Source organism: Pseudomonas sp. p106, assembly GCF_003936645.1.
In the GTDB taxonomy this organism is placed as follows: domain Bacteria; phylum Pseudomonadota; class Gammaproteobacteria; order Pseudomonadales; family Pseudomonadaceae; genus Aquipseudomonas; species Aquipseudomonas putida_E.
Genome location: NZ_RHQR01000002.1, coordinates 1 through 375028, shown reverse-complemented (window position 1 = coordinate 375028; position 375028 = coordinate 1). Strand labels below are relative to the sequence as shown.

The 375028-nt window shown below is 62.5% G+C and carries 354 protein-coding genes, 8 tRNA genes, 3 pseudogenes and 1 riboswitch; of the genes and pseudogenes, 171 read left to right on the top strand and 194 right to left on the bottom strand.

The annotated features are described in order from the left end of the window. Window positions 1-6: 6 nt before the first annotated feature. Window positions 7-83 (bottom strand) — tRNA-Val (locus tag EGJ09_RS04405). A gap of 604 nt (window positions 84-687) precedes the next feature. Between EGJ09_RS04405 and EGJ09_RS04395 the strand changes: the two genes are divergently transcribed. The 3 genes from EGJ09_RS04395 to EGJ09_RS26995 all read left to right on the top strand — a co-directional run bounded on the left by EGJ09_RS04395 (window position 688) and on the right by EGJ09_RS26995 (window position 1645). Continuing rightward, the gene (locus EGJ09_RS04395; protein WP_125923341.1) at window positions 688-984 is read left to right on the top strand and encodes a DUF3892 domain-containing protein; all 297 of its coding nucleotides are present in this window, start codon (window positions 688-690) and stop codon (window positions 982-984) included. Window positions 985-1231: 247 nt separating this feature from the next. Continuing rightward, complete coding sequence (locus EGJ09_RS27000) at window positions 1232-1477, top strand: hypothetical protein (RefSeq protein ID WP_125923340.1); 246 nt, start codon at window positions 1232-1234, stop codon at window positions 1475-1477. Between the two features lie 24 nt (window positions 1478-1501). Continuing rightward, the gene (locus EGJ09_RS26995) at window positions 1502-1645 is read left to right on the top strand and encodes an AlpA family phage regulatory protein (RefSeq protein WP_371928062.1); all 144 of its coding nucleotides are present in this window, start codon (window positions 1502-1504) and stop codon (window positions 1643-1645) included. A 170-nt stretch (window positions 1646-1815) separates the two neighbouring features. Here the strand turns inward: EGJ09_RS26995 and EGJ09_RS04380 are convergent, their stop codons facing one another. From EGJ09_RS04380 to EGJ09_RS04205, 37 genes are all read right to left on the bottom strand, one after another. Then, complete coding sequence (locus tag EGJ09_RS04380) at window positions 1816-2061, bottom strand: pyocin activator PrtN family protein (protein WP_125923339.1); 246 nt, start codon at window positions 2059-2061, stop codon at window positions 1816-1818. Next, window positions 2058-2381: a hypothetical protein gene (locus EGJ09_RS04375; protein WP_256658408.1), complete on the bottom strand. Its 324-nt coding sequence runs from the start codon at window positions 2379-2381 to the stop codon at window positions 2058-2060. The genes EGJ09_RS04380 and EGJ09_RS04375 overlap by 4 nt, the downstream gene beginning before the upstream one ends. 143 nt (window positions 2382-2524) lie before the next feature. Further along, window positions 2525-2818 carry a hypothetical protein gene (locus EGJ09_RS04370; RefSeq protein ID WP_125923337.1) on the bottom strand — a complete coding sequence of 98 codons (294 nt, stop codon included), beginning with the start codon at window positions 2816-2818 and terminating at the stop codon, window positions 2525-2527. A gap of 74 nt (window positions 2819-2892) precedes the next feature. After that, window positions 2893-3111 carry a hypothetical protein gene (locus tag EGJ09_RS04365; RefSeq protein WP_125923336.1) on the bottom strand — a complete coding sequence of 73 codons (219 nt, stop codon included), beginning with the start codon at window positions 3109-3111 and terminating at the stop codon, window positions 2893-2895. A 24-nt stretch (window positions 3112-3135) separates the two neighbouring features. Then, window positions 3136-3348 carry a hypothetical protein gene (locus EGJ09_RS04360; RefSeq protein ID WP_125923335.1) on the bottom strand — a complete coding sequence of 71 codons (213 nt, stop codon included), beginning with the start codon at window positions 3346-3348 and terminating at the stop codon, window positions 3136-3138. 13 nt (window positions 3349-3361) lie between these two features. After that, entirely contained in the window at window positions 3362-3877 is a 516-nt protein-coding gene (locus EGJ09_RS04355; protein ID WP_125923334.1) for a DUF2514 domain-containing protein, read from the bottom strand. After that, entirely contained in the window at window positions 3862-4179 is a 318-nt protein-coding gene (locus EGJ09_RS04350) for a DUF6527 family protein (RefSeq protein WP_075044713.1), read from the bottom strand. The genes EGJ09_RS04355 and EGJ09_RS04350 overlap by 16 nt, the downstream gene beginning before the upstream one ends. Next, the gene (locus EGJ09_RS04345) at window positions 4176-4619 is read right to left on the bottom strand and encodes a structural protein P5 (protein WP_125923333.1); all 444 of its coding nucleotides are present in this window, start codon (window positions 4617-4619) and stop codon (window positions 4176-4178) included. Before EGJ09_RS04345 ends, EGJ09_RS04350 begins: the two co-directional genes overlap by 4 nt. Window positions 4620-4686: 67 nt before the next feature. Beyond that, window positions 4687-6378 carry a tail fiber domain-containing protein gene (locus tag EGJ09_RS04340; RefSeq protein WP_125923332.1) on the bottom strand — a complete coding sequence of 564 codons (1692 nt, stop codon included), beginning with the start codon at window positions 6376-6378 and terminating at the stop codon, window positions 4687-4689. 1026 nt (window positions 6379-7404) lie between these two features. After that, window positions 7405-11226, bottom strand: a complete 3822-nt coding sequence (locus tag EGJ09_RS04335; protein WP_125923331.1) for a phage tail protein — start codon at window positions 11224-11226, stop codon at window positions 7405-7407. 56 nt (window positions 11227-11282) lie between these two features. Beyond that, the gene (locus EGJ09_RS04330; RefSeq protein WP_125923330.1) at window positions 11283-11870 is read right to left on the bottom strand and encodes a tail assembly protein; all 588 of its coding nucleotides are present in this window, start codon (window positions 11868-11870) and stop codon (window positions 11283-11285) included. A gap of 51 nt (window positions 11871-11921) precedes the next feature. Further along, window positions 11922-12266, bottom strand: coding sequence for a hypothetical protein (locus EGJ09_RS04325; RefSeq protein WP_125923329.1), 345 nt, complete (start codon window positions 12264-12266; stop codon window positions 11922-11924). Between the two features lie 32 nt (window positions 12267-12298). Beyond that, on the bottom strand, window positions 12299-13054 hold the full coding sequence (locus tag EGJ09_RS04320; RefSeq protein WP_125923328.1) for a C40 family peptidase: 756 nt from the start codon (window positions 13052-13054) through the stop codon (window positions 12299-12301). 2 nt (window positions 13055-13056) lie between these two features. Beyond that, complete coding sequence (locus EGJ09_RS04315; protein ID WP_125923327.1) at window positions 13057-13806, bottom strand: phage minor tail protein L; 750 nt, start codon at window positions 13804-13806, stop codon at window positions 13057-13059. Next, window positions 13803-14141, bottom strand: coding sequence for a phage tail protein (locus EGJ09_RS04310; protein ID WP_125923326.1), 339 nt, complete (start codon window positions 14139-14141; stop codon window positions 13803-13805). The genes EGJ09_RS04315 and EGJ09_RS04310 overlap by 4 nt, the downstream gene beginning before the upstream one ends. Continuing rightward, window positions 14141-17407, bottom strand: coding sequence for a phage tail tape measure protein (locus EGJ09_RS04305; protein WP_125923325.1), 3267 nt, complete (start codon window positions 17405-17407; stop codon window positions 14141-14143). The genes EGJ09_RS04310 and EGJ09_RS04305 overlap by 1 nt, the downstream gene beginning before the upstream one ends. Window positions 17408-17450: 43 nt before the next feature. Further along, complete coding sequence (locus EGJ09_RS04300) at window positions 17451-17684, bottom strand: hypothetical protein (protein ID WP_125923324.1); 234 nt, start codon at window positions 17682-17684, stop codon at window positions 17451-17453. Beyond that, window positions 17681-18025 (bottom strand): hypothetical protein, encoded by a 345-nt coding sequence (locus tag EGJ09_RS04295; protein WP_125923323.1) that lies wholly within the window; start codon window positions 18023-18025, stop codon window positions 17681-17683. Before EGJ09_RS04295 ends, EGJ09_RS04300 begins: the two co-directional genes overlap by 4 nt. A 40-nt stretch (window positions 18026-18065) precedes the next feature. Beyond that, the gene (locus EGJ09_RS04290) at window positions 18066-18566 is read right to left on the bottom strand and encodes a hypothetical protein (protein ID WP_125923322.1); all 501 of its coding nucleotides are present in this window, start codon (window positions 18564-18566) and stop codon (window positions 18066-18068) included. Window positions 18567-18621: 55 nt separating this feature from the next. Next, window positions 18622-19008 (bottom strand): DUF3168 domain-containing protein, encoded by a 387-nt coding sequence (locus EGJ09_RS04285; protein ID WP_125923321.1) that lies wholly within the window; start codon window positions 19006-19008, stop codon window positions 18622-18624. Further along, window positions 19001-19501 (bottom strand): HK97-gp10 family putative phage morphogenesis protein, encoded by a 501-nt coding sequence (locus EGJ09_RS04280; RefSeq protein WP_125923320.1) that lies wholly within the window; start codon window positions 19499-19501, stop codon window positions 19001-19003. The genes EGJ09_RS04285 and EGJ09_RS04280 overlap by 8 nt, the downstream gene beginning before the upstream one ends. 3 nt (window positions 19502-19504) lie before the next feature. Then, a complete protein-coding gene (locus EGJ09_RS04275) occupies window positions 19505-19684 on the bottom strand; it encodes a hypothetical protein (protein WP_125923319.1) in 180 nt (59 codons plus the stop codon). Between the two features lie 8 nt (window positions 19685-19692). Further along, entirely contained in the window at window positions 19693-20019 is a 327-nt protein-coding gene (locus EGJ09_RS04270; RefSeq protein ID WP_125923318.1) for a head-tail adaptor protein, read from the bottom strand. After that, on the bottom strand, window positions 20016-20333 hold the full coding sequence (locus EGJ09_RS04265; protein WP_125923317.1) for a head-tail connector protein: 318 nt from the start codon (window positions 20331-20333) through the stop codon (window positions 20016-20018). The genes EGJ09_RS04270 and EGJ09_RS04265 overlap by 4 nt, the downstream gene beginning before the upstream one ends. Further along, complete coding sequence (locus EGJ09_RS26535) at window positions 20326-20607, bottom strand: HeH/LEM domain-containing protein (protein ID WP_177433147.1); 282 nt, start codon at window positions 20605-20607, stop codon at window positions 20326-20328. Before EGJ09_RS26535 ends, EGJ09_RS04265 begins: the two co-directional genes overlap by 8 nt. A 39-nt stretch (window positions 20608-20646) precedes the next feature. Next, complete coding sequence (locus EGJ09_RS04255; protein ID WP_125923316.1) at window positions 20647-21849, bottom strand: phage major capsid protein; 1203 nt, start codon at window positions 21847-21849, stop codon at window positions 20647-20649. A gap of 10 nt (window positions 21850-21859) precedes the next feature. Beyond that, a complete protein-coding gene (locus tag EGJ09_RS04250; RefSeq protein ID WP_125923315.1) occupies window positions 21860-22513 on the bottom strand; it encodes an HK97 family phage prohead protease in 654 nt (217 codons plus the stop codon). Beyond that, window positions 22491-23702: a phage portal protein gene (locus EGJ09_RS04245; RefSeq protein WP_125923314.1), complete on the bottom strand. Its 1212-nt coding sequence runs from the start codon at window positions 23700-23702 to the stop codon at window positions 22491-22493. The genes EGJ09_RS04250 and EGJ09_RS04245 overlap by 23 nt, the downstream gene beginning before the upstream one ends. After that, the gene (locus tag EGJ09_RS04240) at window positions 23702-23911 is read right to left on the bottom strand and encodes a hypothetical protein (protein ID WP_125923313.1); all 210 of its coding nucleotides are present in this window, start codon (window positions 23909-23911) and stop codon (window positions 23702-23704) included. The genes EGJ09_RS04245 and EGJ09_RS04240 overlap by 1 nt, the downstream gene beginning before the upstream one ends. Further along, window positions 23908-25707 (bottom strand): terminase large subunit, encoded by a 1800-nt coding sequence (locus EGJ09_RS04235; RefSeq protein WP_125923312.1) that lies wholly within the window; start codon window positions 25705-25707, stop codon window positions 23908-23910. The genes EGJ09_RS04240 and EGJ09_RS04235 overlap by 4 nt, the downstream gene beginning before the upstream one ends. After that, on the bottom strand, window positions 25661-26119 hold the full coding sequence (locus tag EGJ09_RS04230; RefSeq protein WP_177433146.1) for a phage terminase small subunit P27 family: 459 nt from the start codon (window positions 26117-26119) through the stop codon (window positions 25661-25663). The genes EGJ09_RS04235 and EGJ09_RS04230 overlap by 47 nt, the downstream gene beginning before the upstream one ends. A 130-nt stretch (window positions 26120-26249) precedes the next feature. Further along, window positions 26250-26576: an HNH endonuclease gene (locus tag EGJ09_RS04225; RefSeq protein ID WP_125923311.1), complete on the bottom strand. Its 327-nt coding sequence runs from the start codon at window positions 26574-26576 to the stop codon at window positions 26250-26252. Then, the gene (locus tag EGJ09_RS26530; protein WP_177433145.1) at window positions 26576-26734 is read right to left on the bottom strand and encodes a hypothetical protein; all 159 of its coding nucleotides are present in this window, start codon (window positions 26732-26734) and stop codon (window positions 26576-26578) included. The genes EGJ09_RS04225 and EGJ09_RS26530 overlap by 1 nt, the downstream gene beginning before the upstream one ends. Continuing rightward, window positions 26734-26940, bottom strand: a complete 207-nt coding sequence (locus tag EGJ09_RS04220; RefSeq protein ID WP_125923310.1) for a hypothetical protein — start codon at window positions 26938-26940, stop codon at window positions 26734-26736. The genes EGJ09_RS26530 and EGJ09_RS04220 overlap by 1 nt, the downstream gene beginning before the upstream one ends. A 38-nt stretch (window positions 26941-26978) precedes the next feature. Then, a complete protein-coding gene (locus EGJ09_RS04215; protein WP_125923309.1) occupies window positions 26979-27209 on the bottom strand; it encodes a hypothetical protein in 231 nt (76 codons plus the stop codon). 3 nt (window positions 27210-27212) lie between these two features. Then, a complete protein-coding gene (locus EGJ09_RS04210) occupies window positions 27213-27410 on the bottom strand; it encodes a hypothetical protein (RefSeq protein ID WP_125923308.1) in 198 nt (65 codons plus the stop codon). A 49-nt stretch (window positions 27411-27459) separates the two neighbouring features. After that, window positions 27460-27792: a phage holin, lambda family gene (locus EGJ09_RS04205; protein WP_046786657.1), complete on the bottom strand. Its 333-nt coding sequence runs from the start codon at window positions 27790-27792 to the stop codon at window positions 27460-27462. 161 nt (window positions 27793-27953) lie between these two features. Here EGJ09_RS04205 and EGJ09_RS04200 point away from each other — a divergent pair, with 161 nt between their 5' ends. Beyond that, entirely contained in the window at window positions 27954-28280 is a 327-nt protein-coding gene (locus EGJ09_RS04200) for a hypothetical protein (RefSeq protein WP_125923307.1), read from the top strand. 104 nt (window positions 28281-28384) lie between these two features. Here EGJ09_RS04200 and EGJ09_RS04195 read toward each other — a convergent pair whose 3' ends face one another. From EGJ09_RS04195 to EGJ09_RS04135, 13 genes are all read right to left on the bottom strand, one after another. Then, window positions 28385-28774 (bottom strand): antiterminator Q family protein, encoded by a 390-nt coding sequence (locus EGJ09_RS04195; RefSeq protein WP_125923306.1) that lies wholly within the window; start codon window positions 28772-28774, stop codon window positions 28385-28387. Further along, window positions 28771-29058: a hypothetical protein gene (locus EGJ09_RS04190; RefSeq protein WP_125923305.1), complete on the bottom strand. Its 288-nt coding sequence runs from the start codon at window positions 29056-29058 to the stop codon at window positions 28771-28773. The genes EGJ09_RS04195 and EGJ09_RS04190 overlap by 4 nt, the downstream gene beginning before the upstream one ends. Beyond that, the gene (locus EGJ09_RS04185; protein WP_125923304.1) at window positions 29055-29561 is read right to left on the bottom strand and encodes a hypothetical protein; all 507 of its coding nucleotides are present in this window, start codon (window positions 29559-29561) and stop codon (window positions 29055-29057) included. The genes EGJ09_RS04190 and EGJ09_RS04185 overlap by 4 nt, the downstream gene beginning before the upstream one ends. Continuing rightward, entirely contained in the window at window positions 29548-30930 is a 1383-nt protein-coding gene (locus tag EGJ09_RS04180) for a DnaB-like helicase C-terminal domain-containing protein (RefSeq protein ID WP_125923303.1), read from the bottom strand. Before EGJ09_RS04180 ends, EGJ09_RS04185 begins: the two co-directional genes overlap by 14 nt. Next, window positions 30927-31709, bottom strand: a complete 783-nt coding sequence (locus EGJ09_RS04175) for an ATP-binding protein (protein WP_125923302.1) — start codon at window positions 31707-31709, stop codon at window positions 30927-30929. The genes EGJ09_RS04180 and EGJ09_RS04175 overlap by 4 nt, the downstream gene beginning before the upstream one ends. Continuing rightward, a complete protein-coding gene (locus EGJ09_RS04170) occupies window positions 31706-32500 on the bottom strand; it encodes a hypothetical protein (RefSeq protein WP_125923301.1) in 795 nt (264 codons plus the stop codon). Before EGJ09_RS04170 ends, EGJ09_RS04175 begins: the two co-directional genes overlap by 4 nt. Continuing rightward, window positions 32497-32727: a hypothetical protein gene (locus EGJ09_RS04165; RefSeq protein ID WP_125923300.1), complete on the bottom strand. Its 231-nt coding sequence runs from the start codon at window positions 32725-32727 to the stop codon at window positions 32497-32499. The genes EGJ09_RS04170 and EGJ09_RS04165 overlap by 4 nt, the downstream gene beginning before the upstream one ends. After that, window positions 32724-33287, bottom strand: a complete 564-nt coding sequence (locus EGJ09_RS04160) for a hypothetical protein (protein WP_125923299.1) — start codon at window positions 33285-33287, stop codon at window positions 32724-32726. The genes EGJ09_RS04165 and EGJ09_RS04160 overlap by 4 nt, the downstream gene beginning before the upstream one ends. After that, the gene (locus EGJ09_RS04155; protein WP_125923298.1) at window positions 33284-34027 is read right to left on the bottom strand and encodes a phage antirepressor; all 744 of its coding nucleotides are present in this window, start codon (window positions 34025-34027) and stop codon (window positions 33284-33286) included. The genes EGJ09_RS04160 and EGJ09_RS04155 overlap by 4 nt, the downstream gene beginning before the upstream one ends. Beyond that, entirely contained in the window at window positions 34024-34314 is a 291-nt protein-coding gene (locus EGJ09_RS04150; protein WP_125923297.1) for a hypothetical protein, read from the bottom strand. Before EGJ09_RS04150 ends, EGJ09_RS04155 begins: the two co-directional genes overlap by 4 nt. Beyond that, window positions 34311-34631 (bottom strand): hypothetical protein, encoded by a 321-nt coding sequence (locus EGJ09_RS04145; protein ID WP_125923296.1) that lies wholly within the window; start codon window positions 34629-34631, stop codon window positions 34311-34313. The genes EGJ09_RS04150 and EGJ09_RS04145 overlap by 4 nt, the downstream gene beginning before the upstream one ends. 471 nt (window positions 34632-35102) lie before the next feature. Beyond that, the gene (locus EGJ09_RS04140) at window positions 35103-35708 is read right to left on the bottom strand and encodes a KilA-N domain-containing protein (protein WP_218567545.1); all 606 of its coding nucleotides are present in this window, start codon (window positions 35706-35708) and stop codon (window positions 35103-35105) included. Next, on the bottom strand, window positions 35705-36007 hold the full coding sequence (locus EGJ09_RS04135) for a Cro/CI family transcriptional regulator (protein ID WP_125923294.1): 303 nt from the start codon (window positions 36005-36007) through the stop codon (window positions 35705-35707). The genes EGJ09_RS04140 and EGJ09_RS04135 overlap by 4 nt, the downstream gene beginning before the upstream one ends. Before the next feature lie 87 nt (window positions 36008-36094). Here EGJ09_RS04135 and EGJ09_RS04130 point away from each other — a divergent pair, with 87 nt between their 5' ends. The 8 genes from EGJ09_RS04130 (at window position 36095) to EGJ09_RS04100 (ending at window position 41157) form a co-directional block, all read left to right on the top strand. Beyond that, the gene (locus EGJ09_RS04130) at window positions 36095-36874 is read left to right on the top strand and encodes a helix-turn-helix transcriptional regulator (RefSeq protein ID WP_125923293.1); all 780 of its coding nucleotides are present in this window, start codon (window positions 36095-36097) and stop codon (window positions 36872-36874) included. Between the two features lie 160 nt (window positions 36875-37034). After that, window positions 37035-37424, top strand: a complete 390-nt coding sequence (locus EGJ09_RS04125; RefSeq protein ID WP_256658406.1) for a LuxR C-terminal-related transcriptional regulator — start codon at window positions 37035-37037, stop codon at window positions 37422-37424. Between the two features lie 122 nt (window positions 37425-37546). Then, window positions 37547-38335: a Bro-N domain-containing protein gene (locus tag EGJ09_RS04120; protein WP_125923292.1), complete on the top strand. Its 789-nt coding sequence runs from the start codon at window positions 37547-37549 to the stop codon at window positions 38333-38335. A gap of 120 nt (window positions 38336-38455) precedes the next feature. After that, window positions 38456-38851, top strand: coding sequence for a carbon storage regulator (locus tag EGJ09_RS04115; protein WP_125923291.1), 396 nt, complete (start codon window positions 38456-38458; stop codon window positions 38849-38851). Beyond that, window positions 38848-38991 carry a hypothetical protein gene (locus tag EGJ09_RS26525; RefSeq protein WP_177433144.1) on the top strand — a complete coding sequence of 48 codons (144 nt, stop codon included), beginning with the start codon at window positions 38848-38850 and terminating at the stop codon, window positions 38989-38991. The genes EGJ09_RS04115 and EGJ09_RS26525 overlap by 4 nt, the downstream gene beginning before the upstream one ends. Next, window positions 38988-39779 (top strand): hypothetical protein, encoded by a 792-nt coding sequence (locus tag EGJ09_RS04110; protein ID WP_125923290.1) that lies wholly within the window; start codon window positions 38988-38990, stop codon window positions 39777-39779. The genes EGJ09_RS26525 and EGJ09_RS04110 overlap by 4 nt, the downstream gene beginning before the upstream one ends. Window positions 39780-39788: 9 nt before the next feature. Next, window positions 39789-40019 carry a hypothetical protein gene (locus EGJ09_RS04105; protein ID WP_125923289.1) on the top strand — a complete coding sequence of 77 codons (231 nt, stop codon included), beginning with the start codon at window positions 39789-39791 and terminating at the stop codon, window positions 40017-40019. A 1-nt stretch (window position 40020) separates the two neighbouring features. Further along, window positions 40021-41157: a tyrosine-type recombinase/integrase gene (locus EGJ09_RS04100; protein ID WP_125923288.1), complete on the top strand. Its 1137-nt coding sequence runs from the start codon at window positions 40021-40023 to the stop codon at window positions 41155-41157. A 131-nt stretch (window positions 41158-41288) separates the two neighbouring features. On the opposite strand, the gene EGJ09_RS04095 is transcribed toward EGJ09_RS04100, so the two are convergent. After that, window positions 41289-41365 (bottom strand) — tRNA-Val (locus tag EGJ09_RS04095). A gap of 201 nt (window positions 41366-41566) precedes the next feature. On the opposite strand from EGJ09_RS04095, the gene EGJ09_RS04090 reads away from it, so the two are divergent. Beyond that, window positions 41567-42850, top strand: coding sequence for an FAD-binding oxidoreductase (locus EGJ09_RS04090; protein ID WP_012313845.1), 1284 nt, complete (start codon window positions 41567-41569; stop codon window positions 42848-42850). Window positions 42851-42910: 60 nt separating this feature from the next. On the opposite strand, the gene EGJ09_RS04085 is transcribed toward EGJ09_RS04090, so the two are convergent. Further along, window positions 42911-43654, bottom strand: a complete 744-nt coding sequence (locus tag EGJ09_RS04085) for a peptidase C39 family protein (protein WP_125923287.1) — start codon at window positions 43652-43654, stop codon at window positions 42911-42913. 155 nt (window positions 43655-43809) lie between these two features. Between EGJ09_RS04085 and EGJ09_RS04080 the strand changes: the two genes are divergently transcribed. Then, complete coding sequence (locus tag EGJ09_RS04080; RefSeq protein WP_039604431.1) at window positions 43810-43992, top strand: hypothetical protein; 183 nt, start codon at window positions 43810-43812, stop codon at window positions 43990-43992. 135 nt (window positions 43993-44127) lie between these two features. Here the strand turns inward: EGJ09_RS04080 and pobA are convergent, their stop codons facing one another. Beyond that, window positions 44128-45315 carry a 4-hydroxybenzoate 3-monooxygenase gene (gene pobA, locus EGJ09_RS04075; protein ID WP_125923286.1) on the bottom strand — a complete coding sequence of 396 codons (1188 nt, stop codon included), beginning with the start codon at window positions 45313-45315 and terminating at the stop codon, window positions 44128-44130. Between the two features lie 130 nt (window positions 45316-45445). On the opposite strand from pobA, the gene EGJ09_RS04070 reads away from it, so the two are divergent. The 3 genes from EGJ09_RS04070 (at window position 45446) to EGJ09_RS04060 (ending at window position 47753) form a co-directional block, all read left to right on the top strand. Next, window positions 45446-46324 carry a helix-turn-helix domain-containing protein gene (locus EGJ09_RS04070; RefSeq protein WP_125923285.1) on the top strand — a complete coding sequence of 293 codons (879 nt, stop codon included), beginning with the start codon at window positions 45446-45448 and terminating at the stop codon, window positions 46322-46324. A gap of 110 nt (window positions 46325-46434) precedes the next feature. Beyond that, window positions 46435-46833, top strand: coding sequence for a MerR family DNA-binding transcriptional regulator (locus EGJ09_RS04065; protein WP_046787188.1), 399 nt, complete (start codon window positions 46435-46437; stop codon window positions 46831-46833). A gap of 20 nt (window positions 46834-46853) precedes the next feature. Then, window positions 46854-47753, top strand: coding sequence for a hydroxymethylglutaryl-CoA lyase (locus EGJ09_RS04060; protein WP_039602089.1), 900 nt, complete (start codon window positions 46854-46856; stop codon window positions 47751-47753). 531 nt (window positions 47754-48284) lie between these two features. Here EGJ09_RS04060 and EGJ09_RS04055 read toward each other — a convergent pair. After that, window positions 48285-48803, bottom strand: a complete 519-nt coding sequence (locus tag EGJ09_RS04055; protein WP_125923284.1) for an MgtC/SapB family protein — start codon at window positions 48801-48803, stop codon at window positions 48285-48287. A gap of 192 nt (window positions 48804-48995) precedes the next feature. On the opposite strand from EGJ09_RS04055, the gene EGJ09_RS04050 reads away from it, so the two are divergent. The 3 genes from EGJ09_RS04050 (at window position 48996) to EGJ09_RS04040 (ending at window position 52945) form a co-directional block, all read left to right on the top strand. Then, a complete protein-coding gene (locus EGJ09_RS04050; protein ID WP_046787191.1) occupies window positions 48996-49235 on the top strand; it encodes a DUF3203 family protein in 240 nt (79 codons plus the stop codon). A 123-nt stretch (window positions 49236-49358) separates the two neighbouring features. Then, window positions 49359-50768 (top strand): GntR family transcriptional regulator MpaR, encoded by a 1410-nt coding sequence (mapR, locus tag EGJ09_RS04045; protein ID WP_125923283.1) that lies wholly within the window; start codon window positions 49359-49361, stop codon window positions 50766-50768. Window positions 50769-50869: 101 nt separating this feature from the next. Continuing rightward, complete coding sequence (locus EGJ09_RS04040) at window positions 50870-52945, top strand: PAS domain-containing sensor histidine kinase (RefSeq protein ID WP_125923282.1); 2076 nt, start codon at window positions 50870-50872, stop codon at window positions 52943-52945. 10 nt (window positions 52946-52955) lie between these two features. Here EGJ09_RS04040 and EGJ09_RS04035 read toward each other — a convergent pair whose 3' ends face one another. After that, entirely contained in the window at window positions 52956-53702 is a 747-nt protein-coding gene (locus tag EGJ09_RS04035; RefSeq protein WP_119688675.1) for an SDR family oxidoreductase, read from the bottom strand. A gap of 100 nt (window positions 53703-53802) precedes the next feature. After that, window positions 53803-54096 carry a DUF1330 domain-containing protein gene (locus EGJ09_RS04030; RefSeq protein ID WP_125923281.1) on the bottom strand — a complete coding sequence of 98 codons (294 nt, stop codon included), beginning with the start codon at window positions 54094-54096 and terminating at the stop codon, window positions 53803-53805. 78 nt (window positions 54097-54174) lie between these two features. On the opposite strand from EGJ09_RS04030, the gene ribBA reads away from it, so the two are divergent. The 11 genes from ribBA to EGJ09_RS03975 all read left to right on the top strand — a co-directional run bounded on the left by ribBA (window position 54175) and on the right by EGJ09_RS03975 (window position 66030). After that, on the top strand, window positions 54175-55290 hold the full coding sequence (gene ribBA / locus EGJ09_RS04025) for a bifunctional 3,4-dihydroxy-2-butanone-4-phosphate synthase/GTP cyclohydrolase II (protein WP_125923280.1): 1116 nt from the start codon (window positions 54175-54177) through the stop codon (window positions 55288-55290). Window positions 55291-55579: 289 nt separating this feature from the next. Beyond that, window positions 55580-56605, top strand: coding sequence for a polyamine ABC transporter substrate-binding protein (locus EGJ09_RS04020; protein WP_046787197.1), 1026 nt, complete (start codon window positions 55580-55582; stop codon window positions 56603-56605). Beyond that, window positions 56602-57519, top strand: a complete 918-nt coding sequence (locus EGJ09_RS04015) for an ABC transporter permease (protein ID WP_046787198.1) — start codon at window positions 56602-56604, stop codon at window positions 57517-57519. The genes EGJ09_RS04020 and EGJ09_RS04015 overlap by 4 nt, the downstream gene beginning before the upstream one ends. A gap of 6 nt (window positions 57520-57525) precedes the next feature. Then, complete coding sequence (locus tag EGJ09_RS04010) at window positions 57526-58335, top strand: ABC transporter permease (RefSeq protein ID WP_046787199.1); 810 nt, start codon at window positions 57526-57528, stop codon at window positions 58333-58335. A 19-nt stretch (window positions 58336-58354) separates the two neighbouring features. Then, the gene (locus EGJ09_RS04005; protein WP_125923279.1) at window positions 58355-59503 is read left to right on the top strand and encodes an ABC transporter ATP-binding protein; all 1149 of its coding nucleotides are present in this window, start codon (window positions 58355-58357) and stop codon (window positions 59501-59503) included. Window positions 59504-59929: 426 nt separating this feature from the next. Further along, entirely contained in the window at window positions 59930-61096 is a 1167-nt protein-coding gene (locus tag EGJ09_RS04000) for a DUF1624 domain-containing protein (RefSeq protein WP_125923278.1), read from the top strand. A gap of 28 nt (window positions 61097-61124) precedes the next feature. After that, window positions 61125-61323: riboswitch (cobalamin riboswitch) on the top strand. A 110-nt stretch (window positions 61324-61433) separates the two neighbouring features. Next, complete coding sequence (locus tag EGJ09_RS03995) at window positions 61434-62444, top strand: ABC transporter substrate-binding protein (protein WP_125923277.1); 1011 nt, start codon at window positions 61434-61436, stop codon at window positions 62442-62444. Continuing rightward, window positions 62444-63460 (top strand): iron ABC transporter permease, encoded by a 1017-nt coding sequence (locus EGJ09_RS03990; protein WP_125923276.1) that lies wholly within the window; start codon window positions 62444-62446, stop codon window positions 63458-63460. The genes EGJ09_RS03995 and EGJ09_RS03990 overlap by 1 nt, the downstream gene beginning before the upstream one ends. Next, window positions 63457-64245 (top strand): ABC transporter ATP-binding protein, encoded by a 789-nt coding sequence (locus EGJ09_RS03985; RefSeq protein WP_119688668.1) that lies wholly within the window; start codon window positions 63457-63459, stop codon window positions 64243-64245. Before EGJ09_RS03990 ends, EGJ09_RS03985 begins: the two co-directional genes overlap by 4 nt. A gap of 16 nt (window positions 64246-64261) precedes the next feature. Continuing rightward, on the top strand, window positions 64262-64696 hold the full coding sequence (locus tag EGJ09_RS03980) for a pseudoazurin (RefSeq protein WP_125923275.1): 435 nt from the start codon (window positions 64262-64264) through the stop codon (window positions 64694-64696). Beyond that, on the top strand, window positions 64693-66030 hold the full coding sequence (locus tag EGJ09_RS03975; RefSeq protein ID WP_125923274.1) for an OprD family porin: 1338 nt from the start codon (window positions 64693-64695) through the stop codon (window positions 66028-66030). The genes EGJ09_RS03980 and EGJ09_RS03975 overlap by 4 nt, the downstream gene beginning before the upstream one ends. Before the next feature lie 86 nt (window positions 66031-66116). Here the strand turns inward: EGJ09_RS03975 and EGJ09_RS03970 are convergent, their stop codons facing one another. After that, entirely contained in the window at window positions 66117-66617 is a 501-nt protein-coding gene (locus tag EGJ09_RS03970) for a GNAT family N-acetyltransferase (protein WP_115275273.1), read from the bottom strand. A 117-nt stretch (window positions 66618-66734) separates the two neighbouring features. On the opposite strand from EGJ09_RS03970, the gene EGJ09_RS03965 reads away from it, so the two are divergent. The 3 genes from EGJ09_RS03965 (at window position 66735) to EGJ09_RS03955 (ending at window position 69757) form a co-directional block, all read left to right on the top strand. Beyond that, on the top strand, window positions 66735-67214 hold the full coding sequence (locus EGJ09_RS03965; RefSeq protein WP_115275274.1) for a hypothetical protein: 480 nt from the start codon (window positions 66735-66737) through the stop codon (window positions 67212-67214). Between the two features lie 86 nt (window positions 67215-67300). Continuing rightward, window positions 67301-68884, top strand: coding sequence for a sensor domain-containing diguanylate cyclase (locus tag EGJ09_RS03960; protein WP_125923273.1), 1584 nt, complete (start codon window positions 67301-67303; stop codon window positions 68882-68884). Between the two features lie 96 nt (window positions 68885-68980). Then, window positions 68981-69757, top strand: a complete 777-nt coding sequence (locus EGJ09_RS03955; protein ID WP_115275276.1) for a ParA family protein — start codon at window positions 68981-68983, stop codon at window positions 69755-69757. A gap of 21 nt (window positions 69758-69778) precedes the next feature. Here EGJ09_RS03955 and EGJ09_RS03950 read toward each other — a convergent pair whose 3' ends face one another. Genes EGJ09_RS03950 through EGJ09_RS03935 form a run of 4 tightly spaced genes read right to left on the bottom strand, consistent with a single transcriptional unit; the run spans window position 69779 to window position 72621 of the window. After that, complete coding sequence (locus tag EGJ09_RS03950) at window positions 69779-70513, bottom strand: amino acid ABC transporter ATP-binding protein (protein WP_125923272.1); 735 nt, start codon at window positions 70511-70513, stop codon at window positions 69779-69781. Next, window positions 70500-71147 carry an amino acid ABC transporter permease gene (locus tag EGJ09_RS03945; protein ID WP_046787213.1) on the bottom strand — a complete coding sequence of 216 codons (648 nt, stop codon included), beginning with the start codon at window positions 71145-71147 and terminating at the stop codon, window positions 70500-70502. The genes EGJ09_RS03950 and EGJ09_RS03945 overlap by 14 nt, the downstream gene beginning before the upstream one ends. Next, window positions 71148-71813: an amino acid ABC transporter permease gene (locus EGJ09_RS03940; RefSeq protein ID WP_125923271.1), complete on the bottom strand. Its 666-nt coding sequence runs from the start codon at window positions 71811-71813 to the stop codon at window positions 71148-71150. It lies immediately after the preceding gene. A 22-nt stretch (window positions 71814-71835) separates the two neighbouring features. After that, a complete protein-coding gene (locus tag EGJ09_RS03935; RefSeq protein WP_046787215.1) occupies window positions 71836-72621 on the bottom strand; it encodes a transporter substrate-binding domain-containing protein in 786 nt (261 codons plus the stop codon). Between the two features lie 278 nt (window positions 72622-72899). Between EGJ09_RS03935 and EGJ09_RS03930 the strand changes: the two genes are divergently transcribed. The 4 genes from EGJ09_RS03930 (at window position 72900) to EGJ09_RS03915 (ending at window position 76600) form a co-directional block, all read left to right on the top strand. Next, window positions 72900-73583 (top strand): FadR/GntR family transcriptional regulator, encoded by a 684-nt coding sequence (locus tag EGJ09_RS03930; RefSeq protein ID WP_046787355.1) that lies wholly within the window; start codon window positions 72900-72902, stop codon window positions 73581-73583. Window positions 73584-73778: 195 nt separating this feature from the next. Continuing rightward, window positions 73779-75116, top strand: coding sequence for an MFS transporter (locus EGJ09_RS03925; RefSeq protein WP_125923270.1), 1338 nt, complete (start codon window positions 73779-73781; stop codon window positions 75114-75116). 189 nt (window positions 75117-75305) lie between these two features. Continuing rightward, complete coding sequence (gene aroQ, locus EGJ09_RS03920) at window positions 75306-75755, top strand: type II 3-dehydroquinate dehydratase (protein ID WP_115275279.1); 450 nt, start codon at window positions 75306-75308, stop codon at window positions 75753-75755. Next, window positions 75752-76600, top strand: a complete 849-nt coding sequence (locus EGJ09_RS03915; protein WP_115275280.1) for a shikimate dehydrogenase — start codon at window positions 75752-75754, stop codon at window positions 76598-76600. Before aroQ ends, EGJ09_RS03915 begins: the two co-directional genes overlap by 4 nt. A 51-nt stretch (window positions 76601-76651) precedes the next feature. Here the strand turns inward: EGJ09_RS03915 and EGJ09_RS03910 are convergent, their stop codons facing one another. Beyond that, on the bottom strand, window positions 76652-77188 hold the full coding sequence (locus tag EGJ09_RS03910; RefSeq protein WP_125923269.1) for a thioredoxin family protein: 537 nt from the start codon (window positions 77186-77188) through the stop codon (window positions 76652-76654). Further along, entirely contained in the window at window positions 77178-77453 is a 276-nt protein-coding gene (locus EGJ09_RS03905; protein WP_046787220.1) for a DUF2790 domain-containing protein, read from the bottom strand. The genes EGJ09_RS03910 and EGJ09_RS03905 overlap by 11 nt, the downstream gene beginning before the upstream one ends. A gap of 217 nt (window positions 77454-77670) precedes the next feature. Here EGJ09_RS03905 and EGJ09_RS03900 point away from each other — a divergent pair, with 217 nt between their 5' ends. From EGJ09_RS03900 to EGJ09_RS03885, 4 genes are all read left to right on the top strand, one after another. Beyond that, window positions 77671-78411 carry a response regulator gene (locus EGJ09_RS03900; RefSeq protein ID WP_039603377.1) on the top strand — a complete coding sequence of 247 codons (741 nt, stop codon included), beginning with the start codon at window positions 77671-77673 and terminating at the stop codon, window positions 78409-78411. Next, complete coding sequence (locus EGJ09_RS03895) at window positions 78408-79694, top strand: HAMP domain-containing sensor histidine kinase (RefSeq protein ID WP_125923268.1); 1287 nt, start codon at window positions 78408-78410, stop codon at window positions 79692-79694. The genes EGJ09_RS03900 and EGJ09_RS03895 overlap by 4 nt, the downstream gene beginning before the upstream one ends. Window positions 79695-79863: 169 nt before the next feature. Then, window positions 79864-80484, top strand: coding sequence for a ferric reductase-like transmembrane domain-containing protein (locus EGJ09_RS03890; RefSeq protein WP_125923267.1), 621 nt, complete (start codon window positions 79864-79866; stop codon window positions 80482-80484). 15 nt (window positions 80485-80499) lie between these two features. After that, complete coding sequence (locus tag EGJ09_RS03885; protein ID WP_125923266.1) at window positions 80500-81003, top strand: DoxX family protein; 504 nt, start codon at window positions 80500-80502, stop codon at window positions 81001-81003. A 73-nt stretch (window positions 81004-81076) separates the two neighbouring features. Here the strand turns inward: EGJ09_RS03885 and EGJ09_RS03880 are convergent, their stop codons facing one another. The 3 genes from EGJ09_RS03880 to EGJ09_RS03870 all read right to left on the bottom strand — a co-directional run bounded on the left by EGJ09_RS03880 (window position 81077) and on the right by EGJ09_RS03870 (window position 85228). Next, entirely contained in the window at window positions 81077-81628 is a 552-nt protein-coding gene (locus EGJ09_RS03880; protein WP_115275285.1) for a DUF4174 domain-containing protein, read from the bottom strand. A gap of 245 nt (window positions 81629-81873) precedes the next feature. Beyond that, a complete protein-coding gene (locus tag EGJ09_RS03875) occupies window positions 81874-84234 on the bottom strand; it encodes a DNA polymerase II (protein WP_125923265.1) in 2361 nt (786 codons plus the stop codon). A 73-nt stretch (window positions 84235-84307) separates the two neighbouring features. Next, a complete protein-coding gene (locus EGJ09_RS03870) occupies window positions 84308-85228 on the bottom strand; it encodes a LysR substrate-binding domain-containing protein (protein ID WP_046787225.1) in 921 nt (306 codons plus the stop codon). 159 nt (window positions 85229-85387) lie between these two features. Here EGJ09_RS03870 and EGJ09_RS03865 point away from each other — a divergent pair, with 159 nt between their 5' ends. From EGJ09_RS03865 to EGJ09_RS03835, 7 genes are all read left to right on the top strand, one after another. Continuing rightward, window positions 85388-86170, top strand: coding sequence for a YqcI/YcgG family protein (locus EGJ09_RS03865; protein WP_046787226.1), 783 nt, complete (start codon window positions 85388-85390; stop codon window positions 86168-86170). Window positions 86171-86172: 2 nt separating this feature from the next. Then, the gene (locus EGJ09_RS03860; protein ID WP_125923264.1) at window positions 86173-86799 is read left to right on the top strand and encodes a LysE family translocator; all 627 of its coding nucleotides are present in this window, start codon (window positions 86173-86175) and stop codon (window positions 86797-86799) included. Between the two features lie 42 nt (window positions 86800-86841). Next, complete coding sequence (locus EGJ09_RS03855) at window positions 86842-87936, top strand: hypothetical protein (RefSeq protein WP_115275288.1); 1095 nt, start codon at window positions 86842-86844, stop codon at window positions 87934-87936. A gap of 198 nt (window positions 87937-88134) precedes the next feature. Continuing rightward, window positions 88135-88788: a sel1 repeat family protein gene (locus EGJ09_RS03850; protein ID WP_239539375.1), complete on the top strand. Its 654-nt coding sequence runs from the start codon at window positions 88135-88137 to the stop codon at window positions 88786-88788. Between the two features lie 96 nt (window positions 88789-88884). Next, window positions 88885-89586, top strand: coding sequence for an AzlC family ABC transporter permease (locus EGJ09_RS03845; RefSeq protein ID WP_046787357.1), 702 nt, complete (start codon window positions 88885-88887; stop codon window positions 89584-89586). After that, window positions 89583-89897, top strand: coding sequence for an AzlD domain-containing protein (locus EGJ09_RS03840; RefSeq protein WP_039605278.1), 315 nt, complete (start codon window positions 89583-89585; stop codon window positions 89895-89897). Before EGJ09_RS03845 ends, EGJ09_RS03840 begins: the two co-directional genes overlap by 4 nt. After that, window positions 89894-90796 carry an AraC family transcriptional regulator gene (locus EGJ09_RS03835; RefSeq protein ID WP_125923263.1) on the top strand — a complete coding sequence of 301 codons (903 nt, stop codon included), beginning with the start codon at window positions 89894-89896 and terminating at the stop codon, window positions 90794-90796. The genes EGJ09_RS03840 and EGJ09_RS03835 overlap by 4 nt, the downstream gene beginning before the upstream one ends. A gap of 133 nt (window positions 90797-90929) precedes the next feature. Here EGJ09_RS03835 and EGJ09_RS03830 read toward each other — a convergent pair whose 3' ends face one another. Continuing rightward, window positions 90930-92144, bottom strand: coding sequence for an MFS transporter (locus EGJ09_RS03830; protein ID WP_115275291.1), 1215 nt, complete (start codon window positions 92142-92144; stop codon window positions 90930-90932). A gap of 449 nt (window positions 92145-92593) precedes the next feature. On the opposite strand from EGJ09_RS03830, the gene EGJ09_RS03825 reads away from it, so the two are divergent. Next, a complete protein-coding gene (locus EGJ09_RS03825) occupies window positions 92594-92821 on the top strand; it encodes a hypothetical protein (protein ID WP_012313790.1) in 228 nt (75 codons plus the stop codon). 33 nt (window positions 92822-92854) lie between these two features. On the opposite strand, the gene EGJ09_RS03820 is transcribed toward EGJ09_RS03825, so the two are convergent. From EGJ09_RS03820 to EGJ09_RS03800, 5 genes are all read right to left on the bottom strand, one after another. Beyond that, on the bottom strand, window positions 92855-93343 hold the full coding sequence (locus EGJ09_RS03820; protein WP_046787231.1) for a copper chaperone PCu(A)C: 489 nt from the start codon (window positions 93341-93343) through the stop codon (window positions 92855-92857). Continuing rightward, window positions 93343-93951: an SCO family protein gene (locus tag EGJ09_RS03815; RefSeq protein WP_012313788.1), complete on the bottom strand. Its 609-nt coding sequence runs from the start codon at window positions 93949-93951 to the stop codon at window positions 93343-93345. Before EGJ09_RS03815 ends, EGJ09_RS03820 begins: the two co-directional genes overlap by 1 nt. A 213-nt stretch (window positions 93952-94164) precedes the next feature. Next, window positions 94165-94749, bottom strand: a complete 585-nt coding sequence (gene nfuA / locus EGJ09_RS03810; RefSeq protein WP_012313787.1) for a Fe-S biogenesis protein NfuA — start codon at window positions 94747-94749, stop codon at window positions 94165-94167. Between the two features lie 58 nt (window positions 94750-94807). Continuing rightward, window positions 94808-95842 carry an acyltransferase gene (locus EGJ09_RS03805; RefSeq protein WP_125923262.1) on the bottom strand — a complete coding sequence of 345 codons (1035 nt, stop codon included), beginning with the start codon at window positions 95840-95842 and terminating at the stop codon, window positions 94808-94810. Window positions 95843-95954: 112 nt separating this feature from the next. Continuing rightward, window positions 95955-98255, bottom strand: a complete 2301-nt coding sequence (locus tag EGJ09_RS03800; RefSeq protein WP_125923261.1) for a fatty acid cis/trans isomerase — start codon at window positions 98253-98255, stop codon at window positions 95955-95957. A 169-nt stretch (window positions 98256-98424) separates the two neighbouring features. Here EGJ09_RS03800 and metH point away from each other — a divergent pair, with 169 nt between their 5' ends. Both metH and EGJ09_RS03790 read left to right on the top strand, forming a co-directional pair. After that, window positions 98425-102132 carry a methionine synthase gene (gene metH, locus EGJ09_RS03795; RefSeq protein ID WP_119688654.1) on the top strand — a complete coding sequence of 1236 codons (3708 nt, stop codon included), beginning with the start codon at window positions 98425-98427 and terminating at the stop codon, window positions 102130-102132. A 77-nt stretch (window positions 102133-102209) separates the two neighbouring features. After that, the gene (locus EGJ09_RS03790) at window positions 102210-102428 is read left to right on the top strand and encodes a DUF2970 domain-containing protein (protein ID WP_125923260.1); all 219 of its coding nucleotides are present in this window, start codon (window positions 102210-102212) and stop codon (window positions 102426-102428) included. A 266-nt stretch (window positions 102429-102694) separates the two neighbouring features. On the opposite strand, the gene EGJ09_RS03785 is transcribed toward EGJ09_RS03790, so the two are convergent. Further along, the gene (locus EGJ09_RS03785) at window positions 102695-103771 is read right to left on the bottom strand and encodes an ABC transporter substrate-binding protein (protein ID WP_115275296.1); all 1077 of its coding nucleotides are present in this window, start codon (window positions 103769-103771) and stop codon (window positions 102695-102697) included. A 215-nt stretch (window positions 103772-103986) separates the two neighbouring features. Here EGJ09_RS03785 and EGJ09_RS03780 point away from each other — a divergent pair, with 215 nt between their 5' ends. Beyond that, a complete protein-coding gene (locus EGJ09_RS03780; protein ID WP_125923259.1) occupies window positions 103987-105639 on the top strand; it encodes a nitrite/sulfite reductase in 1653 nt (550 codons plus the stop codon). After that, window positions 105623-106117: a DUF934 domain-containing protein gene (locus tag EGJ09_RS03775; RefSeq protein WP_115275297.1), complete on the top strand. Its 495-nt coding sequence runs from the start codon at window positions 105623-105625 to the stop codon at window positions 106115-106117. Before EGJ09_RS03780 ends, EGJ09_RS03775 begins: the two co-directional genes overlap by 17 nt. A gap of 72 nt (window positions 106118-106189) precedes the next feature. Here the strand turns inward: EGJ09_RS03775 and EGJ09_RS03770 are convergent, their stop codons facing one another. Continuing rightward, window positions 106190-111424, bottom strand: coding sequence for an NEL-type E3 ubiquitin ligase domain-containing protein (locus EGJ09_RS03770; RefSeq protein WP_125923258.1), 5235 nt, complete (start codon window positions 111422-111424; stop codon window positions 106190-106192). A gap of 151 nt (window positions 111425-111575) precedes the next feature. Here EGJ09_RS03770 and EGJ09_RS03765 point away from each other — a divergent pair, with 151 nt between their 5' ends. The 18 genes from EGJ09_RS03765 (at window position 111576) to nuoN (ending at window position 132958) form a co-directional block, all read left to right on the top strand. Continuing rightward, complete coding sequence (locus EGJ09_RS03765) at window positions 111576-113153, top strand: hypothetical protein (RefSeq protein ID WP_125923257.1); 1578 nt, start codon at window positions 111576-111578, stop codon at window positions 113151-113153. 199 nt (window positions 113154-113352) lie between these two features. Further along, window positions 113353-114156, top strand: coding sequence for a 2,5-didehydrogluconate reductase DkgB (dkgB, locus tag EGJ09_RS03760; RefSeq protein WP_125923256.1), 804 nt, complete (start codon window positions 113353-113355; stop codon window positions 114154-114156). 75 nt (window positions 114157-114231) lie between these two features. After that, window positions 114232-115413, top strand: coding sequence for an MFS transporter (locus tag EGJ09_RS03755; RefSeq protein WP_115275301.1), 1182 nt, complete (start codon window positions 114232-114234; stop codon window positions 115411-115413). Between the two features lie 124 nt (window positions 115414-115537). Beyond that, window positions 115538-116002, top strand: a complete 465-nt coding sequence (locus tag EGJ09_RS03750) for a DUF1348 family protein (protein ID WP_046787243.1) — start codon at window positions 115538-115540, stop codon at window positions 116000-116002. Between the two features lie 163 nt (window positions 116003-116165). Further along, entirely contained in the window at window positions 116166-117275 is a 1110-nt protein-coding gene (locus EGJ09_RS03745) for a hypothetical protein (protein ID WP_196997822.1), read from the top strand. Window positions 117276-118003: 728 nt separating this feature from the next. Continuing rightward, window positions 118004-118417 (top strand): NADH-quinone oxidoreductase subunit A, encoded by a 414-nt coding sequence (locus EGJ09_RS03740; protein ID WP_003251427.1) that lies wholly within the window; start codon window positions 118004-118006, stop codon window positions 118415-118417. 10 nt (window positions 118418-118427) lie between these two features. Continuing rightward, entirely contained in the window at window positions 118428-119105 is a 678-nt protein-coding gene (locus tag EGJ09_RS03735; protein ID WP_125923255.1) for an NADH-quinone oxidoreductase subunit B family protein, read from the top strand. Window positions 119106-119184: 79 nt separating this feature from the next. Beyond that, complete coding sequence (gene nuoC, locus EGJ09_RS03730; RefSeq protein WP_125923254.1) at window positions 119185-120966, top strand: NADH-quinone oxidoreductase subunit C/D; 1782 nt, start codon at window positions 119185-119187, stop codon at window positions 120964-120966. 2 nt (window positions 120967-120968) lie between these two features. Beyond that, window positions 120969-121466, top strand: coding sequence for an NADH-quinone oxidoreductase subunit NuoE (gene nuoE, locus EGJ09_RS03725; protein ID WP_012313767.1), 498 nt, complete (start codon window positions 120969-120971; stop codon window positions 121464-121466). After that, window positions 121463-122824 (top strand): NADH-quinone oxidoreductase subunit NuoF, encoded by a 1362-nt coding sequence (gene nuoF / locus EGJ09_RS03720; protein WP_039602696.1) that lies wholly within the window; start codon window positions 121463-121465, stop codon window positions 122822-122824. Before nuoE ends, nuoF begins: the two co-directional genes overlap by 4 nt. Before the next feature lie 132 nt (window positions 122825-122956). Then, entirely contained in the window at window positions 122957-125671 is a 2715-nt protein-coding gene (nuoG, locus tag EGJ09_RS03715) for an NADH-quinone oxidoreductase subunit NuoG (RefSeq protein ID WP_125923253.1), read from the top strand. Then, window positions 125668-126675, top strand: coding sequence for an NADH-quinone oxidoreductase subunit NuoH (gene nuoH, locus EGJ09_RS03710; protein WP_012273297.1), 1008 nt, complete (start codon window positions 125668-125670; stop codon window positions 126673-126675). Before nuoG ends, nuoH begins: the two co-directional genes overlap by 4 nt. An 11-nt stretch (window positions 126676-126686) precedes the next feature. Beyond that, on the top strand, window positions 126687-127235 hold the full coding sequence (gene nuoI / locus EGJ09_RS03705) for an NADH-quinone oxidoreductase subunit NuoI (protein ID WP_003251442.1): 549 nt from the start codon (window positions 126687-126689) through the stop codon (window positions 127233-127235). A 10-nt stretch (window positions 127236-127245) separates the two neighbouring features. After that, window positions 127246-127746 (top strand): NADH-quinone oxidoreductase subunit J, encoded by a 501-nt coding sequence (nuoJ, locus tag EGJ09_RS03700; protein WP_012313764.1) that lies wholly within the window; start codon window positions 127246-127248, stop codon window positions 127744-127746. 3 nt (window positions 127747-127749) lie between these two features. After that, entirely contained in the window at window positions 127750-128058 is a 309-nt protein-coding gene (nuoK, locus tag EGJ09_RS03695; RefSeq protein WP_003251446.1) for an NADH-quinone oxidoreductase subunit NuoK, read from the top strand. Then, complete coding sequence (gene nuoL / locus EGJ09_RS03690; RefSeq protein WP_125923252.1) at window positions 128055-129908, top strand: NADH-quinone oxidoreductase subunit L; 1854 nt, start codon at window positions 128055-128057, stop codon at window positions 129906-129908. Before nuoK ends, nuoL begins: the two co-directional genes overlap by 4 nt. Before the next feature lie 40 nt (window positions 129909-129948). After that, window positions 129949-131481, top strand: a complete 1533-nt coding sequence (gene nuoM, locus EGJ09_RS03685) for an NADH-quinone oxidoreductase subunit M (protein WP_046787247.1) — start codon at window positions 129949-129951, stop codon at window positions 131479-131481. A gap of 7 nt (window positions 131482-131488) precedes the next feature. Then, window positions 131489-132958: an NADH-quinone oxidoreductase subunit NuoN gene (nuoN, locus tag EGJ09_RS03680; protein ID WP_115275303.1), complete on the top strand. Its 1470-nt coding sequence runs from the start codon at window positions 131489-131491 to the stop codon at window positions 132956-132958. Between the two features lie 74 nt (window positions 132959-133032). Here nuoN and EGJ09_RS03675 read toward each other — a convergent pair whose 3' ends face one another. Further along, window positions 133033-133308, bottom strand: a complete 276-nt coding sequence (locus EGJ09_RS03675) for an ogr/Delta-like zinc finger family protein (RefSeq protein ID WP_080952154.1) — start codon at window positions 133306-133308, stop codon at window positions 133033-133035. Window positions 133309-133509: 201 nt separating this feature from the next. Here EGJ09_RS03675 and EGJ09_RS03670 point away from each other — a divergent pair, with 201 nt between their 5' ends. Continuing rightward, the gene (locus tag EGJ09_RS03670; protein WP_125923251.1) at window positions 133510-133896 is read left to right on the top strand and encodes a helix-turn-helix domain-containing protein; all 387 of its coding nucleotides are present in this window, start codon (window positions 133510-133512) and stop codon (window positions 133894-133896) included. On the opposite strand, the gene EGJ09_RS03665 is transcribed toward EGJ09_RS03670, so the two are convergent. Beyond that, on the bottom strand, window positions 133893-134255 hold the full coding sequence (locus EGJ09_RS03665; RefSeq protein ID WP_125923250.1) for a hypothetical protein: 363 nt from the start codon (window positions 134253-134255) through the stop codon (window positions 133893-133895). The genes EGJ09_RS03670 and EGJ09_RS03665 overlap by 4 nt on opposite strands. Window positions 134256-134262: 7 nt before the next feature. Next, complete coding sequence (locus EGJ09_RS03660) at window positions 134263-134511, bottom strand: response regulator transcription factor (RefSeq protein ID WP_046787251.1); 249 nt, start codon at window positions 134509-134511, stop codon at window positions 134263-134265. Window positions 134512-134741: 230 nt separating this feature from the next. Here EGJ09_RS03660 and EGJ09_RS03655 point away from each other — a divergent pair, with 230 nt between their 5' ends. Further along, window positions 134742-136808, top strand: a complete 2067-nt coding sequence (locus tag EGJ09_RS03655; protein ID WP_115275306.1) for a TonB-dependent receptor domain-containing protein — start codon at window positions 134742-134744, stop codon at window positions 136806-136808. A gap of 27 nt (window positions 136809-136835) precedes the next feature. Here the strand turns inward: EGJ09_RS03655 and EGJ09_RS03650 are convergent, their stop codons facing one another. After that, window positions 136836-137900: an AI-2E family transporter gene (locus tag EGJ09_RS03650; protein ID WP_046787253.1), complete on the bottom strand. Its 1065-nt coding sequence runs from the start codon at window positions 137898-137900 to the stop codon at window positions 136836-136838. A gap of 129 nt (window positions 137901-138029) precedes the next feature. Here EGJ09_RS03650 and yegQ point away from each other — a divergent pair, with 129 nt between their 5' ends. From yegQ to EGJ09_RS03605, 9 genes are all read left to right on the top strand, one after another. Then, window positions 138030-139391 carry a tRNA 5-hydroxyuridine modification protein YegQ gene (yegQ, locus tag EGJ09_RS03645; RefSeq protein WP_125923249.1) on the top strand — a complete coding sequence of 454 codons (1362 nt, stop codon included), beginning with the start codon at window positions 138030-138032 and terminating at the stop codon, window positions 139389-139391. Between the two features lie 116 nt (window positions 139392-139507). After that, window positions 139508-139936, top strand: a complete 429-nt coding sequence (locus EGJ09_RS03640; protein WP_115275308.1) for a DUF411 domain-containing protein — start codon at window positions 139508-139510, stop codon at window positions 139934-139936. Continuing rightward, a complete protein-coding gene (locus tag EGJ09_RS03635; protein WP_039604685.1) occupies window positions 139936-140373 on the top strand; it encodes a YqaA family protein in 438 nt (145 codons plus the stop codon). The genes EGJ09_RS03640 and EGJ09_RS03635 overlap by 1 nt, the downstream gene beginning before the upstream one ends. A 75-nt stretch (window positions 140374-140448) precedes the next feature. Then, the gene (locus tag EGJ09_RS03630; protein ID WP_125923248.1) at window positions 140449-141447 is read left to right on the top strand and encodes an alpha/beta fold hydrolase; all 999 of its coding nucleotides are present in this window, start codon (window positions 140449-140451) and stop codon (window positions 141445-141447) included. Window positions 141448-141697: 250 nt separating this feature from the next. Next, window positions 141698-142987 carry an FAD-binding oxidoreductase gene (locus EGJ09_RS03625; RefSeq protein WP_125923247.1) on the top strand — a complete coding sequence of 430 codons (1290 nt, stop codon included), beginning with the start codon at window positions 141698-141700 and terminating at the stop codon, window positions 142985-142987. Then, a complete protein-coding gene (locus EGJ09_RS03620; RefSeq protein ID WP_012313746.1) occupies window positions 142980-143531 on the top strand; it encodes a helix-turn-helix domain-containing protein in 552 nt (183 codons plus the stop codon). Before EGJ09_RS03625 ends, EGJ09_RS03620 begins: the two co-directional genes overlap by 8 nt. A 9-nt stretch (window positions 143532-143540) precedes the next feature. Continuing rightward, entirely contained in the window at window positions 143541-144893 is a 1353-nt protein-coding gene (locus tag EGJ09_RS03615; protein ID WP_125923246.1) for a glutamine synthetase family protein, read from the top strand. Window positions 144894-145011: 118 nt separating this feature from the next. Further along, entirely contained in the window at window positions 145012-145842 is an 831-nt protein-coding gene (locus EGJ09_RS03610; RefSeq protein ID WP_125923245.1) for an alpha/beta fold hydrolase, read from the top strand. Window positions 145843-146050: 208 nt separating this feature from the next. Further along, the gene (locus EGJ09_RS03605; RefSeq protein ID WP_125923244.1) at window positions 146051-146830 is read left to right on the top strand and encodes a TSUP family transporter; all 780 of its coding nucleotides are present in this window, start codon (window positions 146051-146053) and stop codon (window positions 146828-146830) included. Here EGJ09_RS03605 and nudC read toward each other — a convergent pair. Together nudC and EGJ09_RS03595 are read right to left on the bottom strand one after the other, a co-directional pair. After that, entirely contained in the window at window positions 146798-147628 is an 831-nt protein-coding gene (nudC, locus tag EGJ09_RS03600; RefSeq protein ID WP_046787267.1) for an NAD(+) diphosphatase, read from the bottom strand. The genes EGJ09_RS03605 and nudC overlap by 33 nt on opposite strands. A gap of 33 nt (window positions 147629-147661) precedes the next feature. Then, the gene (locus EGJ09_RS03595) at window positions 147662-148474 is read right to left on the bottom strand and encodes a crotonase/enoyl-CoA hydratase family protein (RefSeq protein WP_125923243.1); all 813 of its coding nucleotides are present in this window, start codon (window positions 148472-148474) and stop codon (window positions 147662-147664) included. A 207-nt stretch (window positions 148475-148681) separates the two neighbouring features. Here EGJ09_RS03595 and EGJ09_RS03590 point away from each other — a divergent pair, with 207 nt between their 5' ends. Then, window positions 148682-149248 carry a lipocalin family protein gene (locus EGJ09_RS03590; protein WP_080952155.1) on the top strand — a complete coding sequence of 189 codons (567 nt, stop codon included), beginning with the start codon at window positions 148682-148684 and terminating at the stop codon, window positions 149246-149248. A gap of 62 nt (window positions 149249-149310) precedes the next feature. Next, window positions 149311-150276, top strand: a complete 966-nt coding sequence (locus EGJ09_RS03585; protein ID WP_046787269.1) for a ribonuclease Z — start codon at window positions 149311-149313, stop codon at window positions 150274-150276. A 76-nt stretch (window positions 150277-150352) separates the two neighbouring features. Here the strand turns inward: EGJ09_RS03585 and EGJ09_RS03580 are convergent, their stop codons facing one another. Both EGJ09_RS03580 and EGJ09_RS03575 read right to left on the bottom strand, forming a co-directional pair. Beyond that, complete coding sequence (locus EGJ09_RS03580; protein ID WP_125923242.1) at window positions 150353-151636, bottom strand: Zn-dependent hydrolase; 1284 nt, start codon at window positions 151634-151636, stop codon at window positions 150353-150355. A 13-nt stretch (window positions 151637-151649) separates the two neighbouring features. Continuing rightward, the gene (locus EGJ09_RS03575) at window positions 151650-153152 is read right to left on the bottom strand and encodes an NCS1 family nucleobase:cation symporter-1 (protein ID WP_125923241.1); all 1503 of its coding nucleotides are present in this window, start codon (window positions 153150-153152) and stop codon (window positions 151650-151652) included. A gap of 616 nt (window positions 153153-153768) precedes the next feature. On the opposite strand from EGJ09_RS03575, the gene hydA reads away from it, so the two are divergent. The 3 genes from hydA to preA all read left to right on the top strand — a co-directional run bounded on the left by hydA (window position 153769) and on the right by preA (window position 158011). Then, window positions 153769-155208 (top strand): dihydropyrimidinase, encoded by a 1440-nt coding sequence (gene hydA, locus EGJ09_RS03570; protein WP_046787272.1) that lies wholly within the window; start codon window positions 153769-153771, stop codon window positions 155206-155208. A gap of 160 nt (window positions 155209-155368) precedes the next feature. Then, window positions 155369-156736: an NAD(P)-dependent oxidoreductase gene (locus EGJ09_RS03565; protein WP_046787273.1), complete on the top strand. Its 1368-nt coding sequence runs from the start codon at window positions 155369-155371 to the stop codon at window positions 156734-156736. Further along, complete coding sequence (gene preA / locus EGJ09_RS03560) at window positions 156737-158011, top strand: NAD-dependent dihydropyrimidine dehydrogenase subunit PreA (protein WP_125923240.1); 1275 nt, start codon at window positions 156737-156739, stop codon at window positions 158009-158011. A 77-nt stretch (window positions 158012-158088) separates the two neighbouring features. Here the strand turns inward: preA and EGJ09_RS03555 are convergent, their stop codons facing one another. The 4 genes from EGJ09_RS03555 to gnd form a co-directional block, all read right to left on the bottom strand. Next, entirely contained in the window at window positions 158089-158709 is a 621-nt protein-coding gene (locus tag EGJ09_RS03555; protein ID WP_012313733.1) for a TetR/AcrR family transcriptional regulator, read from the bottom strand. A gap of 120 nt (window positions 158710-158829) precedes the next feature. After that, window positions 158830-160626 (bottom strand): glycoside hydrolase family 15 protein, encoded by a 1797-nt coding sequence (locus EGJ09_RS03550; RefSeq protein ID WP_119688637.1) that lies wholly within the window; start codon window positions 160624-160626, stop codon window positions 158830-158832. Between the two features lie 47 nt (window positions 160627-160673). Further along, window positions 160674-162179, bottom strand: a complete 1506-nt coding sequence (gene zwf / locus EGJ09_RS03545; RefSeq protein ID WP_115275321.1) for a glucose-6-phosphate dehydrogenase — start codon at window positions 162177-162179, stop codon at window positions 160674-160676. Further along, window positions 162176-163195: a phosphogluconate dehydrogenase (NAD(+)-dependent, decarboxylating) gene (gene gnd, locus EGJ09_RS03540; protein ID WP_323613676.1), complete on the bottom strand. Its 1020-nt coding sequence runs from the start codon at window positions 163193-163195 to the stop codon at window positions 162176-162178. The genes zwf and gnd overlap by 4 nt, the downstream gene beginning before the upstream one ends. Window positions 163196-163362: 167 nt before the next feature. On the opposite strand from gnd, the gene EGJ09_RS26520 reads away from it, so the two are divergent. From EGJ09_RS26520 to EGJ09_RS03485, 12 genes are all read left to right on the top strand, one after another. Beyond that, window positions 163363-163530 carry a DUF6026 family protein gene (locus tag EGJ09_RS26520; protein ID WP_168216561.1) on the top strand — a complete coding sequence of 56 codons (168 nt, stop codon included), beginning with the start codon at window positions 163363-163365 and terminating at the stop codon, window positions 163528-163530. A 126-nt stretch (window positions 163531-163656) separates the two neighbouring features. After that, on the top strand, window positions 163657-164166 hold the full coding sequence (locus tag EGJ09_RS03535; RefSeq protein ID WP_046787278.1) for a sigma-70 family RNA polymerase sigma factor: 510 nt from the start codon (window positions 163657-163659) through the stop codon (window positions 164164-164166). After that, the gene (locus tag EGJ09_RS03530) at window positions 164163-165092 is read left to right on the top strand and encodes a DUF4880 domain-containing protein (RefSeq protein ID WP_115275322.1); all 930 of its coding nucleotides are present in this window, start codon (window positions 164163-164165) and stop codon (window positions 165090-165092) included. Before EGJ09_RS03535 ends, EGJ09_RS03530 begins: the two co-directional genes overlap by 4 nt. 65 nt (window positions 165093-165157) lie before the next feature. After that, window positions 165158-167485 (top strand): TonB-dependent siderophore receptor, encoded by a 2328-nt coding sequence (locus tag EGJ09_RS03525; protein ID WP_256658404.1) that lies wholly within the window; start codon window positions 165158-165160, stop codon window positions 167483-167485. Window positions 167486-167499: 14 nt separating this feature from the next. Next, window positions 167500-168330 (top strand): alpha/beta hydrolase, encoded by an 831-nt coding sequence (locus tag EGJ09_RS03520; protein WP_125923238.1) that lies wholly within the window; start codon window positions 167500-167502, stop codon window positions 168328-168330. Window positions 168331-168865: 535 nt separating this feature from the next. Continuing rightward, window positions 168866-170425, top strand: a complete 1560-nt coding sequence (glgA, locus tag EGJ09_RS03515; RefSeq protein ID WP_125923237.1) for a glycogen synthase GlgA — start codon at window positions 168866-168868, stop codon at window positions 170423-170425. A gap of 14 nt (window positions 170426-170439) precedes the next feature. Then, window positions 170440-172182, top strand: coding sequence for a malto-oligosyltrehalose trehalohydrolase (gene treZ / locus EGJ09_RS03510; protein WP_115275325.1), 1743 nt, complete (start codon window positions 170440-170442; stop codon window positions 172180-172182). Further along, a complete protein-coding gene (gene malQ / locus EGJ09_RS03505) occupies window positions 172179-174248 on the top strand; it encodes a 4-alpha-glucanotransferase (protein ID WP_125923236.1) in 2070 nt (689 codons plus the stop codon). Before treZ ends, malQ begins: the two co-directional genes overlap by 4 nt. Continuing rightward, complete coding sequence (locus EGJ09_RS03500; RefSeq protein WP_125923235.1) at window positions 174245-177019, top strand: malto-oligosyltrehalose synthase; 2775 nt, start codon at window positions 174245-174247, stop codon at window positions 177017-177019. Before malQ ends, EGJ09_RS03500 begins: the two co-directional genes overlap by 4 nt. Before the next feature lie 14 nt (window positions 177020-177033). Beyond that, window positions 177034-177318 carry a DUF2934 domain-containing protein gene (locus EGJ09_RS03495; protein WP_046787285.1) on the top strand — a complete coding sequence of 95 codons (285 nt, stop codon included), beginning with the start codon at window positions 177034-177036 and terminating at the stop codon, window positions 177316-177318. Between the two features lie 144 nt (window positions 177319-177462). Beyond that, window positions 177463-179616 (top strand): glycogen debranching protein GlgX, encoded by a 2154-nt coding sequence (glgX, locus tag EGJ09_RS03490; protein WP_046787286.1) that lies wholly within the window; start codon window positions 177463-177465, stop codon window positions 179614-179616. A gap of 418 nt (window positions 179617-180034) precedes the next feature. Further along, window positions 180035-181111, top strand: coding sequence for an autotransporter outer membrane beta-barrel domain-containing protein (locus EGJ09_RS03485; RefSeq protein ID WP_125923234.1), 1077 nt, complete (start codon window positions 180035-180037; stop codon window positions 181109-181111). 56 nt (window positions 181112-181167) lie between these two features. Here the strand turns inward: EGJ09_RS03485 and glgB are convergent, their stop codons facing one another. Genes glgB through EGJ09_RS03470 form a run of 3 tightly spaced genes read right to left on the bottom strand, consistent with a single transcriptional unit; the run spans window position 181168 to window position 188757 of the window. Next, window positions 181168-183378 (bottom strand): 1,4-alpha-glucan branching protein GlgB, encoded by a 2211-nt coding sequence (gene glgB / locus EGJ09_RS03480; RefSeq protein WP_125923233.1) that lies wholly within the window; start codon window positions 183376-183378, stop codon window positions 181168-181170. Beyond that, a complete protein-coding gene (gene treS / locus EGJ09_RS03475; protein ID WP_125923232.1) occupies window positions 183379-186696 on the bottom strand; it encodes a maltose alpha-D-glucosyltransferase in 3318 nt (1105 codons plus the stop codon). 42 nt (window positions 186697-186738) lie between these two features. Continuing rightward, window positions 186739-188757, bottom strand: a complete 2019-nt coding sequence (locus EGJ09_RS03470) for an alpha-1,4-glucan--maltose-1-phosphate maltosyltransferase (protein WP_125923231.1) — start codon at window positions 188755-188757, stop codon at window positions 186739-186741. Window positions 188758-188896: 139 nt separating this feature from the next. Here EGJ09_RS03470 and EGJ09_RS26515 point away from each other — a divergent pair, with 139 nt between their 5' ends. Continuing rightward, window positions 188897-189058: a hypothetical protein gene (locus EGJ09_RS26515; protein WP_012313715.1), complete on the top strand. Its 162-nt coding sequence runs from the start codon at window positions 188897-188899 to the stop codon at window positions 189056-189058. 85 nt (window positions 189059-189143) lie between these two features. On the opposite strand, the gene EGJ09_RS03465 is transcribed toward EGJ09_RS26515, so the two are convergent. After that, window positions 189144-190826, bottom strand: a complete 1683-nt coding sequence (locus EGJ09_RS03465) for an AMP-binding protein (RefSeq protein WP_125923230.1) — start codon at window positions 190824-190826, stop codon at window positions 189144-189146. A gap of 216 nt (window positions 190827-191042) precedes the next feature. Between EGJ09_RS03465 and EGJ09_RS03460 the strand changes: the two genes are divergently transcribed. Genes EGJ09_RS03460 through EGJ09_RS03445 form a run of 4 tightly spaced genes read left to right on the top strand, consistent with a single transcriptional unit; the run spans window position 191043 to window position 196601 of the window. Further along, on the top strand, window positions 191043-192206 hold the full coding sequence (locus EGJ09_RS03460; protein ID WP_012313713.1) for an isovaleryl-CoA dehydrogenase: 1164 nt from the start codon (window positions 191043-191045) through the stop codon (window positions 192204-192206). 19 nt (window positions 192207-192225) lie between these two features. Continuing rightward, entirely contained in the window at window positions 192226-193833 is a 1608-nt protein-coding gene (locus EGJ09_RS03455; RefSeq protein WP_125923229.1) for a carboxyl transferase domain-containing protein, read from the top strand. A gap of 3 nt (window positions 193834-193836) precedes the next feature. Beyond that, the gene (locus EGJ09_RS03450; protein WP_125923228.1) at window positions 193837-194652 is read left to right on the top strand and encodes a gamma-carboxygeranoyl-CoA hydratase; all 816 of its coding nucleotides are present in this window, start codon (window positions 193837-193839) and stop codon (window positions 194650-194652) included. After that, window positions 194649-196601 carry an acetyl/propionyl/methylcrotonyl-CoA carboxylase subunit alpha gene (locus EGJ09_RS03445; RefSeq protein ID WP_125923227.1) on the top strand — a complete coding sequence of 651 codons (1953 nt, stop codon included), beginning with the start codon at window positions 194649-194651 and terminating at the stop codon, window positions 196599-196601. Before EGJ09_RS03450 ends, EGJ09_RS03445 begins: the two co-directional genes overlap by 4 nt. Window positions 196602-196705: 104 nt before the next feature. On the opposite strand, the gene EGJ09_RS03440 is transcribed toward EGJ09_RS03445, so the two are convergent. Further along, on the bottom strand, window positions 196706-197368 hold the full coding sequence (locus EGJ09_RS03440; RefSeq protein ID WP_115275336.1) for a LexA family transcriptional regulator: 663 nt from the start codon (window positions 197366-197368) through the stop codon (window positions 196706-196708). Window positions 197369-197498: 130 nt separating this feature from the next. On the opposite strand from EGJ09_RS03440, the gene EGJ09_RS03435 reads away from it, so the two are divergent. Next, entirely contained in the window at window positions 197499-197810 is a 312-nt protein-coding gene (locus tag EGJ09_RS03435; RefSeq protein WP_046787295.1) for a DUF6124 family protein, read from the top strand. A 437-nt stretch (window positions 197811-198247) separates the two neighbouring features. After that, window positions 198248-198763 carry a DUF4880 domain-containing protein gene (locus EGJ09_RS03430; protein WP_125923226.1) on the top strand — a complete coding sequence of 172 codons (516 nt, stop codon included), beginning with the start codon at window positions 198248-198250 and terminating at the stop codon, window positions 198761-198763. A 43-nt stretch (window positions 198764-198806) separates the two neighbouring features. On the opposite strand, the pseudogene EGJ09_RS03425 reads toward EGJ09_RS03430, so the two are convergent. Continuing rightward, window positions 198807-199983 (bottom strand): annotated as a pseudogene (locus EGJ09_RS03425) (MFS transporter). A 328-nt stretch (window positions 199984-200311) separates the two neighbouring features. Here EGJ09_RS03425 and EGJ09_RS03420 point away from each other — a divergent pair. Then, complete coding sequence (locus tag EGJ09_RS03420) at window positions 200312-201460, top strand: M14-type cytosolic carboxypeptidase (RefSeq protein WP_119688621.1); 1149 nt, start codon at window positions 200312-200314, stop codon at window positions 201458-201460. 58 nt (window positions 201461-201518) lie between these two features. On the opposite strand, the gene EGJ09_RS03415 is transcribed toward EGJ09_RS03420, so the two are convergent. The 7 genes from EGJ09_RS03415 to EGJ09_RS03385 all read right to left on the bottom strand — a co-directional run bounded on the left by EGJ09_RS03415 (window position 201519) and on the right by EGJ09_RS03385 (window position 207818). After that, a complete protein-coding gene (locus EGJ09_RS03415; protein WP_125923225.1) occupies window positions 201519-202496 on the bottom strand; it encodes a spore coat U domain-containing protein in 978 nt (325 codons plus the stop codon). Further along, window positions 202487-204811 carry a fimbria/pilus outer membrane usher protein gene (locus tag EGJ09_RS03410; protein WP_239539371.1) on the bottom strand — a complete coding sequence of 775 codons (2325 nt, stop codon included), beginning with the start codon at window positions 204809-204811 and terminating at the stop codon, window positions 202487-202489. Before EGJ09_RS03410 ends, EGJ09_RS03415 begins: the two co-directional genes overlap by 10 nt. 81 nt (window positions 204812-204892) lie before the next feature. After that, window positions 204893-205669 carry a molecular chaperone gene (locus tag EGJ09_RS03405; protein WP_115275340.1) on the bottom strand — a complete coding sequence of 259 codons (777 nt, stop codon included), beginning with the start codon at window positions 205667-205669 and terminating at the stop codon, window positions 204893-204895. Window positions 205670-205712: 43 nt separating this feature from the next. Then, complete coding sequence (locus EGJ09_RS03400; RefSeq protein ID WP_115275341.1) at window positions 205713-206216, bottom strand: spore coat U domain-containing protein; 504 nt, start codon at window positions 206214-206216, stop codon at window positions 205713-205715. A 9-nt stretch (window positions 206217-206225) separates the two neighbouring features. Then, window positions 206226-206759 carry a spore coat protein U domain-containing protein gene (locus tag EGJ09_RS03395; RefSeq protein ID WP_115275342.1) on the bottom strand — a complete coding sequence of 178 codons (534 nt, stop codon included), beginning with the start codon at window positions 206757-206759 and terminating at the stop codon, window positions 206226-206228. A gap of 19 nt (window positions 206760-206778) precedes the next feature. Further along, window positions 206779-207315, bottom strand: coding sequence for a spore coat U domain-containing protein (locus tag EGJ09_RS03390; RefSeq protein WP_039602589.1), 537 nt, complete (start codon window positions 207313-207315; stop codon window positions 206779-206781). A 29-nt stretch (window positions 207316-207344) separates the two neighbouring features. Continuing rightward, entirely contained in the window at window positions 207345-207818 is a 474-nt protein-coding gene (locus EGJ09_RS03385; RefSeq protein WP_371928064.1) for a spore coat U domain-containing protein, read from the bottom strand. Window positions 207819-208136: 318 nt separating this feature from the next. Between EGJ09_RS03385 and EGJ09_RS03380 the strand changes: the two genes are divergently transcribed. Genes EGJ09_RS03380 through EGJ09_RS03370 form a run of 3 tightly spaced genes read left to right on the top strand, consistent with a single transcriptional unit; the run spans window position 208137 to window position 213286 of the window. Next, entirely contained in the window at window positions 208137-210407 is a 2271-nt protein-coding gene (locus tag EGJ09_RS03380) for an ATP-binding protein (RefSeq protein ID WP_046787298.1), read from the top strand. A 15-nt stretch (window positions 210408-210422) separates the two neighbouring features. Continuing rightward, the gene (locus EGJ09_RS03375) at window positions 210423-210884 is read left to right on the top strand and encodes a response regulator (RefSeq protein WP_046787299.1); all 462 of its coding nucleotides are present in this window, start codon (window positions 210423-210425) and stop codon (window positions 210882-210884) included. 14 nt (window positions 210885-210898) lie between these two features. After that, a complete protein-coding gene (locus EGJ09_RS03370; protein WP_125923222.1) occupies window positions 210899-213286 on the top strand; it encodes a hybrid sensor histidine kinase/response regulator in 2388 nt (795 codons plus the stop codon). 125 nt (window positions 213287-213411) lie between these two features. Here EGJ09_RS03370 and EGJ09_RS03365 read toward each other — a convergent pair. After that, window positions 213412-213486: transfer RNA gene (locus tag EGJ09_RS03365), tRNA-Gln, on the bottom strand. Window positions 213487-213755: 269 nt separating this feature from the next. On the opposite strand from EGJ09_RS03365, the gene EGJ09_RS03360 reads away from it, so the two are divergent. Beyond that, window positions 213756-213998 (top strand): hypothetical protein, encoded by a 243-nt coding sequence (locus EGJ09_RS03360; RefSeq protein WP_039602799.1) that lies wholly within the window; start codon window positions 213756-213758, stop codon window positions 213996-213998. Between the two features lie 105 nt (window positions 213999-214103). Further along, window positions 214104-215186, top strand: coding sequence for a cell division protein ZapE (gene zapE, locus EGJ09_RS03355; RefSeq protein WP_125923221.1), 1083 nt, complete (start codon window positions 214104-214106; stop codon window positions 215184-215186). Window positions 215187-215220: 34 nt separating this feature from the next. Here the strand turns inward: zapE and EGJ09_RS03350 are convergent, their stop codons facing one another. Then, window positions 215221-217110: a propionyl-CoA synthetase gene (locus tag EGJ09_RS03350; protein ID WP_125923353.1), complete on the bottom strand. Its 1890-nt coding sequence runs from the start codon at window positions 217108-217110 to the stop codon at window positions 215221-215223. Window positions 217111-217290: 180 nt separating this feature from the next. Between EGJ09_RS03350 and EGJ09_RS03345 the strand changes: the two genes are divergently transcribed. Beyond that, window positions 217291-218157, top strand: coding sequence for a LysR family transcriptional regulator (locus EGJ09_RS03345; RefSeq protein ID WP_039602801.1), 867 nt, complete (start codon window positions 217291-217293; stop codon window positions 218155-218157). Here EGJ09_RS03345 and EGJ09_RS03340 read toward each other — a convergent pair. From EGJ09_RS03340 to EGJ09_RS03320, 5 genes are all read right to left on the bottom strand, one after another. Then, a complete protein-coding gene (locus tag EGJ09_RS03340; RefSeq protein WP_125923220.1) occupies window positions 218131-219288 on the bottom strand; it encodes an HPP family protein in 1158 nt (385 codons plus the stop codon). The genes EGJ09_RS03345 and EGJ09_RS03340 overlap by 27 nt on opposite strands. 207 nt (window positions 219289-219495) lie before the next feature. Further along, window positions 219496-220815, bottom strand: a complete 1320-nt coding sequence (locus EGJ09_RS03335) for a sensor histidine kinase (RefSeq protein ID WP_115275349.1) — start codon at window positions 220813-220815, stop codon at window positions 219496-219498. Then, entirely contained in the window at window positions 220812-221480 is a 669-nt protein-coding gene (locus EGJ09_RS03330; RefSeq protein WP_115275350.1) for a response regulator transcription factor, read from the bottom strand. Before EGJ09_RS03330 ends, EGJ09_RS03335 begins: the two co-directional genes overlap by 4 nt. Further along, entirely contained in the window at window positions 221481-221795 is a 315-nt protein-coding gene (locus tag EGJ09_RS03325) for a PepSY domain-containing protein (RefSeq protein WP_115275351.1), read from the bottom strand. Continuing rightward, window positions 221795-222103, bottom strand: coding sequence for a PepSY domain-containing protein (locus EGJ09_RS03320; protein WP_046787304.1), 309 nt, complete (start codon window positions 222101-222103; stop codon window positions 221795-221797). The genes EGJ09_RS03325 and EGJ09_RS03320 overlap by 1 nt, the downstream gene beginning before the upstream one ends. Before the next feature lie 153 nt (window positions 222104-222256). Here EGJ09_RS03320 and EGJ09_RS03315 point away from each other — a divergent pair, with 153 nt between their 5' ends. Beyond that, complete coding sequence (locus EGJ09_RS03315; protein ID WP_125923219.1) at window positions 222257-223336, top strand: patatin-like phospholipase family protein; 1080 nt, start codon at window positions 222257-222259, stop codon at window positions 223334-223336. A gap of 51 nt (window positions 223337-223387) precedes the next feature. Further along, window positions 223388-223744 carry a 6-carboxytetrahydropterin synthase QueD gene (gene queD / locus EGJ09_RS03310; protein WP_012313684.1) on the top strand — a complete coding sequence of 119 codons (357 nt, stop codon included), beginning with the start codon at window positions 223388-223390 and terminating at the stop codon, window positions 223742-223744. Window positions 223745-223771: 27 nt separating this feature from the next. On the opposite strand, the gene EGJ09_RS03305 is transcribed toward queD, so the two are convergent. Then, window positions 223772-224533, bottom strand: coding sequence for a hypothetical protein (locus EGJ09_RS03305; protein WP_125923218.1), 762 nt, complete (start codon window positions 224531-224533; stop codon window positions 223772-223774). A 67-nt stretch (window positions 224534-224600) separates the two neighbouring features. Beyond that, on the bottom strand, window positions 224601-225068 hold the full coding sequence (locus tag EGJ09_RS03300; protein WP_046787307.1) for a DUF1289 domain-containing protein: 468 nt from the start codon (window positions 225066-225068) through the stop codon (window positions 224601-224603). 405 nt (window positions 225069-225473) lie between these two features. Between EGJ09_RS03300 and acnB the strand changes: the two genes are divergently transcribed. Next, window positions 225474-228083 carry a bifunctional aconitate hydratase 2/2-methylisocitrate dehydratase gene (gene acnB / locus EGJ09_RS03295; protein ID WP_125923352.1) on the top strand — a complete coding sequence of 870 codons (2610 nt, stop codon included), beginning with the start codon at window positions 225474-225476 and terminating at the stop codon, window positions 228081-228083. Between the two features lie 63 nt (window positions 228084-228146). Here acnB and prpD read toward each other — a convergent pair whose 3' ends face one another. From prpD to EGJ09_RS03265, 6 genes are all read right to left on the bottom strand, one after another. Further along, window positions 228147-229631, bottom strand: coding sequence for a 2-methylcitrate dehydratase (gene prpD, locus EGJ09_RS03290; protein WP_125923217.1), 1485 nt, complete (start codon window positions 229629-229631; stop codon window positions 228147-228149). A gap of 138 nt (window positions 229632-229769) precedes the next feature. Further along, complete coding sequence (prpF, locus tag EGJ09_RS03285; protein WP_125923216.1) at window positions 229770-230960, bottom strand: 2-methylaconitate cis-trans isomerase PrpF; 1191 nt, start codon at window positions 230958-230960, stop codon at window positions 229770-229772. Between the two features lie 139 nt (window positions 230961-231099). Then, window positions 231100-233688 carry a Fe/S-dependent 2-methylisocitrate dehydratase AcnD gene (gene acnD, locus EGJ09_RS03280; RefSeq protein ID WP_119688614.1) on the bottom strand — a complete coding sequence of 863 codons (2589 nt, stop codon included), beginning with the start codon at window positions 233686-233688 and terminating at the stop codon, window positions 231100-231102. Window positions 233689-233789: 101 nt separating this feature from the next. Then, complete coding sequence (prpC, locus tag EGJ09_RS03275; RefSeq protein ID WP_125923215.1) at window positions 233790-234917, bottom strand: 2-methylcitrate synthase; 1128 nt, start codon at window positions 234915-234917, stop codon at window positions 233790-233792. A gap of 84 nt (window positions 234918-235001) precedes the next feature. Beyond that, complete coding sequence (gene prpB, locus EGJ09_RS03270) at window positions 235002-235892, bottom strand: methylisocitrate lyase (protein ID WP_012313676.1); 891 nt, start codon at window positions 235890-235892, stop codon at window positions 235002-235004. A gap of 8 nt (window positions 235893-235900) precedes the next feature. Then, complete coding sequence (locus EGJ09_RS03265) at window positions 235901-236605, bottom strand: GntR family transcriptional regulator (protein ID WP_046787312.1); 705 nt, start codon at window positions 236603-236605, stop codon at window positions 235901-235903. Between the two features lie 294 nt (window positions 236606-236899). Here EGJ09_RS03265 and EGJ09_RS03260 point away from each other — a divergent pair, with 294 nt between their 5' ends. The 5 genes from EGJ09_RS03260 to EGJ09_RS03240 all read left to right on the top strand — a co-directional run bounded on the left by EGJ09_RS03260 (window position 236900) and on the right by EGJ09_RS03240 (window position 242286). Continuing rightward, window positions 236900-237436 carry an ATP-dependent zinc protease gene (locus EGJ09_RS03260; protein WP_046787313.1) on the top strand — a complete coding sequence of 179 codons (537 nt, stop codon included), beginning with the start codon at window positions 236900-236902 and terminating at the stop codon, window positions 237434-237436. Window positions 237437-237441: 5 nt separating this feature from the next. Next, the gene (locus EGJ09_RS03255; RefSeq protein ID WP_012313673.1) at window positions 237442-238977 is read left to right on the top strand and encodes an inactive transglutaminase family protein; all 1536 of its coding nucleotides are present in this window, start codon (window positions 237442-237444) and stop codon (window positions 238975-238977) included. Beyond that, a complete protein-coding gene (locus tag EGJ09_RS03250) occupies window positions 238977-239957 on the top strand; it encodes an alpha-L-glutamate ligase-like protein (protein ID WP_115275358.1) in 981 nt (326 codons plus the stop codon). The genes EGJ09_RS03255 and EGJ09_RS03250 overlap by 1 nt, the downstream gene beginning before the upstream one ends. Window positions 239958-240088: 131 nt before the next feature. After that, the gene (pabB, locus tag EGJ09_RS03245) at window positions 240089-241432 is read left to right on the top strand and encodes an aminodeoxychorismate synthase component I (protein WP_125923214.1); all 1344 of its coding nucleotides are present in this window, start codon (window positions 240089-240091) and stop codon (window positions 241430-241432) included. Between the two features lie 119 nt (window positions 241433-241551). After that, window positions 241552-242286, top strand: a complete 735-nt coding sequence (locus EGJ09_RS03240; RefSeq protein WP_046787316.1) for a phosphoadenylyl-sulfate reductase — start codon at window positions 241552-241554, stop codon at window positions 242284-242286. Window positions 242287-242389: 103 nt separating this feature from the next. On the opposite strand, the gene cysB is transcribed toward EGJ09_RS03240, so the two are convergent. From cysB to EGJ09_RS03225, 3 genes are all read right to left on the bottom strand, one after another. Continuing rightward, window positions 242390-243364, bottom strand: coding sequence for an HTH-type transcriptional regulator CysB (gene cysB / locus EGJ09_RS03235; protein ID WP_119688611.1), 975 nt, complete (start codon window positions 243362-243364; stop codon window positions 242390-242392). A gap of 129 nt (window positions 243365-243493) precedes the next feature. After that, window positions 243494-243991, bottom strand: coding sequence for a universal stress protein (locus EGJ09_RS03230; protein ID WP_012313668.1), 498 nt, complete (start codon window positions 243989-243991; stop codon window positions 243494-243496). Between the two features lie 104 nt (window positions 243992-244095). Then, window positions 244096-245043, bottom strand: coding sequence for a putative 2-dehydropantoate 2-reductase (locus tag EGJ09_RS03225; RefSeq protein ID WP_125923213.1), 948 nt, complete (start codon window positions 245041-245043; stop codon window positions 244096-244098). Between the two features lie 233 nt (window positions 245044-245276). Between EGJ09_RS03225 and EGJ09_RS03220 the strand changes: the two genes are divergently transcribed. Further along, the gene (locus EGJ09_RS03220) at window positions 245277-246353 is read left to right on the top strand and encodes a 3-deoxy-7-phosphoheptulonate synthase (protein ID WP_046787319.1); all 1077 of its coding nucleotides are present in this window, start codon (window positions 245277-245279) and stop codon (window positions 246351-246353) included. A 62-nt stretch (window positions 246354-246415) separates the two neighbouring features. Here the strand turns inward: EGJ09_RS03220 and EGJ09_RS03215 are convergent, their stop codons facing one another. Further along, on the bottom strand, window positions 246416-246697 hold the full coding sequence (locus EGJ09_RS03215; RefSeq protein ID WP_046787320.1) for a GNAT family N-acetyltransferase: 282 nt from the start codon (window positions 246695-246697) through the stop codon (window positions 246416-246418). Between the two features lie 517 nt (window positions 246698-247214). Here EGJ09_RS03215 and EGJ09_RS03210 point away from each other — a divergent pair. Then, window positions 247215-247466 carry an Lpp/OprI family alanine-zipper lipoprotein gene (locus EGJ09_RS03210; protein ID WP_003250288.1) on the top strand — a complete coding sequence of 84 codons (252 nt, stop codon included), beginning with the start codon at window positions 247215-247217 and terminating at the stop codon, window positions 247464-247466. 139 nt (window positions 247467-247605) lie between these two features. On the opposite strand, the gene EGJ09_RS03205 is transcribed toward EGJ09_RS03210, so the two are convergent. The 3 genes from EGJ09_RS03205 to EGJ09_RS03195 all read right to left on the bottom strand — a co-directional run bounded on the left by EGJ09_RS03205 (window position 247606) and on the right by EGJ09_RS03195 (window position 249660). Next, window positions 247606-248583: a L,D-transpeptidase family protein gene (locus tag EGJ09_RS03205; protein WP_046787321.1), complete on the bottom strand. Its 978-nt coding sequence runs from the start codon at window positions 248581-248583 to the stop codon at window positions 247606-247608. A gap of 131 nt (window positions 248584-248714) precedes the next feature. Next, window positions 248715-248996, bottom strand: coding sequence for a hypothetical protein (locus EGJ09_RS03200; protein ID WP_039601335.1), 282 nt, complete (start codon window positions 248994-248996; stop codon window positions 248715-248717). Window positions 248997-249054: 58 nt separating this feature from the next. Further along, the gene (locus EGJ09_RS03195; protein WP_046787322.1) at window positions 249055-249660 is read right to left on the bottom strand and encodes an arylesterase; all 606 of its coding nucleotides are present in this window, start codon (window positions 249658-249660) and stop codon (window positions 249055-249057) included. Window positions 249661-249670: 10 nt separating this feature from the next. On the opposite strand from EGJ09_RS03195, the gene EGJ09_RS03190 reads away from it, so the two are divergent. After that, window positions 249671-250354, top strand: a complete 684-nt coding sequence (locus tag EGJ09_RS03190; protein ID WP_012313661.1) for an ABC transporter ATP-binding protein — start codon at window positions 249671-249673, stop codon at window positions 250352-250354. Continuing rightward, window positions 250354-252861, top strand: a complete 2508-nt coding sequence (locus EGJ09_RS03185) for an ABC transporter permease (protein WP_125923212.1) — start codon at window positions 250354-250356, stop codon at window positions 252859-252861. The genes EGJ09_RS03190 and EGJ09_RS03185 overlap by 1 nt, the downstream gene beginning before the upstream one ends. A 56-nt stretch (window positions 252862-252917) precedes the next feature. Here EGJ09_RS03185 and greB read toward each other — a convergent pair whose 3' ends face one another. The 4 genes from greB to EGJ09_RS03165 all read right to left on the bottom strand — a co-directional run bounded on the left by greB (window position 252918) and on the right by EGJ09_RS03165 (window position 255881). Beyond that, window positions 252918-253391 (bottom strand): transcription elongation factor GreB, encoded by a 474-nt coding sequence (gene greB / locus EGJ09_RS03180; RefSeq protein ID WP_115275363.1) that lies wholly within the window; start codon window positions 253389-253391, stop codon window positions 252918-252920. Window positions 253392-253402: 11 nt separating this feature from the next. After that, window positions 253403-253711: a hypothetical protein gene (locus EGJ09_RS03175; protein WP_046787940.1), complete on the bottom strand. Its 309-nt coding sequence runs from the start codon at window positions 253709-253711 to the stop codon at window positions 253403-253405. 214 nt (window positions 253712-253925) lie between these two features. Further along, a complete protein-coding gene (locus EGJ09_RS03170) occupies window positions 253926-254360 on the bottom strand; it encodes a DoxX family protein (RefSeq protein ID WP_046787939.1) in 435 nt (144 codons plus the stop codon). Window positions 254361-254474: 114 nt separating this feature from the next. Continuing rightward, window positions 254475-255881, bottom strand: a complete 1407-nt coding sequence (locus EGJ09_RS03165) for a transglycosylase SLT domain-containing protein (protein ID WP_125923211.1) — start codon at window positions 255879-255881, stop codon at window positions 254475-254477. A 158-nt stretch (window positions 255882-256039) separates the two neighbouring features. Between EGJ09_RS03165 and EGJ09_RS03160 the strand changes: the two genes are divergently transcribed. The 3 genes from EGJ09_RS03160 (at window position 256040) to EGJ09_RS03150 (ending at window position 258875) form a co-directional block, all read left to right on the top strand. After that, window positions 256040-256837, top strand: coding sequence for a TatD family hydrolase (locus EGJ09_RS03160; protein ID WP_115275365.1), 798 nt, complete (start codon window positions 256040-256042; stop codon window positions 256835-256837). A 115-nt stretch (window positions 256838-256952) separates the two neighbouring features. Next, a complete protein-coding gene (locus tag EGJ09_RS03155; RefSeq protein WP_046787936.1) occupies window positions 256953-258431 on the top strand; it encodes a methyl-accepting chemotaxis protein in 1479 nt (492 codons plus the stop codon). Between the two features lie 75 nt (window positions 258432-258506). Beyond that, entirely contained in the window at window positions 258507-258875 is a 369-nt protein-coding gene (locus tag EGJ09_RS03150; RefSeq protein WP_125923210.1) for an Mpo1-like protein, read from the top strand. A gap of 3 nt (window positions 258876-258878) precedes the next feature. Here EGJ09_RS03150 and EGJ09_RS03145 read toward each other — a convergent pair whose 3' ends face one another. From EGJ09_RS03145 to EGJ09_RS03135, 3 genes are all read right to left on the bottom strand, one after another. Then, window positions 258879-259676, bottom strand: a complete 798-nt coding sequence (locus EGJ09_RS03145; RefSeq protein ID WP_046787934.1) for an acyl-CoA thioesterase II — start codon at window positions 259674-259676, stop codon at window positions 258879-258881. A 76-nt stretch (window positions 259677-259752) separates the two neighbouring features. Further along, on the bottom strand, window positions 259753-260532 hold the full coding sequence (locus tag EGJ09_RS03140) for a CHAD domain-containing protein (protein ID WP_125923209.1): 780 nt from the start codon (window positions 260530-260532) through the stop codon (window positions 259753-259755). A 14-nt stretch (window positions 260533-260546) separates the two neighbouring features. Further along, on the bottom strand, window positions 260547-260825 hold the full coding sequence (locus EGJ09_RS03135) for a hypothetical protein (protein ID WP_012313650.1): 279 nt from the start codon (window positions 260823-260825) through the stop codon (window positions 260547-260549). A gap of 153 nt (window positions 260826-260978) precedes the next feature. Between EGJ09_RS03135 and EGJ09_RS03130 the strand changes: the two genes are divergently transcribed. Then, the gene (locus EGJ09_RS03130; protein ID WP_046787954.1) at window positions 260979-262019 is read left to right on the top strand and encodes a patatin-like phospholipase family protein; all 1041 of its coding nucleotides are present in this window, start codon (window positions 260979-260981) and stop codon (window positions 262017-262019) included. 80 nt (window positions 262020-262099) lie between these two features. On the opposite strand, the gene EGJ09_RS03125 is transcribed toward EGJ09_RS03130, so the two are convergent. The 11 genes from EGJ09_RS03125 to EGJ09_RS03075 form a co-directional block, all read right to left on the bottom strand. Continuing rightward, window positions 262100-263971: a SurA N-terminal domain-containing protein gene (locus tag EGJ09_RS03125; RefSeq protein WP_125923208.1), complete on the bottom strand. Its 1872-nt coding sequence runs from the start codon at window positions 263969-263971 to the stop codon at window positions 262100-262102. Window positions 263972-264154: 183 nt separating this feature from the next. Then, window positions 264155-264427: an HU family DNA-binding protein gene (locus tag EGJ09_RS03120; protein WP_012313647.1), complete on the bottom strand. Its 273-nt coding sequence runs from the start codon at window positions 264425-264427 to the stop codon at window positions 264155-264157. Between the two features lie 152 nt (window positions 264428-264579). After that, entirely contained in the window at window positions 264580-266976 is a 2397-nt protein-coding gene (gene lon / locus EGJ09_RS03115) for an endopeptidase La (protein ID WP_046787930.1), read from the bottom strand. 156 nt (window positions 266977-267132) lie between these two features. Further along, a complete protein-coding gene (gene clpX / locus EGJ09_RS03110) occupies window positions 267133-268416 on the bottom strand; it encodes an ATP-dependent Clp protease ATP-binding subunit ClpX (protein ID WP_012313645.1) in 1284 nt (427 codons plus the stop codon). 108 nt (window positions 268417-268524) lie between these two features. Next, a complete protein-coding gene (gene clpP / locus EGJ09_RS03105; protein WP_009683825.1) occupies window positions 268525-269166 on the bottom strand; it encodes an ATP-dependent Clp endopeptidase proteolytic subunit ClpP in 642 nt (213 codons plus the stop codon). A 91-nt stretch (window positions 269167-269257) separates the two neighbouring features. Further along, the gene (gene tig / locus EGJ09_RS03100) at window positions 269258-270571 is read right to left on the bottom strand and encodes a trigger factor (RefSeq protein WP_046787929.1); all 1314 of its coding nucleotides are present in this window, start codon (window positions 270569-270571) and stop codon (window positions 269258-269260) included. 246 nt (window positions 270572-270817) lie between these two features. Further along, window positions 270818-271117 carry a DUF6388 family protein gene (locus EGJ09_RS03095; protein ID WP_046787928.1) on the bottom strand — a complete coding sequence of 100 codons (300 nt, stop codon included), beginning with the start codon at window positions 271115-271117 and terminating at the stop codon, window positions 270818-270820. Window positions 271118-271356: 239 nt separating this feature from the next. Then, window positions 271357-271432: transfer RNA gene (locus tag EGJ09_RS03090), tRNA-His, on the bottom strand. A gap of 36 nt (window positions 271433-271468) precedes the next feature. Beyond that, a tRNA-Leu gene (locus EGJ09_RS03085) sits at window positions 271469-271553 on the bottom strand. A gap of 54 nt (window positions 271554-271607) precedes the next feature. After that, a tRNA-His gene (locus EGJ09_RS03080) sits at window positions 271608-271683 on the bottom strand. Between the two features lie 42 nt (window positions 271684-271725). After that, window positions 271726-271802, bottom strand: a tRNA-Arg gene (locus EGJ09_RS03075). 259 nt (window positions 271803-272061) lie between these two features. On the opposite strand from EGJ09_RS03075, the gene folD reads away from it, so the two are divergent. Next, a complete protein-coding gene (gene folD / locus EGJ09_RS03070) occupies window positions 272062-272916 on the top strand; it encodes a bifunctional methylenetetrahydrofolate dehydrogenase/methenyltetrahydrofolate cyclohydrolase FolD (protein ID WP_039603436.1) in 855 nt (284 codons plus the stop codon). 98 nt (window positions 272917-273014) lie between these two features. Here folD and EGJ09_RS03065 read toward each other — a convergent pair whose 3' ends face one another. Genes EGJ09_RS03065 through EGJ09_RS03040 form a run of 6 tightly spaced genes read right to left on the bottom strand, consistent with a single transcriptional unit; the run spans window position 273015 to window position 278933 of the window. Next, complete coding sequence (locus tag EGJ09_RS03065; RefSeq protein WP_125923207.1) at window positions 273015-274754, bottom strand: ABC transporter substrate-binding protein; 1740 nt, start codon at window positions 274752-274754, stop codon at window positions 273015-273017. Window positions 274755-274792: 38 nt separating this feature from the next. Next, a complete protein-coding gene (locus EGJ09_RS03060) occupies window positions 274793-275065 on the bottom strand; it encodes a DUF2160 domain-containing protein (RefSeq protein ID WP_125923206.1) in 273 nt (90 codons plus the stop codon). Between the two features lie 12 nt (window positions 275066-275077). Beyond that, window positions 275078-275878, bottom strand: a complete 801-nt coding sequence (locus EGJ09_RS03055; protein ID WP_039603433.1) for a carbohydrate ABC transporter permease — start codon at window positions 275876-275878, stop codon at window positions 275078-275080. 3 nt (window positions 275879-275881) lie between these two features. After that, a complete protein-coding gene (locus EGJ09_RS03050; protein ID WP_039603432.1) occupies window positions 275882-276745 on the bottom strand; it encodes a carbohydrate ABC transporter permease in 864 nt (287 codons plus the stop codon). Then, window positions 276742-277839, bottom strand: a complete 1098-nt coding sequence (locus tag EGJ09_RS03045; protein WP_125923205.1) for an ABC transporter ATP-binding protein — start codon at window positions 277837-277839, stop codon at window positions 276742-276744. The genes EGJ09_RS03050 and EGJ09_RS03045 overlap by 4 nt, the downstream gene beginning before the upstream one ends. Beyond that, window positions 277839-278933, bottom strand: a complete 1095-nt coding sequence (locus tag EGJ09_RS03040; protein ID WP_125923204.1) for an ABC transporter ATP-binding protein — start codon at window positions 278931-278933, stop codon at window positions 277839-277841. The genes EGJ09_RS03045 and EGJ09_RS03040 overlap by 1 nt, the downstream gene beginning before the upstream one ends. A gap of 223 nt (window positions 278934-279156) precedes the next feature. On the opposite strand from EGJ09_RS03040, the gene EGJ09_RS03035 reads away from it, so the two are divergent. The 7 genes from EGJ09_RS03035 to EGJ09_RS03005 all read left to right on the top strand — a co-directional run bounded on the left by EGJ09_RS03035 (window position 279157) and on the right by EGJ09_RS03005 (window position 286893). Then, window positions 279157-280914, top strand: coding sequence for a sigma-54-dependent Fis family transcriptional regulator (locus EGJ09_RS03035; protein ID WP_125923203.1), 1758 nt, complete (start codon window positions 279157-279159; stop codon window positions 280912-280914). Between the two features lie 143 nt (window positions 280915-281057). Continuing rightward, entirely contained in the window at window positions 281058-282122 is a 1065-nt protein-coding gene (locus EGJ09_RS03030; RefSeq protein WP_125923202.1) for an ornithine cyclodeaminase, read from the top strand. Window positions 282123-282226: 104 nt separating this feature from the next. Continuing rightward, the gene (locus tag EGJ09_RS03025) at window positions 282227-282712 is read left to right on the top strand and encodes an Lrp/AsnC family transcriptional regulator (protein WP_046787921.1); all 486 of its coding nucleotides are present in this window, start codon (window positions 282227-282229) and stop codon (window positions 282710-282712) included. Between the two features lie 287 nt (window positions 282713-282999). Next, entirely contained in the window at window positions 283000-284310 is a 1311-nt protein-coding gene (locus EGJ09_RS03020) for a C4-dicarboxylate transporter DctA (protein ID WP_046787920.1), read from the top strand. 44 nt (window positions 284311-284354) lie between these two features. Next, window positions 284355-285059 carry a FadR/GntR family transcriptional regulator gene (locus EGJ09_RS03015; RefSeq protein WP_046787919.1) on the top strand — a complete coding sequence of 235 codons (705 nt, stop codon included), beginning with the start codon at window positions 284355-284357 and terminating at the stop codon, window positions 285057-285059. A gap of 16 nt (window positions 285060-285075) precedes the next feature. Next, window positions 285076-285756, top strand: coding sequence for a GntR family transcriptional regulator (locus EGJ09_RS03010; protein ID WP_046787918.1), 681 nt, complete (start codon window positions 285076-285078; stop codon window positions 285754-285756). Window positions 285757-285831: 75 nt separating this feature from the next. Beyond that, complete coding sequence (locus EGJ09_RS03005; protein WP_119688597.1) at window positions 285832-286893, top strand: hypothetical protein; 1062 nt, start codon at window positions 285832-285834, stop codon at window positions 286891-286893. A 14-nt stretch (window positions 286894-286907) separates the two neighbouring features. Here EGJ09_RS03005 and EGJ09_RS03000 read toward each other — a convergent pair whose 3' ends face one another. After that, window positions 286908-287336, bottom strand: a complete 429-nt coding sequence (locus tag EGJ09_RS03000; RefSeq protein ID WP_012313628.1) for a PACE efflux transporter — start codon at window positions 287334-287336, stop codon at window positions 286908-286910. A 101-nt stretch (window positions 287337-287437) separates the two neighbouring features. On the opposite strand from EGJ09_RS03000, the gene EGJ09_RS02995 reads away from it, so the two are divergent. The 4 genes and pseudogenes from EGJ09_RS02995 to EGJ09_RS02985 all read left to right on the top strand — a co-directional run bounded on the left by EGJ09_RS02995 (window position 287438) and on the right by EGJ09_RS02985 (window position 291284). After that, a complete protein-coding gene (locus EGJ09_RS02995) occupies window positions 287438-288316 on the top strand; it encodes a LysR family transcriptional regulator (RefSeq protein WP_125923201.1) in 879 nt (292 codons plus the stop codon). A gap of 140 nt (window positions 288317-288456) precedes the next feature. After that, a pseudogene (gene mcpA / locus EGJ09_RS26990) lies at window positions 288457-289479 on the top strand (methyl-accepting chemotaxis protein McpA); the annotation flags it as partial. Window positions 289480-289596: 117 nt separating this feature from the next. After that, window positions 289597-290337 carry a methyl-accepting chemotaxis protein gene (locus tag EGJ09_RS26985; protein WP_371316843.1) on the top strand — a complete coding sequence of 247 codons (741 nt, stop codon included), beginning with the start codon at window positions 289597-289599 and terminating at the stop codon, window positions 290335-290337. A gap of 161 nt (window positions 290338-290498) precedes the next feature. Then, complete coding sequence (locus tag EGJ09_RS02985) at window positions 290499-291284, top strand: sulfite exporter TauE/SafE family protein (protein WP_125923199.1); 786 nt, start codon at window positions 290499-290501, stop codon at window positions 291282-291284. 57 nt (window positions 291285-291341) lie between these two features. Here the strand turns inward: EGJ09_RS02985 and EGJ09_RS02980 are convergent, their stop codons facing one another. Continuing rightward, window positions 291342-291881: a histidine phosphatase family protein gene (locus EGJ09_RS02980; RefSeq protein ID WP_125923198.1), complete on the bottom strand. Its 540-nt coding sequence runs from the start codon at window positions 291879-291881 to the stop codon at window positions 291342-291344. Window positions 291882-292022: 141 nt separating this feature from the next. Here EGJ09_RS02980 and EGJ09_RS02975 point away from each other — a divergent pair, with 141 nt between their 5' ends. Continuing rightward, on the top strand, window positions 292023-292622 hold the full coding sequence (locus EGJ09_RS02975; RefSeq protein ID WP_125923197.1) for a biliverdin-producing heme oxygenase: 600 nt from the start codon (window positions 292023-292025) through the stop codon (window positions 292620-292622). Between the two features lie 52 nt (window positions 292623-292674). On the opposite strand, the gene EGJ09_RS02970 is transcribed toward EGJ09_RS02975, so the two are convergent. From EGJ09_RS02970 to EGJ09_RS02955, 4 genes are all read right to left on the bottom strand, one after another. Further along, window positions 292675-293007, bottom strand: coding sequence for a DUF3325 domain-containing protein (locus EGJ09_RS02970; RefSeq protein WP_046787912.1), 333 nt, complete (start codon window positions 293005-293007; stop codon window positions 292675-292677). Next, on the bottom strand, window positions 293004-294518 hold the full coding sequence (locus tag EGJ09_RS02965) for a PepSY domain-containing protein (RefSeq protein ID WP_125923196.1): 1515 nt from the start codon (window positions 294516-294518) through the stop codon (window positions 293004-293006). The genes EGJ09_RS02970 and EGJ09_RS02965 overlap by 4 nt, the downstream gene beginning before the upstream one ends. Next, window positions 294515-294802 carry a hypothetical protein gene (locus tag EGJ09_RS02960; protein WP_046787910.1) on the bottom strand — a complete coding sequence of 96 codons (288 nt, stop codon included), beginning with the start codon at window positions 294800-294802 and terminating at the stop codon, window positions 294515-294517. The genes EGJ09_RS02965 and EGJ09_RS02960 overlap by 4 nt, the downstream gene beginning before the upstream one ends. A gap of 125 nt (window positions 294803-294927) precedes the next feature. After that, window positions 294928-297168: a TonB-dependent siderophore receptor gene (locus EGJ09_RS02955; RefSeq protein ID WP_125923195.1), complete on the bottom strand. Its 2241-nt coding sequence runs from the start codon at window positions 297166-297168 to the stop codon at window positions 294928-294930. A 242-nt stretch (window positions 297169-297410) separates the two neighbouring features. On the opposite strand from EGJ09_RS02955, the gene EGJ09_RS02950 reads away from it, so the two are divergent. Next, window positions 297411-298694 (top strand): arsenic transporter, encoded by a 1284-nt coding sequence (locus EGJ09_RS02950; RefSeq protein ID WP_125923194.1) that lies wholly within the window; start codon window positions 297411-297413, stop codon window positions 298692-298694. Here the strand turns inward: EGJ09_RS02950 and dmeF are convergent. Continuing rightward, entirely contained in the window at window positions 298618-299613 is a 996-nt protein-coding gene (dmeF, locus tag EGJ09_RS02945; protein ID WP_125923193.1) for a CDF family Co(II)/Ni(II) efflux transporter DmeF, read from the bottom strand. The genes EGJ09_RS02950 and dmeF overlap by 77 nt on opposite strands. Before the next feature lie 297 nt (window positions 299614-299910). On the opposite strand from dmeF, the gene EGJ09_RS02940 reads away from it, so the two are divergent. The 3 genes from EGJ09_RS02940 to EGJ09_RS02925 all read left to right on the top strand — a co-directional run bounded on the left by EGJ09_RS02940 (window position 299911) and on the right by EGJ09_RS02925 (window position 303645). Then, entirely contained in the window at window positions 299911-301653 is a 1743-nt protein-coding gene (locus tag EGJ09_RS02940; protein WP_125923192.1) for a copper resistance system multicopper oxidase, read from the top strand. Window positions 301654-301773: 120 nt separating this feature from the next. Next, window positions 301774-302640 (top strand): copper resistance protein B, encoded by an 867-nt coding sequence (locus EGJ09_RS02935; protein ID WP_125923191.1) that lies wholly within the window; start codon window positions 301774-301776, stop codon window positions 302638-302640. Between the two features lie 315 nt (window positions 302641-302955). Continuing rightward, complete coding sequence (locus EGJ09_RS02925; RefSeq protein ID WP_125923190.1) at window positions 302956-303645, top strand: SOS response-associated peptidase family protein; 690 nt, start codon at window positions 302956-302958, stop codon at window positions 303643-303645. A gap of 16 nt (window positions 303646-303661) precedes the next feature. Here the strand turns inward: EGJ09_RS02925 and EGJ09_RS02920 are convergent, their stop codons facing one another. The 9 genes from EGJ09_RS02920 to EGJ09_RS02880 all read right to left on the bottom strand — a co-directional run bounded on the left by EGJ09_RS02920 (window position 303662) and on the right by EGJ09_RS02880 (window position 313945). Continuing rightward, entirely contained in the window at window positions 303662-305479 is a 1818-nt protein-coding gene (locus EGJ09_RS02920; RefSeq protein ID WP_125923189.1) for an ABC transporter ATP-binding protein/permease, read from the bottom strand. A gap of 193 nt (window positions 305480-305672) precedes the next feature. After that, entirely contained in the window at window positions 305673-305876 is a 204-nt protein-coding gene (locus EGJ09_RS02915) for a formate dehydrogenase subunit delta (RefSeq protein WP_046787904.1), read from the bottom strand. After that, window positions 305873-308752: a formate dehydrogenase subunit alpha gene (gene fdhF / locus EGJ09_RS02910; protein WP_125923188.1), complete on the bottom strand. Its 2880-nt coding sequence runs from the start codon at window positions 308750-308752 to the stop codon at window positions 305873-305875. Before fdhF ends, EGJ09_RS02915 begins: the two co-directional genes overlap by 4 nt. Then, window positions 308749-310308 carry an NADH-quinone oxidoreductase subunit NuoF gene (locus tag EGJ09_RS02905; protein WP_125923187.1) on the bottom strand — a complete coding sequence of 520 codons (1560 nt, stop codon included), beginning with the start codon at window positions 310306-310308 and terminating at the stop codon, window positions 308749-308751. Before EGJ09_RS02905 ends, fdhF begins: the two co-directional genes overlap by 4 nt. After that, window positions 310302-310784, bottom strand: a complete 483-nt coding sequence (locus EGJ09_RS02900; protein ID WP_125923186.1) for a formate dehydrogenase subunit gamma — start codon at window positions 310782-310784, stop codon at window positions 310302-310304. Before EGJ09_RS02900 ends, EGJ09_RS02905 begins: the two co-directional genes overlap by 7 nt. Before the next feature lie 235 nt (window positions 310785-311019). Continuing rightward, the gene (locus EGJ09_RS02895; protein WP_125923185.1) at window positions 311020-312177 is read right to left on the bottom strand and encodes a glutathionylspermidine synthase family protein; all 1158 of its coding nucleotides are present in this window, start codon (window positions 312175-312177) and stop codon (window positions 311020-311022) included. Between the two features lie 2 nt (window positions 312178-312179). Further along, window positions 312180-312881: a DUF1190 domain-containing protein gene (locus tag EGJ09_RS02890; RefSeq protein ID WP_177433142.1), complete on the bottom strand. Its 702-nt coding sequence runs from the start codon at window positions 312879-312881 to the stop codon at window positions 312180-312182. Window positions 312882-312907: 26 nt separating this feature from the next. After that, window positions 312908-313333: a DUF350 domain-containing protein gene (locus EGJ09_RS02885; protein ID WP_115275394.1), complete on the bottom strand. Its 426-nt coding sequence runs from the start codon at window positions 313331-313333 to the stop codon at window positions 312908-312910. A gap of 12 nt (window positions 313334-313345) precedes the next feature. After that, on the bottom strand, window positions 313346-313945 hold the full coding sequence (locus EGJ09_RS02880) for a DUF2491 family protein (protein ID WP_119688583.1): 600 nt from the start codon (window positions 313943-313945) through the stop codon (window positions 313346-313348). Between the two features lie 558 nt (window positions 313946-314503). Between EGJ09_RS02880 and dusA the strand changes: the two genes are divergently transcribed. The 3 genes from dusA to EGJ09_RS02865 all read left to right on the top strand — a co-directional run bounded on the left by dusA (window position 314504) and on the right by EGJ09_RS02865 (window position 318689). After that, entirely contained in the window at window positions 314504-315511 is a 1008-nt protein-coding gene (gene dusA / locus EGJ09_RS02875; protein WP_046787894.1) for a tRNA dihydrouridine(20/20a) synthase DusA, read from the top strand. A gap of 248 nt (window positions 315512-315759) precedes the next feature. Further along, the gene (gene tal, locus EGJ09_RS02870) at window positions 315760-316686 is read left to right on the top strand and encodes a transaldolase (protein ID WP_046787893.1); all 927 of its coding nucleotides are present in this window, start codon (window positions 315760-315762) and stop codon (window positions 316684-316686) included. 143 nt (window positions 316687-316829) lie between these two features. Further along, complete coding sequence (locus EGJ09_RS02865; protein ID WP_125923183.1) at window positions 316830-318689, top strand: alkaline phosphatase D family protein; 1860 nt, start codon at window positions 316830-316832, stop codon at window positions 318687-318689. Between the two features lie 67 nt (window positions 318690-318756). Here EGJ09_RS02865 and rssC read toward each other — a convergent pair whose 3' ends face one another. Further along, on the bottom strand, window positions 318757-319239 hold the full coding sequence (rssC, locus tag EGJ09_RS02860) for an anti-sigma factor antagonist RssC (RefSeq protein WP_039602918.1): 483 nt from the start codon (window positions 319237-319239) through the stop codon (window positions 318757-318759). After that, on the bottom strand, window positions 319236-320420 hold the full coding sequence (gene rssB, locus EGJ09_RS02855) for a two-component system response regulator RssB (RefSeq protein ID WP_039602919.1): 1185 nt from the start codon (window positions 320418-320420) through the stop codon (window positions 319236-319238). The genes rssC and rssB overlap by 4 nt, the downstream gene beginning before the upstream one ends. 269 nt (window positions 320421-320689) lie before the next feature. Here rssB and EGJ09_RS02850 point away from each other — a divergent pair, with 269 nt between their 5' ends. Beyond that, window positions 320690-320989 (top strand): PilZ domain-containing protein, encoded by a 300-nt coding sequence (locus EGJ09_RS02850; RefSeq protein ID WP_125923182.1) that lies wholly within the window; start codon window positions 320690-320692, stop codon window positions 320987-320989. Window positions 320990-321041: 52 nt separating this feature from the next. On the opposite strand, the gene EGJ09_RS02845 is transcribed toward EGJ09_RS02850, so the two are convergent. Continuing rightward, entirely contained in the window at window positions 321042-321749 is a 708-nt protein-coding gene (locus EGJ09_RS02845) for a VacJ family lipoprotein (RefSeq protein ID WP_012313585.1), read from the bottom strand. 188 nt (window positions 321750-321937) lie between these two features. Between EGJ09_RS02845 and EGJ09_RS02840 the strand changes: the two genes are divergently transcribed. After that, the gene (locus EGJ09_RS02840) at window positions 321938-322501 is read left to right on the top strand and encodes a phosphonoacetaldehyde phosphonohydrolase-related protein (protein WP_125923181.1); all 564 of its coding nucleotides are present in this window, start codon (window positions 321938-321940) and stop codon (window positions 322499-322501) included. A 123-nt stretch (window positions 322502-322624) separates the two neighbouring features. After that, complete coding sequence (locus tag EGJ09_RS02835; protein ID WP_012313583.1) at window positions 322625-322888, top strand: DUF4404 family protein; 264 nt, start codon at window positions 322625-322627, stop codon at window positions 322886-322888. 98 nt (window positions 322889-322986) lie between these two features. Here the strand turns inward: EGJ09_RS02835 and queF are convergent, their stop codons facing one another. Together queF and EGJ09_RS02825 are read right to left on the bottom strand one after the other, a co-directional pair. Continuing rightward, complete coding sequence (gene queF, locus EGJ09_RS02830) at window positions 322987-323817, bottom strand: NADPH-dependent 7-cyano-7-deazaguanine reductase QueF (protein WP_125923180.1); 831 nt, start codon at window positions 323815-323817, stop codon at window positions 322987-322989. A 68-nt stretch (window positions 323818-323885) separates the two neighbouring features. Further along, window positions 323886-324389: a plastocyanin/azurin family copper-binding protein gene (locus EGJ09_RS02825; protein WP_125923179.1), complete on the bottom strand. Its 504-nt coding sequence runs from the start codon at window positions 324387-324389 to the stop codon at window positions 323886-323888. Between the two features lie 153 nt (window positions 324390-324542). Between EGJ09_RS02825 and cinR the strand changes: the two genes are divergently transcribed. Both cinR and EGJ09_RS02815 read left to right on the top strand, forming a co-directional pair. Next, window positions 324543-325223 (top strand): two-component system response regulator CinR, encoded by a 681-nt coding sequence (cinR, locus tag EGJ09_RS02820; protein WP_125923178.1) that lies wholly within the window; start codon window positions 324543-324545, stop codon window positions 325221-325223. Continuing rightward, the gene (locus EGJ09_RS02815) at window positions 325223-326560 is read left to right on the top strand and encodes a heavy metal sensor histidine kinase (RefSeq protein ID WP_177433141.1); all 1338 of its coding nucleotides are present in this window, start codon (window positions 325223-325225) and stop codon (window positions 326558-326560) included. Before cinR ends, EGJ09_RS02815 begins: the two co-directional genes overlap by 1 nt. A 117-nt stretch (window positions 326561-326677) precedes the next feature. On the opposite strand, the gene EGJ09_RS02810 is transcribed toward EGJ09_RS02815, so the two are convergent. Genes EGJ09_RS02810 through EGJ09_RS02800 form a run of 3 tightly spaced genes read right to left on the bottom strand, consistent with a single transcriptional unit; the run spans window position 326678 to window position 329917 of the window. Then, window positions 326678-327919, bottom strand: a complete 1242-nt coding sequence (locus tag EGJ09_RS02810; RefSeq protein WP_125923177.1) for a lipoprotein-releasing ABC transporter permease subunit — start codon at window positions 327917-327919, stop codon at window positions 326678-326680. Between the two features lie 56 nt (window positions 327920-327975). Next, a complete protein-coding gene (gene lolD / locus EGJ09_RS02805; protein WP_172655298.1) occupies window positions 327976-328659 on the bottom strand; it encodes a lipoprotein-releasing ABC transporter ATP-binding protein LolD in 684 nt (227 codons plus the stop codon). A 7-nt stretch (window positions 328660-328666) separates the two neighbouring features. Then, window positions 328667-329917 (bottom strand): lipoprotein-releasing ABC transporter permease subunit, encoded by a 1251-nt coding sequence (locus EGJ09_RS02800; RefSeq protein ID WP_115275402.1) that lies wholly within the window; start codon window positions 329915-329917, stop codon window positions 328667-328669. Between the two features lie 93 nt (window positions 329918-330010). Between EGJ09_RS02800 and EGJ09_RS02795 the strand changes: the two genes are divergently transcribed. Together EGJ09_RS02795 and EGJ09_RS02790 are read left to right on the top strand one after the other, a co-directional pair. Further along, on the top strand, window positions 330011-330595 hold the full coding sequence (locus tag EGJ09_RS02795; RefSeq protein ID WP_115275403.1) for a PilZ domain-containing protein: 585 nt from the start codon (window positions 330011-330013) through the stop codon (window positions 330593-330595). A 31-nt stretch (window positions 330596-330626) separates the two neighbouring features. Next, window positions 330627-331343: a glycerophosphodiester phosphodiesterase gene (locus tag EGJ09_RS02790; protein WP_046786451.1), complete on the top strand. Its 717-nt coding sequence runs from the start codon at window positions 330627-330629 to the stop codon at window positions 331341-331343. A gap of 48 nt (window positions 331344-331391) precedes the next feature. Here EGJ09_RS02790 and sthA read toward each other — a convergent pair whose 3' ends face one another. The 3 genes from sthA to EGJ09_RS02775 all read right to left on the bottom strand — a co-directional run bounded on the left by sthA (window position 331392) and on the right by EGJ09_RS02775 (window position 335677). Next, window positions 331392-332786: a Si-specific NAD(P)(+) transhydrogenase gene (sthA, locus tag EGJ09_RS02785; RefSeq protein WP_012313573.1), complete on the bottom strand. Its 1395-nt coding sequence runs from the start codon at window positions 332784-332786 to the stop codon at window positions 331392-331394. 204 nt (window positions 332787-332990) lie between these two features. After that, the gene (locus EGJ09_RS02780) at window positions 332991-333989 is read right to left on the bottom strand and encodes an FAD:protein FMN transferase (protein ID WP_125923176.1); all 999 of its coding nucleotides are present in this window, start codon (window positions 333987-333989) and stop codon (window positions 332991-332993) included. 224 nt (window positions 333990-334213) lie between these two features. Further along, a complete protein-coding gene (locus EGJ09_RS02775; RefSeq protein WP_012313571.1) occupies window positions 334214-335677 on the bottom strand; it encodes a glyceraldehyde-3-phosphate dehydrogenase in 1464 nt (487 codons plus the stop codon). 168 nt (window positions 335678-335845) lie between these two features. Here EGJ09_RS02775 and mfd point away from each other — a divergent pair, with 168 nt between their 5' ends. The 3 genes from mfd to EGJ09_RS02760 are packed head-to-tail and all read left to right on the top strand — an operon-like array spanning window position 335846 to window position 343205. Next, window positions 335846-339295 carry a transcription-repair coupling factor gene (gene mfd, locus EGJ09_RS02770; RefSeq protein WP_125923175.1) on the top strand — a complete coding sequence of 1150 codons (3450 nt, stop codon included), beginning with the start codon at window positions 335846-335848 and terminating at the stop codon, window positions 339293-339295. 9 nt (window positions 339296-339304) lie between these two features. Continuing rightward, on the top strand, window positions 339305-339877 hold the full coding sequence (locus EGJ09_RS02765; RefSeq protein WP_125923174.1) for a CsiV family protein: 573 nt from the start codon (window positions 339305-339307) through the stop codon (window positions 339875-339877). A gap of 1 nt (window position 339878) precedes the next feature. Beyond that, on the top strand, window positions 339879-343205 hold the full coding sequence (locus EGJ09_RS02760; RefSeq protein WP_125923173.1) for a DEAD/DEAH box helicase: 3327 nt from the start codon (window positions 339879-339881) through the stop codon (window positions 343203-343205). An 88-nt stretch (window positions 343206-343293) separates the two neighbouring features. On the opposite strand, the gene nagZ is transcribed toward EGJ09_RS02760, so the two are convergent. From nagZ to EGJ09_RS02745, 3 genes are read right to left on the bottom strand one after another with little or no spacing between them, the layout of a single operon-like run. Beyond that, window positions 343294-344292, bottom strand: a complete 999-nt coding sequence (gene nagZ, locus EGJ09_RS02755; RefSeq protein ID WP_172655271.1) for a beta-N-acetylhexosaminidase — start codon at window positions 344290-344292, stop codon at window positions 343294-343296. A 25-nt stretch (window positions 344293-344317) separates the two neighbouring features. Beyond that, window positions 344318-344839, bottom strand: a complete 522-nt coding sequence (locus EGJ09_RS02750) for a L,D-transpeptidase (RefSeq protein WP_125923172.1) — start codon at window positions 344837-344839, stop codon at window positions 344318-344320. A 40-nt stretch (window positions 344840-344879) separates the two neighbouring features. After that, window positions 344880-345587, bottom strand: a complete 708-nt coding sequence (locus EGJ09_RS02745) for a TetR/AcrR family transcriptional regulator (protein WP_046786458.1) — start codon at window positions 345585-345587, stop codon at window positions 344880-344882. A gap of 221 nt (window positions 345588-345808) precedes the next feature. Here EGJ09_RS02745 and lexA point away from each other — a divergent pair, with 221 nt between their 5' ends. After that, window positions 345809-346417 (top strand): transcriptional repressor LexA, encoded by a 609-nt coding sequence (gene lexA, locus EGJ09_RS02740; RefSeq protein ID WP_012313564.1) that lies wholly within the window; start codon window positions 345809-345811, stop codon window positions 346415-346417. Between the two features lie 13 nt (window positions 346418-346430). Further along, entirely contained in the window at window positions 346431-346907 is a 477-nt protein-coding gene (gene sulA / locus EGJ09_RS02735; RefSeq protein WP_012313563.1) for an SOS-induced cell division inhibitor SulA, read from the top strand. A gap of 38 nt (window positions 346908-346945) precedes the next feature. Here sulA and EGJ09_RS02730 read toward each other — a convergent pair whose 3' ends face one another. The 7 genes from EGJ09_RS02730 to EGJ09_RS02700 form a co-directional block, all read right to left on the bottom strand. Continuing rightward, a complete protein-coding gene (locus tag EGJ09_RS02730) occupies window positions 346946-347179 on the bottom strand; it encodes a hypothetical protein (protein WP_003248777.1) in 234 nt (77 codons plus the stop codon). 50 nt (window positions 347180-347229) lie between these two features. After that, entirely contained in the window at window positions 347230-347745 is a 516-nt protein-coding gene (locus tag EGJ09_RS02725) for a DUF6586 family protein (RefSeq protein WP_115275411.1), read from the bottom strand. Window positions 347746-347860: 115 nt separating this feature from the next. Then, window positions 347861-350470, bottom strand: a complete 2610-nt coding sequence (topA, locus tag EGJ09_RS02720; RefSeq protein ID WP_046786461.1) for a type I DNA topoisomerase — start codon at window positions 350468-350470, stop codon at window positions 347861-347863. A 100-nt stretch (window positions 350471-350570) separates the two neighbouring features. After that, window positions 350571-350822 carry a DUF1653 domain-containing protein gene (locus EGJ09_RS02715; protein WP_115275412.1) on the bottom strand — a complete coding sequence of 84 codons (252 nt, stop codon included), beginning with the start codon at window positions 350820-350822 and terminating at the stop codon, window positions 350571-350573. Window positions 350823-350902: 80 nt separating this feature from the next. Further along, window positions 350903-352078, bottom strand: coding sequence for an acetyl-CoA C-acyltransferase FadA (gene fadA, locus EGJ09_RS02710; RefSeq protein WP_003248768.1), 1176 nt, complete (start codon window positions 352076-352078; stop codon window positions 350903-350905). Window positions 352079-352118: 40 nt separating this feature from the next. Then, a complete protein-coding gene (gene fadB / locus EGJ09_RS02705) occupies window positions 352119-354266 on the bottom strand; it encodes a fatty acid oxidation complex subunit alpha FadB (RefSeq protein ID WP_125923171.1) in 2148 nt (715 codons plus the stop codon). 486 nt (window positions 354267-354752) lie between these two features. Further along, window positions 354753-355190, bottom strand: a complete 438-nt coding sequence (locus EGJ09_RS02700; protein ID WP_039601787.1) for a hypothetical protein — start codon at window positions 355188-355190, stop codon at window positions 354753-354755. A 108-nt stretch (window positions 355191-355298) separates the two neighbouring features. Between EGJ09_RS02700 and EGJ09_RS02695 the strand changes: the two genes are divergently transcribed. Beyond that, window positions 355299-355739, top strand: coding sequence for a universal stress protein (locus tag EGJ09_RS02695; RefSeq protein WP_012313557.1), 441 nt, complete (start codon window positions 355299-355301; stop codon window positions 355737-355739). An 88-nt stretch (window positions 355740-355827) separates the two neighbouring features. Here EGJ09_RS02695 and EGJ09_RS02690 read toward each other — a convergent pair whose 3' ends face one another. After that, window positions 355828-357756 (bottom strand): ATP-binding cassette domain-containing protein, encoded by a 1929-nt coding sequence (locus tag EGJ09_RS02690; RefSeq protein WP_046786465.1) that lies wholly within the window; start codon window positions 357754-357756, stop codon window positions 355828-355830. Between the two features lie 221 nt (window positions 357757-357977). On the opposite strand from EGJ09_RS02690, the gene EGJ09_RS02685 reads away from it, so the two are divergent. Next, window positions 357978-359906 carry a transglycosylase SLT domain-containing protein gene (locus EGJ09_RS02685; protein ID WP_046786466.1) on the top strand — a complete coding sequence of 643 codons (1929 nt, stop codon included), beginning with the start codon at window positions 357978-357980 and terminating at the stop codon, window positions 359904-359906. A 54-nt stretch (window positions 359907-359960) separates the two neighbouring features. Here the strand turns inward: EGJ09_RS02685 and EGJ09_RS02680 are convergent, their stop codons facing one another. Then, on the bottom strand, window positions 359961-360764 hold the full coding sequence (locus tag EGJ09_RS02680) for an MOSC domain-containing protein (RefSeq protein WP_115275413.1): 804 nt from the start codon (window positions 360762-360764) through the stop codon (window positions 359961-359963). A 55-nt stretch (window positions 360765-360819) separates the two neighbouring features. Beyond that, window positions 360820-361755, bottom strand: a complete 936-nt coding sequence (locus EGJ09_RS02675) for a chemotaxis protein CheV (protein ID WP_046786468.1) — start codon at window positions 361753-361755, stop codon at window positions 360820-360822. Between the two features lie 353 nt (window positions 361756-362108). On the opposite strand from EGJ09_RS02675, the gene EGJ09_RS02670 reads away from it, so the two are divergent. The 3 genes from EGJ09_RS02670 to EGJ09_RS02660 all read left to right on the top strand — a co-directional run bounded on the left by EGJ09_RS02670 (window position 362109) and on the right by EGJ09_RS02660 (window position 364542). Further along, the gene (locus EGJ09_RS02670; protein ID WP_125923170.1) at window positions 362109-362534 is read left to right on the top strand and encodes a histidine kinase; all 426 of its coding nucleotides are present in this window, start codon (window positions 362109-362111) and stop codon (window positions 362532-362534) included. Window positions 362535-362995: 461 nt separating this feature from the next. Then, on the top strand, window positions 362996-363886 hold the full coding sequence (locus EGJ09_RS02665; protein WP_125923169.1) for a sensor histidine kinase: 891 nt from the start codon (window positions 362996-362998) through the stop codon (window positions 363884-363886). After that, window positions 363883-364542 (top strand): response regulator transcription factor, encoded by a 660-nt coding sequence (locus EGJ09_RS02660; protein ID WP_046786470.1) that lies wholly within the window; start codon window positions 363883-363885, stop codon window positions 364540-364542. The genes EGJ09_RS02665 and EGJ09_RS02660 overlap by 4 nt, the downstream gene beginning before the upstream one ends. Here EGJ09_RS02660 and yegS read toward each other — a convergent pair. Next, window positions 364526-365407 carry a lipid kinase YegS gene (yegS, locus tag EGJ09_RS02655; RefSeq protein ID WP_217433355.1) on the bottom strand — a complete coding sequence of 294 codons (882 nt, stop codon included), beginning with the start codon at window positions 365405-365407 and terminating at the stop codon, window positions 364526-364528. The genes EGJ09_RS02660 and yegS overlap by 17 nt on opposite strands. 457 nt (window positions 365408-365864) lie before the next feature. Here yegS and EGJ09_RS02650 point away from each other — a divergent pair, with 457 nt between their 5' ends. Continuing rightward, complete coding sequence (locus EGJ09_RS02650) at window positions 365865-367112, top strand: glycosyltransferase family 4 protein (RefSeq protein WP_125923168.1); 1248 nt, start codon at window positions 365865-365867, stop codon at window positions 367110-367112. Here the strand turns inward: EGJ09_RS02650 and glp are convergent. Next, window positions 367101-368327: a gephyrin-like molybdotransferase Glp gene (gene glp, locus EGJ09_RS02645; RefSeq protein ID WP_080952126.1), complete on the bottom strand. Its 1227-nt coding sequence runs from the start codon at window positions 368325-368327 to the stop codon at window positions 367101-367103. The two genes, EGJ09_RS02650 and glp, sit on opposite strands and share 12 nt — an antisense overlap. Further along, window positions 368311-368850 (bottom strand): molybdenum cofactor biosynthesis protein B, encoded by a 540-nt coding sequence (gene moaB, locus EGJ09_RS02640; protein ID WP_039604205.1) that lies wholly within the window; start codon window positions 368848-368850, stop codon window positions 368311-368313. The genes glp and moaB overlap by 17 nt, the downstream gene beginning before the upstream one ends. Before the next feature lie 176 nt (window positions 368851-369026). Between moaB and EGJ09_RS02635 the strand changes: the two genes are divergently transcribed. Together EGJ09_RS02635 and EGJ09_RS02630 are read left to right on the top strand one after the other, a co-directional pair. Beyond that, on the top strand, window positions 369027-369248 hold the full coding sequence (locus tag EGJ09_RS02635; protein ID WP_046786473.1) for a YgdI/YgdR family lipoprotein: 222 nt from the start codon (window positions 369027-369029) through the stop codon (window positions 369246-369248). An 81-nt stretch (window positions 369249-369329) separates the two neighbouring features. Continuing rightward, window positions 369330-369406 (top strand) — tRNA-Pro (locus EGJ09_RS02630). Window positions 369407-369459: 53 nt separating this feature from the next. Here the strand turns inward: EGJ09_RS02630 and EGJ09_RS26980 are convergent. The 3 genes and pseudogenes from EGJ09_RS26980 to EGJ09_RS02620 all read right to left on the bottom strand — a co-directional run bounded on the left by EGJ09_RS26980 (window position 369460) and on the right by EGJ09_RS02620 (window position 373030). Further along, window positions 369460-370173 carry a methyl-accepting chemotaxis protein gene (locus EGJ09_RS26980; RefSeq protein WP_371928063.1) on the bottom strand — a complete coding sequence of 238 codons (714 nt, stop codon included), beginning with the start codon at window positions 370171-370173 and terminating at the stop codon, window positions 369460-369462. A 171-nt stretch (window positions 370174-370344) separates the two neighbouring features. After that, window positions 370345-370503, bottom strand: a pseudogene (locus EGJ09_RS26975) (HAMP domain-containing protein); the annotation flags it as partial. A 763-nt stretch (window positions 370504-371266) separates the two neighbouring features. Further along, entirely contained in the window at window positions 371267-373030 is a 1764-nt protein-coding gene (locus EGJ09_RS02620) for an ABC transporter transmembrane domain-containing protein (protein WP_125923167.1), read from the bottom strand. Between the two features lie 203 nt (window positions 373031-373233). Here EGJ09_RS02620 and EGJ09_RS26510 point away from each other — a divergent pair, with 203 nt between their 5' ends. Next, window positions 373234-373407: a PA1571 family protein gene (locus EGJ09_RS26510; RefSeq protein ID WP_177433140.1), complete on the top strand. Its 174-nt coding sequence runs from the start codon at window positions 373234-373236 to the stop codon at window positions 373405-373407. 68 nt (window positions 373408-373475) lie between these two features. On the opposite strand, the gene pdxB is transcribed toward EGJ09_RS26510, so the two are convergent. Beyond that, on the bottom strand, window positions 373476-374618 hold the full coding sequence (gene pdxB, locus EGJ09_RS02615) for a 4-phosphoerythronate dehydrogenase PdxB (RefSeq protein WP_046786476.1): 1143 nt from the start codon (window positions 374616-374618) through the stop codon (window positions 373476-373478). Window positions 374619-374678: 60 nt separating this feature from the next. After that, window positions 374679-374921 carry a sulfurtransferase TusA gene (gene tusA / locus EGJ09_RS02610; protein WP_012313540.1) on the bottom strand — a complete coding sequence of 81 codons (243 nt, stop codon included), beginning with the start codon at window positions 374919-374921 and terminating at the stop codon, window positions 374679-374681. Between the last annotated feature and the right edge of the window lie 107 nt (window positions 374922-375028).

The following is a 375028-nucleotide window of genomic DNA, read 5'->3' as shown; positions in this document are numbered from 1 at the left end:
GATGTTTGGTAGGCACAATTGGACTCGAACCAACGACCCCCACCATGTCAAGGTGGTGCTCTAACCAACTGAGCTATGTGCCTGTCGTGTGGTGCGCATATTAGTCACCGCATGCGTACCTGTAAAGCGTTTTTTTCAAAAAAATCAAAAACTTTCAGAAGCCTGCCCCACCTGTGGCTCGCGGCCTTCTTTAGAAGCCACAAACAAAAAAGGCGACCCTTTCGGATCGCCCTTTCTGAGATTTGGTAGGCACAATTGGACTCGAACCAACGACCCCCACCATGTCAAGGTGGGGGCTGCATTGAATCTAAGCTATTGATTTAAAAGTATTTTTTCTTCCGTCCGGTGACCTGAAAAACTTCAAAAGCCACCTATAAGAATCAATAACTTAGCGATGGGTTTTGCAAATTGACCTGCGTAAAGGATATCCCACACGTCGTCTGCGCCACGAAACCGGAGTTCGCAATTTTGTGGTGGAAGGTGTCGCGAATACCTCTGCATGAGCGGCCATTGGGCACCTGCCCTGGCTATAGAGGTTCATGCTGCAAGCTCTCCAGGCAGCTAGAGTCGCGAACCAATATCAATAGCATGCCATCAAATTGATAGCCTCCCCTTGAAACCGCCCCATACCGGCATCACCTACTCACTGCCTCAACGTCGGGGCGACAATTCAGGTAGGAAGCCGCCATGGCAGATTTTTGTATTACGGCAGTGAAGTACGACAAGGAGCACGATCGGATCGCGTGGGTGCAGGCGCGCGAGGAGTTGGGTCGCGACAAGGTGGGGCCATGGCGGTGGGTCTCTCGGGTCTTCGCTGTTGACCTCATCCGGATGGGCAAGGCGTCCTTCCAAACCAGAACGCAGGACCGGAACGGTAACTGGGTAAAAGGGGCGCCAGTTGTAGTCTATGCGGACAAGTTCCTGACGACTGAGGGCAATAGAACCGAAAGAGACAATCTTGGCGAGCTCCCTGAGGTCTCCTGAGGCCTTATCAGCGGAACACAGCCAGAGCGGCAGCCATTTGCCGCTCGTATCCTATCCTCTGCCGGCGCTCAGCCAGCAGCGGCCGCACCTTCACCTCCAGGCTGTCGGTCTTGCGCAGGCCGGCTGCCCACCTCCGGGTAAAGCATATAGCTTGAGCCCTCATACGAACCTTGCAGGCTTTCGGCTCTCGCACCAAACTGGATGCAGCGAATCGCTCTGTTCAGCGCCCTCAGTGAGGTTGCCGGCTATGGAACCCGAAATTATCCACATACCGGAACTGGCCAGATTACTTGGCCGCTCCGAGTCCGCAATACGAAGTGCTATGCAGGTGCAAGCAGCGTGGCTGCCCCCATGCTTCAAACAAGGCCGGCGGATCTGCTGGCGACTTGAGTCGGTGCGGGAGTTTCTTAAGGAGTGGGAGCAAAGCGGCGATCAGCGATCAAAGCCCGGACGCAAGCGGAAATCACCACCAACCCTTACCAGTGTGAGATAGCCATCTCGGAGCCTGGAGGTCAGTATGATTTCAGCTGCGACTGATCGCTTTATGCGGATTGATGAGGTGATATCCGTGACCGGGCTGGGTAGGAACACCATCTACCGGCGAATGCGTGAGGGCACGTTTTCACGTCAGGTTTGCCCTGGACCTAACTCAGTCGCCTAGTGCAGTCCACTATCTCGGAATGGATGTCATCTGTCGTGGAGGGCACTCCGTCGGTAGACAAGAACCTCCTATGAAACTAGGGATATGATGATTTCGGTCGCTGCGAGAATTATCATGAAAATGGCCCGCGCTTCGCTGCACGAATGTAAAAGGCCTCGCAGCGGCCTACTTCACATCCCCTTCTGAGCCTCCGCCCGACGGGCGTCAATGTAATTCGCAAGGTCGGCAAGGTGAACACCGCGCGATGACTTCTGACTGCGCTCCATGGCGATAAGTGGTAAGCGGATCTCGCCACGGGCAATTTTGAGTTTCATTTTCTCTGGGCTGAGGTGCGGAAAATAATCCGCGCAGATACGGCTGAGAGGTATCACTGCCAGTCCATCGTACTGGGCCATCAGCAGGAATGCGGTTTTCAAGCCTTCTTCCTTTTCTTAGGCGCTACAAGCTCAAGAGTTTCTTTGAAAGTCAGGCCATTGTACGTGGTGGAAGTATTGGGTTTCTCCGCCGGGGGCTGCACAACAACTCTAGGCCTTTTGTCCGTTGAATGCATTGCAATGTATGCATCCGCCCAATCGTCAAGCTCATATCGATCGAACCCGACACCTTGAATGCCGATAGGAAACTCTCTCACATAAGGCCTAACCGTCTTATGGAATTCATCTCTGCACATACCTAGGTAAGCAGGTGCAGAACCGGCTCTGATGATACGTGGGAGAATTCGTTGCTTCTCTTTCATGGCCATCCGTCCTCTTCAAGTCGAGATACAGGAAGGCCATTTTGTATCGAAACGGTGGTACTCCTCATAGTGCCCCTCGTCGGAACTGCGGGCACCCTCAGACGATTCCATCACCAACTGCTAACAGACCGCTGCGACAGCTCCTAGCCCACTCTGCACCACCACGACTGCGCATACAGCACGCCGTCGACCTCCTCCACCCCATTGATGTTCATACCGAGCTGGGCCATGCCATTGACCTTGGCGTCGAGCAAGCGCGGGATGATGTCCGGCCCTGGTGTCGGATTGAACACCCACGCCTGGGTCGCGACTCGGCCCAGCACTTCGCTGTGATGGTCACCAATGTGGATGTCAGCCCGCAGGGGCTTGATCTTCCTGAGGCGATCAGAGGGGATGGCCACGCCATTCTCGCGGCGGCGAACGAGGAGGAAGTACATGGGGCACCGATACTGTATATATAAACAGTATCGTATAGAGCAGGCGTCTTGCGGGCAATTGCCGATCAGCGGACCTAATGAACGGGCGGCGGCTCTTCACCGCGAGCTGCGGCCATAGCACGAAGTTGGTAGTCGGTGACCGCCTGGTACTGCGCCTCGGCGATTAGGCGCAGGCGTTCCAGCTCTTCCACTGGCTCACCCGAGGCCTGTGCCTCATGGTAACGCTTCCATGCCTGTACGGCGTTGGTGTACATGGGATGATCAGGGTAGAGGATCGGCGGCTTACGGTTCATCGGAGCTCCATTCTGAGGCGGCCATTACTGAATGGTAGACGGTGCCCGGCCTGCTTGGATTAACTGGTAATCGATAACCGCTTGGTACAGCGAATCCGCCAGTAGGCGCAACCGCTGAACCTCATTCGAAGGCAAGGCGGCGTCCTCCGCTTCGTGATACTCCCGCATAGCATCGATAGCCTGCTTGATCAGCGGCTCGCCCGCTTCCACCAGCCCAATAAAAGTGCGCTTCCCCACCGCCCTGCTCCGATCAGTTGATCAGCGCATTATAGGATGCTTCGCAGGCGAGGCCGGCTATTCGGGCACGGTCATAAGCTTTCGCCAGGTCTCCCGCTCGAGCATCAGCCCGTGCGAGCAGGTCGGAGAGCACCATGGCGGCGCGGGTGGCTGCTTGGCCTCGGGCGACAGCGGCGGTATCCGTGCCGGTGCAACTGACGGTGGCGGCGAGCTTGGCGCCTTCGTGCTGCAGCCGCTGGCCAGCGACATCGGCGCCAGCAGCGCCAGCATCAGCAATCGTTCGTTCTTCCTGAGCATGCGCTCTCACCTCCTCCTGCGCCTGGGCGCGTCGTTGTTCTGCCTGCCGGGCACCGCGCTCGCCGAGCAACTCGGCCAGACGGTCGCCGCTATCACGTTCAGCTGAAGCCTGAGCGGCCTCGGCCCGCTCCACCGATCTGCCATGCTGGTAGACGCCCCAATAGGATGCCAACAACAGCAACAGGACAATGCAGCGCAGGGGCGCGCTATATCTGGCTACCAGTTGTTCCATGCTGCCTCCCAGTCGGGAAGGTCGACCGTCTGGCCGGCCAGTTGATGGGTGCTGTCCGCCAGGTACTGGATGCGCCCTTCGGTTACGAAGGAGTGGCAGATAGTCTCCTTGCTGCCCATCCGATACCGAGACAGAACGGACGGCGTAAAGGTCGGGGCCTCGGCATTGCCGTTATAGCCCCAGCGCGGCCCATTGCCTGCACCCACGTTCAGGCTATGGGGGAGATTGCAGCCATTGCAGAAAAACCAGAGCGAGCCATCGTCGGCCTGACCCAGGCACCGGCCAATCGTCTTGATCGTCATGCCAGCGCCCTCCGTACCCCTTCGTCAATGATCGCCGGCGGATATGGGTTGCAGCCGTTCTCGTGGATGATGATGCTGACCACCATCCCGCGCAGCGTGGCCGGGTCTTTGATGTTGACCGGGTCGGTGGTGCGCATGCCCAGGCGCTTGGCCACGGCGCCGGCGTAGGCCTGGGTGTCGTTCTCGTTGCTCGGCGCCCAGCGGTTGATGGTTTCGAGCACGGTGTCGATGCCTTTCCCGCCCACGCCCGGCATACCGTCCTTACCCCGGTAATTGATGAGCAGCTTGCCCAGGGCGCGGATGCCGTTCTCGGGGGTGTCGAAGATGGCGAAGCGGCCACCAGGCTCCTTGCCGATCTGGCCCTGCCAGTCATTGCGTGGGTTGAAGTCGATATTGCCGGGGTTGCGATTGCGCACGCCTCGGGGCTGGGTTTGGGTCATAGGTTTTCTCCGGGCAAAAAAATACCGCCAGGCGGCGGCGGGGGCTCAGTAGAGAGCAATGCGGCAATCAGCCCATGGCTGCCTCAAGTGCTGCGAGGCGGGCTTCGAACCCAGCAGCAATAAACATGTTGAGCTCGTCGTAACGGAAGGAAAACCGGTCGCCAGCAGGGGTGGCTAGGCGCCGAGAGGCAGGCTCTGTCACCACAATCACTACCTCACCAGCATTCGTTTGCACTTCGGACTCTACCAACTCTCCAGTCACTGGATCTTCGGCCGTCTCGGGTCCATATACCGGGTCTGCCGGAACTGTACTTTCGACAGCGGGGATGTCTTCCCACTTATCTTCCCACTTGTCATAGCAAACGAACCCGTACTCGAAGGGATCCAAACCGTGCGACTCCATGATTTCCATGGCTCGCTGAACGGTCATACCGATGTGGTCACGTGCACCGTCCCCCTTTTCCTGAATAGCAGCCAGCCATTTATAAGCCCCGATTTCCTTACCGAGTTCTTTAGCTGCTGCTATCTCAGCTGTCGTAAGTGTGCGTACTGGTGTCTTCTCACGGGCGTCAGAAGTGTTGATCGCGCCAGTTGCTGAGTACACAACAGACCACCGGGCACTTGCGCCGCCCAAACCTCTTGCTGCGTCACTATTGGGGGCAAGTGGTGTGGTTAGAGGTAGGGCACTCGCATTATAAGTACTGAGTACCTGTGTCCAGTTCTGTTGCCCATCCGGCGTGTTGGCATATCGATAGAAAAAGGCGTTCCCTGTGCTTACAGCAATCTGCATCCGCCTGTTATCGGCATAGCCCATATCAAGACCAACGGAGTTAGTACCAAAAGGAGAATCCGGTGCGGAAGACGCCCACCCCGTAAACTTGTTACCTTGCCATACCGTCGCCGCAGTCTCCAAGTTTGTGTTTATCCCTACCCCTAGGTCACCACGCCCCAGAAGCGTTTTCCAATCAGACCAAGTTCCAGTGCCATAAGTGGTTCGGAATCGCATGTCGCCAATTGTGGTACTGGAATAGCTCATTGCCAATTGGGAGCGCACCGAAGGTGAGCGATAGAAATTCAGTCCCATTGGGTAAAGTACGGTTTTTGCAAGTAGCTCCTGTGGTGCAGCCCCCCAGTCAGGGGGTAATGAGTCTTGTGTAGAAAATAGCGAGTGCGACACCAAAGATTCCAAAGGCGTCGAGCTCGACATAGTGCTGCTCGAAGTTCCTATTCCGTGATCACCCACCCGAAGTGCACGGCCTGCTGCGTTATCTATCGTGGACGTGGCGGCAGTCAGCAGCGCCCCAGTACCCAATCCCGCCGAACTACGCAGCGCTGCCGCGTCGACAAGGTTCCACAAGCCACGGCCGAAGGCAGACGACGCTTGCACGGCCATTGCTGTGGTAGACGTCATATACGGCACGCCGTTGGCAGTCATCGCAAGCGCCTGCAGTGCCTGCAAAATGGTGCCGCCCAGCCCCAGAGTGGTGCGCTGAGCAGCGGCGTCGGCGTCGTCAAGCAGCGCACGACCTGCCGCCGTCAGCGGGGTCATGGCCATTGTATTGGCGCCTGTGCTGTACATCAGCTGGTTGGCCGCCCATACCGAGGCCGAAATCGCACTTAGTTTGGCATTGGTCGGCTGGCTGACAGTGCCGCTATACAACTCGTCAAAGTTGGCGTTGGCTTTCTGAAACGCCGTACGGGCGTCGTCGCCATCCTGGCCACTAGGGGCCGTGCCGAGGTTGATGGTTTGCTTAGCCATTACGGCCTCCTGTTAGAACCCCGTGACATCTATGATCAGTGCCACAGGGGTGGCGTTGTTGGAATACGTCTCACTGTAGGGCTGGCCAGCGCCGGAACTAGGGGGCGTGGCAGCAACATCGACGTTAGATAGTTGACACACAACTGAGTTGCCTGAAATCTTTACGGCGGAGAACATCGTCCGCCGAACGTGGCTAGTCAACGAATTAGGGGGTATGCCGTTAACTACTTGGGTGTATGTAATGCTCGTACCAATTTGAGAGTGGACGAAGGCATACTTCCTGCCGGCGCTAAGCGAGACGGTGACGTATCCACTCAGTATGTACCTAACATCGAATAGATCCCAACCAGAATCAAAAGTAAGCTCGCCATCTTCATTGAATACTTGCAGGCCAAACGTCGAAGACGTATTACCCCCAGGTTTGAAGATGTAATACTCAACCATTTGACCGGCCGCAGAGTCCACATAGACGTAGGCTGTACTTCCAATCTTTGATCCCAAGGCGCATAGCTCAGTGCATGCTAAGGCTAAAATCTCCCCCTCGTTAAGGGTAATAGCTACTCTTGTCGGTCTCGTGTTTGTTGTAGACCCATTCGTATACTGCTGACTTAGCAACTGACCAGACCTGATCAGCGCCAGGTTCTTGAAGTTGCTGTCTACTTGATAACGACCAGTGTCGCCGATTGATTCAAAGCCCACCGGCATCACATCACCCCATAATAGAGAGTACCCGCAGGCAAGTTTGTCTCTCGGGTATTGGTCGCCCGCGACCAGACGATGCTATTGCCGCTCACCGTATACGTCACCTGACTGAACGACGGGCCAGTAATAACCGACCCGCTGAACTGCCCCAAGCCGAACATGCCAACCAGGAATGGCTGTCCTTGGGTAAACTGGCCATTAGCGATCGTGCCTGAAGCCTGGCCGGCTGCGACGGCGACGCTTCCAAACACCCTTCCGAGAAGGGTGCTCGTATCCAGTTTGACCGACCCATCGGCATTGAATACCTGTAACCCTTGCGCCATATCACCCCCAAATGCCCAAGCGCACCCGCATACGTGCGGTGTCGTAGACGGTCAGTGCTTGATTGGTGATGTTCATCCGGCCCATTCCAGGCCGAACCCCGTTTATTTCGAACTCATTCGTCACGAAGTTGATGCGGATGCCCTGAGACCCTGCAACGTAGTTGGAGCTGCGCAGCTCCCCGGTGATGATCAGGTTGATGATGTCGGCCTGGTTGATGATCGCGCTGTTCATGAACACCTGGCCGTTTTGGATGGCGAACACCGACTTCGGCGTGCCACCAGGCTGGTGCATGACGGAGAACAGGTTGGCCAGGAAGATGACCATGGACTGCATGCCGTCCGGAGTGTTCTCGACTCCAATGCCCATGCCGGCGCCGTAATAGCGACCGTTCACGTCGACACCAACCTTGATGTTACGGGTGGCCGACACGTTGCCCTCCAGATCGACCAGCGCTTCCGAGGTGTCCTGCACCAACGCCTCGGTATTCCCTACCCGGCTGCTCAGCTGCGTCACCGAACTGCTGATCGCCTGATCGGCGCTCGCCCGGGTCTGGGCCTCGGTGATGATCGCCGCCTCGTTGTCGTCGATCTTCGAATTGGCATTCGTTATCTGGACGGTCAAGGCTTCGTCCGCTGTGGCCCGCGCGGTCACCTCCTGCTGCAGACGAGCTTCGGTGCCGTCAATCTCAGCCGATACCGTAGTGATCTGCGTGGCCAGCGCCTCGTCAGCTGTCACACGGGCATAGGCCTCCTGCTCGAACCGAGCGTTGAGGTCGTCGCCGATCTGCGCCTCGACCGTATCGATACGCCGGCTTAGCGCCATATCGGCGTTGCTGAACGCGCTGTAGATCGAGGTGGAAGTAGCACGCACCCCCGAATCGCCAGCCTTCCAGCCCGTCGCACCAGCCATCCGGGGGAAGACTTGGGTCTCAACGCCAATCACCCGGGTGGCCATGGCAGCCAGCTGACCGTCGATTTCTTCAACACTGGTCTCCACCCCATCCAGGCGCAGGGCCAATGCCGTGACCATCTCCCCAAGCGAGGCGTAGTCACCGATGTACTCCCAGTAGGTGGCATTCGTTACAGGCGTGCCGGCGGGAACATCCTGCTTTGCCCGGTACAGCTTGCCGTCGAGCTTGACCAAAGACCCGGCCAGATAGGACTCGCCCGGCTTCCAGTCAGGGGCGCCCGTAACGTCTGCGAGCTGAGATTGAAGGGAGTCAATCTGGCTTTGGAGGGCGGTGTCTCCAGCGGTGATCCGCTCGTTGATCGAACCAGGTCCCTCCCCGCTAATCTTCTCGATTTCCTTCAGCAGGTCTTGGCCGAGCTGAGTTTCAGTGATCTTGCCGGTGATGTAGTCGAGAATCGCATCGGCATCAGCGCTGGACTGCCCGTAGACCCAGTCCGACCACGGTCCGATGTTGCCCGACCGGTCGACCAGGCGGCCGCGGAAGTACCGCACCACAGCAGCCGCCATCCCGCTATGCAGGTAGGTCGGTGTCGGGTATGCGAACTGGCCGAGTGGGAGAGGATTCTGTCCGGTTGACTCGGACGCCATTTGGACTTCGGTATAGGCAGTATCTTCTGCACCTGGCGGAAACCCCCAGTTGAGCCGGATGGCCATGATTTCCGGAGTAGCATTCAGATAGGCCAACGCCGGAGGTGCACCCTCCTTGCCCTTTAACTCGGTCAGTACCGAATCCCGCCACATCGACGTGATGTCGAACGAGCTGACGGCGCGCACGCGAGCCAGATAAGCGCCGGCGTAGATACCGACCACGTCCACGGAGGTGGTACCGGTGCGCTGCAGGCGTATCCAGTTGCCGTTGTCCTTGCGCCACTCCACGTCATAGGCAACCGCGCCCTGCACAGCTGGCCAAGCGATCGTCATGGTGCTGACCGCGATTCCCTGGGAAATGGCGTAGGCAGAAGTCAGCGTTACGCTCGCGGGTGGCGGTACGACAGTGATCGGAATGACGCTGATCGGGCGCTCGTCCAGCTTAGCGCCGGTGTCGATTGCTGCGAACTTGCTTGGGTTGAACTCGAGCGCAGTGATCTCGTACTCGCCTTCCTGAGTTCGAGTGGTCTTCAGCACTCGGAACAGCTGCACCGCCAGGTCGTCGTAGTCGATCGCCCACTGCAGCTCAGGCTCCGGCTGCACACCGTAATCGGTGGTCACCGTCACCGCACGCCCAGCGACCGATTGCACGGTGCGTGCCTGGGCGGTGCCGTTCGGCAGGTTGAGAATCAGACGGTCGCCGGCCTTGATCGGCGTGTCGCGATCGAGGGTGACCACCCGGCCGGCAGCGGCAGCAATCCGACCACCGTTCGGGCGGCCCGCCACCAGCTCGTCAGCCACGGGAATGACGTAACCAGGCAGCGGGATGCGGCCTTCCATCCCGGTCTTGAAGGTAACGGTACGATCCTGGCTGTTACTCAGCAGTGCCCATTTACCGCGGCGTTGAGCCTCGGACGCACGAGTGCAGCCGATGGCCGAAATTTCCACCGGACGGTCTCGGTACCGGCGCTGGAGCGCGTTGTCGGTCACCGGGATCACATCGGTGTCGTAGTTGTTCGCCGGGTTGTCATAGCTGACCAACGCCCGGCTGTAATGGGTGTTGCGCTCAGCGCCGCCATAGACGAAGTCGCCGTCGATGACGTTGGCCCGGGTGAACACGTAATCGATGTCCTGGGCGCGCGGCATGTCCGCCTGCATGAACAGCGAGCCATGGGCCCAGTACACCATGCCCCGGTAGATGGCCGACAGGTCGCGCAGTAGGGTCCAGGCCTCAGCGCGGCCCTGCAGGTTCATGTCGCACAGGAAACGCGGCTCCTGGCCTCCGCTGCCATTTGGCACCAACTGGTCGCAGTACTGGGCGATGCGATACATCTCCCACTTGTCGACCATCCACGACTTGATGCGCTTGCCCAGGCCGAAACGGTCTTCGACGCACAGGCCGTAGGTCACGAACGCCGGGTTGTTGGTCCAGGCCTGCTTGAAGGTGCCGTCCCACACGCCGGTGTAGGTGCGGTTCACGGGGTCGTAGTTGGTCGGCACCGGCCAGCGCTTGGCCTTGCATTTGACCGTCACGGCCGGGATGTTCTGGAACTGTTGGGCGTCGAACTCGATGTAGAGCAGCGCGGTGTTCGGATATCGCAGCTTCTCGTCGATGATCTCGGTGTAGCCGGCGATGGTCATCGTATCGGCCACGGTACCGCTATTGGCATTCGGGGTGATGCGGCGCACGCGCAGCATCCAACCCGACGTGGCCTTCGGCAAGTTGACGCGCACCGAGCGCTGGTACCCGTTAGTGGTCTTGCCATCCACGGCGCCCAGGTGGGCTTCTACATACGCGCCGCCGTCAGTGGCGATGTCGATGGCGTACTCGATTCGGTAGCCGTTTGTGTTGCCGCTGCTGTCCTGCTTGGCCAGGCGCGGCCACGACATGCGCACGCGTACCGCCGACAGCTGCGTATTGCTCAGCGACCGGGTGAACGGGTTATCACTGCGCAGTTCCACGTTGACGGTGGTCTCGTTTTCCACCGCAGGGATTCCCTGAATGTAGTCCTGCTCAACGGTGCCAGGGCGCCACTCCCACTTCACGCCCGGGAAGTTAACGTTGCCGCTGGCATCCATGATCGGCGTGTTGTCGAGGTAGATGTCACGGTCGGTGGGCATGCCGTCGAATTCGCCCTCGCCCACAGCCAGCAGGATCTTGGCGATGTTCGTCGACTGCAGGCTGTCCGGTGCCTCGACCGGAGTTTTCGGCTTGCTGTCGCCGCCCTTGGCGCCGGTGATTTCCAGGTGATCTGCTGGGCCCATGCTTTCCTCCGGGCAATAAAAAACCGCCCGGAGGCGGCACGTTCGCTGGATTGGCCCTAGGCCTTGTCTTGCGCCTCAATGGAGGCGGAGATAATCGCCCCGCCCCAGCGGCGCTCACCGATACAGATGGGGACAGGGTTGCCGCTGGCAGTGGTGTTTTTGGCGCTGCCGAAGGCGTATGACGGTAGGTTCTCGGGAGCCGCACTTTGAGACAAGCCTTGGGCCTGCGGGCTGAGCATCTGCACCACCCCGCCAAGCGTCATGGAAAGGCCAGCATAAAATGCGGATGGGCCCAGCCATATGGCGGATACCATCAAAGCGATGCCAATGATGGTTTGTAGTATTCCACCACGTTTGCTGCCATGGACAACGGGAACAACACGAACCTCCCGAGTACCGCGCAGGTTCATTTCGTCCAGGCCAATGTTCTTTCGGTTACGGAAGATGGCGAAGCGTAACCCCAACCCATCAAGTCGCCTGATCTCCTCCTCGAACCCCTGTAACGTAGCTCTCAGAGCCTTGAAGACCTCCCAGACCTCACCGCTGTCAAGCTGTCTATGATGGGTGCGTCCGAACTTCTGCGCTAAGGATCCGGATAGCTTGATGATGGTCATTGGTTGATAACTGGCCGCTGTGGCTGCCATGCTTCCTCCAGGCATAAAAAAACCGCCCGAAGGCGGTTTTGTGGTGATCTATCAAAGACATGACCGGACGGCGCGTTCCACAGCGGAACGACCCGGCATGGCCGACCAAGGCATGCGCTGCCTAAGAGCTACTGAACTGCCAGTCGAGGTTCTGGTGATATCAAGAAGCTCGTCTGCCATGCTGCTATTTGAAACCCATAGGCGGTAGCCGTTTTCGGTCTCCACCATTGAGGACTCAGTCCTGGCAGCCTGCCACTTAGGGAAAACGCACAACGCATACTGTTTGGGGTCTTTCTTCGTTACCGCGCTAATCGAAGGATCGTTACCTTCCAAATCTGCGGTCGTCACGCACCCCGCCAGCAACACCAGCCCCACCGCCCCGATCAAAATTCGCATGTGATCCCTCCCTGAAAACCGGGAATGTACCATCACTTGGCGTCGCGGTGACGCAACACCAGGCGCGTCCTGTCGAGCCAGGGCCCGCCAAATACGACAATTTCTGATGGCCGCCCCAGCAGGTGGTGCAGCATGAATGGGCCTAGGCCGAAGACTTGGCCATCCTCACCCGGCAACTGCGCGTCGGCGCCTAGGTATATGCCCGCGTGGTTGGGGTGGGCGGTACGCCCCACGGCCATGACGATCATGTCGCCACGCTCCGGCTGGCTCACCTGGTAGAAGCCCGCAGCCTCATAGGCCTGCTCGTAAAGGCTGGGGCCGTCTGCCTGCTCCCACCATCCCTCCTCCCTGGCGTAAGCCGGGAACTCCAAGCCCCACTCGCGCTTGTACCAGTCGGCGCAGACCTGCCAGCAGTCCCAGGCGCCGTGCACGAAGGGCCGACCCAGCAGCGGGGTGTGACCGGTCGGGGTGACGGTGCGCAGGTCCCCCTCGGGCCACGACAGGATGTACCAGGGCAATCCCGTTGCCTCGCACATCGCGAGGTCGCGCGGCGAAGGCCTGCTGGTCGCGTCCGGATGCGAGTGCACAATGCCGATCACCTCGCCCTGATCTTCGGCCGCAGCGTACTGCTTCGGCGAGATGCGGAACTCCTCGGCCGGATCGGTCGCAGTGTTGTCGCACGGTAGGTACCGCTGGGAGCGGCCCACGGCGATGATCAACCCGCAGCACTCGCGCGGATACTCTGCCGCGGCGTGCGCTTGCACGGCGGCGAGGATGTGTTTGCGCATGGTCAGCTCCGTGCGATCAGGGAAACGGCCGGGAAGCCCCCGAAGGGCAACTGGTTGCCCTGGCCAAAGCGAACTGTGCAGCCCGAGTCCAGGCAGCCATTACACTGGTCCTTGGCCGGGTCGTCCGTGGGGTTTCCGTCGAGGTCGAAATACGGGCCGGTATAACCGCAGTTCGGGCCCCGGTAGCCCGCGGTCATCGCCCAGTGGCATAGCTGGGTCATCTGCCGGCCAATGGTCTCGCCGCCGACATCGCCAGGGCTGGCAAGCTCCCAAGCGACCGTGGTGCCGTTCTCGGACACCTTCTGATCGATGTACCAGACCTCGATCGCCTCCTCACTCGGGTCAGCTTCCGGGTTACCGGCGGGGAAATTTGCCGAGTCCAAATAGCGCGCCATGGTGTGGCGCATGGTCAGCTTGAACTCGAGCAGGTTTTCGAAGGCCAGGCACAACGCCGTAATCCTGCCGTTGACGTTGCCTACGGTCAGCGTGGGTCGCACTGCCGTACCGTCCGAGTTCGCTTCAATGCCATCTATCTGCATAGGCCAGGCACCGTACTCGTTGCCCTGCCACCAGATCGACTTGGCCGGAAGCTGGTCGGCGTTCGCGCCAGCGGCGGCCAACTCCTCGGGCGAATGCGGGATTGCATGTCCGTGAAACCGGAGCGTGTCCGCCCCGAAGTCCGAACCGTCCAGTTCAAACAGAAGGATCTCCGCGCCCGGCTCCAGTTTCTGCAGCTGTGTGATCAAACTCATGGGTGGAACGCTCTCTCAAAGGTTGCCGTCAGCATCACCACACCTCCCGGCTTGCGCTGCTGCCGAAAGGTCTCGCAGCGGTACATGCCAAGCACGCCTTCAGGATTGGTCCAGAGGAAGGACTTGGCGCCTCGATGGCGACGTATGAACGCGATAGCCGGCTCAATCTCATCGGCCAGCCCGCCGAATGAAAGCGCCCAGCTGTCCGATTCGCCGTTCAATCCATCGCTGGATACCTGGACGTAGCCGTCGCCGAATTGCGATTTTCTGGTGCGTAGGGTGCTGTCGCCGCTGGCCTCATCGTCCGGTGTCCAGGTGAAAGTTTCGATCGCCATCAGCGTCTCCCGTTGCTGTTTCGATAGCTCATGCCGCCGGCGCGCCAAGACGCGGCAATAGCCCGCTCAGCCACACCTTGCATCTGTTGCTGGATGTTCTGCTGCAGGGCTGTGCTATCCAGCTCCATTCCATCAGAGCTCCGATCTTCCAACGTCACGGCCACCGGCACGCTGACCTGAACAACGGTCGAGCCACCTCCCGCTCCGCCGACCATCTGCACGCCGAGCGAGCCATCCGCCCCGCGCGCCAGCGGCATGATTGCCTCCGGGCCGGCCTCACCCATGATTCCGGTACCGCCGCCGGCAAGTCCGAACGCGGTTGGTTTGCTGAGAATGCTGTTGGTGAAAGCGCCACCCTTAGCGAACATCTGCACACCACCACTCCATGCGCCACCTTTGGCTTGGGCTGGGCCTGACCAGTTGTCCATGTATTGCGAGCTGTAACCCGCCTGGGTCGAACCCAGCGAAGATGAGCCGCCGCCAAAGTATTTCGATGCTGCAGACACCCCTAGCCCCACCAAACCACTCAACAGCGAACTCGCGGCCTGCTGGCTTGCAATCCTGGCCATGTCCGAGATCACACTGGTGGCGAAGTCCTTGAAGTTGGCTTTCCCTGTCATGGCGAACTCGGCCACAGCATCGCGAGCAGAGTTGAAACCGGTGGTGAGCATGTCGTCGGTTGCGCCGGCCACGTTCGCCGCATCAGCCTGGATGTTGGCCCATGCGCGTTTGGCACCGTTGCGGTAGTCGCGCTGCGCCTGCAGCCTGGCCTCGAAGCCGTCGACCTCCATCTGCAGCTCACGCGCCTGGTAGTCGGCCAAGTCGGCCAGCCGCTGCTGGTAGGCGTCCTGGCTGAGGCGACGTGACACGTCTTCCTGCTGTTCCTCCAGCTGACGGCGTGCCTCGGCGTACTTCTGCCGCACCGCATTCAGTCGGTCAGCCTCTTCGCGCTGGTCGTCGCCCATGCCGACACCGGCCACGTCCGCGCTGATCGCCTCCTGCCGTGTCTGCAATACCACTTCCATCGCCTTGCGATAGGCCTCGGCGCTGTTGCGGCGCACTTCTGCAAGCTTCCTCTCTTCCTCAGCGCGTTTCTGCAGGACAGGGTCGGCGTAGGCCGTGTTGAGGTTCTTGATGCCGAGCTCCATCTCGGCCGCGGTGATCTTGCCGGCAGCCTGGGCCTTGCGCAGCCCCTGCACGCCCTCCGCCAGATCCTCGAGTCGTTTCTTCTCCGGTAGCGCGCGGTCGATGATCGCATCGAGAGCCTTGATCTCGTCATTCAGCGCCTTCGTGCGATCCTTGCTGCCATCGGTCGCATCCTTGTTGGCCTTCTTCTGCGCCTCAATTGCACTGGCTGCCGACAGGATTGCCTGGCGGTCCGTCTCGGTAAGGTCAGCGTTCTCGGCCAGGTAGCGGTTGGCGATCTTGGTCGCATCGCCATTGTCCTGCAGGCCTGCCAGTTGCTTTTGCAGCGTCTCCAGGTAGGTCTGGCCCGCCGAGCTCATGCCGGCCTTCGCAGCGTTGTTCGCCTGGGTGGCCGACGTGTTTTGTTCGGTCACCCCGGTGAGCACCCGCAGCGTCTCGGCAATCAGACCAGATCGCTGATCGGCATCGCTCACGGCGCCGGCCTGCGTAATCCACTGCTGTACGGTGGAGGCTGGCAATTGCAGACGGTTACCGACTTCCTGCAGCACAGGCGACAGTCCCTGCCCTGCCGAACGCGCTTCGTTGAGACGGTCGATCAGACCCTGGTATTCGGCCAGCTGCCGGTTGTATTGGCCGCCCGAGTCACGCGCCGGCGCCGTGACCACGCTCGAACGAATGGACTGAGCGAGGTCACCGTAAGCGTCCTTGACCTTGTCGGCTGCAGTGACCTGCTCCTGCTGCCACTTGACCAACGATGCTTCCCGCTGGTCCTTGTTGAGCTTTGCGAACTCCTCCCGCAGCTGGGCCACGGGCTTGCGCAGATCCTCCAGGCTGACCCCTGCCTGATCGGCGTTGTTGCTCAGCAGGAGGAAGCTGGCCGCCGCCGTGCCGGCCAGTAACGCCAGACCCATCGGCCCGCCCAAGATGCCGAGCAGGCCGGCACTCACGGTGCGAAGACCAGCCTGGGCGGTTACTACTGCGGCGGTGGCCGCCGCTTCGCGCTGGCGGGCTTGGGCCAGTTGAATCGACATCTGCGTCTGTACCGCCGTGCCGCGCGCAGCAGCTGCCTCGCGGGCCGCCAGGATAGTCGCGGTTTCGGCCTTACGCTGGTCGGCGAGTGCAGCCTGCAGCACGGCCTCGGCCTGGGCGATACGCGCCGCTCGGTCCGCCAGCGCGGCTTTCGCAGCCAATCCCGACTTCGCGACATAGTTGGTCAGCGCCGCAACACCAGCGCCAGCCATGGCCACGGCCACCAGATCGACGTTGTCGGCCAAGGTGATCAGCACACTCGACAGGCCAGCAACGGCGCCGGTCTGCTCTTCCATGCCACCCAGGAAGGTTTGGACGGCGTTGCTGATTTTCACCATCGCATCCTGCACGCTGGTGGACATATCGGCCGCTGCCTTGCGGTTCACCTCGACGGTCCGCAGCAGGCCGGTATTAATGTCGTCGAGCGAAAGCTTGCCCTCTACGCCCAGTTTGCGGATTTCCTCGGCGCTCTTGCCGGTGGCGGTCGCGATCGCTGTGACGATGGTGGGCATGGCGTCCTGAATGGACACCCAGCCATCGGCCTCGACTTTGCCGGTCTGCAGAGCCTTGGAATAGGCATCAAGAGCGGAGCCGGCCTTGTCGGCAGCAGCCGCGTTGGTCACCAGCAGGAAGCTGAAGCTGTCGGTGATGTCGAGAGTCTGCTGGGTATTGAAGCCCAGGCTGCGCATCACGTCTGCGGTGCGGATGTACAGCTCTTGCGCCTCAGCCAGTGGCCGGTAGGTTTCCTGAGCGGTCCGGAGCAGATGCTCCTGCACCGTCTGGTACTCACCAGCGCTGCCGGCGGCGGCCTTCATGCGGTCGGACATCTGACCATAGGCGTCTACCTGCTGGATGATGCCGCCAATCAAGCCAGCACCTGCGACGGCGGCAAAGGCGCCGCGCATTAGCACACCAGCTTTCTCGGCAGCCCCTCCTGCGCTGTCGAACGCCGAGTCGACCTGAGCGAGGTTTTGGTCGATCGACTGGGTAGTACGTGCGACTACCTGGTCTGCGCTGGCCAGTTCCCGACGCAACTGCGCCGTTGTGGCCTCGATCTGGACCAGCATCCCCTGGACTTGTTGGTCGGCCATGCAAATCTCCAAGCACATAAACCGCCCGTAGGCGGCACGCTATCTACTGTTTGGGCCGCCCTCGCAGGAAGCTCTTCAACTTGTCCGCGACGCTTTCACGCTTCTGCGGCGAGGCCTGAGCCTGCCCATGCGCCTGCCCGCGCCCCGTCCAGTCGAGCCGAGCATCGAGCGCGAGCATGATCTGCGGGATGGGGGTGTGCCACGCAGTGTCGGGCGGCCAGCCGAGCCAGCCGGTGGCCACGCCGAACAAATAGTCGACGTAGCTGCCGTTTTTCACTGCGCTGTGCTGGCCGCCTCGTCCTTTCCCCTGGCGGCCACGCTCGGCGGTACCGGGTTGAGCAGGACGGTGATGTACTCGGTCAGCAGGCCCGACACCTTGGCCACGCCGGTGTGGAAGACTTCGCCAGCGATCACTGGATGTTGTTCAGGCTTCAGATCGGCGCCGGCGATCACAATGTCAGCACAGGCAGCGATGCTCATGATCCGCATGGACTCCAACGCGGCGCGCAGACCGCCGAAGCGGGCCTCGATTCGTAGCGCCGCATCGAGCGTGGGTTTCAGGGTGTAGCTGCGGGCGCCGAGCACCAGCGTGACGGTGCCGTGTAAGGCTTCGCTCATTGGATTTCTCGCAGAAAAGAACGGGGCTCAGCCCCGTTGATCACGGGACAGCCGGGCCGGCTGGGATCTCGATGATGTCGGTGTTGATCGCAAACGTCATGTTGCGGCGCACGACGTTGTCGGTCGCACCAGGGGCAACCGTGTTGTTCATCACCTTCACACCGAAATAGAAAGTGGTTGGCAGAATCGGAGTGGCCGCGTCCGGGTCGCCGTCGTTGAGCGTAACCTTGACGTTGTAGTTGCCCTTGGAGCGGTCCTTGTGCGCTACCGACACGGCCTTCTGGCCGGTATCGCCGCTGTCCAGGCCCACGGTCAGGGTCATGTTGCCGGCGTCGGCTGTGCCCTTGTACTTGCGCACACGGCCATCGCTCAGCGCAGTGAAGTTAACGGCGCTGAAGGTATCGCCAAACTCGCCCAAGTCTTCGATCTCACCCACCTGAACATAGGTGTCGGCTTCGTACTCGGTGAGGGTGCCTGCACCGGTCTTGCCGCCAATGGCAAGGCGGCAGCCGGCGGCTGTGTTGAGGTTGTCTTCGGCCATGGGGGATCCTCCAAAGGCACATTGGATAAAAGCCGCGGCGCGGCTGGTAAGTGTTTCAGTGGGTGGTGATCACGCGGACAGTGATCGAACCCTGATAGGTGATGCCGTCGGCATCGCGCTGGGCGTCGGCTTGCTCGACCCGGACGGAGACAGCCCGACCGACTTCCAGCGGCAGGCGACGCTCGTCCAGGGCCGCGATGACCTCGCCATTGATGCGTTTGACCTCTGCCTGGCCCACAGCATCGGACCAGACCGACAGATACAGCAGGCGCGTTTGGCGCTTCCTGCCCGAGATCGGGCTGCTGTTGACAGAGACTTCTCGGTCTATGGAGACGTATGGCATATCCGCATTCATCGGCGCACCGTCGTAGATCGGGCAGCTGACCTCAGCCTGGAGCCTGGCGAAGATCGCCTTCTGCAGGGCAAGCGATGGATCAGCCATTGCCTACCCCCTGGCTTGCCTTTCGCAGCGTGCGGCGCACCGCTGCCTCGATGTCAGCCATGACGTACTCCCGGTTGACGTGCATCGACGGCCGCAGCCAGGGGTGGGCGGGCCTGGCTGGAATGTCTGGGTACTTGCCGAAGAAGTGCGTGCCGTCGCTCTTGTTGGTGGCCTTGCGATTGCGGTTCCCGGCGCGCTTACCGCCGAGATAACCCTTGGTCCCGTACTCGATGAAGCGCAGGTAGTAGAACTTCCGGTTGTCCCGCTTGCCGCGGATGCCGATCTGGGCATCCAGTCCACTGGGTGAGACGTAAACCCTCAGCGCGGCGGCGGCCGCCCCGGTGTCTTTGGGGATCAACTGCCGCTGGGTCTCCAAGATCCGGTTCGCCGCCTTCAGCATCGCCGGCTGCAGCTCGTTATCCATCGTCTTGTGGATGTTGCGCAGCGTTCGGCGCAGCCGGATATCGCCGCGAATGCTGGAGCGCCGGGCCATGTATCACTCCTTGGCCTGGCCGGCCTTTGCTGGTTTTTCGGTCGAGGCAGACGACTCGGTGTACTCCACCGCGTAGCCGCGGGCGATCAGCCCCTCGGCGTATTCCTTCTTCACCTCGAAGACCTCACCCTTCTCGCGCTCGCCACAGGCGCCGGTGAGCGGGCCCAGTGCTTTAATTTTCATGGTTCACCTCATGGGTTTGGGACGCTGGAGCACAGCAGGCGCAGCATGTCCCGTTCGTTGTTGGGCAGCATCGCCTCGACCTTGTAGGTCATGCCGGTGCTTTTCTCGGTAAGGCGCCAGCCGACAGCAATGCCAGATCGTGGCCTGATGCGAATCTCGGCACTGACGGTCGCCTCCAGGCGCTCAGCAACTGGCTGTGTGCGGCCGGTGGGAATGGTGATCTCAGTCCAGAGCTCACCGGCTGGTACCCATACCTGGTCGTAGCCGCCGGTGTCGTTCTGCACGCGCTCGTACTTACTCAGGCGGCAGCGGTGCCGCAACGGTCCGGCCCTCATATGTTCACCCAGCGATGTGGCTTCCACAGGGCCTGGGTAGCCATGGGCATCTCCGTCGCAATGGTGCCCACTGCGACCGCTTCCCGGGTGGCGTACCAATGACCGATCAGCAAAAGCGCCCCCTGCTGGATCGACTTGCGGAAGGACAAGGCGTTGCCGATGGGGTCAGGCAGCGGCTCGCCCTCTGCGATCAGCTTGCGGTTCGTCCACAGCTCGAAGGTGCTTAGGGCAGCGTCGGTGTAGCCCTGGATCAGGCTGTCTTCGTCATCACCATCGACTCGCAAGTGAGCCTTGACGGTGCCGAGATCAATCATTGGTCGGCACCAGCTTCTGCAGGTCTTCCTTCTTTGCGCCCTTATCGAACTCGATCCCCTTCGCCGTGAGCCATTCTTTGAGCTCAGGAACATTCATCTGCAGCGGATTGCTTTCAGGCCGTCCGGAGCCGTCGAGATACTCGGCCACGCCCAGATGCTCGACTGCCACCAGCGCGCATCGGTCAGAAACATCCTGCTCGCCCACCTGGATCTCCACCACCTGGTTACCATCCACAGCGAACGGAAACGCCTTCTTCACGGAAATGATCGGCATAAATCCTCCAGGAGCGGGCGCCCGAAGGCGCCCGCTCGATCAGGCAGCGCTCAGGGTCAGAACCTTGATCGCCTGGGAGTCGACGAGCATGCCGCCGACGCGCTTGGTGGTGTAGAAGCCAACGTATGGCTTGTTGGTGTAGGGGTCGCGCAGGACACGGGTGCCGATGCGATCCACGATGGTGTAGCCGCGCTGGAAGTCGCCGAACGAGATCGCGTTGGCGTCGGCCGCCACGTCCGGCACATCCTCGTTTTCAACGATGCCATAGCCCAGCAGGGTGGAAGGCTTGTCCGCCTCCAGGCCAGGGCGCCAGAGGTAGTTGCCCTGGCTGTCCTTCAGCTTGCGGACATAGGCCACGGTCAGGTTGGTCATCATGAAGCGGGCATTGGCGCGGTACCCGGCTTTCAGCGAGTGGATCAAGTCGATGATCTTGTCGCCATTGAAAGCGCCGGCGGTACCGGAAATCAGCTTCTGTAGCTTGCCGAACGCGCGGGTTTTGTCGTCGTCCAGCACCAGGTCGTAGGCCAGGAAGCCTTTGGGCTTGTTCACGCCGTCGCCACTGGTGAAGGCAGCGCCCTCCTTCTCCGTGAATTCGCGGGCGACCTCGGCATTCAGCCAGGCCTCAGCATTGAAGAAGATATCGTCGAGGCTGGTCTGGGTGGCCTGGGGGTTGGCGTAGATCTCGCCCATGAATGCCGAGATCTGGCCCATGGTCGGGGTGCCCGTTGCTGGACGGGCCGCAGTTTCACCGACCCATCCGGAACCAGCGCCGCCCAAGCTGACCAAACGTTTGTAGTCGGGCGTGCCGACAGTGATCTGGTTGCACACCTGGCGCATTGGCGAGGTGTCTTTCAGCAGCTCGATGATGCTCCGGTCCAGTTCTTCAGGTACGGCGTAGCCGCCGTCAGCGTCATTGCCGATCTGCAGCGCCTTGGCCTGCAGGTCACCCAGGCCGGTATCGATGCCCTTGCGAACGAACTGCATGAAGGCAGTCTTGTGCTCGCTGGCGGCCTTGGTGCCGGTGCCGTCCGGACGTTTCAGCGCGGCCAGCTCCTGCTCGAGCGAGGTCTTGAGCTCGTCGAGCTCGCCCAGCTTTTCGTTCAGGGTGTCGACCTGTCCGGAGAGCTTGCCCTTCTCGGCTTCCAGGCCGTCGATGCGCTTGTCGTTGCTCTTTTTGAATTCTTCGAACTTTGCGCCGAGAGCCTCGGCAACGTCTTCGATGTCTTTCTTTTCAACAGCCATGAGAGGCTCCTTACATTTTGTCCAAAAGGGATTTCAGGGATTGAAGTGCTTCTTCGGCACCCGCCTCTCGCGGTGAAACTGCGCCGTAGCCTTTGGCCATGAAGGCCTTGGCTTGGGAGCCGGAAAACCCTACCTCTCGCAGGGCCCGCTCCACTTTGCTGGGCGGCGGGGTCTCGCCGCGAGCCAGCAGAGATTTCACATCGGTGATCCGGGCCTCATCGTTGGCCGGGAAGGTGACCAGGGAGACTTCCCACAGGTCGATTGCCTTCAGCAGCCAAATGCCCTTCTCCTTGTCGTACTCGTAGTCATCGAGCATGTAGCCGATCGACATGCCGGTCAGGCTGCCGGCCTTCATGTGGCCGTGCGCCCGCTTGGCCAGTGGATCGGCCTCAGTAAGCAGCTGGCCTTTCACATACAGGCCGACGTCGTCCTCGCGCATCTCGGTGTAGACGCCGATCGGCTCGCTCATGTTGTGCTGCCAGAGCATCGCCGGTAGCCGGCCCTTCTCCTTCCATTTGGCCAGGCTCGCAGCGAAGGCCCCGCGGACAACCACGTCGCCGTAGCTGTCCTCGACACCGAACACCGAGCCGTAGCCCTCGAACTCGCCGCTGTCGCTGACCGACTTGATGGTCAATGGCAGGTCAAGGCGCTGCTTTGTCTGCATCGTCGTCAGCCTCTGGTTTGGTCGTCATGTTCATTGGGGTCAGGTAAATGTCGCCGCCTTCGCGAGGGTTCTCGTCTTCCAACTCTCGGCAGTCGTTCGGGCTCAGGATCCCCCACTGAATGCCCTTGCCGTAGGAGTCGTAGCGCCCCTTGAGGTCGCCGCGCATCAAGGCGCCAGCGTTGAACTTGGCGTAGTGGGTGAGGCGATCTTTCTCACTGAGCAGGCCGACCCGTATCCGGTGCTCCACGCGCGTGATGATCGGCACCAGTGAGTAGTTCACGAAGTTCATGCCCATCTGCTCAACGTTGTTGAGCGTCATCTTCTCCATGTTCGCCACCAGGTGCGGCGGCACGCGGAAGAGGCCGCAAAGCTGCGCCTCGGTCATGCGCTTGGACTCGATGAACTGGGCGTCCTGGGCGTTCAAGCTGATCGGCTTCCAGTCCAGCCCCATCTCCAGAATCATGGGCTTATAGGCGTTCGCCGCCCCCATATGCTCGCCTTGGAACTCTTCCTTCAGCCTGGCGAACGCCTCGTCGGTCAGGGTTTGCTCGGTGCGCAGCACGCCGCTGGTTACCGCGCCGTTGGTGAACAGCTTGCCGGCGTGAGCGTCCATCGCCTGGCCCAGGCCAAGAGTCTGACGGGCGTAGGCGATCGGGTTCAGACCATTCAGACCATCCAGCGTGAACAGACGGACGTGCCAGATCTCTTTTTGCGTTAGGGTCTTCTGCCCGCTCTTGAAGTCGACCTTGTACTCAACCGTCCAGTCGTCGTTCAGCTTCGGCTGGACAATGTCGGGATTGAGTGGGAGCAGCTCGACGACATTGCCGAGGGCCTCGACCTTGTAGGCGTAGAAGTTGCCGCGCAGACATAGGCAGGCGACCAGCATTTCCCAGAATTCCTGGGAGGTCATGTAGCCGTTCGGCGCCATGGTCAGCAGCGGGAAAAGCCGGTGGCTGGTGGCCGGCAAGCGTACCTTGTCCGTCTGTTTCATCAGACGGCACGGCAGCATGCCAATCGACTCGGCCAGCACGCGCACGCAGTTGAAGACCACCAACTGCTGCAGAGCGCTGGAGGTCGTCACGCGCTGCCCTGACGATGTTTCGTAGCCGGAGCCCATCGCCTGGGCCAGCTTCTCCGGCGTGTCGATGGCCAGCGGATTGTTCTTTCTCCCAAGCAGGGCCTTAAACATCAGCTCCCTCCCCGGATTACGGCATAGGCCGAAAGTGACATGAGGATCACCCCGCACACCGAAAGCGCTACGGCCTCACCAAAGCCAACCCATAGACCGCGCGCGAGTAGGCCAAAGCCGACCATGCCGACCACATCCGGCAGGCTTTCGCGCAGGCGATCGAGGCCCGACACCTCATCTTCACGAGGCGTCTGTTGTTCAGGAGTCATAGGGTTCTGATTCCGTGTTTGGTTATGTGATCCGAGAGGCTCTTTTCCGGCTTCGTCTCGGCCTGGTTGGCAGCGCCTACGGCCATTGCCATTGCGACAGCGCCGTCGATGCGGCCTGTCTTCTTGCGCTTGGAGAAGATCCTGTTTTCCTGGGCGTCCGCCTCCATCACAGCCGACGCCACGTTCCATGTCAGGCATGGGTTATCCAGCACCTGGATCTTGCCGGTGAGGATCAGATCCTCCAGTAGGTCGATTGAGTGGGTCATCCACAGATTCGAATCCCGGGCCGGCCTGAACCCCTGCCCATGGGGAACCAGGTTCAACTCGATACCCTGTGCCTCCAACTCGGCTTCCAGGTAGGTCATGTGGTACGGGTCGAAAGCTACCGACTTGATGTCGTACTTGGCCGCCAGTTCTCCCAGGCGCTTGGCCACGAAGGCGTAATTGATCGCCTTGCCGGGAGGCGCATGGATGTGACCATCCTGCAGCCAGACCTCATACGGCACACCATCAATCGCCGCCCGATCCAGCAACGTGTCCTTCGGCGTCCAGAACTCGGTGATGGCTTTCCCCGCCTCGGGGAAATAGAGGTTCAGTGCTGTCAGGTCACGCTTGCCGGATAGGTCCAGGCCGCCAAAGCAGGTCTGGCCAGCCAGCTTGTCCGGATCAAACTTCGCGCAGCACGACAACCAGGTGTCGATCTCGACCCACGGGTTAGCTGCGTCGACCCACTGGCAGAAGTTCAGGCGCCTGACGGTGCTGGCCTTTGCAGGCATCCCTTTCGCATCGGTGACCTGCTCGCGCAGGTACTTCGGCTGGAACGTGTGCCCCAGTGACGGGTTCGCCTTACCCCAGCATTTCTCGTCCTTGAACGGGTCGTCGCCCTTGTCCAGCGAGCAGATAAAGGCGAAGAAGCTGTCGTTGAAGTGTCGATGCCGCTTCGTGACGCCCTTGGCGCCGGCCGCGCAGACGTCCACCCCGAGCTGGTGGTAGCTGTAGCAGACCGACGTGCGATCATGGCCGCTGTTGGTGATCATCAGGATCAGCGCTTGCCGGCGCCCTTTCGTGCCGGCCCGCATGAATTCGACGGTCTTGTTGTTCTTGTGCTCGTGCACTTCATCAATCAGTGCGCAATGCGGTCGTGGCCCAGACTGACCATCGTCAGAACTGATCGGCCGGAAGAACGAGCCAGTTGCGAGATACGCAAGGTTCCAGACCTTCTCATCGCGACCCGACTTCTTGATCTTCTTGCTCAGGGCAGGCGACTGATCAACCATGGCCACGGCATCGCGGAACAGGATCATGGCCTGGTCACGCTTCGTTGCCGCTGCATACACCTCCGCCCGCGGCTCGTCATCTGAGGTCAGGCAATACAGCCCGATCCCGCCCGCGAGCGGCGACTTGCCGGAGCCTTTGCCTGATTCGATGTACACCGTCCGGAATCGCCGATAGCCGTCGGCGCCCAGCCAGCCGAAGATGGAGCCAACAATGAACGCTTGCCATGGCAGGAGAATGAAAGGCTTGCCTTCGTGCTCACCACCGTTGAGCTTGAGCACCGTGCTGAAGTACCGGATGGCTCGGCTGGCCTTCGCGATATCCCACACCAGTCCACGCTTTGGTCCGTCCTCCAGGTCGCGAAGGTGGCGAGCACACGCATTTCGGATATCCGGACCGGCCAGCACTTTGCCGGATTGAACGTCCTGGGCCCAGGCGGTTACAGGGTCGATCTCATAGGAAACCTTCTTGACCTCAGTTGAAGAACTCGTCTTCCGGGTCTTTGCTCGGGGGTTCGCCAATGGCCTGGACCTTGGAACGTGCGGCTGGTGTCATGCCGAAGTGGGTTAGGTAGGACAGAAGGCGGCGGTCAGCGTCAGCCGCCATGGCCACCGCCGGGTGAGCCTTGATCAGTCCGTTCTCGGTTGTGTAGGTGTGCCCCTCCTCTGCGATAACGTTCGTCAGTCGCCGCACCTCGGCGGCGACCTCGCATAGACGCTCCAGGGTCTGGAGATCGGCCTCGGCCAAAACACCCATCGAGGACGCAAGCGGGCAGAAGACTTTCCACACCGCCTGCCCCTCCGCCGTCATATGCGGCGGCGGAGGCTGGTACGATGCGACGGCGAGCTGGGGTTCGCGCTTGTTTTCCCGAGCCGGGCGCGACGTTCCGGTGACCTTTTTCTGGGCCGTGGGAGCTGGCGTTCTGCCCTTCAAAAAAAAGGCTCCAATTCTGGCTTTTTGCGTAAAGAGGGTCGAGGGCGGTCTTGCTAGACGAGAATGACTACTTTTTGACCCTCCCCTAGGGGCTGTGGCGTGCTACACAGCCTCCTTTCGAGATCAGTTCTCATCTGTCGCGCCGCTGGCGGTTCCAGTGGTGGTTGGGGTCGATCGGCAGCCCATTGACGTCACAGCCGACCACCACACCAGTCTTCTCCTCGCGCTGCTTGGCGCTGTCGTGACACTGCTTGCAGAGGCTCTGCAGGTTGGTGGCAGCGAAGAACAACGTCTCATCGCCTCGGTGCGCTACCACGTGATCAGCGATCCGGGCCTCAACAGTTCGGCCCTGTGCAGCACAGCGACGACACAGGGGCTCGGCCTGCAGTTGGTGCCAGCGCAGTTGATACCAGCGCTTGGTGTTGTAGAGGTGGTGCCATGGGGAGTTGTTCGCCATCAGCGCACCTCTACCACGATGCCACGCTCAATCCATCGCATGACACGACCGAGGTGAGGATCGCGACCAGTCGCGTAAGACACGAGCAACACACCAGTCAGGTAGTACTTCAGCCACCAGCGATGGCGGCAAACGATCGTTGCAAACACACGAGCCATCACCAACCTCCTGCCATCTTCGTTCCCACCGCCACGCCCATCAGGAACACCAGCACCACCAGCGTCACGCCAACACCATGAGGATGCGGCATCGCACCCTCACGCATCGGCGGCGGTGCAGGTGGCGGCTCCTGCTCTCTCTTGACGCAGACTTGGCACAGGAAGCGGTTGTCGCTGACTTGGAGTGGATCTGGCTCAGTCTTCACCCATCGACACCTGCAACACTGGAACTCGCAGATCATGGCTATCTCTTGTACCAGGTCAGTTGGTAGCACCGCGCATCAGGCGGCACCTCGGCGATCGGCCAACGCAGGCATTCCATGTGCTTGCGCTCTGGCCGGGTGCAGCTCACACGCAGCGTCTGCACCAGGTAGGCAGATCCGGCAGCAGTGGTGATGAAGTCGCCTACCGCGATGCCGTCAGCGCCGTCCACGTACAGCTTGCAGGGTGTGTAAGGGGCTCGAGACCTGGCCACCGGTCACTCCTCTCGGTGCATCCCGACTTGGCGGGCGATATCGGCGGCGCGCTCGCGCACCTCCAGCATCTGGCCATCGAACGTGTGGACGATAGCGCAGACACCGTGCCACTGGGAGCTGGTGCCAGCCTCCTGCACGCGCGCGATGGCGTTCGGCGCCAGGAAGTGTTGGCGACGGTTGATGTCGGTCAGAGTGATCATTGCGATACCTCGCGCCACGAAACGGCGCACCTAGAATTTGTGGCGCGGCTCAGTCAGTCTTGCGGGCCGGCAGCTTGAAGTCGGTAACGCGATCAGCAATCGCACGAACCTTTTCCACTCCAAGGAGGCCAACCCACCCACCAACAAAGGCAGCCATGCTCTGTGGCAGGCCGAAGAACTCGAAGCCGCTGATGATTGTCAGAGTCAGGCCGCCGCAGATGGCTCCCTCCACCAGCATCTGCCGGCGAGTGCCACCACCGTAGGTGATTCGCAGTACGGCCATGGCGCAGGACAGGCCGGCCGCGTACAGCAGGGGCGAATGCTGGCTCAACCACGCAAGGGCAACTGCCCAGGTGTCTGGTTTGTCTGGCATGTTGGACATCCGGGTTCCTCCCTTGCGGGAAGCAGAAAAAGAAAAGGCCCGCCGCGTTGGCGAGCCCTTGGAATGGGGGCGGAGGCTGGTCCTTCCGGCCCTGAGTGATGGCAACGTGATATGTTTCGGCGGTCGCACTGGGCGGCTATTTCATCTTGCAAGGAGCAAGCATGACCAACATCGAAAAGTTCGACGAGATTGCCAGCAAGCTGCTGAGCTATCTGGGCGCTACGTTCCCTATTCCCTCTAATGTCGGCCTCGGTTCGCTAAGGCTCAAGGAGTCGGCGAAAGGGACACTTGACCCTGTTACCGAAACAACAACTGGTGGGGAACCAGAAACGGAAGACGAAAAATATTTCACTCCAACTGTCGCCTGGCTTGAACAGGCTGGTTACATCCAGAAAAGCAAAGCCGGCCATCACCATGGCCTAGTTCTGACAGAAAAAGGGTTAGACCTGCTTGGGATCGCGCCCTCCGCACTTACCCGTCAGGGATAAATGCAAAACCCCGGCTGCATGGCCGGGGTTCGTTGGTGTCGCGTTGCTTGCAAGCTGGACACGCTGCTATGAAAACAGGTGTTTATCCGCCCGCATAGAGGTTTTTACGCAGCCTCTCGAATTTCCTCGAGTGCGCAGTCGATCCATGCAACGCCTGCCTTGATGATCTCCCGCGCCTTGCGCTCGGACATACCCGCTTCCCTTCCGACGCGCATGGCCGGGTGCTTTGACCCGTAGTAGCCCCATACGAAATCACCCATCTGTTGGTTGCGCTTCGTCAGCCTGGCCACCGCGCCGTCGATGATCAGGGCCAGGTCGTCAGTGATCACATGCTGCCGGGCACCTCCTTCACTTGGCACGTTGTCACGCATGAGCGCGTAAAGCGGCGACACGTACCGGGGCACACCCATCTCACTCATTCGCCACCAGCCCCATTGCTCCAGCAGGTACTCGGTATCGCCCAGTGCTTTGTCCACGTAAGTGCGTTTCTTCATGCAGCCCTCCGGGGCGTTGGGTCGGTGTCCAGGCCAAACAGCTCGCACAGCAGCTTGTAGGCGTGTTTGTTCTTGGCTCCGCCCTGAATAATCCAGGCCTTGGCGAATTGCTCGAAGCTCTGGTTGGCGCGGGAGGCATGCCAGTCCGCCACGATATCCATCAGTGCTGCCGAGGCGATCCGGCCATTGTTCTGTTCCAGCAGCATCCGATTACCTACCTTGAGGAACTTGCACTCTACGGCAGTCAGGCTCTTGCGCGGCAGCGCCGCAGTGACGTTGCTCATCGGATTACCTCCAGGTCTTCGTCCACCACCCGTACACACTCGTCGAACACCTCCTTCGGCACCCGGGCATTGAGCTCCCGCAGGATGGCCTTGTCGCGGGCCTGCCAGGCCGGACAGCTGCGGCGAGCCTCGATGCGCAGGGCTTTCATGTGCACCATGAGGCGCTGGCGGTCGCGGTTGATGTGCTTGAGTGCGGCCTTGGCGCGGTGGAACCACACCGGGTCGGCATAGCGCTTCTCGGCTTTGGCCACACCTTCGGCGACACCGATCTGGCACTCCAGGCGGATGGCATCGCGGCACAGCACTTCCTCCAGCACCTCGCACTCGGCCAGGGTGGCGGGCAGCTCAGCAGGCCCGCGCGGGGCGCAGATGGACGCCGGGGTATTGCCAGTGGCAACAGGCTGCCCGGCACCAGCACGCTTGGTCACCGCCACAGAAACGACAGGGCGAGCCGGGGTGCGGACTGTGGGCTTGTGGCCTGGCCAGAGATTAGAAAGCTTCATGGTGCTTGCTCCCCTTACGGTGCTTGGAGAAATTCAGGACGCGGCCCATCTCGACCTCGTCGTCACTTGGCGGACGGCCGCCGAACGGCACAAAGCGCACGTATTGGCCCTGGGCCTGGACAAGGCAGGTGCCAGGCTTGCCGTGGCGGCACTTGCCCACGATCAGCTCGGTGACGCCGTTCTGGCCTTCCTCGCTGTCAGGGTCACGGTGCACAAGGATCACGGCGTCGGCGTCCTGCTCGATCTGGCCAGAGTCGCGAAGGTCGCTCGGGCGTGGTCGCTTGTCGGGGCGGTTTGCAGGCCCGCGGTTCAACTGCGCCAACACGATCACCGGCACACCGAGCTCCTTGGCCAGGTTCTTGAGGGCGGTGCTGATCTTGCCCACTTCAAGAGCGCGGTTCTGGCCACCCTCGGATGCGATTAAAGTCAGGTAATCCACCACCAGCACATCTAGCCCTTCACGCTTCTGGCACTGCCGAGCGATAGAGCGGATGCGAGGCATGGTCATGCCGGCCTGGTCGTTGGCGTACAGCCTAGCGCGATTCAGCAAGCTCACAGCGCTGGTGATCTTCGGCCAGTCGTCATCCTGCAGGGTGTTACCCGCGTCGATGCGCGACAGGTTCACGGCGCCAAGGGAAGCAATGCCCCGCGCGGCCAGTTCTTCCTTGGTCATTTCCAGACTGAACATGAGGCCAGCGTGGCCCAGCGAAACAGTGATGTGCTGGGCGATCTGCTGGCCGAGGATCGTCTTGCCAGACCCGGGCAGGCCGGCCACGACGATCATGTGACCAGGTCGAAGACCGCACAGGATGTTGTCCAGATCTGGTATGCCTGTGCTAAGGCCACGCGAGACAGTGCCGTTGAACCGTGCGTCGATGCCGTCGATCACTGCGGGCAGCACGTCGCCGATGCGGTGATACTCAGGCTCTGCGCTGTCGAGGTTACGCAGATCTGCGGTGGCCTGCTGCGCCAGCGCGATCACTTCCTCAACGGGCTTGTCGTCGTGAACGCTGCCCCGTATCACCTCGGCCACCTCTACCACGCGACGCAGCGTTGAGCGCTCCAACACGGTGCGCAGGTAGGCCTTCCAGTTGGCAGTGCTAGGGGTGTTTTTTGCGATGGTGCCGGCGTAGTAGATCGTGCTCTCGCCGCTGGGCAGCGTCGGGTACCGCGACCCAACCGTAACCGGGTCGACCGAGTAGCCGGCAGCGTGGGTGTTGCAAATCGACTGATACAGCGCAGCGTTCTCCAGGTCGCTGAAGTCCTGGGTGGTCAGATTGCTGGTGATATCGTCATACAGGCTGGCATCGAGCATCAGGGCGCCCAGTAGCGCATGCTCGGCCTCAATGCTAAACAGGTCGCGACTCATGCGGCACCCCGCACGGACTTCCAGCGTAGCACCAGCACTTCACCCCCGTTGTCGCACAGGCGGTCAACCACCCGGTCACCGATGAACTTGCGCACCTCGGGGAGACTCAGGTTCGAGATCATGATGGTGGGCAGCTTGCGACCATAGCGTCCGTTGATGACTTCGAAGATAACCTGGCGCTCGAAGTCGGTACCGTGCTGGGCGCCCACCTCATCCACCACCAGCAGGTCGTAGCTGCACAGATCGGCGTAAACCTCTGCTTCGCTCCGGCCGGACTTACCGAACGTCTCCTTGACGCTGCGGATGATGTCCGACGCGGTGGTGTACAGCGCATTGGCACCGCCAAGGGCATCAGACTGGATCACCGCCTGGATGATCGCGGAGGCGAGGTGCGTTTTCCCGGTCCCCATGGTGCCCAGCAGGATCAGCGAGCGACCGGCTTCCCAGTTATGATCGAACTTCTCCGCATAGTCACGGCATCGCGCCAGCACAACAGGCTGCTCGCCCGGGGCGAAGTCAGTGCGATAGCTGTCGAAGCCCAACCCTCGGAACCGCGGCTGTACGCTGCTGGCCATCAACAGCGCGTTGGTCGTCCGGCTATCCAGCAGATTCACTGCCTGTTGGCGCACCTGCGGGTCAGCAGAGTGACGGGCATCAAACTCGCAACGCGGGCACCCAGTCCAGATCGCCGGGCCGGTGAACTGCTCCACCAGCTTGGCGTCGTAGCCGCCGTGATCAGCGCAGATGGCGCGCTTAGTTTTCAGGATGAAGTCGTTCATGGGTACTGCCTCGCAATGCGGTAGGAGCCATCGGGCTGGCGCTCAAGGCCTTCCTCGTGGTCGATCTGATCCAGGTCTAGGTGTGGGGATTGGTGATGCGCGCCAGCAGCTGGAAGCTCGTCGTCCCAGCGCTTGCCGTTCAGCCATGTAGCTGCGTGCGGGATGAACTGACCGCCATCCTTGGTCCAGTCGGGAGACTTGCTCCAAGCAGCCAGGGCGGTGCACATGCGGGTGAACAGGGATTCGTCCACTTTGAGCTTCTTCCAAACCTTCTCGGCACTGGCCTTGCCGACCTTGCGCGGGTAAAGCTTCCAAAAACGATCAAATTCGACCTGCTCGGGAGCGCCAGCGACCGTTGGTTTTTTCTCTATTGATTGAGTAATAGAATCCTTTATTAAGTAGTTGTCGGTTTGCCCACAGTTCGGTAAACCCACACTTCGGTTAACCGAATATTCGGAAACCTGTAGGTTCGGTTCGTAGTGGACGATCACCCGGCGTCCGAGCACCTTGCCGGACCCCTCCTCGCGCACGACTTCATGGCTGACCAGCCCCAGCTCCTTGAGACAAGCCATGGCCTTCGAGTAGCGCTCACGACCGATTGCGAACCGGTCTTGCAGGTGTGAACCAATTACCTTCCAGTCGCTGGATCGGGTCTGGAGGTAGGTCCAGATAGCCAGCGCATCGGGATTGATGATCATGGCCACCACATCATTGCTCAGTGAGCTGTACGGTGCCTGCTTGGCGTAGAACGTCGTGGGCGTAGCTTTTTCCACGTTCACTGGCTTGCTCACAGCTGCAGCTCCTCACAAACGCGGCGCACGAAGGCGTCGTAGCTCTCGGCCATCTCGAAGCCGCTGTCTTCCATCGCCTGGCGCCCGGCCTTGGCCAGCTCGTACAGCGCCCACCGCTCTCGCTCTGGAAGGCCCTTGAATTGGGTGTAGGTTGGCCATGGGCCGTTGATGATCGTCGCGCCACCGCACTGCTGGAGCGCCTGGGCATGGTTCGGGGTCATAGTCATTGGAGAGTCTCCGATGAGGGACCAGTGATCTTCGCTGCATGCTTGGCCAGGTCGGTCATGCTCCCGCCCGCAAGTCGCAGAACGAGCGAGCGCAGCGCCGTCACAGCATCAAGGGAGGAAACCCTGGCTTCGGCCATTTCGAGCGCATGAGGCGAGTGGTTGCTGATCGTCTCGAACACCTTGTCGGCATAGTTGAACGAAGCGCTGGCGAGCTGCAGAGTGGTCAGATGGTCGAAAACCTCGGGCCGTAGTGGCTCGCGCGGCGTGTTGACGATCGGAATGCTGAAGGTTGGCGGCTCACCACCCTCGAGCAAATGTCGACGCTCCTGCGCGAGGTGCTCGCCCGACACCATCGAAGCATCACTGCCGGTCTGTCGTTCGAACAGCACACTCAACGCCAGGCTGGCGCCAACCAGGCCGACATAGGTTTCGTCAAATTCGCGGATCTCGGCGCCGTCGCTAACCACCTCAATTGCATCCATCACAGCCTCGAAGGACAGCAGCATCAGAGCCGCATTGGAGAAGCTCTCGAAATAGGCCTTGTTGATTACCTTGCTCATTGAGGCACCTTCTGGACCAGGCGGAACCGGCCCTCAAAATATGGGTGGATCGCCTGGGTGGCGGTGACCATCGTTGATTCGGAGACGAAGCGGTGGAAGGCCGCGGTGACGTGGCTTTTCGACCAGACCAAGTACTGCGAGCCGAGAGCTTCTTCGTGACCGTTACGGACCATGCCGGCCGGGTTAGGCTGGTTGGGCCAGACCTTGAGCACGTAATCCACAACCGCGCCTGACAGTCCGTGCCGCTTGAGCATCGTTTCCTTGATGCGAGTGAGGGACTGGCAGTTCTGCGGGCAGTGGTCCCAGACAATCGTCTGGCTCAGGTCATCGACGCGGCGCTCGATGCGCTCCAAGGCAATCTGCTGCTCACGCTGCTGCCGCTCGACGGCCACTAGGTGGTTAGCGTTGGCGGCAGTGATCTCGGCCTGGGTCATAGGGCGGCCGGCCTGGCCTTCGAGCTCGTTCAGGCGAGCCAAGACGCGACGACGGACGCCTTTCGACTCGCGCATAGCGACCAGCTTGCATTGGTCTGCAGTGAGACGAAGCCCTTCGGACTGGGTATTGTTCAAATTTTGCACTACGAAACTTTCGTAGTGCTCCCCATCGAGCTCGTCCTTGCAGCGCGCAACGAAATCGTTGTGACGGACCGAGCTTTCGCCGAATGCAGCCCGGGCCTCGTTGACCAGCGCCAGCAGTTCGGTAGTGTCCATGGTGGTGAAGGCGGTAGTAGGCAGGTTCATACCGCACCTCCCGCGCCACGTTTTGCAGGGGTAGGTTTTTGTGGCGCGGAGTGGTCTTTATGGATCTGCCGGAAGCGATCGATTTCACTGTCCACCCCGGAAAATCCGGTGTCGTCGAGAAACTGCGCCAGGCTGGCCAAGCTATCCGCGTGAAGGCCGCGGTCATGGGTGTGGCTAAGATGAACAGCGCGGACAAGGGAGCTAAGCCAGATCAGATTGTCCTTGGCGACCATAAGCTGGAACTCGGCCTCAGCGGCGACATCTGCAACAGTTGGCAAAGCAGTCATGGCTGCACCTCCCCGCGCTGGATAGCGTATTGGGCGCTACGGGTAATGGTCGTCACGGTATCCGCCAGCAAGCTCAGTGCGCGAAGCTCATTCAGGTATACCTCTTCGCCGTAGTTGACGCAGAACGCCAAGCGTTCGGTCAGTTGGTGTAGCCCTTCGCTGACATCTGCTGCGAACTGCAGGCCTACCTGCATCGGCACGTTCTCATTGATGCGGAACAGCTCAGGGTCGCCCATGTTGGGCTGGCCAAATTCCATCTGGTTGAGGTTCGGCAGTTGCGCCGCTGATGGAGCGGTGGTATTTTTCGGGTGCGACATAGCGCATCTCCCTAAAGCACGGTGATGTGAAATACCCACTCGCTGCGAACGAGTGGCTTGAGAAACCCGGCCTGCGAAGCCGGGTTTTTTGTGCCCTGGATTTGGGTAACCCCCATCATCCACGGAACACAAAAACTGCAACCCCCTCTCCTGAGAGGGTCGTGGCCTACCCTGGGCGGGTCGGCGGAATAATTGATTGCGTGCGCATATCACGATCCTCTTGAAGCGCAACGTGCGCTTTGATTACGACCATTGAATCCAGTGCCATGCGTGATTGGAAGGGGCTGACTAGGGCCTTCCAAGTAGCTTGAAACTATGCCTGTAAGACAACGGTACTAGTTAACTGAGGGCCTATGGAGGGCCATCGTCTCTTTCCCTAATAGTGAGTACGCACTGCCCCAAATCCCCGGTCTTGCCTTCCTCGTTGCGAATTATTTTTAGTTCCTGCCGTCCTTGAAAGTTAATCGGGTTTCAAGAATGGCCACTGGGCTTAAAAACATTTCGCATGCGGAATGTTTTGGGTGGACGTTCCCTACAGATTCCGTTGGCATCCGGGTCATCCAGGCCTAGGGGCATTTGCAGAAGCTTGCGCCCACGCACGATCTCGCCGATCAGTGCTGGCTTGTCTCGACGCCAGTTATTGAGTTTGCGACCGGCGGCGCTCGCGCTGGACTCGCGAACGTCAAACCGTTTGCACGCACGGTTGAATTGGTCCATCGCGACCGGCGCGCCGTGCAACAGCTCCTCGATACGTGCATCACACCAAACCGCATACTTGGCGCTCAGCCAGCGAGCGAAGAAGACGGCCAGCTTCGGGTTAAGCCACGTACCTCCACCGCGATCAATGCGAACCATGCTGGTTTTTACATGCCCGGAATTCCGGGTATCTAGAATCTCAGACTCGCGGCCAGTCAGGTGCTCATCCAGAGCTCGGAAATACTCAAGCGTCTCAGCGTTATCGAGCCAGTGATCAACACGCTTGCCGAGGCGCTCGGCAATCTTGGTGACGTGAAGCCAGCCATCCGTCGTGAAGCTCACCGGCTGCCCTTGATAGGTGAAGGGAATCACGTTGTTCACTGCGCACCTCCGGCACTGGATGGGCATACAGAGCCAACAGGACCAGGTGCCCCAGAGGAGGTTTTGGTGGATGATTGACCTACCTTATGGCGAGCTTCGACCTGAGCAATCAGCCGGCAGAGAGAAGCAGCTGAGACCGCTCCTTCCGTAGCAGTCTCAGCAAGAAGCGCTTTTTCAGCACTGATACTCAGCGCTCCGGACAGCCAGTACGACACGGTTGCCTGAGATACGCCCATAGCTTTCGCGGTTTGCGCTTGTGTGCCGAAATGCTTTATCAGTGCCTTGATTGAGTTCGCCATGATACCAGGCCATTAATAAGTCAATTTATATCATGGACAGAAGCAAGCTTCTTTGCAAGCACATAAGGAGCCTTCTAGGATTGACGCATGAACCTATCCCAGCGAATCAAAGCGGCCCGCAAGCACGCGCGCCTGACCCAATCAGAGCTGGCCGAGATCGTGGGCATTGCCCAGACCGCGGTAAGTCAACTCGAATCAGGAAAGACACTGAGGTCGACCTACATCATGCAGATAGCCCAGGCATGCGGGGTGAATAGCCTGTGGCTGGCCTTTGGCGACGGGGAGATGCTCAAGCCTGAAGACGGATCAAACTTGATCCGCTCTACTCTCGACGAGATCTTCCATGGAGAGACGCGCGAGGATAGCGAAGCCAACTTAGCGCTACGCGAGAGACTGGAGGCAGTGCAGGCGGCCAGTAGACTGAGCCCTTCTGAAAGCACTGCTTCAGAAGTGATCCCATACTTGATCGAGATGGACGATCCAGCGCGCCCTGGGCGGACTACGCTTGAGATCAGTGTTACTGCCTCCCTCCAAGTCAATGGCGAAGTGCTACGCCGAAATGCAGTGGACGCCAAGCATGTCGTGGCGATCGCGGTGACAGGAAACTCAATGTCGCCAGTGCTGCAGGATGGTAGTTCTGTGCTGGTTGATATGCGCGAAACCTTGATACGTGACGGTAAGATTTACGCCATTGACCACGACGGCCAAATCAGAGTCAAGACCGCCTACCGTCTTCCTGGGGGAGGCATCCGGATTCGAAGCTACAACACCGCTGAGTATCCTGATGAAACCTACTCACCGGAGGACCTCGAGGATAAAAAAATCAGAATCATCGGTCGAGTCTTCTGGGGTGTCACCCTCTTTTAGCCTCGCAGCGCCCTAAGCATAACGCCCGGTTTTCCGGGCTTTTTTATGACCTTGGTTCGCTGAAAAAGCAGCTTGCTGATAAAAAAACCAGGGAAACGCTTGCGCAGAATTATCAGTTTGCTTATATTTTAAGCATTCCCAACAGACATGGACGCACCCGATGAGCAACGTGATCAGCTTCAAAGGTCTTCAAGGTGACGTCGGGTTACTGGCTATACAAGAGCTCAAAGCAGCCCTGGGGATCTGCTGCGGGCTGGCAAACAAAGAGATCGCTCGGGAGCTTGCTTGCTCCCCTGCCACCGTGAAGAAGTCGATCGAGCGTATTTTCTTCAAGCTCGGAGTGAGTAGCCGTTCAGCGGTCCCAACTGAGCTCTTTTGCCGAGGTATAGCCAGGAAGCTCTCTCTCATCATGTGCGTCGTTTTCGTTGGTCAAGCTGCAATGTCGGAAGAGCAGATGCTTCGCGTCCGCCGTGGCGGTAACGGCGGCGAGCGCCGGGTCGAGCTTCGCGCTGCGGCGCGGCGGGTCGAGCAACAGGTTGCGCTGGCATAGCGACAAAATTTTCCACTGGCTTGCCTTCTGCGCTGTCACTTCGATTAAAGTGACCTCACAGGTGACCAAGCCGGGCCGAACCGAGGGTTTGTAAACACCCCCGCACTAAGCGAGGCATCCTAGTGAACGTTTCAATTTTCAACTTCCGCAAGGCCAACGTCCGTGTCGTAACCGAAGACAATGGCACCCCATGGTTTGTGGGCAAGGACGTGTGCGACCTGCTGGGTTATGCGAACCCCAGCGACGCCATGGGTCGTCATTGCCGTGGGGTCGCGAAACGCTACCCCATCCTCGACAACTTAGGCCGCACCCAGGAAGCTCGCGTGCTTTCCGAGGGGGACACCCTTCGACTTATCGTCAACAGCACCCTGCCGGCCGCCCAGGAGTTCGAGTCCTGGGTGTTTGATGAGGTGTTGCCGACGATCCGCCGGACTGGGACCTACACCATCGCTAATGCGCCAGCACTTCCCTCGGCCAATGACGGCGCGATTCTGATCGAGTCAATAACTCGGACTATGAACTTGGCGCCTTCTGCAACACTGGCAATGTATCAGCGACTGGCGGCAAAAATCGGGCAGGCTGATTTGCTCCCTGTCTATTCAACTGATGCTCCGGATGGCGATGTAAGCAGCCACACAACCGCTGCACTCTCTACGTTAATCAAGCAGTCCGAACTTACCACCAGCTCTCGCCAAGTCTACTTGCAGATGCAGACGGCGGGATTGGTTGAGCGTAAGCAGCGCCCCAGCAAAACCAAGGGCATCAAAGAGTTTTGGGCCCTTACTGACTTAGGATTGGCGTACGGCAAAAATGTTACCAACCCCTCTAATCAACTAGAAGTTCAGGTTCACATCTACGAAAGTAGGTTTGAACAACTGATTGAGCATCTCGAACTTCGTAACAAGAAATAAGTAGAACCGCGATTGACTCCTGAGAAATCAGGGGCCGGCTTAATTGCGCAAATAAGTCAACTTCACTCGAAAGCCAAGTTACTCGGCGGGTAATCGCTCGCCTTAAATAAGGAGATTCACATGCTTATGCTCAGCCGGAACATCGGCAAGGCCGTCATCATCGGCGGCAACATCCGGGTCAGCGTGGCCCAGGTTAACGGCTGCCAGGTCCGCCTGGGGATCGAGGCGCCGCGTGGCGTGATCGTTGACCGCGAGGAGATCCATCACCGCCGGGTTGCCGAAGGCACCGCCCAGGATGCGCCGGGGTTCAACATCGACGACCACGTCAAGCTGGTGGCCGATGCTCGCCGGTACCACTGGTTGCGTGACCGAGAGCGAATCGAAGATCCCGACGAAGACCTGCTGGTGGTGCGCGGCGATAACTGGCTATCCGGCAAAGAGCTGGATCAGGAGATCGATACCGCCCTGCGCCTGGAAGCCTTGGAGCAGCAGGTGGCGCAGGAGCTGCAGCCATGACTCAGGCCTGCATGCTCCTGCTGCTGTGGGATGCCCTGCAGCACCGTCAAACCACCTTTGGCCAAGTGCTCGACCTGTCCACCGCGTGCGGCCTGGACGGTCGCCGGGTGCTGGCCGACCATTTCCGGAGGCTGCCATGATCAAGCGCCGAGCGATCAACCCCGCCTCCATCCCCGCTATTGGGCAGCCCCTCGGCGGCGGCTTCTACGCCGGTCGTATGTTCTTCGCTGGCGCGGAGCATGCAGTCATCGACTCCGGCCGTGAGTTTGATGGCCTGGCACAGTGGCAGGACCAGTCAGGCCCAAGGATCACCGTTAGGGGCGCCCAGTGCCGCCACGACGGTTACGCCAACACCCTGGCCATGGCCGAAGCCGGCAGCGCGATCGCCCGCAAGGTCCTGGGCATGACCATCCGTGGCCAGCGGGGCTGGCACCTACCTAGCATCGAGCAACTGCAGGTCATGCGGGCCAACCTGCTGCAACTGGAAGACTGGGGCCGGTACTGGACCATGCAACGTGAAGGCGGGCCAACGCAGGCCTTTACCAAGGCAGAATACTGGTCCAGCACCCAGAACGCCTCGGGCAGTTCCTGGTGCCTGCACATGCTCCCTTGGTGCGTCCCGACCACCAACTGGGCCACCAAATGCAAAGGCATCCGACCGGTGCGCACGCTGCTGATCAGCCAGGATGCCTTCGTGCACGCTCCTTCGACCGATGCGGTCTTTCCCAAAACCGATTTGCGCGGCCTGGCCAACCAGCAAGCCGTGGCTACCGTGCTCGAACGGTTCGTGAACGAGGACGCCGGGAAGTTCTACGGACGCACTGCGGTGCTGGTAGCTGAACTGGCTGCGCTAGCCACCAGTGACGTGACGGATCGGCGTGACAACCGAAACCTGCCCCGCCAAGCGTCGAATCACAGTGTCGATTGAGGCTCCGTCATGGCTAAAGTTATAGCTCAGATCACCGCCAGCCTTCCCAGGCTCATGGAGGTGGGCGAGTATCGGAAACTGCGCTACGCCGGCGGAAAGCCGAGCTTGCAGCAGCTTAAGAAATGGATTGACGAGGGAGAGCTGGCAGGTGAAGTCCGTGGCGGCATGTACTTCGTCGACCTTCAGTGCGCCGTGATCGGCTCGAGCGACCCGCTATTGGCTCAGATGCTGGATATTTGAAATGGCACCACGACCGCGCAGCCCGAAGAACAAGACGCTTCCGCCCAACCTGTACGCCAACGGAAAGTATTGGCGGTACAAGAACCCGATCACGGGGAAGATGACCAGCATCAATAAGCCCTATGACGAGGCGGTGCGTCTGGCCAAAGCCGCCAACGCCAAGCTAGCGTTCCTGATGACCGACAACGGCGAGATGCTGGCGACCATCACCGGGGACCGTCTGCCCACTATCGGCGCGCTGATTGATCGCTTCGAAGCCGAATGGCTGCCCGAGCGCGGCTATGCGCGTTCGTCTCTGGACGAGATCGGCTACAAGCTCAAGCGGTATCGGACGGACATCGGTCACATGCTGGTGGGGCAGTTTGACGTGTTGGCGGCAGCGGAGTACCTAGACCAGTTCAGCAACAATGCCTATACGAAGCATCGCGCCTTGCTGGTCAGCCTGCTGACCTTCGCTATCGCCAAGGGCATGGTGGAGCGCAACGCCGCCGACATGACCCTGCTGAAGAAGGAAGCCAAGAAGAAGCGCCAGCGCCACACTCTGGAGGGCGTACAGAAGATCCTCGACGCCGATACAACTCCTGGGTGGCTAAAGCGCGCCATTCGATTGGGCCTGACAAGCCTGCAGCGCCGCGAAGACATCGTGACCTGGAAGAAGTCGGCAGTTGACCTGATCAAGAACACCATCAAGGTATCCCCCGGCAAGACCGACAACTACGACACACCGATCCATCTGCAGATCACTATGGGCAAAGCACTGCGCGAGACGGTGAACGAGTGCTTTCGGTCCCCAATCATTTCACCCTTCCTGATCCACTATCGCCCGAAGGCGCGCCGTCAGGACCAGATCGACGCGAAAGAGCACTGGACGGCGGTTACCCCGGATTACCTATCCAAGAGTTTCCGGAAGGCCAGGGACGCTGCGAAGGCCTACGACCACCTAGACCTCGAAGAGCGCCCAACTTTCCACGAGATCCGGGCTCTGGGCGCCTGGCTGTACGAGCAGCAGAAATTTTCAACCGAGTACGTCCAGTTGCTGATGGGGCACGCCACTGCAGAGATGACGGAGCGGTATCAAGACGGGCACGCACCGAAGGGGATTCAGTACGTCGAAGTGAAGGCTGACCTGGCCATCTGACGAGCGGTATAGCTCACCAAGCCCAGATAGAGGTGGGTGGTTTTGCAAAAATTTTGCAAAAGTTTTGAAAAAGCAAAAAGGGCGACCCTCTCGGATCGCCCTTTAAGTGCCCGGAAACCGGGACTTTTGTTTGGTAGGCACAATTGGACTCGAACCAACGACCCCCACCATGTCAAGGTGGTGCTCTAACCAACTGAGCTATGTGCCTGTCGTGTGGTGCGCATTCTACGCAATCCAAAACCGCTGTCAACACTTTTTTTCGAGCTAACCTACTGAATCTTAACCTCTTTATAGAGAAGCGCCGGCCAAGGAGCAGTAAAGGATTTTCAACGGACGACTAGCGGGTGTTTATTATTATTGATAGCATCGGTACATTCGTTAAAAATATAAAACACGAGGTTTCTCGAGCATGGCCAATACCCCCTACCCCCAGTCCTACTACGCCGCCTCGGCCAACCCGGTGCCGCCACGTCCGGCGCTGCAGGGTGAGGTGGAAACCGATGTGTGCATCATCGGTGCAGGCTACACCGGCCTGTCCAGCGCCCTGTTCCTGCTGGAAAACGGCTTCAAGGTGAGCATCGTCGAAGCGGCCAAGGTCGGCTTCGGCGCATCGGGCCGCAACGGCGGCCAGATCGTCAACAGCTACAGCCGTGACATCGACGTCATCGAACGCACAGTCGGCCCCAAGCAGGCACAGCTGCTGGGCCACATGGCCTTCGAAGGCGGCCGCATCATCCGTGAGCGTGTAGCCAAGTACAACATCCAGTGCGACCTGAAGGACGGCGGCGTGTTCGCTGCGCTGACCTCCAAGCAGATGGGCCACCTGGAATCGCAAAAGCGCCTGTGGGAACGTTTCGGCCACAATCAGCTGGAGCTGATGGACCAGAAGCGCATCCGTGAAGTGGTCGCCTGCGACAGCTATATCGGCGGCATGCTGGACATGAGCGGCGGCCACATCCACCCGCTGAACCTGGCCCTGGGCGAAGCTGCCGCGGTCGAGTCGCTGGGCGGCATCATTTATGAGCAGACCCCGGCCATCCGCATCGAGCGTGGCGCCAACCCGGTTGTGCACACCCCGCAGGGCAAGGTGCGCGCCAAGTTCATCATCGTCGCCGGCAACGCCTACCTGGGCAACCTGGTGCCGGAACTGGCGGCCAAATCGATGCCATGCGGGACTCAAGTGATCACCACCGAGCCATTGGGCGAGGAACTGGCCCGCACCCTGCTGCCGCAAGACTACTGCGTCGAGGACTGCAACTACCTGCTCGACTACTACCGCCTGACCAGCGACAAGCGCCTGATCTTCGGCGGTGGTGTGGTTTACGGTGCACGCGACCCGGCCAACATCGAAGCGATCATCCGCCCGAAGATGCTCAAGGCCTTCCCGCAGCTCAAGAACGTCAAGATCGACTACGCCTGGACCGGCAACTTCCTGCTGACCCTGTCGCGTCTGCCACAGGTTGGCCGTATCGGCGACAACATCTATTACTCGCAGGGTTGCTCGGGCCACGGCGTCACCTACACCCACCTGGCGGGCAAGGTGCTGGCCGAGGCATTGCGCGGCCAGGCCGAGCGCTTCGACGCGTTCGCCGGCCTGCCGCACTACCCGTTCCCGGGTGGCCAGATGCTGCGCGTACCGTTCAGCGCCCTGGGTGCGTGGTACTACAGCTTGCGCGACCGTCTGGGCTTCTGATGATGTTGCCAGCACTGGCCTGATCGCCTGCTTGCCGGGGATCAGGCCAGTGCGGGTGGCTTACCTTTCCAGGCTGTCCACGGCCTGCTTAGCCGCCAATTCCTGGCCCGCACGGGCCAACTCGTCGGCAGCCTGCAGCCAGCGCTGCCGGTCCACCTGGGCCGGCAGTTGCCGTGGCGGCTGTACCAGTATCGCCCAGCTCCCCTCTTGCGCCCACGCCGAGGTGAAATCATCGAAGGGCATCATCTGCCGCCGGTGCATCCCTGAACGCAGCAGCACCCGCTGCTTGTAACGGTCAAAACCGATCAGCACCGCATAGCGCGGCTCGCTCCACCACGCCGAACCTTCCTGAAAACGCACCAGCACCGGGTTGCCTGCAGCGACTTGGGTCAACAGGGCGTCCAGCTGTTTGTCCAGCGGGTATACGACCCTGCCGTAATCGCGCGCCACGCGCGGGATGCCGGTGCCCAGCGACTCGGCGCCCTGCGGCAGGTTCAGTGGCTTGTCCAGCAGCCCTGGGGGGATCGGCGCGCCCTGCTGCGAGAGCAACGCCGCCAGCGCCATGGCCCCACTGTGGTTGGCGTTGCCTCGGTAGAACGGCACGCTGCTGATCTCGACCCGCTGCGCAACGCCCTTGACGGCGGCCGGTGGCGCGCTGGCACAGCCTGAGAGGCTCGCGGCCAGCAGGCAGGCCACCATCAGGCGGCGTGGCTCGAAAACCCGGGACTTGAAGGAAATTTGCACCATGGACACTCGCTTGTTCTGGCGCCAGGCTGGCAACGCCCGGCCTTGACCCACGATCATAGGGCGCCAGGCGACGTGGGTATAGCCCGGTGCGGGCTTGGAACCAAACGAACCAAGCAATAGACCTTCGATAGATGGAACGTCACGCGGGGGGAGCTAGACTAAGCAATATCTGGAGGGTGAGCCGAAAGCTGGCCCAAGAGAAGGAGGTAGACATGAGCCTGACCATGGCAATCCTCATGCTGGTAGGTATGTGGCTTAGCGTCGCTGCCGCCATGCTCTGGGGTGTACTACGCATCGTGCGGCGTCATGCACAGCACCATCACCACCTGCCACCGCAGGTTCCAGCCAAGCAGCAGCCGGTCAATCGGGTGCGCCGTCACGCGCAGGCGCATTGATCTTCGCAATTTCCGAGGCCCAATCGCCGGCTTGCCGGCGATTGGGCTGCATAGCAGCCCTGCTAACGCTAACTGACCAGTATTAACCTGCAGGCCACTTTTTTGATCGCAAGCGCTCTACTAAATGCACTGCCCCTAAACCACCTCCTCGAACGGCAACCCCACATAGTTCTCGGCAATGTTCACCAGCCCCGCAGGTGAGGACAGGAAATACTCACGGTCCGCCTCCTGCATCTTCTGCTCCCAGGCATCCTTGTGCTCACCAAAGTCATGCAGCAACTGGGTCATGAACCAGCTGAAGCGCTCGCCTTTCCACACGCGGCGCAGCGCCAAGGGCGAGTACTGCTGCAGCAGGTCGGTGCGCCCTTCGCGGTAGACCTTGACCAGGATGCGGTACAGATAATTCACGTCCGAAGCCGCCAGGTTGAGGCCTTTGGCCCCGGTGGGCGGGACGATGTGTGCGGCGTCACCGACCAGGAACAGGTGCCCATATTGCATGGGTTCGACCACCAGGCTGCGCAAGGGAGCAATGCTCTTTTCCAGCGCCGGGCCGGTGACCAGGCGCGCTGCCACGTCTTCAGGCAAACGGGCCTTGAGTTCGGTCCAGAAACGCTCGTCGGACCAGTCCTCCAGGCGTTCATCCAGCGGTACTTGCAGGTAGTAGCGGCTGCGTGTCTGCGAACGCTGACTGCACAGCGAAAAGCCACGCTCGTGATGGGCATAGATCAGTTCGTGGTTCACTGGCGGCGTATCGGACAGCATTCCTAGCCAGCCGAACGGGTAAACACATTCGTAGTGTTTGAGTACACCTTCGGGGATGCTCTGGCGGGAAACACCATGGAAGCCGTCGCAGCCGGCGATGTAGTCGCAGTCCAGGCGATGGGTCTGGCCGTCCTTCTCGTAGGTTACGTACGGCCGTTCGCCCTTGAGCTCGTGGGGCCGGACATTGCTGGCCGAATAGATGATCGGTGCACCGCTGGCTTCGCGCGCCTGCATCAGGTCTCGAGTCACTTCGGTCTGGCCATAGACCATGACCGTCTTGCCTCCGGTCAGGCCCTTGAGGTCCAGACGTTGGCGGCGGCCACTTACAAGCAGCTCGACACCTTCGTGCACCAACCCTTCGCGGTCCATGCGCTCGGCAACACCTGCCTCACGCAGCAGGTCGACGGTACCCTGTTCGAGCACGCCGGCACGGATGCGGCCAAGTACATAGTCAGGCGTCTGACGCTCAAGAATGACCGTGTCGATCCCGGCCTTGTACAACAGTTGACCAAGCAGAAGCCCAGACGGACCTGCACCGATGATTGCAACCTGAGTTTTCATTGTTGTTCTCTCGTGTTATTAGATTTCTAGCTGCATTTTTACGGGCAGCACAGGCGCAATAGCTGTGCTATCCGATGCAAAACCTGCACTTTTATAAAAAGCGTTCGATTAACGGACAGGCCAGCCGCTCATGAAATCGTCACTCCCCGGCGTCCCGCTGTTTCAGCTGTATGGCGAAAACCAGGCATGGCCCGGTACGGACCTGCTGCATTGCGAGTCGATCCCGGCCCGCAGCCGCCTGCACCACTGGGAAATCAAACCGCACCAGCACGCCGAACTGTTTCAGTTGCTGTATGTGCAACGTGGCCAGGCTCAGGTAGAGATCGAGGGCGTGCGCAGTGCCATTGGCGAAGCGGCAATCCAGGTGGTGCCACCGCTGACCGTGCACGGTTTTCGCTTCAGTGCCGATATCCAGGGGCATGTGCTGACCTTCGGCACCGCGCTGGTAGCCAACCTCGAGCAACGCCTGGGTGCACCGCTGGGGGTGCTGGCCAAGCCTGCCTGTTACCCGTTGGGCAAGGACCGTGTGCATCTGCGCAGCCTGATCGACACGCTGCAGCAGGAATACCAGGGCCATGCTCCGGCACGCGCGCCCCTGCTCGAAGCCCTGGTGACCGCACTGATGGTGTGGATCAGCCGTCGCCAGCAACTGGGCCAGGCGCCGCGCAACCGCGACGAACGTGACCGTCAGTTGCTGGGGCAATACCTGCGCCTGGTCGAAGCGCACTACCGTGAGCACCTGTCGGTGGAGGACTTTGCCGCGCGGCTGAAGATCCCGAGCCTGCAGCTCAACCAGCTGTGCCGGGCATTGAGCGGGCAGAGCGCACTGCAACTGGTGCACCAGCGGCTGCTGCTGGAGGCACAGCGAAACCTGATCTATACACGCATGAGCATCGGGCAGTTGTCGGACAGCCTGGGCTTCAGTGATCCGACCTACTTTGCAAGGTTCTTCAAGCGCTTGAGTGGGCAGACACCCAATGGTTATCGTCGCTCGGTGCAGCCTGATTGATTGGCAATGCCTGTACTGGACAGCAAAGAGCGACACACCCGCAACACCCTGCTTGACGTATACGTCAACCTGCATTCAGGATACCGCCATACTCCACGCCGAGCCCACGCATGAGCAGCCAGACCTACAGCATTTCCGACCTCTCCCGCGAGCTGGACATCACCACCCGCGCCATCCGTTTCTATGAGGAACAGGGCCTGCTCAGCCCCGAGCGCCGTGGCCTGGAACGCATCTATTCGGCACGCGACAAGGTCAGCCTGAAGCTGATACTGCGTGGCAAGCGCATCGGTTTCTCGCTGGCCGAATGCCGTGAACTGATCGAGCTCTACGACCCCAGCAGCGGTAACCTCAAGCAACTCAACAGCATGCTGGCAAAGATCGCCGAGCGCCGCGCCCAGCTTGAGCAACAGATGCTCGATATTCACCAGATGCAACTGGAGCTGGACACCGCCCAGGAACGTTGCGAACAGGCCCTGGCTGCAACATTGAACAATAACGACAACCGCTGACCCGCCACAGGAACCCCACCATGCCTTTGCCCGAAAAAGTCCGCCTGGTCGAAGTCGGCCCTCGCGACGGCCTGCAGAACGAAGCCCAGCCCATCAGTGTCGCGGACAAGGTGCGCCTGGTCGACGACCTTACCGACGCCGGGCTGGCCTACATTGAAGTCGGCAGTTTCGTTTCGCCCAAATGGGTGCCGCAGATGGCCGGCTCTGCCGACGTGTTTGCCGCTATCGAGCAACGCGCGGGTGTTACCTATGCGGCCCTGGCGCCCAACCTGCGGGGTTTCGAAGACGCCCTGGCGGCCGGGGTGAAGGAAGTGGCAGTGTTCGCCGCCGCCTCCGAAGCGTTCTCCCAGCGCAACATCAATTGTTCGATCAGTGAGAGCCTCCAGCGTTTCGAGCCGATCATGCAGGCGGCGCGCAGCCACGGTGTGCGGGTGCGCGGTTACGTTTCCTGCGTGCTCGGCTGCCCGTATGAAGGCAGGGTCAGTGCCGAACAGGTCGCCCCTGTGGCCAAGGCCCTGCATGACATGGGCTGCTACGAAGTCTCTCTGGGCGACACCATCGGTACTGGCACCGCAGGCGATACCCGCAGGCTGTTCGAGGTAGTCTCGGCGCACGTGCCGCGCGAGCAACTGGCCGGCCACTTCCACGATACCTACGGCCAGGCGCTGGCCAACGTGTATGCCAGCCTGCTCGAAGGCATCAGTGTGTTCGACAGCTCGGTGGCCGGCCTTGGGGGTTGCCCCTATGCCAAGGGCGCAACGGGCAATATCGCCAGCGAGGATGTGGTGTACCTGCTGCAAGGGCTTGGGATTGAAACCGGCATCGACCTGGACCGCTTGATCGCCGCCGGGCAGCGGATCAGCAAGGTGCTGGGCCGGGCCAACGGCTCTCGTGTGGCGCGGGCACGCAGCGCACAGTGATTCACACGGTTGTCACGTATGTGTGGGTGAGTGTTACCGCCCCCACAGCCGTCAGCAAAAAATCGGGTAACAGGGAAACAATTCGACAGAATTTCACGGCACCCAAATCATGCGAATCAGGCCAAACCATTGATTTTCAAGGGTTTTAAAAAGTTGGCACGGCACCTGCTATATCTTTGGTACAACAACAACAAAAAATGCGATACCCAATAAAAACAACATGTAACGGCTCTGACATAACAAGAACAACACGGCAGAGGCGCAGCAAGCAGATTTTTTTGGAGTAGACACGCTTTTCAGGGGTTCGCCCCGCGGTCTGGCACAGAACAATAAAACTACCTCAAGGTAGCGGCAGTCAGCATCGGATCCCCAGGATGAAAGCAGGTCAGCGCTCAAAAAAATACGTTTGCTCTTGACCCCGGTTGGGGGTCACCCGCAACACCAAGGCAGGCCTACAAAAACAACAAAAGGCCGGCCTCAATAATAAGAAAAGAGCAGGCAACAACGCTTTGAGGGGAGCTTCGGCTCCCCTCAGTGCTTCCTGCCCTCCTCCTCCTGCTGTTTCTGCTCGTCCTGCCCCTCGACCTTCTCCACCACTATCGGCATCGTGGCCAGCACCAACAGCGCAAGCACTGTGCTGATCAGCGCCGTCGCCTCACGCCCCATGCCTGCAGCGGTACCGATTGCCGCCGTCATCCACAGGCCGGCGGCCGTGGTCAAGCCTTTGACGTGGCTGGTATCGCGACCATTACCTTTGAGGATGGTGCCGGCACCGAGGAAACCGATACCGGCGACGATGCCCTGGATTACCCGGCTCATGGCCTGCTCGTCGGCACCGGCCATGCTTGGCGCCAGCACGAATAATGCAGCGCCCATCGACACCAGCATATGTGTACGCACACCAGCGGACTTGCCTTTGTGCTCACGCTCGAAGCCCAGAATGGCACCCAGAATGGCTGCCATCAAAAGGCGCAGGATGATACGGGTGACGTCGCGCACTTCGGTGATGTCGGCGAATTCTGCTTGAATGGTTTGCCAGATGAGGTCCATGGGTCGTTACTCAGACGCAAGCTGTGTGCTGCCCCTACCTTCCATTCACGAGCAATGCAGGCGAAAAGGCCGGCAGGGGCGCCTTTGTGGGTTGACCCGTGTACACCCGATAAAGTGCCGTGCAGCAGCTTGATGCAGCAACCTGCTACCGGTCGCGGTCACACCTGTAACCGCAACCCGGAGGACCACCCCATGCCCGTCGAAATCGAAGAAAGCACCCGCCGCTGCACCCTCATAGGCGAAGACCTGCGCATCGAAGGCGATGGCCCGGACATCGAGATCGTTACAGATGAGCAGTTGCACATGTCTGTGGCACTGCTCGCAGGCCAGCGTGTCCCGATCACCGAAGCCGAAGCCGACGCGCTGACCGTCGCCGGTGCCGTGGACAGCCGAAAGCATTTGAAGGCGAGCGTTCCTGGCTCGGTAATCTAGCGCGGCAGAAGCACTGCCTGGCAACTGATCCGGTTTTTGGTGCATGGCCTGAGCCTGTACTGAAAACCGCTTCGGGGCCATAGTGTGGGTGAATTGCCTGTTCACCCTGCTTGCCGAGCCCTCATGAAACGCTACGAACGATTTGCCGATGACATTGCCGAACTGATCCGCTCCGGCGTGCTCGGCCCCGGCCAGCGCGTGCCTTCGGTGCGCTACGCCAGTCAGACGCACGGGGTCAGCCCGTCGACCGTGTTCCAGGCTTACTACCTGCTCGAACGCCGCGGGCTGATCCGCGCACGGCCGCGTTCAGGCTATTTCGTCACTGCCCATGCACCGCGTCAGTTCAGCGAGCCACAGCCACTGGAGCCGTTGAGCGAATCGACTGACGTGGATGTCAGCGCCTTGGTGTTCTCGATACTCGAGTCGATCAAGGACCCGAATACCGTGCCGTTCGGGTCGGCATTCCCCAGCCCGGAACTGTTCCCGCTGCAGCGCCTGTCGCGCTCGCTGGCCAGCGCCAGCCGGGCCATGGACCCGCGCATGGTGGTCACCGACCTGTCACCGGGCAACCCGCAACTGCGCCGGCAGATCGCCCTGCGCTACATGGTCGGCGGGCTGATGCTGCCCATGGAGGAATTGCTGATCACCTACGGCGCGCTGGAAGCACTGAACCTGTGCCTGCAGGCGGTCACCGAGCCGGGTGACCTGGTGGCGGTCGAAGCACCGGCCTTCTACGCCTGCCTCCAGGTGCTGGAACGGCTCAAGCTCAAGGCGGTGGAGATACCCGTGCAGCCACGCGAGGGCATGGACCTGGCCGCGCTCGCCCAGACCTTGGAGAAGCACCCGGTCAAAGCCGTGTGGTGCATGACCAACTTCCAGAACCCGGTGGGCGCGAGCATGCCCGAGGCGAAGAAACAGGCATTGGTGGCGTTGCTGCAACGCCATCAGGTGCCGCTGATCGAGGACGACGTCTACGCCGAGCTGTATTACTCGCAGCAGGCGCCCAAGCCCGCCAAGGCCTTCGACACTCAAGGCCTGGTGATGCACTGCGGCTCGTTCGCCAAGAGCCTGGCGCCCGGTTACCGCATTGGCTGGGTAGCCGCCGGGCGCTTTGCCCAGAAGATCGAACGGCTCAAGCTGATGACCTCGCTGTGCGCCTCGATGCCGGCCCAGGCCGCCATTGCCGACTACCTGGAACACGGCGGCTATGACCGCCACTTGCGCAAACTGCGCTATGCCCTGGAGGGCCAGCAAGCCAACATGCTCGCCGCCATCTCGCGGTATTTTCCGCCGCAGACGCGAGTCAGCCAGCCTTCTGGCGGCTACTTTCTGTGGCTGGAACTGCCCGAACGGATAGATGCACTGAAGCTGTTCCACATGGCCTTGGCCCAAGGCATCAGCATCGCTCCGGGGCCTATATTTTCGCCCACCCGCCGCTTTGGCAACTGCATCCGCCTGAACTACGGCACCCCTTGGGGCGACACCGCCGAACGGGCAATGGAAACCCTGGGCCGCATCATCCGCTCATTCTGACGGCAAACTGCCCACTCGTGCGCAATCTGGCGAGATGGCGGCTAGGCGTACCAGAGCCGTCGCGTTAAAGTCTGGCCACGCACCGCTGCCGGACGTCGCCAATGCCTCTGAACGAGATGCTCGCCCTGCGCGAGGAAATCGCAACCCTGCGCCGCCGTAACGCGCAGCTTGAAGCCGAACTGCAGCAACACCCGCATCTGGGCCTCGATGTCTACCGCTTTCTGTTCGAGAGCATGGATGAAGGCTTCTGCATCATCGAATTCATTGACGGCCCGCATGGCCCGCTGAGTGATTACGTGCATGTGCTCGTCAACCCGGCCTATGCCAGGCATGCCGGCATCGCTGACGTGACCGGCCAGAAAATGCGCGACATATTGCCTGATGAAGCCGACGCCTGGGTTGCCCGCTACGGTCCAGTGCTGCATACCGGCACCCCCCTGCAATTCGAGCAGGAATTGCGAGCCAGCGGCCGCGTTTTGTCAGTGAGCAGCTTTCGCGTCGAGCCGGCGCAGCGCCGGCAGGTTGCGGTTCTGTTCAAGGATTTCACCGAGCGACGCAAGACCGAGCAGGCCCTCGAGCAGCTCAATGCGCACCTGGAGCAAAGGGTCAGCGAAGCCCTGGCACAGCGCAGCCTGTTCGCAGAGCTTATCGACCAGAGCGCAGCCAACGTGCATGTGCTCGATAGCGGCATGCACTGGCTGGCCGTCAATCGCAAGGCCAGGGAGGACTTCCGGTTCCTGTATGGTCAGACACCGGTAGTCGGCGCCTGCATGCCCCCCCTGATGGGTGACAATGCCGCGGACCGGGATGCGATCCTGCCCTTGTGGCGACGGGCACTGCAGGGCGAGCAGTTCACCGCAACCGGTGCATTCGGCCAGCCGCCGGACCAGCGCCATTATGAACTGCGCTTCAATGCCCTGCGCGATGCTGCAGGTACCCCGGTGGGTGCTTACCTGTTCGCCTACGACATCAGCGAGCGGGTACAGCAGCAGCAACGCCTTGCCAACGCAGAGCAGGCACTGCGTCAGGCGCAAAAAATGGAGGCCGTCGGGCAGCTTAGCGGCGGCATCGCACATGACTTCAACAACTTGCTGGGCAGCATCCTCAATACCCAGGAACTGATCCAGCTGCGCCTGCGACAACAGCGCTATACCGGGCTGGAAAACTTACTCGAACTGTCCAACAGTACGGCCAAACGCGCCTCGTCGCTGGTGCACCGACTGCTGGCATTTTCGCGCCAGCAAACCCTGCAACCACGTTCCACCGAGGTGGCGGCGCTGCTGGGCGACATGCAAGAGCTGGTGCGCCGAACGATCGGCCCTTCCATTTCCCTGCACAGCCGGTTCGCGCCTGAACTCTGGCCAACCTTTATCGACCCGCCACAATTGGAAAGCGCATTGCTCAACCTGTGCATCAATGCCCGCGACGCGCTGCCTGACGGTGGTGTCATCAGCATTCATGGCGACAATGTGGCGCTCGACAGCGATCAGGCACGCCCTTTGGGGTTGCCCTGCGGCGACTACGTGCGCCTCAGCGTTGTCGACAACGGCTGCGGTATGAGCGAGGAAGTGGTTGCACGCGCCTTCGACCCGTTCTTCTCCACTAAACCCATCGGCCGGGGCACCGGCCTTGGGTTGTCGATGACCTACGGTTTCGTGCGCCAGTCTGGCGGGCAGTTACGCTTGCTTTCTCAACCCGGCAAGGGCACACGCGTTGAACTGTACCTGCCGCGCCATCACGCACAGCCCGTGCAGCAGGCCCTGCCCTCCAAGACCGGCTCACTGGATAGGCACCGTGCGGGCGGGCAGCGCATCGTGCTGGTGGAAGACCAGCTAGCCCTGCGCTTGGTGATCCGCGAGGTGCTGGAAGAACAGGGTTATCAGGTCGAAGCCTTCGAGACTGGCGCTGCCGCCCTGGCACACTTGCAACGCAGCGAGCGGCCGGACCTGCTGTTAAGCGACATCGGCCTGCCCGACGGCCCCAACGGTCGCCAGGTGGCTGAGCGCTACCGGCAACAGTATCCCGGCCTTGAACTGCTGTTCATCACCGGCTATGACAACAGTGTGGCGCTGGGAGACGATCAGTTGCTGCAAGGCAGCCATGTACTGGGAAAACCGTTCGAGCTGGATGCGCTGGCCGAGTGCGTCCATCAACTGCTGGCGGCCAGGCAGCCATGAGCGGTGGCGCTCAGCGCCCGCCGCCCAGGTCGAGAAAACTGCCAGTGGAATAAGACGCCTTGTCCGACAGCAGCCAGAGAATCGCCTCGGCCACTTCTTCCGGGCGGCCGCCGCGCCCCATGGGCAAGCCAGGCTCGAGCTTGGCGACACGGTCGGGGTCACCGGACAGGGCGTGGAAGGCGGTATGAATGTAGCCTGGGCGCACGCCATTGACCCGCACCCCCTCACCTGCCACCTCCTTGGCCAAGCCGATGGTGAAGGTATCGAGGGCACCTTTGGAGGCGGCGTAGTCGACGTATTCGTTGGGTGAGCCCAGGCGCGCAGCGACCGATGACACATTGACGATGGCCCCGCCTTGGCCGCCGTGGCGGCGGGCCATGCGCAGCAATGCGTGCTTGGCGCAAAGCATCGGCCCGACCACATTGGTTTTCATCACCTTGAGCAGGCGAAACTCCGACATGCCTTCGACACGGCTTTGCTGGCCGATGGTGCCGGCGTTGTTCACCAGTGCGGTGACGGGGCCTAGCTCTTCATCGACGCGATGGAACAGCTGGATCACCTCGTCCTCGACACTGGCGTCTGCACGCACACAGATGGCCTGGGCGCCGAGTGCGCGCACCTGGGCAAGAATGCCTTGCGCGGCCTGGTCATCGGCGTGGTAGTTGATGCAGATGCGGTAACCCTCGCGGGCGGCCTGCATGGCGGTGGCGGCGCCGATGCCACGGCTGGCGCCGGTGATGACAATGACTTTCTCCATGGCCCTGCCAAATCGCTTGGAAAGATAGCGTCGACAATAGGGGAAAAGCCAGCCGCTGGGAATGACCCAGCACAACAGGTCAGCCGATATCAGCCCGCGCTCAGGGCTCGAACCCTTCCACGATGATCACCTCTGCCTTGGCCACCCCTTGGCGATGGCTGCACGCTTGCTGATACAACTCGGATCGATAGCAGGCCAGCGCCTGCTCGTAGGTCTGGAACTCGATCACCACACTGCGCTGGGGGGTTGGCCGCCCTTCCAGCGCCTCGCTGCGCCCGCCCCGGGCGAGGAACCGCCCGCCGAATGCGGCAAAGGCGGCGGGCGCACGTTGGGTGTACTGCTGATACTGCTCGGGGTCGGTCACGTCCACGTGGGCAATCCAATACGCTTTCATCCGCTACTCTCCTGTTGCAAAACTATTTGTGTATGATGGTATACCATAATAATCACCCATTCACAGTGAGCGTGCAGCATGGCTTTCAACACGATCGAAGAACTCCTCGAGGACTACCGCCAAGGCAAGATGGTACTGCTGGTTGACGACGAGGATCGGGAGAACGAAGGCGACCTGCTGATCGCCGCCGAGCGCTGCGACGCTCAGGCCATCAACTTCATGGCCCGCGAAGCGCGGGGCCTGATCTGCCTGACACTGACCGACGAGCATTGTCAGCGCTTGGGGCTTGAGCAGATGGTACCGGCCAACGGCAGTGCGTTCAGCACCGCCTTCACCGTATCGATCGAGGCCGCTACGGGGGTTACCACGGGTATTTCTGCGGCCGACCGGGCACGCACCGTGGCTGCAGCCATGGCCGCCGATGCCCGCCCGGAGGATCTGGTGCAGCCCGGCCACATCTTCCCGCTACGCGCCCGCGAAGGCGGTGTGCTGAACCGCGCCGGCCATACCGAAGCGGGTTGCGACCTGGCACGCCTGGCCGGTTTTGCCCCGGCGTCGGTGATCGTGGAGGTGCTCAACGACGACGGCACCATGGCCCGTCGACCGGACCTGGAAGTGTTCGCCGCCCGGCACGGCATCAAGATCGGCACCATCGCCGACCTGATCCATTACCGCCTGAGCACCGAGCAGACCATCAAGCGCATCGGTGAACGCGAACTGCCGACCGTGCACGGCACCTTCCGCCTGGTGACCTATGAAGACCGTATCGAAGGCGGTGTGCACATGGCCATGGTGATGGGCGATATCCACCGCGAACAGCCGACCCTGGTGCGCGTGCACGTAATCGACCCGCTGCGCGACCTGGTCGGTGCCGAATATGCCGGGCCGGCCAACTGGACCTTGTGGGCTGCGCTGCAGAAGGTCGCTGAGGAAGGTGCCGGGGTGGTGGTGATCCTGGCCAACCATGAATCGTCGCAGGCGCTGCTTGAGCGCATACCGCAACTGACCCAGCCGTTGCGCCCCTACCAGCGTGGGCAATCGAAGGTGTACTCGGAAGTCGGCACCGGCGCGCAGATTCTCCAGGACCTGGGCGTTGGCAAGCTGTGCCACCTGGGCCCACCGCTCAAGTATGCGGGCTTGGCGGGGTATGAGCTGGAAGTGGTGCAGAGCATACCTTTCGAGCCCCAGGGCTGAAAGCTGCAAGTTGAAGCGGATCTGCGGCGCAACGCGATCTGCTTTGACTTGAAGCTCGCAGCTTGAGGCTTGCAGCTTCGAGGCGAGAAAGAGTGATGGCCGGTAGCCTCCCGCTCTTGCCAAAATTTTGGAATACCATAATATGATATCCCGTAGACCTTGAAATCACAGGCCGCCACCTACAATCACCAAACGGCAACCGACACATTGTTTTAGCTGCTCCCCGAATACTGTTGGCGGGCGCACTACCAGCCCGCCTCGAATAACAAAAAGCAACGAGGGCGTAACCATGCTGTTGAGCAAACGTGTAACCGCAGTGCTGTCCGCCAGCCTGCTGACCCTGGCATGTCAGGCCACCCAGGCCGCCGACAGCCTCAACTTCGTCAGCTGGGGCGGTACCACCCAGGACGCCCAGAAAGAAGCATGGGCCGTACCTTTCAGCAAATCGACCAACATCAAAGTGGTGCAGGACGGCCCGACCGACTACGGCAAGCTCAAGGCCATGGTCGAGAGCGGCAACGTGCAGTGGGACGTGGTCGACGTGGAAGCCGACTTTGCCCTGCGGGCCGCCAGCGAAGGCCTGCTCGAACCCCTCGATTTCAACACCATCGCGCGCGACAAGATCGACCCACGCTTCGTCTCCGACCATGGCGTCGGTTCGTTCTTCTTCTCGTTCGTGCTCGGCTACAACGAAGGCAAGCTCGGCGCCAACAAGCCGGTGGACTGGACCGCGCTGTTCGACACCAAGACCTACCCCGGCAAACGCGCCCTGTACAAGTGGCCGAGCCCCGGCGTACTGGAACTGGCCCTGCTGGCCGACGGCGTGCCAGCCGACAAGCTCTACCCGCTGGACCTGGACCGCGCCTTCAAGAAACTCGACACCATCAAGAAAGACATCGTCTGGTGGGGCGGTGGTGCCCAGTCGCAGCAGCTGCTGGCCTCCGGTGAAGCCTCGCTCGGCCAGTTCTGGAACGGCCGCGTCTACGCCCTGCAGCAAGATGGAGCGCCGGTGGGCGTGAGCTGGAAGCAGAACCTGGTCATGGCCGACTTCCTGGTCATCCCCAAGGGCGCCAAGAACAAGGACGCGGCCATGAAGTTCCTGGCCCAGGCCAGCAGCGCCGAAGGCCAGGCCGAGTTCGCCAACAAGACCGCCTACGCGCCGGTGAACCTGGACAGCGTGGCCAAACTCGACAAAGACCTCGCGCAGAACCTGCCGACCGCCTACGCCCAGGACCAGGTCACCCTGGACTTCGCCTACTGGGCCAAGAACGGCCAGGCCATCGCCGCGCGCTGGAATGAGTGGTTGGTGAAATGAAAGTCGCCATCAATGCCCTGCAAAACGCGCAAGGTGCCCCCACGGGCACCGGCGCTCCGGGGACGGCCCCGCGCCGCGTGAGCCTCGGCCAGCGCTGGAAAGGCAGCCGCAACCTGTTGCCCGCCCTGCTGTTCCTTGGCCTGTTCTTCTTCGCCCCGCTGATCGGCCTGTTGCTGCGCGGCGTGTTGGAGCCGGTGCCGGGGCTGGGCAACTACGAGCAGCTGTTCGCCAACTCGGCGTATGCGCGGGTACTGTTCAACACCTTTTCGGTGGCCGGCGTCGTCACCCTGATCAGCGTGTTGCTGGGCTTCCCGCTGGCCTGGGCAATCACCCTGGTGCCCAACGGCTGGGGCCGCTGGTTGCTGAACATCGTGCTGTTGTCGATGTGGACCAGCCTGCTGGCGCGTACCTATTCGTGGCTGGTGCTGCTGCAGGGTTCGGGGGTGATCAACAAGGCGTTGATGGCGCTGGGCATCATCGATGCCCCGCTGGAAATGGTGCACAACCTGACCGGCGTGGTGATCGGCATGAGCTACATCATGATCCCGTTCATCGTGCTGCCGCTGCAGGCGACCATGCACGCCATCGACCCGATGGTCCTGCAGGCCGGCTCCATCTGCGGCGCAAGCCCCTGGACCAACTTCTGGAAGGTGTTCCTGCCACTGTGCCGCTCGGGGCTGTTCTCCGGTGCGCTGATGGTGTTCGTCATGTCGCTGGGCTACTACGTCACCCCGGCCCTGCTTGGTGGCGCGCAAAACATGATGCTGCCCGAATTCATCATCCAGCAGGTGCAATCGTTCCTTAACTGGGGCCTGGCCAGCGCTGCCGCCGCACTGCTGGTGGTCATCACCCTGGTGCTCTTCTACCTGTACCTGAAGCTGCAACCGGAATCACCGGTCGGCAACGCGAGGTAAACCGCCATGCTTCTGTCTCCCAATGCCATGGGGCGCCCGCTGCGCACGGGCCTGTACCTGACCACCGGCGTGATTGCGGCCTTCCTGCTGCTGCCGGTAGTGTTCATCATCCTGCTGTCGTTCGGCTCATCGCAGTGGCTGGTCTTCCCGCCACCAGGCTGGACCTTCAAGTGGTATGCGCAGTTCTTCGCCAACCCGGAGTGGATGGACGCCGCCCTGGCCAGCTTCAAGGTCGCCGTGCTGACCACCATCGCCGCCGTGCTGCTGGGCCTGCCTACTGCATTCGCCCTGGTGCGTGGCCGCTTCCCCGGCCGCGAAATGCTCTACGGGCTGTTCACCATGCCGATGATCGTGCCGCTGGTGATCATTGCCGTGGCGGTGTATGCGCTGTTTCTGAAGCTCGGCTATACCGGCACGCTGTTCGCCTTCGTGGTCAGCCACGTGATCGTCGCCCTGCCCTTCACCATCATTTCGATCATCAACTCGCTCAAGCTGTTCGACCAGTCGATCGAGGATGCCGCGGTGATCTGCGGCGCCTCACGCCTGCAAGCGATCTTCAAGGTGACCTTCCCGGCCATTCGCCCGGGGATGATCGCCGGCGGCCTGTTTGCCTTCCTGGTTTCGTGGGACGAGGTGGTACTGAGCGTGATGATGGCCAGCCCCGACCTGCAAACCTTGCCCGTGAAGATGTGGACCACCCTGCGCCAGGACCTGAGCCCGGTGATCGCCGTCGCCTCGACGCTGCTGATCGGCCTGTCGCTGATGGTCATGGTCATTGCCGCCGCCTTGCGCCGGCGCACCGAAACGAACGCCTGAGCGCCCGGAGAAAACAACAATGAGTGCAGTGATCAAAGACAACGCGCACAACAAGACCCTGGTCAGCCTGCGCGGCCTGAACAAGCATTACGGTGACTTCACCGCCGTTGATAACCTCGACCTGGAAATCCAGGACGGCGAGTTTCTCACCTTCCTCGGCTCCAGCGGCTCGGGCAAGTCCACCACCCTGTCGATGCTGGCCGGGTTCGAGACGCCCAGCAGCGGCGAGATTCTGGTCGAGGGGCAGTCGCTGGTGAATGTGCCACCGCACAAGCGCGACATCGGCATGGTGTTCCAGCGTTACTCGCTGTTCCCGCACCTGAATGTGCGTGACAACATCGCCTTCCCCTTGGCCATCCGCAAGCTCGGCGCGGCGGAAACCAAGAAGCGGGTCGACGCCATGCTCAAGCTGGTACAACTGGAGGCGTTCGCCCATCGCAAACCCTCGCAGATGTCGGGCGGCCAGCAACAGCGTGTGGCGATTGCCCGCGCCCTGGTGTACGAACCACGCATCCTGCTGATGGACGAGCCACTCGGCGCGCTGGACAAGAAACTGCGCGAAGACCTGCAGGATGAACTGCGCCAGCTGCACCGCCGGCTGGGCATCACCATCGTCTACGTCACCCACGACCAGGAAGAAGCCATGCGCCTGTCCCAGCGCATCGCCATCTTCAGCCACGGCAAGATCGTCGGCCTGGGCACCGGCTATGACCTCTACCAGAACCCGCCCAACGCCTTTGTCGCCTCGTTCCTGGGCAACTCCAACTTCCTGCGCATCACGGCCAGCAGCAACGGTGCCGGCAGTTTCGAAGGCCAGCCAGTAGCGATCCGCCTGACGCCTGGCCTGGCGGCGGGCCAGGATGCGCTGATCATGGTACGCCCGGAAAAGGCCCTGGCACTGACCACCGACCAGGCTGCACGCGAGCCGTTGCCAGCGGGCTGGAACGAAGTGCTTGCCAAGGTTGGCGAAGTGCTGTTCCTCGGCGAAAGCCAGACCTGCCATGTAATGACCCCGGGCGGTACTGAACTGACCGTGAAAGCACTGTCGGCTGCGGGTATGTCCATGCAGCCCGGAGACACCGTGAAGGTCCGCTGGGCGGTTGCAGATGCCTGCATCTACACCGAATGGGCGCAAAGCGACCTGAGCAAGTCGGCCGGCGCGCACTGAGCATCAGCTGCAGGTAAATGGTTGACGCGCATCCCGCCCAATAGTCATACGCGCGCCAGTTTCAGGCGTCCTGCGCCGCCGCGCGCGGGGTGAAACGGGTGCCGGGGCGGGGGGGGGGGGTCACGACAAGTCCGGCGCTGCCCTCTCAAGCCCGTGGTGTTTGTACCTGGAGGCGACTGCGTGCCGCAGTCGCACTTGGCGACGGTGGCTTACAGCTTCAGATTTGAGCTGACTGTATCGGCCTCATCGCCGGCAACCCGGCCCCCACAGGCCCCCCGCTGCTCTCGAGCTCAGCGCAAACCCAGTGGGCGCTGGCATGCCGGCGATGACGGTTGAACCGCCACTGCAAAAACCACTACCCGGCACAAATGAAATAGTTATAAGATAACGTTTCATTTGACATCCATTCCTGCCTGCGACCCCTCCATGACAAGTGCCGCCGCCACCCCAACCCTGCTCACTCAGCGCCTGCAGAGCATCGATGCCCTGCGCGGCCTGGTGATCCTGTTCATGCTGCTCGACCACGTCCGCGAGACATTTTTCCTGCACCGCCAAGTCAGCGACCCGATGAGCATCGACGCCACCGACCCGTCCCTGTTCTTCAGCCGCACCCTGGCCCACCTGTGTGCACCAGTGTTCGTACTGCTCACTGGCCTGTCAGCGTGGCTCTACGGCGAGAAGTATCAGGGCCGCAGCGATGTCTCGGCGTTCCTGTTCAAGCGCGGCCTGTTCCTGGTAGTGCTGGAGTTCACCCTGGTGAACTTCGCCTGGACCTTCCAGCTGCCGCCCAGTGTCATCTACCTGCAGGTGATCTGGGCAATCGGCGTCAGCATGATCGCCCTGTCGCTGCTGGTATGGCTGCCGCGCCCGGCGCTGGTTGTGCTGGGCGCAGTGATCATCGCCGGGCACAACCTGCTCGACAGCTTGCACTTTGGCGCTGAGTCGGCGATGCATGTGCCGTGGGCGATCCTGCATGACCGTGGCTGGCTGGAGCTCTCTGAAAGCCTGCGCCTGCGCACCTCCTACCCGGTACTGCCGTGGATCGGCGTCATTGCCTTGGGCTATGGCCTGGGCCCTTGGTTCGCCCGTGGCAGCGATGCCGGCCAGCGTCAGTACCGCCTGCTGCTGGCAGGGGTCATCGCCCTGCTCGGCTTCATGGCGCTGCGCATGCTCAATGGCTACGGCGAAGCGCCGTGGAGCGGCTACCCGACGCTTACCCAGACCGTGATGAGTTTCTTCAACATCACCAAATACCCGCCTTCGTTGTTGTTCCTGGCCCTGACCCTGGGCTGCGGCCTGCTGTTGCTGCGCGCCTTTGAGCGCGCAGGGCAAGCCCGCTGGATCGGTGCCCTGGCGGTGTTTGGCGCGGCACCGATGTTCTTCTATCTGCTGCACCTGTACGTGTTGAAACTGATGTACCTGGCCAGCGTCGCCCTGTTCGGCCGCAATCACGGCGACTACTTCGGTTTTGACGGCATTGGCGCTGTGTGGCTGGGTGCAGTGCTGCTGGCCATGGCGCTGTACCTGCCGGTGCGCTGGTTCGCCAGGCTCAAGGCGCGCAGACGCGACATCACCTGGCTCAAGTACTTCTGATTTAGCGTTTTCACCGGCTGCCTGATGGTCTACCATGCGGGCCGCCGGTTTCCACCACGGAAATAATAGGGAATCCCAGGCCGCCCAGGCGCGCCAAACGGAACTGCCCCCGCAACTGTAGGTGCCGAGCCCGCTCCATCGATGCCACTGGATCAGCCGATCCGGGAAGGCCGGAGCCGGGTGATGACGCACCAGTCAGGAGACCTGCCGGCTTACATTCACCAACCGGCGGGGTGTCCGGGATTGGCCATCAGAGTTGCCCCTGTCGCCTGCAGGGGCGCGGCGATGCCTGTCCGTGCGTTCCTTCCGTGAACTGTCCGATAGGAGATCGCCCCGCATGCTGTCCCGTTTCGCCACCCTGCTCGCCGGCTTGAGCCTAACCGGCGCTGCCCAGGCCGCCGCCACGCACTACCCGCTGACCGTGGACAACTGCGGCATGCCGCAAACCTTCACCCACGCCCCCGCGCGAGCAGTCACCATCGGCCAGGCCGGCACCGAAATCCTCTACGCGCTGGGGTTGGGCGACAAACTGGCCGGCACATCGCTGTGGTTCAACAACGTCTTGCCCGAGTACAAGGCACAGAACGACAAGGTGCCGCGCCTGGCCGACAACGACCCGAGCTTCGAAGCAGTGGTGGGCAAGCGACCAGAGTTGGTGGCGGTGCAGTTCGAGTGGATGGTCGGCGCCCAGGGCGTGGTCGCGACCCGTGAGCAGTTCAACGAACTGAAGATCCCCACCTATCTGCTGCCCTCGGACTGCGAAGGCAAGGACAACCTGGTGGGGGCCGATGGCACGCGACTACAGGCGTTTCAGGTCCAGAGCATCTACAAGAGCGTCAGCCAGCTGGCGGAAATCTTCGACGTCCAGGACCGCGGCGTGGCACTGAACAGCGACCTCAAGGCGCGCCTGGATAGCGCCAGGCAACAACTGGCCGGCAAAGACCTGAGCCAGACTTCGGCACTGTTCTGGTTCTCCAGCGCCGACCTCGACATCGACCCCTACGTTGCGGGCCGCCAGGGCGTGGCGGACTTCATGCTGCGCACCCTGGGTGTACGCAACGTGGTCGAGTCCACCGAAGAGTGGCCCACGGTGGGCTGGGAAACCATCGCCAAGGCCAACCCTACGTGGCTGATCATCGCCCGCATGGATCGCCGCCGCTTTCCGGCCGACGACTACCAGAAGAAGCTCGAATTCCTGCGCAGCGACCCGGTAACCCAGCACATGGATGCCGTGAAAAACAACCGCATCATCATCCTCGACGCCGATGCCATGCAGGCCGGTATCCGCCTGTTCCGGGGCCTGCAGACCCTGTCGGCAGCCTTCGCCAGCGGTAAAGCGGCGCCGTGATGAACCGTATGCTGCCCTGCTGTGCCCTGGCCCTGGTTGCCCTGCTCGGCGCGCTGCTTGCCGGCACCGCCATTGGCGAGACCACCGTGTCACCCAGCGTGGTGTACCAGGTACTGGCCAACCACCTGTGGCAGGCCGGTTACCCGGTCGACCCGATCGACGCCGGTATCGTCTGGAACTACCGCCTGACCCGCACGCTGGTCGCCGCAGCCTGTGGCGCAGGGCTGGCGACCTGTGGGGTGATCCTGCAGGCGCTGCTGCGCAACCCGCTGGCCGAACCCTATTTGCTGGGCCTGTCGGCCGGGGCTTCGACCGGCGCCGTGCTGGTGGGCCTGCTGGGCCTGGGCAGCGTTGCCCTGAGCATGTCGGGCGGCGCCTTCATCGGCGCTGTCGCGGCCTTCGCCCTGGTCCTGGTGCTGGCCCGCGCAGCCGGCCCGAGCAGCAACAACGCCCAAGTGATCCTCGCTGGGATTGCCGGCTCGCAACTGTTCAACGCCCTGACGGCGTTTCTGATCACCAAATCGGCCACGGCCGAACAGGCTCGCGGCATCCTGTTCTGGCTGCTGGGCAACCTCAGTGGCGTGCGCTGGCCGTCAGTATGGCTGGCGCTGCCGGTGGCGCTGTTCGGGCTGGTGGTGTGCCTGTGGCACCGGCGCACACTGGACGCTTTCACCTTCGGTACCGATTCGGCGGCGTCGCTGGGCATTGCAGTGCGGCGCAGCCAGTTGCTGCTGATCAGTTGCGCGGCGCTGGTGACGGCGGTGATGGTGTCCATCGTCGGCGCCATCGGTTTTGTCGGGCTGGTCATCCCGCATGCCCTGCGCCTGTTGCTCGGCCCAGGCCACAGCCGCCTGCTGCCGGCCAGCGCCCTGGGCGGTGCGCTGTTCCTGATCGCTGCGGACATGCTTTCGCGCACGCTGATCCCCGGCCAGGTGATTCCAGTGGGCGTGGTCACAGCGCTGATCGGCGCACCTGTGTTTGCGTTGATCCTGGTCAGCCGCAGGGGGCGCGCATGACGGCCATGACACCCCCAAAGGTCGCCCCGCTCGCCTGCCAGGGCTTGGGTTTGCAACTGTCGGGCACCCCCGTGCTGCGCGATATCAACCTGACGATCGCCGCAGGTGAAACCCTTGGTATCGTTGGCCCGAATGGCTCCGGCAAATCCTCCCTGCTCAAACTGCTGGCCGGGCTGCGCACGCCGCATAGCGGCAGCGTGCAATTGCTCGGCGAGCCGCTTGCGCGCCTGCCGCGCAGGCGCATCGCCCAGGCCCTGGCGCTGGTCGAGCAACAGGCCGACACCCTCGACGCCATCAGCGTGTTCGACGCCGTGGCGCTAGGGCGTACCCCTTGGTTGTCCGCCCTGGCGCCGTTTTCCCAGGAGGATCGCGCGGTCGTCGAGCAGGCCCTGGCCGACCTCGATGCCTCGCACCTGCGCACGCGCATCTGGAGCTCGCTGTCCGGTGGCGAACGCCAGCGCGTACACATTGCCCGCGCTCTTGCCCAGCGCCCGCAGGTATTGCTGCTCGATGAGCCGACCAACCACCTCGACATCCAGCACCAGCTGAGCCTGTTGCAACAGGTACAGGCGCTGCCGGTAACCACCCTGGTGGCCCTGCACGACCTGAACCAGGCGCTGACCTGCGACCGCGTGGCGGTGCTCGAACACGGCCGTCTGGTGGCCCTCGGCAAGCCGCTGGAGGTACTGACCCCCGAGCGTTTGCTGAGCACCTTCGGCGTACATGCCCACTACCTCACCGACCCCTTCGACGGCGCGCGCATCCTGCGCTTTCGCGCCCCCTGAACCAGGAAGCTCCCGCATGCTGTTGCGCACTACCGTCCTGCTGCTCGCCAACGCTCTGCTACCTCACGCTGCGCTGGCCGACGTGCACGAAGTGAAGATGCTCACCCGCGGCGCGGCCGGTGCCATGGTCTACGAGCCCGACCACCTGCGTATCGCACCGGGTGATACGGTACGTTTCGTGCCGACCCAGAGCGGCCACAACGCGGCCAGCCTGCCCAGGTTGCTGCCGGTAGGCGCCGAGGCTTTCAAGAGCAAGCTGAACCAGCCCTTCGAGCAGACCTTTACGGTGCCTGGGGTGTACGGCATCCAGTGCATCCCACACCTGGCCATGGGCATGGTGATGCTGATCCAGGTGGGTGATACCGGCTTGGCCGAGTTGCCAGCGGCTTTGCCTGCGCGGGCACGTGCGCGCCTGGCAGCCCAACTGCAGCAGTTGGAGGCCGGCCAATGAACCGTTTGCTTCTGGCCCTGCCGCTGCTGGGCCTGGCGCCCTTGGCGCTGGCGGAATCCGCACAGTCGCAGAGTAACGGCTTGGTCGAAGACAGCAGCTGGAGCATCCTCAACCGCACGGTCTACGACCAGCGTGACTACAAGCATGGCGGGCGCAACAGTGCCGCCCGCAATGCCTACAAACCGCGCAGTGAACGCAATGGCCTGGCCGAGGAATGGGCCTACGGTTTGATGGGTACATTCCAGTCCGGTTTTACCCAGGGCCTGATCGGTGTTGGCGTCGATGCCCATGCCTACCTTGGCGTACAACTCGAGAGCGGTGGAGGTCGAACCGGCAAGGCTCGCCTACTCGGTGTGGACAACGATGGCCACCCTAAAAACGAATACAGCCGCGGCGGTGCCGCTCTGAAGCTTCGCCTGTCCGACACAGTGCTTTCCTATGGTGAGCAGCGAGTGAAAACGCCGGTATTCAGCTCTTCCGACAGCCGTTTGATACCCGAAACCGCCACCGGTTTTTTCCTCACCAGCAATGAAATCGACAAGGTCAAGCTGGTTGCCGGGCACTTCAACGAAAGCACCGACCGCAATGCTTCAAGCCATGACCAGGGCTTCGTGGTGAACTACTCCAACGCCCGCCAGGGCAACAGCTTCGACCTCGCCGGTGCGGTGTGGAACCCCAGCGCTGCCTTGAGCGCCAGCCTGTACACCTCCCGCTATGAAGACACCTGGAACCAGCACTACCTGGGCAGCACCCTCACCCATGCACTGGATGACCGGCGCAGCCTGAGCCTGGACCTCAACCTGTACCGCACCACCGACACCGGCAAAGCGCTGTCCGGGCGCATCGACAACACCACCTGGAGCCTGGTCTCGCGCTATAGCCAAGGCCCCCATGCTTTCAGCCTGGGCTGGCAGCAGGTGGATGGCAACACGCCGTTCGACTACGTGACCCGCGGTGCAATCTATATTGCCAACGCCGTGCAGATGTCTGACTTCAACGCACCCAACGAAAAGTCCTGGCAAGCGCGCTATGACCTGAACATGGGCGCTTATGGGGTGCCGGGGTTGAACCTGACGGCGCTGTATGTGCGCGGGTTCGATATCGATGGCACGCACGTGGACCCCAACGGCGGGTATGCGTACCTGGGCTATGGCAAGGGTGGCAAACACTGGGAGAGGGACCTTGAGGCGCGGTATGTGGTACAGAGTGGCAAGGCCAAGGGCACGGCGTTTTCACTGAGGCACAATGTGCACCGCGGGGATACGGCGCAGGCGGAACTGGACGGCAACCAGATCCGCCTGGCCGTGGAGTGGCCGTTGTCGGGCGGGCTCTGAGTGGTTTCATCCTCCTTGTGCGCCGGTTTGATGAGGCCCTTGGCGTTGCGGGTATCCACCCTCGTCACTGCAAAGCAGGAAAGTTCCTAAATGACCTGGTACTGCTCCATGTGCGTAGTCCGCCACACCGGGTCATCCTCTACGTTGATCACCGTGAAGCCCTGCCGCTCCCAGAACCGGATCGCCCCTGCCAGAAACGGATGGGTGTGCAGGTACAGACACTCAACGCCTGCCTCGACGGCGTGCTCACGCAAGGCCTGGAACAATGCCGCGGCCAGGCCGTTGCGCCGGTATTCGGGGAGCACGAACAGGCGCACGATTTCGACGACGCGTTTGCCGTGGTAGTCGAGCTGGTGGAAGCGATGGTCATAGGGCAGGTAGCCAATGACTGCGATCAACGTGCCACGATCACGGGCTTCCAGAAAGTGCCCGTCGCCATCCAGGTAAGTCGCCTCGAAATGGGCCAGGTCTTTGGGCAAAGGCGAATGGGCGAGCATGGGGAACAGCTCGCGTCGGGCACTGTCGACGAAGGCAACGACTTCATCGATGGCGTCACGGCCGGGTGATTGCAAGGTCCAGTCGGGCATGGGGTTGAAGCGATGGCCTGGGGAACGTGTTTCTACCCTACAGCATCGGACGGCGCAATGCATGGTCGGCCCGACCTCGCTATAATCCCCGGCCTGAAACGCGCCCAAGGCCAGCCCATGCCCCGCCTCTGCAAGTTGTTGCTGCCCCTGCTGTTCGCCGCTGCCCTCACCGCCTGCGACCAGAAACCGACTCGAGAAGAGCAGATCGTGGCCAGCCTGCCCTTGCAGGAGGCCTATGAGCACAACATCGACCGCATGGCGTTGCTGCTGACCCGCAGCCACCCGCAACTCGACGAAGAAACAATCCGCAGCGTGCTGCGCAAGCACCTCACGGTCGAGGATCAGCGCCAGGACCTGTTCAAGCTCTACAGCGAAAAGAACTTCAGCGACGCCGAGTTCGCCACTATCGTCGAGGTGACTCGGGACCCGGCAAAGGCCAAGGCCTTGGAGCAGACCGAGGACGGCCAGCAACTGAGCGCGAAACTTACCCGGCTGATGCGCGAGACAGCACGCGATGAAAAGGCCCAGGCACTCGCAGCGCAGCGCCTGCAACGGGTGCAGGACGAGCTGGACGCATTGGAAAACGCCGGTTCCTGAACGATTGCGACAGCCCCACATCCCTCCCGTAGCGGTGCAAGCCCATAACGAGTAAGGTTATTTCTTTTGCGTCAGTGAGGTCTGGATTGCCACACGCCAAGCATGGACTGCGCCTGGACTTGCGCACGCTGATCCTCAGCCTTTGCACACTCACAGCCCTGGTGATGCTCTGTGCCAGCTACTTCGCCAGCTACCGGGTGCAGCGCCAGTTGCTGATCGATAACGCCCTGGAGGCCAACCGGGTATATGCGGCGAAGCTGGCGGCAATCACCGAAACCTTCATCGCCACTGCCTTGCAACAGCTGTCATTCAGCGCCAGTGTGCAGGGGCGGCAACTGGCCGACGGCGCTGCGCTGGAAGCAGAAACCACACGGTTGCTGCGCCAGAGCATGGCCTTCAACTCCACCTTCGTGGTCGATGCCGAAGGTATCGTGAGGGCGATTTCACCCGCTGCGCTGCGCCATTACCTTGGCCGCAAGGTACAGACGCCCGGTACTGAAGAGGCATTGCGCGAGCGCCGGCCCCTGGTGTCGACGCCCTACCTGTCGGCGGCCAACAACCTGGTGGTGGCGCTGTCGCAGCCGATCTTCGATGCCAACGGCCGCTACCTGGGCTATGTCGGCGGCAGCCTGTACCTGCGCGAACGCAACATACTCAACAGCCTGCTGGGCGAGCATTTCTACAAGGACGGCTCCTACCTCTATGTGGTCGATCGCAACCGCCGCCTGCTCTATCACCCCAATGCCGAACGGGTAGGCAGCGTGGTCGAAGGCAATACCCTGATCGACCAGCTGACCGAACTGCAGCACGGCACGCGGCAGGTCATCAATAGCCAAGGGGTAGCCATGCTGGCGGGCTTCGCCACAGTGCCCAGTACCGGTTGGGGCGTGGTGGCGCAACAACCGCTGGCGCAAACGGTGGCGCCGTTGAGTCATCTGATTCTCACTGTCATGGGCATCTCGGCCCCCCTGGCACTGGTGGGCAGCCTGCTGCTGTGGTGGCTGGCGTTGACCATCGCCAGGCCACTTTGGCAACTGGCCGCCGGCGCCCGCACCATGGACCGCACCGGCAACGCCGAACGGCTGCACAGGGTACATGCCTGGTACTTCGAGGCTGCGGAACTAAAGCGGGCCATGCTGTTCGGCCTGAACCTCTTGCAAGAGCGCATCGGCCGGCTCAACCGCGATGCCCAGACCGATCCGCTGACCGGCCTGGGCAACCGCCGCAGCCTGGAGTTCAAGCTGTCGCTGCTGGAGGCCGAAGGCCGCGCGTTTTCGGTCATCGTGCTGGATATCGACCACTTCAAACGGATCAACGATGGGCATGGGCATGATGTCGGGGACCAGGTACTACAGCGCCTGGCCGCAATCATGCGCGGCTGTTGCCGTGAAGGTGACCTACTGTGCCGGACCGGTGGGGAGGAGTTCCTGATGCTGCTGCCGGGGGCCGGCCTGGTAGTCGCGACAACGGTGGCGCAGCGACTGCGCGTGATGGTGCAGGACACCGCGATAGAACCGGTAGGCGCTGTGACCATCTCACTGGGGGTGGCGCATTGGCACGCCGAGCAGGATCGCGAGCCGGGTGCAGCGCTCAGCCAGGCGGATAGCGCGTTGTACCGGGCCAAGCGCGGAGGGCGAAATCAGGTGTGCAGCGAAGCTGGCGGGCACTGAAGGAAAGATGTAACAAGTATTGTCATAAAACTGTCGTGTATTGGTCATAGGATTGACCCCAACCTGACATTTCCCTTCTTCATGGATGAGCGTCTAATGCGTCGTGTGGTTTTCAATCAGAAAGGTGGCGTGGGCAAGTCAAGCATCGCCTGCAACCTTGCCGCCGCCAGTGCCGCGGAGGGTTATCGCACGTTGCTGGTCGACCTCGACCCACAGGCCAACGCCACCTACTACCTCACTGGCCTCACCAACGACGCCATCCCCGCCGGCATCGCCGACTTTTTTCGCCAGACGCTGTCGCCCGTCACCGCTGCTGGCAAGAAGCACCGGGTGGCCATCACCGAAACCCGCTACCGCAACCTGCACATGGTGACCGCCAGCCCCGACCTCAGCGACTTGCAGAGCAAGCTTGAGAGCAAGTTCAAGATCAACAAGCTGCGCAAGCTGTTGCTGGAGCTGGGCGAGGACTACGAACGGATCTACATCGACACCCCGCCTGCGCTCAACTTCTATACCTTCAGCGCTTTGGTAGCAGCTGAGCGCCTGTTGATCCCGTTCGACTGCGATAGCTTCTCGCGCCAGGCGCTGCACAGTGTCATGGCCGAAGTCGAGGAGCTGCGCCTGGACCACAACCCGGCGCTGCAAGTGGAAGGCGTCGTGGTCAACCAGTTCGCCGGCCGCACCGCGTTGCACAAGACCTTGGTTGACCAACTGCGCAGCGAGGGCATGCCCGTGCTGCCGGTGTACTTGAGCAGCTCGATCAAGATGCGAGAGTCGCACCTGGCGTCGGTACCGCTGGTACACTTGGCGCCGCGGCACAAACTGGCGATGGAGTTCGTCGACCTGCTCGATGTGCTGGAGCGGGCCGCCTGAGCTGCACTCAATGATGCAGGCTCAGGCCGATACCACTGAGCCTATGAAATTGGCCAGCTCGGCCGTTTTCGGTGCAGCGAACACTTCACGCGGGTTACCCATTTCATGCACCTTGCCATGGTGCATGAACACCAGTTTATCGCCCACTTCGCGGGCAAAGCGCATCTCATGGGTGACCATGATCAGGGTCATGCCTTCGCTGGCCAGCTGGCGCACCACGCCCAACACCTCGTTGACCAGTTCGGGGTCGAGCGCCGAGGTGATCTCGTCGCACAGCAGCACCTTGGGCGACATGGCCAGCGCCCTCGCGATCGCCACCCGCTGTTGCTGGCCTCCGGAAAGCCGGTCGGGGTAGGCATCGAACTTTTCCGCCAGGCCCACCCGCGCCAGCATCTGCTCAGCCAGCTGGCGCGCCTGGGCCTTGCTGGCCTTCTTCACCACCTGCGGCGCGAGCATCACGTTCTCGCCCACGCTCAGGTGTGGGAACAGGTTGAACTGCTGGAACACCATGCCCACTTTCTGGCGCAGCGCGCGCAAGTCGGCGCGGCCGGCATCGAGGTATTCACCGTCCACTTCGATCACGCCATCGCTGATCGACTCAAGGCCGTTGAGCGTGCGCAACAAGGTACTTTTGCCCGAACCGCTGCGGCCGATGATCGCTACCACCTCGCCCTCTTCGATGCTCAGGTCAACGCCTTTGAGTACATGGTTGTCGCCGTAGTATTTGTGCAGCGCGGACACTCTAAGCAGGGGCATGCAGCCTCCTTTCCAGATAACGGGCGCTCAGCGAGAGCGGGTAACAGAGGATGAAATAGCCCAGCGCAACCAGGCCGTAGACCATGAACGGCTCGAAGGTGGCGTTGGCCAGCATGCCGCCGGTCTTGGTCAACTCGGTGAAACCGATGATCGAGGTGACCGCCGTGCCTTTGACCACCTGCACCGAAAAGCCCACGGTCGGTGCCACGGCAATGCGCAACGCCTGTGGCAGGATCACGTGGCGCAGCTGCTCCATGCGGCTCAGCGCCAGGCTGCCGGACGCTTCCCACTGGCCGTTTGGAATGGACTCAACGCAGCCGCGCCAGATCTCTGCGAGAAACGCACTGGTGAACAGGGTCAGGGCGATGGCAGCCGCCATCCAGGCAGACACATCCAGGCCGAACAAGGCAATGCCGAAAAACACCATGAACAGTTGCATCAGCAATGGCGTGCCCTGAAACAGCTCGATGTAGCCCCGCGCCAGGCCACGCAGCCACGGCCATTGAGAAATGCGTGCGACCAGCACCAGCAGCCCTGCCAGGCCACCGAAGAAGAAGGCCACCAGCGACAACAGCAAGGTCCACTGCAGGCCGATCAGCAGGTTGCGCAGGATGTCCCAGAAGGTGAAGTCCATTCAGCGTCTCCCCATCAGCAGACGTTGCCCAACCCATGCCAGCAACTGGCGCAAGGCGATGGCCATGATCAGGTACAGCACGGTGGTCAGCAGGTAGGTTTCAAATGCACGGAAATTGCGCGACTGGATGAAGTTGGCGGCGAACGACAGCTCCTCGGTGGCGATTTGCGAACACACCGCCGAGCCGAGCATGACGATCACGATCTGGCTCGTCAGTGCCGGCCATACCTTGGCCAGGGCAGGCTGCAATACCACATGGCGAAACGCCTCGAAGCGGCTCATGGCCAAGGCCGCGGCCGCTTCCAGCTGGCCTTTGGGAATGGCCTGGATGCCCGCCCTGATGATCTCGGTGGAGTAGGCACCCAGGTTGATCACCATGGCCAGCACCGCCGCCTGCCACTCGCTCAGGCGAATGCCCAGCGCCGGCAGGCCGAAGAAGATGAAGAACAGCTGGACGATGAAGGGCGTGTTGCGGATCAGTTCCACGTACGGGCCAAACAGCATGTCGAAGGGGCGCACACGCCAGGCGCGAACCCCCGCGCCGAGCACGCCGATGGCCACGCCCAGCAAGGTGCCGACCACCGTCAGCTGCAGGGTGAACCAGGCGCCCTTGAGCAACAGGGGGGCCTGGGCCAGCACGGGGGCGAAGTCGAATTCATAGGCCATGGTGGCAAACTCCGGGTACAGCTCAGAGGTCGGCCGGCAGCGGCTGCTTCAGCCATTTTTCGGCATTGCGGTTGAGGCTGCCGTCGGCCTTGGCGGCTTCGAGCGTGGCGTTCACTTTGTCCAGCAGCGCCGGCTCGTTCTTGGCCAGGCCCACATAAACGGGCGAGTCCTTGAGCTTGACCTTGACCACCGGCACCTTGGCCGGGTTCTTCTGGGCAATGGCGGCCATTACCACGCTACCGCTGGCGATCAGTTCGACCTGGCCAGAGAGGTAGGCGGCGATGGTCGAGTTGTTGTCTTCAAAGCGCTTGATCACCGCCCCCTTTGGCGCTACGGCGCTCAGTTCCATGTCCTCGATCGAGCCGCGGGTGACGCTGATGGTCTTGCCAGCGACGGCGTCGATGCCCGCGATGTCCACCTCGGCCGGGCCGAATACGGCCAGGTAGAACGGCGCATAGGGCCGGGAGAAATCGATCACTGCCGCACGCTCCGGGTTCTTGCCGAGGCTGGAAATCACCAGGTCGACCTTGCCTGTGGTGAGGAACGGTATGCGGTTGGTGCTGTTTACCGGGGTCAGGGCCAGCTTCACACCCAGCTTGTCTGCCAGCAGTTGTGCAGTGTCGATGTCCAGGCCACGGGGTTTGAGGTCTGGCCCGACCGAGCCGAAAGGCGGGAAGTCCTGGGGCACTGCCACCTTGAGCACGCCACGGGCGCTGATGTCGGCCAGGGCATCCGCCTGGGCGGTTGGCAGCACAAGGGCGCTGCTGCAGAACAGGCTGGCCAGGAACAAGGTGCGGAATGTCTTCATGGTGTGGCCTCGCAGGTAACCAGGGAAAAGAGTGCTGGCTGGCCAGTGCACGGGCCATGCCAACGTCCGTGCTGGCACCGGCTTGACGTGCGCAAGCCCTGAGCTGAACGGTCTTACTGGTCTGAACAGTTGCCTGCCTGCCCGCTTACCCCGACGCCGTCACGCCCCGCTTTTGTGCAAGGCCGCATTTGCCTGCATCAGCGCGGAGCAATGCTTGCAAGCGCCTGACAATGGCCGTAAAAAGCCAAGGTCATCGCCCTCCGACCGGTCTGAACAGCATGCTCGACACCCTACCCCGCGCCGTCCCCGAACAGGCCCTGCAAGGCATCCGCAAATTGATCGAAGACGGCGGCTATCAGCCCGGCGATGCCCTGCCCTCGCAGCGCGACCTTGCCGAGCAGTTGGGGGTCAGCAGGGCCTCTCTGCGAGAAGCACTGTCCTCCCTCAGCGCTCTGGGGTTGGTGAGCGTGCAGCCGGGCAAGGGTGTGTTCGTGCAGGCGCCAGCGCCTTCGGCATTTGCCTGGCCGTATGCCGAACAGGTCTCTGCAAGCGACACCTTCCAGCTGCGTTACGCCTTGGAAGGTTTCGCTGCCGGGCAGGCGGCACTGGCACTGACTGCGGACGACATCGATCGCCTGGAAGTCAATGTAGAGGCGATGCATCAGGAGTTGCGCGCGGGCCGCTTCGAAGCCGCCGCACGGCTGGATTTCGCCTTTCACCAGCAGTTGCTGCAAGCCTGCGGCAACCACGCCATGCTGCAGGTGATCACCGCCAGCCAGGAGATATTCCTGGAAAGCCAGAAGCTGCCCTTTATCCGCCCGGAACGGGCGATGGAAACCTGGCAGGAGCACCGCAAGATCCTGCGCGCCCTGGCTCGCCGTTCACAGGCGGCGGCGCAGAAGGCGATGCAGGAGCATATTCGCAACGCGGCTTCGCGTACCGGGGTGGTGTTTTCGGTGTAACGCCCACCCATTGCCGGGCTGACCACAGCTTGGCCACGAAGGGGCTCACGCGGTCAAAACAGATATCTGGGCGTCGCCCTCGAAGAAGCGCCCTCGCGCCCGCGCCGGTTTACTGCCTGCAACAACAACAACGACGAAGCGGCCAGACCGCTTCGCTAATCCGCCAGGCTGCCTTTGAAACCGGAGCGTTTCTCTATGTCCGCATCTCACGAGGTATCCCCCGCCACTCTGCGCCGGGTCATCGCCGCCTCGGCCATCGGCAACTTCGTCGAATGGTTCGACTTTGCCGTCTACGGCTTTCTCGCAACGATCATCGCCAGCCAGTTCTTCGCCAGCGGCGATGCCAGCGTGGCCTTGCTGAAGACCTTTGCCGTTTTCGCCGTGGCCTTCGCCTTGCGGCCACTGGGCGGGATCGTGTTCGGGGCGCTGGGTGACCGGCTGGGACGCAAACGCATCCTGTCACTGACCATCCTGCTGATGGCCGGCTCCACCACACTGATCGGCCTGCTGCCGACCTACGCCAGCATCGGCCTTGCCGCCCCCGCGCTACTGACCCTTGCGCGCTGCCTGCAGGGGTTCTCCGCAGGCGGTGAGTATGCAGGTGCCTGTGCGTACCTGATGGAGCACGCACCGCAAAACAAGCGGGCCTTCTATGGCAGCTTCGTGCCCGTGTCGACCTTCTCTGCCTTCGCCTGCGCGGCGGTGATCGCCTACGGCCTTGAGGCAAGCCTGTCGGCCGAAGCGATGGCGGCCTGGGGCTGGCGCATACCGTTTCTGGTGGCGGCGCCGCTGGGCCTGGTGGGCCTTTACCTGCGCTGGCGCATGGAGGAAACCCCGGCATTTCGCGAGGCCATCGCTCAAGGCAAGACCCATGAGCATTCGCCGCTCAAGGACACGTTGCGTAACCACGGCCGGGCCATCCGCAATCTGGGTGCCTTCATCTCGCTTACAGCGTTGTCGTTCTACATGTTCACTACCTACTTCGCCACCTACCTGCAAATGGTCGGCAACCTGACACGCGCCCAGTCGCTGTTGGTGACAACGGTAGCGCTGGTGTTCGCCGCCATCGGTTGTCCGCTGGCCGGCGCGTTCTCGGACCGGGTCGGGCGGCGCAAGACCATTGGTTTCACCTGCCTGTGGGTAATGGTCTGTGTATTCCCGGCTTATTGGCTGGCCAGTTCCGGGTCGGTGACGGCTGCGCTGGTGGGGGTCATCCTGTTGGCGGTAGGCGCACTTTGCAGTGGTGTGGTGACCGCCGCGTTGCTCTCGGAGAGTTTCCCGACCCGTACGCGCTACACCGCATCGGCGATTACCTACAACGTGGCCTATACGCTGTTTGGCGGCACCGCACCGCTGGTGGCGACCTGGCTGATCGGACAGACCGGCAGCAGCCTGGCGCCAGCGTTCTACCTGGTGGTCATCGCACTGGTGGCGCTGGTGGGTGGGCTGGCGCTGCCAGAAACCTCGCGAATATCGTTGCATGAAGAAACAGCCGGGGATGAAGTGGGTCGTGGGGCCGCCCGCACCATTTGAGAGGTGGGGCTGCCTTTGCAGCCCTTTCGTAACAAGAGGCGCCTTCAAAGGGCACACCCGCGCTAAGAACGCTGGGGTCTGCGTCCGATAATCGCCCACTTTCCACTATGCGACAGCCAACCCAATTGACGAAACTAACCAGGTGGTACAAACATACGGGCATTCAACAACAACAAAGTGATGCCCGCCATGAAGCCCCTTATCCTCGTGCTCAACGGCCCCAACTTGAACATGCTGGGTACCCGCGAGCCTGCCCAGTACGGCCGTGAAACCCTTGCTGATCTGGCTCAGAGCTGCGCAGACACCGCGCAGGCCCACGGCCTGGAAATCGAATTCCGCCAGACCAATCACGAAGGCGACCTGATCGACTGGATCCACGCTGCCCGTGGTCGCTGCGCCGGTATCGTGATCAACCCCGGTGCCTGGACCCACACCTCGGTGGCCATCCGCGACGCGCTGGTCGCCAGCGAGGTGCCAGTGATCGAAGTGCACCTCTCCAACGTGCACAAGCGCGAGCCGTTCCGCCACCTGTCGTTCGTCTCGTCGATCGCGGTGGGTGTGATCTGCGGCCTGGGCAGCCACGGCTACCGCATGGCTCTGGCGCACTTCGCCGAAATGCTCCAGGAGCAGGCAGCATGACTCAGCCGGCCATCCTTGCCGGCCTGATCGGCCGTGGTATTCAACTGTCGCGCACCCCTGCCCTGCATGAACATGAAGGCGATGCGCAGGACTTGCGCTACCTCTACCGCCTGATAGACGCCGACCAGTTGCAACTGGAAGACAGCGCCTTGGCGCAATTGCTCGAAGCGGCCCAGCACACAGGCTTCACCGGGCTCAATATCACCTACCCGTTCAAGCAGGCGATCCTGCCGCTGCTCGACGAGCTGTCCGATGAGGCCAGGGGTATCGGTGCGGTCAACACCGTGGTCCTCAAGGACGGCAAGCGTGTAGGCCATAACACCGACTGCCTGGGCTTCGCCGAGGGCTTGCGCCGCGGCCTGCCCGACGTCGCGCGCCGGCAGGTGGTGCAGATGGGTGCCGGCGGTGCTGGCTCGGCAGTGGCCCATGCATTACTGGGCGAAGGGGTCGAGCGGCTGGTGCTGTTCGAAGTCGATGCAGCGCGTGCCCAGGCGCTGGTCGACAACCTCAACGGCCATTTCGGCGCAGGCAGAGCCATTGTGGGCACGGACCTCGCGGCTGAGATTGCCGAAGCGGACGGGCTGGTCAACACCACGCCGGTCGGCATGGCCAAACTGCCGGGCACACCGCTGCCGGTCGAGCTGCTGCATGCCCGGCTGTGGGTGGCGGAGATCATCTATTTCCCGCTGGAAACCGAGCTGCTGCGCGCCGCACGGGCACTGGGCTGCCGGACCCTGGATGGCAGCAACATGGCTGTGTTCCAGGCGGTGAAAGCGTTCGAACTGTTCAGTGGCCGCCAGGCCAATGCCGAGCGCATGCAGGCACATTTCGCCAGCTTCGGTTGAGCCCGTGCCGTTCCTTTCGCGGGTTTACTCGCGAAAGGAACGGTAAACACCTCAGCCTTTTTCATCCAGCAACGCCTTTATCACCTTCTCCTGCCCGTCGTAGTCACCTTCACCAAAGTGCACATGCCGCACTTGGCCCTGGCGATCGACAAAGTAATGCGCAGGCCAGAACTGATTACCCCAGGCATTCCACACCCGATAATCGTTGTCCGCCGCCACCGGGTAAGCGATCCCCAGGCTGGCCACCTTGCGTTTCAACTGGCTGACATCATGCTCGTAGTCGTACTCCGGCGTGTGCACGCCCACCACCACCAGCCCCTGATCGGCGTACCGCCGGGCCCAGTCGTTGACGTGCGGCAGGCTGCGCCGGCAGTTGATGCAGTCCCACGTCCAGAAGTCCACCAGCACTACCTTGCCCTTTAGCCCCTTGGTATCCAGCGCTGGCGAGTTGATCCACTCACTGGCCCCGGACAGCGATGGCATCGCGCCGTAACTGTCGCGGGCTGCCAGGTGGCCGGCAAGGCCCAGGCCCAAGAGCGCCAAGGCGACGCCGCCCACTTTCAACAACGAGCGGCGCTCAGTTGTCATGGCAACCGCTCGTGGCATAGGTGCGGTACTGCACACTCTGGCGCTGGCCTTGGGAGTTGATGTAATCCATACGGGTGTTGACCAGGCCACAGGCATCGCTTTGATCATCCTTCACCGACAGCACTTTCTGTATATCCAGCCGGTCGCCGTAGCGGTATTGCATGACGCTGGCATCCTCCATCGGCTGCGCGGATGCCTGGGCAGCCAGGGTGCCGAGGCTGAGCACGGCGAACAGGCTGGCGCTGGCGAGGGTTTTCATGTTCATGGCATCTCTCCTGTGGATCTTCTGAGGGTGGGGAGTTGTGTTCCCCGGTGAGAGCCATTTCACGCTCGCCAGGTATCGGGCATGTGTCGCCTGACCCTGCGCCCTGCCTCCTGCTGTATCTGATGCGCCACCAGATACACTGCAATACAAACCTCTGCAGGCAAGCTCATACCTGCTCGGTACACTGCGCCCATTCCCCTTGCACAGGACCCCACCGATGGAACATGTCGATCACATCCTGATCGTCGACGACGACCGCGAAATCCGCGAACTGGTCGGCAATTACCTGAAGAAGAACGGCCTGCGCACCAGCATCGTCGCCGACGGCCGGCAGATGCGCGCCTTCCTCGAAGCCAACAGCGTCGACCTGATCGTCCTCGACATCATGATGCCGGGCGATGACGGCCTGCTGCTGTGCCGCGAACTGCGCGCCGGCAAGCACCGCAATACGCCTGTGCTGATGCTGACCGCGCGCAACGACGAGACCGACCGCATCATCGGCCTGGAGATGGGCGCCGATGACTACCTGACCAAGCCATTCTCAGCCCGTGAACTGCTGGCTCGCATCAATGCCGTGCTGCGCCGCACACGCATGCTGCCGCCCAACCTGACCATCAGCGAAAGCGGCCGCCTGATCCGTTTCGGCCAGTGGCGTCTGGATACCACCGCGCGCCACCTGCTCGACAGCGAAGGCACGCTGGTGGCCCTCAGTGGCGCCGAATACCGCCTGTTGCGCGTGTTCCTCGACCACCCACAACGGGTGCTCAGCCGCGAACAGTTGCTCAACCTGACGCAGGGCCGCGAGGCCGATATCTTCGATCGTTCCATTGACCTGCTGGTCAGCCGCCTGCGCCAGCGCTTGGGCGACGACGCGCGCGAGCCCAGCTGCATCAAGACGGTGCGCAGCGAAGGTTATGTGTTCTCGCTGCCAGTGCAACTGCTCGAGTCGCCATCATGAAGTGGCCGCGCACCCTCGCCTCGCGCCTGGCACTGATCTTCATCACCGGGCTGGTGCTGGCCTACGGGCTGTCGTTCAGCCTGCAGGCCTATGAGCGCTATATCAGCAGCCGCTCGATGATGCTCAGCAATCTGGAACAGGACGTCGCCACTTCGGTGGCCATCCTCGACCGCCTGCCCGCCGCTGAACGCCCGGCCTGGCTGCCCCGCCTGGAGCGGCGCACCTATCGCTATCGGCTGGACGCTGGCGTAACGGGTGCGGCGATGCCCAGCGACGACCCGCCCATGGCCGCCGACTCGATCGTCAAGGCCATCGGTAGCCAGTATCGCCTGACCTTCCAGGAGATACCTGGCCCTAACGCACACTTCCAGGCCCACCTGCGTCTGGCCGACGGCGCCCCGCTGACCATCGATGTCACCCCGGCCCCCGTGCCGATCGCCACTTGGCTGCCGCTGGTGCTGCTCATTCAGCTTGCCGTGCTGCTGTTCTGTACCTGGCTGGCCGTGCGCCTGGCCATCGGCCCGCTGACACGCCTGGTCAAGGCGCTTGACGACCTCGACCCGGACAAGCCCGGCATGTTGCTGGACGAAAGCGGCCCGCGCGAAGTGAAATTCGCCGCTGTCGCCTTCAATGCCTTGCAGGCGCGCATCGCTGCCTACCTCAAGGAGCGCATGCAGTTGCTGGCAGCGATTTCCCATGACCTGCAAACCCCGATCACGCGTATGAAACTCCGGGTCGAGGTAATGGACGAGGGGGTCGAGAAGGACAAGTTGTGGCATGACCTGGATGCCATGGAGCACTTGGTCCGCGAAGGCGTAGCCTATGCCCGCAGCATGGATATCAACACCGAGCCGCCCTGCCGCATCAACCTCGACGCGTTCCTCGACAGCGTGGTGTTCGATTACCAGGACAGCGGCGCGCAGGTCGAGCGCCACGGCAGTACCGGCAGTTTGCTGGAAACGCGCCCGCATGCGCTGCGCAGGGTGTTGGTCAACCTGCTGGACAATGCCCTGAAGTTCGCCGGCAAGGCGCAACTGGAGGTCAGCCGTGAGCAGGGAGGTATCGTGATCCGCGTGCTGGACGAAGGCCCTGGCATCCCCCAGCAAGAGCTCGGCGAAGTGCTCAAACCCTTCTATCGGGTGGAAAGCTCGCGCAACCGCAGTACCGGGGGCACCGGCCTGGGCCTGGCAATCGCCCACCAACTGATGCAGGCCATGGGCGGGCAATTGGTCCTCAGCAATCGCCAGGGCGGAGGCCTGTGCGCACAAATCGAGCTGAAGTGAAACGCTGCCGTCCTTGACGCGGTGCTGAGCGCCGCGCCTGCACGGGTGAAATTGGCCTACACCACCTGTCACTACATTCCGATACACAATACAGCCTGCACCGACACACTGCAGATACGCCGTGCCGCCACACTCCCGGTCACACTTTGACACACCGGGAGCCTCTTCGATGAGAGCCATCGCCCTTCCCTCCGGCTGGAAGCTGTTCACCGTCCTGGCCGGCCTTACTCTGCTCATGACCGCCGTGGTCCTGGCCAGCCACCCGCTCGGTTCCGATGGCCTGCGCAGCGCTATCCGCGCTACCGCACGCAGTTCCTTCGCCCTGTTCCTGATGACGTTCCTGGCCTCGACGCTGGTGGCCTTGCTGCCCGGCCCAAGCAGCCGTCGCGTTTTGCGCGAGCGGCGCTTCCTGGGGCTGGCTTTTGCCTTTTCGCACACCGTGCACGGCCTGCTGATCTACCGCTACGCCCAGCACTTTCCCGAGTTGTTCTGGGCCGGCCGCACCGCTACCTCCAGCCTGCCAGGCAGCATCGGCTACCTGTTCCTGCTGTTGCTGGCCCTTACCTCCTTCAAGCCGAGCATGCGCCTGCTCGGCGGCCGTGCCTGGAAAGCCTTGCACAGCACCGGCATGTGGGTGTTGGCCGGCGTGTTCTGCCTGTCGTTCTACAAACGCATTCCCATGGGTGGCTGGTATCCGCTGGCCTTTGCCCTGATGTTCACCGCCATCGCCCTCAAGCTCACCGCCAAGCTGGCGCTGCACAAGCGTCGTAACGCCACGGCCCTTTCCTGAAGAAGAGAACAGACCATGACCACGCTGACTCGCACCCTGACTCCCCTCGACCGTCTCGCAGATTGGGGCGCTGATTTGCCATTGCGGATGTTTCTGGCCTGGGAGTTCTTCGAATCCGGCCTGGAGAAATTCAACGGCAGCAACTGGTTCGGCGATATACAGGGGAGCTTCCCACTGCCCTTCAGCCTGCTGCCAGCGGAGTTGAACTGGCAACTGTCGATGTGGGCTGAACTGGTCCTGCCGCTGCTACTGCTACTGGGCCTTGGCACACGGCTGGCGGCGGCGGGGCTGGCGGTGGTAACCGTCGTAGCGATCGCAGCGGTGCACTGGCCTGCGCACTGGTCGGACCTGGCAGAATTGGCGAAGGGTTACGCCATCACCGATCTAGGGTTCGGCAACTACAAGCTACCCCTGATCTACCTGGTAGCACTGCTGCCATTGCTGCTCAAAGGTGCCGGGAAGCTAAGCATTGATCACTGGATCAAACGGCACATCACGGCCCAGGCCCGAACAGCATGAAATGCAAAGGGCCCGGAGCGTACAGCCCACGAGCCCTTTGCTGTCCTACCAGGGGTGATACGCGTAGCTGACGTCAGTCTTCCAGTGGCTTGGGCGGCGCTGCCGGCTTGGCCGGTTTGGCGGGCTTGCTGTCCTTGGCCTTGGGCTCTGCTGCCGCAGCGACAGGCTCCGGTGCAGTCACGGCCTTTTCGCTGGCCGGCAGCTCATCGACGGCTTTGATGATGGCCTGCGGGTCGATCTTTTCACCTGTTTCGTCATCCTTGAGCATGTGCCGCTCACCGTCTTTACCCACCAGGATGACCTTGGTGCCCTTGCTGGCGCCGAGCTTGAGCTCACGTATCAGCGCCATGGTGGTCTGCTGCTCGAGGTTCTTGTCCTCCCGCTTGCCCATCATGTTGGCGACGCTGTAGATCACCAGGCCACGCTCCTTGAACGCAGCCTGGGTGGCAGGGTCTTTCAAGGCATCGTTCAACCCCCGCAAGGTCGGGTCGGCGGAACTGGGGGCAATGATCACCAATGGTCGTGCCTTGCCCAGTTCCTTGGCCAGCGGAGCGTCGCTGTCGGCGGCGAACAGAGGGCCAGTGACGGCGAGCAGGGTGGCGAGGGTCAGTGACCGGACGAGCATACGCATCTCCTTATTGTCTCGATAAAACAGTGACTACAGATCACGGAGAAAAATCCGACCCGGAGCCTAAACCACTTCGAACATCAGAGGGCCAGGGAAAAGTAACTGGCAGTTTCCAATGGTGACCGATACCAGGATGGCAGCCTTTTCGGAAACGGCCGATACCCAAACTCAGCATAGCCCAAAGCCACTAACGGCAACCTGCGCTCCCTCCCGCTCGCCTGAAGGGGCGCTTGAGCCGGCACTCAGAACAGCAACAGCTGACGGTCGGTCAACGCCGCAAAGTCATCACCGACAAAGGGCAGGATGGCATCGGCCACAGGCTGTAACTGGCGGCTGAGGTAGTGGTCGTAGTCGATCGGCGACTGCAGGTTTTCCATGGGTTCAGGGCCGGCTGTGGTGATCACGTAACTGATCCAGCCGCCATTCTGATATTGCCGGGCACGCCCCAGGCGGCTGTTGTACTCATCGGCCAGGCGTGCTGCGCGTACATGTGGCGGGACATTGCGCAGGTAGTCGGCCAACGGGCGGCGCAGGCGTTTGCGGTAGATCAGCAGCTCATCCAGCTCACCGGCCAGGGTCTGTTGGACGAACCCGCGTACATAGTCACGGTACGGCTCGCCCCGGAAGATTCGCCCATATAACGCCTGCTGGAACTGCCTGGCCAAGGGCGACCAATCGGTGCGCACCGACTCCAGGCCTTTGTACACCATGTCCTCGCTGCCGTCGGCGCGCTGAACCAGGCCGGCGTACCGCTTCTTGCTGCCCTCGTCGGCGCCGCGGATGGTCGGCATCAGAAACCGCCGATAATGGGTCTCGAACTGCAACTCCAGCGCGCTTTCCAGGCCCAAGGTTTCACGCAGGTGCTGCTGCCACCACAGGTTGACCTCGGCCACCAGCGCGCGGCCGGTGCGCGCCGCCGCCTCTTCACCCTGTGCACCCTTGAGCCAGACGAAGGTGGAATCGGTGTCGCCGTAGATAACGTCGTAACCTCGTGCCTCGATCAGCGCGCGAGTCTGGCGCATGATCTGGTGCCCGCGCATCGTGATCGAAGACGCCAGGCGCGGGTCGAAGAAGCGGCAACCGCTTGAGCCGAGCACCCCGTAAAACGCATTCATGATGATCTTGAGTGCCTGCGATAGCGGCGCGTTGCCTTCACGCTTGGCCTCCTCCCTGCCCTGCCAGACCCGTTCGACGATCGCGGGCAGGCAATGCCGGCTGCGCGAGAAACGCCCGCCGCGAAAGCCTTCGACGGAGTGCGTGTCATCCGGCTGGCGCAGGCCTTCGACCAGGCCTACCGGGTCGATCAGGAAAGTACGGATGATCGAGGGGTACAGGCTTTTGTAGTCGAGCACCAGCACCGAGTCATAGAGCCCCGGGCGCGAGTCCATGACAAAACCACCCGGGCTGGCTTCATCCGGGCGACTGCCCAGATTGGGCGCGACGAAGCCCAGCCGATGCATCTGCGGGATATACAGGTGACAGAACGCTGCCACCGAGCCACCGCTGCGGTCTACCGCCAGCCCGGTCACCGATGAGCGCTCCAGCAGAAACTCCAGCAGCCGGGTATGCGCAAAAATACGCGTCACCAGCTCGCAGTCCTTGAGGTTGTAACGCGCCAACGACGGCTTGTCCTCGGCGAACATGCGGTTGATCTCGTCCATGCGCTGGTAAGGCGTGTCGATCGCCTTGCCTTCCCCCAGCAAGGTCTGAGCGACGTTTTCCAGGCTGAACGAAGGGAAGCTCCAAGTGGCAGAGCGCAGCGCTTCGATGCCGTCGATCAACAAGCGGCCGGGCGCATCGGCGAACACATGGCTACGGTTGGCGTGGGCGCGCACAGTCATGGGCGCACCGTTACGCCCCAGGTTCAACGGCACCTGAAGCAGCTTGGCGTGCTCATGCAACAGGCGCAGGTCAAATTGCACCAGGTTCCAGCCGATGATCGCATCCGGATCATGCCTGGCCATCCACTGGTTCAAGCAGTCGAGCAGTGCCGCCCGGTCGTTGCAGTAGCGCAGGTCGAAATCCACGGCGTCGGGCTGGCCATTGGCGGGCCCTAGCATGAACACCTGCCGCTGGCCGCAGCCTTCCAGCGCAATGCTGTACAACTCGCCGCGCTCGCTGGTCTCGATGTCCAGCGATACCAGGCGCAGCGGCGGGCGGTAGTGCGCCAAGGGTTTGAGCTGAGCCTCGCAGATGACACCCTGGGCATCAGGCTGGCCGGTAAACTGCACGGCGGCGGTGATGAAGCGCTCCATCAGGTAGCGTTCGGGGGGGCGGATATCAGCTTCGAACACCTCGACGCCGGCACCGCGCAAGCGCTGTTCCAGTTGCATGAGTTGCCGGTGCTGACGGCAATACACGCCCAGCACCGGACGATGTTGGAAATCCTGCAGGCGCAGGGGCCTGATTTCGACACCGGCCTCGCCCGCCAGCAACAGCCGCGCATGCTCGACCTGCGCCTGCAGGATGAACGCCACCGACTCCTGCGGGGCCAGGCGCAACAGCCGCGGCCCCTGGTCGGTGGCCAGCCAGAACTCCACGCAGGTGCCTTGGGGCGTGTCATGCCAATGCCGGGTCAGGACAAAGCCCTGCTGCAACTCCACTGCGTTGTCCTCGGTGCGACGGATAGGTCGGATGCGACGATTCTACCCTTGCGCGGGGGGCCTGTGCGGGCAATCAGCCATACAGGTAGTTGATGTCCTTGTAGGCCAATGGCGGCACCTGCCCCAGCAGAAAATCGCGCAGCTTGTGCATCTGCCGCGCCTTGGGGCTGGACTTGAGCCAGGTCATGTAATACCCGTCTCCGGTCGCCACTGCATGCTTGAACGGGGTGACCAGGCGCCCTGCGGTCAGGTCGGCACTGGCCAGCACCAGGTCGACCACGGAAATCCCCAAGCCCTGCTGGGCCGCAGAAATGCCCTGATCGAGAGTGTCGAACACCTGGCCCTGATCGATGCTGATGTCCAGGGCATCCATGCGCGCCAGCCAACGCCGCCAGTCGCGCCGATCCGACGAAGGATGCAGCAGTTCACACTGGCGCAGGTCACCCAGTGCCGGCTGCTCATGCGCCATGTAGTCCGGGTGGCACACCGGAATCAGCCATTCGTCGAACAGCTTGAAACTCTCGATGTCGGCGGCAAACCGGCCGTTGGACAAGAGGAAGGCGCAATCGTAGGGCTCGGAGTAAAAGTCCACCGTGTCGATGTCCATCCAGACGCTCGACAATTGCACGCTGCAGCTGTCATCGACTTTCTTGAAGGCATCCAGCGCCCGCAACAACCAGCGAACTGTCAGCGTCGAGGGCGCCTTCAAGCGCAGGCCGTAGCGGTCCTGACGCAGCAGTGCACAGGCGTTTTCGATGATCTTGAAGCCGACCTTGAGCTCCTGGGCCAGCAGGCGCCCATGTTCGGTGAGGCTCAACTTGGGCCCACGTCGCTCGAACAGGTCGCAGCCGAACAGGCCCTCGAGGGTCTTGATGTGGTGGCTGACGGCGCCTTGGGTCAGTGCCAGCTCTTCGGCCGCGCGGGTGAACGACCCGTAACGTGAGGCGACCTCGAAGGCACGCAGAGCGTGCAACGCCTGGATCCGTTCCGACATGATTCCCCCGAAGCATGAGTGAGACTAATAGTAGGTCATAGTACCACGCGTTTTACAACGTAAGGTACGCCTCAGAAAATGCAGGTAAACAACCAAGATAAGCCAATAACCTGCCTGCATGTGTCTTGAACTTTCTGCTAATTCACGCCTGGGGAAATCATGTTTACGGGTTATGGAAACTGCTATCGCCTGGATGCGCTAGAGCTGGCCGCTGAACATGTCCGGAACACGCATCACTGGACGCACAAAACCATACAGCACTTTCGCAACATCCTCGCAAACCCTGACTTTCCGTGCCTGTTCGGGCGCAAGGCGGTGGCCGGTGAATCCTGCCACATCCTTTTCGCCCGCGCCGAACAGCTCGCCGATGACATCGCACAAGGCTTGGCCGAATACGTGCGCACCATAGCACCGGTGCCGGTCAAGCAACGCATTGGCAGCCCACTGGTGGTGTTCCTCGAAACGGCCGCCGACAGCAGCCTGGCCGAACAGCAGGCGCTGGCCTGGAAGGTGCTGCGCGGCGTCCATGCCCGTGACCCGCACCCGTGGCCGCAAGCGATCCCGGCCGACCCACACGACAGTGGCTGGTCGTTCTGCTACGCCGGCATGGCGCTGTTCATCAACATGAACTTTCCCGGCCACCATCAAATGAAAAGTCGCAACCTGGGCAATCACATCACCTTCGTCATCAACCCGCGGGAAAACTTCGACGAAGTGGCCAATGCCGGCACCGAGAGCGGCAAGCGCATCCGTGCACGCATCCGCGAACGCGTGCAGCACTACAACGACGGCGTGATGCCCGACAGCCTGGGCTTCTTCGGCCAGGCCGACAACTTCGAATGGAAGCAATACCAACTGCAGGAAGCAGGCTCGCTCAACCCGTCGCGCTGCCCCTTTCATGCCCACGTCCACGCAACAACCGACACCCAGATCGAGAACTGACCGTGAATACCGCACTGACCGCTACCTACGCCCTGACCGTACTGCTGCTGATCGCCACACCAGGCCCGGTGGTGGCATTGATCGTCAACACCGCCGCAGCCTCTGGCTCGCGCAAGGCCATGTTCACCGCCGTGGGCACCAACTGGGCTTCCCTGGTGCTGATCGGCGCCGCGGCCTGGGTCATCCTCACCAGTGCAGCCATCGACAAGGCCTGGCTCAGCGGCATGAGCCTGCTCGGCTGCCTGTTCATCGGCTACATCGCCGTAGGCACCTTGCGCGAATGCCTGCAAGCGCCTGCCTGCGAGACGCTGGCGCAAACGCTCAAAGCCGGGCGTGGCGGATTGTGGCAAGGCTTCATGGTCGGTATTTCCAACCCCAAGGACATCATCTTCTTCATCGCCTTCTTCCCACAGTTCATCCAGATCACCGAATCATTCGGCAAAAGCATGATGGTGCTGTCCCTGTTGTGGGTAGCCATCGACTTCGCCGTGCTCAGCCTTTACATCTTTGCCATCGGCAAGATCGCCTCGCAGCGTAGCAATCGGATGATTTCGCTGGCCTCGGGGGTTGCCCTGTTGCTGATCGCCGTCGGCGGCCTGGCCTACAACATCAAAGAGCTGGCGGGGTGACGCCTCGGTGCGAGACGCCACGCCGGACAACAAGGAGCGCCCATGAGCCCGTCCAATACCGCAACATTCGGCCCGGGCCTCCCTGCGCCACTGTCGCTCGACTACCAGCGCTTCCTGCAACTGGGCAGCCGCCGTGCCCCGCACACCCTGCATGTGCACGAAAGCGGCTACCGTTCCGGCACCATCAACACCGATGCGCTCGGTTTGCGCTACAGCCATTGCGCCGGCAAGCGATTCTCGGCCGCCGAGTATGGCAGCACCGGCCGTGTCAACTTGCTCGTCGGCGGTTCGACCGCATTGGGCATCGGTGCCAGTTCCGATGAGAATACGGTGGCATCACAGCTGTCGATGCTCACCGGGGAAGTGTGGTTGAGCCTGGCTGGCTGTGGGCTCAATGCCAGCCAGGAACTGCTGCTGTTTCTCACCCATCAGCACCGTTTTGGCGAAGTCGGCCACGTGGTGGTGCTCAGCGGGATCAATACCTTGGCCCACGAGGGCCTGGGTGAGGTGCTGGGCGGCCCACACGCTGCACTGCACGCCAAGGCCTATCAGCAATACCTCAACAGTTTCAACGAAGGCATGCTGCCTACCGGCCCGGCACGCCGGGACTCGCTGTGGCAACGCCTCGGCCAGGCACTTGCCCCGCGCCGGCCCACGCCGGTGCCCGCCTGGCCCTTGTCCGCCCCGCAGAAGCGCCTGGCGCATGCTGCCGACAGCATTGGCCGCACCTTGCGCCAGTGGGAACGCATGCTTGCCGACAGCCACGCCACCCTTACCTTCATCCTTCAACCGCTGCTGCCATGGTGCCGTGAAACGCTGCCTGCCGGAGAGCGAGCCATGCTGTCGGCATTGGAACAGCAACCGACCAACTTCGACCGACTGCTTGAAGGCGCCTTCGACAGTCAACTGCACATGGCCTTCTTCAGGCGCATCAAGAGCCAGGCAGATCCGGTGCCGTGTTACGACATGAACAGCATGCTGAGCAGCTCCCCTGTATTCGGGGCCGAGCTGTTCATTGATCGCTTGCACCTGAACGATTTGGGCAACAATGCGCTGGCCAAGGTGATCACCGCCAAACTGGGCCTGGCCCAGGAAAAACATGCTCAACGCAAGGTCACACCGATCAAGCTCGTCTGACAAATGTGCGTTGCCCTTTCGGTCGGGGCTTCCGGTTGGCTAGAATAGGCCGTCGTTCCGATACGCCAGAGGCGAACGTGTACTTGTCATGAACACCCGAGCCGTCTACCAGTACCTTTCCACTTATCCGGGCTGTGGTGCCAGTGAGGCCTGCCTGTGAGTGGTTTCGCCCGCGTGCCCGCACTACTCATCTCGCTGATGCCGCTTGCCGCACAAGCGCTCGACGTGCGTATCGACCCGCATGCCGACCTGCTTTATCGCCAAGCCCTGCCATTGCTGGAGCAGGCCGATAACCAGGACGATAACGCCAACACGCTGCGCACTGCCATTGGCGGCGATCCGGAACTCAAACGCCAGGGCCAGGCCATGGCCCGTACGCTTCCAACTGCGGTAGCCCTGCTTGAAAAGTCAGTGGAACTCGGCCATCCCGTGGCCCAATACCGCCTGGCGCTGTACTACACGACCTACCTGCCAGCGGCGCAAATCCCTGATGCTGCATGCCCCTTGCTCGAGGCCAGCCTACAACAGGGCTTTGCCCCACCCGCGACGGCGATCGCCACCTGGTGCCCACCGTATAACGCCAGCCCCCGTTACCGCCAAGCGCTCGAAGCGATCCCGGGCATGGCCACGCTGTATGCGCCCTACTACCCGCAACCGGCCACTCGGCTGGCTTGCAGCCGCAGCCAGCCACAAGGGCTGGAAATGCAGTGGGGGCGTCAACGCGACTATCAGGCCGAGGTGTATCGGTTGCTGGGCGACCTCGATCCGCAGCACCGCCGGGACTTGCTGCAAAAGGCGGTGGAAATCAATGGTTGCGCAGCAGCACAACGGCGGTTGACCAGCCAGCGTTGAACGTTGTTCTGGCAGTGGCAAACCAGCAAGATCGTTCAAGCCACCTGCCCCGCCCTCTGGCATGCTGCGCTGCCGAACAACAGTGTTGCAGCCATCATGCAAAGCAGTCCGCCTATTGCCCGCCAAGCTTTTCTGCACGGCGCCATCGCCATTGTTCCGTTATCGCTGGCCGTTGCCCCTTGGGGCCTGCTTGCGGGCTCGATGGCCATCGAGGCCAACCTCAGTGCCTGGGAGGGTCAGGGCTTGTCGGCGATCGTGTTCGCTGGCGCCGCGCAACTGGTAGCCATCGGCATGCTCAAGGGCGGCGCCAACCTGCTGTCGATTTTGCTGACCACACTGCTGCTCACCTCGCAGCATCTGCTTTACGGCTTGTCGATGCGCCCGGTGCTGTCGAACCAGCCGCTGCGCTGGCGCCTGGGCCTGGGTTTCCTGTTGACCGATGAGTTCTTCGCGTTGACCAGCCACTATGACCAACAGCAATTCAACCGCTGGTACGCGCTAGGTGTCGGCCTGACCTTCTACGTGGCCTGGAACCTGTTCACCCTGGCCGGGATCGTGCTGGGCCAGAACATCCCGCATCTGGACCAGCTGGGTCTGGATTTTTCCATTGTCGCCACCTTTGTCGCCCTGATCGCCCCACTGGTGCGCAACCTCGCCACGGTAGTGTGCGTGGCGGTGTCGCTGTTCTGTTCAGTGCTTTTCAGCTACTGGCACTGGGAAACCGCGTTGGTAGCCGCTGGCCTGCTGGGCATGGCTGCCGGATTTGTCTGCCAGAAATTTTCCGGAGGCCGCGCATGACCTGGCTACTGATCTTTGCCATGGGCGCCGTAGTGTTCCTCAATCGCTACGCTTTCCTGGAACCGCGCCTACCGCTGCGCCTGAGCTCCAATGCCCGGCAGTTTCTGGGTTTTGCCGTGCCGGGCATGCTCACCGCCATTTGCGGGCCTATCGTCTTCCTGCCCGGCCACCAGTTGGACCTGAGCCCGCTCAACCCCTACCTGCTGGGGGCTGTAGTGGCCATCGTTCTGGTGTTGTTGACCCGCAGTGTATTGCTGAGCATGCTGGTGAGCATGTTGATCTTCTTCCTGCTGCGCAGCTGGCTGACATGAGCACGCCCCTGCGCGAACAGACCCATCTATGGCAGGCGCCCGCGCTGGGCGATGTCGAGATGCTGCATGCGCGCTACATTCAGCAACGCTTCGCCCCACATGTTCACGAAGGTTACGTGTTCACCGTGATCGAGTCGGGTGCCCAGCGCTTCTGGCACCGCGGCAGCGAGCACCTGGCGCCCGTGGGCAGCATGGTGCTGATCAACCCTGACGAACTGCATACCGGCGCCACAGCCCATGAGGCTGGCTGGCGCTACCGCGGGTTTTATCCGGAGCATGAACGGGTGACCGGCGTGCTCGACGAGCTGGAACTGGGCCGCCACGGCATGCCCTGCTTCAAGGACAGCGTGATCCAGGACCCGGCCCTGGCCATCGCCTTCAGCAAGCTGCATCAGCTGTCCGAAGCCAGCGCCAGTGCCCTGCAGCAACAGACCGCCTGGCGCCAGGCGGTTCTGGCCCTGGTACAACGACACGGGCAATGCGCTGAACCCGCTCCCCCTGGCCACGAACCACTGGCCGTAGCCCGCGCCCGCGAGCTGCTGGAGAGCCAACTGGCAGAACCGCCATCGCTCGAAGCACTGGCGGGCGCGGTTAATCTATCGCCGTTCCATTTCGCCCGGGTGTTCCGCCAGGCCACCGGCCTGCCGCCGCATGCCTGGCTGAAGCAACGGCGCCTGGCCCGTGCCCGGGAAATGCTCAAGAGCGGCGTGGCTGCGACCCACGTGGCTTTCAACCTGGGCTTCGCTGACCAGAGCCACTTAAGCCGGCAATTCAAACAGGCCTATGGCGTGACGCCAGGGGCCTATCGACAAGCATGCGTTCACGCGGTCGTGCCTTCCCACCGGCTCACAACGCCAGCTCCAGTTGCAAAGGATCCGGATCTTTTCGTCGAATCCTGACGGCAATACCGACCAAACGCACTGGCAGTCCTTGCCGCTGGCCTAACCGCCCTTCATCAGTTGTTCCTGCCGGGTGCCCCACAGGATCCAAGCGTTATGCGCCAACGCCCCACGCACACTGGCTTGCATTGCATCATCGATTGTCGCTGTCATGCGCACTTTCTTTCAGGTTCCAGCGTACTGGCGCGATACACAGCATGAGCGTCATCCATATGAAGGTCGCTGGCCCCGCAAGCACGAAGACCAGGCTGGCAATCAGCCCCGATACGGCATCACCAATGACGGCAGTGAAGTAATAGAGGGAAAAATTCCTGCCAACTTCATGCTCACTCGACAAGCACTGGATGTTGGTGACGATCGCGATATCGACAAATGCACCAATGAAACCGACCAGGAACAAAATCAGGAGGAACAGCCACTTGTTGAAGTGCAATGCCACTGCCGCAGCAAAAAACAGTGCCCCATACAGCGCCCAGTAACGCAGTACCAAGCGTGCAGTTGTCCATGGGTTGAAGCGTGTGTAGAGCACGCCACCCAATACGGTGCCTGCCGCAAGCAGTGAGAAAACATAGCCAACCGCTGCCTCTGAGGCAAAGTGCTCCAGCACCGAAGCCGGAAGGATGAAGCGAATCACCGACGTGGCAAACATCGCACAGAGGGTGGTACAGCCAATAACAGCAAACAAAGGCGCATTGCTGACCCTGAGCTGACTTACACTGCGCGCCGTATCCCGCACTATGGCGCGCCCATCGAATGCCTGCCGGACGCCCTGCCTGGCAGGCCCCAGGGTAGCGATGGAAATGACCGACAACACCAGGCACGCCGCAAAGAACAAGAAGGTTGCTTCGCGAGACAGCAGTAACACACATGCCGAGAAAACCAGCGGCCCGATAATCGAGGCTGCATCCTCGATCACCTGAATACCGCTGTTCACCGAGGCGAGTTGGTCCTTTCCGACAAGGTCTGGAAAATACGCTCGAAACGTAGGTACATACAGACATTCGAATGCCGTCATGACCATCGCAAGGCCGACCAAGACGGACAATACCGGTGTGAAAAAGCTGAATAAGGTAAAGAAGGCAAGTGCTAGGAGGCCTTTAGTCGCCTCGACAGCAAACAACGTTCGTTTCCTGTTGACATTGTCCGCCAGCCAGCCACCTAAAGGTGAAAACAGCATGCTGGGCAAGTAGCGAAAGAAATAAGCGATGCCAATCAAAAGCAGATCCGCCTCGGTCATTGATACGATGGCCACGGCAAATGCAGCTTCGAAGGCAAATTCACCACACTTGGAAAAACAATAACCGAACGCTAGAGAACGCGTCCCGCGATCAACACTCAGCGCCCGCATATTTCGTGATTCCCTCAGCCAGCAGCATAGGTCAATTCCTACTTGGTAATATTACGCCTAGGCACTTCAGATTATTGAAATTACCCTGCGCAATTTGGGCAAAACCAATCTAAAACTCGTCCAGCATCACGCTCAACCCGAAAGTTGTAACAACACCCCTCCTCCGCGCACACACAACTCAGCACATAGGACCATTCCTACTAGTGGCCATTTTTAACTTCGGCATTCCCACAACTGGCAGACTCCCCCAGCAGAACGCTTCAGCAGATTAATTTCAGATGCCGCACCTTGAATTTTAGGCAGACAAAGGCATCGACTTTAAACATTCTGTTTATAAGTAACGAGTTGTTACTACGCCTTGGGAGCAGCGTCTGCTGCGCCTTGAAAAGTCAGTAAGTGCCTGGCCAGCCCTCTGCTACACTGACATGGCTGAATTGGAGGATCCTGCCATGTCCGAAAGAGAGCTCACCACCCTCATATCGTTGATGAACCAGCGCCAGGCCTGCCTGAGCAGTGCCTGCAAAGAGATCGCCGACTGGATCGACCGGCAGGGTGACGTGCCCGCCGCTGGCAAGATCCGCGCAAGCCTCAAGGCCCTGGAGGCCGACGAAGCCCAGGTCCGCAAGACCTTGACCTCGCTGACCTTGGAAAGGCCGCTGCCGCGTTTTCGCAGCTGAATGAAGTGGGGCCGCTTAGCGGCCCCGGATCAATCAGTGCTTCATGTGCATGTGGTCGTGCCCACCGCCCATCTCGGCGTTGAGCGCCCGTACCTCTGCCTGCACTTCCAAGGTTTCCTTGCCACCCTTGGCATCTTCCACGGTCAGGGTCAGCGGGACTTTGTCACCCTCCTTCACCTGCTGGGTCAAGCCCATCAACATCACGTGATAGCCATTGGGGTCCAGGCTTACCGGCTTGCCGGCTGGCAGCTGCACGGCCTCGACCTGTTTCATGCCCATCACATCACCGTTCATGGTCATCTCATGCACTTGCACAGTCTTGGCCACAGGCGATGCTACCCCTATCAGCTTGCTGTCGCTGCTGGCAGTCAGGGTCATGAACGCACCGGTGGACTGCTGGTGCGGTACGCTGGCACGTACCCAGGCATCGCTGACAGTGGTCTGGGCCAAAGCCGGCAGCGCCAGGCCCAGCAGGGCAATAGCGGCCAGGCCGCGCTTGAACGGGTGCAGTGAAACAGCCATTAGCAGATCTCCATCAGGGTGACCAGGTCTTCGGCGCATTCCTTGGCGTTCAGGGAATGGCCCAGGCTCAGGCGCAGGGTGCCACGCGTGTCGTAGACGTAGCTGGTGGACGAATGTGAGATGGTGTAGGTATCACCGGCCGGGACCTTCTCGTAGAACACCTTGAACTCCTTGGCCACCTCGGCGATTTCCTCCGGGGTGCCAGTCAGGGCCATGAACGAGGGGTCGAAGGCCTTGACGTAGGCGTCGAGCACTTCGGGGGTGTCGCGCTCAGGGTCCAGGGTGATGAACACCACCTGGAACAGATCGCGGTCGCGGCCCCGGAGCTGCTTGCGGATTTGCGCCGCTCGCGCCAACGTGGTCGGGCAGACTGCCGGGCACTGGGTGAACCCGAAGAAGATCATCGGCATGCTGCCGTAGAAGCTCGACAGGGTGACGTCGTTGCCCTTGGTATCCTTGAGACGGAACTTGCGCCCCAGGATTTCGTTGCTCATGTTCTTGCCGTACTTGAACTCGAGCCCTCGGGCCGGGTTGCAGCCTGCCAGCAGGCCGAGCCCGAGAACGCCCATCCCGGCGACGACTGCGCGCCGGGTCAACAGATCATTCATGGAACCATCCTTTAAAGGGAAGGTGCCGACCCTCGGGACGGGCCGGCCGAAAAACCGGGGCATTCTGGCATGACGCCCCAAGCGCTTCTACCCGACCAAGGCGGTGATGGCTTGCAGCCCTTTAAACACGGGCTGCGGCCTGTTGTCGCAGGGGTTGAATCCGTAACAGTTTGTTGCTAAGAGCTGGTGGCCAGCCGTTCGCCAAACTACCGATCAGTAGTACGCGTTTTCTTTCTGGGTGTGGTCAGTCACATCCCGCACGCCCTTGAGCTCCGGAATACGTTCGAGCAGGGTCCGCTCGATGCCGTCCTTCAGGGTTACGTCGGCCTGACCGCAGCCTTGGCAACCACCACCGAACTGCAACACGGCAATGCCGTCGTCGACCACATCCACCAGGCTGACCTGGCCACCGTGGCTGGCCAGACCCGGGTTGATCTCGGTCTGCAGGTAGTAGTTGATACGCTCGTTGATCGGGCTGTCTTCGTTGACCATCGGTACTTTGGCGTTCGGCGCCTTGATGGTCAGCTGGCCGCCCATGCGGTCGGTGGCGTAGTCGACCAGCGCGTCTTCCAGAAACGGCACGCTGACGGCATCTAGGTAGGCAGTGAAGCTCTTCAGACCCACGGCGGTGTCGTCAGGCTTTTCTTCGCCCGGCTTGCAGTAGGCAATGCAGGTTTCGGCGTACTGGGTGCCCGGCTGGGTGATGAAAACGCGGATGCCGATGCCAGGCGTGTTCTGCTTGGAAAGCAGATCGGCCAGGTAATCATGGGCGGCGTCGGTAATGGTTATAGCGCTCATGGAAGTTCCTCACAGACTTGCGGCCAAGTGTACGCCAAGCTGGCCTTCGAACAAAGTCCTAGCATTTGACTCGGGAAAGAGCAAACGCCGGCGTTTGCTCCCGCGGTGCCGCCAGCCACGCCTGCATCCGCTGGTACAGGCCCCGTTCCAGCCACTGGTAACTGAACCACGACATTAGTCCAATGGACGGCACGCACAGCGCAAAGACCAGGTAGGGGTTCAAGTGCAGGCGCTGGCTGGCGAACCAGCCCGCGTACAGCACCAGTACGTGGATCAGGTACACCGAGTACGAGCAGTCCCCCAATGCCTTGAGCAGCCGGTTGCCCTGAAAGTACGGCTCAAGCGCTACAAATGCCAGCACTATCAGTGCACCGGGAAGGCCCCAATGCAAGAGCCGTTGGGACGCGTCCAGGTGGTAGATCGCGTAGCCCGCCACGCCCAGCACCGCCAGCGGCAACCACAACCCCTCGCGCACCAGGCCGCGGCGGTACAGCACACCGATGCCGATACCGAGCAGAAACTCGTAGATGATGCCGTTGTTGTAGAAGCGGCTGAGCACGCCAAGGCGGCCCAGCACTTCGCTGACCAGTAGCAGTGCAGCGGTCACCAGCAGCAACTGATGGCGCTGCCGGACAAGGAATGCCAGGCCAAACAAAAGGTAGAAGAACATCTCGAAGTTCAGCGTCCAGCCAACGTTCAAGGTCGGGTACAGGCCGTAGCCACCTGGGTTCTCTGCCGGAATGAACAGCATCGACAGCAACAGGTGATGCCAGGTGAATGCCTGGTGTGGCATCCATTGGCTGAAGGCCAGCAGCAGTAGCGCCATCAACAGGGTGTAGAACCAGTAGGCAGGGACGATTCGCAACGCGCGGTTGAGCAGGAACCGACGCGGCTCAACGGGCTTGTCTCGGGTCGAAAGGTAGATTACCAGCCCGCTGATGACGAAGAAGATGTCGACGCCCACCGCGCCGCGGTCAGTGAGCAGTTGGCCGATGGGGCCAGTGGCATGGAAGTCGAAAAAGATCTGCATGAAATGGTGGCAGACCACCACCCAGGCGGCGAACGCCCGCAGTGCCTGAAGCGAATACAGCATGGATCACCCTGCGATTGCCTTGGTGCATTGAGGCCACAGTGGGGCTGCCTGGCAGCCCCGGACCACCCAACCTTTCCGACCGCAGGTGTGCCGGAAAGGTCAGCTCAACCGATCAGAGGTTCTCGTAGCGGTTCATGTCCAGCACCCCGGCCTCCAACGGCTGGGTTTCCTTGATATAGGTGCTCAGGTCGTGGAAGTAACGCCAGAACTGCGGGTGGCTGCGGCGCACGCCCCAACGCATGACGATGCGCTCGAACTTGGCAGCATCGTCGCGCGCGTATTCCATGTCTTCGACGAACTCAGGCACATCCGCCGCCGGGATGTTGAAGATGAAATTCGGGTAACTGCTGAGCACCCCGGGGTACAAGGTCAGGGTATCGAGCCCCGGCTGGTAGCGCGCGGCCTCGCCCAGCAGGAACGCGACATTGCTGTGCGCACGGTTGCGCAGCAGGCTGTAGACCTGACGCTGGCCGCCTTGCCCTTCGATGCGCAGCAAGGTGGCTTCAGGCAACTGGTTGATCACCTTAAGGCCTGCGGCCGGGCGTGATACGAGACGGCTGAGCGACTGCTCGACGTTACGGAATTCTTCATTCATCTGCGGCCGCGAGCAGTAAGCACCCTGGCAGCGGTTGATCGGATCGGGCGCGGCGTTCAGGCTGCCGGTGCGCTGCAGCAGCTTGAGGCCGAAGTCGCGCTTGGGGTCGCGTGGGTCGAGCCTGATGCCGCTCGGCGTGTCAGTGTCGATGTCTTCATAGTCGAGCCACATCTTCACTTTGCCGCTGTTCTGGTACCAGTCGCTGAGAATTGCACCACGCTGGTCCGCTGGCATCAGGCGCAGGAAGTTGACCTCGGCACCATTGCGGATCAGGTCGAAGTACAGCCGCGTCTGCAACTGGTGCGAGACATTGCCGAATACATCGAAGTTGACCGCCAGCTGGTAATAGGTGCGTTCGAATAGCGGGTAGTCGAACAGCCACACCGTCAGCGGCACATCGCCGACCAGGCCCTTGGTCACCGAAGCGCTGTCGAAGTGGCGGAAGATGCTGAGCAGCGCATTGTCGTTGCCGGCCCACAGGGTCGACCAGCCCGGCGCCGGCATTTCGGCGTAGGCCTCGCGACGCAGTTTTTCATACTCGTTGCGCTTGTCACGGTAGGCATGCCAGAGGTTGAGCACACTGCCCACGTCATCGATCTGGCCCGGCATGGCGAGCAACGGTGTGGCCTGGCCACGGTACGCCGCATCGGTGACGTAGCGGTCGTGCGCCGGTTCCTGGAACAGCGCCCAGAAGTTATCGCGGATCACATCGGTAGCGATCTGCCCACGGCACACTGGGCCACGGATGAAGGTGCGGACGAAGTACTCGGCGTTGTCCAGCATGAACTGGTAGCGCGCCACCGCCGGGATCGCCTCGAAGGTCTCGAACGGGTTGGCCCGGTGGCGCGGCCCATAGCCCGGCAGCGCGCTGGCGTGCCAGTCACCGGCATAGAACAGCTGCTTCACGCGCTTGAGCTTTTGCGGCCCCATCGGGTAGGTGATGTGGGTTTTATGGACGATCACACCCTGCACCGGAATCAACCGGTAATAAAAGTCGGTACCCGGCGGGTCGTTGGGGCGGCGCGTGGCAATCAGGTCGACCGGCTGGCCGCTGGGCGTGCGCGAACGCACCCACTGGAAGAAGTGGCCCTGCTCGCCGCCGACGAAATGGATGTGCGCCAGAAACAGGTGCTCGTACAGCCAGCGCCCGACCAAGGCCTCGGTAGAGCCCGGTCGATTGAGCAGTTCTTCCCAGTCGGTAATCTGTTTGGCCTCGGCCGCGCTGGGTTGAATGGGCTCATACTCGACCGGCGCACCTGCAGCCAGCCAACCCTGCAGGGTCTGGTATTCCTTATCGGTCAGGCCAGTGACCGCCAGCGGCATACCCTCTTTGGGGTGGGCGCCGGCATAGGCATCGAACTCATGGGGCAACGGGCACATGTTGTTGCGCGCAAGCCCCAGGACGATATCGTCGGGCAGCTTGGCGTTGGGGGTAAGCGGCGCCTTGTGCCCCAGCTCCAGCATGCGTGCCATCAATGCGGCCTGGCTGCCCTGGCCGTCTAGCACGGAATAGAAGCCCTTCTTGCGCCACTGCTCTTCGCTGTGCGCATCGTAGAACAGCCGTGTGGTCGGGACTGCCTTGCTCCTTTCACCTTGGTACACCGGCACCTTGGTTGCACCACGCACTGCGCCTTCGGGGCTCTCCAGCTTCAGCTGGCAGGCGGCGTCGTTACAGGCATGGCAGGCCACGCACTTCTCGGTGAAAATCGGTTGAATGTCCCGGGTGTAGGAAATTACCGCGCTCGATATGGGGGCTTGTGCGAGCGCGACGCTGCTGAGCAGCAGCGCGAAAGCGCCGACAAGAAAACGATGCACCATGTGCCGAAAGTCCTGGGTTCTAGAAAAGCCATCACGTTTGCCTGGTCGACCATGGGTGCTTCACGGCGCAACATGAACGAAATTCATGCGAATGGCCAATGCGCCTAAAAACCGCGCAGCTTTGTTATGATTCCGCACCTTCTGATATTCGCCCGACCAGGTAGTTCCTATGTCCGACCGCAGCGCTCGTCTCCAAGCACTCCAGCACGCACTCAATGAGCGCATTCTGATCCTCGACGGCGGCATGGGTACTATGATCCAGAGTTACCGCCTCGAGGAACACGACTATCGTGGCACGCGCTTCGCCGATTGGCCAAGCGATGTAAAAGGTAACAACGACCTGCTGCTGCTCAGCCGCCCCGATGTCATCGCTGCCATCGAGAAGGCGTACCTGGACGCCGGCGCCGATATTCTCGAAACCAACACCTTCAACGCCACACAGATTTCCCAGGCCGACTACGGCATGGAGTCGCTGGTCTACGAGCTGAACGTCCAGGGCGCGCGCATCGCCCGCCAGGTGGCGGACGCCAAGACCCTGGAGACGCCGGACAAGCCACGCTTCGTTGCCGGCGTGCTCGGCCCGACCAGCCGCACCTGCTCGATTTCCCCGGACGTCAACGACCCCGGCTACCGTAACGTCACCTTCGACGAACTGGTGGAAAACTACATCGAGGCGACCCGCGGGCTGATCGAGGGTGGCGCCGACCTGATCCTCATCGAGACCATCTTCGACACGCTCAACGCCAAGGCGGCGATCTTCGCCGTGCAGCAGGTGTTCGAAGATGACGGCATCGAACTGCCGATCATGATCTCCGGCACCATCACCGATGCCTCGGGCCGTACCTTGTCCGGCCAGACTACCGAAGCGTTCTGGAACTCGGTACGCCATGCCAAGCCGATTTCCGTTGGCCTGAACTGCGCGCTGGGCGCGAAGGACCTGCGCCCTTACCTTGAAGAGCTGTCGACCAAGGCCGACACCCACGTTTCCGCCCACCCCAATGCCGGCCTGCCGAACGCCTTCGGCGAGTACGACGAAACCCCGGCCGAGATGGCTGCCGTGGTCGAAGAGTTCGCGGCCAGTGGTTTCCTCAACATCATCGGCGGTTGCTGCGGTACCACGCCAGGGCACATCCAGGCCATCGCCGAGGCCGTGGCCAAATACAAACCGCGCCAGATCCCGGAAATCGCCAAGGCCTGCCGGCTGTCGGGCCTGGAACCGTTCACCATCGACCGCCAGTCGCTGTTCGTCAACGTCGGTGAGCGCACCAACATCACCGGCTCCGCCAAGTTCGCCCGGCTGATCCGCGAAGAGAATTACACCGAAGCGCTGGAGGTCGCCCTGCAGCAGGTAGAGGCCGGTGCTCAGGTAATCGACATCAACATGGACGAAGGGATGCTCGACTCCCAGGCAGCCATGGTCCGTTTCCTCAACATGATTGCAGGCGAGCCGGACATCTCGCGCGTGCCGATCATGATCGACTCGTCGAAATGGGAAGTGATCGAAGCAGGCCTCAAATGCATCCAGGGCAAGGGCATCGTCAACTCGATCTCCATGAAAGAAGGCGTCGAGCAATTCAAGCACCACGCCCGCCTGTGCAAACGCTACGGCGCGGCCGTGGTAGTGATGGCCTTCGACGAGGTCGGCCAGGCCGACACCGCCGCGCGCAAGAAGGAAATCTGCCAGCGCAGCTACGACATCCTGGTCAATGAAGTCGGCTTCCCGCCGGAAGACATCATTTTCGACCCGAACATCTTCGCCGTCGCTACCGGCATCGAAGAGCACAACAACTATGCCGTGGACTTCATCGAGGCCTGCGCCTACATCCGTGACCACCTGCCACATGCGCTGAGCTCGGGCGGCGTGTCCAACGTGTCGTTCTCGTTCCGCGGCAACAACCCGGTGCGCGAGGCGATCCACTCGGTGTTCCTGTTCCACGCCATCCGCAACGGGCTGACGATGGGTATCGTCAACGCCGGCCAGCTGGAAATCTACGACGAGATCCCGGCCGAGCTGCGCGAGCGGGTCGAGGACGTGGTGCTCAACCGCACCCCCGAAGGTACCGATGCATTGCTGGCCATCGCCGACGACTACAAAGGCGGCGGTGCCACCAAGGAAGTCGAGAACGAGGCCTGGCGCTCACTGCCGGTCGGCAAGCGCCTGGAACATGCGCTGGTCAAAGGCATCACCGCACACATCGTCGAAGACACCGAGGAGTGCCGCCAGCAATGTGCGCGCCCGATCGAAGTCATCGAAGGGCCGCTGATGAGCGGCATGAACGTGGTTGGCGACCTGTTCGGCGCCGGCAAGATGTTCCTGCCGCAGGTGGTCAAGTCGGCGCGGGTGATGAAGCAGGCCGTGGCCCACCTGATCCCGTTCATCGAGGCCGAAAAAGGCGACAAGCCCGAAGCCAAGGGCAAGATTCTCATGGCGACGGTCAAGGGCGACGTGCACGACATCGGCAAGAACATTGTCGGCGTGGTCCTGGGCTGCAACGGCTATGACATCGTCGACCTCGGCGTGATGGTACCGGCAGAGAAGATCCTGCAGACCGCCCGCGACGAGAAGTGCGACATCATCGGTTTGTCCGGCCTGATCACCCCGTCGCTGGACGAGATGGTTCATGTTGCCCGGGAAATGCAGCGCCAAGGCTTCGAGCTGCCGTTGATGATCGGCGGCGCCACCACGTCCAAGGCCCATACCGCAGTCAAGATCGAGCCCAAGTACAGCAACGATGCGGTGATCTATGTGACCGACGCCTCCCGCGCGGTAGGTGTGGCCACCCAGTTGCTGTCCAAGGAACTCAAGCCCGGCTTCGTTGAAAAAACCCGCCTGGACTACATCGAAGTGCGTGAACGCACTGCCAACCGCAGTGCCCGCACCGAGCGCCTGAGCTACGCGCAGGCCGTGGCGGCCAAGCCGAAATACGACTGGGCCGCTTATCAGCCGGCGGTCCCTGCCTTCACAGGCGTCAAGGTGCTGGACAACATCGACCTGCGCACCCTGGCCGAGTACATCGACTGGACGCCGTTCTTCATTTCCTGGGACCTGGCCGGCAAGTTCCCACGCATCCTCACCGATGAAGTGGTGGGTGAAGCGGCAACCTCGCTGTACAAGGATGCCCGCGAGATGCTCGACAAACTGATCGACGAGAAGCTGATCAGTGCGCGCGCCGTGTTCGGCTTCTGGCCAGCCAACCAGGTTGCCGATGACGACATTCAGGTCTACGACGACAACGGTCAGCCCCTGGCCACCTTGCACCACCTGCGCCAGCAGACCATCAAGCCCGATGGCAAGCCGAACTTCTCCCTGGCCGACTTTGTCGCGCCCAAAGACAGCGGCGTCACCGACTACATGGGTGGCTTCATCACCACCGCCGGCATTGGTGCCGAGGAAGTGGCCAAGGCTTACCAGGACAAGGGCGACGACTACAGCTCGATCATGGTCAAGGCCCTCGCCGACCGCCTGGCCGAGGCCTGCGCCGAGTGGCTGCACGAGCAGGTGCGTAAAGAGCACTGGGGTTATGCGCGCGACGAGCACCTGGACAACGAGGCACTGATCAAGGAACAGTACAGCGGCATCCGCCCTGCCCCAGGCTACCCGGCCTGCCCGGACCATACCGAAAAAGAAACGCTGTTCCGCCTGCTCGACGGCACAGCCATTGGTGAAACCGGCCCCAGCGGCGTGTTCCTCACCGAGCACTTCGCCATGTTCCCGGCTGCGGCGGTCAGCGGCTGGTACTTTGCTCACCCGAAAGCGCAGTACTTTGCCGTGGGCAAGGTCGACAAGGACCAGATCGACAGCTACAGCGCACGCAAGGGCCAGGATGTCAGCGTCAGCGAGCGCTGGCTGGCACCGAACCTGGGGTACGACAGCTGACGTTCGTGGGGCCGCTTTGCGGCCCCATTTGCCATCTACACTGTCCCTGACTGCCTCTGAATATCCAAGGAGCCAGCATGGACGATTCCAGTCAAGGCAAACCCCCTACCTTCTGGCAGATGCTGCACAGCATCCTTGCCGCCGCGCTGGGTGTGCAGAGCGGCAAGAACCGCGCGCGCGACTTCACCCATGGCAAGGCCAGCCACTTCATCGCGCTGGGCGTACTGTTCACCTTGGTGTTCATCCTGATCCTGATCGGCCTGGTACGACTGGCGCTGCACCTGACCGCCCACTGAAACGCAACCCGCCCGCGTAATTCCCTTGCGCGGGCGGCTCAGGTTGCATCACGGCCTGGAGCTGAGGCTATTGGTGGCTGACCCAGTACACGGCAGTGACCACCACCAGAACGATCAGGCAGAGGATCGCCCAGGCATCGACGCTGCTGTCAGCTTTGCGGACCTTGGTTGTATTTCCCATTGCATTGCCTCTTGTAGTGGTTATGGGAATGCACTTCACAACCAGCAGTTAAGACGAGCAATGCCCTTCTCTCAAGCAGGGTTTTTCAGTAGTCGACAGGTGACGTCAGGAAGGGATACCGGTAAGTCGGCGGGCGTCCTTGGGCGCTGAAACGCTGGAAGTCGACACCATAGTCGTCCTGTTCCGCCAGCTTGAGCCAACGCTTTGCCTTGTCTGGATCGATCGACTGCAAAACCGGCATCACATGGTCGCGCTGACCATCCCGTGCGATATCCACACCATAGGCATCGTCATGCAGCATGACCATGGCCCAGCCGCCGAGACTGAAATGCCCACCCATCAGCACCCCCAGGCGCCCTTCGATACGCGCTCTCAAGGCCTCGGGGGAGCTGTTGACGGCGCTGAACACTACATCTTGCCCAGGCTTGCGCCCCGCAGCCTCGAACGCGCGCATGGCGCCAAAGGCCATTTCGTCGTTGGCCGACCACACCAGCTTGATATCCGGGTAGCGCTGCTGCAACTGCTGCGCCTGTTCAAAGGCGCGCTGGCGGTTCCAGCCACCGTAAACCACCTGCCGCAGGCGCACCTGAGGGAAGTCGGCCAAGGCGCGACGCATGCCTTCTTCACGCAACTGCGAGGCGGGCGTGGTCTTGAGCCCGGCGAAAGCCACCAGGTCCACCGGCTCGTTACTGGGCGGCAGCAAAGCGACCATCTGGTGCAGCATCTGGTAACCGGCCTGCTCGTCATTGGCCGTCAAGGCCCCTAACAAAGCGCCGTACTTTGCGGGCTGGGCTTGAATGCTGCTAGCCTGGCTGGCGGTCAGCCCGTTGTTGACCAGTAACAGCTTGACCCCGCTACCTTGCGCCAGGCGAATGATCTGCGGCGCAACGTACCGCTCGTTGACCAGCACGAGGTATTCCGGGCGCTGCGGGCCCTTGAGCACCGCCCGGGCCTGGCTCAGGGCGCGCTCGGGATTACGGGCGCTGTATTGCACCTGCAGCGCCATGCCCAGGTCATCAGCCGCCGCTTGCATGAAGCGCGAGTAACTGACCCAGAACGTCTCTGCGGGTAGGCCCGGATTGAGGAAAACCACCGAAGCGGCCTGAACGCTGGCTGCCAGCGGCAGGCTCAGGCACAAGCTGTAGCACAATGCCTTGAGCATGCGGTTACATCCTTACCAACAAACCCGCGAGTATAAACCTGCGGCGCTGAGTGACGGATAAACGCCAGTCAATCTCACTTAGTTCGTTTGGTTCTTTTCATATGCAAAAACATCACTTTAGCGCATAAACGCAACCTGATATCGTTTCCCCGCTCCGAACCGGAGTGCGCGGCCGTGCGCGCGAATAGCTGCATGCAGCCTGAGACAGGACTTTTATGTACGTATACGACGAGTACGATCAGCGGATCATCGAGGACCGCGTCAAGCAGTTCCGTGATCAGACCCGCCGCTACCTGGCCGGTGAGCTGAGCGAAGAAGAATTCCGCCCTCTGCGCCTGCAGAACGGCCTCTATATCCAGCGTTTCGCCCCGATGCTGCGTGTCGCCGTGCCCTACGGCCAGCTGAACGCCCGCCAGGTTCGCACACTGGCCAAGATCGCCCGCGATTACGACAAGGGCTATGCCCACATCTCCACCCGCCAGAACGTGCAGTACAACTGGCCGGCACTTGAAGACATCCCGGACATCCTTGCCGAACTGGCCACCGTGCAGATGCACGCGATCCAGACCAGCGGCAACTGCCTGCGCAACACCACCACCGACCAGTTCGCCGGTGTTGCCGCAGACGAAATCATCGACCCGCGCCCCTGGTGCGAGATCGTCCGCCAGTGGACCACCTTCCACCCGGAATTCGCCTACCTGCCGCGCAAGTTCAAGATCGCGATCAACGGCTCGAAAGAAGACCGCGCGGCCATCGAAGTGCACGACATCGGCCTGGAGCCGGTGCGCAACGCCGCCGGTGAGCTGGGCTTCCGCGTGCTGGTCGGTGGCGGCCTGGGCCGTACTCCGGTGGTCGGTTCGTTCATCAACGAATTCCTGCCGTGGCAAGACCTGATCAGTTATCTGGACGCCATCCTGCGCGTGTACAACCGTTACGGCCGTCGTGACAACAAGTACAAGGCGCGGATCAAGATCCTGGTCAAGGCCCTGACCCCGGAAGTGTTCGCCGAGAAGGTCGAGGCCGAAATGGCCCACCTGCGTGGCGGCAGCACCACCCTGACCGAAGAAGAAGTACAGCGTGTTTCGCGCCACTTCGTCGACCCGGACTACCTGGCCCTGGACAACGTCGACTACAGCGCCCAGGACGCCGAATACCCAGGCTTCGCCCGCTGGCGCTCGCGCAACACCCGCGCCCACAAGCGCCCTGGCTACGTGGCCGTGACCCTGTCGCTCAAGCCCACCGGCGTTGCCCCGGGCGACCTGACCGACAAGCAGCTGGACGCCGTGGCGGACCTGGCAGAGCGCTACAGCTTCGGCTTCCTGCGCACCTCGCACGAGCAGAACATCATCCTCGCCGACGTCGAGCAGCGTCAGCTGCACGCCCTGTGGATGGAGCTGCGCGAAGGTGGTTTCGCCACGCCGAACATCGGCCTGCTGACCGATATCATCTGCTGCCCTGGCGGTGACTACTGCTCGCTGGCCAACGCCAAGTCGATCCCGATCGCCGAATCCATCCAGCGCCGCTTCGACGACCTGGACTACCTGTTCGACATCGGCGAGATCGACCTGAACATCTCCGGCTGCATGAATGCCTGCGGCCACCACCACGTCGGCCACATCGGCATCCTCGGCGTGGACAAGAAGGGCGAGGAGTTCTACCAGGTGTCCCTGGGCGGCAACGCCGCGCGCGACGCGAGCCTGGGCAAGATCCTTGGCCCGTCCTTCGCCCAGGACGACATGGCCGACGTGATCGAGAAGCTGATCGCCGTGTACGTGGAGCAACGTACCGAGGAAGAGCGCTTCATCGACACCTACCAGCGTATCGGCATCGACCCTTTCAAGGAACGCGTCTATGCAGCGAATCATTAAGAACAACCAGATCGTCGACGAAACCTGGCACCTGCTGCCCAAGGAAACCACGATCGACGAACTGACCAACTGCGACGACTACATCGTCCCGCTGCAACTGTGGCGTGACCATGCCCATATGCTCAAGGCTCGCGACGGTGGCCTGGGCGTGTGGCTGGACAGCGATGAACAAGCGGAAGAGATCGGTGATGACGTGCAGTACTTTCAGGTCATCGCCCTGAACTTCCCGGCCTTCACCGATGGGCGCAACTACTCCAATGCGCGCCTGCTGCGCGACCGCTACCAGTTCAAGGGCGAGCTGCGCGCCATTGGCGACGTACTGCGTGACCAGTTGTTCTACCTGGCCCGCTGCGGTTTCGATGCCTTCGCCATCCGTGCCGACAAGGACCCGGAAGATGCCCTGCAAGGGCTGAAGGACTTCTCGGTGACCTACCAGGCCGCCACCGACGAGCCGCTACCGCTGTTCCGCCGCCGTTGATCGTCTCCCGGCATGGCCCACCGCACGGTGGGCCATGCTGCAGTTCATGCAGCCACCTCGCTGCACGGCTTTTCAACCCCTGCGGTCAATGGGCCTTCTGCTTACCCCCCAGGGATCCAGTTCTGCAGCCCCGTCCCGTTCTGCCCGCAGCCGAGCCAGTGCTTCACGCACGCGCTCCATGACCGTCTCACTCAGCTGGTTCTGTTCGAGGTTGACCGTGTGCGGGTGCGCTTCGACCCAGCTCAACGCCTCCTCGCTCAATGTCACGATCCGGTTGCCACGCAAGTCTACGACCAGGTTTGGCTGGCGCTGCAGCAACGCCAGAGGAAAACTGCGAAGGCCCGTGGCACGCAACGACACGTACTGCAGGTGAACGTTGTAGCGCAACTGTGGCGCTACCCCTAATGGGTTAGCGTCAAGGTTTAGCACCTCCAGCCTGGAGAACCATTCCAGCCGCAACTGGCTTTGCGCGTCGAGTGTTATGAGATTGTTCTGCATGAAGAGCTGGGTCAACCTGCCCAGAAGATTCAACTGTGCCGGGACAGTGAGCAAGCGGTTCGCTGCGACATCGAGAGTGCTCAGTTGCACAAGGTTGCCAATACTGTCCGGCAACGCACTCAGGAGATTACCGCTCAATTGCAAGCTTTCAAGGCTTGCCAGTTGCCCAATCCGCCCATCAAGCGCAGCGATCTGGTTGAAGGAGAGGTCCAGATGGGTCAGTTCGGTCAACTGCTCGATGCCAGCCGGTAGATCGGCAAGTTGATTGCCACTGAGGTCCAGAGCGTTCAATTCGCTCAAGTACTGCAACCCCGGCACCGTTTCGAGCATGTTGCCACCAAGGTTCAATGTGCGCACCCGCGGCAAGTGCTCAAGCCCATCAAGCGTTCGCAAGCAATTGCCAGAGAAGTCGACTGTTTCCAGATTGGGAAAACGACGCAGGAAATCAGCCTCGATAACCGTAATCTGATGGTTGCACACTGACAGGTCACGTATTTGTTCAAACATGATGCCTGGGGGCAGCACGGGTAAAGAACTGACGGTCCACCCTTCGCTGCTCGAACGCCGGGGCGGGACATCATTGCTGTAATCCGACTGCCAGAAATGGCGCAGGACACCCGCCAGATAGGACCGCGCCAGATATTCCGGGTCGCCAGGCTCCCCGCACCACATCGCCAGGCTACTGTCCAGACGCCTCGACAGATGGGCAAACGCGCGCGAGCCAGGACCATGAGGTAGCTCGAGTCGATACCACGTCCGGTAGTTGCCGCGGGCCAGCGCCAGCGTCAACGCGACCTCCTCCTGCGTGCGCTGCTCTGCAATTCCAGCGCCTGCATTGCTCGGTGCCTGCTCTTGCTCGCCATTGGCCGCTAGTGCGGCTTGCCGTTCTGTGTAGGCTTGCCGTATGGCCGCGAACTGATCGGCGTACGCGAGCCGTACATGATCCTGCCAGAATGCCTGCTGAGCCAGGAACTGGCTCAGCGCCTCAGCTGTTTCGGCCTCGTACACCGCGGCCTCGGCTGCGACCAGTTGGTCCGGCGTCACGTTGGCGACATGCTTGAAACTCAGATAGGTCGGTTGGCCGTAGATACCCAGCGACTCTGCAAGCTGTACCCGGAAGGCCAGGTAAATCTCACTTGGCTTGAAGGGCACCGAGCGCTGGCTCAGGCTTTCGATGTACCGCTCAGCGAAGCGGTTCACCTGATCAAGCCTGAACAACTCACGGCCCAGGCTGCGCAGCGCTTGCTCGACTTGCCTACCGCGCACGCCATCGGTGCGCAACGCCACCTGCAGGTGGACGATCAAGGCATCGAGGTCGGCGCCTGCGCCTGGTACCGCTGCCTGATGGAATACCGCCCGTCGAATATGAGCATGGTTGTACATGGCATAAAGCAGCTCACCAACACGACGCCGCATGTCTTCGGTTTCAAGAGCAAATTTTTCGGTCTGCAGCAACGCTGTGAGAAAAGCAAAGAACTCTTCGCAGCCTGGCTCTTGCGCCAGCGCCTGCCAGTACCTGCGACGCGGCGCAGCCTCGCGCTCGGTCAGCCCTTCGAGCCACGGGGCAATGCCCTCTGCGCCCTGCTGGCCGATCGCTTCAGGCTCGATCGCCAGCCGCTCGAGTGCAACCGGTGATAGCGGATTGCCCTGCAAGCTTGCGCAGCCGGGGTTGGCGCGTAACCAGCCGGCCTGCGCTTCACTGATGTCGACGATGCGGTTGTTACGCAAATCGAGCTGTTCCAGCTGTGCCAGTGCACTGGTATCCGGTATCGAGGTCAGCCGGTTGGAAGACAAGTCCAGGCGCCGTACATTGGGAAAGCGGGCGAGCAAGCCCTCGCCGAGCGCCGTCAGATCAAGATTGCGCAGTACCAGGGAAGTCACATGGTCGAAGTGAACGCGCTCCGGCAGTTCGGGCAGACTACCCAGGCGTGAACCCTCCAGAATCAACGCAGGATGGCCGTCAGTGTCGTGAGTGCGACGTTGCCAGGCGTGACGAATCCGCCGTGCCATGCGCGCCCGCCGGATCAACTGAATCGGCCCCGACGATTGCCGACGCCACAGCCCCAACGCCTGATCAAGCGTTCGCAGCTCTTCACACAGGCGCAGGTAGTGATTCCAAGGTGTCAGCCCAAGCGTGCGGGCGCTCTGCTCAAACTGCTCCATCGCGCTTTCGTCGAAATCGGGGAACAGCCGTTGAATACCCCGACGCAATGCGCGATTGCTGCTTTCGCCACGGCCACTCAAGGGGTAACCCAGGCGCCCGTCGCCCAGCCGTACCGGCGGCCTGAAACCAAGGCCGACTGGCGCCATGCGCAACAGTGAAGCGGCGAGCTCGCGTTCTTCGCTGGCCCATTGCGACATGGCCTGGGCCAGTGTTTCGGGGGCGTCGCTGGCATCGCCCAACATTCGTTTCTGCCAGGGATCGAGCTGCAGCAACAGGGCCTGGAACAGGCTGTCGTCAGCTCTGGCCAATGGCAACGGGTTTGCGCGCGCATCCAGCGCCTGATACCCCTGGGCCGTTCGAAGCACGGTGCGTACCTCGCTGGCCGCTTGCGCTCCGGCCGACGCAGTCATTTCACCCGACAGCGTGTCACCGCGCAGCTCGATGCGCACTCCTCGCCACGGTGCGCGCTCGGCGATCATGCCCAATGCCAGTTGCTCGGTATCACGATTGATTGCTGCGGTTTGAAGCAGGCCCGCACAAGCGCGGTCCAGGCGCGTATCGCGCACGTACCAGCGCGCCTGCTCGGCCAAGGCCAACGGCACACGCTGGTGCGCGAGCATATGCTCCACCTGGTCCTCGGGCGCATGTTCGATGATCTCACGCGCACCCATTACCGACAGGCCGGGAAAGTCCCGGCGAAGCAGGGTTTCGGCTTCGCCGGGCATGGGCTGCTGAGCCTGCAGCTGCCGCTCGAAGGCCTCCCCGTTCAGCTCTGGCCGCTGAGCGTGCAACTGCTGCCTCTGCACCGCATCGTGCAAGCGCGCCGGCGCCTGTGCCTGTTCCACATGCAAACGGCGCAGTTGGTCCTGGTTGAACCCCGTTGCCCGCATCACCGCGTGTATGGCCTGCTCATCGAGGTGCCCCCAGCCCGCGTCGAGGTCCTGAAACAGCTCAGCGCTGGCGTGCCATTCCTGGGGCGTCTCCAGTTCATGCTGCCAGCAAGCGCCCTCGTTGCCCTCGAGCAGCGGCGCATAAGCATTGGGACGCACGGGATGGCGGATGCGACGCTGCTGCGTTTGAGCTTCCAGGTAGGTCAAATGGCTGGCCAAGGGTGTACGCACATACTCTGCACCTTGCAGACTGATCAACTCACCGACTGCGCCTCGGTCTCGGACGGCATAGCCTGGCAGCCTGGGGTCACTCAACTTCAATGTATGTTCATCCGTGTAGACCGGCACTAGATCTGCGACGCGAGCATCCTCCACCAGGCGGTGCGAAGCCGCGCCTGCGCCGGCATTGACTGCTGTCATAGCCACGGTTTGCGCTACGCAATACAAGTGCTCCAGCGCGCTCTGGCGGTCCCCCAAGCGCCAATCGGCATAGCCCTCGTACACGTCGTCAGCCACCTGCAACGCGGTGATCCCCAGCAATGGCAAAGCCAGTGCAGGTAGCGCGAAGCTCGCCAGGCCCAACGCATCGATGGCAAAGCTCAGGTAGAAATGCAGGCGCCTGTCGCGCTGCTGCGCGTCCACTTCGGCAGTGGGTATGGCGTGCACTTTGGCATTGTCCAACAGGGTGTCGATCAGTTGGCGGCGCAGGTATTCGAACAACGGCTGCTCGATAGGCTCGTAACGACCATCGAGCTGGACCGGCACATTCTCGGCAGTATCACTCAGCGCCTGGGTCAAGGCACGGGTGTAGGCACTCCGGTCACGCTCACCGATAAAGCGTTCGAAGAATTCGACGTAACCGGGCAAACGGAACTGTTTACCCAACGTCATGAACAGCGATGCCCAAGAGGTATACCAGGTCAGCGGGCCTTGAGGATCATCAGGGATCCAGCACAATATGCCCTCGAACTCGTCACCGGTCGCGCGCTGATGGGTTATCTCGAACGCCACCGCGCCCCGCACCAGCCGGCCGAACACACGCAGTTGCATGGGCCGCAGCCCAGAGATGGAGGGGGGTGTAGCTGAGATCAAGTCAATCAGCGGGGCACAGTGTTCATAGGCATGCCTTGCTATTTCACCATTGACCAGTGCCAGCCTCAGCGCCGCCTCGAGACTCGTGCGATAACCTGCCTCGATCAGCGTGCTCAGTTGTTTCCCCGCTTCACCACCGGGCGTCAACTGCGCGCGCAGGTACGCCTGGTAACGCCCCCCCAGGTCGAGCGAGCGGCACAGGGCAAAGAATGCTTTGGGCGAGAGCGCGCAAGCATTCCCTGATGCATCCAGCACCGCAGTGCCCTGCATGATGCTGGTGGCGAACGTTTCACCTTCGGTAAAGTTATGCAACGCCGATTGCAGCAGGCTGTGCTGGTAGATCTGCTCTTTGACCCCATCCGGCACGTGCGCAACATGCGAGGGATATCGCTGCAGGGTTCTGCGCCGCAGCGTGGCCCGACGCACATCGACACCAAGTTGATGTTCCGCCTGCAGAGCTTCTCGCAGCAGCGGCTCGGCAAATGCATCGAGTGGGGTGATCCGCGCCAGCCATTCGTGCAACTGATGCTGTACCTGCTGTTGTCGCTGCTGGCTCTGGAGCAAGCTGTTGAGGGTGTCGGACGCAAGTTCGGTCAGCCAGGCGGGCAAGCGACTGGCAATCAAGGCATTGGTGGAGTCATCAGTGAACGGCTGACTGGGCATCGCGGGCTCCTAGGGCGCAAAACAGCGATTGCACCACCGCGTGACGAGGCTTTTGCGTTAACTATTGCAACCTGCCGACGTGACAGACGTTCACGTTTGCACAAGCCCTGCCGATAACAGTTACAACTACTGACCAGAAAGGAAGCTGGCGATGAACCCGATCACCTCAGTGGTGCGCCTGCCCCCTGTCGCCCACATCACCCACCGTGCACCGCAGGTACCAGCCACCCTGCCGACAGAAGCGCCGATGACATCCCCGAGCACGGTGGTAAGCCTTGGCCAGCAAGAAAGCCGCGTCGACACCCAGACCTACACGGCCAAAGGTACCCTCGGTAAAGCGCAGACACAGTATGTGTGGGAGCAGGACGGCATCGACAAACTCAGCATGTACATGCTGAGCGCCATTCAGGCTTCCTCCCCAGCAGCGCGCTTCCAAGGGCTTGGTGCTGCCCTGTTGGAGCAACTGGCGGCCAGCGGTGGCCAGCGTATCTCGCAATCCGGGCTGGCGATCGATGATGGCGCGACAACCGACCCGTTGCTGCTGGCCATGCAGCAGGCCAGGTTGCGCGAACACGCCACCAGCAGCGTCAGCTTCAACCTCACTACCGGCTCAGGCGCCACCGTGACGGTGGGGCTCTACAGCAGCACCAACGGCCTGGCCGTGGATGCCGACGTGCAAGACGGTACGTTGACCACTGACGAGCTCAAAGGCTTGGCAGCGCTGGCGAGCAGCTTCCAGGCTGCCCTCAACGGGCTGACCCAGGAACCACCCAGCCTGCAGCTGGGCGCACTGGTCAAGCTCGACCCGGCGCTGTTCACCGGTTTGCAATTGAATGCCAAATTGCAGAATGCAAGCGGCGACCAGCAAACCTTCGACCTGCAACTGAACGAAGATTCCCGCAACCTCACACTGCAAGGCGCCAACGGCACGGTCAGGATGAACCTCGACACCCAGGGCGGCGCGCTGCTGGGCAGCCAGGCTCAGCGTCAGGCAGCTGTGGCCAATTACCTGACCCAGTTCGATGCAGCGCAAAAGCGCGGCCATGGTGACGCGCAACTGATGGCACTGTTCAAGGATGCCTTCAGCCAGCTCAACAGCGTGGACGATACCAGCAAGCGCCCTGCAGGCCATGACCTGGCGCAGAACACGGCCAGCCGCCTGCTGTTGAGCGGCCTGGCCGACTTCGATGCCTCGATCACGCAGACCGAACAGAAGATCAATCCGATGCGGCCTGAAGAAGTGGACCACTTCGACTACAAGGTTTCGCAATCGACCACTCTGCAAGGCCCGGCAGCGACCCTGACCGTGGAGCAGGCGCAACAGGCAAGCATGAAAGCCGCCTGGCATGAAGGCTTGAACCCGCTCGTCGGCCTGACCCTGACCCGCGACAACAAAACGCAGAACTACAGCTATCACACGATCGACGACCAATCCCGCAGCAGCACTCGCCTGGCGTTCGCCGACAACGCCCTGGTCGAGGCGACCGCGACTCAAGAGGCCAGCCAGCAAGAGCGCGTGCGCACCTATCAGGAGGGCGTGCTGCAGGACGATACGACCCATAGCGCAGCGGCCGCCCAGTCTCGCGAACTGCTGGACATGCTTGACGAGATGCTCAGCCAGGATCGGGCTGCGCGGCGTGCAGGGCTGGCCTCTACGCTGCAAGAGCAAGTGGCTGGCAGGGGCCATCTGTGGCGACTGCAGTCGGCTCCGGGGCAGATCACCACGTGAGTCGAGACTGACAGGGCTTATTTACGGCGTTCGAATCACGAGCCCAGGGGTGACTCGTGATTTCTGGTCAAAAGACCTTGGCGTTGTGCCGTCTTAATCAAGCCCTGCAAAACTTGCACACTGCTCCCCATTCGAACGAGGTCGGCAGCAGGGCGCCCAAGCTCTGGTTCAACCTCAATCACTCAGCAGGAGCAGCCCCATGAGCATTCCATCCTTCGGCCTTGGCACCTACCGCCTCACCGGCCAGGCCGTCATCGACTCGGTAAAGTCCGCCCTGGCGCTGGGCTACCGCGCCATCGACACCGCGCAGATCTACAAGAACGAAGCCGACGTAGGCCAGGCCATTGCCGAAAGCGGCGTACCGCGCAGCGAGCTGTTCATCACCACCAAGATCTGGGTCGACAACCATGGCGCATACAAGCTTGCCCAAAGCTTGCGCGAGAGTCTGACCAAGCTGCGTACCGACTACGTCGACCTGCTGCTGATCCACTGGCCAGCCCCAGGCAAGGGCATCGAACTGGCCGAGTACATGACAGCTTTGGCCGAAGCCAAAAAACTCGGCCTGACCCGTCAGATCGGCGTGTCAAACTTCAACATCGAACTCACCCGCCAAGCCATCGAGGTGGTCGGCAAAGGCGAAATCGCCACCAACCAAGTCGAGCTCAGCCCCTACCTGCAAAACGCCAAACTGGCTGCCTACCTCAAGGATCAGGGCATCACCCTCACCTCGTACATGACCCTGGCCTACGGCAAAGTGCTGAAGGACCCGGTGCTGGCCGAGATCGCCGCCAAGCACAAGGCCACGGTCGCCCAGGTGGCCCTGGCCTGGGCCATGCAGCAGGGATACGCAGTGATCCCCTCCTCCACCAAGCGCGAGAACCTGGCCAGCAACCTGCTCGCCTGCAGCCTGAGACTGGATGCCGACGACATGGCGCGCATCGCCTCGCTCGAGCGCAATGGCCGTGAAGTCAGCCCGGATGGCCTGGCGCCCGCCTGGGACTGATTACCCGCTGCATGTCGGTACCGGCCTGTTCCTGGCCGGTACCACTGCTCATTGACCTTTGAACCGGAGCTCCTGATGAGCACGCTTTCCCCAAAACGGGTTTTGTTTGCCCTGGCTATCGGCGCCTTCGGCATCGGTACCACCGAATTCACGCCCATGGGCCTGCTGCCGGTAATCGCGCAAGGCGTCGATGTGAGCATCCCCAGCGCGGGCATGCTGATTACCGCCTATGCCATCGGCGTGATGGTCGGTGCGCCGATCATGACCCTGCTGTTCAGCCGCTTTGGCAAACGCGCCGCACTGATGGCGCTGATGGCCATCTTCACCCTCGGCAACCTGCTCTCGGCACTCTCCCCGGACTACTACACCTTGCTCGCCTCGCGGCTGGTCACCAGCCTCAACCACGGTGCCTTCTTCGGCCTGGGCGCAGTGGTCGCCGCCAGCGTGGTCCCCAAGGACAAACAGGCCAGTGCCGTGGCAACGATGTTCATGGGCCTGACCATCGCCAATATCGGCGGCGTACCTGCGGCGACCTGGGTCGGCCAGCAGGTCGGCTGGCGCATGGCCTTTGCCGGTACTGCAGTACTCGGCCTGTTGGCCATGGCCGCCCTGTGGTACGCGCTGCCCAAAGGTGAGCGTGGCAGCGTGCCCCACGTGCGCAAAGAGCTGGCGGTCATCGCCCGCCCCAGCGTGCTGTTGGCGATGGCTACCACCGTGCTTGGCGCCGGCGCCATGTTCACCCTGTACACCTACGTAGCGCCGGTGCTGGCGGAACTGACCGGCGCTTCAAACAGCTTCATCACCCTCGGCTTGGTGCTGATCGGTGTCGGTTTCACCTTGGGCAACAGCCTGGGTGGGCGCCTGGCCGACTGGTCGCTGGACGGCGCTGCGCGCATCTTCCTCGGTGCTCTGGCGCTGATCATGTTGCTGATGCCGCTGCTACTGGGCAGCCACATTGGTGCGGCCGTCGCGCTGCTGGTCTGGGGCGTGTTCACCTTCGCCGTGGTGCCGCCCTTGCAGATGCGCGTCATGACTGCCGCCATCGAGGCACCAGGGCTTGCATCGTCGATCAACGTCGGCGCATTCAACCTTGGCAATGCCGTTGGCGCGGCACTGGGTGGCACGGTGATCAGCCTGGACCTGGGCTATGCCGCAGTGCCCATGGCCGGCGGCGTGCTGGCGGCGGCGGCCCTGGTGCTGGTATGGCTGGGCGGGCGCGGCAAGGCTGTCGACAAGGCCTTGGGCGCCGCGGTTTAGCCGCTGGCGCAAGCGCTGTACTCTTGCAACGGGCGCAATTATGAAGTGCCCGTTGCAGCCATTCCCCCCAATGCCGCTACAGCAGTACTCTCCTCTACGCCAACCACCGCCAAGGAGTCCCCCCATGTCCCGCCCTCCATTGCCTCCCTTTACCCGCGAAAGCGCCATCGAAAAAGTCCGCCTGGCCGAGGATGGCTGGAACAGCCGTGACGCGGCCAAGGTATCGCTGGCATACACCCCCGATACCGTATGGCGTAACCGTGTCGAGTTCCCGCGGGGCCGTGCCGAGGTCCAAGCCTTTCTGGCCCGCAAGTGGAACCATGAACTGGAGTACCGACTGATCAAGGAGTTGTGGGCATTCACCGACAACCGCATTGCGGTGCGCTATGCCTACGAATACCACGACGACAGCGGTCAGTGGTTCCGTGCCTATGGCAACGAAAACTGGGAATTCGCCGCCGATGGCCTGATGCACAATCGCCACTCGAGCATCAACGAGCAGCCTATCGCCGAAGCGGACCGCAAGTTCCGCTGGCCCTTGGGACGTCGCCCGGACGACCATCCGGGGCTCAGCGAACTGGGGCTATGACCGCCTTGGGGGCAGAGGGTCGATGCGCCTACTGGCAATGACATCAGGTCGTCCGCGTGTGGGTCATGTCGAACAGCTACTGCCAAAAATGCCAGTTTCCGGCTTCTCTCCCTCCCATTACGCTTTTCTGCGCAACGTTCCCACTCCCACAAGGACAGTGCCCATGGAAAAGCGAGCAATTATCATGCTGGTTGCCGGCCTCGCCGGCGCAGCGCCCCACGCACCGGCAGCTGAACTGCCAGGACGCATTGCAACCGTCGAACATCACACTGCAGCGTGTTTTACCCCTGAAACCTCCGTCAACTGTGAAGTATCGGCAGTGGTTGAGAGCAATGGAAAACTGCTCTTGGCCAACGACAAACGCTTGCCTGCCACGGGGGGGCCGGCCCTGTTCACGCTTGACCTTGAGCAGGGCAAAATCAGTGGTGAGCCTGCGGTGCTGCCTGGGGATGCGTTAAAAGAAGCCGATAAATACGAGGCGCTGACGAAGACGCTGGATGGCCGATACATCATCGCCAGCACCGCCTTCAACAAAGCCGGTACCCAACAAGATCCACGTGCTGACACACTCAGCACCCTCTTGTACTGGCCCGTGGACGATCCTGAAGCTGCAAAACCCTTGTCGCCCTCATCACGAGGCGGGGTAACAAGCTCAATTAGACTGCGCAAACAGATCAGCGAAGCCATTGGTGCGCCTTACTTTCAAATCGAAGGCATTACCATGGCGCCGAGCGAACCGGCGCACGAAAAAGCGGCAGATGGCCAACTGATCATCGGCATTCGCAAACAGGGAAACAGCAGTGCTGACTCGTATTTCGGCTTTCTACTTATTTCAGCGCATGTGAAGTTCAATAATGGAACCATGGAGCTTGTGGAGGCGTTCAAAACCATCCAGAACTTCAACCTCCAGGCGCAAGGCAAGACACTCGGGCTATCAGGTATCGAGTATGACCGGTTCAACAAAGACAGACTCTACGCAGTGACCAGCTTCGAGCAGCAATCCGTTGATGCTGCGGGCAAAAAATCCACTGAAATAGGTGGTTTTCTATGGGCCGTACCGTTCACAGCGGGGAAGCCGGGCACGCCCAAACTTCTGACACGCGAAGACGGCAGTGCGCTGGTGTTCAGCAACAAGCCCGAAGGTGTAGAGGTCCTGGATGCGCACCAGATCATCGTTGTTCACGACGATGACCGCGTTGAGGTGACAACCTCCGAGGCAGGCATCAAACGGGGTGATAATGAGTTTGCCTACAGCAAGATCATTTTCCCGTAAACCCACCCTTGGCCTACCCTGACGCCGGGAGGCCTTTTTTGAGGTTTTCACGCCCTTGACAATATGGATGGGCGCCGCATTCCACTCGCTATGCCTCCAACGGCGCCCCCACACTCCAAAGGCATCAGCACAAACCGCAAAATAAGGTCTACGCTTGCGACAGCGCAGCAGTACGCCTGGCCATCAGTGCCATGCGCTGACGCGCCCTGGCGTGTGGCAGGCTGCCTGCACCCGGCGCCTGCCTCCTGGTACTGTCGAGCCGCCTGCCCCACCCGCTCATCAGCCGGTCATCGCTAAATCGATAAAGTATTGACCCAGAGCGGCACAAGCCGCACCGCAAGCTGCTAGAACACGAGTCTTTCGCATTTGCAAGCAGAGGGAAATTGCCAGACGAGCTTTACAAGCCACGGAACAGTCAATCAAAAGCACCAGAACAAATGCTATTAATTATCATTACTAAAGTTGCACTTCGTTACTCTTTGCAAGAAACATAATTGACAAAAACGCACGCAATGCCCGAATTTCAAGGCTTTCAGCCAGTTACGAGCGGACTTTGTTCTTAATCCTACGAATAAATTTGCGACAGAAATTTTACTTGCACCGGGTTTACCCATAAAATCAGCGCGATTGATTCAGCTGCGACATTTGGTCACTGCACCTGCGACACCACGTCGCCGCTCTACTTATTTCAGACTGCAGAGCTGGGTCTCTGTATAAGGATCTCTAGCATGTCCGATTCGGCAGGACTCATCGCCCACAACTGGGGCTTTGCCATCTTCCTCCTGGGTGTCGTCGGCCTGTGCGCCTTCATGCTCGGCCTGTCCAGCCTGCTCGGTAGCAAGGCCTGGGGCCGCGCCAAGAACGAACCCTTCGAATCCGGCATGCTGCCCGTCGGCAGCGCCCGCCTGCGCCTTTCCGCCAAATTCTATCTGGTCGCGATGCTGTTCGTGATCTTCGATATCGAAGCCCTCTTTCTCTTTGCATGGTCTGTGTCCGTCCGCGAAAGCGGCTGGACCGGATTCGTCGAAGCGCTCGTTTTCATAGCAATTCTGTTGGCAGGTCTTGTCTACCTTTGGCGCGTCGGGGCACTTGATTGGGCTCCCGAAGGTCGCCGCAAGCGGCAAGCGAAGCTGAAACAATGAGGCTTTGGCAATGCAATACAATCTCACCAGAATCGATCCGGATGCGCCCAACGAGCAGTACCCGGTCGGCGAACGGGAAACCGTTACCGACCAGCTGCTAGAGGACCAGGTCCACAAGAACATCTACATGGGGAAACTCGAAGATGTGCTGCGTGGCGCGGTCAACTGGGGGCGCAAGAACTCCCTCTGGCCGTACAACTTCGGCCTGTCCTGCTGTTACGTGGAAATGACCACGGCCTTCACGGCGCCCCACGACATCGCCCGCTTCGGCGCCGAAGTCATCCGGGCCTCGCCGCGTCAGGCCGACTTCATGGTCATCGCCGGTACCTGCTTCATCAAGATGGCGCCGATCATCCAGCGCCTGTATGAGCAGATGCTCGAACCCAAATGGGTCATCTCCATGGGCTCGTGCGCCAACTCCGGCGGCATGTACGACATCTACTCGGTCGTTCAGGGGGTCGACAAGTTCCTCCCTGTGGACGTCTATGTGCCTGGCTGCCCGCCACGCCCTGAAGCTTTCCTGCAAGGCTTGATGCTGCTGCAGGAGTCGATCGGCCAAGAACGACGCCCGCTTTCCTGGGTCGTTGGTGATCAAGGTATTTACCGTGCCGAGATGCCAGCCCAGAAAGACCTGCGTCGTGAGCAGCGCATTGCCGTAACCAACCTGCTCAGCCCCGACGAAGTCTGATCCAGCGACCTGCCGCCCGCTCCCGAAGGAGCCGGCGGCCTGGCTTCATTCTTAACGTTGACCCAAAGCGACCGAGACCATGACAGCGGACAACGCTATTTTCATTCCGCCTTACAAGGCTGACGACCAGGATGTGGTCGTCGAACTGCACAACCGTTTTGGCGCCGAAGCATTCGTCGCCCAGGAAACCCGCACCGGCATGCCCGTGCTGTGGGTCAAGCGCGCCCAGCTCAAAGAGGTGCTCAGCTTCCTGCGCGGCGTCACCAAGCCATACAGCATGCTGTATGACCTGCACGGTGTCGACGAACGCCTGCGCACACAGCGTCGCGGCCTGCCTGCCGCCGATTTCAGTGTGTTCTACCACCTGATGTCGGTCGAGCGTAACAGCGACGTGATGATCAAGGTGTCGCTCAGCGAAGGCGACCTGAACCTGCCGACCGTGACCGGCATCTGGCCAAACGCCAACTGGTACGAGCGCGAAGTCTGGGACATGTTCGGCATCGACTTTGCCGGCCACCCACACCTGAGCCGCATCATGATGCCGCCGACCTGGGAAGGCCACCCGCTGCGCAAGGACTACCCTGCCCGCGCCACCGAGTTCGACCCCTACAGCCTGACCCTGGCCAAGCAGCAGCTTGAAGAGGAATCGGCACGCTTCAACCCGGAAGCCTGGGGCATGAAGCGTCAGGGCGCCAACGAGGACTACATGTTCCTCAACCTGGGCCCCAACCACCCGTCTGCCCACGGTGCGTTCCGTATCGTCCTGCAGCTGGACGGCGAAGAGATCGTCGACTGCGTACCGGACATCGGCTACCACCACCGTGGTGCCGAGAAGATGGCCGAGCGCCAGTCCTGGCACAGCTTCATCCCCTACACCGACCGTATCGACTACCTGGGCGGGGTGATGAACAACCTGCCGTACGTCCTGGCGGTAGAAAAGCTGGCAGGTATTCAGGTACCGCAGAAGGTCGACGTGATTCGCATCATGCTCGCCGAGTTCTTCCGCATCACCAGCCACCTGCTGTTCCTGGGTACCTACATCCAGGACGTCGGCGCCATGACTCCGGTGTTCTTCACCTTCACCGACCGCCAGCGCGCCTACACCGTGATCGAAGCGATCACCGGTTTCCGCCTGCACCCGGCCTGGTACCGCATCGGCGGCGTCGCTCACGACCTGCCGCGTGGCTGGGACAAGCTGGTCAAGGACTTCGTCGACTGGCTGCCCAAGCGCCTGGACGAATACACCAAGGCCGCCCTGCAGAACAGCATCCTCAAGGGCCGTACTATCGGTGTGGCTGCATACAACACCAAAGAAGCGCTGGAATGGGGCACCACCGGTGCCGGCCTGCGCGCCACCGGCTGCGACTTCGACCTGCGTAAAGCGCGCCCGTACTCCGGCTACGAGAACTTCGAGTTCGAAGTGCCGCTGGCCCACAACGGCGATGCCTACGATCGCTGCATGGTCCGTGTCGAGGAGATGCGCCAGAGTATCCGCATCATCGACCAGTGCCTGCGCAACATGCCGGAAGGCCCGTACAAGGCGGATCACCCGCTGACCACGCCGCCGCCGAAAGAGCGCACCCTGCAGCACATCGAAACCTTGATCACGCACTTCCTGCAAGTCTCGTGGGGCCCGGTCATGCCGGCCAACGAGTCGTTCCAGATGATCGAAGCGACAAAGGGCATCAACAGTTACTACCTGACGAGCGATGGCGGCACCATGAGCTACCGCACCCGGATCCGCACCCCGAGCTACCCGCACCTGCAGCAGATCCCTTCGGTGATCAAAGGCAGCATGGTCGCCGACCTCATCGCGTACCTGGGCAGTATCGACTTCGTTATGGCTGACGTGGACCGCTAAGCATGAACAGCACGCTTATCCAGACAGACCGTTTCGCCCTGAGCGAAACCGAGCGCTCGGCCATCGAGCACGAGATGCACCACTACGAGGACCCGCGCGCGGCGTCCATCGAAGCCCTGAAGATCGTCCAGAAGGAACGCGGCTGGGTGCCGGACGGCGCCATCTACGCCATCGGCGAAGTGCTCGGCATCCCTGCCAGCGACGTCGAGGGCGTGGCCACCTTCTACAGCCAGATTTTCCGCCAGCCTGTCGGCCGCCACATCATTCGTGTGTGCGACAGCATGGTCTGCTACATCGGCGGCCACGAGTCGGTGGTCAGCCAGATCCAGAGCGAACTGGGCATCGGCCTGGGCCAGACCACCGCGGACGGTCGCTTCACCCTGCTGCCGGTGTGCTGCCTGGGCAACTGCGACAAGGCCCCGGCGCTGATGATCGATGACGATACCTTTGGCGACGTGCAGCCTGCTGGCGTTTCCAAGCTGCTGGAGGGTTACGTATGACCATCACTTCCTTCGGCCCGGCCAACCGCATCGCGCGTTCGGCCGAAACTCACCCGCTGACCTGGCGCCTGCGTGACGACGGCGAGCCGGTATGGCTCGACGAGTACCAGGCCAAGAACGGCTACGCTGCCGCCCGCAAGGCACTGGCAGAAATGTCCGCCGACGACATCGTGCAGAGCGTCAAGGACTCCGGCCTCAAGGGCCGTGGCGGCGCGGGCTTCCCCACTGGCGTGAAGTGGGGCCTGATGCCCAAAGACGAATCCATGAACATCCGCTACCTGCTGTGCAACGCGGACGAAATGGAGCCCAACACCTGGAAAGACCGCATGCTGATGGAGCAACAGCCCCATCTGCTGGTCGAGGGCATGCTGATCAGCGCCCGCGCCCTGAAGGCCTACCGCGGCTACATCTTCCTGCGTGGCGAGTACACCACTGCGGCGAAGAACCTCAACCGCGCCATCGATGAAGCCAAGGCTGCCGGCCTGCTGGGCAAGAACATCCTCGGCTCGGGCTTCGACTTCGAGCTGTTCGTGCACACCGGTGCCGGGCGCTACATCTGCGGTGAAGAAACCGCACTGATCAACTCGCTGGAAGGCCGCCGCGCCAACCCGCGCTCCAAGCCGCCCTTCCCTGCCGCCGTGGGTGTGTGGGGCAAGCCGACGTGCGTGAACAACGTCGAGACCCTGTGCAACGTGCCGGCCATCGTCGCCAACGGCAACGACTGGTACAAGTCGCTGGCCCGCGAAGGCAGCGAGGACCACGGCACCAAGCTGATGGGCTTCTCCGGCAAGGTGAAGAACCCGGGGCTGTGGGAGCTGCCGTTCGGCGTGACCGCCCGTGAGCTGTTCGAAGACTACGCCGGCGGCATGCGCGACGGCTTCAAGCTCAAGTGCTGGCAGCCAGGCGGCGCCGGTACCGGTTTCCTGCTGCCCGAGCACCTCGACGCGCAGATGTACGCCGGCGGCATCGCCAAGGTCGGCACCCGCATGGGTACGGGCCTTGCCATGGCGGTCGACGACAGCGTCAACATGGTTTCGCTGCTGCGCAACATGGAAGAGTTCTTCGCCCGCGAATCGTGCGGCTGGTGCACCCCCTGCCGGGACGGCCTGCCGTGGAGCGTGAAAATGTTGCGTTCCCTGGAAAATGGCCAGGGCCGTGCCGAAGACATCGAGACCCTGCTGGGTCTGGTGAACTTCCTCGGCCCAGGCCGTACCTTCTGCGCTCACGCACCCGGTGCCGTCGAGCCGCTGGGCAGTGCCATCAAATATTTCCGCTCGGAGTTCGAGGCCGGTGTGGCGCCTGAAAGCGCTGGCACCCTGCGCCCGAACCTGGCAAAGCCGATTGTAGTCGGCGCATAAAAAGATAGAACGCGGGTGGTCCGTGCCACCCGCCAGCCTGCAGGCCGGCCCGAACGATTCGCGGCAGGCCGCAGGCTTACAGATTTCCATTAGCCACGCCCGCTCACGCGGGCCAACGAAGAACTTTGAACAATGGCCACTATCCACGTAGACGGCAAAGCGCTCGAAGTCAACGGTGCAGACAACCTGTTACAGGCGTGTCTGTCGCTCGGCCTCGACATCCCCTATTTCTGCTGGCACCCGGCGCTTGGAAGCGTTGGCGCCTGTCGGCAGTGTGCGGTCAAGCAGTACACCGACGAGAACGACACCCGTGGTCGTATCGTCATGTCCTGCATGACCCCTGCCTCCGACGGCACCTGGATTTCCATCGACGATGACGAATCCAAGGCATTTCGCGCCAGCGTCGTCGAATGGCTGATGACCAACCACCCGCACGACTGCCCGGTGTGCGAGGAAGGCGGCCACTGCCACCTGCAGGACATGACGGTAATGACCGGCCACAACGAGCGCCGCTACCGTTTCACCAAGCGTACCCACCAGAACCAGGACCTCGGCCCGTTCATCGCTCACGAGATGAACCGCTGCATCGCCTGCTACCGCTGCGTGCGCTACTACAAGGACTACGCAGGCGGCACCGACCTGGGTGTCTATGGCGCCCACGACAACGTGTACTTCGGCCGCGTTGAAGACGGCGTGCTGGAAAGCGAATTCTCCGGCAACCTGACCGAGGTCTGCCCGACCGGCGTGTTCACCGACAAGACCCACTCCGAGCGCTACAACCGTAAGTGGGACATGCAGTTTGCCCCGAGCATCTGCCACGGCTGCTCCAGCGGCTGCAACATCAGCCCGGGCGAGCGCTACGGCGAGCTGCGCCGGATCGAAAACCGTTTCAACGGTTCGGTCAACCAGTACTTCCTGTGCGACCGTGGCCGCTTCGGTTACGGCTACGTCAACCGCACCGACCGCCCACGCCAGCCACGCCTGGCCGATGGCACCAAACTGGGCCTGGACGCCGCCCTGGACAAGGCCGCCGACCTGCTGCGCGGCCGTACCATCGTAGGTATCGGCTCGCCCCGCGCCAGCCTGGAAAGCAACTACGGCCTGCGCGAGCTGGTCGGTGCCGACTACTTCTACTCGGGTATGGAAGCCGGTGAGCTGGCCCGCGTACGTCTGGCCCTGGACGTGCTGAACAACAGCCCGCTGCCAGTGCCGACCCTGCGCGACATCGAAGACCACGACGCGGTGTTCGTGCTCGGCGAAGACCTGACCCAGACCGCCGCCCGCGTTGCCCTGGCCGTGCGCCAGGCCACCAAAGGCAAGGCTGAAGCCATGGCCGAGGCCATGAAAGTGCAGCCCTGGCTCGACGCCGCGGTGAAGAACATCGGCCAGCACGCGCTGTACCCGCTGTTCATCGCCAGCCTGGCTGAAACCAAGCTGGACGACGTTGCCGAAGAATGCGTGCACGCCGCCCCCGCCGACCTGGCGCGCATCGGTTTCGCTGTGGCCCACGCCATCGACCCGAGTGCCCCGGCCGTTGCAGGCCTGGACGACGAAGCCCTGGCCCTGGCCAAGCGCATCGCCGACGCCCTGGTCGCCGCCAAGCGTCCGCTGGTGGTTGCCGGTACTTCGCTGGCCGACCCGGCGCTGATCCAGGCTGCCGCCAACATCGCCAAGGCCCTGAAGCTGCGCGAGAAAAACGGCTCGCTGAGCCTGGTGGTACCTGAGGCCAACAGCCTCGGCCTGGCCATGCTCGGTGGCGAGTCCGCCGATGCCGCGCTGGATGCGGTCATCAGCGGCAAGGCCGACGCCATCGTGGTGCTGGAAAACGACCTGTACACCCGCGTACCGGCCGCCAAGGTCGATGCCGCCCTGGCAGCTGCGAAGGTCGTGATCGTCGCCGACCACTCCAACACAGCCACCCTGGAGCGTGCCCACCTGGTGCTGCCGGCGGCCTCGTTCGCCGAAGGCGACGGTACCCTGGTCAGCCAGGAAGGCCGTGCCCAGCGCTTCTTCCAGGTGTTCGACCCGCAGTACCTGGACAGCAGCATCCTGGTCCACGAAGGCTGGCGCTGGATGCACGCCCTGCGTGCCACCCTGCTGAACAAGCCGGTCGACTGGACCCAGCTGGACCACGTCACCAGCGCCTGCGCCGAAGCAGCCCCGCAACTGGCCGGCATCGTCAACGCGGCGCCTTCTGCAGCGTTCCGCATCAAGGGCATGAAGCTGGCCCGTGAGCCGCTGCGCTACTCCGGCCGTACCGCGATGCGCGCCAACATCAGCGTGCACGAGCCACGCACCCCGCAGGACAAGGACACCGCGTTCGCCTTCTCCATGGAAGGCTACTCGGGCTCCGCCGAACCGCGTCAGCAGGTGCCGTTCGCCTGGTCGCCGGGCTGGAACTCGCCGCAAGCCTGGAACAAGTTCCAGGACGAGGTCGGTGGCCACCTGCGTGCCGGTGACCCGGGCGTGCGCCTGATCGAATCGCAAGGCGATCGCCTGACCTGGTTCAACACCATTCCGGGCGCCTTCAACCCGGCCCGTGGCACCTGGACCGCAGTACCGTTCTTCCATCTGTTCGGCAGCGAAGAAAGCTCTTCGCGCGCTGCACCGGTTCAAGAGCGCATCCCTGCCGCCTACGTGGCACTGGCCAAGTCCGAGGCCGACCGCCTGGGCGTCAACGAAGGCGCGCTGCTGAGCCTGAACGTGGCCGGTGTGGCCCTGCGCCTGCCGCTGCGCATCAATGAAGAACTGGGCGCTGGCCTGGTCGCGCTGCCCAAAGGCCTGGCCGGCATCCCGCCGGCCATCTTCGGTGCATCCGTCGAAGGTCTGCAGGAGGCAGCACAATGAGCTGGTTCACCCCCGAAGTGATCGATGTGATCATCCAGGTCGTCAAGGCTATCGTGGTGCTGCTGGCCGTAGTGGTCTGCGGCGCCCTGCTCAGCTTCGTCGAGCGCCGCCTGCTGGGCTGGTGGCAGGACCGCTACGGTCCTAACCGTGTCGGCCCGTTCGGCATGTTCCAGATCGCCGCCGACATGCTGAAGATGTTCTTCAAGGAAGACTGGAACCCGCCCTTCGTCGACAAGATGATTTTCACCCTGGCGCCGGTCGTGGCCATGAGCGCGCTGCTGATCGGCTTCTCGATCATTCCGATCACGCCGGGCTGGGGCGTTGCCGACCTGAACATCGGCCTGCTGTTCTTCTTCGCCATGGCCGGCCTGTCGGTCTACGCCGTGCTGTTTGCCGGCTGGTCGTCGAACAACAAGTATGCCCTGCTGGGCAGCTTGCGCGCCTCGGCACAGACCGTCTCGTACGAAGTGTTCCTGGGCCTGGCGCTGATGGGCGTGGTGGTACAGGTGGGCTCGTTCAACATGCGTGACATCGTTGAATACCAGGCCCAGAACCTGTGGTTCATCATTCCGCAGTTCTTCGGCTTCTGCACCTTCTTCATCGCCGGCGTTGCCGTGACTCACCGTCACCCCTTCGACCAGCCAGAAGCGGAACAGGAACTGGCCGACGGCTACCACATCGAGTATGCCGGCATGAAATGGGGCATGTTCTTCGTCGGTGAGTACATCGGCATCATCCTCATCTCGGCGCTGCTGGTGACCCTGTTCTTCGGTGGCTGGCACGGCCCGTTCGGCATCCTGCCGCAAGTGCCGTTCCTGTGGTTCGCGCTGAAAACCGCGTTCTTCATCATGCTGTTCATCTTGCTGCGCGCTTCGATCCCGCGCCCACGCTATGACCAGGTGATGGACTTCAGCTGGAAGTTCTGCCTGCCGCTGACCCTGATCAATTTGCTGGTGACCGCTGCGATCGTGCTTTACAACACGCCAGCCGTCGCGGCCCAGTGAGGATTTGACCCATGTTCAAATATATCGGCGACATCGTTAAGGGCACCGGCACTCAGCTGCGCAGCCTGGCAATGGTGTTCTCCCACGGGTTCCGCAAGCGCGACACCCTGCAGTACCCCGAAGAACCCGTGTACCTGCCGCCGCGCTACCGCGGCCGTATCGTCCTCACTCGCGACCCCGACGGCGAGGAGCGCTGCGTAGCGTGCAACCTCTGCGCGGTGGCCTGCCCGGTCGGCTGCATCTCGCTGCAGAAGGCCGAGACCGAGGACGGCCGCTGGTACCCGGAGTTCTTCCGCATCAACTTCTCGCGCTGCATTTTCTGCGGCCTGTGCGAGGAGGCGTGCCCGACCACCGCAATCCAGCTGACTCCGGATTTCGAAATGGCCGAGTTCAAGCGTCAGGATCTGGTGTACGAGAAAGAAGATCTGCTGATCTCCGGCCCCGGCAAGAACCCTGACTACAACTTCTACCGTGTTGCGGGTATGGCGATCGCTGGCAAGCCGAAAGGCTCTGCACAGAACGAAGCCGAGCCGATCAACGTGAAGAGCTTGCTCCCATAAGGACAGAAAGATGGAATTCGCTTTCTACTTCGCATCCGGGATCGCCGTGGTCTCCACCCTCCGGGTGGTCACTGGCACCAACCCCGTGCACGCCCTGCTCTACCTGATCATTTCGCTGATTTCCGTGGCAATGATCTTCTTCGCCCTGGGTGCGCCGTTCGCCGGCGCCCTGGAAGTGATCGCCTACGCCGGCGCCATCATGGTGCTGTTCGTCTTCGTGGTGATGATGCTCAACCTGGGGCCGGCCTCGGTCGCCCAGGAACGCGGCTGGCTCAAGCCCGGCATATGGGCAGGGCCGGTGATACTCGGCACCCTGCTGCTGCTTGAGTTGCTGTACGTGCTGTTCGTCACCCCGAGCGGTGCCGGCATCAGCGGCACCACCGTGGGCCCGAAAGAAGTGGGCATCAGCCTGTTCGGCCCGTACCTGCTGGTGGTCGAACTGGCCTCGATGCTGCTGCTCGCCGCAGCCGTCACCGCCTTCCACCTGGGCCGCAACGAGGCGAAGGAGTAAATCATGGGTGCTATCCCTCTCGAGCATGGTCTGGCGGTCGCCGGCATCCTGTTCTGCTTAGGTCTGGTTGGCCTGATGGTCCGCCGCAACATCCTCTTCGTGCTCATGAGCCTGGAAGTCATGATGAACGCCTCTGCCCTGGCGTTCGTCGTCGCCGGTGCCCGTTGGGTCCAGCCCGACGGCCAGGTGATGTTCATTCTGGTGATCAGCCTGGCAGCCGCCGAGGCCAGTATCGGCCTGGCGATCCTGCTGCAGCTGTATCGCCGCTTCCACACTCTCGACATCGATGCTGCCAGTGAGATGCGCGGATGAACCTTCTCTTCCTGACTTTCGTCTTCCCCCTGATCGGCTTTTTGCTGCTGTCGTTCTCGCGCGGGCGGTTCTCGGAGAACCTGTCCGCCCTGATCGGCGTCGGCTCGGTCGGCCTCTCGGCCGCCGTGGCGGCCTACGTCATCTGGCAATTCAATGTCGCCCCGCCTGAAGGCGGCGCGTACAGCCAGCTGTTGTGGCAGTGGATGTCGGTGGACGGCTTCGCGCCGAACTTCACCCTGTACCTGGACGGCCTGTCGGTCACCATGCTTGGCGTGGTCACCGGCGTAGGCTTCCTGATCCATCTGTTCGCCTCCTGGTACATGCGTGGCGAAGCCGGTTACTCGCGCTTCTTCTCGTACACCAACTTGTTCATCGCCAGCATGCTGTTCCTGATCCTGGGCGATAACCTGCTGTTCATCTACTTCGGCTGGGAAGGCGTGGGCCTGTGCTCTTACCTGTTGATCGGTTTCTACTACAGCAACCGCAACAACGGTAATGCAGCACTCAAGGCTTTCATCGTCACCCGTGTCGGCGACGTGTTCCTGGCCATCGGCCTGTTCATCCTGTTCGTCCAGCTCGGCACCCTGAACGTGCAGGAGCTGCTGGTGCTGGCACCGCAGAAATTCCAGGCGGGCGACACCTGGATGGTCCTGGCAACCCTGATGCTGCTGGGTGGCGCGGTCGGTAAATCGGCCCAGCTGCCGCTGCAGACCTGGCTGGCCGATGCGATGGCAGGCCCTACCCCGGTTTCGGCACTGATCCACGCCGCCACCATGGTAACCGCAGGCGTATACCTGATCGCCCGTACCAACGGCCTGTTCCTGCTGGCCCCGGACATCCTGCACCTGGTCGGTGTGGTCGGTGGCGTGACCCTGGTGCTGGCCGGTTTCGCCGCGCTGGTGCAGACCGACATCAAGCGTATCCTCGCCTACTCGACCATGAGCCAGATCGGCTACATGTTCCTGGCGCTGGGCGTGGGTGCCTGGGACGCGGCAATCTTCCACCTGATGACCCACGCCTTCTTCAAGGCCCTGCTGTTCCTTGCTTCGGGTGCGGTGATCGTTGCCTGCCACCACGAGCAGAACATCTTCAAGATGGGCGGCCTGTGGAAGAAACTGCCGCTGGCCTACGCCAGCTTCGTGGTCGGTGGTGCCGCCCTGGCCGCCCTGCCGATCCTGACCGTAGGCTTCTACTCCAAGGACGAGATCCTCTGGGAAGCCTTCGCCAGCGGCAATACCGGCCTGCTGTACGCCGGCCTGGTCGGTGCGTTCATGACCTCGCTGTACACCTTCCGCCTGATCTTCATCGCCTTCCACGGCGAAGCCAAGACCGAAGCCCACGCCGGCCACGGCATCAGCCACTGGCTGCCGCTGGGCGTGCTGATCGTGCTGTCGACCTTCGTCGGCGCCTGGATCCACCCACCGCTGGCAGGCGTGCTGCCTGAAAGCGCCGGCCATGCCGGCGGTGAAGCCAAGCACTCGCTGGAGATCGCCTCGGGCGCCATCGCCATCGCCGGTATCCTGCTGTCGGCCCTGCTGTTCCTGGGCAAGCGCCGCTTCGCCAGCGCCGTCGCCAACAGCAGCATCGGCCGCGTCCTTTCGGCCTGGTGGTTCGCCGCCTGGGGCTTCGACTGGATCTACGACAAGCTCTTCGTCAAACCTTACCTGCTGATCAGCCACATCCTGCGCAAGGACCCGGTTGACCGCAGCATCGGCCTGATCCCTCGGATGGCCCGTGGCGGCCACGTCGCCATGAGCAAGACCGAGACCGGCCAGCTGCGCTGGTACACCGCCTCGATCGCCGTCGGCGCCGTGCTGGTACTCGGCGCTGTGGTAGTGGCTGCGGTATGACTATGAATCTTGCGACTTTGCCAAAGGAAACCAACCCGTCATGATTTTGCCTTGGCTGATCCTGATCCCTTTCATCGGCGGCTTCCTGTGCTGGCTGGGTGAGCGCTTCGGCTCCACCCTGCCGCGCTGGATCGCGCTGCTGACCATGTCCCTGCTGCTCGGCATCGGCCTGTGGCTGTGGGGCACCGGCGATTACACCCTGGCCCCTGCACCGGGCGCCGAACCTGCCTGGGCACTCGAATACAAAGTCGAGTGGATCAAGCGCTTCGGCATCAGCATCCACCTGGCCCTCGATGGCCTGTCGCTGCTGATGATCCTGCTCACCGGCCTGCTCGGTGTGCTCTCGGTGCTGTGTTCCTGGAAAGAAATCCAGCGCCACGTCGGCTTCTTCCACCTCAACCTGATGTGGATCCTGGGCGGCGTGGTCGGTGTATTCCTGGCCCTGGACCTGTTCCTGTTCTTCTTCTTCTGGGAAATGATGCTGGTGCCGATGTATTTCCTCATCGCGCTCTGGGGTCACAGCTCGGCAGACGGCAAGAAGACCCGGATCTACGCCGCCACCAAGTTCTTCATCTTCACCCAGGCCAGCGGCCTGATCATGCTGGTGGCGATCCTTGGCCTGGTGCTGGTCAACTACAACACCACCGGCGTGCTCACCTTCAACTACAGCGACCTGCTCAAGGCCGAACTGCCGGCTGGCGTCGAGTACCTGCTGATGCTGGGCTTCTTCATCGCCTTCGCGGTGAAGCTGCCGGTGGTGCCGTTCCACTCCTGGCTGCCTGATGCGCACGCCCAGGCACCGACCGCAGGTTCCGTGGACCTGGCGGGCATCTTGCTGAAAACCGCGGCCTACGGCCTGCTGCGTTTCGCCCTGCCGCTGTTCCCGAACGCTTCGGCAGAGTTTGCCCCGATCGCCATGACCCTGGGCCTGATCGGTATCTTCTACGGTGCCTTCCTGGCCTTCGCGCAAACCGACATCAAGCGCCTGATCGCCTTCTCCAGCGTCTCGCACATGGGCTTCGTGCTGATCGGCATCTACTCCGGCAGCCAGCAGGCCCTGCAAGGCGCGGTGATCCAGATGCTGGCCCACGGCCTTTCGGCTGCCGCGCTGTTCATCCTGTCCGGCCAGCTGTACGAGCGCCTGCACACCCGTGACATGCGTCAGATGGGTGGCCTGTGGCACCGCATTGCCTACCTGCCCGCCATCAGCCTGTTCTTCGCCGCTGCATCGCTGGGCCTGCCAGGCACCGGCAACTTCGTCGGCGAGTTCCTGATCCTGATCGGCAGCTTCGCCAGCGTGCCGTGGATCACCGTGATCGCAACCACCGGCCTGGTCTTCGGCTCGGTCTACTCGCTGATCATGATCCACCGTGCCTACTTCGGCCCAAGCAAGAGCGACACCGTGCTGGCCGGCATGGACGGCCGCGAGCTGATCATGGTGCTGGGCCTTGCGGTGCTGCTGATCGTGCTTGGTGTGTACCCGCAGCCGTTCCTCGACACTTCTGCCGCCACCATGAGCGGTGTGCAGCAGTGGCTTGGCTCCGCTTTCACTCAACTCGCTTCGGCCCGGTAAGAGCGCTATGGAATTCACCACTCAACACTTCATCGCATTGGCGCCGATGCTGATCACCACCATCACCACGGTGGTGGTGATGCTGGCGATCGCCTGGAAGCGCAACCACTCGCAGACCTTCCTGTTGTCCACCGTGGGCCTGAACCTGGCCCTGCTGTCGATCCTGCCGGCGCTGAAGGTCGCGCCGCTGGCGGTCACTTCGCTAATCACCATCGACAAGTTCGCCTGCCTGTACATGGCGATCGTTCTGGTGGCCACGCTGGCCTGCGTCACACTGGCTCACGCCTATCTCGGTGAAGGCTCCAAGGGCTTCCCCGGCAACCGTGAAGAACTCTACCTGCTGCTGTTGATGTCGGCCCTCGGTGGCCTGGTGCTGGTCAGCGCCAACCACCTGGCCGGCCTGTTCATCGGGCTGGAGCTGCTGTCGGTGCCGGTCTATGGCCTGGTGGCGTACGCCTTCTTCAACAAGCGTTCGCTGGAAGCCGGCATCAAGTACATGGTGCTGTCGGCCGCAGGCTCGGCCTTCCTGCTGTTCGGCATGGCCCTGCTGTATGCCGATGCCGGTAGCCTGAGCTTCGACCAGATCGGCAAAGCCCTGGCCGCCACCAGCATGCCAAGCCTGGTCGCTCAGCTGGGCCTGGGCATGATGCTGGTCGGCCTGGCCTTCAAGCTGTCGCTGGTACCTTTCCACCTGTGGACCCCGGACGTCTACGAAGGCGCCCCGGCGCCAGTCGCCGCGTTCCTGGCCACCGCGAGCAAGGTCGCGGTGTTCGCCGTGGTCGTACGCCTGTTCATGCTCTCCCCTGCTGCCAGCAGCGGCGTGCTGAGCACCGTTCTGGCGGTGATCGCGGTCGCCTCGATCCTGGTCGGTAACCTGCTGGCGCTGACCCAGAGCAACCTCAAGCGTCTGCTCGGTTACTCGTCCATCGCCCACTTCGGCTACCTGCTCATCGCCCTGATCGCCAGCAAGGGCCTGGCCATGGAAGCGATGGGCGTGTACCTGGTCACCTACGTGATCACCAGCCTGGGTGCGTTCGGTGTCATCACCCTGATGTCCTCGCCTTACGGCGGCCGTGACGCCGATGCCCTGTACGAGTACCGCGGCCTGTTCTGGCGCCGCCCGTACCTGACGGCAGTGCTGACCGTGATGATGTTGTCGCTGGCCGGTATCCCGCTGACCGCTGGCTTCATCGGCAAGTTCTACATCATCGCCACTGGCGTCGAGTCGCACCTGTGGTGGCTGGTCGGTGCCCTGGTGATCGGTAGCGCCATCGGCGTTTACTACTACCTGCGTGTGATGGTCACCCTGTACCTGGTCGAGCCGAACCTGCGCCGCCACGATGCGCCGCTGAAGTGGGAACAGCGCACTGGCGGCGTCATGCTGCTGGCCATTGCCATTCTCGCCTTCGTACTGGGTGTCTACCCGCAGCCGTTGCTGGAAATGGTCCAGCAGGCTGGCCTGCAACTGATCGGCTGATCGAACAGGCAATAGCAAACACCCCGCTCATGCGGGGTGTTTTTTTATCTGCGCTGCAAACCGTGCCGGCTACGCTACCGTTCCGCTTGCCTGCCTGACGCAACATCGTCACTGCGGCGCAGTGCCGTCCTGCGTAAATCACTGCTGGCCGATGGCAAGTACACATCCGGATTAGGCATTCCACTGGGTGACAGTTCATGGGTCATTTCGAACTCGGCCCTCACCGACCAACCACACGCCTCCGTGGTGCATTGCAAATAGGCCACTCTAAGGAAAATATGGCGACCTTCGCTGGTGCGTATGCGCATCCGGCTATGGCAGTGAGGGCAGACCAGTTTGTAAGTACTCACGGTAGATACCTGTTAAGGCCGAGCAATGGCAGAAGCTGTAAGGTTGATCGTCCATTTGTGTCAGTATTGCCTACTGTATAAGAAAGGCTTTTCATCAAACTGCTGTTCATGCCGATAAAGTTCCTCATATTGCAGGGTTATTATTCATAACGAGTAGTTTAAGCCCAGGGAATGTCATTAAACCAGCAATGGATATCTGTTATGAGTAGCCGTTTTTTCGCCTCGGTGCTGGCCCGCCTCAAGCAACTTACCCAGTCCGAAAGCGACGCTCAGCTGGCCCGAGCGCTTGGTATAAGCCCGCAGACACTGAGCAGCTGGAAGGTACGCGAGAGCATTCCATACTCATTATGCGTAGATATGGCCCGGCAGCATGCCTGCTCGCTGGACTGGCTGCTGATGGGTGAGCGCGAGCGTACCTTGCACACCGGTGAAGGCTGGGAAGATGACATCCTCGAACGTTTGCGCAGCCTTTCATTCGCCGACCGCGAGGCCACGCTGCTGTACATCAAGGACAAACAGCGCATCCAGGAGCTGGAGAAGAAACTGGATGCACTCGCCTACCGTGAGCCGGACACCTCCGAAGGCTAACTGCGACGTCGCCAACGCTGCACGATTTCCCGAAGGTCCACCGAGTCCAGCCACACCATGACCTTGAGGCTGATCGGGACCACCACGACCGCCGCCACGAAAGCAGCCATGCCCCGGGAAAGCATGGGGGCCAAAGCTTGCAACAGCGGCTCGAACAGGTAGCCCACGCCAACGGTGAGAAGGGCCAGCAAGGCTTGCTTGCCCAACGTAAGCCGCTTGCGCGAAACGATGACCAGCCGATCACGTGCCGCGCTGACCAGTAAAGCGCCCAACACTGCACCGAAAAGCACCCGCCCGTCGCGCTCGAGCCACTCCACAACGCAGGACAGGGCACCATCAATCAATGCGACTTCAATCATGAGTGCCTCACTGCTCTGCAAGCATGCCGTAGCGAATGGCCTTGATCACGGCGGCGACCCGCGTGGATACATCGAATTTGCGCAGGATGTTGCCCACATGGAAATTTACCGTCGACTCCTGGCACTGCAGGATCCGACCGATTTCCCACGAACTCTTGCCATAGGCACACCACAGCAATACCTGCTGCTCTCTGGGGGTCAGGCGAATAGGCGTATCCGCTTGGCTATCTTCGATCTGTTGCGTGTTGGCACTCATCACCGAACTCCAAAAAATCATCGCCAGTTCACGTCAGCTATCGGGCTGACGCGGTAGGACTCCACCTTACGAATCCCAAAACACGTGTTCCATTCATACGGTTTGTAAATCGCCGTCCTACACACCCGTCCTCAAATGGCTGCTTTCAATTAAGTGAAACTCTCCGTGCTCTGCACGGCGTTTCGCTCGTCACAACGCCGTTGCCTGCCCTTTTCACCTGGAGTTGTACGATGCGCCCCGTGTTGCCCCCCTCACCTTGCCTTGGCCTTGTGGCCCTTTTCACAGTCGCCCAGCACGCGTCAGCTGCACCTGCGGTCGAACTGGGCGAAGTGCTGATCAGTGACGAAGCACATAGCGAACTGGAAGACGCCCGCGCGCGCCTGCAGGCAGTACCCGGCGCCAGCAACCTGGTGGACATGCAGCGTGTGGGGCAAGGACGGGTGGCCAGCAACCAGGACGTGCTGGCCTACCAGCCGGGGGTGTTCGCACAGTCTGCAGGTAACGATGGCATCAAGCTGTCCATCCGCGGGTCAGGCATCAACCGTGCGACCGGAGCCCACGGTTCAGGGGTGTACACGATGTTCGACGGCCTGCCGCTGACCGGCCCGGGCGGTACACCTTACGAGCTGTTCGAGCCGCTGTGGCTGAGCCGCGCCGAAGTGCTGCGAGGGGCCAACGGTTTCGATCAGGGCGCGCTGGCACTGGGTGGCGCAATCAACTATGTGACGCCTACCGGCTACGACGCCGCGCCACTGCAGGTGCGGTACGAGGCCGGCAGCCGCGGCTATCAGCACAGGCACGTCAGCTCGGGTCAGGTGTTGGGCAACCTCGACTACTACGTGGCCCTCACCGATTCGGAATACGACGGCTACCAGGCGCACAGCAGCGGCAGCGCCAAAGGCATCGCCACCAACGTGGGTTATCGCTTCAACCCCAACCTGGAAACGCGCTTCTACCTGCGCTACCGGGAAACCGAGAATGAGTTGGCCGGGCGCCTGACCAAGGACCAGATCAAGCACGACCCACGTGCCGCAAACGCCGCCTACCTGGCGCGCGACGACAGCCGGCCGCAACCGGGCAGTACCTGGGTGGCCAACAAGACCACCTTCTACCTTGAGGACGATGCCCGGGTGGAAGCCGGGCTGGTGTACCACGACTTCCCCATGGACCTGCGCGAAGGCCCGATGCGCCTGAAGGTCGCCTACACCGATGTCAGCGGCACCCTGAACTACATGCGCCGCGACACCTTGCTGGGCCATCAGAGCAACACCACCGTGGGCTGGCGAACCACCAAGCACCTGCCCAACAGCGGCGCCTCGCAGTTTGCCCGTACCACTGGCGACAACTTCGGCGCACGCAGCCGCGACTTCAGCTATCAGGGGTCGGATACTGTCCTGCATGTCGGCAACGATCTGGAACTGATCCCTGACCTGTGGCTGACCACTGGCCTGGCGATGATCTATACCCGCCGTGAAAGCGCAGTCACCTATCCGCAGAACGGTGGAAAGGTCAGCCAGCATGACTGGGACTACGCACCGCGCCTGGGCCTGCGCTACGACATCAACCCGCAACTGCAGGTGTATGGCAACCTGAGCCGGTCCGTCGAGCCACCCCACCCATGGTCACTGATCTGGAGCTCCACGGTCGCCACGCAGCCGATCGAACTGCAAAACCAGACAGCCACTACGCTGGAACTGGGCGCGCGCGGTGATTCGGCCCTGGGCCGCTGGGACCTGGCCTGGTACTACTCGCAAGTGCGCCATGAACTGTTGGCCGTTGAAATCGAGGCAGGCCTCCCGGCCAAGGAGGTCAATGCCAGCGCCACCGTGCACCAGGGCGTCGAAGCCGGCCTGGACAGCACCCTCTGGGAGCACCCTGGCACTGGCAAGCTCAGCTTGCGCCAGGCCTACACGTTCAGTGATTTCCACTACCGGGACGATGACACCTTCGGCGACAACCGCCTGCCTGGCATTCCCATGCATTACTACCAGGCCGAACTGCGCTACGACTGGCCAAGCGGCTTCCATGCCGGGGTCAACACGCAGATGGCGTCCAAGGTGCAAGTCGATTACGCCAACAGTTACCACGCCGATGCCTACGCCCTGCTCGGTGCGCGCCTGGGCTGGGACTCGCCGAAACAGGACTGGCAGACCTGGCTGGACCTGCGCAACCTGACCAACAAGCGCTATGCGGCGACGGTAACGCCTGGGTACGACGATGCAGGGCAAGACATTGCCCGGTCGACGCCAGGGGAAGGGTTTGGCGTATACGCCGGGGTTTCATACAGCTTGCGTTGAAACGCTGCAAGGGCTGCGTGGCAGCCCCTATTGAGGCAACTGCACCTGCGGCTTGGTCGCGGCGAAAATCCCCCAGCTCGACATGAACAGCGCCGCGATCAGCGGCCCGATCACAAACCCGTTGAGCCCGAATACGGCCAACCCACCCAAGGTGGACACCAGGATCAGGTAGTCGGGCATACGCGTATCCTTGCCCACCAGGATCGGCCGCAGCAGGTTGTCCACCAGGCCAATCACCAGCACGCCAAACGCGGTCAGGATCACCCCTTGCAAGATCGCCCCGGTCAACAGGAAATACGCCGCCACCGGTGCCCAGACGATCCCCGCGCCCACTGCCGGCAGCAGTGACAGAAACGCCATCATCACCGCCCAGACCAGCGCGCTGGGAATATCCAGCACCCAGAAGATGAAACCACCCAAGGCGCCTTGGGTGATCGCCACCAGCACATTGCCCTTCACCGTGGCGCGCACCACACGGTTGAACTTCAACTGCAGGCGGCGCTTCTGGTGCTCTGGCAGCGGCACGGCCAGGCGTACCCGCCGCGCCACGTCCGCGCCCTCACGCAGAAAGAAGAACAACAGGTAAAGCATGATGCCGAAACTGATCAGAAACTCGAAGGTGCCCTGGCCGAAACTGAAGGCCTGGGTGGCCAGCATCTCGCTGCCCTGGGTGGCCCATTTGGTGATCTTGTCGCGCAGCCCCTCCAGGTTGCCCATGCCCATGCTGTCCAGGCTGTGCTGCATGAAAGGCGGCAGCATGTTCATGCCGCGCTCGACATAGCCGGCGATATCCAGCTGCCCGCTCTCGATCCGCTGGTAAAGGGTGGCGCCCTCCTGCACCAGCAAGGCGCTGGTGATGATCACTGGCAAAATGGCCACCAACAGGCAAATCAGCAAGGTGGTCGCCGCCGCCAGGTTACGCCGCCTGCCAAAGCGCATCAGCAGGTTTCGCTGCAGCGGCGCGAACAGGATGCCGAGGATCACCGCCCAGAAGATGGCGCCATAGTACGGCAGCAGGATCCAGCCGAAGGCAATGGTCACCAGCGCCAGCAATACTGCCAGGGCCTTGTTCTGCAAAGCGGTTTGGTTCATGGCGGTTCCTCGTGAGTGCTGGACATTAGTGCACACCACTTTGGTAAAAGTGCCATGCCCACCTTGATTCAAATCAATACGCGCGACGCAGGCCGGCCTTAGCATCCGCGCCTTTGCCCCGGTGCGCACATGAACATCCCCGCCAAGCCTGAACTGCTGGCCCCTGCCGGCACCCTCAAGACCATGCGCTATGCATTCGCCTACGGCGCCGACGCGGTTTACGCCGGCCAGCCACGCTACAGCCTGCGGGTGCGCAACAACGAATTCGACCATGCCAACCTGGCGCTGGGCATCCAGGAGGCCCATGCACAGGGCAAGCGCTTCTACGTGGTGGTGAACATCGCGCCGCACAACGCCAAGCTCAAGACCTTTCTCAAGGACCTGGCGCCGGTGATCGACATGGCGCCCGATGCGCTGATCATGTCCGATCCCGGCCTGATCATGCTGGTGCGCCAGCACTTCCCGCAAATGCCTGTGCACCTCTCAGTACAGGCCAATACGGTCAACTGGGCCAGCGTGCAGTTCTGGCAGCAACTTGGCCTGAGCCGGGTGATCCTGTCGCGGGAACTGTCGCTCGAAGAGATCGGCGAAATCCGCCAGCACGTGCCTGAAATGGAACTGGAAGTGTTCGTCCATGGCGCCCTGTGCATGGCGTACTCTGGGCGCTGCCTGCTGTCGGGTTACCTCAACAAGCGTGATGCCAACCAGGGCACCTGTACCAACGCCTGCCGCTGGAAGTACAACGCTACCCCCGCTACCGAAAACGCTGCCGGCGACATCGTGCGAGAGGTCGAGCCGACGCTGGGCCTGGGCGCACCGACCGATCAGGTGTTCCTGCTGCACGAAAGCAATCGCCCCGGTACCGAGATGCCCGCCTTCGAGGATGAACACGGCACTTACATCATGAATGCCAAGGACCTGCGCGCCATCCAGCACGTCGAGCGGCTGGCGGCCATGGGCGTGCACTCCCTCAAGATCGAGGGCCGCACCAAGTCGCACTTCTACTGCGCCCGTGCGGTGCAGTCGTACCGCCAGGCCATAGACGATGCCGCTGCCGGGCGCCCCTTCGACAGGGCCCTGATGGACAACCTCGAATCGCTGGCCCAACGTGGCTACACCGAGGGTTTCCTGCGCCGCCATGTGCATGACGAGTACCAGAACTACCAGCGGAGCAATTCGCTGTCCGAGCGCCAGCAGTTCGTCGGCGAACTGACCGGTGCACGGGTGGACGGCCTGGCCGAGGTCAAGGTGAAGAACCGCTTCGCAGTAGGCGATCATCTGGAGCTGATGACCCCGCGCGGCGACTATCATTTCGACCTGCACAACCTGTACGGTCGCCAGCAGCAGGCCATCGACGTGGCGCCCGGGGACGGCCATGTGGTCTACCTGCCGATCCCGGAGCAGGTAGCGCTGGAATACGGCTTGCTGATGCGCGACCTGTGCCAGGACGAACTGGCTGACAAAGGTGTAATGTCCAGTTCAGCCAGCTGACAGTTGCTGGCCGATAGCATGCCAGCGCACATCGCGCCTGCAAGCGGCCTGCGCTATCCTGCAGCTCATTTGCATGGCGGGCGGGGCGCCCGCCTACCCATAGGAGTCGTTCGACCATGCTGCATAAACACCTGATCGCGCTCGGCCTGCTGGCCATCACCGGCCTGGCACAGGCTGGCGAGACCATCGACGTCTACCGCGACCCCAACTGTGGCTGCTGCAAGGCCTGGATCAGCCACCTTCGTGACAACGGCTTTACCGTCAACGACCATGTCGAGCCGAACATGAGCGCCGTCAAGCAGCGGCTCGGCGTGGCGCCGCGGCTGGCTTCATGCCACACCGGGGTGATCGACGGCAAGTTCGTCGAAGGCCACGTCCCGGCCGAGCAGGTGCGCCTGCTGGCCAAGCGCAACGACCTCAAGGGCCTGGCCGTGCCTGGCATGCCGGTGGGTTCGCCAGGCATGGAAATGGGTGATCGCAAGGACGCCTATCAAGTCATCGGGGTAACCCGGGATGGCCAGGACACCGTAGTCGCCAACTACTGATGCTGAGCCTCTGGGCGCTGTTTCTCAGCGCCTTTGGCGCCGCCACCCTGCTGCCACTGCAATCGGAGGCGGTGCTGGTGGGCCTGCTGCTGCGCCAACCCGACGCCTGGCTGACCCTGTTGCTGGTCGCCACCCTGGGCAACGTGCTCGGTTCGGTGGTCAACTGGTTGCTGGGCCGGGCCATCGAACACCTGCGCGACAAGCGCTGGTTCCCGTTCAGCGCCCGTCAACTCGAACGCGCCCAGCAACGCTATCAGCGCTGGGGGCAATGGTCGTTGCTGCTGAGCTGGATGCCAGTGATCGGCGACCCGTTGACCCTGATTGCCGGGATCATGCGTGAGCCGTTCTGGCGTTTCGTGCTGCTGGTCACGCTGGCAAAGGGCGGGCGTTACATGGTCGTAGCCGTGATTACCCTGGGTTGGTTTCATGCCTGGTAACACCTTTAACGTTTAAGGTGCCTGTGCGGCTGCTAAAGTCGCCAATTCCTACATGGTCCTACACGGAGTGCCCCCATGCTACGCGCAACCGCCCTGGCCTTTGCCTGCCTCATCGGCGCCCCCGCCATCGCCGCCGAAGCCCCCACCTACGGCAAGCAGCTCGAAGGCTTCAGCTACCCCCACCCCCTCAAGCATTTCGACTTCCAGTCCCAGGGGCAGAGCCTGCAGATGGGCTACATGGACGTGCCTGCCAAAGGCCAGGCCAACGGCCGCAGCGTGGTGCTGATGCATGGCAAGAACTTCTGCGCCGCCACCTGGGAAACCACCATCGATGCGTTGAGCCAGGCCGGCTACCGGGTCATCGCGCCCGACCAGGTCGGCTTCTGCACTTCAAGCAAGCCAGGGTATTACCAATACAGCTTCCAGCAATTGGCCAGCAACACCCATGCCCTGCTGGAGCAGTTGGGCGTCAAGCAAGCGATCATCCTCGGCCATTCCACCGGCGGCATGCTCGCCACCCGTTACGCGTTGATGTACCCACAACAGGTCGAGCGCCTGGCCATGGTCAACCCGATCGGCCTGGAAGACTGGAAGGCCCTCGGCGTGCCCTACCGCACGGTGGACCAGTGGTATGCCCGCGAACTCAAGCTCGATGCCGACGGCGTGCGTGAATACGAGCGCAAGACCTATTACGCCGGGCGCTGGAAACCTGAGTACGAGCGTTGGGTACAGATGCTGGCGGGGCTGAACAAGGGCCCTGGGCATGAAGCCGTGGCGTGGAACTCGGCACTGATCTACGACATGATCTTCACCCAGCCGGTGTACCACGAGTTCAAAGACTTGAAGATGCCAACCCTGCTGCTGATCGGCGACCAGGACAGCACGGCCATTGGCAGTGACATCGCACCGCCCGAGGTCAAGGCGCGGCTGGGCAAGTACAAGGAGCTGGGGCCGCACGTGGCCAAGCTGATTCCACAAGGCGAGCTGGTGACCTTCGAGGGCATGGGGCACGCGCCGCAGATCGAGGAGCCACGGCGCTTCAACAACACCCTGATCGAGTGGCTTGGGCGCTGAGGATATGATGGGGCGCATTGGGTGTCGGGGGCTGCCGGGGGCATGCCACGGGCATTTGCTGCGCCCTTTGGATTGAACGCCGCCCTCGCGGCGCATCGCGCCCCCCCCCGCATTTGTTGCAGCGCGCCACTGATGATAGGCGATGGTTACCATGCCTTGTCTGGTGGGCGCGATTCATCGGCTGGCGCAATGAAAATTCCCTGCTAAATTTTCATGAAAATAATCATAAAAAATTTCATGAGGCCAAGGCATGTTCAAGCAATCCGCCCAGCACGTCGCCAGTTATTACGCCCGCACCTACCCTGCCAGCATTCCCCTGCGCCCTACCCTGCAAGGCCGGCACGACACCGACGTGATCATCATCGGCGCCGGCTTCAGCGGCCTGCACACTGCCCTGCGCCTGGCCCTGGCGGGTAAGCGTGTGACCCTGCTGGAAGCCAGCCGGGTGGCCTGGGCCGCATCCGGTCGCAACGGTGGCCAGGCGCTGCTGGGCTGGTCGTGCGGCATGCCGCCCATCGAGAAAGCCTTGGGCGTGGAACGCAGCCGACGCCTGTGGGACAGCATGTGCTGGGCTGCCGACGAAATGCGTGAACTGCCGCAACGGCACGGCTTCGATATCGATTACCGGGCCGGCAGCCTCTGGACCTCGGTGCTGCCACGCCGGGTGAAAATGCTGGAACAAGCCCTGCTTGATGCCGAACAGAAATGGGGCTACCAGGCCCTGCGCCTGATCGGCCGTGACGAGTTGCCCCAGTGGATCGACAGCCCGCGCTACCAGGCTGCCCTGTACGACGCCAAGGGCGCGCACCTCAACCCGCTGAAACTGGCCCAAGGCCTGGCCAGCGCGATCGAGGCTGCCGGCGGGCGGATCTTCGAGCAAAGCCAGGTACTCGACTACCAGCAGAGCGCCAATGGCTATATCGCCCGCACCGACCATGGCGAAGTGCACGGCGAGGTGCTGGTGCTGGCCTGCAACGCCTACATCGACCGCCTTGACCGCAACCTGTCGCGCCGGCTGCTGCCGGTGGGCTCCTATCAAGTGGCCACCACGCCACTGGACGCGGATTTCGCCCGGTCGCTGCTACCACGCAACAGTTGCGTGATCGACAACCAGTTCGTACCGGACTATTTCCGCCTCACCCCGGACCACCGCCTGCTGTTCGGCGGCGGCTGCACCTACCTGGGCGGCATTCCCAAGGACGTGGCCAGCGCCACCCGCCCCTACCTTGAGCGTGTGTTCCCACAACTGGCGGGCGTTGCCATCGACTATGCCTGGGGCGGGCATATCGACTGCAGCATCCAGCGCACCCCGGACATCGGCCGCGACGGCCAGCGCTACTGGCTGCAGGGCTTTTCCGGCCATGGCGTACTGCCAACCCTGGCAGCGGCGCGCGCGGTCAGCGACGCGATCCTGGGCGACGACGACCTGCTGGCGTTGTACCAGGGCATCGACAATGGCCGTTTCCCGGGCGGTGACCTGTTGGCTGCCCCGCTGGAGGCCGCAGCCAAGGCCTGGTACCGGATGCGCGATCATGTCTGAAGACGCCCAGGGCCTGGCCCTGCTGATTCGTGGCCTGCGCAAGCACCGCGGGCTGACCCTCGGCGAGTTGGCGATCAAGGTCAAGCGCTCGCTGGGCTTTCTGTCCCAGGTCGAGCGCGGCCTGTCGCAGCCGACCGTGGCCGACCTCACTGCGATCAGCGAAGCGCTGCACGTGCCCACCACCTATTTCTACCAGGCCAGCCAGCCGCGCGAACTCGACTGGGTCACCCGCCCCGGTGAACGGCGCACGATCTACTACGCCGAAGGCATCAGCGATGTGCTGGTCTCGCCGACCCTCAACGGCAGCTTTGCGATGCTCGAAAGCCACCTGGCACCCGGCGCCAGCAGTGGCGAGGGGCACCTGGACGACAGCGCCGAGCAAGGCGGTTTCGTTCTCGAAGGCGCACTGACCCTGTGGCTGGATGGCCACCCGGACGCCGTCACACTCGGCCCCAACGACAGCTTCCAGCTCCCTGCGCACAGCCATTTCCGCTACGCCAACCTGACTGACCAGACGACCCGTGTCCTCTGGGTCTTCCGATGAGAGCACAGCATGACAACAACGACAGGCTTTGCCGATCTGCTCAGCGAAGTACGTGCCTTCCGCGCCCGTTACCCCGAAGTACGCCACGTCGACCTGCTGAGCCTGGACATCCCCGGGCATTTCTACGGCAAACGCTACCCCATCGACATGCTCGAAAAGGTTGCCGCCGGCAGCCCGCTGAAACTCCCGCAGAACTGCGTGCTGCTGGGCGTGCAAGGCGGGCTGTTCCCGATTAGCGACTACTGCTTCAACGACGGCGACCCGGACGCCCTGCGGCGCCTGGTGCCCGGCACACTCAAGCCGGTCAGCTGGGAGCGCGAACCGCTGGGCCAGATGCTGATCAGCTCCGACGGCACCGCCTCACCCATCGAGTTCGAGCCCAGGGAGGTGCTCGCCCGCGTGCTGCAGCGCCTGGAACGGCGCGGCATTCGCCCGGTGGTGGCGTTCGAGCTGGAGTTCTACCTGTTCGACCGGGCACTCAAGCAGGGGCTGCCGCAGTTCCCCCGCGACCCGTTCAGCGATGACGCGGACGACCAGCCCAACATGCACATCGAACGGCTGTCACGGTTCAGCGACGTGCTGCGCGACATGGTCGAAACCGCCAACGCGCAAGGGGTCGACGCCAACGTCATCACCGCCGAGCTCGGCCCTGGCCAGTTCGAGATCAACTTCGGCCACTGCGACGACGGCCTGCGTGCCGCCGACTGGGCCGCCCTGTTCTGCCGCAGCACGCGTGGCGTGGCGCTCAAGCACGGGCTGCGCGCCTCGTTCATGAGCAAACCCTACCTGCAGGCGCCAGGCAGCGGCATGCACGTGCATGTCAGCCTGTACGACAAGGCCGGCAAAAACCTGCTTGCGGCCGACCAGCAGCGCCCGCTACGCCATGCAGTGGCCGGTTGCCTGGCCTTGCTGCCGCACTGCATGCCGATATTCGCCGCCAACCACAATGCGTTTCGCCGGTACGGCGCGATGGTCAATGCCGCCAGCCGCGCCAGCTGGGGCTTCGAGGACCGTGATGCGTGCCTGCGCATCCCTGAATCGGATGCGCGAAACGTGCGTGTCGAGCACCGGTTGGCGGGTGCGGATGCCAACCCTTACCTGGTGCTGGCAGCGATCCTGTGCGGGATGGAGCATGGGCTGGATGCCGCGCAAGAGCCGATCGCGCCGCTCAATGAAGATCGCGCCAGCGGGGTCGACTTTCCCAAGGACATGCCCAGTGCAGTGGCGGCAATGCGCGGGCACCCAGTGGTGAATGAAGGGCTGGGGGAAGAGTTCGTGATGGTGTATTGCGAGAACAAGCGCCAGGACCACCTGGCGTTCATGCAGGAGGTGAGTGCCCGCGAGTACCGGTGGTTCCTTTGAGACAGATACTGGCCTCATCGCCGGCTTGTCGGCGAAGAGGCCGGTACTGACAAGACAGAAAACTCTCCTATTCTGAATAGCTCACTCGGCAATCCCCCTGCACAGAGGAGACACGACCATGAGCTACGTGACCACGAAGGATGGCGTTCAGATCTTCTACAAGGACTGGGGCCCGCGCGATGCGCCGGTCATCCACTTCCACCATGGCTGGCCGCTCAGCGCAGACGACTGGGACGCGCAGCTGTTGTTCTTCCTTGCCCAAGGTTTTCGAGTGGTCGCCCACGACCGCCGCGGCCACGGCCGCTCCAGCCAGGTATGGGACGGCCATGACATGGACCACTACGCCGATGACGTGGCCGCCGTGGTCGAGCACCTGGGTATTCAGGGTGCGGTGCATGTCGGTCACTCTACCGGAGGCGGCGAAGTGGTGCGCTACATGGCCCGCTACCCAGGCGACAAGGTGGCCAAAGCGGTGCTGATCGCCGCCGTGCCGCCCTTGATGGTGCAAACGCCAGACAACCCTGGCGGCTTGCCCAAGTCGGTTTTCGACGGGTTCCAGGCACAGGTGGCGAGTAACCGGGCACAGTTCTACCGCGATGTGCCGACCGGGCCGTTCTATGGCTATAACCGGCCCGGTGCCGAGCCGGCCGAGGGGGTCATTGCCAATTGGTGGCGCCAAGGCATGATCGGCAGCGCCAAAGCGCACTACGACGGGATCGTGGCGTTTTCCCAGACTGACTTCACCGAAGACCTGAAGAAGATCCAGCAGCCCGTGCTGGTGATGCATGGTGATGATGACCAGATCGTTCCCTATGAAAATTCCGGCCCGCTGTCGGCCAAGCTGCTGCCCAACGGCACATTGAAGACCTACAAGGGCTTCCCGCACGGTATGCCGACAACCCATGCCGATGTGATCAATGCGGACTTGCTGGCCTTTATCCGAAGCTGACGTGATCTTCCGCACTGGCCTCATCGCCGGCAAGACAGTTGCTCCCTCAGGACTATCACCGGTCTTGAGTACTGTGCAAAACCTGTGAGGGCGGGCTTGCCAAGCGAAGAGGCCGGCACTGGCAACGCATCCCGCCCGGGATTACCATGGTGCCCTTCTAGCGCGGCAGTTTGCCGCACCCTGCCTGCCTCCTGCCTGCCAGACACCCATGCCCTTCGAACTCACCGTAGAACCACTCACCCTGCTGATCCTCGCCCTGGTCGCCTTCGTCGCCGGGTTCATCGACGCCATCGCTGGCGGCGGTGGCCTGCTCACCACCCCGGCACTGCTCACCGCCGGCATGCCGCCACACCTGGTGCTGGGCACCAATAAGCTCAGCTCGACCTTCGGCTCGGCCACCGCCGGTTTCACCTACTACAAACGCAAGCTGTTCCACCCGGCGCAATGGCGCCCGGCCTTGTTCGCCACCCTGGTCGGCGCGCTGATCGGCGCGGTCGTCGCCCACTACATGCCGGCCGAATGGCTGAACAAGATGCTGCCGGTGATCGTCTTCGCCTGCGGCATCTACCTGCTGTTCGGGGGTACGCCCAAAGCGCCGCTGGATGCCGATGCGCCGATCAAGAAGAAGTGGCAGTTCCCGCAGGGCTTCACCCTGGGCTTCTACGATGGCGTGGCCGGGCCCGGCACCGGTGCGTTCTGGACCGTGAGCACGCTGCTGCTCTACCCCATCGACCTGGTCCGCGCCAGCGGCGTGGCGCGCAGCATGAACTTCGTCAGCAACATCGCGGCGCTGACGGTGTTCATCATGTCCGGGCAGGTGGATTACGTCGTCGGCCTGTGCATGGGCCTTTCGGTGATGGTGGGTGCGTTCTTCGGCGCACGCACGGCGATCAGCGGCGGCAGCAAGTTCATCCGCCCGGTGTTCATCACCGTGGTGCTGGCGCTGACCGTGCGCCTAGCGTGGCAACACTGGTTCGGGCAGGCCTGAACGCCTGGCGACATACAGATCGATCAGGTACCGGGCGATGGAGCGCCCGGCTGGCAGCGGTGGAAGGTCGTGCACGTTGAACCACCTGGCGTCTTCGATCTCGTCCGGCTGCATGACGATCTCGCCGCCGGCATACTCGGCGTGGAAGCCCAGCATCATCGAATGCGGGAACGGCCAGCACTGGCTGCCGACGTACTGGATGTTGCGCACCTCCACCGCCACTTCTTCGCGCACTTCGCGCACCAGGCAGTCCTCGGCCGACTCGCCTGGTTCGGCAAAGCCTGCAAGGGTGCTGTAAACGCCGGTGACGAAGCGCGGCGACCGGGCCAGCAGGATTTCGTCGCCACGGGTCACCAGCACGATCATGCTCGGCGAAATGCGTGGGTAGCTGCGCAGGTCGCAGGGCTGGCAGTACATCGCCCGCTCCCAGCGGATCTGCGTCATCGGTTGGCCGCAGCTGCCACAGAAACGGTGCTCACGCGCCCAGGTGCCGATCTGCGCGGCGTAGCCCAGCACTTTATATAGATCGAAATCACCTTCGAGCATGAATGCCCGCAAGCCGCGCCAGCCGCAACCGGGCACCTCGGCGGCGCTGCGCAGCTCCAGCAGGAACACCGGCTCGCCGTCGAAATGGCCGATGCCGTGCTCGGCCAGCACATCCAGGTCCTGGCGCTTGAGCCAGTCGCGGGGGAACAGCGCGCCATTGGCGTCCACCAAAAACCCTTCCGGGCTGCGGGCGACGGCCCAGCCCCCGGTGATCTGCGGGTCGAGTACTGCGCTAGTCCAGCGTGCTGACATGTCGGGGTTCCTTTACTGCGTCCCCCGGCCCGGTCAGTCGGCGAACGTCGGTTTCTGTTTGCTCATGTGCGCCGCCACAGCCACGCGCAGGTCTTCGGACTGCAGCATGGCGGCGTTCCAGGTGGCGATGTACTCCAGGCCATCGTCGATGCGATGGTCACGCATGTAGCTGAGCATCTCCTTGGTGCCCGCCACGGCGATCGGTGATTTTGCGGCAATCTCGCGGGCAATGGCAAAGACCCCGTCGAGCAACGCAGCCTGATCATCATAGACCCGGTTGACCAGGCCGATGCGCAGCGCCTCGTCGGCCGCAACGTTACGCCCGGTGAAGGCCAGCTCGCGCATGATGCCGTCGCCGATGATACGTGGCAAACGTTGCAGGGTGCCGACGTCTGCGGCCATGCCCATGTCGATTTCCTTGATCGAGAACTGCGCGTCCGTGCTGCAATAGCGCATGTCGCAGGCCGACACCAAGTCGATGGCACCGCCAATGCAGTAGCCCTGGATGGCCGCCAGCACGGGCTTGCGGCAGTTATCCACGGCATTGAAGGAGGCCTGCAGGCGCAGGATGGTGCGGCGCAGCAGGCGCGCGTTGCGGCCAACGTCCTTGCCCATCTGGCCGGCCAGCGAGGCCAGCATCATCAAGTCGATACCCGAGGAAAAATGCTTGCCCGCGCCGCTGATGACCACGGCGCGCACCGCATCGGTGTCGTCGACCCACTGGAAGATATCGACGATCTCTTCCCAGAAGGCAGCATTCATGGCGTTGATCTTCTCAGGGCGGTTGATCTGCACATGGGCGATGTTGTCGGTCAGTTCGACCTTGAATGCGCTGTACTCGGTCACGGGCTGCACTCCTGCGGGGATAAAGGTTCACTGCGCGGATGTTAACCCAGCCTGGTTGCCGTACTTGTGCCAAAAGCGGGACTTGCCCGGGTTGCTCAGGCGCCTGGCGACAGCGGTTTGCCCTGCACAAAAAAACCCATACAACTTTTGCCCCGCACACGCATCGAAACACAGGTAAGCTCTTCATCCCTTCCCAAGAGGTTTGCCATGGCGATGCGTACAGCCCTGATTGTTTCCTGCATGACACTGGCCCTGGCGGGCTGCGCCGGTTCGAGCGATGAGCATCGTGCGCCACCGGCCACACAGCAGGTCGACCTGCAGCGTTACCAGGGCACCTGGTACGAGCAGGCGCGCTTGCCGATGTTCTTCCAGCGCAACTGCGTGCAGTCCGAAGCCAACTATGGCTTGCGCGAAGACGGTCGCATCGATGTGACCAACCGCTGCAAGGAAAAGGACGGCCAATGGAACGAGGCCAAGGGCATCGCCGAGGCGCAGCAGCCGGGCAAGACCGACAAGCTGTGGGTCACCTTCGACAACTGGTTCAGCCGCCTGGCGCCAGGCTTGACCAAGGGCGAATACTGGGTGCTGTATCACGACAAGGACTATCGCGTAGCACTGGTCGGGCACCCCAACCGCGAATACCTGTGGCTGCTGTCGCGCACCCCGGTCATCAACGACCAGACCCGCGAACAGATGCTGGCCATTGCCCAGAAACAGGGTTATGACACCAGCGAGCTGATCTGGCGGCAGGGCGATGATGCAGTAAAACCCTGATTCATCGACGCCCTGGTTCGTTCGGGCCAGGGTGAGCGCCTGATCAAACTTGGAGTCAGTCATTGGACCTGCTGTTTCTGGGCACCTCGGCCGGGGTGCCCACCAAGGCGCGCAACGTCAGCGCCACCGCCGTGATCGAAGCCAGCGGCAGCCACTGGTACCTGGTCGATTGCGGCGAAGGTACCCAGCATCAACTGCTGCATACCCCATTGTCGGTCCGCGACCTGCGCGCCATTTTCATCACCCATGTGCACGGCGACCATTGCTTCGGCCTGCCGGGCCTGCTGGCCAGCGCCGGCATGAGCGGGCGCACGGCGCCGCTGGACCTGGTGCTGCCGGCCGCCTTGCACGACTGGGTGCGCCTGAGCCTGGCTGCCAGTGATACCTTCCTGGCGTTCGAACTGCGTTTGCTGGCGGTCGAGCAACTGGGCGAATGGCGCAGCGATACCCTTGCCGTCAGCACCGTACAGCTGTCGCACCGGGTGCCCAGCGTCGCTTTCGTGTTCACCGAGCTCAACCCCGAGCCGCGCCTTGACGTGCAGCGCCTGGCTGCCGAAGGTATCCCGCGCGGCCCGCTGTGGGGCGACCTTGCCAAGGGCCTCACGGTGGAGCATGCCGGGCACGTGCTGCATGGCCGCGACTACCTGCGCGCCTCGCGGCCGGCACGGCGGGTGATCGTCTGCGGCGACAATGACAACCCCGACCTCTTGGCCGAGGCGGCAAAAGACGTTGATGTACTGGTGCACGAAGCGACATTCACACAACCGATCATCGCCCGCACAGGTGTCAGCTTCGGCCACAGCAGTGCGGCAGCGGTGGCGCGCTTTGCCGAAACGGCCGGTGTGCGCAACCTGGTGCTGACGCACTTCAGTGCCCGCTATCAGCCGGACCCTCGGCGCAGCCCATGCATCGACGAGGTAAGGGAAGAGGCGCAGGCCCATTACAGCGGCAACCTGACCCTGGCCCAGGACCTGCAGCGTTACCACATCGGGCGCGACGGGTGCCTGGGCCGCGTTACGGGTACCTAGCAAATCCCAATCGACATGATCGCGCTGTTCTCCATCGGTTTTGTGATCCACGGGCCGGCGATGGGACGCTCAGGCATCAAGCCGCCAGCCGCCCGCTGGCGATCGCCTCCGACGCCGCCAGCATGGCCCGCAGCAGCACCGCACAGCCCGCTGCCAGGTCTTGCGGGGTGGCGTTCTCGATTTCGTTGTGGCTGATGCCGTTTTCACAAGGCACGAAGATCATCCCCGCCGGCCCCAACTCGGCCAGGAAGATCGCGTCATGCCCCGCCCCGCTGACGATATCCATGTGCGGCAGGCCCAAGGTCTGCGCAGCATCGCGCACGGCATCGACGCAACTGCGGTCAAAGTACAGCGCTGGGAAGTCGGCCGTGGGGATCAGTTCATGGCTCAGCCCGTGCTTGTCACAGGTGGCCTCAATCACTGCCTGCACGTCGGCGATCATCGCGTCCAGCCGCTCACCTTCGAGGTGACGTAAGTCCAGGGTCATGCGCACTTCCCCCGGAATCACGTTGCGTGAACCGGGGTAGGCCTGCAGGCAACCGACCGTGCCACAGGCATGCGGTTGATGGCCCAGCGCCGCCCGGTTGACCGCCTCCACCACCGCCGCGGCGCCGACCAGTGCATCCTTGCGCAAGTGCATCGGCGTAGGGCCGGCATGGGCTTCAACGCCGCGCAGGGTCAGGTCGAACCACTTCTGCCCCAGCGCCCCAAGCACCACACCGATGGTCTTGGCCTGGTCTTCAAGGATCGGTCCCTGCTCGATATGGGCTTCGAAATACGCGCCTACCGGGTGGCCAAGCACTGCCCGCTGGCCGGCGTAGCCGATGGCAGTCAACGCCTCGCCCATGCTCACGCCCTGGGCGTCACGCTTGGCCAGGGTTTCCTCCAGGGTGAATTTGCCGGCAAACACCCCCGAGCCCATCATGCAGGGCGCAAAGCGCGAGCCTTCCTCGTTGGTCCATACCACCACTTCCAGCGGTGCTTCGGTCTCGATGCCCAGGTCATTGAGGGTGCGTATCACCTCAAGGCCCGCCATCACCCCGAAACAGCCATCGAACTTGCCCCCGGTGGGCTGGGTGTCGATGTGGCTGCCGGTCATCACCGGTGGCAGCTTGGGATTGCGCCCAGGGCGGCGGGCAAAGATGTTGCCGACGGCATCGACACTGACGCTGCAACCGGCAGCCTCGCACCACTCGACGAACAGGTCGCGGGCCTGGCGGTCGAGGTCGGTCAGCGCCAGGCGGCAGACACCACCCTTGGGTGTGGCACCGAGGCGGGCGAGGTCCATCAGCGATTGCCACAGGCGGTCACTGTTAACGTGGCGTTCAGTCGATAGCAGGGCTTGTTGGGCTGCGGTCATGGGTCAGGCCTCCTCAGGCGTTTTTGTTGTCTGCATTGATCACAGGCTGCACTGGCCCACGCACCGCCAAGCCGCCCAGGGCGTAGTACAACGCCCCGCCAAGCAGCGACCCGGTGAACCAGCCATAGTCGTAGAACCAGCTGAAACTGCTGTTACCAATGGCCATCACGGTCAGTGCCACAGGTAGCGCAAAGGCAGCAAACCCTGCCCAGTTCCAGGCCGGGTAAACGTCATCACGGTACAGGCCGGCCAGATCCAGCTTCTGCCGACGAATCAGGAAGTAGTCCACCACCATGATCCCGGCAATCGGCCCAAGCAGGCTGGAGTACCCCAGCAGCCAGTTGGAATAGACACTCTCCAGGCTGATGTCGGAAACGATCCAGCCGAGTTTTTTCAGCAGCTCGTGGCTCATCAGCGCCAGGCCGATGAAGCCTGTCAGCCACACGGCACGTGTACGCCCGATCAGGCGCGGGGCAATGTTCTGGAAGTCGTTGGTCGGCGAGACGATGTTGGCCGCGGTGTTGGTCGACAGCGTAGCGATGACGATCAGCGCCATGGCCAGTGCCACCCAGCCCGGGCTCTGGATCTTGCCGATCAGGCTCACCGGGTCGGACACCGTTTCACCCACCAGCGACGCCGAGGCGGCGGTCATCACCACGCCCAGGGAGGCGAACAAAAACATGGTCAGTGGCAGGCCGAAGATCTGCCCGAGGATCTGGTCCTTCTGGCTCTTGGCGTAGCGGCTGAAATCCGGAATGTTCAGCGATAAAGTGGCCCAGAAACCGACCATCGCGGTAAGCCCGGCGCAGAAATAGCTCACTACGCTCGCCCCTTCCGGGCGCTTGGGCGGCTGGGCCAGCAGATCGGTCATCGACATGTGCGGCAACGCCCAGAACAGCAGGCCGAAGCCGACCGCCACCAACAGCGGCGCCGACAGGGTTTCGAGCCATTTGATCGATTCGGCGCCGCGCAACACCACCCACAGGTTGAGGGCCCAGAACACCATGAAGCCGATCACTTCACCGGTGCCACCGAGCGCTTTCCAGTCATCGAAGATCGAGCCCAGGAACAGGTGAATGGCCAAGCCGCCGAACATCGTCTGGATGCCGAACCAGCCACAGGCAACCACCGCGCGTATCAGGCACGGTACGTTGGAGCCGAAGATACCGAACGATGAACGCAGCAACACAGGGAAGGGAATGCCGTACTTGGTGCCGGGGAAGGCGTTGAGGGTGAGCGGGATCAGCACGATGAGGTTGGCCAGCAGGATCGCCAGCAACGCCTCGCCCACGCTCAGGCCAAAGTAGGCCGTGAGCACGCCGCCCAGGGTGTAGGTGGGCACGCAGATGGACATGCCCACCCACAATGCGGTGATGTGCCATTTGTTCCAGGTGCGCTGGTGCACTTTTGTGGGCGCGATGTCGTGGTTGTAGCGCGGGCTGTCGAGTACGTCACTGCCTGCGGACAGCTCGAACAGGCCATCCTGCTCGATCACTTGCGATCTGCTCTGTTGCATGGGGCCTTCTCCAGATTTTTCTAATTGTCTGCTCATCGGGCTAACGCGATGGCCGGAGTACATACACCACCAGTACTGCTCCTGCGGTCCGGCCTGGCGGTTGTGGCCGTACTCAAAATACGTGCCGGGCTGGCCTTCGGCTGCCCGGCCGGCCGCCGCCGACCGCAGGTAATCAACTGATCTGCAAGGCATTGATCCGCTTGCCGCGATGGCACGGTCATGCCTTCGCCTGCCGCTGTCAGCGCCATGGGCCGGCCCTGGCCCCTGCATCAGGTTTCAAACTGGTGCAGCCTGGTTTTTCAGTGGCGCGCCTTGCGCCTCCCGGCCAGGTTTCAAGCAGCTGATTTTGCATGGAAAATCTTGACCAATTTGGCTTCTTGTCAAGTGCGTCAAAATGGTGAAAGGCCTCACCATTTTGGTGATTATTAAAATTAATCGTTAAAAAACAATTAGTTATAGAAGCTATAAGCTCATAAATTATTTTCTTGAACAATCCACAATGAGCATCTAAATTCCATTCTTGTCAGGCCTGACAGGATTGAGATTCATCCTCCAGCCACTGGCGCATAACAATTGAAGAACCGGCACAGACCGGTCAGCCTGCGAGGAAGACGGCATGTCCCTGTTGATCCGTGGCGCCACCGTGGTCACCCACGAAGAGAGCTACCCCGCTGATGTCCTGTGTGTCGATGGCCAGATCCGCGCCATTGGCAAAGACCTGCAAGCCCCTACCGACTGCGAGATCCTTGACGGCAGCGGCCAGTACCTGATGCCCGGCGGCATCGACCCGCACACCCACATGCAGTTGCCCTTCATGGGTACAGTGGCCAGCGAGGACTTCTTCAGCGGCACTGCCGCCGGGCTGGCCGGCGGCACCACTTCGATCATCGACTTCGTTATCCCCAACCCGCAGCAATCGCTGCTGGAGGCCTTTCACACCTGGCGCGGCTGGGCGCAAAAGAGCGCGTCCGATTACGGCTTTCACGTTGCCATCACCTGGTGGAGCGAGCAGGTCGCCGAAGAAATGGGCGAGCTGGTCACCCAACATGGCGTGAACAGCTTCAAGCACTTCATGGCCTACAAGAATGCGATCATGGCGGCCGACGACACCCTGGTCGCCAGCTTCGAGCGTTGCCTGCAACTGGGCGCGGTCCCCACCGTGCACGCCGAGAACGGCGAGCTGGTCTACCACCTGCAGCAAAAACTGCTCGCCCAAGGCCTGACCGGCCCCGAGGCGCATCCGCTGTCGCGCCCTTCGCAAGTCGAAGGCGAGGCTGCCAGCCGTGCCATCCGCATCGCCGAAACCATTGGTACGCCGTTGTACGTGGTACACATCTCCAGCCGTGAAGCGTTGGACGAAATCACCTATGCCCGGGCCAAGGGCCAGCCGGTCTACGGTGAAGTGCTGCCCGGGCACCTGCTGATCGACGACAGCGTCTACCGCGACCCGGACTGGGCCACCGCCGCAGGCTATGTCATGAGCCCACCGTTCCGCCCGCGGGAGCATCAAGAAGCCCTGTGGCGCGGCCTGCAGTCGGGCAACCTGCACACCACCGCCACCGACCACTGCTGCTTCTGCGCCGAGCAGAAAGCCATGGGCCGCAACGACTTCAGCCGCATCCCTAACGGCACTGCCGGCATCGAAGACCGCATGGCGGTGTTGTGGGACGCTGGCGTCAACAGCGGGCGGCTGTCGATGCATGAATTCGTCGCGCTGACCTCCACCAACACCGCGAAGATCTTCAACCTGTTCCCGCGCAAGGGCGCCATCCGCGTCGGCGCCGATGCCGACCTGGTGCTGTGGGACCCACAGGGCACGCGCACCATCAGCGCGCAAACCCACCACCAGCGTGTTGACTTCAACATCTTCGAAGGCCGCACCGTGCGCGGTATTCCCAGCCACACCATCAGCCAGGGCCGCGTGGTCTGGGCCGATGGCGACCTGCGTGCCGAGCCTGGCGCGGGGCGTTACGTGGAGCGCCCGGCGTATCCCTCGGTGTACGAGGTCCTGGGCCGCCGCGCCGAGCAGCAGCGCCCGATACCCGTCCAGCGCTGAAGCTGTTGGGGCTGCTGCGCAGCCCATCGCCGGCAAGCCAGCTCCTACAGGGGCGGCATCACTCCCAGGGCCATCACTGTACCTGTGGGAGCCGGCTTGCCGGCGATTGGGGCGCATGGCGCCCCCCGCCCAAGCCCTAAAAAAAAGAGAGGCTACAACCGTGATCGATGCCCTGAACCACTTGCCGCGCCCCCGGGCCGGCGCCGACCAGCTGGCCGAGCAATTCAGTGACCTCGCGCCACCCCTCACCGCCCGCCAGGCCGCAGTGGAAAGCGCCCGCTGCCTGTATTGCTACGACGCGCCCTGCGTGAACGCATGCCCGAGCGAAATTGACATTCCCTCGTTCATTCACCGTATCAGCGACGAGAACCTGCAAGGTGCCGCCGAGCGCATCCTTTCGGCCAACATCCTGGGCGGCAGCTGCGCCCGCGTGTGCCCCACCGAGATCCTTTGCCAGCAGGCCTGCGTGCGCAACAACGCCCAGGAATGCGCACCGGTACTGATTGGCCAGCTACAGCGCTATGCCCTGGACAATGCCGGTTTCACCGAGCACCCGTTCAAACGCTCGCCAGCCACCGGCAAACGCATCGCCGTGGTCGGCGCAGGCCCCGCCGGGTTGTCCTGCGCACATCGCCTGGCCATGCATGGCCATGAGGTGGTGGTGTTCGAGGCCTGCGACAAGGCCGGCGGCCTGAACGAGTACGGCATCGCCCGCTACAAGCTGGTGGACGACTATGCCCAGCGCGAAGTGGAATTCCTGCTCGGTATCGGCGGTATCGAAATGCGCCACGGCCACCGCCTGGGCGACAACCTGAGCCTGGCAGAGCTGCGTGATCAGTACGACGCGGTATTCCTCGGCCTTGGCCTGAACGCCATACGCCAGCTCGGCCTGCCTGGCGAAGAGGCGCCCGGCATGCTCGCCGCCACCGACTACATCCGTGAGCTACGCCAGGCGGATGATCTTTCGCAACTGCCGTTGGCAGAGCGTTGCCTGGTGATCGGCGCAGGCAACACCGCCATCGACATGGCCGTACAGATGAGCCGCCTGGGTGCCCGCGATGTCAACCTGGTATACCGCCGCGGCTACGCCGACATGGGCGCCACCGGCCACGAGCAGGACATCGCCAAGGCCAACCAGGTGCGTCTGCACACCTGGGCGCGCCCCGACGCCGTGCTGCTGGACGACGACAACCGCGTGCGGGGCATGCGCTTCGCCCGCACCGAACTGGCCGATGGCCGCCTGCGCGACACCGGTGAGACCTTCGAGCTGGCCGCCGATGCCATCTTCAAAGCCATCGGCCAACGCTTCGACGAACAAAGCCTTAACGACCCGCTGGCTGCGCAACTGGCCCGCGACGGCGAGCGCATTCGCGTCGACGAGGGCATGCGCACCAGCCTGCCGGGCGTCTACGCCGGTGGCGACTGTACCGCCCTGGGCCAGGACCTCACCGTCCAGGCCGTGCAACATGGCAAGCTGGCCGCCGAAGCTATCCATGCCCAACTCATGCTCAATGTGGAGGCTGCATAAATGGCCGACTTGTCTATAGTGTTCGCCGGCATCAAGGCGCCCAACCCCTTCTGGCTGGCCTCCGCACCGCCAACCGACAAAGCCTACAACGTGGTCCGCGCCTTCGAAGCCGGCTGGGGCGGCGTGGTCTGGAAGACCCTGGGCGAGGACCCGGCAGCGGTCAACGTGTCGTCGCGCTACTCGGCGCATTACGGCGCCAACCGGCTGGTGCAGGGCATCAACAACATCGAGCTGATCACCGACCGCTCGCTGGAAATCAACCTGCGCGAAATCACCCAGGTGAAGAAGGACTGGCCAGACCGTGCGCTGATCGTCTCGCTGATGGTGCCGTGCATCGAAGAATCATGGAAATTCATCCTGCCGCTGGTGGAAGCCACCGGTGCCGACGGTATCGAACTGAACTTCGGCTGCCCGCATGGCATGCCCGAGCGCGGCATGGGCGCGGCGGTCGGCCAGGTGCCGGAGTATGTGGAAATGGTCACCCGCTGGTGCAAGACGCACTGCGCGTTGCCGGTGATCGTCAAGCTCACGCCCAACATCACCGACATCCGCCAGTCGGCGCGTGCGGCTCATCGCGGTGGCGCCGATGCCGTGTCGCTGATCAACACCATCAACTCCATCACCAGCGTCGACCTGGACCGCATGGTCGCCCACCCGATCGTCGGCGATCAGAGCACCCACGGTGGCTACTGCGGCTCGGCGGTCAAACCCATCGCCCTGAACATGGTCGCCGAGATTGCCCGCGACCCGCAAACGCGCGGGCTACCGATCTGTGGCATCGGGGGTATCGGCAACTGGCGTGATGCGGCCGAGTTCATTGCCTTGGGCAGTGGCGCGGTGCAGGTGTGCACTGCGGCGATGCTGCACGGTTTTCGTATCGTCGAAGACATGCAGGACGGTTTGGCGCGCTGGATGGACCAGCACGGGCATCACAACCTTGAAGCATTCCGCGGCCAGGCCGTGGCGCACACCACCGACTGGAAGTACCTGGACATCAACTACAAATCGGTGGCGCACATCGACCAGGATGCCTGCATCGGTTGCGGGCGCTGCCACATCGCCTGTGAGGACACATCACACCAGGCCATTGCCAGTACGCTGAAGGCTGACGGGAGCCATGCCTATAGCGTGATCGAAGACGAATGTGTGGGCTGCAACCTGTGCCAGATCACCTGCCCGGTGGAGAACTGCATCGACATGGTGGCGCAGGATACCGGCAAGCCATACCTGAACTGGACGCAGGACCCGCGTAACCCCTACCGCGAAGCGAGCTGACGCCTGGGAATCGCCGGGGCCGCTTTGCGGCCCTTTCGCGACACAAGGCCGCTCCTACACGACCCGCGATGCACTTATCAAGGCTCCAGGCCGATACCGCGCAGGATCACACTCGTCACCGTCTGTACCGCACTCTCGAACGCCAGGTCCGACAGCGGTTCTCCGCCATTGAGCACGGCCACCTGGTAGCCGAAGTCGGCATAGTGCTGGGTCGAAGCCCAGATCATGTACAGCAGCGCCGAAGGCTCCACCGGCAGGATGCGCCCCTCCTCCACCCAGCGGCGAATCTTGTCTACCTTCAGCTTCGCCCAGGGCACCAGGCTGTCATCCAGGCTCACCCCAAGCAGCGGCGCGCCATGCAGCATCTCTTCGGCCCAGATCTTCGAGCCCAGCGGCCGTGAGCGCGAATGGCCCATCTTGGCGCGAATGTAGCTGGTCAGCACCACCCGGGGGTCGTCGAAGTTCTCGAAGCACAGCGCGTCCTGCTTCCACACATCAAGCAGGTCCTGCAGCACTGCGCGGAACAGCTCATCCTTGGTGCTGAAGTAGTAATGCAGGTTGGAGCGCGGCAGCTCGGCCTGTTCGGCGATATCACCCATGGACGTTGCGCCGTAGCCCTTCTCGGCGAACACCTTTTCTGCGGCCACGAGGATCTTCTCGATATTGCGACGGCGAATTTCGATCTTGTGGTTGGCCATCAGAATTGCGATGCCCTGGCTGCCAGCTCATGGCGACGAACGCTCATGCGTATTCCTTGTCGATTGCTCTTGGCACTAGTCTACTCCGGTCATTTCGCTGAATACGAGTAGCCATGCCCTTCAACCACACTGGGCCCGATCCCTTGCCGGGCACTGCGCCCGGTGCAGGTTCAGCGCCGTGTTGATGATGCCGATGTGGCTGAACGCCTGGGGGAAGTTGCCCAGCATGCGCTTGCCTGCCGGGTCGTACTGCTCGGCCAGCAAACCCACGTCATTGCACAGCCCGGTCAGCTTCTCGTACAGCGCCTGCGCCTCGCCCTGGCGCCCCAACAGCACATACACATCGGCCAACCAGAACGAACAGACCAGGAACGTCCCTTCACCCGGCGTCAGGCCGTCACTGCAGCGGTCACTGTCATAGCGCATCAGCAAACCGTTTTTCAGCAGGCGCTGCTCGATCTGTTCGAGCGTGCGCAGAAACCGCTCATCCTGGGCCGGCAGGAACCCGGTGAGGGCGATCTGCAGCAGGCTGGCGTCCATTTCGCTCGAGCCATAGGCCTGGACGAAATGCAGGCCTTTGGCATCGAGCCCCTGCTCACACACCTCGCGGCGGATTTCATCTGCCACCTGCCGGTAATACTGCCCGCGCTCGCTGCCCTCCTCGGTGGTCTCAGCCAACCCCGCCGCGCGGTCGAATGCGACCCAGGCCATGACCTTGGAATGCACGAAGTGCTGCCTGCCACCACGCACCTCCCAGATGCCTTCGTCCGGCTCACGCCAGATGCGCTCCAGGTAGGGCATGATCAGGCGGGAAATCGCCGCACTGCGTGGGTGCCTGGGCAACCCGCCCTTTATCGCCTGGGCCATGGCGTCGGCGACCTCGCCGTAGATGTCCAGCTGCCGCTGTTGGGCGGCAGCGTTGCCCACCCGCACCGGCTGCGAGTGCTCATACCCGGCCAGCCACGGCAGGGTGTATTCCTGCAGGTCTCGCTCCCCTGCCAGGCCGTACATGATCTGCATCTGCTCCGGGTTGCCGGCCACCGAACGCAGCAGCCACTCACGCCAGGCCTGCGCTTCGTCGAAGTAACCCAGGTTCATGAACGCCAGCAGGGTCATGGTGGCATCGCGCAGCCAGCAGAAGCGATAGTCCCAGTTGCGCTCGTGGCCGATGCTTTCGGGCAGCGAGGTGGTGACGGCCGCAACGATGCCGCCGGTAGGGGCATACGTCATGGCCTTGAGGGTGAGCAATGAACGGCGCACGCTCGCGCTGTAGGGGCCGACATCCGGGCAGCGGGCGGCAAAGGCCTGCCACTGGCTGACGGTATGCGCCAGGGCATGTTCGATATCGCAGTCGGGCTGTACCGGCAGGTGCGAAGGTTGATGGCGCAGGCTGAACACCTGGCGCTCACCGGCGCACACCCGAAAGCGCGCGACAGTGTGGTGGTCGCGGGCGTGCGAGGCCACCGTGCTGCACAGGATCAGCCGGTCGGGGCCGGCGACGGCGCTCAGGGTCAGGGGGTCGAGCTTTTCCACCCAGGGTACGCTGCGCCCGTAGTCGAAGCGCATCACCAGGTCCATTTCAAAGTTGGTTTCGCCGGCAATGCCATCGACGATGCGCACGACCGAATTGACGTCGTCCAGCGGCATGAAGTCCAGCACACGGGCGCGGCCGCTGGCAGTCACCCAGGTGGTTTCCAGCACCAGGGTATCTTGCTGGTAGCGCCGGCTGACATGCTCGATGGAGTCGCTGGGGGCCAGGCGCCAGCGACCGTTTTCTTCATTGCCCAGCAGCGCCGCGAACACGGCGGGGGCATCGAAGCGTGGCAGGCACAGCCAGTCGATGGAACCGTCACGGCTGACCAGGGCGGCGCTGCGGCAGTTGCCGAGCAGCGCATAGTCTTCGATGTGGGCAGGCATTGGATCTCCTTAATGCAACTGTCTGGCCCACACAGTGGGCCGTGCGATCATCCCAACCGGTGCCACTCGCGCTTGTCACGGGCCAGCAACTCATTGCCGGCCGCTGGCCCATCCTCGCCCGCCGGGTACTCATGCACCTCGCCGTCCTGCGCCCAGGCATCCAGAAACGGCTGCACCGCACGCCAGCCGTTCTCGATGTTGTCGGCACGCTGGAACAAGGTCTGGTCGCCGGTCAGGCAGTCGTAGATCAAGGTCTCGTACCCCGTGGCCGGGGTCATCTTGAAGAAGTCCTTGTAGGCGAACCCCAGCTCGACGTTTTCCATCACCAGTTCCGGGCCCGGGCGCTTGGCTTGCAGGTCGAACCACATGCCTTCGTTGGGCTGGATCTGGATCTTCAGGTAGTTGGGCTTGGGCCGCTCCAGCTCCGATTCGCGAAACTGCGCGTAGGGCGCAGGCTTGAAGCAGATGGCAATTTCGGTGTCGCGCACGCTCATGCGTTTGCCGGTACGCAGGTAGAACGGCACGCCGGCCCAGCGCCAGTTGTCGATCATCACCTTCAGGGCCACGTAGGTTTCGGTCTGGCTGTCGGCCGCCACCCTGTCCTCCTGGCGATACCCGGCCAGGCGCTTGCGGCCCTGCTTGCCCGCGGTGTACTGGCCGCGCACGGAGTTCTTCAGGGCCATCTTCGTCGACCAGGGACGGATAGCGCCGATCACCTTGGCTTTTTCGCCGCGCACGGCATCTGCGCCAAAGGCTGCAGGCGGTTCCATGGCAACCATCGCCAGCAACTGGAACAGGTGGTTGGGCACCATGTCGCGCAAGGCACCGGTGTGGTCATAGAACCCACCGCGAGTCTCGACGCCCACCGTTTCGGCGGCCGTGATCTGCACATGGTCGATGTAGTGGTTGTTCCAGAACGACTCGAACAAGCCATTGGAAAAACGGCTGACCAGGATGTTCTGCACCGTCTCCTTGCCCAGATAATGGTCGATGCGGTAGATCTGCCGCTCGCTCATCACTTTGAGCAGGCAGGCATTGAGCGCCTCGGCACTGGCCAGGTCGGTGCCGAAGGGTTTTTCCACCACGACCCGGCGGTAGCCACCGCCAGACTCGTCGAGCAAGCCGGCATCCCCCAGGCGCTGGGCAACCTCGGGGAAAAAGCGTGGCGAGGTGGCCAGGTAGAAAATGGCGTTGCCATGGCTGGTCTTGTCGATGCGCTTGGCCAGCGCGGTATAGGTGGCCGGGTCCAGGAAGTCGCCGGTCTGGTAGTCCAGGCGCTTGGCCAGGCGCGCCCAAAGTTTTTCGTCCAGGCACTTGGCTGCGCCCTCGCCGCCCTTGTCGCGTTCACGCATGAACGCGTGCAGGCGTTCGGCGAATTCATCGGCAGTGGCGGCATTATGGTCCACACCAACGATGCGCAGGTTGCGGTCGAGCAGGCCGTCCCGGCCCAGGTTGTACAGCGCCGGCATCAGCAGGCGCTTGACCAGGTCACCGTTGGCACCGAACAGGAACAAGGTACAAGGGCCGGCTGCAGGAGTGGTCTGTCGGGTCATTGGCCTTTCTTCTCGACGTGGCCACCGAAGCCCAGGCGCATGGCCGAGAGGACCTTGTCGCCGTAGGTGCCCTGCTGCTGGCGTGAGCGGAACCGGGCGAACAACGCACTGGACAGGACAGGTACCGGCACGGCCTGCTCGACTGCTGCGTCGATCGTCCAGCGGCCTTCGCCACTGTCCGATACCGAGCCGCTGAACTGCGCCAGGTGCGGGTCGGCCACCAGGGCATCGGCGGTGAGGTCGAGCAGCCAGGAGGTGACCACGCTGCCACGGCGCCATACCTCGGCGATTTCGGCGACGTTCAGGTCGAAGCGCTGTTCTTGCGGTAGCTCATCGCCGCCTTTGCTGCGCAGCAGGTCAAAGCCTTCCGCGTAGGCCTGCATCAACCCGTATTCGATGCCGTTGTGCACCATCTTCACGTAGTGCCCGGCGCCGGGCGGGCCTGCATGGATGTAGCCATGTTCGGCGCGGTCGTGCTCACCTTCGCGCCCCTGGGTGCGCGGAATGTCGCCAACGCCCGGGGCCAGCGCCTTGAACAAAGGCTCCAGGCGCTCGAACACGTCTTTCTCACCGCCGATCATCATGCAGTAGCCACGGTCCAGGCCCCACACACCGCCAGAGGTACCGACGTCCAGGTAATGCAGCCCGCGCTTGGCCAGCTCGGCGGCGCGGCGCATGTCGTCCTTGTAGAAGGTGTTGCCACCGTCGATGATCGCATCGCCCGGTTCCAGCAGTTCGGCCAGCTGCGCGATGGTCTGCTCGGTAGGTTCGCCCGCCGGCAGCATTACCCATACCGCCCGCGGCGCCTTGAGCTTCTGCACCAGCGCGCCAAGGTCGTGAGCCCCTTGGGCGCCCTCGCCTTCCAGCCCGACGACTGCATCACGGTTACGGTCGTGCACGACCGTGCGGTGCCCGGCGCGCATCAGCCGCCTTGCAATATTGCCGCCCATGCGGCCCAGCCCGACGATTCCCAGTTGCATGAGCCGATGCTCCCCTTGAAAAATGAATGACAACACAGTCCAGCGTTTCAGATTAGTCCAGCACACCGCCCGAGGGTTCAGCGACGAACGGCGAGACAACGTTAAACAAAAAAGTTCCAATGAGCAGTGAAAGAATTCAGAATGCCCGCCGCGTGAAGCGACTACGCTTTGATTGTCACCAGCCAAAACCGCGAGGTGTTTACATGGGTACCTTGATGCCTGCCACTCCAACCCAGACCCTCTATGTCTCCGTGCGCCGTGATGAGCTGCGTAAATTGAAGGACGAACGCGACCAACTGCGCCAGCAAGTCGCTCAGTTGCACATGCAGCTGGAGCGGGCGCGCTCCGGCGATGAACCTGTAAGCCTCTGATTCATTCTCCCCCTGGTGGGAGCGTTAACGCTCCCACACTGCTGGCCCCACAGAAAAAAGTTTGAATTGGGAACGATTCGCGTTTATCGTGCGCGCTTTCTCCATTCACCTGGCCCGGGGCGTTGCATGGCAGTGCATGAAACGGATGCGATCATTCCGCTTGAGGTCCTGTACGACACCCAGCGCGGCTGGCTGCACAGCTGGCTGAAGCGTTCGCTGGGCTGCTCGCAACAGGCCGCAGACCTGGCCCAGGACACGTTCGTACGCCTGTTGGTGCGCAACCAGCCGATCAGTACCCAGGCGCCCCGCGCTCTGCTGGTACGCATCGCCCGCGGCCTTGTGGTCGACCATTGGCGGCGCGACGCACTGCAGCGCGCCTACCTGCAAACCTTGGCGCAGTTGCCCGAGGCCAGCTACCCCTCCCCGCACGTGCGCCACGAGGCCATGCAGTGCCTTGAGCGCATCGCGCAATTGCTCGATGGCCTCAAACCCACCGTGCGCGACGCCTTCCTGCTGTACCAGCTGGGCGGCCTGACCCATGCGCAAATAGCCGAACGGCTGGGGGTTTCCAGCCGCACGGTAGAGCGCCACGTAGCCAACGCGTTGCTGCACTGCTACCGGCTGTGCTTCGAGTGACCGCCGCGCCAGAGCGGCTGCCTGAAGCCATCGTGCGTACGGCCATCGAGTGGCAGATGCGCTTGCGGGCCAGCCCGGGCAATGTCGAGGTGTTCAGCCAGTTCAATGCCTGGCGGCTGCGTGATACACGGCATGACCTGGCCTGGCAGCGCATGCAGCAGGTCAGCGGGCACTTCCACAACGGGCACCTGCCCGATGCCACTTGCACGGCTGCCGTGCTGCGCCAGGCCGACGTCGACCTGAGCCGCCGCCGCACCCTCAAGCTGCTGGGCCTGGGCCTGACAGCGGGCGGCGCCACGCTGCTGATCGGCACTGCGCCCCCCGCGTGGCGCAGTGACTTGACCACCGGTGTCGGCGAACAGCGGCAGTTGCGCCTGAACGGCGACCTCGAGTTGCAATTGAACACTGACAGCGCCGTTGACCTGCATGGTAGGGAAATCCGCCTGCGCAGTGGCGAAATGCTGGTCGATGGCGCCGACTGGCGCGTGCGCTGCCAGCAGGGCGTTTGCCAAGGCCACCAGGCGCGCGCCGTGCTGCGCGAGCGCGATGGTTACAGCGAGTTGCACGTCGAACGCGGTGAAGTGCTGGTGACTGCCGCTGCGGGCTCGCAGCGGGTGCAGGCTGGCAGCGGCCTTGCGCTCTACCCCACGCGACTGGCGCCTCTGGGCGGCGGCGCCCTGGATCCGTTCGCCTGGAGCCGCGGCCTGCTGATCGTCAACGACATACCCCTGGCCGACTTCCTCGCCGAGGCCGCTCGCTACCGCCGTGGCTGGCTGCGCTGCGACCCGGCAGTGGCCGACCTGCGCCTGTCGGGCGTGTTCCACCTCGACCAGCCGGGGGCACTGCTGGACAACATCGCCCACCTGCTGCCTGTGCGTATCGACCAACGCACACGCTGGTGGGTGCGTATTTCATCCCAGGCATGAAAAAACTGTCGGACTTCACGCGCTCATCCGGTTAGGGATGATCACCCCCTCGAATGGATCGCTTCATGCTGCCTGCCCGACCGCCCCGCTGCTCCCGAACCTTGTCACGTGCCGTGTACCTTGCGTTGGCCCTGCACGCCGGCGGTGCGCTGGCCGCCACAGCGACCGCGCCGAGCATCCCGGCAGGCCCCTTGGGGCAGGCGCTGAGCACCTTCGCTGAACGTGCCGGGATCACCCTGTCCTTCTCGCCGGAGGCCGTGCGCGGCCTGAACAGCCCAGGGCTGGCCGGTGGCGGCCCGCTGGAAGACGGGCTGAACCAACTGCTCAGTGGCAGTGGCCTGCAACTGCACAAGTCCAGCGCCGGCTATGTCGTGCTGCCAGGCCAGGGCGACGCCAGCCTGCAGCTGGAGCCGATCAGCATCGACGCAACCGCCTCGCAAAGCGCCTTCGCGCCCGTCGAAGGCTACTTCGCCAGCAACGCCAGCAGCGCCACCAAGACCGACCGGCCCATCCTGGAAACCGCGCAGAGCATCAGCGTGGTCACCGCCGAGCAGATCGCCGACCGCAAGGTCGACCGCGTCGAGGATGCCGTGGCCTACACTGCCGGTGTACGGGTAGGCGCATCAGGCCTGGACCCACGTTTCGACATGATCAGCATCCGTGGCTTCGAAACCACCATGGGCGCGGACTTTCTCGATGGCCTGCGCCAACCCGGCAGCGGCTGGTTGTCGCTGTACCAGACCGAAGCCTACAACCTGGAGCGCATCGAAGTGCTCAAAGGCCCGTCGTCGGTGATGTACGGGCAGATCAGCCCCGGCGGCATGGTCAACCGGGTCAGCAAACGCCCTGGCCTGCAGGCAAAAAATGAAGTGCAGATCCAGTCGGGCAACTACAACCACCAACAAGGGCAATTCGACCTGGGTGGCAAGCTGAACGAGTCCGGCGACCTGCTATACCGCGTTGTGGGTGTGTACCGCGATGCCGAAAACTATATCGAGCAGTTGAACAACGACGTGCGCCTGATCGCACCCTCGCTGACCTGGCAGATCGACCCAGACACCAGCCTGACACTGCTGGCGCAATACCAGGAACGCGAGACAGCCGCCTCACCGATGCTCTACCAGCAGGGCGAGCACCTGACCGATTTCTGGCAGGGTGACGAGTACTTCGACAAGCTGCAACAGCGCCAATGGACCTTCGGCTACGAATTCGAGCACACCTTCAACGACACCTTCAGCTTCCAGCAGAACCTGCGTTACGGCCAGGTCGATACCACCAACCAGTACCTGCAACCCTATCAGGAGCGCGAGGGGCACATCCTCGATCGCGATGCCATCGGTGTGTACGAAGACATGTCGAGTGTCTCGGCCGACACGCGCCTGGTCAGCCGTTTTGCAACAGGTACCCTGCACCACACCTTGCTGACCGGCGTGGACTACGGCTGGATCGACACCTCATTGTCGTATGCCAGCGGCCCGGCGCCGTCGATCGACCGCTTCGCGCCCGACTACCACCAACCGGTGGCCAAACCGGGTACGCCGCTGGCGGACGAAGATGGCCTGGAGCAACGCACCGGCCTGTACCTGCAGGACCAGATCGACCTCGACCGCTGGCGGCTTTCGGCCGGCTTGCGCCGCGACTTCGTGCACGTGCGGCGCAGCGACAACCTCAGCGGCATCAACCGCAAGACCAGTGACTCAGCCACCACTGGCTCGGTCGGCGCGCTCTACCTGTTCGACAACGGCCTGGCACCCTACGCCAGCTACGCCACCTCGTTCCAGCCACAGAGTGGCAGCGGTGCCTACAAACCCACCGAAGGCGAACAATACGAAGTGGGCTTGAAGTACCAGCCACCAGGCAGCGCAACGATGCTCACCGCCTCGCTGTACCACCTGACCCAGAAGAACGTGCTGACCCGCGACCTGGCCAACCCGATCAACAGTATCGCCACTGGCGAGCAGGTCTCCAAGGGCTTGGAACTGGAAGCCGTTTCCGACCTCAGCGACCGGCTGAAGATGACCGCCAGCTACAGCTTCAACGACCCCGAAGTGACTGAAAGCAACGATGGCAATGAAGGCAAGCAGCCACTGGACGTTCCCCGCCATCTTGCTTCTGTCTGGCTCGACTACCGCCTGCCGATGGGCGTAGGCGTCTCTGGCGGTGCCCGCTACACCGGCAGCAACTACGGCGATGCACAGAACACCGTGAAGAACGAAGGCTACACACTGGTCGATGCCGGCGTGCACTACGACTTCGGCGGCGGCCTGGACGGCGTTCGCCTGGCGCTCAATGCGCGCAACCTGTTCGACAAACGCTATATCAACTGCCAGCAGGGCTACTGCTACCGGGGTGAAGCGCGCAGCGTGGTCACCAGCCTGAGTTATCGCTGGTAAAGGGGGGGATGAACATGCGCACATTGATGATCTGGCTGGGCACTGCACTGCTTGCCAGCCTGGCCCACGCCGCGCCGGTAACGCTGGACGGCACCGAGCAATGGTCGATGAAAAGTGCCGAGGGCCGCGAATACCGGATCATGATCAGCCTGCCGGAGGGCGATGTGCCCTGGACCGGCGGCTACCCGGTGATCTACCTGCTTGACGGCAACGCCTACTTCCCGGCGTTTCATGCCGCCAAGCGCGCTCAAGACCGGCTGCGCGGCGCGATACTGGTCGCCATCGGCTACCCCAGCGACACCCCACTGGACTTCGAACGCCGCGCCTTCGACCTGTCGCCACCGCAACCTGCCGAGCGCAACAAACCACCCCAAGGTGGCCAGGACCTGTTCCTGGACTTCATCGAAAAACGCCTGATGCCAAAGGTCAATGCCCGCTTCAAGGTCGATCAGGACCAGCGCAGCCTGGTCGGGCATTCGTTCGGTGGCATGTTCGCCGTGTATGCGCTGTTTACCCGACCGCAACTGTTCCAGCACGTGATCGCCATCAGCCCGAGCCTGTGGTGGCGTGACCGCTACCTGATGGCCCATGAGCGGACATTCACGCAGCGTGCCCACGCCGGGCAACTGGACCTGACCCATAGCAGCCTTACGCTGTTGATCGGTGACCGCGAGATGCCCCAGGAGATTCAGGATGCCCGGGCCCTGCAATTGCGCCTGGAGGCACTGTCGCAGTACGGGCTGCGCAGTGATTTCCAGCTCGAGGCTGGGGAAGATCACATGTCGGTGCCGTTCAGGGTGCCGACACGGGTCCTGGATGAGTTGATCAGTACCCGCAGGTTCTAGCTGCAGGTGTCGGCCTTTTCGCAGATCGACCTGCGAGAAGGCCAAAATGGGTAAGCCCCACCGTGCACCCTAACGGTGCATACACCCTTTTTCGCCACAAAATGGCCCCCCGAAATTTGCCTGCGCCCTCTCTTGGAACACCCCTTCTCAAAGCGATGACACACGCCAACGTTTGCGTCTATCTCGCGTCATAACGAAAGTGACCAGTGGGTCACCTTTTTTACTTCCGGTCTCCTACACTCAGCTTTCGGCCCGCGATTTGCTCAGGGAAGAGGCGACATGAAAAAAGTCGAACTTTTGCAAAAGGCGACGGGTCAGGAACTTTAAGTAGGCCAAAGCAATGGGATACCCCTCGCTGCAGCCCGCTCACTCCTTCCAGACCAAACGCTTTCGGCGGGAATGCCGATCGCGCCGTGCCTGCGCGCACGACCTTGGGGCAAGGACCGCACTACGAAGACACGAAACAGAGATAACCAGCACGAAATAAAGCAAACGGGTGCCAGCACTCGGCCACACCATAGGGACGGAGAGAAGTATGATCAGTGCCGCTGTCGAACCTCACGTAGATTCATTCAAACCGGAAAACCGCGAACCGCTCACCCCGGATTTCGCCACGACAGTCAAGGCACCCGGCGCCCAGCGCCAGCACAACCCCAACAAACGCAAGATCCTGTTCGTCACCTCCGAAATTGCCGACCTGATCAAGACCGGCGGCCTGGGTGACGTTTCGGCAGCACTGCCGCGGGCATTGGCGCACCTGCACGATGTCCGTGTGCTGATCCCCGGCTACAGCCAGGTGATGGAAAGCGACAACCCCATTCATATCGTCGGTGAACTCGGCGGCCATGCGGCCCTGCCGCCGTGCAAGATCGGCCGCATGGACATGGCTGACGGCCTTGTCATCTACGTGCTGATCTGCCCTGAACTGTACCAGCGCGACGGCACACCCTATGGTGCCAACAACGGTCGTGACTGGCCCGACAACCACATCCGCTTCGCCCGCCTTGGCCTTGCCGCGGCCGAAATTGCCGCCGGTGAAGGCAAGATCCACTGGAAGCCCGAAGTAGTGCACGCCCATGACTGGCCGGCAGGCCTGGCCCCGGCCTACATGCACTGGCGCGGCCTGAGCACCCCGACCCTGTTCACCATTCACAACCTGGCCTACCAAGGTGTGTACAGCCGCGCCTGCAGCCCGGAACTGGCGATCCCTGACCATGCCATGCAGCAGGAAGGCATGGAGTTCTACGGCAAGCTGTCCTTCCTCAAGGCCGGCCTGGCCTACTCCAGCCACATCACCACCGTCAGTGCCACCTACGCCCGCGAAATCACCACGCCGGAATTCGGCTGCGGCCTGGATGGCTTCCTCGCCAGCAAGGCCCAGCAAGGCCTGCTCGGCGGCATCCCCAATGGCATCGACGAAAGCTGGGATTCGGCCACCGACCAGCATCTGCAGCACAACTTCAGCATCAACGACTGGGATGGCAAGGCGCGCAATGCCGAAGCAGTCCGCCGCCTGTTCGAACTCGAGCCAAGCGCAGGGCCACTGTTCGCCGTAGTCTCGCGGCTGGTGTTCCAGAAAGGCCTGGACCTGACCTTGGGCGTGGCCGACTACATCGTCGAACAGGGCGGGCAGATCGCGATCATCGGCCGTGGCGAGCCTGAAGAAGAGCAGGCCATGCGCGAACTGGCCCTGCGCCATCCCGGCCGCATCGGCGTGCGTATCGGCTTCAACGAAACCGATGCGCGGCGGATGTTCGCCGGCAGCGACTTCCTGCTGATGCCATCACGCTACGAGCCCTGCGGCCTGAGCCAGATGTATGCGCAGCGTTTTGGCTCACTGCCCGTAGCGCGCAACACCGGAGGCCTGGCCGACACGATCGAGAATGGCGTCACCGGTTTCCTGTTCGATGAGTCGACCGTGGAGAGTTACCGCGAAGCGCTGAGCCGTGCCTTCTATGTCTACGGCAAGAAAAACCTGCTCAACGCCATGCGCTGCCTGTCGATGACCCAGCCGTTCAACTGGTGCCAGGCGGTCGAACCCTACGCCCGCCTCTACGAGGACCTGGTCAAACAGGCACAGTTGAGCCACTACTGAGCGGGGAATCGAAGATGCACAGGCATGGCGCACACCTACTGGACGCCACGTCGGCGCGCTTCGCCCTATGGGCGCCGGATGCGCGCAGCGTGAGCTTGGAACTGGAGCAGCAGCCGCCGATCGAGCTGCTGCCCGACGCAGATGGCTGGTATACCGGCGTTGCCCCGTGCCAGGCCGGTGACCGTTACCACTATCGCATCGACGGCGAGCTGCGGGTGGCCGACCCGGCTTCGCGCTACCAGCCCGAAGGCGTGCAGGGCCCGAGCCAGGTGGTCGATACCCAGGCTTACGCCTGGCAACACCCCTGGCGAGGCCGCCCTTGGCACGAAGCGGTGATTCAGGAACTGCACGTCGGCGTGCTCGAGGGCTACCCTGGTGTCGCCCGGCATCTGCCGCGCCTGGCAGAGCTTGGCATCAGCGCCATCGAGCTGATGCCGCTGGGGCAGTTCCCTGGCGAGCGTAACTGGGGCTACGACGGCGTGCTGCCATTCGCGCCGCAGCACAGCTATGGCAGCCCAGAGCAATTGTGCGCGCTGGTCGATAACGCCCACGGCCAGGGCCTGATGGTAGTGGTGGACGTGGTCTACAACCACTTTGGGCCGCACGGCAACTACCTGCACCAGTACGCCAGCCCGTTCTTCCGTGAGGACCGGCAGACGCCCTGGGGCGCAGCCATTGACTTCCGCCGGCCAGAGGTGCGTGAGTTCTTCATCCAGAACGCTCTGATGTGGCTGTGCGACTACCGCTGCGACGGCCTGCGCCTGGATGCAGTGCATGCCATCGACCAGCCCGACTTCCTGGTCGAGCTGGCGCAACGGGTACGCGCTGCGGTGGAACCTGGCCGCCAGGTGTGGCTGATGCTGGAGAATGAGCACAATCAGGCGTTCCTGCTGGAACAGGGCTTCGACGCCCAGTGGAACGACGATGGCCACAATGCGCTGCACGTGCTGCTCACGGGTGAAACCGAAGGGTACTACGCCGACTACCAGGACCTGCCGATCAACAAGCTGGCCCGCTGCCTGTCCGAAGGGTTCGTGTTCCAGGGCCAGGCCAACCGCCATGGTCACCCGCGCGGCGAACCAAGTGGCCACCTTGAGCCCAGCTCGTTCGTACTGTTTCTGCAAAACCACGACCAGATCGGCAACCGCGCCCTGGGCGAACGCCTGACACGCCTGTGCCCGGTCCCTGCCCTGCGCGCCGCTACCGGCCTGTTGCTGCTGTCGCCGATGATCCCGCTGTTGTTCATGGGTGACGAGGATGGCAGTTGCCGGCCGTTTCTGTTCTTCACCGACTTCCATGACGAGCTGGCCGATGCCGTGCGCGAAGGTCGGCGTGGCGAATTCGCCCACTTCACCGCGTTTGCCGATCCCGAGCAGCGCGAGCGCATCCCCGACCCCAATGCCGAACAGACATTCCAGGCCTCACGGCCACAGCGTCAGGAAGTGATCGCCGGCTGGCACGGCCTTTATCAGCAACTGCTCGAACTGCGCCGGCGCCATGTCATACCGTACCTGCCTGGCAGCCGTGCGCTGGGCACCGACGTGCTGGGCGACAAGGCACTGACCGCACGCTGGCGCCTGGGCAATGGCAACACCCTGCGCATCGACCTGAACCTGGCCGCCACGCCACAGCCGGTCGAACTGCCCGCAGCCGAACACCGCCTGTTCGACAGTAGCGATACCACGCACCCCGACACCGCACTGTCTGCGTACAGCTGCGTGGTCAGCCTGCTTGCACCTGGCCAGGAGCGCCCATGAGTGAAACTGCATTACACCGCCTGGCCGCCCGCGTAGGGCTGGCCCGCGACTGGATCGACGCCAACAACAGGCCACAACAGGTCAGCGACGACGTGCTGCGCAAGGTCCTTGAAGCGCTTGGCCACCCGGCCAGTGACGACCGCGCCCTCCAGGACAGCCTGCGCGCCGTGGACGCCGCCGAAGACAGCGAACACTTACCGCCGCTGTTGACTGCCGACCTGGGCCGGCCACTGGCACTGGCGCGCTACTTCAGCGCAGGCAGCGCCGCCCGCTGCACCCTGGAAGACCACAGCCAGCTCGACCTGACCCTCGACAACCAGGCACAACTGCCTGGCGCATTGCCCTTGGGCTATCACCGCGTCGATATCGATGGCCGTACTTTCACAGTGGCCGTGGCGCCGCTGCGTTGCCACAGCCTGGAGGACGCTGTCGAACAGCCGCCACCGCGCTGCTGGGGCATTGCGGTGCAGCTTTACAGCCTGCGCCGCCCAGGTGATGGCGGCTACGGCGACTGCCTGGCTCTGGAGCAACTGGCGCGCAGCGCCGCAGAGCGTGGTGCCGACGCCCTCGCCATCAGCCCGATCCACGCCCTGTCGGCGTTCGACCAGCAACACTACAGCCCCTACTCACCCTCCAGCCGCCTGCTGCTCAACCCCTTGTATGCCAGCCCCGCTGCCGTGCTCGGTGAACGTGCCGTGCGCATGGCCGTCGAGGCCTGTGGCCTGGAGCAAACCCTGGAAGACCTCGAGCAACGCCCGCTGGTCGACTGGCCACGCGCCGCCGACGCCCGCCTGCGCCTGCTCGACGCCCTGTACCAGAATTTCATCCAGGCTGATCACCCCCTGCGCAAAGACTTCGAGAGCTTCCGCGAGGCCGGTGGCCAGGCGCTGGAGCACCACTGCCGCTTTGAAGTGCTGCAGGCACAAGCCGTGGACGACGGCCTGGGCGCCGACTGGCGCAACTGGCCGAGCGCCTGGCACGACCCCTATCACCCAGAAGTGGAGGCCTTCGCCAGCGCGTATCCCGCCAAGGTCGAGTTCCATGCGTTCTGCCAGTGGCTGACCGAGCGCAGCCTGCAGCGCGCCCAAGAAGCCGCCCGTGGCAACGGCATGGCGGTCGGCCTGATCGCCGACCTGGCGGTGGGCGCCGACGGTGCCGGCAGCCAGGCCTGGAGCCGCCAGGACGAGTTGCTGGCCAACCTGAAGGTTGGCGCCCCGCCGGACATCCTCAACCGCAGCGGACAGGACTGGGGCATCTGCGCGTTCTCGCCCGAAGGCCTCAAACGCAATGGCTACCGCGCCTTCATCGAAATGCTGCGGGCCAACCTGGCCCATGCCGGCGGCCTGCGCATCGACCATGTGATGGGCCTGCGCCGCCTGTGGCTGATCCCCCGTGGCTGCAAGCCCGACGAAGGGGCCTACCTGCAGTATCCGCTGGAGGACCTGCTGCGCCTGCTGGCCCTGGAGTCGGTGCGGCACCAGGCAATCATCCTTGGTGAAGACCTGGGCACCGTGCCTGAAGGCCTGCGCGAACAACTGGCGGACAAGGCCGTGCTGGGCATGCGCGTGCTGCCTTTCGAGCAGGCCCAGCCCGGCCACTTCACGCCGATTCTCGACTGGCCGGACAAAGCCTTGGCCACCACCGGCACCCACGACCTGGCGCCCTTGGCCGGCTGGCTGCAAAGCCGCGACATCGACTGGAGCCAGCGCCTGCAACTGATCGATGACGCCACCGAGCTGCACTGGCGCCAGGCGCGACAGAAAGAGCGTGACGGCCTGCGCCGCACCCTGCAAGCCAATTACGGCCCACTAAAGGACAACGACCACTTGATCGATGCTGCCATCCGTTACGTTGGTCACACCCGCGCACCGCTGGTGCTGATCCCGCTCGAAGACCTGCTCGGCAGTGAAGAGCAACCCAACCTCCCTGGCACGACCGAAGGCCACCCCAACTGGCGCCGGCGGTTCGCGCCCCCGGTGCGCGAACTGCTCGACGATGAAGATGCCGCGCGCCGCCTGGAGCTGTTGGCCCAGGCCCGCGAACAAGCCTGGGAGCGTGACCGATGAAGCCGTTGTCCGCCACCCTGCGTCTGCAGTTGCACAGCGATTTCACCCTCGACCATGCACTGCCGCTGGTGCCCTACTTTGCCCAGCTGGGCATCAGCCACCTGTATGCCTCGCCGATCCTCAAGGCCCGCGCCGGCTCGCGCCACGGTTACGATGTGGTCGACCCGACCCAGGTCAACCCGGAGCTCGGTGGCGAGGCCGCCCTGGAGCGACTGGTGGCCGCCTTGCGCCAGCACGGCATGGGCCTGATCCTGGACACCGTCTCCAACCACATGGCCGTCGGCGGCGCCGACAACCCCTGGTGGCAGAGCTTGCTGGCGTGGGGCCGGCGCAGCCCCTACGCCGAGTTCTTCGATATCCAGTGGCACTCCAGCGACCCCCTGCTGGCCGGCCAGCTATTGCTGCCGTTTTTGGGCTGTGACTATGGCGCGGCGCTGAAAAATGGCGAAATTCCGCTGGAGTTCGACGAGCAACACGGCGTGCTGCAGGTGGCCCATTACGAGCACCGCTTCCCGATCTGCCCGGTTGACTATGGCTGGATTCTTTCCCTGAGCCCCGAGCCTGCCCTGCAGCGCCTGGCCGAGCACTTCACCGCACTGAACGATGCAGCCGACCCGCTGGCAGCGGCTTTGCCGGTGCAAGCCGAACTGGCCCGCCTGGTGCGCGAGGGCGCCGACCTGCAGTCTGCACTGCTCGCCTTCGACAGCCGCACCGAAAGCGGCTTCAAACGCCTGCACCTGCTGCTGGAACGCCAAACCTACCGCCTGGCCAGCTGGCGCACTGCCGCCGACGACATCAACTGGCGGCGTTTCTTCGACATCAACGAGCTGGGCGGCCTGCGCGTAGAGCGCTCGGTGGTATTCGAGGCGACCCATGCCAAGCTGTTCGAGCTGATTGAGCGAGGGTTGGTCGATGGCCTGCGTATCGATCATATCGACGGCCTGGCCGACCCACGCGGCTATTGCCGCAAGCTGCGCCGGCGGGTCGACGGTCTGCTTGCCAGGCGCCCCCTCAATGCGGCGCTTGAGCATTTCCCGATCTACGTCGAGAAGATTCTCGGCACCGATGAACACCTGCATCGCGACTGGCTCACCGACGGTACCACCGGCTACGAGTTCATGAACCAGGTCTCGCTGCTGCAGCACGACCCCGCCGGCGAAGCGCCGTTGACCGAGCTGTGGGCCACTGTCAGCGAGCGCCCGGACTTTCCGGAGGAAGTCCGCCAGGCCCGCTACCTGGTGCTCAATGCCAGCCTGGCCGGCGACTGCGAGTCGGTGGCCCAGGCGCTGCTGCACGTCGCGCGCGACGACTTGATGACCCGCGACCTGACCCTTGGGGCGATCCGCCGCGCGTTGCAGGCGCTGGTTGCCCACTACCCGGTGTACCGCACGTATTTCAATGCCTGCGGCCGCCCGGCCGAAGACGAGAAATTCTTCCAGCAGGCCTTGGCCAATGCCCGCCACGACCTCAGCGAAGCCGATTGGCCGCTGCTCGAGCAGCTTGAACAATGGCTCGGCGGCCAGGCATGGCGCGCACTGCCCCCCGGCCGGCCGCGCAAGCACCTGCGCCATGCCTGCGTGCGCTTTCAACAGCTCACCGCGCCCAGCGCCGCCAAAGCCGTGGAGGACACCACCTTCTATCGCTCGGCCCGCCTGCTGTCGCGCAATGACGTAGGCTTCGAGGCCGAGCGCTTCAGTGCCGGCCCCGAACACTTCCACAACGAGGCCCAGCGCCGCCTGCGCGACTTCCCCGACAACCTGCTGGCAACCGCCACCCATGACCACAAACGCGGCGAAGACACCCGCGCGCGGCTGGCCGTGCTGAGCGAACGCGGCCCCTGGTTCGCCAGCCGCGTGGAACACTGGCGCGAGCTGGCTGCTCCGCTGCGTGAACAGCTGGACGACGGCGTTGCGCCGAGCCCGGGCGACGAGTTGCTGCTGTTGCAGACGCTGTTGGGCAGTTGGCCCCTGGACCTTGACCTGCACGACGATAACGCCCTGCAGCACTATGCCGGGCGTATCCGCCAATGGCAGCAGAAGGCGCTGCGCGAAGCCAAGCTGCGCAGCAGCTGGAACGCGCCGAACGAAGCCTACGAGGCCGCCTGCGCCGCCTATGTCGATGGCCTGTTACTCGGCCGCGAGAACCAGCAGTTACGCCAGTCCCTGGCCGACGCGGCGCAGTTGATCGCCACCCCCGGCGCCCTCAATGGCCTGGTCCAGGCCTTGCTGCGCAGCACCGTGCCCGGCGTGCCAGACCTTTATCAGGGCAATGAGTACTGGGATTTCAGCCTGGTCGACCCCGACAACCGCCGCCCCGTGGACTACGCTTGCAGGCGTCGCACGCTGGACGACGCCCTGCCCGTGGCAGAGCTGCTGGCACACTGGCGCGACGGCCGCATCAAGCAGGCGCTGCTGGCGCGGCTGCTGGATTGCCGGCAGGCCCACGCCGAGCTGTTCCGCCGCGGTGCCTACCTGCCGCTGAACGTGCAGGGCCGCCATGCCGACAAGGTCGTGGCCTTTGCCCGGCTGGGTGAGGAACACCGCGCCATCGTCGTCGCCCCGCGCCTGGCCAGCGGCCTGTTGGGCGGCGCTGCTACACCGTTGATCCCGGCACAGAACTGGGACGACACCCGGGTGATTCTGCCGTTTGCCTTGTCGCCTGCCAACTCGATGGGACTTTTCCCAAGTGCGGTGGTCAGCCCTTCAAAGGAGCTGATGTTGAGCGCCGTGCTGTCGGAATTTCCGGTCAACGTGTTGATACAACAATCTTGAGCATCAGGAGCGTCATGATGAGTGTCGATGAAAAACGTATTCGCGAATTTGCCTACCAGATCTGGGAGTCTGAAGGTAAGCCTGTAGGCGAGGAAGAGCGCCACTGGGACATGGCCCGCAAGCTGGCCGAGGCCGAGGCGCTGGCGCCAAAGGCTGCGCCGCGCAAGAAGGCCGCCGCCAAGCCCAAGGTCGCGGCGGCGCCAAAAGCACCTGCCGAGCCCAAGGCTGCGGCGCTGCCAGGGGTGAAACCGGCCGCTGCGAAAAAGCCCAAAACGGTGAAGAAGCCGGCTGCTGGCTAAGCCGGTCCCGGCCCTATCGCCGGCAAGCCGGCTCCCACAAAGATCTCAAAGACCCTGGGATTGCGGTGGCAGCCGGCTTGCCGGCGATGGGGCCGCGACTGAAGGACCATCCGCCCCCTTCCCTACGGCCATCCGAGGACCGCCATGAGCCCCCGCATTCCCAAGAAAACCCGCTCCATCGCACCATCCCGCCTGCGCGAGGGCATGCCCTTCCCGCTCGGCGCCACCTGGGATGGGCTGGGGGTCAACTTCGCCCTGTTCTCAGCCAACGCCACCAAAGTCGAGCTGTGCCTGTTCGACTCCACAGGCGAGCAGGAACTCGAGCGCATCGAGCTGCCGGAGTACACCGACGAGATCTACCACGGCTACCTGCCTGACGCCCACCCGGGCCTGGTATACGGCTACCGTGTCTATGGCCCCTACGAGCCCGAGAATGGCCACCGCTTCAACCCCAACAAACTGCTGATCGACCCCTACGCCAAGCAACTGGTCGGCAGCCTGAAATGGTCCGAGGCACTGTTCGGCTACACCATCGGCCATCCCGACGGCGACCTGTCGTTCGACGAGCGCGACAGCGCGCCCTTCGTACCCAAATGCAAAGTCATCGACCCGGCCTTCACCTGGGGCCGCGACCAGCGCGTACAGATCCCTTGGGAGCGCACCATCCTCTATGAAGCGCATGCCCGCGGCATCAGCATGCGCCACCCTGCCGTGCCGGAAAAACTGCGCGGCACGTTCGCCGGCCTTGCCAACGACGAGTTGCTCAAGCACATCAAGGACCTTGGCGTTTCAAGCATCGAACTGTTGCCGATCCACGCTTTCGTCAATGACCAGCACCTGCTGGACAAAGGCCTGAACAATTACTGGGGCTACAACAGCATCGCCTTCTTCGCCCCCCACCCGCGCTACCTGGCCAGCGGCAAGATCGCCGAGTTCAAGGAAATGGTCGCGCACCTGCACGACGCCGGCCTCGAAGTGATCCTCGATGTGGTCTACAACCACACCGCCGAGGGCAACGAGCGTGGCCCGACGCTGTCCATGCGCGGTATCGACAATGCCTCGTACTACCGGCTGATGCCCGATGACAAACGCTATTACATCAACGATTCCGGCACCGGCAACACCCTGGACCTCAGCCACCCGTGCGTGCTGCAACTGGTGACCGACTCGCTGCGCTACTGGGCTGGCGAGATGCATGTGGACGGCTTCCGCTTCGACCTGGCAACCATCCTGGGCCGTTACCACGACGGCTACAGCGAACGCCACGGGTTCCTCGTCGCCTGTCGTCAGGACCCGATGCTCAGCCAGGTCAAGCTGATCGCCGAACCATGGGACTGCGGCCCAGGTGGCTATCAGGTGGGCAACTTCGCACCGGGCTGGGCGGAATGGAACGACCGCTTCCGCGACACCGTGCGCGCCTTCTGGAAAGGCGACGAAGGCCAGCTGGCCGACTTCGCCTCGCGCATGACCGCCTCGGGCGACATGTTCAACAACCGCGGCCGGCGCCCTTATGCCTCGGTCAACTTCGTCACTGCCCACGACGGTTTCACCCTGCGCGACCTGGTGTCGTACAACGGCAAACACAACGAAGACAACGACGAGAACAACCAGGACGGTACCGACAACAACCTGTCGTGGAACTGCGGCGCGGAAGGCCCCACCGACGACCCTGAAATCAATGCCCTGCGCATGCGCCAGATGCGCAACTTCTTCGCCACCCTGCTGCTGGCCCAAGGCACCCCTATGATCGTCGCTGGCGACGAGTTCAGCCGCACCCAGCACGGCAACAACAATGCCTACTGCCAGGACAGCGAGATCGGCTGGGTCAACTGGGACCTGGACGAAGAAGGCAAAGGCCTGCTGGCCTTCGTCAAGCGCCTGACCCGCCTGCGCCTGGCCTACCCGGTGCTGCGCCGCTCACGCTTTCTGGTCGGCGACTACAACGAGGCCATCGGGGTCAAGGACGTGACCTGGCTGGCGCCCGACGGCAGCGAGATGAGTGTGGAGCAGTGGGAAGACCCGCATGGGCGCTGCCTGGGCATGCTGATCGACGGCCGCGCCCAGGTCAGCGGCATCGCCCGGCCGGGTTCGGAGGCGACGGTGCTGCTGATCGTCAATGCGCACCACGATGTGGTGCCGTTCCTGCTGCCGACGGTACCGGACGGTGACTACTGGAGCTGCCTGGTGGACACCGACCGGCCGGAACTGCGCAAAGGGCAACACTTGCCATTCGACAGCACGTTCCAGGTCCAGGGGCGCTCGTTGCTGCTGATGGTGCTGCAGCGCGAGGAGGACTGAACCGGGGTTGGCTCAACCGGCCCTGGACCGAACGGATCTCAGGGCCGGCTGCGCCTGGCCACCTTGGACGCACGGCTCGCACCCGGCGTAACAGCGGCGCTAGCAATGTTTCGGCATAGCCAGGGTGCAGGAAATAGCGAACGCCGCTATGCGCGTAGTGTTTTCGCCAGAAATCATGATGTTAACTCTGCGCCCTGAAGCTCCCCGCCTGTTTAACACTTTCTTGACGCAAGCCCTTACCTCTCCTTAGCTAAAGATTATCTAGTCGTAAAAAAATTGCGCCGGGCCTTTAGCTCGCGCCTTCGTGCGTGCTTGAGAAAGCTGGCGTACTGGTTTGGGTCGCCCTGTGTTTAGCCGTACAGCTCGTGACAACAGGCCAGGTCCTTGGGCTGTACAACAAAAACACAGGAGATCCGCCATGAAAAGCACCTCGAACCCGTTGCGCTTCGACCGTATTTTCTACGCGGTTTCCACGTCGATGCTTCTGGCAACCCCGGTGGAAACCTTCGCCTCCCCATTGCTGGACGACCCCAGCTCCCCCCTGTTCCTGCAGCAGCCGGCAATGGCTCAGCTGTCGCTTGACCCCGTCAGCGCCAGCGGCCTGAGCATGGGTACACTGACAGCCTTCAGCAACAAGATGGCCGAACGCCATGGCCCGCTGGCGCCCGACCTGATAGCCAGCCAATGGGCGCAGTTTTTCCCAGGCACACCTCGCCCGGGTGCGCAGGCCCCCGAGCAGCTGGAAGCACCCAGCCAGCAACTGACGATTGGCCCGGACCTGTTCGTGCGTGAAACCAGCGGCGGCAATGTGCACCGCGCGGGCATTTTCGTGGGGCATAACAATCTGCAAAGCAGCTTGAAGGGCAGCCGTGTGATGCTCGGCGACAAGCAGCGCAATGCAGTGAACCTCAGCGGCGAGAGCCTGGGGGTGTACTGGAGCATGACCCATGATCAGGGCTGGCACGTGGACGCTGTAGCCATGGGCACGCGCATCGATGTGCTGGGCCGGGGCGAGACGGGCCAGCGGGTGAACGACAGCGGCCATGCGATGACCTTTTCCGTGGAAGGTGGTTACCCGATCCGCCTGGGTGGCAGTTGGGTGATCGAACCCCAGGCACAGTTGATCAACCAGCAGTTCTTCCCTGGCAACCAGGTGCAGGAAGAGACGCTGCAGGCGTTCGACAGCCAGCCAACCTGGAGCGGCCGGGTCGGTGCCAAGTTGTCCGGGCGCTACGAAGTGCGGGGCATGCCCATCGAACCCTATGTGCGGACCAACGTCTGGTATGACTTCAGCGATGCCGACGAGGTCAAGCTGGACCAGGTCGACAAGATATCCGGCTCGCGCTATTCGACCACGGTGGAACTGGGGTTGGGCCTGGTGGCGCGGGTGACACCTTCCATGGCGTTGTTTGTCAGCGCCGATTACAGCAGTGATGTGGATGACAACGACCTGAATGGGTTGATCGGCAGCCTGGGGGTCAGGATGCGCTGGTGATCAGTGTGGCCTCTTCGCGGGACAAGCCCGCCAAGAGGCCAACTCAGACCCAAGGATCAGGTGGGTTTCATCACCAGTACACCCAGCGGCGGCAGGTTCAGGGCCAGCGACAGCGGTTGCCCGTGGCTGGCGACCTCGTCACTCTCCACCGCGCCCAGGTTGCCCACATTCGACCCGGCATACAGCTCGGCGTCGCTGTTGAGCAGCTCTTGCCAGCGCTCACCGAACGGCACGCCGATCCGGTACCCCTCGCGCGGTACCGGGGTGAAGTTGGCCACCACCAGCAATGGCTCACCGTTACTGCTCCAGCGCAGCCAGGCATACACACAGTTTTGCGCGTCATCACCGATCAGCCACTGGAAACCTTGCGGCTGGCAATCTTGCTCATGCAATGCCGGCAGGTCACGGTACAGCCGGTTCAGGTCACCCACCAGGCGTTGCACGCCCTGGTGCTCGGGGTACTGCAGCAGGTACCAGTCCAACTGGTGGTCATGGTTCCATTCCCGCCATTGGCCGAACTCACAGCCCATGAACAACAGCTTCTTGCCCGGGTGAGTCCACATGAAGGTCAGGTAAGCCCGCAGGTTGGCGAACTTCTGCCAACGATCACCGGGCATCTTGTCGATCAGCGAATGCTTGCCGTGCACCACTTCATCGTGGGAAATGGGCAGGATGAAATGTTCGGAATAGGCATAGATCAGGCCGAAGCTCATCTCGTTGTGGTGATAGCTGCGGTGCACCGGGTCGTTCTGGATGTAGTGCAGGGTGTCGTGCATCCAGCCCATGTTCCACTTGTAGGCGAAGCCCAGGCCACCTTGCTGGGTGGGCTGGCTGACACCCGGCCAGGCGGTGGATTCTTCGGCGATGATCAGCGCGCCCGGCGCTTCATGGGCGGCCACACCGTTGAGGTGGCGGATGAAATCGATGGCCTCCAGGTTCTCGCGCCCACCATGGCGGTTGGGCACCCATTCGCCAGCCTTGCGCGAATAGTCGCGGTACAGCATCGAGGCCACCGCATCGACCCGCAGGCCATCGATATGGAAGTGCTTGAGCCAGTGCAGTGCCGAAGCCAGCATGAAACCGCGTACTTCGTTGCGGCCCAGGTTGTAGATCAACGTGTTCCAGTCCTGGTGGAAGCCCTCCAGGGGGTTGTCGTACTCGTAAAGAGCGGTGCCGTCGAAGCGCGCCAGGCCATGCTCGTCCGTAGGGAAATGCGCCGGCACCCAGTCGAGGATTACACCGATACCGCCCTGGTGGCAGGCGTCGATGAACGCGGCAAAGTCTTCTGGCGTGCCGTAGCGCGAGGTCGGCGCGAACATCGACAAGGGCTGGTAGCCCCATGAGCCACCGAACGGATGCTCCATGATCGGCAGCAACTCGATGTGGGTGAAGTTGAGCTTCTGCACGTAGGGCACAAGGCGCTCGGCCAGCTCGCGCCAATTGTAGAAGCGCGACACTTCACCCAAGTCATCCAGCTCGCACTGCCAGGAGCCTGGGTGCAGTTCATAAATCGACAGCGGCGCACTGTAGGCATGGCGCTGGGCGCGGTGTTCCATCCACTCCTGGTCTTGCCATGAATGGCTGAGTTCGCCGGCCACCTTCGATGCGGTGCTGGGCGGCAGCTCAGTGGCGCGGGCAAGCGGGTCGGCCTTCAGCGGCAGCACGCCCTCCTTGCCCAGCACCTCGAATTTGTAGGTTTCGCCTACGCCCAGGCGCGGCACGAACAGTTCCCACACCCCGGCACTGTGCCGTAGGCGCATCGGGTGACGACGGCCGTCCCAATTGTTGAAGTCGCCCACCACCGACACGCGCCGCGCATTGGGCGCCCATACCGAAAAGCACACGCCATCAACGCCGTCGACCTCAATGGGCTGGGCGCCGAAGCGCCCGGACAGGTCGCGGTGGTTGCCCTCGGCAAACAGGTGCAGGTCCATGTCGCCCAATTGCGGGCCGAAGCTATACGGGTCTTCGGTCACCTGCTCGCCACCGGCCCAGCCGATCTGCAACAGGTACGGCTGTGCATCATCCAGGTGCGCGGTAAACAACCCGGGCAGGCTGCCCTGCTGCATGTCAGCAAGCACACGCCCGTCATCGCGGGCCAGCACCCGGGCGCTCAGGGCAGCTGGCAGAAAAGCGCGGACCCACAGCCCGCCCGCGCCATCGCCATGGGGGCCAAGTACTGCAAAAGGATCGGCGTGCTCGGCGCGGGCAAGGGCATCGAGCTCCCGCTGCCGAAGGCCACCGTTATCACGCGTGGTTGCATTCATCTATGACTCTCCCCAGGTACTGATCAATCCATGCAAGCCATGCAAAGGCACGGCCAGCCAACTTGGCCGGTTTTCGGCTTCATAAGTAATCTCGTAGGCGGCCTTTTCCAGGCAGAACAGTTCCAGTGCGGCGCGTTCGCCCTCGGCCTGTTGCCAGGCGTGAGGCATGGCGGCGGTGGCCAGGCCGTAGGCTTCGACGAAGGCATGGCGCGACTGGTGCAGGTACTGCCGGGCGACCCGCTGACGAGCCTGCCGTGCCGCCTCGGAAGCGTCTACCGCCGAGGCGCTGCGCAGGATCATCGCAGCAGCATAGTCGAAGGATCGCAACACGCCGCTGACATCCTTGTACGGGCTGTGCTTGGCCCGCCGCTCTTGCAGCGCACGCGAAGGCTCGCCTTCGAAATCGATGAGGTAGGCATCCCCTTGCACCACCAGCACCTGACCCAGGTGCAGGTCGCCGTGAACCCGCATCAGCAGGCCACCCTGGGCCTGCCAGGCCAGGTTTGCGATGTGCTGGGCAAGGCCTTCACGTTGCTGTTGCAGGTCGTCGACCAACGCCTGGCTGTCGTTGTCCAGGTTGTCGCGGTGCTGCGCCAGCAAGTCCAGGGCATGGCAGAGCTCGCTGCTGATCTGTTGTGCCCAGCGCTCGCTGTCTTCGCCATCGCTGCTGCGCGGCCGGAAGGCGGGGTCGTCGGTCGGGGCGGCCAGCAACAGATGCATCTCGCCCAGACGCTGGCCAAGCAAGGCAGCAAAACCGTTGAGCTCGGCCAGTGCGTCGGTATGCGCTTCACCATCGTTGCTGGATGGCTCCATCTCGTCGCGGATGGCCCGCTCCAGCGTGTTCTGGGTCCAGGCCCAGGCGTCGCCCTGGTTACTCAGATAACCCTGGGCGATCATCAGCAGGTGCGGTGCGTCAGCTTCATCCACCCGGCTGACCCAGGCCAGCAGCGGCGAGATATTGGCGAACCCGGCGGCGGTGAGGTAGGCGCTCATTTCCAGCTCCGGGTGAACCCCCGGGTTGACCCGGCGGATCAGCTTGAGCACTACGCGATCGCCCACCACTACCGAACTGTTGGACTGCTCGGCGCTCAGGTAGCGCACAGCGCTGTCTTCATCGAGGCCCAGGCCGGCCAGCGGTTCGGTGCAGTGGAAGCGCAACTCGCCCTGGCCATTGCCACAGGGCAGGCGCAGGCCGTCCTGGCAGGCGCGCAGCACAGCGCGAATGAAGGGTTCGAGCACAAAGGCATCGGTGATCAGGCCCACCTGACGGCCACGGCGTACCCGCGACAGCGCCAGTTGTTGCGGCAACGCGCTGCTGATCTGGTCTTCAGGCAGCAGCCCGAACGGCAACTGGTAACGGTTGGCCACGCCATCGCCCAGCACTTCGATTTCGCTGAGCAGCACGGGTGTCGTGGCGGTGCCCAAGCGCACGCCGTAACACAGGCGCACCTGGTCGACAGGCCCTTCCTTGCCGGCGAACCAGCGCCGTTTGGGCAGGTATTGCGGCAGGATCGCGTCTTGCAATGTATCGCTCGAAGGCGTTTCCAGCAGCTCGTCCATGCGTTTGCGCAGCACTAGCGTAGTCAATTCCGGCAACCCCTCGGTAGCTTGAACATGCCAGCTGGGCATGCGGTCGTGCGCTGCCAGCAAGAACCAGTAGAAGGCATAAGGCGGCAACGTCAGCAGGAACGGCAGCTGGCCGATCGGCGGGAAGGCGCTGCCGCCGAGCATCTCCACTGGCACCTTGTCGGCGTACTGGGACAATTCAAGTTCTGCGGCCTGCGCCGCACGCGACACATTGGCAACACACAGAATGACTTCGCTGTTGCCCTCGGCATCGGTGTACTCGCGGATGTACGCCAGGATGCGGCGATTGCTCGGGGTGAGCGTACGCAAGGTGCCGCGGCCGAAGGCTTTCTGCTGGTTGCGCACCGCCAGCAGGCGGCGGTTCCAGTTGAGCAGCGAATGCGGGTCGTGGGCCTGCGCCTCGACGTTGACAGTCTGGTAGCCGTACAACGGGTCCATGATCGGCGGCAGTACCAGGCGCTGCGGGTCGGCCTTGGAGAAACCGCCGTTGCGGTCCGGCGACCACTGCATGGGGGTACGCACACCGTCACGGTCGCCCAGGTAGATGTTGTCGCCCATGCCCAGTTCGTCACCGTAGTACAGGGTCGGCGTGCCGGGCATCGACAGCAGCAGGCTGGTGAGCAGCTCGATGCGCCGGCGGTCGCGTTGCAGCAACGGCGCCAGGCGGCGGCGAATACCCAGGTTGATGCGCGCGCGACGGTCTTGGGCGTAGTAGTTCCACAGGTAATCGCGCTCGCGATCGGTGACCATCTCAAGGGTCAGCTCATCGTGGTTGCGCAGGAAGATGGCCCACTGGCAATTGGCCGGAATTTCCGGGGTCTGGCGCAGGATGTCGGTGATAGGGAAGCGGTCTTCCATGGCCAAGGCCATGTACATGCGCGGCATCAACGGGAAGTGAAAGGCCATGTGACACTCGTCGCCATCGCCCTCGCCAAAGTACGGGCGCGTGTCCTCGGGCCACTGATTGGCCTCGGCGAGCAGCATGCGGTCGGGGTAATTGGCATCGATCTCGGCACGAATCGCCTTGAGTACCTTGTGGGTCTCGGGGAGGTTCTCGTTATTGGTGCCATCGCGCTCGATGAGGTAGGGGATGGCGTCCAGGCGCAAGCCGTCGACGCCCAGGTCCAGCCAGAAGCGCATCACCCCGATCACGGCCTTGAGCACTTGCGGGTTGTCGAAATTCAGGTCCGGCTGGTGCGAGTAGAAGCGGTGCCAGAAGTACTGGCCGGCCACCGGGTCCCAGGTCCAGTTGGACTTCTCGGTGTCGAGGAAGATGATCCGCGTACCGTCGTATTGCTGGTCGTCATCCGACCACACGTAGAAGTCGCGGGCCTTGCTGCCGCGCTTGGCATGGCGGGCGCGCTGGAACCAGGGGTGCTGGTCGCTGGTGTGGTTGATGACCAGCTCGGTAATCACCCGCAACCCGCGCTTGTGCGCCTCGGCGATGAAACGCTTGGCATCGGCCATGCTGCCGTAGTCGGGATGTACGGCTTTGTATTCAGCGATGTCATAACCGTCGTCGCGCCGTGGCGAGGGGTAGAACGGCAACAGCCAGAGGGTGTTGACGCCAAGATCGGCGATGTAGTCGAGCTTGCTGATCAGGCCGGCGAAGTCACCGATGCCGTCGTTGTTGGCATCGAAGAACGACTTGATGTGCAGCTGGTAGATCACGGCGTCCTTGTACCACAGCGGGTCGTCGAGGAAGGCTGCCGGGCGGGAACGCTTGGCCATGTGCGACTCCTTTCAATTGCGGGTTCAGCGCCGCCCAGGGGCTTATCGGGCCTTTTCTATGCGCCAGATACCAAATGGCTGGTGCCATGGTTCGATACGCATCCATTGGGTCTTGCCATGCCAGGTCCAGCGGTGGCCGTTCATCAGGTCTTCGCCCAGGGTGTCGGCGTCATCGTCCAGCCCCAGCTCCCACAGCGGCAGTTCGAAGCTGGCCTCCTGGGCGTTGTGCGGGTCGAGGCTGACCGCTATCAGGATGTAGTTGTCGCGCTCGGGCGTGCGCTTGGCGAAATACAGGATGTTGTCGTTCCAGCAGTTGAAGAACGCCACGCCCAGGTGCGTCTGCAGGGCACGGTTCTGCCGGCGGATGCGATTGAGTTGGGCGATTTCGGCAATGATGTTGCCGGGCTGGGTGAAATCGCGCGGGCGGATCTCGTACTTCTCCGAATCCAGGTACTCTTCCTTGCCCGGCAGGGGTGTGCCTTCGCACAGCTCGAAGCCCGAGTACATGCCCCACAGCCCCGACCCCATGGTCGCCAGCGCGGCGCGGATCAGAAAGCCGGCACGGCCACTGGTGTGCAGGAAGAACGGGTTGATGTCCGGCGTGTTGACGAAGAAGTTGGGCCGGTAGCACAGGCTCCAGGGCGGCTGATTGAGCTGCTCGAAATACTCGCGCAGTTCCTGTTTGGTATTGCGCCAGGTGAAATAGGTGTAGCTCTGGGCGTAACCCACCTTGCCCAGGCGCGCCATCATCGCCGGTTTGGTGAAGGCTTCAGCCAGGAAGATCACGTCCGGGTACTGGCTGCGCACATTGGCGATCAACCATTGCCAGAATGGCAGCGGTTTGGTGTGCGGGTTGTCGACGCGGAAGGTCTTTACCCCCTCCTCGACCCAGCCCACCACCACATCGCGCAGGGCCAGCCACAGCGACGGCACGGCGTCAGCGGCGTAGAAATCGACGTTGACGATGTCCTGGTACTTCTTCGGCGGGTTTTCGGCATAGCGGATGGTGCCGTCGGGGCGCCAGCTGAACCAGCCGGGATGTTCCTTGAGCCACGGGTGGTCCTGGGAGCACTGGATGGCGAAGTCCAGGGCGATCTCCAGCCCGTGCTCGGCGGCGGCGGCCACCAGGCCGCGGAAGTCCTCCCGGGTGCCCAGCTGCGGGTGTATGGCATCGTGCCCGCCCTCGGGGCTGCCGATGGCGTAGGGGCTGCCCGGGTCGTTGGGCTCAGCGCGCAAGGCATTGTTGCGGCCCTTGCGATGCTGCTTGCCGATCGGATGAATGGGCGGGAAATACAGCACGTCAAAGCCCATGTCACGAATCATCGGCAAACGCTCGTGCACGTCGTTGAAGGTACCGTGGCGCTCAGGGCTGTCGGTGATCGAACGCGGGAACAGCTCGTACCAGCTGGCGAACTGCGCGGCCGGGCGGTCGACATCGACCGGGAATTCGCGACTGCAGGTGAGGTAGCTGCGGTGCTCGGCCTCGGTCATCAGGCGCGACGCCTGCGCATCCAGCAGCAGCGCCACCTGGTCAGCCTGGGCCAACGTGGGCAACTGAGCCTGCAGTGCCTCGATCTGCTTGCGCAGTTCGCCCTCGCTGCGCTCTGCGCCTTTGCCGAGCAGCTGGCGGCCCTCTTCCAGTTCCAGCTTCACGTCGACGCCGGCGTGGAACTTCTTCTCCAGGTCGTGGCAATAAGTGGCGAACGGATCGATCCAGGCCTCGATACTGAACAGGTGCGGGCCGAGTTCGGTGGGGGTGAATTCGGCCAGCCACAGGTCGTTGCCCGGCGAATGCATGGGCACGCAGTGCCAGCGCCGGCCATGGGCCTGCCGCCATTTGAGCATCACAGCCAGGCGATCGTGGCCATCGCTGTAGACCTTGCTGCTGACTGCAACCGGCAGGCCGCTGATAGCCTTGACGGCGAAACCGCCACCGTCAAGTGCGGGCTGGGTATCCTCGATCACGATGCGCGGCGCCAGCAGCGCCTGGGACAGGCTGATGGCCTGGTCGGGGTGATCGTTCGCCATCGGTACGCTTTCGAAGGGCTCGTTGCGCGACATCGGTCCTGGCTCCCTGTTGGCATTGGCGGTAAGGGTTCAGAGCCATCGTCCACGCAGGGGGTTCAAAAAAATTGAGCAAACGGCGCAGCCACTTATCAAAGCCTGCACCACCCTCTCATTCACCCTGCGAGGTCAGGCCATGAACATTCCCATTCCACCAGAGACACCCGACCCCAACATCGACGACCCGAGCCTGCCGCCGCCCGTGCCGGAAGAGGACCCGGACGAGCTGCCGATCAAGCCGACCGAGCCGCCGACGGTCGGCGACCCGCCGAGCCAGGAGCCACCGGTGAAGGCTTAAGGATAGACGAGGGAAAGCGATGCACTTGCAACGGTGTGCCGGCCGTGCACGGGTAATACCCGGCGCGGCCAGCACCGTAGCTGAATCACCCCGCAGATATAGCTGAAAGCGAGGCCGCGCTGATTTCGCGCATCTTGAACTTCTGCACCTTGCCGGTCACCGTCATGGGAAACTCGTCAACGAAACAAAAGTGCCGTGGCACCTTGTAGTGCGCGATGCGCGCCTTGCACCAGCCCTGCAATTCTTCAGCCGTTGCGCTGTGGCCGGGATGCAACTTGATCCAGGCCACCACTTCCTCGCCATACCTATCGCACGGGATGCCGATCACCTGGGCGTCCGCCACTGCAGGGTGGGTATAGAAGAACTCCTCGAGCTCGCGCGGATAAATGTTTTCGCCACCGCGAATGATCATGTCCTTGTTGCGCCCGACGATGCGCACATGGCCATCTTCATCCATCACCGCCAGGTCGCCCGAGTGCATCCACCCTGCAGGATCGATGGCATCCGCCGTGGCCTGCGGGTTATCCCAGTAACCGAGCATCACGCTGTAGCCACGGGTGCACAATTCGCCGATCTCGCCCCTGGGCACGATGCAGCCGTCGGCATCCACCAGTTTGGTCTCCAGCTGGGGCTGGGTGCGGCCAACCGTGGTTACGCGCAGCTCCAGGTCATCGTCGGGGCCGGTCTGCAGGGACACCGGGCTGGTTTCGGTCATGCCATAGGCAATTTGCACCTGGGCCATGTGCAGTTGGTCGATGACCCGGCGCATGACCTCGATCGGGCAGGTGGCACCGGCCATGATGCCGCTGCGCAGGGTCGAAAGGTCCAGGTGCTGGCGCGACGGATGGTCGAGCATGGCGATGAACATGGTCGGCACGCCATAGAGGATGCTGGCGCGCTCTTCGGCGACCGCACGCAGAGTGAGCTCGGCATCGAAGGCGTCGCTGGGGTAGATCATGGTGCTGCCATGGGTGATGCAACCAAGGTTGGCCATGACCATGCCAAAGCAGTGGTACAGCGGTACCGGGATCACCATGCGGTCGGTGCTGGTCAGGCCCAGACTTTCGCCAACCATGAAACCGTTGTTGAGGATGTTGTAATGACTGAGCGTCGCCCCCTTGGGCGCGCCAGTGGTGCCGGAGGTGTACTGGATGTTCACCGGCTGATCGAACTGCAGGCTGCGCTGGCGAGCCTGATAAGCCTCAACAGCCGTCTCCCCTGCCCGCTCGCCAAGCGCATGCCACGCCAGAAAACCTGGGGGCGGGTTGCCGGCCAGGCTGATCACCCCGCGCAGCTCGGGCAGGCGCTCGCTGGCCAAGTCACCGGGCAGCACTGCAGCCAGCCCCGGTATCAGCTCCTTGACCATGGCATGGTAATCGGACGTCTTGAAGGCATCGGCGCACACCAGCCAGCGGCAGCCGGACTGGCGCAACACGTACTCCAGCTCGCCCACCCGGTAGGCCGGGTTGATATTGACCAGAATCGCACCGACCTTGGCGCTGGCCAGCTGCAGGATGCACCACTGGGCGCAGTTGGGTGACCAGATGCCGACCCGGTCCCCCCTGTCGACACCCAGGGCCATCAACGCCCGGGCATGGACATCGACCTGTTCGGCCAACTGCTGCCAGGTGAAACGCAGGCCCTGCTGGCGCACCACCAACGCTTCGCCATCGGCGTAACGGGCCACGGTCGCATCGAAGGCCTGGCCAATGGTCAGGGTCAGCAAGGGTTGGTCCTGACGACCTTGGGTATAGCTGGGTTGACTCATGGGTGTCCCTTCTTGTGGTTGTTCTGGGCACGGCTCAAGCAAGCGACAAATACTCTGGCGCAGATTTACGTTTACGTAAAGGTGATGACCGGATTGACACCGGCGGACCGCAGGTTTACGTTAACGTAAAGGTGAAAACGACATAGCGCTCATAGCCAATGGCTACCGCTTGCTGAGCTACGGTGTTTCCTAATTTCAAGAACAAGAAGGTGCCCCATGCATTACCCCTCCCTGAACTTCGCCCTGGGCGAAACCATCGACATGCTCCGTGACCAGGTGCGCACCTTCGTCGCCGCCGAGCTGGCGCCACGCGCCGCACAGATCGACCACGACAACCTGTTCCCTGCCGACATGTGGCGCAAGTTTGGCGACATGGGCCTGCTGGGCATCACGGTACCGGAAGAATACGGCGGCGCCGGCCTGGGCTACCTGGCCCACGTGGTGTCGATGGAAGAAATCAGCCGTGGCTCGGCTTCTGTGGCGCTGTCCTACGGCGCCCACTCCAACCTGTGCGTCAACCAGATCAACCGCAACGGCACCCATGAGCAGAAGCTCAAGTACCTGCCCAAGCTGATCAGCGGTGAACACATCGGCGCGCTGGCCATGAGCGAGCCAAACGCCGGCTCCGACGTGGTGTCGATGAAACTGCGCGCCGAAAAGCGCGGCGACCGCTACGTGCTCAACGGCAGCAAGACCTGGATCACCAACGGCCCGGATGCCAACACCTACGTGATCTACGCCAAGACCGACCTGGACAAGGGCGCGCACGGCATCACAGCGTTCATTGTCGAGCGCGACTGGCAAGGCTTCAGCCGCAGCAACAAGTTCGACAAGCTGGGCATGCGCGGCTCCAACACCTGCGAGCTGTTTTTCGATGACGTCGAAGTGCCGGAAGAAAACATCCTCGGCCAGCTCAACGGCGGCGTGCGCGTACTGATGAGCGGCCTGGACTACGAGCGCGTGGTGCTCTCCGGTGGCCCCACCGGCATTATGCAAAGCTGCATGGACCTGGTGGTCCCGTACATCCACGACCGCAAGCAGTTCGGCCAGAGCATCGGCGAGTTCCAGTTGATCCAGGGCAAGATCGCCGACATGTACACCCAACTGAACGCCAGCCGCGCCTACCTGTACGCCGTGGCCCAGGCCTGCGACCGTGGCGAGACCACACGCAAAGACGCCGCCGGGGTGATCCTGTACACCGCGGAGCGCGCCACGCAGATGGCCCTGGAAGCGATCCAGATTCTCGGCGGCAACGGCTACATCAATGAATTCCCGGCGGGCCGCTTGCTGCGCGACGCCAAGCTGTACGAGATCGGCGCCGGCACCAGCGAAATCCGCCGGATGCTGATCGGCCGCGAACTGTTCAACGAAACCCGCTGAGCACAAGGGACGGGCGCACATGGCTACCTTGCACACCCAGATCAACCCGCGTTCGGCGGAATTCGCCGGCAACAGCGCGGCCATGCTCGAACAGGTCCAGGCCCTGCGCGGCCTGCTTGCCCACATTGCCCAAGGCGGCGGGCCCAAGGCCCAAGAGCGGCACACCTCCAGGGGCAAACTGCTGCCGCGCGAGCGTATCGATCGCCTGCTGGACCCGGGCTCGCCATTTCTCGAAATCGGCCAGCTGGCCGCCCATGAGGTGTACGGCGAAGACGTGCCCGCTGCCGGCGTCATCGCGGGCATCGGCCGTGTCGAAGGCGTGGAATGCATGATCGTGGCCAACGACGCCACCGTAAAAGGCGGTTCGTACTACCCGCTGACGGTCAAAAAGCACCTGCGTGCGCAAACCATCGCCCAGCAGAACCGCCTGCCGTGCATCTACCTGGTGGACTCGGGCGGCGCCAACCTGCCGCGCCAGGATGAAGTGTTCCCGGACCGCGAGCACTTCGGGCGGATCTTCTTCAACCAGGCCAACATGAGCGCGCGGGGCATCCCGCAGATCGCCGTGGTCATGGGCTCGTGCACCGCAGGCGGCGCCTATGTGCCGGCCATGGCCGACGAAGCGATCATGGTCCGCCAGCAGGCGACCGTCTTCCTGGCGGGCCCGCCACTGGTGAAAGCCGCGACGGGTGAGGTGGTGAGCGCCGAAGACCTCGGCGGTGCCGATGTGCACTGCCGCACCAGCGGCGTGGCCGACCATTATGCCGACAATGACGAGCACGCCCTGGCCATCGCCCGGCGCAGCGTGGCCAACCTCAACTGGCACAAGCTGGGCAAGCTGCAGTGCCTGGCCCCGGTGGCGCCACTGTATGCCGCCGACGAGTTGTATGGCGTGGTACCGGCGGATGCCAAGCAACCGTTCGATGTGCGCGAGGTCATTGCGCGGCTGGTCGATGGCTCGGTGTTCGATGAATTCAAGGCACTGTTCGGCACCACACTGGTGTGCGGCTTTGCCCACCTGCACGGCTACCCGGTGGCGATACTAGCCAACAACGGCATCCTGTTCGCCGAAGCCGCGCAGAAAGGCGCGCACTTCATCGAACTGGCCTGCCAACGCGGCATCCCGCTGCTGTTCCTGCAAAACATCACCGGCTTCATGGTCGGCAAAAAGTACGAAGAAGGCGGCATCGCCAAGCACGGCGCCAAGCTGGTCACCGCCGTGGCCTGCGCCCAGGTGCCGAAGTTCACGGTGATCATCGGTGGCAGCTTTGGCGCTGGCAACTACGGCATGTGTGGCCGCGCCTATGATCCGCGCTTCCTGTGGATGTGGCCCAATGCGCGGATTGGCGTGATGGGGGCCGAACAGGCTGCCGGGGTGCTGGCCCAGGTCAAGCGCGAGCAGAGCGAACGCAGCGGCCAGGCCTTCAGCGCCGAGGATGAGGCCAGGCTCAAGCAGCCCATTCTCGACCAGTACGAACACCAGGGTCACCCCTACTATTCCAGCGCCCGGCTATGGGACGACGGCGTCATCGACCCGGCGCAGACCCGCGACGTGCTAGGCCTGGCGTTGTCCGCCGCGCTGAACGCACCAATCGAACAGAGCCGCTTCGGCATTTTCCGGATGTGACCCATGAGCGATTTCAGCACCCTCGAAGTGACCCGCGACCCGCGCGGCTTCGCCACCCTGTGGCTGAGCCGCGAGGACAAGAACAACGCCTTCAATGCACAGATGATCCGCGAGCTGATCGTCGCCCTCGGCCAGCTGGCCGACGACGCCAGCCTGCGCTTCATGCTGCTGCGCGGCCGTGGCCGGCATTTCAGCGCCGGCGCAGACCTGGCGTGGATGCAGCAATCGGCTCAGCTGGACTTCAACACCAACCTCGATGACGCCCGTGAACTGGGCGAACTGATGTACGCCCTGCACCGCTTGAAGGTACCCACCCTGGCCGTGGTGCAAGGCGCGGCCTTTGGCGGCGCCCTGGGGTTGATCAGTTGCTGCGACATGGCCATCGGCGCCGAGGATGCACAGCTGTGCCTGTCCGAAGTGCGCATTGGCCTGGCCCCGGCGGTGATCAGCCCGTTCGTGGTCAAGGCCATCGGTGAGCGTACCGCGCGCCGTTATGCCCTGACCGCCGAACGCTTCAGCGGCGTACGGGCCCGGGAACTGGGGCTGTTGGCAGAGGTGTACCCGGCCAGTGAGCTGGAAGTGCAGGTACAGGCCTGGGTGGACAACCTCTTGCAAAACAGCCCGCAGGCACTGCGCGCCACCAAGGACCTGCTGCGCGAAGTCGATGACGGTGAGCTCAGCCCTGCCCTGCGCCGCTACTGCGAAAACGCCATTGCCCGTATCCGTGTCAGCGCCGAAGGCCAGGAGGGCCTGCGCGCCTTCCTGGAAAAACGTCGCCCCGCCTGGCAAACCGAGCCCAACAAGGAGCCGCGCCCATGAGCCGCCCGCCATTGACCACGCTGCTGGTCGCCAACCGTGGCGAAATCGCCTGCCGGGTGATGCGCACCGCCAAGGCCATGGGCCTGACCACCGTGGCCGTGCACAGCGCCACCGACCGCGATGCCCGCCACAGCCGCGAAGCGGATATCCGTGTCGACCTGGGTGGCAGCAAAGCCGCTGACAGTTACCTGGTGATCGACAAATTGCTCACTGCGGCCAAAGCCAGCGGCGCCCAGGCCATTCACCCAGGCTACGGCTTTCTTTCGGAAAACGCAGGGTTTGCCCGAGCCATCGAAGACGCCGGGCTGATCTTCCTTGGCCCGCCGGCCAGCGCCATTGATGCAATGGGCAGCAAATCGGCAGCCAAGGCGCTGATGGAAGCGGCCGGCGTACCGCTGGTGCCGGGTTACCACGGCGACGCCCAGGACCTGGAAACCTTCCGCGCCGCCGCCGAGCGCATCGGCTACCCGGTGCTGCTCAAAGCCAGCGCCGGGGGCGGCGGCAAGGGCATGAAAGTGGTGGAGGAAGAAAGCCAGCTGGCCGATGCCCTCGCCTCGGCCCAGCGTGAAGCGCAGTCGTCGTTCGGCGATGCGCGCATGCTGGTGGAAAAGTACGTGCTCAAGCCCCGCCACGTCGAGATCCAGGTGTTCGCCGATCAGCACGGCAACTGCCTGTACCTTAATGAGCGCGACTGCTCGATCCAGCGCCGCCATCAGAAAGTGGTCGAGGAAGCGCCTGCGCCGGGGCTCTCCCCTGAATTGCGGCGGGCCATGGGCGAAGCGGCCGTGCGCGCCGCCCAGGCCATCGGTTATGTCGGTGCCGGCACCGTGGAGTTTCTGCTCGATGCCCGTGGCGAGTTCTTCTTCATGGAGATGAATACCCGCCTGCAGGTAGAGCACCCGGTGACCGAAGCTATCACCGGCCTGGACCTGGTGGCCTGGCAGATCCGCGTCGCCTGCGGCGAGCCGCTGCCGATTACCCAGGCGCAGGTGCCGCTGATCGGCCATGCCATCGAGGTGCGCCTGTATGCCGAAGACCCGGCCAATGAGTTTCTGCCGGCCACAGGCACCCTGACGCTGTACCGCGAGTCGGCACCTGGCGAAGGTCGCCGGGTGGACAGCGGGGTAAGCGAGGGAGACCAGGTCTCATCCTTTTATGACCCCATGCTGGGCAAGCTGATCGCCTGGGGCGAAAACCGTGAACAGGCACGCCTGCGCTTGCTGGCGATGCTGGACGAGTTCGCCATCGGCGGGCTGAAGACCAACATTGCCTTCCTGCGCCGCATCCTCGCCCATCCCGCATTCGCGGCGGCCGAGCTGGATACAGGCTTTATCCCACGTCATCAGGAGGTACTTCTGCCGGCGCCGCAGCCATTGCCCGCAGGCTTCTGGCAAGCCGCAGGTGAAGCCTGGCTGCAGGGCCAGGCGCCGCATCAGCGTGACGACGATGAACGCTCCCCCTGGGCTGAGCGCACGGGTTTGCGCCTGGGCCTGCCAGCGCACAGCAGCCTGCATTTGCGCAGCGGCGGCGAAAGCCAGGCAGTTACCCTTGAGCACGGCGCTACTTTGGCCTGGCAGCTGGACGGCGAACAGCTCGGGCATGATCAAGGCGGCGTGCGCAGGCGTTACCTGGCAGTGCGCCGCGGTGGCACGCTATACCTGCGCTGGGATGGTGAAATGCATGCCATCGAGGCCTTCGACCCGATCGCCGAGGCCGAAGCCAGCCACAGCCATCAGGGCGGGCTGGGCGCACCCATGAATGGCAGCATCGTGCGGGTACTGGTGGAGCCGGGCCAGGCGGTGGAAGCAGGGACTGCGCTGGTGGTGCTGGAGGCGATGAAAATGGAACACAGCATCCGCGCTCCGCAGGGTGGGACGGTGAAGGCGTTGTTTTGCCAGGAAGGGGATATGGTCAGCGAAGGAACAGTGCTGGTCGAACTGGTGGAGTGATGCAAGCAAGCCGGCTCTCACAAGAATTGCGTTAACACATGGCCAGCGCAATCCCGGTGGGAGCCGGCTTGCCGGCGATTGGGCTGCACAGCAGCCCCGGCAATCTAGAAGGTGCCGTGCACCCGCACAACCACCCCCAGAAACTCACACCCTGGCTCACACAAAACCGTCGGATAACGGGTATTCAGGGGCTTGAGCATCCGCTCCCCACCCTCTTCGATCAATTGCCGCAAGACCGCCAAGCGCCCCGGCTGCCTGGCAATCACCAACTTGCCCGGCTGCGCCTCGAGCCCCGTATCGATCAGGATACGCATACCTTCCGGCACGCTCTTGCCACTGGCGGCGTTCATCGAGTCGTTTTCCACTGCCAGCCAAAATGCATTACCCGCCGGCATATAGTCAGTCTGTTCGTGCAGGTCGCTCTTTTCAGGTAAAGGCCCCTGCAGATCAGCCCAGCTCAGCACAGGGAAACGGAAGCTTGCATAACGCAGCGCCTCAACCGACAAAGGCCGTGCGGGGCCGTAGGTGCCCCTGGATTCACGCGTGAGGTCATTGACCTCACGTTCAACCACCATGACCTGGGCCTCCAGGTACACCAACCCGAGCTTTTCCAGTTTCTCGTTGATGGTGATCAGCGTTGGCCGCCGCGTCCCACGCAGCCAATGGCCCACGCCGCCCTGAGTCATGCCCAGACGTTCGGCCAGCTTGAGCTGGCTGAGATTATGTTCGCGCTTGTAGCGCTTGAGAAATGCGTTCCAGTTTTCCATGAGCGGCAACAATACGGACTGTATTAGCCGCTTCAATACACACTCTGAATTATTTGTGACAGGATTAATAGTACAGATTGACCTATGCTCTGATTTCATTGTGTTTGAAGGGAAATCAGAAGGTATCGCGATGAAACCACCGAAAAACGACGAAACAGAACTCGACAGCGAAGCAGCCCGCCGCGCCCTCGACTACTACCTCAACCCCAACCCGCCGCGCCCCAGCATCGACAACAAGATCTGGACACTCCACGAAGGCGTCACCGCAGACCAGGCCCAGGAGCACGCCATCGCGCTGCTGCGCTGCGCGGCCGCCACCGCCCATGAAACCGCCACCCATCAGGAAGGCAGCCACCGCGAGCTGACCTTTGCACTGATGCACATGATGGACATGGCCAGGGCGCTGCTGGAGCACAAGCGGACCGTGCAGAGCGGTCTTTAGACTGGAACTGGAATAGGGAGAGACGTGGTGGCCAGGTAACGGCAAGGGGCCCCGATTGCCGGGACAAGGGAGTGCTCCAGCAAAAGTTTTTACCGGATAGGTGAAAAATCATTTGACTGGCAAATGATAACGATTATTATTGCACTCAGCTGATCGCGAGATCTGCTGGATAACCTGGAGCTTAGGTCGCTCTCAGATTATCTCCTCATCAGGCTAATCACGGTTTTTGACCCGGCTTTTTGCCGGGTCTTTTTTTTTGGCTCTTCAGGCTAATGAAGATCTTTGATGGCCGCGATGATAGCAAAAGTGTGTCAGGGCGTGAACGCTCATTACAAAACTTTGCGGAATCAGCACTTGAGAATCAATCTCGTTTCTACTAAGCTGGTTTCGCATCACGGAAGATGCCCCCACCCCTACTCTTGAGCAAGGAGCTGACCATGAGCCGCCTGCTGCTGCCTTTTGAGCACCCAACGCCCGCTACCGGCCACGACGCCGAGGATGCCCTGCTGCACGGGCTCAAGCGCTTGCCACGCCGCGTTCAGCAAGTGTTCCTGCTCAATCGCCTGGACCAGCTGGACTTCGCCGGCATCGCCAGGCGCCTCGACTTGCCCTTGCTGAGCATCGAACGGCACATGAACCAGGCCCTGCAAACGGCCCGCCCGCACGGTGATGCTGTGGCCAGCGCTGCCAGCCAATGGTATGTACGGCTGCAGAGCCCTGAGGCCACCGCCTGCGAGCGCATTGATTTTCGACGCTGGCTGGACGCCGATGCAGCGCACCTGCAAGCCTTCCATGACACCGAACTGCGCTGGCGCAGCCTGCTCGCCCCAGCGAGGGAGCTGGGGCACGATGGCTGGTATCGGCAAGGGCGAGCGGCGATTTCGTTGGGTGGGTGTTCGATTGTAGTAGGGCTGGGCGTGGCGGTGCTGGTGCTGTTTGGCTACTGGGCGTAAGCCGTCAGGGTCGGCAGGATGCAAAGCCAGTACCCCTGCCAAATCAAGTCTGATGTCCGAATAGCCCGGACACGCAAGCAAGGAGCAACCAGCCTGATAGGCAAGAGGCTATAAAACTCACTGCCAGATGCATTGCCAGACTCACCTCTCCTGATGAAGCCACCAGCAGGCTAACGCCCCCACCGCACGCAAAGAGCAATGTGTTGCTGACCGATGCAGCAGCCCCTGCGCGATCGGGATGCCGACTGAGTGCGTACGTGGTTGCAGCCGGGCGGACGATCGTCGTGCCGATTGTGCATAAGGTTAATGGCAATACAAGATCGATGAGCACCAGTGCACCGCTTGAAATGGCAAGGTGCAGGGCAATGCCAGCGGTGCCTATCAGTGCAAATCCACAACCAATCTGCGCCTGTGTACTCATACTTCGATTCAGCGAATTGGCAACTACACCGCCGACCATGTAGGCCAACCCATACAAGAGGAACACCATGGAGAAGGCGAACTCCGTCAACCCTAGCGGCCCCATCAGCAACAAGGGGGATACGACAACAAATGAAAAGTGACAGGCAAAATGCCAAACAGGAGAAGATCGAATACACAAGAAACTTTCTGTCCTTCAGAATCTGGCAATAGCCAGGCAAAAAACCTCCCCGATAGCGAGAGGCTCTATCTTCACCCAATAACATCAAACAAAGTAACAGCACCAATACTGCAAGCATGACAAATGCCTGAAAACTCCCCTGCCACCCCCAATATTGCTGAAGCACGCTGCCTGCTAACGGCGACAACGCGATAAAGACGCCGCTTGCACTGGTCAGCAGAATTCGCATCGCATTGCGCTGCTGGCCACTGTAACTATCCTGCACCAGCGCTTGGCTTAGTACGAAACAGCCACAGCCCATGGCCTGCAACAGGCGAAACACCATGAAGGTCTCATAGTGAGTGGTGCGCATGCAGCCGATTGCCCCTGCGATGCCTACCAAGAGCCCAGCGATCAGCAAGCGTTTTCTTCCCACACAATCGGAAAGCGGGCCGATCACCGCTTGGGATAGAGCCACACCCAGCGCAAATAAACTCACTGAATAGGCAATGCGCTTTGTATCGACTGCAAAATACTCAGCCATCTGCGGAACAGAAGGCAAAATGACGTCGAGTGGGAATACACCCAGCAGACTGATAAGAATGAGCAAAATCGACAGGGAAGAAGTTTTTGCAGGCACGCCACCCACTCCGGTTACTGACGACAGGGCGCTGACCAACACGCCTAACCGTTCCACTATTTTTTCAATGCATATACGAACCCACACAGGCAATACACACAAGCGGGATTACTGAATGAAATACCCTAAAAACGTGTAGGATTCTTGAACCCAACATCGTACTAGTCCGTCCTGACCCGCCCATTCCAGTTCGATCTATCAACTGCTTAATCAGCCTGCAATTAACTTCCCAACAATAGGAAATCATTGAGGGTGCTGTTTTTTGTACACAGCCTCCCCCACGAGGGGTGTACAGTACCCCCACAACAAAGCCCAAGGAGCCACGCCAATGACCGTGACGCTGTCCCCTCTGCAGATCGACTGCGCTTTCGATTCCGGCAACATCCAGGTCCTGGATGCCAGCAACCCTGCCCAGGTCCACCTGGCCATTCGCCCGGACACCCACAGCGGCCACTTCCAGTGGTTCCACTTCAAGGTCAGCGGCCTCACGCCCGGTCAGGCCCATCGCTTCAGCCTGGACAACGCCAGCGAGTCTTCCTACAAGAACGCCTGGGCCGGCTACAACGCCGTGGCTTCCTACGACCAGCAAACCTGGTTCCGTGTGCCCAGCCAGTTCGATGGCAAGGCACTGGCCTTCGAAGTGAAAGCCGAGCAGGAGCAGATCTGGTTCGCCTACTTCGAGCCCTACCCGCGTGCGCGCCACAACCAGTTGATCGAGCGTGCCCAGCAGATTCCCGGTGTCGAACTGCTGGCCCATGGCCGCAGCGTACAGGGCCGCGACATTCCGCTGTTGCGCGCAGGCGACGGAGCCGCAGGCAAACGCAAGCTATGGCTGATCGCCCAGCAGCACCCGGGCGAGCACATGGCCGAGTGGTTCATGGAGGGGGTGATCGACCGTCTTCAAGCCAATGACGCCGTCGTCCAGCAATTGCTGGCCAAGGCTGACCTGTACCTGATCGCAAACATGAACCCGGATGGCGCCTTCCTCGGCCACCTGCGCACCAACTTCAAAGGCCAGGACCTCAACCGGGCCTGGCAGGATGCCAGCGTCGAGGCTAGCCCGGAGGTGTTCTTTGCCCAGGCGCAGATGAAGCAGTACGGGGTGGATGCGTTCATCGATGTGCATGGGGATGAAGAAATCCCGCACGTGTTCACCGCAGCGTGTGAGGGTAACCCGGGGTACACGCCACGCCTGGCCAAGCTTGAGGAGCAGTTCCGCAGCACCTTGTGCAGCGTTACGCCTGACTTCCAGACCAAGTATGGCTATACCCGCGATGAGCCTGGGCAGGCCAATACGACACTGGCGTGCAATGCGGTGGGCATGGCGTACGACTGCCTGTCGCTGACCCTTGAGATGCCGTTCAAGGACCATGACGATGCGCCCAACCCGGTGACCGGCTGGTCGGGAGAGCGGTCCAAGGCATTGGCAGGGGCGGTGCTGGAGACCTTGCTGAAGATGGCTGACGATTTGCGCTGATCAGTGCCGGCCTTTTCGCGGGGCAAGCCCGCGAAGAGGCCGGCGCAGACATACCCGGTCAAAACTGCACATCGAGTATCACATTGTCGGTATAGGTCGCCGCCGGCGGTGTCGCCTGGTCGGTATAGACCTTGGCGTTGTAGTTGAACACCTGGCTACCGGTGCCAGTCCCCACCCCAGGGTTGACGTTGGCATCGCTGCTGGAACGCCGCGCGCCACCCACTGCTCCCCAACGTACCGCGCCCGCGCTCTTGAAGATGTCGTAGGCCAGGTAGTCGTTGGCAGCAGACTTCATCCTCCGACGCCCGCCAGATGCGTTCTGCCCGTCATCCAGCCCGACCGTGTAGCTACTGCCCTTGGTGCAGGAAAGGTTCACGCTCTGGTTCACCGTGCCGAACCCCGCCACTACCGGTGCGCTGCCAAAGCTGATGGTCGGCGTTGTGATCTGGCAATCATTACTTACCGTCAGGGTCACCGTGAGGGTCTGGTTACCCGAACCCGTGTCGCGCCCCAGGCACAGATTGCCCAGGCCAATGCCCGAGCAATAGTTCCAGACCCAGGCAAGGTTCAGCGTCTCGGTATAGACGCCGGCGGCCACGTTGGCGCCAACCGTAGTCTTCAGATACAGCGGCACAGACTTAGGGGAATTGCCATTGAGCAGGCCCAGGGCGTCGATCAGGCCATTGCGTGCGAAGTCGAACTGCGCGCTGCGGGTGATGGGGTAGCTGGTCGTATTATTGGCATAGATCGTATACGGGATGACATCCCCGGTCGGCCCCACCAGCCCGCTGGTAGCTGATGTAATGGTGAGGTAGAAGTGGTCACTGCTCACTAGCAGGGACAACAACGACCCGGTGCACTGCAAACCCGCATTGATGGTGGAAGCACTCTGGATGGCAGTGCGCACCAGCGTTGAGTTGACGGTGCCGAACGCCGCTGGCGCGGTCGCGACGGACGAGCATAACGCCCAGACCGAACCCACAGGTAGCCATAGCATTGCGATCACCAGGCCGAGCAATCCCCTCCTCATCGGCATACCAACGGGCCGATCAACGGGATGGAGCCTTCTGCCTGCGGCAAGTCGAACTCGACCTGGCACTGCCCACCTCCCTCCAGCCCAACCTGCAGGTGGTTGTGCGCTGAGAGGTTCTCCAGATACACCAGTCCGTCCCAGCCCACCACCGCCTGGCTGCCACTTTCACGATGGCTGACCGTACTGCCCAGCTTGAGCGGCTGCTGGTTGCCATCGACCAGCTCGACGCTCGCCGCCAGCACGCGCTTGAGCGGGAATTCCAGCAAGTAGCCGCTGCCACGGCGTACCGCGACCCGCTGCTCCACCTGCGCCGCGAGCACATCGGGTGGCAGGTCCATGGGGTCGATCTCGTACTTGCCGCGGTAGTAGCCGCTGCTGTACGGCACCAGCAGGTGGCCGTTGCGGTCGGTGCGGCCGATCTCCTGGTTTTCGTAACGCACGGGCACATCGGCATAGCCGCCGGTGCTGACCACCACAAAGGCATCGTCGATACGGTTGGCGGCGAACACCCCGGCGTCCATCCACACCAGCGAGCCGCTGGCATCGGCCCAGCGGGTCATTTCGCCGCTGCTGCCGTACACGCCGGCCTGCAATTGCACCGACTGCAAGCGCCAGGTGGCGTCGGCCTGGCGGTAGGCATCGCGATCACCCCCAGTGGCGTAGCCAAGGTTGTAGCCAACACCACCGCCCACCGGCACCGCGCGGCTGTAGTTGACCCGCTGCAAATCCTCGCCTTCCTTGCTGCGCTCCATGCTCACGGCCAGGGTGCCGCTGAAGTCGATCGGGATCACCCATTGCGCCTGCACCGCCCATTGGCTGTCGCCGACCTCACGGTTGGCCGAGAGGTAGACACTGCTATTGCCCCACAGCGGTTTGCTCCAGCTCAGGTTGATCAGCCGGGTGCGCGAGCCGTCACCGGCGCGCACATCGAAGTAGCCCGCGCCGAGGCTGCCGAAGCGGTCGAGGTTCAGGCTCAGGGTGACCTGCTCGCTGCGCTGGCTCAATTGCATGTCCAGGCTGTCGACCCGGCTCAGGTCGGCGTAATCACCATGACGCTGCAAGCGCTGATAGCTGAAACCCAGGCGCTGGCTGTTGTACTGATAGCCGAGGGCGACCTGGTGGCCCTTTTCGCCATCGTACTGGCTCTGCGCCGTCGCAGCGTTCAGTACACCGAACGTGCCCAGGCGCACATTCGCGCCCACACCGCCAAGCAGCAACGACTCTGCGGTTTCGACATGGCTTTCGAGGGTAAAGAAATCGCTGACGCCATGGCGCAGGCTGGCCGAGGCGACGCCGGGCCCGTAGCTGAAGTCGCGCACTGCATAGTCTCGGCGCAGGCTGCCGGCGGCCATCGAGAAATCCGACAGACCTTTTTGCAGCAGGCTGCTGGTGACGTAGAACGGCAACGTGGTGGAAACCTGGCGCCCAAGTGCGTCGGTGGTAACCACCACGGCCTCGCCGGCACCGTTGATGAACGGCACGTTGGTCAGGGTGTAGGGGCCTGGCTGCAACTCGGCGGTGCTGGACTTGTAGCCGTTGATGAACAGGTCCAGTGAGGTCGGCACCGCCGCCTCTCCCGCGAAAGCAGGCAACGGATAAGTGACCAGGTCAGGGCGGGCGGCAAAGTCACGCGACAACTGCAGGCCGCCTACCCGCACCGAACTGGTCCAGGGCAACGCACCGGTGACGAAGTCGCCCGCTTCGTAAGTCAGCAGGCGCTGCTCGTCGGTGAAGCGCCAGGTGGTGTCGTAGCGCAGGAAACCCTGGCGGCTGTCGTCGGCCGCGGCGCCGTTGAACGACTGCCGCCACTGGCCGGTGCTGGCAAAGGTGCCCCAGCTGTCGAACAGGCGCAGCTCATTCCACGCAGCCAGGTAAGTGCCACCCTCGTCGGTGTCGTTGAGGTACAGGTCGTAGTTGAACAACGCGCCGAAACTGCTGCGCGCATCGCTGGCCGGGTACAGGTTACGGTCGCCGACTTGCTGGTCCGGGAGCCAGGCCGGTGGCACTTGCAGCAGCAGGCGCTGGTTCTGGCTGTCGTAGTCGCTGTGCAGGCCCGCGACGGTATCCAGGGCCACCTCGCCTTGCGGATTGCCCGGCAGGGCGATGCCGGCAGCGCGCAGCACCTGGCTGTCGAGGAACAGCCCGCCGGCGCGCTGCTGCACCGGCACCAGCTCAGCCCTGGGCACCTGGTTCACCAGCAGGTCCAGATACAGTGTGGCGTCGGCAATGGCGGCGGCCTCGGTGGGCGGCGGCGGCAGCTCGTCGGCCACCACCAGGCCGGGGCCGATTACCGCGAGCCCCAGGCACCAGCGGCGCATCGCCTGCGACAGCCATTTCACACACGCATTCCGACCATCGCCGGGTCCTCCCTGGCCCCTGACATTCATTCAATAGTGGTTTCATTGCCCTTGGCGGATCGCTTCGGCCACCTCCTGACCGTTCACCCTGCCCTTGAGTACGCCACTGCTGTTCGGTGCAACCGGTGCCGGCCAGCGCATGCTGGCCCCGGGCAATACATACCCAAGCAGCCCCTCGGCCAGTGGCCTTGCCTGGCCGCCCTGCTGCACCACCACATCGGTCAGCCGGGCATGCACCGGGCCGGTGTTGCGCAGTTCTACATAGGGTTTGCCCTGCACCGTCACCGGCCGCCAGCTCAGTTGCGGCTTGCCTACGCCGCTGGCGCTGCGCTTGCCCTCCGGGTCCGGCTTGCCCCACAAGCCTTCGCCATAGACGAACAACGGTACCGAGTAGCGCATCTGCAGGCGGATGGCTGCGGTAGCGCCCTGACTGGCGTTGTCCGAGGGCAGTGGCGAGGGAATTTCGTCGATGATGATGCGGTAAGCCTGCTCCTGGCCGGCCGGTGAGCTGCCAGTGCGGGTCAGGCGGATCAGTTGTTTCTGGCCGGGGGCGATGGTGGCTACCGGCGGGCTGCCGATGATCTCCCGCTGGGCCTGGAACTGCTCCTGCATGTCGCCCTGACGCCAGGCGAAAACCCGCACCTGTAGGCTCGCCGGAGCGCTGCCACGGTTCTCCAGCCACAGCGCGCCGGCCTTCTGGTCAGCCTCCAGCACCGGGTCTATCGGCCAGATCAGCACCGAGGTGGCAGCCCCCGCCGGCAAGCTCGCCAGCAGCAATGACCCGATCAAACCCCGCGCCCACTTCGCGCTTGCCCGCATACCGCTCTCCTTGATTTATTTTATTGTCAGGGGCCCCGGTATTTCACCAGGTCACCGTCACTTGCACGACGTCGGTGTAAGTCCCGGCCGGCACAAGGCCGGTGAGCTGCGTGCGGCCATACACCGACAGCTTGATCGTCGTCGGGTCGCTGTTGTTCAGCGTCACGCTCTGGCCCACTGCGATGCTCTGGCTGTAGGCCGCGTCCTGGTACAGTTGGTAGGCCAGCAGCTGCGTGCCGCCGCTGCGTTTGAGGAAGCGCGTGCCGGTCACCACGTTCTGGCCACCGTCCAGGCTCATGCTCAGGCTCACGCCGGGCGTGCACTGGAAGGTCACTGTGGCGCCCCCCAATGAGGTACTGAGGACCCCGGTCGACAAGGCCGACTGCGTCCCGTAGTCGAGCACGCCATACTGGGTGACGCCGCCCACCACCAGGCAGCCTGCGGTGATCGTCGCCGTGACCTGGAAGGTGCTGCTGGTTGCGGCATCCAGTGGCGTCGCCAGCAGCGCACCCAGGCCTGCAAGGCAGCCACCCAGCCAATAGCGCATGGCCGCGGCTCAGAACGACAGCTCGACGGCCACCGTATCGGTGTATACCCCTGCCGGCAGCCCCGCCTTGCCGCGTGCCTGACCGTAGAGGTTGACGGTCTGAGCAACCCCGGTGCTGGTCGGCAGCGTGATGGTGCCGTCGATGTCCAACAGTTGGGTGCGCCCGGTGTCGGTATAGAAGTCGTAAGGCACGAAGTTGCCGTTGCCGTCTGCCAGCGCCCGGGTGCCGCCATCCGATGCACCGTCGTTGGCCCCCGCTCGCACGCGAATGGCTGGCACCGTACCTGCGGAGCAGAGGATGCTCATCGCACCGCCGCCGCCACCGAGCACCTCACCGTTGGCGGTGGTGAACAGCGCCTCTTGGGTGCCGAAGCTGAGGGTACCGAAGTTCAACCCCGAGGTGCCTGTGGTGCCATTGACCTGGCACGCCGACGTCAATGTCAGGGTGGAGCTGATGGTCCCGGTCACCGTAGCGGCCTGGGCGTGGCATGCCATCGCCAGGCCAAGGCCAGCGAGCATCCAGTGGGTGAGGTTCGTTCGCATCGGGGTCTCCTTGCGTGAATTACCAGTCCAGAGTCACTCTAAGCGTGTCGCGGTACAGCCCGGCCGGCAGCGCACGCGGTTGCGCTACCACTACGCCGAAGATGGGAATCGGAATCTGTTCGGTGCTGCTGATGGTGAAGGCACGCGCCTGGCCGATGCCATAACGGCTATTGCCGCCTGGGTCGAGCGCCAATTGATAAGGGATCATTTCACGGCCATTGCTGAGCCGCCGTACGCCATCGCTGCCATTGAGGCCGCCGTTGATGCGCACATTGAAGGCCCTGACCTGGGGCGTGCAGCTGATTTGCAGGCTGCCCTCGCCGCCTGCCTCGTCAACCCGGCTGCGCAGCGGCTGGTCCCAGTTCGGACCACGCTCGCCGAAGTCCATCAGCCCCGGGTTGCCGAGCGTGGCCGGGGGCTGGTCGCCACTGCTGATCTGGCACGCTGCGCTGATCACCAAACGAGCCTGGATAAAGCCGGTGGTTGTGCCATGTGCCCCACCACTGGGCAACAGCAGCGGGCCCAGGCTGAGCAACAGAATGGATGTACGGTTCATGGCGTGACGTCCTTGTGCATGGTGGCTCGCTACCAGGTGACCGTGACTTTGAGCAAGTCGGCATACGTACCGGCGTGCGGCACCCAGGCCAACTTGTCGATCCGGGCGTACAGTGGCAGTTCGACCGTACCGCTGTCCGGCACACGTGCGGCGTGGGGCTGGCCCACGACCACAGGCTCGCGCCAGGCCGCGTCGCGGTACAGGCGATAGGGAATCGGCCGGGCCCTGGCGTCGCTACTGGCCAAGAAGCGCAGTTCGCCGGCACCACCGTGCAGGCCACCGTCGACACGTACCTGGTAGGGCGTGTCGGGGTTGCATTCCAGTCGCGGTGGGCGCTGGTTTAGCAGCACCCCGCTCAAGGGCGCACCAGGCCCATCCAGACGTGCGGCAGCGCCCAGGTCGATCCGACCGAGGTCCTGCGCCCCCGCCTCGCGCTGCTGGCTGACCAGCATGCAGCCCCGCTGCACCTGCACCCGCACCTCCACGAGGAAGTCCGCTGCCATGGCACTGCCACTCAACAACAGGCCCCACAGTACGGCCACAAAGCGTCCCTTCACTGACACGTCCCTAGTTTTTCCGTCCTGAGTCTGAGCGTAGCAGCCGGTGGCCTGCCTGTGCCCACTCCACGCCATTCTTTGGTAGTAACAACAAAGGGTTAGACCGTTAGCCGGTCACAGCAAAGAAATTTTCGGCTGGCATCGAACCCAAGCGCCTCCAGTGCCTCCAATGGCCATAGGCCGGCAAAGCAGTGCGCATTCTGTTACGGTGCGCAGCAGCCACCGAGCCCGCATCAGACGCATGCGCGCCATGCATGGACGAACATGACAGGAGCGTATCCATTGACGACCACCGACATCGCACTCGCCGAAGCCGTGGAACGCTGCGCCCAGGAGCCGATCCAGGTACCCGGCAGCATCCAGCCACATGGTTTTCTGCTGGTGCTGGATGAACAGGACCTGCGTATCCTCCAGGCCAGCGACAATGTCGAACGCTGGCTCGGTGTGCCCGCCCTTGAGCTGGTGGGATGCACCTTCGCCGACGTGGTCAGCGACAGTTTCGATCTGCGTTCCCATCTTGAGCGCCTGCCCGGCGACGATGTATTCCCCTTCCACATCGGCGATGTGCTCCTGCGCAATGGGGCACCCTGCAACGACCGGCTGCGCCTGCTGACCCATCGCCATGATCAGGTACTGATCGCTGAGTTCGAGCCCGTTCGTCAGCCTGTCGGCCCGGTCGACCAAGGCGATTATTACCCCCTGGTGCGGGGTTTCGTCAGTAGCCTGAACAACGCCGCAACCCTGGAAGCGTTGCTGCAGCAGACTGTATTGCAGATAAAGCGAATCACCGGTTTTGGCCGGGTCAAGGCCTACAGCTTCGATAAAGAGGGCAATGGCCAGGTGCTCGCTGAAGTGGCTGATGCCGGCTATCCACGCTACTTGGGTTTGTGCTTCCCAGCGTCGGACATTCCCCGCCAGGCCCGCGAGCTCTATCGGGTCAACCGCATTCGTGTGATCGAAGATGCCGACTACCAGGCCTCACCGCTGGTGCCGGCGGCCAACCCGCGCACCGGCAAACCGCTGGACATGAGCTTCGCCGCGTTGCGCAGCGTATCGCCGGTGCACCTGCAGTACATGCGCAACATGGGCACCCTGGCGTCGATGTCACTGTCGATCGTGGTCGATGGGCAACTGTGGGGGCTGGTGTCGTGCCACCACGAGCAACCTCGACCGGTCGACCTGCGCACCCGCACAGCCTGCGAGCTGCTGGCCAGTGTGCTGTCGCTGCAGATCGAGTCGCGTGAGGCCCACGCCAATACCCGGAAGCTGCTCGACCTGCGCCAGCACATCGTACGCATGATCTCCTCGATGGCCGACCATGACAGTGTCAGCGAGGGCCTGCGCGCGCAGCCCGAGGTGCTGCTGGCCTTCGCCGGGGCAAGCGGCGCAGCGGTCATTTCCGCCGAGCGCTGCGACCTGATTGGCCAGACGCCGCCGGCAGCGCAGGTCACTGCGCTGGTGCACTGGCTGGCCCAGCGCCATGATGAGACGGTGTTCCACAGTGACAACGTGCGCCGCGACATCGACGAACTGCCCGAGCTGGCCGAGCATGCCGGTGGCGTGCTGGCAGTGGCCATTTCCCAGATCCACTCGCACTACCTGCTGTGGTTCCGCCCCGAGCAGGTGCGCACGGTCAACTGGGCCGGACGGCCCGACAAACAGATAGGCCCGCAGGGCGCGCTGAACCCGCGGCACAGCTTCGAACACTGGCAGGAACAGCTGGGCGGCTACTGCGAGCCATGGGACCCGCTGACGATCGAAGGCGTGGTCGAACTGCGCACCGCCGTGCTCGGCATTGTCCTGCGCAAGGCCGAAGAGCTGGCGCAACTGGCCAACGAGCTGCGCCGTTCGAACAAGGAGCTCGAAGCCTTCAGCTACAGCGTGTCCCACGACCTGCGCGCACCGTTGCGGCATATCGCCGGTTACACCGAACTGCTAGGCGAGATCGAAGGCCAGGGCCTGAGTGAACGCGGCCGGCGCTTTCTCAAGCACATCGAGGAAGCTGCGCAGTTCGCCGGCAGCCTGGTGGATAACCTGCTCAACTTCTCGCAGATGGGCCGCTCGGCCCTACGCCTGTCGGATGTTGACCTCAATGCGCTTGTAGAAGCCATCCGCCAGGAACTGGCGCCCGATTATGAAGGGCGCGAGATCGTCTGGGACGTCGCACCGCTGCCCAAGGTGATCGGTGACCCGGCGTTCATCAACCTGGCGCTGCATAATCTGATCGCCAACGCTATCAAGTACACCCGTGGCCGCGAACCTGCGCGCATCGAAATCGGCGCACACCAGCACGCGGAGGAAATCGAAGTCTATATTCGCGATAATGGCGTGGGCTTCGACATGGCCTATGCCAACAAACTCTTCGGGGTGTTCCAGCGGCTGCACCGCATGGAGGATTTCGAGGGCACCGGAATAGGTCTGGCCAGCGTGCGGCGGATCATCGAGCGCCATGATGGCCGAGTCTGGGCCCAAGGCCAGGTCGACCAGGGCGCCAGCTTCCATTTCACTCTTCCACGTCATCCAGAAACAAACTGAGGCACCGGTTCAATCATGCTCAAACCTATCCTGCTGGTAGAAGACAACCCCCGGGACCTGGAGCTGACGCTCCTGGCTCTGGAGCGTAGCCAGTTGGCCAACGAGGTCATCGTTCTGCGCGACGGCGCTGATGCCCTCGACTATCTGCTACGGCGTAACGCCTATGCCGCGCGCGACGACGGCAACCCCGCCGTGTTGCTACTGGACCTGAAACTGCCCAAGGTCGATGGCCTGGAAGTGCTAAGGGAGGTGCGTGCCACCCCCGAGCTGCGCAGCATCCCGACGGTGATGCTGACCTCGTCGCGGGAAGAGCCCGACTTGCTGCGGGCTTATGAACTGGGGGTCAACGCCTACGTGGTCAAGCCCGTGGAGTTCAAGGAGTTCGTCGCGGCGATTTCCGACCTCGGCGTGTTCTGGGCCGTGCTCAACGAACCACCACCTGGCTCGCTACGCCTCAACCGGCGTGGCAGCAACTGAGGCCCGCCGCGAACATGCTGCCAACGCCGCTCAAATTACTGATGGTCGAAGACAGCTCGCTGGATGCCGAGCTTACCTTGCTGAGCCTGGAGCGCAGCGGACTGCAGCTGCAGTCGCAGCTGGTGTTCGATCATGTTGCCGCCGAGCATGCCCTGCACGAAGCCAGCTATGACCTGATCCTTTGCGACTGCGTGCTGCCCGGCTCGTCCGGTACCGACGTGCTGGCCATCGCCCAGCGCCTGGCGCCGGATACGCCGTTCATCTTCCTGTCGGGCATATACGGTGAGGAGCACGCGGTGGAAATGATCCGCCTGGGTGCCACCGACTACGTACTGAAGAAAAACCTGTCGTTGCTGCCCAAGGCGGTGCGCAGGGCGCTTACCGAAGTGCAGGAACGTCAGCGTCGGCGCCGTGCCGAAGAAGCCCTGGCGGACCTTGAGGCACGCGCCCGGATTGCCATCGATGCAGCCGGCATGGGTACCTGGGACTTTCGCCCGGAAGAAGGGCTGCTGATCTGGGACGACCGCTGCAAGACGCTGTTCGGTCTGCCGGTAGACACCGAGATGAGCCTTGACGTTTTCTATGCCGGCATCTATCCAGAAGACGTGCAACGGGTGCGCGAAACGGTGGAATACGCCATGCGCCCGGACAGCGACGGGCTTTACCGGGCCGAATTTCGCATTGCCCAACCCAACGGCCTGGAACCGCGCTGGCTGCTCAGCAGCGGTCAGAGCCAGTTTGTTGATGGCCACTGCACACGCTTTTCGGGCGTACTCCAGGACATCCACGCCCAGCGCCTGGCGACCCAGGCGCTCAAACAGCTCAACGAAATGCTTGGCGAGCGGGTCGAGCGCCGTACCCGCGAGCGTGACCGGGCCTGGGAGCTTTCCCAGGACTTGCTCGCGGTGCTCAACAAAGACCTCACACCGGTCGCACTGAACCCTGCCTGGGAGGCCAGCCTGGGTTTCTCGCGCGAACGCCTGAGCCAGACCTCGTTATTGCAGTTGCTGCCCGAACCGGACCAGGAAGCACTGCTGACCGAACTCGCCGCCCTCGCCCATGGCCGCACCAGCGCGCGCTTCGTCGGCCGTATCCAGCATGCAGGCGGCCAGTTGCGCTGGCTGTCATGGGTGGTGGTACCGGAAGACACGCTGCTCTATGTGGTAGCCCGCGACATCACCAGCGAGCGCGAAGCAGCCATGGGCTTGGCCGACGCCAACGACCGCCTGCGCGAACAGATCACCGAGCGCGAGCGCATAGAGGCAGCGTTGCAGCAGATGCAACGGCTGGAGGCGGTCGGCCAGCTCACGGCGGGTGTTGCACACGACTTCAATAATCTGCTGACAGTCATCCTTACCGGCTCAAGCTTCCTTGAGCGCGACCTGGACAAAGGTGACCTGGAAAAAGCGCGCAAACGCCTGACGCATATCCGCGAGGCGGGTGAACGCGGCGCCAAGCTGACCTCACAGCTGCTCGCCTTCTCCCGCCGCCAGCGCCTGGAACCGGTACCGCTGAACCTCAACCGCACCTTGGGCGGCCTGGAGGAATTGCTGCGCCGCACCTTGGGCGGGAGCATTTCTGTGCGCCTGGACCTGGACCACAGCCTGTGGCAAGCGCTGACCGACCCGACCCAGACCGAAATGATCATTCTCAACCTGGCGATCAACGCCCGCGACGCCATGCCCGACGGTGGCCAGTTGACGCTGGCCACACGCAATACCCGGATCAAGGCCCGCCCGCAGCGGCCAGAAGACCCGGAGCCGGGCGAGTACGTGATGCTGAGCATCCGCGACACCGGCTGCGGCATGAGCGAAGAGGTGGTGGCCAAGGTGTTCGAACCCTTCTTCACCACCAAGGACATCGGCAAAGGCTCGGGCCTGGGGCTGGCCCAGGTGTTCGGCTTTGCCAAGCAGTCTGGTGGCGGTGTGCGCATCGACACCGCGCCTGGGCATGGCACCCAGGTCGCCGTTTACCTGCCCGCAGTGAAGCATGAGCTGGCGGCGGACCCGGTGATCCCGGCTGCGTCGCAGTCCATCAGCGACAGTGGCCGCGACCGCACGGTGCTGCTGGTGGATGACGACCACCTGGTGCGCGACATGCTCGGCGATGTGTTGCGCCAGTACGGCTATCAGGTACGCCAGGCACACAGCGGCGAACAGGCATTGGCCCAGCTGGACGACGAGATCGACTTGTTGCTGACCGACTTTGCCATGCCCGAATTCAACGGTGCTCAACTGGCTTTGGCCGCACGTGAACGGCATCCGCGCTTGCCGGTGGTGTTTCTGACAGGGTATGCCGAGCTGGAAGGGCTGGATTTGCCGGACAGCCTGGTGATGCAGAAGCCGGTGCAGGCTGAGGAACTGGCCCGCGTGCTGGATGAACTGCTGCGGGTGAACAGGTAATCGCGCTGTAGCTGACAGGGCCCATTGTCGTCAGCTGGCGATGGGCTTGCGCAAACGCCAGAAACGAAAAAGCCAGCGCCGATAGTCATCTGCACTGAATCAGGAATGGATGTTTAACGAGAAAATGGCAGGGGCGGCTGGATTCGAACCAACGCATGGCAGGATCAAAACCTGCTGCCTTACCGCTTGGCGACGCCCCTGTATCGGATGCAGCGTTAGCTGCTCTGACCATTCCAACTGAGTGACAACTGGGTTGTTGTCTTGGAATGCGCGGCACTTTAACAACATTCTTTGCACCTGGGAAGCCCCTTGCGCAAAAAAAATGCTTTAAAACAGCAGGTTAGTGTTTTGCGGGCCGTTCACACGCCGCAAAACGACCATCCGTCGCATTTAATCCGCTTGGCTTCAACACAATCGCATCGCGCCCTTCCAATCAGATAAGCCATTTGCATTGACCAAGGAGGATGCCATGCCCGTTTCCCACGACCTGTACCAGGACCTGCACTACCCCCGCGAGATCGTCCAGCAGCGCCGTCAACAGGACAAGACCCTTGACCGAATGCTCGACGAGTACGTCGACATCGACAACCAGGTACTGGCTGCCGAGGCGATTTCAGCAGGTAACTTTCAGGACGACGACCTGCGCCACCTCAAGGAGCGCCGGCTGGCCATCAAGTACATGATCGAGCGTCAACTGGAACGCAAGGTTTGAGTTATCCGGCCAACTGATAGAAGCCCCGCACTTTTTCTATTGGTTAAAAGGGCCGACCTGGGGCAAGCTGCGCGCTGACCTTCCTGTGCCCAAGGAGCTTAGCTTTTGTCTGCCTGGATCCCCTCCCCCCTGCGCCAACTGGGCCAACGCCTGCGACCCGCCACCTCCAGCCAGAGCGAGCGGCTCGCATGGTTCGAAGACAAGGCGCGCAGCCGTGGCTATCAGCTCAGCGCGGGCCAGCGCCGGGTCATCCAGGCCATGGCCGAGCAGCTTGCCCGCTTGCCAGGCGAACCACGCAGCCTTTACTTGTACGGGTCGGTTGGCCGCGGCAAGAGCTGGCTGCTGGACGGTTTCTTCCAGGCAGTGCCGATCGAGGCGAAAAAACGCCTGCACTTCCATGATTTTTTTGCCCGCCTGCACCAGGGCATGCACCGTCACAGGCTGCTGGACGATGCCCTTGGCGCCACGCTGGACGCATTGCTGGGCGACTGCAAGGTGCTGTGTTTCGACGAATTCCATGTGCATGACATCGGTGATGCCATGCTGCTCACCCGCCTGTTCAATGCCTTGTTCGCGCGTGGCATCTTCGTGCTGGTGACTTCGAACTACGCACCCGAGGGCCTGCTGCCCAACCCGCTGTATCACGAGCGATTCCTGCCGGTGATCCGCCTGATCCATGGCCGCATGGAGGTCCTTGAAGTGGGCGGCGACACAGACTTTCGCAGCCTGCCGGCCAACCGCGAACACCAGCGCTTTACCCAGGGCCACTATGTATGGCCGGGCGATGCGGCCCAGCGCCTTGCGCTGAAGGTGCCGCCCGCGCACCCGCTCACGCTTGAGGTGAACAAACGCAACCTTCGCGCGCTCGCCAGTAACGACAGGCTGGTGATGTTCGCCTTTGACGACCTGTGCGAGCAGCCCACAGCAGTGATCGATTATCTGCAGCTTGCCCAGCAATATGATGCCTGGATCATCGACGGGCTGGATGACCTCTCGGAGTGCTCATTGGCAGCGCAGCAGCGCTTCGTCAACCTGGTGGATGTGCTGTACGATCAGGACTGCCAGGTGACGGTGATCGGGCAGCGGCGGCTGGAAGAGAGCCTTGGCGGCACCATTGCCGACCTGATGCGCACCCGCAGCCGGCTGGGGCAGTTGCATCAGGTCGGCCCGCAGGATTTCATCGGCTGAACCCTCGCATTCACGCGCTAGCCAGGCCAACCGGTCAGCCTGCCCTGGGCAGGTCCGCCAGCACCGTTTCGATCTCTTTGAGCACCGCCGGATCATCCAGTGTCGAGGGCGGCACATACGCCTGGCCATCGGCAATTTTGCGCAGCACCGCCCGCAGGATCTTGCCCGAGCGGGTCTTGGGCAGCCGTTTCACCAAGCGCACCCGGTTGAAGCAGGCCAACGCGCCGATCGCTTCACGCACCCTGCCCACCAAGTCCACCAACAGTTGCGCCTCGGTAATGCCCTCCCCGTCCTTGAGCACTACCAGCGCCAAGGGCACCTGGCCCTTGATCTCGTCATGCACACCGATTACCGCGCATTCGGCCACCGCAGGGTGGCACGCCACCAGGTCCTCCATTTCGCCGGTGGAAAGGCGATGGCCGGAGACGTTGATCACATCATCGGTTCGCCCCATGATGTAGACGAAGCCATCGTCATCCAGGTAGCCACCATCACCGGTGTGGTAGTAACCCGGGTAAGTCTGCAGATAAGCCTGCAGGTAGCGCTCATGATCGCCCCACAAGGTCTGGCTGCAACCGGGCGGCAGCGGCAGAGCGATGACGATGGCGCCCTGATGGTTCGGGCCCAGCAAGTGCCCATCGTCATCCAGCACACGTACGTGATAACCCGGCACCGCGCGGTTGCTCGAACCCGGCCGCGCCGCGCTGCCCTCCAGCCCCACGCATGGCGCGGTGACTGGCCAGCCGGTCTCGGTCTGCCACCAATGGTCGTGCACCGGCTTGCCGGTAACCCGTTCCAGCCATTGGTGGGTGCTTGAATCGAGCTTTTCCCCGGCCAGGAACAACTGGCGCAGCGAACTCAAGTCATGCCGGCGGATCAGCTCGCCATCCGGGTCCTCCTTGCGGATCGCCCGCATGGCGGTCGGTGCACAGAACAAGGCATTGACCCCATACTGCTCGACCACGCGCCAATAGGCCGACGCATCCGGGGTGCGGATCGGCTTGCCTTCGTAGAACACCGTGGTGCAGCCGCTCATCAGTGGCCCATAGACGATCAGCGAATGGCCGACCACCCAGCCCACATCGGAAATGCCCCACCACACATCACCGGCCTGCATGCCGTAGATGTGGCGCATGGCATAACAGAGGGCGACCGCGTTGCCACCGTTCTCACGGACGATGCCCTTGGGTTTGCCCGTGGTGCCTGAGGTGTACATGATGTAAAGCGGGTCTGCCGACTCCAGCTCGACCGCAGGCACCGGCTCGGCATTTACCAGCGCTTGCTGCCAGTCAAGGTCGCGGTTTGGCTGCAACCGGGCGCTGGCCTGGGGCCGCTGCAGCACCAGCACGTGGCGCGGCTGATGGTGAGCCAGTTGCAGCGCGCGGTCGACCAGCGGCTTGTACTCGATCACCCGGTCGAATTCCAGGCCGCAGGACGCCGTCAGCAGAAGGGTTGGCCGCGCATCATCGATACGCAGGGCCAGCTCGTTGGCTGCAAAGCCACCGAACACCACCGAGTGCACCGCACCGATACGCGCGCAGGCGAGCATGGCCATGGCCGCCTGCGGCACCATCGGCATGTAGATGATCACCCCATCGCCTTTGCCCACCCCCAGCTGGCGTAGCAACCCGGCCAGGCACGCCACCTCGTCACGCAGCTGGTTGTAGGTGAACGCCTGCTGCACACCGGTCACGGGGGAGTCGTAGATCAACGCCATCTGCTCGCCACGGCCCAGCTCGATTTGCCGATCGAGGGCCAGGTAGCAGCTGTTCAGGCGGCCGTCGGCGAACCAGCGATGGGTGCCGTCCGGGTTTTCCTGCAGCGTCAGGGTGGGTTTGCGGTACCAGGCCAGATGTTTGGCCTGGTCGGCCCAGAAGGCAGCAGGGTCGGTAATGGAATGGGCGTAGCTGTGCTGGTAGGTCATGTTGATGGCAACCCGGTACTTGTTGTTATTGAAGGGCGAGCCTTGAGTATGGACCGCCACGCCCCGGCCGCCATGGGACTAAAGTCACAACGCATATGCAGATTTGCAGCGCTGGCGAAAGCGCCCCATAACGGTGCAAAGCCTCTAGAATAGGCAACCCTTCCCGCCACAGAGCAGCCCATGGATATCGAGCAGGCCCGAACTTTTCTGGAAGTCGTACGGTGCGGCAGCCTCGTCGCCGCCGCCGAGCGCCTGTTCGTGTCACAGACCGCCATCACCGCACGCGTGCAGCGCCTCGAGCAGCAACTGGGCTGCCAGCTGTTCGTGCGTAGCCGCAACGGCGCCAGCCTGACCAGTGATGGCGAAGCCTTCGTCAGCTATGCCAACCAGCTGGTGCAGACGTGGGAGGCGGCGCGCCGTGACCTGCCGCTGCCCGAAGGCTGCCAGCAAGTGCTGCACGTAGGGGCAGAAGTGAGCCTGGGCAACCCGATGCTGCTTGACTGGGTCAGCGCCTTGCACTGCGCATTACCCAGCCACGCCATCCGCAGCGAGGTCAGCGACGGTGAGTCCTTGCTGCGCAAGGTAGAGATGGGCCTGCTGGACGCCGCACTGGTCTATCAGCCCACCTACGGCCCGGGCCTGCAGGTAGAGCAGTTGATGGAAGAGAAGCTGATCCGCATACGCCGGGTCGAGCAACCCGACCCGTACATCTACATCGACTGGGGCGAGGCCTTCCGCCGCCAGCACGACGCCGCCCTGCCCGACTGCGCGCGACCGGCGCTGAGCTTCAACCTCGGGCCGCTGGCCCTGCAGTTCATTCTCGACAAAGGCGGCAGCGGCTATTTCCGTACCCGCGTGGTGCAGGCGTATCTGGACAGCGGGGTATTCGAGCGGGTACCGCAAGCCCCGGAGTTCACCTACCCGACCTTCCTTGTCTACCCGCGCAAACGCGACAGCGAGGCCCTGCAACAGGCCTTCGCGGTGCTGCGCCGGCTGGTGGCCTCCGGCGCCAGCGATTGGTCACAACGCTGGGACCCGCTGATCTGAAACGCTGCCAGCGCCACTGAGCAGCTGGCGCTTGAGGCCGGCGATCAGGTCGGTCTGGGTGATCACACCGACCAACTGGTCGCCATCGATCACTGGCAGGCAGTGCAGCCCTTGCTCGCACAGCAGGGGCAGCAGGCGTTCCAATGGGTGCTGGCTGCTGACACTGATGACCTGCCGGCTCATCACCTGCTCCATACGCACGGCCTTGCCCGCGAAAAGCCCCCGCCAACTGAACCGGCCACGTTGCATGGCCGGACCGAGCAGATCGCTAAGGCTGACGATACCCACCAGCTTGCCCTCTTGCAGCACCGGCAGGGTTTTCAGGTGATGACTGGCGAGCATCTTCCAGGCCTGTTCCAGGGTGGTGTCGGGGGCGGCGAACTGCACATCGCGGGACATCACCGAAGCTGCGCTGATCCCGCCGAGGCTGCGCTGCAGGGCATGCTGCTCGGTGGCCAGGATGATGCGCTCCAGTTCATCGCGGGTGACGTCGACGAACTCACCCAACTCTTCCAACGCCTGATCCAGGTCCGCACCACTGACCCCGACCCGTTCGCTGGGCAACGGGTCGTGGGTGTGGTGCTGGTCCTTGCGTGGCGCAGCGCCCTTGGGGTAATGGACGCCGGTCAAACGGTTGTAGACCACTGCCACCGTCACCAGAATCAGCGCGTTGAGCAACACGGGCTCCAGCAGGTGGTCGCCCAGCGCCGTCAGCCCTGAATCGGCCAGCACCGCGCTCACCGCAACACCGCCACCCGGCGGGTGCAGGCAGCGCAACAGGCACATCAGCAAAAGCGAGATGCCCAAGGCAGCCGCCGCAACCCACAGGTGGGGGCCGAACCCCTCGCGCATGGCAAGGCCCACTGCGCCCGCCAGCGCATAGCTGCCCAGCACTGGCCAGGGCTGGGCCAACGGCCCGGAATGCACGGCGAACACCAGCACTGCCGAAGCCGCAAGAGGGCCCAGCAGGTGCAAGGCGATACCAGGCCCGTAGGCCATACCGGTCAACCAGCCGGCGAGGAACAAACCGAGCAGCGCGCCGATGCCTGCACGCAGCCATTGTTTTGGAGGAATATTCAGGGGCGACGGCAACAGCCGCTGCAGGCGACTTTCGGAACGCAAGGCAGTCATTCAAGTAATCGTGTTTGTGGTTCTGATCAAAAGAAAGCCCAGCCGAACTGGCCTGGGCCCTAGGGGCTCCGTCCGTGGAGAGATGGAAACCGCAGGGTTTCGTCAGGGGATTGTGCCGCCCAGTGTCGGGCTTGGGCCAATTCAAAAAAATGCGGCTGTACTGCAGTTTTTTTGCAGTGCTGCTGCCGGCGACAGGGCCAGAGAGGGTCAGCGCACCTTGCGCGGTAAATCGATACTCACCCGCAACCCGCCCAAAGGGCTCTGGAGCAAGGCCAAAGACCCACCCCAGGCATCGACGATATCCCGCACGATCCCCAGCCCCAGGCCATGCCCATCCACTTGCTCATCCAGCCGCGAACCGCGCTCCAGCACCTGCAGGCGCTGGCTTTCAGGTATGCCCGGACCGTCATCGTCGACCCACACCTGATAGCCTTCGGTGGTCGGGGCTATGCCCAGGCGCACTTCGCTGTCAGCCCATTTGCAGGCGTTATCCAACAGGTTGCCAAGCAGCTCCAGGAAGTCCTCCCGGTCCCAAGGCAGCAGTAACCCTGGCGGTACATCGCGCTCGAGCAGCAAGCCTTCGCCATGGATCATGCCCAAGGTGGCGAGCAACCCCGGAAGCTCGGTATCGCAGTCGAATTGAGCGCCAGGCAGCGCATCCCCGGCCAGGCGCGCCCGGTTCAGTTCGCGTGCCAGGCGCTGCTGGATCTGCTCCAGTTGCTCGCGCAGTTGCGCACGCACTTCGGGCAAGCCATTCAGGCGCTCGCTGGACGCCAGGCTCAGCAGCACCGCCAATGGCGTCTTCAATGCATGACCCAGGTTGCCCAACGCGTTGCGCGAACGGCGCAGGCTGTCTTCGGTATGGCTGAGCAGATGATTGATCTGACCCACCAGCGGTGCCAGTTCGCTGGGCACTTGGGCATCGAGCTGCGAGCGCTGGCCTTGCTGCAACTGAGCAATCTGCTGACGCGCCCGCTCCAGCGGGCGCAACGAACGGGTGACGGTGATGCGCTGCAGCACCAGCACCAGGATCAGCGCCACCAGGCCCATCCCCAGGCCGATCTGCTGCAGGCGCCGGAACCCCTCGCGCACAGGCGAGTAATCCTGGGCGACGCTGATCGAAATGTCCTGGCCCAGCCGCCGGTAATCGGCACGCAGCGCAAGCAACTGCTGGCCTTCCGGGCCCAGCTCGTGGCTATCGGAGAGACCGGGCGCGGCCGGTTTCGGCATGTCCAGGTCCCATAAAGAGCGCGAGCGCCAGGTGCCCTTGTCGAAATCGATGCGGAAGTAGTAACCGGAAAACGGCCGTTGATAGGCGGCGGAAATGCGCCGCTCATCCAACTGCAACCCCGAAGGCCCGCGCACCAGCGCCACCAGCAGGTTCTCGCTTTCCTTGCGCAGGCCGTTTTCCAGATAGCGCTGCAAACCGGCCTCGAACAACCACAAGGTAAGCTGCGCAAGCACCACCCCGACCACCACCAATACGGCTACAAGGCCCAGGCTCAAGCGTGCCTGAATCGATTTCACCCGGTGCTCCCGGCGTAGATGTAGCCTTGCCCGCGGCGGGTCTCGATGACACTGCGGCCCAGCTTGCGGCGCAAATGGTTGACGTGCACTTCGAGCACGTTGGAGTCACGCTCGGTTTCACCGTCGTACAAGTGCTCGGCCAGGTGGCTCTTGGAGAGGATCTGTTGAGGGTGCAGCATGAAGTAACGCAACAGGCGGAACTCCGCAGCGGTCAGCTGGATGTCCACCCCCTCGCGGCTCACGCACTGGCGGCTTTCGTCCAGGTGCAACCCGGCGGCTTCAAGACGGGGCTGGTTGGCAAGGCCCTTCGCCCGGCGCAGCAGCGCCTGAATGCGCAACTGCAGCTCTTCAGGGTGGAAGGGCTTGCTCATGTAGTCGTCGGCGCCAGCCTTCAACCCCTCGATGCGCTCGGCCCACGAGCCTCGCGCGGTCAGGATCAGCACTGGCGTGGCCAGACCTGCGGCACGCCACTGCGCCAGCACGTCCAGCCCCGGCAACCCCGGCAGGCCGAGGTCCAGAATGATCAAGTCGTAGGGTTCGCTCTGGCCCTGATATACCGCGTCCCGGCCGTCGGCCAGCCAGTCCACGGCGTAGCCCTGGCGCTGCAGGCCGGCAATCAACTCGTCAGCCAGGGGAACGTTGTCCTCGACAAGCAACAGGCGCATTCAGTCGTCTTCCTCGTCTTTGAGCAGGGCACCGGTGCTGGCATCGAGTTTGATCTCGCGCACCACGCCTTCGGTGGTCAGCAGCTCGACTTCGTATTCGTAGCGATCATCGTCTTCTTCCAGCTCCGCCTCCAGCAACCGCGCCCCGGGGTGGCGCCCCAGGGCGGTCTCGAGCAATTGCTCGAGCGGCAGAATCACGCCTTTCTGGCGCAACTGCAGGGCCTCATCCTGATCCAGGTCGCGAGCAACGGCCAAGGAGCAGACGGCCAGCAGCGAGAGCGCCAGGTAGCGCGCCCACCGGGTCAAGTGGATCATCAGCGGTCCTGTTCGTCCTTCAGCACTTCACCGGTCTTGGCGTCCAGGTCAACGTCCCATTCGACGTTCTGGGTGTCACGCATCTCGACCTTGTAGATGTAGCGACCGTATTCGTTTTCCAGCTCCGAATCGGTGACGGTGGCGCCCGGGTGCTTGGCAACGGCAGTGGCCTTGAGCTCATCCAGCGACTTGATGGTCTTGGCATTCACCAGCTTGACCACTTCGTCAGGCTGGACGTCCTTGGCCAGGGCGACGTTGGCACCGAAAGCAAGCGCAGCGGCAGTGAACAAGGCAGTCAGGGTTTTCATCAGGTTCTCTCCATCGAGGTGTGCAATTTGTCTACGGAGTTAAGATTATCCACCGGTCCTTAACTCAACCTGAAAATAGCTGGCGCCATGATAGCGCAGCGCATCAACCAGCGACTCCCTATAATGGCCCTCCTGTGAGTTGCGAGGCCGTCCATGAGCGCCATCCATATCAAGTACCCGGCTCTGACCCTGAAGGCCGGCAAACGTGCCCTGCAGCAGATCCGCGAACGCGGGCTGCAGGCAGCGGACGTCGGTGTGGTGCCAGGCGCCGCTGGCGGGCCCAAGCCGCTGGGGATTCAGGGATTGGACCTGGCGCTGTTTGGCGAGTGGCTGCCATCGGCCCCTCGCCAGCGGGCATTGATTGGCGCATCGATCGGCTCCTGGCGTTTCGCCAGCGCCTGCCTTGACGACCCGGTCGCAGGCATCCGCCGCCTCGGCGAGCTGTATACCGAACAGGACTTCGCCAAAGGTGTGACCGCAGCCCAGATCAGCCGCAGTTGCCAGCAGATGCTCGACGACCTGCTGCAAGGGCGCGATGGGCAGATCCTGGCAAACCCGTACTACCGCCTGAACATCCTGGTGGTGAAGAGCCACGGCCATCTTGCCCACGACCACCGCGGCCGGTTGGGGATGGGGCTGGGCTCGGTGATCGCCAGCAATCTGCTGGGGCGCTCGCGCCTGGGCCGGCATTTCGAACGGGTCATCCTGCACGATGAGCGTGCCGCCCCGCCGCTGGATCAACTCACAGACTTTCCCTCACGCTACCTGCCACTGGGCCAGGGCAACCTGCGCCACGCCCTGCTCGCGTCCGGCTCGATCCCGATGGTCATGGAAGGCGTGCGCGACATCCCCGGTGCGGGTGCGGGCACCTACCGCGACGGCGGCTTGCTCGACTATCACCTCGACCTGCCATACCGCGGCGACGACCTGGTGCTTTACCCGCATTTCACCGACAAGGTCGTGCCTGGCTGGTTCGACAAAGCGCTGCCATGGCGCAAGGGCGATGCCACGCGCCTGCGCAATGTGCTGTTGGTGACGCCGTCACCGCAGTACCTGGCCGCACTGCCCTTCGGCAAGCTGCCCGACCGCAACGACTTCAAGCGTTTCATGGGCGATGCCCCCAGCCGCAAACGCTACTGGTACCAGGCCATTGCCGAAAGCCAGCGGCTGGGTGACGAACTGCTGGAGCTGATCGCCACCGGGCGGCTGCACGAACGCCTGCAAGCCTTGTAGCGACCATGCTGGTAGACTGCGCGCATCTTCGATACACACAGAGTTCTGACCGTGGAAATCTTTAAGGAATTTACCTTCGAATCGGCCCACCGCCTGCCTAACGTCCCGGCCGGGCACAAATGCGGCCGCCTGCATGGCCACTCGTTCAAGGTCGGCCTGCATCTGACCGGCCCGCTTGACCCGCATACCGGCTGGATCCGCGACTTTTCCGAGATCAAGGCGATCTTCAAGCCGATCTACGAGCAGTTGGACCACAACTACCTCAACGATATTCCAGGCCTGGAAAACCCCACCAGCGAGGTCATCGCCAAGTGGATCTGGGAGCAAGTCAAGCCGCTGCTGCCGGAGCTGTCCAAGGTGCGTATTCATGAAACCTGCACCAGCGGCTGCGAATACAGCGGCGATTGACTGGCGCTGCGCTACACGAGCACGGGGTCAAGCCTTGGCAACGAGCGGACGAGGGTGAGGCGGCACACAAGGGTTCGACACCTGCAGGCTGAACTGGCCACGCTCGCCTCGACGGTTGTTGAGGTATGCAACCCTCTCCACCCGTCGCCTCACTTGCCGACCGTCCGCGCTGTACAGTTTCAGGTTCAAGAGCACTTGCCCCTCTTGCAACTCCTGTGGATCCAGGCCAGGGATATGCCACAGTGGCGTTCGCCGCCCGGCGGTCAGCTTGTACAGTGCCGTCTCCAGGTCGATAGGCGGGTCGGCGGGTAACACCACGGATGTCCCGAAGGGGTCTCGCAACGCCAGACTGGCCGGGTCATCCTTGCACACACCGGCATCCGAACGCGCCGGGTAAAAGCCCAGATAACCGTTTCGACTGACGTCGAGCCAGTATTCCAGTGAAGGCCAACGGTCGACATTATTGCCCTCATATGCCGGGCGGATCTCGTAAACGAAGCCTGTTGCAAGTCGATAGACACCAAACCAGAAAACGTCACAAAACGCACGCTTACGAGCCTCGCGACCCCATAGCGAGTCAATCAGGAACGATTGCAACATTTCCTCGCCATAGTCCAGGCTGGTCATCAGCCAACCATCGTCACCGTTCCAGTCATCGAATTCGACCCAGAACGGCCGGGTGATTTCATCATCGTCAATCTGGGCGGCCCGCAACGGTGCATCCAGCAATTGCCAGCGGCATGTCGCGGTAAAACTCAGCAGCGGTTCAAAACACAGCTGCGCCATCATCCGTACTCCTTTCGCTCGATAAAAACGCACAGTGGCGCCTTTTCAAGGCAGGGGGCAGGAAGAAGGCTTACCTCAGTTCGGTACGCAGGAACCCCGGCGCGATATAGCGCTGGTAATGCGCCTCGGACAACAAAAAGAATTCGCGGTCGATGGCATCGCGCAACTGCGGCAGCTCCCAGTCCCGAAACTCGGGCAGCAACGCCATCCCGTACGCTTCCAGGTCGCGAATCAGGCGGGCACCGCGTGCAATCAGCTGATACGCCCAACAATACTCAGACTGCTGCTCGACAAAGCGGATGGAGCGCTGCTGCAGCTGCTGACGCAGCAGGTTCGTATCGAACACTTCCAGCTTGGCCATCATCACCTGTACCAGCAACTGTTCCAGGCGCAGCAAAACGGCACGCTTGTGATCGTCGTCGTAAGCGTTCCAGTGGATGACTTCGTGATGGAAACGCTTGCAGCCACGGCACACCGTGTCTCCATACACCGTGGAGCAAAGGCCGACGCAAGGGGTCTTGATGGACTGGTTGGGCATGGAAAAACAACGGCTTGGCGGTGGAACACAGGCCCATGTTAGCCCTTTGTCTAACCAGGGTCACTCGTTAAAGTCATGTTCGCCGCCTTACCTTCTGCGACAATTTGCCGTAGAATCATCCCGCCTTTTCAAGGCAACAATGTCCGTTGGAAGCTGTTTTCAAAGCGTCACGAGCACAGTTGATCCGGTAGAACGGCGTTGGCCCGGGCCATGCACCCCTCGCATGCCCGCGCCAGCCCTCATCAGCCCCCGTTCTGCAGGCGTAAAACTTTGAAAGCAGCTTCTGTAAGGATTCTCTGCGACCCTGGCTGGGCGGCCCAAGAAGCCGTGATGGCGCATGGGTGCAGAGAATGCTGGATGAGCGTCCCGGACTCCCTTTAGGGACCACTGATGAGGGTAATAACTGTGCTTGAAGCCTACCGCAAACACATCGAAGAGCGTGCCGCCCTGGGTATCGTGCCCCAGCCGCTGAACGCCGAACAAACCGCAGGCCTGGTCGAGCTGCTGAAAAACCCGCCGGCCGGCGAAGAAGCCTTCCTCGTAGACCTGATCACCCACCGCGTTCCACCAGGAGTCGACGAAGCTGCCTACGTCAAGGCCGCTTTCCTGTCTGCCGTGGCCAAGGGTGAAGCCAACTCGCCACTGATCGGCCGCAAGCACGCCACCGAGCTGCTGGGCACCATGCAGGGCGGCTACAACATCGAAACGCTGGTCGCGCTGCTGGATGACGCCGAACTGGGCGCCGTCGCGGCCGAAAAGCTCAAGCACACCCTGCTGATGTTCGATGCTTTCCACGACGTGGCCGAAAAAGCCAAGGCGGGCAACGCTCACGCCGAGGCCGTGCTGGAATCCTGGGCTGCCGGCGAGTGGTTCACCTCGCGTCCGGCCATCGCCGACAAGTACACCCTGACCGTGTTCAAGGTGCCGGGCGAAACCAACACTGACGACCTGTCCCCTGCCCCGGACGCCTGGTCGCGCCCTGACATCCCGCTGCACGCCCTGGCCATGCTGAAAATGGCCCGCGACGGCATCGAGCCGCAGCAGCCGGGCTCGGTCGGCCCGCTGGCGCAAATCGAAGCGGTCAAGGCCAAAGGCTTCCCGGTCGCCTACGTCGGTGACGTGGTCGGTACCGGTTCTTCGCGCAAATCCGCCACCAACTCGGTGCTGTGGTTCTTCGGCGACGACATCCCGTACGTGCCGAACAAGCGCGCCGGTGGCTTCTGCTTCGGCACCAAGATCGCCCCGATCTTCTACAACACCATGGAAGACGCCGGCGCCCTGCCGATCGAATTCGACTGCACCAACCTGGGCATGGGCGACGTCATCGACGTTTACCCATACAAAGGTGAAGTACGCCGTCACGACAGCGACGAGCTGGTCACCAGCTTCGAGCTGAAAACCGAAGTACTGCTGGATGAAGTCCGCGCTGGCGGCCGTATCCCGCTGATCGTCGGCCGTGGCCTGACCGAAAAAGCCCGTACCGAGCTGGGCCTGGGTGCATCCGACCTGTTCAAGAAGCCAGAGCAGCCTGCCGATTCCGGCAAGGGCTTCACCCTGGCTCAGAAAATGGTCGGCCGTGCCTGCGGCCTGCCCGAAGGCCAGGGCGTGCGCCCAGGTGCATACTGCGAGCCGAAGATGACCACCGTCGGCTCCCAGGACACCACTGGCCCGATGACCCGCGATGAGCTCAAAGACCTGGCGTGCCTGGGCTTCTCCGCTGACCTGGTGATGCAGTCGTTCTGCCACACCGCGGCCTATCCGAAGCCGATCGACGTCACTACCCACCACACCCTGCCAGACTTCATCCGCACCCGTGGCGGCGTGTCGCTGCGCCCAGGCGACGGCATCATCCACAGCTGGCTGAACCGCATGCTGATGCCTGACACCGTCGGTACCGGTGGTGACTCGCACACCCGTTTCCCGATCGGCATCTCGTTCCCGGCCGGTTCCGGCCTGGTGGCCTTCGCCGCCGCCACCGGCGTCATGCCGCTGGACATGCCAGAGTCGATCCTGGTGCGCTTCAAGGGCAAACTGCAGCCAGGCATCACCCTGCGTGACCTGGTGCATGCCATCCCTTACTACGCCATCCAGCAGGGCCTGCTGACCGTCGAGAAGAAAGGCAAGAAAAACGCCTTCTCCGGCCGCATCCTGGAAATCGAAGGCCTGGACGAACTGACCGTCGAGCAAGCGTTCGAACTGTCCGACGCCTCGGCCGAGCGTTCCGCTGCCGGCTGCACCATCAAGCTGCCGGAAAAGGCCATCGCCGAGTACCTGAAGTCGAACATCACCCTGCTGCGCTGGATGATCGGCGAAGGCTACGGCGATGCCCGCACCCTGGAGCGTCGCGCCCAGGCCATGGAAGCCTGGCTGGCCAAGCCTGAGCTGCTGTCGGCTGACGCCGATGCCGAATACGCCGAAATCATCGAAATCGACCTGGCCGACGTCAAGGAGCCTGTGCTCTGCGCGCCGAACGACCCGGACGACGCCCGCCTGCTGTCGTCGGTACAGGGCGAGAAGATCGACGAAGTGTTCATCGGTTCGTGCATGACCAACATTGGTCACTTCCGCGCTGCCGGCAAGCTGCTGGAGAAGGTCAAGGGCGGTATTCCGACTCGTCTGTGGCTGGCTCCGCCAACCAAGATGGACGCCCACCAGCTGACCGAAGAAGGCTACTACGGCATCTACGGCAAGGCCGGTGCGCGCATGGAAATGCCAGGCTGCTCGCTGTGCATGGGTAACCAGGCACGTGTGCAGACCGGTTCGACCGTGGTCTCCACGTCGACCCGTAACTTCCCGAACCGCCTGGGCGACGCCACCAACGTCTACCTGGCATCGGCCGAGCTGGCTGCTGTCGCATCGATCATCGGCAAGCTGCCGACCGTCGAGGAGTACATGCAGTACGCGAAAGACATCGACAGCATGGCTGCCGACGTTTACCGCTACCTGAGCTTCGACCAGATCGCCGAGTTCCGCGAAGCTGCGGCCAACGCCAAGATCCCGGTTGTTCAAGCGTAATCAGCGGTACGCTACAAGAAAAAACCCCGGCATCAATGCCGGGGTTTTTTGCTTTTGCTCGCCTCAGATCACGAACAAATCCACAAACCGGTGCACCGCCGTTACCTCCAGCCGCTGCTGATCCTCGCACAGCTCGAAAATCTCCAGGCAACGCTGAGGCGCAAACCGCGTCGCCAGGTTGTCCCTGAACTTGGCCTCCAGCAAGGGGATACCCTCGCCGCGCCGGCGCCGGTGCCCGACCGGGTACTCCACCACCACCTGCTCGGTACTGCTGCCATCCTTGAAGAACACCTGCAAGCCATTGGCGATCGAGCGTTTGTCCGGCTCCAGGTATTCACGGCTGAAACGAGGGTCCTCGACCACCTCCATCTTTTCGCGCAGACGGTCGATGCTCGGGTGGGCGGCGTGGAAGGCATCTTCGTAATGCTCGGCCACCAGATGGCCGAATATAAGCGGCACCGCCACCATGTACTGCAGGCAGTGGTCGCGATCGGCAGCATTGGCCAGCGGGCCGACCTTGGAGATGATGCGAATGGCCGATTCCTGGGTGGTGATGACGATACGGTCGACTTCGTGCAGGCGGTTGCGCACTTGCGGGTGCAGGCTGACCGCGGCTTCGCAGGCAGTCTGGGCGTGGAACTCGGCCGGGAAACTGACCTTGAACAACACGTTCTCCATCACGTAGCTGGCCAACGCCTGCGGTACGCGCAGCGTCTGCTGGGCAGACGGCTTGAGCGCCAGGTCCTTGTTGGTATGGCTGAACGACACGTCATAAAAGCCCCACTGCGGCGCGGTCAGCACCCCGGGTACCCCCATCTCGCCACGCAGCGCGATATCGGCCAGGCGCACACCACGGCTCGAAGCATCGCCGGCGGCCCACGACTTGCGCGAGCCAGCGTTGGGTGCATGGCGGTAGGTGCGTAGCGCCTGGCCATCGACAAAGGCATGGGACAGGGCCGACAGCAGTTGTTCACGATTGGCCCCCATCAGCTTGGCGCACACGGCCGTGGAGGCCACCTTGACCAACAGCACGTGGTCGAGGCCGACACGATTGAAGGCGTTTTCCAGCGCCAGCACACCCTGGATCTCATGGGCCATGACCATCGCCTCGAGCACTTCACGCATGAGCAACGGGCCTTCACCCTTGGCCACCCGTTTTTGCGACAGGTGATCGGCCACCGCGAGGATCCCCCCAAGGTTATCGGAAGGGTGGGCCCACTCGGCGGCAAGCCAGGTGTCGTTGTAATCCAGCCAACGCACGGTGCAGCCGATATCCCAGGCGGCCTTGACCGGGTCGAGCCGGTAGCTGGTGCCGGGCACCCGGGCGCCATTGGGCACCACTGTTCCCTCCACCAGCGGGCCGAGGTGCTTGGTGCACTCTGGAAAGCGCAGGGCCAACAGGCCGCAGCCCAGGGTGTCCATCAGGCAATTGCGCGCGGTGTCCAGCGCCTCGAGGGATTCGACGCGGTAGGTGAGAACGTAATCGGCAAGGGTTTGCAGCACCCCGTCGTAGTCAGGACGCTCGTTCAGGTCCACGTTGGCGCTCATTTGCAGCTCCTTTGATTGGGGCTGCTACGCAGCCCATCGCCGGTGAACCGGCTCCCACACGGTCAATGCAGGAACCGGATTGCCAGCGACGGGCCGCGCAGCGGCCCTGCTGATTCAAAGCCAAGCGCCAATGGTGCGTCAGAAGCTGTCGCCAGGCACCCTTACCCAGCCTTCCATCAACACCCGGGCACTACGACTCATGATTGCCTTGGTGACCGTCCACTCACCATCCACCTGGCTGGCCTGAGCCCCGACCCGCAAAGTGCCGGAGGGATGGCCGAAGCGCACGGCACTGCGCTCGCCCCCGCCAGCAGCGAGGTTGACCAACGTACCTGGAATGGCAGCAGCGGTACCGATGGCCACCGCAGCAGTACCCATCATCGCGTGGTGCAACTTGCCCATGGAAAGTGCACGCACCAGCAGGTCGATGTCAGCCGCCTCGACAGCCTTGCCACTGGACGCAGTGTAGGTGCTTGGCGGCGCAACGAAAGCCACCTTCGGCGTGTGCTGACGCCCGGCCGCCTGGTCGACATGCTCGATCAGCCCCATGCGCACGGCGCCATGGGCACGGATCGCCTCGAAACGCGTCAGCGCCTGGGCATCGCCGTTGATCGCATCCTGCAGCTCGGTACCGGCATAACCGATATCGGTGGCATTGACGAAAATGGTCGGGATCCCCGCGTTGATCAAAGTGGCTTTGAAGGTACCGACACCGGGCACCTCCAGGTCATCCACCAGGTTGCCGGTAGGGAACATCGCCCCGCCGCCTTCGCCCTCATCGGCCGCCGGATCAAGGAACTCCAGTTGCACCTCAGCCGCCGGGAACGTCACACCGTCGAGTTCGAAGTCGCCGGTTTCCTGCACTTGGCCCTCGGTGATCGGCACATGAGCGATGATGGTCTTGCCGATATTGACCTGCCAGATACGCACGGTGGCAACGCCATTACGCGGGATGCGCGACGGCTCGACCAAGCCACTGCTGATGGCGAACGAACCGACAGCAGCAGACAGGTTGCCGCAGTTGCCGCTCCAGTCGACGAAGGCCTTGTCGATGGCTACCTGGCCGAACAGGTAGTCGACGTCGTGGTCGGGCTTGGCGCTTTGCGACAGGATCACGGTTTTGCTGGTGCTTGAGGTGGCGCCGCCCATGCCGTCGATCTGCTTGGCGTAGGGGTCGGGGCTACCGATGACCCGCAGTAGCAGTGCGTCACGGGCCGGCCCTGGGACTTGGGCTCGTTCAGGGAGGTCTTGCAGGCGGAAGAACACGCCTTTGCTGGTGCCGCCGCGGATGTAGGTGGCGGGGATCTTGATTTGTGGTGCGTGTGCCATGGTTGTGCTGTCCTGATAGTCCGGCGAAATACCCTTGGGGCTGCTTTGCAGCCCTTCGCGGCGCAAGGCCGCTCCTACAGCCCCGGGAGGAGCGGCCTTGCGTCGCGAAAGGGCCGCAACGCGGCCCCGCTTTTCAAGCTCAGGCGGTAGCTTCGAGGAAATCCTGGGCGAAGCGCTGCAGTACCCCGCCCGCCTCGTAGATCGACACCTCTTCGGCGGTATCGAGCCGGCAGGTCACCGGTACCTCGACCCGTTCGCCATTGCTGCGCGTGACCACCAGCGTCAGGGTTGCACGCGGCTTGCGCTCACCTGCCACGTCATAGGTCTCGCTGCCATCCAGGCCCAGGGTCTTGCGGTCGGTGCCCGGCAGGAATTCGAGCGGCAACACGCCCATGCCCACCAGGTTGGTGCGGTGAATACGCTCGAAGCCTTCGGCCACGATCGCCTCGACGCCCGCCAGCCGCACGCCCTTGGCCGCCCAGTCGCGGGACGAGCCTTGCCCATAGTCGGCACCGGCAACGATGATCAGCGGCTGCTTGCGCTGCATGTAGGTTTCGATGGCTTCCCACATCCGGGTCACCTTGCCCTCCGGCTCCAGGCGCGCCAGCGAACCCTGCTGCACGCTGCCATCGGGTTTGCGCACCATCTCGTTGAACAGCTTGGGGTTGGCGAAGGTGGCACGCTGCGCCGTCAGGTGGTCGCCGCGGTGCGTGGCGTAGGAGTTGAAGTCCTCCTCCGGCAGGCCCATCTTGGCCAGGTATTCACCCGCCGCGCTGTCGAGCAGGATGGCATTGGAAGGTGACAGGTGGTCGGTGGTGATGTTGTCCGGCAGCACCGCCAACGGACGCATGCCGCGCAACGTGCGCTCACCGGCCAGGGCGCCTTCCCAGTAGGGCGGGCGGCGGATATAGGTACTCATCGGACGCCACTCGTAAAGCGGCGCCACTTTCGGCCCACGGTCTTGCTCGATAGCGAACATCGGGATGTAGACCTTGCGGAACTGCTCCGGCTTGACCGCAGCGCGCACCACCGCATCGATCTCTTCGTCGCTTGGCCAGATGTCCTTGAGGCGGATTTGCTGACCATCGACTACGCCCAGTACATCCTTCTCGATGTCGAAGCGGATGGTGCCGGCAATGGCATAGGCCACCACCAGCGGCGGCGAAGCGAGAAATGCCTGCTTGGCGTACGGGTGGATGCGCCCATCGAAGTTGCGGTTGCCCGAGAGCACCGCCGTCGCGTAGAGGTCACGGTCGATGATTTCCTGCTGGATCACCGGGTCCAAAGCACCGGACATGCCGTTGCAGGTGGTGCAGGCGAAGGCGACGATACCGAAGCCCAGTTGCTCCAGCTCCTTCTCCAGCCCCGCTTCCTCCAGGTACAGCTGCACGGCCTTGGAGCCGGGCGCGAGCGACGACTTGACCCACGGCTTGCGCGCCAGGCCGAGCTTGTTGGCATTGCGCGCCAGCAGGCCAGCGGCGATCACGTTGCGCGGGTTGCTGGTGTTGGTGCAACTGGTAATCGCAGCGATGATCACTGCGCCGTCAGGCATCTGCCCCGGTATCTCGTCCCAGGCACCAGCGATGCCCTTGGCTGCCAGCTCACTGGTGGCAACACGGGCATGCGGGTTGGACGGCCCGGCCATGTTGCGCACCACGCTCGACAGGTCGAAGTTCAGCACGCGTTCGTATTCGGCCGTGGCCAACGCGTCAGCCCACAAGCCCGTGGCCTTGGCGTAGGTTTCCACCAGCTTCACCTGCTGATCTTCACGGCCGGTCAGTTTCAGGTAGTCGATGGTTTGCTGGTCGATGGCGAACATTGCAGCGGTTGCACCATATTCCGGTGCCATGTTGGAGATGGTCGCACGGTCGCCGAGGGTCAGGGCGCGTGCACCTTCGCCGTAGAACTCAAGGTAGGCGCCAACCACCTTCTGCTTGCGCAGGAACTCGGTCAAGGCCAGCACCAGGTCGGTGGCGGTGATGTTGGGCGCCAGCTTGCCGCGCAGCTCCACGCCGACGATTTCCGGCAGGCGCATCCACGAGGCCCGGCCCAGCATGACGTTTTCAGCTTCCAGGCCGCCGACGCCGATGGCGATCACGCCCAGCGCGTCGACATGCGGGGTATGGCTGTCGGTGCCCACGCAGGTATCCGGGTAGGCCACACCGCGATCGCTGTGGATCACCGGCGACATTTTCTCCAGATTGATCTGGTGCATGATGCCGTTACCGGGCTGGATCACATCGACGTTCTTGAACGCCTTTTTGGTCCAGTTGATGAAATGGAAGCGGTCTTCGTTGCGACGGTCTTCAATGGCGCGGTTCTTGTCAAAGGCCTGCGGGTCGAAGCCACCGCACTCGACGGCCAGCGAGTGATCGACGATCAGTTGCACCGGCACGACCGGGTTGACTGCCGCCGGGTCGCCACCTTTCTCGGCGATGGCGTCACGCAGGCCGGCGAGGTCGACCAGCGCGGTCTGGCCGAGGATGTCGTGGCACACCACGCGCGCCGGGAACCACGGGAAGTCGAGGTCGCGCTTGCGTTCGATCAGCTGGCCGAGCGAGGCGTTCAGGGTTGCAGGGTCGCAGCGGCGCACCAGGTTTTCGGCGAGCACGCGCGAGGTATAAGGCAGGTTGTCGTAGGCACCGGGCTTGATGGCCTCGACCGCGGCACGGGCATCGAAATAGTCCAGGTCAGTACCTGGCAGGGCTTTGCGGTATGCAGTGTTCATAAAATTATCGGCTCGGTCACGGTACGGTCGTGGATGAACGCACAGGCCCTGCAATCACTGTGGGAGCCAGCTCCCACAGGTTCGCTATAGGGCCTGTTGTTTCAGCGCTGCTCGATTGGCACGAACTGGCGCTGCTCGACGCCGACATACTCGGCGCTCGGGCGGATGATGCGGTTGTTGGCGCGCTGTTCGAACACGTGCGCTGCCCAGCCGGTCAGGCGCGAGCAGACAAAGATCGGGGTGAACAGCTTGGTCGGGATGCCCATGAAGTGATACGCCGAGGCATGGTAGAAATCGGCGTTGGGGAACAGACGCTTCTGCTCCCACATGGTCTTGTCGATGGCTTCTGAGACCGGGAACAGCACCTTGTCACCGACTGCGTCGGCCAGCTGCTTCGACCAACCCTTGATCACCTCGTTGCGCGGGTCGGACTCTTTGTAGATGGCATGGCCAAAGCCCATGATCTTGTCCTTGCGCTCGAGCATGCGCAGCAACTCTGCGGTGGCTTCCTGCGGGTTCTGGAAGCGCTCGATCAGCTCCATCGCCGCCTCGTTGGCACCGCCGTGCAGTGGGCCGCGCAGCGAGCCGATGGCCGCGGTGATGCAGGAGTACAGGTCCGATAGCGTCGAGGCGCAGACCCGGGCGGTGAAGGTCGATGCGTTGAACTCGTGCTCTGCATACAGGATCAGCGAAACGTTCATTACCTTGACATGCAGCTCGCTCGGCTTCTTGCCGTGCAGCAGGTGCAGGAAATGCCCGCCCAGGGTGTCTTCATCGCTGGTGCAGTCGATACGTACGCCATGGTGGGTGAAGCGGTACCAATAGCACATCACCGCCGGGAACAGCGCCAGCAGGCGGTCGGTCTTGTCGTGTTGGGCGTCGAAGGTCAACTCCGGCTCCAGCGTACCCAGCACCGAGCAGCCGGTGCGCATGACGTCCATCGGGTGCGCGTCGCGCGGGATGCGCTCGAGCACTTCTTTCAGCGCCTGCGGCAGGTCGCGCAGGCCCTTGAGCTTGTGTTTGTAATCGGCAAGTTCTGCCTTGCTGGGCAACTCGCCGTATAGCAGCAGGTAGGCCACTTCTTCGAATTCGGCGCCTGCTGCCAGGTCGCGCACATCATAACCCCGGTAAGTCAGGCCGGCGCCGGCCTGGCCGACGGTCGACAGAGCGGTCTGGCCGGCCACCTGGCCACGCAGGCCTGCGCCACTGAGTACTTTTGCTTCGGCCATGGTGTTTCTCCTTTCTTGAATTTGTTATGGATATCGTTCTGGCTAAATCAGGGTGCCTGTACCGGCCCTATCGCCGGCATTGGCTCAACCTTTTTTCTGCGCAAACAAGGCATCGAGGCTCTGCTCGAATGCGTGGTAGCCAATGGCATCGTAGAGCTCCATGCGGGTCTGCATGGTGTCGATCACGTTTTTCTGCGTGCCGTCGCGACGCAGCGCGGTGTAGACATTTTCGGCCGCCTTGTTCATGGCGCGGAACGCCGACAGCGGGTAGAGCACCAACGACACGTCCACGCCAGCCAGCTCTTGGGTGGTGAACAGCGGCGTGGCACCGAACTCGGTGATGTTGGCCAGGATCGGCGCCTTCACCCGGTCGGCGAAGGTCTTGTACATCTGCAGTTCGGTAATGGCCTCAGGGAAAATCATGTCGGCGCCGGCCTCGATGCAGGCGGCGGCGCGGTCGAGCGCTGCGTTCAGGCCTTCCACGGCCAGGGCATCGGTACGTGCCATGATCACGAAGCTGTCATCGGTACGGGCATCGACCGCAGCCTTGATGCGGTCGACCATCTCCTGCTGGGAGACGATTTCCTTGTTCGGCCGGTGGCCGCAGCGCTTGGCGCCTACCTGGTCTTCGATATGGATGGCGGCGGCACCGAACTTGCTCATCGAACGCACCGTGCGCGCAACGTTGAAGGCCGAGGCACCGAAGCCGGTGTCGACATCTACCAGCAATGGCAGGTCGCAGACGTCGGTAATGCGCCGCACATCGGTCAGCACGTCATCAAGACCGGTGATGCCCAGGTCCGGCAAGCCCAGCGAACCGGCGGCGACACCGCCACCGGACAGGTAGATGGCCTTGAAGCCGGCGCGCTTGGCCAGCAGCGCATGGTTGGCGTTGATGGCGCCGACCACCTGCAGTGGATGTTCGGCGGCAACGGCATCGCGAAAACGCTGACCAGGGGTGCTCTTCACAGTCATTTCTCACCTCAAAGGCTATTGTTGTTGGCGTCCAGGTAGTGACGCTCGATGTTGCGCTTGGACGCGCCGATGTGGCGGCGCATCAGGAGTTCGGCCAGCTCGCCGTCACGATCGGCGATGGCATCGAGGATGCGGTGGTGTTCGGCGAAGGCCTGGCGCGGGCGGTTGGGCGTGGCGGAAAACTGGATGCGGTACATGCGCACCAGCTGGTACAGCTCGCCGCAGAGCATCTTGACCAGGGTCTGGTTGCCGCTGCCCTGGATGATCCGGTAATGGAAGTCGTAATCGCCTTCCTGCTGGTAGTAACCCACCCCCGCCTGGAACGCCGCGTCGCGTTCGTGGGTGTCCAGCACCCGGCGCAACTCGTCGATATCGCCTTGGCTCATGCGCTCGGCCGCCAGGCGGCAAGCCATGCCCTCCAGCGACTCACGGATTTCGTACAGCTCGATCAGCTCGGCATGGTTGAGCGACACCACGCGCGCACCTACATGTGGCACCCGCACCAGCAGGCGCTGGCCCTCCAGACGATGGATGGCCTCACGCAGCGGGCCACGGCTGATGCCATAGGTGCGCGCCAGCTCCGGCTCGGAGATTTTGCTGCCCGGGGCTATTTCCCCCTTGACGATCGCGGCCTGGATGCGCCGGAAGACATGCTCGGACAAGGTTTCCGTTTCATCCGGCGCTGAAGGGCTGGGGGTAATGAGGTCCAGCATATTGTTGACACCTTGATAAGCCATTGATGAGAAACTAGCGAAACAAGCCCATTCAGTCAAAGAGAAAATGAACATTGTCGACAATTGTCTGAGCGCGAACTTAGTGAGTGATGGCGTTGTCAGATCGCGACGCGCTGGCGCCAAGGCATCGGCGTGATAGAATGCCGCGCCTCCAACGGAGTATGGATAGCGTTTCTGTCATCCATTCATGTTGTTGACAGACGAACCGAGGAAGCTTGCGCAGTACCTGCCAGTCGCCTTGCCCCGAACCTTGCACAGCACCGCGCCAGGACTATGAGACTTACACCCGTTTTATTGCTGTCATGCCTCACCCTGCTGCCGGCCCTTGGCCAGGCGGCGGGCAAGACCGTGTACGGTCTTAACGAATACGCCCGCCTCGGGGACCTCGACCTGGAAGTGGCCGCCAAACTCGACACCGGCGCCAAGACCGCGTCCCTGAGTGCCCGCGACATCAAGCGCTTCAAGCGCGACGGCGAGAGCTGGGTGCGTTTCTACCTGGCGATAGATGCCGCCCATTCGCACCCCATCGAACGCCCGTTGGCGCGGGTCAGCAAGATCAAGCGCCGCGCAGGCGACTATGATGCCGAATCGGGCAAGGCCTATACCGCCCGCCCGGTCATCGAACTCGAAATCTGCATGGGCCAGGCCCTGCGCACCATCGAAGTCAACCTCACCGACCGCAGCGCGTTCCAGTTCCCGCTGCTGATCGGTTCCGAGGCGCTCAAGCACTTCGACGCGCTGGTCGACCCAAGCCTTAAATACGCGGCCGGCAAACCTGCCTGTGCCACCGACGCTCCCAAAGCAGAGTAATCCCGATGCGCTCTCTTACCCTCCATCTGAAAGTCCTGATCACCGTACTGGTGCTGCTGGGCGTGGCGGTCACGGCCTATCAGATCTTCTTCCTCGGCATCCCGGTGACCGAAGACGAAACCGACGACCTTTGGAACATCGACGCCAAGGTCGAGTTCGTCGCCAGCAGCAAGGACCCGGTCAAGGTACAAATGTTCGTACCGCCGCTGAACCGCGACTATGTCAGCCTCAACGAGAGCTTCATCTCCAACAACTACGGGGTCAGCGTCAACCGCGCCGATGGCAACCGCAAGGTAACCTGGTCGGCCCGCCGCGCCAGCGGCAACCAGACCCTCTATTACCGCCTGGTGCTGACCAAGCGCTACAGCAGCGAAAAGGCCGCCATCAAAGGCCCGACCTTCCGTGACAGCCTTGCCGTAGAAGGCCCCGAGAAGATCGCCGCCGAAGCCCTGATGGCGCCGATCCGCCAGCACTCGGCCGACGTCGAGACCTTCGTCAGCGAAACCATCAAGCGGGTGAACAACCTCAACGACGACAACGTCAAGCTGCTGCTGGCCGGCGATACCTCGCCCATGAAGAAGGCCCAGGTCATCGACCTGCTACTGTCGATCGCGCATGTACCGATGGAAAAGGTCCATACCATCCGCCTGGTGGCCGATACGCCGCAGTCCCCCGAGCTCTGGCTGCGCAGCTTCAACGGCAGCGACTGGCTGTACTTCAACCCGGATACCGGTGAGCAGGGCCTGCCCAGCGACCGCCTGCTGTGGTGGACCGGCGATGACAACCTGGTCACCGTCGATGGCGGCAAGAAAGCCAACGTCACTTTCAGCATGAACAACAGCGAGATGAACGCCATCCGCCTGGCCAAGCTGACCGACGAGAACACCGACGCCGACTTCCTCGAGTACTCGCTGTACGGCCTGCCGCTGCAGACCCAGCAGACCTTCATGATCATGGTGATGATCCCGATCGGCGTGCTGGTGATCCTGGTCCTGCGCAACCTGATCGGCATCCAGACCCTGGGCACGTTCACACCGGTACTGATCGCCCTGGCGTTCCGCGAGACCCAGCTGGGCTTCGGCATCGTGCTGTTCACCGTGATCACCGCATTGGGCCTGTCGCTGCGCTCCTACCTGGAGCACCTCAAGCTGCAGATGCTGCCGCGCCTCTCGGTGGTACTGACCTTCGTCGTGGTATTGATTGCCGCCATCAGCCTGTTCAGCCACAAGCTGGGGCTGGAACGCGGCCTGTCGGTAGCGCTGTTCCCGATGGTGATCCTGACCATGACCATCGAGCGCCTGTCGATCACCTGGGAAGAACGTGGCGGCGGTCATGCCATGAAAGTGGCGATCGGCACCCTGTTCGCAGCGTCGCTTGCCCACCTGCTGATGATGGTGCCGGAGCTGGTGTACTTCGTCTTCACCTTCCCGGCGGTACTGCTGATCCTGGTGGGCTTCATGCTGGCGATGGGTCGCTACCGCGGCTACCGCCTGACCGAGCTGGTGCGCTTCAAGGCATTCCTGAAGAAGGCTGACGCCTGATGTTTGGCCTGATCAAGACGTGGAAAGCCCTGGAGGCCCGGGGCATCATGGGTATCAACCGGCGCAATGCGGACTATGTGCTCAAGTACAACAAGCGCAACCTGTACCCGATCGTCGACGACAAGATCATCACCAAGGAGCGTGCGCTGGCAGCGGGCATTCACGTGCCTGAAATGTACGGCATCATCGAGACCGAGAAGCAGATCGACAAGCTTCACGAGATCATCGGCGGGCGCAACGACTTCGTCATCAAGCCGGCCCAGGGGGCCGGCGGTGACGGCATCCTGGTGATTGCCGACCGCTTCGAGGACCGCTACCGCACCGTTTCCGGCAAGATCATCAGCCATGAAGAGATCGAGCATCAGGTCTCCAGCATCCTGACCGGCCTGTACTCGCTCGGCGGGCACCGCGACCGCGCGCTGATCGAGTACCGGGTAACCCCCGACCAGATCTTCAAGAGCATCAGTTACGAAGGTGTGCCGGACATCCGCATCATCGTGCTGATGGGCTACCCGGTAATGGCCATGCTGCGCCTGCCGACCCGCCAGTCCGGCGGCAAGGCCAACCTGCACCAGGGCGCCATCGGCGTAGGTGTGGACCTGGCCACCGGAGTGACCCTGCGCGGTACCTGGCTGAACAACATCATCAGCAAGCACCCGGATACCACCAATGCGGTGGATGGCGTACAGCTGCCGAACTGGGACGGCTTCATGAAGCTGGCAGCCGGCTGCTATGAGCTGTGCGGCCTGGGCTACATCGGTGTGGACATGGTGCTGGACCAGGACAAGGGGCCGTTGATTCTCGAACTCAATGCCCGCCCTGGCCTGAACATCCAGATCGCCAACGACACCGGGCTGACCCAACGCACCCATGCCATCGAGGCGCACATCGAGGCGCTGGCCAAGGACGGTGTGACCGAGGATGCCGAACAGCGTGTCCGGGTCGCGCAAAGCCTGTTCGGGCACGTGCATCCGGGCTGATAGCTCTGCCCCCATCGCCGGCAAGCCGGCGATGGCTTCAACCCACTGCCTGAAAGTCACACTGGCGCTAGGCGCATTTCCTGCGCAGGTCTACAATCGCCCTCCTCGCTTTTACATCGCCGTCCACACTGATGCCGACCTGTACGCTCTACCCCCTGCCCTATCAGCCCGACCCCGCCGCGTACTTCGCCCGCCTGCGCCAGGCGCCCGGGGCGATCCTGCTCGACAGCGCCCGCCCAGGCGCCGAGCGCGGCCGCTTCGACCTGCTCAGCGCCTGGCCGCTGCAACACTTGCAGGTACTGCCCGACGAAGATGGCCGGGCCTTCCTGCAACGGCTGCGCGCCAGCCTGAAACAACTGGGCCCTGCGCAGTTGCCAGGTGGTGTCGAGCTGCCATTTGCCGGCGGCCTGATCGGCTACCTCAGCTACGACTTCGGCCGACGCCTGGAGCACCTGCCCTGCCTCGCCACGGATGACCTCGACCTGCCCGACGCCCAGCTTGGGTTGTATGGCTGGGCGCTGGTGACCGACCACCAGCATGGCACCAGCCAACTGGTGTTCCACCCCCAGCTGGCTGATGACGAGCGCGAGCGCCTCATCGCCTTGTTTGAAGACACCGACAACGCTGCAAGCGGCGATTTCCGCCTGCTCGCCGCCATGACGGGTGATTTGCAGCCAGGGCAATACGAGGCAGCATTCGATCAGGTACAGCGCTACATTCAGGCCGGCGATTGCTACCAGATCAACCTGACCCAACGCTTCCGCGCACCTTGCCAGGGCGACCCCTGGCGCGCCTACCAGGCCTTGCGCAAGGCCTGCCCGACGCCGTTCTCTGGCTACCAGCAACTGGCCGACGGCAGCGCACTGCTGAGCTTTTCTCCAGAACGCTTCATCCGCGTCAGCCAGGGGCAAGTGGAGACCCGCCCGATCAAGGGCACCCGCCCGCGCTCTGCCGACCCGGCAGAAGACGCCCGCAATGCCGAGGCGCTGCGCCACAGCCCCAAGGACCGCTCGGAAAACCTGATGATCGTGGACCTGCTGCGTAACGACCTGGGCCGCACTTGCCAGATCGGTTCGGTGAAGGTGCCAGAGCTGTTCAGCCTGGAAAGCTACCCCAACGTGCACCATCTGGTCAGCAGCGTCACCGGGCAACTGGCCACCGACAAGGACGCCCTGGACCTGATCGGCGACAGCTTCCCAGGGGGTTCGATCACCGGCGCCCCCAAGATTCGCGCCATGCAGATCATCGACGAGCTGGAGCCCAGCCGCCGCGCGCTGTATTGCGGGTCCTTGCTGTACGTGGATGTGCGCGGTGAAATGGACAGTTCCATCGCCATTCGCAGCCTGCTGGTCAAGGATGGGCAGGTCAGCTGCTGGGGCGGCGGCGCGGTGGTGGCGGACTCCGACTGGCAATCGGAATACGAAGAATCGATCGCCAAGGTACGGGTATTGATGGAGACCTTGCAAAGCCTGTGACTCAGCGTTTGCCTGCACCAGCCCAGGGCCGGTGCAGGCACAGCGTCTAGGCTGCCATTTTTTGTTACCATCACCTCATTACGAGCGCACAGCGCCACAGCCAAGATGGAAACCGCCTGATGAGCCAACCCTTCGACGTCGCCGCCCTGGCCGCGACCTACGCCAGCAAATCCCCGCAGGACATTCTCAAGCTCGCCTTCGAGCACTTCGGCGACGACCTGTGGATTTCTTTCAGCGGTGCCGAGGACGTGGTGCTGGTCGACATGGCCTGGAAGCTGAACAAGCAGGTCAAGGTGTTCAGCCTCGACACCGGCCGCCTGCACCCTGAGACTTACCGGTTCATCGACCAGGTGCGTGAGCAGTACAGCCTGCCGATCGAGATCCTCAGCCCGGACCGCGCCAAACTCGACCCGTTCGTTCAGGAAAAGGGCCTGTTCAGTTTCTACAAGGACGGCCATGGCGAGTGCTGTGGCATCCGCAAGATCGAGCCACTGCGGCGCAAGCTCGCCACTGTCAGCGCCTGGGCCACCGGCCAGCGCCGCGACCAGAGCCCAGGCACCCGCAGCCAGGTGGCAGCACTGGAAATCGACAGCGCGTTCTCCACAGCGGAACGCACCCTGTACAAATTCAACCCGCTGGCGCAGATGACCAGCGCGGAAGTCTGGGGCTACATCCGGATGCTCGAGCTACCGTACAACAGCCTCCACGAACGCGGCTTCATCAGCATTGGTTGCGAGCCCTGCACCCGCCCGGTACTACCGAACCAGCACGAACGTGAAGGCCGCTGGTGGTGGGAAGAGTCGACCCAGAAGGAATGCGGGCTGCACGCCGGCAACCTGATCAGCAAGGCCTGAAGGCAGCTGCAAGCCTCAAGCTATAAGCTGCAAGCCCCAAGAAGAAAGAGCAGCCCACATGGGCTGCTCTTTCTGCTCTTTCTTGAAGCTTGAAGCTGCTTTTTCAGTGCACCGGCAACTCGACACCGGCAAACAGCTCTTCGAGTTCCTGCTTGTTGTGGCACTGGATCGCCTTGGCCATCACTTCACGCGTCAGGTGCGGCGCAAATTTCTCAATGAAATCGCACATGAAGCCGCGCAGGAAGGTGCCGCGGCGGAAACCGATCTTGGTGATGCTGGCCTCGAACAGCTCACTGGCATCAAGCGCCACCAGGTCGCTGTCCAGCTTGCTGTCCACCGCCATCTTGGCCACGATGCCCACGCCCAGCCCCAAGCGCACGTAAGTCTTGATCACGTCGGCGTCAGCAGCAGTGAACACCACCTTCGGCGTCAGGCCGCGGTGATTGAAGGCCTCATCCAGCTTGGAGCGGCCAGTGAACCCGAACACATAGGTGACGATCGGGTATTCGGCTACAGCTTCCAGTGTCAGCTTCGGCAATTTGGCCAGCGGGTGACCCTGCGGCACCACCACGCAGCGGTTCCACTTGTAGCACGGCATCATGATCAGGTCGCCGAACAGCTCCAGCGCCTCGGTGGCAATGGCGAAGTCGACGGTACCGTCCGCAGCCATCTCGGCAATCTGCATGGGCGAACCCTGATGCATGTGCAGGGCGACTTCCGGGTACTGCTTGATGAAGCTGCTGATGATCGGCGGCAGCGCATAGCGAGCCTGGGTATGGGTGGTAGCGATGGACAGCGTACCCTTCTTCTCGTTGGAGAATTCCTGGGCGATCTGCTTGATGCTTTCGACCTTGCGCAGGATTTCACCAGCGGTGTTGATGATGCGCTCACCTGCCGGAGTGACACGGGTCAGATGCTTGCCGCTGCGGGCAAAGACTTCAACACCCAGTTCATCCTCGAGCAGGCGGATTTGTTTGCTGATCCCCGGCTGAGAGGTGTACAGACTCTGCGCCGTCGCGGAGACGTTGAGGTCGTGGTGCGCCACTTCCCAGATGTAGCGCAGTTGTTGAAGCTTCATAGGTTTCCCTCGAATCAGCGGTAAGTCAGCGGCAGCAGGCAGCGACGGGATATAACTATATTAGTGGTTCTCGAAATAAAACTAGAACTATTTTGTTACATGCCGCTCCGAAACTGCCCACCATCAGCTTCACGTTTTCCTACGGCCGAGATGCTGCGAAAGCGGCACCATGTACACCGGCACCGCAGACAACTGCAGCAAGCGCACAGCCGTTCGGCCAATCGGCACATCTACCCCAGCACCGGCGCTGTGGCTGCCGAAAATCAGCAAGTCCACGCTCAAACGTTGCGCCTGCTCCAGGATGACCTGCGCCGGATCACCCTGGCGCACCCGGACCGCCTTGATCACCGCCAGGTCCGCGTCCTCACCCAGCTCCTCGCGAAAGTTCTCCAGCACACGCTGCTCGATGTTGGCCATCACCGTATTGACGCCCTCGCTATGCAACGCATCGAGCGTCTGCTCATCGAGGTAGCTTTGCAGGAGGGATTCGGCGAACTGCCCCATGGGTTCTACGGCATGAATCACATACAGTTCCGCGCCGAACGTGCGGGCCAGGGCCAAGGCATGCTGCATGACAAAAGGGGCGTAGACACCGAGGTCGGTGGCGTACAGCATGGAGCGGATCATTCGACCTCCTCGACTGCCGTGGCGGCAGAGCAAGCTTCAGCTTAGCAGCGCGCCGGGCGCTCGCTCGGCCGCCCGGCGCACTGCCAATGCGGGCTGTAGAGGTTTCAGCCGGCGCGATTGGCGCGATCGACGAAGGCCAGTGCCTGGTAGAGCATCTGCATGCGCGGCAGGCTGCACCCCGCAGCGCGCGCCCGGGCCAGAGGCTCGGCATAGATAGCCTGAAGCTCCAGCGGTCGCTGCTGGACGTGATCGTGGTACATGCTCGGCCAGTAGTCGGGCATCTGCTCGGTGACCCGGAACAAGTGCTCGGCATAACCGGCAGGCAGCTCGTGACCACAGGCGGCGGCCGCCTGGACCACCTCCGCCATCAACGCCCGAACCAGCTCACGGCTGTCGGCATCTGCCATCAGCGGTAAGGTACTGGCACCAAGCAACACCGAAAGGCCGTTGTAGGGGACATTCCACACCAGCTTCTGCCAGCGGGCCTGACCGAGGTCGTCCATGGCCTGGGAGTCGATACCCGCGGCGCGGAACAGCCTGGCGCCCTCCTCTACGATGCTCAGCCCCCCGTCGCTGGCGGGCCCGCTGTGATAGCCCAGGTTGACCGCACCCAGCGCCTGATGGCGTATCACACCAGGGCTCACGCGGTTGACACAGATAAAGCACAAGCCACCGAGCAGGTGCAGATTGCCGGGCAACGCTGCCCGCAACTGCTCCTCGACACCCAACCCGTTCTGCAGCAGCACCACCTTGGCATCGGGTGCCGATGCCTGCGCAATCAGCGGCGCCAATTCGCCATTGCTGGTCGCCTTTGCACCCACCAGCAACCAATCGCACGGCGGCATGTCGGCAGCGCTGGCATAAGCCTGCACCGGCATGCGCCAGTCGCCGTGCACGGCGCTTTCCAGCCTCAGGCCATGCCCCCGAACCTGCGCAAATTCACTGCGCAGCAAAAAATGCACGTCAAACCCGGCCCGCGCCAGCATCAGGCCATAAAAGCCGCCGATGGCACCACTGCCAATAATGCCAATGCGTGGTTTGCGAGGGTCCATGCTGATCTCCTGATAAATGTCGGTGTGCTTTTCTACACCTGTTGAGGCATTTTGCGCACCCAAATAGCAGGACAAGCCTGTTGCACCAGGGAAAAACCCTGCACAGGCGCGCTGTAGCCCATTGTCGCGCCCCCAGTAACGCGCTAAGGTTCGGCTCCCCGCTGCGAACATTCTTGCTGCTGGGCCGCACGGGGATTGCTGGCGGCCGGCACCGTGACCTGACGAGTAACACGATGGCTGATTTACCGATCGACGACCTTAACGTTGCCTCCAACGAGACCTTGATCACTCCCGATCAGCTCAAGAAGGAAATCCCCCTCAGCGCCAAAGCCTTGCAGACCGTTACTGCCGGCCGCGAAGTGGTGCGCAATATCCTCGACGGGAAAGACCATCGCCTGTTCGTAGTGGTCGGCCCGTGCTCAATCCACGATATCAAGGCCGCTCACGAATACGCTGAGCGCCTCAAGGTGCTGGCTGAGGAAGTTTCCGACACGCTGTATCTGGTAATGCGTGTTTACTTCGAGAAGCCGCGCACCACGGTCGGCTGGAAAGGCCTGATCAACGACCCTTATCTGGATGACTCGTTCAAGATCCAGGACGGCCTGCACATCGGCCGCCAACTGCTGCTGGACCTGGCCGAAATGGGCTTGCCAACCGCCACCGAAGCGCTCGACCCGATCTCGCCGCAGTACCTGCAAGACCTGATCAGTTGGTCGGCCATTGGCGCGCGCACCACCGAATCCCAGACCCACCGTGAAATGGCCTCGGGCCTGTCCTCGGCGGTCGGCTTCAAGAACGGCACCGATGGCGGCCTGACCGTGGCCATCAACGCCCTTCAGTCGGTATCCAAGCCGCACCGTTTCCTGGGCATCAACCAGGAAGGCGGCGTATCCATCGTCACTACCAAGGGCAACCCCTACGGCCACGTAGTGCTGCGTGGCGGCAACGGCAAGCCGAACTACGATTCGGTCAGCGTTGCCCTGTGCGAACAGGACCTGGCCAAGGCAAAGATCAAGGCCAACATCATGGTCGACTGCAGCCACGCCAACTCCAACAAGGACCCGGCCTTGCAGCCGCTGGTCATGGAGAACGTCGCCAACCAGATCCTCGAAGGCAACCAGTCGATCATTGGCTTGATGGTCGAAAGCCACCTGAACTGGGGCGCCCAGTCGATCCCGAAGAACCTGGAAGATCTGCAGTACGGCGTATCGGTCACCGACGCCTGCATCGACTGGTCTGCCACAGAGAACACCCTGCGCAGCATGCACGCCAAGCTCAAGGATGTACTGCCCAAGCGCAAGCGCGGCTGAACGTGGCCACAAAATGAAACGCCGGGCTTAGCCCGGCGTTTTCGCATGTGCAGTCAGCAGGTTCAGGCTTTACTCGAATGACGCTGCTTGCGCTCCATGTAGCGTTCGACGTACGAGCAGGAAGGAATCACCGTGTAGCCCATCTGGTCCGCATACTCCAAGGCCCTTTCGGTCAGTGCTGCAGCGATGCCGCGGCCGCGCAAGGCGTTGGGGACGAAAGTGCGATAGATATCCAGCGTCTGCTTGCCCAGATCCATGTACGTCAGGTAGGCACGATGACCGTCCACGTTGGTCTCGAACTGATGACCGGCCTGGTCATGGTGGATGGTCAGCGCTTCACTCATCACTACTCCTCGCAGGCCTTTTGGGCAGACCTTTACCTTAATCGATGGTGATGTATCCGGCAGAGGAACCAATGCGTGCAGCGCCTATGCCACCTCTTGCCCCTTGGACCGCAGGCCGATTGCAATGGTTCTGCCGGACCGGGCCATCAAATAGTAGGCGCGACACCCCGGATTGCTCAAGGTGGCATCGGTTAAAAGTCACGGCAATGAGCTCGAACCCCTGTACGAACTGACCTGCAAACTCAGCCGGACACTCTTGGGCTTTAGACGTACAACGACCCTTAAAGTCACCGTTAGTTCAACAAAAAAGTTCCCATACAACAATCGCTTGCGCCGCCTGCACAGCGTGCTCACAAAAAGCCTGAAAATCTCGTCAAGCACCCTTGGGCAACATTTTTTTTACCGTTCTTGCGCTGAGTCAGTTTACTTACTACAAGTAATGGGTACTATGTACGCCGGCCAGTTTCTCTTTCCTGAGAGATGGCTATTTAATAGAAAGTCCTTGAAGGGGAACACGATGAACAACGTTCTGAAATTCTCTGCTCTGGCTCTGGCCGCAGTTCTGGCTACCGGTTGCAGCAGCGTATCCAAAGAAACCGAAGCTCGTCTGACTGCGACTGAAGACGCAGCAGCTCGCGCTCAGGCCCGTGCTGACGAAGCCTACCGTAAGGCTGACGATGCAATGGCAGCCGCTCAGAAGGCTCAGCAGACCGCTGACGAAGCCAATGAGCGCGCTCTGCGTATGCTGGACAAAGCCAGCCGCAAGTAATAGTCCTCACGGATTGTTAAGAAGCCGACCCACTTGTGGGGTCGGCTTTTTTATTGCCGCTACAAAAGCAAACAGCACAAATGAAAAAGCCTGCCCAGGCGTTTGACCTGGGCAGGCTTCAGCCCTATCGCTCAAGGGCTTACTGCAGTTCTGGAGGAATGCTCGACACCATGGGAGCTGCACCCTGGTTATCGACGGGCACGGCAATTTCCACCGGCATGCCATCTTCTGCAGCGACCACGTCGCGGACCATGTCCCAGTTCATGCGCACATTGTTGGCCAGGTCTTCGCGCTTGAGCAGCGCGTTGATGACAGCAGTGTGCTTGTCGACCACCGAAGGGTCGCCGTGATCGTCCAGCGGTGTGTGCGCCTCGAGGTATACCTTGCCACCACTGATTCCGAACTTGTACGGCTCGTTGATGATGCGTACCGGCGTACCGACCGGGACCATCTTCGACAGCTCCAGCACATTATTGTTGAACATGCGGAAGCAACCATGGCTGGTGCGCATGCCAATGCCGAACTTCTTGTTCGAACCGTGAATCAGATAACCCGGCACGCCCAGGGTGAACTTGTAAGGCCCCAGCGGGTTGTCTGGCCCGGCCGGCACCACGGTTGGCAGGATGTCACCGTCGGCGGCGTGCTCAGCACGGATCGAAGCCGGTGGCGTCCAGGTCGGGTTTGGGGTTTTGGCAATGATCTTGGTGTTGGCGATGGGGGAACCCCAGCCTTCACGACCGATCCCCAGCGGGAAGGTGTACACCACGCTCTGCCCTTTCGGGAAGTAGTACAACCGGTATTCAGCAAGGTTGATGACAACGCCCTCGCGGGGGCCCGGCGGAAGCACGTAGCGGGTCGGCAGGATGATCTCGGTACCGGCACCCGGCAGCCATGGGTCGACACCCGGGTTGGCGGCGATCATCTCCAGGTAGCCGAGGTCGTTGGCAGTGCCGATGTCGGCAAAGGTGTCCTCATACTTGGCCTTGATCACCTGTACCTGGCCAACGACGTCTTCTCCCGGAGGCGGCAGCGGCAGCTCCAGTGCAACGGCGGGGCCTGCTGCCAGCAGGCCGGCCAGGGTCAGGCAGCGGGTGACGGCGGGAAAGCGCGGCAACATCCGGTAAATCCTTCGAAAGGTGGGTCAAGAGAATCGATTGTACACCCGCACCGTGCCAAGCGGGAGCCACTGGCGGTTTCCATGCGTTTCAGATGATGAAAGGCGCTCGGAGTTTCAGGCCCAGGGCCGTGTCAAAGCTGTGGCCATACCGGACGCATGCCGCGGCGCTGGGCGTCGAGAATCGCCCGGCAGAGGTCGCACAGGCGGCCGTCACGATAGATCGAACGCGGCACGCCGGACCACCGTGGTTGCGCAGGCAGCAAGCCCCCACAAAGGGTTCGGTCGACCGGCACACCCAGTTCGAGCTGGCGGGCGACAAGGTGGACGCGGATTTCCTGGCAGGCGAACAGATCGAGCTGCTCATCGGGCTCGATCAGTTGGTAGGCATACAAGGACCAGGCAGGGCGCGGCATTGGGGGCTCTCGAAACGGGGGGCGCAACATTAGCCGAAAGCCGGCCCCGTTTAAAGCGTCACAGCAAGGGTTTTATCGCCGGCCAGGCATTTTCCAGCAACCGCTGCTGGGCACCCTGCGCCGGATGGATGCCATCGGCCTGCATCATCTCCGGCACACCCCCTACGCCCTCGAGGAAAAACGGCACCAGTGCCACCTGTTTCTGCGCTGCCAACTGCTCATAAACCTTGGCGAACGCCGTGGTGTAGCGCACCCCGTAATTGGGCGGCAGGCGCATGCCCAACAGCACCACTTTGGCCCCGGACTCGCGTGACCGCTCGATCATCGAGGCAAGATTTTGTTGCAATTGCTCTGGAGGCTGCCCGCGCAGCCCGTCGTTGCCGCCCAATTCCAGCACCACCAGGCTGGGCTTGTGCGCTGCAAGCAGCGCCGGCAGCCGCGCCTGGCCCCCTGCACTGGTGTCGCCGCTGATCGACGCATTGACCACCCGATCATCGAAACCTTCGTCCCTGAGCCGGGTCTGCAACAAAGAGACCCACCCCTGGCGGGTATCCAGGCCAAAACCGGCGCTGATACTATCGCCGACAACCAGCAACGTTCCCGCCGCCGCGCTCTGGGCCAGGCAATACAGGGCCAGACCGGCACTCAACCACCACACTCGCATTGGATTCTCCATGGGCCCCAGCATTCTCGTTGCGCAGAACCTTAGCAAAGTGGTCCCCAGTGCGGAAGGTGATCTGACCATCCTGCACGCACTGTCCCTGGACCTCGCCCAAGGCGACAGCCTGGCCATCGTCGGCGCCTCGGGCTCGGGCAAATCCACCCTGCTCGGGCTGCTGGCCGGCCTGGACCGCCCCAGCGCCGGCAAGGTGATACTCGCCGGACACGACCTGGGCCCACTGGACGAAGACCAACGCGCCAGGGTGCGCGCCGAACATGTCGGCTTTGTGTTCCAGTCGTTCCAGCTGCTCGACAGCCTCAATGCACTGGAAAACGTCATGTTGCCACTGGAACTGGACGGCCGTCGCGATGCTCGCGAACAAGCCCGCACCCTGCTTGAACGGGTCGGCCTGGGCAAGCGCCTGACCCACACGCCACGCCAGCTGTCCGGTGGCGAGCAGCAACGGGTGGCGATCGCCCGCGCCTTCGCCGCCCAACCGGCGGTGCTGTTCGCTGACGAACCTACCGGCAACCTCGACAGCCATACCGGTGAGCGCATCAGCGACCTGCTGTTCGACCTGAACAAGGAGCGCGGCACCACCCTGGTTCTGGTTACCCATGACGAACGCCTGGCCAGCCGCTGCCGGCGCCTGATACGACTCGAAGCAGGCCGCCTGGTGGCGCCGGTGGAGGCCTGATGAAGCACATGCCGCTTTCCCGCCTGTGCGGCCTGGCGCTGCGCCAGTTGTTGCGCGACATCCGCGCCAGCGAAGTGCGCGTGCTGTTCTTCGCCCTGCTGGTGGCTGTTGCCGCCAGCACCGCCATCGGCTATTTCGGTGCCCGCCTCAATGGCGCCATGCAGTTGCGCGCCAGCGAGTTCCTTGGCGCCGACCTGGTATTGCAAGGCAGTGCGCCGGCGCGTCAGGAACAGGTAGACGCCGGCACCGCCCTGGGCCTGCGCCACGCCCGGGTGGTGGAGTTCACCAGCGTGGTCGGTGGTGATGCCGGCATCCAGCTGTCGAGCATCAAGGCCGCCGATGGCGCCTACCCCCTGCGTGGCCAGGTACGCAGTGCACCGGCGCCGTATGCCATGGAAACACCCGGTGGCGGCCCGCCGCCGGGCGAGGTCTGGGTCGAACCGCGCCTGCTGGCTGCCCTTGGCCTGAGCATCGGCGACAGCATCGATGTCGGCATGAAGACCCTGCGCATGAGCCGCGTACTGACCTACGAACCGGACCGTGCCAACAACTTCTATAGCCTCACCCCGCGGGTGATGATGAACCTCGCCGACCTGGAGGCCACAGGGGTCATTCAGCCCGGCAGCCGGGTCAGCTACCGTGAGCTGTGGCGCGGCGATGCGCAGGCCCTGGCGCAGTACCGCCAGGGGCTGGAGAAGAACCTGGCGGCGAACCAGCGCCTGCTCGACACCCGCGATGGCAACCGGCAGATCGGGGGTGCCCTGGGCAAGGCCGAACGCTACCTGAACATGGCCAGCCTGGTAGCGGTGCTGCTGGCAGGCGTCGCCGTGGCACTGTCGGCCAGCCGCTATGCGGCGCGGCGCCTGGACGCCAGCGCACTGTTGCGCTGCCTGGGGCTGTCCCGCCACCAAGCGCTGGGCCTGTACTGCCTGCAACTGGCCATGCTCGGCCTGCTGGCCGCGCTGGTCGGTGCCCTGCTCGGCTGGCTGGCGCAACTGGGCCTGTTCCACCTGTTGCACGGCCTGCTGCCGAGCGTGGTGCCGCCTGGCGGCATCCTCCCGGCATTGGCCGGCATCGCCACCGGGCTGGTCGCACTGGCCGGTTTCGCCCTGCCCCCGCTCGCCGCCCTGGGCAAGGTGCCGCCACTGCGTGTACTGCGCCGCGACCTGCTGCCCGTGCCACCCAGCAGCTGGCTGGTCTACGGCGCCGCCCTGTTCGCCCTGGGCCTGATCATGTGGCGCCTGAGCCTCGACCTGCTGCTGACCTTCGCCCTGCTAGGCGGCGGGTTGCTTGCCGCGCTGGCACTGGGCGGCCTGCTGCTGCTTGGGCTACGTAGCCTGCGGCAACTGCTGGCAGGCGCCCCGCTGCCCTGGCGCCTGGGCTTGGGCCAGTTGCTGCGCCACCCCATGGCTGCCGCGGGCCAGGCACTGGCGTTTGGCCTGATCCTGCTGGCCATGGCCCTGGTCGCTTTGCTGCGCGCCGAGCTGCTCGACACCTGGCAGGCACAACTGCCCAAGGACGCACCCAACCATTTCGCCCTGAACATCCTGCCCGACGACCGTGAGCCTTTCGCCCAGCGCCTGCACGAGGTGAACGCAGCCTCCGCACCGCTGTACCCGGTGACGCCTGGCCGGCTGATCCAGATCAACGAGCAACCCGTGCAACAGATCGTCAGCAAGGATTCCGCCGGCGAGCGCGCCGTTCAGCGCGACCTCAGCTTGACTTGGGCCGCCGACCTGCCCGCAGGCAATGCCTTGACCGCCGGCAACTGGTGGCGGGCGCTACCGGCTGGTGATGAAATCCCCGGCGTTTCGGTCGAGGCGGAACTTGCCGCCAGCCTGAAGGTGCAACTGGGCGACCTGCTGACCTTCGACATTGGCGGCGAACAACGCCAGGCGCGAGTGAGCAGCTTGCGCAGCGTGCACTGGGACAGCTTCCAGCCGAACTTCTACATGATTTTCCAGCCCGGCACCCTGCAGGGGCTGCCGACCACCTACCTGACCAGCTTCTACCTCGCGCCGGGTCATGACCTGGATGTGGTGGCCCTGTCGCGGGCGTTCCCGGCGGTGACCATCCTGCAAGTCGATGCCTTGCTGGAGCAGCTGCGCAGCATCCTCGCCCAGGTTACCCTGGCGGTGGAATATGTATTGCTGTTCGTCCTGGCAGCGGGGTTGGCCGTGCTGTTCGCAGGCTTGCAGGCAACGCTGGATGAACGCATTCGCCAAGGCGCATTGCTGCGCGCGCTGGGCGCTGCTCGACCGTTGCTGGTGAAAGCGCGGCGTATCGAGTTCGGGCTGCTGGGTGCGGCCAGTGGCGCCCTGGCAGCGCTAGGCTGTGAGTTGATTACCCTGGTGCTTTACCGCTATGCGTTCGACCTGCAGTGGGGCCCGCATCCGTGGCTGCTGATACTGCCGCTAGCGGGCGCGCTACTGGTAGGAGGGGCTGGTGTGTTGGGGACTCGGCGGGCGCTTAATGCCAGCCCGTTGGCGGTGCTGCGGGAGGGATAGCCTTAAGCTGCAAGCTGCAAGCATGAGCAGATACGCCTCGGCTTGCAGCTGAACGCTTACTGCTCGTAACTTATGCTGCTTACATACCAGGTCGCTTCGCCAGTAGGTGTATGCACCAGCACCTCATCACCCTCCTCTTTCTTGAGCAGGGCCCGCGCCATGGGCGAATCGATCGAGATATAGTCATTGCGTCCATAGATCTCGTCGTACCCGACGATGCGAAACTTCAGGGCTTCGCCGTCATCGTTTTCGATCTCCACCCAGGCACCGAAGAAGACCTTGCCCTCCTGCTGCGGCGAATAGGCAACCACCTTGACGTCTTCGAGGCGCTTGCGCAGGTATCGGACCCGACGGTCGATCTCACGCAGCAACTTCTTGTTGTACTGGTAGTCGGCATTCTCGCTGCGATCCCCCAGCGAGGCAGCCCAAGCCACCTTCTGGGTGATTTCCGGGCGATACACCCGCCACAGATGGTCCAGCTCTTTCTTCAGAGCTTCATGGCCTTCTGTCGTGATGATATTGGTACTCAACAGCGGGTTCCTCAGCGTCGGGTAATCAGGCCCTGGCGTGCGATGCGGGTGAGGTGGCCGATCACTTCGGCAGCGTCTTGCGCGGCAGGTGCCTGGATCACCGCCAGATCGAAGCGGTCGTTGCCAAACTGCTCCAGCCGGCACGCGGTTTCGGCAAACTGGATGAGGAAGGCGCGGGCCTGGCCTTTGCGACGGGACAAGCCTTCGAGATGACGCAAAAGAGTAGGCTGATGCTGGCCACCGAGCAGAATGCGCGGTGTGCGGGTGGCCTGGCTGGCAGGCAGTGGGCTCAAGCAGACACTGGTACGTGGGCAACTCATGGAGTGTTTCTCCGCCTCGCAAATCCCGCTGGGCAGCGGTGGGAGGCGTCACCGAACCAGCGCTTTAGCGGTATTTCGGATGACCCGGGGCTGGGTTTTCCTGCGCCCCGCAAGTAGCTGTTTAAATCGGCGCAGGCGGTATGCTAGAGCTACACGCGGCAAGCTGCAAGCCCCAAGCTGAAAGTCATCAACTTGAGGCCTGCAGCATGAGCTGTCAGCGGGCGATCAATCGGTCTACGGAGAAGCGACCAGCGCCTTCGATCAGTACCGCGACGGTACCCGCCAGCAACGCCAGGGCGAACTCATAGCCATTGTTGGACATGAACAGGCCGTTACCGATGTGTACCGAGAAAATTGCCACCACCAGGGTTACGCTCAGTGCCAGCGCCGCCGGGCGAGCCAGCAGGCCGATCACCAGGGCCAGGCCGCCGAAGAACTCGGCGCTGCCGGACAGCAGGGCCATCAGGTAGCCGGGGGCCAGGCCGATGCTCTCCATCCACTGGCCGGTGCCCTCCAACCCGTAGCCGCCGAACAGGCCGAAGAGTTTCTGCGCACCGTGCGCCATGAAGATGATGCCGACCAGGATGCGAACCACGCTCAGGCCCAGGCCAGCGTGGGTGGAGAGCAGTTTGATGATTGCGTTGTTCATTGGGTGACTTCCTTGAAAGCTGGGATGTTGTGTTGGGATGGGCGCCATAATAATCGACATGAAAGATATATAAATCGCAAAAAACCCAGCATACCAATCAAATAAATCGATTTATCAGCGATTCCCCCTCCGTTCCAGCACCGCACGCTCGCGGTTGAACGCCAGGAAGTACTTGTTCACGCTATTGACGAAGTTGACCGGCCCCATGCCCACCTGCTCCATCGCGACCCGCTCGGTCTGAAAGAACCATTGGTTGCCATTGAGCCCACGCTTGCGAGCCTCGACACGCATGGCCTGGACCCGCTCGGGCCCAAGGTTGTAGGCGGCCAGCACAAAGGCCATGCGCTCACGCTCGTTGATCTTCGGGCTGGCAAAGAACTTGCGGCGGATCAACGCCAGGTAACGGGCGCTGGCCTGGACATTGCCATCCACCGTTGCGGTATTGCTGACCCCGACCCGTTGGGCAGCTGCAGGAGTGATCTGCATCAGGCCATGCGCTCCGCCACTGCCGCGCGCCGCCGGGTTGAGGGTCGACTCCTTGAAGGCCAACGCAGCAAGGTTCAGCCAGTCGATCTGTTGCGCCCGGCCATGTTTCTGCAGCACCGCGCGCACAGAAGCCAGGCGCTGACGGTCCTTGCGCGCAAGCGGGTTGTGCACGCGGTACTGGCGCCGGTAGATGCGCTCGAAGGCAGCGTCCTGGTTCTCGGGCGCGCGGTAGCCCTGCAGAAAACGATCGACCGTGGCCTGCAGCAGCGTCGCATCTCGGCGCACATACCAGCGCATGGCTTGTGGCGGGCCCAGTTGCAGTCGGCTATCCAGGCGCAGGCGTGGCATTACCCGGGCCCAGCGCAGCGCGATCGGCCGCTCCACCACGGTCAGGTGATAGATGCCGGCCTGGACCATCTCCAGCACGTCCTCCACCGCCAGGGTCGAATCGACCCACTCGATCTTGACGGGCGGGCGCTTGCGCAGCGCCAGGTGCTGGTTGATCTGCTGGATCAGCGCGCCGGCGGCACTGGCACTGGTCAACGCCACGGTGCGCCCGGACAACTGCTCGACGCGGGTGAAACTGCGCTCGCCCTTGCGCCCGACCAGCCACAACGGCACCTGGTCCAGGACCGGAGCACTGCTGTTCACGCCACCGACCAGGCTCGGGTCGAGCAATTCGCCCGGGGCGGCAAGGTCGCCCTCACCGCGCTGCAGGGCCCCGAGTAGTTGCTCTTTGGCTCTGGGGATGAGTTTGAGCCGCACCTGTTGCCCGTCGCCGGCCCGGGCGTTGAGGTAATGCTCAAGCGCACGCAAGCGGTAGTACTCGATGCCGACGGGCTCGCCCTTGACCTCACCGGAACTGTTGCGGCTTTGGTTGACCAGTACCCGCAGCACCTTGCTGCTGCGGATCTGTTCAAGGTCACGGGCCTTGCTCACCGGCACGTTCTGCTGCGGCCCCGGCAGGCGTGCGTAGGCGGGACCGACGCTCATCAGGCCAAGCGCCAGCAGCAGGGCGAGCAGGTATCGCAACATGCGAAGACGTATCCGAGGTCGGTGGGCAGCATCCATGTGTGCGAGCAACTCGTGATAAATGACGGCAAAAGACCATCGCAACAGCCTGAAGTTCTTGGCTTTTTCCCGGAAATCGCGCTTTTTGCTATGCTGGCCGTCCCGCGGCACGAGGTAGCACCATGCAACTGATCGATATCGGCGTCAACCTGACCAATAGCAGTTTCCACGACCAGCAGGCCGCCATCGTCGAGCGCGCCATCGAAGCCGGCGTAGTGCAGATGATCCTTACCGGCACCAGCCTCGCGGTCAGCGAGCAGGCGCTAGAGCTGTGCCAGCAGCTGGACCCCGCCAGCGAGCACCTGTTCGCCACAGCCGGCGTACACCCGCACGACGCCAAAGCGTGGGACGCCAACAGCGACCAACGACTGCGCCAGTTACTGAATGAAGCGCGTGTGCGCGCCGTAGGCGAATGCGGGCTGGACTTCAACCGCGACTTCTCCCCTCGCCCACTCCAGGAAAAAGCCCTGGAAGCTCAATTGGCGCTGGCCGCCGAGTTGCGCCTGCCTGTGTTCCTGCATGAGCGTGATGCCAGCGAGCGCTTGCTGGCGATTGTGAAGGACTACCGCGACCACCTGCCAGCCGCCGTGGTGCATTGCTTCACCGGCGAGCGCGACGCACTGTTCGCCTACCTGGACATGGACCTGCACATCGGCATCACCGGGTGGATTTGTGACGAACGCCGCGGCACGCACCTGCATCCGCTGGTGGGCAATATCCCACAAGGGCGCCTGATGCTGGAGAGTGATGCCCCGTATCTGCTGCCGCGCAGTCTGCGACCGAAACCGAAGAGCGGGCGCAACGAGCCGGCTTTTTTGCCAGAGGTGCTGCGGGAGGTAGCGTTGCACCGGGGTGAACGTGTTGAAGATACCGCGGCGCACACCACTGCAACGGCTCGGGCATTTTTCCAGCTGACCTGAGCTTGATCGGGCATAAACGGTTTGTTGATACACGTCAAAACCTCCCAGGCGTGAGCGGGCACAATGATGGCACCTTGCCAATAATGTTTCCGCTCAACTCAGAGAAGACCTACCCATGGGTGCCTGGCTTAGCAATATTTCCCTGAAGTACAAGTTCTGGGCCGTCAACGCAGTGGCCTTTGTCACCACCTTGATGCTGGTGCTTTATGCCGTGCACCTGGAGCAGCGAGCCCGCGCCGAGGCTGTGCAGATCCAGGCGCAATCCCAGGCACAGCTGCTGGCCGCCTGGCCGCAAGGGCTTGCCCTGCCCCGCCAGGCCAACGTGATCACCTGGCAACCCGGCCAAACCCCGACCTTTGCCGGCCAAAGCCTGGATGCACTGCGTAATGCACAAGGCTGGGTAGCACTCCCGGCCGCCTGGCTCTTCGGTAACAACCCGCTGCGGGGTGCTCAGGTACTGCGCCATGGCGACGAGCAGGTGGCGGTACTGGCCCAGGCACCGAGCGTGCGCCAGGTGTTCTTCGAGCGTTTTGCCAACTACGCGGTTTGTGTGCTGATCCTGATGCTGGCCATGCTCTGCGCCTCGCAACTTTTGATCCGCTTCCTGCTGAGCCAACTCAACACCCTCAAGGACGTCATGCTGCACGTGGAAAAAACCGGTGACCTGTCGGCCCGCGTGCCTCTGGCTTGCGGAGACGAAGTGGGCCAGATGGCAGGCGCGTTCAACGCCATGCAGTCGACCTACCACCGCGTGGTCAGCACCGTGGCACGCACAGCCGCGCAACTCGATTCGGGCGCCGCGCGCCTGGCCACGAGCATGAACGAAGTTCGCCACGGCATGCTCGGCCAGCAAAGCGAGACCGACCAGGCAGCCACGGCGATCAACGAGATGTCCGCCACCGTGCACCATATCGCCCAGCATGCCGGCGCCACCCGCGACCTGTCGCAGACCGCCGACACCCTCGCTGGCAGCGGCAAGAATGTGGTCAACCGGGTGCAGGATTCGATTGCCGGGCTATCCAGCGGTGTGCAGCAGACCGCCGAAATGATCCGCCAACTGGCCGAGGACAGCCAGAAGATCAATGGCGTGGTCAACGTCATCCACAGTATTGCCGAACAGACCAACCTGCTGGCGCTCAATGCCGCCATCGAAGCAGCGCGCGCCGGCGAAATGGGCCGTGGCTTTGCGGTGGTCGCCGATGAAGTGCGCAGCCTGGCCAAACGCGTGCAAACCTCCACCGACGAGATCACCGGCATGGTGGCCGACCTGCAGGCCGGTACCCGCGATGCGGTGGAGTTCATGCAGGAAAGCTCTTACAAAGCTGACGACTGCGTGCGCCAGGCCAAGGAAGCCGGCGCAGCGCTCGCCGAAATTACCGGCGCCGTGGCGCAGATGCGCGAGAGCAACACCCAGATAGCCGTCGCCGCCGAGCAGCAGAGCCAGGTGGCGGAAGAAATGAACCGGGCAGTAGTCAGCATCCGTGACGTCACGGAGGAAACCGTGCAGCAGACTGTCGATTCGGCCACCACCAGCAGCGAACTGGCGACCCTGGCCGGCGAGCTGAACAAGGCCATCGGCCAGCTCAAACTATAGTCACCATAGCCAGCCTCGATTGGCTGTGACCACCGGGCCGCACTAAGCTTTGGGCATGACCGCGAGGAACTGCCCATGAGCAAACGACTGCCCAACTTGCCCGCCTGGCAATGGCGCGGCTATCACCACAACCACCGCCATCCGACCAACCTGGTGCTGCACCTGATTGCCGTGCCGCTGTTCATCCTTGGCGCTCTACTGGTGCTGTCAGGCTTGTTCGCCCTGGACCTTGGCCAGATTGCTGTCGGCATCATTTCCCTGATCGCCGGCCTGGGCCTGCAGCGTCAGGGCCACCGCCTGGAGGCCGAGCAGCCAGAACCGTTCGCCAACCGCAAGGACGCCGTGCAGCGCCTGCTGACCGAGCAATTCATCACCTTCCCGCGTTTTGTGCTCAGTGGTGCCTGGTGGCGCGCCTGGCGCGGACGGCACAAACATCGGCGTTGAATCTCAAGCGAACACTGTGACCGTCTGCCGGCTCAATGCCAGCAACTCACCTTCAGCCGTCCACAGGGCAGCTGCGGCATGCCCATAACCATCGCGGGCGTGTTCCGTCTCGACGCAGTAGCGGCACCAGTCCAACGTCGACAGCCTGGCAACCGGCTGGATGAATTCGATGGTCCAGGTCAGCGTACTGCCTGCTGCGGGCTGCTTCAGGTAAGGCATGAGGCTGGGCGGCCAGGCATCGACCAGCGCTAACAGGTGGGCCTCGTTGACCTGCTCCTGGGCAACATCCCGCAAGCGCACCCAGCCGCCCATGTGCCGTGACTGATTGCCACTGAACGGCAACCCACCAACCGCCCAGCGCAGGGCAACATGGCGCATGAACTCAGGTGTGACGCCTTTGATGTAAGGAAGCTCAGGAGCGGCATCCTCAAGCGCCTTCATCTCCATGGCCGGCACTGCAGGAACATTCACCACCGATGCCCGCCCGGCGCCGAAATTGCCCTGTACCAAGGTCACCACTTGGCCATCCTGAATCGCTCGACCAAGCAGGGTGCTGACGGCTTTGCCCTCGCGCAGCACTTCGACTTCAAAACGGGTTGGCACGTCGGGAGCGGCGGGGGCGACGAAACTGATGGCCAGGGAACGCACCGGGCGGCTATCGGCGAGCTTCAGGCGCATGGCCTCATACACCATCGCGGCCATCAGGCCACCGAATGCGGCACGCCCTTGGGCCCAGTTGGGCGGAACACTGACGCCGTCGGGGTGTGCTCGCACGGCGTCGAGCAGTTGGTTGAAGTTCATGGGCCGGCTCCTGTAGCAGCGAAAGGTGTCAGCCAATACTAGCGAGCAACCTTGCGTCGAACAGCCCGCATATCGGTCATTTGCCGGGCTTGCGCCGCTGCAGCGCTGCCTGCAAGGCATCCAGTGTCACGTCGGACTGGCGTTCGGCGTCATCCAGCTCCTGCTCCCAATCGACCTTGCAGGGCGCGAGATCCGCATGCGATTGAGCCTGCAACAGCCATTGCAAGCGATCATGCCAGTTACCCAAATCGCTCTGGGCTTGTTTTAGCATGCGCTGCAGCGGCTTGCCGGCATGATCGAGTTGCGGATACGCCTGGTCGCCATAGCGCACACGTTTGATCAACAGGCGCAGGCGGTGGCGGTCGTGGGCCGGGTCCTGCAAGGCTTCCTGCAGCTTGCGCCATTGCTTGACCAGGCGTTTGTCGACACGCTTGCGCAGTGACTTGGCCAACCCTTCACGGCCCGCTGCGCGCAGGAACAGCGGGAAGGCATCGAGGATGGCAAGTACACGGCTCAGCTGCGCGCTGGTGGCCACGCCGGCAAAGGTGGCAGCCCGCCCTTGCAGACGCCGCTGCCCCGCCTGGGCAACGCCGCGCTTGATCAACTCGGCCGCCAGTACCTCACGGTCACGTAGCGGCGTGGTCAAGGTACCAAGGGCTTTCGCAGCGTCCTCCAACTGCTCGACCCCCGGCAAGCCCCTCAGCGGCCGTAACAGGCTGCGCAAGCGCCTCAGGCCTATGCGCAGATCGTGCAAGGCTTCGCTGTCGGTATCGGCAGCGAGGCGCTCGCGACAAGCCAGCAGGCGCACCTGCAAGGCCACTACCTGGGCAACCACATGGTCGAGCATGCTGGACATACAGCGCTCCTCGGTCAGCGCCCGGCGCGCGACTCACGAATGTAGAAACGCGCCTTTTCCGCTTTATTGGTGCAACCTTCGAAGCCTTCGAACTGCTGCTGGGTCTTGGCCCCGGTCAAAAGCGACAAAGCCTTGGAATAGCTGACAGTACCGGCAAAGCCTTCAGCCTTGGCCAGGTCAAGCTCCTTCCAGGCGGCATCGAGCTGCGACGCGCAGCTGTCACGGTAAGCCGTCTTGCCCGCACAGCCGGCAAGGGCCAGGGCAATCAGAGGAAGGCAGATCCAGGCTTTCATCGGTAATACCTCAAAGGTTCAAATTGAATGGCTGTTCGACGCGTGGGCACCTGAAAAGTGCCGCGCCCGGCACGTTTTGCCTAGAGTCTACATTGAAGCACAGGCAACGCTCGGTGCATTGTAGGACCATGGATGCAAAAGCCGGGGATGATCATGAGCAAACGTGTAGCACTGGTATTGGGATCGGGGGGCGCTCGGGGCTATGCCCATATCGGCGTGATCGAGGAAATCGAACGGCGCGGCTACGAGATCGCCTGCATTGCCGGTTGCTCGATGGGCGCGGTGGTCGGGGGCATATACGCGGCGGGCAAACTCGATGAATACCGCAACTGGATCGAAAGCCTGGATTACCTGGACGTACTGCGTCTGGTCGATGTCAGCTTCCGCCTTGGTGCCATTCGCGGCGACAAGGTGTTTGGGCAAATCCGCAAGATCGTTGGCGAAATCAATATCGAGCAATTACGCATCCCCTACACGGCAGTGGCCACCGACCTGACCCACCAGCAGGAGATCTGGTTCCAGGAAGGCTGCCTGCACCAGGCAATGCGCGCTTCGGCGGCAATTCCAAGCCTGTTCACGCCCGTAATGCAAGGCAACCGCATGCTGGTCGACGGCGGCATCCTCAACCCGCTACCGATCGTGCCGGTGGTGTCCAGCCACTGCGACATGATCATTGCGGTGAACCTCAACTCCACCAACCAGAAGCAATACCAGTTGCCTGTCATCGAGCGGCCGGCAGCATTCAGGATGCGCTTTGACGCGCTGATCAATTCGCTGGGGTCGCGCATGCCGTTTCGGCGCAAGCCCGTCGAGGAACTGATGCGCATCGAGCAGGAGATCACCGGCGAGGGCCTGATTCCACCCAACCCCTGGCTGACCGATGCGGCCGACCCCGAAGCGCAGCAACCGGCGGCGGCACCGCAGAGCGAGGGCGCGCCAAAATCAGCCACAGGGTCGATCATCGTCGACAACGTGGGGCCAGCTTCGCTGCTGGACCTGATCAACCAGAGTTTCGAGGTGATGCAGACGTCGTTGGCGCAATACAAGATCGCGGGGTATCCACCGGACGTGCTGATCAACGTGCCCAAGCGGGTATGCCGCTTCTTCGAGTTCTACAAGGCGCCGGAGCTGATTGCCTTGGGCCGGGAGATTGCGCGGGATACGCTGGATAACTATGAGGGGGAGAAGCGCTGAGGCGAACCCGGCGCTTACGCCCGTGCCACAGAAACGAAACAGGCCGCATCATGCGGCCTGTTTCATTACCAGACAGTCACTCAGTAGCGAGTGATGTCCGCACTGCCTTCGAGCTGCTTGCGGTATGCCGCAAAGTCCTGCTGGCCCGCACGCGAAGCGAGATAGCGGCGGATCTGCTGCTTCTCTTCAGCGCTGGCGGCGGCACCTTCGTTGACACCTTTGAGCTGCAGCACGACCAGGCTGCCATCGGCCAGAACCACGCTGCCATATACCGGCTTGCCCTTGGCTTGCGGCTTGGCCAGGCGGAACAGTGCCTGCAACTCGGCCGGGTCGATACCGTCCTGGCTGCGGGTGACTGCTTCGTAGGCCTTCCAGCTCTGGCCTTCCTGGGCAGTATCGGTAGCGACCGAGCCGTCACGCAGGCCGGCGATCAGCTTGTCCGCCTTGGCCTTGAGCTCGGCGGTTGCCTTCTCCTTGGCCAGGTGTTCGCTGATTTTCTTGGCCACGGCTTCGAGCGGCATCTGCTCCGGCTTGCGGTGCTCCTTGACGCGCAATACCACCGTGGTTTCCGGGTCCAGCTCGATGGCGGTGCTGTTGGCAGCCTCCTCCAGCACTTCCTCGGAAAACGCAGCCTGGACCACGGCACGGTTGGCCGTGATGCCTTCACCGCCCTCACGGCCGAATGGCGCCGACGTATGCACCTTGAGGTTCAGGTCCTGGGCGGGCTGGGCCAGGTCGGCAGCCTCGTAGGCAGCATCCTGCAACTGCTTGCTGGCATCGACATAGCGCTGCTCGACCAGCGGAGTCTTCAGGTCTCGCGTGAGCTTGTCCTTCAGGCTGGCAAAACTCGGGACTTCCGGCGCCTGCTTGCCCAGCAGCTTGATCAGGTGATAACCGAACTGGGTACGCACCGGTGCAGACACCTGGCCATCGTCGAGCTTGTACAGCGCGTCCTCGAAGACCGGGTCATACACACCCGGGCCGGCGAAGCCAAGGTCGCCACCACTGTTGGCCGAACCCGGGTCCTGGGAGAACTCCTTGGCCAGTTTGGCGAAGTCTTCACCTTTGGCCAGGCGTTGCTCGACCTCTTCGATGCGGGCCTTGGCCTGGGCATCGGTGACCTTGTCATTGACCTCGACAAGGATGTGCGCAGCGTGGCGCTGTTCGGCCAGGTTGGCGATTTCCTTCTCGTACTGGGCCTTGAGCTCGTCGTCGGTAACCTTCACCTGATCGAAGAATGCCGACTTCTTCAGCTCGACATAGTCGATGACCACTTGATCCGGCGTCATGAACTCCTTGGCGTGCTGTTCATAATGGGCCTTGACCTCGTCATCGCTGACCTTGACCGCAGCCGGGTTGGCCTTGAAGGTCAACGAAGCGAAGTCGCGGGTCTGGTTTTCCAGGCGAGCGAAGGCGTCGACCTGCTGGTCGGTCACGAAGCTGCTGCCGGCAATACCCGTGCGTACCTGGCCGATCAGCATTTCTTCGGCGAGCATCTGGCGGAACTGCAAGCGGCCATAGCCCATCTGGCGGATGACCTGGTCGAAACGGTCGGCGTTGAACTTGCCATCAACCTGGAATTCCGGCGTCTGCAGGATCACTTGATCCAGCGCGGCCTCACTGAAGGCGAACTTGGCATCTTCGGCACCCTGCAGTAGCAGCTTGCGTTCGATAAGCCCTTTGAGCGCGGCATCGCGCAGCAATTTCTCGTCCAGCAGTGCCGGGTCGAAATCCTTGCCCAGCTGTTGCATCAGCTGGCGGCGCTGCATGTCGGCCGCCTGGCTCAGCTCGTTCTGGCTGATGGTCTGGCCGTTCACCTTGGCGGCGTCCTGGCTATGGCTGGCGGCCTGGAAAATGGCCTCGAAGCCCGTCAACGCCATCAGCACGACGATGAGGCCGATGATGGTCTTGGCAATCCAACCTTGTGAATTGTCCCTGATATTTTGCAGCATGCGTCCCCCAGAAACGGCTGTACCACTGCGTCGACAACCGCGGAGCGTGGGTAGAATCCTGATAAAAGAAAGGCGCATCCGAGGATGCGCCTTTTCTTAGCAAACGTGTCAGGCGGGAACGTTTGCGACCCGCCTTCAGCGTGCTCGGACCTGGCCAGGCCGGGTCCGGCTGAAAGAGACGACTTAGTTGACGGCGTCTTTCAGGCCTTTGCCAGCCTTGAAGCCTGGAACCTTGGCAGCAGCGATCTTGATGGTCTTGCCAGTTTGCGGGTTACGGCCATCGCGCTCTGCGCGCTCTTTGACCGAGAAGGTACCGAAGCCAACCAGAACGACGTCGTCGCCTGCTTTCAGGGCACCAGTCACGGAGTCAATTACTGCATCCAGCGCGCGGCCGGCTACAGCTTTCGGGATGTCAGCAGATGCGGCGATAGCGTCAATCAGTTCCGACTTGTTCACTCTAAGTCCCCTTATTTCTCTATTGAGTTTGTTTCTAAGTATGTAATGAAAAGCTTATGAAACGTGCGCTGGGTGGCCTGGTGACAATAGCGTGCCGCTTTATAGCAAGGCCCCGAAAATACTGTCAAGGAAAGCCCCCCAGCCAAAAACTACTAATGCGTGCTAATTCGTTCCTTAGCATCGCCGTCGCGCTTTTCATCTTTCGCGACAATCTCAGGAGCCACATCTGGCAAGGGCTCCGGGGCGTATTGCAGCGCAATTTGCAGGACTTCGTCAATCCATTTGACCGGTTTGATCTGCAGATCCTGTTTGATATTTTCCGGAATCTCCTTCAGATCGCGAACATTCTCCTCTGGAATGATCACCGTCTTGATCCCGCCACGGTGTGCCGCAAGCAGTTTTTCCTTCAACCCGCCAATGGCCAATACCTGCCCACGCAAGGTGATTTCACCGGTCATGGCAACATCTGCACGCACTGGAATCTGCGTCAGCGCCGACACCAGCGCGGTGCACATGCCGATACCAGCGCTCGGGCCATCCTTGGGCGTAGCACCCTCGGGCATGTGGATGTGCACGTCGTGCTTCTCATGGAAGTCGGCGGCAATCCCCAGGCTGCGGGCGCGGCTGCGGACTACGGTTTGCGCGGCGGTGATCGACTCGACCATGACGTCGCCGAGCGAACCGGTCTTGATCAGTTGGCCCTTGCCAGGGATGACCACCGACTCGATGGTCAGCAATTCGCCACCCACCTGGGTCCAGGCAAGGCCGGTCACCTGGCCGATCTGGTCCTGCTGCTCGGCCAGGCCGTAGCGGAACTTGCGCACACCCAACAGGTGCTCGAGCTGCTCACTGGTGACCTTGACCTTGACCTGCTTCTGGCCGGTATGTTCCTTGACGACCTTGCGGCAAACCTTGGCAATTTGCCGCTCAAGGCCACGTACACCGGCTTCGCGGGTGTAGTAACGGATGATGTCGCGGATCGCCGAGGTGTCGATCTCGAGCTCTTCCTTCTTCAAACCGTTGGCCTTGACCTGCTTGGGTGTCAGGTATTTGACCGCGATGTTGATCTTCTCGTCCTCGGTGTAACCCGGCAGGCGAATGACTTCCATGCGGTCAAGCAGCGCCGGCGGGATGTTCATCGAGTTCGAGGTGCACAGGAACATCACGTCAGAGAGGTCGTAATCGACCTCCAGATAGTGGTCGTTGAAGTTGTGGTTCTGCTCAGGGTCGAGCACTTCCAGCAGCGCCGAGGCCGGGTCGCCACGCATGTCGCTGCCCATCTTGTCGATCTCGTCGAGCAGGAACAGCGGGTTGCGCACACCCACCTTGGTCATCTTCTGGATCAAGCGGCCTGGCATCGAACCGATGTATGTCCGACGGTGGCCGCGAATCTCGGCCTCGTCACGCACGCCACCCAAGGCCATGCGCACGAACTTGCGGTTGGTCGCAGCGGCGATCGACTCGGCCAGCGAGGTCTTGCCCACGCCTGGCGGGCCAACCAGGCACAGCACCGGGCCGCGAATTTTCTTCACGCGCTTCTGCACGGCGAGGTATTCGAGGATGCGTTCCTTGACCTCTTCAAGGCCATAATGGTCGGCATCGAGAATTTCCTCAGCCTTGGACAGGTCCAGTCGAACCTTGCTCTGGGCCTTCCACGGCACCTGCACGAGCCAGTCGAGGTAGGTCCGCACCACGGTGGCCTCGGCCGACATCGGCGACATCTGCTTGAGTTTGTTCAGCTCCGCCTGAGCCTTGGCCAAGGCATCTTTCGGCAGGCCAGCGGCTTCAATGCGCTTTTTCAGCTCTTCGACTTCGTTGTGGCCTTCGTCGCCATCGCCAAGCTCTTTCTGAATGGCCTTCATCTGCTCATTCAGGTAGTACTCGCGCTGGCTGCGCTCCATCTGTTTCTTGACCCGGCCACGGATACGCTTCTCGACCTGCAGCAGGTCGATTTCAGCATCCAGCATCGCAAGCACATGCTCGACACGGGTGGACAGATCGACGATCTCGAGAATTTCCTGCTTCTGCTCGATCTTCAGGGCCATGTGTGCGGCCATGGTATCGACCAGACGCCCAGGCTCCTCGATGCTGTTCAGCGACGACAGCACTTCGGCAGGGACTTTCTTGCCCAACTGCACGTACTGTTCGAACTGCGACAGCAGCGTGCGCACAAAGACTTCCGACTCGCGCTCGGCGGCGTCGGTTTCGTCGATCAGGGAAACTTCGGCACGGATGTGCCCTTCAACTTCGGTAAAGCGCTCGACTGCACCCCGCTGCTCGCCCTCGACCAGCACCTTGACGGTGCCATCAGGCAGCTTCAGCAGTTGCAGCACGGTAGCGACGGTACCGACGCGATACAGGGCGTCTTCGCCCGGATCATCGTCGGCGGGGTTCTTCTGGGCCAGCAGAAGGATCTGCTTCTCGCCAGTCATCGCAGCCTCAAGGGCCTCGATGGACTTCTCACGCCCCACGAACAGTGGGATGACCATGTGCGGATAAACAACGACATCGCGCAATGGCAAAAGAGGCAAGTCGAGGGTGGTCTTCATGATTTCGCCTCTACAGCGGCCTTATGGCCGGAAACCGGTGGAAATGATGCTTGGACCTAATGTGGGGGCACGCCTGGGAAATTACAAGCGCTTGCACAGGAAAAGCAGAAAGGGGCCCGCATGGGCCCCTTTCTTGCTTGCTGCCACCTGACCGACTCAGGCGTCGGGTGCGGCCTTGGCTTGCGGCTCGCTGTTCTCGTAGATCAGCAACGGCTGCGAAGTGCCTTCGATGACGCTCTCGTCGATCACCACTTTGCTGACTTCCTTCTGCGAAGGAATTTCATACATGGTGTCGAGCAGAACGCCCTCGAGGATCGAACGCAGGCCGCGGGCGCCAGTCTTGCGCTCCAGGGCCTTGCGTGCGACGGCCTTGAGCGCATCACTGCGGAACTCAAGGTCAACGCTTTCCATCTCGAACAGCCTGGCGTACTGCTTGGTCAGGGCGTTCTTCGGCTCAGTGAGGATCTGCATCAGCGCAGCCTCGTCCAGCTCGTCGAGGGTTGCCAGAACCGGCAGACGGCCGACGAACTCGGGGATCAGGCCAAACTTGACCAGGTCATCCGGCTCGACTTCACGCAGCGACTCGCCAACCTTCTTGCCCTCTTCCTTGCTGCGTACTTCAGCGCCAAAACCGATGCCACCCTTGGTGGAGCGGTTCTGGATGACCTTTTCCAGGCCTGAGAAGGCGCCACCGCAAATGAACAGGATGTTGCGGGTATCCACCTGCAGGAATTCCTGTTGCGGGTGCTTGCGCCCCCCTTGCGGCGGAACGGAGGCAACGGTGCCTTCGATCAGCTTGAGCAGTGCCTGCTGCACGCCTTCACCCGAAACGTCACGGGTGATCGACGGGTTGTCCGACTTGCGCGAAATCTTGTCGATCTCGTCGATGTAAACAATGCCCATCTGGGCCTTTTCCACATCGTAGTCGCACTTCTGCAGCAGTTTCTGAATGATGTTCTCGACGTCCTCACCCACGTAACCGGCTTCGGTCAGGGTGGTGGCGTCAGCAATGGTGAACGGCACGTTCAACAGGCGAGCCAGGGTTTCGGCGAGCAGGGTCTTGCCCGAGCCTGTAGGCCCGATGAGCAGGATGTTGCTCTTGCCGAGTTCAACCTCGTCACCTTTCTTGTCACGCTGGTTCAGGCGCTTGTAGTGGTTGTACACCGCTACCGAAAGCACCTTCTTGGCGCGCTCCTGACCAATCACATACTGGTCCAGGATGCCGCTGATTTCTTTCGGCGAAGGCAATTTGTGCGCGCTGCTTTCGGCCTGGGCTTCCTGCACCTCCTCTCGGATGATGTCGTTGCACAGGTCGACGCACTCGTCGCAGATAAATACCGAGGGCCCGGCAATCAGTTTGCGCACTTCGTGCTGGCTTTTGCCGCAGAAGGAGCAATAAAGCAATTTGCCGCTGTCCTCGCCGTTACGGGTGTCAGTCATTCGATCGATCCAATCCGGTAGGCTTGCAACACAAGATGAAGGCAATTGCGGGCTTTTTCAAGTCCGCAGGTAGGCGCTTTGGGCGCCTGCCTGCTCTGGCACCTGGGTTCAGGAGGCCAGTTGCCGCTTGTCGTATACCGAGTCGATCAGGCCGTACTCGGCCGCGCGCGAGGCGCTCATGAAATTGTCACGTTCGGTGTCGCGCTTGATGGTCTCCAGATCCTGGCCGGTGTGGTAGGCCAGCAGCTCGTTCAGACGCGCCTTGATGTTGAGGATTTCCTGGGCATGGATCTCGATATCGGTCGCCTGGCCCTGGAAGCCGCCGAGCGGCTGGTGAATCATCACCCGCGAGTTAGGCAGGCAGTGACGCTTGCCCTTGGCACCGGCGGCCAACAGGAAGGCACCCATGCTGCAGGCTTGGCCGATGCAGATGGTCGAGACGTCCGGCTTGATGAATTGCATGGTGTCGTAGATCGACATGCCAGCCGTTACCGAGCCGCCTGGGGAGTTGATGTAAAGATGGATATCCTTGTCCGGGTTTTCCGCCTCAAGGAACAGCATCTGCGCCACTACCAGGTTGGCCATGTAGTCCTCTACCGGGCCGACCAGGAAGATCACTCGCTCCTTCAACAGGCGCGAGTAGATGTCATAGGCACGTTCGCCACGGGCGGACTGCTCGATAACCATCGGGACCAGGCCGCCTGCGGCCTGGATGTCAGAGCTCTGCTGAATATAAGAATTGCGGGACATGTCCTGCGCTCACTCCCAAATAGTCATGGCTTGAATACGCACAAGCCAGCGCGAAGGCTGGCTTGTGGGGGTTTCCTACGAGAGGGCCGCCTTACTCAGCTTCGGCAGGAGCCTGTGCTGGTTTTACGGCTTCTTCGTACGAGACCGATTTGTCGGTCACAGTCGCTTTCTGCAGAACAGTATCTACAACTTGTTCTTCCAGTACAACCGAACGTACCTCGTTCATCTGCTGGTCGTTTTTGTAGTACCAAGCGATGACCTGCTCAGGCTCCTGGTAAGCCGAAGCCATTTCTTCGATCATTTCGCGAACCTTGCCTTCGTCCGGCTTCAGTTCGAACTGCTTGACCACTTCGGCGACGATCAGGCCCAGCACCACACGGCGCTTGGCTTGCTCTTCGAACAGCTCGGCCGGCAGCTGCTCAGGCTTGATGTTGCCACCGAACTGCTGAACAGCCTGGACGCGCAGGCGGTTGACTTCATTTTCCAGCAGAGCCTTCGGCACTTCGATCGGGTTGGCGGCCAGCAGACCGTCCATGACCTGGTTCTTCACCTTGGTCTTGATCGCCTGACGCAGTTCACGCTCCATGTTCTTGCGAACTTCGGCGCGGAAGCCTTCCAGGGTCGATTCCTTGATGCCGAACTGGGCGAAGAACTCTTCGTTCAGTTCTGGCAGCTGAGGTGCCGAAACGCTGTTGACGGTGATGGTGAACTCGGCAGCTTTGCCAGCCAGGTCCAGGTTCTGGTAATCCTCAGGGAAGGTCACGTTGACAACGCGCTCTTCGCCAGCCTTGGCGCCAACCAGGCCGTCTTCGAAGCCTGGGATCATGCGGCCGGAGCCCAGTACCAGCTGGGTACCCTTGGCCGAACCACCGGCGAAGGCTTCACCGTCGATCTTGCCGACGAAGTCGATGTTGACCTGGTCGTCTTTCTCGGCAGCGCGCTCGACGGCCTCGAAGCGCACGTTCTGCTTGCGCAGCACTTCCAGCATGTTGTCCAGGTCGGCATCAGCCACTTCGGCGCTCAGGCGCTCGACGCTGATCGACTCCAGGCCGGCAACGGCGAACTCTGGGAACACTTCGAAGATGGCGACGAACTCCAGGTCCTTGCCCTTTTCGAAGGACTTCGGCTCTACAGCAGGCGCGCCAGCCGGGTTCAGCTTCTGCTCGACGATGGCTTCGTAGAAGGAAGCCTGGACCAGGTCACCGAAAGCCTCTTGACGGGCATCGGCTTCGAAACGCTGGCGGATCACGCTCATCGGCACTTTGCCTGGGCGGAAGCCCGCGACCTTGGCGCGCTTGGCAGTCTGCTGCAGACGCTTGTTGACTTCGTTCTCGACGCGCTCGGCCGGAACGGCGATGGTCATGCGGCGCTCGAGAGCGGAAGTGTTTTCAACAGAAACTTGCATGGATATTCCTCGTTGCACAGACGTTAGCCGGCGTTAGCCCGACTCCAGAATCAAGGGCAAGCATTCTAGTGAGTCACGCACCAGAAGTCACCCCACCCGGGACGACGGGAAACCACGCCGGTCGATTAGCTTGCAAGGCCCGCACGGCGTATCGCCGGGCCTCTATATATATGCAGGGTGCGCAACGCCGTCGGCGGCACGCAACCGTAATACTTTGTCAAACAACTACAGCCCGCAAAAACGCCCTTATTCAGGATCGATTTCATTGAACTGGCAGTACTCTTCCCAAGCCATACCCAGCGCTTGGGCCACTTCGCGATGGGTCTCCAGGCGCATGGCCTGAAGTTGCTCGGGGCTTTCGGCGATCAACTGCAGCGCCAGCTCCCAAGGCTGGATGCCCTGCTGGTCGGCGGCATCCTCGAACGCCCATTCGATCTGCTGGGCCTGTTCGCGCGCATCCAGCCCACGGATTTCCTCGAGCAGTTGCGGATTGGCCTCGGCGAAGCGCTGAAGCGCCAGCGCCTGACGGGCTTCTTTTGCAATCATTGGATTAATCCTTTGCTGGCCTAATCCAGCCGGTATTTCAACCGACTGAAATCTATCAGCTTTTATTGGGGTGTCGCCAGAGGATTGCAAGGGCTGGCAGAGGTATTGCGCAGGCCTCAAGAACTGCGCGCCCCTGCAGGAGCCGGCTTGCCGGCGAGGCTGCATAGTTACGCGCTCGTACGCATAACGCAGAAACAACAAAGGCGCCTGATCATACAATCAAGGCGCCTTCGAAAATATGGGGTGGACGATGGGAATCGAACCCACGACAACCGGAATCACAATCCGGCGCTCTACCAACTGAGCTACGCCCACCATATTGCGGTGTTACGGTACAACCTTACATAAACATGGTGCGGACGAAGAGACTCGAACTCTTACAGCTTGCGCCGCTGGAACCTAAATCCAGTGTGTCTACCAATTTCACCACGTCCGCATAACGCTTAAAACAAAGGCGCCAGATCTACAATCAAGGCGCCTCTGAAGAATATGGGGTGGACGATGGGAATCGAACCCACGACAACCGGAATCACAATCCGGCGCTCTACCAACTGAGCTACGCCCACCATATCGCTTTACTGCCTCACTTGCTTGCCCAAGCTGCCTAATGGCGCACCCGGCAGGACTCGAACCTGCGACCATCCGCTTAGAAGGCGGATGCTCTATCCAGCTGAGCTACGGGCGCATAAGCGTAAAGCCTAACCGAACGAGCAATACTAAAACCACTCATTCTGCCCGACTTCGCCAACCAGTGCTAGGCTGTGCCCGACAAGTGCGGCGAATCTTATAGGCGACCCGTATAAGCGTCAACACCTTTCTATAAAAAATTTAAATTATTTAAGGGGTTAGGGCATTTGCCCGACCACCCGCCTTTGCCCTCGGGCCGTGTCGTGCGAGAATGCGCCCTCTTTATTGTTCCTTTCTCGATGGTTAATCACGCGTCTATGACTGCACACCTAATCGATGGCAAGGCGATCGCCGCCAACCTGCGCAAGCAGATCGCTCAACGTGTCGAGGAGCGTCGCCAGCAAGGCCTGCGCACGCCGGGCCTGGCGGTGATCCTGGTCGGCACCGACCCCGCCTCCCAAGTCTATGTCTCGCACAAGCGCAAGGACTGCGAAGAGGTCGGTTTCATTTCGCAGGCCTTCGATCTGCCCAGCGAAACCACGCAGCAAGCCCTGACCGAGCTGATCGACCGCCTCAACGACGACCCGGCAGTGGACGGCATCCTGCTGCAACTGCCGCTGCCTGCACACCTGGATGCATCGCTGCTGCTCGAGCGCATCCGTCCGGACAAGGACGTCGATGGCTTCCACCCGTACAACATCGGCCGCCTGGCCCAGCGTATTCCGCTGCTGCGCCCGTGCACCCCTAAAGGCATCATGACCCTGCTCGAAAGCACCGGTCAGGACCTGTACGGCATGGACGCCGTGATCGTCGGCGCTTCCAACATCGTTGGCCGCCCGATGGCCATGGAGCTGCTGCTGGCCGGCTGCACCGTGACCGTCTGCCACCGCTTCACCAAGGACCTGGCCGGTCATGTCGGCCGTGCCGACCTGGTGGTCGTGGCTGCCGGCAAGCCGGGGCTGGTCAAGGGTGAGTGGGTCAAGGAAGGCGCCATCGTCATCGACGTGGGCATCAACCGCCAGGAAGACGGCAAGCTGGTCGGCGACGTGGTCTACGAGACCGCCCTGCCCCGCGCGGGCTGGATCACGCCGGTGCCGGGCGGCGTCGGGCCGATGACCCGGGCCTGCCTGCTGGAAAACACGCTGTATGCGGCAGAAGAGCTGCATAAGTAAGCTTGCGTGAAATGAAAACGGCACCTCTGGCAGGTGCCGTTTTTTTGCCTTGGATTCAGCAGCTTGCCGACGATGAACCCATTTGGGCCCCTAGCCGGTCACTTGCGCGCCGCCTCCCACGATTTCAGCAGCTCGTCATAGCTGACCGTCTCGCCCTTGGGCTTCTCGTTGGCCAGTTTCGGTTTTGGCGCCCCCGGCTGGTCGAACCAGTACTGTGCGTCTTTTTCAGGGTTCAGCTTAGGCGCGCAGGTGGCCTGGGCATTGGAGCGCTGCAACCGCTCCATCATGCGGTCCTGATCCCGGGCCAAGCCATCCAGCGCTTCTTGCGGCGTTTTCTCGCCACTGGCCACTTCGGCGATATGGCTCCACCACAGTTGTGCCAGGCGAGGATAGTCCGGCACGTTGGTCCCGGTCGGGGTCCATTGCACCCGTGCCGGGCTACGATAGAACTCCACCAGCCCGCCAAGCTTGGGCGCCAGGTCGGTCATGGCCTGGGAGTTGATGTCCGACTCGCGGATCGGCGTCAGGCCAACGATGGTCTTTTTCAACGACACGGTCTTGGAGGTGACGAACTGGGCGTATAGCCAAGCGGCCAGGCGCTGCTTCTCGGGGGTGGACTTGAAGAAGGTCCAGGAGCCGGTGTCCTGATAGCCCAGCTTCATCCCCTCCTCCCAGTATGGCCCCTTGGGCGAGGGCGCCATGCGCCACTTCGGCGTGCCGTCAGCGTTGACCACCGGCAGCCCCGGCTTGGTCATGTCGGCGGTAAAGGCGGTGTACCAGAAGATTTGCTGGGCGATGTTGCCTTGCGCAGGCACCGGGCCGGCCTCGGAGAAGGTCATGCCTTGCGCTTCCTTGGGCGCATAGGCGCGCATCCAGTCGACGTACTTCTGCGTGGCATAGACGGCCGCCGGGCCATTAGTGTCGCCGCCACGGGTCACGCTGGACCCTACCGGGTGGCAATCCTCCACGCGGATGCCCCACTCGTCCACTGGCAAGCCATTGGGCAGCCCTTTATCGCCACCACCGGCCATGGAGAACCAGGCATCGGTGAAGCGCCACCCCAGCGAAGGGTCCTTCTTGCCATAGTCCATGTGGCCATAGACACGCTTGCCATCGATTTCCTTGACGTCTTCGGTGAAGAATTTGGCGATGTCCTCATAGGCGGACCAGTTCACCGGCACGCCCAGCTCGTAACCGTACTTTTCCTTGAACCTGGCCTTGAGCTCGGGCCGCTCGAACCAGTCGGCGCGGAACCAGTACAGGTTGGCGAACTGCTGGTCGGGCAACTGATAAACCTTGCCATCCGGCGCGGTGGTGAACGAAATGCCAATGAAGTCCTTCAGGTCCAGGGTCGGTGAGGTGTAGTCCTTGCCTTCGTTGGCCATCAGATCAGTGATCGACTCCACCTTGCCGTAGCGAAAATGTGTACCGATCAGGTCGGAGTCGTTGACCCAGCCGTCGTAGATGTTCTTGTCCGACTGCATCTGCGTCTGCAGCTTCTCCACCACGTCGCCTTCCTGCAGCAGGTCGTGGGTCAGCTGGATCCCGGTGATCTCGCTGAAGGCCTTGGCCAGCACCTTGGACTCGTACTCATGGGTGGTGATGGTTTCCGACACCACATTGATCTTCATCCCGCGAAACGGCTCGGCGGCCTTGATGAACCACTTGAGCTCGGCCAACTGCTGCTCCGGCGTCAGGGTCGACGGTTTGAACTCGCTGGCGATCCATTTCGATGCCGCATCCTCGTACTGGTCGGCCCACGCCGCACCGTGTACGCCGGCCAGAACCAGCATCGCGGCCAGGGTCAAATGTCGCCGGTTGTGTTTGTTATGGAACATTGTGATCTCCCGTTTGAGTTATTCCCCGGAGCCGTCGCTCAGCCCCAGCGCAGCACCACCACGAGCCAGCCCAGCGACAGCAGCGAGGCCACCCATAAAGGCCAGTCGCTGACCCCGACTACCAGCAAGTGCAGGTAGGCGCTGACCAACAGGCCGATGAACAACCGGTCGCCACGGCTGGTGACGATCGGCAGAAAGCCACGCCGCTCCACACAGGGGCGGCGCAGTTCGAACAGGGTCATGCACAGCAGCAGTACGCCGACGGCGGCGAAGAACAGCGCCGTGGGCAAGGTCCAGGCCATCCACTCCATGCGTTGCCCTCCTCACACCCGGCCCAGGGCAAAGCCCTTGGCCACATGGTTGCGAACGAACCAGATCACCAGCATGCCTGGCAGGATGGTCAACACCCCTGCCGCCGCCAGCACGCCCCAGTCGATGCCCGAAGCAGACACCGTGCGGGTCATCACGGCGGCAATCGGCTTGGCGTTCACCGAAGTCAGGGTGCGCGCCAGCAACAGTTCGACCCAGGAAAACATGAAGCAGAAAAACGCCGTCACGCCGATGCCGGAGCCGATCAGCGGAATGAAAATCTTCACGAAGAAACGCGGGAAGCTGTAACCATCGATGTAGGCGGTTTCATCAATCTCCTTCGGCACGCCCGACATGAACCCCTCGAGAATCCACACTGCCAGCGGCACGTTGAACAGGCAGTGGGCCAGGGCAACGGCAATGTGCGTATCGAACAGGCCGATGGACGAATAAAGCTGAAAGAACGGCAGCAGAAACACCGCAGGCGGCGCCATGCGGTTGGTCAGCAACCAGAAGAACAGGTGGCGGTCACCGAGGAAGCGGTAGCGCGAGAAGGCATAGGCCGCCGGCAGCGCCACCAGCAGTGAAATCAGCGTGTTCAGGCACACGTAGTACAGCGAGTTGATGTAGCCGCTGTACCAGCTGGCATCGGTGAAGATCACCCGGTAGTTGTCGAGGGTGAACGCCTGCGGCCACAGGGTGAGGCCACCGAGTATCTCGGTGTTGCTCTTGAACGACATGTTCAGCAGCCAGTAGATCGGCACCAGCAGGAAGAAGAAGTACAGCAGCAGGGCCAGCGTCTTGCGTGTACTCATGGCCTAGTCCTTGTCGGCGTGGGTCATGGCGGTATAGAACAGCCACGACACCAGCAGAATGATCAGGAAATACACCAGCGAGAACGCCGCCGCCGGGCCCAGGTCGAACTGCCCGACCGCCATGCGGGTCAGCGTCTGACTGAGGAAGGTAGTGGCGTTACCCGGCCCGCCTCCGGTGAGCACGAACGGCTCGGTGTAGATCATGAAGCTGTCCATGAAGCGCAGCATCACCGCGATCAGCAGCACGTTCTTGAGCTTGGGCAACTGGATATGCCGGAACACCGCCCAACCCGATGCCCGGTCGATGCGCGCGGCCTGGTAGTACACGTCGGGGATGGCGCGCAGGCCCGAGTAGCACAGCAGCGCCACCAGTGATGTCCAGTGCCAGACGTCCATCACCAGCACGGTGAGCCAGGCGTCGAAAGGGTCGCCAGCATAGTTGTAGCTGACGCCAAGCTTGGCCAGCGTGGCACCGAGCAGGCCGATATCGGCGCGGCCAAAGATCTGCCAGATGGTGCCGACCACATTCCACGGGATCAGCAGCGGGATGGCCATGACGATCAGGCATACCGAAGCCAGCCGCCCCTTGGTCGGCATGGTCAGGGCGATGCCGATGCCCAGCGGAATTTCGATCAGCAGCACGCAGGCGGAATAGATGAATTGGCGCAGCAAGGCATCGTGCAATGCCGGGTCGCGCAACACCTGGCGGTACCAGTCGGCGCCGACGAAGTAGCGGCTGGACTGGTCGAAAATGTCCTGCACCGAATAGTTGACCACCGTCATCATCGGCATCACGGCACTGAACGCCACCAGCAGGAACACCGGCAGCACCAGCCACCAGGCCTTGTTGTTCGGCACCTTGTTCATGGCACGGCCTCCAGCAGCAGATCGTCGACGTACAGCAGCAGCCACTGCGTCGGCAGGCTGACCCAGGCATGTGCCACCGGCACCGGGCGATCTTCTGCCAGGCGCGCCTTGAGCGCCACGCCGCCAAGCACCAGGGTGACGATGCGATAGGTGCCCAGGTCCTCGACGTCCAGCACTCGCGCAGGCAAGGCGCCCTCGAATGGGCTGTCCCACAGTTGCACGAACTCCGGGCGAATGCCCACTTGCAGACGCCCGCCGCGCGTGCCCGCCAAGCGTTCGCGCAGGCCGTCGGGCAGTGCCAGGTGCACATCGCCGAACGCGACCCCCGCCGCGTCGGCGCGCACGTCGATCAGGTTCATCCCCGGGCTGCCGATGAAGTAGCCGACAAAGGTATGCCGGGGCCGCTCGAACAGCTCACGCGGGGTGCCGAACTGGACGATGCGCCCGCCATGCATCACCGCGATCTTGTCGGCGAAGGTCGAAGCCTCCAGTTGATCGTGGGTCACGTAGATCATGGTGATGTTGAACTGCTCATGGATCTGCTTGAGCTTGCGCCGCAACTTCCATTTCAGGTGCGGGTCGATCACCGTCAACGGCTCGTCGAAAAGGATGGCCGAGACGTCATCGCGCACCAGGCCCCGGCCCATGGACACTTTCTGCTTTTCATCGGCGCTGAGGTTGCGCGCCTTTTTCTTCAGCACTGCGCCCAGGTCGAGCACCTCGGCGATTTCCTCGACCCGCGTGCGCACCCTGGCTTCGTCCAGGCCCTGGTTGCGCAAAGGGAACGCCAGGTTGTCGAACACCGTCATGGTGTCGTACACCACCGGGAACTGAAACACCTGGGCAATGTTGCGCTGCTGCGGCGAAAGGTCATTGACCGGCTTGCCGTCGAACAGCACCTGGCCATGGGACGGTGTTAGCAGCCCCGAGATGATGTTCAGCAAGGTCGACTTGCCACACCCGGAAGGCCCGAGCAACGCATAAGCGCCGCCCTGCTCCCACACGTGCTCCAGTTGATGCAGCGCGTAGTCGCCCTCGGCGGTGGGTTGCCGGCTGTAGCTGTGCGCCAGCTGGCGCAGGCGGATTTCGGCCATCAGGCGCTCCTTGCCTGGCGCAGGCCCGGTGCCTGTACCAGTGCCCCGGCGCTGTCGAAAACGAACAGCTTGTGGGTGGGTATGAAGACACGGATCGGCGTATCCACCTGATACTCGTGCACCCCCGGCAGGTGCAGGACCATCGGCCAGTGCTCGTTACGCACATGCAGAAATGTCTCGGAACCGCTGATCTCGGCCAGTTCCACCCGCACCGCCAGTTCCAGGTCGTCATCGTGCGCCGGCACCAGGGTGAGGTGGCTGGGGCGCACGCCAAAGCGGTAATCGCCGTCGCCCAGGCGGTGCAGGTCGACATTGCGGGCGAAGTGCACGGCCTGGGCCAGGCTCACCTCATTGCCACTGATACGCCCCGGTATCAGGTTGATCGGCGGCTCGCTGAACAACTCGGCGGCCAGCACGCTGCCGGGCCGCTGGTAGACCTCGGCAGTAGGCCCGCTCTGGACGATTCGCCCCTCGTGCACCAGGGTGGTGGTGCCGCCCAGTGCCAGCGCTTCGTTGGGCTCGGTGGTGGCATACACGGCAATGCAGTTGCGCGCGGCGAACAACTCGCGCAGCTCTTGGCGCAGCCCTTCGCGCAACTTGTAGTCGAGGTTGACCAGCGGCTCATCGAACAGGATCAACCCGGCATCCTTGACCAGCGCCCTGGCCATCGCCGTGCGCTGCTGCTGGCCGCCAGACAGCTCCAGCGGCAAGCGTTGCAGGTAGGGTTCGATACGCAGCATTTCGGCAGTTTCCTGCACGCGCCGACGGATGTCCGGCTCGGCCAGGCGCGCCTGGCGCAGGGGTGAGGCGATGTTCTCGTACACGCTCAGGGTCGGGTAATTGATGAACTGCTGATACACCATCGACACATTGCGCCGGCGCACCGGCACGCCAGTGACATCTTCACCCGCCATCAGCACGCGGCCACGGTCGGGGTGGTCGAGCCCGGCCATCAGGCGCATGAGGCTGGTTTTGCCGGCCAGGGTCCGGCCAAGCAGCACGTTGAACGAGCCAGGCTCGAACTGCAGGGACGCGTCGATGATCCAGGGCTGGTTATCGACGCTGCGGCTGACCTGTTCCAGCACCAGAGACATGGCAGGACCTTGTTATTGTGGTTGTCCGGCACAGACAGCCAGTTCCGTGCCAGTTCCACTCTGGCCCTCTGGCCTGCGGCTTTGACGGTGCCGACAGGCCAGCAGCGATTCACAACTGAACACTTTCGCTGAACACCTGAACAGTGGCGGGTTTGACAATGAACAACGGTGGACGACACTCAACAGCGGTCGGCTGATAACAACAATCACACAGGACAGGCCCATGGCCACCGCCACTTCGACCCATGCCCAACTGATCCAGGCCTCCTGGGCGCGCTGCCGCGATCACGGCCTGCAGCCACAGAGCGCCCCCGACTTCGATTGCCTGACCAAGGCCGAACTCAGCGCCCTGCTGGAGCGGCGCCAGGCACTGTTGCAACACACCCGCGATGGCGTGCTGCCGCAGTACGCGCACCTGCTGGGCAATGCCAGCTACCTGGTGATGCTCGCCGACGCCAACGGCTGCCTGCTCGAGACCTGGGGTTCGCGACGCTTCGTCTGCCCCCAGCACCAGCACGGTTTCAGCGCCGGCGCCCACTGGCACGAACGGGGCGTGGGCACCAATGCGCTGGGTACCGCGCTGGTCTGCGCCGAGCCCGTCCATGTTGGCCAGGACGAACACTTCCTGCGCCAGAACCGCTACATGTCGAGCGCCGCAGCCCCGCTGTACGATGCCCTGCGGCAACTGGTCGGGGTGCTCGACGTGGCCAGCGACGGCTACTTGCCGGCCACCCAGACCCTCGGCCTGGTGCGCATGATGGGCCAGAGCCTGGAGAATCGCCTGATCCTTGCGCAGCATGCCGAACAGCACGCCCAATTGCTGTTCAACAGCGCTTGCGACAACCTCGACAGCCCGTGGGCCGGGCTGCTGGTATTCGATGAGCGTGGCCAGGTACTCGCCGCCAATCATCGAGCCGACAGCCTGCTGGGCGGCAACCCGCTGCAGCAGAACGTCGAGCAACTGTTCCAGATCCCCTTGTGCCAGTTGCTTGCCCACCCCCAGCAGCAACCCTTCGCTTTGCAGGCAGCCGGGCGCAACCGCTTCCACTGCCAGTGGCAAGCCCCCCGGCAAAGCCCCCCGCGCTCAGCGCTTGGCAGTGGCGACCCACGCATGGAAAAGGCCCTGGCCCAGGCCAGCCTGATGCTGGAAAAAGACATCCCGCTGCTGGTCCAGGGTGAAACTGGCGTCGGCAAGGAAGTCTTCGTCCAGGCCCTGCACCGCGCCAGCAGCCGTGCCCGCCAGCCGTTGATCGCGGTCAACTGTGCGGCAATCCCGGCAGAGCTGGTGGAATCGGAGTTGTTCGGTTATGACAAAGGCGCCTTCACCGGCGCTCATCACAAGGGCAACCCCGGGCTGATCCGCAAGGCCGACCAGGGCATCCTGTTCCTCGACGAAATCGGCGACATGCCGCTGCCGACCCAGGCCCGCCTGCTGCGCGTGCTGCAATCGCGCAGCATTCAGCCACTGGGCAGCGGCGAACCGGTAGCGGTGGATATCCGCGTGGTCTCGGCAAGCAATCGGGACCTGACCGAAGAGGTGCGTGCGGGGCGCTTTCGCCAGGACCTCTACTACCGCATCGCGGCAATGGCGGTCGTGTTGCCGGCGCTGCGCGAGCGCACTGACCGGCGAGCATTGATCGAGCACATCCACGCACGTTATCGCGACCCTCACCAACCCCAGCGCTTGGGGCAGCCTATCCTCGAACTGCTTGACCGCCACCCCTGGCCGGGCAATGTGCGCGAGCTGGTGAGTGTGATGCAGGTGGCGCTGGCGCTGGCAGGCGATGGGCCGGTCGGCGTCGAACATCTGCCTGGGGTCTTTCTGGCTGAAACACAAGGGCGCCCGGTGGTGAGCGACTGCAGTGACGATGAGACGGACCTGCACAGCCTGCTGAAACGGGCCAATGGCAACCTCTCGGCCGTGGCGCGGGCTCTGGGGATCAGCCGGACGACTCTGTACAAACGCCTGCGCGAGCAATGACCGAGGGACGACAGCCGATTCAGCTGCCCTGGCCCTGAAGTCAGCCGACCCCGCTGCCCGCACCGCCTTTTTCAGCCGGCATTCCCGCCCTGATCGCCCGACAATATCCCTACAGCCCAACCCGCAAGTTGCAGGGAGATGCCATGACCCGTTTCATCGATGTGCAAGACCTCGCCCGCCTGGTCAACCGCAAAGGCCTGGCCACCTGCCTGATGGAGATGGCCGAGTACATCCGTCAGGACTACCTGCGCTGGGACGATTTCGAGAAGTGCCCGCGCCTGGCCAATCATTCGGCGGACGGCGTGATCGAACTGATGCCGGTTTCCGACTCCAGCCGGTATGCCTTCAAGTATGTCAACGGCCACCCGAAGAACACCCGCCTCGGCCTGCCCACGGTGATGGCCTTTGGCGCCTTGAGCGACGTTGGCTCCGGTGCGCCGCTGCTGCTCAGCGAGATGACCCTGACCACAGCGATGCGTACCGCCGCCACTTCGGCCCTCGCCGCCCGCTACCTGGCGCGTGAAGACAGCCGCAGCATGGCGCTGATTGGCAACGGTTCGCAAAGCGAATTCCAGGCCATCGCCTTCAAGACCCTGCTGGGCATCGACGAGATCCGCCTGTTCGACATCGACCCTGCAGCCACGGCGAAGCTGGTGGCCAACCTGGCGGGCCGCCCAGGGCTCAAGGTGAGCGTCGCCCACAGCGTCGCCGAAGCCGTGCGCGGTGCCGATATCGTCACCACGGTCACGGCAGACAAGACCTACGCAACCATCCTCACGCCGGACATGATCGAACCGGGCGTGCACCTGAACGCCGTGGGCGGCGACTGCCCGGGCAAGACCGAGCTGCACCGCGCCATCGTCGAGCGGGCCCGGGTGATCGTTGAGTACGAGCCGCAAAGCCGGGTCGAAGGCGAAATCCAGCAAATGCCGGCCGATTCGCCGGTCTTCCCATTCTGGCAGGTGGTCGCAGGCCTTGTTCAGGGCCGTGAAAACGCCGACCAGGTGACCCTGTTCGATTCGGTAGGTTTTGCGCTGGAAGATTATTCGGCACTGCGCTACGTGCTCGATACAGCGCTCACGTTAGGGATCGGCCAGGATATCGGGCTGGTGCCGGTGCTGGAAAACCCCAAGGACTTGTATGCACTGCTGCAGCCTCGGGTGGTGGCGGTTCGTTCAGTGCACCGGGCCAACAGCGCCTGCGCCTGACGGACCTTGGGCTGCTGCGCAGCCCAATCGCCGGCGCGTGAGGACGATCACCCGATAACCGCCTAACCTGTCCATGCCCCGCCTTCAAAAAAGAAGCACCGCGCATGGACACCAAGGACGCCACCTCTGCCCCGCTGGACCGCATCGACCAAGCCATCATCGACATACTGCGCGTCGATGGCCGCATCACCTTCGAAAAGCTCTCGACCCTGGTGCATCTTACTCCGCGCCCCTGCCTGGAACGGGTACGCAAGCTGGAACGGCGCGGCGTGATCCGCGGTTATGGCGCAATCATCGACCCGCAGAAGCTCGCACCAGGGCTGTCACTGCTGGTACTCGTAGCCCTTTCCAACCTGCGCGGGCGGTCCGCACAAAAGGCGTTCGAGGCAACCATGCTGGCCTGCCCTGACGTTCATGAATGCCAACTGATCAGTGGCCATTTCGACTACAGCTTGCGCGTGCGCTGTCGTGACATGGAGCACTATCGGGTGCTGAGCGAAAGCTGGATGAACGACGACGCCCTGCACATCGACAAGCTGGTGGCCCACCCTGAACTGGCTTCGGTCAAGAGCATCGCCCCGCCGCCCTGATCGGGCAGAAGTTGGCAGGCAGATTGCTAACACCCTGCAGGTATTGGCAAATGCCGGCCAACGGCGCATCACCTCAATCTGCAGCACGCACCGAACTAGAGCCTGGCAAGCCGAAATGCCCCACAACTGGTCAGACCGGTAAGGCCAAAAAACCTTGCATATTCGGATTTTTCGCGCTTTTATGACTTCGCGCTGAACAAACCGGTAAGACCACAAAAATAAATAAGTCCTGCGCTCTTTCGCCCCGTGCGGCACCGAAGCAAGGACACCGATCAGAGATCACTCCCATGCTCAAATGGTGCTCGCGTTCGATCTTCCTGCAAGTTGTGCTCGGCCTTGCCCTCGGCATCGCCTGCGGCCTCAGTTTCCCCGACCTTTCCCTGCAGCTCAAACCCCTCGGCGACGGCTTCATCAAGCTGATCAAGATGCTTATCGGCCTGATCGTCTTCTGCGTGGTGGTCAGCGGCATTTCCGGTGCTGGCGATCTGAAGAAAGTCGGGCGCATCGGCCTGAAATCGGTGATCTACTTTGAAGTGTTGACCACCATCGCCCTGGTGATCGGCCTGGTGTTCGCCTTTACCAGCGGCATCGGCAGCGGCGCCAACATCCACCTGGATCAGCTTTCTGCTGCCGACGCCAGCGGCCTGGCCGAGCGCGGCCAGCATATCCATGGCGCCACCGCGTTCTTCATGGACCTGATCCCCACCTCCGTGGTGGGCGCCTTCGCCGACAACAACATCCTTCAAGTCTTGCTGTTCTCGGTGCTGTTCGGCAGCGCGCTGAACCTGGTGGGTGACTCGGCCGCCGGTATTTCGCGGTTGATCAACGAACTCAGCCACGTGATTTTCCGCATCATGGGCATGATCGTGCGCCTGGCGCCGATCGGCGTCTTCGGCGCCATCGCCTTCACCACCAGCAAATATGGCCTGGAGTCGCTGCAGCACCTGGGTGGCCTGGTAGCGTTGTTCTACCTGACCTGTGCGGGCTTCGTGCTGATCATCCTGGGCACTGTGATGCGCGTGTCGGGGCTCAAGTTGCTGCCTTTCATCAAGTACCTGCGCGAAGAGTTGACCATCGTCCTGGGCACCGCTTCCTCCGATGCCGTGCTGCCGCAGATCATGCGCAAGCTCGAGCACCTGGGCATTGGCAGCTCCACCGTTGGCCTGGTGATCCCGACCGGCTACTCGTTCAACCTTGACGGCTTCTCCATCTACCTGACCCTGGCCATCGTGTTCATCGCCAACGCCACCGGTACGCCGCTGGCGATGACCGACCTGCTGACCATCCTGCTGGTGTCACTGGTGACGTCCAAAGGCGCTCACGGCATCCCAGGCTCGGCACTGGTTATCCTCGCCGCCACCCTCACCGCCGTGCCGGCGATCCCGGTGGTCGGCCTGGTGCTGGTGCTGGCAGTGGACTGGTTCATGGGCATCGGCCGGGCGCTGACCAACCTGATCGGCAACTGCGTGGCTACCGTGGCCATTGCCCGCTGGGAAAAAGACATCGATCTGGAGCGTGCGCAGAACGTGCTCGATGGCAAACCCGGCTTTGCCCATGCACCGCGCAAGCAGCCCAACGCCCATCAACAGGAATTCTGAGCCCACGTGGCCGGCGCTGACGCCGGCCCTTTCAGGAGAAAACCGTGATCAGCTCATCGACCGTCGTCAACTCAGTGGTGGAAAAACTGCGCCAGGCCCTGGCCCGCGGCCAGTGGCGCTCCGGCGACATGCTGCCTGGCCAGCGCGAGCTGGCCGAACAGTTGGGCATCAGCCGCCCCAGCCTGCGCGAAGCCGTGACCGTTCTCGAGACCCTCGGCCTGGTGCGCTCCATGCCGGGCAAGGGCGTACTGGTGCTGGATGCCGAAACGGCCGTGCTGGAGCCAGGCGTCGACAGCAGCGCTGCGGCGAGCCTGGCCGATGTCCTGGAGCTGCGCTACACCCTCGAACCGTTCATCGTCGGCCTGGTGGCGCAATCGGCCAACAGCCAGGACATCGGCCAGCTACGCCTGACCCTGATGGACATGCGCGAAGCGCTGGATGCCGATGACAGCGATGCCGGGGCCAAGGCCTACATCGCCTTCCACGAGGCGCTGTTCGCGCTGACCACCAACCCGATTTTCCAGAGCGTGGTACAGCAGACCGGCAATGCCCTCAAGCAAAGCGCCAACATGCTGCGCAACTCACCCGAACACCTTGCTGCGCGGCTCAAGGAAAACGAAGCCGTGGTACGCGCCATTCGCGACCGCAACAGTGCCCAGGCCAGCGCCCAGATGCGCCAGCACATCCTTGCCGAAGGGCAGCGGATGGGCATCGAACTGAACATCCCGGATGACCATCCGCGCCAATGACCCCAGGAGAGCGACCATGACCGCCTGCGCCCACGCCGCCCCCCACCTGCCTGCCCTGCTCGGGGCCGGCGAAACCCGCCTGTCGGCCGAGCAGATCTACCCCCGCCTGTTCGACGCGATTCTCGAGCAGCGCTTGCCACCCGGCAGCCTGCTGCCCGAGCAGGCACTGGGCAACGCCTTCGGCGTCAGCCGCACGGTGATCCGCCGGGTACTCGGGCGCCTCTCGGACCAGCAAGTGGTGGTACAGCGCCCCAGCCACACCGCGCACCTGGCCGCCCCTGATCCACAACAGGCGCGCCAGGTGCTGAGCGCCCGGCGCCTGGCCGAAACCACCCTGATCAGCCTGGCAGCGCAACGCGCGCGGCCGGCGCAGATCCGCCAACTGCGTTCGCTGGTGGAGCGCGAGCGCCAGCACCACGAGCGTGGCGAACGTTGCGCGGCAATCCGCCTGGGCGGCGAATTCCACCTCAAGCTTGCCCAGGTGGCCGCCAATGCACCGCTGGCACGTTTTCTCAACGGTCTGGTGCCGATGACGTCTTTGATCATCGCCCGCTATGAATCGCCCTGCTGCGACCACTGTGCCTGGCAAGAGCACGCGGCGATCATCGATGCCGTGGAGGCTGGTGACGCGGCAGCCGCGCTTGCACTGATGGATGAGCACCTGGACCGCCTGGAAGAAAAACTCGACCTCGCCTGACAGGGCGCATGCACAGCCGATCACCGGCCCTATACTCGGTTAACCACCCAGCCTCGAAACCCGGGAGGCGGTCGTGTGAACCCACGCATCCTCGTGCTGCTCTGCCTTCTGCTGGCCCTCGGCGGCTGCGCCGGCAAGCGCCCGCCTGCCCCGCCACCGCCCGCCGTGCTGACCCCCGCCGCCTGGCAACGCATCGACCAGGAACTGATCGATGCATCGGTAGGCGCCGCAGGCTCGGCCAACGACTATGCGCGGCGCTCGATGCGGGTATGGAAAGAACAGGTACAGCAACGTACCGAAAGCGACTTCATTCCCTGGTTCACCGGTTACTGGACCCAGCAATGGCTGACCCTCAAGGTCGCCTGGTACAAGCTCAACAGCGGTGAGGGCCGCGAGCCTGCGGAGAAGCGCCTGGCCCTGTACCTGCAGGAGCAGTACCAGAACCGGGTGATCGAGCCGGTGGCCGAGCAGATCAACCCCGAAGTCATCCGCGACCGCGCCTGCGAGTTGTACCTGCAACTCTTTGGCCAGCAACTGCCGGCCATCATCCAGCGCTACAACGCCCCACCCGATCAGCTCAGCCAGCGCCTGAACCGGGTCCCGGCCATTGCCCTGGGGCCGCCGCCGGCGCGCAACGCCAGCCTCTATCAATTGCTCAAGGCCAAGCCACTCGACCAGCAACCCGCCTGGCTCGCCCTGCGCGACCACCTGCACCGGCAAGCGGCCAAGGGCCCGGGGCAGACCGACGTAGGCCTGTCCTCGGTGGCCACCCGCGCCAGCGAAAAGCTTGGCGCCACCCTGGCCCCTCGCGGCATTGCCAGTGCCGTGGCCAGTGCGGTGGGCAAGGTGGCCGGGGCGATGATCTCGGTGGCGGCAGCCGGCTACGGCATGATCACCCACGATCGCGATCACCCGGAGATGGTCGAGCAATTGCGGGTGATCCTCAACGTGGCGCTCAATCAGGAATGGCAGGAGTTGATGGAGAACCGCCAGAGCGGCGCCATGGCGGGGGTGTACTACCTGTCGGGGCAGGTCGAGGACAGTTTGCTGGCCAGTGCGCCGCGGCCAGTGGACCCGGCCGTGCAACCGGAACAACCTGCGCGGCAGGAACCCTTGTTGATCCGCCTGCCGCCATAGCGGTACCGACACCCTCAGGCGGTGGCCATGGCCGATGCCGGCAGACCGAAGATGCGGTCGAACGCCCAGTTGTAGGCAAAGGTGTAGCACGGCACCAGGATGATAAAGGCAAGGTCCACCAGGAACGCCTCGACCAGGCTCATGCCCAGCCACCAGGCAATCAGCGGGATCAGGTACACCACCAGGGTCAGCTGGAAACCGACGGCATGCACCACCCGCCGTGCCACGCTGCGGCCGCGCTTGGCCTGGCGGCTCTCCCAATACTCGAACAGGCTGTTGTAAATCAGGTTCCAGAGCATGGCGATGGTGGTGATCATCACCGCCAGCGGCCCGGTATGCGAAGCCTGGGTATCGGACAAGTAAGCCAGCCCCAGCGTCGACATGCACAAGCCGATCAGCTCGTAGAAAGTCACGTAGACCAGTTTGCGTTTCAGTCCTTGCACCGGTTTTACCTCATGTGGAATCAAGCGAAGGGCGCGAGAATGATTCAAATTTATTGACAGAAAAAGTCTGTAGCTTTCAGATTGACTGACAGGAGGCCGACATGAACTTTTCCAGTGACAATATCCAGCTGTTCCTCGCCGTGCTCGACCGGGGTTCGTTTTCCGCTGCGGCGCGCACCCTTGGCCGGGTACCTTCTGCCGTCAGCATGGCCATCGGCAACCTTGAAGCCGAACTGGGCTACCCCCTGTTCGAGCGTGGCCCGCGCGAGGTTCACCCCACCGCCCAGGCGGTGGCGCTAGAGCCGCACGCCAGGCTGATCGCCGAGCAACTGGGGCTATTGCAGGTGCACGCACTGGAGTTGTCGCAAGGGCTGGAAAGCAGCCTGACCCTCGCCGTGGTCCCGGACATCGATCAGCGCCCGCTGTTTACTGCCATCGCCAGCCTGGGTGAGCGCTACCCGCTGCTGGACATCCAACTGCTCAGCGCCCCGCAGGAAGACGCATTGCAGTTGCTCGACAGCGGCCGTGCCGACCTGTGCCTGGCCTTCGCCGGCCTGCACGTCGATGCCCGCCGGGGGTTTCAGCACATTGGTACAGAATCGCTGGTTGCCACCCTGTCACCGGCGCACCCGGCACTGCGCGACGGGCGCATCCGCTACCTGGAAGACCTGATCAACGTGCGCCAGATCCTGGTGCGCAGCCGCGACCTGCCCCTGGCCGACCCGCGCGCGCTGATCGGCGCCACGCACTGGTCCACCGACAGTTTCGACTTCGCCGTGCAAATGGTCGAAGCAGGCCTTGGCTGGGGCGATTTGCCCTTGGCCAGAGTGGCGCCACTGATCGCTGCCGGGCGCCTGGTACGTCTGCGTTTTGGCAATACCCGCAACGAACTTCAGTTGCCGATTCATGCCTTCTGGCGCAGGCAGCAACCGCTGCGCCAAGCGGCGCGTCTGCTGATCGAACAGCTAGCCAACTGCTAGCGCACCGTCCGTCGAAATCGCCTCAGCCTGATGACGTAAGTGCTTCAATTTTTTATGAGATTTGCCGATATCAGAGTGGACAGGCCCATCGCGCCACAAGCGCGCAGTGCCCTCCCCTCCATGGCTCAAGGTCTCGAAACATGAACCTGAAATTTCGCCACAAGATCCTCCTCAGCGCGTGCGGCGTCGTGGTACTGGCCTTTGCCCTGTTCACGCTCTACAACGATTACCTGCAACGCAACATCATCGCCCAGAACATCGAATCGTCGGTGCAGCAGTCCGGTGCGCTGACTGCCAGCAGCGTACAGAACTGGATGAGCGGGCGCATCCTGGTGCTGGAGAACCTGGCCCAGGACATTGCTGAACAAGGGACGGGCGATACCCTGGCCGGGCTGATCGAGCAGCCTTCCTACACGCAAAATTTCCTGTTCACCTACCTGGGCCAGGCCAATGGTGTGTTCACCCAGCGCCCCAATGCCCAGATGCCGGCCGGTTACGACCCACGCCAGCGCCCATGGTACGGCGCCGCCGCAAACGCCGGGCAGACCGTGCTCACCGCCCCTTACCAAGGCGCCGTCGGAGGCCTGATGGTGACCATCGCCACGCCGGTGAAGCGTGACGGCGAAATGCTCGGAGTGGTCGGCGGCGACCTGACCCTCGATACCTTGGTGCAGATCATCAATTCGGTCGACTTCGGCGGCATCGGCCACGCCTTCCTCGCCGACAGCAGCGGCCAGGTGATCGTCAGCCCCGACAAAGACCAGGTGATGAAGAACCTCAAGGACATCTACCCAGGCGCTGGCTTGCGCGTGGAGCCCGGCATGCAGGATGTCACCCTCGATGGCCAACAGCGGTTGATCTCCTTTGCCCCGGTGGCCGGCTTGCCGTCTGCCCAGTGGTATATCGGCCTGTCGATCGACAAGGACAAGGCCTACGCCGCATTGGGCCAGTTCCGCACCTCGGCGATCATCGCCATGGTCATTGCCGTGGCGGCCATCGCCGGGCTGCTGGGCTTGCTGATCCCGGTGCTGATGCGCCCGCTGACCACCATGGGCCGCGCCATGCGCGACATCGCCGAAGGTGAAGGCGACCTGACTCGCCGCCTTGCCGTGCAGCGCAAGGACGAGTTCGGCGAGCTGGCCACCTCGTTCAACCACTTTGTAGAACGCATTCACACCTCGATCAGCGAAGTGTCGTCGGCCACGCGGCTGGTGCACGACCTGTCGGAAAAGGTGGTCAACGCCTCCAATGCCTCGATCATCGGTTCCGAAGAGCAGAGCATGCGCACCAACAGTGTCGCTGCGGCCATCAACCAGCTGGGTGCCGCCACTCAGGAAATCGCACGCAACGCTGCCGACGCTTCGCAGCACGCCAGCGGCGCCAGCGAGCAGGCCAATGGCGGGCGCGAAGTGGTGGAAGAAGCGATCAACGCCATGACCGCCCTGTCGCAGCGCATCAGCGAATCCTGCGAACAGATCGAAACGCTCAATGCCAGCACCGACGAAATCGGCAAGATCCTCGACGTGATCAAGGGCATCTCCCAGCAGACCAACCTGCTGGCGCTCAACGCCGCGATCGAAGCGGCCCGTGCTGGTGAAGCCGGGCGCGGGTTTGCCGTGGTCGCCGACGAGGTTCGCAACCTGGCGCACCGCACCCAGGAATCGGCGGAAGAGATCCACCGCATGATCACCAGCCTGCAGGTCGGCTCGCGTGAGGCGGTGCACACCATGAACACCAGCCAGGTGTCCAGCGAACAGACCGTGCAGGTCGCCAACCAGGCCGGTGTTCGCCTGGCCAGCGTGACCCAGCGCATCGGCGAGATCGACGGCATGAACCAGTCGGTGGCCACCGCTACCGAAGAGCAGACCGCAGTGGTCGAGAGCCTTAACCTGGACATCACCCAGATCAATGCGCTCAACCAGCAAGGGGTAGAGAACCTCAACCAGACGCTGCAGCATTGCGATGCGCTGGCGCAGCAGGCCGGGCGTTTGAAGCAACTGGTGGGCAGCTTCCGCATCTGAGGTGATGTGCCGGCACGCTCGCCTTCTGCAGGGGATGAGCGTGCCGGCGCTGAAGCCCAGGCAGTTATAACCTAATAACGAACAAGTCTATTTGGCTATATAAACTACCTATATGCTGGCACCCATCCGATCACGGGCAAAGCTGGGCAGTCGAGTAGCGTATGGATGTAGGTTCTTTCGGTTTCACCATAGCCGGGCTGGTTGTGGGGTTCATCGTCGGCATGACCGGCGTCGGTGGCGGTTCGCTGATGACGCCGATCCTGCTGTGGTTTGGCATCAGCCCGGCCACCGCTGTCGGCACCGACCTGCTCTACGCCGCCATCACCAAGGCCAGTGGCGTGTGGGTGCACAGCCGCAACAAGAACATCGACTGGAGAATCACCGGCCTGCTCAGCCTGGGCAGCGTCCCGGCAGCAGCGCTGACCCTGTGGTTCCTGAGCTCCCTGCACACCGACACCTCGGCGCTCAACGGCATCATCAAGCAGGGCCTGGCGGTGGTATTGATCCTCACTGCGCTGGCAATCCTGTTCAAGTCGCGGCTGCAAGCGTTCGCCAACCGCCATGCCGGTGACCATTACCAACTTAGCGACCGTAGCCTAAACATCCTTACCGTACTCACCGGCGTGGTGCTGGGTGTCATGGTAACCCTCACCTCGATCGGTGCCGGCGCCCTAGGCACCGTGGCGCTGTTTTTGCTTTACCCGTTCCTGGTCACCCGCCGCCTGGTGGGCACCGAGATCGCCCACGCGGTGCCGTTGACCCTGGTCGCAGGCCTGGGCCACGCCGGCATGGGCAACATGGACTGGTCGCTGCTGGGTTACCTGCTGCTCGGCTCGTTGCCCGGCATCTACCTGGGCAGCCACCTCACCGGGCGGATCTCCGACCGCGTGCTGCGGCCCTGCCTGGCGGGGATGCTGTTGCTGATCGGGTACAAGCTGGCGTTTTGAGGAAAGGGTTTGGCGTGAGACGGGTTGGCCGGCCCTCACGCCATCACAAGCCACACCTCACCCGAGCTGCAAGCGCCATCGCCCGGTAAAGCTCAGTTGCACACGCGACAAAGGCAGCACATCAATCTGCCGATGGGCAGCCAGGGGGCAGCCAAGCACCTGCACCAGCACCGCACGAATCACCATGGGATGGGTCACCGCCACCCACTCGCCCGGTTTATCGAATGCCGCCAGCCACCCCGCCATGCGCTGGCACAGCTCGGCAAACGACTCACCACCATGCGGCGCACTGTGCGGGTCGTCCAGCCACAACGCCAGCGCCTGCGGTTGCTCAGCCTGCAATTGTTTCAATGCCAGCCCGTGCCAGCACCCCAGGTCGCAATCGGCCAACGCTGGCTCGACCTGCACCGGCATCGAAAAACCTGCCGCCGTTGCCCTCGTACGCTGCTCCGGCGCGGTCAGCATGCGCGTTTCAGGTGCCACGGCGAACGGCTGGGCGTGCAGCGGCAAGATGCTGTCGTCAGGGCGGTGCAAGCGCCCGGTCTTCTGGGCCGTTGTCAGGGCATGACAGATCAAGGTCAGGTGTACGGCTTTCACCAGGCGGCTTCTTCGCAGGGGACGGCCGACTGGTTTAGCACGCCGAGGTTATTTTTTCCGCAACAATGTCGCAGCCCTGGAGGAACACTGCGTTACGATGGCCAGTCCAAATTAGGCGAAATGCCACTAGAGCCGACCCGAATGCCAGCCAGCTCCTCCTCTCCCAGCCCGTTGCTGCTAGCCCTGCGCGAGGGCACACGCGACTGCCACAAGTCGCTCGAAGCCCGCCTGCCGTTCTTTCAAGCGCACTTCGATGCCGCTGCCTACAGCCGGCTACTGCAAGCCTATTACGGGTTCCACGCCCCTCTCGAAGCGCGGCTGGGCGATTATCAGGAACCCGTGAGGGCCAAGACACCGGCTCTCACCCTGGACCTGCAAGCCTTGCACCTGAGCGCCGCCGACATCGATGCCCTGCCCCTGTGCCAGGCGCTGCCTGCCATCAACGATGAGGCAAGCGCGCTGGGTGTGATGTACGTAATGGAAGGCTCGACCCTGGGCGGTCAGGTACTCAAAAAGGCGATGTCCGAACGCCTGGGTCTCGACCCGGCCAGCGGCACAGGTTTTTTAGATGTATACGGTGCGCGGACCGGCAACTACTGGCGCAGCTTTCTCGACCGCCTTGGCCAGGCCTCGACAGCACCTGCAGCGCAGGCCGCCACCGTGCAGGCGGCCATCGAAACATTCCAGTGCTTCGAGCGCTGGCTCGGGCAACGCAACGTGCTGAACCAAAAACCCGGCTAAAGAGGCCTGTTTGCTCTGACCCTGCCGCCGGCAAGCCGGCGATGGGGCCCGCTCAGGCAAACAGCTGCAGCAGCACCCACCCCGGCACCAACCCCGCCAGCCCGACCGCCAGCCGCGGCCAATACGGCAACAGCACGACCAGCAGCATTGCCCCCAGCGACATCATCGCCAACCAGGCCACCGGCGCCATGGCCCAGCCCCAGGCCTGGGCACAGAGCAACAGGCTGATCATAAGTGCCAGCCAGCCAGCGCCACGCAGCACCACGCGCAATGGCCGCGGGCAAGCCCGCTGCCATACCTGCTTGTAGTGCCGCTCCAGGCCTTGGCAAAGGCCAAGCATGCCGGCATAGGCGAACAGCGTGCCGCCCGCGATCAGCATCATCATGCGCCTGCCTCCACGCTGCGCCCTGCCTTGCGTGCAAGCGGCGCCGGCTCGGCGTTCTGCACGCGCCACGCCACCACACCGAGCAATACCCCCAGCACCAGTGCGCAAGCCGCCACGCCCAGGCGCAAGGCATCCGCCAGCCCACCGAACAGCCCAAGGCCCATGCACAGCAGTGCCGTCAGTCCCAACTGCTCCACCCACGCCCGGCGCGCAGGCCTGATACCCGCATGCAACAGCGCCAGCAGCCATACACCAAAGAACGCCCGCACCTCCCAGGCTTCGCGCTGTACCAGCTCGACCGGCAGCAGGCGGCTGGCCCAGAGCAAGCCGGCACAGGCCAGCAGCAAACCGGCAACGAAACCGACATTGCACACCTCGGCCACCCGGTACCAACGCCGCGCCGACAACTGCGCGCTGGCGTACTTGCGCCCACGCTTCACGCAAAACAGCACCAGGCCACTGGCGATCATCACGCAGCTGATAACGCCACAAACGAAGTACAACCAACGCATCGGGTACCCGCCAAACTGGGCAAAATGCAGGCCGACCATGACCCGCTGGGTCAAGGGGGCCGCACGCCACTCGGTCACATCGCTGAGCAACTGGCCGCTGACACCATCGAATACCATGGCCTGCCCCTTGGACAGGGCGATGCGGTTACCCAGTTCAGGGCGGACCTCGATACGTGCCCCGGCAGTGTTGGGATTGCGGATATTGAAACCGCCTATGGGCCCCAAGCGTGCCTGCGCCTGGGCCAGTAGCGGCACCACATCGGCCAGCTCCGCAGGTTGCCTGGCAAGGCCCCTTGGCTGCTCCAGGCGGGCGTTGCCCTGGGCCTTGAAGTAGGCCCGGTTGTCCCCGGCGAACAGCGCATCGACACCTGCAGGAATGTAGATGAGCATGAAGATCACAAGCCCCGTGTAGGTGATCATCAGGTGGAATGGCAGCAACAGCACTGCACTGGCGTTGTGAAAGTCCAGCCAGGAGCGCTGGCCCTTGTTCGGCCGGAAAGTGAAGAACTCCTTGAAGATCTTCTTGTGGATGACAATGCCGGTGACAAGCGCCGCCAGCATCACCAGCGCCAGTGCACCGACCACGAAGATGCCCCAGTTGCGCGGCAGGTCGAGGGTGAAATGGAAGCGGAAAAAGAAATTGCCGCCGACACTGTCGCGTACCTCGATGGCCTCGCCCGTCTGCGGGTCGAGCTGTACGCCGCCGCCATGGCGCCGCTCACCGGTAGACACCCGCAGCCCGGGCGAACGATCGGTGGGCAGGCTGACGCCCCAGTTGCCGGCCTGCGGCTCATGGGCTTGCAGGTAGGCAATGGCGCGCCGCGCGGCATCGGCCTGGGTCACTTCACTGGCCGGGATTTCCGGCTGCATCCAGTGGTTCAGTTCTTTGTCGAACACCGCCAGGGTGCCGGTGACGAAGATGGCGAACAGCAGCCAGCCGAAGATCAGCCCGCCCCAGGTGTGCAGCCAGGCCATCGATTGAGTGAAGGTGTTCTTCATGCCAGCCACTCCAGCGCCTGGGGCCAGAAGCCGATCAACGCCAGGGGCGCAGCCAGGGCCAGCGGTAGCCAGGCGCGCACCGCGTCACGGCTGGCAAAGGCCCATAGGATGGCTGCGGTGTAGAAAATGAAGGCCGGCAGGGTCGCGACGATGACCGCATCGGCAGGTGACAGGGGCAGCAGCCGCGCCAGGCAGGCGGTGGCCGCATAGCTAAGCGCGTAGCCCCCCAACAGCGCGGCGCTGCTGCGCGAGAGGATCTGCAACCAGGCGGTCTTAGTGTTCATTGGGGTATTTCCTGGTAGTCACATCGAGGCAAGCCCGCTCCCCAGGTACGCCACTTCGCTTGCGCCCGTGGGGTATCTGCAGGAGCGGGCTTGCCCCGCGAATGGGCCGCAGCGCGGCCCCAGTATCAGAACGAGATATTCAAGGAAGCAAACACCGCACGTCCCGGCTGGTTGTAGGTGTTGGCACCCGAGCTGCTGGCATTGCCACCGCGATAGATTTGCTTGTCGAACACGTTGTTCACGCCCACCCGCACGTCATAGTTGGCGTTGAACTTGTACCCGGTGCTGACATCCACCAGCCCGTAAGCCTCGACATCCTGCTGCGCCTCGGCGTCGTAGTCTTCCTGGGTGCGGTAGTTGTAGGTCGGCGACTTCTGCTTGCCGTAGTAGGTCCCGGCCACCTGGAACGAAAGCTTGTCGGTGGCGCGCCAGTCCAGGGTGCTGTTGAGCGTGTATTCGGGGATCACCGACAGCGGCTCGCCCGTCTCGCGGTTGTCGTTGTCGAGCATCCAGGTCAGGTTGGTGTTCCAGTCCAGTACCGGGGTCAGTTCGACGAACAGGTTGCCCTCGATGCCTTCCACACGTGCCTCGCCGGCGTTCTCCCACTGGGTCACGCGGCGGCCGCTGTTGATGGTGTAAAGCACATCGGTGTCACCGATGATCTTGTTCTTGTAATCGTTGCGGAAGTACGTCGCGCTGGTACGCCAGGTGCCGCGGTCGTACAACAGGCCGATTTCCTTGTTGACGCTGATTTCCGGCTTGAGGTCGGCATTGCCCTGCAGGTAGCAGCCCCCGGAGTTGCTCTGCTGCACACTGCAACCGTTGCCACGGCTGTAGAGCAGGTAGTTGGGGTTGGACTGATACAGGTTCGGCACCTTGTAGGCCCGGGCGATACCGCCCTTGACCGACAGCGCATCGGTCAGCTTGTGCGACAGGTTGAGGCTGGGGCTGAAGTTGTCGCCAAAGGTTTCGTGGTGGTCGAAGCGCAGGCCCGGGGTGACGGTGGTGTCGCCCAGCACAATGTTGTCCTCGACGAACAACGCGTAGCTCTTGGCGGTCATCTTCGAGTTGCTGCGATCGAAGCCACTGATGACGTCACTGCCACCGCCGCTGGGGTCGAAGCTCTGGGGGCGGAACGAGCCCTGGTCGTTGAGCGATTCGTAAAGGTACTCGCCGCCCAGGGTCAGCACATGTTCAGTACTGCCCATGGCAAACGGCAGGTTCACTTCGCTGCTCAGGCGAGTGTTGCGCAGCCGCGACATGGCTGCACCGCTGTCGTTGATCGCACCTTCCGGGCCACCGGCCAGGCCTTCGTTGAGACGCCAGTTGCGTACGTATTCGTAAGCCAGGCTGGTCTTGCTGGTGCCCCAGCTGAAATCGCCAAGGTGGGTCAGGTCATAGGTGTTGCGCTGCATGACATTGGTCTCGTGGCCATACAGGCTGGAGATCAGGTCGACATTGCTACCACCGTTGCTGTTCATGGTATCGCCGGCATAGAGGTTGCCCTGGCGGCTGTAACCGGCGCTGGCTTCAAGGCGGTGCTCGTCGTTGAGCCGCCAGCTCAGCAGGCCGTTGATGTCCTTGTTGCGCACGCCCTCACGGCCGGCGACCAGCGCGCTGTTGGCGTGGTCGGCGTTGATGTCCAGGTCGTCGGCGTCGGTCTTGGCCAGGCCACCGTACAAACGGAAACCGAGGTTGTCGGTAAGCCCACCGCTGAGGTTGAAGTTGGCACGACGGCTGACACCCTCGGCACTGTCTTGCGGCATTTGCGTGAACAGGTTGAGGCTGCCCTTGAACGCCTCGGTGGGCCGCTTGGTGATGATGTTCACCACCCCGCCCATGGCGCCCGAGCCGTAGCGCGCCGCCGCGGGGCCGCGCAGGATTTCGATGCGCTCGACCGCCTCGGCCGGCACCCAGTTGGTTTCGCCGCGGGTGTCGCGGTCGCCGTTCCAGCCGTAGCGCACGGCGTTGCGCGCGCTGGACGGTTTGCCGTCGATGAGGATCAGGGTGTTCTCCGGGCCCATGCCGCGCAGGTCGATCTGCCGGTTGTTGCCACGCGCACCACTGGCGCTGTTGCCGGTCAGGTTGACCCCCGGCTCCCGACGGATGATGTCGGACAGGTCGTTGGCCGGCGGGCGACGCTTGATGTCTTCTTCAGTGATGATCGACGAACCCAGCGCCTGACGTGCCTCACGCTCTGCAGTGACCAGGGTGTCCTGGATCACCAGTGCGTCGTCGGCCACCGGCATTTCCAGCACCTCACCAGGGCTGCGCTCCACTGTTTCAGCGGCGGTCGCCATCATGGCCGGTGACGCCAACGCGACAAACGCCAGGGCCAGGCTGTTGGGTGAAGTTCTGCACTGCATTGACACATCTCCTGCGATGGGTAAGCGAAGGGCACATCCCTGCCAGGAAGCCGGAAGGCCCGCGCCCACCGGCCTCGCAAACACTGTTCGGGGGCCAACAGGGTTGGTAAATATAGTGATTCTCAAATGGGTTTAAATCTTATTTACGAAACTTACATGTTTGCACCGGAACTTTTCCGACGCGTAGCCAGCCCGTGTACAGTCACTTTTGCCCCTCTCCCCTGAGATGAGACAGCGTTTCCATGCTCCCAGCCGCTCTGATCTTCCTGTTCACCCTGACCCTGGTCGTCTGGCAGCCCAAAGGCCTCAGCGTTGGCTGGAGCGCCACACTTGGCGCCGTGCTGGCCCTGGTGTTCGGCGTGGTATCGCTGCATGACATCCCCACGGTATGGGCCATCATCTGGAACGCCACCGCCACCTTCATCGCCCTGATCGTCATCAGCCTGCTGCTGGACGAAGCGGGCTTTTTCGAATGGGCGGCGCTGCATGTGGCGCGCTGGGCGCGAGGGGACGGGCGCCGCCTGTTCGCCTTCATGGTGCTGCTGGGCGCGGCGGTGTCGGCGCTGTTCGCCAATGACGGCGCGGCGCTGATCCTCACCCCGATCGTCATGTCGATGCTGCTGGCGCTGCGCGTCTCCCCGGCGGCGACCCTGGCCTTCGTCATGGGTGCAGGCTTCATTGCCGACACCGCCAGCCTGCCGCTGGTGGTATCCAACCTGGTGAACATCGTCTCGGCGGACTACTTCGATCTGGGGTTCAACGCCTATGCCTCGGTGATGGTGCCAGTGAACCTGGTAGCAGTGGCTGCCACGCTACTGGTGCTGTGGCTGTATTTTCGCCGCGACATTGCGCTGCGCTATGCCACCGAGGACCTCAAGGTGCCGGCCATGGCCGTGCGCGACCGCGCAACGTTCCGTGTCGGCTGGGCGGTGCTGCTGGCATTGCTGGCCAGCCTGTTCGTGCTCGAGCCCATGGGCATTCCGGTCAGTGCCGTGGCCGCAGCCTGCGCGGCGGTACTGTTCGCCGTTGCCGCCCGGGGCCATGTGATCTCCACCCGCCGCGTGCTGCGCGAGGCACCGTGGCAGATCGTGGTGTTTTCGTTGGGGATGTACCTGGTGGTCTACGGCTTGCGCAATGCCGGCCTCACCGACTCGCTCGGCAATGTGCTGAGCTGGCTGGCCGGGCACGGGCTGTGGGCAGCCTCGCTGGGTACCGGCCTGATTGCGGCGCTGCTGTCGTCGGTCATGAACAACATGCCCAGCGTGCTGATCGGCGCGCTGTCGATTCATGCCAGCGAGGCGCAGGGTGTGGTGCGCGAAGCGATGATCTATGCCAACGTGATCGGCTGCGACCTGGGGCCGAAGATCACCCCGATCGGCAGCCTGGCCACGCTGTTGTGGCTGCATGTGCTGGCGCGCAAGGGCGTGACCATCGGCTGGGGGTATTACTTCAAGGTTGGGGTGTTGTTGACGGTGCCGGTGTTGCTGGTGACCTTGGCAGCGTTGGCGGTGCGCCTGAGCCTTTGAAAACGCCGCAGGGCACTGCCCTGTATTCGACCGTGAGGTGAGTGACCTCATGTACAGGCCTCAACGCAGCCCGAACGTCATCGGCAGAGAGCACCTCTGGGCCATGCACACTGACGATGGCAGCATGCGCTTGAGGCCCCACTTTCCAGACATGCAGGTCGGTGATCTGCAAATCGCCGGCTTGGCCAAGCAACTCCCTGATTTCTTCGGCGACAGGGTTATCGGTCTTATCAAGCAATACGGCCGCAGTATCCTTCATCAGCAACCACGCCCAGCGTGCAATCACAACAGCGCCAATGATCCCCATGACCGGATCGAGCCATATCCAGCCAAGGTATCTACCGGCCAGCAGCGCGACGATCGCCATGACCGACGTGACCGCATCGGCGAGCACATGGACGTAAGCCGACCGCAAGTTGTTATCTCCATGCGAATGGGTGTGATGCCCATGCGAATGGCTGTGATCATGACCGCCGCTGGCCAGAAGAAGGGCGCTAATGATATTGACCAGCAAACCAACGATCGCAATCAGAGTCGCCATCCCGAACTGCACTTGGGTAGGCTGAAATAGCCGCAGAACCGACTCGATACCGATGCCTAACGAGACAAAACCAAGAATCAACGCAGAAGCGAACCCTCCAAGGTCACCCACTTTACCGGTACCAAAGCTGTAGGCAGCACTTGCCGAATGCTTGCGGGCGTAAGCATAGGCCGCAGCGGCAATTCCCAGCGCGCCCGCATGGGTTGCCATATGGAAACCATCTGCCAAAAGCGCCATCGATCCCGTGACATAGCCTGCGGCAATCTCACCGACCATCATCACCACGGTGAGCATCACTACCCACAATGTTCGTTTGGCATTGTCATCGTGGGCGGTGCCCAAGAAGTTGTGGCTATGTTCGAAATCAGTCGTGCTCATGGCCTGCTCACTTTGAATACCGCCGAATCGGCATCGAATGGGTCTTCAACGTTTTGTGCGCGCTCCAGTTAGGTCAGACCTTTCCCCCCTTGGTTGCCCTTCAGTGTGCAACAAAAATGGCACTCAACCAGAAGCTGACGGAAAAGTAATGTCGGGCTCAGCTTGCTGACAGCGCCCGGTAGCTAGCCTGAACCCGAGACCAGCGCCTATCAGGCGGAGTGAGAGCTCAATTGAAACGGGATGGTTGCCCAAGTCGCAGCCTGGATATCAGTGATCTACCTGACTGGACGCAACGGCATGCAAAGCAAAACCACGAGACGCTCATTCGTCACGGGCCTCGCTGCTACCGGACTACTGGGTGGGCTGGGCATGTGGCGCACGCCGGTCTGGGCCGTGACCAGCCCTGGCCAACCCAACGTACTGACCGGCACCGATTTTGACCTGTACATCGGTGAGCTCCCGGTGAACATTACCGGCGCAGCGCGTACGGCAATGGCCATCAACGGCTCGCTGCCGGGACCGATTCTTCGCTGGCGAGAGGGCGACACAGTCACGCTGCGCGTGCGCAATCGCTTGAAACAGGATACGTCCATCCACTGGCACGGGATCATTCTGCCGGCAAACATGGACGGCGTACCGGGCCTGAGCTTCCATGGCATCGCCCCGGATGGCATGTATGAATACAGGTTCAAGGTCCACCAGAACGGCACCTACTGGTACCACAGCCACTCGGGCTTGCAGGAGCAGGTCGGTGTTTACGGTGCGCTGGTGATCGATGCGAAGGATCCAGAGCCTTTCACCTACGACCGTGACTACGTCGTCATGCTCAGCGACTGGACCGACGCAGATCCGGCGCAGGTCATGTCCAAGCTCAAAAAACAGTCGGACTACTACAACTTCCACAAGCGGACGGTTGGCGATTTCGTCGATGACGTGAGTGAGAAAGGCTGGTCTGGCGCTGTAGCCGATCGGAAGATGTGGGCTGAGATGAAGATGAGCCCAACCGATCTTGCTGACGTGAGTGGGTATACCTACACCTACCTCATGAACGGCAAGGCGCCCAATGACAATTGGACTGGAATATTCAAGCCAGGCGAGAAAATCCGGCTGCGCTTTATCAACGGCTCCGCCATGACCTATTTCGACGTGCGTATACCCGGCTTGAAGATGACGGTCGTCGCAGCCGACGGGCAGTACGTCAAGCCTGTGTCGATCGATGAATTCCGCATCGCGGTTGCCGAAACCTACGATGTCATTGTCGAGCCTGAAAACGAGCAGGCTTACACCCTCTTTGCCCAATCCATGGATCGCACTGGCTATTCCAGAGGCACCCTGGCTGTTCGCGAGGGCATGCAAGGCCCGGTGCCTGCTTTAGACCCAAGGCCTTTGATCTCCATGAGCGACATGGGGATGGACCACGGCAACATGGCCGGCATGGAGCACAACAATATGGCGGGTATGGACCATGACAGCATGGCCGGCATGAATCACGGCAGCATGACGACTGGCAGTGCCATGCAAAGCCATCCCGCCTCGGAAACAAACAACCCGCTGGTCGACATGCAGACCATGACCCCGACGCCCAAGCTGAACGACCCAGGAATCGGGCTTCGTGACAATGGCCGTCGTGTGCTCACTTATTCGGATTTGCGAAGCACCTTCATCGACCCGGATGGCCGTGAACCGGGCCGGACTATCGAACTGCACCTCACCGGCCATATGGAAAAGTTCGCCTGGTCGTTCGACGGCATCAAGTTCTCTGATGCCCAGCCGCTGCGGCTCAAATACGGCGAGCGCCTGCGCATCACCTTGGTCAACGACACCATGATGACTCACCCCATCCACCTGCACGGCATGTGGAGCGACTTGGAGGATGAGAATGGCAACTTCATGGTCCGAAAGCACACGATCGATATGCCTCCCGGCGCGAAACGAAGCTATCGGGTAACCGCCGATGCGCTAGGGCGTTGGGCCTATCACTGCCATCTCATGTACCACATGGAAACGGGCATGTTCCGGGAAGTGCGCGTAGACGAATGAACAGGAGAGACGAGATGAGCAAACCAATGAAGCGAAGCGCCTTTTCCCTGAACCATGAAGGCATCAATCCCAGCATGATGCCGGAATCACAGGGTAGCGACATAGCTGAGGCAGGGAAAAATGGCCGATAGCTTTGCACGACCATCGTTGCTGGCACTGACCGTTTCTCTTGGCGTGCTGGCCGTTTCGCCCTGCATCGCCGCTGAAATGGATCATTCCGGGATGGATCACTCGGCAATGGGTCACAGCCAGCCCAAAGCCACCCCCGCCTCGACCGCCCGCACGCCGATCCCAGTGCTGACCGACGCCGACCGCCAGGCTGCCTTTCCCCCGCTTGACGGGCACAAAATGGACGACAGCGGGATCAACGGGTTTTTCTTGCTGGACCAGCTGGAATACCAAAACGCCGATGAAGGCAGCACGCTTGCCTGGGATGCATCAGGATGGGTGGGCGGCGACGTCAACCGGCTCTGGATTCGCGCGGAGGGCGAGCGCACCAACGGGGTAACTGAAGATGCGCAGCTGCAACTCCTGTACGGCCGCTCGATCAGCCCATGGTGGGACGTAGTCGCCGGCCTGCGGCAGGACTTCGAGCCGGAATCGCCCCAGACCTGGGCAGCCTTCGGTATTCAGGGCATGGCGCTGTACGACTTCGAAGCGCAAGCGACGGCTTTCATAGGTGAGAACGGTCAGACTGCCGTCCGCCTGGAGGGTGAGTACGACATACTGCTGACCAATCGCTTGATCCTTCAGCCAACCGCTGAGGCCAACTTCTATGGCAAGAACGATCCGCAACGCGCGGTCGGCACTGGCCTGGCCAACACGGAAGTCGGACTTCGCTTACGCTACGAAATTGTCCGCCAGTTTGCCCCCTACATAGGCATCGCCTGGAGTCGTTCCTACGGCAAAACCGCCGACTTCATCCGTGATGAAGGCGGAGACGTGGACGAAGCGCGCTTCGTTGCCGGCATTCGCATGTGGTTCTGAGAACTCGACATACAAAGAACAACTCCAACGCTGGTGTCGGCGGGGGCTTTAGGTAACACGGCAGTTCTGGGCGCGCCCTACATCGGCCTGGTGAACTGGTCGGTATTTGAAGATGCCGGCACCCTACATGCTGTCGCCGTCTATCCTGACCTGGTACCTGTGCAGCGCACGCAGGTTGAACAACGCAACCAGCGAGATGGAATGCTCCTTGTGATCAGCGGCCGACGGCGGGCATTTGTATGAATGAACAGATAACACTGGGGCCGTTGTAGGGTCGATCGGGCGCAAGACATTTCGACGAGTGGGGGACATGCCATGTGCGGACGCTTCGCCCAGTATCAAGGCCAGGCCGATTACCTGCGTGAGCTTAACGCCGAGCAGGACGTGATCAGCGGTTACGACAACGTGCCCATTGGCCGTTACAACGTGGCCCCTGGCAGCCGCGTGTTGGTGTTGCACAACGCCGCCAATGGCCTGCGCATCGACCCCTGCCATTGGGGTTGGGCACCGTTCTGGGCCAAGGGCCCGAGGCCCGCGCCGATCAACGCACGGGTGGAAACCGTGACCACGGGCAAGTTCTTCAAGGCACTCTGGCCTCAAGGGCGAGCCCTGGTCATGGCAGACGGCTGGTACGAATGGGTGAGCGACCCGCACGACCCCAGGCGCAAGCAACCCTACTTCATCCGCCTGAAAAGCCAGGCTCCGATGTTCATGGCCGCGCTGGCTCAGGTACGTTCTGGGCTGGAGCCGAACGAAGGGGATGGGTTCGTGATCATTACCGCAGCGAGTGATGCAGGAATGGTCGATATCCATGACCGCCGGCCACTGGTACTGGGGCCGGCGGATGCGCGGGCGTGGATCGACCTGGAAGTGCCTGCCGAGGAGGCCGAGCGGTTGGCACGGGAGCGGTGCCTGCCGGTAGAAGCCTTTGAATGGTTTGCGGTAGGCGAGGCCGTGGGGAATGTCCGTAATGAAGGCGCGCAGTTGATCGTGATGCAGCCCTGAACAGGGTACAGGCCTCCTAGACCTGCAACGCTACCTCCGGCTTTTGCTCCAGCAGCGACCAACCACCCTGCCCGTCCACTTCCAGCCGGTGGGTATGGAACCCGGCCAACGTACTGCGATGGCCGACACTCACCAGCAAGGTTTGCGGCATTTCATTGCGCAGCAGCGAATACAACGCATGCTCCAGGCCTTCATCCATCGCCGAGGTGGACTCGTCGAGGAACACCACCTGCGGCCGGTTGAACAGCACCCGGGCAAACGCCAGCCGCTGCTGCTCACCGACCGAGAGGATATGCGACCAGTCGCAACTGACCGCCAGCCGCTCAGCCAGGTGGGCCAGGTTGACCTGGCGCAGCGCCTGCTGCATGCGCGCCTCGTCCTCCGGCTTGCTGTCAGCCGGGTAGGCGATGGCGGTTCGCAGGTCCCCCAGGGGCAGGTACGGGCGCTGCGAGAGGAACAGCGCCTCGGTGCCGGTGGGCCGCCTGACCTCACCCTCGGCGTAAGGCCACAGCCCCGCCAGGGCGCGCAACAAGGTGGTCTTGCCACTGCCCGACGGGCCCTTGATCAGCAGCGCCTGGCCGGCCTGCAAGCGCAAGTCGAGGTCGGCGATCAACGCGTGGCCGTCGGGGCGCATCACCTGCAAACCCGAGATATCCAGGGCCTGCGCCTGTTCCTGGGTGCTGACCCGCGGCAAGGTGCTGGCCTGCTGGTTGGCATCGAGAAACCCGGTCAGACGGTCGAGCGTGGCGCGGTACTGGGCAAAGGTGTCGTAGGACTCGCGGAAGAACGACAACGCATCCTGCACCTGGCCAAACGCTTGGGAGGTCTGCATGACATCGCCCAGCTTGATCGCGCCACTGAAGAAGCGCGGCGCCTGGAGGATGAACGGGAACACCACTGCCACCTGGCTGACGCCCAGGTTGAAACCGCTGAACTTCAGGTTGCGGAACACCAGTGCCCAGACATTGACGATCAATGCCCCGAAGCGGCCCAGCAAGGTCCCCCGCTCCACCTGCGCGCCCTGGTAGAACGCAATGTTCTCAGCGTTTTCACGCAGGCGCATCAGCGCATAACGGAAGTTGGCGGTGAGTTTTTCGTTGAGGAAGTTCAGGCGGATCAACGGCTGCCCGAGGCGGAAGGCAATCCAGGTGGCGATCAGCACATACACATACACGGCAAACACCATGGCCCGGGGGATTTCCACACCCGCTATCGCCAGCGGCGCCGACAGCCCCCAGAGGATGGCGGTGAACGCCACCAGCGACACCAGCGCGCTGACCGCGCCCAGCGCCAGGGTTACCGAGTTGGTGACGAAGGCGTTGACGTCCAGTTCGATACGCTGGTCGGGGTTGTCTACAGGCTCGGCGAGGAACTGGCCGCGGTAATAGGCGTCACCGTGGAGCCAGTCGTTGGTCAGGCGCTCGGTCAGCCAGACCCGCCAGCGGATGCTGAAGGCCTCGGTCACGTAGAAGGTGAACAGCGAACGCAGCACATGAAGGGTGGCCAATACCGCGAACACGCCCAGCAAGTACCAGAAGGCGGTTTGGTCGAGGGCCTGCAGGGCGCTGTAGAAGCCGTTGTACCAGAACGAGAACAGCACGTTCATGCGTACCGAAAACAGGGTCAGCACCAGCAGTGCGGCAAACACCAGCAGCGGTCGCCAGCTGCGCCTGAAGGAGAAATAGGGCCCGGCAAGCTGCCAGAACTGGCTACCCCAGCGCGTGTAGCGCACAGCCAGCGCAGCGGCGGCGGTGAAGCCGATCAGGGTGATGAACGAAGCGATTGCAAGCCAGCTCAGGCTCTCTTGCAGGGCCTGGTGCCAGTTCATGTCCATGGTGGGTATCCGTGACGAGTGTTTACGCGAGCGTAGCATTGCGCCGGCTTTGGTCAGGCATTCATGACGGACATTTCATTTTGTCGGCACCGCCCCTATCGCCGGCAAGCCGGCCCCACAGGAATTGCACTCGATTCGAGGGCAGTCCAGGAGTCCCACCGCTTGCTGGCGACGGGGGCAGCGCAGACAAACGCTAAGCCAAGGCCTCCACCACCTTGGGGTCCAAACCCTCCCCTGCATGGGCCTGGGCCCATTCCCCCAACTGCCTGCGCATCGCCGGGGTCCAGAAGTTCTGCAAATGCTGCTGCACCCCTTTCACCGCCAACGCATGATCAGGCTCGCTGTCGAAGTAATGGGCAATCTGGTTGGCCATCTTGACCAGGTTTTCGATGCTCATCGGCGTACCTCGGCCTGCTCGGGCTTGTCGGCCGTGCGGCGCTCCTTGAGCCGGCGCCGCTGTTCATCGCGGAAGTCCTGGTAGCGCTTTTGCCACTGCGACGGGTGGAACACCTTGACCACCTCCACCGCCGTAACCTTGTACTCCGGACAGTTGGTGGCCCAGTCGGAATTGTCGGTAGTGATCACGTTGGCGCCGGACTCGGGGAAGTGGAAGGTGGTGTACACCACCCCCGGCGCCACGCGCTCACTCACCTTGGCACGCAGGACCGTCTGCCCGGCGCGGCTGCCGATGCCGACCCAGTCGCCGTCATGGATGCCGCGGCTTTCGGCGTCGGTGGGGTGCAGCTCCAGGCAGTCGGCAGCATGCCAGGCGACGTTCGCGGTGCGCCGGGTCTGGGCACCGACGTTGTACTGGCTGAGAATGCGCCCGGTGGTCAGCAGCAGTGGGTAGCGGCTGTTGACCTTCTCGTCGGTGGGCACATAGCCGGTGAGCATGAAGCGCCCTTTGCCCCGCACGAACTGATCGATGTGCATGGTCGGCGTGCCGTCGGGCGCGGCGTCGTTGCACGGCCACTGCAGGCTGCCATGGCGGTCGAGTTCGGCGTAGCTGACGCGGTGAAAGGTTGGTGTCAGGCGGGCGATTTCGTCCATGATCTCGGACGGGTGGCGGTAGCTCATCGGGTAGCCCAGGGCATTGGCCAAGGCCACGGTGGCCTCCCAGTCAGCCTTGCCGGCCAGCGGCTGCATCACCTTGCGTACCCGCGAAATACGGCGCTCGGCGTTGGTGAAGGTGCCGTCCTTTTCCAGGAACGAGCTACCCGGCAAGAACACATGGGCGAACTTGGCCGTCTCGTTGAGGAAGATGTCCTGCACCACCACGCATTCCATGGCCCGCAGCGCGGCAGTGACGTGCTGGGTGTTGGGGTCGCTCTGGGCGATGTCCTCACCCTGGCAGTACAGCGCCTTGAAGCTGCCGTCCAGCGCCGCTTCGAACATGTTGGGGATGCGCAGGCCCGGGTCGGGCTGCAGAGTCACACCCCAGGCCTGCTCGAACTCGGCACGCACGGCCTCGTTGGAGATATGCCGGTAGCCTGGCAACTCATGCGGGAACGACCCCATGTCGCACGAGCCCTGCACATTGTTCTGCCCACGCAGGGGGTTTACCCCTACCCCTTCGCGGCCAATATTGCCGGTGGCCATGGCTAGGTTGGCGATGCCCATCACCGCCGTGCTGCCCTGGCTGTGTTCAGTCACGCCCAAACCGTAGTAGATCGCAGCGTTGCCGCCTGTGGCATACAGCCGGGCGGCGGCGCGGATCTGCTCGGCGGGCACGCCGCACACGGGGCCCTGCACTTCAGGGGCGTTTTGCGCGAGGCTGACGAAGTCGCGCCAGCGGGCGAAGGCCTCGCTCTCGCAGCGCTCGTCGATGAAGCGCTGGGCCAGCAGCCCCTCGCTAACGATCACATGGGACAAGGCGTTGAGCATGGCCACATTGGTGCCAGGGCGCAGTTGCAAGTGCAACTCGGCACGGGCGTGGGGCGAATCCACCAGGTCGATGCGCCGCGGGTCGATGACGATGAGCCGCGCGCCCTGGCGCAGGCGGCGTTTGAGCTGCGAGCCGAACACTGGGTGGGCATCGGTAGGGTTGGCACCGATCACCAGGATCACGTCGGCCTGCATCACCGAATCGAAACTCTGGGTACCCGCCGACTCGCCGAGGGTCTGCTTGAGGCCGTAGCCGGTGGGCGAATGGCAAACCCGCGCGCAGGTGTCGACGTTATTGTTGCCAAACGCCGTGCGCACCAACTTTTGCACCAGGTAGGCTTCTTCGTTGGTGCAACGGCTGGAGGTGATGCCACCGATGGAGTCACGCCCGTACTTGAGCTGGATGCGCCGGAACTCGCTGGCCGCGTAGGTGACGGCCTCGTCCCAGCTGACTTCCTGCCACGGGTCATCCACATGCTTGCGGATCATCGGTCTGGTGATGCGATCAGGGTGGGTGGCATAGCCCCAGGCGAAGCGGCCCTTGACGCAGGCATGGCCGTGGTTGGCGCCGCCGTTCTTGTCCGGGACCATGCGTACCAGCTGGTCACCCTTCATTTCCGCACGGAACGAGCAGCCCACGCCGCAGTAGGCGCAGGTAGTGATCACAGCTCGTTCCGGCTGGCCGCTCTGCACCAGGCTTTTTTCGGTCAGGGTAGCCGTCGGGCAAGCCTGCACGCAGGCGCCGCACGACACGCATTCGGAGGTGAGGAAGTTGTCACCACCGGCTGCCGCCACCCGCGACTCGAAGCCGCGCCCGGTGATGGTCAGGGCGAAGGTGCCCTGGATGTCCTCACAGGCACGCACGCAGCGGCTGCAGACGATGCACTTGCTGGGCTCGTAATCGAAGTACGGGTTGGACACGTCCTTCTGCTCAGCCAGGTGATTGGCGCCGTCGTAGCCGTAGCGCACCTCGCGCAGGCCGACCTGGCCGGCGACCGTCTGCAGTTCGCAGTTGCCGTTGGCCGAGCAGGTCAGGCAGTCGAGCGGGTGGTCGGAAATATACAGTTCCATGACATTGCGACGCAGGTCGGCCAGGCGTGGCGTCTGCGTGCGCACCACCATGCCTTCGCTGACAGGCGTGGTGCAGGACGCCGGGTATCCGCGCATGCCGTCGATTTCGACCATGCACATGCGGCAGGAGCCGAAGGCCTCCAGGCTGTCGGTGGCGCACAGTTTGGGGATGCTGGTACCCAGCAGGGCGGCGGCGCGCATCACTGAGGTGCCCGCCGGCACGCTCACGCTGCGCCCGTCGATGTTCAGGCTGATCTGCACATCGCCGTAGCGTTCAGGGGTGCCCAGATCGGTCTCGGGGTCGAAGTAATTGATCACTGCGCGGCCTCCGTGGTGGTCAGCCCGAAATCGGCCGGGAAGTACTTCAGGGCGCTGGCCACCGGGTAGGCGGTCATGCCGCCCATGGCGCATAGCGAGCCGTATTGCATCGTGTCGCACAGGTCGCGCAGCAGCAGGGCCTGGTCATGGCGGTCGGTGAGGTCGCTGCTGGCGATCAAGCGGTCGACCACCTCCATGCCGCGGATAGAACCGATGCGGCAAGGCGTGCACTTGCCGCAGGACTCTTCGGCGCAGAACTGCAGGGCGAAACGCGCCATGCCGGCCATGTTCAGGGTGTCGTCAGCCACCACCACGCCGCCGTGGCCCAGCATCGCGCCCATGGCAGCGAAGGCCTCGTAGTCCAGTGGGGTGTCGAAGTGACTGGGCGGCACCCAGGCACCCAGCGGGCCACCGACCTGGGCAGCCTTGAGCGGCCGGCCGCTGGCGGTGCCGCCCCCGTAGCCTTCCACCAGCTCGCGCAGGGTCAGGCCGAAGGCACGTTCTACCAGGCCGCCATGGCGGATGTTGCCGGCCAGCTGGAACGGCATGGTGCCCAGCGAACGGCCCATGCCGAAGTCGCGGTAGAACGCTGCGCCCTTGGCCAGGATGGTGGGCACCGAGGCCAGGGTGAGTACGTTGTGCACCAGCGTCGGCAGGCCGAACAGGCCCTGCAGGGCCGGTAGCGGTGGCTTGGCACGGACGATGCCGCGCTTGCCCTCGATGGATTCGAGCAGCGCGGTTTCCTCACCGCAGATATAGGCACCCGCGCCCACGCGTACTTCCAGGTCGAAGGCCTGACCGCTACCGGCCACGTCGAAACCCAGATAACCGGCGTCGCGGGCGATGACGATGGCCTCATCGAGCACGCGGATGGCGTCGGGGTATTCCGAGCGCACGTAGATAAAGCCCTTGTCGGCACCCACCGCGAGGCCGGCGATGATCATGCCTTCGATCAGCAAGAAGGGGTCCCCTTCCATCAGCATGCGGTCGGCGAAGGTACCCGAGTCGCCTTCGTCGGCGTTGCACACCACATACTTCTGCCCTGCCCCGGCGTCACGCACGGTGCGCCATTTGATACCTGCCGGGAACGCTGCGCCGCCGCGGCCGCGCAGGCCAGAATCGAGCACGGCGGCGACCACTTCGGCGCCGCCCAGCGCAACGGCTTGCGCAAGGCCGGCAAAGCCGCCGTGGGCGCGATAGTCCTCCAGCGACAATGGCCGGGTGATGCCGGCGCGGGCGAACAGCAGACGTTGCTGGGTCTTGAGGTAAGGGAGCGCTTCCACCGGCCCGAGCGCCAATGGATGGCTGCCGGGTTCTGCCGCCAATGCATCGAGCAGCGCAGGCACATCCTCAGGGGTGACCGGGCCGAAGCCTTGCCGCCCTCCAGCGCGCTCGCACTCTACCAGTGGTTCGAGCCAATACAGGCCACGCGAACTGGTGCGCTGGATGTCCAGCGCCAACTGGCGCTGCTCGGCCTCGCGCTGCAACGCCTCGACAACCTGATCTGCGCCCACGGCGCGGGCCACCGAGTCGCAGGGGATGAACAGCTTCAGCATGCTGTGTCCTCCAGGCAACCGTTGACCAGCGAGCGCAGGCGCTCAGGGGTCAGGCGCGCATGCACCTGGCCATCGAGCTCAAGTGCCGGCGAGCAGGCGCACGCGCCCAGACAGTACACCGGGCGCAGGCTGATGGCGCCATCGGCGCTGGTGCCATGGTCGTCCAGCGCCAACTGTTCGCGCAGCTGCGCGGCGAGTGCCTCGCTGCCACGGCTCTGGCATGACTCGGCGCGGCACAAGCGCAGGGTATGGCGGGCCGGCGGCGCGGTGCGGAAATCGTGGTAGAAGCTGATTACCCCGCGCACCTCGGCCAGGCTGAGGTTGAGGGCATGGGCAATATCGGCGACGGCGGCATCGGGGATGAAACCGATGCTTTCCTGCACGGCATGCAGGATCGGCAAGAGCGCGCCGGGGGTGTCCTGGTGGCGACTCAGGATACTGTGGATCACGGGCAGGCGGGGCAATTGATCAGGCATACAGCGGACCTCGGCATCACGGCCCCCGCCTGTTGTTGTAGTGGGCAGGTGACCGGCGTGTTCTGCTGCGGCACACCGCCCACGTCACGGTTGCGTGGTTGTCGGTGGCCTCCTTGCCGGTGGCCGTGCGTCTGCGCGCACTGGGCTCAGGGGCATTCCACAAGCATGGCACTTGTGGCGCCGAAGGGATGCACGCGAACGACCAGGCGCATCCTGAAACCGACCAGAGGGCCGGTCAGCCCAATACCACATGCGGCAAGAAGCGCGAGCTGTCCTTGGTGATCAGCGAATCATCTTCACGAATGCCAAGCCCCGAGGCCTTGTCGCCAATCACCCACGAACCAATCAGCGTGTAACTGTCAGCGAACTTCGGCAAAGGTGCAAAAGCCTGCAGAATATAGGGCGCATCGTCATAAGGCCCGTCTTCAAAAACCCGCCGGCCATCCTCGGTGCGGATATCCACGTTGGCGCCCTCACGGGAGAAGTACGGCTTGCGCACCCAGCCTTTGGGCACCGGGGCCTGCGGGTTGTCGTCGACGAAGGCCGGCAGCAGGTTCGGATGCCCCTCGAACCACTCCCACAACAACGGCAGGATGCCTTTGTTGGAGATCAGTGCCTTCCACGGCGGCTCGACGAACTGCGTGTCGCAGCCGGTGATCGCCTGGCCGAAGTCCTCATGAAAGATATGCTCCCAGGCATGCAGCTTGAACAGGCGCTGGATGGGCTGGCCCTGCAGGTCGACGAACCGGCCGTTGTCGTGCAGGCCGATGTCTTCCAGGTCGATATGCCGTGTGCGAACACCCGCATGCTCGGCCATCCTGCGCAGGAAATCCGTGGTGCCACGGTCTTCCAGCGAGCCTGAGATGGTCGAAAAATAGAACGCGCCCTGCCCCGGCATAGCGGCAAACGCCTGCACCAGGTCTTCAGCCAGGGTATTGAACTGGCTGGCGTGTGCAGGCAGCAGCCCACGCGCTATCTGCTCCTCCAGCCAGATCAGCTGGAAAGCGGCCGCCTCGTAAAGTGAGGTTGGCGTATCGTAATTGGCTTCGATGAGTTTCGCCGGGCCATTGCCGTCGTAACTGAAGTCGAAGCGCCCGTACAGGTGGGGCTGTGCCTGCTTCCAAGACCTGCGCACCAGGTCGAAGAAGGCCGGCGGGATAGCCAGGCGGGCCATCAGCGCTTCGCTGTCGACAATGCGCCCGACCGCCTCCAGGCACATGGCGTGCAGCGCTTCGGTCGGAGCTTGCAGGTCGCGCACCACCTGGGCTTCGCTGAATTGGTAGTAACCGCGCTCGTCCCAGTAACGCTCGCCATCGATGGTGTGGAAGGCGAACCCCTCACGCTCGGCAGTCGCGCGCCAGTCGGGGCGCTCTGCCAGCTCGACCTTGCGCATGCTCACCCCCCGAAAAAGCTGCCGGACTTGCCACCCCAGCCGCTACGGGCTGTGGCCTGGCTGCCAAAACCACCACGGGTGATCGATGCCGACGAGGCTGGATGAGATTCCTTGCGGCTCCATCTGCCGCCACCGCCGCCACCGCCGGACGAACCTCCACTGCTGTTTTGTTCATCCTCCCTGGCTCGCTGGATTCCACCCAAGGCCCCATTGTGCGGCCCAAGGCGCGTTCCACTGCGGTTGGCATACAAAGGCTGTGCGCGAAAACGACGGTCGCTGTTGCTGACCACCTGCCCGAGCAGGATACCGGCCACCGCTGCGCTGGCCACATGCCCATAGCCCCCGCCCTGAGCGTAGCCAGCGTCAAGTTGTGACTGGGTCACCTCAGCGGCACTTTCCAACTCGAACCCATTCATGAGCGGCATGTATCGCCCACCGACGGTGGCCTGGCAATTGTCTGCACCGAACTGCGCCTCACACTCGCTCTGGAACGCGAACGTTGGCGCCTGGCGTTGATAGTCGCTCTGCGCCTGCTGGTAGGCATCGGTGCAGATAGCGTTCGGCACTCTGTCATCTACACAGGCAGCGACGGTGTCGTAATTGACCTTTTGGCTGACCGTATACAGTTGTTCCTGCGGACCACAGGCCGTCAGCGCCAGTGGTAACGAACCGGCCAGTACCAGCTTGAAGGAGCTACGTTTCATCGGCGATTTCATTGGCATCCTCCCGCTCAGGCCGAAGGCGTCATGCAGGCCGAGTTCAGAAAGCCCACGCTGATCGCCACGCTGGCGGCGTAGATGGCAGCTGCCATCTCGCCCTGGGCGATGCGCCGTGACAGGCCACGCAGCACCAGGCTGGTGAGGCCGAAGGCAATCAACTGCACCACAGCTGCGATCACCACCCAGGCGACAAAATCGAGAATGCTGACGCTGTAGGCGATGATGTTGCTGGCCGGCAGCGAAAACCCGATCAGCGAACCACCCAGCGCAATAGCGGCCGCCGGGTTGTTTTCGCGGATCAGGGCGAACTCGCGGTGCGGCGTGAGGCGGGTATAGATGAACTGGAACAGCCAGAACATCAGCAGGGCCACACTGATATAGAGGATGAAGCCAGTCACCGCCGAGGCGTTGAGGGACAGGCGCAAAGCGTCGAGCATGGGAGATCCTTGTCAGGTTACGTGAAAGTCCGTGGGGAACAGGGTGATACCCAGCGAGGTGGTGTAGGTAAGCGCTCCGTGCTCATCTTCTTCGACCGAGAGCAGCAGAAATTCGCGCCGCCCTGGCAAACCGGTGTCACGGGCATACAGCATGGACCGGTGCTGGATGCGGTAGCGTGCCTCGGGGCTGGTAACCGCTTCGCATAGCGCAACCCATTCGGCGAGCCCCGCTTCGCGGCCCCATTGCCGGGAGTACAAACTGCCTTCGTGCTCGAAGATCGGCATTCCGGCCTTGGGCACGCTGCCGGTCAGGCGTTGCAGGTGCGCCTGGTCATGGACGGGTACTGCGCTGTGGTAGCCGAACAGCACGATATCGCCCGGTACGGCGCCGTTCATCAGCACCTGCAACCAGTAGTCTTCGTTGTCCAGGTAGAAACGCAACAGGCGCACCGATTGGCCGAGGTCGACCTCGCCAATGGCCCAGACCGCTTCCGGGCCAGGCACCTGAAGCTCCGAGATGCCGTCCAGCAACGGTTTCAGTGAATGGGCAGGCGTGAAGTTGCTGCCACTGCGCAGGCCAAATGGCAGGCTGGCCTGGTGTAAAAGCGACATCGAATACTCCCTGGGGTCGCGGCTTTCCTTGCTGGGGGGCGACACATTAGCGGGTTTCATTGCCAGGGCCAATGCTGATCCTCTGTGGAGGGGTTTCGCAGGTGATAGTTGAGGCCAAAACCAAGTTCGGACTTGCAGACCCGGCCGCTGTTTTTTGCAGCGGCCCAGCGAGACTAGGGAGCTCAGTTTTCCATCGCAATGGCTCAAGGGCGCGGAAAGGGTGATTCAGAAATGGACTACAGGCTAGAGGGAAAATCTGATCCCACATCTGTAGGAAACCGTTAAAACCATCGCCCCGAAAAGACGGACAAAGAATTTTCACCTCGTTCACTCACGCTTTCCGCGCCCCTCACTTGCCTATGAACAGGCGAACATCCAGCGCTCTTGGTAAACTAGGACATCCTTTTTATGAGGCTGGTATCGACGGGGTAGCTCACCGCCACATCGGCCTTGTTCCTTGCTTGTATTCCTTGCCATTTTTTTCGGCGTTACTCACGTGAATGAGGCTGGTTCACAGCAAAACCCCGAATAAATTGGTACAAAAGTGCGTAGACCTGAATGCCCCTAGATACCGCAACCCCACAAACCACGCGCCCTGAGCCGTCACGCCGCTTCAGCGTTGCACCCATGATGGATTGGACCGACCGCCACTGCCGGTTCTTCCTGCGCCTGCTCTCCAGGCACACCCTTCTCTACACCGAAATGGTCACCACTGGCGCCCTGCTGCACAACGACGCGCACCGTTTCCTGCGCCACGATGTGTCCGAGCATCCGCTTGCCCTGCAGCTGGGCGGCAGTGTGCCGGCCGACCTGGCGGCTTGTGCGCGCCTGGCCGAACAAGCGGGCTATGACGAGGTCAACCTCAACGTCGGCTGCCCGAGCGACCGGGTGCAGAACAACATGATCGGCGCTTGCCTGATGGCCCACCCGGCGCTGGTGGCCGATTGCGTCAAGGCCATGCGTGATGCGGTGTCGACGCCGGTGACGGTCAAGCACCGCATTGGTATCAATGGCCGTGACAGCTATGCCGAGCTGTGCGACTTCGTCGGGCAGGTACGTGACGCCGGGTGTCGCAGTTTCACCGTGCATGCGCGCATCGCGATTCTGGAGGGGTTGTCGCCGAAGGAGAACCGTGAGATTCCGCCGCTGCGTTACGACGTGGCCGCGCAGTTGAAAGCGGACTTCCCGGACCTTGAGATTGTGCTCAACGGTGGCATCAAGACCGTGGCCGAGTGCCAGATGCACTTGGAGACGTTCGATGGGGTGATGATGGGGCGCGAGGCGTACCACAACTCGTATGTGCTGGCTGAGGTGGATCAGCTGCTGTTTGGCAGTGATGCGCCGGTGGTCAGCCGTAGCGAGGCGATGGCGCAGTTGCGGCCCTATATCGTGGCGCATATGGAAAGTGGCGGTGCGATGCATCACGTCACCCGGCATATTCTAGGGTTGGGCCAGGGCTTCAAAGGGGCGCGGCGGTTCCGGCAGTTGCTGTCGGCGGATATTCACAAGGCGCCGGAGCCGCTGGTGGTGTTTGACCAAGCGGCGGAGTTGTTGCAGGGGCGGTAAGGTGGTCTGGCGGGCCCTATCGCCGGCAAGCCGGCTGCCACAGGGGCCGCACTGCTCTTGTGGCGTCTGCTTCGCGGGTGAACCCGCTCCCACAGAGGGTGGGGGAAGCTTTCAAGGGCGGTGGGGAACCTCGTGCTGGCTGGTGACTCGAATCATCACCCCAGACAATTCGCCACCGCACCACTGGCCCCTTGAGCGGCCGTCGGGGCTCGGGTAATGTCGAAACATCGCACAGGACAGAGCACGCCATGACTTCCAAGCTGGAACAACTCAAGCAGTTCACCACCGTGGTCGCCGACACCGGGGACCTGGACGCCATCACCCGCCTCAAGCCGGTCGATGCCACCACCAACCCCTCGTTGCTGCTAAAAGCTGCCGCCATCCCGGGTTATGCCGACCTGCTAAAGCAGGTAAAAAGCGATGCCAAGGGCAATGTCGACCTGGCGTGCGACAAGTTCGCCGTGGCGGTGGGCGCTGGCATTCTGAAAGTGATCCCTGGGCGCATCTCCACCGAAGTGGATGCGCGTTTGTCGTTCGACGAACCGGCACTGCTGAGCAAGGCACGCCAACTGATCGAGCTTTACCAGGCCGCCGGCATTTCCAAAGACCGCGTGCTGATCAAGCTGGCCTCCACCTGGGAAGGCATCCGCGCCGCCGAGCAGTTGGAGAAGGAAGGCATCCAGACCAACCTGACCCTGCTGTTCTCCTTCGCCCAGGCCCAGGCCTGCGCCGATGCCGGTGTATTCCTGATTTCGCCGTTCGTGGGCCGTATCTACGACTGGTACAAGAAAAGCACCGGTCAGGAGTACGTGGGTGCCGAAGACCCGGGCGTACAGTCGGTCACGCGCATCTACAACTACTACAAGGCCAACGGCTACAACACCGTGGTCATGGGCGCCAGCTTCCGTAATATCGGCCAGATCGAACAACTGGCAGGCTGCGATCGCCTGACCATAAGCCCGGAGCTGCTGCAGCAACTGAGCGATGACCAGGGCGAGCTGCCCCAGGTGCTCAAGCCGGGCAATGCCGGCGAGGCCAAGCAGGTGCTCAGCGAAAGCCAGTTCCGCTGGGCCATGAACGAAGACGCCATGGGTACCGAGAAGCTGGCCGAGGGCATTCGCCAGTTCGCCCGTGACCAGGAGAAGCTGGAAAAGCTGATGGCTGACAAAGCCTGATACATATCCGGTTTGCCAGGCGGGCGGTGAATGTTCAGCATTTTCCGCCCGCTTTGCTTTAGCCGTTCAAAAAGCGTCTTGAATTCAAGGGCCTGTTCGCGACGGTTCGACGCGAATGGGCCGATTAGCCACCAGAGCTGTCCATGACTTCCTCCCCTTTGCCCCTTGTTCTCGCCGGCCCTGTACTGCGCCGCCTGGAGCCTCAGCGCCTGGCCATCTGGCTGGTCGGCAGCCAACCCTTGCAGCCCGAGTTCACCTTGGACGGCGCGGCCAAGGTGGATTGCCAGGTCGTACCGATCGGCCAGCACGCCTTCATCCACCTGCTGGACATTCACTTTGCCCAGCCGCTACCCAGCAACGTTGAACTCGAATACGACCTGCTGATCAACGGCCAAGGTATCGCTGGCTGGGCGCCGCACCTGCTCTACCCAGGCCGCCGGCGCCCGAGCCTGGTGCTGCGCGACCGCCTGGACCAGTTGCTGCACGGCTCTTGCCGCAAGCCGCACCACCCCGCTGCCGATGGCCTGCTTTGCGCCGACCGGCTGCTGCAGGCCTGTACGCGCCCCGAAGAGCGCCCGGCCGTGCTGTTGATGACCGGCGACCAAGTCTATGCCGATGATGTCGCAGGGCCGATGTTACGGGCGATTCATTCGCTGATCGAGCGCCTTGGCCTGTTCGATGAACACCTGGACGGCGCGGTCGTGGCCGACAGCAGGTCGCTCTATGACCACCCGGCCAGCTATTACCACCGCGCCGACTTGCTGCCTGCCCAGGAACGCAATGAAACCCTGCGTGAGCGATTCTTCGGCGGCAAGCGCAAACCGATCTTCTCCTCAAGCAATGCCGACAACCATCTGGTGACCTTCGCCGAGGTCATGGCCATGTACCTGCTGGTCTGGTCACCAACACCTTGGCAACTGGTCGCACTCGACATGCCTGCGGGCCTTGCCGACCCGTACCAGGCGCGCTACCGCAAGGAACTGCCGCTGATTCAGGCGTTCGCCGACGACTTGGGCCAAGTGGCGCGGGTAATGGCGCATTTGCCTTGCCTGATGATCTTCGACGACCACGATATCACCGATGACTGGAATCTCTCGGCGCAGTGGGAAGAAACAGCCTACGGCCACCCATTCTCGCGACGAATCATCGGCAATGCCCTGCTTAGCTACCTGCTGTGCCAGGCCTGGGGCAACGACCCGCAAGGCTGCAAGGCTATGGTCGGGCAGTGCCAGGCGCTGGCCAGCCCACAACTGGACAGCGAGCAACAGGACCATCTGATCGGTGAACTGCTGCGCTTTCAGGGCTGGCAGTTCAGCCTGCCCAGCAACCCGCCCCTGCTGGTGCTGGACACCCGCACACGCCGCTGGCGCAGCGAAAGCGACCTGGCCAAGCCTTCCGGCCTGCTCGACTGGGAGGCGTTGTGCGAACTGCAGCAAGCGTTGCTGGACCACCCTTCGGCGATCATCGTGTCACCGGCGCCGATCTTCGGGGTAAAGCTGATCGAGACGGTACAGAAAGTGTTCAGCTGGCTGGGCCACCCGCTGCTGGTGGATGCCGAGAACTGGATGGCACACCGCGGTGCCGCCCGGGTGATCCTGAATATCTTCCGCCACTCGCGCACGCCGGGGCATTACGTGATCCTGTCAGGGGACGTGCATTATTCGTTCGTGTACGAGGTGCTGATCCGCCATCGCCAGCGCAGCCCGCACCTGTGGCAGATAACCAGCAGCGGGATCAAGAACGAGTTTCCCCGCCGCTTGCTGGACGTGCTGGACCGGCTCAACCGTTGGCTTTATTCACCGCGCTCGCCGCTGAACTGGTTTACCCGGCGGCGGGAGATGGAAGTGGTGCCGCGTACGCCCAGCCACAGCAAGGCCGGGGAACGTCTGTGGAATGGGGCGGGGCTGGGGCAAGTGTTTTTCGATGAACAGGGGCGGCCGGCACGAGTGCTTCAGTTGGATGCCTGGGGGGGTGAAGCTACGGAGTTTGCGCGGCCGGATTAATCGATAGGGTTGCCGTTGCGGGCCGCTTCGCGGGTTTAACCACCAAGAGGCCCAGGGAGGCGGTAGATCAGGACCGCTCCAGCGCGTTCACCAGGTCATGGAACGCTTCACGGTTGGAGTCATTCAGGCCCATGAGGATCTTGTGCGCCTCCAGCACCTTGGAGCGCACCACCTCTTCGTTCTGGTCCTGGGATGGCAGGTCGGTCAGGCATTCCGGGCACGGCACCGGGCGATCGACGATATTGAACACCTGATCGAAGCCCATCGATTGCAGCAGGCGCGAAATATCCGGGTTGGTGGTGACCACGGTCGGCAGCAGGCCGACCTTTTGCCGCGACAGGATCGACAGCTTGGCCAGCAGGCCCAGGGTGGTGCTGTCGATGCTCTCGGTTTCGGTCAGGTCGATGACGATGGCCGAGAAATTCAGCGCGGTGAAGATTTTCTCGATCGTCGCATCCAGCGCCGAACACAAGGTCAGGCGCACTTCACCGACGAATTTCAGCACGAAGGTACCACTTTGCTCGGCGAACTGGATTCTACCGGTACTCATTGAAGGTTCCTGCTTAACACCAATAGGGCGATATCATCCGGCATCTCCCCAAGCGTAGCCAATCCAAATCGTTGGCGCAGCCCATCCAGGCTACCACCCGCTGCCTTGACGATGTCCGGCAAGGCGGCCTCTTTATCTTTGAGCGTGTCCCCTGGCAAAAGATCCAGGATGCCGTCTGACATCAGGGTCAGGCTGAACTGCGGTGGCAGTTCCATCACCAGGTCCTGGTAGGTTGCCTCATCGAACAGGCCCACCGGAAGGCCGCGGCCTTCCAGGTAGCGGGCCTGGCCTGGGGTATACAGCACCGGCAGTGGCAAGTGGCCGCCCACGGCATAAGTCAGCAGGCCGGTTTCTTCATCGATCACACCACCGACCATGGTCACGTGTTTACCCAGCTTGCAGTTGATCAGGCCACGGTTGATGTGGCTGAGCACTTCCGAAGGCTTGAATTCGCGCAGCTTGCTGCTGCGCTTGAATTCGAACATCAGCCGGGTGGTCATGAACTTCAGCAGCACGGTGACGAAAGCCGACGACGCGCCATGCCCGGAGACGTCGGCAAGGTAGAAAGCGATGCGCCGCTCATCCACGCGGAAATAGTCGGCGAAGTCGCCTGACAGGTACAGCGACGGGATGATCTGGTGCTCGAAGGCAAACTCCCCGGCAACCCAGGGGCTCTCTGGCAGCATGTTCATCTGCACCTGGCGACCGGCAGTCTGGTCCTCCTGCAACAGGTGCAGGCTGGCCTCCAGTTCACGGTTGGCAGCCTCGAGCTTGTCGCGGTAACGCTGGTTTTCCACCACCAGGCGCGAACGGTCAAGCGCACGGCGCACCGAATGTTCGAGCACGGCAAGGTCTTCCAGCGGCTTGATCAGGTAATCGGCGGCGCCCAGGCGCAAGGCCTCGACTGCGTCGCTCATCACGCCGGCACCCGATACCACGATCACCGGCAACTGCGGCGCGCGCTCACTGACCTGGCGGATCAATTCCAGGCCGCCCATCTGCGGCATGCGCAGATCGCAGATCACGAGGTCGGGCTGGTGTTCTTCAAAGACCTGGAGCCCCTGCTGGCCATTACCGGCCTGGAGGACGCTGAAGCCACTGTCTTCCAGATAGGCGGCGAGGCTCGCACGGACCACGTCGTCATCATCGATGATCAGCAGCGTTGCACTGATTTTCTGCATGTGGGCGAACGGCGCCGATTTGGGTTGGTGCAGGGGCGTCTGCAAGGCTGACATCCAACTGCTGGAATACTCTGTGGTAACACTCTACTTGAGTTGTAGGCCAAGAACACGGCCCAGGCAACCGGCAGAGGTACTGTGTAAGGCGCAGACGGTACTCCCATCCGCCAGGCGTTTCAAGCATGCATGGGTCGAGTCTGGTGCTCTTTACAGGCTAAATCACCGAGAGTTATAAGAATGCGACCTGTGCAACCCGATGAGAAGGATGCAGCATGCCAAACACGCCCTCCAACCACAGTGAGAAACGCGACTTCATTCGCATGCGCATCGACACCGAAGTCAGCCTGCTGCATGCCGGCCAGGTGATCGCAGCGGTATGCCTGGACCTGTCCAGTAGCGGCATGCAGGTGCAGGCGCCGCAGCGCTTTCAGGTAGGCGACACCCTGGAGGTACGGATCGACTCCGACCACCCTGCCCTCAAAGGCCTGCATGCCAGCACCGAAGTGGTCTGGATCGCCGACCAACCCGGTGGGCAGCAGAAATTTGGCCTGCGCATCCTGGCCATGCATTGATCTGTTACGAAAAAGGCGACCCGAAGGTCGCCTTTTTTCGTGCACGCATGAATCAAAAGTCGTCTTCGACCTCGCCATCCTTGACCTTGAACTCGCGGTTCTGCAGGTAGGCGTTGCGAATGAAGATGTACTTGTCGCCCTGAATCAGCTTTTCTGCCGACAACAGGCTGGCACGGGTATCGACCACATCCAGGGCGAAGATAGAGTTGCGGGTCGGCACATGGTCGATGTAGCGGTACGGCTTGGTATAGCCGTCGGGGTACTTCGCCAGGCCGTCGCGCACGGTGCTCGGGCCCAGCAGCGGAATGACTACGTACGGGCCGCTGGGCAAGCCCCAGTAACCCAGCGTCTGGCCGAAGTCTTCGTCGCTGCGCTGCAGGCCCATCTTGGTGCCCACATCGAAGAAGCCGCCCAGGCCGAAGGTGGTATTGACGATCAGCCGCGCCGTATCAACACCCGCCGCATGGGGCTTGAGCTGCAGCACATTGTTGGCCAGGTTGGTGACATCGCCCAGGTTACGGAAGATATTGTGAATGCCATCTTCGAGGAACTGGGGGGTGACAGCCTGATAGCCCTGGGCCAATGGCTTGAGGGCATAGGTGTCGAGGACATCGTTGAAGCGGAAGATCGGCCGGTTGACCGCCTCCCAGGGATCATCCTCGGTGGCAGCCTGGGTAGCCGCCACAGGTGCCAGCAGCAAGCTGGCACAGACACAGGCCTGGGTGACTCGCTCGATCACACCGGCACCGATCCTACGCATAGATGTTTCTCCATCGAATTTCTCGGCCGCTGGCGCAACGCATGCGCCGCAGGTAAGGCGGCAGTATAGAGGCTTGCGAGCTGATAAACACCTTTACACATTTTTCCTAAATATTTGTGAGCAGCTATTACAAGTCACAGAGACGTAACAATCGCCCAATAGCCTGCGGTGTATTTAGGGACGCTGCCATGCATGATGCACCTGCCTTCACCGCTGTGCTGTTCGGCCTGCGTGGTTGCCTGGTCCAGGCTGCCAACGGCAGCCCCTTGCCCGCCCCCGGCGCCCTCGAAACCCTGGCCGGCCTGCGCCGCCGACAGGTGCCATGTATCTGGCTCGATGACCTTAGCAGCCCCCAGGGCAAACGCCTGGCCAGCGTGCTGCCGGACTGGTTGCCGGGGCACACTGCCAATGGCGTGCGATGGCCCGCGCCCAACGCCTGCTGGCAGGCACTGATGGCGCTGGACAGCCAACGCCTGGACGGCTGCGTGCTGGTCAGCGGCGAGCCGCGGCTGTTGCAATCAGGCCTCAACGCCGGGCTATGGACCATCGGCCTGGCCGCCTGCAGCCCGTCCTGCGACCTCGGCTCACAGCAATGGCAAGCCATGACCCCGCAGGAGCAGGAGCTGGCACGGGGCAAGGCCACGCTGGACCTGTTTCGCCTGGGCGTGCACTCGGTGATCGACCACCTCGAAGCGCTGGACACCTGCCTGACCGACATCGCCCTGCGCCGGCGCAAAGGCGAAAAACCCTGACACAGCAGCGTTGATACGGATCATGCAAAGCAACGGCGAGTGGATTACGCTAGAAGACAGGTGCGAACCTTTGCCGCTTCGCTGAGGTCCATGCCTTGCCAAGCCATTGATGGAGAACAGCCAATGCCTGCCCGCGAATTGCAAGAGCGCCTGAACAGCTTGCGCGAGCAACTGGATCGAAACATACCGCTTACGGATGAGGAGCTGGCCGCGCTGCATGAGGAAGCCAGACAGATCGAGGCGCAACTGAAGCTTGAGGAAGCTACCCCAGACAACAACCTGGTCGATGGTGTGAACCTGGCCATAGAGCGTTTCGAGGCCGACCACCCCGACCTCACCGCCACCCTGCGCAGCATTGCCAACTCGCTGCACAGTATGGGTATTTAGTAATAGCTGGGGCCGCTTCGCGCCCCTTTCGCGACACAATCCATTGTAGCGGCCTTGTGTCGCGAAAGGGGCGCGAAGCGGCCCCAATCACTCGAACCTTACTGACGCACCAGCCGCACGTTTTCAGGGCTGATCGCCCCAGTACTACGGTACGGATTGATATCCAGCCCACCCCGGCGCACATAACGCGCGTACACGGTCAGATGCTCCGGCTGCAGCAGGCTCTTCAAATCCAGGTAGATCCGCTCCACGCACTGCTCATGAAAGTCCGCATGCTGGCGAAAGCTGATCAGGTAGGTCAGCAGGCTGGCATGGTCCAGCGCCCTACCCTTGTACTCAACAACAACACTGCCCCAGTCCGGCTGGCCGGTCACCGGGCAGTTCGACTTGAGCAGGTGACTGTGCAGGGTTTCCTCCACCGCCCGCTCGGGGTTGCAGCGCAGCAACTCTGGTTGCGGCTGCTCGTAGTTGCTGATGGCCACATCCAGTGCATCAATGCACTGCCCCGGCAGCGCAACCACACCTTGGGCCTCCACTTCTGCCAACGTGCGCACCTGCACGCTCACAGGCTTGCCCGCGGCAGCCGACAGGTCTTTCTCAAGGCATGCCTGCAACTCGCCAATGGTGGCGAACACCGTCTGGTTCAGTGAGTTCAGGTAGAGCTTGAACGACTTCGACTCGATGATGTTCGGCGAATCGGCAGGGATGGCGAACTCCCCTATCGCCACCACAGGTTTGCCGGACGGCAACAGCCAGGATAGCTCGAAGCAGTTCCAGTAATCCACGCCGTACCAAGGCAGGGTCTGGGCGGTCACACCCAGTTCGGCCCACTTGGCCGTGCGCGGGATGGGGAATAGCAACGAAGGCGTGTAGGTGGCAATGTATTCGCTGGATTTGCCCAGCGGGGAATGTTCGGCGGCGGGATGCATGGAAACTGACCTGAAGGTTCGGAAATACCCTTAGTCTACCGGTTTTACATCCCGCCTTGGAGCGCCAGTCACTCGATGGTCAATGGCCCGACCATGCCAGCCTGGTAGTGCCCAGGTACGTTGCAGGCGAATTCGATGGGCGCCGACTGGCGGAAGGTCCAGGTCAGCTCGGCGCGCTGGCCGGGCTGCAACAGCACCGTATTGCCAGCATCATGGCCATGGGCACCGTGGTCCATCTGGCCATGGCCCATACCCTCGTGGCTCATGCCGGCGGTGAACAGCTTGCCTTGCATGGCGATCATTTCTTTCTGGTGCTGGGCGTGCATGGCCTTGTCACCCAGGTTGAACTCATGGGGCAGCTTGCCTTCGTTGATCAGGACAAACCGTACGGTCTCGCCCGCCTTGACCTGCAGGTTCCCGGGCTCGAAGGCGATGTCCTTGAGCACGACCTCGACAGTGCGCGTGGCGTTGGCCGCCGGGGCCGGCTCGCCGAAAGCGAAACTTTTGCCGGTGCCCGCCAGGGTGGGCAGGCTCAACAGGGCAAGCGCAACGGCGACGAACAGGTGCTTCATGATGACTCCAGTACTTGCAGCGGATATGAGGCCACTTTAGAAAGGGCTGACTGGCAGCTACCTGACGGCAAGATTACAACTTTGTCAGCTTGGGTGGAGGCCGGGATAGTCACGTATCATTTCAGCCATTACAGCGCCCACTCTGGACACCGCATGAAACTGCTGATCGTCGAAGACCAGGCCCGCACCGGCCAGTACCTGAGCCAAGGCCTCAGCGAGGCCGGCTTCGCCACTGAGCTGGTCGCTGATGGCGAAACCGGCCAGCACCTGGCCCTGAGCGGCGATCACGACCTGCTGATCCTTGATGTGATGCTCCCAGGCCGCGACGGCTGGCAGATCCTCCAGGCGGTGCGCCAGGCCGGCCTGGACACGCCGGTACTGTTCCTCACTGCTCGCGATGCAGTGGAGGACCGCGTGCGCGGCCTGGAATTGGGTGCCGACGATTACCTGGTCAAGCCTTTCGCCTTTTCCGAACTGCTGGCCCGGGTGCGCAGCCTGCTACGCCGCGGTGCCAGCCCCAGCCAAGAGACGCAGCTGGCCTTGGCCGACCTGCGCCTGGACTTGTTCCGCCGCCGGGCAGAGCGTGCAGGCCAACGCATCGACCTGACCGCCAAGGAGTTCGCCCTGCTTGAATTGCTGCTGCGCCGCCAAGGCGAAGTGTTGCCCAAATCGTTGATCGCCTCGCAGGTTTGGGACATGAATTTCGACAGCGACACCAACGTCATCGAGGTCGCCATCCGCCGCCTGCGCCTGAAAATCGACGACCCGCACCGCAACAAGCTGATTCACACCGTGCGCGGCATGGGCTATGTGCTCGAGGAGCGCCACGCCTGATGCGCAGGCTTTCCCTTGGCAGCCGCCTGGCCCTGTTGTTCGCCGCGTGTACCGCTGCCGTTTCGCTGGGGGCGGGGCTGCTGTTCAACCGCGCCAGCGAGCAACATTTCGTCGAGCTGGACCAGCAACTGCTCGAATCACGCGTGTCGCTTTTACGCACCCGGCTTTGCGGCCTGCAACGCCCTGCCGACCTGCAAGCACAGCTGGCAGCCCTGCGCAACGAGCTCAGCCACCAGGCCGACCTGGCCTTGCGCATCAATGGCAGCGATGGCAGCCCTTGGTACGCCAGCCGCTCCGCGCTGCCAGACGCGCCGGCCGGCCCAGGACTGGCAACGGTGCATGCCGACGGTGTCGATTACCGCAGCCTGGCCGTGCAACTGAACGACAGCGCCCGACTGACGCTGTTTCTCGACATCACCCATCACCAGCACTTTCTGCAGGGCATGCAGCGGCTCATCTGGCTCACCGTCGGCCTGTCCGCGCTGGCCACGGCACTGCTCGGCGCCTGGGCCGCGCGCCGCGGGCTAAAGCCGTTACGGCAGATGGGCCAGGTGGCCGCCAGCGTGTCGGCGCGCTCGCTGACCACCCGCCTGCCGGTGGCGCAGCTGCCGGAAGAGCTGGCGGAACTGGGCAGCACCGTCAACGCCATGCTGCAGCGCCTGGATGACGCCTTCCAGCGCCTGTCGGCGTTCTCGGCCGATATCGCCCACGAGCTGCGCACGCCGCTGTCAAACCTGCTGACCCACACCCAGGTCACCCTCACCCGCCCCCGTAGCCTCGAGGAATACCGCGAAGCACTGCACGGCAACCTTGAGGAGCTGCAGTGGATGGCACAGATGATCAACGACATGCTTTTCCTGGCCAAGGCCGACCATGGGCTGCTGGCACCAGGGCAGGCGATGCTGGCGTTGCATGAAGAGGTGGACGCGCTGCTGGAGTATTACGCTCCCCTCGCCGAGGACAACGAAGTGCAGCTGCTGCGTGAGGGTGAGGCGACGTTGAAGGGCGACCGGCATATGCTGCGCCGGGCACTGTCCAACCTGCTCGACAATGCACTGCGGTTTACGCCGGCAGGCGGGCAAATACGCGTGACGCTGGAGCCTGGGGGGAAAGTTTGCGTGGCCAATACCGGCATGCCGATCGAAGCTGCTTCATTGCCTAGGCTGTTTGACCGGTTTTATCGGGTGGACCCGGCGCGGCGCGAGGGCAGTAGCGAACATGCGGGGCTGGGCCTGGCAATCACCCGGTCGATCATCCAGGCCCATGGCGGGAGCATCCGGGCACAGTGCAAGGACGGCTGGACGCGGTTTGTAATCGAGTTCAGCGAGCCGCTTTAGATCGCGTGGGCTGATTTGCAGCCCCTTCGCGACACAAGGCCGCTCACAAAGCTGACGTGATCGCGGTAGGAGCGGCCTTGTGTCGCGAAAGGGGCGCAAAGCGCCCCCACAGTGCAATCAACCAGCCAACCCGATCGCCGGCTGCACCTGCGAAGCGCGGTATGCCGGGTAGATGGTCGCCAGGAAGCTCATCACCAGTCCGGCGGTGCAGATGATCGCCACATCACCCCACTGCAGCTCGGACGGCAAACTGCTGATGAAGTACACATCCGAGGTAAAGATGTGCTGCCCGCTCACCCGCTCCAGCCAGCCGACGATCTGGCTGACATTGAACGCAGCAATCACCCCGAGCACGCCACCGATCAATGTGCCGACGATACCGATCAGGCTGCCCTGGACCATGAAGGTGCCCATGATCTGTGCCGGGGTGGCGCCCAGGGTACGCAGGATGGCGATGTCCGGCCCCTTGTCGTTCACCACCATCACCAGGGTGGCGATGATGTTGAACGCCGCCACGGCGATGATCATCATCAGCAGCAGGCCGATCATGGTCTTTTCCATCTTCATGGCACTGAACAGGCTGCCCTGGGTGTGCGACCAGTCATCGGCGCGGTAGGCATCGCCCAGGCTGGCAGCAATGGCCTTGGACACCTGCGGTGCGGCATACAGGTCGTGCAGTTTCAGGCGCACGCCCTGCACCTGGCCTGGCGCCCAGCGCTGCATCTCGCCGGCATCGGCCACGTGCATGTAAGCCTGCGAACCGTCCAGCTCGGCACCCACCTTGAAGATGCCGACCACCGTCAGGCGCTGCATGCGCGGGGTGATGCCGCCCGGCTCCTTGCTGATTTCCGGCACGATCAGGGTCAGTTTGTCGCCGGTATTGAGGCGGAACCGGCGCGCAGTCAGCTCGCCGATCACCACCCCATACTCACCCGGTTGCAGGGCCTGCAGGCGCCCCTGCACGATGTGCTGGCCGACGATCGAGACCTTGCCCTCTTCGGCCGGGTCGATACCGCTGACCTGGATGGGCTGCATCGCACCTTTGTAGGAGAGCATGCCCTCCATCTCGGTGATCGGCGCAGCGGCCATCACTGCCGGGTTCTGCAGTGCCGCATCGGCAGCCTTGCGCCAGTCGTCCAGCGGCTGCACACCGAGGATGCTGGCGTGTGGCACCAGGCCGAGGATGCGCGAGCTCATTTCGCGCTGGAAGCCATTCATCACCGACAGCACCACGATCATCGCCAGCACACCCAGGGACAGGCCGATCATCGAAGTCATCGAGATGAATGAGATGAAATGGTTGCGGCGCTTGGCACGGGTGTAGCGCGCACCGATGAACAAGGGCAAGGGTCTGAACATGTAAAACACCCACTGAAAAAGTTGCGGGGCGGCTCAGGCCACCCCGTGCAAGCGGCTCAGATCGCCACCAGATGACCGTCGTCGAGTTTCAGCACGCGGTCCATCTGGCGCGCCAGGTTGAGGTCGTGGGTCACCACCAGGAATGCCGTGCGCGATGCGCTGGACAGTTCCTGCATCAATTCCTGGATGCCTTGGGCGGTGTGGTGGTCGAGGTTGCCGGTCGGCTCATCGAGCATCACCAGGCCCGGCCGGTTTACCAGCGCCCGGGCAATGGCCACCCGCTGACGCTCACCACCGGACAGCTCGGCCGGCTTGTGGTGCAGGCGGTGGCCCAGGCCGACACGCTTGAGCAGTGCCTCGGCGCGCTCCCGCGCCTCGGGGATCGCGGTGCGGCCGATCAGCAGCGGCATGCACACGTTCTCCATGGCGGTGAACTCGGGCAGCAGGTGGTGGAACTGATAGACAAAGCCCAGCTCGCGATTGCGCAGCAGGCCGCGGGCGCGCTCGCCAAGCGCCGACAGCTCTTCGCCGGCCAGCCAGACGCTGCCCTGGGTCGGCCGATCGAGGCCGCCCAGCAGGTTGAGCAAGGTGCTCTTGCCCGAACCCGAACTGCCGACAATGGCCACCCGCTCCCCGGCGTGCAGTTCGAGGTTGAGCCCGGCCAACACTTGTACCGACTCCGGCCCCTCGTCGTAGGACTTGCCAAGGTTGCGGCAACTCAGAACGGCTTTATCACTCATGCGCGAATCACTCATAACGTAGCGCCTCTGCAGGCTGGGTGCGGGCCGCACGCCAGGCCGGGTACAGGGTGGCGAAGAAACTCAGGACCAGCGCCGCACCGCAGACCATGTACACGTCCTGGGCCTGGATCTGCGAGGGCAGGTAATCGATGAAATACACGTCAGCGTTGAGGAACTTGTGCCCGATCAGTTTCTCGATGCCGGCGATCGCCGCGCTGACGTTGAGCGCAGCGAGGATACCGACCACTGCACCGATCAGGGTGCCAATCACCCCGATCACCGTACCCTGGACCATGAAAATGGCCATGATCTGCCCGGGCGTGGCGCCCAGGGTACGGAGGATGGCGATGTCACCGCGCTTGTCGTTGACCACCATCACCAGGGTGGAAATGATGTTGAACGCCGCCACCGCAACGATCAGCAACAGCAGCAGGCCGATCATGGCTTTTTCCATGCGGATCGCCTGGTACAGGTTGCCGTGGGTACGGGTCCAGTCGCGGCTGTAGTACTCCTGCTCACCCAAATGCTGGGCGATGCTCCAGGCCACGCGTGGTGCCTGGAACAGGTCGTCGAACTTCAGGCGCAGGCCCTGCACCTGGTCCGGCTTCCAGCGGTGCAGGCGTGACAGGTCAGCGATGTTGGTCAGGCCCAGGTAACCGTCGATCTCGCCGGCACCGACGTGGAAGGTGCCGACCACGGTGAAGCGCTTCATGCGCGGGAACATGCCGGCCGGCGTCACGCTGACCTCAGGGGCGACGAAGGTCAGCTTGTCGCCGATGGCCACCCCTAGCTTGGCGGCCGCCTTGTCACCGATCATGATGCCCCACTCGCCCGGCGCCAGCTGGTCGAGGCGCCCTTGCTGAATGAAGTTGTCGATGATCGACACCTCACGCTCGCGGCCTGGGTCGATACCGTTGAGCAACACCTTCTGCACCTTGCCATCATGGGTCAGCAGGCCCTGCATCTGGGTATAGGGCGCAACGGCCAGCACCTGCGGATTCTGCTTTACTTGTTGGGCAAGGGCAGGCCAGTCGTTGATCGGCTGGCCGCTCTCGAGCGTGGCGTGAGGGACCATGCCCAGCACGCGGGTACGCATCTCGTGGTCGAAACCGTTCATTACCGAGAGCACCACGATCATCACTACCACGCCCAGGGCGAGGCCGATCATCGAGGTCAGGGAAATGAACGAGACGAAGTGATTACGGCGCTTGGCACGGGTGTAGCGCGTACCAATGAATGCGAAAAGAGGTCTGAACATGTCGGGGCTTGTTCGGATGAAAGGGAACGTCCTTGTGGCGAGGCGCCTGCGGCGGCTTTACACTCGGACCACCGCCGCTACCATGGGTTCGCCATGACGACATTAGACGAAGAAGATCGCCGCGAATACTACCGCATCGAAGATCGGATCGCACTGGAAATCAGCCCCCTGAGCGCGGCCGAAGCCCTTGAGCCAGAACTGTTGCAGGATGATTCACCACTGTTCAACCTGCTCAGCGAGCTGCACCTGTCCGACTTCGAGTCCCAGCACCTGTTGCGTCAGCTAAGCGAAAAGGACCGCACCCTGGCGGCGTTCCTGCGGGCGCAGAACAAGCGCCTGGACCTGCTCAGCGCGGTGGTCGCGCAAACCCTGATCGGCGAGATCGGCCAGCCCCAGCGGGTGATCATCTCCGAAGGCGGCATCGAATTCGCACAAGCCCAGCAAATCGCCCCGGGCACCCGGGTCAAAGTGAAGATGGTGTTGATGCCCCGCGCCCACGGCCTGCTGCTGCGCGGCAAGGTTACCCACTGCGACCCGCGTGCCGATGGCAGCTTCGAACTTGGCACCGAATTCACCGACATGACCGATGCCCAGCGCCAGTTGCTGGCCCGCTACATCCTGCAGCGCCAACAGCAGCAACGGCGCCAGCAGCTGGAACAGGGCGACCCTGCCTCCTGAGCCTTTTCATTTTTGACCTGAAGGAACGAACGTGACCCTCATCTATGGCCACCGCGGCGCCAAGGGCGAAGCGCCCGAGAACACTCTGCACAGCTTCCGTCAGTGCCTGTCCCACGGCGTGACCCGCTGCGAACTGGACCTGCACCTGTCGGCCGACAATGAGCTGATGGTCATCCACGACCCTACCCTCAAGCGCACAACAGGCCGGCGCGGCAAGGTGGTCGAACACCCGGCAGCCGACCTGGTTACCTACGACGCACGCAAGGGCGGCCCGGGCCATGTGCAGCCCTGCCCTATCCCACGGCTGGAAGAACTGTTCGAAAAATGCCCCTTCGAGCACTGGCAACTGGAGGTCAAGAGCGCCTCGCGGACCCGTGCCGCCACCACGGTGCTGGCGATTCGGGAACTGGCACAGCAGTACGGCCTGCTGGACAAGGTGACCATCACCTCAAGCTCGCGGGAAGTACTGGGTGCTGCGCTGGAACTGGTGCCTGACGTGAAGCGCGGCCTGGTCGCCGAGTACGCCTGGCTCGACCCGCTGAAGGTCGCGCAGAACTATGGCTGCGATCTGCTGGCCTTGAACTGGACATTGTGCACTCCCGAGCGCCTGCTCAAAGCACAGGGCCAGGGTTTGCATGTGTCGGTGTGGACGGTCAACGAGCCGGCACTGATGCGCCGGCTCGCTGATTTTGGCGTGGACAGCCTGATTACAGACTTTCCCGGTTTGGCCAAGACCACCCTCGGGTAGGGCTGAAATCGGTCTCCCCGACCGGCTCAGGCCACCGGCCGGAGCCGCTCAAAAAAGCCGGTTCAGGCCGTCATAGGCAGCTACCCGATAGGCTTCGGCCATGGTCGGGTAGTTGAACGTGGTGTTGACGAAGTACTTCAGGTTATTCAGTTCGCCCGGCTGGTTCATCACCGCCTGGCCGATGTGGACGATTTCCGAAGCCTGGTAGCCGAAGCAGTGCACGCCGAGGATTTCCAGGGTCTCGCGGTGGAACAGGATCTTCAGCATGCCTTGTGGCTCGCCGGCGATCTGTGCACGCGCCATGCTCTTGAAGAATGCCTTGCCCACTTCGTACGGCACCTTGGCCTGGGTCAGCTCCTGCTCGTTCTTGCCGATCGAGCTGATCTCCGGAATGGTGTAGATGCCGGTCGGCACGTCGTTGACGAAACGCCAGCTGCCGTTGTCGACGATACTGCCTGCCGCCGAGCGGCCCTGGTCATGGGCGGCACTGGCCAGGCTCGGCCAGCCGATCACGTCACCGGCACCATAGATATTCGGCACGCTGGTGCGGTAGGCCTCGTCGACTTCGATCTGGCCACGGCTGTTGACCTTGATGCCGATGTTCTCAAGGCCCAGCTTGTCGGTATTGCCGGTGCGGCCGTTGCACCACAGCAAGGCGTCGGCCTTGATCTTCTTGCCAGACTTCAGGTGCAGGATCACACCATTGTCCAGGCCCTCGACCCGCTCGTAGTCTTCGTTGTGGCGCACGGTGATGTTGTTGTTGCTGAAGTGGTAGCTCAGCGCCTGGGAAATTTCCGAATCCAGGAAGCTCAGCAACTGGCCGCGGTTGTCGACCAGTTCGACCAGCACGCCCAGGCCACTGAAGATCGAGGCGTATTCGCAGCCAATTACGCCGGCGCCGTAAACGATCAGTTTGCGCGGGGTGTGGCTGAGGCTCAGGATGGTGTCACTGTCATAGACACGCGGGTGATGGAAGTCGATGTCGGCCGGGCGATACGGACGCGAGCCGGTGGCGATGATGATGTGCTTGGCGTTGAGCTTTTCCACCACGCCATTGGGGCAGACCACTTCGACGGTCTGCTCATCGGCGAAGCTGCCGGTACCGAAGAACAGGTCGACGCGGTTGCGGGCGTAGTAGCCGGTACGCGAAGCGACCTGCTTGGAAATCACCTTCTCGGCGCTCTTGAGCACGTCCGGGAAGGAGAACCAGCGCGGCTCACCGATGGCTCGGAACATCGGGTTGGTGTTGAACTGCATGATCTGCCGCACCGAGTGACGCAGTGCCTTGGACGGGATGGTGCCCAGGTGGGTGCAGTTGCCACCGACCTGGCGACGGCTGTCGACCATCGCCACCTTGCGCCCTGCTTTGGCGGCGTTCATTGCCGCACCTTCTCCGGCCGGGCCGGAACCCAACACCACTACGTCGTAGTTGTAGACAGCCATGCGTACTCCTTCAGAACTGGCCCGCTGGCCACGGTCGCCGCGGGACTCGATCATGCCGCCGGGGCGCCATGAGAAAATTCGGGTGCAGTCTAATCAAGCGTGAACGCCGCGCACATTAACCCTTGGTCGCGTCGTAGGCCAATTTTGCCTGCACTACATGTGCATCCACCGATTCCCTGGCAGCTACCGTCCCTGCTTGCGCTTTCACTTGCCTGTGAGCGCCCGCTCGAAAGCAGGCGTAGCTCGGGAGACGAAGCCACCCTCTGCCCGAGTCACCAATACCGCCGCCAGGTCATGAGCGATGGCAAAATCCCAGCCGCGCTCAGGCCCGAGGATCAGCAACAGGGTCGAGTAGCCGTCGGCCTGCAGCGCCGAGGCATCGAGCACGGTGACGGCAGCCAGGTCATGATCGACCGGGCGCCCGAGGCGGGCATCGAAGGTGTGCGAATAGCGCCGGCCATTCTGCTCGAAATAGTGCCGATAGTCACCCGAGGTCGATACACCCAGGCCATTGACCGGTATTACCTGGCGGGCGATCTGACGGTCTTCGCGGGGCAATTCCAGGGCGATGCGCCATGGGCTGCCATCGGGTTTGCCGCCCACCGCCTTGAGCTCGCCGGTAACTTCGGCAATGAAGCTGGCGATACCCATGGCACGCAGGCGTGCAGCAATCAGGTCCAGGGCGTGGCCAGCGGCGATGCTGTTGAAGTCCAGTTGCACCGGGGCGTCCTTGCACAATGCCTGGCCCTCGATGCGCAAGTGCTGGTAGCCCACACGCAGGCGGGCATTGGCCAGCGCCTGCGGTTCTGGCACCTGCTCATGGCGGGCCTGGGGGCCGAAACCCCAGAGGTCGAGCAGCGGCTCGACAGTGAGGTCAAAGGCACCATCGCTCTGTTCGGCCAAGTGCTGGCCGAAGGTGACCAGTTCGAGCATGTCTGACGGCAAGGCCAGGCACTGGTTGCCGGGGAGCTGATTGAACTGGCTCACCGCAGAGTCGCCGCGGTAGGTCGAGTAGTGCTGATCTATGCCCTGCAGGATCGTTTCCACCGCCGCCTGTACCTGGACAGGCGCCGGCCCGCCTGGCTCGCGGACGTACTGGATGCTGTAGCTGCTACCCATGGCAGGGCCACCGAGGCGCTCCAGGGTGGGGCCTTGGTTACAGGCGGTCAGCAGCATGAGGATGAACAGGAGGGCTGTGCGCAAAAGTTGAGTTCTCGGTTGCCAGCACCGGCGCGACCTTGTAGGAGCGGCCTTGTGTCGCGCAAGGGCTGCGCAGCAGCCCCACCAATTTGTGTTGCTCAGCTGAGACCTGGGGCCGCTTTGCGGTCCTTTCGCGACACAAGGCCGCTCCTACAAATTGCTGGCCGGTGCAGCCATAAAAAACGGGAACCCGAAGGTTCCCGTTTTTTCATTGCCTTACAAGCGAATTAGCGTGGAAACGCTGGCGGGTTCACACCGGCCATGTCTTCCATCACGCGAACCACCTGGCAGCTGTAACCGAATTCGTTGTCGTACCAGACGTACAGGACAACGCGGTTGTCGTTCGCGATGGTCGCTTCGGCGTCAACCACACCCGCGTGGCGCGAGCCTACGAAGTCGGTGGAAACCACCTCCTGCGAGCTGACGTAATCGATCTGCTTGTGCAGCTCCGAGTGCATGGCGGTCTGGCGCAGGTACTCGTTGATTTCTTCGCGGTTGGTGGCCTTTTCCAGGTTCAGGTTCAGGATGGCCATCGACACGTTCGGCGTCGGTACGCGAATGGCGTTGCCGGTCAGCTTGCCCTTGAGCACCGGCAGCGCCTTGGCGGCAGCAGTGGCAGCACCGGTTTCGGTGATGACCATGTTCAGCGGCGCGGCGCGACCACGACGGCTGCCCTTGTGGAAGTTGTCGATCAGGTTCTGGTCGTTGGTGAACGAGTGAACGGTTTCGACGTGACCATTGACGATGCCGTACTGGTCGTTGATGGCCTTGAGCACCGGCACGATGGCGTTGGTGGTGCACGAAGCTGCCGAGATGATCTTGTCCTCGGCGGTGATGTCACCGTGGTTGATGCCGTGCACGATGTTCTTCAGCGCGCCCTTGCCAGGTGCGGTGAGGATCACGCGGGCAGCGCCCGGGCAGGCCAGGTGCTGGCCCAGGCCGTCGGCATCACGCCATACGCCGGTGTTGTCGACGATCAGGGCGTTGTCGATGCCGTACTGGGTGTAGTCGACTTCGCTCGGGCTCTTGGCGTAGATGATCTGGATCAGGTTGCCGTTGGCAGTGATGGTGTTGTTGGCTTCGTCGATGGTGATGGTGCCATCGAACGGGCCGTGCACCGAGTCACGGCGCAGCAGGCTGGCGCGCTTGACCAGGTCGTTTTCGGCACCCTTGCGCACAACGATTGCACGCAGGCGCAGGCCGTCGCCACCACCGGTCTTCTCGATCAGGATGCGCGCCAGCAGGCGGCCGATGCGGCCGAAACCGTACAGGACAACGTCGGTGCCCTTGCGCGCCGAAGCGTTCTGCTGGCCAACCACGTCGGCCAGTTCTTCACGCACGAACTGCTCGGCGGTCTTGCCGTTGCCTTCCTGCTTGAACTTGTTGGCCAGCTTGCCCAGGTCGACCGAAGCGGCGCCCAGTTTCAGCTCGCTCATGGCTTTGAGCAGGGGGAATGTCTCGTGGACGGACAGTTCGGTTTCGTCGGTCTGACGGTGACGCGCAAAGCGGTGGGCCTTGAGGATCGAGATAACCGAACGGTTGATCAGGCTGCGGCCATAGATCGAGCTCACCACGTTGTTGTTGCGGTAGAGCTGACCGATAAGCGGGATCATCGCTTCAGCCAGAGCTTCACGATCGATCCACTCACCAAGACACTGGTCGGGCTTCTGAGTCACGGGAACCTTCCACATGTAGGGGGAGAAAAAAGGGGCTACATTATGACGCCCCAACGCGTAACCGGCAATGAGCGCCTGTCGTGGGAGCCAAAGCCCGTGCTCATGCCCTTTCCGAGCCTGACAGCACGCACCGGCACCGGTACAATCGGTCTCTTTGCCGCAACGCTTGGAGTGCAATCTCCCGTGTCAGTTCTGCGCCTACCGCAAATGTCGGCCACGGCCGGCAAACAAACCTGGGGCAACCTGCCCGGTGCCGCCCTCAGCCTTGCCATCGCCGAGGCCGCCAGCAGTGCTGGCCGCTTCACCCTGCTGCTGACCGCCGACAGCCAGGCTGCCGACCGTCTGGAGCAGGAGCTGCGCTTCTTCGCCCCCGGCCTTCCGGTGCTGCCGTTCCCAGACTGGGAAACCCTGCCCTACGACCTGTTCTCGCCACACCAGGACATCATTTCCCAGCGCATCGCCAGTCTCTACCGGCTGCCGGAGTTGAGCCACGGCATCCTCGTGGTGCCGATCACCACGGCCCTGCACCGCCTGGCCCCCACGCGCTTCCTGCTCGGCAGCAGCCTGGTGCTGGACGTCGGCCAGACCATCGATGTAGAGCAGATGCGCTCACGCCTGGAGGCCACTGGCTACCGCTGCGTCGACACGGTCTACGAACATGGCGAGTTCGCCGTACGCGGCGCGCTGATCGACCTGTTCCCGATGGGCAGCAAGCTGCCCTACCGCATCGACCTGTTCGACGACGAGATCGAGACCCTGCGCACCTTCGACCCGGAGACCCAGCGCTCGATCGACAAGGTCGACTCGATCCGCCTGCTGCCGGCACGCGAATTCCCCATGCAGAAAGAGGAAGTGACGCGCTTCAAGGCACGCTTCCGCGAGCGTTTCGATGTCGACTTCCGCCGCAGCGCGATCTTCCAAGACCTGGCCAGCGGCATCATCCCCGCCGGCATCGAGTACTACCTGCCGCTGTTCTTCGAAGAAACCTCGACCCTGTTCGACTACCTGCCAAGCGACACCCAGGTGTTCTCGCTGCCGGGCGTCGAGCAGGCTGCCGAGCACTTCTGGAACGACGTGCGCGGGCGCTACGAAGACCGCCGCGGCGACTTGAGCCGCCCATTGCTGCCGCCTTCTGAACTGTTCCTGCCGGTGGAAGACTGCTTCGCCCAGCTCAAGCAGTGGCCGCGCGTGGTGGTCAGTGCCGATGATGTCGAGCCTGGTACCGGCCGTGAGCGCTTCCCCGCCTGCACCCTGCCCAACCTGGCCATCGAAGCCAAGGCCAACCAGCCGCTGGCGGCATTGTCCGACTTCCTCGACCAGTTCAGCGGCCGGGTGTTGTTCACCGCCGAATCGGCGGGCCGTCGCGAGGTGCTGCTGGAGCTGCTCGAGCGCCTCAAGCTGAGGCCGCAGACAGTCGAGGGCTGGGCTGACTTCATCACCGGCAGCCAGCGCCTTGCGATCACCATCGCCCCGCTGGACGAAGGCCTGCTGCTCGAAGACCCTGCCATCGCCCTGGTCGCCGAAAGCCCGCTGTTCGGCCAGCGCGTGATGCAGCGCCGGCGCCGCGACAAGCGCGGCGAGGCCGCCAATGATGCAGTGATCAAGAACCTTACCGAGCTGCGCGAAGGCGCCCCGGTGGTGCACATCGACCATGGCGTGGGCCGCTACCTGGGCCTGGCCACGCTGGAGATCGACGGCCAGGCCGCCGAGTTCCTGACCCTGGAGTACGCCGAGGGCGCCAAGCTCTACGTCCCAGTGGCCAACCTGCACCTGATTGCCCGCTACACCGGCAGCGATGACGCCCTGGCGCCGTTGCACCGGCTGGGCTCGGAAGCCTGGCAGAAGGCCAAGCGCAAAGCCGCCGAACAGGTCCGCGACGTGGCCGCCGAGCTGCTCGACATCTACGCCCGCCGCGCCGCCCGCAAAGGGTACGCCTTCGCCGACCCGGCCGCCGACTATGCCACCTTCAGCGCAGGTTTCCCTTTCGAGGAAACCCCCGACCAGCAGAATGCCATCGAAGCGGTACGCGCCGACATGCTCGCCGCCAAGCCGATGGACCGCCTGGTGTGCGGCGACGTCGGCTTCGGCAAGACCGAGGTCGCCATGCGCGCAGCCTTCATCGCCGTGCACAGCGGCCGCCAGGTAGCGGTGCTGGTGCCTACCACCCTGCTTGCACAGCAGCACTACAACAGCTTCCGCGACCGCTTCGCAGACTGGCCGGTGACGGTCGAGGTGATGAGCCGTTTCAAATCGGCCAAGGAAGTGGCCAGCGCTGCAGCGGACCTGGCCGAAGGCAAGATCGACATCCTGATCGGCACGCACAAGCTGCTGCAGGACGATGTGCGCTTCAAGGACCTGGGTTTGGTGGTGATCGACGAAGAGCACCGCTTTGGCGTACGCCAGAAGGAACAGCTCAAGGCCCTGCGCAGCGAGGTGGACATCCTCACCCTGACCGCGACACCGATTCCGCGAACGCTGAACATGGCCGTAGCCGGCATGCGCGACCTGTCCATCATCGCCACGCCGCCGGCCCGGCGCCTGTCGGTGCGCACCTTCGTCATGGAGCACAACAACAGCACGGTGAAAGAAGCGCTGCTGCGTGAACTGCTGCGCGGCGGCCAGGTGTACTACCTGCACAACGATGTGAAAACCATCGAAAAATGCGCCGCCGACCTTGCCGAACTGGTCCCCGAAGCGCGTATCGGCATCGGCCATGGGCAGATGCGCGAGCGCGAGCTGGAACAGGTGATGAGCGACTTCTACCACAAGCGCTTCAACGTGCTGATCGCCTCGACCATCATCGAGACCGGCATCGACGTGCCCAGCGCCAACACCATCGTCATCGAGCGCGCCGACAAGTTCGGCCTGGCCCAGTTGCACCAGTTGCGTGGCCGGGTCGGCCGCAGCCACCACCAGGCCTACGCCTACCTGCTGACACCGGCGCGGCAAAAAGTGAGCGCCGACGCCGAGAAACGCCTGGAAGCCATTGCCAACACCCAGGACCTGGGCGCCGGCTTCGTGCTGGCCACCAACGACCTGGAAATCCGCGGCGCCGGCGAGCTGCTGGGCGAAGGCCAGAGCGGGCAGATCCAGGCCGTGGGCTTTACCCTTTACATGGAAATGCTCGAACGGGCGGTCAAGGCCATTCGCAAGGGCACCCAGCCGAACCTGGAACAGCCGCTGGGCGGCGGCCCGGAAGTCAACCTGCGCCTGCCGGCACTGATCCCCGAGGACTACCTGCCCGACGTGCATGCGCGGCTTATCCTCTACAAGCGCATCGCCTCGGCGGCTGACGAAGAGGGCCTCAAGGACCTGCAGGTGGAGATGATCGACCGCTTCGGCCTGCTGCCCGAGCCGACCAAGAACCTGATGCGCCTGACCCAGCTCAAGCTGCAGGCGGAAAAGCTCGGCATCAAGAAAGTCGATGCCGGCCCGAACGGCGGCAAGCTCGAGTTCGAGGCCGAAACCCCAGTCGACCCGCTGACCCTGATCAAGCTGATCCAGGGCCAACCCAAACGCTACAAGTTCGAAGGCGCAACGCAGTTCCGCTTCCTGGTACCGATGGAACGGCCCGACGAACGCTTCAACACTCTGGAGGCGCTGTTCGAGCGCCTGACCCCACAGACAGCCTAAGGAAGATCCATGCGTGCCATCCGTTGCCTGACCTTGTTGCTTGCGCTGTTCGCGCCGGCCGCCTTCGCTGAAGGTCTTTATCAGGTGGAAATGATCCTTGTGCGGCAGAACAGCGTGCCGGCCTTCACCAGCCCGTACGCCCCTGAAGACTGGAGCGCCGGCGCCCTGCGCCTGGAAAAGAGCGCCGAACGCCCACTGGCGCTGGAAGATGAAGCCACCCGCCTGCAAGCCACGGCCGACTACACCGTGCTGCTGCACAAGGCCTGGCAGCAGCATGTCGGCAGCACGCCAAGCCGCATCGCCCTGGGTGATGGCCAGGAGCAGTTCGGCCACTTCCCGATCGAAGGCAACCTGAGCATCACCGAAGGGCGCTTCATTGCCGTGGAGGCCAATTTCTGGGTCAACCAGCTCGACAGCAACGGCAATGTGCTCAAGAGCGAGCAGTTCAAACAGAGCAACAGCACCATCAAGGGCGGCCAGCTGACCTTCCTCGATGGCGGCCACCTGGCGGTGCTGCTGAAGGTCACCCCGCCAGGTACACGGAAGATGCCGGTGATGGACCCGGAGATGATGGAGCAGTGATGTGACTGAGGGCGACGCACGGCAACTGCTCAGAGCCCATCCGGACTGGGTCGATTTTATCGACGCGGGCGCACTGGCCCGAGGCCGTAAATATGCAGCGCAGGAACGAACGCGAATCCTTTCGCTGCAGGGCCATTCCATCGAGGCGAGGTGCGAGGGCTCGGCGGGCCAGATTTACCATCAGGATATCAAGCTGGTGTTGAATTACGGCGACCTGCGCGTCTTTGGGAGCTGCTCCTGCCCGGTAGGATTGAATTGCAAGCACTGCGTCGCTGCGTTGCTGCAACTGGAACTGGAAGGTGGAAACCTTGAGGCAGCCGCAACTCAGGAGCAAGCCGCGCTGTCGCTGCCGCCCGACCTGAACCTGTGGGTGCAGGGGCTCGAATCGCCCTCCAAGGCTGCAGCCAGTAGCGAACCGGCACGCAAAGGTCCGGCCATCTACTACCGCATTCACAGCGATAGCGAACACTTTCAGCTCGAGCCAATCAAGGGCACGCTACAAACCGACGGTACGCTGAAAATCGGCCGCATCACCTCAATGCCGGAGATGATCTACTACACCCCCCGTTACGTTACGGAAGATGACGCTCGGCTGTTGCGCCTGATCGATGCCCGCAGCAAAACGCTGACACCCGTGGCGCAACTGGAAGGCAAGCAAGGGGCGGAGCTTTTGAGCTACGCCTTGGCGACCGGGCGCCTGCTGTATGAAGACGACCCCACGCCTTTGCATGCCGGGCCGCAACTGCATGCCGAGTTCCGCTGGGTCAGGCTGGACAACGGCAGCTACAGGGGCGCCTGGCACCATGACCAGCACCTGCAGCTGCAGGTACTGCCCACCGAGCCTTTGCACTACATCGACCGGCATTCGCATCAGGCCGGCGAGCTGCAGCATGATCTCGACCCCTTCATCGCCAGCCAGCTGGCACGCGCGCCAACCGTACCTGAACACCTGGTAGTACCTTTGAGTCATCGACTGAACGCCTTGAACCGGCAAGTCCCGACCCCCACCGCCGTGGTCACCGAGCAGATCGAAAACGTCCAGCCCAAGGGCCGGCTGACCCTTGGCAGTCTCGAATTCAGCGCCTACATGCCTAAGACCGGGCGTATGCAGCGCCAGATGCAACACCGCGCCGCCCTTTCCTTCGACTACGATGGGCTGCGCGCCAGTGGCAGCGACGACAAGCCATTGACCCGACTGGTGGATACCACCAGCCAGCGCATCCGCCGCCAGCCCCCGGCCGAGCAGGCACTGCGCAAGGCACTGCGCGAACTGGGTTTCAAGCCCGCCACCCGGCAAAGCAAGGCGCTGCCAGACAGCGCGGGCGAGATGCTTCAGCTGCCCGACGACGAAGCCTGGCTACGCTTCGCCCGCGACGGCCTGCCGCGCCTGCGCGAGGCAGGCTGGGAAGTCGACATCCACCGCGACTTCGCCTTCAACCTGCATGAGGTGGACGACTGGTACGCCAGCATCGAGGAAGCACCAGGCCATGAATGGTTCGACCTGGAGCTGGGCATCTTCGTCGAAGGCCAGCGCCATAGCCTGCTGCCCATCGTGCTGCAGCTGCTGCGCAGCAACCCCGAGTTGCTGCGGCCCAGCGAGCTGGCCCGGCGCAGCGACGACGAACACCTGCTGATCGACCTCAACCGCGGCCGGCTGGACGCCCCCGCGCTGCGCGTCGCCCTGCCCTACGGGCGAATCAAGTCGGTCATGGGCACCCTGGGTGAACTGTACCTGCACGAGGACAACGTCGGCCCCACCCTGCGCATGGACCGCGCCGACGCGGCACGCCTGAACGACATCGAACATTTGCCCCTGCACTGGGAAGGTGGCGCCCATGTGCGCGACCTGGGCCGGCGCCTGCGCGATGCACGCGACCTGCAGGTCGCGCCGCCCGCAGCGCTCAACGCAACCCTGCGCCCCTATCAGCAGCAGGGCCTGAACTGGTTGCAGGCCCTGCGCGAAATGGGCACCGGCGGCATCCTTGGCGACGACATGGGCCTGGGCAAGACCTTGCAGGCCCTGGCCCACCTGCTGCTGGAAAAGCAGAACAGGCGCCTCGCCCACCCTGCCCTGGCAGTGATGCCGACCAGCCTGGTGCCAAACTGGCTCGACGAAGCCCAACGCTTCGCCCCCGACCTGCGCGTCCTGGCCCTGCACGGCCCCGGCCGCAGCAAGCATTTCGCCAAGCTGCACGAATACGACCTGGTACTGACCACCTACGCCCTGGTGCCGCGCGACCTCGAGCACCTGCGCGCGCAGCAGTGGAGCGTACTGGTGCTGGACGAGGCGCAGAACATCAAGAGCAGCACCAGCAAGGCCGCCCAGGCTGTCTGCGAGCTGCAGGCCAACCAGCGTCTGTGCCTGACCGGCACGCCAATGGAAAACAACCTGGGCGAGCTGTGGTCGATCTTCCACTTTCTCATGCCCGGCTGGCTGGGCGAGCTCAAACGCTTCAATCAGGATTACCGTACGCCTATCGAACGCCATGGCGACGCGGAACGTCTGGCGCACCTGGTCACCCGCATCCGCCCGTTCCTGCTGCGCCGCACCAAGGAGCAGGTAGCGACCGAATTGCCTCCCAAGACCGAAATGGTCCATTGGGTCGAGCTCAGCGACGCCCAGCGTGATACCTACGAGGCCGTACGCGTGGCGATGGACAAGAAAGTGCGCGACGAAATCGCGCGCAATGGCGCGGCACGCAGCCAGATCGTGATCCTCGATGCCCTGCTCAAGCTGCGCCAGGTATGTTGCGATTTACGCCTGGTCAAAGGGGTCGAGACCAAGGGCAATCAGGCTGACAAGGGCAAGCTCGGCGCGCTGCTGGACATGCTCGAAGAACTGCTCAGCGAAGGGCGCCGGGTGCTGTTGTTCTCGCAGTTCACCTCGATGCTGGCACTGATCGAACAAGAGCTGGAAAAGCGCAAGATCCGCTACAGCCTGCTCACCGGCGACACCCGTGACCGGCGCACACCGGTGCAACAGTTCCAGCAGGGCGAGAGCGAAGTGTTTCTGATCAGCCTCAAGGCCGGCGGCGTGGGGCTGAACCTGACGGCTGCCGACACCGTGATTCACTTCGACCCGTGGTGGAACCCGGCCAGCGAGAACCAGGCCACCGACCGCGCGTACCGCATCGGCCAGGACAAGCCGGTGTTCGTGTTCAAGCTGATCACGCGCGGTACCGTTGAAGAGAAGATTCAGCAGCTGCAGCAGGAAAAAGCAGCGCTGGCAGCAAGCTTGCTCGACGGGGCAGAGGCTGGGCAGTGGCGTCTGGGGGATGAGGAAATCGAAGCGTTGTTTGCTCCGCTACCCGGAAAGCGGGCGCGCTAGCAGTCAGTCCCGGCTACTTCGCTGGCAAGCCCCCACAGGACTTTCACTGCCTTGGACAGCAGCGAGATACCTGTGGGGGCCGGCACAGTCAATCGACCAATTGCGCCTCGCGCAACGCCCCTAGCGCCTCCAGCCAACGAGGCTGCTGGCGATAATCGGTCCGCGCAAAACCCTGCCCGCGCATGCGTGCAATCCGCGGCGATGGCTTTACCTTCAGCCGCTGCGCCGCGCTCAAAGCCAGCTCTGCTGCCGCCCGGTCATTGCACACCAGGCCCATGTCACAACCCGCACTCAGCGCCGCCTCGATCCGATTGGCCGCATCGCCGACCACATGCGCACCGGCCATCGACAGGTCGTCACTGAAGATCACCCCGTCAAAGCCCAGTTCGCCGCGCAGGATGTCCTGCAACCAACGACGCGAGAACCCGGCCGGCTGGTTGTCTACCTGCGGATAGATGACATGCGCCGGCATCACTGCCGCCAGCTGCCCGCTGAGGCGGGAGAACGGCACCAGATCTGCCTGGCGCAGTTGCTCGAGGCTGCGCTCGTCCGTCGGAATGGCCACGTGGGAGTCCGCCTCCGCCCAGCCATGCCCCGGGAAATGCTTGCCACAGGCGGCCATGCCCGCTGCATTCATCCCGCGGATGAAGGCGCCGGCCAGCTGCGTGGCACGTTGCGGGTCGCCTTCGAACGCGCGGCTGCCGACCACAGCGCTACGCTGGTGATCCAGGTCGAGCACAGGGGCGAAGCTCAGGTCCAGGCCAACCGCCAGCACCTCAGTGGCCATCAACCAACCGCACTGCTCGGCGAGGTACTCGGCATTGGCGTTATCGGCGATCGCGCGCATGGCTGGCAGGCGCACGAAGCCCTGACGCAAACGCTGCACACGCCCACCTTCCTGGTCGACGGCCAGAATCAGATCGGGACGAATGGCGCGAATGGACGCGCACAGTTCACGCACCTGGCGCGGGCTGTCGATGTTGCGGGCAAAGATGATCAGGCCAGCCACTTCCGGCTGGCGCAGGAGCTGGCGGTCTTCGGCGGTCAGCCATTTACCGGCGATATCCACCATCAGGGAGCCTTGCAGGCTGACGGTCATAGGCAATCCTTCATTACAGACTTAAAGAAGCCCACTGGGGGCATGCGGCCTCCTCGATACGCACCGGGCAATGCGCCGGTACGCGCTCGAACAGGCCAAGCAGATCGGTGTTGCGCAGGCGAATGCAGCCATGGGACAGCGGCATGCCCAAGGGTTCCGTGTCGGGCGTGCCATGCAGATAGATATAGCGGCGGAACGTGTCCACGGCGCCCAGACGGTTGACCCCGGCCTCGCAACCGCTGAGCCAGAGGATGCGGGTAAGCACCCAGTCACGCCCGGGATGCTGTGCGTGCAACGCCGGCGACCAGACCTCACCGGTCCAGCGCCGGCCACGCAGCACGGCATTGAGCGGCAAGCCCGCCCCGATCCTCGCTCGCACCTGGTGCAGGCCGCGTGGCGTGCAGCCGGAGCCATTGCGCTCACCGGCGCCATTGCGTGCGGTCGACACCGCCAGGCGCACGCACAACTGCCCATTGGCAAAGCCATAGAGGCGCTGGTCAGCGAGGGAAATGTGCAGGAGATCGAGGTCGGGCATGGGCGCTAGCTTAGCCCAAGCGCCCTGCCCCGCCCAGCCTTCAGGCCTTGGCGGTGGTGCTGGCGGTTTTACTGCGCGGGCGCAACTGTGCGGTGGCCATCGCCTCGTCGGTGACACCGCTGTCGGCGCGCATGCCAGCGGCCAGAAACGGCACCATCAGGCGCATAACCTGCTCTATGGAGGTGTTGATACCAAAGTCGGTTTCGGCAATGGCGCGCAATGCCTTGATGCCGGACATGCTGAACGCCGCGGCACCGAGCATGAAGTGCACGCGCCAGAACAGTTCGAGGGGAGGGATGCGTGGCGCGGCTTCATTGACCAGCAACATGTAGCGGCGGAACACCTTGCCATACATGTCTTCCAGATACCGCCGCAGGTGCCCCTGGCTCTGGCTGAAGGCCAGGCCCAGCAGGCGCATGAAGATCGACAGGTCGTTGTTGCTGCGTGGCTGCACCACCAGTGCCTGCTCCACGAGCATTTCCAGCAGTTCTTCGAGGCTGGGCTTTTGTTCCGGCTTGGCCTGGCGCCGCTCCAGCTCACGTTCGAGGCTGGCGCAGAACGGCCCGAGGAAACGGGAAAAGACCGCCTGGATCAGCGCCTTCTTGGAACCGAAATGGTAATTGACCGCCGCCAGGTTAACCCCGGCCTTGCTGGTAATCAGCCGCAACGAGGTTTCCGCGAACCCCCTTTCCGCGAACAATTGCTCGGCAGCATCGAGAATGCGTTCAACGGTTTCCGATTGGGCCATGACTACTCCGCCAGACAGACAAACAGGTGTTTGAAACATACGTTTCAGGCCTGCGGATGTCAAGGCTCGGTGACTGTGCGGTCGCCATTAGAAAGCCCCGAGCTGCAAGCTGCAAGCCGCAAGAGGGGTGGCGCGCCGCTTTTTCTTGTCGCGTGGAGCTTGCAGCTCATCCAGTACTGTATATAATCCCAGTCACTGTATAAAAAGACAGAGCGCCCGCCATGTTGAAACTGACGCCCCGCCAAGCCGAAATCCTGGCCTTCATCAAACGTTGCCTTGAAGACAACGGCTTCCCGCCGACGCGCGCAGAGATCGCTCAGGAGCTGGGCTTCAAGTCGCCCAACGCCGCCGAGGAGCACCTCAAGGCCCTCGCGCGCAAAGGCGCGATCGAGATGACCCCAGGCGCATCCCGCGGCATCCGCATCCCCGGCTTTGAAGCCAAGGCCGAAGAAAACGGCCTGCCGATCATCGGCCGGGTAGCGGCCGGTGCACCGATCCTTGCCGAGCAGCACATCGAACAATCTTGCAACATCAATCCATCCTTCTTCCACCCCCGCGCCGACTACCTGCTGCGCGTACACGGCATGAGCATGAAGGACGTCGGCATCTTCGACGGCGACCTGCTGGCCGTGCACACCTGCCGCGAGGCCCGTAACGGGCAGATCGTCGTCGCCCGTATCGGCGACGAAGTGACCGTCAAACGTTTCAAACGCGAAGGCAGCAAGGTCTGGCTGATCGCCGAAAACCCCGATTTCGCCCCCATCGAAGTCGACCTGAAAGAGCAGGAAATGGTGATCGAAGGTTTGAGTGTCGGCGTAATTCGCCGCTGAACCAGGAGGCGTCATGCAACAGTTCGTCCAAGCACAACAGCAGGTACAGCTTCCTTTGTTCGAAGCCTTCCTCGCCCAACCTGTACTGCCAGGCCTGAAGGCCAGCGAGCAGGCGCGCAAGAACAGCGAACCGGACCTGTTCAGTGAACTGTCCCTGCGTGGCGCACCCGAACATTGCCAGACCTTGCTGGCACCGGTGCTACGCGAACTGAGCGAAGAGCAAGAGGCCCGCTGGCTGACGCTTATCGCACCGCCGGGCAGCCTGACCCAGGCCTGGTTGCGCGATGCCGGCCTCAACCGCGAGCGCATTCTGCTGCTGCAGCCGCGCGGCAATCAGAGCGCACTGCAACTGGCCTGTGACGCCCTGCGCCTTGGCCGTAGCCACACGGTTGTCAGCTGGCTTGGCAGCGTAAATGCCACCGCGCGACAGCAACTGTTGCGTGCAGCCAGTGCCGGAAACGCACAAAGCCTGAACATCCGCCTCGGCTGATGTTCAGGCTTTGCCTGTAACCCGAAACAACCTGGGTGTCAGTGAAGTACGCGCGGCCCTTCGTCGCGCTCGAGTTCGCCATCCATGAGGCGCCCCGCCATCTGCACGCCCACGCTCAGCATGGCCTTTGCAACCTCAACGTGTTGCCCCTGCAGGAATACCTTGGCGTCTTCCGAGAAATCCAGGGTTACCAGGGAGCCTTCGTCCTCGGCACGACGCAGTTCGATTCGGCCATCAGGCAACTCGACAATTTCCAGAAAAGACGTAGACATAAAGGGCTGTTCTCCGCGAAAGGCCAGTATTGTACCAGCCAAGGCGAATATCAGCACTCACTCAACGCGTCACGGAATCGTCTCACCAGGCCTTTGAGGTTGTTGCGCCAGCTTTCCAGCTCTTCACGCGACAGCGCAGCCTGCTCGGGTTCGTCGAGGTTGACGGCCTGGATGAGTGGCTGAGTGACATCGGTTTTCGCGGTTTTTTTCGCGACCGGTGGTCGGAACAAATCGGCATAAGCGGTGAGCAATTGTGCCAGCCAGGTTTCCCGCTGCCTGGCCAGTTCCAGCAACTCAGCCACCTCGGGAATGGCGATGTCATTCAGGGCGTCATCGGCGAGCAATTGCTCGACACTGGGCGCGGCCGGCAGGCGGTAGAAGCCGCCAATCTCGTGACACAAGCCCAGTAGCGCGCCATACAGGTGGAACAGCGCAGATTCGCGCTCGGCCTGCGCCAGGCCTTGTGCATTCATGGCCTGGCTGTCGACAGCCTTGGCCATGGACTCAAGGGCAAGGCCGGCGAAGAAGAGCTTCTGGTTGGTGCGGGTGTAGAGTTCCTGGGCCATCTTGAGTGACCTCCCTAAGGCTGCAAGGCGAATACCTGCAGTTTCAGGGATCGGCGTGTACTTGTCACCAATGAATTGGGGCCGCTAAGCGGCCCCAATTACATCACTGAAACGATCAGCGCTTGTCTTCAACCTTCCAGGCATTACCGTCGTAGAACGCCTTCCACCCGGTAGGCTTGCCATCGACCTCGGACTGCACGTATTGCTCTTTGGTCTTGCGGCTGTAGCGGATCACTGCCGGGCGACCCTCGGGGTCTTTCTGCGGCGCATCGCACAGGAAGTGGTACTTGGGGTCGATCTCATGCTTGTGCGGCACGATCTCCAGCACCAGCGGCGCACGGGTCTCGCGATTCTTGGGGAACTGGCTGGCTGCCAGGAACAACCCAGAAGCACCGTCACGCAGCACGTAGGTGTCGTCGACCTTCTCGCACTTGAGCTCTGGCATGTCCACCTTGTCCATCTTCGGTGGTGCCGCCTCGCCACTCTTGAGCAGCTTGCGGGTGTTCTTGCACGCAGGGTTGGTGCAACCGAAGAACTTGCCGAACCGGCCGGTCTTGAGCTGCATCTCGCTGCCGCACTTGTCACACTCCAGGCTCGGCCCTTCGTAACCCTTGATGCGGTAACTGCCCTCTTCGATCTCGTAGCCGACGCAATCAGGGTTGTTACCGCAGATATGCAGCTTGTGCTTCTCGTCGAGCAGGTAGGCATCCATGGCCGTTGCGCAGATCGGGCAGCGGTGCTTGCCCAACAGCACGCGCGACTCCGATTCACCTTCGTCGTCCGCAGCGATTTCATCGCCCGGCACCAGGTTGACCGTGGCCTTGCAGCGCTCTTTGGGCGGCAGGCTGTAACCCGAGCAACCCAGGAACACGCCAGTGGAGGCCGTCCGGATCATCATCGGCCGCCCACATTCCTTGCACGGAATGTTGGTCATGGTCGGCTGGTTGGCACGCATGCCGCCTTCGGCTGATTCTGCCGTCAGCAGTTTCTTGCTGAAGTCGCCGTAGAACTCGTCCAGAACGTTCTTCCAGTCACGCTCGCCCTGCGCCACGTCATCCAGGCTCTCCTCCATGACGGCGGTGAAACCGTAGTCCATCAGGTTGGCGAAGCTTTCCGACAAGCGCTCGGTAACGATGTCGCCCATCTTCTCGGAGTAGAAGCGGCGATTGTGCAGTGTTACGTAACCGCGATCCTGGATGGTGGAAATGATGGCTGCGTAGGTCGACGGGCGGCCAATACCGCGCTTTTCCATTTCCTTGACCAGGCTGGCTTCGGTAAAGCGCGCAGGTGGCTTGGTGAAGTGCTGACTGGGGTCGATCTGGATCAGCTTGAGCGCTTCACCCTGGACCATCTCGGGCAACACGTCATCTTCGCCCGGCTTGCTCTGCTGAGGCAGCACACGGGTATAACCGTCGAACTTGAGGATGCGACCTTTGGCACGCAGCTCGAAATCACCGGCAGCCACGGTCACACTGGTGGACAGGTACTGCGCAGGCGGCATCTGGCAGGCGAGGAACTGGCGCCAGATCAGCTCGTACAGGCGCTCGGCGTCACGCTCCATGCCGCTGAGCTTGGTTGGGTGCGTGTTGACGTCGGAAGGACGAATCGCTTCGTGGGCCTCCTGAGCGCCTTCTTTGCTGCCGTACACCAGCGGTGCTTCGGGCAGGTACTGCTTGCCGAACTCACGCTCGATGTAGCTGCGCGCCATGTCCAGCGCGTCGACCGACAGGTTGGTCGAGTCGGTACGCATGTAGGTGATGTAGCCCGCTTCGTATAGCCGCTGAGCCATCATCATGGTCTTCTTCACGCCGAAGCCCAGGCGGTTGCTTGCAGCCTGTTGCAGGGTGGAGGTGATGAACGGTGCCGACGGCTTGCTGCTGGTCGGGCGGTCTTCACGCTTGAGCACGCTGTAGCTGGACGCCTTGAGCTTGCTCAGTGCAGCCATGGCCTGCGCTTCGTTCAGCGGCTTGAAGGCCTCGCCTTTCTCGCGGGTCACCTCGAAACGCACCTTGGCGTCCTTGGCAGTGCCAAGGTCGGCGTGCACCTCCCAGTACTCTTCGGGGATGAAGGCACGGATCTCGCGCTCACGCTCGACCACCAGCTTCACGGCCACCGACTGAACACGCCCGGCCGACAGGCCACGGGCGATCTTGGCCCACAGCAGTGGCGAGACCATGTAGCCCACCACGCGGTCAAGGAAACGGCGCGCCTGCTGGGCATTGACACGATCGATATCCAGCTCGCCGGGCTTCGAGAACGCATCCTGGATGGCTTTTTTGGTGATTTCGTTGAACACCACACGCTTGTAGCGGGTGTCGTCGCCACCGATGGCCTCGCGCAGGTGCCAGGCGATGGCTTCCCCTTCGCGGTCCAAGTCGGTCGCGAGATAGATGGTGTCAGCATCCTTGGCCAGCCGGCGCAACTCTTCGATCACCTTTTCCTTGCCAGGCAGGATCTCGTACTTGGCCTTCCAGCCGTGCTCGGGGTCGACGCCCATGCGCGCCACCAGCTGGCGACGGGCCTTCTCTTTCGGCGACAGGGCCGGCGCCTCACCCGCAGCCTTGCCACGCTTGGCGGCCGGCTCTTTGCTGGCGCTGGCCGAACCGCTGGTGGGGAGGTCACGGATGTGGCCGATACTCGACTTCACCACGTACTGGTTGCCCAGGTACTTGTTGATGGTCTTGGCCTTGGCCGGGGATTCCACAATGACCAGCGATTTGCCCATGGATCGGAGTATTCCTGAATCTGAAGATGAAAAACGCGTCAGGTGCCGGACGCGGCACCGCTATATATAGTGGCAATAGAGTGAGGTCAAGCGCGGTCGTTCACTCGTGCGCCTTGCCAAGCCGTTCAGGCAACCCTTCTTCGGCCTTGACCAAAGCAAAGCGTGGCACCTGCTCGCCGTCAACCTCGACCGACTCCTGGAACATCGAAAGTGGTCGTACCCAGAAGCTGTGGTCACCATACAGGCATTGGTAGAAAACCATCCACTCTTCGCTTTCGGAGTGCCGTGCGACACTGAAGACACGGTACTCAGGCCCTTTGTAATGCCGGTATACGCCTGGTTGTATCTGCATGTCGCCTTCCCTCTTGAAACAAATTCTGTAAAAAAACAAAAGCCGGGGCACAAGGCCCCGGCTGCTGTCCCGCTACGCGATCAGACGCGTTCGAAGACAGTGGTGATGCCCTGACCGAGGCCGACGCACATGGTGGCCACGCCCAACGTACCGCCATTTTGCTTCATGACGTTGAGCAGGGTGCCGGAAATGCGTGCCCCGGAGCAACCGAACGGGTGGCCCAAGGCAATGGCGCCGCCGTGCAGGTTAACCTTCTCATCCATCTTGTCGAGCACTTTCAAATCTTTGAGCACTGGCAGGGCCTGTGCAGCAAAGGCTTCATTGAGCTCGATGAAGTCGATATCGGCCATGGTCAGCCCGGCACGCTTCAGGGCTTTCTGGGTCGACGGTACAGGGCCGTAGCCCATGATTGCCGGGTCCACACCAGCCACTGCCATGGAGCGGATCACCGCCAACGGCTGGATACCGAGGTCCATCGCACGCTGGCCAGACATGACGATCATGCACGAAGCGCCATCGGTAATCTGCGACGAAGTACCGGCTGTGACCGTACCACCTTTGGGGTTGAACGCAGGCTTGAGCGATGCCAGGCCTTCAAGGGTGGTTTCCGGGCGAATGGTCTCGTCGAAGTCGAAGACCTTCAGGAAACCGTTCTCGTCATAGCCCTGCATCGGGATGATCTCGTCCTTGAACTTGCCTTCGACCGTCGCCTTGTGTGCGAGCTGGTGCGAACGCAGGCCGAACAGGTCCTGTTGCTCACGGGTGATGCCGTGCATCTTGCCGAGCATCTCGGCAGTCAGGCCCATCATCCCGGAAGCCTTGGCAGCGTGCAAGGACAGGTGCGGGTTGGGGTCCACGCCATGCATCATGCTGACGTGCCCCATGTGCTCGACACCACCGACCACGAACACGTCGCCGTTGCCGGTCATGATCGCCTGGGCGGCGGTGTGCAGCGCGCTCATCGACGAGCCGCACAGGCGGCTGACGGTCTGGGCGGCCGAGGTGTGCGGGATCTGGGTCATCAGCGACGCCATGCGGGCGATGTTCCAGCCCTGCTCCAGGGTCTGGTTGACGCAGCCCCAGATCACGTCCTCGACTTCTTTGGGGTCGACCTTGCCGTTGCGCTCCAGCAGCTTGCTGATCAGGTGCGCAGACATGTCTTCAGCACGGGTGTTGCGGTGCATGCCACCCTTGGAGCGGCCCATCGGGGTGCGACCGAAGTCGACAATCACCACGTCTCTTGGATTGAGGCTCATATCAATAATCTCGCTCTACTCTCTCAAAGGCGTTGGCTGCTCAGCTGAAGAAGCGCTGGCCGTTCTTGGCCATTTCGCGCAGCTTCGCGGTCGGGTGGTACAGCGGCCCCAGATCGGCGTACTGATCAGCCAGGGCAACGAATTCGGCCACACCGATCGAATCGATGTAACGCAGCGCACCACCACGGAACGGAGGGAAACCAATGCCGTATACCAGGCCCATGTCCGCTTCGGCAGCGGTTTCGACGATGCCGTCTTCCAGGCAGCGCACGGTCTCCAGGCACAGCGGGACCATCATCCAGTTGATGATGTCTTCGTCGGTGACTTCACGCTGCTCGAAGACGATCGGCTTGAGCACATCGAGCACGGTGGCGTCGAAGACCTTCTTCGGCTTGCCACGCTTGTCGGTTTCGTAGGCATAGAAACCCTTGCCGTTCTTCTGGCCCAGGCGATTGGCCTCATACAGGGCGTCGACGGCCGAGCGGCGCTCGTCCTTCATGCGGTCCGGGAAGCCTTCGGCCATCACATCGCGGCCGTGGTGGCCGGTGTCGATGCCGACCACGTCCATCAGGTAGGCCGGGCCCATCGGCCAGCCGAACTTCTCCATGACCTTGTCGATGCGCACGAAGTCGACACCAGCGCTGACCAGCTTGGCGAAGCCGCCGAAGTACGGGAACAGCACGCGGTTGACCAAGAAGCCCGGGCAATCGTTGACCACGATCGGGTTCTTGCCCATCTTCTTGGCGTAGGCCACGGTGGTGGCGACCGCCACTTCACTGGACTTCTCGCCACGGATGACTTCGACCAGCGGCATCATGTGCACCGGGTTGAAGAAGTGCATGCCGACGAAGTTCTCGGGGCGCTTGAGCGCCTTGGCCAGCAGGTTGATGGAGATGGTCGAGGTGTTGGACGCAAGGATCGCATCCTCTTTCACCTGGCCTTCCACTTCAGCCAGCACTGCCTGCTTGACCTTCGGGTTCTCGACCACGGCCTCGACGACGATGTCGACGTTGGCGAAATCACCGTAGGACAGTGTCGGGCGAATGGCATTGAGTGCCTCGGCCATCTTCGCCGGAGTCAGGCGGCCTTTTTCGACGCGGTTGCCGAGCAGCTTGGACGCCTCGTTCAGGCCCAGCTGGATGGCTTCCTCGCGGATGTCCTTCATCAGGATCGGGGTGCCCTTGACCGCCGACTGGTAAGCGATGCCGCCACCCATGATGCCGGCGCCGAGCACGGCAGCCTGCTTCACATCGTGAGCGATTTCGTCATGGGCCTTGGCTTTGCGCTTGAGCTCCTGATCATTCAGGAACAGGCCGATCAGGCTTTGGGCAACCGAAGTCTTGGCCAGCTTGGCAAAGCCTGCTGCCTCGACTTCCAGCGCCTTGTCGCGACCGAAGTTGGCGGCCTTCTGGATCGACTTGATGGCTTCGACCGGCGCCGGATAGTTCGGGCCAGCCTGGCCAGCGACGAAGCCCTTGGCAGTCTCGAAGGCCATCATCTGCTCGATGGCATTGAGCTTGAGCTTTTCCAGCTTGGGCTGGCGCTTGGCCTTATAGTCCAGCTCACCGCTGATGGCGCGCTTGACCAGGTCGAGGGCACCGGCCTGCAGCAGTTCAGGGGCGACGACGGCGTCGACCGCACCGACTTTCAGGGCGTCTTCAGCGCGGTTTTCCTTGCCGGCGGCAATCCACTCGATGGCGTTGTCCGAGCCGATCAGACGCGGCAGGCGCACGGTACCGCCGAAGCCTGGGTAGATACCCAGCTTGACTTCCGGCAGGCCGATCTTGGCAGAGGTGGACATGACCCGATAGTCGGCCGCCAGGCACATTTCCAGGCCGCCGCCCAGGGCGATGCCGTTGATCGCGGCAACGGTCGGCACGTCGAGATCTTCGAACGCGTTGAAGATGCGGTTGGCTTCCAGATTGCCGGCAACCAGTTCGGCCTCGGGCAGCTTGAAGTTGTCGACGAACTCGGTGATGTCGGCGCCGACGATGAACACGTCCTTGCCACTGCTGACGATCACGCCCTTCACCGAGGCGTCGGCCTTTATGGCATCGACGGCCTGGCGCAGCTCGTCCAGGGTCAGGCGATTGAACTTGTTGACGGACTCACCCTTGAGGTCGAACTTCAGTTCGACGATGCCGCTTTCAAGAGCCTTAACCGTGATGGCTTTACCTTCGTAAATCATCAACTGATCTCCACGATATGGAAGCTGAACTGTACACGCCGATCGCTGGTGGAAAAGCAGCGCTTCGCTGCTCTTGCCCAGGCACACCCGTCAGCGCGCTAGTCGGGATTCTGGATGAGCGCTGTGACATACAAACGCTCAATTCATACGCCCGTTTGATTTGGGTATGCACACATTCTCCGAAAAGGTCGGCGTTGTCAAATGCTCACAGGCATGGTGGAAACGCGACTTTCCGGTCATTTTCTAGCGTCTGGGTATAAATCATGATGACAGTGATTGCTGATCATTCATGTCAGCGATTGACCACAAGAAGTACACCGCAGCATTTTTCGATGCACACCGCTGCAGGTTGGCTACACTGCGACTGGCTTCAAGAATTTCCCGGCCTGCCTGGCCTTTTCTGCTCTGCAGAAACGACAAAGCGGCAACTTGGCATCTGCCCCTGATGGGGTCCTGCCAAGTTGCCGCTTTGTCGTTGAAACGATGTCAGGCGAGGGTTTCGAAGGCGTAGGCAATATCCTGCAACACAGATTTGTCACCCCGCTCGCTCCAGTACAGCGCGAGCATGCGCTTGTCGGCTTCGACCTTGTAAACAGTCCCCGGCAGCCGTGAGAAAACATCATTCAGACGCGGTTCCTCACACACTTCACGCCATTGGTTCCACCACACACCAGGGCTGACCTGCCAGTAGCACCAGCTGTCTTCACGCCCACGCCGGCGCGCCCGGTGGTACTGCGGGCAGGGGCTGGGCGGCTCTTTTTCCAGCCAGTGCGGCCACTGCTGCGGTGCCAGTTGCATGGCCAGCCCCATGCGCCGCGCCTCCAGGCGCAGGCTCATCTGCTCGCCTTGCTTGCGCGACTGGCGCAGCCAGGCAAACGGGCTGAGAATCAGCGCAAGGATTGACACCACCAGCAATACCGTCATATCTGTAGATCCCATAAAGCGTTGCAAATGAGCGGGTTACTCGGTTTCACGCAAGACCCGCCCGAAGCGACCATACTTCTACTATCGCGATTGTCAGGAGTACAGCTCATGCCTTACGAACATCTTCTGGTCGCCGTCGACCTCACCGAAGAGTGCGACCCGGTGATCAAGCGAGCCATGAAGCTCGCCGAGCCCACAGGCGCCAAGGTCTCGCTGGTGCATATCGTCGAACCCATGGCCATGGCCTTTGGCGGTGACGTGCCAATGGACCTGTCGCAACTGCAACAGCAACAGTTCGACCAGGCCAAGGAGCGCATGGAACGCCTGTTCAACAAATACCCCGAGATCAACCGCGGTGATTCTCACCTGACCTATGGCCAACCGCGCCAAGAAATTCATCAGCTGGCCAAGGAGCAGAACTGCGACCTGATCGTGGTTGGCAGCCATGGCCGCCATGGCCTGGCGTTGCTGCTGGGCTCAACGGCCAATGACGTGTTGCATGGCGCGCCGTGCGATGTACTGGCGGTGCGGTTGCAGAAGAAAGAATGATCCAGGCTGCCCGGCCTCATCGCCGGCAAGCCGGCTCCCACAGAGATCCTGGGGGAGCCGGCTTGCCGGCGATGAGGCCAGGACTGACTTAGCCTTCCAGCTCGGCCCAGCGCTCTACCAAGGCATCCAGCTCGCCCTGCATCTGCTCCAGCTTGGCCAGCACCGCCGAGGTCTCTTCGATCGGCCGCTGATAGAAGCCCGGCGCGTTGACCTCTTCCTGGGCCGCCGCCATACGCTGCTCGACCGCATCGATCTGCCCAGGCAGCATCTCCAGCTCGCGCTGCAGCTTGTAGCTGAGCTTCTTCTTCGAGGCATCCGCTGCGGCTGCGGCTGGCGCCGGCGCCACCTGCTCGTCCTGCTTCTCCACCACCGCACTGTTGAGCTCGGATTTGCCGCCCTTGCTCTCGGTCACGCCCAACAGCTTCGGCGAACCGCCCTGGCGGATCCAGTCCTCGTAGCCGCCAACATATTCACGCACCTTGCCCTCGCCCTCGAACACCAGCGTGCTGGTGACAACGTTGTCGAGGAAGGCCCGGTCGTGGCTGACCATCAGCACGGTGCCCTTGTAATTGCACAGCACCTCTTCAAGCAGCTCGAGGGTTTCGACGTCCAGGTCGTTGGTCGGTTCGTCCAGCACCAGCAGGTTGGCCGGTTTGCTGAACAGCTTGGCCAGCAGCAGGCGCGCCCGCTCACCGCCCGACAACGCCTTGACCGGCGTGCGCGCACGCTGGGGGCTGAACAGGAAATCGCCCAGGTAGCTGAGCACGTGACGGTTCTGGCCGTCGATTTCAATGAAATCGCGGCCCTCGGCCAGGTTGTCGATCACGGTTTTTTCCAGATCGAGCTGGTGGCGCATCTGATCGAAATAGGCGACTTCCAGTTTGGTGCCGCGCTCGACCTTGCCCGAGGTAGGCTCCAGGTCACCGAGCATCAGCTTGAGCAGCGTGGTCTTGCCGGTACCGTTGGCGCCCAGCAGGCCGATGCGGTCCTGACGCTGCAGGACCATGGAGAAGTCCTTGACCAGCATCGGCCCTCCAGCGTGGTGGAAGCTGACATTCTCCAGCACCATCACCTGCTTGCCGGATTTCTCGGCGGCCTCGATCTGGATGTTCGCCTTGCCCTGGCGATCCCGCCGCTCGCTGCGCTCGACACGCAAGGCCTTGAGTGCGCGCACGCGGCCTTCGTTACGGGTACGGCGGGCCTTGATGCCCTGGCGAATCCACACTTCTTCCTGGGCAAGACGCTTGTCAAACAGCGCGTTGGCCGTCTCTTCGGCGGCCAGCGCCGCTTCCTTGTGCACCAGGAAACTGGCGTAGTCACCGTTCCAGTCGATCAGCCCGCCGCGATCCAGCTCAAGGATGCGGGTTGCCAGGTTCTGCAGGAAGGAACGGTCGTGGGTAATGAACAGCACCGCCCCGTTGAAACCGCGCAGGGCCTCTTCGAGCCAGGCGATGGCACCGATGTCCAGGTGGTTGGTCGGCTCGTCGAGCAGCAGCAGATCGGGTTCTGACACCAGCGCCTGCGCCAGCAGCACGCGGCGGCGCCAGCCACCGGACAGCTCGGCCAGGGTTTTGTCGGCAGGCAGTTGCAGGCGGCTCAAGGTGCTCTCCACCACCTGCTGCAGGCGCCAACCGTCACGGGCTTCGAGCTCGTGCTGAACATGCATGAGTTTTTCCAGGTCATCGTCGCCCTGGATGTTCTGGCTCAGGTGGTGGAATTGGGCAAGCAGTTCGCCAACGCCATCCAGGCCTGCGGCCACCACGTCGAACACTGTCCGCTCGTCAGCCACTGGCAGTTCTTGCGGCAGTTCGCCGATCTTCAGGCCAGGTGCGCGCCAGATCTCTCCGTCGTCGCCCTTCTGCTCGCCCTTGACCAGGCGCAGCATGCTCGACTTGCCGGTGCCGTTACGGCCGATGATGCACACCCGCTCGCCACGGGCGATCTGCCAGGACACTTTGTCCAGCAGCGGCATCGCGCCGAATGCGAGGGACACATCGCTGAATTTGAGCAGGGTCATGTTCGTCTCCAGAAAGCGGGCGCGCATTCTACCTGAGTTGGCCCGTTCCGGCATTAAGTTGACCGCGCTGCCAGGGCATTGCGACATCCGGTCGAACTTAATGCCTTGATACAAGCACAGCGCTTTCACCCGCTGCCGGCAAACAGCTAAGCTAGAACAATAGCTTCCAACAGTGCTGGCTCCGCCGTCACTTTCCCATGGTTCAACTGCCCGGACGTATCATGCGCAGCCGCCTGTTACAGATTGCTTCCTGCCTGCTGCTTACCGCCGCCACCGCCAGCGCGGCACAGGCCATCGACCTCTCCCAGCAACGTCAGTACTACGACGAGGCCAAACGTGCATTGGCCAAGGGCGACAAGGGCCCGTACCTGCGCTATGCCCAGGCCCTGCGCGACTACCCGCTGACGCCCTACCTGGCCTACGACGAACTGACCGCTCGACTGAAAAGCGCCAGCAACCAGGAAATCGAAGCGTTCCTGGCCAAACATGGCGACCTTCCCCAGGCCAACTGGATGAAACTGCGCTGGTTGCGCTGGCTTGCCGAACGCGGCGAGTGGAACACCTTCGTCAAATACTATGACCCCAAGCTCAACTTCACCGAACTGGACTGCCTCAACGGCCAGTACCAGCTGAGCCATGGCCTGCGCGCCGAAGGTTATGCCAGCGCCGAAAAGCTGTGGAACGTGGGCAAGTCGCAACCGGCCGCCTGCGACACCCTGTTCGGCATGTGGGCCGCCGAAGGTCAGCTGACCGAGGCCAAGCGCTGGAACCGCGCCAAACTGGCAGCCCAGGCGCGTAACTACTCCCTGGCCAACAGCCTGGTCAAATCGCTGACCACGCTTGGCCCGCAAGGCCGCCTGTTAATCGATGTGGCGCAAAAGCCCGAACTGCTCAACCAGCCATCGCGCTTCACACCGGTCAACGAGGCCATGTCCGATGTCGTCAGCCTGGGCCTGCGCCGCCTGGCTCGCCAGGACCCGCAGCGTGCCATGGCGCTGCTCGACGACTATGCACAGCGCATGCACTTTTCCTCGGACGAAAAAGTCGCGATCGCTCGCGAAATCGGTTTGACACTGGCACGCCGCTACGACCCGCGTGCCCTTGACCTGATGACGCGCTACGACCCGCAGTTGCGGGACAATACGGTCAGCGAATGGCGTCTGCGCCTGCTGCTGCGCCTGGGCCGCTGGGAAGATGCCTACGAACTGACCAAGCGCCTGCCGCAGGACCTGGCCAGTACCAGCCGCTGGCAATACTGGCAAGCACGCAGCCTGGAACTGGCCCAGCCAAACAACCCGCAAAGCCTTCTGCTGTACAGGAACGTGGCACGCGAACGGGACTTCTATGGCTTTCTCGCCGCCGACCGGGCGCAAACGCCCTACCAGCTCAACAACCGGCCACTGGTGCTGAGCCCGCAACTGGTCAGCAAGGTGCGTAACACTCCGGGAATCCAGCGTGCCCTGGAATTCCATGCCCGCGGCCAGATCGTCGACGGTCGCCGCGAGTGGTATCACGTCAGCCGACACTTCAGCCGCGACGAAATGGTTGCCCAGGCGCGCCTGGCCTATGACCTGCGCTGGTATTTCCCGGCCATTCGCACCATCAGCCTGGCCAAGTACTGGGACGACCTCGATATCCGCTTCCCGATGGCCCACCGCGACACGCTGGTGCGTGAAGCCAAGGTGCGCGGGTTGCACTCAAGCTGGGTGTTCGCAATCACACGCCAGGAGAGTGCCTTCATGGAGGATGCGCGCTCCAGTGTAGGTGCCAGCGGCCTCATGCAGTTGATGCCGGCCACAGCCAAGGAAACCGCGCGCAAGTTCAGCATTCCGCTGGCGTCACCGCGCCAGGTGCTCAACCCGGACACGAACATTCGGCTGGGCGCAGCCTATCTGAGTCAGGTACACGGCCAGTTCAACGGCAATCGGGTGCTGGCGTCGGCGGCGTACAACGCCGGCCCCGGGCGCGTGCGCCAATGGCTCAAAGGTGCCAAGCACCTGAGCTTTGACGTGTGGGTGGAGTCGATTCCGTTCGACGAGACGCGTCAGTATGTACAGAACGTGCTGTCTTACTCGGTGATCTACGGGCAGAAGCTCAATGCACCCCAGCCGTTGGTAGATTGGCACGAGCGGTATTTCGACGACATGTGAAGCAATGCCGCCTCTTCGCGGGCCAGCTCGCGAAGAGGCAGGTACTTGCTACCACTACTCCAGCACTTCGACTTCCATCCCCACCTCAAGCCGACCACGGCCATCCACCGCCAGGTTCTGCCCGAACAGGATGTCACCTTCGCGCTCGCGAAAGGTCTTGAGCGTGGCCAACGGCTCCCGGTCCGGGCTGCGCTCTCCGGTTTCAGGGTCCAGCGTGGTGAAGATGCACCGCACGCTCGGCTTGAGCACGCGAAACTCAAGCCCGCCAATACGAATGCGCTTCCAGCCATCTTCGGCAAACGGCTCTGCACCCTGCACCACCAGGTTCGGTCGAAAACGCAGCATCTCCATGGGCCGGCCAATGCGCCGGTTCAACTCCTGCAGCGACCCCTGGCCAATCAGCAATAACGGGAAACCATCGGGGAAAGCCGCCCTGTCGCTGTTCAAGCCATAACCGCTGGGCAGGTAGCGCGCCCGATGCTCGGGGCAGTGGACCAGTCGCACTGGCTTGCCGAGCAATTGCGATAGCCAGGCTGCGGCCTCATCGCCGGCATCCGGCACACGCAACGTGTCACGCCAGATGGTCACACCGCGCAGGCCGTCATCTGCAGGCGGCACCGCCACCTGCAGAGCTGGCAGGCCCGGGGCCTCCAGCAGCAGCGTACCTGCCGCCCCTTCGCCAGCCTTGAGCTGGCCGAGCTGCGGCCAGGCGCGCTGGGTGAGAAAGCGTCCGTTGTCTTGCTCGACCACCAGCCAGCGCCGGTCACCCGACAAACCCAGATTATCGACCAGTGAAGACTGCAGACATTGCGCCTGCCCCGACTTCACCGGATACCGATACAGCTCGCTCAGAAACATCCCTGCCTGCCTCGTGCCATGCCAAATGCCAGATTATACCCGGCAGCCGCAAGGATCACGCAGTGGTCGAATCCAGTAGCAAACGCTGCTTGACCACTTCGACCAAACGATCAGGCTGGAACTTGGAAAGGAAATTGTCGCAGCCGACTTTCTTGACCATGGATTCGTTGAAGCTGCCTGACAGCGAGGTGTGCAACACCACGTACAGCTTGCGCAGGCGCGCATCACTGCGGATTTCGGTGGTCAGCCGATAACCGTCCATTTCAGGCATTTCCGCGTCAGTGAACACCATCAGCAGTTTTTCGCACACATCTTCGCCTGCATCGGCCCAGCCCTTGAGCATGCGCAAGGCCTTCAGGCCGTCGCTGGCAACATGCAGTTTCATCCCCAGTTGCGAAAGGGTGTCACGCAGCTGCGCCAGCGCCACGCTGGAATCATCCACCAGTAGCACTTCGCGGCCACGGGCGCGAGCCAATATCGGGTCAGCGAGCTTGTCGTTGGAGACCTTCGCGTTGTAAGGCACGATCTCGGCCAGCACCTTCTCGACGTCAATGACCTCCACCAGCTTTTCGTCCACCTTGGTGATCGCCGTCAGGTAATGCTGACGGCCGGCACTGGAAGGCGGCGGCATGATGGCTTCCCAGTTCATATTGACGATGCGATCGACCCCACCCACCAGGAACGCCTGCACCGAGCGGTTGTACTCGGTGACGATGATGGTGCTGTCTGGCCCCGGCTGCAGCGGGCGCATGCCGATTGCCTGGGACAGGTCGATGACCGGCAAGGTCTGCCCACGCAGGTTGACCACGCCACAGACAAACGCGTGGCGCTGCGGCATCAAGGTCAACTTGGGCAATTGCAGCACTTCCTGCACCTTGAACACGTTGATGGCGAACAACTGGCGCCCGGCCAGGCGGAACATCAGGATTTCCAGGCGGTTCTCACCCACCAGTTGCGTTCGTTGGTCTACCGTGTCGAGAATGCCAGCCATTGGAAAACCCCCAGGCTCAAGTCGGAATAATGTGAGTTCATCCACCCTATATCGGCGGCTGCGTACGCAGCTTGACCCTTGAGCGAAAATGCTTCGCGGGCCAATTGATATCACATTAACATCATGCTTTACTGCAGCCAGTCAGCCTTGGGCCCGTTGCCTGGAGCAGCTGTCGCCCCCTAGAGCAATATCAGGGAAACCCTTAGCGTCAACCGGGTGCAACCTGATGTTCGCGCTATCCTTTAGCCATTAATGTGACGCCATTCTCACTGCATGAATGGAGTCAGGCTTTTGCTAGCGAACGACACGGCTTGGCCATCACCCGCTCCCGCGCTGCGGCCCGGGACCTCATGATGGACAGTTCAGCTTTCGACAGCAGCGCCCTGCAGGACTTTCTGCTGGATGCACAAGTGTTGCTGACCCAGTCCCAGGAGTGCCTTCAGCACCTGGAACTGATCGCCAATGACCCCGACGCCTGCCATTGCCTCATCAACACCCTCGATACGCTTGCCCGGCGCGCCAGCGGCCTGGGGCTGCTTGAAGTAGCCCAATACGCCTCTGCCTTGCAGCAACTGCTCGCTCCAGCCTGCAGGCAGTTGCACCTGCACAATCATGCTATGCCTGCATTGGCGGCCTGCCTGACCCTGCTGGCCTGGCAACTGGAGCTTGTCGATGCGCACACCGGGCGGCTCGCCCTTGATGCCAGCGAACAAACCAACTTGCTTGCCGAACTGGCAAAAGCACTGGACCAGCCATTGCCGCAAACGTGTGCGCCTTGACAGGAAACACGTAGCGAATGTGCTGACACGCACCAGGCCGGCCCCATGGCCGGTCGCCCAACTTGCGCAGATAAACGCACTAGCAGTCATTGACGGTTTGCAACTAAGGCGACGGTGCTTTACCGAATCAGGATCCAACTTGTGAAGGGCTAAAAGTTGCCACACCCTGTTCTACCGGGATTCGCGCAAGTTGAACCGAGCAGGCCAATCGATGGTGGCTATTTGCTGCTCGAATCAGGCATCGCTCCCCCCTGATCGCCCCGCAAACCTTGAGGTTTCAAAGCATTCCCCGCTCGCGACCAAACCGGCCTGAAGTGATACCATGCGCACTAACAAATACCGGTCACCCGTATATGGATCGCCTCAACGCGCACTTGGCAAATATTGAAAGCACCACGCCAAAGCCTGCGGCAAGACATGCGCAAGGCCTCCATCAGCAAGGTTACAGTGGCTTCCCCTCTATGCTCCCACGCTTGAAGAATGCTCTGCGTTGCCGCTCCCTCGCCACTGTGCTGCGCTGGGCGACTGCATTGCTGTGCGTGGCGTCGCTGTTTGCCAACCTGCTGCTGTTCACCGGCGGCCATGCCATACCGGCCAGCCTGATGCTGTTGCAGCTGATAGCAATGTTCGGGGTCGGCTGGCACCTGAGCCAGGGTGCCAGGTCTATCAGCTTGCGCCCGGCAGAACTGGCCGATCGCATGCTCAAAGTCCAGGAAAGCGAACGCCAGCACCTTAGCCGCGAACTGCATGACGACATCGGCCAACTGCTGACCGCTGCCAAATTGCAGCTGGAGTGGTTGCAGCGGCGGCTGCCAAGCGATTTGCAGGCGCAATGCGGCGCCCTGCACAGCACACTCGATGACACCCTGAGCAAGGTGCGTGACGTCTCTGCCATCCTCAATCCCCGGCAGTTGGCCAGCCTTGGCCTGGAAGCCAGCCTGCGTGCCCATCTGGTGCGCACGCTAGGCAGCACCGACATGCATTGGAGCCTGGAATGCCATCAAAGGCTGGGTGGCATTTGCGAGGAGGTGACCATGGCTGCTTTTCGCATCGTGCAAGAGGCGGTCACCAACATATTGCGCCATGCCAAGGCGCGCAACCTGACCATCCGCCTGCAGCGCAGCCCCACCGGCCTGAGCTTGTCGATAGAGGACGATGGCCAAGGCTTCATCCCCGCCGCCAATCCGGCTGAGGCAGGCCAGCGCGGCATGGCTGGCATGCAGGAGCGTGCCACAGCGCTCCAGGGCACACTGAAAATTACCAGCCAGCTTGGCCTCGGCACCCGGATCGAGGTCTTGTTCCCATGGCCACCACGCACCCATGAACGCGCCAGGACACCTGCTATCCGATGACCTGTAGACTGCTGCTGGTCGATGACCATTCGCTGATTCGAGCCGGGGTCCGTGCCCTGGTGTCTGACATACCCGGCTACACCGTGGTCGGCGAAGCCGACGATGGCGGCCAACTGCTCGAGCAAGCCCAGCAACTGGCGCCCGACATCGTGCTGCTCGACATTTCCATGCGCTCGACCAGCGGCCTTGATGCCCTCACCCTGCTGCGCGCCTCTGGCAGCACCTGCAAAGTACTGATCCTGTCCATGCACACCGACCCGGACCTGATCATGCGCGCCCTGGAAAGCGGCGCCCACGGCTACCTGCTCAAAGACGCCACCGCAAAGGAGCTGGAGCAGGCACTGGCCGCACTACGCAGTGGCGAGCGCTACCTCAGCCCGGCCATCGCCCACACGGTGATCAACCAGGCGCTGATGCGTGCGCAGCAGGGCAAGCAGCCAAACATCGACCGCCATAACCTCACTGCACGGCAACTGGAAATCCTGCGCCTGATCGTACGGGGCAAATCCACTCGCGAAATCGCTGCCGGGCTTGCCCTTTCGATCAAAACGGTGGAAACCCATCGCTCGCAGATCATGAAACGCCTGCAGATCTACGATGTCGCCGGGCTGGTACTGTTTGCCGTGCGCGAGAAAATCATCAGCCTGGATGACTGAGCAGCGGCGAGTTTGGCGGCAGGTGCAGGCGCAGCGCCGCAGGCAGGGCCTCGAAGCGCAGGCTGTCAGCCTGTAACGGCTCACCATCGAGGTTGATGTCCAGGCCTTGAGAGCTCTTGATCTCTACCCAGGGCAAGCGCGCACGAACGAACAGCCCTTCGCCGGCCAGCAGCTCACGCAGCGCCCCCACCACTTCTTGCGGTGCCGGCAGGATAGCGATGTCGAGCAGGCCGTCATCCACCAGGGCATCGGCGCACAATACCTGACCGCCACCTGCCTGGCGGCCATTGCCGATGCCCAGCGCCAGCAAGTCACCCTGCCAGTGGAAGTCCGGGCCTTTCAGCTCCACCGACGCGGCCTGCAACTCACTGAAGCGCGACAGCCCGGTGAACAGGTAGGCCGCTGCGCCCAGCACTTTTTTGAGGTCCTCGGAGGTGTTTGCCGTGACCTGACTGCCAAACCCGCCCGTGGCCATGTTCAGAAACATCTGGTCGCCAACCTTGCCCAAGTCGATTGGCCGTGCCGGCATATCCAGCAGCGCCAGCGCCTCAGCCGGCTGCAATGACACACCAGCGGCTTTGGCGAAATCATTGGCGGTACCCAAAGGCAGCAATGCCAGGCTGGCCTGAGTATTTGCCTGCCCCATGGCTTCGGCCACATCGCGCAAAGTACCGTCGCCGCCTCCTGCGACCACATGGGTGTAGCCAGCCGCCAGCGCCTCGGCAACCAGCCGCTGGGCATCACCTGCTTCCCAGGTCACCCGCACATCCAGCGTCCAGCCCCGCTCACGCTGGGCGAGGACGGCCTTGCGCACATCTTCGTTCATCGCCTGCTTGCCGTGCAGGATCACCATTGCCTTACCCATCACGCTTCTCCCAAGGGACCGCTCATTGCAGATCTCGACCACAGGCGCAGGCAGATTGCTGCATGCACTGGTTGATCATGCGCCAACGCCAGACACGCATTTGAACAAAAACCGGTCAGGCCCACATCAACAGCATTGAAAGCTTCGGCCATCAGGCGCATGATCGACAAATATTTGGCCAAAACCGATAAGGCACAATAAACAAGTCGGTTTTTTGACTTTTTGCCGCCAGAGCCTTGGCAGTTCGCAAGCTGCCCATTAGCGCTACGTGCAGCGCCCGAGTCGAGACTGTGAAATGAGCGTTCTCATCCCCTGCATGATCGACACAAGCGAGTACCTGGGCGAAGACGATAGCGTGGGCTTTACTCAAATGTATGGACGCGTCCCGGTTGCAGCCATCGGCTGACTGCCCACGGGCGCGTTTTTTGTCTGCAGCCTTTAGCGAGGATTGTGGTTCATGCGCATACTCTGGACGCTGCCCTACCTACCCTGGCCAACCACCAGCGGCAGCAAGACCCGGCAATACCACCTGCTGCGCGCCCTTGCGCAGCACGGGCACCGGATCACCTTGCTGGTGCAGTCGAAAGTCCCGCTGAACGATGCCACCCGCGAAGCGCTGGAGCCACTGGTCGAGCGGCTGATCGTGCTACCCCGCCGGGCGCTGCACAGCCCGCTCAACCTGCTGGCCTCACCGATCATCGACTACCCCATGCGGGCAATCATCAATGGCTTGGCGCCCTGCCTGCGCCACCGCTTCGAGCAGTTGCTGGACGAGCCCTGGGATGTCATCCAGATCGAGCACAGCTACGGCTTCCAACCCTTCGAAAAAGCCCTGCAGGCCCGCGGCCTGCCCTACATGCTCAGCGAACACACACTCGAATCGGTGATGGGCGGCGCCTGCCATGATCGCCTGCCACTTTGGCTGCGCCCGCTCAATGCGTTCGACCGTTGGCGCTATCGTCGCTGGGAGCAACGCGTACTCTGCCAGCCCACCGAAGTGGTTGCGGTGAGCACCCATGACGCCGAACTGATAAGCCAGATCAGCGGGCGCCCAGTGAACGTAGTGGTCAACGGTGTGGATTGTGAGTATTACCAACAGGTATGTCCCGCATTGCACAGTCAGCGACTGCTGTTCGTCGGCAACTTCGAATACGGTGCGAACCTTGAGGCCATCGAATGGGCGCTGGAAGAAATCCTGCCGCAGGTGTGGATGAGCAACCCTGCGGTGCGCCTGGCCATAGCCGGGCATGCCATGCCGGCCTCATGGAAGCTGCACTGGAACGATCCCCGCATCGAATGGCTGGGTTATCGCCCTGACCTTCGCGAACTGCAGCGGCGCTCGGCGCTGTTCTTCGCCCCTCTGCGATACGCCGGCGGCTCCAAAGTCAAGATTCTCGAAGCCATGGCTGCCGGGCTGCCGGTGATCACCACCAGCAAGGGCGTTTCAGGCCTTGCCGTGAACAACGGCGAGCATTACCTGGGCAGCGATGACGGTGACCAGTTGGCACTGCTGATTACCCAACTGCTCAACCAACCCTGGCGCATGTGCCAACTGAGCGAGGCCGGCCGCCAGTTTGCCCGGCATCGTCATGACTGGAGCGTGGCGGCGCAGCAACTGGAGAACGTGCACATGCGCCTGACCCAGTCAGCGCCTGCCAACGCCCCGCAACCTATAGACCCGTGGCTAGGGCGATCAACCAAGTAGTTCGCTCAACGGTATGAACGGTACGCTGTCACCCTGCTGCGGCGTGCTGCCTTCGCGCACCTCCACCAAGCCCTCAGCCCAGGCGGCGCTGCGCAACACGCCGGAGCTCTGGTTCTTGTAGATGCGCACCCGGCCGTTGTCGATCCGCGCCCGCAGGTATTCGCGACGGGTTCCGGCCTTGGGCCAATCGAAACCCGCAGGTACGTCGAAACGTAGCGGAGTGACTTCGGCAACCCCTTGGCGGCGCAGCAAGTAAGGGCGCGTGAGCAGGCCGAAGGTCACCAGCGTCGACGCAGGGTTGCCTGGCAGACCGATCACCGGCACACCTTGATAATGCCCGAATGTCAGCGGCTTGCCTGGCTTGATCGCCAGCTTCCACAAGGCCAGCTCGCCCGCCTCACGCAGCGCCGCGCCCAGGTAATCGGCCTCGCCCACGGAAACTCCCCCGGTGGACAGGATCAGGTCGACATCACCCAGGCTGGCCAGGCACTGGCGAGTCCGCACCAGGTCATCAGGCAGGATGCCCATGTCGCGCACTTCACAGCCCAGGCGTTGCAACCAACTGACCAGCAGGCGGCGGTTGCTGTTGTAGATCTGCCCTGGGCCCAGTGGCAAACCTGGCTCGACCAGCTCGTCGCCGGTGGACAACACTGCCACCCGTACCCGACGCACCACCTGCAGTTGAGCATGCCCCAAGGTTGCGGCCAACCCCAGTTCGATCGGGCCCAGGCGCGTTCCTGCGACCATCACCTGTTCGCCCTGGCGTGTTTCCTGGCCTTGGGGACGGACATTCTGCTCAGGCTTGATCGGTTCGAGGAAACGCACCCGGCCATCCTCCAGCACCTCGGTGTTTTCCTGCATCTCGACGCAGTCGGCACCGGCCGGCAGCGGGGCGCCGGTGAAGATCCGCGCGCACGTGCCGGGCTGCAACGGCTCGGGCGCGTGCCCGGCAAAAATGCGCTGGCTGACGGGCAACGGCTGGCCTTGGCAATCGGCCAGGCGCAGTGCGTAGCCATCCATGGCACTGTTGGGCCAGGGCGGCAGGTCGAGCGAGGCAACCAGGTCGGTCGCCAGCACCCGGCCTTCGGCCTCGGCCAGCGGGACGGTTTCGGTGTCTTTGATCGGCGCGGCCTCGGCCAAGGCCAGCAGCCGCTCCAGCGCTTCTTCCACCGGCATCAATGGCCGGGCCTGCGGCGCCTCAGCCACGGCTTTCACAAGCCGCTGCCTGCTTCAGGTGCGCAACGAAATTGCACGGGCGATGGCGGGCATCGAGCTGCTCGGCAAGGATACCGTCCCAGCCAGTGCGCACAGCATTGGTCGAGCCCGGCAGGCAGCACACCAGCGTGCCGTTGGCCAGGCCGGCCAAGGCGCGCGACTGAACGGTCGACGTGCCGATGTCGGCAACGGAGATCTGCCGGAACAGCTCGCCGAAGCCTTCCACTTGCTTGTCCAGCAGGCAGGCCACGGCCTCAGGCGTACTGTCGCGCCCCGTGAAGCCGGTGCCACCGGTAATCAACACGACCTGCACGCGGTCATCGGCGATCCAGGTGGCAACCTGGGCGCGGATCTTGTAGAGGTCGTCCTTAAGCAGCTTACGCTCAGCCAGCTGGTGGCCCGCCGCAGTCAGGCGGTCGACGAACATCTGCCCGGAGGTGTCGGTTTCAAAGGTACGGGTGTCGCTGACCGTCAGCACGGCAATATTCAGGGCCACGAAGGGGGTATCTGCCTTGGCTTTCATGAGTGTTCATCGCAGGGGAAAGGGATGGCCGCATTTATATCACAGGCTGCCCTGCGGCAACCTTGACAGACCCAGGTCAATACTCAGCGATTGGCGCTATGCTGCACTCTAGAAGGAACTTGCGCAGACGCCTTGCGTCTTAACGTCATCTAGCACCATCGCACTGGAGAAACACGATGATTAAACGGACCCTTCCCGCCTTTCTGCTCGCCCTGGGCCTGGGCGCCCTCGCTGGCTGCGCCTCGCCAACCGTGATCACCCTGAACGACGGTCGTGAGATCCAGGCTGTGGACACTCCGTCCTTTGACGAGGACTCTGGCTTCTACGAGTTCGAGCAACTTGATGGCAAGCGTACGCGCCTGAACAAAGACCAGGTTCGTACCGTCAAGGAGCTCTGATCGAGCGCCTGTTTTGAGCCTAAGCCCTTTTAACAACAAGGGCTTGCGTTCGAAAAAACCATGCAGTAGGATTTCGTTCATCGGAGTGTAGCGCAGCCAGGTAGCGCGTCTCGTTCGGGACGAGAAGGCCGCAGGTTCGAATCCTGTCTCTCCGACCAAATCCTTCAAAAAGCCCGCCATTGTGCGGGCTTTTTGTCATGCGCGATAAGCACTACGCGGTAAGCCGCGAAGTGACCTCACCCAACTGCCCCGACAGCCCATGCAGGCGCTGGCCCGCCTGCTCGGTGTGCTGCACTGCCTCCTGGTTGGCTGTGGCGATGCGGGTAATCTCGACCAGGTTGCGCGAGATGTCCTCGGCCACGCTGGTCTGCTCTTCAGCGGCCGTGGCGATCTGCCGGTTCATGTCACGGATGGCCTCAACCGCCGTGGTGATGCGCTGCAGCATCTGCCCAGCCTGCTGCACCTGCTCGGCCCCCTCCTCGCTGCGCTGCTGCCCGCTTTCGATGGCCTTGACCGCGTCCACGGCACCAGACTGTACCGCCTCGATGATCTGATGGATTTCGGCGATCGACGCCGCCGTGCGCTGAGCCAGGCTGCGCACCTCGTCGGCGACCACCGCAAAGCCGCGCCCGGCCTCACCCGCACGGGCTGCTTCAATGGCCGCATTGAGCGCCAGCAGGTTGGTCTGCTCGGCGATACCACGGATCACTTCCAGCACCTTGCCGATGCGCGAACTGTCAGTTTCAAGATCGCGGATTACCGCCGCAGTACCTGCGATCTCCCGGTTGACCACGCCAATGATGTCGATGGTCTGCTGCATTACCCGCTCGCCAGCCTGGGCACTGTGGTCGGCTTCATCGGCCGCGCGCGCGGCTTCGGCGGCGTGACGGGCAACCTCTTGGGCAGTGGCGGACATCTCGTGCATCGCCGTGGCCACCTGATCGGTGCGCTGGAACTGGTCATGGGTACCGCGCGCCATGTCACCGGCGATGCTGCGCAGCTGGCCACTGGCGCCTTCCAGCTCTTGGGCATTGTCCTTGAGCCGGCCAACGGTTTCGGCAAGGAAATCACGCAAGGTATTGGCCGCCCGCGCAAGGCGGCCCAGTTCATCCTCGCGACGGCTGTCGACCCGAGCGCCAAAGCGGCCCTGGCTCAATTGCGCTACGTACTCGATCAACTGGCTGATCGGCTCGATCAGGCTACGGTTGACCCGCCACAGGCTGAGCAAACCGACCAGCAGTGCCGACCCGAGCATCACCAGCATACCCAGCCATACCGTGCGCTCGGCCCTGGCATTGATGCTGGCGGCGCGTTCACGGGCGTCGGCGCGCAACTGCTCGACCAACGCGCTCATCTGCTCGCTGGCAGCACGGTCGACACCTTTGACCGCCAGATCGCCGGCAACCGGGTCACCACCTGCGGCCAGAAACGCCTGGCGCCCCTGCGCGTAGGCCACACCCAATTGCCGATGGCTGTCACGCAGTTGCTGCAAAGGCTCCTTGAGCTTCTGATCACTGCTGTCGATCAGTTGCCCAAGCAACTGCTGAACCTGCTGCTCCCGGGCCTGGAACTGCTGCCAGTACTTTTCCAGCTCAGCCGGCTGGCGGCCGCGCAGCAGCACGTTTTTCCACTCCTGCACCTGGATCTTGAACTGCAGGTTGGCTTCGTCGATCGATTGCGAGGCCTGCAGTGGTCCATCGACCAGCGTGGCATAACTGCGCACGCTGGAGGACAGAAACTGGAAGCACACCAAGGCAATCAGCAGCATCGCCGCCAGGCTGCCGCCGAGCAGGGTAAGAATTTGTACTCTGAGGGATTTACGCAACATCGCAGATCTCGGGAACAAGGATTTAGGAAACAGCGTGCCGCTGGCAGCGCCGCCACAGACATCCATGTCCTCGTTCGCAGGCCAAAAAAAAGCTGCCATCAATCGATAGCAGCCAGGTCGAGCACTTACGCAACAGTTGAAGGGATAGTCTCAAGCAATTGCTACAAAAATGTTACAAGCCTTCGATGCGTCAACCTGCGTTGAACTGCAGCGAGGCCAGCCTGGCGTACAGCGGGCTTTTTTCGATCAGCTCACGGTGGGTGCCCACTGCGACCAGGCGCCCCTTGTCGATGACCGCGATGCGGTCGGCATGCTGCACCGTGGCCAGGCGATGGGCGATGACCAGCGTAGTGCGGCCCGCCATCAGGCTCGGCAGCGCCTGCTGGATCAAGTGCTCGCTCTGCGCATCGAGGGCGCTGGTGGCTTCGTCGAGCAGCAGGATCGGCGCATCCACCAGCAACGCCCGCGCAATCGCCAGACGTTGCCGCTGCCCGCCCGACAGGCCAATACCACCCTCGCCCAGCGGTGTCTGGTAACCCTGCGGCAGTTGCCGGATGAACTCATCGGCATGTGCGCCACGCGCCGCCGCTTCGACCTCGGCCAGGCTCGCCTGCGGGCGCCCATAGCGGATATTGGCCTCGACCGTACCGCGAAACAGTGAGGGGTTCTGCGCTACCAGGGCGAACTGGCGGCGTAGTTCGCCCAACGCCAGGCTGGTGATTGGCTGGTTATCCAGAAGGATGCCCCCCTGCTGGGGGTCGTAGAAGCGCAGCAGCAAGTCGAACAATGTCGATTTGCCCGCGCCGGATGGCCCCACCAGCGCCACGGTCTGGCCTGGCTCGATGACCAGGTTCAGGTTGTCGATGGCGGCAACCGATGGCCTGGAAGGGTAAGCAAATACCAGGTTCTTCAGCTCGATACGCCCACCAGCGCGCTGGCGATGCAGGGCAAACGGCTGCTCGGTCTCTAGAATGCTGCTACGCGCCGCCAGCAGTTCGGCGATACGCTCGGCCGCGCCGGCGGCGCGCTGTAGTTCGCCGATGACTTCGCTCAAAGTACCGAAGGCACTACCGACGATCAGGCTGTAGAACACGAAGGCTGCCAGTTCGCCTGCGGAGATGCGCCCGGCGATCACATCCATGCCGCCGACCCACAACATCACCCCCACCGCGCCCAGCACCAGCACGATGACCAGGGTGATCAACCAGGCCCGCTGCGCGATACGCTGGCGCGCCACGGCGAAGGCCGCCTCTACCGTTCCAGCGAACAGCTGGCGGTCTAATGCCTGGTGGTTGTAGGCCTGCACGGTCTTGATCTGCCCCAGCGTCTCGGCCACATAGCTGCCCACATCCGCCACCCGGTCCTGGCTCTGCCGCGATAGGCTGCGCACGCGCCGGCCAAACAGCAGGATCGGCGCCAGTACCAAAGGCAGGGCCACCACGACGATACTGGTGAGTTTGGGGTTGGTGATGAAAAGCAGCACGACACCGCCGATCACCATCAGGGCGTTGCGCAGGAACATCGACAGTGATGAGCCGATGACCGCCTGCAGCAATGTGGTATCGGCGGTCAGCCGGGACTGGATTTCCGAGCTGCGGTTGTCTTCGAAAAAGCCAGGGTGCAGCCCTATCAGGTGATCGAACACAGCGCGGCGAATATCGGCCACGCACCGCTCACCGATCCAGGAAACCAGATAGAAGCGGCTGAATGTGCCTACCGCCAACGCCAGCACCAACAGCAGGAACAGGCCGATGGTCTGATTGAGCTGGTGCGCCGAACGGGTCATGAACCCCTGGTCCACCAACAGGCGGATGCCTTGCCCCATGGACAGTGTAATGCCGGCGGTCACTACCAGAGCCAGCAACGCCAACAGCGCTTGGCGACGGTATGGGCGCATGAATTGCCAGCAGAGAAACAAGGCGCGACGCTGACGTGAAGAAACCGGTTCGGGCATGGCGATGGACCACAATGACAGTGAAACAGCAGCCTACCATTCATCCCGCCTGGCAGTGGCTATAGCCCATCGTTCTAAAACGCCTCTGGAGGTTTGCCGCACTTTCTGGTGGACTGTAGCTGTCGTGACCTCCAAGAGCCGCTGTCACAGGCCAGTCACGGCACAGGTTTACCTTGATATTGGACCTGATGAGGAGACTGTAGATGAGCTTGCAGCATGGCAGCGACACCCAGAAGCCCCAGAACACCCCACAACCGAAGGTCTGCGGATCGATCATCGATGCCCAGGGCCGTGAAGTACCGATCACCGAGCAAATGATCCAGCAGGCCTGCAAGGACCTCGAGGACAGCCGGGTGAAGAAGGTGCGCAAGGGCTGAATGAAGAATTGCTTGAAACCCGGCGCTGGCGCCGGGTTTTTATTTGCCCGGAATGTTCTGCCTGCTCGTCAAACGACCACTGCACCCAAGGCATTGACCATCTGCACCAACTGCGGAGCCTCGCCCCGCAACCGCACCGCTAACCCTTCGATTTCACGGCGTGGCGGATACTGTTTGCGCAACAGGTCGAACGCCGCGCGCTGCTCGGCCGCATCGTCGCTCAGGCTGCGACGGAAATCGGCATCGTCGCGGCGCGGGTCGTACACCGCCCGGCACAACGTCGCCAAGGCCCAGCCAAGGTCAGCTTCGCCATCGAACTCGATCTGCGCCAGTGGTGGTTTGGGCAGCAGATCCTGCAACTGCACGCGCTCGGCCTCACCCAGGAAGCGGCACAACGCCTGGTAGATCTGCGCCGTGCCGCGCTGGCGGCCATCCAGGCTGTAGCCGGCGATGTGCGGCGTAGCCAGGGTGCAGAGGTCGGCCAGTTGCAGGTCGACCTGCGGCTCGCCCTCCCATACATCGAGCACAGCGTGCACGTCTTCACGGTCCAACAGCAACTCACGGAGGGCGACGTTATCCACCACCGGCCCACGGCTGGCGTTGATCAGCCATGCGCCAGGGCGCAGCTGTGCGAGCTGCGCTTGGCCCAGCAGGTGCCAGGTCGGGTGCTCGCCGCCACGCTGCAATGGGGTATGCAGGCTGATCACATCGCATTGTTCGAGCACAGTTTGCAGGCTGACGAAATCGCCCCCCTCAGCCGCCTGGCGCAACGGGTCGCAGACCAGCACCTTCCAGCCCATGCCGTGCAACACGCGCACCAGCCGGCCACCGACCTCCCCTGCACCCACCACGCCGTAGGTGCGCTGGGGCAGCGCTGCACCGTCCAGGTCGGCGAGGGTCAGGAGGCTGCCCAGCACGTAGTCGACCACACCGCGGGCGTTGCAGCCCGGCGCGCTGCTCCAGTGGATGCCGGCTTCGGCAAAGTAATCCAGGTCCAGGTGATCGGTGCCGATGGTGCAGGTGCCGACAAAGCGCACCTTGCTGCCTTCGAGCAATTGCCGGTCGACCTTGGTCACCGAGCGCACCAGCAGCACATCGGCCTCTTTGACGCTGGCGGCGTCCATGCTCCTGCCAGGGTAACGGCGGATCTCGCCGAAACCTTCGAAGAAGGCATCGAGCAGCGGGATATTCTCGTCGGCAACTATCAGCATGGCGCTCTCCTGTCTGGGGAACGCAGTGTAGGTGCTATGCCCGGCACGATCCAGCGTGGATCAGTCGGCTTTCTTGCGAATCCAGTACAGGTAGGTACCGGCCTCTTCCTGCTGCTGCAGCAGTTCGTGGCCGAGGAAGTTGCAGAACTTGGGAATGTCGCGCCGGGTCGAGGGATCCGTAGCGATGACCTTGAGCAGGCCGCCGGCGGCCAGATTGCGCACGTGGGTGTGCAGCATCATCACCGGTTCTGGGCAGTTCAGGCCGGTGGCATCAAGAATGGCGTCGGGGGTGAAGTCAGTCATGGGGTGCTCCGCAAATGATCGCTATTGTGGCGCATAGCGTGGCGCGGACCAATAGTCACCTGCACGCCCGGCGCCGCAAGCACAGCTTGCTCTCCCTCTCCCTCTCC

What these genes read in the sequence shown, in the direction of transcription:
- EGJ09_RS04395 (WP_125923341.1), top strand. Translation starts at nt 688, where the DNA reads ATGGCAGATTTTTGTATTACGGCAGTGAAGTACGACAAGGAGCACGAT.
- EGJ09_RS27000 (WP_125923340.1), top strand. Translation starts at nt 1,232, where the DNA reads ATGGAACCCGAAATTATCCACATACCGGAACTGGCCAGATTACTTGGC.
- EGJ09_RS26995 (WP_371928062.1), top strand. Translation starts at nt 1,502, where the DNA reads ATGATTTCAGCTGCGACTGATCGCTTTATGCGGATTGATGAGGTGATA.
- EGJ09_RS04375 (WP_256658408.1), bottom strand. Translation starts at nt 2,381, where the DNA reads ATGAAAGAGAAGCAACGAATTCTCCCACGTATCATCAGAGCCGGTTCT.
- EGJ09_RS04370 (WP_125923337.1), bottom strand. Translation starts at nt 2,818, where the DNA reads ATGTACTTCCTCCTCGTTCGCCGCCGCGAGAATGGCGTGGCCATCCCC.
- EGJ09_RS04365 (WP_125923336.1), bottom strand. Translation starts at nt 3,111, where the DNA reads ATGAACCGTAAGCCGCCGATCCTCTACCCTGATCATCCCATGTACACC.
- EGJ09_RS04355 (WP_125923334.1), bottom strand. Translation starts at nt 3,877, where the DNA reads ATGGAACAACTGGTAGCCAGATATAGCGCGCCCCTGCGCTGCATTGTC.
- EGJ09_RS04350 (WP_075044713.1), bottom strand. Translation starts at nt 4,179, where the DNA reads ATGACGATCAAGACGATTGGCCGGTGCCTGGGTCAGGCCGACGATGGC.
- EGJ09_RS04345 (WP_125923333.1), bottom strand. Translation starts at nt 4,619, where the DNA reads ATGACCCAAACCCAGCCCCGAGGCGTGCGCAATCGCAACCCCGGCAAT.
- EGJ09_RS04340 (WP_125923332.1), bottom strand. Translation starts at nt 6,378, where the DNA reads ATGGCTAAGCAAACCATCAACCTCGGCACGGCCCCTAGTGGCCAGGAT.
- EGJ09_RS04335 (WP_125923331.1), bottom strand. Translation starts at nt 11,226, where the DNA reads ATGGGCCCAGCAGATCACCTGGAAATCACCGGCGCCAAGGGCGGCGAC.
- EGJ09_RS04330 (WP_125923330.1), bottom strand. Translation starts at nt 11,870, where the DNA reads ATGGCAGCCACAGCGGCCAGTTATCAACCAATGACCATCATCAAGCTA.
- EGJ09_RS04325 (WP_125923329.1), bottom strand. Translation starts at nt 12,266, where the DNA reads ATGCGAATTTTGATCGGGGCGGTGGGGCTGGTGTTGCTGGCGGGGTGC.
- EGJ09_RS04320 (WP_125923328.1), bottom strand. Translation starts at nt 13,054, where the DNA reads ATGCGCAAACACATCCTCGCCGCCGTGCAAGCGCACGCCGCGGCAGAG.
- EGJ09_RS04315 (WP_125923327.1), bottom strand. Translation starts at nt 13,806, where the DNA reads ATGAGTTTGATCACACAGCTGCAGAAACTGGAGCCGGGCGCGGAGATC.
- EGJ09_RS04310 (WP_125923326.1), bottom strand. Translation starts at nt 14,141, where the DNA reads ATGGCGATCGAAACTTTCACCTGGACACCGGACGATGAGGCCAGCGGC.
- EGJ09_RS04305 (WP_125923325.1), bottom strand. Translation starts at nt 17,407, where the DNA reads ATGGCCGACCAACAAGTCCAGGGGATGCTGGTCCAGATCGAGGCCACA.
- EGJ09_RS04295 (WP_125923323.1), bottom strand. Translation starts at nt 18,025, where the DNA reads ATGAGCGAAGCCTTACACGGCACCGTCACGCTGGTGCTCGGCGCCCGC.
- EGJ09_RS04290 (WP_125923322.1), bottom strand. Translation starts at nt 18,566, where the DNA reads ATGGCCGAAGACAACCTCAACACAGCCGCCGGCTGCCGCCTTGCCATT.
- EGJ09_RS04285 (WP_125923321.1), bottom strand. Translation starts at nt 19,008, where the DNA reads ATGGCTGATCCATCGCTTGCCCTGCAGAAGGCGATCTTCGCCAGGCTC.
- EGJ09_RS04280 (WP_125923320.1), bottom strand. Translation starts at nt 19,501, where the DNA reads ATGGCCCGGCGCTCCAGCATTCGCGGCGATATCCGGCTGCGCCGAACG.
- EGJ09_RS04275 (WP_125923319.1), bottom strand. Translation starts at nt 19,684, where the DNA reads ATGAAAATTAAAGCACTGGGCCCGCTCACCGGCGCCTGTGGCGAGCGC.
- EGJ09_RS04270 (WP_125923318.1), bottom strand. Translation starts at nt 20,019, where the DNA reads ATGAGGGCCGGACCGTTGCGGCACCGCTGCCGCCTGAGTAAGTACGAG.
- EGJ09_RS04265 (WP_125923317.1), bottom strand. Translation starts at nt 20,333, where the DNA reads ATGATTGATCTCGGCACCGTCAAGGCTCACTTGCGAGTCGATGGTGAT.
- EGJ09_RS26535 (WP_177433147.1), bottom strand. Translation starts at nt 20,607, where the DNA reads ATGCCGATCATTTCCGTGAAGAAGGCGTTTCCGTTCGCTGTGGATGGT.
- EGJ09_RS04255 (WP_125923316.1), bottom strand. Translation starts at nt 21,849, where the DNA reads ATGGCTGTTGAAAAGAAAGACATCGAAGACGTTGCCGAGGCTCTCGGC.
- EGJ09_RS04250 (WP_125923315.1), bottom strand. Translation starts at nt 22,513, where the DNA reads ATGCAGACAAAGCAGCGCCTTGACCTGCCATTGACCATCAAGTCGGTC.
- EGJ09_RS04245 (WP_125923314.1), bottom strand. Translation starts at nt 23,702, where the DNA reads ATGTTTAAGGCCCTGCTTGGGAGAAAGAACAATCCGCTGGCCATCGAC.
- EGJ09_RS04240 (WP_125923313.1), bottom strand. Translation starts at nt 23,911, where the DNA reads ATGACTCCTGAACAACAGACGCCTCGTGAAGATGAGGTGTCGGGCCTC.
- EGJ09_RS04225 (WP_125923311.1), bottom strand. Translation starts at nt 26,576, where the DNA reads ATGGCGAACAACTCCCCATGGCACCACCTCTACAACACCAAGCGCTGG.
- EGJ09_RS26530 (WP_177433145.1), bottom strand. Translation starts at nt 26,734, where the DNA reads ATGGCTCGTGTGTTTGCAACGATCGTTTGCCGCCATCGCTGGTGGCTG.
- EGJ09_RS04210 (WP_125923308.1), bottom strand. Translation starts at nt 27,410, where the DNA reads ATGATCACTCTGACCGACATCAACCGTCGCCAACACTTCCTGGCGCCG.
- EGJ09_RS04205 (WP_046786657.1), bottom strand. Translation starts at nt 27,792, where the DNA reads ATGTCCAACATGCCAGACAAACCAGACACCTGGGCAGTTGCCCTTGCG.
- EGJ09_RS04200 (WP_125923307.1), top strand. Translation starts at nt 27,954, where the DNA reads ATGACCAACATCGAAAAGTTCGACGAGATTGCCAGCAAGCTGCTGAGC.
- EGJ09_RS04195 (WP_125923306.1), bottom strand. Translation starts at nt 28,774, where the DNA reads ATGAAGAAACGCACTTACGTGGACAAAGCACTGGGCGATACCGAGTAC.
- EGJ09_RS04190 (WP_125923305.1), bottom strand. Translation starts at nt 29,058, where the DNA reads ATGAGCAACGTCACTGCGGCGCTGCCGCGCAAGAGCCTGACTGCCGTA.
- EGJ09_RS04185 (WP_125923304.1), bottom strand. Translation starts at nt 29,561, where the DNA reads ATGAAGCTTTCTAATCTCTGGCCAGGCCACAAGCCCACAGTCCGCACC.
- EGJ09_RS04180 (WP_125923303.1), bottom strand. Translation starts at nt 30,930, where the DNA reads ATGAGTCGCGACCTGTTTAGCATTGAGGCCGAGCATGCGCTACTGGGC.
- EGJ09_RS04175 (WP_125923302.1), bottom strand. Translation starts at nt 31,709, where the DNA reads ATGAACGACTTCATCCTGAAAACTAAGCGCGCCATCTGCGCTGATCAC.
- EGJ09_RS04165 (WP_125923300.1), bottom strand. Translation starts at nt 32,727, where the DNA reads ATGACTATGACCCCGAACCATGCCCAGGCGCTCCAGCAGTGCGGTGGC.
- EGJ09_RS04160 (WP_125923299.1), bottom strand. Translation starts at nt 33,287, where the DNA reads ATGAGCAAGGTAATCAACAAGGCCTATTTCGAGAGCTTCTCCAATGCG.
- EGJ09_RS04155 (WP_125923298.1), bottom strand. Translation starts at nt 34,027, where the DNA reads ATGAACCTGCCTACTACCGCCTTCACCACCATGGACACTACCGAACTG.
- EGJ09_RS04150 (WP_125923297.1), bottom strand. Translation starts at nt 34,314, where the DNA reads ATGACTGCTTTGCCAACTGTTGCAGATGTCGCCGCTGAGGCCGAGTTC.
- EGJ09_RS04145 (WP_125923296.1), bottom strand. Translation starts at nt 34,631, where the DNA reads ATGTCGCACCCGAAAAATACCACCGCTCCATCAGCGGCGCAACTGCCG.
- EGJ09_RS04135 (WP_125923294.1), bottom strand. Translation starts at nt 36,007, where the DNA reads ATGGCGAACTCAATCAAGGCACTGATAAAGCATTTCGGCACACAAGCG.
- EGJ09_RS04130 (WP_125923293.1), top strand. Translation starts at nt 36,095, where the DNA reads ATGAACCTATCCCAGCGAATCAAAGCGGCCCGCAAGCACGCGCGCCTG.
- EGJ09_RS04125 (WP_256658406.1), top strand. Translation starts at nt 37,035, where the DNA reads ATGAGCAACGTGATCAGCTTCAAAGGTCTTCAAGGTGACGTCGGGTTA.
- EGJ09_RS04115 (WP_125923291.1), top strand. Translation starts at nt 38,456, where the DNA reads ATGCTTATGCTCAGCCGGAACATCGGCAAGGCCGTCATCATCGGCGGC.
- EGJ09_RS26525 (WP_177433144.1), top strand. Translation starts at nt 38,848, where the DNA reads ATGACTCAGGCCTGCATGCTCCTGCTGCTGTGGGATGCCCTGCAGCAC.
- EGJ09_RS04110 (WP_125923290.1), top strand. Translation starts at nt 38,988, where the DNA reads ATGATCAAGCGCCGAGCGATCAACCCCGCCTCCATCCCCGCTATTGGG.
- EGJ09_RS04105 (WP_125923289.1), top strand. Translation starts at nt 39,789, where the DNA reads ATGGCTAAAGTTATAGCTCAGATCACCGCCAGCCTTCCCAGGCTCATG.
- EGJ09_RS04100 (WP_125923288.1), top strand. Translation starts at nt 40,021, where the DNA reads ATGGCACCACGACCGCGCAGCCCGAAGAACAAGACGCTTCCGCCCAAC.
- EGJ09_RS04090 (WP_012313845.1), top strand. Translation starts at nt 41,567, where the DNA reads ATGGCCAATACCCCCTACCCCCAGTCCTACTACGCCGCCTCGGCCAAC.
- EGJ09_RS04085 (WP_125923287.1), bottom strand. Translation starts at nt 43,654, where the DNA reads ATGATCGTGGGTCAAGGCCGGGCGTTGCCAGCCTGGCGCCAGAACAAG.
- EGJ09_RS04080 (WP_039604431.1), top strand. Translation starts at nt 43,810, where the DNA reads ATGAGCCTGACCATGGCAATCCTCATGCTGGTAGGTATGTGGCTTAGC.
- pobA (WP_125923286.1), bottom strand. Translation starts at nt 45,315, where the DNA reads ATGAAAACTCAGGTTGCAATCATCGGTGCAGGTCCGTCTGGGCTTCTG.
- EGJ09_RS04070 (WP_125923285.1), top strand. Translation starts at nt 45,446, where the DNA reads ATGAAATCGTCACTCCCCGGCGTCCCGCTGTTTCAGCTGTATGGCGAA.
- EGJ09_RS04065 (WP_046787188.1), top strand. Translation starts at nt 46,435, where the DNA reads ATGAGCAGCCAGACCTACAGCATTTCCGACCTCTCCCGCGAGCTGGAC.
- EGJ09_RS04060 (WP_039602089.1), top strand. Translation starts at nt 46,854, where the DNA reads ATGCCTTTGCCCGAAAAAGTCCGCCTGGTCGAAGTCGGCCCTCGCGAC.
- EGJ09_RS04055 (WP_125923284.1), bottom strand. Translation starts at nt 48,803, where the DNA reads ATGGACCTCATCTGGCAAACCATTCAAGCAGAATTCGCCGACATCACC.
- EGJ09_RS04050 (WP_046787191.1), top strand. Translation starts at nt 48,996, where the DNA reads ATGCCCGTCGAAATCGAAGAAAGCACCCGCCGCTGCACCCTCATAGGC.
- mapR (WP_125923283.1), top strand. Translation starts at nt 49,359, where the DNA reads ATGAAACGCTACGAACGATTTGCCGATGACATTGCCGAACTGATCCGC.
- EGJ09_RS04040 (WP_125923282.1), top strand. Translation starts at nt 50,870, where the DNA reads ATGCCTCTGAACGAGATGCTCGCCCTGCGCGAGGAAATCGCAACCCTG.
- EGJ09_RS04035 (WP_119688675.1), bottom strand. Translation starts at nt 53,702, where the DNA reads ATGGAGAAAGTCATTGTCATCACCGGCGCCAGCCGTGGCATCGGCGCC.
- EGJ09_RS04030 (WP_125923281.1), bottom strand. Translation starts at nt 54,096, where the DNA reads ATGAAAGCGTATTGGATTGCCCACGTGGACGTGACCGACCCCGAGCAG.
- ribBA (WP_125923280.1), top strand. Translation starts at nt 54,175, where the DNA reads ATGGCTTTCAACACGATCGAAGAACTCCTCGAGGACTACCGCCAAGGC.
- EGJ09_RS04020 (WP_046787197.1), top strand. Translation starts at nt 55,580, where the DNA reads ATGCTGTTGAGCAAACGTGTAACCGCAGTGCTGTCCGCCAGCCTGCTG.
- EGJ09_RS04015 (WP_046787198.1), top strand. Translation starts at nt 56,602, where the DNA reads ATGAAAGTCGCCATCAATGCCCTGCAAAACGCGCAAGGTGCCCCCACG.
- EGJ09_RS04010 (WP_046787199.1), top strand. Translation starts at nt 57,526, where the DNA reads ATGCTTCTGTCTCCCAATGCCATGGGGCGCCCGCTGCGCACGGGCCTG.
- EGJ09_RS04005 (WP_125923279.1), top strand. Translation starts at nt 58,355, where the DNA reads ATGAGTGCAGTGATCAAAGACAACGCGCACAACAAGACCCTGGTCAGC.
- EGJ09_RS04000 (WP_125923278.1), top strand. Translation starts at nt 59,930, where the DNA reads ATGACAAGTGCCGCCGCCACCCCAACCCTGCTCACTCAGCGCCTGCAG.
- EGJ09_RS03995 (WP_125923277.1), top strand. Translation starts at nt 61,434, where the DNA reads ATGCTGTCCCGTTTCGCCACCCTGCTCGCCGGCTTGAGCCTAACCGGC.
- EGJ09_RS03990 (WP_125923276.1), top strand. Translation starts at nt 62,444, where the DNA reads ATGAACCGTATGCTGCCCTGCTGTGCCCTGGCCCTGGTTGCCCTGCTC.
- EGJ09_RS03985 (WP_119688668.1), top strand. Translation starts at nt 63,457, where the DNA reads ATGACGGCCATGACACCCCCAAAGGTCGCCCCGCTCGCCTGCCAGGGC.
- EGJ09_RS03980 (WP_125923275.1), top strand. Translation starts at nt 64,262, where the DNA reads ATGCTGTTGCGCACTACCGTCCTGCTGCTCGCCAACGCTCTGCTACCT.
- EGJ09_RS03975 (WP_125923274.1), top strand. Translation starts at nt 64,693, where the DNA reads ATGAACCGTTTGCTTCTGGCCCTGCCGCTGCTGGGCCTGGCGCCCTTG.
- EGJ09_RS03970 (WP_115275273.1), bottom strand. Translation starts at nt 66,617, where the DNA reads ATGCCCGACTGGACCTTGCAATCACCCGGCCGTGACGCCATCGATGAA.
- EGJ09_RS03965 (WP_115275274.1), top strand. Translation starts at nt 66,735, where the DNA reads ATGCCCCGCCTCTGCAAGTTGTTGCTGCCCCTGCTGTTCGCCGCTGCC.
- EGJ09_RS03955 (WP_115275276.1), top strand. Translation starts at nt 68,981, where the DNA reads ATGCGTCGTGTGGTTTTCAATCAGAAAGGTGGCGTGGGCAAGTCAAGC.
- EGJ09_RS03950 (WP_125923272.1), bottom strand. Translation starts at nt 70,513, where the DNA reads ATGCCCCTGCTTAGAGTGTCCGCGCTGCACAAATACTACGGCGACAAC.
- EGJ09_RS03945 (WP_046787213.1), bottom strand. Translation starts at nt 71,147, where the DNA reads ATGGACTTCACCTTCTGGGACATCCTGCGCAACCTGCTGATCGGCCTG.
- EGJ09_RS03940 (WP_125923271.1), bottom strand. Translation starts at nt 71,813, where the DNA reads ATGGCCTATGAATTCGACTTCGCCCCCGTGCTGGCCCAGGCCCCCCTG.
- EGJ09_RS03935 (WP_046787215.1), bottom strand. Translation starts at nt 72,621, where the DNA reads ATGAAGACATTCCGCACCTTGTTCCTGGCCAGCCTGTTCTGCAGCAGC.
- EGJ09_RS03930 (WP_046787355.1), top strand. Translation starts at nt 72,900, where the DNA reads ATGCTCGACACCCTACCCCGCGCCGTCCCCGAACAGGCCCTGCAAGGC.
- EGJ09_RS03925 (WP_125923270.1), top strand. Translation starts at nt 73,779, where the DNA reads ATGTCCGCATCTCACGAGGTATCCCCCGCCACTCTGCGCCGGGTCATC.
- aroQ (WP_115275279.1), top strand. Translation starts at nt 75,306, where the DNA reads ATGAAGCCCCTTATCCTCGTGCTCAACGGCCCCAACTTGAACATGCTG.
- EGJ09_RS03915 (WP_115275280.1), top strand. Translation starts at nt 75,752, where the DNA reads ATGACTCAGCCGGCCATCCTTGCCGGCCTGATCGGCCGTGGTATTCAA.
- EGJ09_RS03910 (WP_125923269.1), bottom strand. Translation starts at nt 77,188, where the DNA reads ATGACAACTGAGCGCCGCTCGTTGTTGAAAGTGGGCGGCGTCGCCTTG.
- EGJ09_RS03905 (WP_046787220.1), bottom strand. Translation starts at nt 77,453, where the DNA reads ATGAACATGAAAACCCTCGCCAGCGCCAGCCTGTTCGCCGTGCTCAGC.
- EGJ09_RS03900 (WP_039603377.1), top strand. Translation starts at nt 77,671, where the DNA reads ATGGAACATGTCGATCACATCCTGATCGTCGACGACGACCGCGAAATC.
- EGJ09_RS03895 (WP_125923268.1), top strand. Translation starts at nt 78,408, where the DNA reads ATGAAGTGGCCGCGCACCCTCGCCTCGCGCCTGGCACTGATCTTCATC.
- EGJ09_RS03890 (WP_125923267.1), top strand. Translation starts at nt 79,864, where the DNA reads ATGAGAGCCATCGCCCTTCCCTCCGGCTGGAAGCTGTTCACCGTCCTG.
- EGJ09_RS03885 (WP_125923266.1), top strand. Translation starts at nt 80,500, where the DNA reads ATGACCACGCTGACTCGCACCCTGACTCCCCTCGACCGTCTCGCAGAT.
- EGJ09_RS03880 (WP_115275285.1), bottom strand. Translation starts at nt 81,628, where the DNA reads ATGCTCGTCCGGTCACTGACCCTCGCCACCCTGCTCGCCGTCACTGGC.
- EGJ09_RS03870 (WP_046787225.1), bottom strand. Translation starts at nt 85,228, where the DNA reads ATGTCGGAACGGATCCAGGCGTTGCACGCTCTGCGTGCCTTCGAGGTC.
- EGJ09_RS03865 (WP_046787226.1), top strand. Translation starts at nt 85,388, where the DNA reads ATGTTTACGGGTTATGGAAACTGCTATCGCCTGGATGCGCTAGAGCTG.
- EGJ09_RS03855 (WP_115275288.1), top strand. Translation starts at nt 86,842, where the DNA reads ATGAGCCCGTCCAATACCGCAACATTCGGCCCGGGCCTCCCTGCGCCA.
- EGJ09_RS03850 (WP_239539375.1), top strand. Translation starts at nt 88,135, where the DNA reads ATGCCGCTTGCCGCACAAGCGCTCGACGTGCGTATCGACCCGCATGCC.
- EGJ09_RS03845 (WP_046787357.1), top strand. Translation starts at nt 88,885, where the DNA reads ATGCAAAGCAGTCCGCCTATTGCCCGCCAAGCTTTTCTGCACGGCGCC.
- EGJ09_RS03840 (WP_039605278.1), top strand. Translation starts at nt 89,583, where the DNA reads ATGACCTGGCTACTGATCTTTGCCATGGGCGCCGTAGTGTTCCTCAAT.
- EGJ09_RS03835 (WP_125923263.1), top strand. Translation starts at nt 89,894, where the DNA reads ATGAGCACGCCCCTGCGCGAACAGACCCATCTATGGCAGGCGCCCGCG.
- EGJ09_RS03830 (WP_115275291.1), bottom strand. Translation starts at nt 92,144, where the DNA reads ATGCGGGCGCTGAGTGTTGATCGCGGGACGCGTTCTCTAGCGTTCGGT.
- EGJ09_RS03825 (WP_012313790.1), top strand. Translation starts at nt 92,594, where the DNA reads ATGTCCGAAAGAGAGCTCACCACCCTCATATCGTTGATGAACCAGCGC.
- EGJ09_RS03820 (WP_046787231.1), bottom strand. Translation starts at nt 93,343, where the DNA reads ATGGCTGTTTCACTGCACCCGTTCAAGCGCGGCCTGGCCGCTATTGCC.
- EGJ09_RS03815 (WP_012313788.1), bottom strand. Translation starts at nt 93,951, where the DNA reads ATGAATGATCTGTTGACCCGGCGCGCAGTCGTCGCCGGGATGGGCGTT.
- nfuA (WP_012313787.1), bottom strand. Translation starts at nt 94,749, where the DNA reads ATGAGCGCTATAACCATTACCGACGCCGCCCATGATTACCTGGCCGAT.
- EGJ09_RS03805 (WP_125923262.1), bottom strand. Translation starts at nt 95,842, where the DNA reads ATGCTGTATTCGCTTCAGGCACTGCGGGCGTTCGCCGCCTGGGTGGTG.
- EGJ09_RS03800 (WP_125923261.1), bottom strand. Translation starts at nt 98,255, where the DNA reads ATGGTGCATCGTTTTCTTGTCGGCGCTTTCGCGCTGCTGCTCAGCAGC.
- metH (WP_119688654.1), top strand. Translation starts at nt 98,425, where the DNA reads ATGTCCGACCGCAGCGCTCGTCTCCAAGCACTCCAGCACGCACTCAAT.
- EGJ09_RS03790 (WP_125923260.1), top strand. Translation starts at nt 102,210, where the DNA reads ATGGACGATTCCAGTCAAGGCAAACCCCCTACCTTCTGGCAGATGCTG.
- EGJ09_RS03785 (WP_115275296.1), bottom strand. Translation starts at nt 103,771, where the DNA reads ATGCTCAAGGCATTGTGCTACAGCTTGTGCCTGAGCCTGCCGCTGGCA.
- EGJ09_RS03780 (WP_125923259.1), top strand. Translation starts at nt 103,987, where the DNA reads ATGTACGTATACGACGAGTACGATCAGCGGATCATCGAGGACCGCGTC.
- EGJ09_RS03775 (WP_115275297.1), top strand. Translation starts at nt 105,623, where the DNA reads ATGCAGCGAATCATTAAGAACAACCAGATCGTCGACGAAACCTGGCAC.
- EGJ09_RS03770 (WP_125923258.1), bottom strand. Translation starts at nt 111,424, where the DNA reads ATGCCCAGTCAGCCGTTCACTGATGACTCCACCAATGCCTTGATTGCC.
- EGJ09_RS03765 (WP_125923257.1), top strand. Translation starts at nt 111,576, where the DNA reads ATGAACCCGATCACCTCAGTGGTGCGCCTGCCCCCTGTCGCCCACATC.
- dkgB (WP_125923256.1), top strand. Translation starts at nt 113,353, where the DNA reads ATGAGCATTCCATCCTTCGGCCTTGGCACCTACCGCCTCACCGGCCAG.
- EGJ09_RS03755 (WP_115275301.1), top strand. Translation starts at nt 114,232, where the DNA reads ATGAGCACGCTTTCCCCAAAACGGGTTTTGTTTGCCCTGGCTATCGGC.
- EGJ09_RS03750 (WP_046787243.1), top strand. Translation starts at nt 115,538, where the DNA reads ATGTCCCGCCCTCCATTGCCTCCCTTTACCCGCGAAAGCGCCATCGAA.
- EGJ09_RS03745 (WP_196997822.1), top strand. Translation starts at nt 116,166, where the DNA reads ATGGAAAAGCGAGCAATTATCATGCTGGTTGCCGGCCTCGCCGGCGCA.
- EGJ09_RS03740 (WP_003251427.1), top strand. Translation starts at nt 118,004, where the DNA reads ATGTCCGATTCGGCAGGACTCATCGCCCACAACTGGGGCTTTGCCATC.
- EGJ09_RS03735 (WP_125923255.1), top strand. Translation starts at nt 118,428, where the DNA reads ATGCAATACAATCTCACCAGAATCGATCCGGATGCGCCCAACGAGCAG.
- nuoC (WP_125923254.1), top strand. Translation starts at nt 119,185, where the DNA reads ATGACAGCGGACAACGCTATTTTCATTCCGCCTTACAAGGCTGACGAC.
- nuoE (WP_012313767.1), top strand. Translation starts at nt 120,969, where the DNA reads ATGAACAGCACGCTTATCCAGACAGACCGTTTCGCCCTGAGCGAAACC.
- nuoF (WP_039602696.1), top strand. Translation starts at nt 121,463, where the DNA reads ATGACCATCACTTCCTTCGGCCCGGCCAACCGCATCGCGCGTTCGGCC.
- nuoG (WP_125923253.1), top strand. Translation starts at nt 122,957, where the DNA reads ATGGCCACTATCCACGTAGACGGCAAAGCGCTCGAAGTCAACGGTGCA.
- nuoH (WP_012273297.1), top strand. Translation starts at nt 125,668, where the DNA reads ATGAGCTGGTTCACCCCCGAAGTGATCGATGTGATCATCCAGGTCGTC.
- nuoI (WP_003251442.1), top strand. Translation starts at nt 126,687, where the DNA reads ATGTTCAAATATATCGGCGACATCGTTAAGGGCACCGGCACTCAGCTG.
- nuoJ (WP_012313764.1), top strand. Translation starts at nt 127,246, where the DNA reads ATGGAATTCGCTTTCTACTTCGCATCCGGGATCGCCGTGGTCTCCACC.
- nuoK (WP_003251446.1), top strand. Translation starts at nt 127,750, where the DNA reads ATGGGTGCTATCCCTCTCGAGCATGGTCTGGCGGTCGCCGGCATCCTG.
- nuoL (WP_125923252.1), top strand. Translation starts at nt 128,055, where the DNA reads ATGAACCTTCTCTTCCTGACTTTCGTCTTCCCCCTGATCGGCTTTTTG.
- nuoM (WP_046787247.1), top strand. Translation starts at nt 129,949, where the DNA reads ATGATTTTGCCTTGGCTGATCCTGATCCCTTTCATCGGCGGCTTCCTG.
- nuoN (WP_115275303.1), top strand. Translation starts at nt 131,489, where the DNA reads ATGGAATTCACCACTCAACACTTCATCGCATTGGCGCCGATGCTGATC.
- EGJ09_RS03670 (WP_125923251.1), top strand. Translation starts at nt 133,510, where the DNA reads ATGAGTAGCCGTTTTTTCGCCTCGGTGCTGGCCCGCCTCAAGCAACTT.
- EGJ09_RS03665 (WP_125923250.1), bottom strand. Translation starts at nt 134,255, where the DNA reads ATGATTGAAGTCGCATTGATTGATGGTGCCCTGTCCTGCGTTGTGGAG.
- EGJ09_RS03660 (WP_046787251.1), bottom strand. Translation starts at nt 134,511, where the DNA reads ATGAGTGCCAACACGCAACAGATCGAAGATAGCCAAGCGGATACGCCT.
- EGJ09_RS03655 (WP_115275306.1), top strand. Translation starts at nt 134,742, where the DNA reads ATGCGCCCCGTGTTGCCCCCCTCACCTTGCCTTGGCCTTGTGGCCCTT.
- EGJ09_RS03650 (WP_046787253.1), bottom strand. Translation starts at nt 137,900, where the DNA reads ATGAACCAAACCGCTTTGCAGAACAAGGCCCTGGCAGTATTGCTGGCG.
- yegQ (WP_125923249.1), top strand. Translation starts at nt 138,030, where the DNA reads ATGAACATCCCCGCCAAGCCTGAACTGCTGGCCCCTGCCGGCACCCTC.
- EGJ09_RS03640 (WP_115275308.1), top strand. Translation starts at nt 139,508, where the DNA reads ATGCTGCATAAACACCTGATCGCGCTCGGCCTGCTGGCCATCACCGGC.
- EGJ09_RS03635 (WP_039604685.1), top strand. Translation starts at nt 139,936, where the DNA reads ATGCTGAGCCTCTGGGCGCTGTTTCTCAGCGCCTTTGGCGCCGCCACC.
- EGJ09_RS03630 (WP_125923248.1), top strand. Translation starts at nt 140,449, where the DNA reads ATGCTACGCGCAACCGCCCTGGCCTTTGCCTGCCTCATCGGCGCCCCC.
- EGJ09_RS03625 (WP_125923247.1), top strand. Translation starts at nt 141,698, where the DNA reads ATGTTCAAGCAATCCGCCCAGCACGTCGCCAGTTATTACGCCCGCACC.
- EGJ09_RS03620 (WP_012313746.1), top strand. Translation starts at nt 142,980, where the DNA reads ATGTCTGAAGACGCCCAGGGCCTGGCCCTGCTGATTCGTGGCCTGCGC.
- EGJ09_RS03615 (WP_125923246.1), top strand. Translation starts at nt 143,541, where the DNA reads ATGACAACAACGACAGGCTTTGCCGATCTGCTCAGCGAAGTACGTGCC.
- EGJ09_RS03610 (WP_125923245.1), top strand. Translation starts at nt 145,012, where the DNA reads ATGAGCTACGTGACCACGAAGGATGGCGTTCAGATCTTCTACAAGGAC.
- EGJ09_RS03605 (WP_125923244.1), top strand. Translation starts at nt 146,051, where the DNA reads ATGCCCTTCGAACTCACCGTAGAACCACTCACCCTGCTGATCCTCGCC.
- nudC (WP_046787267.1), bottom strand. Translation starts at nt 147,628, where the DNA reads ATGTCAGCACGCTGGACTAGCGCAGTACTCGACCCGCAGATCACCGGG.
- EGJ09_RS03590 (WP_080952155.1), top strand. Translation starts at nt 148,682, where the DNA reads ATGGCGATGCGTACAGCCCTGATTGTTTCCTGCATGACACTGGCCCTG.
- EGJ09_RS03580 (WP_125923242.1), bottom strand. Translation starts at nt 151,636, where the DNA reads ATGACCGCAGCCCAACAAGCCCTGCTATCGACTGAACGCCACGTTAAC.
- EGJ09_RS03575 (WP_125923241.1), bottom strand. Translation starts at nt 153,152, where the DNA reads ATGCAACAGAGCAGATCGCAAGTGATCGAGCAGGATGGCCTGTTCGAG.
- hydA (WP_046787272.1), top strand. Translation starts at nt 153,769, where the DNA reads ATGTCCCTGTTGATCCGTGGCGCCACCGTGGTCACCCACGAAGAGAGC.
- preA (WP_125923240.1), top strand. Translation starts at nt 156,737, where the DNA reads ATGGCCGACTTGTCTATAGTGTTCGCCGGCATCAAGGCGCCCAACCCC.
- EGJ09_RS03555 (WP_012313733.1), bottom strand. Translation starts at nt 158,709, where the DNA reads ATGGCCAACCACAAGATCGAAATTCGCCGTCGCAATATCGAGAAGATC.
- EGJ09_RS03550 (WP_119688637.1), bottom strand. Translation starts at nt 160,626, where the DNA reads ATGCCTGCCCACATCGAAGACTATGCGCTGCTCGGCAACTGCCGCAGC.
- zwf (WP_115275321.1), bottom strand. Translation starts at nt 162,179, where the DNA reads ATGACCCGACAGACCACTCCTGCAGCCGGCCCTTGTACCTTGTTCCTG.
- EGJ09_RS26520 (WP_168216561.1), top strand. Translation starts at nt 163,363, where the DNA reads ATGGGTACCTTGATGCCTGCCACTCCAACCCAGACCCTCTATGTCTCC.
- EGJ09_RS03535 (WP_046787278.1), top strand. Translation starts at nt 163,657, where the DNA reads ATGGCAGTGCATGAAACGGATGCGATCATTCCGCTTGAGGTCCTGTAC.
- EGJ09_RS03525 (WP_256658404.1), top strand. Translation starts at nt 165,158, where the DNA reads ATGCTGCCTGCCCGACCGCCCCGCTGCTCCCGAACCTTGTCACGTGCC.
- EGJ09_RS03520 (WP_125923238.1), top strand. Translation starts at nt 167,500, where the DNA reads ATGCGCACATTGATGATCTGGCTGGGCACTGCACTGCTTGCCAGCCTG.
- glgA (WP_125923237.1), top strand. Translation starts at nt 168,866, where the DNA reads ATGATCAGTGCCGCTGTCGAACCTCACGTAGATTCATTCAAACCGGAA.
- treZ (WP_115275325.1), top strand. Translation starts at nt 170,440, where the DNA reads ATGCACAGGCATGGCGCACACCTACTGGACGCCACGTCGGCGCGCTTC.
- malQ (WP_125923236.1), top strand. Translation starts at nt 172,179, where the DNA reads ATGAGTGAAACTGCATTACACCGCCTGGCCGCCCGCGTAGGGCTGGCC.
- EGJ09_RS03500 (WP_125923235.1), top strand. Translation starts at nt 174,245, where the DNA reads ATGAAGCCGTTGTCCGCCACCCTGCGTCTGCAGTTGCACAGCGATTTC.
- EGJ09_RS03495 (WP_046787285.1), top strand. Translation starts at nt 177,034, where the DNA reads ATGATGAGTGTCGATGAAAAACGTATTCGCGAATTTGCCTACCAGATC.
- glgX (WP_046787286.1), top strand. Translation starts at nt 177,463, where the DNA reads ATGAGCCCCCGCATTCCCAAGAAAACCCGCTCCATCGCACCATCCCGC.
- EGJ09_RS03485 (WP_125923234.1), top strand. Translation starts at nt 180,035, where the DNA reads ATGAAAAGCACCTCGAACCCGTTGCGCTTCGACCGTATTTTCTACGCG.
- glgB (WP_125923233.1), bottom strand. Translation starts at nt 183,378, where the DNA reads ATGAATGCAACCACGCGTGATAACGGTGGCCTTCGGCAGCGGGAGCTC.
- treS (WP_125923232.1), bottom strand. Translation starts at nt 186,696, where the DNA reads ATGGCCAAGCGTTCCCGCCCGGCAGCCTTCCTCGACGACCCGCTGTGG.
- EGJ09_RS03470 (WP_125923231.1), bottom strand. Translation starts at nt 188,757, where the DNA reads ATGTCGCGCAACGAGCCCTTCGAAAGCGTACCGATGGCGAACGATCAC.
- EGJ09_RS26515 (WP_012313715.1), top strand. Translation starts at nt 188,897, where the DNA reads ATGAACATTCCCATTCCACCAGAGACACCCGACCCCAACATCGACGAC.
- EGJ09_RS03465 (WP_125923230.1), bottom strand. Translation starts at nt 190,826, where the DNA reads ATGAGTCAACCCAGCTATACCCAAGGTCGTCAGGACCAACCCTTGCTG.
- EGJ09_RS03460 (WP_012313713.1), top strand. Translation starts at nt 191,043, where the DNA reads ATGCATTACCCCTCCCTGAACTTCGCCCTGGGCGAAACCATCGACATG.
- EGJ09_RS03455 (WP_125923229.1), top strand. Translation starts at nt 192,226, where the DNA reads ATGGCTACCTTGCACACCCAGATCAACCCGCGTTCGGCGGAATTCGCC.
- EGJ09_RS03450 (WP_125923228.1), top strand. Translation starts at nt 193,837, where the DNA reads ATGAGCGATTTCAGCACCCTCGAAGTGACCCGCGACCCGCGCGGCTTC.
- EGJ09_RS03445 (WP_125923227.1), top strand. Translation starts at nt 194,649, where the DNA reads ATGAGCCGCCCGCCATTGACCACGCTGCTGGTCGCCAACCGTGGCGAA.
- EGJ09_RS03440 (WP_115275336.1), bottom strand. Translation starts at nt 197,368, where the DNA reads ATGGAAAACTGGAACGCATTTCTCAAGCGCTACAAGCGCGAACATAAT.
- EGJ09_RS03435 (WP_046787295.1), top strand. Translation starts at nt 197,499, where the DNA reads ATGAAACCACCGAAAAACGACGAAACAGAACTCGACAGCGAAGCAGCC.
- EGJ09_RS03430 (WP_125923226.1), top strand. Translation starts at nt 198,248, where the DNA reads ATGAGCCGCCTGCTGCTGCCTTTTGAGCACCCAACGCCCGCTACCGGC.
- EGJ09_RS03420 (WP_119688621.1), top strand. Translation starts at nt 200,312, where the DNA reads ATGACCGTGACGCTGTCCCCTCTGCAGATCGACTGCGCTTTCGATTCC.
- EGJ09_RS03415 (WP_125923225.1), bottom strand. Translation starts at nt 202,496, where the DNA reads ATGCCGATGAGGAGGGGATTGCTCGGCCTGGTGATCGCAATGCTATGG.
- EGJ09_RS03410 (WP_239539371.1), bottom strand. Translation starts at nt 204,811, where the DNA reads ATGCGCCGCTGGTGCCTGGGGCTCGCGGTAATCGGCCCCGGCCTGGTG.
- EGJ09_RS03405 (WP_115275340.1), bottom strand. Translation starts at nt 205,669, where the DNA reads ATGCGGGCAAGCGCGAAGTGGGCGCGGGGTTTGATCGGGTCATTGCTG.
- EGJ09_RS03400 (WP_115275341.1), bottom strand. Translation starts at nt 206,216, where the DNA reads ATGCGCTATTGGCTGGGTGGCTGCCTTGCAGGCCTGGGTGCGCTGCTG.
- EGJ09_RS03395 (WP_115275342.1), bottom strand. Translation starts at nt 206,759, where the DNA reads ATGCGAACGAACCTCACCCACTGGATGCTCGCTGGCCTTGGCCTGGCG.
- EGJ09_RS03390 (WP_039602589.1), bottom strand. Translation starts at nt 207,315, where the DNA reads ATGAACCGTACATCCATTCTGTTGCTCAGCCTGGGCCCGCTGCTGTTG.
- EGJ09_RS03385 (WP_371928064.1), bottom strand. Translation starts at nt 207,818, where the DNA reads ATGGCAGCGGACTTCCTCGTGGAGGTGCGGGTGCAGGTGCAGCGGGGC.
- EGJ09_RS03380 (WP_046787298.1), top strand. Translation starts at nt 208,137, where the DNA reads ATGACAGGAGCGTATCCATTGACGACCACCGACATCGCACTCGCCGAA.
- EGJ09_RS03375 (WP_046787299.1), top strand. Translation starts at nt 210,423, where the DNA reads ATGCTCAAACCTATCCTGCTGGTAGAAGACAACCCCCGGGACCTGGAG.
- EGJ09_RS03370 (WP_125923222.1), top strand. Translation starts at nt 210,899, where the DNA reads ATGCTGCCAACGCCGCTCAAATTACTGATGGTCGAAGACAGCTCGCTG.
- EGJ09_RS03360 (WP_039602799.1), top strand. Translation starts at nt 213,756, where the DNA reads ATGCCCGTTTCCCACGACCTGTACCAGGACCTGCACTACCCCCGCGAG.
- EGJ09_RS03350 (WP_125923353.1), bottom strand. Translation starts at nt 217,110, where the DNA reads ATGACCTACCAGCACAGCTACGCCCATTCCATTACCGACCCTGCTGCC.
- EGJ09_RS03345 (WP_039602801.1), top strand. Translation starts at nt 217,291, where the DNA reads ATGGATATCGAGCAGGCCCGAACTTTTCTGGAAGTCGTACGGTGCGGC.
- EGJ09_RS03340 (WP_125923220.1), bottom strand. Translation starts at nt 219,288, where the DNA reads ATGACTGCCTTGCGTTCCGAAAGTCGCCTGCAGCGGCTGTTGCCGTCG.
- EGJ09_RS03330 (WP_115275350.1), bottom strand. Translation starts at nt 221,480, where the DNA reads ATGCGCCTGTTGCTTGTCGAGGACAACGTTCCCCTGGCTGACGAGTTG.
- EGJ09_RS03325 (WP_115275351.1), bottom strand. Translation starts at nt 221,795, where the DNA reads ATGATCCACTTGACCCGGTGGGCGCGCTACCTGGCGCTCTCGCTGCTG.
- EGJ09_RS03320 (WP_046787304.1), bottom strand. Translation starts at nt 222,103, where the DNA reads ATGAAAACCCTGACTGCCTTGTTCACTGCCGCTGCGCTTGCTTTCGGT.
- EGJ09_RS03315 (WP_125923219.1), top strand. Translation starts at nt 222,257, where the DNA reads ATGAGCGCCATCCATATCAAGTACCCGGCTCTGACCCTGAAGGCCGGC.
- EGJ09_RS03305 (WP_125923218.1), bottom strand. Translation starts at nt 224,533, where the DNA reads ATGATGGCGCAGCTGTGTTTTGAACCGCTGCTGAGTTTTACCGCGACA.
- EGJ09_RS03300 (WP_046787307.1), bottom strand. Translation starts at nt 225,068, where the DNA reads ATGCCCAACCAGTCCATCAAGACCCCTTGCGTCGGCCTTTGCTCCACG.
- prpD (WP_125923217.1), bottom strand. Translation starts at nt 229,631, where the DNA reads ATGAGCGCCAACGTGGACCTGAACGAGCGTCCTGACTACGACGGGGTG.
- prpF (WP_125923216.1), bottom strand. Translation starts at nt 230,960, where the DNA reads ATGGCACACGCACCACAAATCAAGATCCCCGCCACCTACATCCGCGGC.
- acnD (WP_119688614.1), bottom strand. Translation starts at nt 233,688, where the DNA reads ATGAACACTGCATACCGCAAAGCCCTGCCAGGTACTGACCTGGACTAT.
- prpC (WP_125923215.1), bottom strand. Translation starts at nt 234,917, where the DNA reads ATGGCCGAAGCAAAAGTACTCAGTGGCGCAGGCCTGCGTGGCCAGGTG.
- prpB (WP_012313676.1), bottom strand. Translation starts at nt 235,892, where the DNA reads ATGACTGTGAAGAGCACCCCTGGTCAGCGTTTTCGCGATGCCGTTGCC.
- EGJ09_RS03265 (WP_046787312.1), bottom strand. Translation starts at nt 236,605, where the DNA reads ATGCTGGACCTCATTACCCCCAGCCCTTCAGCGCCGGATGAAACGGAA.
- EGJ09_RS03260 (WP_046787313.1), top strand. Translation starts at nt 236,900, where the DNA reads ATGAGACTTACACCCGTTTTATTGCTGTCATGCCTCACCCTGCTGCCG.
- EGJ09_RS03255 (WP_012313673.1), top strand. Translation starts at nt 237,442, where the DNA reads ATGCGCTCTCTTACCCTCCATCTGAAAGTCCTGATCACCGTACTGGTG.
- EGJ09_RS03250 (WP_115275358.1), top strand. Translation starts at nt 238,977, where the DNA reads ATGTTTGGCCTGATCAAGACGTGGAAAGCCCTGGAGGCCCGGGGCATC.
- pabB (WP_125923214.1), top strand. Translation starts at nt 240,089, where the DNA reads ATGCCGACCTGTACGCTCTACCCCCTGCCCTATCAGCCCGACCCCGCC.
- EGJ09_RS03240 (WP_046787316.1), top strand. Translation starts at nt 241,552, where the DNA reads ATGAGCCAACCCTTCGACGTCGCCGCCCTGGCCGCGACCTACGCCAGC.
- cysB (WP_119688611.1), bottom strand. Translation starts at nt 243,364, where the DNA reads ATGAAGCTTCAACAACTGCGCTACATCTGGGAAGTGGCGCACCACGAC.
- EGJ09_RS03230 (WP_012313668.1), bottom strand. Translation starts at nt 243,991, where the DNA reads ATGATCCGCTCCATGCTGTACGCCACCGACCTCGGTGTCTACGCCCCT.
- EGJ09_RS03225 (WP_125923213.1), bottom strand. Translation starts at nt 245,043, where the DNA reads ATGGACCCTCGCAAACCACGCATTGGCATTATTGGCAGTGGTGCCATC.
- EGJ09_RS03220 (WP_046787319.1), top strand. Translation starts at nt 245,277, where the DNA reads ATGGCTGATTTACCGATCGACGACCTTAACGTTGCCTCCAACGAGACC.
- EGJ09_RS03215 (WP_046787320.1), bottom strand. Translation starts at nt 246,697, where the DNA reads ATGAGTGAAGCGCTGACCATCCACCATGACCAGGCCGGTCATCAGTTC.
- EGJ09_RS03210 (WP_003250288.1), top strand. Translation starts at nt 247,215, where the DNA reads ATGAACAACGTTCTGAAATTCTCTGCTCTGGCTCTGGCCGCAGTTCTG.
- EGJ09_RS03205 (WP_046787321.1), bottom strand. Translation starts at nt 248,583, where the DNA reads ATGTTGCCGCGCTTTCCCGCCGTCACCCGCTGCCTGACCCTGGCCGGC.
- EGJ09_RS03200 (WP_039601335.1), bottom strand. Translation starts at nt 248,996, where the DNA reads ATGCCGCGCCCTGCCTGGTCCTTGTATGCCTACCAACTGATCGAGCCC.
- EGJ09_RS03195 (WP_046787322.1), bottom strand. Translation starts at nt 249,660, where the DNA reads ATGCGAGTGTGGTGGTTGAGTGCCGGTCTGGCCCTGTATTGCCTGGCC.
- EGJ09_RS03190 (WP_012313661.1), top strand. Translation starts at nt 249,671, where the DNA reads ATGGGCCCCAGCATTCTCGTTGCGCAGAACCTTAGCAAAGTGGTCCCC.
- EGJ09_RS03185 (WP_125923212.1), top strand. Translation starts at nt 250,354, where the DNA reads ATGAAGCACATGCCGCTTTCCCGCCTGTGCGGCCTGGCGCTGCGCCAG.
- EGJ09_RS03175 (WP_046787940.1), bottom strand. Translation starts at nt 253,711, where the DNA reads ATGAGTTGCCCACGTACCAGTGTCTGCTTGAGCCCACTGCCTGCCAGC.
- EGJ09_RS03170 (WP_046787939.1), bottom strand. Translation starts at nt 254,360, where the DNA reads ATGAACAACGCAATCATCAAACTGCTCTCCACCCACGCTGGCCTGGGC.
- EGJ09_RS03165 (WP_125923211.1), bottom strand. Translation starts at nt 255,881, where the DNA reads ATGTTGCGATACCTGCTCGCCCTGCTGCTGGCGCTTGGCCTGATGAGC.
- EGJ09_RS03160 (WP_115275365.1), top strand. Translation starts at nt 256,040, where the DNA reads ATGCAACTGATCGATATCGGCGTCAACCTGACCAATAGCAGTTTCCAC.
- EGJ09_RS03155 (WP_046787936.1), top strand. Translation starts at nt 256,953, where the DNA reads ATGGGTGCCTGGCTTAGCAATATTTCCCTGAAGTACAAGTTCTGGGCC.
- EGJ09_RS03150 (WP_125923210.1), top strand. Translation starts at nt 258,507, where the DNA reads ATGAGCAAACGACTGCCCAACTTGCCCGCCTGGCAATGGCGCGGCTAT.
- EGJ09_RS03145 (WP_046787934.1), bottom strand. Translation starts at nt 259,676, where the DNA reads ATGAACTTCAACCAACTGCTCGACGCCGTGCGAGCACACCCCGACGGC.
- EGJ09_RS03140 (WP_125923209.1), bottom strand. Translation starts at nt 260,532, where the DNA reads ATGTCCAGCATGCTCGACCATGTGGTTGCCCAGGTAGTGGCCTTGCAG.
- EGJ09_RS03135 (WP_012313650.1), bottom strand. Translation starts at nt 260,825, where the DNA reads ATGAAAGCCTGGATCTGCCTTCCTCTGATTGCCCTGGCCCTTGCCGGC.
- EGJ09_RS03130 (WP_046787954.1), top strand. Translation starts at nt 260,979, where the DNA reads ATGAGCAAACGTGTAGCACTGGTATTGGGATCGGGGGGCGCTCGGGGC.
- EGJ09_RS03125 (WP_125923208.1), bottom strand. Translation starts at nt 263,971, where the DNA reads ATGCTGCAAAATATCAGGGACAATTCACAAGGTTGGATTGCCAAGACC.
- lon (WP_046787930.1), bottom strand. Translation starts at nt 266,976, where the DNA reads ATGAAGACCACCCTCGACTTGCCTCTTTTGCCATTGCGCGATGTCGTT.
- clpX (WP_012313645.1), bottom strand. Translation starts at nt 268,416, where the DNA reads ATGACTGACACCCGTAACGGCGAGGACAGCGGCAAATTGCTTTATTGC.
- clpP (WP_009683825.1), bottom strand. Translation starts at nt 269,166, where the DNA reads ATGTCCCGCAATTCTTATATTCAGCAGAGCTCTGACATCCAGGCCGCA.
- tig (WP_046787929.1), bottom strand. Translation starts at nt 270,571, where the DNA reads ATGCAAGTTTCTGTTGAAAACACTTCCGCTCTCGAGCGCCGCATGACC.
- EGJ09_RS03095 (WP_046787928.1), bottom strand. Translation starts at nt 271,117, where the DNA reads ATGATTGCAAAAGAAGCCCGTCAGGCGCTGGCGCTTCAGCGCTTCGCC.
- folD (WP_039603436.1), top strand. Translation starts at nt 272,062, where the DNA reads ATGACTGCACACCTAATCGATGGCAAGGCGATCGCCGCCAACCTGCGC.
- EGJ09_RS03065 (WP_125923207.1), bottom strand. Translation starts at nt 274,754, where the DNA reads ATGTTCCATAACAAACACAACCGGCGACATTTGACCCTGGCCGCGATG.
- EGJ09_RS03060 (WP_125923206.1), bottom strand. Translation starts at nt 275,065, where the DNA reads ATGGAGTGGATGGCCTGGACCTTGCCCACGGCGCTGTTCTTCGCCGCC.
- EGJ09_RS03055 (WP_039603433.1), bottom strand. Translation starts at nt 275,878, where the DNA reads ATGAGTACACGCAAGACGCTGGCCCTGCTGCTGTACTTCTTCTTCCTG.
- EGJ09_RS03050 (WP_039603432.1), bottom strand. Translation starts at nt 276,745, where the DNA reads ATGAACAAGGTGCCGAACAACAAGGCCTGGTGGCTGGTGCTGCCGGTG.
- EGJ09_RS03045 (WP_125923205.1), bottom strand. Translation starts at nt 277,839, where the DNA reads ATGGCCGAAATCCGCCTGCGCCAGCTGGCGCACAGCTACAGCCGGCAA.
- EGJ09_RS03040 (WP_125923204.1), bottom strand. Translation starts at nt 278,933, where the DNA reads ATGTCTCTGGTGCTGGAACAGGTCAGCCGCAGCGTCGATAACCAGCCC.
- EGJ09_RS03035 (WP_125923203.1), top strand. Translation starts at nt 279,157, where the DNA reads ATGGCCACCGCCACTTCGACCCATGCCCAACTGATCCAGGCCTCCTGG.
- EGJ09_RS03030 (WP_125923202.1), top strand. Translation starts at nt 281,058, where the DNA reads ATGACCCGTTTCATCGATGTGCAAGACCTCGCCCGCCTGGTCAACCGC.
- EGJ09_RS03025 (WP_046787921.1), top strand. Translation starts at nt 282,227, where the DNA reads ATGGACACCAAGGACGCCACCTCTGCCCCGCTGGACCGCATCGACCAA.
- EGJ09_RS03020 (WP_046787920.1), top strand. Translation starts at nt 283,000, where the DNA reads ATGCTCAAATGGTGCTCGCGTTCGATCTTCCTGCAAGTTGTGCTCGGC.
- EGJ09_RS03010 (WP_046787918.1), top strand. Translation starts at nt 285,076, where the DNA reads ATGACCGCCTGCGCCCACGCCGCCCCCCACCTGCCTGCCCTGCTCGGG.
- EGJ09_RS02995 (WP_125923201.1), top strand. Translation starts at nt 287,438, where the DNA reads ATGAACTTTTCCAGTGACAATATCCAGCTGTTCCTCGCCGTGCTCGAC.
- EGJ09_RS26985 (WP_371316843.1), top strand. Translation starts at nt 289,597, where the DNA reads ATGCGCACCAACAGTGTCGCTGCGGCCATCAACCAGCTGGGTGCCGCC.
- EGJ09_RS02985 (WP_125923199.1), top strand. Translation starts at nt 290,499, where the DNA reads ATGGATGTAGGTTCTTTCGGTTTCACCATAGCCGGGCTGGTTGTGGGG.
- EGJ09_RS02975 (WP_125923197.1), top strand. Translation starts at nt 292,023, where the DNA reads ATGCCAGCCAGCTCCTCCTCTCCCAGCCCGTTGCTGCTAGCCCTGCGC.
- EGJ09_RS02970 (WP_046787912.1), bottom strand. Translation starts at nt 293,007, where the DNA reads ATGATGATGCTGATCGCGGGCGGCACGCTGTTCGCCTATGCCGGCATG.
- EGJ09_RS02965 (WP_125923196.1), bottom strand. Translation starts at nt 294,518, where the DNA reads ATGAAGAACACCTTCACTCAATCGATGGCCTGGCTGCACACCTGGGGC.
- EGJ09_RS02960 (WP_046787910.1), bottom strand. Translation starts at nt 294,802, where the DNA reads ATGAACACTAAGACCGCCTGGTTGCAGATCCTCTCGCGCAGCAGCGCC.
- EGJ09_RS02955 (WP_125923195.1), bottom strand. Translation starts at nt 297,168, where the DNA reads ATGCAGTGCAGAACTTCACCCAACAGCCTGGCCCTGGCGTTTGTCGCG.
- EGJ09_RS02950 (WP_125923194.1), top strand. Translation starts at nt 297,411, where the DNA reads ATGCTCCCAGCCGCTCTGATCTTCCTGTTCACCCTGACCCTGGTCGTC.
- dmeF (WP_125923193.1), bottom strand. Translation starts at nt 299,613, where the DNA reads ATGAGCACGACTGATTTCGAACATAGCCACAACTTCTTGGGCACCGCC.
- EGJ09_RS02940 (WP_125923192.1), top strand. Translation starts at nt 299,911, where the DNA reads ATGCAAAGCAAAACCACGAGACGCTCATTCGTCACGGGCCTCGCTGCT.
- EGJ09_RS02935 (WP_125923191.1), top strand. Translation starts at nt 301,774, where the DNA reads ATGGCCGATAGCTTTGCACGACCATCGTTGCTGGCACTGACCGTTTCT.
- EGJ09_RS02925 (WP_125923190.1), top strand. Translation starts at nt 302,956, where the DNA reads ATGTGCGGACGCTTCGCCCAGTATCAAGGCCAGGCCGATTACCTGCGT.
- EGJ09_RS02920 (WP_125923189.1), bottom strand. Translation starts at nt 305,479, where the DNA reads ATGGACATGAACTGGCACCAGGCCCTGCAAGAGAGCCTGAGCTGGCTT.
- EGJ09_RS02915 (WP_046787904.1), bottom strand. Translation starts at nt 305,876, where the DNA reads ATGAGCATCGAAAACCTGGTCAAGATGGCCAACCAGATTGCCCATTAC.
- EGJ09_RS02905 (WP_125923187.1), bottom strand. Translation starts at nt 310,308, where the DNA reads ATGCTGAAGCTGTTCATCCCCTGCGACTCGGTGGCCCGCGCCGTGGGC.
- EGJ09_RS02900 (WP_125923186.1), bottom strand. Translation starts at nt 310,784, where the DNA reads ATGCCTGATCAATTGCCCCGCCTGCCCGTGATCCACAGTATCCTGAGT.
- EGJ09_RS02895 (WP_125923185.1), bottom strand. Translation starts at nt 312,177, where the DNA reads ATGCGCAAGGTCGAGCTGGCAGAGCGCCCCGACTGGCGCGCGACTGCC.
- EGJ09_RS02890 (WP_177433142.1), bottom strand. Translation starts at nt 312,881, where the DNA reads ATGAAACGTAGCTCCTTCAAGCTGGTACTGGCCGGTTCGTTACCACTG.
- EGJ09_RS02885 (WP_115275394.1), bottom strand. Translation starts at nt 313,333, where the DNA reads ATGCTCGACGCTTTGCGCCTGTCCCTCAACGCCTCGGCGGTGACTGGC.
- EGJ09_RS02880 (WP_119688583.1), bottom strand. Translation starts at nt 313,945, where the DNA reads ATGTCGCTTTTACACCAGGCCAGCCTGCCATTTGGCCTGCGCAGTGGC.
- dusA (WP_046787894.1), top strand. Translation starts at nt 314,504, where the DNA reads ATGCCCCTAGATACCGCAACCCCACAAACCACGCGCCCTGAGCCGTCA.
- tal (WP_046787893.1), top strand. Translation starts at nt 315,760, where the DNA reads ATGACTTCCAAGCTGGAACAACTCAAGCAGTTCACCACCGTGGTCGCC.
- EGJ09_RS02865 (WP_125923183.1), top strand. Translation starts at nt 316,830, where the DNA reads ATGACTTCCTCCCCTTTGCCCCTTGTTCTCGCCGGCCCTGTACTGCGC.
- rssC (WP_039602918.1), bottom strand. Translation starts at nt 319,239, where the DNA reads ATGAGTACCGGTAGAATCCAGTTCGCCGAGCAAAGTGGTACCTTCGTG.
- rssB (WP_039602919.1), bottom strand. Translation starts at nt 320,420, where the DNA reads ATGCAGAAAATCAGTGCAACGCTGCTGATCATCGATGATGACGACGTG.
- EGJ09_RS02850 (WP_125923182.1), top strand. Translation starts at nt 320,690, where the DNA reads ATGCCAAACACGCCCTCCAACCACAGTGAGAAACGCGACTTCATTCGC.
- EGJ09_RS02845 (WP_012313585.1), bottom strand. Translation starts at nt 321,749, where the DNA reads ATGCGTAGGATCGGTGCCGGTGTGATCGAGCGAGTCACCCAGGCCTGT.
- EGJ09_RS02840 (WP_125923181.1), top strand. Translation starts at nt 321,938, where the DNA reads ATGCATGATGCACCTGCCTTCACCGCTGTGCTGTTCGGCCTGCGTGGT.
- EGJ09_RS02835 (WP_012313583.1), top strand. Translation starts at nt 322,625, where the DNA reads ATGCCTGCCCGCGAATTGCAAGAGCGCCTGAACAGCTTGCGCGAGCAA.
- queF (WP_125923180.1), bottom strand. Translation starts at nt 323,817, where the DNA reads ATGCATCCCGCCGCCGAACATTCCCCGCTGGGCAAATCCAGCGAATAC.
- EGJ09_RS02825 (WP_125923179.1), bottom strand. Translation starts at nt 324,389, where the DNA reads ATGAAGCACCTGTTCGTCGCCGTTGCGCTTGCCCTGTTGAGCCTGCCC.
- cinR (WP_125923178.1), top strand. Translation starts at nt 324,543, where the DNA reads ATGAAACTGCTGATCGTCGAAGACCAGGCCCGCACCGGCCAGTACCTG.
- EGJ09_RS02815 (WP_177433141.1), top strand. Translation starts at nt 325,223, where the DNA reads ATGCGCAGGCTTTCCCTTGGCAGCCGCCTGGCCCTGTTGTTCGCCGCG.
- EGJ09_RS02810 (WP_125923177.1), bottom strand. Translation starts at nt 327,919, where the DNA reads ATGTTCAGACCCTTGCCCTTGTTCATCGGTGCGCGCTACACCCGTGCC.
- lolD (WP_172655298.1), bottom strand. Translation starts at nt 328,659, where the DNA reads ATGAGTGATAAAGCCGTTCTGAGTTGCCGCAACCTTGGCAAGTCCTAC.
- EGJ09_RS02800 (WP_115275402.1), bottom strand. Translation starts at nt 329,917, where the DNA reads ATGTTCAGACCTCTTTTCGCATTCATTGGTACGCGCTACACCCGTGCC.
- EGJ09_RS02795 (WP_115275403.1), top strand. Translation starts at nt 330,011, where the DNA reads ATGACGACATTAGACGAAGAAGATCGCCGCGAATACTACCGCATCGAA.
- sthA (WP_012313573.1), bottom strand. Translation starts at nt 332,786, where the DNA reads ATGGCTGTCTACAACTACGACGTAGTGGTGTTGGGTTCCGGCCCGGCC.
- EGJ09_RS02775 (WP_012313571.1), bottom strand. Translation starts at nt 335,677, where the DNA reads ATGTGGAAGGTTCCCGTGACTCAGAAGCCCGACCAGTGTCTTGGTGAG.
- EGJ09_RS02765 (WP_125923174.1), top strand. Translation starts at nt 339,305, where the DNA reads ATGCGTGCCATCCGTTGCCTGACCTTGTTGCTTGCGCTGTTCGCGCCG.
- EGJ09_RS02750 (WP_125923172.1), bottom strand. Translation starts at nt 344,839, where the DNA reads ATGCCCGACCTCGATCTCCTGCACATTTCCCTCGCTGACCAGCGCCTC.
- EGJ09_RS02745 (WP_046786458.1), bottom strand. Translation starts at nt 345,587, where the DNA reads ATGGCCCAATCGGAAACCGTTGAACGCATTCTCGATGCTGCCGAGCAA.
- lexA (WP_012313564.1), top strand. Translation starts at nt 345,809, where the DNA reads ATGTTGAAACTGACGCCCCGCCAAGCCGAAATCCTGGCCTTCATCAAA.
- sulA (WP_012313563.1), top strand. Translation starts at nt 346,431, where the DNA reads ATGCAACAGTTCGTCCAAGCACAACAGCAGGTACAGCTTCCTTTGTTC.
- EGJ09_RS02730 (WP_003248777.1), bottom strand. Translation starts at nt 347,179, where the DNA reads ATGTCTACGTCTTTTCTGGAAATTGTCGAGTTGCCTGATGGCCGAATC.
- EGJ09_RS02725 (WP_115275411.1), bottom strand. Translation starts at nt 347,745, where the DNA reads ATGGCCCAGGAACTCTACACCCGCACCAACCAGAAGCTCTTCTTCGCC.
- topA (WP_046786461.1), bottom strand. Translation starts at nt 350,470, where the DNA reads ATGGGCAAATCGCTGGTCATTGTGGAATCCCCGGCCAAGGCCAAGACC.
- EGJ09_RS02715 (WP_115275412.1), bottom strand. Translation starts at nt 350,822, where the DNA reads ATGCAGATACAACCAGGCGTATACCGGCATTACAAAGGGCCTGAGTAC.
- fadA (WP_003248768.1), bottom strand. Translation starts at nt 352,078, where the DNA reads ATGAGCCTCAATCCAAGAGACGTGGTGATTGTCGACTTCGGTCGCACC.
- fadB (WP_125923171.1), bottom strand. Translation starts at nt 354,266, where the DNA reads ATGATTTACGAAGGTAAAGCCATCACGGTTAAGGCTCTTGAAAGCGGC.
- EGJ09_RS02700 (WP_039601787.1), bottom strand. Translation starts at nt 355,190, where the DNA reads ATGACGGTATTGCTGGTGGTGTCAATCCTTGCGCTGATTCTCAGCCCG.
- EGJ09_RS02695 (WP_012313557.1), top strand. Translation starts at nt 355,299, where the DNA reads ATGCCTTACGAACATCTTCTGGTCGCCGTCGACCTCACCGAAGAGTGC.
- EGJ09_RS02690 (WP_046786465.1), bottom strand. Translation starts at nt 357,756, where the DNA reads ATGACCCTGCTCAAATTCAGCGATGTGTCCCTCGCATTCGGCGCGATG.
- EGJ09_RS02685 (WP_046786466.1), top strand. Translation starts at nt 357,978, where the DNA reads ATGCGCAGCCGCCTGTTACAGATTGCTTCCTGCCTGCTGCTTACCGCC.
- EGJ09_RS02680 (WP_115275413.1), bottom strand. Translation starts at nt 360,764, where the DNA reads ATGTTTCTGAGCGAGCTGTATCGGTATCCGGTGAAGTCGGGGCAGGCG.
- EGJ09_RS02675 (WP_046786468.1), bottom strand. Translation starts at nt 361,755, where the DNA reads ATGGCTGGCATTCTCGACACGGTAGACCAACGAACGCAACTGGTGGGT.
- EGJ09_RS02670 (WP_125923170.1), top strand. Translation starts at nt 362,109, where the DNA reads ATGGACAGTTCAGCTTTCGACAGCAGCGCCCTGCAGGACTTTCTGCTG.
- EGJ09_RS02665 (WP_125923169.1), top strand. Translation starts at nt 362,996, where the DNA reads ATGCTCCCACGCTTGAAGAATGCTCTGCGTTGCCGCTCCCTCGCCACT.
- EGJ09_RS02660 (WP_046786470.1), top strand. Translation starts at nt 363,883, where the DNA reads ATGACCTGTAGACTGCTGCTGGTCGATGACCATTCGCTGATTCGAGCC.
- yegS (WP_217433355.1), bottom strand. Translation starts at nt 365,407, where the DNA reads ATGGGTAAGGCAATGGTGATCCTGCACGGCAAGCAGGCGATGAACGAA.
- EGJ09_RS02650 (WP_125923168.1), top strand. Translation starts at nt 365,865, where the DNA reads ATGCGCATACTCTGGACGCTGCCCTACCTACCCTGGCCAACCACCAGC.
- moaB (WP_039604205.1), bottom strand. Translation starts at nt 368,850, where the DNA reads ATGAAAGCCAAGGCAGATACCCCCTTCGTGGCCCTGAATATTGCCGTG.
- EGJ09_RS02635 (WP_046786473.1), top strand. Translation starts at nt 369,027, where the DNA reads ATGATTAAACGGACCCTTCCCGCCTTTCTGCTCGCCCTGGGCCTGGGC.
- EGJ09_RS26980 (WP_371928063.1), bottom strand. Translation starts at nt 370,173, where the DNA reads ATGCACGAGATGTCCGCCACTGCCCAAGAGGTTGCCCGTCACGCCGCC.
- EGJ09_RS02620 (WP_125923167.1), bottom strand. Translation starts at nt 373,030, where the DNA reads ATGCCCGAACCGGTTTCTTCACGTCAGCGTCGCGCCTTGTTTCTCTGC.
- EGJ09_RS26510 (WP_177433140.1), top strand. Translation starts at nt 373,234, where the DNA reads ATGAGCTTGCAGCATGGCAGCGACACCCAGAAGCCCCAGAACACCCCA.
- pdxB (WP_046786476.1), bottom strand. Translation starts at nt 374,618, where the DNA reads ATGCTGATAGTTGCCGACGAGAATATCCCGCTGCTCGATGCCTTCTTC.
- tusA (WP_012313540.1), bottom strand. Translation starts at nt 374,921, where the DNA reads ATGACTGACTTCACCCCCGACGCCATTCTTGATGCCACCGGCCTGAAC.